The organism is Streptomyces bottropensis ATCC 25435, from assembly GCF_000383595.1.
Classification (GTDB): Bacteria; Actinomycetota; Actinomycetes; order Streptomycetales; family Streptomycetaceae; genus Streptomyces; species Streptomyces bottropensis.
In genome coordinates, this window is sequence record NZ_KB911581.1 from 4,124,496 (window position 1) to 4,584,044 (window position 459,549).

At 72.3% G+C, this 459,549-nt stretch carries 381 protein-coding genes, 12 pseudogenes and 1 riboswitch (1 of these 394 cut by a window edge); of the genes and pseudogenes, 199 read left to right on the forward strand and 194 right to left on the reverse strand.

Features of this window, described 5'->3' with window-relative positions; translation table 11 throughout:
* Window positions 1–114: 114 nt before the first annotated feature.
* The 4 genes from STRBO_RS0118215 to xylB form a co-directional block, all read right to left on the reverse strand.
* Complete coding sequence (locus STRBO_RS0118215) at window positions 115–1,413, reverse strand: helix-turn-helix domain-containing protein (protein WP_005475151.1); 1,299 nt, start codon at window positions 1,411–1,413, stop codon at window positions 115–117.
* Between the two features lie 332 nt (window positions 1,414–1,745).
* The gene (locus tag STRBO_RS0118220; RefSeq protein WP_005475149.1) at window positions 1,746–2,345 is read right to left on the reverse strand and encodes an N-acetylmuramoyl-L-alanine amidase; all 600 of its coding nucleotides are present in this window, start codon (window positions 2,343–2,345) and stop codon (window positions 1,746–1,748) included.
* A 221-nt stretch (window positions 2,346–2,566) separates the two neighbouring features.
* Window positions 2,567–3,775, reverse strand: a complete 1,209-nt coding sequence (locus STRBO_RS0118225) for an ROK family transcriptional regulator (RefSeq protein ID WP_020114568.1) — start codon at window positions 3,773–3,775, stop codon at window positions 2,567–2,569.
* A gap of 115 nt (window positions 3,776–3,890) precedes the next feature.
* On the reverse strand, window positions 3,891–5,336 hold the full coding sequence (xylB, locus tag STRBO_RS0118230; RefSeq protein WP_005475145.1) for a xylulokinase: 1,446 nt from the start codon (window positions 5,334–5,336) through the stop codon (window positions 3,891–3,893).
* Between the two features lie 147 nt (window positions 5,337–5,483).
* Here xylB and xylA point away from each other — a divergent pair, with 147 nt between their 5' ends.
* The gene (gene xylA, locus STRBO_RS0118235) at window positions 5,484–6,650 is read left to right on the forward strand and encodes a xylose isomerase (RefSeq protein WP_005475143.1); all 1,167 of its coding nucleotides are present in this window, start codon (window positions 5,484–5,486) and stop codon (window positions 6,648–6,650) included.
* Window positions 6,651–7,588: 938 nt separating this feature from the next.
* Here the strand turns inward: xylA and STRBO_RS0118245 are convergent.
* Window positions 7,589–8,878 (reverse strand): hypothetical protein, encoded by a 1,290-nt coding sequence (locus tag STRBO_RS0118245; RefSeq protein ID WP_005475140.1) that lies wholly within the window; start codon window positions 8,876–8,878, stop codon window positions 7,589–7,591.
* Window positions 8,875–11,739: a DEAD/DEAH box helicase gene (locus STRBO_RS0118250; protein ID WP_020114569.1), complete on the reverse strand. Its 2,865-nt coding sequence runs from the start codon at window positions 11,737–11,739 to the stop codon at window positions 8,875–8,877. The genes STRBO_RS0118245 and STRBO_RS0118250 overlap by 4 nt, the downstream gene beginning before the upstream one ends.
* Window positions 11,740–11,959: 220 nt before the next feature.
* On the opposite strand from STRBO_RS0118250, the gene STRBO_RS0118255 reads away from it, so the two are divergent.
* Window positions 11,960–12,172, forward strand: coding sequence for a hypothetical protein (locus STRBO_RS0118255; protein WP_005475138.1), 213 nt, complete (start codon window positions 11,960–11,962; stop codon window positions 12,170–12,172).
* Window positions 12,173–12,212: 40 nt separating this feature from the next.
* Here the strand turns inward: STRBO_RS0118255 and STRBO_RS0118260 are convergent, their stop codons facing one another.
* The 3 genes from STRBO_RS0118260 to STRBO_RS0118270 all read right to left on the reverse strand — a co-directional run bounded on the left by STRBO_RS0118260 (window position 12,213) and on the right by STRBO_RS0118270 (window position 14,280).
* Window positions 12,213–13,094, reverse strand: a complete 882-nt coding sequence (locus STRBO_RS0118260) for a hypothetical protein (RefSeq protein WP_005475137.1) — start codon at window positions 13,092–13,094, stop codon at window positions 12,213–12,215.
* Between the two features lie 135 nt (window positions 13,095–13,229).
* A complete protein-coding gene (locus tag STRBO_RS0118265; protein WP_005475136.1) occupies window positions 13,230–13,526 on the reverse strand; it encodes a hypothetical protein in 297 nt (98 codons plus the stop codon).
* 154 nt (window positions 13,527–13,680) lie between these two features.
* Window positions 13,681–14,280, reverse strand: a complete 600-nt coding sequence (locus STRBO_RS0118270; RefSeq protein ID WP_020114570.1) for a class I SAM-dependent methyltransferase — start codon at window positions 14,278–14,280, stop codon at window positions 13,681–13,683.
* A 152-nt stretch (window positions 14,281–14,432) separates the two neighbouring features.
* Here STRBO_RS0118270 and STRBO_RS0118275 point away from each other — a divergent pair, with 152 nt between their 5' ends.
* From STRBO_RS0118275 to STRBO_RS41705, 7 genes are all read left to right on the forward strand, one after another.
* On the forward strand, window positions 14,433–15,209 hold the full coding sequence (locus tag STRBO_RS0118275; protein ID WP_005475130.1) for an MHYT domain-containing protein: 777 nt from the start codon (window positions 14,433–14,435) through the stop codon (window positions 15,207–15,209).
* Between the two features lie 52 nt (window positions 15,210–15,261).
* A complete protein-coding gene (locus tag STRBO_RS0118280) occupies window positions 15,262–17,808 on the forward strand; it encodes a sensor histidine kinase (protein ID WP_005475128.1) in 2,547 nt (848 codons plus the stop codon).
* Window positions 17,805–18,242: a roadblock/LC7 domain-containing protein gene (locus STRBO_RS0118285; protein WP_005475126.1), complete on the forward strand. Its 438-nt coding sequence runs from the start codon at window positions 17,805–17,807 to the stop codon at window positions 18,240–18,242. The genes STRBO_RS0118280 and STRBO_RS0118285 overlap by 4 nt, the downstream gene beginning before the upstream one ends.
* Window positions 18,243–18,262: 20 nt before the next feature.
* The gene (locus STRBO_RS0118290) at window positions 18,263–18,676 is read left to right on the forward strand and encodes a DUF742 domain-containing protein (protein ID WP_028796728.1); all 414 of its coding nucleotides are present in this window, start codon (window positions 18,263–18,265) and stop codon (window positions 18,674–18,676) included.
* 189 nt (window positions 18,677–18,865) lie between these two features.
* Window positions 18,866–19,471, forward strand: coding sequence for a GTP-binding protein (locus STRBO_RS0118295; protein WP_005475122.1), 606 nt, complete (start codon window positions 18,866–18,868; stop codon window positions 19,469–19,471).
* Window positions 19,472–19,695: 224 nt separating this feature from the next.
* Entirely contained in the window at window positions 19,696–20,109 is a 414-nt protein-coding gene (locus tag STRBO_RS0118300; protein ID WP_005475121.1) for a roadblock/LC7 domain-containing protein, read from the forward strand.
* A gap of 129 nt (window positions 20,110–20,238) precedes the next feature.
* Complete coding sequence (locus STRBO_RS41705; protein WP_028796729.1) at window positions 20,239–21,405, forward strand: DUF6397 family protein; 1,167 nt, start codon at window positions 20,239–20,241, stop codon at window positions 21,403–21,405.
* On the opposite strand, the gene STRBO_RS0118310 is transcribed toward STRBO_RS41705, so the two are convergent.
* Window positions 21,292–22,167: an acyl-CoA thioesterase gene (locus tag STRBO_RS0118310; RefSeq protein ID WP_005475120.1), complete on the reverse strand. Its 876-nt coding sequence runs from the start codon at window positions 22,165–22,167 to the stop codon at window positions 21,292–21,294. The two genes, STRBO_RS41705 and STRBO_RS0118310, sit on opposite strands and share 114 nt — an antisense overlap.
* A 19-nt stretch (window positions 22,168–22,186) precedes the next feature.
* Complete coding sequence (locus STRBO_RS0118315) at window positions 22,187–24,700, reverse strand: DEAD/DEAH box helicase (protein WP_005475119.1); 2,514 nt, start codon at window positions 24,698–24,700, stop codon at window positions 22,187–22,189.
* 166 nt (window positions 24,701–24,866) lie between these two features.
* On the opposite strand from STRBO_RS0118315, the gene STRBO_RS0118320 reads away from it, so the two are divergent.
* Complete coding sequence (locus tag STRBO_RS0118320; protein ID WP_028796730.1) at window positions 24,867–25,661, forward strand: metal-dependent hydrolase; 795 nt, start codon at window positions 24,867–24,869, stop codon at window positions 25,659–25,661.
* A 38-nt stretch (window positions 25,662–25,699) separates the two neighbouring features.
* Here STRBO_RS0118320 and STRBO_RS0118325 read toward each other — a convergent pair whose 3' ends face one another.
* From STRBO_RS0118325 to STRBO_RS0118335, 3 genes are all read right to left on the reverse strand, one after another.
* On the reverse strand, window positions 25,700–26,170 hold the full coding sequence (locus STRBO_RS0118325; RefSeq protein ID WP_005475117.1) for a DUF5709 domain-containing protein: 471 nt from the start codon (window positions 26,168–26,170) through the stop codon (window positions 25,700–25,702).
* A 345-nt stretch (window positions 26,171–26,515) separates the two neighbouring features.
* The gene (locus STRBO_RS0118330; RefSeq protein WP_005475116.1) at window positions 26,516–28,297 is read right to left on the reverse strand and encodes an ABC transporter ATP-binding protein; all 1,782 of its coding nucleotides are present in this window, start codon (window positions 28,295–28,297) and stop codon (window positions 26,516–26,518) included.
* Window positions 28,294–30,162 carry an ABC transporter ATP-binding protein gene (locus STRBO_RS0118335; RefSeq protein WP_005475115.1) on the reverse strand — a complete coding sequence of 623 codons (1,869 nt, stop codon included), beginning with the start codon at window positions 30,160–30,162 and terminating at the stop codon, window positions 28,294–28,296. The genes STRBO_RS0118330 and STRBO_RS0118335 overlap by 4 nt, the downstream gene beginning before the upstream one ends.
* A gap of 358 nt (window positions 30,163–30,520) precedes the next feature.
* On the opposite strand from STRBO_RS0118335, the gene STRBO_RS0118340 reads away from it, so the two are divergent.
* The 3 genes from STRBO_RS0118340 to STRBO_RS0118350 all read left to right on the forward strand — a co-directional run bounded on the left by STRBO_RS0118340 (window position 30,521) and on the right by STRBO_RS0118350 (window position 34,567).
* Entirely contained in the window at window positions 30,521–31,216 is a 696-nt protein-coding gene (locus STRBO_RS0118340) for a hypothetical protein (protein ID WP_202499413.1), read from the forward strand.
* A gap of 155 nt (window positions 31,217–31,371) precedes the next feature.
* Window positions 31,372–32,982 (forward strand): peptide-N4-asparagine amidase, encoded by a 1,611-nt coding sequence (locus STRBO_RS0118345; protein WP_005475112.1) that lies wholly within the window; start codon window positions 31,372–31,374, stop codon window positions 32,980–32,982.
* 145 nt (window positions 32,983–33,127) lie between these two features.
* Window positions 33,128–34,567, forward strand: coding sequence for a C4-dicarboxylate transporter DctA (locus STRBO_RS0118350; protein ID WP_005475110.1), 1,440 nt, complete (start codon window positions 33,128–33,130; stop codon window positions 34,565–34,567).
* Window positions 34,568–34,642: 75 nt separating this feature from the next.
* On the opposite strand, the gene STRBO_RS0118355 is transcribed toward STRBO_RS0118350, so the two are convergent.
* Entirely contained in the window at window positions 34,643–35,098 is a 456-nt protein-coding gene (locus STRBO_RS0118355) for a MarR family winged helix-turn-helix transcriptional regulator (protein WP_005475108.1), read from the reverse strand.
* A 135-nt stretch (window positions 35,099–35,233) separates the two neighbouring features.
* On the opposite strand from STRBO_RS0118355, the gene STRBO_RS0118360 reads away from it, so the two are divergent.
* Window positions 35,234–37,162, forward strand: coding sequence for an ABC transporter ATP-binding protein (locus tag STRBO_RS0118360; protein WP_005475106.1), 1,929 nt, complete (start codon window positions 35,234–35,236; stop codon window positions 37,160–37,162).
* Window positions 37,163–37,205: 43 nt separating this feature from the next.
* The gene (gene mltG, locus STRBO_RS0118365) at window positions 37,206–38,090 is read left to right on the forward strand and encodes an endolytic transglycosylase MltG (protein WP_005475105.1); all 885 of its coding nucleotides are present in this window, start codon (window positions 37,206–37,208) and stop codon (window positions 38,088–38,090) included.
* Between the two features lie 26 nt (window positions 38,091–38,116).
* On the opposite strand, the gene STRBO_RS0118370 is transcribed toward mltG, so the two are convergent.
* Entirely contained in the window at window positions 38,117–39,196 is a 1,080-nt protein-coding gene (locus STRBO_RS0118370; protein ID WP_005475104.1) for an NAD(P)-binding domain-containing protein, read from the reverse strand.
* A 142-nt stretch (window positions 39,197–39,338) separates the two neighbouring features.
* On the opposite strand from STRBO_RS0118370, the gene STRBO_RS0118375 reads away from it, so the two are divergent.
* The 4 genes and pseudogenes from STRBO_RS0118375 to STRBO_RS41710 all read left to right on the forward strand — a co-directional run.
* Window positions 39,339–39,761 (forward strand): secondary thiamine-phosphate synthase enzyme YjbQ, encoded by a 423-nt coding sequence (locus STRBO_RS0118375; protein WP_005475103.1) that lies wholly within the window; start codon window positions 39,339–39,341, stop codon window positions 39,759–39,761.
* Between the two features lie 581 nt (window positions 39,762–40,342).
* Window positions 40,343–42,244 (forward strand): NB-ARC domain-containing protein, encoded by a 1,902-nt coding sequence (locus STRBO_RS0118380; RefSeq protein WP_005475102.1) that lies wholly within the window; start codon window positions 40,343–40,345, stop codon window positions 42,242–42,244.
* Window positions 42,245–43,549: a tetratricopeptide repeat protein gene (locus STRBO_RS0118385; RefSeq protein WP_020114577.1), complete on the forward strand. Its 1,305-nt coding sequence runs from the start codon at window positions 42,245–42,247 to the stop codon at window positions 43,547–43,549.
* 111 nt (window positions 43,550–43,660) lie between these two features.
* Window positions 43,661–43,783, forward strand: a pseudogene (locus tag STRBO_RS41710) (IS3 family transposase); the annotation flags it as partial.
* Between the two features lie 433 nt (window positions 43,784–44,216).
* Here STRBO_RS41710 and STRBO_RS0118395 read toward each other — a convergent pair.
* The 8 genes from STRBO_RS0118395 to STRBO_RS0118430 form a co-directional block, all read right to left on the reverse strand.
* Window positions 44,217–44,984 (reverse strand): enoyl-CoA hydratase-related protein, encoded by a 768-nt coding sequence (locus STRBO_RS0118395; protein ID WP_005475097.1) that lies wholly within the window; start codon window positions 44,982–44,984, stop codon window positions 44,217–44,219.
* A gap of 35 nt (window positions 44,985–45,019) precedes the next feature.
* Window positions 45,020–46,354 carry a ferredoxin reductase domain-containing protein gene (locus STRBO_RS0118400; protein WP_005475096.1) on the reverse strand — a complete coding sequence of 445 codons (1,335 nt, stop codon included), beginning with the start codon at window positions 46,352–46,354 and terminating at the stop codon, window positions 45,020–45,022.
* Entirely contained in the window at window positions 46,354–47,973 is a 1,620-nt protein-coding gene (locus STRBO_RS0118405; protein WP_005475095.1) for an amino acid adenylation domain-containing protein, read from the reverse strand. The genes STRBO_RS0118400 and STRBO_RS0118405 overlap by 1 nt, the downstream gene beginning before the upstream one ends.
* A gap of 864 nt (window positions 47,974–48,837) precedes the next feature.
* Complete coding sequence (locus STRBO_RS0118410; protein ID WP_005475089.1) at window positions 48,838–49,482, reverse strand: dihydrofolate reductase family protein; 645 nt, start codon at window positions 49,480–49,482, stop codon at window positions 48,838–48,840.
* A 648-nt stretch (window positions 49,483–50,130) separates the two neighbouring features.
* Window positions 50,131–51,900, reverse strand: coding sequence for a hydroxysqualene dehydroxylase (locus STRBO_RS0118415; RefSeq protein WP_005475088.1), 1,770 nt, complete (start codon window positions 51,898–51,900; stop codon window positions 50,131–50,133).
* Between the two features lie 185 nt (window positions 51,901–52,085).
* Window positions 52,086–54,005 carry an SMI1/KNR4 family protein gene (locus tag STRBO_RS0118420; protein ID WP_005475086.1) on the reverse strand — a complete coding sequence of 640 codons (1,920 nt, stop codon included), beginning with the start codon at window positions 54,003–54,005 and terminating at the stop codon, window positions 52,086–52,088.
* A 69-nt stretch (window positions 54,006–54,074) separates the two neighbouring features.
* The gene (locus STRBO_RS0118425) at window positions 54,075–55,682 is read right to left on the reverse strand and encodes an alpha/beta fold hydrolase (protein ID WP_020114579.1); all 1,608 of its coding nucleotides are present in this window, start codon (window positions 55,680–55,682) and stop codon (window positions 54,075–54,077) included.
* Complete coding sequence (locus STRBO_RS0118430) at window positions 55,679–56,890, reverse strand: serine hydrolase domain-containing protein (protein WP_005475082.1); 1,212 nt, start codon at window positions 56,888–56,890, stop codon at window positions 55,679–55,681. The genes STRBO_RS0118425 and STRBO_RS0118430 overlap by 4 nt, the downstream gene beginning before the upstream one ends.
* Before the next feature lie 379 nt (window positions 56,891–57,269).
* On the opposite strand from STRBO_RS0118430, the gene STRBO_RS0118435 reads away from it, so the two are divergent.
* The 3 genes and pseudogenes from STRBO_RS0118435 to STRBO_RS44650 form a co-directional block, all read left to right on the forward strand.
* On the forward strand, window positions 57,270–58,610 hold the full coding sequence (locus STRBO_RS0118435; protein WP_005475080.1) for a ferredoxin reductase family protein: 1,341 nt from the start codon (window positions 57,270–57,272) through the stop codon (window positions 58,608–58,610).
* 170 nt (window positions 58,611–58,780) lie between these two features.
* A complete protein-coding gene (locus STRBO_RS0118440) occupies window positions 58,781–59,983 on the forward strand; it encodes a cytochrome P450 family protein (RefSeq protein WP_005475079.1) in 1,203 nt (400 codons plus the stop codon).
* Between the two features lie 25 nt (window positions 59,984–60,008).
* A pseudogene (locus STRBO_RS44650) lies at window positions 60,009–60,170 on the forward strand (pyridoxamine 5'-phosphate oxidase family protein); the annotation flags it as partial.
* Here the strand turns inward: STRBO_RS44650 and STRBO_RS0118445 are convergent.
* Complete coding sequence (locus STRBO_RS0118445) at window positions 60,152–61,177, reverse strand: PP2C family protein-serine/threonine phosphatase (RefSeq protein ID WP_005475078.1); 1,026 nt, start codon at window positions 61,175–61,177, stop codon at window positions 60,152–60,154. The pseudogene STRBO_RS44650 and the gene STRBO_RS0118445 sit on opposite strands and share 19 nt — an antisense overlap.
* A gap of 239 nt (window positions 61,178–61,416) precedes the next feature.
* Entirely contained in the window at window positions 61,417–62,181 is a 765-nt protein-coding gene (locus STRBO_RS0118450) for an IclR family transcriptional regulator (protein ID WP_020114581.1), read from the reverse strand.
* 179 nt (window positions 62,182–62,360) lie between these two features.
* Here STRBO_RS0118450 and STRBO_RS0118455 point away from each other — a divergent pair, with 179 nt between their 5' ends.
* Window positions 62,361–63,350, forward strand: a complete 990-nt coding sequence (locus tag STRBO_RS0118455) for an SDR family oxidoreductase (RefSeq protein WP_005475074.1) — start codon at window positions 62,361–62,363, stop codon at window positions 63,348–63,350.
* A 229-nt stretch (window positions 63,351–63,579) separates the two neighbouring features.
* Here STRBO_RS0118455 and STRBO_RS0118460 read toward each other — a convergent pair whose 3' ends face one another.
* The gene (locus STRBO_RS0118460; RefSeq protein WP_020114582.1) at window positions 63,580–64,863 is read right to left on the reverse strand and encodes a cytochrome P450; all 1,284 of its coding nucleotides are present in this window, start codon (window positions 64,861–64,863) and stop codon (window positions 63,580–63,582) included.
* 175 nt (window positions 64,864–65,038) lie between these two features.
* On the opposite strand from STRBO_RS0118460, the gene STRBO_RS0118465 reads away from it, so the two are divergent.
* From STRBO_RS0118465 to STRBO_RS0118495, 7 genes are all read left to right on the forward strand, one after another.
* Window positions 65,039–65,506, forward strand: coding sequence for a DUF5709 domain-containing protein (locus STRBO_RS0118465; protein ID WP_005475070.1), 468 nt, complete (start codon window positions 65,039–65,041; stop codon window positions 65,504–65,506).
* Window positions 65,507–65,628: 122 nt separating this feature from the next.
* Window positions 65,629–66,243 carry a dihydrofolate reductase family protein gene (locus tag STRBO_RS0118470; protein ID WP_005475067.1) on the forward strand — a complete coding sequence of 205 codons (615 nt, stop codon included), beginning with the start codon at window positions 65,629–65,631 and terminating at the stop codon, window positions 66,241–66,243.
* A 97-nt stretch (window positions 66,244–66,340) separates the two neighbouring features.
* On the forward strand, window positions 66,341–66,901 hold the full coding sequence (locus tag STRBO_RS0118475) for an RNA polymerase sigma factor (protein WP_005475066.1): 561 nt from the start codon (window positions 66,341–66,343) through the stop codon (window positions 66,899–66,901).
* Window positions 66,898–67,722 (forward strand): hypothetical protein, encoded by an 825-nt coding sequence (locus STRBO_RS0118480; protein ID WP_005475065.1) that lies wholly within the window; start codon window positions 66,898–66,900, stop codon window positions 67,720–67,722. The genes STRBO_RS0118475 and STRBO_RS0118480 overlap by 4 nt, the downstream gene beginning before the upstream one ends.
* A complete protein-coding gene (locus STRBO_RS0118485; protein WP_005475063.1) occupies window positions 67,719–68,552 on the forward strand; it encodes an ABC transporter ATP-binding protein in 834 nt (277 codons plus the stop codon). Before STRBO_RS0118480 ends, STRBO_RS0118485 begins: the two co-directional genes overlap by 4 nt.
* On the forward strand, window positions 68,549–69,928 hold the full coding sequence (locus tag STRBO_RS0118490; protein ID WP_005475061.1) for a hypothetical protein: 1,380 nt from the start codon (window positions 68,549–68,551) through the stop codon (window positions 69,926–69,928). Before STRBO_RS0118485 ends, STRBO_RS0118490 begins: the two co-directional genes overlap by 4 nt.
* Window positions 69,925–70,503, forward strand: a complete 579-nt coding sequence (locus STRBO_RS0118495) for a hypothetical protein (protein WP_005475060.1) — start codon at window positions 69,925–69,927, stop codon at window positions 70,501–70,503. The genes STRBO_RS0118490 and STRBO_RS0118495 overlap by 4 nt, the downstream gene beginning before the upstream one ends.
* A gap of 18 nt (window positions 70,504–70,521) precedes the next feature.
* Here STRBO_RS0118495 and STRBO_RS0118500 read toward each other — a convergent pair whose 3' ends face one another.
* Window positions 70,522–72,216: a dolichyl-phosphate-mannose--protein mannosyltransferase gene (locus STRBO_RS0118500; protein WP_202499572.1), complete on the reverse strand. Its 1,695-nt coding sequence runs from the start codon at window positions 72,214–72,216 to the stop codon at window positions 70,522–70,524.
* 354 nt (window positions 72,217–72,570) lie between these two features.
* On the opposite strand from STRBO_RS0118500, the gene STRBO_RS0118505 reads away from it, so the two are divergent.
* Window positions 72,571–73,134: a hemerythrin domain-containing protein gene (locus tag STRBO_RS0118505; RefSeq protein WP_005475057.1), complete on the forward strand. Its 564-nt coding sequence runs from the start codon at window positions 72,571–72,573 to the stop codon at window positions 73,132–73,134.
* Window positions 73,135–73,242: 108 nt separating this feature from the next.
* Here the strand turns inward: STRBO_RS0118505 and STRBO_RS43790 are convergent, their stop codons facing one another.
* From STRBO_RS43790 to STRBO_RS0118520, 3 genes are all read right to left on the reverse strand, one after another.
* A complete protein-coding gene (locus tag STRBO_RS43790; protein ID WP_005475055.1) occupies window positions 73,243–73,413 on the reverse strand; it encodes a hypothetical protein in 171 nt (56 codons plus the stop codon).
* Between the two features lie 118 nt (window positions 73,414–73,531).
* Window positions 73,532–74,416, reverse strand: coding sequence for an SDR family oxidoreductase (locus STRBO_RS0118515; protein WP_005475051.1), 885 nt, complete (start codon window positions 74,414–74,416; stop codon window positions 73,532–73,534).
* A gap of 345 nt (window positions 74,417–74,761) precedes the next feature.
* Window positions 74,762–75,535 (reverse strand): ANTAR domain-containing protein, encoded by a 774-nt coding sequence (locus STRBO_RS0118520; RefSeq protein WP_020114583.1) that lies wholly within the window; start codon window positions 75,533–75,535, stop codon window positions 74,762–74,764.
* 135 nt (window positions 75,536–75,670) lie between these two features.
* Here STRBO_RS0118520 and STRBO_RS0118525 point away from each other — a divergent pair, with 135 nt between their 5' ends.
* Entirely contained in the window at window positions 75,671–76,021 is a 351-nt protein-coding gene (locus STRBO_RS0118525; RefSeq protein ID WP_020114584.1) for a helix-turn-helix transcriptional regulator, read from the forward strand.
* Between the two features lie 252 nt (window positions 76,022–76,273).
* On the opposite strand, the gene STRBO_RS43460 is transcribed toward STRBO_RS0118525, so the two are convergent.
* The 5 genes from STRBO_RS43460 to STRBO_RS45435 all read right to left on the reverse strand — a co-directional run bounded on the left by STRBO_RS43460 (window position 76,274) and on the right by STRBO_RS45435 (window position 79,112).
* Window positions 76,274–76,774 carry a GAF domain-containing protein gene (locus tag STRBO_RS43460; RefSeq protein ID WP_158690935.1) on the reverse strand — a complete coding sequence of 167 codons (501 nt, stop codon included), beginning with the start codon at window positions 76,772–76,774 and terminating at the stop codon, window positions 76,274–76,276.
* A complete protein-coding gene (locus STRBO_RS0118540) occupies window positions 76,767–77,531 on the reverse strand; it encodes a GAF and ANTAR domain-containing protein (protein WP_005475045.1) in 765 nt (254 codons plus the stop codon). The genes STRBO_RS43460 and STRBO_RS0118540 overlap by 8 nt, the downstream gene beginning before the upstream one ends.
* A 286-nt stretch (window positions 77,532–77,817) precedes the next feature.
* Window positions 77,818–78,039, reverse strand: coding sequence for an ANTAR domain-containing protein (locus STRBO_RS0118545; protein ID WP_005475044.1), 222 nt, complete (start codon window positions 78,037–78,039; stop codon window positions 77,818–77,820).
* Between the two features lie 132 nt (window positions 78,040–78,171).
* Window positions 78,172–78,480: an SDR family oxidoreductase gene (locus tag STRBO_RS45430; RefSeq protein WP_005475043.1), complete on the reverse strand. Its 309-nt coding sequence runs from the start codon at window positions 78,478–78,480 to the stop codon at window positions 78,172–78,174.
* Window positions 78,477–79,112 carry an SDR family NAD(P)-dependent oxidoreductase gene (locus STRBO_RS45435; RefSeq protein ID WP_005475041.1) on the reverse strand — a complete coding sequence of 212 codons (636 nt, stop codon included), beginning with the start codon at window positions 79,110–79,112 and terminating at the stop codon, window positions 78,477–78,479. Before STRBO_RS45435 ends, STRBO_RS45430 begins: the two co-directional genes overlap by 4 nt.
* Before the next feature lie 169 nt (window positions 79,113–79,281).
* On the opposite strand from STRBO_RS45435, the gene STRBO_RS0118555 reads away from it, so the two are divergent.
* The 7 genes from STRBO_RS0118555 to STRBO_RS0118585 all read left to right on the forward strand — a co-directional run bounded on the left by STRBO_RS0118555 (window position 79,282) and on the right by STRBO_RS0118585 (window position 86,078).
* Window positions 79,282–80,433: an aromatic acid exporter family protein gene (locus tag STRBO_RS0118555; protein ID WP_202499412.1), complete on the forward strand. Its 1,152-nt coding sequence runs from the start codon at window positions 79,282–79,284 to the stop codon at window positions 80,431–80,433.
* Window positions 80,434–80,634: 201 nt separating this feature from the next.
* Window positions 80,635–81,102, forward strand: coding sequence for a hypothetical protein (locus STRBO_RS0118560; protein ID WP_005475033.1), 468 nt, complete (start codon window positions 80,635–80,637; stop codon window positions 81,100–81,102).
* A gap of 78 nt (window positions 81,103–81,180) precedes the next feature.
* Window positions 81,181–82,965: a hypothetical protein gene (locus STRBO_RS0118565; protein WP_005475030.1), complete on the forward strand. Its 1,785-nt coding sequence runs from the start codon at window positions 81,181–81,183 to the stop codon at window positions 82,963–82,965.
* A 24-nt stretch (window positions 82,966–82,989) separates the two neighbouring features.
* Window positions 82,990–83,322 (forward strand): hypothetical protein, encoded by a 333-nt coding sequence (locus tag STRBO_RS0118570; protein ID WP_005475029.1) that lies wholly within the window; start codon window positions 82,990–82,992, stop codon window positions 83,320–83,322.
* The gene (locus STRBO_RS0118575; RefSeq protein ID WP_005475028.1) at window positions 83,319–83,873 is read left to right on the forward strand and encodes a hypothetical protein; all 555 of its coding nucleotides are present in this window, start codon (window positions 83,319–83,321) and stop codon (window positions 83,871–83,873) included. Before STRBO_RS0118570 ends, STRBO_RS0118575 begins: the two co-directional genes overlap by 4 nt.
* Window positions 83,874–83,893: 20 nt before the next feature.
* Entirely contained in the window at window positions 83,894–85,462 is a 1,569-nt protein-coding gene (locus STRBO_RS0118580) for an AAA family ATPase (protein WP_005475023.1), read from the forward strand.
* Window positions 85,463–85,490: 28 nt separating this feature from the next.
* On the forward strand, window positions 85,491–86,078 hold the full coding sequence (locus STRBO_RS0118585) for a hypothetical protein (RefSeq protein ID WP_020114588.1): 588 nt from the start codon (window positions 85,491–85,493) through the stop codon (window positions 86,076–86,078).
* Between the two features lie 45 nt (window positions 86,079–86,123).
* On the opposite strand, the gene STRBO_RS0118590 is transcribed toward STRBO_RS0118585, so the two are convergent.
* Window positions 86,124–91,205 (reverse strand): CHAT domain-containing protein, encoded by a 5,082-nt coding sequence (locus STRBO_RS0118590; RefSeq protein ID WP_051085232.1) that lies wholly within the window; start codon window positions 91,203–91,205, stop codon window positions 86,124–86,126.
* 163 nt (window positions 91,206–91,368) lie between these two features.
* Between STRBO_RS0118590 and STRBO_RS0118595 the strand changes: the two genes are divergently transcribed.
* Together STRBO_RS0118595 and STRBO_RS0118600 are read left to right on the forward strand one after the other, a co-directional pair.
* Window positions 91,369–92,106 (forward strand): DUF3168 domain-containing protein, encoded by a 738-nt coding sequence (locus STRBO_RS0118595; RefSeq protein ID WP_020114589.1) that lies wholly within the window; start codon window positions 91,369–91,371, stop codon window positions 92,104–92,106.
* A gap of 1 nt (window position 92,107) precedes the next feature.
* Window positions 92,108–92,791 carry an RES family NAD+ phosphorylase gene (locus STRBO_RS0118600; RefSeq protein WP_005475017.1) on the forward strand — a complete coding sequence of 228 codons (684 nt, stop codon included), beginning with the start codon at window positions 92,108–92,110 and terminating at the stop codon, window positions 92,789–92,791.
* Between the two features lie 254 nt (window positions 92,792–93,045).
* Here the strand turns inward: STRBO_RS0118600 and STRBO_RS0118605 are convergent, their stop codons facing one another.
* The 6 genes from STRBO_RS0118605 to STRBO_RS0118630 all read right to left on the reverse strand — a co-directional run bounded on the left by STRBO_RS0118605 (window position 93,046) and on the right by STRBO_RS0118630 (window position 102,401).
* Window positions 93,046–94,209 carry a macro domain-containing protein gene (locus tag STRBO_RS0118605; RefSeq protein WP_005475014.1) on the reverse strand — a complete coding sequence of 388 codons (1,164 nt, stop codon included), beginning with the start codon at window positions 94,207–94,209 and terminating at the stop codon, window positions 93,046–93,048.
* Between the two features lie 68 nt (window positions 94,210–94,277).
* Entirely contained in the window at window positions 94,278–95,774 is a 1,497-nt protein-coding gene (locus tag STRBO_RS0118610) for a family 43 glycosylhydrolase (RefSeq protein ID WP_005475010.1), read from the reverse strand.
* On the reverse strand, window positions 95,771–99,061 hold the full coding sequence (locus STRBO_RS0118615) for a discoidin domain-containing protein (protein WP_005475003.1): 3,291 nt from the start codon (window positions 99,059–99,061) through the stop codon (window positions 95,771–95,773). The genes STRBO_RS0118610 and STRBO_RS0118615 overlap by 4 nt, the downstream gene beginning before the upstream one ends.
* Window positions 99,062–99,265: 204 nt before the next feature.
* Window positions 99,266–100,399 carry a PP2C family protein-serine/threonine phosphatase gene (locus STRBO_RS0118620; protein WP_005475001.1) on the reverse strand — a complete coding sequence of 378 codons (1,134 nt, stop codon included), beginning with the start codon at window positions 100,397–100,399 and terminating at the stop codon, window positions 99,266–99,268.
* A 99-nt stretch (window positions 100,400–100,498) separates the two neighbouring features.
* Window positions 100,499–101,521: a zinc-dependent alcohol dehydrogenase gene (locus STRBO_RS0118625; RefSeq protein ID WP_202499565.1), complete on the reverse strand. Its 1,023-nt coding sequence runs from the start codon at window positions 101,519–101,521 to the stop codon at window positions 100,499–100,501.
* Window positions 101,522–101,576: 55 nt separating this feature from the next.
* Window positions 101,577–102,401 carry an IclR family transcriptional regulator gene (locus STRBO_RS0118630; RefSeq protein WP_005474997.1) on the reverse strand — a complete coding sequence of 275 codons (825 nt, stop codon included), beginning with the start codon at window positions 102,399–102,401 and terminating at the stop codon, window positions 101,577–101,579.
* A 49-nt stretch (window positions 102,402–102,450) separates the two neighbouring features.
* Here STRBO_RS0118630 and STRBO_RS0118635 point away from each other — a divergent pair, with 49 nt between their 5' ends.
* The 5 genes and pseudogenes from STRBO_RS0118635 to STRBO_RS0118660 all read left to right on the forward strand — a co-directional run bounded on the left by STRBO_RS0118635 (window position 102,451) and on the right by STRBO_RS0118660 (window position 109,417).
* Window positions 102,451–104,163, forward strand: coding sequence for an IlvD/Edd family dehydratase (locus tag STRBO_RS0118635; RefSeq protein WP_005474995.1), 1,713 nt, complete (start codon window positions 102,451–102,453; stop codon window positions 104,161–104,163).
* Window positions 104,164–104,338: 175 nt separating this feature from the next.
* Complete coding sequence (locus STRBO_RS0118640) at window positions 104,339–107,020, forward strand: winged helix-turn-helix domain-containing protein (RefSeq protein WP_028796732.1); 2,682 nt, start codon at window positions 104,339–104,341, stop codon at window positions 107,018–107,020.
* A gap of 447 nt (window positions 107,021–107,467) precedes the next feature.
* Window positions 107,468–108,445 (forward strand): annotated as a pseudogene (locus STRBO_RS40235) (MFS transporter).
* A 110-nt stretch (window positions 108,446–108,555) separates the two neighbouring features.
* The gene (locus STRBO_RS0118655) at window positions 108,556–109,083 is read left to right on the forward strand and encodes a hypothetical protein (RefSeq protein WP_005474989.1); all 528 of its coding nucleotides are present in this window, start codon (window positions 108,556–108,558) and stop codon (window positions 109,081–109,083) included.
* 136 nt (window positions 109,084–109,219) lie between these two features.
* Window positions 109,220–109,417 carry a hypothetical protein gene (locus STRBO_RS0118660; RefSeq protein WP_005474987.1) on the forward strand — a complete coding sequence of 66 codons (198 nt, stop codon included), beginning with the start codon at window positions 109,220–109,222 and terminating at the stop codon, window positions 109,415–109,417.
* Between the two features lie 57 nt (window positions 109,418–109,474).
* On the opposite strand, the gene STRBO_RS0118665 is transcribed toward STRBO_RS0118660, so the two are convergent.
* Window positions 109,475–110,890 (reverse strand): DUF2252 domain-containing protein, encoded by a 1,416-nt coding sequence (locus STRBO_RS0118665; protein ID WP_020114591.1) that lies wholly within the window; start codon window positions 110,888–110,890, stop codon window positions 109,475–109,477.
* Window positions 110,891–111,076: 186 nt separating this feature from the next.
* Between STRBO_RS0118665 and STRBO_RS0118670 the strand changes: the two genes are divergently transcribed.
* The 4 genes from STRBO_RS0118670 to STRBO_RS0118685 all read left to right on the forward strand — a co-directional run bounded on the left by STRBO_RS0118670 (window position 111,077) and on the right by STRBO_RS0118685 (window position 114,217).
* On the forward strand, window positions 111,077–111,787 hold the full coding sequence (locus STRBO_RS0118670; RefSeq protein ID WP_005474983.1) for an HdeD family acid-resistance protein: 711 nt from the start codon (window positions 111,077–111,079) through the stop codon (window positions 111,785–111,787).
* Window positions 111,788–111,812: 25 nt separating this feature from the next.
* Window positions 111,813–113,162 (forward strand): hypothetical protein, encoded by a 1,350-nt coding sequence (locus tag STRBO_RS0118675; protein ID WP_086016296.1) that lies wholly within the window; start codon window positions 111,813–111,815, stop codon window positions 113,160–113,162.
* Window positions 113,163–113,278: 116 nt separating this feature from the next.
* Window positions 113,279–113,749, forward strand: coding sequence for an SHOCT domain-containing protein (locus STRBO_RS0118680; RefSeq protein WP_005474981.1), 471 nt, complete (start codon window positions 113,279–113,281; stop codon window positions 113,747–113,749).
* 51 nt (window positions 113,750–113,800) lie between these two features.
* On the forward strand, window positions 113,801–114,217 hold the full coding sequence (locus tag STRBO_RS0118685) for a DUF7144 family membrane protein (protein WP_020114593.1): 417 nt from the start codon (window positions 113,801–113,803) through the stop codon (window positions 114,215–114,217).
* On the opposite strand, the gene STRBO_RS0118690 is transcribed toward STRBO_RS0118685, so the two are convergent.
* Window positions 114,201–114,845, reverse strand: a complete 645-nt coding sequence (locus STRBO_RS0118690) for a hypothetical protein (protein WP_005474977.1) — start codon at window positions 114,843–114,845, stop codon at window positions 114,201–114,203. The two genes, STRBO_RS0118685 and STRBO_RS0118690, sit on opposite strands and share 17 nt — an antisense overlap.
* Before the next feature lie 10 nt (window positions 114,846–114,855).
* Complete coding sequence (locus tag STRBO_RS0118695; RefSeq protein WP_020114594.1) at window positions 114,856–115,431, reverse strand: TerD family protein; 576 nt, start codon at window positions 115,429–115,431, stop codon at window positions 114,856–114,858.
* A 198-nt stretch (window positions 115,432–115,629) separates the two neighbouring features.
* On the opposite strand from STRBO_RS0118695, the gene STRBO_RS0118700 reads away from it, so the two are divergent.
* The 4 genes and pseudogenes from STRBO_RS0118700 to STRBO_RS45440 all read left to right on the forward strand — a co-directional run bounded on the left by STRBO_RS0118700 (window position 115,630) and on the right by STRBO_RS45440 (window position 118,721).
* Window positions 115,630–116,016: a BlaI/MecI/CopY family transcriptional regulator gene (locus STRBO_RS0118700; protein WP_005474973.1), complete on the forward strand. Its 387-nt coding sequence runs from the start codon at window positions 115,630–115,632 to the stop codon at window positions 116,014–116,016.
* 6 nt (window positions 116,017–116,022) lie between these two features.
* Window positions 116,023–116,963, forward strand: a pseudogene (locus STRBO_RS40240) (M48 family metalloprotease).
* Between the two features lie 149 nt (window positions 116,964–117,112).
* Window positions 117,113–118,498, forward strand: coding sequence for an LCP family protein (locus STRBO_RS0118720; RefSeq protein ID WP_434977159.1), 1,386 nt, complete (start codon window positions 117,113–117,115; stop codon window positions 118,496–118,498).
* Between the two features lie 70 nt (window positions 118,499–118,568).
* Window positions 118,569–118,721, forward strand: coding sequence for a hypothetical protein (locus STRBO_RS45440; RefSeq protein WP_020114596.1), 153 nt, complete (start codon window positions 118,569–118,571; stop codon window positions 118,719–118,721).
* A 74-nt stretch (window positions 118,722–118,795) separates the two neighbouring features.
* On the opposite strand, the gene STRBO_RS0118730 is transcribed toward STRBO_RS45440, so the two are convergent.
* Window positions 118,796–119,620 carry a DUF4394 domain-containing protein gene (locus STRBO_RS0118730; protein ID WP_381210139.1) on the reverse strand — a complete coding sequence of 275 codons (825 nt, stop codon included), beginning with the start codon at window positions 119,618–119,620 and terminating at the stop codon, window positions 118,796–118,798.
* 394 nt (window positions 119,621–120,014) lie between these two features.
* Here STRBO_RS0118730 and STRBO_RS0118735 point away from each other — a divergent pair, with 394 nt between their 5' ends.
* The 3 genes from STRBO_RS0118735 to STRBO_RS0118745 all read left to right on the forward strand — a co-directional run bounded on the left by STRBO_RS0118735 (window position 120,015) and on the right by STRBO_RS0118745 (window position 123,535).
* The gene (locus tag STRBO_RS0118735) at window positions 120,015–121,259 is read left to right on the forward strand and encodes a PucR family transcriptional regulator (protein WP_028796733.1); all 1,245 of its coding nucleotides are present in this window, start codon (window positions 120,015–120,017) and stop codon (window positions 121,257–121,259) included.
* A 50-nt stretch (window positions 121,260–121,309) separates the two neighbouring features.
* Window positions 121,310–121,948 carry a phosphoribosylanthranilate isomerase gene (locus STRBO_RS0118740; RefSeq protein ID WP_202499560.1) on the forward strand — a complete coding sequence of 213 codons (639 nt, stop codon included), beginning with the start codon at window positions 121,310–121,312 and terminating at the stop codon, window positions 121,946–121,948.
* Window positions 121,949–122,113: 165 nt separating this feature from the next.
* The gene (locus STRBO_RS0118745; protein ID WP_005474958.1) at window positions 122,114–123,535 is read left to right on the forward strand and encodes a cytochrome P450; all 1,422 of its coding nucleotides are present in this window, start codon (window positions 122,114–122,116) and stop codon (window positions 123,533–123,535) included.
* Between the two features lie 15 nt (window positions 123,536–123,550).
* Here STRBO_RS0118745 and STRBO_RS0118750 read toward each other — a convergent pair whose 3' ends face one another.
* Window positions 123,551–124,456 (reverse strand): amidohydrolase family protein, encoded by a 906-nt coding sequence (locus STRBO_RS0118750; RefSeq protein WP_005474956.1) that lies wholly within the window; start codon window positions 124,454–124,456, stop codon window positions 123,551–123,553.
* A gap of 422 nt (window positions 124,457–124,878) precedes the next feature.
* On the opposite strand from STRBO_RS0118750, the gene STRBO_RS0118755 reads away from it, so the two are divergent.
* The 5 genes from STRBO_RS0118755 to STRBO_RS0118775 all read left to right on the forward strand — a co-directional run bounded on the left by STRBO_RS0118755 (window position 124,879) and on the right by STRBO_RS0118775 (window position 129,451).
* Window positions 124,879–126,048 (forward strand): ABC transporter ATP-binding protein, encoded by a 1,170-nt coding sequence (locus tag STRBO_RS0118755; RefSeq protein WP_005474954.1) that lies wholly within the window; start codon window positions 124,879–124,881, stop codon window positions 126,046–126,048.
* Window positions 126,041–126,706 carry an ABC transporter permease gene (locus tag STRBO_RS0118760; protein WP_005474952.1) on the forward strand — a complete coding sequence of 222 codons (666 nt, stop codon included), beginning with the start codon at window positions 126,041–126,043 and terminating at the stop codon, window positions 126,704–126,706. The genes STRBO_RS0118755 and STRBO_RS0118760 overlap by 8 nt, the downstream gene beginning before the upstream one ends.
* Window positions 126,703–127,392, forward strand: a complete 690-nt coding sequence (locus tag STRBO_RS0118765; RefSeq protein ID WP_005474951.1) for an ABC transporter permease — start codon at window positions 126,703–126,705, stop codon at window positions 127,390–127,392. The genes STRBO_RS0118760 and STRBO_RS0118765 overlap by 4 nt, the downstream gene beginning before the upstream one ends.
* A 132-nt stretch (window positions 127,393–127,524) precedes the next feature.
* Window positions 127,525–128,448, forward strand: coding sequence for an ABC transporter substrate-binding protein (locus STRBO_RS0118770; protein ID WP_005474950.1), 924 nt, complete (start codon window positions 127,525–127,527; stop codon window positions 128,446–128,448).
* A gap of 112 nt (window positions 128,449–128,560) precedes the next feature.
* Window positions 128,561–129,451, forward strand: coding sequence for a MurR/RpiR family transcriptional regulator (locus STRBO_RS0118775; RefSeq protein ID WP_005474949.1), 891 nt, complete (start codon window positions 128,561–128,563; stop codon window positions 129,449–129,451).
* 40 nt (window positions 129,452–129,491) lie between these two features.
* Here STRBO_RS0118775 and STRBO_RS0118780 read toward each other — a convergent pair whose 3' ends face one another.
* Window positions 129,492–131,372 (reverse strand): protein kinase domain-containing protein, encoded by a 1,881-nt coding sequence (locus tag STRBO_RS0118780; RefSeq protein WP_005474948.1) that lies wholly within the window; start codon window positions 131,370–131,372, stop codon window positions 129,492–129,494.
* Window positions 131,373–131,468: 96 nt separating this feature from the next.
* Window positions 131,469–134,678, reverse strand: coding sequence for a family 78 glycoside hydrolase catalytic domain (locus STRBO_RS0118785; RefSeq protein WP_005474947.1), 3,210 nt, complete (start codon window positions 134,676–134,678; stop codon window positions 131,469–131,471).
* 200 nt (window positions 134,679–134,878) lie between these two features.
* On the opposite strand from STRBO_RS0118785, the gene STRBO_RS0118790 reads away from it, so the two are divergent.
* Window positions 134,879–136,540, forward strand: coding sequence for a serine/threonine-protein kinase (locus STRBO_RS0118790; protein ID WP_202499411.1), 1,662 nt, complete (start codon window positions 134,879–134,881; stop codon window positions 136,538–136,540).
* Between the two features lie 121 nt (window positions 136,541–136,661).
* Window positions 136,662–140,042 (forward strand): pyruvate carboxylase, encoded by a 3,381-nt coding sequence (locus STRBO_RS0118795; RefSeq protein ID WP_005474944.1) that lies wholly within the window; start codon window positions 136,662–136,664, stop codon window positions 140,040–140,042.
* A gap of 76 nt (window positions 140,043–140,118) precedes the next feature.
* Here STRBO_RS0118795 and STRBO_RS0118800 read toward each other — a convergent pair whose 3' ends face one another.
* From STRBO_RS0118800 to STRBO_RS0118860, 13 genes are all read right to left on the reverse strand, one after another.
* The gene (locus tag STRBO_RS0118800) at window positions 140,119–141,759 is read right to left on the reverse strand and encodes an ABC transporter ATP-binding protein (RefSeq protein WP_005474943.1); all 1,641 of its coding nucleotides are present in this window, start codon (window positions 141,757–141,759) and stop codon (window positions 140,119–140,121) included.
* Window positions 141,756–142,655, reverse strand: coding sequence for an ABC transporter permease (locus STRBO_RS0118805; RefSeq protein ID WP_005474942.1), 900 nt, complete (start codon window positions 142,653–142,655; stop codon window positions 141,756–141,758). The genes STRBO_RS0118800 and STRBO_RS0118805 overlap by 4 nt, the downstream gene beginning before the upstream one ends.
* A complete protein-coding gene (locus STRBO_RS0118810; protein ID WP_005474940.1) occupies window positions 142,652–143,584 on the reverse strand; it encodes an ABC transporter permease in 933 nt (310 codons plus the stop codon). Before STRBO_RS0118810 ends, STRBO_RS0118805 begins: the two co-directional genes overlap by 4 nt.
* 83 nt (window positions 143,585–143,667) lie before the next feature.
* Window positions 143,668–145,263 (reverse strand): ABC transporter substrate-binding protein, encoded by a 1,596-nt coding sequence (locus STRBO_RS0118815; RefSeq protein WP_005474937.1) that lies wholly within the window; start codon window positions 145,261–145,263, stop codon window positions 143,668–143,670.
* Between the two features lie 32 nt (window positions 145,264–145,295).
* On the reverse strand, window positions 145,296–146,087 hold the full coding sequence (locus STRBO_RS0118820) for a class I SAM-dependent DNA methyltransferase (RefSeq protein ID WP_005474936.1): 792 nt from the start codon (window positions 146,085–146,087) through the stop codon (window positions 145,296–145,298).
* On the reverse strand, window positions 146,084–147,346 hold the full coding sequence (locus STRBO_RS0118825; protein ID WP_005474934.1) for an MFS transporter: 1,263 nt from the start codon (window positions 147,344–147,346) through the stop codon (window positions 146,084–146,086). The genes STRBO_RS0118820 and STRBO_RS0118825 overlap by 4 nt, the downstream gene beginning before the upstream one ends.
* A complete protein-coding gene (locus STRBO_RS0118830; RefSeq protein ID WP_005474932.1) occupies window positions 147,330–148,457 on the reverse strand; it encodes a dipeptide epimerase in 1,128 nt (375 codons plus the stop codon). The genes STRBO_RS0118825 and STRBO_RS0118830 overlap by 17 nt, the downstream gene beginning before the upstream one ends.
* Window positions 148,454–149,542 carry a PLP-dependent cysteine synthase family protein gene (locus STRBO_RS0118835; RefSeq protein WP_005474930.1) on the reverse strand — a complete coding sequence of 363 codons (1,089 nt, stop codon included), beginning with the start codon at window positions 149,540–149,542 and terminating at the stop codon, window positions 148,454–148,456. The genes STRBO_RS0118830 and STRBO_RS0118835 overlap by 4 nt, the downstream gene beginning before the upstream one ends.
* Window positions 149,539–150,417 (reverse strand): hypothetical protein, encoded by an 879-nt coding sequence (locus tag STRBO_RS0118840; RefSeq protein ID WP_005474928.1) that lies wholly within the window; start codon window positions 150,415–150,417, stop codon window positions 149,539–149,541. Before STRBO_RS0118840 ends, STRBO_RS0118835 begins: the two co-directional genes overlap by 4 nt.
* On the reverse strand, window positions 150,414–151,670 hold the full coding sequence (locus STRBO_RS0118845) for an ATP-grasp domain-containing protein (protein WP_028796736.1): 1,257 nt from the start codon (window positions 151,668–151,670) through the stop codon (window positions 150,414–150,416). Before STRBO_RS0118845 ends, STRBO_RS0118840 begins: the two co-directional genes overlap by 4 nt.
* A gap of 159 nt (window positions 151,671–151,829) precedes the next feature.
* Entirely contained in the window at window positions 151,830–153,347 is a 1,518-nt protein-coding gene (locus tag STRBO_RS0118850) for a vWA domain-containing protein (protein WP_005474925.1), read from the reverse strand.
* Window positions 153,344–154,615, reverse strand: coding sequence for an AAA family ATPase (locus STRBO_RS0118855; RefSeq protein WP_005474924.1), 1,272 nt, complete (start codon window positions 154,613–154,615; stop codon window positions 153,344–153,346). The genes STRBO_RS0118850 and STRBO_RS0118855 overlap by 4 nt, the downstream gene beginning before the upstream one ends.
* Window positions 154,616–154,696: 81 nt before the next feature.
* Window positions 154,697–156,187, reverse strand: a complete 1,491-nt coding sequence (locus STRBO_RS0118860) for a hypothetical protein (RefSeq protein WP_202499410.1) — start codon at window positions 156,185–156,187, stop codon at window positions 154,697–154,699.
* Between the two features lie 298 nt (window positions 156,188–156,485).
* On the opposite strand from STRBO_RS0118860, the gene STRBO_RS0118865 reads away from it, so the two are divergent.
* A complete protein-coding gene (locus tag STRBO_RS0118865; RefSeq protein WP_005474922.1) occupies window positions 156,486–157,967 on the forward strand; it encodes an MFS transporter in 1,482 nt (493 codons plus the stop codon).
* Between the two features lie 35 nt (window positions 157,968–158,002).
* On the opposite strand, the gene STRBO_RS0118870 is transcribed toward STRBO_RS0118865, so the two are convergent.
* On the reverse strand, window positions 158,003–159,652 hold the full coding sequence (locus STRBO_RS0118870) for a cellulase family glycosylhydrolase (protein ID WP_005474921.1): 1,650 nt from the start codon (window positions 159,650–159,652) through the stop codon (window positions 158,003–158,005).
* Between the two features lie 196 nt (window positions 159,653–159,848).
* Entirely contained in the window at window positions 159,849–160,979 is a 1,131-nt protein-coding gene (locus STRBO_RS0118875) for a GDSL-type esterase/lipase family protein (RefSeq protein ID WP_005474920.1), read from the reverse strand.
* A gap of 255 nt (window positions 160,980–161,234) precedes the next feature.
* Here STRBO_RS0118875 and STRBO_RS0118880 point away from each other — a divergent pair, with 255 nt between their 5' ends.
* Window positions 161,235–162,428 (forward strand): right-handed parallel beta-helix repeat-containing protein, encoded by a 1,194-nt coding sequence (locus STRBO_RS0118880; protein ID WP_005474919.1) that lies wholly within the window; start codon window positions 161,235–161,237, stop codon window positions 162,426–162,428.
* A 707-nt stretch (window positions 162,429–163,135) separates the two neighbouring features.
* On the opposite strand, the gene STRBO_RS0118885 is transcribed toward STRBO_RS0118880, so the two are convergent.
* Window positions 163,136–163,759, reverse strand: coding sequence for a TetR/AcrR family transcriptional regulator (locus STRBO_RS0118885; protein ID WP_005474918.1), 624 nt, complete (start codon window positions 163,757–163,759; stop codon window positions 163,136–163,138).
* Window positions 163,760–163,967: 208 nt separating this feature from the next.
* Between STRBO_RS0118885 and STRBO_RS0118890 the strand changes: the two genes are divergently transcribed.
* The 5 genes from STRBO_RS0118890 (at window position 163,968) to STRBO_RS44125 (ending at window position 169,341) form a co-directional block, all read left to right on the forward strand.
* Entirely contained in the window at window positions 163,968–164,534 is a 567-nt protein-coding gene (locus tag STRBO_RS0118890) for a (2Fe-2S)-binding protein (protein WP_005474916.1), read from the forward strand.
* The gene (locus STRBO_RS0118895; protein WP_005474915.1) at window positions 164,531–165,523 is read left to right on the forward strand and encodes an FAD binding domain-containing protein; all 993 of its coding nucleotides are present in this window, start codon (window positions 164,531–164,533) and stop codon (window positions 165,521–165,523) included. Before STRBO_RS0118890 ends, STRBO_RS0118895 begins: the two co-directional genes overlap by 4 nt.
* The gene (locus STRBO_RS0118900; RefSeq protein ID WP_005474913.1) at window positions 165,520–167,640 is read left to right on the forward strand and encodes a xanthine dehydrogenase family protein molybdopterin-binding subunit; all 2,121 of its coding nucleotides are present in this window, start codon (window positions 165,520–165,522) and stop codon (window positions 167,638–167,640) included. The genes STRBO_RS0118895 and STRBO_RS0118900 overlap by 4 nt, the downstream gene beginning before the upstream one ends.
* On the forward strand, window positions 167,633–168,811 hold the full coding sequence (locus STRBO_RS0118905; protein ID WP_005474912.1) for an XdhC family protein: 1,179 nt from the start codon (window positions 167,633–167,635) through the stop codon (window positions 168,809–168,811). The genes STRBO_RS0118900 and STRBO_RS0118905 overlap by 8 nt, the downstream gene beginning before the upstream one ends.
* Before the next feature lie 158 nt (window positions 168,812–168,969).
* A complete protein-coding gene (locus STRBO_RS44125) occupies window positions 168,970–169,341 on the forward strand; it encodes a hypothetical protein (protein ID WP_202499409.1) in 372 nt (123 codons plus the stop codon).
* Here STRBO_RS44125 and STRBO_RS0118915 read toward each other — a convergent pair.
* A complete protein-coding gene (locus STRBO_RS0118915; RefSeq protein WP_005474910.1) occupies window positions 169,285–170,682 on the reverse strand; it encodes a phosphoinositide-specific phospholipase C-related protein in 1,398 nt (465 codons plus the stop codon). The two genes, STRBO_RS44125 and STRBO_RS0118915, sit on opposite strands and share 57 nt — an antisense overlap.
* Window positions 170,683–170,895: 213 nt before the next feature.
* Between STRBO_RS0118915 and STRBO_RS0118920 the strand changes: the two genes are divergently transcribed.
* Window positions 170,896–171,810 carry a peptidoglycan-binding domain-containing protein gene (locus tag STRBO_RS0118920; protein ID WP_020114603.1) on the forward strand — a complete coding sequence of 305 codons (915 nt, stop codon included), beginning with the start codon at window positions 170,896–170,898 and terminating at the stop codon, window positions 171,808–171,810.
* Window positions 171,811–171,837: 27 nt separating this feature from the next.
* Here STRBO_RS0118920 and STRBO_RS0118925 read toward each other — a convergent pair whose 3' ends face one another.
* The 3 genes from STRBO_RS0118925 to STRBO_RS0118935 form a co-directional block, all read right to left on the reverse strand.
* Complete coding sequence (locus STRBO_RS0118925; RefSeq protein ID WP_005474907.1) at window positions 171,838–175,419, reverse strand: tetratricopeptide repeat protein; 3,582 nt, start codon at window positions 175,417–175,419, stop codon at window positions 171,838–171,840.
* A gap of 309 nt (window positions 175,420–175,728) precedes the next feature.
* Window positions 175,729–177,900, reverse strand: coding sequence for a TerD family protein (locus STRBO_RS0118930; protein ID WP_005474905.1), 2,172 nt, complete (start codon window positions 177,898–177,900; stop codon window positions 175,729–175,731).
* A 76-nt stretch (window positions 177,901–177,976) separates the two neighbouring features.
* Window positions 177,977–178,594 (reverse strand): TetR/AcrR family transcriptional regulator C-terminal domain-containing protein, encoded by a 618-nt coding sequence (locus STRBO_RS0118935; protein ID WP_005474904.1) that lies wholly within the window; start codon window positions 178,592–178,594, stop codon window positions 177,977–177,979.
* 142 nt (window positions 178,595–178,736) lie between these two features.
* On the opposite strand from STRBO_RS0118935, the gene STRBO_RS0118940 reads away from it, so the two are divergent.
* A complete protein-coding gene (locus STRBO_RS0118940) occupies window positions 178,737–180,239 on the forward strand; it encodes an APC family permease (RefSeq protein ID WP_005474903.1) in 1,503 nt (500 codons plus the stop codon).
* 51 nt (window positions 180,240–180,290) lie between these two features.
* Window positions 180,291–181,862 (forward strand): amidohydrolase, encoded by a 1,572-nt coding sequence (locus tag STRBO_RS0118945; RefSeq protein ID WP_005474902.1) that lies wholly within the window; start codon window positions 180,291–180,293, stop codon window positions 181,860–181,862.
* Window positions 181,863–182,218: 356 nt separating this feature from the next.
* Here STRBO_RS0118945 and paaK read toward each other — a convergent pair whose 3' ends face one another.
* A complete protein-coding gene (gene paaK / locus STRBO_RS0118950; RefSeq protein WP_005474900.1) occupies window positions 182,219–183,550 on the reverse strand; it encodes a phenylacetate--CoA ligase PaaK in 1,332 nt (443 codons plus the stop codon).
* A 196-nt stretch (window positions 183,551–183,746) separates the two neighbouring features.
* Here paaK and paaA point away from each other — a divergent pair, with 196 nt between their 5' ends.
* From paaA to paaE, 5 genes are all read left to right on the forward strand, one after another.
* Complete coding sequence (gene paaA / locus STRBO_RS0118955) at window positions 183,747–184,751, forward strand: 1,2-phenylacetyl-CoA epoxidase subunit PaaA (protein ID WP_005474898.1); 1,005 nt, start codon at window positions 183,747–183,749, stop codon at window positions 184,749–184,751.
* A gap of 134 nt (window positions 184,752–184,885) precedes the next feature.
* Window positions 184,886–185,152, forward strand: a complete 267-nt coding sequence (gene paaB, locus STRBO_RS0118960) for a 1,2-phenylacetyl-CoA epoxidase subunit PaaB (protein ID WP_028796737.1) — start codon at window positions 184,886–184,888, stop codon at window positions 185,150–185,152.
* 10 nt (window positions 185,153–185,162) lie between these two features.
* Window positions 185,163–185,990: a 1,2-phenylacetyl-CoA epoxidase subunit PaaC gene (paaC, locus tag STRBO_RS0118965; protein ID WP_005474894.1), complete on the forward strand. Its 828-nt coding sequence runs from the start codon at window positions 185,163–185,165 to the stop codon at window positions 185,988–185,990.
* Complete coding sequence (gene paaD, locus STRBO_RS0118970; RefSeq protein ID WP_005474892.1) at window positions 185,984–186,490, forward strand: 1,2-phenylacetyl-CoA epoxidase subunit PaaD; 507 nt, start codon at window positions 185,984–185,986, stop codon at window positions 186,488–186,490. Before paaC ends, paaD begins: the two co-directional genes overlap by 7 nt.
* Window positions 186,490–187,656, forward strand: coding sequence for a 1,2-phenylacetyl-CoA epoxidase subunit PaaE (paaE, locus tag STRBO_RS0118975; RefSeq protein ID WP_005474890.1), 1,167 nt, complete (start codon window positions 186,490–186,492; stop codon window positions 187,654–187,656). Before paaD ends, paaE begins: the two co-directional genes overlap by 1 nt.
* Window positions 187,657–187,738: 82 nt before the next feature.
* On the opposite strand, the gene STRBO_RS0118980 is transcribed toward paaE, so the two are convergent.
* Window positions 187,739–188,227, reverse strand: a complete 489-nt coding sequence (locus STRBO_RS0118980) for an Lrp/AsnC family transcriptional regulator (protein WP_005474888.1) — start codon at window positions 188,225–188,227, stop codon at window positions 187,739–187,741.
* A gap of 256 nt (window positions 188,228–188,483) precedes the next feature.
* Between STRBO_RS0118980 and STRBO_RS0118985 the strand changes: the two genes are divergently transcribed.
* Both STRBO_RS0118985 and STRBO_RS0118990 read left to right on the forward strand, forming a co-directional pair.
* A complete protein-coding gene (locus tag STRBO_RS0118985) occupies window positions 188,484–190,091 on the forward strand; it encodes an FUSC family protein (RefSeq protein WP_005474887.1) in 1,608 nt (535 codons plus the stop codon).
* Window positions 190,092–190,141: 50 nt separating this feature from the next.
* Window positions 190,142–191,209 carry a lactonase family protein gene (locus STRBO_RS0118990; protein ID WP_005474885.1) on the forward strand — a complete coding sequence of 356 codons (1,068 nt, stop codon included), beginning with the start codon at window positions 190,142–190,144 and terminating at the stop codon, window positions 191,207–191,209.
* A gap of 96 nt (window positions 191,210–191,305) precedes the next feature.
* Here STRBO_RS0118990 and STRBO_RS0118995 read toward each other — a convergent pair whose 3' ends face one another.
* Complete coding sequence (locus tag STRBO_RS0118995; protein ID WP_086016289.1) at window positions 191,306–192,229, reverse strand: sirohydrochlorin chelatase; 924 nt, start codon at window positions 192,227–192,229, stop codon at window positions 191,306–191,308.
* Window positions 192,230–192,422: 193 nt separating this feature from the next.
* A complete protein-coding gene (locus STRBO_RS0119000; RefSeq protein ID WP_020114606.1) occupies window positions 192,423–193,400 on the reverse strand; it encodes an N-acetylglucosamine kinase in 978 nt (325 codons plus the stop codon).
* Between the two features lie 314 nt (window positions 193,401–193,714).
* Here STRBO_RS0119000 and STRBO_RS0119005 point away from each other — a divergent pair, with 314 nt between their 5' ends.
* Window positions 193,715–194,392, forward strand: coding sequence for a uracil-DNA glycosylase (locus STRBO_RS0119005; RefSeq protein ID WP_028796738.1), 678 nt, complete (start codon window positions 193,715–193,717; stop codon window positions 194,390–194,392).
* Window positions 194,393–194,752: 360 nt separating this feature from the next.
* Window positions 194,753–194,962, forward strand: a complete 210-nt coding sequence (locus tag STRBO_RS0119010) for a DUF6243 family protein (protein WP_005474879.1) — start codon at window positions 194,753–194,755, stop codon at window positions 194,960–194,962.
* 163 nt (window positions 194,963–195,125) lie between these two features.
* Here STRBO_RS0119010 and STRBO_RS0119015 read toward each other — a convergent pair whose 3' ends face one another.
* Window positions 195,126–196,211 carry a WD40/YVTN/BNR-like repeat-containing protein gene (locus STRBO_RS0119015; RefSeq protein WP_005474878.1) on the reverse strand — a complete coding sequence of 362 codons (1,086 nt, stop codon included), beginning with the start codon at window positions 196,209–196,211 and terminating at the stop codon, window positions 195,126–195,128.
* A gap of 237 nt (window positions 196,212–196,448) precedes the next feature.
* On the opposite strand from STRBO_RS0119015, the gene STRBO_RS0119020 reads away from it, so the two are divergent.
* On the forward strand, window positions 196,449–197,030 hold the full coding sequence (locus STRBO_RS0119020) for an Rv1733c family protein (RefSeq protein WP_005474877.1): 582 nt from the start codon (window positions 196,449–196,451) through the stop codon (window positions 197,028–197,030).
* A 161-nt stretch (window positions 197,031–197,191) separates the two neighbouring features.
* Here the strand turns inward: STRBO_RS0119020 and STRBO_RS0119025 are convergent, their stop codons facing one another.
* Together STRBO_RS0119025 and STRBO_RS0119030 are read right to left on the reverse strand one after the other, a co-directional pair.
* Entirely contained in the window at window positions 197,192–197,974 is a 783-nt protein-coding gene (locus STRBO_RS0119025) for a pectate lyase (RefSeq protein WP_005474876.1), read from the reverse strand.
* Window positions 197,975–198,019: 45 nt separating this feature from the next.
* The gene (locus STRBO_RS0119030) at window positions 198,020–198,997 is read right to left on the reverse strand and encodes a pectate lyase family protein (RefSeq protein WP_028796740.1); all 978 of its coding nucleotides are present in this window, start codon (window positions 198,995–198,997) and stop codon (window positions 198,020–198,022) included.
* 441 nt (window positions 198,998–199,438) lie between these two features.
* On the opposite strand from STRBO_RS0119030, the gene STRBO_RS0119035 reads away from it, so the two are divergent.
* Together STRBO_RS0119035 and STRBO_RS0119040 are read left to right on the forward strand one after the other, a co-directional pair.
* Window positions 199,439–200,764, forward strand: coding sequence for an extracellular catalytic domain type 1 short-chain-length polyhydroxyalkanoate depolymerase (locus STRBO_RS0119035; RefSeq protein ID WP_020114608.1), 1,326 nt, complete (start codon window positions 199,439–199,441; stop codon window positions 200,762–200,764).
* A 185-nt stretch (window positions 200,765–200,949) separates the two neighbouring features.
* The gene (locus tag STRBO_RS0119040; protein WP_005474862.1) at window positions 200,950–202,254 is read left to right on the forward strand and encodes an SGNH/GDSL hydrolase family protein; all 1,305 of its coding nucleotides are present in this window, start codon (window positions 200,950–200,952) and stop codon (window positions 202,252–202,254) included.
* A 98-nt stretch (window positions 202,255–202,352) separates the two neighbouring features.
* On the opposite strand, the gene STRBO_RS0119045 is transcribed toward STRBO_RS0119040, so the two are convergent.
* A complete protein-coding gene (locus STRBO_RS0119045; RefSeq protein ID WP_005474850.1) occupies window positions 202,353–203,705 on the reverse strand; it encodes an FAD-dependent oxidoreductase in 1,353 nt (450 codons plus the stop codon).
* A gap of 226 nt (window positions 203,706–203,931) precedes the next feature.
* On the opposite strand from STRBO_RS0119045, the gene STRBO_RS0119050 reads away from it, so the two are divergent.
* Window positions 203,932–204,408 (forward strand): DUF6214 family protein, encoded by a 477-nt coding sequence (locus tag STRBO_RS0119050; protein ID WP_020114609.1) that lies wholly within the window; start codon window positions 203,932–203,934, stop codon window positions 204,406–204,408.
* Window positions 204,409–204,420: 12 nt separating this feature from the next.
* Here STRBO_RS0119050 and STRBO_RS0119055 read toward each other — a convergent pair whose 3' ends face one another.
* Window positions 204,421–205,086 carry a DUF305 domain-containing protein gene (locus tag STRBO_RS0119055; protein ID WP_028796741.1) on the reverse strand — a complete coding sequence of 222 codons (666 nt, stop codon included), beginning with the start codon at window positions 205,084–205,086 and terminating at the stop codon, window positions 204,421–204,423.
* Between the two features lie 194 nt (window positions 205,087–205,280).
* Here STRBO_RS0119055 and STRBO_RS0119060 point away from each other — a divergent pair, with 194 nt between their 5' ends.
* Window positions 205,281–206,786 (forward strand): LVIVD repeat-containing protein, encoded by a 1,506-nt coding sequence (locus STRBO_RS0119060; RefSeq protein WP_005474846.1) that lies wholly within the window; start codon window positions 205,281–205,283, stop codon window positions 206,784–206,786.
* 339 nt (window positions 206,787–207,125) lie between these two features.
* Here the strand turns inward: STRBO_RS0119060 and STRBO_RS0119065 are convergent, their stop codons facing one another.
* The 4 genes from STRBO_RS0119065 to STRBO_RS0119080 all read right to left on the reverse strand — a co-directional run bounded on the left by STRBO_RS0119065 (window position 207,126) and on the right by STRBO_RS0119080 (window position 210,296).
* Window positions 207,126–207,824: an HAD family hydrolase gene (locus STRBO_RS0119065; protein WP_005474844.1), complete on the reverse strand. Its 699-nt coding sequence runs from the start codon at window positions 207,822–207,824 to the stop codon at window positions 207,126–207,128.
* Between the two features lie 32 nt (window positions 207,825–207,856).
* On the reverse strand, window positions 207,857–208,540 hold the full coding sequence (locus STRBO_RS0119070) for a phosphatase PAP2 family protein (protein ID WP_005474841.1): 684 nt from the start codon (window positions 208,538–208,540) through the stop codon (window positions 207,857–207,859).
* Window positions 208,541–208,674: 134 nt separating this feature from the next.
* Window positions 208,675–209,616, reverse strand: coding sequence for a M56 family metallopeptidase (locus STRBO_RS0119075; protein ID WP_005474840.1), 942 nt, complete (start codon window positions 209,614–209,616; stop codon window positions 208,675–208,677).
* A 125-nt stretch (window positions 209,617–209,741) separates the two neighbouring features.
* Window positions 209,742–210,296 (reverse strand): DUF5134 domain-containing protein, encoded by a 555-nt coding sequence (locus tag STRBO_RS0119080; RefSeq protein WP_028796742.1) that lies wholly within the window; start codon window positions 210,294–210,296, stop codon window positions 209,742–209,744.
* Window positions 210,297–210,591: 295 nt separating this feature from the next.
* On the opposite strand from STRBO_RS0119080, the gene STRBO_RS0119085 reads away from it, so the two are divergent.
* Window positions 210,592–211,140 carry a MarR family winged helix-turn-helix transcriptional regulator gene (locus tag STRBO_RS0119085; RefSeq protein ID WP_005474838.1) on the forward strand — a complete coding sequence of 183 codons (549 nt, stop codon included), beginning with the start codon at window positions 210,592–210,594 and terminating at the stop codon, window positions 211,138–211,140.
* Here the strand turns inward: STRBO_RS0119085 and STRBO_RS0119090 are convergent.
* Window positions 211,137–211,907 (reverse strand): VOC family protein, encoded by a 771-nt coding sequence (locus tag STRBO_RS0119090; protein ID WP_005474837.1) that lies wholly within the window; start codon window positions 211,905–211,907, stop codon window positions 211,137–211,139. The two genes, STRBO_RS0119085 and STRBO_RS0119090, sit on opposite strands and share 4 nt — an antisense overlap.
* A gap of 82 nt (window positions 211,908–211,989) precedes the next feature.
* Entirely contained in the window at window positions 211,990–212,382 is a 393-nt protein-coding gene (locus tag STRBO_RS0119095) for a VOC family protein (protein ID WP_005474836.1), read from the reverse strand.
* A 144-nt stretch (window positions 212,383–212,526) separates the two neighbouring features.
* Here STRBO_RS0119095 and STRBO_RS0119100 point away from each other — a divergent pair, with 144 nt between their 5' ends.
* Window positions 212,527–213,066 carry a GNAT family N-acetyltransferase gene (locus tag STRBO_RS0119100; protein ID WP_020114611.1) on the forward strand — a complete coding sequence of 180 codons (540 nt, stop codon included), beginning with the start codon at window positions 212,527–212,529 and terminating at the stop codon, window positions 213,064–213,066.
* Between the two features lie 3 nt (window positions 213,067–213,069).
* On the opposite strand, the gene STRBO_RS0119105 is transcribed toward STRBO_RS0119100, so the two are convergent.
* Window positions 213,070–213,753: a glycerophosphodiester phosphodiesterase gene (locus STRBO_RS0119105; RefSeq protein ID WP_005474831.1), complete on the reverse strand. Its 684-nt coding sequence runs from the start codon at window positions 213,751–213,753 to the stop codon at window positions 213,070–213,072.
* A 434-nt stretch (window positions 213,754–214,187) separates the two neighbouring features.
* Here STRBO_RS0119105 and STRBO_RS0119110 point away from each other — a divergent pair, with 434 nt between their 5' ends.
* The 4 genes from STRBO_RS0119110 to STRBO_RS0119125 all read left to right on the forward strand — a co-directional run bounded on the left by STRBO_RS0119110 (window position 214,188) and on the right by STRBO_RS0119125 (window position 218,118).
* Window positions 214,188–215,585 (forward strand): DUF6421 family protein, encoded by a 1,398-nt coding sequence (locus STRBO_RS0119110; RefSeq protein ID WP_028796743.1) that lies wholly within the window; start codon window positions 214,188–214,190, stop codon window positions 215,583–215,585.
* Between the two features lie 47 nt (window positions 215,586–215,632).
* Entirely contained in the window at window positions 215,633–216,385 is a 753-nt protein-coding gene (locus STRBO_RS0119115) for an SDR family NAD(P)-dependent oxidoreductase (RefSeq protein WP_005474828.1), read from the forward strand.
* The gene (locus STRBO_RS0119120) at window positions 216,382–217,452 is read left to right on the forward strand and encodes a threonine aldolase family protein (protein ID WP_005474827.1); all 1,071 of its coding nucleotides are present in this window, start codon (window positions 216,382–216,384) and stop codon (window positions 217,450–217,452) included. Before STRBO_RS0119115 ends, STRBO_RS0119120 begins: the two co-directional genes overlap by 4 nt.
* A gap of 72 nt (window positions 217,453–217,524) precedes the next feature.
* Window positions 217,525–218,118, forward strand: coding sequence for a transglutaminase domain-containing protein (locus STRBO_RS0119125; RefSeq protein WP_005474826.1), 594 nt, complete (start codon window positions 217,525–217,527; stop codon window positions 218,116–218,118).
* A gap of 7 nt (window positions 218,119–218,125) precedes the next feature.
* Here the strand turns inward: STRBO_RS0119125 and STRBO_RS0119130 are convergent, their stop codons facing one another.
* Both STRBO_RS0119130 and STRBO_RS0119135 read right to left on the reverse strand, forming a co-directional pair.
* Entirely contained in the window at window positions 218,126–218,854 is a 729-nt protein-coding gene (locus STRBO_RS0119130) for a lysophospholipid acyltransferase family protein (protein WP_005474825.1), read from the reverse strand.
* 186 nt (window positions 218,855–219,040) lie between these two features.
* On the reverse strand, window positions 219,041–219,457 hold the full coding sequence (locus STRBO_RS0119135; RefSeq protein WP_005474823.1) for a DUF4395 domain-containing protein: 417 nt from the start codon (window positions 219,455–219,457) through the stop codon (window positions 219,041–219,043).
* 75 nt (window positions 219,458–219,532) lie between these two features.
* Here STRBO_RS0119135 and STRBO_RS0119140 point away from each other — a divergent pair, with 75 nt between their 5' ends.
* The 4 genes from STRBO_RS0119140 (at window position 219,533) to STRBO_RS0119155 (ending at window position 222,679) form a co-directional block, all read left to right on the forward strand.
* A complete protein-coding gene (locus STRBO_RS0119140; protein ID WP_078531352.1) occupies window positions 219,533–219,946 on the forward strand; it encodes a TlpA family protein disulfide reductase in 414 nt (137 codons plus the stop codon).
* Window positions 219,947–220,127: 181 nt separating this feature from the next.
* A complete protein-coding gene (locus tag STRBO_RS0119145; protein ID WP_020114614.1) occupies window positions 220,128–220,637 on the forward strand; it encodes a flavin reductase family protein in 510 nt (169 codons plus the stop codon).
* A 204-nt stretch (window positions 220,638–220,841) separates the two neighbouring features.
* Window positions 220,842–221,627 (forward strand): electron transfer flavoprotein subunit beta/FixA family protein, encoded by a 786-nt coding sequence (locus tag STRBO_RS0119150; RefSeq protein ID WP_028796744.1) that lies wholly within the window; start codon window positions 220,842–220,844, stop codon window positions 221,625–221,627.
* 89 nt (window positions 221,628–221,716) lie between these two features.
* Complete coding sequence (locus tag STRBO_RS0119155) at window positions 221,717–222,679, forward strand: electron transfer flavoprotein subunit alpha/FixB family protein (RefSeq protein ID WP_020114615.1); 963 nt, start codon at window positions 221,717–221,719, stop codon at window positions 222,677–222,679.
* 56 nt (window positions 222,680–222,735) lie between these two features.
* Here the strand turns inward: STRBO_RS0119155 and STRBO_RS0119160 are convergent, their stop codons facing one another.
* Window positions 222,736–223,641, reverse strand: a complete 906-nt coding sequence (locus tag STRBO_RS0119160; RefSeq protein ID WP_028796745.1) for an endonuclease/exonuclease/phosphatase family protein — start codon at window positions 223,639–223,641, stop codon at window positions 222,736–222,738.
* Between the two features lie 191 nt (window positions 223,642–223,832).
* On the opposite strand from STRBO_RS0119160, the gene STRBO_RS0119165 reads away from it, so the two are divergent.
* Both STRBO_RS0119165 and STRBO_RS0119170 read left to right on the forward strand, forming a co-directional pair.
* The gene (locus STRBO_RS0119165; RefSeq protein WP_005474809.1) at window positions 223,833–225,128 is read left to right on the forward strand and encodes a DUF6986 family protein; all 1,296 of its coding nucleotides are present in this window, start codon (window positions 223,833–223,835) and stop codon (window positions 225,126–225,128) included.
* 132 nt (window positions 225,129–225,260) lie between these two features.
* Window positions 225,261–227,132, forward strand: a complete 1,872-nt coding sequence (locus STRBO_RS0119170) for a serine/threonine-protein kinase (RefSeq protein ID WP_005474807.1) — start codon at window positions 225,261–225,263, stop codon at window positions 227,130–227,132.
* Window positions 227,133–227,155: 23 nt separating this feature from the next.
* On the opposite strand, the gene STRBO_RS0119175 is transcribed toward STRBO_RS0119170, so the two are convergent.
* A complete protein-coding gene (locus STRBO_RS0119175) occupies window positions 227,156–227,923 on the reverse strand; it encodes a hypothetical protein (protein ID WP_005474805.1) in 768 nt (255 codons plus the stop codon).
* Between the two features lie 3 nt (window positions 227,924–227,926).
* Window positions 227,927–228,976, reverse strand: a complete 1,050-nt coding sequence (locus STRBO_RS0119180; RefSeq protein WP_005474803.1) for a LacI family DNA-binding transcriptional regulator — start codon at window positions 228,974–228,976, stop codon at window positions 227,927–227,929.
* Window positions 228,977–229,228: 252 nt separating this feature from the next.
* On the opposite strand from STRBO_RS0119180, the gene STRBO_RS0119185 reads away from it, so the two are divergent.
* The 3 genes from STRBO_RS0119185 to STRBO_RS45445 all read left to right on the forward strand — a co-directional run bounded on the left by STRBO_RS0119185 (window position 229,229) and on the right by STRBO_RS45445 (window position 231,726).
* Window positions 229,229–230,185, forward strand: coding sequence for an ROK family protein (locus STRBO_RS0119185; protein WP_005474801.1), 957 nt, complete (start codon window positions 229,229–229,231; stop codon window positions 230,183–230,185).
* Between the two features lie 80 nt (window positions 230,186–230,265).
* Window positions 230,266–230,511, forward strand: coding sequence for a hypothetical protein (locus STRBO_RS0119190; protein ID WP_005474799.1), 246 nt, complete (start codon window positions 230,266–230,268; stop codon window positions 230,509–230,511).
* A gap of 177 nt (window positions 230,512–230,688) precedes the next feature.
* Window positions 230,689–231,726, forward strand: a complete 1,038-nt coding sequence (locus STRBO_RS45445; protein ID WP_005474798.1) for an NUDIX hydrolase — start codon at window positions 230,689–230,691, stop codon at window positions 231,724–231,726.
* Window positions 231,727–231,810: 84 nt separating this feature from the next.
* Here the strand turns inward: STRBO_RS45445 and STRBO_RS0119200 are convergent, their stop codons facing one another.
* Entirely contained in the window at window positions 231,811–233,166 is a 1,356-nt protein-coding gene (locus STRBO_RS0119200; RefSeq protein ID WP_005474797.1) for a dipeptidase, read from the reverse strand.
* Window positions 233,167–233,348: 182 nt separating this feature from the next.
* On the opposite strand from STRBO_RS0119200, the gene STRBO_RS0119205 reads away from it, so the two are divergent.
* Complete coding sequence (locus STRBO_RS0119205; protein ID WP_005474796.1) at window positions 233,349–234,554, forward strand: geranylgeranyl reductase family protein; 1,206 nt, start codon at window positions 233,349–233,351, stop codon at window positions 234,552–234,554.
* 51 nt (window positions 234,555–234,605) lie between these two features.
* Here the strand turns inward: STRBO_RS0119205 and STRBO_RS0119210 are convergent, their stop codons facing one another.
* A complete protein-coding gene (locus STRBO_RS0119210; RefSeq protein WP_005474795.1) occupies window positions 234,606–235,058 on the reverse strand; it encodes a nitroreductase family deazaflavin-dependent oxidoreductase in 453 nt (150 codons plus the stop codon).
* Window positions 235,059–235,242: 184 nt separating this feature from the next.
* Here STRBO_RS0119210 and STRBO_RS0119215 point away from each other — a divergent pair, with 184 nt between their 5' ends.
* Window positions 235,243–235,956 (forward strand): TetR/AcrR family transcriptional regulator, encoded by a 714-nt coding sequence (locus tag STRBO_RS0119215; protein ID WP_005474794.1) that lies wholly within the window; start codon window positions 235,243–235,245, stop codon window positions 235,954–235,956.
* A 130-nt stretch (window positions 235,957–236,086) separates the two neighbouring features.
* Window positions 236,087–236,551 (forward strand): annotated as a pseudogene (locus STRBO_RS40250) (LuxR C-terminal-related transcriptional regulator); the annotation flags it as partial.
* On the opposite strand, the gene STRBO_RS0119225 reads toward STRBO_RS40250, so the two are convergent.
* The 5 genes from STRBO_RS0119225 to STRBO_RS0119245 form a co-directional block, all read right to left on the reverse strand.
* Window positions 236,512–236,835 (reverse strand): DUF6332 family protein, encoded by a 324-nt coding sequence (locus STRBO_RS0119225; RefSeq protein ID WP_005474792.1) that lies wholly within the window; start codon window positions 236,833–236,835, stop codon window positions 236,512–236,514. The pseudogene STRBO_RS40250 and the gene STRBO_RS0119225 sit on opposite strands and share 40 nt — an antisense overlap.
* A 63-nt stretch (window positions 236,836–236,898) precedes the next feature.
* On the reverse strand, window positions 236,899–237,639 hold the full coding sequence (locus STRBO_RS0119230) for a maleylpyruvate isomerase family mycothiol-dependent enzyme (protein ID WP_005474790.1): 741 nt from the start codon (window positions 237,637–237,639) through the stop codon (window positions 236,899–236,901).
* A 116-nt stretch (window positions 237,640–237,755) separates the two neighbouring features.
* Window positions 237,756–238,739, reverse strand: a complete 984-nt coding sequence (tgmB, locus tag STRBO_RS0119235; RefSeq protein WP_005474788.1) for an ATP-grasp ribosomal peptide maturase — start codon at window positions 238,737–238,739, stop codon at window positions 237,756–237,758.
* 16 nt (window positions 238,740–238,755) lie between these two features.
* Window positions 238,756–238,947, reverse strand: coding sequence for a putative ATP-grasp-modified RiPP (gene tgmA / locus STRBO_RS0119240; protein WP_005474786.1), 192 nt, complete (start codon window positions 238,945–238,947; stop codon window positions 238,756–238,758).
* 179 nt (window positions 238,948–239,126) lie between these two features.
* Window positions 239,127–240,341, reverse strand: a complete 1,215-nt coding sequence (locus STRBO_RS0119245; RefSeq protein ID WP_005474784.1) for an MFS transporter — start codon at window positions 240,339–240,341, stop codon at window positions 239,127–239,129.
* A gap of 678 nt (window positions 240,342–241,019) precedes the next feature.
* Here STRBO_RS0119245 and STRBO_RS0119250 point away from each other — a divergent pair.
* Window positions 241,020–242,123: an LLM class flavin-dependent oxidoreductase gene (locus tag STRBO_RS0119250; protein ID WP_020114620.1), complete on the forward strand. Its 1,104-nt coding sequence runs from the start codon at window positions 241,020–241,022 to the stop codon at window positions 242,121–242,123.
* 42 nt (window positions 242,124–242,165) lie between these two features.
* Entirely contained in the window at window positions 242,166–243,521 is a 1,356-nt protein-coding gene (locus STRBO_RS0119255) for an NtaA/DmoA family FMN-dependent monooxygenase (RefSeq protein WP_005474779.1), read from the forward strand.
* Window positions 243,522–243,872: 351 nt separating this feature from the next.
* Here STRBO_RS0119255 and STRBO_RS0119260 read toward each other — a convergent pair whose 3' ends face one another.
* The gene (locus STRBO_RS0119260; RefSeq protein ID WP_020114621.1) at window positions 243,873–246,134 is read right to left on the reverse strand and encodes a heavy metal translocating P-type ATPase; all 2,262 of its coding nucleotides are present in this window, start codon (window positions 246,132–246,134) and stop codon (window positions 243,873–243,875) included.
* Between the two features lie 176 nt (window positions 246,135–246,310).
* On the opposite strand from STRBO_RS0119260, the gene STRBO_RS0119265 reads away from it, so the two are divergent.
* Entirely contained in the window at window positions 246,311–247,306 is a 996-nt protein-coding gene (locus tag STRBO_RS0119265; RefSeq protein WP_005474772.1) for a hypothetical protein, read from the forward strand.
* A 33-nt stretch (window positions 247,307–247,339) separates the two neighbouring features.
* On the opposite strand, the gene STRBO_RS0119270 is transcribed toward STRBO_RS0119265, so the two are convergent.
* Complete coding sequence (locus STRBO_RS0119270) at window positions 247,340–248,842, reverse strand: amidase (RefSeq protein ID WP_005474770.1); 1,503 nt, start codon at window positions 248,840–248,842, stop codon at window positions 247,340–247,342.
* Window positions 248,839–250,176, reverse strand: coding sequence for an Nramp family divalent metal transporter (locus STRBO_RS0119275; RefSeq protein ID WP_020114622.1), 1,338 nt, complete (start codon window positions 250,174–250,176; stop codon window positions 248,839–248,841). Before STRBO_RS0119275 ends, STRBO_RS0119270 begins: the two co-directional genes overlap by 4 nt.
* Window positions 250,177–250,445: 269 nt before the next feature.
* On the opposite strand from STRBO_RS0119275, the gene STRBO_RS0119280 reads away from it, so the two are divergent.
* Window positions 250,446–251,447, forward strand: a complete 1,002-nt coding sequence (locus tag STRBO_RS0119280) for an Lrp/AsnC family transcriptional regulator (RefSeq protein WP_005474761.1) — start codon at window positions 250,446–250,448, stop codon at window positions 251,445–251,447.
* 115 nt (window positions 251,448–251,562) lie between these two features.
* On the opposite strand, the gene STRBO_RS0119285 is transcribed toward STRBO_RS0119280, so the two are convergent.
* Window positions 251,563–252,342 carry a DeoR/GlpR family DNA-binding transcription regulator gene (locus tag STRBO_RS0119285; protein WP_005474760.1) on the reverse strand — a complete coding sequence of 260 codons (780 nt, stop codon included), beginning with the start codon at window positions 252,340–252,342 and terminating at the stop codon, window positions 251,563–251,565.
* Between the two features lie 110 nt (window positions 252,343–252,452).
* Here STRBO_RS0119285 and STRBO_RS0119290 point away from each other — a divergent pair, with 110 nt between their 5' ends.
* The 3 genes from STRBO_RS0119290 (at window position 252,453) to STRBO_RS0119300 (ending at window position 255,173) form a co-directional block, all read left to right on the forward strand.
* Window positions 252,453–253,334: an SIS domain-containing protein gene (locus STRBO_RS0119290; protein ID WP_005474759.1), complete on the forward strand. Its 882-nt coding sequence runs from the start codon at window positions 252,453–252,455 to the stop codon at window positions 253,332–253,334.
* 13 nt (window positions 253,335–253,347) lie between these two features.
* Window positions 253,348–254,220 (forward strand): class II fructose-bisphosphate aldolase, encoded by an 873-nt coding sequence (locus tag STRBO_RS0119295; protein ID WP_005474758.1) that lies wholly within the window; start codon window positions 253,348–253,350, stop codon window positions 254,218–254,220.
* A 155-nt stretch (window positions 254,221–254,375) separates the two neighbouring features.
* The gene (locus STRBO_RS0119300; protein ID WP_005474757.1) at window positions 254,376–255,173 is read left to right on the forward strand and encodes an AraC family transcriptional regulator; all 798 of its coding nucleotides are present in this window, start codon (window positions 254,376–254,378) and stop codon (window positions 255,171–255,173) included.
* Here STRBO_RS0119300 and STRBO_RS0119305 read toward each other — a convergent pair.
* The gene (locus tag STRBO_RS0119305; protein ID WP_005474756.1) at window positions 255,160–256,320 is read right to left on the reverse strand and encodes a methyltransferase; all 1,161 of its coding nucleotides are present in this window, start codon (window positions 256,318–256,320) and stop codon (window positions 255,160–255,162) included. The two genes, STRBO_RS0119300 and STRBO_RS0119305, sit on opposite strands and share 14 nt — an antisense overlap.
* Before the next feature lie 269 nt (window positions 256,321–256,589).
* Between STRBO_RS0119305 and STRBO_RS0119310 the strand changes: the two genes are divergently transcribed.
* The 3 genes from STRBO_RS0119310 to STRBO_RS0119320 all read left to right on the forward strand — a co-directional run bounded on the left by STRBO_RS0119310 (window position 256,590) and on the right by STRBO_RS0119320 (window position 259,554).
* Window positions 256,590–257,186: a hypothetical protein gene (locus STRBO_RS0119310; RefSeq protein ID WP_005474755.1), complete on the forward strand. Its 597-nt coding sequence runs from the start codon at window positions 256,590–256,592 to the stop codon at window positions 257,184–257,186.
* Window positions 257,187–257,529: 343 nt separating this feature from the next.
* A complete protein-coding gene (locus STRBO_RS0119315; RefSeq protein ID WP_237547503.1) occupies window positions 257,530–257,985 on the forward strand; it encodes a hypothetical protein in 456 nt (151 codons plus the stop codon).
* A gap of 324 nt (window positions 257,986–258,309) precedes the next feature.
* Window positions 258,310–259,554 carry an ROK family protein gene (locus tag STRBO_RS0119320; protein WP_005474753.1) on the forward strand — a complete coding sequence of 415 codons (1,245 nt, stop codon included), beginning with the start codon at window positions 258,310–258,312 and terminating at the stop codon, window positions 259,552–259,554.
* A 6-nt stretch (window positions 259,555–259,560) separates the two neighbouring features.
* On the opposite strand, the gene STRBO_RS0119325 is transcribed toward STRBO_RS0119320, so the two are convergent.
* From STRBO_RS0119325 to STRBO_RS0119345, 4 genes are all read right to left on the reverse strand, one after another.
* A complete protein-coding gene (locus tag STRBO_RS0119325; RefSeq protein ID WP_005474752.1) occupies window positions 259,561–259,950 on the reverse strand; it encodes a GtrA family protein in 390 nt (129 codons plus the stop codon).
* Window positions 259,951–260,274: 324 nt separating this feature from the next.
* Window positions 260,275–260,460, reverse strand: a complete 186-nt coding sequence (locus STRBO_RS0119335; RefSeq protein ID WP_028796749.1) for a DUF1272 domain-containing protein — start codon at window positions 260,458–260,460, stop codon at window positions 260,275–260,277.
* 257 nt (window positions 260,461–260,717) lie between these two features.
* On the reverse strand, window positions 260,718–261,269 hold the full coding sequence (locus STRBO_RS0119340; RefSeq protein ID WP_209442948.1) for an ATP-binding protein: 552 nt from the start codon (window positions 261,267–261,269) through the stop codon (window positions 260,718–260,720).
* 363 nt (window positions 261,270–261,632) lie between these two features.
* The gene (locus STRBO_RS0119345) at window positions 261,633–261,953 is read right to left on the reverse strand and encodes a hypothetical protein (protein ID WP_005474746.1); all 321 of its coding nucleotides are present in this window, start codon (window positions 261,951–261,953) and stop codon (window positions 261,633–261,635) included.
* A gap of 358 nt (window positions 261,954–262,311) precedes the next feature.
* Here STRBO_RS0119345 and cds1 point away from each other — a divergent pair, with 358 nt between their 5' ends.
* Complete coding sequence (gene cds1, locus STRBO_RS0119355) at window positions 262,312–263,442, forward strand: L-cysteine desulfhydrase Cds1 (protein WP_020114626.1); 1,131 nt, start codon at window positions 262,312–262,314, stop codon at window positions 263,440–263,442.
* Between the two features lie 200 nt (window positions 263,443–263,642).
* On the opposite strand, the gene STRBO_RS0119360 is transcribed toward cds1, so the two are convergent.
* Window positions 263,643–264,476, reverse strand: a complete 834-nt coding sequence (locus tag STRBO_RS0119360; protein WP_005474744.1) for a DeoR/GlpR family DNA-binding transcription regulator — start codon at window positions 264,474–264,476, stop codon at window positions 263,643–263,645.
* Between the two features lie 290 nt (window positions 264,477–264,766).
* Here STRBO_RS0119360 and STRBO_RS0119365 point away from each other — a divergent pair, with 290 nt between their 5' ends.
* Window positions 264,767–267,199, forward strand: coding sequence for a hypothetical protein (locus tag STRBO_RS0119365; protein WP_005474741.1), 2,433 nt, complete (start codon window positions 264,767–264,769; stop codon window positions 267,197–267,199).
* Between the two features lie 28 nt (window positions 267,200–267,227).
* Here STRBO_RS0119365 and STRBO_RS0119370 read toward each other — a convergent pair whose 3' ends face one another.
* From STRBO_RS0119370 to STRBO_RS0119390, 5 genes are all read right to left on the reverse strand, one after another.
* A complete protein-coding gene (locus STRBO_RS0119370; RefSeq protein WP_237547502.1) occupies window positions 267,228–268,736 on the reverse strand; it encodes an alpha/beta hydrolase in 1,509 nt (502 codons plus the stop codon).
* Between the two features lie 96 nt (window positions 268,737–268,832).
* On the reverse strand, window positions 268,833–271,274 hold the full coding sequence (locus STRBO_RS0119375; protein ID WP_005474739.1) for a right-handed parallel beta-helix repeat-containing protein: 2,442 nt from the start codon (window positions 271,272–271,274) through the stop codon (window positions 268,833–268,835).
* 115 nt (window positions 271,275–271,389) lie between these two features.
* Complete coding sequence (locus STRBO_RS0119380; RefSeq protein WP_005474738.1) at window positions 271,390–272,013, reverse strand: Rv1733c family protein; 624 nt, start codon at window positions 272,011–272,013, stop codon at window positions 271,390–271,392.
* Window positions 272,014–272,265: 252 nt separating this feature from the next.
* Window positions 272,266–273,093: an MOSC domain-containing protein gene (locus tag STRBO_RS0119385; protein ID WP_005474732.1), complete on the reverse strand. Its 828-nt coding sequence runs from the start codon at window positions 273,091–273,093 to the stop codon at window positions 272,266–272,268.
* 54 nt (window positions 273,094–273,147) lie between these two features.
* Entirely contained in the window at window positions 273,148–273,585 is a 438-nt protein-coding gene (locus STRBO_RS0119390) for a DUF6643 family protein (RefSeq protein ID WP_005474730.1), read from the reverse strand.
* Window positions 273,586–273,902: 317 nt separating this feature from the next.
* On the opposite strand from STRBO_RS0119390, the gene STRBO_RS0119395 reads away from it, so the two are divergent.
* Window positions 273,903–275,186, forward strand: a complete 1,284-nt coding sequence (locus STRBO_RS0119395; protein ID WP_028796750.1) for a TerD family protein — start codon at window positions 273,903–273,905, stop codon at window positions 275,184–275,186.
* Window positions 275,187–275,231: 45 nt separating this feature from the next.
* Here STRBO_RS0119395 and STRBO_RS0119400 read toward each other — a convergent pair whose 3' ends face one another.
* Window positions 275,232–276,407 carry a glycosyltransferase gene (locus tag STRBO_RS0119400; RefSeq protein ID WP_005474727.1) on the reverse strand — a complete coding sequence of 392 codons (1,176 nt, stop codon included), beginning with the start codon at window positions 276,405–276,407 and terminating at the stop codon, window positions 275,232–275,234.
* Between the two features lie 57 nt (window positions 276,408–276,464).
* Here STRBO_RS0119400 and STRBO_RS0119405 point away from each other — a divergent pair, with 57 nt between their 5' ends.
* Both STRBO_RS0119405 and STRBO_RS0119410 read left to right on the forward strand, forming a co-directional pair.
* On the forward strand, window positions 276,465–277,271 hold the full coding sequence (locus STRBO_RS0119405; protein ID WP_005474726.1) for a glutamate racemase: 807 nt from the start codon (window positions 276,465–276,467) through the stop codon (window positions 277,269–277,271).
* A 50-nt stretch (window positions 277,272–277,321) separates the two neighbouring features.
* On the forward strand, window positions 277,322–277,876 hold the full coding sequence (locus STRBO_RS0119410) for a hypothetical protein (RefSeq protein ID WP_020114631.1): 555 nt from the start codon (window positions 277,322–277,324) through the stop codon (window positions 277,874–277,876).
* A gap of 36 nt (window positions 277,877–277,912) precedes the next feature.
* On the opposite strand, the gene STRBO_RS0119415 is transcribed toward STRBO_RS0119410, so the two are convergent.
* Window positions 277,913–278,980: an O-antigen ligase family protein gene (locus STRBO_RS0119415; protein WP_237547501.1), complete on the reverse strand. Its 1,068-nt coding sequence runs from the start codon at window positions 278,978–278,980 to the stop codon at window positions 277,913–277,915.
* 214 nt (window positions 278,981–279,194) lie between these two features.
* On the opposite strand from STRBO_RS0119415, the gene lnt reads away from it, so the two are divergent.
* From lnt to STRBO_RS45925, 5 genes and pseudogenes are all read left to right on the forward strand, one after another.
* The gene (lnt, locus tag STRBO_RS0119420; RefSeq protein WP_005474722.1) at window positions 279,195–280,808 is read left to right on the forward strand and encodes an apolipoprotein N-acyltransferase; all 1,614 of its coding nucleotides are present in this window, start codon (window positions 279,195–279,197) and stop codon (window positions 280,806–280,808) included.
* A 67-nt stretch (window positions 280,809–280,875) separates the two neighbouring features.
* Window positions 280,876–281,349 (forward strand): NUDIX hydrolase, encoded by a 474-nt coding sequence (locus STRBO_RS0119425; RefSeq protein ID WP_005474721.1) that lies wholly within the window; start codon window positions 280,876–280,878, stop codon window positions 281,347–281,349.
* Window positions 281,350–281,593: 244 nt separating this feature from the next.
* A pseudogene (locus STRBO_RS41735) lies at window positions 281,594–282,407 on the forward strand (acyl-CoA dehydrogenase family protein); the annotation flags it as partial.
* Between the two features lie 120 nt (window positions 282,408–282,527).
* A complete protein-coding gene (locus STRBO_RS0119445) occupies window positions 282,528–283,109 on the forward strand; it encodes a TetR/AcrR family transcriptional regulator (RefSeq protein ID WP_005474718.1) in 582 nt (193 codons plus the stop codon).
* Between the two features lie 37 nt (window positions 283,110–283,146).
* Window positions 283,147–283,305: pseudogene (locus STRBO_RS45925) on the forward strand (ion transporter); the annotation flags it as partial.
* A gap of 376 nt (window positions 283,306–283,681) precedes the next feature.
* On the opposite strand, the gene STRBO_RS0119450 reads toward STRBO_RS45925, so the two are convergent.
* From STRBO_RS0119450 to STRBO_RS0119470, 5 genes are all read right to left on the reverse strand, one after another.
* Window positions 283,682–285,616 carry an SWIM zinc finger family protein gene (locus tag STRBO_RS0119450; RefSeq protein ID WP_005474710.1) on the reverse strand — a complete coding sequence of 645 codons (1,935 nt, stop codon included), beginning with the start codon at window positions 285,614–285,616 and terminating at the stop codon, window positions 283,682–283,684.
* Complete coding sequence (locus tag STRBO_RS0119455; RefSeq protein WP_005474708.1) at window positions 285,613–289,434, reverse strand: vWA domain-containing protein; 3,822 nt, start codon at window positions 289,432–289,434, stop codon at window positions 285,613–285,615. Before STRBO_RS0119455 ends, STRBO_RS0119450 begins: the two co-directional genes overlap by 4 nt.
* Window positions 289,431–290,591 carry an ATP-binding protein gene (locus STRBO_RS0119460; RefSeq protein WP_005474706.1) on the reverse strand — a complete coding sequence of 387 codons (1,161 nt, stop codon included), beginning with the start codon at window positions 290,589–290,591 and terminating at the stop codon, window positions 289,431–289,433. The genes STRBO_RS0119455 and STRBO_RS0119460 overlap by 4 nt, the downstream gene beginning before the upstream one ends.
* 82 nt (window positions 290,592–290,673) lie before the next feature.
* The gene (locus STRBO_RS0119465; RefSeq protein WP_028796752.1) at window positions 290,674–295,584 is read right to left on the reverse strand and encodes a hypothetical protein; all 4,911 of its coding nucleotides are present in this window, start codon (window positions 295,582–295,584) and stop codon (window positions 290,674–290,676) included.
* On the reverse strand, window positions 295,581–296,447 hold the full coding sequence (locus STRBO_RS0119470) for a DUF4132 domain-containing protein (RefSeq protein WP_005474702.1): 867 nt from the start codon (window positions 296,445–296,447) through the stop codon (window positions 295,581–295,583). Before STRBO_RS0119470 ends, STRBO_RS0119465 begins: the two co-directional genes overlap by 4 nt.
* A 774-nt stretch (window positions 296,448–297,221) precedes the next feature.
* Here STRBO_RS0119470 and STRBO_RS0119480 point away from each other — a divergent pair.
* A complete protein-coding gene (locus STRBO_RS0119480) occupies window positions 297,222–298,448 on the forward strand; it encodes a PP2C family protein-serine/threonine phosphatase (protein ID WP_020114635.1) in 1,227 nt (408 codons plus the stop codon).
* Window positions 298,449–298,474: 26 nt separating this feature from the next.
* Here the strand turns inward: STRBO_RS0119480 and ligA are convergent, their stop codons facing one another.
* From ligA to STRBO_RS0119505, 5 genes are all read right to left on the reverse strand, one after another.
* On the reverse strand, window positions 298,475–300,568 hold the full coding sequence (gene ligA / locus STRBO_RS0119485; protein WP_005474700.1) for an NAD-dependent DNA ligase LigA: 2,094 nt from the start codon (window positions 300,566–300,568) through the stop codon (window positions 298,475–298,477).
* A 52-nt stretch (window positions 300,569–300,620) separates the two neighbouring features.
* Entirely contained in the window at window positions 300,621–301,031 is a 411-nt protein-coding gene (locus STRBO_RS0119490) for a VOC family protein (RefSeq protein WP_020114637.1), read from the reverse strand.
* Window positions 301,032–301,079: 48 nt separating this feature from the next.
* A complete protein-coding gene (locus tag STRBO_RS0119495; RefSeq protein WP_028796753.1) occupies window positions 301,080–301,472 on the reverse strand; it encodes a helix-turn-helix domain-containing protein in 393 nt (130 codons plus the stop codon).
* 105 nt (window positions 301,473–301,577) lie between these two features.
* Entirely contained in the window at window positions 301,578–303,023 is a 1,446-nt protein-coding gene (locus tag STRBO_RS0119500) for a glyceraldehyde-3-phosphate dehydrogenase (RefSeq protein WP_005474697.1), read from the reverse strand.
* Window positions 303,024–303,254: 231 nt separating this feature from the next.
* On the reverse strand, window positions 303,255–306,281 hold the full coding sequence (locus STRBO_RS0119505) for a helix-turn-helix transcriptional regulator (RefSeq protein WP_020114638.1): 3,027 nt from the start codon (window positions 306,279–306,281) through the stop codon (window positions 303,255–303,257).
* A gap of 234 nt (window positions 306,282–306,515) precedes the next feature.
* Here STRBO_RS0119505 and STRBO_RS0119510 point away from each other — a divergent pair, with 234 nt between their 5' ends.
* Together STRBO_RS0119510 and STRBO_RS44680 are read left to right on the forward strand one after the other, a co-directional pair.
* The gene (locus tag STRBO_RS0119510; RefSeq protein ID WP_005474695.1) at window positions 306,516–307,982 is read left to right on the forward strand and encodes a purine-cytosine permease family protein; all 1,467 of its coding nucleotides are present in this window, start codon (window positions 306,516–306,518) and stop codon (window positions 307,980–307,982) included.
* Between the two features lie 71 nt (window positions 307,983–308,053).
* Window positions 308,054–308,218 (forward strand): annotated as a pseudogene (locus tag STRBO_RS44680) (cysteine hydrolase); the annotation flags it as partial.
* Here the strand turns inward: STRBO_RS44680 and STRBO_RS0119515 are convergent.
* Entirely contained in the window at window positions 308,218–309,507 is a 1,290-nt protein-coding gene (locus tag STRBO_RS0119515; RefSeq protein ID WP_005474693.1) for an alpha-L-fucosidase, read from the reverse strand. The pseudogene STRBO_RS44680 and the gene STRBO_RS0119515 sit on opposite strands and share 1 nt — an antisense overlap.
* Window positions 309,508–309,775: 268 nt before the next feature.
* Here STRBO_RS0119515 and STRBO_RS0119520 point away from each other — a divergent pair, with 268 nt between their 5' ends.
* Window positions 309,776–310,198 carry an SseB family protein gene (locus STRBO_RS0119520; protein ID WP_005474691.1) on the forward strand — a complete coding sequence of 141 codons (423 nt, stop codon included), beginning with the start codon at window positions 309,776–309,778 and terminating at the stop codon, window positions 310,196–310,198.
* A gap of 72 nt (window positions 310,199–310,270) precedes the next feature.
* Here the strand turns inward: STRBO_RS0119520 and STRBO_RS0119525 are convergent, their stop codons facing one another.
* From STRBO_RS0119525 to STRBO_RS0119555, 7 genes are all read right to left on the reverse strand, one after another.
* The gene (locus tag STRBO_RS0119525) at window positions 310,271–310,672 is read right to left on the reverse strand and encodes a MarR family winged helix-turn-helix transcriptional regulator (protein WP_005474690.1); all 402 of its coding nucleotides are present in this window, start codon (window positions 310,670–310,672) and stop codon (window positions 310,271–310,273) included.
* 71 nt (window positions 310,673–310,743) lie between these two features.
* Entirely contained in the window at window positions 310,744–311,097 is a 354-nt protein-coding gene (locus STRBO_RS0119530; RefSeq protein WP_005474688.1) for a VOC family protein, read from the reverse strand.
* A gap of 218 nt (window positions 311,098–311,315) precedes the next feature.
* A complete protein-coding gene (gene glgB / locus STRBO_RS0119535; protein ID WP_020114639.1) occupies window positions 311,316–313,553 on the reverse strand; it encodes a 1,4-alpha-glucan branching enzyme in 2,238 nt (745 codons plus the stop codon).
* 4 nt (window positions 313,554–313,557) lie between these two features.
* A complete protein-coding gene (locus STRBO_RS0119540; protein WP_005474684.1) occupies window positions 313,558–314,946 on the reverse strand; it encodes a maltokinase N-terminal cap-like domain-containing protein in 1,389 nt (462 codons plus the stop codon).
* Between the two features lie 29 nt (window positions 314,947–314,975).
* Window positions 314,976–316,712 carry a maltose alpha-D-glucosyltransferase gene (gene treS, locus STRBO_RS0119545; protein ID WP_020114640.1) on the reverse strand — a complete coding sequence of 579 codons (1,737 nt, stop codon included), beginning with the start codon at window positions 316,710–316,712 and terminating at the stop codon, window positions 314,976–314,978.
* On the reverse strand, window positions 316,709–318,724 hold the full coding sequence (locus STRBO_RS0119550) for an alpha-1,4-glucan--maltose-1-phosphate maltosyltransferase (protein ID WP_020114641.1): 2,016 nt from the start codon (window positions 318,722–318,724) through the stop codon (window positions 316,709–316,711). Before STRBO_RS0119550 ends, treS begins: the two co-directional genes overlap by 4 nt.
* 61 nt (window positions 318,725–318,785) lie before the next feature.
* Entirely contained in the window at window positions 318,786–319,121 is a 336-nt protein-coding gene (locus STRBO_RS0119555; protein WP_005474681.1) for a DUF5133 domain-containing protein, read from the reverse strand.
* Between the two features lie 267 nt (window positions 319,122–319,388).
* Between STRBO_RS0119555 and STRBO_RS0119560 the strand changes: the two genes are divergently transcribed.
* Both STRBO_RS0119560 and glgX read left to right on the forward strand, forming a co-directional pair.
* The gene (locus STRBO_RS0119560) at window positions 319,389–319,904 is read left to right on the forward strand and encodes a hypothetical protein (RefSeq protein ID WP_005474680.1); all 516 of its coding nucleotides are present in this window, start codon (window positions 319,389–319,391) and stop codon (window positions 319,902–319,904) included.
* Window positions 319,901–322,027 (forward strand): glycogen debranching protein GlgX, encoded by a 2,127-nt coding sequence (gene glgX / locus STRBO_RS0119565; protein WP_086016295.1) that lies wholly within the window; start codon window positions 319,901–319,903, stop codon window positions 322,025–322,027. The genes STRBO_RS0119560 and glgX overlap by 4 nt, the downstream gene beginning before the upstream one ends.
* 23 nt (window positions 322,028–322,050) lie before the next feature.
* On the opposite strand, the gene STRBO_RS0119570 is transcribed toward glgX, so the two are convergent.
* Window positions 322,051–322,851: a VOC family protein gene (locus STRBO_RS0119570; RefSeq protein ID WP_005474675.1), complete on the reverse strand. Its 801-nt coding sequence runs from the start codon at window positions 322,849–322,851 to the stop codon at window positions 322,051–322,053.
* Window positions 322,852–323,072: 221 nt separating this feature from the next.
* On the opposite strand from STRBO_RS0119570, the gene STRBO_RS0119575 reads away from it, so the two are divergent.
* Window positions 323,073–324,686: an MFS transporter gene (locus STRBO_RS0119575; protein ID WP_020114643.1), complete on the forward strand. Its 1,614-nt coding sequence runs from the start codon at window positions 323,073–323,075 to the stop codon at window positions 324,684–324,686.
* Window positions 324,687–324,699: 13 nt separating this feature from the next.
* On the opposite strand, the gene STRBO_RS0119580 is transcribed toward STRBO_RS0119575, so the two are convergent.
* From STRBO_RS0119580 to STRBO_RS0119595, 4 genes are read right to left on the reverse strand one after another with little or no spacing between them, the layout of a single operon-like run.
* Complete coding sequence (locus STRBO_RS0119580) at window positions 324,700–325,731, reverse strand: LacI family DNA-binding transcriptional regulator (protein ID WP_020114644.1); 1,032 nt, start codon at window positions 325,729–325,731, stop codon at window positions 324,700–324,702.
* Window positions 325,728–326,633, reverse strand: a complete 906-nt coding sequence (locus STRBO_RS0119585) for a carbohydrate ABC transporter permease (protein WP_005474661.1) — start codon at window positions 326,631–326,633, stop codon at window positions 325,728–325,730. The genes STRBO_RS0119580 and STRBO_RS0119585 overlap by 4 nt, the downstream gene beginning before the upstream one ends.
* Entirely contained in the window at window positions 326,630–327,601 is a 972-nt protein-coding gene (locus STRBO_RS0119590; RefSeq protein ID WP_005474659.1) for a carbohydrate ABC transporter permease, read from the reverse strand. The genes STRBO_RS0119585 and STRBO_RS0119590 overlap by 4 nt, the downstream gene beginning before the upstream one ends.
* Entirely contained in the window at window positions 327,598–328,920 is a 1,323-nt protein-coding gene (locus STRBO_RS0119595; RefSeq protein WP_005474656.1) for an extracellular solute-binding protein, read from the reverse strand. The genes STRBO_RS0119590 and STRBO_RS0119595 overlap by 4 nt, the downstream gene beginning before the upstream one ends.
* 185 nt (window positions 328,921–329,105) lie before the next feature.
* Between STRBO_RS0119595 and STRBO_RS0119600 the strand changes: the two genes are divergently transcribed.
* Window positions 329,106–331,127, forward strand: coding sequence for a beta-galactosidase (locus STRBO_RS0119600; protein ID WP_005474655.1), 2,022 nt, complete (start codon window positions 329,106–329,108; stop codon window positions 331,125–331,127).
* 131 nt (window positions 331,128–331,258) lie between these two features.
* Window positions 331,259–332,827, forward strand: a complete 1,569-nt coding sequence (locus STRBO_RS0119605; RefSeq protein WP_005474654.1) for a glycoside hydrolase family 53 protein — start codon at window positions 331,259–331,261, stop codon at window positions 332,825–332,827.
* A 71-nt stretch (window positions 332,828–332,898) separates the two neighbouring features.
* Here the strand turns inward: STRBO_RS0119605 and STRBO_RS0119610 are convergent, their stop codons facing one another.
* Entirely contained in the window at window positions 332,899–333,732 is an 834-nt protein-coding gene (locus STRBO_RS0119610) for an ATP-grasp domain-containing protein (RefSeq protein ID WP_005474653.1), read from the reverse strand.
* A 110-nt stretch (window positions 333,733–333,842) separates the two neighbouring features.
* Here STRBO_RS0119610 and STRBO_RS0119615 point away from each other — a divergent pair, with 110 nt between their 5' ends.
* From STRBO_RS0119615 to STRBO_RS44685, 11 genes and pseudogenes are all read left to right on the forward strand, one after another.
* Window positions 333,843–334,829 carry an SMP-30/gluconolactonase/LRE family protein gene (locus STRBO_RS0119615; RefSeq protein ID WP_005474652.1) on the forward strand — a complete coding sequence of 329 codons (987 nt, stop codon included), beginning with the start codon at window positions 333,843–333,845 and terminating at the stop codon, window positions 334,827–334,829.
* A 239-nt stretch (window positions 334,830–335,068) separates the two neighbouring features.
* A complete protein-coding gene (gene crcB / locus STRBO_RS40260; protein ID WP_020114645.1) occupies window positions 335,069–335,665 on the forward strand; it encodes a fluoride efflux transporter CrcB in 597 nt (198 codons plus the stop codon).
* Entirely contained in the window at window positions 335,662–336,036 is a 375-nt protein-coding gene (gene crcB / locus STRBO_RS0119625) for a fluoride efflux transporter CrcB (RefSeq protein WP_005474650.1), read from the forward strand. Before crcB (STRBO_RS40260) ends, crcB (STRBO_RS0119625) begins: the two co-directional genes overlap by 4 nt.
* 127 nt (window positions 336,037–336,163) lie before the next feature.
* Window positions 336,164–336,997 carry an undecaprenyl-diphosphate phosphatase gene (locus tag STRBO_RS0119630; RefSeq protein ID WP_005474649.1) on the forward strand — a complete coding sequence of 278 codons (834 nt, stop codon included), beginning with the start codon at window positions 336,164–336,166 and terminating at the stop codon, window positions 336,995–336,997.
* Between the two features lie 65 nt (window positions 336,998–337,062).
* Entirely contained in the window at window positions 337,063–337,794 is a 732-nt protein-coding gene (locus STRBO_RS0119635; protein ID WP_078531350.1) for a FadR/GntR family transcriptional regulator, read from the forward strand.
* Window positions 337,791–339,239, forward strand: coding sequence for an amino acid permease (locus STRBO_RS0119640; RefSeq protein ID WP_005474646.1), 1,449 nt, complete (start codon window positions 337,791–337,793; stop codon window positions 339,237–339,239). The genes STRBO_RS0119635 and STRBO_RS0119640 overlap by 4 nt, the downstream gene beginning before the upstream one ends.
* Before the next feature lie 8 nt (window positions 339,240–339,247).
* Window positions 339,248–340,294, forward strand: coding sequence for an asparaginase (locus STRBO_RS0119645; RefSeq protein ID WP_005474645.1), 1,047 nt, complete (start codon window positions 339,248–339,250; stop codon window positions 340,292–340,294).
* 94 nt (window positions 340,295–340,388) lie between these two features.
* On the forward strand, window positions 340,389–341,801 hold the full coding sequence (aspA, locus tag STRBO_RS0119650; RefSeq protein WP_005474644.1) for an aspartate ammonia-lyase: 1,413 nt from the start codon (window positions 340,389–340,391) through the stop codon (window positions 341,799–341,801).
* Complete coding sequence (locus STRBO_RS0119655; RefSeq protein ID WP_005474643.1) at window positions 341,801–342,721, forward strand: glutaminase; 921 nt, start codon at window positions 341,801–341,803, stop codon at window positions 342,719–342,721. Before aspA ends, STRBO_RS0119655 begins: the two co-directional genes overlap by 1 nt.
* A gap of 127 nt (window positions 342,722–342,848) precedes the next feature.
* Window positions 342,849–344,246 (forward strand): polyprenol phosphomannose-dependent alpha 1,6 mannosyltransferase MptB, encoded by a 1,398-nt coding sequence (gene mptB / locus STRBO_RS0119660; RefSeq protein ID WP_005474642.1) that lies wholly within the window; start codon window positions 342,849–342,851, stop codon window positions 344,244–344,246.
* A gap of 251 nt (window positions 344,247–344,497) precedes the next feature.
* Window positions 344,498–345,100 (forward strand): annotated as a pseudogene (locus tag STRBO_RS44685) (glycosyltransferase family 87 protein); the annotation flags it as partial.
* 275 nt (window positions 345,101–345,375) lie between these two features.
* Here the strand turns inward: STRBO_RS44685 and STRBO_RS41755 are convergent.
* Together STRBO_RS41755 and rho are read right to left on the reverse strand one after the other, a co-directional pair.
* Window positions 345,376–346,563, reverse strand: a complete 1,188-nt coding sequence (locus STRBO_RS41755; RefSeq protein ID WP_020114647.1) for a D-alanyl-D-alanine carboxypeptidase family protein — start codon at window positions 346,561–346,563, stop codon at window positions 345,376–345,378.
* An 80-nt stretch (window positions 346,564–346,643) separates the two neighbouring features.
* Window positions 346,644–347,786 (reverse strand): transcription termination factor Rho, encoded by a 1,143-nt coding sequence (rho, locus tag STRBO_RS0119675; protein ID WP_005474633.1) that lies wholly within the window; start codon window positions 347,784–347,786, stop codon window positions 346,644–346,646.
* A gap of 364 nt (window positions 347,787–348,150) precedes the next feature.
* Between rho and STRBO_RS0119680 the strand changes: the two genes are divergently transcribed.
* Window positions 348,151–350,121 (forward strand): PT domain-containing protein, encoded by a 1,971-nt coding sequence (locus tag STRBO_RS0119680; protein ID WP_020114648.1) that lies wholly within the window; start codon window positions 348,151–348,153, stop codon window positions 350,119–350,121.
* Window positions 350,122–350,182: 61 nt separating this feature from the next.
* On the opposite strand, the gene STRBO_RS0119685 is transcribed toward STRBO_RS0119680, so the two are convergent.
* On the reverse strand, window positions 350,183–351,766 hold the full coding sequence (locus STRBO_RS0119685) for an alpha-amylase family glycosyl hydrolase (RefSeq protein ID WP_005474629.1): 1,584 nt from the start codon (window positions 351,764–351,766) through the stop codon (window positions 350,183–350,185).
* 63 nt (window positions 351,767–351,829) lie between these two features.
* Between STRBO_RS0119685 and STRBO_RS0119690 the strand changes: the two genes are divergently transcribed.
* On the forward strand, window positions 351,830–352,588 hold the full coding sequence (locus STRBO_RS0119690; RefSeq protein ID WP_020114649.1) for a class I SAM-dependent methyltransferase: 759 nt from the start codon (window positions 351,830–351,832) through the stop codon (window positions 352,586–352,588).
* 186 nt (window positions 352,589–352,774) lie between these two features.
* On the opposite strand, the gene STRBO_RS0119695 is transcribed toward STRBO_RS0119690, so the two are convergent.
* From STRBO_RS0119695 to STRBO_RS0119725, 7 genes are all read right to left on the reverse strand, one after another.
* The gene (locus tag STRBO_RS0119695) at window positions 352,775–353,935 is read right to left on the reverse strand and encodes an EstA family serine hydrolase (RefSeq protein WP_020114650.1); all 1,161 of its coding nucleotides are present in this window, start codon (window positions 353,933–353,935) and stop codon (window positions 352,775–352,777) included.
* A gap of 105 nt (window positions 353,936–354,040) precedes the next feature.
* Window positions 354,041–354,460 (reverse strand): nuclear transport factor 2 family protein, encoded by a 420-nt coding sequence (locus STRBO_RS0119700; protein ID WP_005474624.1) that lies wholly within the window; start codon window positions 354,458–354,460, stop codon window positions 354,041–354,043.
* A 14-nt stretch (window positions 354,461–354,474) separates the two neighbouring features.
* Window positions 354,475–355,443 carry an acetylxylan esterase gene (locus STRBO_RS0119705; protein WP_020114651.1) on the reverse strand — a complete coding sequence of 323 codons (969 nt, stop codon included), beginning with the start codon at window positions 355,441–355,443 and terminating at the stop codon, window positions 354,475–354,477.
* A 105-nt stretch (window positions 355,444–355,548) separates the two neighbouring features.
* Window positions 355,549–355,893: a hypothetical protein gene (locus tag STRBO_RS0119710; protein ID WP_005474622.1), complete on the reverse strand. Its 345-nt coding sequence runs from the start codon at window positions 355,891–355,893 to the stop codon at window positions 355,549–355,551.
* A 219-nt stretch (window positions 355,894–356,112) separates the two neighbouring features.
* A complete protein-coding gene (locus STRBO_RS0119715) occupies window positions 356,113–356,697 on the reverse strand; it encodes an Rv1733c family protein (RefSeq protein ID WP_005474621.1) in 585 nt (194 codons plus the stop codon).
* Between the two features lie 282 nt (window positions 356,698–356,979).
* Window positions 356,980–357,774 (reverse strand): ferredoxin reductase, encoded by a 795-nt coding sequence (locus STRBO_RS0119720; RefSeq protein ID WP_005474619.1) that lies wholly within the window; start codon window positions 357,772–357,774, stop codon window positions 356,980–356,982.
* Window positions 357,767–358,372 carry a sulfite oxidase-like oxidoreductase gene (locus STRBO_RS0119725; RefSeq protein WP_005474616.1) on the reverse strand — a complete coding sequence of 202 codons (606 nt, stop codon included), beginning with the start codon at window positions 358,370–358,372 and terminating at the stop codon, window positions 357,767–357,769. The genes STRBO_RS0119720 and STRBO_RS0119725 overlap by 8 nt, the downstream gene beginning before the upstream one ends.
* A gap of 233 nt (window positions 358,373–358,605) precedes the next feature.
* Between STRBO_RS0119725 and STRBO_RS0119730 the strand changes: the two genes are divergently transcribed.
* From STRBO_RS0119730 to STRBO_RS0119745, 4 genes are all read left to right on the forward strand, one after another.
* Window positions 358,606–359,352, forward strand: a complete 747-nt coding sequence (locus STRBO_RS0119730; protein ID WP_005474614.1) for a GNAT family N-acetyltransferase — start codon at window positions 358,606–358,608, stop codon at window positions 359,350–359,352.
* Between the two features lie 460 nt (window positions 359,353–359,812).
* A complete protein-coding gene (locus tag STRBO_RS0119735; protein WP_005474612.1) occupies window positions 359,813–360,589 on the forward strand; it encodes a putative protein N(5)-glutamine methyltransferase in 777 nt (258 codons plus the stop codon).
* Window positions 360,590–360,718: 129 nt separating this feature from the next.
* Window positions 360,719–362,740, forward strand: a complete 2,022-nt coding sequence (locus STRBO_RS0119740) for an NADPH-dependent 2,4-dienoyl-CoA reductase (RefSeq protein WP_020114652.1) — start codon at window positions 360,719–360,721, stop codon at window positions 362,738–362,740.
* A gap of 61 nt (window positions 362,741–362,801) precedes the next feature.
* Window positions 362,802–363,371 carry a PadR family transcriptional regulator gene (locus STRBO_RS0119745; RefSeq protein ID WP_005474608.1) on the forward strand — a complete coding sequence of 190 codons (570 nt, stop codon included), beginning with the start codon at window positions 362,802–362,804 and terminating at the stop codon, window positions 363,369–363,371.
* Between the two features lie 16 nt (window positions 363,372–363,387).
* On the opposite strand, the gene STRBO_RS0119750 is transcribed toward STRBO_RS0119745, so the two are convergent.
* Both STRBO_RS0119750 and STRBO_RS0119755 read right to left on the reverse strand, forming a co-directional pair.
* Window positions 363,388–363,924: a hypothetical protein gene (locus tag STRBO_RS0119750; protein ID WP_005474606.1), complete on the reverse strand. Its 537-nt coding sequence runs from the start codon at window positions 363,922–363,924 to the stop codon at window positions 363,388–363,390.
* Between the two features lie 184 nt (window positions 363,925–364,108).
* Window positions 364,109–365,089: a fibronectin type III domain-containing protein gene (locus tag STRBO_RS0119755; protein WP_051085229.1), complete on the reverse strand. Its 981-nt coding sequence runs from the start codon at window positions 365,087–365,089 to the stop codon at window positions 364,109–364,111.
* Between the two features lie 425 nt (window positions 365,090–365,514).
* Between STRBO_RS0119755 and STRBO_RS0119760 the strand changes: the two genes are divergently transcribed.
* Window positions 365,515–366,246: a glycoside hydrolase family 75 protein gene (locus STRBO_RS0119760; RefSeq protein WP_020114654.1), complete on the forward strand. Its 732-nt coding sequence runs from the start codon at window positions 365,515–365,517 to the stop codon at window positions 366,244–366,246.
* A 69-nt stretch (window positions 366,247–366,315) separates the two neighbouring features.
* On the opposite strand, the gene STRBO_RS0119765 is transcribed toward STRBO_RS0119760, so the two are convergent.
* The 4 genes from STRBO_RS0119765 to STRBO_RS40265 form a co-directional block, all read right to left on the reverse strand.
* The gene (locus STRBO_RS0119765; protein ID WP_005474594.1) at window positions 366,316–366,726 is read right to left on the reverse strand and encodes a PTS-dependent dihydroxyacetone kinase phosphotransferase subunit DhaM; all 411 of its coding nucleotides are present in this window, start codon (window positions 366,724–366,726) and stop codon (window positions 366,316–366,318) included.
* A complete protein-coding gene (gene dhaL / locus STRBO_RS0119770; RefSeq protein ID WP_005474593.1) occupies window positions 366,719–367,336 on the reverse strand; it encodes a dihydroxyacetone kinase subunit DhaL in 618 nt (205 codons plus the stop codon). The genes STRBO_RS0119765 and dhaL overlap by 8 nt, the downstream gene beginning before the upstream one ends.
* Before the next feature lie 86 nt (window positions 367,337–367,422).
* Window positions 367,423–368,415, reverse strand: coding sequence for a dihydroxyacetone kinase subunit DhaK (gene dhaK / locus STRBO_RS0119775; protein ID WP_005474591.1), 993 nt, complete (start codon window positions 368,413–368,415; stop codon window positions 367,423–367,425).
* 145 nt (window positions 368,416–368,560) lie between these two features.
* Window positions 368,561–368,782, reverse strand: a complete 222-nt coding sequence (locus STRBO_RS40265; protein ID WP_020114655.1) for a hypothetical protein — start codon at window positions 368,780–368,782, stop codon at window positions 368,561–368,563.
* 105 nt (window positions 368,783–368,887) lie between these two features.
* On the opposite strand from STRBO_RS40265, the gene STRBO_RS0119785 reads away from it, so the two are divergent.
* The gene (locus STRBO_RS0119785) at window positions 368,888–369,283 is read left to right on the forward strand and encodes a GNAT family N-acetyltransferase (protein ID WP_005474576.1); all 396 of its coding nucleotides are present in this window, start codon (window positions 368,888–368,890) and stop codon (window positions 369,281–369,283) included.
* A gap of 61 nt (window positions 369,284–369,344) precedes the next feature.
* Here the strand turns inward: STRBO_RS0119785 and STRBO_RS0119790 are convergent, their stop codons facing one another.
* The 10 genes from STRBO_RS0119790 to STRBO_RS0119835 form a co-directional block, all read right to left on the reverse strand.
* Entirely contained in the window at window positions 369,345–370,151 is an 807-nt protein-coding gene (locus STRBO_RS0119790) for a class I SAM-dependent methyltransferase (protein WP_005474574.1), read from the reverse strand.
* The gene (locus STRBO_RS0119795) at window positions 370,148–370,339 is read right to left on the reverse strand and encodes a hypothetical protein (RefSeq protein WP_005474572.1); all 192 of its coding nucleotides are present in this window, start codon (window positions 370,337–370,339) and stop codon (window positions 370,148–370,150) included. The genes STRBO_RS0119790 and STRBO_RS0119795 overlap by 4 nt, the downstream gene beginning before the upstream one ends.
* A gap of 85 nt (window positions 370,340–370,424) precedes the next feature.
* Window positions 370,425–372,368, reverse strand: a complete 1,944-nt coding sequence (locus STRBO_RS0119800) for an ABC transporter ATP-binding protein (protein ID WP_005474570.1) — start codon at window positions 372,366–372,368, stop codon at window positions 370,425–370,427.
* A gap of 103 nt (window positions 372,369–372,471) precedes the next feature.
* A complete protein-coding gene (locus tag STRBO_RS45450; protein WP_005474568.1) occupies window positions 372,472–372,603 on the reverse strand; it encodes a hypothetical protein in 132 nt (43 codons plus the stop codon).
* Window positions 372,600–373,223: a hypothetical protein gene (locus STRBO_RS0119810; RefSeq protein ID WP_005474565.1), complete on the reverse strand. Its 624-nt coding sequence runs from the start codon at window positions 373,221–373,223 to the stop codon at window positions 372,600–372,602. The genes STRBO_RS45450 and STRBO_RS0119810 overlap by 4 nt, the downstream gene beginning before the upstream one ends.
* Complete coding sequence (locus STRBO_RS0119815) at window positions 373,220–375,055, reverse strand: alpha/beta fold hydrolase (RefSeq protein ID WP_020114657.1); 1,836 nt, start codon at window positions 375,053–375,055, stop codon at window positions 373,220–373,222. Before STRBO_RS0119815 ends, STRBO_RS0119810 begins: the two co-directional genes overlap by 4 nt.
* 235 nt (window positions 375,056–375,290) lie before the next feature.
* Entirely contained in the window at window positions 375,291–375,569 is a 279-nt protein-coding gene (locus tag STRBO_RS0119820) for a hypothetical protein (protein ID WP_237547500.1), read from the reverse strand.
* Between the two features lie 222 nt (window positions 375,570–375,791).
* Window positions 375,792–377,204: a phytoene desaturase family protein gene (locus tag STRBO_RS0119825; RefSeq protein WP_020114658.1), complete on the reverse strand. Its 1,413-nt coding sequence runs from the start codon at window positions 377,202–377,204 to the stop codon at window positions 375,792–375,794.
* Window positions 377,205–377,434: 230 nt separating this feature from the next.
* Window positions 377,435–378,769: a sensor histidine kinase gene (locus STRBO_RS0119830; RefSeq protein ID WP_237547499.1), complete on the reverse strand. Its 1,335-nt coding sequence runs from the start codon at window positions 378,767–378,769 to the stop codon at window positions 377,435–377,437.
* Window positions 378,770–378,868: 99 nt separating this feature from the next.
* Window positions 378,869–379,552, reverse strand: coding sequence for a response regulator (locus tag STRBO_RS0119835; protein ID WP_005474556.1), 684 nt, complete (start codon window positions 379,550–379,552; stop codon window positions 378,869–378,871).
* A gap of 257 nt (window positions 379,553–379,809) precedes the next feature.
* Here STRBO_RS0119835 and STRBO_RS44690 point away from each other — a divergent pair, with 257 nt between their 5' ends.
* The gene (locus STRBO_RS44690; protein WP_005474555.1) at window positions 379,810–380,301 is read left to right on the forward strand and encodes a response regulator transcription factor; all 492 of its coding nucleotides are present in this window, start codon (window positions 379,810–379,812) and stop codon (window positions 380,299–380,301) included.
* Window positions 380,302–380,725: 424 nt separating this feature from the next.
* Here the strand turns inward: STRBO_RS44690 and STRBO_RS0119845 are convergent, their stop codons facing one another.
* Window positions 380,726–381,847: a sensor histidine kinase gene (locus STRBO_RS0119845; protein WP_005474553.1), complete on the reverse strand. Its 1,122-nt coding sequence runs from the start codon at window positions 381,845–381,847 to the stop codon at window positions 380,726–380,728.
* Window positions 381,844–382,521, reverse strand: coding sequence for a response regulator (locus tag STRBO_RS0119850; protein ID WP_005474551.1), 678 nt, complete (start codon window positions 382,519–382,521; stop codon window positions 381,844–381,846). The genes STRBO_RS0119845 and STRBO_RS0119850 overlap by 4 nt, the downstream gene beginning before the upstream one ends.
* A 190-nt stretch (window positions 382,522–382,711) precedes the next feature.
* Here STRBO_RS0119850 and STRBO_RS0119855 point away from each other — a divergent pair, with 190 nt between their 5' ends.
* Window positions 382,712–383,971, forward strand: coding sequence for a DUF418 domain-containing protein (locus STRBO_RS0119855; protein ID WP_005474549.1), 1,260 nt, complete (start codon window positions 382,712–382,714; stop codon window positions 383,969–383,971).
* 145 nt (window positions 383,972–384,116) lie between these two features.
* Window positions 384,117–385,433 carry a phytase gene (locus STRBO_RS0119860; protein WP_005474547.1) on the forward strand — a complete coding sequence of 439 codons (1,317 nt, stop codon included), beginning with the start codon at window positions 384,117–384,119 and terminating at the stop codon, window positions 385,431–385,433.
* A 39-nt stretch (window positions 385,434–385,472) separates the two neighbouring features.
* On the opposite strand, the gene STRBO_RS0119865 is transcribed toward STRBO_RS0119860, so the two are convergent.
* The 4 genes from STRBO_RS0119865 to STRBO_RS0119880 all read right to left on the reverse strand — a co-directional run bounded on the left by STRBO_RS0119865 (window position 385,473) and on the right by STRBO_RS0119880 (window position 390,044).
* Window positions 385,473–386,174 carry a FadR/GntR family transcriptional regulator gene (locus STRBO_RS0119865; RefSeq protein ID WP_005474545.1) on the reverse strand — a complete coding sequence of 234 codons (702 nt, stop codon included), beginning with the start codon at window positions 386,172–386,174 and terminating at the stop codon, window positions 385,473–385,475.
* A gap of 22 nt (window positions 386,175–386,196) precedes the next feature.
* Window positions 386,197–387,237, reverse strand: a complete 1,041-nt coding sequence (locus STRBO_RS0119870; protein ID WP_005474543.1) for an ABC transporter permease — start codon at window positions 387,235–387,237, stop codon at window positions 386,197–386,199.
* Between the two features lie 2 nt (window positions 387,238–387,239).
* A complete protein-coding gene (locus STRBO_RS0119875; protein ID WP_005474541.1) occupies window positions 387,240–388,904 on the reverse strand; it encodes a sugar ABC transporter ATP-binding protein in 1,665 nt (554 codons plus the stop codon).
* 90 nt (window positions 388,905–388,994) lie between these two features.
* Window positions 388,995–390,044: a sugar ABC transporter substrate-binding protein gene (locus STRBO_RS0119880; protein ID WP_005474539.1), complete on the reverse strand. Its 1,050-nt coding sequence runs from the start codon at window positions 390,042–390,044 to the stop codon at window positions 388,995–388,997.
* Window positions 390,045–390,452: 408 nt separating this feature from the next.
* Between STRBO_RS0119880 and STRBO_RS0119885 the strand changes: the two genes are divergently transcribed.
* The 6 genes from STRBO_RS0119885 (at window position 390,453) to STRBO_RS0119910 (ending at window position 395,655) form a co-directional block, all read left to right on the forward strand.
* A complete protein-coding gene (locus STRBO_RS0119885) occupies window positions 390,453–391,304 on the forward strand; it encodes a fumarylacetoacetate hydrolase family protein (protein ID WP_005474537.1) in 852 nt (283 codons plus the stop codon).
* 11 nt (window positions 391,305–391,315) lie between these two features.
* Window positions 391,316–392,653 (forward strand): L-fuconate dehydratase, encoded by a 1,338-nt coding sequence (locus STRBO_RS0119890; RefSeq protein ID WP_005474535.1) that lies wholly within the window; start codon window positions 391,316–391,318, stop codon window positions 392,651–392,653.
* Window positions 392,654–392,721: 68 nt separating this feature from the next.
* Complete coding sequence (locus tag STRBO_RS0119895) at window positions 392,722–393,459, forward strand: SDR family NAD(P)-dependent oxidoreductase (RefSeq protein WP_005474532.1); 738 nt, start codon at window positions 392,722–392,724, stop codon at window positions 393,457–393,459.
* Window positions 393,456–394,472 (forward strand): aldo/keto reductase, encoded by a 1,017-nt coding sequence (locus STRBO_RS0119900; protein ID WP_005474530.1) that lies wholly within the window; start codon window positions 393,456–393,458, stop codon window positions 394,470–394,472. The genes STRBO_RS0119895 and STRBO_RS0119900 overlap by 4 nt, the downstream gene beginning before the upstream one ends.
* Window positions 394,469–394,780 carry an L-rhamnose mutarotase gene (locus STRBO_RS0119905; protein ID WP_005474528.1) on the forward strand — a complete coding sequence of 104 codons (312 nt, stop codon included), beginning with the start codon at window positions 394,469–394,471 and terminating at the stop codon, window positions 394,778–394,780. Before STRBO_RS0119900 ends, STRBO_RS0119905 begins: the two co-directional genes overlap by 4 nt.
* Complete coding sequence (locus STRBO_RS0119910) at window positions 394,777–395,655, forward strand: amidohydrolase family protein (RefSeq protein WP_005474526.1); 879 nt, start codon at window positions 394,777–394,779, stop codon at window positions 395,653–395,655. Before STRBO_RS0119905 ends, STRBO_RS0119910 begins: the two co-directional genes overlap by 4 nt.
* Here STRBO_RS0119910 and STRBO_RS0119915 read toward each other — a convergent pair.
* Window positions 395,637–396,479, reverse strand: a complete 843-nt coding sequence (locus STRBO_RS0119915) for an energy-coupling factor ABC transporter ATP-binding protein (protein ID WP_020114662.1) — start codon at window positions 396,477–396,479, stop codon at window positions 395,637–395,639. The two genes, STRBO_RS0119910 and STRBO_RS0119915, sit on opposite strands and share 19 nt — an antisense overlap.
* A 161-nt stretch (window positions 396,480–396,640) precedes the next feature.
* On the opposite strand from STRBO_RS0119915, the gene STRBO_RS0119920 reads away from it, so the two are divergent.
* Window positions 396,641–397,894, forward strand: coding sequence for an RNA-guided endonuclease InsQ/TnpB family protein (locus STRBO_RS0119920; protein WP_005474521.1), 1,254 nt, complete (start codon window positions 396,641–396,643; stop codon window positions 397,892–397,894).
* Here the strand turns inward: STRBO_RS0119920 and cbiQ are convergent.
* Genes cbiQ through STRBO_RS0119935 form a run of 3 tightly spaced genes read right to left on the reverse strand, consistent with a single transcriptional unit; the run spans window position 397,863 to window position 399,936 of the window.
* Window positions 397,863–398,612 carry a cobalt ECF transporter T component CbiQ gene (cbiQ, locus tag STRBO_RS0119925; RefSeq protein WP_020114663.1) on the reverse strand — a complete coding sequence of 250 codons (750 nt, stop codon included), beginning with the start codon at window positions 398,610–398,612 and terminating at the stop codon, window positions 397,863–397,865. The two genes, STRBO_RS0119920 and cbiQ, sit on opposite strands and share 32 nt — an antisense overlap.
* 5 nt (window positions 398,613–398,617) lie before the next feature.
* A complete protein-coding gene (locus STRBO_RS45930; protein ID WP_005474519.1) occupies window positions 398,618–399,226 on the reverse strand; it encodes an energy-coupling factor ABC transporter substrate-binding protein in 609 nt (202 codons plus the stop codon).
* A complete protein-coding gene (locus tag STRBO_RS0119935; protein ID WP_005474518.1) occupies window positions 399,223–399,936 on the reverse strand; it encodes an energy-coupling factor ABC transporter permease in 714 nt (237 codons plus the stop codon). Before STRBO_RS0119935 ends, STRBO_RS45930 begins: the two co-directional genes overlap by 4 nt.
* Before the next feature lie 30 nt (window positions 399,937–399,966).
* Window positions 399,967–400,150: riboswitch (cobalamin riboswitch) on the reverse strand.
* 219 nt (window positions 400,151–400,369) lie between these two features.
* On the opposite strand from STRBO_RS0119935, the gene STRBO_RS0119940 reads away from it, so the two are divergent.
* Complete coding sequence (locus STRBO_RS0119940) at window positions 400,370–401,101, forward strand: DUF1775 domain-containing protein (protein WP_005474511.1); 732 nt, start codon at window positions 400,370–400,372, stop codon at window positions 401,099–401,101.
* A 168-nt stretch (window positions 401,102–401,269) separates the two neighbouring features.
* Window positions 401,270–402,388, forward strand: a complete 1,119-nt coding sequence (locus tag STRBO_RS0119945) for a substrate-binding domain-containing protein (RefSeq protein WP_005474510.1) — start codon at window positions 401,270–401,272, stop codon at window positions 402,386–402,388.
* Here STRBO_RS0119945 and STRBO_RS0119950 read toward each other — a convergent pair.
* Window positions 402,345–402,839 (reverse strand): MarR family winged helix-turn-helix transcriptional regulator, encoded by a 495-nt coding sequence (locus STRBO_RS0119950; RefSeq protein ID WP_020114664.1) that lies wholly within the window; start codon window positions 402,837–402,839, stop codon window positions 402,345–402,347. The two genes, STRBO_RS0119945 and STRBO_RS0119950, sit on opposite strands and share 44 nt — an antisense overlap.
* A 237-nt stretch (window positions 402,840–403,076) precedes the next feature.
* Between STRBO_RS0119950 and urtA the strand changes: the two genes are divergently transcribed.
* The 5 genes from urtA (at window position 403,077) to urtE (ending at window position 408,079) form a co-directional block, all read left to right on the forward strand.
* Window positions 403,077–404,330: an urea ABC transporter substrate-binding protein gene (gene urtA / locus STRBO_RS0119955; protein WP_005474508.1), complete on the forward strand. Its 1,254-nt coding sequence runs from the start codon at window positions 403,077–403,079 to the stop codon at window positions 404,328–404,330.
* 203 nt (window positions 404,331–404,533) lie between these two features.
* Complete coding sequence (urtB, locus tag STRBO_RS0119960) at window positions 404,534–405,418, forward strand: urea ABC transporter permease subunit UrtB (protein ID WP_005474507.1); 885 nt, start codon at window positions 404,534–404,536, stop codon at window positions 405,416–405,418.
* The gene (gene urtC, locus STRBO_RS0119965) at window positions 405,415–406,581 is read left to right on the forward strand and encodes an urea ABC transporter permease subunit UrtC (RefSeq protein WP_005474503.1); all 1,167 of its coding nucleotides are present in this window, start codon (window positions 405,415–405,417) and stop codon (window positions 406,579–406,581) included. The genes urtB and urtC overlap by 4 nt, the downstream gene beginning before the upstream one ends.
* Entirely contained in the window at window positions 406,578–407,381 is an 804-nt protein-coding gene (gene urtD / locus STRBO_RS0119970; protein ID WP_005474501.1) for an urea ABC transporter ATP-binding protein UrtD, read from the forward strand. The genes urtC and urtD overlap by 4 nt, the downstream gene beginning before the upstream one ends.
* A 5-nt stretch (window positions 407,382–407,386) precedes the next feature.
* Entirely contained in the window at window positions 407,387–408,079 is a 693-nt protein-coding gene (urtE, locus tag STRBO_RS0119975; protein WP_028796758.1) for an urea ABC transporter ATP-binding subunit UrtE, read from the forward strand.
* A gap of 37 nt (window positions 408,080–408,116) precedes the next feature.
* Here the strand turns inward: urtE and STRBO_RS0119980 are convergent, their stop codons facing one another.
* Entirely contained in the window at window positions 408,117–409,481 is a 1,365-nt protein-coding gene (locus STRBO_RS0119980) for an MFS transporter (RefSeq protein ID WP_005474499.1), read from the reverse strand.
* 133 nt (window positions 409,482–409,614) lie between these two features.
* Between STRBO_RS0119980 and STRBO_RS0119985 the strand changes: the two genes are divergently transcribed.
* Window positions 409,615–409,974, forward strand: coding sequence for an ArsR/SmtB family transcription factor (locus tag STRBO_RS0119985; protein WP_020114665.1), 360 nt, complete (start codon window positions 409,615–409,617; stop codon window positions 409,972–409,974).
* A 5-nt stretch (window positions 409,975–409,979) separates the two neighbouring features.
* On the opposite strand, the gene STRBO_RS0119990 is transcribed toward STRBO_RS0119985, so the two are convergent.
* Together STRBO_RS0119990 and STRBO_RS0119995 are read right to left on the reverse strand one after the other, a co-directional pair.
* Window positions 409,980–412,085, reverse strand: coding sequence for a glycoside hydrolase family 43 protein (locus tag STRBO_RS0119990; protein ID WP_005474497.1), 2,106 nt, complete (start codon window positions 412,083–412,085; stop codon window positions 409,980–409,982).
* A gap of 192 nt (window positions 412,086–412,277) precedes the next feature.
* Window positions 412,278–413,168 (reverse strand): (2Fe-2S)-binding protein, encoded by an 891-nt coding sequence (locus tag STRBO_RS0119995; RefSeq protein ID WP_005474495.1) that lies wholly within the window; start codon window positions 413,166–413,168, stop codon window positions 412,278–412,280.
* 404 nt (window positions 413,169–413,572) lie between these two features.
* On the opposite strand from STRBO_RS0119995, the gene STRBO_RS0120000 reads away from it, so the two are divergent.
* From STRBO_RS0120000 to STRBO_RS0120020, 5 genes are all read left to right on the forward strand, one after another.
* Window positions 413,573–414,763, forward strand: a complete 1,191-nt coding sequence (locus STRBO_RS0120000) for an ATP-grasp domain-containing protein (RefSeq protein ID WP_005474493.1) — start codon at window positions 413,573–413,575, stop codon at window positions 414,761–414,763.
* Window positions 414,760–416,619, forward strand: a complete 1,860-nt coding sequence (locus STRBO_RS0120005) for an IucA/IucC family protein (RefSeq protein WP_005474491.1) — start codon at window positions 414,760–414,762, stop codon at window positions 416,617–416,619. Before STRBO_RS0120000 ends, STRBO_RS0120005 begins: the two co-directional genes overlap by 4 nt.
* 41 nt (window positions 416,620–416,660) lie before the next feature.
* Window positions 416,661–418,373, forward strand: a complete 1,713-nt coding sequence (locus STRBO_RS0120010) for an IucA/IucC family protein (protein ID WP_005474490.1) — start codon at window positions 416,661–416,663, stop codon at window positions 418,371–418,373.
* A gap of 14 nt (window positions 418,374–418,387) precedes the next feature.
* Entirely contained in the window at window positions 418,388–419,578 is a 1,191-nt protein-coding gene (locus STRBO_RS0120015; protein WP_202499404.1) for a type III PLP-dependent enzyme, read from the forward strand.
* A 186-nt stretch (window positions 419,579–419,764) separates the two neighbouring features.
* A complete protein-coding gene (locus STRBO_RS0120020; protein WP_005474488.1) occupies window positions 419,765–420,955 on the forward strand; it encodes a 4-hydroxybenzoate 3-monooxygenase in 1,191 nt (396 codons plus the stop codon).
* Between the two features lie 118 nt (window positions 420,956–421,073).
* Here STRBO_RS0120020 and STRBO_RS0120025 read toward each other — a convergent pair whose 3' ends face one another.
* Window positions 421,074–421,436 carry a DUF6479 family protein gene (locus STRBO_RS0120025; protein WP_005474487.1) on the reverse strand — a complete coding sequence of 121 codons (363 nt, stop codon included), beginning with the start codon at window positions 421,434–421,436 and terminating at the stop codon, window positions 421,074–421,076.
* 162 nt (window positions 421,437–421,598) lie between these two features.
* On the opposite strand from STRBO_RS0120025, the gene STRBO_RS0120030 reads away from it, so the two are divergent.
* The 4 genes from STRBO_RS0120030 to STRBO_RS0120045 all read left to right on the forward strand — a co-directional run bounded on the left by STRBO_RS0120030 (window position 421,599) and on the right by STRBO_RS0120045 (window position 425,192).
* The gene (locus STRBO_RS0120030; RefSeq protein WP_005474486.1) at window positions 421,599–421,976 is read left to right on the forward strand and encodes a four-helix bundle copper-binding protein; all 378 of its coding nucleotides are present in this window, start codon (window positions 421,599–421,601) and stop codon (window positions 421,974–421,976) included.
* Window positions 421,977–422,080: 104 nt separating this feature from the next.
* A complete protein-coding gene (locus STRBO_RS0120035) occupies window positions 422,081–423,259 on the forward strand; it encodes an acyl-CoA dehydrogenase family protein (RefSeq protein WP_005474485.1) in 1,179 nt (392 codons plus the stop codon).
* 373 nt (window positions 423,260–423,632) lie between these two features.
* Window positions 423,633–424,646, forward strand: a complete 1,014-nt coding sequence (locus STRBO_RS0120040; RefSeq protein WP_020114668.1) for a 2-hydroxyacid dehydrogenase — start codon at window positions 423,633–423,635, stop codon at window positions 424,644–424,646.
* A 132-nt stretch (window positions 424,647–424,778) separates the two neighbouring features.
* The gene (locus STRBO_RS0120045; RefSeq protein ID WP_020114669.1) at window positions 424,779–425,192 is read left to right on the forward strand and encodes a PAS domain-containing protein; all 414 of its coding nucleotides are present in this window, start codon (window positions 424,779–424,781) and stop codon (window positions 425,190–425,192) included.
* An 82-nt stretch (window positions 425,193–425,274) separates the two neighbouring features.
* On the opposite strand, the gene STRBO_RS0120050 is transcribed toward STRBO_RS0120045, so the two are convergent.
* Window positions 425,275–426,153, reverse strand: coding sequence for a potassium channel family protein (locus tag STRBO_RS0120050; protein ID WP_005474480.1), 879 nt, complete (start codon window positions 426,151–426,153; stop codon window positions 425,275–425,277).
* 378 nt (window positions 426,154–426,531) lie between these two features.
* Window positions 426,532–426,984: pseudogene (locus STRBO_RS41770) on the reverse strand (PEP/pyruvate-binding domain-containing protein); the annotation flags it as partial.
* A gap of 80 nt (window positions 426,985–427,064) precedes the next feature.
* On the opposite strand from STRBO_RS41770, the gene STRBO_RS0120060 reads away from it, so the two are divergent.
* Window positions 427,065–427,823: an HAD family hydrolase gene (locus STRBO_RS0120060; RefSeq protein WP_037627896.1), complete on the forward strand. Its 759-nt coding sequence runs from the start codon at window positions 427,065–427,067 to the stop codon at window positions 427,821–427,823.
* A gap of 114 nt (window positions 427,824–427,937) precedes the next feature.
* Here STRBO_RS0120060 and STRBO_RS0120065 read toward each other — a convergent pair whose 3' ends face one another.
* Together STRBO_RS0120065 and STRBO_RS0120070 are read right to left on the reverse strand one after the other, a co-directional pair.
* Window positions 427,938–429,413 (reverse strand): bifunctional aminoglycoside phosphotransferase/ATP-binding protein, encoded by a 1,476-nt coding sequence (locus STRBO_RS0120065; RefSeq protein WP_005474469.1) that lies wholly within the window; start codon window positions 429,411–429,413, stop codon window positions 427,938–427,940.
* Between the two features lie 103 nt (window positions 429,414–429,516).
* Window positions 429,517–430,410 carry a universal stress protein gene (locus STRBO_RS0120070; protein WP_020114672.1) on the reverse strand — a complete coding sequence of 298 codons (894 nt, stop codon included), beginning with the start codon at window positions 430,408–430,410 and terminating at the stop codon, window positions 429,517–429,519.
* 203 nt (window positions 430,411–430,613) lie between these two features.
* Between STRBO_RS0120070 and STRBO_RS0120075 the strand changes: the two genes are divergently transcribed.
* From STRBO_RS0120075 to STRBO_RS0120090, 4 genes are all read left to right on the forward strand, one after another.
* The gene (locus STRBO_RS0120075) at window positions 430,614–431,432 is read left to right on the forward strand and encodes a universal stress protein (protein WP_020114673.1); all 819 of its coding nucleotides are present in this window, start codon (window positions 430,614–430,616) and stop codon (window positions 431,430–431,432) included.
* A 142-nt stretch (window positions 431,433–431,574) separates the two neighbouring features.
* Window positions 431,575–432,189, forward strand: coding sequence for an Rv1733c family protein (locus STRBO_RS0120080; RefSeq protein ID WP_020114674.1), 615 nt, complete (start codon window positions 431,575–431,577; stop codon window positions 432,187–432,189).
* Window positions 432,190–432,234: 45 nt separating this feature from the next.
* Complete coding sequence (locus STRBO_RS0120085) at window positions 432,235–433,587, forward strand: nicotinate phosphoribosyltransferase (protein ID WP_005474460.1); 1,353 nt, start codon at window positions 432,235–432,237, stop codon at window positions 433,585–433,587.
* Between the two features lie 49 nt (window positions 433,588–433,636).
* Window positions 433,637–433,948, forward strand: a complete 312-nt coding sequence (locus STRBO_RS0120090; RefSeq protein ID WP_005474458.1) for a DUF1876 domain-containing protein — start codon at window positions 433,637–433,639, stop codon at window positions 433,946–433,948.
* A gap of 21 nt (window positions 433,949–433,969) precedes the next feature.
* Here STRBO_RS0120090 and STRBO_RS0120095 read toward each other — a convergent pair whose 3' ends face one another.
* A complete protein-coding gene (locus STRBO_RS0120095) occupies window positions 433,970–434,623 on the reverse strand; it encodes a CBS domain-containing protein (protein WP_005474456.1) in 654 nt (217 codons plus the stop codon).
* Window positions 434,624–434,831: 208 nt separating this feature from the next.
* On the opposite strand from STRBO_RS0120095, the gene STRBO_RS0120100 reads away from it, so the two are divergent.
* On the forward strand, window positions 434,832–435,734 hold the full coding sequence (locus tag STRBO_RS0120100) for a pyridoxamine 5'-phosphate oxidase family protein (RefSeq protein WP_005474455.1): 903 nt from the start codon (window positions 434,832–434,834) through the stop codon (window positions 435,732–435,734).
* 41 nt (window positions 435,735–435,775) lie between these two features.
* Here the strand turns inward: STRBO_RS0120100 and STRBO_RS0120105 are convergent, their stop codons facing one another.
* Together STRBO_RS0120105 and STRBO_RS0120110 are read right to left on the reverse strand one after the other, a co-directional pair.
* The gene (locus STRBO_RS0120105) at window positions 435,776–436,453 is read right to left on the reverse strand and encodes a CBS domain-containing protein (protein WP_020114676.1); all 678 of its coding nucleotides are present in this window, start codon (window positions 436,451–436,453) and stop codon (window positions 435,776–435,778) included.
* A 23-nt stretch (window positions 436,454–436,476) separates the two neighbouring features.
* A complete protein-coding gene (locus STRBO_RS0120110) occupies window positions 436,477–436,905 on the reverse strand; it encodes a cyclic nucleotide-binding domain-containing protein (RefSeq protein ID WP_020114677.1) in 429 nt (142 codons plus the stop codon).
* Window positions 436,906–437,195: 290 nt separating this feature from the next.
* On the opposite strand from STRBO_RS0120110, the gene STRBO_RS0120115 reads away from it, so the two are divergent.
* The 4 genes from STRBO_RS0120115 (at window position 437,196) to STRBO_RS0120130 (ending at window position 444,002) form a co-directional block, all read left to right on the forward strand.
* Entirely contained in the window at window positions 437,196–438,071 is an 876-nt protein-coding gene (locus STRBO_RS0120115) for a universal stress protein (protein WP_020665575.1), read from the forward strand.
* Between the two features lie 71 nt (window positions 438,072–438,142).
* Complete coding sequence (locus STRBO_RS0120120; RefSeq protein WP_005474451.1) at window positions 438,143–440,542, forward strand: glycoside hydrolase family 65 protein; 2,400 nt, start codon at window positions 438,143–438,145, stop codon at window positions 440,540–440,542.
* A gap of 120 nt (window positions 440,543–440,662) precedes the next feature.
* Window positions 440,663–443,356, forward strand: coding sequence for a bifunctional acetate--CoA ligase family protein/GNAT family N-acetyltransferase (locus STRBO_RS0120125; protein ID WP_005474450.1), 2,694 nt, complete (start codon window positions 440,663–440,665; stop codon window positions 443,354–443,356).
* Window positions 443,357–443,495: 139 nt separating this feature from the next.
* Window positions 443,496–444,002 (forward strand): flavodoxin domain-containing protein, encoded by a 507-nt coding sequence (locus STRBO_RS0120130; protein WP_051085242.1) that lies wholly within the window; start codon window positions 443,496–443,498, stop codon window positions 444,000–444,002.
* Window positions 444,003–444,181: 179 nt separating this feature from the next.
* Here STRBO_RS0120130 and STRBO_RS45935 read toward each other — a convergent pair whose 3' ends face one another.
* Window positions 444,182–444,703, reverse strand: a complete 522-nt coding sequence (locus STRBO_RS45935; protein WP_078531348.1) for an STAS domain-containing protein — start codon at window positions 444,701–444,703, stop codon at window positions 444,182–444,184.
* Window positions 444,704–444,834: 131 nt separating this feature from the next.
* Here STRBO_RS45935 and STRBO_RS0120140 point away from each other — a divergent pair, with 131 nt between their 5' ends.
* Window positions 444,835–445,908 (forward strand): zinc-dependent alcohol dehydrogenase family protein, encoded by a 1,074-nt coding sequence (locus STRBO_RS0120140; RefSeq protein WP_005474444.1) that lies wholly within the window; start codon window positions 444,835–444,837, stop codon window positions 445,906–445,908.
* A gap of 356 nt (window positions 445,909–446,264) precedes the next feature.
* Window positions 446,265–447,290: a 6-phosphofructokinase gene (locus tag STRBO_RS0120145; protein WP_005474443.1), complete on the forward strand. Its 1,026-nt coding sequence runs from the start codon at window positions 446,265–446,267 to the stop codon at window positions 447,288–447,290.
* Between the two features lie 46 nt (window positions 447,291–447,336).
* On the opposite strand, the gene STRBO_RS0120150 is transcribed toward STRBO_RS0120145, so the two are convergent.
* A complete protein-coding gene (locus tag STRBO_RS0120150) occupies window positions 447,337–448,224 on the reverse strand; it encodes a universal stress protein (RefSeq protein WP_020114680.1) in 888 nt (295 codons plus the stop codon).
* Between the two features lie 1,028 nt (window positions 448,225–449,252).
* Here STRBO_RS0120150 and STRBO_RS0120155 point away from each other — a divergent pair.
* Window positions 449,253–450,479, forward strand: a complete 1,227-nt coding sequence (locus STRBO_RS0120155) for an IS110 family RNA-guided transposase (protein WP_005474440.1) — start codon at window positions 449,253–449,255, stop codon at window positions 450,477–450,479.
* Between the two features lie 135 nt (window positions 450,480–450,614).
* Here STRBO_RS0120155 and STRBO_RS0120160 read toward each other — a convergent pair whose 3' ends face one another.
* Window positions 450,615–451,052 (reverse strand): VOC family protein, encoded by a 438-nt coding sequence (locus STRBO_RS0120160; protein ID WP_005474438.1) that lies wholly within the window; start codon window positions 451,050–451,052, stop codon window positions 450,615–450,617.
* Window positions 451,053–451,330: 278 nt separating this feature from the next.
* Between STRBO_RS0120160 and STRBO_RS0120165 the strand changes: the two genes are divergently transcribed.
* The gene (locus STRBO_RS0120165) at window positions 451,331–452,056 is read left to right on the forward strand and encodes a hypothetical protein (protein ID WP_020114681.1); all 726 of its coding nucleotides are present in this window, start codon (window positions 451,331–451,333) and stop codon (window positions 452,054–452,056) included.
* Window positions 452,057–452,648: 592 nt separating this feature from the next.
* Here STRBO_RS0120165 and STRBO_RS44705 read toward each other — a convergent pair.
* The gene (locus STRBO_RS44705; protein WP_005474436.1) at window positions 452,649–452,774 is read right to left on the reverse strand and encodes a helix-turn-helix domain-containing protein; all 126 of its coding nucleotides are present in this window, start codon (window positions 452,772–452,774) and stop codon (window positions 452,649–452,651) included.
* A gap of 321 nt (window positions 452,775–453,095) precedes the next feature.
* A complete protein-coding gene (locus STRBO_RS0120175; protein WP_005474434.1) occupies window positions 453,096–453,464 on the reverse strand; it encodes a VOC family protein in 369 nt (122 codons plus the stop codon).
* 63 nt (window positions 453,465–453,527) lie between these two features.
* Here STRBO_RS0120175 and STRBO_RS0120180 point away from each other — a divergent pair, with 63 nt between their 5' ends.
* Complete coding sequence (locus tag STRBO_RS0120180; RefSeq protein WP_005474432.1) at window positions 453,528–453,998, forward strand: MarR family winged helix-turn-helix transcriptional regulator; 471 nt, start codon at window positions 453,528–453,530, stop codon at window positions 453,996–453,998.
* On the opposite strand, the pseudogene STRBO_RS45940 reads toward STRBO_RS0120180, so the two are convergent.
* Window positions 453,880–454,525: pseudogene (locus tag STRBO_RS45940) on the reverse strand (oxygenase MpaB family protein). The gene STRBO_RS0120180 and the pseudogene STRBO_RS45940 sit on opposite strands and share 119 nt — an antisense overlap.
* Window positions 454,526–454,559: 34 nt before the next feature.
* On the opposite strand from STRBO_RS45940, the pseudogene STRBO_RS44710 reads away from it, so the two are divergent.
* Together STRBO_RS44710 and STRBO_RS0120190 are read left to right on the forward strand one after the other, a co-directional pair.
* Window positions 454,560–454,772, forward strand: a pseudogene (locus STRBO_RS44710) (hypothetical protein); the annotation flags it as partial.
* Between the two features lie 184 nt (window positions 454,773–454,956).
* Window positions 454,957–456,582: a phytoene desaturase family protein gene (locus tag STRBO_RS0120190; protein WP_005474428.1), complete on the forward strand. Its 1,626-nt coding sequence runs from the start codon at window positions 454,957–454,959 to the stop codon at window positions 456,580–456,582.
* Between the two features lie 50 nt (window positions 456,583–456,632).
* On the opposite strand, the gene STRBO_RS0120195 is transcribed toward STRBO_RS0120190, so the two are convergent.
* Window positions 456,633–458,471, reverse strand: a complete 1,839-nt coding sequence (locus STRBO_RS0120195) for a serine hydrolase domain-containing protein (protein WP_028796761.1) — start codon at window positions 458,469–458,471, stop codon at window positions 456,633–456,635.
* Between the two features lie 197 nt (window positions 458,472–458,668).
* On the opposite strand from STRBO_RS0120195, the gene STRBO_RS0120200 reads away from it, so the two are divergent.
* Window positions 458,669–459,549, forward strand: partial view of an NAD(P)H-dependent flavin oxidoreductase gene (locus STRBO_RS0120200; RefSeq protein ID WP_020114684.1) — the 5' portion only. 232 nt of this gene lie beyond the right edge of the window; only the first 881 of its 1,113 coding nucleotides appear in the window; the start codon lies at window positions 458,669–458,671; its stop codon lies beyond the right edge, outside the window.

Genomic DNA, 459,549 nt, shown 5'->3' on the forward strand with positions numbered 1-459,549 from the left:
CCCCGCCCCCCCCCGCCCCGCCCCGCCCCGCCCCCCCGCCCGTCGACAGCTGTGGCCCCGCACGGGGTGCCCTGGCCGTCGTCTCAGTCCATCCCGCAGCCCTCCGCGCACCTCTCAGGGACGCCGAAGGTACCCCCACCCCGGTGGTGCCGACAGCTCCGACTCCAGCTCGCGCAGCCTGGACCGGACCGCCGGGTTCGGTCGTACGGTTGCCAGCGCCCGCCACACCTCCAGGTCGTCCTCGCCCCAGGGGGCGTGCGCCCAGTCCGCCAGCAGGTCGGGATCACGGCGGGCTATCAGGGCGGTGCGCAACCCGTCGGCGAGTCGGTGCCGCAGCCGTACGACGGCCGGGGCCTGTGAACCCGGCAGCACCGGCCCTGCGTACGCCGACGCCGCAGCCGTCACCGCGCCCGTCTCCAACCTCCGTTCCACGATCGCCACATCGGTCTCGACCGGCACCATGAGCCGGTACGGCCGCGACCCCAGCAACCCCGGCCCGAGCAGTCGCCGCAGCCGGGCCAGTTCGGCCCGCAGGGTCACCGGCGTCACCGACTCGTCCTCGTACAGCGCGCAGAGCAGCTCGTCTCCGGACAGACCCTCCGGGTGCCGTGCGAGCAGCACCAGGATCTCGCTGTGCCGACGGCTGAGCCTGATCTTCCGTCCGCCTGTGACAAGTTGCGCCTCGTCTCGCCCCAGTGCCGCCAGTTCGAGCGCGTCGGCCGGCGCCCCGGGAGGGGCGAGCAGCGCGAGCTGGGACTCGGCTGCCCTGGCCACCGCCTGGACGAAGCCGAGGCTGTGCGGGTGTGCCAGGCCGTCCCCGCCGGTGATGTCGACCGCGCCGAGCACCCGGCCGGTGCGCGGATCGTGCACCGGCGCCGCCGCACACGTCCACGGCTGCACCCGCCGTATGAAGTGCTCGGCCGCGAACACCTGCACCGGCCGGTCCAGGGCGACCGCGGTGCCCGGCGCGTTCGTCCCGACCACGGACTCCGCCCAGCGCGCGCCCGGCACGAAGTTCATCCGGTCCGCCCGCCGTCTGGTCGCGGCATCCCCCTCCACCCACAGCAGCCGGCCCTGCGCGTCGCACACGGCCAGCAGATGCTCGCCGTCCGACGCGAACGTGCCCAACAACTCCCGGATCAACGGCATGACCCGGGCCAGCGGATGCTCCGCGCGGTAGGAACCGAGGTCGCCGTCCGTCAGTTCCACCCGTGCGGTGCCCTCCGGGCCGACTCCCGCTCTCGCCGAACGCCGCCATGAGTCCGCCACCACCGAACGCACCGGCCGTGCCACCGTTCCCTGCAGCGTGAACACCTCGTGTGCGTGGCGCAGCACCCGCACCCGCTCGACGGGGTCGGCTCCCAGCTCCAGGGCCACCCATGGATCGCTCAACTCGGCCTCCCCGGAGAGCATGCACCGCCGGAACCATCGTCACCGCCGAACACCCGCCCGACAAGCCACGCGACCCCGCCGCTCGCCTCGGACACCGAACCCGCTCGCCTCGGACACCGAACCCGATCACCGCGGATGTGGAACCTGGTCGGCGCCGCGCCCGGACCGCGGCTTCCCGGACGTCCGACCGCGCCGGTCCCGGCGATGCCGGACAGGGTCGACCCGACGAGGCCGGACAGGGTCGACCCGACGAGGCCGGACAGGGTCGACCCGACGAGGCCGGACAGGGTCGACCCGACGAGGTCAGACGGATGTGATCAGACGGAGCTCAGACGGATGTGATCAGACGGGGGTCAGTGGGATGTGACCAGGCGTATATAGCGGTCCCAGTCCCAGTGCGGCCCCGGATCGGTGTGGTCGGTGCCCGGCACCTCGTGGTGACCGATGATGTGGGCGCGGTCCTTCGGTATGCCGTACGTGTCGCAGATCGCCGAAGTGAGCTTCGCCGACTGCTCGTACAGGGCGGCGGTGAAGTATTCGGGCCGGTCCACCCAGCCCTCGTGCTCGATGCCTATGCTGCGGGCGTTGTAGTCCCAGTCGCCCGCGTGCCAGGCGATGTCGCGCTCACGGACGCACTGGGTGACCCGCCCGTCGCCCGAGCGCAGCACATAGTGCGCGGAGACCTGTTTCGCCGGGTTCCAGAAGACGGGCATGGTGTTCTTGTACGTCGTCTGCGTCACATGAATGATCACGAGGTCGATGGGCCGGTCGGCCGGTCGGTCCGCCGAGGTGTAGTTGGCGGGGCTCGCCGGTTCCCACAGGGCCGGCGTGCGGTCGACGGGCGGGGGCTGGGTTCCGGCCCGCGGTCTCGGGAGCAGGACGTAGGGGATCGCGCCGAAGGCGGTGCCCCGCAGGAGCCGGCGCCTGCTCGGCGACGGCCTGGCTCGCTCCATCTGGGTCCGCCTTTCAGGGGATCGCGCTCGGACTTCGCAGTCGAAGACGCATCCGCAGGTCGAATGGCTGCGCCTCACGTGAATCACGGTACGGCGATCGCCGGTCGGCCCGTCCGGGCGGGCGGAAGACGGTGGACAGAGAGCCGATTGTGGATAACCACGTCACCCGGAAGGGGGATGCGCCAGCCCGAGTCCGTGAATCGCGGCGTTCCCGGGCCGCGTCACGGTCGCACTCCGGCCGTCGCCGGATCGTCCAGCACAGCGCGTACGACCGAGTGGGCCGCGCCCAGCAGAGGCCCTTCGGAGCCCAGCCGGGACACGGTGACGGCGCATGCCGGACCGGCCGTCCGGCGGGCCAACTCCCGCTCCAGCGACGGCAGCAACCAGGGAGCGAGTGCGGCCAGGGCGCCGCCGAGCACCACGGTCTCGGGGTCCAGCAGATTGACCGCGCCGGTCAGCGCGATACCGAGTGCCGTACCGGCGCCGCGCAGGGCCCGGCGCACATCCTTGTCACCGGCCGCGGCCCGCTCCGCGAGGAACTCGACACGACGCTCTCCCGGTTCCAGGCCCGCGGCCCGGAGCACGGCCTCCTCACCGGCGTACTGCTCCAGGCAGCCGCGTCCACCGCAGGCGCAGTCGGGGCCTTCCGGACGGACCGGGACATGCCCCAGCTCACCCGCGAAACCGCGCGTTCCACGCAGCAGCCGGCCGTCCACGACGACCGCACCGCCGATGCCGATCTCGGCGGAGACGTGCAGGAAGTCCTGCGGGGTGCCCTCGCCGAGCCAGAGTTCCGCGAGGCCGCCGAAGTTCGCCTCGTTGTCCACGGTCACCGGCAGGCCGCGGGGCAGCAGGGCGCCCAGGTCCGTGTCGTGCCAGTCGAGGTTGGGCGCGCGGACCACCGTCCGGGCGTCGCTCGCCACCAGCCCGGGCACGGCGACCGCGAGTCCCGCCGGCCACAGGCCCTCGCCCTCCGCTTCGGCGACGACCTGCCGGACCAGTCGGGTGAGGTCGTCGATGACCGGTTCGGGCGATCGGCCGCGGTTGGTGCCGTGCCGTACCGCCCGTGCGCGCACCTGCCCGCGCAGGTCCACGGCGCAGACCGCGAGGTGGTCGACCCCGATCTCCGCCCCGATGCCGGCGGGCCCGCGTCCGCTGAGGGCGAGCGCCGAGCCGGGCCGCCCGACCCGGCCGGGACGCTCTGGGCCCAGCTCTTCCAGGAGTCCCGAGCGGATCAGCTCGTCGACCAGGGTCGAGACGGCGGCCCGGGTCAGACCGATGCGGGAGGCGACGGCGGCCCGGGACAGCGGCCCCTCGGCGTTGACGGAATGCATGACCCGGGAGAGGTTGCGGCGGCGCATGCCCTGCTGATTGTCGGGCAGTCGACGCCCGGAGCCGCCCGCGCGGGATGCGTGCAGTGGTGCGGTCATGCCTCCCCCGGCTCCGGTCGGTATGTCCTGATGGCTGTCCTGTAGATCATGCAGGAGTCGTATTTTCCCACGTCGGACACCCCGGTTTGGTCAGCTGCCGTCCGTCCGGGTCCGGTCAGCTGCCGTCCCTCTCGCGCTCCAGCAGCGGTGCGGCGTCGGACAGGACCCCGGAGATCCTGGCCAGCGTCTCCTCGTCCCGCTCCACGGCCTCCAGCACCGGCCCCCGTGCCGTGTCCCAGCGGCGGGCGACCGCGGCCGGGTCCTCGCCGGTGAGCAGTCCGGCGGCCTGCGCGGCGGCGCCCAGGGCGACCAGTTCCCTGGCCTCGGGGACCTGCACGGCGCGCCCCGACAGGCGGCGCACGGTCTGCTGCCAGGCGGTGCCCCGCGCGCCCCCGCCGATCAGGAGCAGCGGCGCGGAGGTGTCCGCGTCGGCGTCGAGCACCAGGTCGAGGGCGCCGAGCAGCGAGTGGACGGCACCGTCGTACGCGGCCTGCAGCAGCTGGCCGCCCGTCGTGTCGTGGCGCAGTCCGTGCAGCAGGCCCGAGGCGTGCGGCAGGGCCGGGGTGCGCTCGCCGTCCAGATAGGGCAGGAGAGTGGCGCCGGTGTTCGGCTCCACGGCCTCGCGGTCCAGATGCAGCAGGGCGGCGATCCGGTCGACGGCCTGGGTGCAGTTCAGGGTGCAGGCCAGGGGAAGCCAGTCACCGTGCGCGTCGGCGAAGCCCGCCACCGTGCCGGTCGGGTCCGCGGGGCGGTGCCGGGAGACGGCGTACACCGTGCCGGAGGTGCCGAGGCTCAGCACCGGGGTGCCCGGGCGCAGCCCGAGTCCCAGCGCGGCGGCCGCGTTGTCGCCCGTACCGGCGGCGACCAGGGTGCCCCTGGCGAACGGCAGGTCGTGTGCGTCCCGTACGGTCCCGGCGACCTCGCCCGGCCGGACCACGCGGGGCAGCAGCGCCGGGTCCAGCCCCACCCGGTCGAGGACCTCCGCGTCGTACGCCTCCGTCGCCGACGCCCACCATCCCGTGCCGGAGGCGTCACCGCGGTCGGTCGTGCCCTGACCGGTGAGACGCTCGGTGAGGTAGTCGTGCGGCAGACGTACGGCGGTCGTCGCGCGGATCGCCTCGGGCTCGTTCTCGGCCAGCCAGGCCCACTTCGTGACGGTGAACGACGGTCCCGGCACGCTGCCGGCGCGCTCCGCCCAGGCCTTCGCACCGCCCAGTTCCTCCACCAGACGGGCGGCCTGGGGCGCCGAGCGCACGTCGTTCCACAGCAGCGCCGGACGGACCGGTTCGCCCCGGGCGTCGAGGGTGACGAGGCCGTGCTGCTGGCCGCCGATCGACACCGCGGAGGCCTCCCGCGCCGGCTCACCGCACTGGTGCAGTGCCTCGCGCAGCGCGTCCCACCACTGGCGCGGATCGCTCTCCCGGCCCGCACCGGAGGAGACGGTGTGCGGCGCCTGCCCGCTCGCCACCACCCGTCCGGTCGACGCGTCGACGACCAGGGCCTTGGTGGACTGTGTGGACGAGTCCACACCGACGACGAGCGGACCCTCGGCTGCTGACATCGGGCTTCTCCCTCTCACACGGCTCGTGACGTGCCGCTGACGCGGCCGGCGCCTCTGTCCGGCGACATCTTGCCTTCCCGGAGACGTGTCCGCATACTAATTTGTAAATCGCCATGACGAAATAGTCGGAGCGCAAGGAGCCGCGGCATGAACTACCAGCCCACCCCCGACGACAGGTTCACCTTCGGCCTGTGGACCGTCGGCTGGCAGGGACGGGACCCGTTCGGCGACGCCACCCGGCGCGCCCTCGACCCGGTCGAGACGGTGCGGCGCCTGGCCGAGCTCGGCGCCCACGGTGTGACCTTCCATGACGACGACCTGATCCCCTTCGGGTCCTCGGACACCGAGCGCGAGGAGCACATCAAGCGCTTCCGCGCGGCCCTGGACACCACCGGCATGACCGTGCCGATGGCGACCACCAACCTCTTCACGCACCCGGTCTTCAAGGACGGCGCGTTCACCGCCAACGACCGCGACGTCCGCCGGTACGCCCTGCGCAAGACCATCCGCAACATCGACCTGGCGGTCGAACTGGGTGCCGAGATCTACGTCGCCTGGGGCGGCCGAGAGGGTGCCGAGTCCGGCGCCGCCAAGGACGTCCGGGACGCGCTCGACCGCATGAAGGAGGCCTTCGACCTCCTCGGCGAGTACGTGGTCTCCCAGGGCTACGACCTGAAGTTCGCGATCGAGCCCAAGCCGAACGAGCCGCGCGGCGACATCCTGCTCCCCACGGTCGGCCACGCCCTCGCGTTCATCGAGCGCCTGGAGCGCCCGGAGCTGTACGGCGTGAACCCCGAGGTCGGTCACGAGCAGATGGCCGGGCTGAACTTCCCGCACGGCATCGCCCAGGCCCTCTGGGCGGGCAAGCTCTTCCACATCGACCTCAACGGCCAGTCCGGCATTAAGTACGACCAGGACCTCCGCTTCGGCGCGGGCGACCTGCGCTCCGCCTTCTGGCTGGTCGATCTGCTGGAGAGCGCCGGATACGCGGGCCCCAAGCACTTCGACTTCAAGCCGCCGCGTACCGAGGACTTCGACGGCGTGTGGGCGTCGGCGGCCGGCTGCATGCGCAACTACCTGATCCTCAAGGAGCGTGCGGCGGCCTTCCGCGCGGACCCGGCGGTCCAGGAGGCCCTGCGCACCGCACGCCTGGACCAGCTCGCCCAGCCCACGGCCGCCGACGGTCTGCAGGCCCTGCTCGGGGACCGTACGGCCTTCGAGGAGTTCGACGCCGAGGCCGTCGCCGCGCGCGGTATGGCTTTCGAGCAGCTCGACCAGCTGGCCATGGACCACCTGCTGGGCGCGCGCGGCTGATCACGCGCGCGTGGGAGGCCTTTTCCGCTGACGCGGCAGGGGTCTCCCGCCGCCCCGGTCGGGGTCTGTGGCGGTGTCTTTCCGCGCCTCTCTCGGTCGATCCCTGCGCGGAATTCTTCGAGATCATGCGCTTCTTGGCATGAGTCGTATCAACTGCCGTGCAGGGCTCGCGCCTTGGCCGTTCTGCGGCGACTGTGGTCGGTATGGGCATGCCGCCGACACCGTCCGAGCCGCCCCGGCCGCCGGAGGGCACACCGCCGCTCCACGGGGGAGGGTTCGGGCCGCCGACAGGTGGCTTCGGGCCGCCGCCGGGCGATCCGACCCGGGGACACATACCACCACCCGGGGCCTTCGGGCCGTATGCACAGGGTGGTGCCCTGCCTCCATCGGGGCAGGGCGGTGGCTGCCGGCCCCCGGGTCAGGGCGGGGGTCGGCAGCCACCCGATCCGCACGGCGGACCTCCTCCCGGTCGCCGGCGCAACGCCCCCCTCCTCGTGTCGGCCGGGATCATCGCCGTGGGTGCCGTCATCGCCCTGGTGCTGGTCCTCCTTGGGGACGAGACGTCGCCGGACGACCGGCCGTCGGGCGGAACCCACGGCAGTACGGACCCTTCGCCCACCCCCACCCCGTCGTTGAGCCTTCCCTCCGGACTGCCCAGTGACCTTCCGGCCATGCCCTCGGGCTTCCCGAGCAACCTGCCCAGCGCGTTCCCGAGCGAGATTCCGAGCGACCTCGATCCGTTCGTTCCCGACCCGGTCGGGGATGTTGAGTGAGGGAGAACCACCGGGCACGGCGCCGGAGCGGTGGCTGCCCGCAGCATGCACGACGGACGACCGACAGCGGCTCACGCGCGCGGCCGACGTTCCGCCCCGGCTCGGCCCGCCCGCCTCGCCCGCCCGCCCCAGCCGGCCCGCCCGGCCCGCTCACCCGGAACGGCCTCAGGCGTCGGCCTCCGCGCCGACGGATGCCAGTGCCGTCGCCGGATCCCGTGCCGCCGGGCCCGCGGGCACCCACCGCCCCCGCTCCTTGCGATAGGGCCACCACCGGCCGTCCCGGCCCAGCCGCAGCTGGGCCGAGCCATCGACCACGGTCCAACGGTTACCCGCGGCGCGCAGCTCGGGCCGTTCGCCCTCCTCCCAGGCCGTCGCCAGAGCGGCACGCGCGCGTGCGAGCGAGTCCGCCGGTGGGTGCCACTCCTCGTCCAGGACGGCGAGCCCGGCCGCCCCGCCGTGACGCCAGGCCCGCACGGCCGGCTCCAGCCCTTCCCGGCCGCGCCCGGAGCCCTGACGAAGCCGTGCCATGATGCTCGGCCCCGGATCGCCGGAGGCCAGCCGCACCGCGTCCTGAGGGACGGTCGGCTCCACGTCCGGGGGCTGTCGCTCGTGGCCGGGACGGAGGGCCTCGGCCAGCATCCGATGGGCTTCCCGGGCCGTCCGCGCCGCCAGGAACTCCAGCGCGGCAGGGTCCACCCCGGGCGCGGGCGGGGTTTCGGTGTGCAGGGAGGCCGGCAGACCGGGCTCTGCCGGCAGCGGGGGCGGCTCGGGCAGCGGCGGAAGGATCCCGCCCGCCGCGAACGCCTCGGCGGCGTCCAGCCCGTCCTGGTGGCTGCCCCGGAGACCTTCCGGAGCCGGCTGTTCGTCCGCGACCGCGGCGATGCTGCGCACCTGCAACTCGGCCAGGAGCGCACGCTCGGCGCGCCCCCGCATCAGCAGCAGGACGAACGGGTCCTGGTCCAGCAGCCGGGCCACCTGGTGGCAGAGGGCCGCGGTGTGGCCGCAGTGGTCCCAGGCACCGCAGTCGCACCGCGCCTCCAGATCACCGAGGCCGGGCAGCAGTTCGACCCCCGCGGCAGCGGCGTCCTCGACCAGATGTGGTGGCATCTCACGGTCGAGCAGAGCGGCGATGTGTCCGGCCCGCTCGACCGCCATGCCCACGAAACGGTGCCAGTGGTCCTCGGAGAGCTCCTGCAGCAGCACGTCGGCGCGGTGGGCGGTGCCGTCGCGGTCCTGGACGACCGCGGTGACGCGCCCGGGGCGCACCGAGACCGCGCCCACGGCTCCCGCGCGCGCGAGCCTGCGCCCCGCCTTGACCTGTTGCCCGTCCAGAGCCGACTCCTCCAGCGCGTTTAACCAGGCCCGGCCCCACCACGTCCGTGCCGGACCCCGCCCGGGAGCGGGAGCGGGCACCGTGAACGTGCGCTCGTCGTCGTGTCCCGTGCGTTCCGTCATCGTGCGTCCCCTCGCAGCTCGACCAGGTCGGCCAGTTCGACGTCGGACAACTCGGTCAGTGCCGTGTCGCCGCCCAGCACCGCGTCGGCCAACTCCCGCTTGCGCAGGAGCATCTCCGCGATGCGGTCCTCGATCGTCCCTTCCGTGACCAGTCGGTGCACCTGCACCGGACGGGTCTGGCCGATGCGGTACGCCCGGTCCGTGGCCTGCGCCTCGACGGCCGGGTTCCACCAGCGGTCGTAGTGCACGACATGTTCGGCACGGGTCAGGTTCAGCCCCGTGCCGGCGGCCTTCAACGACAGCAGGAAGACGGGCACTTCGCCCTTCTGGAAGCGCTCGACCATCGCCTCGCGCTCGGTGACCGGTGTCCCGCCGTGCAGGAACAGCGTGGGCACACCGCGTGCCGCCAGATGACGTTCCAGGAGCCGTGCCATCCGGACGTACTGTGTGAACACCAGGACGCCCGTCCCTTCGGCGAGGATCGTGTCCAGCAGTTCGTCCAGCAGCTCCGTCTTCCCGGATCTGCCCGCGATGCGTGGCCGTTCCTCCTTGAGGTACTGGGCCGGATGGTTGCAGATCTGCTTCAGCCCGGTCAGCAGCTTCACGATCAGTCCGCGGCGCGCCATGCCGTCGGCGTCGGCGATCTCCGCCATCGTCTCGCGGACCAACGCCTCGTACAGCCCGACCTGTTCCCTGGTGAGCGACACGGTCCGATCGGTCTCGGTCTTCGGCGGGAGCTCCGGCGCGATGCCCGGGTCCGACTTGCGTCGGCGCAACAGGAACGGCCGTACGAGGCGGGTGAGCCGCTCGGCCGCGACAGGATCCCGGCTTCCTTCCATGGCCTGCGCGTACCGGGTGCGGAAGGTGCCGAGCGAGCCGAGGAGGCCCGGAGTGGTCCAGTCGAGGATCGCCCACAGTTCGGAGAGGTTGTTCTCCACCGGCGTACCGGTGAGCGCCACGCGCGCGCGTGCCCCGATCGTGCGCAGTTCCTTCGCCGTGGCCGAGTAGGGGTTCTTCACGTGCTGGGCCTCGTCCGCCACGACCATGCACCAGGACACGTCGGCCAGGCGGGACGCGTCGAGTCGCATCGTGCCGTAGGTGGTGAGGACGAACTCACCGTCGCCGAGCCCGTCCAGGCCGCGCACGGATCCGTGGAAGCGGCGCACGGGGACGCCCGGCGCGAACTTCTGGATCTCTCGCTGCCAGTTGCCCATGAGCGAGGCCGGACAGACGACGAGAGTGGGCCCGGCCGACGCGGGGTCCGCCTGCCGGTGCAGATGCAGCGCGATCAGGGTGATCGTCTTGCCCAGGCCCATGTCGTCGGCGAGACAGCCGCCGAGGCCGAGGGACGTCATCCGGGCCAGCCAGTCGAGGCCACGCAGCTGATAGTCCCGCAGTGTCCCGGCCAGCCCGGACGGCTGCCTGACCGGCACCTGCCTCTCGGGGTCCGACAGCCGCTCCCGGAGTGTCGCCAGCCACCCCGTGGGCCGCACGTCGACCATCCGGCCGTCGACCTCCGTGGAGCCCGTCAGAGCGGCGCCGAGCGCGTCGAGAGGCGACACCTTGTGGTCCCGCCGCGCACGCGCGTGGCGGATCTTTTCCGGGTCCACCAGGACCCACTGGTCGCGCAGCCGCACCAGGGGCCGGTTCGCCTCCGCCAGCTGGTCCAACTCCTGCCGGGTGAGCCGCTGGTCGCCCAGGGCGAACCACCAGTCGAGGGTGAGCAGTGCGTCGGAGGACAGGTACGACGGGGTGGCCGACGGCGCGGTCGCGGGGCCGTCCCGCTCGTCGCCGTCCGGTGGGCCGATGACCGCGCGGGCTGTCAGCCCGCGCGTCAGTTCCTTCGGCCAGTGCACGTCGACGCCGGCCGTTGCCAGCAGCCCGGCGCCCTCACCGAGCAGCTCGGCGACCTCCTCGTCGGCGAGTTCCACCACGTCCGGCACGGCTGCCGACAGCAACGGGGTGAGTGGCGGCCAGGCGCGGACCGCGCGGCGCAGCGCCGACAGGGCGTCCATCCGCGCGCGGGGGCCGAAGGGCCCGGTGGCGGCCCACACGGCGGAGGCGTCCGCGACGAGCGCCGGGTCGCTCACGCTGTGCACCTGCGGGACGGCGCGGAACGTCGGCTCGGCCCCGCCCGCCCCGTCGGCGCGGACCGAGGTGAGCCCCAGGACCTCGATGCGCAGCGAGACGCGGACCCCCGAGTCGTGCCCGGAGGCCACGTCCGCGGCCCAGGCACGTTGCTCGGGGACGTACTGGGGCTCACGTGCGGCGAAGGCGGGGCCGGCCGCCGCGATGCCGGCGGCCGGGGAGCGGGGCAGTGTGTCCATGACGGCGTCGAGGAACTCGCGCAGCAGCCGCTCCGGATCGGGCAGCCGCAACGGCTCGCCGAGGTCGACGGGCACCGCGTGTGCCTCGGGCGGCATCGCGGCGGCCAGCTCCCTCACCCGGTCCACGTCCTGCGCGCGCAGCGGACCGGCCCGCCAGGCGTCATGGCCGCTCGCGGTCACACCGGGCAACAGCAGCCCGCGCGCGGCGAACTGCAGTGCCAGCACGGCAGCCGCGCCCCAGAACGCGGTCGCCCGGTCGGACTCCGTGGCAGCACGCCCGCGCGTGAGCACCGGCAGCGCGGCACGTACCGGGAGCGACACGGCGGGCACCGTCACCTGCCGGACGCCGTCACCGCCGGGCAGGACGACGGTCACCTCCCCGGTGGTGCCGTGGGCCACCGGGGGCGGCGCCGAGCCGTCCGTCCGCCAGAAGGACACGCGGCCGGTACGGGCGGGGTCCGCCGCGATGAAGACGGCGTGGCAGCGGGTCAGCTCGTCGATGTCGGAAGGAGATGCCACGGGGTTCGTCGGCACAGGGATATCGGACTCCTCAAATTTGACTACCTAGCCAGGATCGCCGAGGTTACCTCGCTTCAAACCTTGGACGGGTCCGCAATGAAGTGACGTGGGTCACTTTTGCCCGTCGGTGGTGAGGGCATCTCAGGGTTGTACGGGGGTTCGATTCAGGGGCGTGTCAGGGTCGTGGTCCGGAACCGCGGGGACTCCGCTCCCGTTTTCAGGACAGAGAGCGGCAATGGCCGCGAAGGAGGCGACCGAGATGTCGAAGAGTACGAAGATCGTCGCGGGGGGTGCGGCCATCGGGATCGTCCTGCTGATCCTGTTGCCCTTCCCCTTCTGGGCCAATCTCCTGATAGTCCTGGGGATCCCCACGGCCGCGTACCTCGCGCTGGACCCCTCGCAGCGGCGCAGGCTGCGTCGGGTGGGCCGCAAGGAGATCGGCCGCTGAGTTCCCGCCGGCCCGCACGCGGGCCGGCGGCACGTCCCGCTCAGTTGGGACGTACGGCGATCTTGTCGAGGGATTCCAGGAGGCCGGGCAGTTCCGGTCCCCGTCCCACCGGCAGGACTTCGCCGGGCTCCTCGTCGAGAAGGACGAACGCGATGTCGTCGGTCCTGGCCACCATCGACCAGCCGGGGCCGTCGGCTCGGAGTGTCCGGGCGTCGCCCGGCGCGAAGGAGGAGCGGACGCGCCCGAGGGGCGGCGGGGACTCCACATACGCGCGAGCCTCGGCGAGGACGCGACGGATGCCCGTGCGAGGGATGCCCTGGTCCTTGCCGGAGTCTGTCGCAGCCCCGGCCGTCGTCGCGTCACCTGACGCCGTCACGTCGCCCGTTGCCGCCCGGTCCGCGCCGTCCTGCCCGGCGAACGCGGCGTCGTCGATCTGCTCCCGCCACGTGGACCACTGCAGCGCGATCTCGTCGGCTCCCAGGCGCCGCTGGGCGGGACCCCAGGTGCCGGTGTCCGGCGGACTCAGCGGGGGCAGGTCCGAGACCTCCGGGTCGGGATCGTGCGGGGCGGGCACCCCCGGAGCCGCCACCGCCACGGCGAGGGGCCAGCCGGGCAACGCCGCCACGACCGAGTGCTCATCGGGTGAGAGGTCGTACTCCATGCCGCAGTCCCATGACGCGATGGCCACGGCGACCAGCGACACGTCGTCCACCGCCACCGTCCAGCGGGCACCTTCGCCATCCTGCCCGAGGACGATTCCGTACCCGTCGGCGAGCGGGGCGAGACCGAGGGCCGCGCAGGCCTCCGGATAGTCGTCGCCCAGCACGCTGGGAAAGTTCGCGGGCGTGAGCAGTACCGCCGTCAGCACATACAGTGCGTCGTCGTCCCCGGCGGTGACGGCGTCGTCGTCCGTCCCGGCCATGCCGGCCTCCCATTGCTCTCGCTCGTCCGTCGGCGCACCCTAATGCGCCCGACGTGCCCTTGTCACGAGCGGGTACCCGGTGCGGAGCCGCAGGTGTCCGGGTGGACGGGGCGAATCGACCGAGACCCCACTCGTTCAGGCGGCGGGCAGCCCCAGAAGTGAGCGCGCCACCGTCTGCGGGGACTCGTCCCGCTCCCGCGCGAGTGCGATGACCGCCCGGCACGCCAGTTCGCTGACCCCGAACGACAGGGCCTCGGGCGACACCCAGGTCACTGCCTCGTCGACCTGGTCCTGGTCGTCCTCGGCGGACGCGGAGATGTAGACGGCGGCCGCCTCGAACAGGTTGTGCGTGCGTTTCGCCTCCTGCGCGGTGTTCTCGGTGCGCAACGAGTCGAAGAATCTACCGAAGGACTTGCGAACACTCTCGAACATATGGGCTACATACCCCCTGTGTCGGTGTCACAGCCGTCCTCGACAACGTAGAGACGCGGTCGCGGTCGCAGAAGGGGGAGGGCGGACCGGAGCACGTGCGACCGGCACGTGCGGGACGCCGGGCGGATCGGGCCCACCCGGGCCGCCCCGGGGCTCAGTCCACGCGCGCGGCGAGTGCGAGGAATCGGGTGTCCTCGTCGGCGTACGACGTCATGCGCCAGCCCGCGGTGGCCAGCAGCGGCTGGAGGCTCTCCTCGGCCCGCAGGTCCTCCGGGGTGATCCGCCGCCCCTGCCGCGCCGCGAGCGCCGCCCGGCCGATGGGGTGGAAGAGCGCGAGCGTGCCGCCCGGCCGGACCACCCTCGCCAGCTCCCGCAGGTTCTCGGCCGGATGCGGAAGGTGTGCGACGAGGCCCGCGGCGAACACCGCGTCCAATGACTCCGTGCGCAGCGGCAGCGCGGCCACGTCGGCGAGCAGCAACTGCCCGTCGCGGCCCCGTCCGGCCCGTGCGGCGGCCTCCAGCATGGCGGGTGTCAGATCCGCCCCGAGCACCACTCCGGAGGGCCCCACGGCGTCGCGCAACGGCGTCAGGGCCCGGCCCGTGCCGCACCCCGCGTCCAGCACCCGGTCGCCCGCGCGCAGGCCGAGGTCGGCGACCGCGGCGGCGTAGGCGGGGCCGTCGTCGGGGAACCGGGTGTCCCAGTGCGCCGCCCGTGCCGTGAAGAACTCCTGGACATGTGTGTGGTCGTCACTCATGCCCCGCATGATCCCGCACCGGAACAGCCCAGAAGACGACGCACACGTTCAGGCGGCAGGCGATCGTTCCAGTGCATATATGCGCCACATTCCAGCACCTTTCGAAATGCGCCCCCTCCGTGCTCCCGTGCCCCCACTAGCGTCCCGGAGCCATGGGACACCTGGACCACGCCACCTTCGGCTGGCTTACCCCCGCGCTGTCGTACGTCATGGCCTCCATCGGCGCCGCGCTCGGCCTGCGCTGCACGGTCCGCGCACTCGGCACCACCGGCAGGTCCCGCCGCAACTGGCTCGTCACCGCGGCGTCGGCGATCGGCACCGGTATCTGGACCATGCACTTCGTGGCGATGCTCGGCTTCGGCGTCAGCGGGACCGAGATCCGTTACGACGTGCCGCTGACCATCCTGAGCCTCCTCGTCGCCATGATCGTGGTCTGCGGCGGAGTGTTCGCCGTCGGCCACAGCCGCGACCGGGGCCGGGCCCTCCTCCTGGGCGGGCTCGCCACCGGCCTCGGCGTCGCGAGCATGCACTACCTGGGCATGGCCGCCGTCCGACTGCACGGCGACGTGACCTACGACCCGGCACTGGTCGCGCTCTCCGTCGGGATCGCCGTGGTCGCCGCGACCGCCGCCCTATGGGCGGCGCTCAACATCGAGTCGCCCCTCGCTGTCACCGTCGCGTCCCTGGTCATGGGCGCGGCGGTGAGCAGCATGCACTACACCGCCATGTGGGCGGTGCGGGTGGAGGTCACTCCGTCCGGGGCGGTCCTGCCCGGGGCCACGGCGATGCAGTTCATCTTCCCCCTCGCCGTCGGCCTCGGGTCCTACCTCTTCCTCACCTCGGCGTTCGTCGCGCTGTCGCCCACGGCAGGGGAGCGGGAGGCGTCCGCGTCGGCCCAACGGCCGGTCGAGAACGCCGCCGCCCACTAGCCGTGCGCCGGCCTTCCGTTCCCGCCCCCGAACCACTCCGATCGAGGAGGCCATGCGTACACCCCGCACCACCCCGACAGCCGGCGCCGAGCCGCCGCCCCGGCCCACCGTACGCGGCCGCCGCGCCCACGCCGGACCACCCGCCGACGAGCGCTTCGACCCCGACGGGACCGGCACTCCGACGACCGGACCGCCGCCGCGCGCGGGACGCCGGCACATACGCCCCCGCACCGTCCGGGCCAAGATCGTCTGCCTGCTGATGGTGCCCGTCGTCTCCCTGCTCGCCCTGTGGGCGTACGCCACTGTCACCACCGCCCAGGACATCGCCCGCATCAGACAGTCGCAGCGCGTCGACGCCTCCGTACGCGGCCCCGTCGCCGACGCCGTCGCGGCACTCCAGGCCGAGCGCGTGGCCGCCGTGCGCCACGCCACCAGACCCACCGCGCAGAGCGAGAACGAGCTGCGGACCACGGCGAGACGCACCGGCCGGGCGCTCGACGCACTGCGCCTGGGGGACCGCCACACCGTCGCCGACGGCGCCGACCTGCCGCCAGGAGTCGCCGAACGGCTCGCCGGGTTCGTGACCGGCGCCGACCGGCTGAGCGCGCTGCGCACGTCGGTGCTCGACCGCCGGACCGGCTGGATCGAGACGTACGAGCGTTACACCACGACCATCGCCACCGCCTTCGGCGTGGGCGGCGCGCTCACCGGAGTCCAGGACGCCGAAGTCGGCTCCGACGCGCGCGTGCTGCTGGAGTTCTCCCGCGCCGCGGAGGCACTGGCCCAGGAGGACACGGTTCTGGCCGGCGCCCGCCTGGCCGGAACCCTCGACCGTGAGCGGCTGCGCCTGTTCACCGGCGCCGTCGACACCCGCCGCACCCTGACCGAGGCCGCCGGTGCCGACCTGCGCGGCCCCGAACGGGCCGCCTGGCAGGAACTCTCCGGTGAACGCGCCTACGCCGAACTGCGCGCCGTCGAGGACGAGGTGGCGGCGAGACGCCCCGGAGCCCAGGCGCTCGGCGCCGCTCCCGAAGGGGCCTGGAAGTCCGCCCACGCGCGCGTGCGCGACGGCATGCGCGGCATCGAGTCCGACGCCGGACGCGAAACCGCCGACTCCGCCGGCCCGTTCACCCGCGCCCTGCTCACCCCGGCGGGAGCCGCCGTACTCCTCGGCCTCGCCGCCGTCGCCGCGTCGCTCGTCATCTCCGTACGCATCGGACGCGGCCTGGTCGTCGAGCTGGTCAGGCTGCGCAACGACGCCCTGGAGATCGCCCGCCGCAAACTGCCCCACACCATGCGGAGACTGCGCGCCGGGGAGGAGATCGACGTCGACACCGAGGCCCCGCCCGGACCGCCCGCGCAGGACGAGACCGGTCAGGTCGCCGAAGCCCTCGGCACCGTCCACCGAGCGGCCCTCCACGCCGCCGTCGAGCGCGCCGAACTCGCCGACGGCATCTCCGGCGTCTTCGTCAATCTGGCCCGCCGCAGCCAGATCCTCGTCCACCGTCAACTGAGCCTGCTCGACAGCATGGAACGCCGCTCCGACGACCCCGACGAACTCAGCGACCTCTTCCGCCTCGACCACCTCACCACCCGCATGCGACGCCACGCGGAAAGTTTGATCATTCTCTCCGGAGCCGCTCCGGGGCGCGCCTGGCGTCTGCCCGTCTCGCTGACCAACGTGGTCCGCGCCGCCGTCTCCGAGATCGAGGACTACGCGCGCGTGGAGGTACGGCAGCTTCCCGAAGCGAAGATCGTCGGCGCCGCGGTGGCCGACCTCACCCACCTCCTGGCGGAACTCGTGGAGAACGCCGCCCAGTTCTCACCGCCCCACACGCGCGTGCGGATCACCGGCGAACCGGTCGGCAACGGATACGCCGTCGAGGTCGAGGACCGGGGCCTCGGCATGGGCAAGGAGACCCTGATCGAGGCCAACCGCCGCATCGAACAGTCCGAGGCCCTGGACCTGTTCGACAGTGACCGCCTCGGCCTCTTCGTGGTGAGCCGTCTCTCCGCCCGCCACGACATCAAGGTCCACCTGCGCACCTCGCCCTACGGCGGCACCACCGCGGTGGTCCTCCTCCCCACCACCCTGCTCCACGACGGCGTGCCGGAACGTTCCCCTCGCGCCGCCGCCGAGGCGCGGCCGCGGCCCGCGGAACGCGAGCACGCGCGCGTGGCCGCCGCCCCGCACCAGGAACCCGTCGAACAGGCCGCGGACCGGCGCGCCCTCATGGCCCCCGTCGCCTCCACCGGGCCGGCCGCGGCTCACCGCGGTGCGGACGGCCCGCCCGAGCCGCCGCCCGGCGTCACCGCCCTGCGGCCCCACCGCCCCGCACCGGAACCGGACAGTTCCGGCGAACTGCCGCGCCGTGTGCGTCAGGCGCACCTCGCGCCCCAACTCCGTCGACAGCGCGCCGGGCCACCCACTCCGACGACGACCTCCCTGCCGGACGACACACGCACGCCGGAGCTCGTACGGGACCGCATGGCGGCCTACCGCGAGGGCTGGGCGCGAGGCGGCGGCAGAGCACCCGGCGGGGGCGTCACCCACAACCCCGCGACGGGCAGCGACAGCAGCGAAGGAGACCTCGCATGATCCACGACCCGAGCACCAGGGCCACCGAGCGGTCCGGTGAACTCGACTGGCTGCTGGACGACCTGGTTCTGCGCGTGCACGAGGTACGGCACGCCGTGATCCTGTCCAACGACGGGCTCGCCGTCGGCGCCTCCGGCGACCTCACCCGCGAGGACGCTGAACACCTCGCCGCCGTCGCCTCCGGCTTCCACAGCCTCGCCAAGGGCACGGGCCGCCACTTCGGCGCCGGTGGCGTACGCCAGACCATGGTGGAGATGGACGACGGCTTCCTCTTCGTGGCGGCCGCCGGCGACGGTTCCTGTCTCGCCGTCCTCACCTCGGTCACCGCCGACATCGGGCTGGTGGGCTACGAGATGGCGCGGCTGGTGAAACGCGTCGGAGAGCACCTCCGCACACCGACCCGCGCCGGCGCCCGCCCGCCCGCGGCCGGATGAACAAGGAACGGGCCGTGCTCATGACCGAGGGCAGCACAGACGCTTCGCGGGAGCTGTCGGGCAGCCGGTGGTTCGACAACGAGGCAGGGCCGCTCGTCCGCCCCTACGCCATGACGGGCGGCCGCACCAAGTCCGGCCCGAGCGGGTCCCGTTTCGACCTCATCGCGCTGGTCACGCTCGACGTGGACGCACCCGGAGCCGACGACGACCTGCTCGGCCCCGAGCACCGCGCACTCGTCGAACTGTGCCGTACCGAGACCCAGTCGGTCGCCGAACTCGCCGCGGACACCGACCTGCCCGTCGGTGTGGTGCGGGTCCTCCTCGGCGACCTCCTGGAGCTGCGCAGGGTCACCGTCAGCCGTCCCGTACCCCCCGCGCAGCTTCCGGACGAGCGGATCCTGCGCGAGGTGATCGAAGGGCTCAAGGCGCTGTAGACGCACAGGCACATACGTCCAGCCCGGACCGACTTGTGCACCGAACCAGTCACCGAACACGCACGAAAGTGGTCGGTGACATGAAAAACCGGTCCAACGCCCCATGAAGGAGCGGCAGTTGTCATGATGCTGACTTCTCACAGCCGTACCGATGTCGACCACGGCCGACACTCCCGAGAGAAGTGATCGATGGTCTCCGAGCACGTGGACGAGACAGAGGGCGACACGGGCGCCCTGGCACTGAAGATCCTCGTCGCCGGTGGATTCGGCGTGGGCAAGACCACCCTGGTCGGCGCGGTCAGCGAGATCAGACCGCTGCGCACCGAGGAACTCCTGAGCGAGGCGGGCCAGTCGGTGGACGACACCGAAGGGGTGGATCAGAAGACCACCACCACCGTCGCCATGGACTTCGGGCGCATCACCATCAGATCGGGACTCTCGCTCTACCTGTTCGGCACACCGGGACAGGACCGGTTCTGGTTCCTGTGGGACGAGCTGGCACAGGGAGCGTTGGGCGCCGTGGTCCTCGCGGACACCCGGCGGCTCCAGGACTGCTTTCCGGCCGTCGACTACTTCGAGCACCGCCACATCCCGTTCGTCGTCGCCGTCAACTGTTTCTCCGGAGCCCGTTCGTACGCCGCCCCCGACGTCTCGCGCGCCCTCGATCTCGACCCGGGCACCCCCGTGGTCCTCTGTGACGCCCGGGACCGTGACTCCGGGAAGGAAGTGCTGATACGGCTCGTCGAGTACGCCGGACGGATGCACACCGCCCGACTGCTCGACTCCGTGGGCTGAATCGGCGGCAACGCGCCCCGTCCTGGCCGGTTCTTGTCCCTTGACACCGCTGTTTCGGCAGGGAGGCGTCCGTTGTCGCTGGTCGGGCGGAAGCCTCGCCATGCCTTGTCGGTCATCTTCCTTGCCATGTCCCCGTCCTCCTTGCTCCGACGGCGGCGGTGGGGAAGGCTGAATCGTCGGATCCTCCTTGCCAGGGGGGAGCGACGAAACGGGGAGTAGGGACGATGGTGCGGAACGCGGGACTCGGTTGGCTGCTGGACGACCTGACCGAGCGCGTCGAACCCATACGGCACGCCTTGGTGCTGTCCAACGACGGACTCGTCACCGCGGCCAGCACCGGCCTGCGCCGCGAGGACTCCGAACACCTCGCCGCGGTCACCTCGGGACTGCAGAGCCTCGCCAAGGGCTCGGGCCGCCACTTCGGCGCCGGTGACGTCCGGCAGACCATGATCGAGTTCGACGACGCGGTGCTCTTGGTCACCGCGGCCGGGCCGGGCAGTTGTCTGTGCGTACTCAGTGCCGCGGAGGCCGACATCGGTCAGATCGGCTACGAGATGACGCTGCTGGTCAACCGTGTCGGCGAACACCTTCGCGTGGACGCCCGCCAGCCCGAACGCTCGGCCGCGATAGACCGCTGACCTGCCCTTTTCGGTGATCCGGGCAAAGTTATCCACAGGCCCGCCACGATGTTCGGCGAAGGGGCTACGGTTTTTCCCGAGGCGAGCGCGAGACCGGCGCGAGCACCGCACCACACGGGGAGAACCACCATGTCCGGCGACACGATCACGCGATCCTCCATGCCCGTCACGACCGCCATGCCCGTCACGACCGCCGGGTCCGGCAGGCCCGTGGTACCGGGCGCCGCCACGGCACTGGCCCGGGCGGCCGGCCACACCCTCACAGCGAGTCGTGCCGCCCGTGAGCTGGGCCTGAAACGAAGCGAACTCGACCTCGCCGTCCGTCTGGGATGTCTGCGCACGATCGTCGACGACGTGGGCGGAGTCCGTCGGATCGCACGGACGGAGATCGACCGGCTTCGTGCCGAGAAGGGCTTCCCGCAGACGCTGCGGGAACGGATCGACGCCGTCGGTACCGGTCCGGCCGCCCAGATCGTGGGTGTGCCCGCCTCGCGCTTCACGCGACTCGCGCGGCTGGGGCTGGTCACGCCTGTCAAGTTCTATCTGAACCGCTACCGAGCCGTGGTCTGGCTCTACCTGGCAACCGAACTACGGCAGTTCGCAGCCGACAAGAACAACGCCCGATGGCTGACGGGCCGGATGCCGGAGGACATGAGGCGCCGGCTGGAAGCGGGGCTGGATCTGCGCCCCCGGAACTGGCGAGGGCGCCATCTCGGATTCCTGCTGCGCGAGTCCGACGACCCCTGGCGCCGCGCCGCCGCCCCGGCCGCCCTGCTCGGTCCGGTCCAGGTCGCGGAGATCGTCCAGGACCCCTGTGAACGCGCCCATCTGGACCGCCACCGGCCCGCACGGGCCGACCAGCCCCCGCCCGAGTCGCCCGCCGCGCAGCTCATCGCGCGGATCATGACGGCGGACGATCCCGATGAGATCGCGTGGCTGCGTGCCGACCTCCAGCACGCCCTCGCCGAGGCCCGCGCCCATCGCCTCGCGCCACGGCCCCGCCGGAACGTGCCCTCGCCCACCGTCGCCTCGCAGCGCGGAACGCCGACGGTGGCGGGACCGGCATCGAGCGCGCCGCGGGGAGGGCGGCGTCCCGACTCGCAGCCGACGGCCGGCACGGCTCCCCAGGGCCGACGTGGCCTGCTGGGCCGGCTCCGACGCAAACCCCCACTGATCCGCCGGTCAGGCTCCGAGCTTGCGGAACAGCCCCTCCTGCACGACCGACACGAGCAGACGTCCTTCCAGATCGTAGATGCGGCCGCGGGCCAGTCCGCGGCCGCCCACCGCGATCGGTGACTCCTGGTCGTACAGGAACCACTCGTCGGCGCGGAACGGCCGGTGGAACCACATGGCGTGGTCCAGCGACGCCATGTCGAAGCCACGAGGCCCCCACAGAGGCTCGACCGGGATACGGACCGCGTCCAACAGGGTCATGTCACTGGCGTACGTCAGCGCGCAGGTGTGCACGAGCGGGTCGTCCCCCAAAGGTCCCACGGCCCGCATCCACACGGCGCTGCGCGGCTCGGCGTTCTCGACCTCCTCGGGGGTCCAGCGCAGCCGGTCGACATAGCGGATGTCGAAGGGCTGACGCCGGGCCATGCGTTCCAACTGCTCGGGGAGCGCGCCCAGATGCTCGGTGATCTCCTGCGACACCGTCGGCAGCGACTCGGGGTCCGGCACCTTCCGGGCGGGCGGCAACTGGTGCTCGAAGCTCCCCTCTTCAGGCTTGTGAAAGGAGGCGGTCAGATTGAAGATCGTGCGGCCCTGCTGCACGGCGGTGACCCGGCGTGTGGTGAACGACCGCCCGTCGCGGACCCGCTCGACCTGGTACACGATCGGCACCCCGGGCCGACCGGGGCGGAGGAAGTACGCGTGCAGCGAGTGCACCGGCCGGTCGCCCTCCGTGGTGCGACCGGCGGCGACCAGCGCCTGGCCGGCGACCTGGCCGCCGAAGACCCGTTGCAGGGACTCCTGCGGGCTGCGCCCACGGAAGATGTTGACCTCGATCTGCTCCAGGTCGAGCAGGTCGACGAGCCGCTCGGCGGGGTTGGTCGTCATGTACTGGCCTCTCCTGTGCTCACAGCTGACCGACGTCGGTGACCTTGACGACGGCGCGTCCCTCGGCGTCGGAGGCCGCGAGGTCGATCTCCGCGCTGATGCCCCAGTCATGATCACCGTTCGGGTCGGCGAAGGTCTGCCGGACGCGCCACAGCCCGTTCTGCGGCTCCTCCTCGATCATCAACAGCCGGGGGCCACGGGCGTCGGGGCCCGTGCCGAGCTCCTCGTACTCGTCCCAGTACTTGTCCATCGCCTCGCCCCACCGCTCGGCGTCCCAGCCGGACTCGGCGTCCATCTCGCCCAGTTCGCCCACCTGATCGAGAGCGGCGAGCTCGACACGGCGGAAGAGGGCATTGCGGACGAGGACACGGAAGGCGCGCGCGTTGGCGGTGACCGGCTTGACCTGGTCGGCCTTCTCCTGGGCCTCTTCGGCCGTCATCTCCTCGGGGTTGGCGAGCTTCTCCCACTCGTCGAGGAGGCTGGAGTCGACCTGGCGCACCATCTCACCGAGCCAGGCGATCAGGTCCTCCAGGTCGTCCGACTTGAGGTCGTCCGGGACCGTGTGGTCGAGCGCCTTGAAGGCGCCGGCGAGGTAGCGCAGGACGATGCCCTCGGTGCGGGCCAGCTCGTAGTGCGACGTCAACTCCGTGAAGGACATGGCTCGTTCGTACATGTCCCGGATCACCGACTTCGGCGACAGCGGATGGTCGCCCACCCAGGGGTGGCTCTTGCGGTAGACGTTGTACGCGTGGAAGAGCAGCTCCTCCAGCGGCTTGGGGTAGCTGACGTCCTGGAGCCGCTCCATGCGCTCCTCGTACTCGACGCCGTCCGCCTTCATCGCGGCCACGGCCTCGCCGCGCGCCTTGTTCTGCTGGGCGGCGAGGATCTGCCGCGGATCGTCCAGCGTCGACTCCACGACGGAGACCATGTCGAGGGCGTAGGACGGGGACTCCGGGTCCAGCAGTTCGAAGGCGGCCAGCGCGAAGGTGGACAGCGGCTGGTTGAGCGCGAAGTCCTGCTGGAGATCGACCGTCAGCCGGACGATGCGGCCCTCGGCGTCCGGCTCGTCGAGCTTCTCGACGATGCCGCCGCCCAGGAGCGAGCGGTAGATCGCGATCGCGCGGCGGATGTGGCGCAGCTGCTGCTTGCGCGGTTCGTGGTTGTCCTCCAGCAGATGGCGCATGGCGTCGAAGGCGTTGCCCGGCCGGGCGATCACCGACAGCAACATCGTGTGGGTGACGCGGAAACGGGAGGTGAGCGGTTCCGGGTCGGAGGCGATGAGCTTCTCGAAGGTGCCGTCGCTCCAGCCGACGAAGCCCTCGGGCGCCTTCTTGCGGACGACCTTGCGGCGCTTCTTCGGGTCGTCGCCGGCCTTGGCGAGCGCCTTCTCGTTCTCGATGACGTGCTCGGGCGCCTGCCCCACCACGTAACCCGCCGTGTCGAAGCCGGCCCGCCCGGCGCGGCCCGCGATCTGGTGGAACTCACGGGCCCGCAGCGTCCGCACCCGGTTGCCGTCGTACTTGGTCAGAGCGGTGAACAGCACAGTGCGAATGGGGACGTTGACACCGACGCCGAGCGTGTCCGTGCCGCAGATGACCTTCAGCAGACCGGCCTGGGCCAGCTTCTCCACCAGCCGCCGGTACTTGGGCAGCATGCCGGCATGGTGCACACCGATGCCGTGCCGCACGTAACGGGAGAGGTTGCGGCCGAACTTGGTGGTGAAGCGGAAGTTGCCGATCAGCTCGGCGATCCGGTCCTTCTCCTCCCGCGTGCACATGTTGATGCTCATCAGCGCCTGTGCGCGTTCCACGGCCTGGGCCTGGGTGAAGTGCACGATGTAGACGGGAGCCTGCTTGGTCGTGAGCAGTTCGGTGATCGTCTCCGTCAGCGGAGTCAGCACGTACTCGTAGGAGAGCGGGACCGGGCGGGTCGCCGAGCGGACCACCGAGGTGGGACGGCCGGTGCGCCGGGTCAGGTCCTTCTCGAACATCGAGACGTCACCGAGCGTCGCCGACATCAGGATGAACTGGGCCTGCGGCAGCTCCAGGATCGGAATCTGCCAGGCCCAGCCGCGATCGGCCTCCGCGTAGAAGTGGAACTCGTCCATCACGACCTGGCCCACGTCGGCGTGCTTGCCGTCGCGCAGGGCGATGGATGCCAGCACCTCGGCGGTACAGCAGATGACGGGGGCGTCGGCGTTCACGGAGGCGTCGCCGGTGAGCATGCCGACGTTCTCGGTACCGAAGATCTTGCACAGCTCGAAGAACTTCTCCGAGACGAGTGCCTTGATCGGAGCCGTGTAGAAGGTGACCTCGTCGCGGGCGAGGGCCGCGAAGTGCGCACCCGCCGCGATCATGCTCTTGCCGGAGCCGGTGGGCGTCGACACGATCACGTTCGCGCCGGAGACCACCTCGATGAGCGCCTCCTCCTGATGCGGGTAGAGGGTGAGACCGCGTTCCTGGGCCCACGACTCGAAGGCTTCGTAGAGGGCGTCGGGGTCGGCGGTCCGCGGCAGCTGATCGATGAGGGTCACGCCCCCATCTTGCCTGCCCGCGTGGCCGATGGGGGAATCGGATGCCGGACCGAAGATCGCGAACGCTACGCTGTGGCGCCGACGGAACATCAGCGCACCTGGACAACTGGACAGCGGCACACCGCGCCTGGACAGCGGCACGAACGGAATGGGACGGGGCACGGCCATGATGGGACCAGCACACTCACTGTCGGGAGCCGCGGCCTGGCTCGGCGTAGGGGCGGCAGCGGCGGCCACCGGGCACACCATGCCCTGGCCGGTCCTCCTGACCGGTGCGCTGATCTGCGCGGGCGCCGCGCTCGCCCCGGACCTGGATCACAAGGCTGCCACGATCTCGCGATCCTTCGGTCCGCTGTCGCGCTGGGTGTGCGAGATCGTCGACAAGCTCTCGTACGCCGTGTACAAGGCGACGAAGAAGCAGGGCGACCCGCGGCGCTCGGGCGGGCACCGCACGCTCACGCACACCTGGCTGTGGGCGGTACTGCTCGGCGCCGGCGCCTCCGGCATCGCCATCACGGGCGGGCGCTGGGCCGTGCTGGCCATCCTGTTCGTGCACATGGTCCTGGCCATCGAGGGTCTGCTGTGGCGGGCGGCGCGGGGGTCGAGCAGCGATGTGCTGGTGTGGCTGCTGGCCGCGACCAGTGCCTGGATCATCGCGGGTGTCCTGGACAAGCCGGGCAACGGGGCGGACTGGCTGTTCACACAGCCGGGCCAGGAGTATCTGTGGCTCGGGCTGCCGATCGTGCTCGGCGCGCTGGTGCACGACATCGGGGACGCGTTGACCGTGTCGGGCTGCCCGGTCCTGTGGCCCATACCGATCGGGCGCAAGCGCTGGTACCCGCTGGGCCCGCCGAAGGCCATGCGGTTCCGGGCCGGCAGCTGGGTGGAGCTGCGGGTGTTGATGCCGGTGTTCATGGTGCTCGGGGGAGTGGGCGCGGCGGCGGCGCTGAACGTCATCTGAGGTGCGGCCCGGCCCCGGCCGGGCTCCCGGGAAGCGGGTCAGCCGGACAGGGAGTCCTCGTCCACGATGTGCATCGCCGCCTCCTCGGCGGAGGCGGCCGCCCCGTCGATGCCCACGTCGCTGGCGACCAGCCCGCTCTCCTCGTCCTCGTGCGCGCCCTCGTCGGGAGCGACGAGACGCCCGGAGCGCACATCACCCACCTCGTTGTCCAGGGGCTCACCGTCGGTGTCCTGCGAGTCGCCGATACCGTCCCCGCCGGGGTAGGCGATGTCCGGAAGCTCCTCGGCGAGGCGCTGCTCCAGAGTCTCGCCGCGCAGCCGCTCCGCCGCCGTCACACCGGTGTGCTCCACCGCCCAGGGCCGCTCCGGTGGGGACCAGCCCCGGTCGAGCGGGTCGGGCACACCGTCGGCGAGCAGGGTGTCCTCGGCGTCCAGCAGCCCCGCGTCGTCCTGGATCTCGGATCCGTCTGGCTGGTAGACGTCGTCTCCCCAGCCGCCGACTGTGTCCACGGATACCTCCAGTGGTGGGACGGGCCCGGTGCCACCGCTCGGCGGCGGTGGGCGCGCGGACCGCTGGGCGACGGCCCGGACCCCGTGAACCGGGCGGTTCACGGGCGTCCCCCGAATCAGTGCCCACCACCAGCCTTCCACTCGCGTTCGGCACCGCGCAACGGCAGGGGGCCGGAGGCCGCCGGACCACCGGGCCGCCGCCCCTCCCGGCCCCGTGCCTTCCCGGCCGAGCGGCAGGACGCGGGGACTCACGCAGCCCTGCGACCACCCGGGGAGACGGGCCGGGCCGAGGACTCCTCCCCGCCCCGGCCCACCGCACCCCTGACGCTCGCGCCCTGCCGACGGTCAGCCGTGCCACGACCTCCACAGGGCGGCGTACGCGCCGTCCGCCTCGACCAGTTGATCGTGGCTGCCCAGCTCGCTGATGCGGCCGTTCTCGACGACGGCGATGACGTCGGCGTCGTGGGCGGTGTGCAGGCGATGGGCGATGGCGACGACCGTGCGGCCGTCGAGGACACGGGCCAGGGAGCGTTCCAGGTGGCGGGCCGCACGCGGGTCGAGGAGCGAGGTCGCCTCGTCCAGGACCAGCGTGTGCGGGTCGGCGAGGACCAGCCGGGCCAGCGCGATCTGCTGGGCCTGCGCGGGAGTGAGGGCGAACCCGCCGGAACCGACCTCGGTGTCCAGCCCCTCCTCCAGGGCCTGCGCCCAGGTGTCGGCGTCGACCGCGCCCAGCGCCGCCCACAGCTCGGCGTCCCGCGCACCCGTGCGGGCGAGGAGCAGGTTGTCGCGCAGCGAGCCGACGAACACGTGGTGTTCCTGGTTGACCAGCGCCACATGGGAGCGGACGTCCTCGGCGGGCATACGGGACAGCTCGGCCCCACCCAGGGTGATACGGCCGTCGCGGGGGGCGTAGATCCCGGCGAGGAGCCTGCCCAGGGTCGACTTGCCCGCGCCGGACGGACCGACCAGGGCGAGCCGGGTGCCCGGCGCGACCTCCAGGGACACCTTGCGCAGGACGTCGACGCCTTCGCGGTACCCGAAGCGCACCTGGTCGGCGTGGACATGGCGTCCGTCCGGGGCCACGGCCGGGTCGCCCGCGTCGGGCTCGATGTCCCGCACGCCCACCAGGCGGGCCAGCGACACCTCGGCGACCTGCAGCTCGTCGTACCAGCGAAGGATCAGGTTGACCGGGTCGACGAGCATCTGGGCGATGAGCGCGCCCGTGGTCAGCTGGCCGAGCCCGATCCAGCCCTGCAGGACGAACACCCCGCCGACGATCAGCACCGAGCCGAGGACCGTGGTGTGCGTGAAATTGATGACGGGGAAGAGCACCGACCGCAGCCACAGCGTGTACCGCTCCCAGGCGGTCCACTCCTCGATGCGCTGGTTCGACAGGTCGATCCGGCGCGTGCCGAGGCGGTGGGCCTCCACCGTGCGGCCGGCGTCGACGGTCTCGGCGAGCACGGCGGCGACGGCGGCGTACCCGGCGGACTCCGAGCGGTAGGCGGAGGGAGCCCGCTTGAAGTACCAGCGGCAGCCGAGCACCAGCAGCGGCAGGGCGAGCAGTACGGTCAGAGCCAGTGGGGGCGCGGTGACGGCGAGCCCGCCGATGAGGAGGGCCACCCACACCACGCCGATCGCCAGCTGCGGCACGGCCTCGCGCATGGCGTTGCCGAGCCGGTCGATGTCCGTGGTGATGCGGGAGAGCAGGTCACCGGTGCCGGCGCGTTCCAGGACACCCGGCGGCAGCCCGACCGACCGGACGAGGAAGTCCTCGCGGAGGTCGGCCAGCATCCGCTCCCCGAGCATGGCGCCGCGTAGCCGCACCTCCCGGACGAAGACGGCCTGGACGAGGAGGGCGACGACGAAGACTGTCGCCGTGAGCTCCATGTGGAGTTCACGGGCCCCGTCCGAGACGCGTTCGACGAGGCCCCCGAGCAGGTAGGGGCCCGCCATCGAGGCGACCACGGCGACCGTGTTGACGGTGATGAGCAGGACGAAGGCCCGGCGGTGCCGACGGAACAGTTCCGCCACGTAGGCGCGTACGGTCGCGGGGGCGCCGACGGGCAGGGTGTTCGCCGTCGTCGGGGCGGCCGGGTCGTAGGCCGGGGGCGCCACGCCGATCATGCGGTCTCCTCGATTTCTTCCAGTTCGTCCAGCACGTCGCTGAGGGCGGTCCCGAGGTCCGCCGGCCGATCCGCGAAGCCGGGCCCGGCGGCCCGGAGGGTTTTCTCCCCGGAACCGCCGGCCGGGGCGGTCTCCTCGTCGGTTTCGCGGGTGACGACCGCCCGGTACAGGGGTTCGTCGTGCAGGAGGTCGCGGTGCGGGCCCACCGCCGTGACCTTGCCCTCGTGCACGAGGACGACGCGTTCGGCGAGGTCCAGGAGCAGGGGCGAGGAGGTGAAGACGACCGTGGTCCTGCCCGCCCGCAGCGACCGGATGCCGTCGGCGACCCGGGCCTCGGTGTGCGAGTCGACGGCGGAGGTCGGTTCGTCCAGGACCAGGACGCCGGGGTCCGTGACGAGGGACCGGGCCAGCGCGAGGCGCTGGCGCTGGCCGCCGGACAGGGACCGGCCACGCTCGGTGATCCGGGCGTCCAGCGGGTCCTCGGTGTCGAGCGACCCCTGGATCAGGGCCTCCAGCACGTCACCGCACTGGGCGGCGGCCAGCGCCTCCTCGGCGGTGACCTCGCCGGAGGCGGGGACGTCGAGGAGTTCGCGCAGCGTGCCGGAGAGCAGCACCGGGTCCTTGTCCTGGACGAGGACGGCGGTGCGGGCGGAGTCGAGGGGCAGCTCGTCGAGCGGGACGCCGCCGAGCAGCGCGGAGGCGCCCTCCTCGGTGGCATGGCCGCCGAGCCGTTCGGCCAGGCGTCCGGCCGCGTCGGGGTCGCCGCACACCACGGCGGTGAGAAACCCGGCGGGTGCGAGCAGTCCGGTCGCCGGGTCGTACAGGTCGCCGGTGGGCACGGCGGCCGCGCGGGCTCCTTCGGTGTCCGTGGCCCGTTCCAGCGACAGCACCCCGGCGGCCCGTTTGGCGGACGGGCGGGAGAAGGAGTACGCCATCGCGATCTCCTCGAAGTGCCGGAGCGGATACGTGAGCAGCATGACCGCGCTGTACACGGTGACCAGCTCGCCGACCGTGATCCGGCCCTCACGGGCGAGACCCACACCGTGCCACACGACCGCGATCATCAGCAGCCCCGGCAACAGCACCTGCAGACCGGAGATGAGAGCCCACATACGGGCGCTGCGGACGGCGGCGTGGCGGACCTCCTGGGAGGCCCGGCGGTAGCGGTCGAGGAAGAGTTCCTCCCCGCCGATACCGCGCAGGACGCGCAGGCCCGCGACGGTGTCGGAAGCCAGCTCGGTGGCGCGGCCCGCCTTCTCGCGCTGGAAGTCGGCCCTCCGGGTCGCGCGGGGCAGCAACGGCAGCACGGAGAGAGCGAGGACGGGGACGCCCACGGCGACGACGATGCCGAGCGCGGGCTGGTAGACGACCAGGGCGACACAGACGAGCACCACGGTGAGGGCCGCGGCCGTGAACCGGGAGACGCCCTCGACGAACCAGCCGATCCTCTCGACGTCGCCCGTGGAGACGGCGACGATCTCACCGGCCGCCACCCGCCGCGTCAGCGCCGAGCCGAGCTGGGCCGTCTTGCGGGCCAGCAGCTGCTGGACGCGCGCGGCGGCGGTGATCCAGTTGGTGACCGCGGAGCGGTGCAGGAAGGTGTCGCCCAGCGCGATGGTGAACCCGCACAGCACCAGCACCACGCCCGCGAGGGCGAGCCGGGCGCCGGAGCGGTCGACCACGGCCTGGATGGCGAAGCCGACACAGAACGGCAGCCCGGCCACGGAGGTGAAGTGCAGCAACCCCCATGCCAGCGCCTTGAACTGTCCGCCGAGCTGATTCCGGCCGAGCCACCACAGGAAACGTGGACCCGAGCGGGCGTCCGGCACGCCGGGGTCTGCGTACGGAAGGTCTTGAATCTGCATGACGTCCCAGAGGCTCGTGTCAGGGTGGGGGAGAGGTAGGGCGAAGTGGGGAGAAAGGGGCCGTGAATCCGACGACCGGCCGTGAAAGGTTCGCGTCGCGGCGCGGTCGGAAGCAAACGGTTTTCCGGGGCCGGGCAAAGTTTCGGCCTGGACCACCCGGCCGAGGCACGGCGCGCGGGACGGCGGACGCATCCGTCCGGTGAGCGGTGCGACGATGGACGGCATGCGAATAGGCGGTACGAGGCGGGGACGAACCGGCGTGACGAGCGATGCGGATGCGGGACGGGCTAAGAACAAGGGTGCGACGAGGGGCGCGAGTCGGCTCCCGCTCGCGGCGGTGGTCTGTGGTGCGCTGGTGATGTCCCTGGCGGCGTGCGGCGGTTCGGGCGGCACGAACGACGGGGGCGGGCCGGACACGGACGCCATGAAGTCCGGCGACAGGACCGGCCGCGCCGAGGCTCAGACCGTGGACCCGACCCGTGTCCCGGACGTGGGCGACCGTCTGCAGAAGCAGATCCCCGCCGAGTCCCGCCAGGTCGTGGCGGTGTACGGGGAAGGCGAGGACGACGCCGACGCTTCGGTCGTGCTCTACACGAAGAGCGGTTCCATCTGGAAGAAGACCCGAAGCTGGGAGGGCCACAATGGCAAGAAGGGGTGGACCACCGACCATCGGGAAGGCGACAAGCGCAGCCCCGTGGGTGTGTTCACGCTCAGCGACGCGGGAGGCGTCCTCGCCGATCCGGGAGCCAAGCTCCCGTACAGCCGGTCGGCGTCGTTCCAGGCACCGCACTACTGGGCCAAGTCGCACTGGCACGACTTCGACTACGTGATCGCCATCGACTACAACCGAGTCAAGGGCACCTCGCCGATCGACCCGACGCGTCCCGAGGGCCAGTCGAAGGGCGGCAGCATCTGGCTGCACATGGACCACGGCAGCGGCACCTCGGCCTGCGTCAGTCTGTCCAAGTCGGGGATGGAGTACCTGCTGCGCACCCTCGACCCGGCCCAGCACCCGGTGATCGTCATGGGGGACAAGGCGGCACTGAAGGCCTGAGGCGCCGGGCGTCGCCGCGATCCCCCCGCCCTGCCCACCCACTCGCCCCGCCCACCCACTCGCCTCGCCCCCGTTCGCCCCGCTCACTCGCGCACCCCGCTTGTGGCCGGAGATCGCGTTGCGGCGGGGCGCCGACTGCCCGTAGAACTCCGGCCATGAGAAGCCGGATCATCATGTCCATGCTCACCGGGGTGACCCTTGTGGTGGGCACCCTCCTAGGGGCCGGGACGGCCCGATCCGCCGACGTCCCCGCCGAGTTCGGTACCGACTGGCACGACCCGGTCACCGCCGCCCCGCCCGTCACCGGGCCCGCGCACAGCACGTCGTGCGAGGTGACGGTCGCCGAGGCCCGGTTCAGGGACTTCACGCCCTACCGGGGGACCTACACACCGCCCGGTGACTGCGGGACGAGGTGGAGCAAGGTCGTCCTGCGGCTGGACGGCAAGGTGAAGGGCCGTCAGTTCGACCGCCTCGGGTATCTGCACATCGGCGGAGTCGAGGTGCTGCGGACGTCCACCCCGCAGCCCTCGCCCGACGGCATCGAGTGGTCCCTGGAGAAGGACGTCACCCGCTATGCCCCCACCCTGCGCACCACGCGGCCCGTGGAGATGCTCATCGGCAATGTCGTCGACGACACCTACACCGGCGTCCTCGACGTCAGGGTCACGCTGACGTTCTACGCGGGCCGGCCCGACGCGAGGACGGCGGCGACGATCCCCGACCGCGTCCTCACCCTCCAGGACGGCAGCACTCTGACCACCCCGCGCAACAGCGAGCGCGTCGTCGCCGAGGTGTACGCGACCGGGTCCGGCGGCGGCTGCGAGGAGTACTGGTACCTGACGGTCCCCGCGCAGGCGCCGTACTCCTGCAAGGCGGACGAGGGGCCGTACCGCGAGGTGCAGATCACGGTGGACGGGCAACTGGCCGGAATCGCCGCACCCTTCCCGAACGTCTGGACGGGCGGCTGGTCCAACCCCTTCCTCTGGTACGTCGTCCCCGGACCCCGTGCCTTCGACGTCCAGCCCCTGCGCTACGACCTCACCCCCTTCGCGGGCCTCCTCAACGACGGCCGCCCGCACCGGATCGAGGTCTCCGTCGTCGGCGTGCCCGAGGGGCAGAGCGGCTGGAGCACTCCGGTCAACGTCCTCGTCTGGCAGGACGCGAGGAGCGAACGCGTCACCGGTGCCCTGACGAAGGCCCAGGCGGGCGATCGCGCCTCCGAGTCCACGTACACGCCCGGCGCGCAGCACCGCCTCGACACCGAGGGCCGCCACCGGCTGACCGTCGCCGGGTATGTCGACACCTCGCACGGCCGGGTGACGACGACCGTCCGTCGGAGTCTCGCCAACACCTCCACGCACACCTGGGCCGAGGGGGAGAACCCCGACGCGCTCGACGCGAGGTGGAGCGACGACGAGACGGTCACCGTCGAGGGGCGCGTACCGGCCCGGACGACGCGTGTCCAGCGGTCGTACACGATGGACGGAACGACGACGCTCGGCGCGGGCGACCGCCTGCGGACCGTGCTCACGCTCGGCGACCGGGCGACGGTCGCCGAGACGCGGGGCGGGCGGCGCACGGCGTGGTCCCGGCTCGACGACACCTACACGGGGGACGCCACGTACACGGCGAACGTGCCGCGTGACCAGCGGCACGCGGTCGGGACGACGCGCGAGCGCTACCGGACGTACGGCTCGTACGGGTGCTACGACCGTTCGCTGGTCTCCGTACAGGGAGTGCTGACGGAGGACCGGATGGGCTGTTGACGCCGAATGCGTGCGATGTGACGTCTGTTCGATGATTTACAGCGGCGAAACGCAGTGGTCTTCTCCACGAGCGACAGCTCCCCGATAGTGATCGGCGCGGAAGCTCTTTTCCGCATGACAGAAAGTTCCTTCGGAGGAGTGCCCCGTGCCGCAGTCCGTACCGTCCCTGACGCGACGCGTCGCACGCATGCTGCGTACCTCACTGTTCGCACAAGTCGGAGTAGCGCTTGTGCTCGGAATCGTCGTCGGAAGGTTGTGGCCGGACACGGCCACGACCTTCCAGCCGCTCGGCGACGGCTTCATCCGCCTCATCAAGACGGTCATCTCGCCCCTGGTGTTCTGCGTGGTCGTCGTCGGCATCGCCAAGGCCGGCAACCTCAAGGCCTTCGGACGGATCGGGCTCAAGGCCCTGATCTGGTTCGAGGTGGCCTCGACGGCCGCGCTGCTCATCGGTCTGATCGCCGCCAACCTCGTCGGCCCCGGCTCGGGCATGAACGTCGACCCCTCGAAGCTCGACACCTCGGCGGTCGACGCGAAGACCGCCGGCGGCGAACTGCCGACGACCGGCGAGTTCATCCTGAACGCGCTGCCGCAGAGCGCGATCGGCGCGTTCGCCGAGAACTCGCTGCTCCAGGTGCTCGTGCTCGCCTGCCTCGTCGGCGCGGCGCTGCTGCACCTCGGTCACACCAAGGTGCCCAAGATCCTGCCCGCCATCGAGCAGGCGCAGGAGGTCATCTTCGCGATCGTCGGCTTCGTCATGAAGCTGGCCCCGCTCGCGGTGTTCGGCGCGATGGTCCATCTGGTCGGCGAGTACGGCCTCGGCGTCATGAAGACCTACGCCAAGCTGATCATCCTCTGCTACGCCGTCGCGCTCGTCTTCCTCGTGCTGCTCGGCGTCGCGCTGAAGCTGGTGACCGGGCTGAGCCTGTGGAAGTTCGTCCGCTACACCCGGGCGGAGATGCTGCTGGCGCTGGGCACCGCCTCCAGCGAGAGCGTCATGCCGCGCATGATGCAGAAGCTGCGGCAGGCCGGCGCCCGCGACGACGCCGTGGGTCTGGTGCTGCCCACCGGGTACTCCTTCAACCTCGACGGCGCGTCCATCTACCTCTCCATCGGCACGCTGTTCATCGCGCAGGCCGTCGGTGTGGACCTCAGCCTCAGTCAGCAGATCACCGTCATCCTGGTCCTGATGCTCACCAGCAAGGGGATGGCCGGCATCCCCGGTTCGGCCTTCCTCGCCCTGTCGGCGACGGCGTCCTCGCTCGGTGCCATCCCCGCCGGGGCCGTCGCCCTGCTGCTCGGTGTCGACCGCATCATGGACTCGATGCGTGTCGTCACCAACCTCCTCGGCAACTGCGTCGCCGTCTTCGCGGTCTCGAAGTGGGAGGGCGCGCTGGACACCGAGCGGGCGAAGAAGATGCTCGACGGGGAGATCCAGTTCGTGGAGGAGGACGACGAGCCCGCCGACGACGGGGGCGCGAAGCCTGCCGCAACCCCCGCGAAGCCTGTCGAAGCCCTCGCGGTTGCGGCGGCTCCCGCGCTCTCCAAGGCCGAGACGAAGGAACCGGCCCCCGAGGTGAGCTGACCGCTCGTCCTGCGAACTCCCGTACAGAAGGGCCCGGCGCGGAATCCCGCGCCGGGCCCTTCCTGCGACCTCGGCTCAGCAGCGCCGCTCCGCCACCGGCGCCCCGTCGATCAGCGTGTCGAGCAGCCCGCCGAGCAGCCCGCGCTGATCGTCCGACAGCGGCGCCAGGATCTCCTCCGCCGCCGACCGTCGTGCGTGGTGCAGCTCCCGCAGGACGTCGCGGCCCTCGTCCGTGACCTCTATCCGGATCACCCGCCGGTTGGTCGGATCGGGGACCCGGCGCACCCGGCCGCTCTCCTCCAGCGCGTCGACCAGAGTCGTCACGGCGCGGGGAACGACCTCCAGACGCTCCGCCAGATCGGCCATGCGCGGGGGCGTGTCGTAGTGCGCGAGGGTGCGCAGCAGCCGGGACTGCGCCGGTGTGATCTCCAACCCGCTCTGCTGGAGGTGGCGCTTCTGGATGCGGTGCACACGGCGGGTGAGCCGCAGCAACTGCTCGGCGAGCGGCCCGTCGGCGTCGGGGGTGGTCATACGGGAACAATATCAGGACCATGTTCATTGTGAGTATAGGTAACAATGAGCTAAGCTCCGTAAATCCGTCCCGCAGCGCACTCTGCCCTCCGCTCCACGCGCGCCCATCCTCCGTCTCACCTCCCGTAGGAGCCCATGCATCCCGACCATGAACCCGCCTGGGGACCGTCCGGCCACTCGTCGGAACAGCCTCGCCAGGTACGCCGGATCCTGAAACTCTTCCGCCCCTATCGCGGTCGGCTCGCGATCGTCGGTCTGCTCGTCGGCGCCGCCTCGCTCGCGTCGGTCGCCACGCCCTTTCTCCTCAAGGAGATACTCGACACCGCGATCCCCGAGGGCCGTACCGGCCTGCTGAGCCTGCTCGCGCTGGGCATGATCCTGAGCGCGGTCCTCACCAGCATCTTCGGTGTCCTTCAGACGCTGATCTCCACGACCGTCGGCCAGCGCGTCATGCATGATCTGCGCACCGCCGTCTACGGCCGGCTGCAGCGCATGTCGCTCGCCTTCTTCACCCGCACCCGCACCGGAGAGGTCCAGTCCCGCATCGCCAACGACATCGGCGGCATGCAGGCGACCGTCACCTCCACGGCCACCTCCCTGGTCTCCAACACCACCAGCGTGGTCGCCACCGTCGTCGCGATGCTCGCCCTCGACTGGCGGCTCACCGTGGTCACCCTGCTCCTGCTGCCGCTGTTCGTGTGGATAAGCCGCCGGGTCGGCAACGAGCGCAAGAAGATCACCACCCAGCGCCAGAACCAGATGGCCGCGATGGCCGCGACGGTAACCGAGTCCCTGTCCGTCAGCGGCATCCTGCTCGGCCGCACGATGGGCCGCGCCGACTCGCTCACCAAGTCCTTCGCCGTGGAGTCCGAGGGGCTCGTCGACCTGGAGGTCAGGTCCAACATGGCCGGACGGTGGCGGATGGCCGTCATCACCGTCGTCATGTCCGCGATGCCCGCCGTCATCTACTGGAGCGCCGGGATCGCGCTGCAACTGGGCGGCCCGTCCGTCTCGGTCGGCACGCTCGTGGCCTTCGTCTCGCTCCAGCAGAACCTGTTCCGGCCGACCGTGAGTCTGCTGTCCACAGGCGTCCAGATCCAGGCCTCGCTCGCCCTCTTCCAGCGCATCTTCGAGTACCTCGACCTGCCCATCGACATCACCGAGCCCGAGAACCCCGTCCACCTCGACCAGGTCAAGGGCGAGGTCCGCTTCGAGAACGTCGAGTTCCGCTACGACGGCATGAGCGGCGAGGACGGCAAGAACGGCGACGGCGGCAAGAGCGGCGACGGCGGCAAGAACGGCGAGGACGGCAGGCGGGGCGACCAGGACCGTCGGCGCCCGATCCTCGACGGCATCGACCTCACCGTCCCGGCCGGAGGCAGTCTCGCCGTGGTGGGGCCGACCGGCGCCGGCAAGTCCACGCTCGGCTGCCTGGTGCCGAGGCTGTACGACGTCACGGGCGGCCGGGTCACCCTCGACGGGGTCGACGTGCGGGACCTCGACTTCGACACGCTGGCCCGTGGCATCGGGGTCGTCTCCCAGGAGACGTACCTCTTCCACGCCTCGGTCGCCGACAACCTGCGCTTCGCCAAGCCGGACGCCACCGACGAGGAACTGCACGCGGCGGCACGGGCGGCCCAGATCCACGACCACATCGCGGCGCTGCCCGACGGCTACGACACGGTCGTCGGCGAACGCGGGCACCGCTTCTCCGGCGGTGAGAAGCAGCGGCTCGCCATCGCCCGCACCATCCTGCGCGACCCGCCGGTCCTCATCCTCGACGAGGCGACCAGCGCCCTCGACACCCGCACCGAACAGGCGGTGCAGCAGGCCATCGACGCGCTCTCCGCCAACCGCACCACCGTCACCATCGCCCACCGCCTCTCCACCGTCCGGGACGCCGACCAGATCGTGGTGCTCGACTCCGGCCGGGCGGTGGAGCGCGGTACGCACGAGGAGTTGATGGAGAGGGGAGGGCGGTACGCGGCGCTCGTACGGCGCGACGCGCGGCTGACGCCGGCCCACGAGTCGGCGAAGGTGCCGAAATTGGAGCCGACAAGATGAAGATATGCCGGGTTTAGGGTGATATGCGGGTTACCGTGCCCGCATGCAGATGAACACTCCGCCACGGAGCACGATTCGACTGACGCGTCGGGGCCAGGTCGCCCTCATCGCGACCGGAGCCGTCGTGGCGGCCACCGCCGTGGCGGTGCCGCTGCTGAGCGTGGAGGGCGGTGGCGGCGCGGCCGAGCGCCCGGCGTCACTGGTGATCCCCGAGGGCTGGCGCTCCGGCCAGGTCTACGCGGCCGTCGACAAGGCCCTCGCCCTGCCCGCCGGATCGACCAGGAAGTCCCTGCGCAAGGCCAAGCTGATGCTGCCGGCCGACGCCGAGGGCAACCCGGAGGGCTACCTCTTCCCGGCGACGTATCCCTTGAAGGAGAAGTCGACCCCCGAGTCCCTGCTGACGTCCATGGTCGAGACCGCGAACAAGAAGTTCAACGGCGGTCAGGTCACGGCCGGGGCCCAGCGCAACGCGATGAACGTCTACCAGGCGGTCACGATCGCGAGCATCATCCAGGCCGAGGCGGCCACCGAGCAGGACATGGGCCGGGTGTCCCGGGTGGTCTTCAACCGCCTGGAGCGCGGGATGCCGCTGCAGATGGACTCCACCATCAACTACGCGCTCAACCGCTCGACGCTGGACACCAGGGTCGACGACACGAAGATCGACAGCCCGTACAACTCGTACCGGCGCATGGGGCTGCCGCCCACGCCGATCGCCAACCCGGGTGAGGCGGCGATGCGCGCGGCGGTCAATCCGGCGTCGGGCGCCTGGCTGTACTTCGTCACGGTCAAACCGGGCGACACCCGCTTCACGGCGGACTACCAGGAACACCTGCGCAACGTCGCCGAGTTCAACCAGAACCGGAAGAAGCCGTCGCCGTCCGTCGAGGCGGGTGTACCGTCGTCTCCCTCGCAGGCGGCCGGCTGAGATCCTGCTCGAGTCGGCTCGGGGCGTCAGACGGTGGCGACCGGTTCGCTCGCCAGCAGCCGCCTGATGTCCCGTACCGCCGCCCGGCCGGCGCGGTTGGCACCGATGGTGCTCGCCGAGGGGCCGTAGCCGACCAGGTGGACGCGGGGGTCGGCGATCGCGCGGGTGCCGTCGACGCGGATGCCGCCTCCGGGCTCGCGCAGCCGCAGCGGTGCCAGATGGTCCACGGCGGCGCGGAATCCGGTCGCCCAGAGGATGACATCGGCGTCCACGCGGCGGCCGTCGTCCCACTCCACGCCGTCGGGCGTGATCCGGTCGAACATCGGCAGCCGGTCCAGGACGCCGTCCGCGAGGCCCTGCCGGACGGCGTCGTTGAGCGGGAGGCCCGTCACCGAGACCACGCTCTTCGGCGGCAGCCCCTGCCGCACCCGCTCCTCCACCATGGCCACGGCCGCCCGTCCCGCGCCCTCGTCGAACGGCTCCTCGCGGAAGACGGGCGGGCGCCTCGTCACCCAGGTCGTCGCGGCGGCGTAGGGGGCGATCTCCAGCAGGTGCTGCGTGCCGGACGCGCCCCCGCCCACCACGACCACCCGCAGTCCCGCGAACTCCTCGGGCCCCGGGTACTGGGCGGTGTGCAACTGTCGCCCCCGGAAGGTCTCCTGACCGGGATAGCGCGGCCAGAACGGCCGGTCCCAGGTGCCCGTGGCGTTGATCAGCGCCCGCGTCGACCACGTACCGTCCGAGGTCTCCACCAGCAGCCGCCCGTCCTCGCCCGCCCGCACCGCGTGGACGTCCACCGGGCGCCGTACCCGCAGGTCGAAGGCGTGTTCGTACGAGTCGAAGTACTCGCTGACGACCTCGGCGGACGGCCGCGTCGGATCGGCTCCCGTCAGCTCCATGCCGGGCAGCGCGTGCATCCCGTGCACCTTGCCGTACGTCAACGACGGCCACCGGAACTGCCAGGCGCCGCCCGGGCCGGGCGAGTGGTCCAGCACCACGAAGTCGCGCTCCGGCTCGAAGCCGGTCCGGCGCAGGTGATAGGCGCCCGCCAGACCTGCCTGGCCGGCGCCTATGACGACTACCTCGATCTCGCGCGCGTTGTTCACGTTTCTACCAACAGGGGAGGGCGTGCGGATCTTCCCTGCGTGAGGGTGTGATCGGGCACAGGGTGTGATCGGCGCCGGGTGGGCCGGGCCGCGCGAGGGGTCACTCCCGCGCCGCGTCCAGGGGGTGCGCGAGGATGGAGGCATGTCCGATGCCTTCACCACCCGAGTCCTGAACGTCGCCTCCGGATCCCGTGAGCGGGTCGTCGACCTCACCCGCGACTGCGAGGCGTTCCTGCGCGAGACGGCGGCCGGACGGGACGGCCTGCTCAACGTCTTCGTCCCGCATGCCACGGCCGGCATCGCCGTCATCGAGACGGGCGCCGGCAGCGACGACGACCTCCTCGCCGCCCTCCGCACGCTCCTCCCCGCCGACGACCGCTGGCAGCACCGCCACGGCACCCCCGGGCACGGCCGCGACCACGTCCTCCCCGCCCTCGTCCCACCCCACGCCACCCTGCCGGTCATCGACGGGCGGCTGGAACTGGGGACATGGCAGTCGGTGTGCCTGGTGGACACGAACACCGAGAACCCGGACCGTCTGGTCCGATTGAGCTTCCTCGGTTAGGTGCCCCTGGTGGGGCTGTAGGGGCAGTCCCGGCCGCACCGAATGCGGCAGGGAGTGGGGCTGGGAACTGTTCCCCGTGGGCTTGGCGTCCGCTGAATCCTGTAGGAGCCTGTCAGCAGCATCTTGGCCCCATGCAGCGACCGGGAAGTCTGAGAGGAGCGCGTTTCGACGTCGAGCGGAGCAGCGGACTCGCAGCCGCCTACTGCGGCGGCGCGGATACAACGGTGATCGTCCAGATGGCCGGGCTCATGGGGCTTCCCGATATGTAGCAGCCAGTTGGGTCAGCCAGGGCTCGGATCGTCGGTGATGCCTGAAGGCACCACCATCCTCTGCGTGTTCGGCACACCTGAGCAGGATCTTGTGCATGCCTGCTGTCCGTTGTCTGGGCGGCCTGGGGGTGGGCATGCGGACGACGGTCATGAAAGAGCCACCTGTCTCCCAACTCAACTGAAGCGCAGCCCAGGCGACTTGACTTGGGCTGCGATGTGAATCGGCCTCGAGAGGAGGCCGAAGGTGGCGGACCCGCTCGGCCGAACGGACCTCAGGTCGGGCGGTACAGGGGCAATCGGCGGAGGGTGCGAATGACCACAGCAGACGGCCAGGTGGGAGTCGTCTTCGTGCACGGGTTCCTGTCGAGCCCCCGAGTTTGGTCAGATGTGGAGAAACTCATCCGACAGGACACACAACTGGACTTCGTCACACCGCTGCTGTTCCGTTACTCCTCTCCCCGGTTTCGCATACACCCGTTGCGTACCGTTCCGACCTTCGAGGTCATCGCCGACAAGTTGGCGGGTTTCATCGAGGTGGAGGCCGCCGCATTTCCGAGGCTGGTCCTCGTCACGCACAGCCAGGGCGGTCTGATCGTCCAGCGGTATCTGCATCGGACGCTCAGTGACGCCGAAGGGCCCAGGCTTCGCCGGATCCGCCAGATCGTGATGTTCGCCTGCCCCAGCGCCGGTTCGCAACTCGCGCTCAGCCTGCGGCGCAGCGGACTGTTCGGGTGGACTCCGCAGGAGCCGCAACTGCGGCCTCTGAACTCAGCTGTCACTGAGGCGCTTCGAACCGTTGTCAACCGTGTCGTGCATGCTGGCGAGGCCGGCCCGGCCTGCTGGCCCATACCGATCACCGCGTACGCGGGTGAGGAGGACGGGGTGGTGCCACCGGCGTCGGCTCACACCGTCTTCCCGGACAGACGGGTCGTCTCGGGTGATCACCGGACGCTCATACGCCCCAAGAGCGAGGAGGACGGTCGCTTCCAGCATCTGCGGGCAAACCTCCTCGCCGTACGCGACGGGAGCGGCGAGGCTCCCTCGGACACCGTTCCCGCCGACGCTCCGGCACCGGCCGGTCCCCCGCGCTGGGCCCCGGGGGCCCCACATGCGCCTGCGGCGCGGCATCGGTCCCTGACCTCCTGGGATCGCTATGTGCTCATCGAGCCCGAAGAGCTGATCCATGTGGACAAGGTGATCGACGACGTCACCGCCGCGATCGAGGACCCGCGCGGCACGGCCGCGTCCGCAGTGGCCGTGCACGGCGAGGGTGGCCTTGGCAAGACGGCCATCACCCATGCAGCCGTCCAGCGCGTTACCAAGGGAGACAGCTTCACCCACGTCGTCTGGGCTTCGGCACGCAACGCCCGGTTCTCGGCGGCCAACGCCAGTGAGGCATCCGTCAACTCGATGTACTGGCACGACCTGCTCCGTATCATTGCGCAGCAGGTGGACTGCGAGCTCTCAACCGCCCAAGCACTCTGGGAGGGTGAGCTTCGCGATCACATCGAGCGTCGGCTCACCGACGCCCGTGTACTGGTGGTGGTGGACAATCTGGAGTACGTGGACGCCGCCGACGAGGTCATCGAGCAGCTGCGGTCCCTCGGCTTCCGCCGCCCCCACCGCATCGTGGCCACCACCCGCCTGAAGTCGTCCGGCAATGACATGGGCGTGCGGAACATTGCCATCCACCCGCTTGGGGAGAGGGAGTCGTCCAATCTGGTCCGGCTGACGGCACGCGACAGCGGCTCTGATCTCGCGGACGCACGCGATGAGGAACTGGATTCCATCTACGGGATCACCGAAGGGAACCCGTTCCTGATCAAACTCATCACCCGTCGCTACGCCGTGAGTGGCCTCCCGCTGCCACGGATCATCGACGAGCTGCGCCAGGTGACGGGAGAACTCGGATCGGCGGTGAAGGCATGGCTCTTTGAGCAGTCACTGGAGGAACTGGCCCGTCGCTCGTCACGGAAGGAGGCTCGCCGACTGCTTTTCTCGTTCTGCGCCAATGGACGGGGCGGAGCCATGAGCTATGAGGAGCTGTTAGAAGAGAGCGTCCGTCCCGACGACGTGAACCGGTTCAACACCCTCATCACGTCCGCCTGTCGGCTGGGGCTGGTGCGAGCGTCCGGACGTGACCGCCGGTACTCGATCCACAGCCTGCTCTACGAGCACACCTGCCCGCAGATCGGGTGCGGGAAGTCGGTCTGAATGGAAGACCGCGCAGCGTCCGCCATGACGGTCTGGCAACGAGAGGTGCGGGAGGAGGCGGAGGAGGAGTATCCACAGCGGATAGCGGCCGCCGTGGCCCATCCTGAGCGCTACGCGGACCCGGAGCGGTTCCCGAGGCTGGCCCGTCTTCTCGGCGGCGCTGTCATGGTGCGCAAGACCCTCCCTCCGCAGCTGACCCAGGCGCTGCTCGGCCTGGCCTTCGAAACCGTGCTGACGGTGGGCGCAAGCAGTCGGTTCCGCGAGCACGAGGAATTCGGACGGAGCGTCCAGGCCCTTATCGACGTCCTCGAAGCGACCGGGACACCAGTTTCCGGGCTCCTGCTCTCCGCGGCCCGCTTTCAGGCGCTTTTCGCTAACGGTGACCAGTCCCGGCTGGACCTCATCGTACGTGCCGTCGACGCGAGCCGGACCGTCGACGAGCGCATCGCGGCATTGCTGACCATGTCCCGCTCACGCACCGACATCAGTGACTACCAGGGCGCGAGGGCGGCGCTGGACGAATGTGCTGGGCTGGTCCGCCAGGAGTCGGCGGCGCACTGGCGAGCGGAGTACGAGCACAGCCTCGGGCTCTCCCACTACTACGCAGATCCAAAACGTGCCGCGGAACACTTTGAGAAGTCAGTACGGTTTGGGCAGCCAGTACTCGGCCGGCCTGGTGTCAGCCAAGCGGTCGCGTCCTCGCTGCACTACCTGGGGCGGTTCGCCGCCGAGGGCGGGGAGTATGCCCGGGCCCTCGAACTCTTCGTCGAGGGCGAAAGTCTGTCCGACAGGCGACTGACGTCCCACGGTTTCTACCACCAACGCCTGGCGGAGATCCTGGTGGCGCACGGCACAGTGGAAGAGGCCGCCCACCACCTGGCACGCAGTCAGCAAACCTTTGACCAAGCCGCGCAGCGCAGCAACGCCCTGGCCCTGCTCGGCGGCACTTGGACCGACTTCTATCTCCGCACCGGTGACCTCCACCAGGCCGACGACGCGGTGTCCCAGGCGATCGAGCAGAGCCGCAAAGAGAAGGGGGCACGGATCGAACTCGTGCTGCTGGCGAAGCGGCTCCGCCTGCTGCTCCGACAGCGCCGCCTGGGTGCCCCGCTCGTACTGCTCTGCCGGGCGGCCTGGCTGTACATGCGGTACGAACTCGACTGCAACCCGGTCACCGCGCTCCGTCAGACGCTCGTCGTGGCCAGGCAGGGCGCCCGCATGGTCCGCTCCGGGGCGAGCCCCGGCGGACAGCCTCTCGTCTGTCCGTGCGGCGAGAACCACCGGGGAGGGGAGGACGCCGAGTAGGAATGGGTCTCGACAGCCACCTGCCTGGTGTCTACTACGCCTGGCGCGAGGGCGGGGCCGCCCGCCAGGCCGCCGACGGCCTGCTCGCGCACGAGATTGCTGCACATGGCCTCCCGAGAGACCTACGGCGTCCCGCGTGTCCATGCCGAACTGCGCCGCCTGGGAGGGCGGGTGGACCGCACGCGCGTCGCCCGCCTGATGCGCGAGCACGAGATCCGCGGTGCCGGCCGACGCAAGAGGTGTCGCTGACCCGGCCGGACAGGAAGGCGAAGCCGGCCCTGGACTTGATCGGCATGGACTTCCATGCCGAGCGTCCCGGGATCAAGCTGGTCGGCGACATCACCTACCTGGCACTGCCGAGTGCTGGCTCTACCTCGCCTGCTGGACTTGGCCACCCGCGAGGTCGTCGGTCATGCCATGGCTGATCACCCGACGACGGACGCCCGGTCCGCCACGGCTACTTCAGCCCCAGGGGAACCGTTCCTGCCGCTTCTGTCGTCCTCGTCCTGATTTCATCATGGTCCGAAGGCGCCCCGGACATCCGGGCACCGCCCTGATCCGACCCCGGTCCTTCCCCTTACGGGACCTGGCTCACAACCCGCACATGACGAGGGGCGGCGGACCGAAAACCCGTCCACCGCCCCGCGCACCGAGTCAACTCACCCCGTCAGTGCCCCTTGAAAACAGGCGCCCTCTTCTTCATGAACGCGCTCATCCCCTCGCTCTGGTCCTCCGTCGCGAACAGCGCATGGAACACGCGCCGTTCGAAGAGAAGCCCGTCGCGCAGACCGGTCTCCAAAGCCCGGTCGACCGACTCGCGGGCGGCCGTGACGGCCGGGCGGCCGTAGGAGGCAACTGTCGTGGCGGCTTCCGTGCTCTCGGTGAGGACGCGGTCGTCCGGGACCACACGCGACACCAGGCCCGAGGCCTCTGCCTCGCGGGCGTTCATCGTGCGGCCAGTAAGGATCAGGTCCATGGCCTTGGCCCGGCCGACCAGGCGGGTGAGCCGCTGGGTGCCGCCGATGCCGGGGATCACGCCGAGCTTGATCTCCGGCTGGCCGAAGACCGCCGACTCGCCCGCGATGATCAGGTCACACATCATCGCGAGTTCGCAACCGCCGCCCAGCGCGTAGCCGTTGACCGCCGCGATCTTCGGCGTCCGGAATCCGGCGAACTCCTCCCAGCCCGCGAAGTAGTCCTCCGCGGCCATGTCCACGGCAGACTTCCCGGCCATCTCCTTGATGTCGGCACCGGCCGCGAAGACCTTCTCCGAACCGGTGACGACGAAGCAGCCGACATCCGGGTCGCGGTCCAACGGACGTAGTACGTCGAGGAGTTCGGCCAGCAGCTCGCTGTTGAGGGCGTTCAGGACGTGCGGTCGGTGGAGTCGTACCGTGACGACGCGGTCATGACGTTCGATCTTGAGGGTATTCATCGACTCTCCCTCTCTCCTTCTCTCCTGACGGTGTGTCACGAGTCCCAGATCGCGCCGTACGCGGGAATGCCGCGCCGCTCGAGACCGTGAACGACCTGCCAGGTCAGCTTCTTGTTGGAGATACAGATGACAGCCTCGGCACCGAAGTCGCGGTACGCGGTGTACGCGAGCCGCACCATGTCCGGTTTGCCGTGCTGCGAGGTGTCCCAGACCAGCGCGTTCGGCTGGACGGCGAGGATCTCGTCGACCAGGCCGTCGCCATAGGTCCTGCGGGGATCGCGCGTCGCCCACACGAGCCGTGAGGGCACCTCGGCGGCCAGCAGATGCGGCAGGCAGGGGCCGATACCGCTGCCGGTGGCGACGTAGACCACCTTGCTGAACAGGGTCTCGATATTGGCGACCCCTGCCGTCGTGATGCCCTTGACCCAGACCTTCGGGGGTGCGTCGTCGATGAACGAGCCTGTCCAGTCGCCCGCGCGGGAGATGGTCAGCCGAAAGCCGGGTTCGCCGGGTGAGGGCACGTTGGCGAAGGAGTGCCACTCGGTGAGCGGGCTGCGGCTGATGGCGGTGGAGGACCCCGCGAAGGGTGTCACGCCGTGGTCGAAATGGGCCAACGCGACGTGCGTGGAGGGCCGTTCGATCTGTACGTCCACCTTGCGCAGCCGCAACCAGGGCAGGGCGACGCTGAAGGTGACCACGGCCAGCACCCCGAGGGCGACCGGCTCCTGCGCGCCCAGCAGCGTATGCGTCCAGAACAGTGCGAGGGCGCTCCAGCCGCCGAAGCGGTGGATCTTCTCGAAGTGGTCGTGGAAGCGGGAGCGGAAGGGCGGCAGGGCGGTCACGACGATGACGGCGAGCAGGGCGACGAGGGCCCAACTCACCGTGATGAGTGGCAGGTTGGCGCCTTCGACGGTCACCACGACCGCCCCCGCGAAGAACCACACGGCTCCGGCCAGCGCCCCGCCCACGTGCAGTCCGCCGAAGTGGTACACCTTTCCGAGAGTCCACCTCACCTTCAGCGGCCAGCTCCTCGGAGCCCACGTCGCGAGGCGGAAGAAGAGGTTGACGACGTACTGCTGCCGTACCACCACGGCGAGCGCGAGGTTCGCGAGGGACGCGTAGCTGATGGCTTCCGTGTTCGGCGCCCAACTCGCCGCCAGGAATCCGATGTTGGCCAGCATCACCAGGGCCGCCAGTCGGTTGTAGTGCATCAGGCGGGGGTGCTTGAGGAGGCGACGGGGCGCGGACGTGAGCGGAGGGAGTTCGGCGAGAGTCGCGGGAGGCGCCGGGTGCGTGGCGCCTGCCACCTCGACAGACGTGGCCTCGACGGACGAGCTCTCGACGGAGGAGGTCTCCACGGACGACGTCATCAGGCTGCCCCCTCTCGCACCGCCGACACCGGCAGCAGGGGTGCTCCCTCGCCATGAGCCGTCACCGGACGCGCGGCATGGTGCGTGGCCTTCTCCCGCTCCGCCGCCAGCCGCAGCAGTGCCGCCCGGTCGACCTTGCCCCGGTCCGTCTCCGGCAGCGCGGCCACCGGGAGGACCGTGGCCGGCACGCAGTAGTACGGCAGTACGTCGGCCACCGCGCGCCGGGCCTTGTCCGGGTCGACGTCGGCCGGGCAGACGAAGGAGATCAGGCTCCGGGCGTCGCGCTTGAGCGTGATGGCGCGGGAGCAGCCCGCCACCGACTCCAGCACCGAGGAGACGGAGTCGAGTTCCACGCGGAAGCCGCGGACCTTGACCTGGTCGTCGGTACGGCCCAGATGCTCGAGTTCGCCGTCGGGCGTCCAGCGGCCGAGGTCGCGGGTACGGAACATGCGGTGTCCGCCGCCGAGGAAGGGGTCGAGGGCGTACCGCTCGGCGTTCAGCGCCTCGTTGTTCAAGTAGCCCGCCGATACGCAGTCGCCCCCGGCCCACATCTCGCCGACCTCCCCGATGGGCAGCGCACGCCGGTGCTCATCGAGGACGTACACCGTGTTGTTGGGGGTGGGGCGGCCGATCGTGAGCAGTGCGTCGTCCACGCGGTGGTGGCGCATCGTGTTGACGATCGTCGTCTCCGTGGGCCCGCAGGAGTTGTGGAAAGCCGACCGCCGGGCCCAGGCGTCCGCGAGCGGGCGCGGGCACGGCTCGCCCGCGACCGCCACCGTTCGCACATGGGGGCAGTCCGCCGGGTCGATTCCGGACAGTACCGTCGGCGTCGCGATCAGCACGTGTGCCGTACGGGCCGTCGCCGCGACGTCCTTGCCTCGGACGAGGAGCGTGCCACCGTGGGCGAGGCAGCCGAGGATCTCCCAGGCGGCCATGTCGAAGGCGATGTTGAGGAGCTGGGCGACCCGGTCGCCGGGGCGGATGCCCAGGTCACCGGGCTCGGTGAGGAGGATGTTCGCGACGTTGCGGTGGGTGACCTTCACCCCGTTGGGTTTGCCGGTGGTGCCGGAGGTGAACAGGACGTAGCACCCGTCGTCGGGCCGTAAGGGCCGCTCGAGACGGACCCGCCCTTGCGTGGAGAGGTTGGCGAGATCGTCGTCGTCGAGCGTGATCAGCCGGTGTCCGGTGTCAGGCAGGGGCACCCGCAGCGTGTGCTCCGACTGAGTGAGGACGACCCGGGTCCCGGCGGTGCGGATGACGTGTCGCAGCTGGGCGACGGGGGCGAGGCCGATGTCCTGCGGGACGTACGCGGCGCCGGCCTTCAGCGTGCCGAGCAGTCCGACGAGCATCGGGATGGAGCGGCGTACGAAGAGGCCGACGTGATCGCCGGGCCGTACGCCCTCCCGTACGAGTCTGGCCGCGAGCCGGTCGGCACGACGGTTCAGCTCGCCGTACGTGATCGTCGTGCCCTGGTGCTCGGCGGCGACGGCGCCCGGCGCGGCAGCGGCCTGCCGTTCGACGGCGTGGTGGACGAGGGGGTCGGTGACGGGGATCTCTGTACCTTGGCCGAACTGCCAGAACAGGGCCCTGTCTTGGAGGGACAGATGACTCAGGGGCATGCTTCACAGACCTCCTGGCTGTGTGGGGAGAAGATGCCTCGGGCGACTGAACGCTGACGTGCGTCGATATGTCGAGCATCGTGCGGAGGTACGGGCCGCAACACCGGACCGCGGTGGCGGCTCCAATAGCTTCAACGTTCAACGTGCCACGCGTCACTGTGAAAACAAGTCACATGACTGGACTCGTGGCCCATCCACAGCTTCCGCACGGGCAAGCGACAGGAACCTCACGTACAGCGCATGCAACGGGACGCGTTGGTCGAGTGGGAGGCCGCCCACTCGATTGGCATGGCGCGGATGCCAGTGTGTCAATTCCGTCACTCGGTGAGCCCGAGATCCCTTTTGCAGTCGGCGACGGCGAGAAGCAGTCTTTCATCGGTGCCCTGGAAGGACTGAGCGGCGGATGGCTCACAGTTGGTCAAGATCTGCCGACCGGGTGACCGAGCGCCTGACCTCGGAGAGCGAGCGGCTCCTCGACGCTGCGGCGGCCTCCGAGAAGGAACGGAGGGGCGAGAAGCCCAAGGGGCCCTCCACGAGCCTGCACCGCAAGGCTGTCCGAACTCGATGCACGGCTTGGAAAGCGTCTCGCACTGCTGGACCAGCGGCAGCTGATGTCGACGAAGCCGCCGCAGATCCTCAGTGCGGCGCTTGTGCCGAGCGTTTCCGATCTCCCCTCCAGCGCGTACTGCTGTGTTGAGCCGCCCACCAGGACTGAGTCCGGAGACCCCTGGCTATGCTGCGGGTTGTCTTTGCGGGGTTTGGTGGACACCAATCGGGACAATCCGAACCGGCAGGTCCGTCTGAGCTTCCTGGGCCGAGTACCCGGAGCGCCGGCGCGACCCGGCCGCTGCCTGGGAGCCGGTCTCAGTCGGCGTGCCCGACGCCGCGATCGGGTGCGCTCATGTCCCCAGTGCCGGGGGTGCCGTCGGCGAGACCATAGCGCAGGTACACGGTGCCCTTGGGGCCGGCTGCCGGTGGTTCGAGGAGCGTGAGGTTCGTGGGCACCTCGCCACCGTCGAACACCTTCTTCCCCACGCCGAGCACGATCGGGTGCACCCAGAGGTCGAGACGGTCGAAGAGCTTCTCCCGCAGAAGGCTCTGCACCAGATCCAGGCTCCCGACGACCTTCACGTGCTCGTGCCGGTCACGGATCTCGCGCACCGCGGCGGCCAGATCCGGGCCGAGCTGCGTGGAGCCGGCCCACGAGAGGTCGGGCTTGCCGCGGGAGGCCACGTACTTCGGGACACGGTTGAAGAGGTCGGCGATCGCGCCGTCCTCGCCGCCCTTCTGGTGCGGCCAGTAGGCGGCGAAGATGTCGTACGTCCGCCGACCGAGCAGGAGGGCGTCCGTGTCCTCGTACGCGGCACCGACCTGGGCCCCCGACACCTCGTCCAGCAGGGGTGCCTGCCAGCCGCCGAACGGGAACCCGGCCGGGTCCTCGTCGGGGCCGCCGGGCGCCTGCCCGACGAGGTCGAGGGTGGCGAACAGTTCCATGTGGATGAGGCCCATGGCTTACTCCCGATGAGATGGTCGTCGCGGTCAAAAGGTAGACCGGTGTGAACCGGCAGACTCATCGCCGCGCGGACCGATTCCGGCCGGGAAGTCTCGCGCGAGGTCGAAAGAGGGCGGCGAAACCCACGTGGCGGTGGCGTTCGCGGGGTGGATGGCGGGGCCGGCGGTGGGGTGCCGGGGGGCGACGGGGGCGGTCCCCAGGTGGTTCTGCCGGGGACACGCGCCGGTGTCCTGGGCCGCGACCGGGGGCGTCCTGGTCTCGCTACGGCCGCGGCATCCTCCGGGGTGGTTGTTCCTCCTCGCCATCGGTGGCTCCGGGACCTGGCAGGTCGGCCTGGCGGCGTACGGCGGGCACGCACGGTGTGGCGGTCGCCGAGCCGGACTGGCCGAGGGCGTCGGTCGCCGCCGCCGTGGCGGGCGGGGCGCACGCCCCGTCCCTGTTCGCGCTGCCCACCCTTGTGCCGCCGCTCTCTCGGCAGGGCCGCCCGGCGTTCGACCCGCAGGCGTCGACGACACCGTGCCCGGTGGTGACACCCCGCCGGTGTCCCTGCCGTCCGCCTGGTCCGTTTCGAGCCGCCGACGCGTCGGCAACCGGCGCCGCCCCGACCACCGCCCCGCGGTGCCCGGCAGCCCCGTCAGTGGCTGTCAGCCGATGTCGAAGAGGTTCGGCAGGCGCAGGCGGTAGCGCGTGCGGTCGTGGCGTTTGAGTGCTTCGAACTCCGGCGCCCGGTACAGCGGGGTGACCGTGCATCTCTCGGCGGTCGAACCGATGCTGTCCAGCAGGGCGTTGACGGCCTGGCGGGCCGAGGTGTTGGCGCCTTCCATGGTGGCCAGGTCGATGGGCACGGACACGTAGTCGCCGGACAGGAAGAGGTTGGGGATCCTCGTGGCCGACCGCGGGCGGAGGTGGAAGGTCCCCACGGGGTGGATGAGCAGCTGCTCCTCGTTGACCGGGGTCGGAGTGCCGAGTCCGTCCACGGCCGGGTCGAGGAACCAGGAGTGCAGTACGGAGTCCTTCAGGACCGTACGCCCGCTGTCGTTGAGGGCCGCCTTCAGCTGGGCCCACACCTCGCGGGCGACTTCGGCGCGCGTGCACTGCTTGGCGGTTCTGCCGTACAGGATGCCCGGCCGGTCCCACTCGGAGACGTCCACGGACAGACAGTCCGCGACCGTGCCGTCGCCGAAGTCGGCGGGGAAGTCGTGGCCCGGCCAGTGCTGGGCCTGGGCGATCGCGGTCAGCGACCAGGGGGAGTCGATGAGGTCGAGATGGCCGTGCAGGATCGGCGTGCGTTCCGTCAGATAGAACTGGATGCCGGTCATCCAGTCCGTCTCCAGTCCGTCGCACGCGGCCAGTCGGGGGTCGGCCGCGCGCACGGCGGAGTTCCAGGTGCGGCGGGCGTGCTCGACGGGCATGGCCGAGATGTAGTGGTCGGCGGTGACGGTGCGGCGAGTGCCATCGGGGCCCTGTACGACGGCGCCGGCGACACGGCCCGCGTCCATGGGCAGGTCCTGCACGGTCCAGCCGATGCGGAACTCGACCCCGAGTGACCTCAGGTACGTCACCCAGGGGTCGATCCAGGCCTCGTTCGTGGGCGCGTTGAGGATCCGGTCCAGGGGGCCGTCCGCGCCCCGCCCGAGGACGTTGAACGCGAACGCCTCCAGCAGCGTGCCGACCGTGCGGGTGCTGGCCTCCTCCGCCTTGGTGGCCACGATGTTGCGGGTGATGCCGACGGCGAGGATCCGCTGGTAGTCGTACGACATGCGTTCGGCACGCACGAACTCCCACCAAGGCATCTGCTCCCAGGTGTTGTCGCGGCGTTCGTCGCAGCTGGTGAGGAAGACCAGGAAGCGGTCGGCGAAGTAGAGGGCCTCGTGGAGGGGGAGGCTGAGGGCGGTGTCCAGGAACGAGGTGAGGGCGCGGCGGATCTCGTCGGGGGTGAGGTCGGCCGGGGTGTTGCCGGGCCAGGGGAGCGGGATCCGGATGTCCTCACGGCCGCCGGACCGGGCGAACAGCATTTCCTTGGGGGCCACGAGGTTGTCGTGGACGCCGTGGGGGTTGCCGGGGAAGGGGATGCGCCGCATGGTGTCGGGGAGGTTGTGGTAAATCCCGGGGATGAAGCGGAAGCCGTGCTCCCCGGGCAGGTGGGCGCGGCCGCCCTTGCCGCTGTCGGGCACGTCCATGCTGCGGGCCTTGCCGCCCAGCGCCTTGCGTTCGTAGACCGTCACCCGGAAGCCGCGTTCGGCGAGCTCGTGCGCGGCCGTGAGCCCGGCGACGCCCCCGCCCAGCACGGCCACGGTCCCCGGGGTCGCGCCGTCCCGGGCGGCGGCCCGCCGGGGGGTGGCGAGGGTGACCCCGCCGCCGGCGGCCGCGGCGGTGGCCGTGCCCAGGAACCCTCTGCGCGTGGTGCCGCCCATCGCTACCCCTTACCGTCGGTAACCGTTGGCGCACGAGGATATGAGCGACCCACCGATCCCGGAAGGCGACAGACAGGGCTGGGGACACTTTGGCTTGATGCGGCACCATCTCGGCGGGAGCGGCATCATCTCCGCGCCACCGGCTCCTGGGTGCGGCCGTCCGCCGTCCGCCGTCCGCGCGGCCTCTAGCCCACGCGGATCACCGAGAACGTCTCACCGTCCCTGGGCGGCCGTGTCCAGGAACGGGTGACGAACGTGTGCAGCCGCCCGTGCACGATGGCGTGACGGGGCAGACAGACACCGAATTCGCGGGTCACGGCTTCCAGCAGGGCCCGTTCCACCTCGGTGTGGTCCTCCAGGTCACCGAAGAACAGGCTCGGATCCAGCGCCCGGGGTATCTCCCCGCTCGACCGGACCTCTCCGCCCGCGTACGTGAACGCGCACTGCTCGGCACCGTCCCGCGCCACCGAGAGGTGGAAGAAGGGCTCCCCGTGCGTCCTCCTCAAGCCGCTCCACACCACCACCGCGCGAGTGCCCTCACCGGCGGCCACGGCCGGGGAGACGAACCGCTGTGGGTCGAACTGGGAGGCGTCCGGGTCGAAGGCGAAGCTCCAGCCGGTGCCCGCCCGGCCGACCGCCACGAGAGCCCGGTCGGCGTAGGACGAGAACTCATTCCGGTTCCGCAGCGACCTGCGGCGCGCCTCCCACAGGGTCATGGGGGCGTTCAGCACGGTGTTGTCCCGGTCCCGGTCCCCGCCCCCTTCCCGGTCCGCGAGACGTCCGGGCAACTCTTCCGGCTCCACCCCCTCCACCAGAACGAACCGGTAGGACGTGCGGTTGTTGCCCGGGTCGGGCTCCGCCAGCCACGTCAGGTCACCCGGGTCGAGCGCGGTGGGCGCCGGCCCCGGAGCCTCACCCGCGTGCCCTCCCCGGGGAGTCGACAGCAACTCGCGACCCCGCTCCGGGGTCAGCAGCGGCCCGAGCACGGGATCGGCCACCCACCCCAGCGGAGCCAGGTGGTCCGGCCCCAGCGGCTCCCACACGGGCAGCGCGTTCATCAGTGTCCGCCAGGCGCCGTCCGTGTCACCCCACCGTGCCGACTCCCGTGCCCGTCCGACCGCCTCGCCGAACGGCCCGCTCGCGGTGTACCGGTACGTGCCGTTCCGCACCGCCTCCAGGGTCGCGTAGGCCAGTGACAGCAGGTCGTCGCTCGCGCCCCGCAGATGGTAGGTCAGCGTGGAGTCGTCCCGGTACGAGTGCGCCGCGTGCTCGGCGACCAGCGAGGGCAGCAGCTCGGGGGCGTACCGCGGGTCCGTCACCACGCCGTCGAAATACACCATGGAGGTCTGTCCGAGCAGGCGGCGTATCTGGTCGCCCAGTCCGGCGGCCCGCGGTCTGCCGTACGCCGCGGCCTCGTCGAGCGCTTCCCCGGCGCGTTCCCAGCCGCCGCGCAGCGCCTCCTGCCGGGCCTCGTCCATCGCGGCGTCCAGCCTGAGCGTCGTGTCGTTGGCGAACACCGGCTCCCCGTCGCCCGCGTGTGCCCGCAGACTGTGGAACTCGCGGTGCATCGCCCGCATGAACTCCAGGAAGTTGGCGTGCCGTTCGGGTGGCGCGGCCCGCCAGCTCGCCCAGGTGTACACCGCCCACTCACCGTTGTCGTCCACGTCCTCGGGATCCATGAGGACGTGGGTGACGTCGGACTCGACGTCGAGTTGCAGCCCGCGCCGCCAGATGTCCACCTCCAGCCGCTCCTCGGGCCCGGCGTCCTCGTCCAGATGCTCCTCGTACATGGCCGCGAGCCCCGACTCGTCGTCGTGCCAACGCGCGTCCGCGGTCCCCGCCAGCAGCCACACGAACTCTCCCGCGTGCCGCCACCCGTCGCTGACCGCGAGGAACTCCCGGTACGACGGGGGCATCCGCCGGCCGAGGCGGTCCTCCATGGCTGCGATCCGCTCCCGCGACGCGGGGGGAAGCCCCAGCCATCGCGCCCGGTGCGCGGCTTCGTCGTCCTCGCCCCGGGTCTCGTCCTCCGGCAGGGAATCCGCCCACTCCTCGCTCCACCTGAGCAGGAACGTCCGCCAGTCGAATGCCGTGGTGTCCGTCATGGGCCCGATGCTGCCACTCGACACTGACAGCGGTCGGTCCGCTCAGGCGCGCTGACGACGAGGCCCGGCTCAGCCGGCCGACCGGGCGCAGGTGACGTCCGTGTCGGGGAGGTGGCCGGTGGACAGGTAGGTGTTGACCGTCGTGTCGGCGCAGGAGTTGCCGAACACGCCGTACACGGCGTGCTGGTCCGCGCCCCGGAGGGTGAGCAGGCGGGAGGAGGGCCACATGCGCCGTACCGTCCGCGCGTTGCGGTAGATGGTGCGCGGGTCGCCGGTCGCGTTGACGAGGAGGGCCGGGAGGTCGCGGCGGATCGTGGTCGGGTGCTCGCGCGGCGGGGCCCAGAACGCGCACGGATTGATGTTGTGGGTGACGGGACCGAACAACGGGTCCTTCGCGCGGGCGCGTCGGACGTCGCGCCAGTACGTCTCGGGGGAACGCGGCGCGGACGCGTCCCCGCACAGGATCGCCGTCTGGACGCTGCCGTACGCGGAGCCGGATCCGGTCAGCAGGAAGTCGAGGGTCTCGGCCAGCCATGGTGACGGGGTGACCGTGCGGCCGGCGACGGCGCGGCGCATGTCCCGTACGGCCCGGGCGAGATCGGCGTAGGCGGCGTCGTTGTCCTGCGAGAGGCCGGTGAGGGCGACGACGGGGACGAGATGCTCGTCCACCCGGTGGTCGCCGATCGCCAGGGGAGCGCGTTCGGCCGCTGTCCGGATCCTGTTCACGACCGCCAGCACCTCGCTCCCGGTCCGGCCCAGACCGTAGGTGGTGTCGCGGGCGGCCGCCCAGGCGGCCCAGCCCGCCAGGGCGTGCCGGTTGGCCGGCTCCGTGCCGCGCAGCAGCCGGGGGTTGTAACTGTCGGGGGCGACGAGACCGTCCAGGACGACGCGGTCGGTGCGGCCGGGGAACATCGTGGCGTACACCTGGCCGAGGTAGGTGCCGTACGAATAGCCGAGGTAGGAGATCCTGCGCTCGCCGAGTGCGGCGCGGACGACGTCCATGTCGCGCGCGGTGTTGCGGGTCGTGGCGTACGGCAGGACGTCGCCCTGGGACGTCCGGCAGCGGTCGGCGAGTTCCCTGGCCAACCCCACCGAGCGGTCGAACGCCGCCCGGTCCTTCCCCGCGCCGCGTATGAAGGAGCCGGTGGGCCAACGGCAGTCCAGGGGCGTGCTGCGGCCGACGAAACGGGGGTCGACGCCCACCACGTCGAAGCGCTCACCGGCCTGCTTCATCGCCGTGCGCACCCACGGCGGGTCGCCGATGCTCTGCCCGCCGGGGCCGCCCCCGTTGAGCAGCAGAGGGCCTACGCGACGGGCCGTGTCGGTGGCCCGGATGCGCGAGATCGCGACGGTGATCGTACGGCCGCCCGGATCCGCGTAGTCCAACGGGACGGTGACGTCGGCACACTGGGCGCCGGCCCGCTGGAGTTCCTCGCCGGTCTCGTCGTCGGGTCCCAGCAGGCAGCTCTTCCAGTCCAGGTGTTGATCGTGGTAGCGGGTGAGGGGACCGGTGGGGGCGGGGTCTGCCGCGGCGGGCGTGGCGGGGACGGTGAGGGCCCCGACCAGGCACAGGACAGCCCCTGCCGCGGTGCGCGACACGAGCCGGCGCGGACCGCCGGTCGGTGCGTCGCGTGGGCCGGCCGTACGCGTGGCGGCGGGGGAGGGAGAGCCGGTCATGCGGTGGTCCTTTCGAAAAGCGCGCCCTCGCAGAGGGACTTGTCGACGAGGTCCAGGAAGGCGGACTCGGCCTGGAGCGAGGCGGGCACCTCGTTGAGGGCGACGGCGACGCTCCGGCCGCCTGGACCGACGGCGACCAGCGCCCGGTGGCCGCCGGGCACCGTCCCCGCGTGCCCCCACCACGTGCCGCCGCAGGAAAGCGGTGTCGAGATCAGGCCCAGCCCGTAGCGGGCGCCCGGCCAGAGCCGGTCGGCGTCGGCCTCCACCGTCCGCCGCATCTGCGCGAGCTGGGCGGCGGGCAGCAGGCGCCCGTCGAACAGGGCGGTGGCGAACCGTGTCAGGTCGCCCGGTGTGGAGACGAGGGCGCCGCCGACCCCGCCGAAGGTCATGTTCCAGGCGGTGCCGTCGGCGTGCCGGCCGTCGCCGTCGGTGAAGTAGCTGCGGGAGTGCGCTCCGCGCACGTGCGTGTCGTCGCCGGGCCAGTAGGTGTCGCGCAGTCCGAGGGGCTCGATGATGCGGCGGGTGATCTCCGCCTCGGGAGTGCGGCCGGTGACCTCGCGGACGATCATGCCGAGGATCAGGTAGTTGGTGGTGGCGTAGTGCCAGCCGCCCTGCGGGCGCGGCAGTTCGAGAGCGCGTGCGACGAGGTCGCGGGGTTCGAAGTGGCGATACCGCTGCCGCTGGGGAAGCTCCCATTCGGGGGCGTCGAGATAGTCGGGCAACCCGCTGGTGTGCCGCAGGAGGTGGCGTACGGTGATCGGACGGCGGTCCTGGCCGTCGTCCTGGATCAGGCCGGGCAGATAGCGGTCGACGGGGGCGTCCAGCGACAGGCGGTGCTCGGCGACGAGTTGCAGGACGAGCGCCGCGGTGAACGTCTTGGTCACGCTGCCGACGCGCAGCCGGTCGGTGGTGTTCATCGGGCGCCCGGTGCGCAGATCCGCCGTTCCGGCCGACGCGGCCCAACGCCCGCAGGACCTGCCCGCGGTGGGGCCGGTCACCAGGACCGCGGCACCGGCGACGCCGTGCCGGGTGGTGAGGTCGCGCAGCACCTGGCGGGTCCGGTCGTGCGTGCCGCAGTCCACGGCGGAGCGCGGGCCCGGCGTCCGTGCGGTCGCCGTCGGACCGGTGGCGGCCAGGACGACCGCCGTCATCAGCGCCGCGAGGCCGACGCGCCTGCCGGTCGTCGAGTTCGGTAAGAAGGTTGGCATGTCGTCAGACGGTAGGCACGGGCCGTCCTGTGATCACTCCGGCAGGCAGGTGCTTCCGGGATGACGCCAGCCCGAGCGGAAAGCGGGAGCAGACCTCCTGGACGGGCGGAACCCGCCGCTGGTAAGGGCGAGCCGGTACGACCGTCGCCGCCGACCTCCCCACGGAGCCGGAAGCGGAGGCGGGCGTGGCCGCGCGCACCCGGCGATGTCGGTGCCTCGCCTGCCCCGCTCCGTCCGAGCGTGAAGCGACGGTTCCCCGGGTAGCCCTTCCAGCGCGCGGATCCGGTCGGTGCCGTCGGGCGTCGGCCGGTGCGCTATTCGACGGTCGGCGCGTGCGCACTCAGCCGTGTGTCCCGGCCTCGATGGGGGAGGGGGAGTCATGGGGGCTGCGGTCTCACCGGACGTGCGGCGGGGCGGTGTGGCGCCGGTGGTGGCGGCGCGGTGGGCGCTGTGGACGTTCGTCCTGGTCAACCTGGTGATCGTCGAGGTTCTGTTCCTCACCGCCGGGACCGGGAAGAACGGGGTGCTCACGGTCGCCAAGTTCTTCGGCCTGCACGCCGCCGTGCTGATGTTGTTCCAGCTGCTGCTGGTGGCCCGGCTGCCGTGGCTGGACCGCCGTATCGGCATGGACCGGCTGACGGTGTGGCACCGGTGGGTCGGCTTCACCCTGCTGTGGACGATCCTCACCCATGCCGCGCTGGTGGTGCTCGGGTACGCGAGGCTCAGCGACACGTCGTTGCCGAAGACGTTCTCCGCGCTGGCCGGAGTGCCCGCTTCCCTGCTCGGCATGTGGGCCGCGGTGTTCGTGGTCGTGGTCGCGGCCGTCTCCGTCCGTCGGGTGCGGCGGCGGCTGCGCTACGAGACCTGGCACGGTCTGCACCTGCTGCTGTACCTGGCGTTGGGGCTGGCGTTCGTCCACCAGCTGCAGGAGACCACGACGTTCGCCTCGTCGTCGGCGGCCGAGGTCTACTGGTGGGCGCTGTGGCTGTTCGCGTTCGGATCCCTGGTGACCGCGCGCCTCGTCGTGCCCGTGTGGCGGAACCTCTATCACCGGTTCCGGGTCGTGGCGGTGGTGCCGGAGTCGGACGACGTCGTGTCGGTCCACATCTCCGGCCGTCACCTGGACAGGCTGCCGGCCAGAGCCGGCCAGTTCTGCTTCTGGCGCTTCCCCGGGCACAACCACTGGTGGCTGGCGAATCCGTTCTCACTGTCGACGGCACCCGACGGCCGTGCGCTGCGCCTGACCGCGAAGGCCGCGGGCGGCGCCAGTGCCGGACTTCGGCATCTCCCGGTCGGGAGCCGGGTCTTCGTCGAGGGGCCGTACGGGGCGTTCACCTCGCTGCATCGCACCCGCCCCGGGGCCCTGCTGATCGCCGGCGGGGTGGGGATCACACCCGTCCGGGCCCTGCTGGAGGAGGAACCGGCCGGCGATGTCGTCGTGCTCTACCGGGTGCGCAGCGAGAGGGACGCGGTGCTGCTCGGCGAGATACGCGCACTGGTCGCGGCGCGCGGCGGTCGGCTGTACCTGCTCACCGGCCGCCGCGGGGAGGGCAGGCCGCCGTTCGAGCCGGAGAGCCTGGGTGCCCTGGTCCCCGACATCGCCGAGCGCGACGTGTACGTGTGCGGTCCGCCCGCGATGACCTCGGCCGTGCTCAGCGGCCTGCGCGCGCTGAAGGTCCCCCGACGGCAGGTGCACGCCGAGAGGTTCGGCCTGGCCTGAGCCGAGGTGGGCTCCGCGGGGAGGCGGACTCGTGGGTACCGGAGCGGTCCCGTGGGCACCGGGCCCGTGGGCACCGGGGTTGATCGGGGAGCGAGGGTGCCGTGGAGGGCGGGGCGCGGCGGAGGGTGGGTGCCCGGGCCGAGAGGGCCCGCCCGACTAGGGTGGGGGCCATGTCCCCCACAACTCCGGCTCAGCCGCCCCTCGTTGATCCTGCCGAGCTGGTCGCGGATCCGTACGCGGTCTACGGGCGGCTTCGCGAGGCGGGGCCCGTGCATCGCATCGCCGGAACGGACGGGCTGCCCGCCTGGCTGGTCACGCGCTACGACGATGTGCGCGAGGCCCTTGCCGACCCCCGGCTCTCTCTCGACAAGAGCAACGCGGCACCCGGTGGCTACCACGGGCTCGCGCTGCCGCCGGCGCTGGACGCGAACCTTCTGAACATGGACCCGCCGGACCACACCCGCATCCGGCGCCTGGTGTCCCGGGCGTTCACCCCACGTCAGACGGCCCGGCTGCGCGACCCCATCAGAAGGACCGCGGACGCGCTGCTCGACGCCGTCGCACCGTACGGCCGGGCCGATCTGATCGCCTCGTACGCGGCGCCCCTGCCGATCACCGTGATCTGCGACCTGCTCGGCGTGGCCCCGCACGACCGGCACGACTTCCGCGCCTGGACCGACACCCTGATCGCGCCGGACCCCGCCCGGCCGGGCCGGGCGAAGGAAGCCGTGCGCAGCATCCTGGCGTTCTTCACCCGGCTCATCGACGACAAGCGCGCCGACCCCGCGGACGACCTGCTCTCCGCGTTGATCGCCGTACGCGACGACGAGGACCGGTTGAGCGAGGACGAGTTGATGTCGCTCGCCTTCCTGATCCTGATCGCCGGATACGAGAACACCGTGCACCTGATCGGCAACTCCACCCTCGCTCTGCTCAGCAACCCCGACCAGCTGAGCGTGCTGCGCGCCGACCCCGGCCAACTGGCAGGCGCGATCGAGGAGTTGGCCCGCTTCGACGGTCCGGTGCCGCTGGCCATCCGGCGTTTTCCCGTCGAGGACGTCATCATCGGCGGCGTCCGCGTCCCGGCCGGGCAGACCGTCCTGCTCTCCCTGGCCGCCGCACACCGGGACCCACGCCGCTTCGTCGGACCGGACCGGCTCGACCTGGACCGTGACGCCACCGGTCATCTCGCCCTGGGGCACGGCATCCACTACTGTCTCGGCGCGCCGCTGGCCCGCATGGAGACCGAGATCGCCCTCGCCGCGCTCCTCGACCGGTTCCCCGGCCTGGCCCTCGACATCGCGCCGGACGCGGTACGTCGACGGCCGTCCATGCGCGCCCGTGGGCTGCTCGACCTGCCGGTGCGTTTCTGAGCGCCGCTCGTCGACGGGGGCGCGGGCGGGCCTCCCTCACCTGCTCCAGGCGCAGGTCCTGCGGATCAACGGCAGGGCCCGCATCCTTACCGACGCCCCGTTCTTCGACGCGATGGCGCTGGACGGGCGGCGCACCACGCCGGCCCTGGTGCTGGAGATCGACGAGATCTATCTGCACTGCCCCGCAGTCGCTGCGGTCGGCTTGCGGAGCAGCAGCAGCGCCGCGTCGTCGTGGAGCCGGCCTCCCACGTGCGTGAGCAGTTCGTCGTGGAGTGCCGAGAGGGTGTGGGCCGGCTCGTCGGACACATGGTGGGCCAGGCGCTCGGCGAGGGGGTAGAAATCGCGGTCGCGGTCCCGGGCCTCCGTGACACCGTCGGTGTAGAGCAGCAGCTGATCCTCGTCGCCGAACGGCAGGATCCGCAGACCGGGCGTCTCGCCCGTCAGGGCGCGCAGCCCCAGCGGCGGGGCCGGGCAGGCGGGCTCCACCGGTACGACCCCGGAGCCGCGCACCAGCAGCGGCGGCGCGTGTCCGCAGTTGACCAGCTCCAGCCGGCCCGGGCCGGGGTGCCCGGCGACGACCGCGGTGACGAAGTCGTCGCTGCGGAGATTGCGCGCCAGACTCCGCTCGATCCGGTCGACGACGGCGAGGAGATCGGGCTCCTCGAACGCCGCCTCGCGAAAGACGCCGAGCACCAGGGCGGCTATCCCGACCGCCGGCAGCCCCTTGCCGCGCACATCGCCGACGATCAGCCGGACCCCGTACGGGGTGGGTATGAGGGCGTAGAGATCTCCGCCGATCCGGGCCTCGGCCGCGGCGGCGCTGTAGCGGACGGCCACCTGGAACGGGCCGACGGTCGCCGGTACCGGCTGGAGCAGGGCGTGCTGGGCGGCCTCGGCGACCGAGCGCACGGCCGCGAGCACCCGCTCGCGGCGCCCGCGCAGGGCGCTGGCCAGGCCGCTCGCCAGGGTGACGGCCACCAGTGCGGACAGGACGGCGGCCAGCTCACGGCCCGGCGCGCCGTCCCGGACGCCGAGCATCGTGCCCAGTACCCCGGCGAGGAGACCCACCCAGAGGACGCCGCGCGGCCCGCCGGTGGTGGCGGCCAGCGCGGGCCCCGCGGCGAGCAGCGGCAGCCAGGTCAGCCCGGAGCCACCGAGGAGGCCGACGAACACGATCACGGAGACGATCAGCACGGGCAGTGCGGGGGTACCGGAAGCCAGTTGCGCGGCGACCCGGCTGGGGACCGGCCTTTCCGGGGCCGACGTCCGCGCCCGGGACGGCCGGTTCGGCGTCGGCCTGTGGTCGCCACAAAGCTCTCGGGTATGGCTCATGTGTCGCCCGCGATCCTCACTCGTCTGGGGAGTCAGCGCTCCGGAATCGTCCGTTTCATCCAGGAAAGAGGATCGGCCCGAGTGCCACAAGGACATGGATTTCAGATAGTGAGCGACAGGCCCCTGGTCACGCGGCTCGCGATCGGCAGAAGCCGTTCCCGGACCTCCGGCAGCCGGGAGAGCCGGTCCGAGCGCAGCGAGACGCCGAGCGAGCCGAGCGTGTCCCCGCTGTACACGGGCACCGCGATGCAGACCGTGCCGAGGGAGTACTCCTCCAGGTCCGTGACGGCCGGCGCGACGGGCGAGGAGTCCAGCCGCCGGAGCAGCTCCGGGGCGTCGGTGATGGTCCTCGGGGTGAGATCGGCCAGGTGGTGCCGGGAGAGATAGTCCCTGCGGGACTCCGCGTCCAGCTCGCGCAGCACCGACTTGCCCAGCGCCGTGGCGTGCCCGGCGTCCTCGAAGCCCACCCACAGATCGACCCGGGGTGCCCGGGGGCTGTCCACGATCTCGGCGACCCGGATCTCCCCGTCCTCGTAGAAGGTGAGGTAGGCGGCGCCGGCCAGCTCGTCCCGCAGCGCGGCGAGCGTCGGACGGACCCGGCTGAGCAGCGCCTGGCCCCGCCCGGTGGTGTGCAGCGCTCCCACCTTGTCGCCCAGGACGAAGCCGCCGTCGGCCAGTTTGCGCAGGTACCCGTCGTGGACCAGGGTCCGCAGCAGGTGGTAGGCGGTGGCCAGGGGCAGCCCCGTCTCGCGGGCCAGTTGCTTCGCCGGAGCGCCGTTCTCGTGCGCGCTCACCGCCTCCAGCAACCGGAAGGCGCGCTGAACGGACGCGATGAGGGTGGGGCCGGGGCCGTCGTGCACAGCCATAGGACCAGGGTGCGCCGGTCGTGCGGAGCGGGCAAGCGACGCCCCCGGCGCGGGCGCTCGCTCATCTCCCGCGTGGAGGCCACGGCCCGGGTGATGCGAGCCCGACCGGGTTCGGGGTACTCGGGCGGCGCAGCATCGGACACGCCGTGTCCGGCGCGTCAGTCCTGAGGAGGTACGGAATGCGACTGCGGGAACACGTGGTGGTGGTGACGGGAGCGTCCAGCGGGATCGGCAGGGCCACGGCCGAGGCCTTCGCGCGCAAGGGGTGCGCCGTGGTGCTGGCGGCCCGCCGCGAGGAGGCGCTGGAGGCGACCGCGCGGGAGTGCGAGCGGCATCGCGGGGCCCGGACGCTGGTCGTGCCGACCGACACGACGGACGCCAAGGCGGTCGACGACCTGGCGAGGCGGGCCGTGGAGGAGTTCGGCCGGATCGATGTGTGGGTCAACAACGCGGCCGTCAACGCCTTCGGCCGCTTCGAGGACGTGCCCCTGGAGGACTTCCGCAGGGTCCTGGACGTCAACGTGATGGGCTACGTGCACGGGGCGCGCGCGGCACTGCGGGTGATGCGGGAGGAGGGGCGCGGCACGCTGATCAACATCTCGTCCATCGTGGGCGCCGTCGCCCAGCCGTACAGCCACCCGTACAGCATGTCCAAGCACGCCGTCCAGGGGCTCGGATCGAGCCTCCGGCAGCAGCTGCGGGTGGAGGGTGTCAAGGGCATCCGGGTGTGCACCGTGATGCCCGCGACCATCGACACCCCGCACTTCGAGCAGGCGGCCAACCACACCGGACGCAAGGTGGTCGCCATGCCGCCGGTCTACAGCCCCGAGCGGGTCGCCCGGACCGTCGTCGACCTCGTCCGCCACCCCCACCGGGAAGTGGTGGTCGGGCCCGCGGGCAAGGCCCTGGTGCGCCGGTCGCGGAAGAACCCGGCCCTCGCGGAGCGGGCGATGGCCCGGCAGACCGAGAAGACCCACCTGTCCCACGAGGAATCCGCCCCGGCCACGCACGGAGCGCTGCACGTACCGGCTCCCGGCGAGGGGGCGGTGCACGGCGGCTGGGGCGGCCGGCGGCGAACCGCACTGCGCAGGGTGGCCGTCTACGGGCTGGTGGGAGCGGGGGTGGCGGCCGCCGGGCGCCGGATCGGGCGCGAGCTGTCCGCCGCCTGACGTCCGCCGCCTGACCGGGCCGCCGACGCGCGGCGCACCGGAGCGCGTGTGCGAGGACGACGCGCGAACCGGCGTACGAGGACGGCGGGGTGTGCGGGCCCGAACCAGGCCCGTACACCCCGCCGAGTCGCCGAGTCGCCGAGTCGCCGAGTCGCCAGTCGCGGTCAGCCGTCGGCTGTCGGCGTCGGCCGTCGGCGTCGGCGTCAGCCGTCGGAGGTCCCCGGGGCCGTCACCCCGCCGCCCGCCCCGCGGCACGGGCCCGCGCCGGTACCCGGACGGACTCCATGACGAACCCGCTGCGCACCCGCGCCGGCATCCGCGTCAGCGGGATCCGCAGGTCCTGCGCGGGTACGTCGTACTCCAGCCGGGCCAGCCGCGGCCCCAGAGCCCGCAGCAGCGCGACGGTGACGTCCTCGCCGGGGCAGCGATGACCGGTCGCGCGGTCGCCGCCGCCCTGCGGTACGAGGTCGTCGCGGCGGGGCGGTCGCTCCAGGAACCGCTGGGGTTCGAAGGTGAAGGGGAGGTCCCAGAGATCGGGGTCGTGGTTCTGTCCGTACAGGTCGAGCAGGACCATGGCGCCCGCCGGGATCGGTTCGCCCCGCCACTCCAGGTCGGTGACGGCCCGCCCGCCGACGAAGGGGGCGAACGGGTAGAAGCGCCGCAGCTCGTGGGCGAACGCCACCGCGTACTCGGGGTCGTCCTCGGCCAGCCGTTCCCGCACGTCGGGCCGCAGGCGCAGCGCGTGCCCGGCGTAGGCGACGAACCAGCACACCGCGACGGTGGGGCGGATGACGTTGAGCAGTTCGACCGCGGCGGTGTGCGGGTCCAGGGGCAGGCCGTCGGCGTCCTCGTGCCGGACCACCACGTCCAGCGGCGACCCGGCCGGCGCGGTCGCGGCACCCTCGCGGACGTCCGACACCAGACCCGCCAGCCACTCCTCGGCGTTCTTCCGGGCGCGGCGGGCCCGCCAGTGCCGGGGCCCCGGGGAGGCGAAGCCGTCGACCATGGCGACCAGGTCCCGGGCCGTGGCCTCGCCGTCGGGGTCGTCGTCCAGGGGGATCCCGGCCCATCGGCAGACCCCCAGGGTGAGCACCCGGCTCGCCTCGTCGAAGAGGACGACCGACGGCCGGCCGGGCCACGACGCCTCGGCCGTGTCCCAGGCCGCGGCGACATGGTCCACCAGGCCGGTGACCGCCTGGGGACCGGTGAGCAGGGAGAGGAACATCTGCTTGCGCACGCGGTGGGGCGGTCCGTCCAGCGTGTGCACGGCTCCATGGCCGAACAGTGTGCTCAGCACCGGGTCGGGCAGCGCCGTGGCGCGTTCCACGTGCCCTTCGTCGTAGAAGAACCGCACCGCCTCCGGGCCCTGGAGGGCGACGGCGTGCTGTCCCATCAGCCGGGCACGGACCAGGGGGCCGGTCGTACGGCGCCAGCGGTCGGGCAGCCAGGTGTAGCCCCGGAGGAGGACCGCGAGCGAACTGTCGACGAGCGGGGTGCGACGACTCTGATTCATGCCCACCCGAGTGCCCGCCCGGCTCCCCCGGCTAACGCCGGGCCCACGCCCGCGTGGGGACCGGCGCGGAGACGCGGAGAGCGGGCCGGCCCCGGTGATCGCGGCGCGGAGGTGTCACAGCGGGGGAACTCGGTACTCCGCAGGGAGTACGGAGCAGTCGACCCCGGAGGCGATCATGACTGACGAGAACATGGCGGACGACGCCTACCAGCCCACGGGCGGCAACGAGGAGCAGGAGGACGCCTCCCCGCTGGACCTCCAGGACGCGCTCGACGAGCGCACCTACGACGACATCCTGGACGAGGGCTACTCGCCGCAGGAGAAGCCCCTGGGCGTCGACCGGAGCGGCACCACGGCGGCCGAGCAGCACGAGGGAGAGTCCCTGGACGACCGGCTGCGGCAGGAGGTCCCCGACGTGGAGGTGCCGCCCGGCGACGGGATCGGCGACCTGCCGGGCGGCGAGGGCGAACCCGTGGACCCGGAGGCCGGTGCGGACCGGGCCGGCCGCCTGGTCGCACCGGACGAGGGCGTGCGGACGGACACCACCAAGGAACTCGTCGCCGAGGACGAGGGCATCGACGGTGGCGCGGCCGGCGCGGAGGAGGCGGCGATGCACGTCGTCCCGGACGACCGGCTGCCCTGACCGGGTGAGGGGAAGGTCCGGCCGAGAAAACCCGGACCGCGTGCGGAGCCCTGTCGAATACGGCGGCTCCCGCTCGACGTGAGGGTGTAGTCGGTACGCCCCACGACCCAAGGAGCACCCTCATGACCGTGACCGTGGACATGGCCATCTCCCTCGACGGATACGTCGCCGGCACCGACGTCACCCTCGACAACCCCGGGGGCGACGGCGCCGAGCCGCTGTTCGAGTGGATCCACGAGCTGGCGAGCTGGCGGGAACGCCAGGGCATGCCCGGCGGCGTGGAGAACCGCGACTCCGAGCTGATGCGTGCATGGTTCGACGCCACCGGGGCCGTGGTCATGGGCCGCACGATGTACGACACGGGTGAGAAGTTCTGGGGCGACAACCCGCCGTTCCGCGCCCCGGTCTTCGTGCTCACCCACCGGCCCCGCCCCACCCTGGTGAAGGAGGGCGGCACCACCTTCACCTTCGTCACCGACGGCGTCCACAGCGCTCTCGACCGCGCCAGGGCCGCGGCCGGGGAGCGCAACGTCGACATCGCGGGCGGGGCGAGCACGGTCCGGCAGTACCTCCGGGAGGGACTCGTCGACGAACTGCACCTGCACGTGGTGCCCGTACTCCTCGGCGCGGGACTACGCCTGTTCGACGACCTCGGCGCGGTGCGGCGCGACCTCGAACCGGTCGGGGTGGTCGCCACGCCCCTCGCCACGCACCTGAAATACCGCTTCACGAGGTGAACACCCCGCCACCGGTGGGCGGACGAGCGGGCGCCGGGCCGTGACGGGGATCACGTCCGACGGAAAACCCGCCGCGCGGGTCCCGCGTCTAGCGGGTGTGAGATCAGTCAGGAAGACACCGGGTGAGCCGGACGAGGAGCGCCTCGTCCGGCTGGTGGCCAGAGGCGACCGCGCGGCGTTCGAGGAGCTGTACCGGCGCACCGCGCCATGGCTCGCGGTGCGTCTGCGGCGCCGCTGCGCGGACGAGCAGATCGTCGCCGAGGTCATGCAGGAGACGTACCTGGCGGTGTGGCGCGCGGCCGGCGCGTTCGCCGGGGCCGCGGTCGGCGGGAGCGCCGTCGGCTGGCTGTGGACCATCGCCGCACGCCGTCTCGTCGACGCGTTCCGCCGCCGGGCCCATCACGCCGAGCCGCCGCCCGCGGCCGCCGGGCAGCCGATGGCGCCCGCCGCCGAGGAGGAGGCGCTCGCGGCGACCGTCGGCGGCGACGTCGGGGACGCGCTGCGGCGCCTCGCGCCCGAACTCAGACAAGTACTGCAGGCCATGGTGCTCGACGGGCTGTCCGTCCGGGAGACCTCGGTCCTGCTCGGCGTGCCCGAGGGCACGGTCAAGACCCGCGCCCGCCGGGCCCGGACCGAGATGCGGAGGGCCCTGGCATGAGCGTGGAACACGCGTCGACGCGGATCATCGACGGTTACGCGCGCGGCGACACGGACATCGCCGCCGACGAGGTGTGGGCCCTGGAGGCCCATCTGGAGAAGTGCCGGAACTGCCGTGACCGGCTGTCGGCCGCCGTCTCGAGGACCGCGCCCGCCGTGACGGCGATGGTCGGCACCGTCTGGGCCGACCTCGAACCCCGGCTGGCCGCGACGGCACCCATGCCCGCCCGCCGTCGCTGGTCGGCGCGGCTGTCGAGGTGGCTGACGCCCACGATGGTGCCGTGGCTGGCCATGGTCATGACCGTGACCCTGCTCGCGCTGCTGCTCGACATCGCCGACACCGGCTCCGGCCCCGGCCAGGTGTCGCCGGTACTGCTGCTCGCCCCCGTCCTACCCGTGCTGGGCGTCGCGGCGTCGTGGTCGCGCGGCCTGGACCCGGCGTACGAGCTGACGGCCTCCGTGCCCAGGGCCGGGCTCCCGCTGGTGCTGCGGCGCACCACGTCCGTGCTCGCCGTCGTCATCCCCGCGCTGCTGGCGGGCGGCGGCCTGACGGGGGTGTCGGCGGCCCAATGGCTGCTGCCCTCACTGGCGTTCACCTCGACGACCCTGGCGCTCGGCGGAGTCGTCGGCGTGACCCGGGCCGCCGTGGCGCTGGTCGCGGTGTGGGCGGCCGTGGTCGTGGCACCGGCCCTGGCCACCAGCAGTACACCCGTGGCTCTGCGGAGCGCCGGGCTGCCCGTGTGGGGAGTGGTCCTCACCCTCGGTATCGGTGTCGTGATCGCCCGCAGGGGCGCGTACTCCGTACTGGGAGCCCATCGATGACCGACCGGAAGGAACAGCACATGATGTCCGCGGTGAGCGCGGCCGATCTCGCACCGACCGCCTACGCCTGGGAGATCCGGGCCACGGGGCTGAAGGTGCGGGCCGGCCGGAAGCGGATGGCCGTCGACGGGCTCGACCTGTCGCTCGGCACCGGCGTGCACGGCCTGCTCGGACCCAACGGGGCCGGCAAGACCACCCTCATCCGGGCGCTGGCGACCGTGCTGCGCCCCGCCGGGGGCACCCTGGAACTGTTCGGCGAGTCCGTCGGCGGCCTCGGCGAACACCGGGCCCTGCGCCGCCGGATCGGCTATCTGCCGCAGGAGTTCGGCTACTACAAACGCTTCACGGTACGCGAGTTCGTCGAGTACATGGCCTGGCTGAAGGAGGTCCCCAAGGCGGACATCCCCGCGGCGGTGCAGCGGGCGATCGAACGGGTCGGCCTCGCGGACCGCGCCGACGAGCGGATGAAGGCCCTGTCGGGCGGCATGGTGCGGCGTGTCGGAATCGCCCAGGCCATCGTCAACGAGCCGGCGGTCCTGCTCCTCGACGAGCCGACGGCCGGCCTGGACCCGGCCCAACGGCTGCGCTTCCGCCGGCTGTTGCAGGAACTGGGCACGGACACCTGTGTGGTCGTCTCGACCCATCTGGTGGAGGACGTCGCCGCCGCCTGCACCGACGTGGTGCTCTTCGCCGAGGGCCGGCTGGTCTTCCAGGGCACCCCCGACGAACTGGCGGCGGCCGGCGGACCCGAGCACGTCGGGGACAGCCCCCTGGAGCGCGGCTACGCGGCGCTGCTGCTCGACCCCCGGCAGGAAAGGGGCACCTGGTGAACACCCGTGTCCTGCGCATCGAGTTGAGACGTTCCGTCGCCCCCTGGGCCGGCGCCGTGACCCTGATCGTCGCCCTGGCGTTCCTGTACCTGCTGAGCGGCCCGTGGTGGAAGGGCACGGCGATGTGGACGGCCCAGTGGACCTCCATGGCCCTGTGGACCCGCTCCCTGCTGATCCTCCTGTGGCCGCTCGCCCTGGCGCTCGGCGCGCTCCAGGGGCTGCGCGACCACCGGTCGAAGATGGCCGAGCTGCTGACCAGCACACCGCGCCCCGCCCGGCACCGGGCGGCGACGACCGCGGGCGCGACGGCGATCACGCTGACCTCGGCCTTCACGCTCGTCGTCCTCCAGGGCGCGGTCCAGTTGGTCGGCGACACCTCGTACACGCACCTCGGCTGGCTGCCGATCTCGCTCGTCGCCGCACTCTCCCTCCTCGCCGGGGCCTTCCTCGGCATGGGGATCGGGCGCAGCCTTCCCTCCCCGCTGACCCCGCCCGCCCTGGCCGTGGCCGCGTTCGTGTTCCTCAACCTCCTGCGGATCTCGACCGACACGACGGAACCGGGCGCCGCGACGCCGAACCGGGCCACGCTGCTGTCACCGGCGGTGGAGGACGTGCGTGACGTCTTCCTCACGCTCTCCGCCCCCGTGCACGTGGGCCAGTCCATCTGGCTGCTCGGCATGGCCGCGACGGGTTTCGCGCTGCTGCTCGCCGCGACCCGGCGCACCCGCCTGTTCGCCCTGGCACCCGTCCTCGCGGGCGCGGTGATCGCCCTGCTGCTGTTTCCCGCGGACCCGCGCCGGGCGTACGTCGTCGACGAGGCCGCCGTGGCCTTGGTGTGCGACGGCCCGGTGTGTGTGGCGAAGGCGCACGAGGACCACCTCGCCGCTCTCGCGGGGCCCGGGAAGAAGTCGCTCACCCTGCTGCGACGCGCCCTCGGTGGCGAGGCACCGACCTCCGTGCGGGAGAGCACCGCCCAGCGGTCGCTCTTCGACCCGCCGGAGCGGTCCCGCACGGCCGTGCTCGTCGATTTCGACGACAGCGTGTTCGCCTACACCGAGGGCGAGGAGCTGACCCGGGCCCTGCTCGGTCAGGGCATGATCCCGATCTGCTACGCCCGCAGCGCCGCCGAGAGCGGCACGCTCGGCGAGATCGTCGCACAGGGCGTCGCGGCGGGCTGGGTCCTCGGGGACCTGAAGCCGTTCGACGGAGCCATGCACGCGGCCGGCGACCAACTCAAGGAGGCCCGCCCGGTGTTGCGGGAACTCAAGGCGCTGCCGTGGTCCGAACAGGTCGCACGCGTCAAGGCGGCGCACACCGCCGCCGTCTCGTGCGCGGGCGACCCGCTGGACCTCCTGGACGGCGGTACGTCCCGGTGAGGTGGCTGACGCTGTACGCCCGCTCCCGGCAGGTGCCGGTCTCCCTCGCCGCGGTGGTGATCGCCACCGTGCTGGTGTGGACCTTCGCCCGGGACGGCGGCGGGGGACCGGGCGACCCGAAGGTGGCCGTGTTCGTCCTCGTCGCCGGGGTGGTGGCCGCCTCGATCGGGCTCGGCGGCCAGGACCTCGCGCTGGACCGCACGGCCGCGATCCCCTGGCGGTTCCGCAGGGCGGCGCACGTCCTGCTCATCGGTGTGGTCGCGGGCGCCGCGCTCCTCACGGCGCGGACGACGGGGGAGGACTCCTGGGTCACCACCGCGTTCGTCGTCCGCGACAGCGCCGGTCTGACGGGCCTGGCCGCCCTCGGCGCGGCGCTGTGGGGGGCCCACTACGCGTGGACCCCACCCCTCGCCTGGCTGTCCTACGCGGTCCTCGCCCCGCCCCCGACCGGCCTGCCCACGCGGGTGGCGAGCTGGATGCTCCTCCCGCCCGGCACCCCGGCGGCCACCTGGACGGCCCTGACCCTCGCGCTCACCGGCACGGCGGCGTACGCCTTCGCGGGACCGAGGCGGTAGCGGGCCCCGCACGCCCGGTCAGATCCACGTGGGGAGCCACATACGGGTCTGCCAGTCGGGATAAGGGATCGTGCTTCCCGTGTAGATCGGGAAGAAGTAGATGAAGTTCCAGACGATCAGCAGGACCAGCGTGCCCGCCGCCACCGCGCCCCGGTGGCGGCGGTCGGCGCCGGCGCCCGGCGGGCCCAGCATTGCGCCCAGCGTCATCGCCACCGCCAGACACAGATAGGGCACGAACACCACCGCGTAGAACGAGAAGGTCGTGCGGTCCTGGTACAGGAACCACGGCAGATAGCCCGCGCCCACGGCACACAGGACGGCGCCCGCGCGCCAGTCGCGGCGCAGGGCCCACCGGAAGAGCAGGTACACCAGCGCGCAGACCGCCGACCACCACAGCATCGGCGTGCCCAGGGCGACGACGGCCTGGGAGCAGCCGGTGAGCGCGTGGCAGCCCGCCTCCCCGGGTTCGGGGGACTGGTAGGAGAACAGCACGGGCCGGCCGAGGACCAGCCAACTCCACGGATTGGACTCGTACTTGTGGAACGCGTCCAGATCCACGTTGAACCGGTACACAGCCGACTCGTAGTGCCACAGGCTGCGCAGCGGCGCCGGTATCCACGACCAGACGCCGCCGCGGCCGTCCGCCCAGTGCCGCCCGTACCCGCCGTCGGACAGGAACCAGCCGGTCCACGTCGCCACATAGGTGACCACGGCGACCGGGGCGAGGGACAGCACCGACCGGCCGAGATCCCTGCGCAGCACCGCCCGGTAGGGGTGGCGGGCCCCCGCGATCCGGCGGGCGCCGACGTCCCAGAGCAGGGTCAGGACCATGAAGAAGGCCAGGAAGTACAGGCCGTTCCACTTGGTGGAGGCGGCCAGCCCCAGGCACAGACCGGCCGCGAGCCGCCACGGACGCCGTCCCGTCCCGGCGCGGTCGCCGGTGTCCGCGTCCGGGCCGGCGTGCCCGCCCTCGTCGAGCGGCAGCGCCGCGGCGAGCCGGGCGCGGGCGCGGTCCCGGTCGATCAGCAGGCATCCGAAGGCCGCCAGGACGAAGAACATGACGACCAGGTCCAGCAGGGCGGTACGGCTCATCACGAAGTGCAGACCGTCCACTGCCATCAGCGCGCCGGCCAGACAGCCCAGGAACGTCGAGCGGAACAGGCGGCGTCCGATCCGGCACAGCATCAGGACCGACAGCGTGCCGAGGACGGCCGTCATGAAACGCCAGCCGAACGGGTCGAGACCGAACATCCACTCGCCGACCGCGATGACCCACTTGCCCGTCGGCGGATGCGCGACGAAGCTCCCCGTGTCCGAGAGCGTGATCACCTGGGGGTCGGCCAGGATCTGCGGGTCGGCGACCTTGCGGTCCGGCCACGTGCCCTCATGGCCCAGCCGCAGCAGGGACCAGGCGTCCTTGGCGTAGTAGGTCTCGTCGAAGGCGAGTTCGTGCGGCCGGTCGAGGCGCCAGAAGCGCGTCGCTCCGGCCAGCAGGGCGACGAACAGCGGCCCCAGCCACTCCATCGCCTTCGCGACGCGGTGCGCCTGGGCCGGGCCGAGCCCCACTCGCTCCCAGGGCCCGCCGGCCGGTTCCGGGAAGGGCGGGACCAGGCGGTCACGGGTGTCGCTCCGGGGGCGTCCGGCGTACCCGAACCGGCGCAGACGGTCGTTCCGGCCGAGGGGCGCCGTCGTCGAACGGGTGCCGTGCAGCATCGCGGTGAGGAAGCCCTTCCAGAGTGCGGGCGAAGCCGTGCCGGTGGTCGTCCGGCCGAGGCCCAGGGTGCGCCCGGAGGCTAGCAGGACCGGTCCGGGGATGATCCGGCGGCCGTTCACAGGACCGCTCGCGGGTGCCTGCTCCGGACCCGTCGCCGGCGCCCGGGGGGTGCCGAAGGCGGCCCGACGGCCCCGCGGCCCACGTCCGCCTTTCGTACCCCGCGATCATCCTCGGCTCGCCACCGCGTGGCTGGGCCGTTCGCGGGTACTCGGCGCCGGACCGAAAGACCGACCGGGCCGACGGGTACGCATGCGGATGCGGATGCGCCGTACTCAGGACAGGAGCGACAGGACATGGGACACGGTGGAGACGTCATCGCCGAACTGACCACGGACCACGGGGAAGTGGAGGAGATGTTCGGCGAGATCGAGGCACTGCCGTCCGGGGACCCCCGGCGCAAGGAGTACGCGGACAAGGTCACCATCGAACTGGTGCGTCACTCGGTCGCCGAGGAGGCCTACCTCTACCCAGCCGTCCGGGAACACGTCCCGGACGGCGACACGATCGCCGACCGGGAACTGGAGGAGCACGCCGAGGCCGAGCGCACCATGAAGGCCCTGGAGGGGTGCGAGGCCGACGACGCGGACTTCGACCTGCTGATCACCCAGCTGATGACCGAGATCAGGTCGCACATCCAGGACGAGGAGAACAACCTCTTCCCCCGGCTGCGCGCGTCCTGCTCCGAGGAGGCGCTGAACAGCCTCGGCGACAAGGTCCGCAAGGCCAAGAAGACGGCGCCGACCCGCCCCCACCCGTCGGCCCCCGACACCCCGCCGGCCAACAAGCTGCTCGCCCCCGGCACGGGCCTGGTGGACCGCCTGCGCGATGCGCTCACCGGCCGCGGCAAGGACGACTGAGGCCGACCGAGGGCCGTACCGCCCGGGGCGGGCGCGTACCGGAACCGCGAGGGGCCGGTGGGAACAGTTCCAGCCGTTTCCCACCGGCCCCTCGGTCGTGCCCGCCGGTCAGTCGTCACCCCGGACGATGTGTGTGTCCGCCCCGGCCTCCGGCACGCGGGTGCCGTCCTTGTCGGGGAGGGCGGGAAGACACATCCGCACGCCCTTCCCGCGCCGACGCCGGGCCTTGGCCCAGCCGCTCTCGCGGACGACAAGCTTCTCGACGCTGTGCGTGCTCACGACGCCTCATCTTCTTTCCGAACCCGTGTCGCTGCCTCTCGCTTCTTTGTTCGCGTCCCCGGGTTCCCGGTACCCGGGTGCCCAAACGGCGGGGCCGGGCGCGCCGCCCCACGACGCGTCAGGGCAGGGGAGTGCCGCCGGTGGCGTTGAGGATCTCCGCCGTGATGAAGCTCGCCCGCTCGGAGGCGAGGAAGACGTAGGCGGGCGCCATCTCGGCGGGCTGGGCGGGCCGTCCCAGCGGGGCCTGCTTGCCGAACTCCTGGGTGTCGGGGAGCGTCGCCGGGATCAGTGGCGTCCACACGGGCCCCGGCGCCACCGCGTTCACCCGGACCCCGTCCGCCGCGACCATCTGCGCGAGTCCCTGGGTGAACGTGACGATCGCGCCCTTGGTCATGGCGTAGTCGAGGAGGTGCGGGCTCGGCTTGTACGCCTGCACGGACGTGGTGTTGATGATCGAGCCGCCCGCCGGGATGTGCGGCAGGGCCGCCCGGCACAGCCAGAACATGCCGTAGAGGTTCGTCCGTACGACCCGGTCGAACTGCGCCGTCGAGATGGCCCCGATGCCGTCCGGCTGGGACATCTGGTAGGCGGCGTTGTTGATCAGCACGTCGATCCGGCCGAACTCGGCGACCGCCCGCTCGACCAGGGCGCGGCACTGCTCCTCGTCGCGAATGTCGCAGGGGACGGCGATCGCCTTCCGTCCGGCGTCCTCGACCAGCCGGGACGTCTCCCGGGCGTCCTCGGCCTCCTCCGGCAGATGGGTGAACAGGACGTCCGCGCCCTCCCGTGCGTACGCCAGAGCCACCGCGCGGCCGATGCCGGAGTCACCGCCGGTCAGGACCGCCTTGCGGTCCTTGAGCAGCCCGCTGCCTCGGTAGGAGTCCTCCCCGTGGTCCGGGGGCGGGTCCATGGCGCCGGTCCATCCGGGGTGCCCCTGGTCCTGCTGCGGAAAGTCGGGCCGGGGGTGCCGCTCGACCGGGTTCTGCCGCTCGTCGTCGCTCATCGGGACAGCCTTTCTTCGCGTCGTGGGTGTGTGGGCGCGCGTGTGCGTGGCTCGTGTCGGGGTGCGGGGCGGCGGCCGCGAAGGTGTCATGGACCCGGCGGGGGCAGCGGCCGGGCCGTGAGGGCCGGGGCGGACGCCCCCGACGTGAACGGGCCTTGGCCGGGGCGGTCTCGGGGCCCTGGCTCGTGCGACCGGCGCGGACCGATGCGGGCCGGCGCGGGCCGGCCCACGGAGATCTCGCTGATGACCAGTGCCTTCACGGTGTCTCCGGACGTCGGGTGCGCGCTGTCTGCGCCGTCCGGGTACCCGAAGTCGCCGGGTGCAAGAGAGGGAGACGCGCCCGGGTCAGTCCGGGGGGAGGGCCCGCTCGGCGCGTTCGGCGGTGATCTGTGCGACGGCGGCGGACAGCCGTTCCCGTGTGCACGGGGGCACGGGAGCGCCCGTGCAGGAGTCCACGAGTTGCCGGGCGGTCCGGTGCAGCTTGGTGTTGGTGTTCTGGGAGGTCCGGACCAGGGCGTTCCAGGCCTCCTCGGGGCTCAGGGCGAAGGCGGCCATGAGGATGCCGCGGGCCAGGTCGATGGTGTCGCGGGTCTCCAGCGCCCGCCGCAACTGCACGACCTCCACCCTGGGGTCCGGCCGTCTCGGCTCGGCCGGGGGTGCCGTGGCCTCCGTACGCAGGCCGTCGCTCAGGTGATCGAGGTGGTCCACGTGGTCCGGGGTGGCCGGAGGGAGGAACAGGGACAGGGTGTCGGTGAGCGAGAACACCCGCTGGGCCGCCCGGCTGATGGTGCGGATGGTGGCGGTCTTCGCGTGGTCCAGGGCCTCCTGGCGGATGCCGAGCAGGGCGTTGAGCCCGGAGAAGTCGCAGAACCCGACCTCGCCGAGGTCCAGGTCGATGCCTTGGGCGGAACGGGCGAGCGAGTCACGCAGGCCGCGCCGCAGCTGCTCGTCCGTGGCGAGTTCCAGATCACCGCGGATGGTGACGACCACCCGGTCGCCGTCCTGGTGGCTGTGCAGGCTGAGTGTCGGAGTCCGCCGCCCGTCGGCGGGTCCGGCCGCCGTCGCGCAGCCGGCGCCACCGGCCCTTGCGGACCGCACCGGGTGCGCGGGCTCCGACATGCGCTCTCTCCTTCGAGACGCTCCTGCGGGTTCTCCCGCTACCAGAGTCATCCACGCGCGAACACACGTCAAGCAATACAGGAACTTGGATTCAGGTATTCAGAAGCGTGAATGGAAAGGCGTACGATGAGAACCATGGCAGGAGCACCGGAAGCGCACGCGGGATGGACGTTCGTCACGAACCACGCGCGGGTGCTGGCCGCCATCGCCGAGGACCAGACCATGCGCGTCCGTGACATCGCCGCGCGGTGCAGGCTCACGGAGCGCACCGTCCAGAAGATCATCGCCGATCTCGAACGGAGCGGCTTCCTCTCCCACACCCGCGAGGGGCGCGGCAACACCTACCAGATCCAGATGGGCACGGAGCTGCGCCACCCCGCGGAGGCCGGCCTCACGGTGGCCTCCCTGCTGGCGCTGCTCGCCCGGGTCGACCCGCACCGCGCCGGACCGTTCGGCGGCGGCCGCCCCGTGGAGGAAGAGGCCTGAGGCCACGGGTCCGTCCGTGCGGCGGAGGCCTCAGTGCGGCGTCCTCGCCTCGACGACGGCGGCCGGGTCGAACCGCGCGTGACCAGGGCATGGACGGTCTCGGTGAGACGGACGCGGCGGAGGGCGGTGGAGGCGCTGAGCATCCGGGCGGCCTCGCCCGCCGGCCGAAACCGGCCGAGGCGATGACCTCGGCCGCGTACGCGTCCCTGCAGGCGGTCCCGATGCGTCTGCACGACCGTTCCCTGGGGGCCCTCACCCTGCTGCGCCGGCGGGCGGGACACCTGGCCGAGGAGGACGTGCCCCTCGCGCAGGCCCTCGGCGACGCTCGCTCTGATGCACTGGTCGACCGAACCGGCCCGCGGTGACGACGTCATCACGCGCGTGCAGAGCGTCATCGCCGCGAGGACCAGCGTGCTCGGCGGCCATGTCCGCCACGCTCACCGGCTCCTCGGCTCGGAAGCAGTCCATGCAGGGGCCGGGCCCGGTCCGCGTCTGCGCGAGTTCGGCGAAGGCGGCGTCCTCGTCGGTCGCGGCCATCGCGCGCAGACTGCCCCGGGCGTCCGCGATCATCACGGCCGCGGCGTCCGTGTCCAGCAGGTCCCGGCAGGTGAGGACCAGACGGTGGCAGAGCCGCAGCGGGTCGAACTCCGCGGCATAGGTGTCCGACAGCGCGACGAAGGCCTGCGCCAGTTGCAGCCCGCGGTTCATGCGCGCCTCCCCGGCGCCGTGGTGGTGGCCCGGCCGCTCAGTCATCGCGGAGGTCCATGGTGCGGTCGATGATCGCTCGGGCGATCTCGACGGACGTACGGCCTTCGGCGAAGGCCCGCGCCCGCACGCGCAGCAGCGCCTCCTCGGCGCTCACCCCGAGCCACACCATGATCATCCCGGTGGCCTGGTGCACCTCCTCCCGGTCCGACTCCGCTCCTGCCAGCCACGTCAGGACTCCTTCGGGGGCAGGAGAAGCATGATCGAGCGCGATCACGGTCAGGGTGACGGCCTCGGCGACCAGCAGGGCGGTGCGGACCTCGCCCCGGCTCAGCCGGCCCGGCGTGCCCCGGTACAGGTCGAGGGTGCCGAGGGCCCTGCCGGCGCCCGTCAGTGGCAGTGAGAAGGCCGCCTCCGCCCCCGACCTGGCCGCCTGGGCGGCGAACAGCGGCCAGCGGCGGGAGTCCGGCATCCGGGTCAGATCCGTCGCGAACACGGGTGCGCGCAACCGGACCGCCTCCATGCAGGTGCCCTCGCCGAGGGTGTACTGCACCTCCGCCAGCCGGGCGGCGACGTCGTCGCTCGCGCACAGCACCACGCCCATCTCCGTACCGTCCCCGAGGACCGACACGGACAGTCCCGAGGCCACCGGGAGCAGCGTGACACAGGCGCGGCAGAGCGCGGCGGGCACGTCGGACGGAGGCAGCCCGCGCACCGCGGCGATGAGTTCGTGAGCGATGCGGGCGCGTTCGACGTCCGTCTCCTGGCCGGCGTTTCCGGTGCCCAGCAGTTCGTCGTCGGCCATGACCCTCACCTCCCTGCGGTCGCCCAGGAACCGGCCCTGCCGACCTTGGCACAGGTCCGGGACGCCGCGGCGTACGCCCGCGGACCGCCGGTCCCGGCGTCCTGGCGGCGCAGGACGCCGTGGTCACCGGGTTTCCGTCGCGCGGCCCGGGAAACGCCTGACCGGGTCGTTCCACGGCGGGCCCGTGGCGCCGCGCAGGTGTGGGGAGGCGGGGCGGGGGGACTTGGGAGGAAGACCGGATACGGCGACGTTCCCCTGGGGGCCGGTTCGGTCAGGCTTCTCTGGTTCAGACAACGTGCCGGAGGAGCCGTCCCCCTGCCCGGGCCTCGGAGCGTGCCCCGCTCGCGGATGCCCGGGCCACCTCACGGAGCTTGATGGTGTTCTCCCGGGAGAGGCGGCGCAGGACGTCGAACGCCTCCTCCTCGCTGACCCGGAGGACGCCCATGGCCCCGACGATCGGACGGCGGACGGCGGCGGCCCGCTCCCTCTGCGGGCGCTCGATCGTCACCCAGCCGGGACCACCCTCAGGTCCCGCCTCGCACGCGAGCCGCGCGGAGGGCCGCGGCGGCGCACTCGACGGGACCCGGGGCGGATGCCTGCCGGCGCCCTCGCGGCGCGGGGCCCACGCCGAGGGCGCCGGTCATCGGGTGTCGACGATGCCGCCGGTCACGGCGATGACCTCACCGACCGTGTAGCTGGAGTCGGCGTCGGAGGCCAGATAGACGTAGGTCGGCGCGATCTCCTCCGGCTGGGCCGCGCGGCCCAGGGGTGCCTCGCTGCCGATGTGGGCCAGACCGTCGGGCGGCATGTGCTGGTCGGCCTCGTTGAGGGGAGTCCAGGTCGGGCCCGGCGCCACCACGTTGGCGCGGACGCCGCGGCGGGCCAGATGCGGGGCGATGGACTTGGACAGGGTGATCAGCGGCGCCTTGGACGCCGCGTAGTCGATCATCGTGGTACTGCCCTTGAGGGCCTCCTCCGTCGCGGTGGCGATGACGGCGTCCCGGCCCGGAAGTGGGGCTGCGCGGCCATGACCAGGTGGAAGTAGGCGTAGATGTTGGTCTTGAACGTCCGGTCGAAGTCGTCGGCCGTCAGCTGCTCCAGTTCGAGCTTGCTGTTGAGGTAGGCGGCGTTGCTGACCAGGATGTTCAGCCCGCCGAGCACGTCCACGGTCCGCTCGACCGCCTCGCGGCAGAACTCCGGGTCCTTCAGGTCGCCCGGCAGCAGCAGGCAGCGTCGGCCCTGCGCCTCCACGTCGCGCCGTACCTGGTCGGCGTCCACCTGCTCGTCCGGCAGATGGACCACGGCGACGTCGGCGCCCTCCCTGGCGTAGAGCAGCGCAACCGCGCGTCCGATGCCGGAGTCGCCGCCGGTGATCAGGGCGACCTTGTCCTGGAGCTTTCCGGCGGCGCGGTACCGCTGCGCCCTGTAGCGCGGCGCGGTGCGCATGCCGGTCTCCAGGCCCGGCCGGCGCTGCTTGTCCGTGTCGTAGGGCGGGGCGGGTTCGGCGACGACCTGCGGTGCGGGATGTTCGGGCTCCGGCTGCAGAATGTGCCTCTCGCCGGTGCCGTCACGGCGGGGCACCGGTTGCCTGCCGCGCCGTGCTTGCACGTCTCGCGTGCCCAACGGGGCGCCGGACATGCCACGTCGGGTGCCGGGCCGTCCGGCGCCGCGGGCGGCCGTGCGGTGTCCGGTCGGAGAGAAGTCCCGGTCGGGAGGTGCGTCCCGCCGCTGCCGTGGCACTTGGTGTGCCATGAAGTGCACTGACGGGGCGGTACGGGAGACCCGGCGGCGCGTTGTGGCCGCCGTACAGACGCTGCGGCGGGCGTGGGCGGAGCCGGGCCGTGAACGGGATCTGGTCATGCAGGCCGCAAAGGCGGCGCTGGCCGCCTGGGTGGCGTGGGCGGTGGCGGGCTGGTGGCTCGCGGCCCCGATGGCGTTCGTGGCGCCCTGGGTGGCGGTCGTCCTGGTGGAGTCGACGGTCTTCCGGTCGCTCGCGCACGGGCTGCAGCAGCTCGCGGCGATCGCGGCGGGCACGGTGGTGGCCACGGGGGTGGCCCTGGTGCTGGACACCACGTTGGTCACCATGGCCCTGGTCCTGCCGACCGTGCTGCTGCTGGGGCAGTGGCAACGGCTGGGCAGCCAGGGCGTCTACGCCGCCACCGGCGCGCTCTTCGTGCTGACCGGCGGTCAGGTCACGGTCGCCGCCTCGGCGGCCCGGATCGCGGAGGCGGTCTTCGGCGCGGTGGTCGGCGTCGCGGTCAACGCGCTGATCCGGCCGCCCGTGTATCTGCGCGACACCCGCGCCGCGCTGCGGGACGCCGCCCGCGAGGCCGAGAAGATCCTGGACGCCGTGGCGCAGGGGCTGTCCGCCGGGGAGTGGGACGGGCCTCAGGCGGGGGAGTGGCACGAACGCGCGCTGCGCCTGGGCCGATTGGTCGATCAGGCGAGGTCGGCGATCGACTGGAACCGGGAGAGCATGCGCGTCAACCCCCGGGGCCGGCGCAGGCACGGCGTCGCTCCCTCCGGCGAGGCGTACACCGACGCGCTGGTCGTGCTCGACCACGTCGCCGTGCACACCGCGGGCGTGACCCGGATCGTGTGGGAGACCGCGGACGGCGGGCGGGCGGCCCGGCCCGCCAAGGCGATCGCCCGCCCCTACGCGGACTTCCTGCGCCGCACCGCCCATGCCGTCCGGCTCTACGACCGGACCCGCTTCGCCCCGGGCGAGCACGACGACTCCGCGGCGGCGCTGCGCGAGGTCGTCGGGGAACTCCATCGCACGCTCGACCAGTTCCGCCGACGCCTGCCCGGCGCCGTCGCCGACGACCCCGACGCACTCGTGACCTACGGAACGCTGCTGGCCCAGGCCCATCGCCTGGCCGACCAGCTCGTCCAGGACTGACACCCCGGGCACCTGCCGGGGCGCGCCAGAGACGAAGGCCGGGGCGGCAACCGGTAGTTATCCGGTACTTATCCGGGTAGTAAACGGTCATTGTCGATAGATATCGCTCAACATGGGCGCTGCTGATGGGGCGTCAATACCCTTCGGATACAGCGTGTCACCGACGAGGCGTACGTCGGTCCATGTCAGCAGGGGGCATTCATGGGATCCGTTGAGCGGCCTCGCCGCATCGTCGTGCCTCCGGGCACCTCCGTACCGCCCGACGCCGTACGGATCGTCGCGCCGCAGGCGACCGGACCTGTCGCCGCACGACAGCTGTTCGCCTCCCGGACGCCCGAACTCCTGGGACGGCTGCGCCGGTTGGACGCCGCGGTGGACGACGCCGCACTCCAGGACATCGCCTCCTGGCTGCACGAGCAGTACGCCTCCCGCGGAGCGCCGATCCCGGTGGGCTTCGTCGCGCAGTGCCTGCTCGGCTCCCCCTACGTGGACCACCGACTCGGCCTCGACGGACGCATTCTGGGCCACTGCTCGGCACACGACGTGATGCCGCCGCCGTTCGACGCCGCCCGGATGCTGGCCCGCTCGGGCGCGTACGCGTTCGTCGAGGTGTACACGGACGGGCTGGTCCTGCCCGTGCTGCCCGACGGCAGTGTGGTCAGGCCCTGACACGACGACGACCCACGGGACCGGCACGGCGCGCACGGCACAGGGCCCCGCACGGCACGGCACGGAACGGAGACACGCGTGAGCGAGATCAACCTCGGCCCCATCGTCAGGAGCATCGACAATCTGGAGCGCCAGCTGCAACGCTCCGTCCGCACGCTCGGCGGCCAGATCGAGCAGGTGGACGGTGAGGTCCGCGACGTCAAGGCCGTCCAGGCGCAGACCAAGGACCGCCTGGAGGTCCTCTACGACAAGTTCCTGGAGTTCGTCGGGAGAACCGAGCGCATCGCCGCCGCCCAGCGCGCGGAGGTGCGGATCGTCCGGATCAACGACGAGCTGGAGCACGGTTACGGGCACCACAAGGTGGTCCGCCGTACCGCGACCGGCATCCTCCAGGCGTTCGACACCGGCCTCGTGCAGGAGGAGACGGTCCGGCAGGTCAGCGAGGAGCTGATGATCCAGACGCCTCGCTACTGGCTGGCCCCCGCCCTGGTCGGGCTGGCGGCCTGGGCCGGTGACGACGAGGCGCTGTGCGCGCGGGCGGTGGAGGAGGCCTTCCGGCGCTCGACGTCGAAGACCTCCCTCTTCTACGCGCTGATCCTCCGCCGGCAGGGGCGCCAGGAGGCCTCCGTACGCTGGCTGCGGCACTATCTGGAGGAGCAGGACCCCCGCGCGCTCGGCCGCGAGTTCCAGGTCATCCTGGAGTGCGTCTCCCAGGGCGCCTTCGGACCCCCGGGACGTCAGCTCCTCGCCCGGACCCTGGAGGAGTGGCGCCAGCGCCTGCTCGACGACGACACCGTACGCGCGGCCCAGGCGGGACGCTGGCGGCAGGAGATCGACTCCCTGCGCGCCCCGTCGGCCACCGACGACTTCCCGCGCCTGGCCGAGGTGTGCCCCCAGTGGCCCGCGCTCGACGACGTCCTCGCCCGCGCCCGCGCGCACGAGGCGCTCCTGAACCGGTTCCGCACCCTCATGGAGGGCGAGATCCTCCCGGCCCACAACCTGGAGGACACCGTCGACGACATCCTCGACAACCTGGTCCGCAACTCGGACGAGGAGGAACTCCCCCTCCAGCGCGCACTGATGCTCAACGAGGCCATCGTGCGTCACGAGGGGGACGAGGAGGCCGCGCGCAAGGAAGCGGACATGCGGTCCGAGGCGCTGGAGGAGACCCGCAACTACCTGAGTGTGCAGTCGGTCGCGGCCCTCGACCCCGCGGCCGTGGGCGCCTCGCCCGCGGCGCAGCGCCTCGCCGTCGCGTCGTGCCAGGAGTGGTTCGCGCAGGCGCACGCCGGGTTCAGCCGCGACTACCGGGCCGCCGTCCCACCCAAGATCGAGATCTCCCTCGCCAACACCTTCGGCATCAGCCACGGCACCCAGCGCTTCAAGCTCACCACCTGGACCAAGCCGCTCACCGACGACCTGCCGGACCTGGAGGCGTCCCTGACACGGCACTGGAGCGGCTATGTCGAGATGTACGTCAAGTCCCTCGCCCACGACTACAGATCCTCCCTCGCCCTCCTCGGCGCCGCGGTCACCGCGATCCTCGTGATCTTCCTCGGGGTGCACGTCGGGTTCGCCGTCATCGCGGCCGTCGCCGTCGGAGGGATCTGGGGGGTCGTCCTGTACAACCGGGCCGACGCCGCGCGCACCGCACAGGAACAGGCCCACGAACTGCTCGGGCGGCACATGAGGGAGACCCTCGACCGGCTCAGGGGCGCGCACGCCGAACTCACCGACTGGCAACAGCAGTACTGGGCGGCCGACTTCGTGGAGGCCGAGGCCCGCCAGTTCATCGCCTCCCTGAACACCGCCGCCCACGCGCCCTCCCCCTTCGAGGGCCGCGTCGTCGGCGCCGGCGACTGAGACGGCCGAGAGGAAACAACGACCATGAGCGACGACCTCCCCCTCGCCCCGGACTCGACGCCCCCCTGGCTCAGGCCCGAGATCCCGGAGCACCTGCGGCCGTTCGCGGCGCATCCCCGACCGCAGGAGCCCCCCGCCGTACCCGGTCAGCGAGACGCCGACAGTGCCTCGGGGCCCGTACCGTCGACACCGCCCGCCGCACCCGCCCCCTGGGCCACGGCCGCGCCGCATCCGCCGGGGCGGCCCGCGCCCGACCCCGTCACCCGACGGCTGCGGCAGACCGTGAGCGACCTCCCGGCCTGGGACCCTCTGCCGCCCGGGGAACAGCTCGTACGCCGACCGTCGAGGGACCTGTGAACCGCGCCCGGTGGGGAGGCGACAGCGACTACCAGATCTGGGCCCGCACCCTGGACCGGTGGGCCGACGGCGACCGGACCGACCCCCTGCACCTGCCGCCGCTGTCCGCCGACAGCCTGCCGGCCGACACCTGGCAGCGGCTGCTGACACGCATCGCCGCCGCGGTCGACCGGCGACTGCAGAGCGGACTGGACCTGATGGTCCGCGAGGTGAACGACGCCACCGACGAGTTCTCCGTCGGGCGTGCCCTCACCCGGGGCCGCGACGTCCTGCGCTCCGTCCGCGCCGTCATCACCCACACCAGCCTGCCCGCCGACTTCCGGCAACGCATGGCCGGCCTCATGGACGAGCACACCCGCCGCCTTCAGGAGGAACTCGAACGGGGCGTGTGGTCACTGCTCGCGGAGGGCGCGGACCCTCACGCCGTCGAGACCCGGCGCCGCACCCTGCGCGACAACCCCCTCACCGCGGTGCTGTCCGAGCCATCCGGCCCGCCCCCCGTCGGCTGGTACGAGCCGACCGGCGGACGTCGCATCGTCACCCCCGACTGACGGCACCACGGAGAGCCCACATGTCGAACTACTCGGACAGCAAGCGTGACCTGGACAACTACCTCACCGCGCGGGTGCCCGTCGTCGGGCTGCGCACCATCGAACAGGCCCGCGCCCTGCGCATGCTCAAGGAGGTCGCGAACCAGCCCAGACGCTCCGGTCAGCAGTTCTGGATCCACACCAGAGCCACCGGCCTGCGCGACCTGCGGTCGGGGGCGGCCGTCCTCGACGACCGTTCACTGACCGGCGCCATGGACTTCGCCGCCGCCCAGTTCGCCGCCCGCCCGCACGCCACGCTCGTCCTGGTCGACCCCGGGGAGCTGGAGTCCGACACCCCCTTCACCCGTAACGTCGCCGAACTCGCCAGGATCGCCGACACCCACTCCGGATGCGTCGTCCTCATCACCGACAACCCCATCTGGAGCGGCCTGCAACGCCTGGGCATGAGCCTGCAGCTGGACCTGCCGAACGCCGACGAGATGTACGCGACCATCAGCGGCTTCCTCGGCGACCACCGGGGCATGGTCGCCATCGCCTGGACCGAGCACGATGCCCGCCGGGCCGCCGAGTTCCTCCAGGGAGTGACCGAGGGCGAGGCGGTGAACCTTCTGGCCACCCTCATCGCCAAGGGGTCGGTGGAAGCCGCCGACGTGCTGGCCCTGGCCAGTTCCAAGGACCGCATCTTCAACAACCTCGCGGGTCTGGAACGGGTCGCCCGCAAGGACGTCGACTACTCCGTCGGCGGGCTCACCAACCTGCGCGGCTGGCTGGAGCGCAAACACCGGCTCATCCACACCGATCTGCGCGGCACCCAACTGCGCCCGCCCCGCGGTGTCCTGCTCGTCGGTGTGCCCGGCTGCGGCAAGTCCCTGTCGGCCAAGGCCATCGCCCAGCAGTGGCAACTGCCGCTCTACCGGCTGGACATGGCCAGCATCCACGGCCGCTACCTGGGCGAGTCCGAGGGGCGGATGCGGGAGGCGCTCGACGCCGCCGACCGGGTCGCGCCCTGCATCCTGTGGATCGACGAGATCGAGAAGGGGCTGGCCGGCGCCCACGACAGCTCCGGCGTCCAGCAGCGCATCATCGGACAGTTCCTGTTCTGGTTGCAGGAGTCGGACTCCCGGGTCTTCGTGGTCGCCACCGCCAACGACGTACGCGGCCTGCCGCCCGAACTGCTGCGCAAGGGGCGCTTCGACGAGCTGTTCTTCGTGGACCTGCCGGACGACCATGACCGCCGGGAGATCATCACCCTCTACTACCGGCGCTACGTCAAGGCCGAGCCCCACCCGGACCAGCTCGACCGCCTGGTGGAACTCTCCGAGGGCTTCGCCGGCTCCGACATCGAGTCGGCCCTCCACGACGTCGGCGCCGAGGTCCTGCTGGGGGGCGGGGCGGACCGTCTGGACCCCGCGTTCGTCGAGGACACCTTCGCCAACACCGCACCCCTCAGCCGCAGCAACCCCGAGCAGATCGAGGAGATCCGCGCCTGGGGCCGCGAACGCGCGGTACCCGCCGGACGGTCCGCCGCCCCGACCGCCACGGCCGGCGCGGGCACGCCCCGCAGGGTTGTCGTCCTCGGGGACACCTGACCGTCACGGACAGCAGAGGGGGCACGGGGTGGGGGACGCGTGGGTGGCTCTGGCGGTCGCCTCGGTCGGCGTCGTGGGCACACTGGGTGCCGCGCTCCTGACGCAGAGCCGCGCCGACCGCACCAAGCGCCTGGAACTCCAGGCCCTGGCCCGGCAGCAGTGCGAGGAACGCGCGCACGCCGAGCGCGTTCGCCGGGCCGAGCTGTCCGCCGCCCGCGGACGCGAGGTGCTCGACCTGCGCCGCGCCTGCTACATCGCGCTCAACACCGCCGCCCGTCAGTACCAGACCGCCCAGGTCAACCTCTGGCACGCCCTCCAGGAGGGCGCCGGCGTCGACGTCTGTCTGCAGGAGCTGGAGGAGCGCCGCTCCGCCCACCGGGAGAGCTACGCCGAGGCCCAGATGGTCGTGCCGGCGGCCGTGCTCGCCGCCGCCGGCACCGTCAGCCGCCGGCTCAACAGCGGCTACGGCGCACTCAAGAAGGCACTGGCCGGCCCGTCGGTCGACGGCACGGCGCTGGACGCGTTCCAACCGGAGTTGCGGTCGGCGTGGACGCTGCTCGCGGACATGCGCCACACCATGCGCCGCGACCTGGGGGTCGACGACCTCGGCCCATGATGGGCCCCGGGAGGCAGGACGCCCGGCCGGGGCCCGGCGGCGGGCTCACTGGCCGTGATGGGTGAAGGACGCCCAGACCTCCAGCTCGTCCAGCGGGCCGTACGCGGTGTCCCCGAGCAGCGGCGCGCACCGCGCCAGCTCGGCCGGCAGGACCCGGCCCGGGTCCAGCATCCACAACTGGGCCGCGCGCAGGGCGTCCCGTGGCGGCACACCCCGTTTCATGTGGTGGTGGACGAGCAGCACCAGCACCGTGGTCCGGGGGTCGTCGGCGACGGCCCAGCGGGAACCGACCACCGCCGTGGCGCCCGCGCCCAGGAAGGCCGTGGCCAGGGTGAGCGCCTCGTCGTGGTCGCTGAGGGTCAGGTCGCTGGTGCAGTTGGCGAGCAGGACCGTGCCGCCGGGCATCCGGGGATCGCGGCCGGCGGCGCCGGTCAGCAGATCCTGCACCGACACCGTGTGCGTGGCGTCCAGTTTGAGGACGGAGTCGGTGGAGGTCGGGCCGGTGTCCGCGTGACAGTTGACGTGCAGGAGCGCCGTCGGCGCGGGCCCCCGCCCCGGCAGAAAGGGTTCCAGCGACCGGGGTTCGGGCGGCAGCGGCGCCGGCCGCCTGCCCCCGGGGCCCGTCGGGGTGTCCTCGTCCCCTCCCATGCCGCCGATCACGGTGACCTCCGGATGGAGGGACGCCACGAGCGCCGCCTCCCGGTGCATCGTCGCCGAACCGTCCGGGTCCGCGACGACGGCCACGGCGCCCCGGCCCAGGACGGCCGTGGGGCGGGCGGCCACCTCGATGAGCTGACGGGCGCTGGCACAGTAGGAGATGACGGCCCGCTCGCACGCGTGCCCGCCGTTGTGCGTGTCCGCCCCGCCGGGTGCCGGGCAGTGTGCCGCGTGCCAGGGGACGATGCCGAGGGGACCCACGGGCGCGAGGACGATCCGGGGAGGCCGGCCCGGCCACCTGGACTCGGCGGCGGCCAGCAGCGGCCCCATCGCGGCCTCACCCGCCCACACGCACAGCCGCTGCAGCGCCTGCCGCCACTCCTTCTCCAGGCGCAACAGCCGCTTGCGGTGCAGTTCGTGCATGACCAGCGGGTGGTGCGGGGCCGGCGGCTCCAGCCGGCCCGCCCTCTGGAACGCCTCCAGGGAGGCCGCGTACGCGCCGACGGGGCCGGCGGACACGGAGGTCAGCCTCGGCAGCCGCAGGGAGTCGACCGTCCCCGTCGCCGTGACGAGGACCGCGTGGCCGGGCGCCCCGTCCTCACCGGGGACGAGGTAGGCCAGCACATCGGTCCCCAGGCGGCGCAGGATCCGTCCGAGTCCGGCCGGGGCGGGCGCGGAGAGGAGCCGCTTCTCGGCGGCGCTGCCCGCCAGCGCCTCCAGCACCCGCCCCCGCAGGTCGTCCGGTACGTCACTGAGCCGGCTGCCCTCGGCGGCGGCCCGGACCCACTCGTCGGCGAGCGCGTGCCGGCCGGCGTCCCGGAGCAGATCGGGAACGGTGACGTTCATCGTCGCGGCGTTCAGCACCAGTCCGCGGCCGAGTTCGAGCGCTTCGAAGGCCGACTCGGGCAGGCCGTCGGCGAGACTCCAGCGGACCAGTCGGAGCATGTCGGGCGCGATGGCCCGCGCGGCCTCCAGCCCGTGGTCCGCGCCCGACTGCAGCAGGACGGAGCGGCCGTAGGCGGTCAGCGCCGAGCGGGCCGTCTCCCGTGACCGCCGCCGGTGGCTTACGTCCCGCGGGCCGAAGGCGCGGTGGGCGAGGGCGATGGTCCGGATCAGCGCGATGGCGAAGGGGTCGCCGGGGCTCGCGTTGAGCACCACCCACGCCTCCCGCAGCACGGCGACCGACTCCGTCAGGTCCTCACCCCGCCCCGTTGCCAGGTGCCGGGCCAGCAGCAGAGTGCCCAGCCCGTACAGGCACCGCCCGCGCGACCCGTGGAACTCGTGCGGGCCCCGCTCCGCCGCGTCCCTCAGCAGGGCGATGCCCTGGCCGAGCGCGTCGGCGGCGGCCGGTTCTGCCTCGGCGCCGTCCGGCCGCGCGAGGGCCGCCGCCGCGCGCAGGCACAGCGCGGGGCGGTGCGGACTCCCGGCCGGGCAGGTGGTGGCGGCCTCGACGAGCGCGTCGACCGAGGCCCGGGCGGCGGCCGCGTCGCCCGCCTCGCGGGCCTCCCGCAGGGCGTGGGCGGCCAGTTCGGCACGGACGGCCGGCGCCCTCGGATGGTCCGGGGGCAAGGTGCGCCCGGCCTCCTCCCAGGCACGCACGGCGTCGCCGGCCAGCGTCGTGGAGTGGCGTCGCCGGGAGCGCGCGAGCGGCAGCCACGCCGACCCGGCGGCCGCCAGCAGCTCCGCCCGGAAAGGGGCGGACTCCGCCGGCTCCCCGGCGCGGAACAGGTGCGGCGGAACCCGCGGATCGCCCGCCTCCGCCAGCAGGATGTGCAGCGGCGGCCGGACGAGGTGGTCCGGCGTGCGGTCGAGCAGGAGGTCGTACTCGTGGACGGCGGCGTCGAGATCGGCGTGGTCGCCGAGCAGGACGTGCCGGTCGAGCAGGAGCCGGGCCAGGAACTCGGCGCACCGGTCGGCGAGGGCCGGGGAGGCGGTGCCCGCCGGCGGTGCGTCGTCCGGCGCCGGATCGCCGAGAACGTCGAGGGCGTGTCGTACGAGGGTGATGGCCCGCGTCAGGTCCTGTCCGTCCCGTTCCCGCAGCCAGCGGCGGTGGTGCGCCAGGGAGCGCGCGGCGGCCTCGGCCGGACTCGCCGTCCCGGGGTCGCCGGACAGGATCTCGGTGACCCTGCCGAGGGGCACGGCGAAGGGGTCCGGGGAGCCGTCCCCGAGCAGGATCGTCGCGGACGGGTCGATCGTGGGCGGGGCGAGCGGGCCCTCGTCGTCCGGCGGGTCGGCGGGGGCGGGTTCCCGCGGCCGGGGCACCGGAGGCTCGGCCGGCCGCTGTCGGTGTGCGGCGGCCGGGAAGAGGGTGCCCAGCAGGGCCCGGAAATCGGCCACCGCGCCCTGCCGCAACGCCTCGTCGATGTGCCGGCGCATCGCGGAGCCGGGCGGCAGCGCGGCCTGGGCCTGCCGCAGCGCCCCCAGGGCGGCGGTCCGCTCCGCGCCGGTCGCCTCGCCCCGCGTGACGAGGACCAGTCCCAGCGTGCCGGCGACGGCCAGCATCGTCGCCCGGAGCGCCCACGCCTCGGGTTCCAGCAGCGGGGCGGCCCGCAGCAACTGGCCCGTCCACGAACGGCAGTCGGCAGCCGAGGGCGTCCCGTCCGGTGACCGCAGGAAGTCCACCATGACGGACACGAAGACGAAGTACGGTTCCCGTTCCAGAGTGGCCGGGTCCAGCAGCCCGGCCAGCAGGTGCAGATCGTCCTCGACGGTGGGGAACCCGCTGACGTCCGGAAGGGGCGGCCCGCCCGGTCCCTGGGGAACGGCGAACGGGTCGGTGTACCAGACGCGGTACAGCATGGCGGTCAGGAACGACCCGTTGAGGTTCTCGTCGCGGAACTCGCTGTCGGAGGGCGCGCGTTCCAGCACCACGCGCAGAACGCGCAGGGCCTCGCGCAGGGACGCGTGCCGGACCTGGGGCAGCGCGCAGGCGAAGTCGAGGAGCAGCGCGACGCCCAGCAGGCACTGAGCGCCCAGGTGGAGTTCGTCCTGGTGGTGGTAGAGACCCGTGCCGGTGCGCAGGAGGCCGATGGCCTCGCGGAGGTCCGTCACGATGCGCGGCACCGTACGGTCCAGGGCCAGGGACGGATCGGCCGCGCCCGTGAGGAGGGCGTTGTTGCTGAGGTCGTACGCGTTGGGCGTGCCGCGGTCGATCACCCGCCGGGTCAGGACGATCCCGGTCTTCAGTACCAGCTCGGCCCGGTCGGTGTCGTCCGGGCCGATGAGGGCGGCGAGTTCACGGGCCCGGACGGTGAGGCGGCCGATGCCGTCCTCGTCCAGCAGTCCGTCCCCCAGATCGATCCAGAGCAGGTCGACGATCCCCGCCAGGCAGGCCACCAGGTCCGCCCGGGCCTCGGCGGGGGCCTCCGGGTCCGCCCCGGGACGGCCGGGGTCCGCGGCGGAGGAGAGCCGGGTCCGTGCCTCCTCCCACAGGGCCAGCGCCTCGGCGCGGTCGACGGCCGGTGCGGGGGCGTCGGGATGAGGGGTCGCGCGGTGGAGTTCGGAGCGCTCCGCGAGGGCGAGCCCCAGGTTCGTCGCGATCCGGTGGGCGGCCTCCTCGGGCAGTGAGGGATGGGCGAGGGCCGTCCGGTACCACTCCACGGCCGTTGACAGGCCCCGCCGACCGGTGCCGTACTGCGTGAGCGCGTCGCACACGTCCGCGCCCAGCTCGGCCGCGTCGGCGCCGGCCGGGCCGTGGTCGGCCAGGAGCGGCCGCAGGACGTTCAGCAGGGCACCGAACTCCGAGGCGGGGTCCGGGGACCCGGCCGGGTGGGCGGACTCCCGGTAGCGGTCGCTCAGTTCGAGGTAGGACAGTAACGCGAGGTCGAAGGCCACGGCGGGGCGCAGGTCCGGGTCGAGGTCGCCGCTGTCGTGCGCCGTCCGCAGATGTCCGACGGCCGCGTGGCGGTCCGCGAGCCGTTCGGGGGTGTCGTGTTCGGCGCACCTGCAACGGTCGGAGAGGATCAGGCCCAGCACCGCGCGGCACTGCGCGGGATCCGGCAGACACCGGGCGTCCGGTCCGTCGAGGATCGGGCCGAGCAGGTCGACGACCCGGTCGGCGTCGGCGGACCGCCGGGGGCCGTCCTCGCTCGCGCGCCAGCGTTCCGCGAGGTCCAGGGCGAGTTCGCGGCGGACCAGGACCAGGTCGTCGGGGTCGGGCGGCGTCTTCGGCCCCGGGGAAGTGAACGCCTCGACCGTCAGCGAGTGGACGGTCTCCACCCGTGCGATCGTGTCGTCGAGGTCCTGCGGTGCCTGCCCGTGGGCGTAGCGGAGCCGGGCCGCGTCGGCGGACATGCCCAGCAGCAGACGCCGTTCGGCCGGGCCGGTGGGGCTGCCGGACAGCTCCGCCAGCAACCGCTCCACCTCGTCGACGAGATCCACGAGGTGCTCCCCGTCCTCCTGGTCCAGGGCGTCCTCGGCGGCTTCGAGGAGTTGTACGACGGCGTCGATCCGTGCGAAACGGTCCGTCATCCCGGATTCATCGGAGCGATCATCGAAACCCTGATTCTCGGTGTACACGAAAACCCCCCGCCCGCGCCCGGGAATGTCCCCGTCCCGGCCCTTGAATTGCCAATCGGATCGTAGCTCACTAGCGTACGGCCGTAATCCGGATTCCGGATCGCAGGAGGGGAACATGGACGAGTACGAGCAGCAACTAATCGCGGCGCTCGTGTCGGAACCGCAGTCGATCCGGGAAAAGCTCACCCCGGCCGACCGAGAACAGCTCGACGTTCTGCTCGACCTCGTCGCCGAGGGCGGCGGCGAGCAGCGGGCGCGGGGGATCGCGCGCGCCGTCGCCGCCCATCTGCGCGCGGCCCTGCCGGACGACGAGGGGACCGCGGTGGGCCGGCGCTACACCTCCTCGTCGCTCACCCGTCGACCGCCGCACGACGTCCTGCTGGAACGCTTCGCGCCAGGCGGCCCAGGCGGCCCAGGCGTCGCCGGCATCCCGTCCGGCGAGGCCCGCACCCCGGGCTCCCCGACCGGACCCGCGCCGACCCCGGGCGGCCCGCCGCGGGCCGAGGCGCGGTGGGCCTCGGCCCGTGACCGGCTGCTGGCCGAACCCGCCCTGACGGACACGGAGCTGACGGAGATCTTCGGCGTCGCGCCCGAACAGCCTGAACTCATCCGGCTGCGCGCGGCCCGGGGGCCCGAGGTGCTGCCCGCGTTCCAGTTCGACGGGGAGGGCCGCCCCCGGTCCCTGGTGCTCGCCATCAACGCGATGCTGGGCGCGGCGGCCGATCCCTGGGGGGTGGCCGACTGGTGGCTGGGCCCCAATCCGTGGCTGGACGCCGTGCCGGCGACGCTGCTCGGCGCGGGGCTGGACGATCAACTGCTCGCCGCCGCGAGCGTGGTGGGGGAGGACGACTGACATGGCCCGTGGAGCGAAACTCCCCGAGAAGGGCACGGCCGACGCCCGCAAGGTGATCCGCAGGGCGGGCGAGGTGTTCTACCGGGTGCACGCGCGGCACCGCGCGGCGGACCGCTTCAACCCGAGGCCGCAGGACCACCACTTCGGCGGCGGGCGCTTCGACAGCACCCCGAACGACGCCTACGCGTATCTGTACGCCGCCCCCAAGCCCGAGACCGCGATCATCGAGAAGTTCGTCCGCACCCTGCGCTTCGACGGCCTCGGCAACTCCCGGGTGCTGCCGCGGAAGGAACTGGAGGGCAGGCTGCTGTCCCAGGTGCGGCTCACCCGCGACGTCGAACTGGTCTCCCTGTGCAGCATCCTCCACCTCAACGCCGTGCAGCAGAGCGACTGGTGGCTGGTGGAGTCCGATCCGACGGAGTACGCCTTCACCCGGCGCTGGGGGCACTGGCTGCGGGCCGAGGCCGACTGGGCGGACGGCTTCGTCTGGCGCTCCCGCCTGGACGGCCCCAACGAGTCCCTGGTCCTGTTCGGCGCCGCCGCCGAGAGCGACCTGCTCACGGTGACCGACGAGCCGCCGAGGGCACTCGACGACGAGGCCGGTCTGCGCTGGCTGGCCGAGACCCTGCGGGAGTACCACGTCGAGATCGGATCGGTGGAACACCTGCCGGGCATCGGGTCCTGACGCCGCTTTCGCCCACCCCGGCAGGAACCCGTCCGGGGAGTTTTCCGGGCGGGAACCGGTAGCTTTCCGGATTTCCTCCGGGGATCGGCGCGACGGGTTCCGATGCCGGCCGCCGCTCGTGCATACTTATGCTCGAAAGGCCGCGGGGAAAGACGGGGGAATGCGGCAGGAACACAGCACGGTATTCGAATTCCACGGGGCGAGCGAATTCGAATACCGTGCTCTTCCGTGTCGTCCGGCGCAGCGCCGGAATGTCAGGGCCGCCGGTCGCTCAGCACGTCGAGTACCGCACGGGCACTGAGAGGATTGCGCGTCACCAGGTGCACCGACCAGTCGGGGTCGTCCCTGAGCACCTGCTCCAGCGTTCCGACGACGGTCTCGGCACTGGTCCGCGCGTCGAGACCGCCCCGGCCCGCACCGAGCAGGGGGAGCGCGACGGACCGCAGGGGCACGCGGCCCGAACGACGTTCGGCCGCCGCCAGCTGGAAGACGCGCCGCACGGCCGTCGCGACGGCCGCGGGCGCGGTCTCGTACCCGTCGCCCGTCGCCGAGGGAGTGGCGACCGCCGCGTGCAGGATCCGCCGCACCCCCTGCGCCGCCAGGGCCCCGGGTGAGGTGACGGCGACCGTGCCCGCCGCCACGGGGAGTCCGGGAACCCCGAAATTCCGTACCCAGTCCGAGAGTTGGCGGGCTATCACATCGTCCGTGATCCGTCCGACGGCGTCCTTCGTGGCCCCCGCCCGCCGCAGGCTCCCGGAGACCGTGCGCCGGAACGTCTTCGACATCTCGAAGTAGATGTTCTCCGAGGAGACCAGGACGTCCACCCCCGTCACCAGCTCGATGGGTGCCACATGCAGGGTGAGCAGGACGTCCCCGTGGGAGAACGCGGTCCGTAACACATGGCGTCCCGCGCGGACGGGGGCGACGGCGCTCCCCCGGACACCGTCACCGGAACCCTCCCGGGAGTCCGGGGGGACGGGTGATGGCTCACGACCCCCGTGATTCAGTACGGCGCGGGCCACCTGCTGGAGCATCAGCTTCTCCTGGTGCTTGCGGAACCGCTCCGCCCCCACCCGGTAGACATGGGCCGCCCGCTCCCGGCGCTCCTTGCCCGACAGATCGCGGGTACCGGGGGCGAAACCGAACGAGTGCAGGGCCGCGTCGCGCAGCAACTCCCCGTCGAGGCCCAGCAGTACGGCGTGCAGCAGGCGCTCGACCGCCTCCGGCTGCGCGCGGTCACCCGGAGCGGCCGCGACATCCGTGCCGGGGGACCGGTCCGCGACGCACGCGGACAGCGTCTCCAGCTCCGCCTCGTGCAGCCGCAGCAGCCCGAGCGCCCGGACCCGGCCCAGTTCGTCGACCAGCTTGCCCAGTGTCGTCGGGAGGTCGGGTCCGGTGTGCGCCTGCTCATCAATCACCGCTCAAGGATGGGCAGGGGTCCCGCACCGGGCAAGCGGTTTGGGACGATCGGGGGGAAACGGTACGATTATTCGCCCGATGGTGCGGTCAGGGTGACGCCGAGGGAGACCGGGGTGCCGAAGTTCGGGGTGCCGTCGGCGTTCCAGGTGAACTTCTGTGCCCGGGTCGACCGGTTCATGTCGCAGCCCCCGGAGGCGGAGCTGTTGGCGTGGTAGACCATCCAGTCCTCCGTCCCGTCGGGCGACTTGAAGAACCCGTTGTGGCCGGGGCCGTAGACGCCACTGGCGTTGGACCGCTGGAACACCGGGTTCGGTGACTTGACCCACGAGGAGGAGCTGAGCGGGTCGCCCCCGTTGTAGGTGAGCATGCCGAGCTTGTAGTCGGGCGTCGAGCAGTGGCTGGCCGAGTAGACGATGAACGTCCTGCCGCCCCGCTGCAGGACCTCGGCGCCCTCGTTGACCGCGCCGCCCACCGTCTCCCAGCCGTAGGTCGGCGTGGACAGCACCCGCCGGGTGCCGCTCGCGGTCCACGGGTTCGACAGCGGGCGGATGAACATGGGCTGCGAGCCGTTGTAGAACGTGCCCAACAGGTACAGCCTGCCGTCGAGCTGCAGGATGCCGGGGTCCAGCTCCCAGGTGTTGTCCTGCGTCGGGTCGAGCAGGTCGGCCTTGAAGCTGTACGGGCCCATCGGGTCCTGGCCGGCGCTCTCCAGGACGTGGATGCGCTGGGTGCCCAGGTCGAACGGCTCCCGGCCGGCCGTGTAGTAGAAGTACCAGCGCTTGCCGTTCGGGCCGTCCAGGAGGTGGAACTCCGGGGCCCACATGGTGCCCGCCCCGTTGGGCCGGGTCAGGTTGAAGATCACCTGCTCGTCGGCGGTGGCGAGCCCTGCCAGAGTGCTCGACCTACGCATCGTCACCGTGGAGTTCCAGGTCGTGGTGGCGAGGTAGTAGAAGCCGTCGTGGTAGGTCATCCAGGGGTCGGGGCCGCGCTGGGCGATCGGGTTGGCGAACGTCCTCGGAGCCGTGCCGCCGCCGGTGAAGCCGGGCAGCCGCCACACCCTGCCGTTGGCGGAGGCGCACGGCAGCTGCACCAGGTCGGTGTTCGAGGCCGGCGAACCGCCGCTCGGCGTGACGCACTTGCCGGAGCCGACGGAGACCAGGTGGAAGGTCTTGTCCGTCCCGGCGACCGACACCGGAGCCAGCCGCCACCGCTGGTTCGCCGCGCCGTGACAGGGCCATTGGATGACGGCGGCGTCGTCCGCCGTGGAGGCGCCGGACACATCGACGCACTGCCCGGAGCCGGTGGTGATCGTGTAGACGTCGGCCGTCCCCGTCACCGGGGTGAAGGACAGGCTCTGGTTCGCCCCGCCGGCGCAGGCGGAGGCCCGCAGCTGCGTGCCGCCCGCCGACGAACCGCCCGGCAGCTCCAGGCAGTTGCCGCCGCTCTGGTTCACCCCCGTCGAGCTGAAGGCGACGGCGGCGGCAGCGGGCTGCGGGGCCACAAGGAAGGCGACCGCCATGGAGACCGAGGCGAGGAACGCGGACAGGAGTCTGGGTCGGATCACGGTCCGTACACCTTCGCTTCGAGGAGTCCGACGGAGTTCGTGCCGTTGCCGGTGAGCAGCACCCGTAGCCGGGTGGTGCTCGTGGCGTTGAAGGTGACGGTGTTGTACTGGTTCCTGGCCAGGGGGTAGGACCCGGCTCCCGGTACGTCGACGTACCCGCTGCCGTTCCAGTACTGGAGCTTCCACGAGGCGGGCATGTCGATGCCCTGGTCGTCGTCGAAGAAGTACACGTCGGCCTTGTTCAGGGTCTTCGCGGACGGCCAGGTCAGTTCCGCCCACTGCTGGCCCGTCTCCGGCCAGGTCCCCCAGCGCGGGTTCACGGTGTCGTTGGACGACGGCGGATCGACCCCGTCGTTCACGGCGGCGACGCTCTCCCAGGACGAGGTGTACGACGCCGACGCCGTGGCCGATGTCGCCAGGTTGCCCGGCGGCTGGACCCCGCCCCGGTGGAAGACCTTGACCTCGGTCAGGCCCGTCTTCGCCCCGGAGGCGTTGGTGGCCAGCACGCGTATGCGCTGGGCGCTGACGGCCGGGAACTGCACCCGGTTGTAGTTGGCCCGTGGTGCCGCCGGACTCTTCGTCTGGTCGGGGACGTTCACCCAGGAACTGCCGTTGTGGTACTGGACGGTGTACGCCGAAGGCGCCCGGTAGGTGGTGTTCGCCGGGCGGCTGTCCTTGAAGTGCAGCCGGACCTCGTTGAGGGTGCGCGCGGTGCCGAAGTTCAGCTCGTACCAGTCCTGGCTGTTGGCCGAGCCGCCCGCGCCCCAGAACGGTTCGTTCGTGGGGTAGCCGTCGACCGCGCCGGCCACCGTGCTGCCGGAGCCGGTGTGGGAGGCGGTCGCGGTCGCGCCGGCGGCGAGGTTGGTGAGGTCGGCCGTGAGGTCGACGCCGGCCTTGGCGAGCATGTCGACCATCTGCGGGCTGTCCTGCACGACCTGGTTCGGCGCCTTCAGGCCGGACTTGGCCACATGGTGGGTGACCGTGCCGCTCGTGGCGACGTCACCGGTCGCCGGGTCCCAGGTCAGGGGCACCAGCGAGCTGACGGTGGCGACACGGTCGCCGTTGACGTAGATCGAGTAGCCCTCGGGAATGCCGGGGTAGCGCACCACACCGTCGGCCGGGTCGTCCCAGACCACGGACAGGTCGGCGCCCCGGTAGCGGAGGTTGTTGACGGTGAAGTGGCTCCAGCCGATGTCGATGGGCGACAGCTCGACCTTCGCGTCGTTGCGCGGACGCAGCCCGGCGACGTCCTCGATGACGGTCCAGTTGCTGCTGCCGAGGATGTTGTGGTGGATCCAGGAGCGGTAGTTGACGCTGCTGCCGTTCCAGTCCGCCCAGAACTCGTTGGCGTCCGGCCACTGGGTGTTGCCGCCGACGTACTGCGCCCAGGTGTTCCAGTAGAGGAGCTTCTTGTAGTCGGTCGCGTTCATCCAGGAGTTGGGATAGTTGCGCAGCACCGACGAGTACAGCCGGAACTGCACGGTCGAGTTGATCGTGGAGAAGTTGTTGGAGCCCGGCTCCCCGGCGTCGGCCGCCGCCTTCTTGTCGACCTGGTTGGCGGTGTAGAAGGGGAAGATCGGGTACTGCGCCGGGTCGTCGTAGAGCCGCAGCGCCTGCCGGTACGTGGCGGTGTTCGGGACGGCTCCGACGGAGAAGGGGTAGTAGTTGTTGATCTCCTTCCAGGGCACCCACTCGTTCGTCGACTTGAGCCGGTGCTCGAACAACTGCCGGTTCGGGTTCCACAGCACGTTCACGATCGCGTCCTTGATCTGGTTCGCGAGCGTGCGCATCTCGCCGGCCTTGGCCGTGTTGCCGGTCGCCTCGTAGGCCTGGGCGGCGGCGAGGGCGCCGCTGTACTGGTAGGCGGACTCGGCGCGGTCCATGTTGCCGGGCTTCCAGTGGAAGGAGACCGCGTCGGCGTCGTTGCCGGTCAGGGCGCCCCAGTCGTACTCGATCAGCTTGTTGCCGTCGTGGTCGTAGTGCGCGAGCTGTCCCTTGATGTCGCCCTCGGCGTAACGGGCCAGGTTCCCCGCGATGCCCGGCTGGCCGCCGTGGATCTGGTAGCTCTTCCAGGCCGCCTCGGCGATGTACTGCGTGTAGCTGTTGGACCAGTTCTCCGGGTCGCCCGGGTTGTCGAGGAAGCGGCCGCCCTTGGAGGTCTGCCCCACGCTCAGCCAGTCCCCGTACGCGTAGGCCGGGTTGCGCAGGTACTTGAGGTCGTCGATGTGCATCGGCTGGGTGAGCGCGATCGCGTTGTTGTAGCCGAGGACGCCCTCGGTGGAGGTCGGGAACTGAAAGGTCTGCCCGGGGATGTCCGCGTCGAGGCTGTTGAAGCGCATCAGCCACCAGCGGTAGTAGATGTTCTTCTTGATGGCCGGCTCGGGCACGTCGATGTACGGCACGTTCTGCGCCCACCACAGGTTGTAGGCCTTGACGTGGGTGGCGAACGCGGTCGCGGGCGAGTAGCCCGCGTAGGCGTTGTACTCGCTCAGCGACTGCGGGATCTCGTCGGTGACGAAGCCCATGACGACCTTGGTCGTCACCGTGGCACCGGCCGCGATCGTCACGGACCGGTCGAGGCCACCGCCGGCGACGGTGAAACCGTCGCCGGTGAGGCGGGGGCGGAGGGTCGTGAGGTTGTTGTAGGCGTTGACCTGGCCGGTCAGTTCGCCGCCGGTGCCGGAGGTGGCGTACGGCGAGGTCGCCCGTAACTGGAGCGTCGTGGAGGCGGAGCCGTTGTTCCTGATGGCCAGGTTGGTCACGGCGACGTTGTCGTCGGTGACGAACTTCGTCTGGTCGATGGTGATCGACCCGCTGGTGTGCACGCTCTTCCAGTGACTCGGCGTCTGCCGGCGCTGGGCGACCTGCTCGGTGAAGGTGCCCGGGGTGACCGCCACGGTGTAGGCACTGCGGTCGTCGATACTCTCCCAGTAGGCCGCCCTGCCGCCGAAACCGAGCTGGGCGGGGTTGTGCTCCTTCATGAAGAACGCCCGGCCGCGGCTCATCAGCCAGGGCCCGGCGGGGTCGTTGCCGGAGCGGGCCAGCAGACGGTCCATCCAGAAGTCGGTGCCCGAACTCTCCGCGTCGTAGATGGCCTTCATCATGTCGCCGGGCGTGTGCGCGACGGGCGGTGCAGGGATCGCGGGCCCGCTGAAGGAGGGGAACCCGATGGTCTGGGCCGCGGCGGCCGGGGGAGCGGCGACGACGGAACATGCCGCCAGGGCCAGGGCGACGAGGAGGCACCTCGTGCGCCGGCGTCGTGGCAGGAGGACGTGCGGTCTTCTCATCGGATGCTCCCTGTCCCGTTGACAACATGTGTGCGTGAACCGGGGGATGCGGAAAACGACCTGAAACGTTTTCGCAACGTAGGAGCGCCCTGTTGAAGTGTCAAGGGAGCAGGAAGAGAGGAGAGTTTCGGGACCGAGCGGTTCAGGACACGCAGGCGCCACTCGCGCCCGTCCCCTGCCGCGGAAATCCTTTTCGGTGCGCGTTCAGCGACGCGGTGACCGGCGGACGGTCAGGACGGCGACGTCGTCGTGCGGGCCGCCGCTGCCCGCGTACGCGCGGGCGTCCTCGTACAGGGCCCGGGGCAGGTCGGTGGGGGAGCGGTCGAGGTGCTCCGCGAGGCGTTCGTCGACCGGATAGAACGTGCCGTCGGCGGCGCGGGTCTCGGTGAGGCCGTCGGTGCTCAGCACCAGCGTGGCGCCCTCCGGGAACGGGAACCAGCCCACGGTGGTGGGTTCGAGCGCCAGCTCGGCCAGACCGAGCGGGACGCCGGAGTCCAGCTCGGTCGCGGTGACCGTGCCCTCGTGCAGCACGTGCGGGGGGATGTGCCCGCAGTTGACGGCCTGCGCCTCCTCGGTGAGCGCGTCGACGCCGATCACGAGGGCGGTGACGAAGCGCTCGTCGTCGCCGGTGTTCTCGGCGTAGGAGTTGTGGCGGACCACGGCCGCGTCCAGGGCGTCGGCGAGCGCGGTGAGCGTGGGCTCGCGGTGGGCCGCCTCACGGAAAGCGCCGATGACGGCGAACGCGGCGCCCACGGCGGCCAGGCCCTTGCCCTGCACGTCGCCGATCAGCACCCGGGTCCCCCAGGACGAGGCCACGACGTCGTAGATGTCGCCGCCGACGAGGCGGTCCTCCTGGAGGGGCTCGTACACGCCGTTGACCAGGACGTCGTCGGTGAGCAGGGGGAGGGGGTGCAGGATGTGCCGCTGCATGGCCGCGGCCGTGGAGCGCAGCCGGAACATCTCCGCCTCGCGCCTGATCCGCCGGTGACAGGCGTACACCGAGGCGACGCCCAGGGTGAGGGTCAGCAGCACCAGCAGGAGCCGGTCGAGCCAGCGGTCCGCGTCGACATTGCGCACCACGGCCGTGGTGGTGACGACGAGCGTGGTCCACGCGGCGACGAACGCCGTCTGCCGGACCGTGCACAGCGCCGACGCCGTCCCCGGCAGGAACACCAGCAGCCCGAGGAGCCACACCTCGGACCGCGACAGCACACCGAGCGCCTCCACCAGGGCCGTCACCGCCAGCACGCCGAGGATCAGTTCGGCGTTGCGGGGCGGCTCGATGGCCTCGAAGGCATCGACGGCCTCGGCGGACCTCTTCCGGCGACTACCGGCCATGCGGACTCCCGGGCAGATCGTGATCTCCCCGTACGGTAAGCCGGGCCCGGTCCGGGGCGGCAGGCGCCCCGCCGATCCGCAGAGGCAGGGCCCGCCGGATCAGCGCGCTCGTGGCCCGGGGTCGACGTGGATCTTCGGGCCGGGGCCCGCCCCGGCCGGGCGTTCACCGGCGAGGACCGGGCCGGCCTCGTCGAGGCCCACCGTGGCGGCGACGAGCGGGCGGGGGTCGACCGTGCCGGTGGCGTAGGCGCGGATCGTCGCGTCCAGACCGGGGGAGGCGGAGAGGACGCCGACGGCCGTGACGTCCTTGAGGACGAGCGCCCGGGTGTCGATCCGGCTGGGTTCGGCGGCCAGCCCGATGTACACGACCCGTCCGCCGGGCTCCACCAACTCCACGGCGGCCTCCGGCAGTTGGGCCGCGTTGGTGGCATCGAGGACCGCGTCGAAGGGCAGGTCCGGTACGGAGCCCTCCGTCCAGGTGTGCGGGAAGCCCAGGTTCCGGGCGAAGGCGAGCGAGTCCTCGGTCCGGCCCATGAGGTGCACCTGCGTACCGGCGGCCCGCAGGAACAGCGCGACCAGCAGCCCGATCGTCCCCGGCCCGAGGACCAGCGCGCGGTCACCCGGCCGGGTCGCGGCGGCCTGAGCGGCGCGCAGGGCGTTGCCGCCCGGCTCCACGAGCGCGCCGAGCACGGCGTCCACCGAGTCGGGCAGGGCGTGCAGGGAGGAGGCCGGTACGGCCAGCCGCTCGGCCAGCGCCCCCGCAAGGCCCCCGCGGATGCCGACCTCCCGGCGCCGCTCGCACACATGCTGGTCGCCCCGCAGACAGCGGCGGCAGCCGCCGCAGCCCAGCATCGTGTCGCCCATGACGCGCCGGCCGACCCAGCCCGGGTCGACACCGTCGCCGGCCGCCGACACCCGCCCCGCCCACTCATGGCCGAGCCGCATCGGGTACGCGGCGTGCCCCTGGTGGAGGTAGGCCATCGTGCCGGTGAAGAACTCCATGTCGGTGCCGCACACCCCGACCCGCTCGACGTCGACCACGACCTCGCCGGGCCCTGCCACCGGTGCCGGGAGCTCCTGGACCTCGTACGCGCCGGGGGCGGTGAGGACGAACGCGCGCATGAGGTTCACAGCTCTGTCTCCAGGACCGGGGCGGGGCGCTGTCGCGGCTCGTGGGTCACCGGTGCGACGCGCCGAGGCGACCGAGGAGCGCGCGGATCTCGTCCAGCGCGTCGACCAGCGCCGTCAGGGGCGTCCGGTAGGCCAGCGCGCTGACGCTCACCGCTCCGGACGGGGCCGTCGGCGAGGTGAGGAACACGGGCAGGGCGAGGCAGTTGACCCCGGGATCGGTCTCCTGGTCGTCCACGCCGTAGCCGCGTGCACGGGTGGTGTCCAGTGCGCGGTGCAGCTCGGCCGCCGCGCACGGCGCCCAGGGCGTACGACGTTCCGGGGGCGCGCCGCCGATCCACGTCTCGACCTCCTCCAGGGTGCCCAACCTCCCGCTGAGCAGCACTTTTCCGACGGCCGTGCTGTGGGCGGGGTTGCGCCCGCCGATCGTCGACGTCAGCCGGACGGCGCCCGCGGGCGGATCGACCTTGGCCCGGTACACGACCTCGTGACCGTCGAGCACCGCGTAGTGCGCGGTCTCGCCGAACCGGTGCGCCAGCGCTTCGAGCACCGGTCGCACGCGGATGTGCTCGGGCCGCGCCTCGTGATGGGTGAAGGCCATGCGCAGGAACTCGTCGCCGAGCCCGTAGCGGCCGCGCGCGTCCTGGTCCGCGAGCCCGGCCCGACGCAGCGCGCCGAGCGCCCGGTGCACGGTCGGCTTGGGGCTGCCGATCACCCGTGTCAGCTCGTCGAGACCGACCCCGTCGGGGTACCGGGCCAGTTCCCTGAGGACCGCCAGCACCCGGTCCGACCCCACGAGTCGGCTGCTCACGGCGCCCTTCGGGTCGCCCTCGCCGAGGTCTGTCGATCCTTCGTACGGCTGCGTATGCTTCATCGCGTTCCGGACTGTAGACCGCCGTACCGATTACCGGAAGGGGCTCGGCGTGACGCTCCGCAGTGCGCAGTGGTACGGGGGGCAGGACCGCAACGCCTACATCCACCGGGCGTGGATGCGGCGGGGCGTGCCGGACGACGCCTTCACCGGCCGGCCGCAGATCGCCATCGCCAACACCGCCTCCGATCTGACGCCCTGCAACGCTCATCTGGACGAGGTCGCGGCCTCGGTGCGCAACGGTGTGTACGAGGCGGGAGGCATCCCGCTGGACCTGCCGGTGGTGTCGCTGGGCGAGACGAACGTGCGGCCCACCGCGATGCTCTGGCGGAACATGGCCGCGATGGCCACGGAGGAGATGCTGCGCGCGAACCCCATCGACGGCGTGGTGCTGCTCGGCGGCTGCGACAAGACGATCCCGTCGCTGCTGATGGCCGCCGCGTCGGTGGACCTCCCGGCGGTCGTGGTCCCCGGCGGGCCGATGCTCAACGGCACCTTCCGCGGTGGCCTGCTGGGCTGCGGCACCGGAGTGTGGCAGCTGTCGGAGGAGGTGCGGGCGGGCACGCTCTCCCAGGAGCAGTTCACCCGCTCCGAGTCGTCGATGATCCGCAGCCGGGGGCACTGCAACACGATGGGGACGGCGTCGACGATGGCGCTGGTCGCCGAGGCGCTGGGCACGGTGCTCCCCGGCGTGGCGGGGACGCCCGCACCCGACAGCAGGCTGTTGGCGGCCGCGCACCGAACCGGCCGGCTGGCCGTGGACATGGTGGGCGCCGACCGGCGGCCGGGCACCTTCCTGACCAGGGCGTCCTTCCACAACGCCATCGTGGCGCTGGCCGCGATCGGGGGTTCCACCAACGCCGTCGTCCATCTCCTCGCCATCGCCGGCCGACTGGGCGTCGAGCTGTCGCTCGACGACTTCGACCGGATCGGCTCCCGGGTGCCGGTCCTGGTGGACCTCCAGCCGGCCGGCCGCTTCCTGATGGAGGACCTCCACCGCGCCGGCGGGCTGCTCGCCGTTCTGCGGGAGGTCCGTGACCTGCTCGACCCCGGGGCGCTGACCGTCACCGGCGAACCGCTGGTCGACTTCCTCGACGAGGCCCCCGTCTGGGACGCCGAGGTCATCCGCCCGCGCGCCGAACCGCTGGTCGCCGAGGGCGGCATCGCCGTCCTGCGCGGCAACCTCGCCCCCGACGGCGCCCTCGTCAAACCGGCCGCCGCCTCCCCGCACCTGCTCCGGCACCAGGGCCGGGCCGTCGTCTTCGACTCCGTCGAGGACTTCCACGCCCGCGTCGACGACCCCGGCCTGGACGTCGACGCCGACTCCGTCCTCGTCCTGCGCGGCTGCGGCCCCAAGGGCTATCCGGGCATGCCCGAGGTCTCCAACATGCCGCTGCCGAAGAAGCTCCTCGAACAGGGCGTCCGGGACATGGTCCGGGTCTGCGACGGCCGGATGAGCGGCACCGCGTACGGCACGGTCGTCCTGCACGTCGCCCCGGAGGCCGCCGCCGGTGGCCCTCTCGCCCTCGTCCGCACCGGCGACCTCATCACCCTCGACGTCGAGGCACGCCGCATCGACGTCGACGTACCCGCCGCAGAACTCGCCCGCCGCGAGCCGAGCCGGGCCACGGTCGAAGGCTTCGCCGCACCCCGGCGCGGCTGGGAACGCCTCTACGTCGACCATGTCCTGCAGGCCGACACCGGCGCCGACCTCGACTTCCTCATCGGCTCCAGCGGCTCCGAGGTGAGCCGGGAGTCGCACTGACGGGAGACCGTCCGCGGCCGTACGCCTCCGGGCGGCCACCGTGGCGTCCTCGGTGGGAGGCGGGGGCCGCGAGGCGGCTCACGCGACGTGGCGCGCGGTCGCGAGGGAACACTGGGATGCTGTTGCTGGACAAAAAGCGCTGCCCAAGTTCCGACGGCCGGTGGTGGTGGAAACCATGGCAAGGTCCGGGGAGAGTGGTTCGGGGTTGGTGCCCCCGTGCGCCGACCCCCGGGGCGACCCGTTCCTGCGCACCCGGTTCGCCGTACCGGCCAGGCCCGCCACCTTCGTCCGGCGGGGCCGCCTGGTCGACCACCTCGACCGGGCCCTGACCACGCCGCTGACCGTGGTCAACGGCGCCGCCGGCGCCGGCAAGACCCTGCTCGTCGCCGACTGGGCCGCACGGCGGGAGCCGCCGGTCGCCTGGCTCACCACCGAGGCCGGGGACCAGGGCCCCGGCATGTTCTGGGCCTACGTCCTCCAGGCACTGCGCGCCGCAGGTGTGCCCCTGTCGCCCGAGATCGGCTGCCCGGCCGACGCCGGCCGCGTCGACCGTACGCTGCTGACGCGGCTCGCCGCTGAGCTGGGCGGCCGGGAGCGGCCCGTGATCATGGTGCTCGACGAGTTCGACCGGGTGACCGACCCGGAGATCGCGGACCAGCTGGAGTTCGTGCTCCACCACGCGGCGCGCGGCCTGCGTCTGATCCTCGTCACCCGCACCGAACCGTTGCTGCCCCTGCACCGCCACCGGTCCGCAGGCGACCTGACCGAGATCAGGAACGCCGAGCTGGCCTTCACGCCCGAGGAGGCGTCCGTCCTGCTGGACCGGCACGGCCTGCGGCTCACGGTGCCGCTCGCGCGGGCGCTCGTGGAACGCACCCGAGGCTGGGCGGCCGGTCTGCGACTGAGCGCGCTCGCCGCGCGGGAGAGCCCGGACCCGGAGACGTATCTGAAGCGGTTCGAGGTCGAACGCACCGCCGTCGCCGACTTCCTGCTCGCGGAGGTGCTCCAGCGGCAGACCCCCGAGACACAGGACCTCCTCCTGCGGGTCAGCGTCCTGGAGCGGATCCGCCCCGAGCTGGCGGACGCGCTGACGGAACGCGGCGACGCCGCCGCCATCCTGGCGGAGCTGCACCGCGGGAACGCGTTCGTCGAGGACCTCGGGCACGCCTGGTACCGGCTCCACCCGCTGTTCGGGGAGATCCTCCGCGCTCATCTGCGGATGCGCCGGCCCGGCCTGGAACCCGTGCTCCACCGCCGCGCCGCAGACTGGCTGCGCCGCTCGGGACTGCTCGCCGAGGCCCTCGGGCACGGGGCCGCCGCGGGCGACTGGGAGTTCACCGCCGGAGCCCTCGTCGACGACCTCGCCATCGGCCAGCTGTTCACCGGACTGCGCTCCGACGACCTGGCCGAACTGTTCTCCCACATGGGCCCCGAGGCGACGAGCCCCGCCGCGCACCTCGTACGGGCGGCCCGCGAACTCTCCCGGTGCGAACTCGACCGGGGCCTGAGCCACCTGCGGCACGCGGAGCGGGCTCTGGCGGGGGAGGAGGACGGGGCCGGGGACGAGCCCGGTCCGGCGGCGGCCCGGCTGAGCTGTCTGCTGCTGGAGGCGCTGGCCGCCCGGCTGACCGGCTCACCGGGCCGGGCGGAACTGGTGGCCGGGACGGCCGAGAGACTGCGCGAACAGGTCCCCGACCACCTTCTCGACGCGCACCCCGAACTCACCGCCCTGCTCCTGGCCCACCTGGGCTCGACGCGACTGTGGGCCGGGCGCTTCGAGGAGGCACGCGCCGCGCTGGCCCTGGTCGCCGACGGCTGCGGGGACGTGTCGACGGCACTGCCGCGCGAGGACTGTCTCGGGCGGCTGGCCCTCATCGACTATCTGAACGGCTGGCTCGGCAGAGCCGAACGCAAGGCCACGGCGGCGCTGACCCTCTCCGAGCGGTACAGCCTGCCGCAGCCCTCCGGCTTCGGCATCGCACGGCTGGTCCTGGCCGCCGTCGCCGTCGACCGCGACGAACTGCTGCTGGCCCGCGCCCACCTCGACGCCGTGGCGGACGCCCCGCCCACCATGCGGGATCCGGTGACCGAGGCCGGCCGGACCATCGCCACCGCCCGTCTGCTGCTGGCCCGCGGGGACACGCGCGGCGCCCTGGCCGCCGCCGAACCGGCCGTTGCCGCCGACGTGGCCTCGCCCTGGGCGCGGGGACACACCGCCCTGGTCGCCTCCGCCGCCCACCTCGCCCGGGGCCGGCCCGAGGAGGCCGCCGCACTGCTGCACGCCGTACCCGGCCGCCAGCCGGTCTGCGCCGTGGGGGAGGCACGGGCCCGGCTGGCCGCGGGCACGCCCCTCGCCGCGCTCGACCTGCTGGACGGGGTGCTGTCCGAGAGCCGTACCGGGCCCGCGGTGACCGTACGGGCCCTGCTGGTCCGCGCGGAGGCCGCGCACGCGGCGGGAGACCGGGCCGCCGTGCGCCGGCTCGTCGCCCAGGCCCTCCACGAGGCCCGGCGCGAACGGCTGCGCCGTCCCTTCGCCGAAGCCGGCGGATGGCTCCGGCCCGTCCTCGGCACCCCTGCGCTGAAGGGTCTCGCGGCAGGCTGGCTCACCCCGGGACCCGCCCCGCACACCGGGGCACCCGGTCCCGAGGACCGGCCACCGGTGGTGGAGGACCTGAGCGGACGCGAGCGCGACGTACTGCGGCGGCTGGAGCGGATGATGTCGACCGACGAGATCGCCGCCGATCTGTGCGTGTCGGTGAACACCGTCAAGACCCACCTCAAGAGCGTCTTCCGGAAACTGGCCGTCAACCGCCGCAACGACGCCGTACGCCGCGCCCGCGAACTCCATCTGCTCTGACGCCGCGATGTGGCGGGGCGCCACCACCGTGCCAGATCACGGTGGTGCGGGGGCGGCCCGCGAGAAGACGCTGACGACCAGGCAGGGCCGTTCCGATCGAACCGCCGACCTGCCGCATGGCGTTGACGGTGGCGCGGGCGACACCGCGACGGCGGCGGTGAGCCAGGCACGCGTCGTCGCCCTGGAGCGCCACGTCGCCGTGGAGGGTCGTGAACCGTAACTCCGTGCCCCCGGTCCTGCCCGTGATCGCGGCCGGTTCGCCGGACGTTACCGGTTCGCGATTCTGCGGATCGTGGTCACCGGCCCGCCGGGGCGGCTGCCTCCCCCGTGGCGGGTGAGGCGCTGACAGGGCTTCTGAGCTGGGATGGTGGGGGTGGCCGGCCGGTGGCCTGTCGCCCCCGGACCGCCCCCACCGGGGTTCTGGGACAACTCGGCGTGGAGGACACCGTGGCGCACTGGCGGGCTCTGATCGTCCTCGGGACGGCCCAGTTCCTGATGGTTCTGGACACGTCCGTCATGAACGTCTCCATCAGCCAACTCGTCGAGGACTTCGACACCGAGGTCACCGCCATCCAGGGCGTGATCACGCTGTACGCGCTGGTCATGGCCGCCTTCATGCTCATCGGGGGGAGGTTCGGCGACATCCTCGGCCGCAGACGGCTCTTCTTCCTCGGCCTCGTGGTCTACGGCATCGGCTCGGCCGTGACCGCCGTCGCGCCCACGCTGTGGGTTCTCGGGCTCGGATGGTCGGTCATCGAGGGCCTCGGCGCGGCCATGGTGCTGCCGGCCATGGCCGCGCTCGTCGCCGAGTCCTACCGGGGGCGGGACCGGGCCGTCGCCTACGGCGTCATCGGCGGACTGGCCCGTCGGCCCGCTGCTCGGCGGCTGGGTGACGACGTACCGGGCATGGGGCTGCTCGCCTCGCAGCTCGGCAACGTCGTGCAGTCCAGCGCGGGGGAGGAGGAGCGCAGCGAGGTCGGCGGGCTGCAGTTCACGGCCCAGAACCTGGGGTCCGCGCTGGGCACCGCACTCATCGGATCGCTGCTCATCGGGTCCCTCGCCCATGCCTTCACCGCGCAGGTGGAGGACGATCCGAGGCTGTCGCAGGAGGCCCGGCAGCAGACGAGTGTCGCGCTCCAGGCCGGGATCAGTTTCGTCCCCACCGAGCAGGTGCGTACGGCGGCCGAGCGTGCCGGGCTGCCGCCGTCCGAGGTCGACGCGCTGGCCGACTCCTACGCGTCGGCCCAGCTGAACGGCCTCAAGGCGGCCATCCTCGCCACCGGTGGCATCACCCTCGCCGCGTTCCTGGTCACCCCACGGCTGCCGACCGGACGCAAGGACCCTACGGCACCGCCCGGCACGGACGGCGGCTCCGGACCCACCCCGGCGGCGGCACCCGGCTCGACCCGCCGGGACGGCGACTGAGATCGCCACCAGGGCGGCTGAGAGACCGCCACCAGGACGACTGAGAGACCGCCACCGAGGACGGCGACTCGCACGCGCGAACCACCCGCCACCGAGAGGAGACCGGGACGATGTCCGCGACCGGGCCCGCATCCGCCACGACCCGTGACGAGCGCGGCGCCACGCGCCGGGCCCGCACCGACTACACCGGCGGGGTCTACGGATCCATGCTCGCGTCCTCCGTGCTCATCGGCGTCGGCACCCTGGGGTCCTATCCCCGCCTGGAGATCGTCCTGCTGTTGCTGCTCACCGGCCTCGTCTTCTGGATCGCCCACGTGCACGCCCAGCTGTTCGGGGCCCGGCTGTCGCGACGGGGGCTGGATCACCGGATCGTGCTGGAGGTGTGCCGTGACGAGTGGCCGATCGTCAACGCCGCCGTTCCGCCGGCCGCCGCCGTGGCCCTCAGTCCCGTCCTCGGCCTCGATGTGCCGGGCGCCCTGTGGCTGGCGATCGCGGTAGCGGTGACGGGACAGGTGTGCTGGTCCGCGGCGGCGGCCCGCCGGGCCGACGCCTCATGGGGGCTGGTCGCCGTGACGGCCTCGGTCAATCTGGTGCTCGGTCTTCTGATCATCGGGTTCAAGCTCTATCTGACGCACTGACTTTCACTGACCCACTGACTCTCGCCGTCCCACCGACTCTCACCTTCCCGGGGTGAGGCCGACCGACGCTCCGGGACGCACGATCGCAGGAGAAGGGGCGCAGCCCGCCCGCCACCGGCCATGAGGACGACCGCTCATGCGCTACGAGATACGCGTCGACGGAAGGTTGTCGAAGGCGCTGACCGGCGCCTTCCCCGAGCTGGACCATGTCGAGATGTCCGGCCACACCGTCCTGTTCGGGCACGTCGTCGACGAGGCGCATCTCTACGGCCTGCTGGCCCGCTGCCAGTCCCTCGGCCTACGGGTCCTCGAGATGCGCCAGCTGCCGGAGTGAGGCGGAGCGAACCGGAGCGAACCGGAGTGGGACGCGATCCGGAGCAAGGAGTGACCGTCAAAGGTTCTCCGCGTGGACCCTGCCCGTGTGCGCGGCGACGCGGAGCACGTCGAAGTCCCGCTCGTTGCGGTCGGCGTAGGACTGCGCGAACTCGGCGAGCGCGCGGTCGAAGCGGTCGCTGCCGCCCAGGTAGGCGGCGATGGCGACCGGGTCACCGGAGCGGGCGTGGGCCCGCGCCAGGCTGGCCCCGCACACCCGCGCGAAGAGCCGCAGCATGTCGGGATTCCAGGTCTCGGGCCGCGCGATGCCCTTCCAGTCGCGCAACTGCCGTACGTAGAAGTCCCGTTCGCGCCCGTCGAGACCGACGACGTGGGTCCAGCCCAGGAAGATGTCACTGGTCGTCTGGATCAGCCGCTGCCCCGACACCACCCGGCGGCCCTGGTTGTCCCAGCGGTCGCCGCCGAGCTGGGCGGAGAGGACGGACGGCTGCGCCTCCTTGGCCTGGAGGAGCAGCGGGTCGGTGTCGTCCCGGCCGAGCAGGAGAATGATCCAGCAGCGCGTCCCGACGCTGCCGACGCCCACCACCTTCCGGGCCATGTCGACGACGCGGTAGTGGCGCAGCAGATGCCGGCGTTCCGACGACAGGGTCCGTACGTACTGCTCCAGGACGTTCTGCAGCTCCTTCTCCTGCCCGCCCCCGGAAGGGTCCGTCAGCAGGTCCCGCAGGGGGGTGATCAGCGGCGGGTCGGGGGTGATCAGCCGTCCCTCGGACGTGATCCGGGTGAGCTTCTCGAAGGCCTGGAGGTGGGTGCGCGTCCGCGCCTTCGTGGCCGCCTCGGCGGTCCGGCGCCGGCTCCGTCTGTCCATCGAGGAGGCCACCAGCTCCCGCAGCCGGTCGGCGTCGTCCTGCGCGTACCAGATGTCCAGCGTGGGCATGCCGGCGAAGTCGCGCATCCGCCGCCGGTACGCCTTCACACAGGTCCGCACCGCCTTGTTCTGCTCGTGGGTGGAGAATCCGTTGGCCCGGCCCGCGATCACGAAGCTGGCCGCCAGCCGTTTCACGTCCCACTCGAACGGCCCGGCCAGCGTCTCGTCGAAGTCGTTGATGTCGAACACGAGATGGCGTTCGGGTGAGGCGAGCAGCCGGAAGTTGAGCAGATGGGCGTCGCCGCAGAGCTGCACCGTGAGGCCGCTGTTCGGCAGGGGCCCGAGGTCCGACGCCATGATGGCGGCCGCGCCCCGGTAGAAGCGGAACGGGGATTCGAGCATGCGGCCGTAGCGGATCGGAACCAGCTCCTGGACCCGCGTGGCCGACTGACGCTCGATCACCTCGACCGGGTCGGTCCGTCCGGCGTCCGCGTCCGCCTCGAACCAGCCGTGGCAGGACCGCGAGGCGCGCTTGCGCGCGTTCCGGCCGTACTCCGCCCGCTCGGTCACGGACAGTGATGCCGTGAATGCGCTCGATACGGTCATGACCCACACCTCCTGCGCCGCCGGACGGGCGTAGTTCCCCCCTCATCCTGCATCCGATTCGCGGGGATCACCCGCCGAGGGTGATCCGGCCAGGGTGCGGGCGCGGGGACGCTGGCCCTCTGAGGTCACCGCACACCGTCGCGCGCCGACGGTGCCGAAGCGGCCGCTCGGCCGCGAGGAGGAGCCATGACCGAGTCATCTGGCCCGGCACCGCGTACCGGGACGGGCTCCGGGCCCGGCGGAACCGCCGAACGGCGCGGCGGAACGGCCGCCCCACCCCGTGGGGCGGCGCCCGGCGCCCCGGGCGACCCGGCGGAGACACTGGGGCGGATCGGCCGGTCCTGGACCTGGATCCTCGGCGCGGCACTGGTCACGCTGGTCCCGGGCGTCATCGTCCTGGTCTGGCCGGACGAGACCCTGCACGTCCTCGCGGTCCTCATCGGCCTGTACCTGCTGGCGATCGGCGTGTTCCGGTTCGTCGGCGTCTTCGCCCGGGACGAAGCCGGTGAGCGGCTTTCCGGACTGCTGCTGGCGCTGCTGTGCGTCCTGGCCGGGGTGCTGTGCCTGCGGAACCCGCTGCAGACGATCGCCGCGCTCTCCCTGATCGTCGGGATCGTCTGGCTGGCGAGCGGCATCCTCACCCTGCACACCGCCCTCGCGGCCAAGGACCTTCCCCACCGCGGGTTCGTCCTCGTCGCCGCGGTGCTCGGCATCGTGGCGGGGATCGTGGTGCTGGCCCTGCCGACCGAGTCGGCCACGGCGCTGACCCGGCTGCTCGGCCTGTGGCTCGTGCTGCTCGGCCTGGCCGAGGCGGCGGTCGCCCTCGCATGGCGGGCCGCCCTGCACCGGGCGGGCCCGACGGGCGAGCACGGAGCGACCGCCGGACCCCCCGCGTGACCGAGGAGGAGGTGGAGTCATGACCATGGGCAAGGATTCCGTACCGGTGCCTTCGGGAGGCGGGAGCGGAGACGGGGCCGGTCATGTGCTGAGCGCCGAGGAGCGCGCCGAGTACGAGCGGCTGCGCCGGCACGCGGGCGTACGGCACCGGCGGCTGCGCAAGGCGGGCGCCGCCGTGCTGCTGGTGGTGACCCTGCTTCTCGCTCCCCTCGCCGTGGTCGCGGCCTGGGTGAACGAGACGGTCACCGACACCGACCGCTATGTCGAGACGGTCGCCCCGCTGGCGTCCGACCCGGCCGTCCAGCAGGTCGTGATCGACCGGCTGACCGACGAGGTGGTCAAGAAGGTGGACGTCAAGGCGGTGACGGACGCCCTCACCAAGGTGCTCTCCGACAACGGCGCGCCGGCCCAGGTCGTGGCGGGGGCCGCGTCCCTCGACGGCCCGCTGCGGTCCGTGGTGCGTACGGTCGTCGACCGCAACGTCACCCGGGTCGTGGAGAGCGAGATCTTCCGGCGGACCTGGGAGGCCTCGAACCGGCGGGCGCACGCCGCGGTGGTGCACATGCTCACCGGCGAGCGGGAGGGCGCCCTGCGGGCCACCGGCGACACGATCCAGCTCGACGTCGGCGCCGTCGTGGACGAGGTACGGCAGCGGCTGGTGGACGCGGGCTTCGACAAGGCCGCCGCCATCCCCGACAGCAACCGGATGGTCACGCTGTTCCACACGGACGAACTGGGCAAGGCGCAGGACGCCATGCGGCTGCTGAACATCCTCGGCACCTGGCTGCCCGTCATCACCGTGGCGCTCGCCGCCCTGGCGGTGTGGACCGCGCCCGGCCACCGGGTGATGGTGCTGGTCACGGCATTCGGCATCAGTGTGATGATGGCGGTCCTGCTCGTCGCGCTGGCCGTCGTCCGGCGCGTCTATCTGGACGCCGTACCGTCCGCGACGCTGCCACCGGACGCCGCCGGAGCCATCTTCGACACCTTCCTGCGCTTCCTGCGCGACAGCGCCCGCACGCTCCTCGTGGTCTTCCTGGCCACGGCCCTCGCGGCCTATCTCTACGGCCCCGGACGGGTCGCCCGCCGGGTGCGGGCCCTGGCCGGGCACGGCACCACGGCGGCCGGGCGGGCGCTGCGCAGTGCCGGGCTGAGCACCGGGCGGGCCGGACGCCTGCTGGCCGCCCATCCCCGGTGGACCAACGGCATCGTCCTCGGGGCCGGCGCCCTGGCCCTCATCCTGTGGAACCACCCGACGGTCGGCGCGGTCGTCCTCGTCGCCGTCCTGGTCGTGGTCGTGCTGGCGCTGGTGGCGATGGTCGCCGCCGCGGCGGACCCGGCCCCCGAGGAAGCCGGTCTCACCCTCCCGGGGTGAGGCCGCCCGCCCGCGCACCGGGCACCCTGAGATCGGTGCCGAGTGCGGTGCCGTGGGCGCGAGCCGAGGACGGCGGGGCAGACCTGCCGGGCGAACGTCCGGAACGGAGGAGAGACATGAGTGGTCAGACGTACCTCGCGTACGACTATCCGCTGCTGAGCGTCTTCTGGTCCATGCTGCTGCTGTTCCTGTGGATCATGTGGTTCGTCCTGCTCTTCCGGGTCGTGGTGGACATCTTCCGCGACGACGACATGAGCGGGTGGGCCAAGACGGGCTGGCTGGTTCTCACGATCCTCCTGCCGTTCCTGGGTGTGTTCGTCTACGTGATCGCCCGCGGGAAGAACATGGGCAGTCGTGAGGTGGCCCAGGCGCGTGCGCAGCAGGCCGCGTTCGACTCCTACATCCGGGAGACGGCCAAGGGCGGTGGCGGACAGCCCAGCAGTGTCGACGAACTCGCCAGGCTGTCCGAGATCCGCTCGCGCGGCGACATCTCGGACGACGAGTTCCGCCGCGCCAAGGAACTGGTTCTCAGCGGTCACGGCGCCTCGGCGGGACCGGGCGTCGGCCCGTCCGCCGCCGCGCGCTGAGGCCCCGACGACACCGCAGACAACCGCACGAAACCGAATGGAGGCAGCGGTATGACCGCCACACACTCCGGGCACATGCACGCGACCAAGCGGTCACATCCCTTCGCGGAGGGGCTGACGGTCTTCGCGGCCATCATGCTGATGATCGCGGGTGTCCTCGGTATCTGCCGGGGCATCATGGCCATCGCCGAGGACGAGGTCTTCGTCTCGACCCGCAACTACGTCTTCGAGTTCGACCTCACCGGCTGGGGCTGGGTCCACCTCGCCCTCGGTGCCGTGGCCGTCCTCGTCAGCCTGGGCCTGTTCCAGGCGTCGCTGTGGGCCCGCGTCGCCGGCGTCGCCATCGCCGGGCTCATCATCATCGCCAACTTCCTGTCCCTGCCGTACTACCCCGTCTGGTCCATCGTGATGATCGCCTTCTCGGCGTTCATCATCTGGGCCCTGTGCGTGGTCAAGCGGGACGACTAGGAGGACTCGTCTCGCTGAGGGAGGGGTCCTCCCGGAGGCAGCGACGCAGGTGTGGCAGCATGCCGCGGTGCAACAGGGCCTGCTGCCACACCAGTCGCGTCTGTTCCGGCCGGGCGGGTTCCGCCGGGCCGCCGGGGCCGCGCAGCGCCGTGCGGAGCAGCGCGGCGAGGGCGACGAGGGCACTCGTGACCGCGAAGAACGCGAGCGTCCACCCGGCGGCGAGGAGTGAGCCGGGCAGCGTGCCCCGCACTCCGATCAGTCGCAGGAGGCAGCCGAGGACGAGGACGACCGCTGCGGAGCAGGCGGCCAGGGACGGCGTGAGCACCGCCGGCAGCGGCAGCGACCGGGCGTCCGCGGACCGCTGTTCGCACCGCCCGGCCCCGCTCGCGTCCGCGCCGGCGGCGGACACGAGTGCGGTGAGGTACGCGCGGTACTCGCCCCCCGCCGCCGCCACGATCGCGTCCGCGTCCGCCGACGCCCGCACCCGCAGCCGCCGTTCGGCCAGGCCGCTCGGGTCGGCGCGCAGCGCGTCCCGGATCTCCGGAGTGTCCAGCGCCCGGCACAGCACGGCCTCGAAGTCCGCCCGGTCCTCGGGGCGGAGGCCGGTCGGGGGATACGGCCCCGTCACCCCGGCCTCCTCAGACGTTGACGCCGAAGTCGGCGGCGATCCCGGCCAGCCCGGAGGCGTACCCCTGGCCGACGGCACGGAACTTCCACTCGGCGCCGTTGCGGTACAGCTCGCCGAAGACCATCGCCGTCTCGGTGGAGGCGTCCTCGGACAGGTCGTAGCGGGCGATCTCGGTGCCACCCGCCTGGTTGACCACGCGGATGAAGGCGTTGCGGACCTGGCCGAAGCTCTGGCCCCGGTTCGCGGCGTCGTGGATCGAGACCGGGAAGACGATCCGGTCGACCTCGGCGGGCACGGCCGCGAGGTTCACCTTGACCGACTCGTCGTCGCCCTCGCCCTCGCCGGTGAGGTTGTCCCCGGTGTGCTCGACCGAACCGTCCGGGCTGGTGAGGTTGTTGTAGAAGACGAAGTGCCCGTCGGAGAGCACCTTGCCGGAGGCGTCGAGCAGCAGCGCCGACGCGTCGAGGTCGTAGTCGGTGCCGGTGGTCGTGCGCACGTCCCAGCCCAGGCCGACCAGGACGGCCGTCAGGCCCGGTGCGGCCTTGCTGAGCGAGACGTTGCCGCCCTTGGACAGGGAAACTCCCACGGTGGACTCCTTCTTGAGAACTCGGAGGTCGTGAAGACCTTGCGGATCCTGCGGCACCGCCCGATGCCCCGGCGCACTGCCGCGACCTGAAATCTACAGCACTGTAGAAGGAGAGTGGAGGTGTTTCCGTAATCCTCCTTCTACAATTCTGTAGAGAACGCGACGCGGATCGATCGGCCGGCGGCGAGGAGGCAGGGCGTGACGGACCAGCAGCGTCCCCGGCGGCGGGGGCAGGGTGAGCTGGAGGCGCTCGTCCTGTCCGTGCTGCGCGAGGCGCGCGCCCCCGAGAGCGCGGGGTGGGTACAGGAGCGCCTCGGCGGTGACCTCGCCTACACGACGGTGATCACGATTCTGACCCGGCTGCTCGCCAAGGGCGCGGTGACCCGGGAGCGTTCCGGCCGCTCCTTCGTGTGGACCCCGGCCTCCGACCAGGCGGGTCTGGCCGCGCACCGGATGCGCAGGGTCCTCGACGGCGAGAGCGACCGCGAGGCCGTACTGGCCAGCTTCGTCACCTCCCTGGAGCCGGACGACGAGCGCCTGCTGCGCGAGCTGCTCGGGCGGGCGGGGGTCGAAGGGGACGACTGAAGCCGCATGGGGGTCTTCGTCCTCCTGCCACTGGTCCTGCCGCTGACCGCGTGGCCGATCGCGCGACTGGCCGAACAGCGGCTGCGTCCGCGCACCGCCCCCGGCTGCTGACCGGCGCGGCCGTGGTCACGGCGGTGTGCAGCATCGTCTGCCTCGGCCTGCTGATGGTCGTCGGCACGGCCCGACTGCCCGGCAACCCGCTGCCCGAGGGCTGGTCCGATCCCGAGGTGCGCGCGGCGGTGCACTCTGACGGGATCGCCGGGTGACGGGCCGTCCCGGCGCTCCTCGTCGTGCTGCCCGGCCCGCGGTCGCACGTTGTGGCGGCACCGGCGGACACGCCGCCGCGCCCACCGGGCCCTGGCCGGGCCGCCGGACACCGAGGTGGCCGTACTGCCCGACACGGTGCCCTACACGTACGCGCTGCCGGGGGGACCGGCGCGACCGGGAGTGGTGACCACGGCCCTGCCGGCCTGCCGGCCTGCCGCGAACCCGCTGAGCGGCGGGCGCTGTTCGCCCACGACCGGGCCCATCTCGCCGCAGGACACCACCGGTTGCTGCCGGCCGTCCGGCCGCGCGCGCCACCAACCCGTTCCTGCGGCCTCTGCGGACGGCCGCGTCGTACACGGCGGAGCGCTGGGCGGACGAGGACGCGGCGCACACGGTCGGCAGCCGCCGGGTGGTGGCGCGCGCGATCGGCAAGGCCGCGCTCGGGGCGGCCGGTTCACCGGTGGCGACGCTCGCCGGCTTCGCGGCGTCGGGGCGCGGTGCCGCGCAGGGTGACGGCGCTGCCGGGCCCCGCGCCCGTGGCCCGCGGCCGGCCGCCGGTGTTCACCTCGGTGGGGCCGGCCGCGTGGGGCGCGGCCGTCGGGGCGGCGCTCTCGACGATGTCATCGGCCAACTCGGCCGTGCCGATGGCCCTCCTTCTGTACGCTGCGACGCCTCTGTGACGTTCGTGACCGCGGGGCGTGATGAGACATGTGTGGCACCGATCCGTATATCTACATGCATGTAGAGTCCTGCGGGTTCGGTGATCACACGTTCCGGACGTCCAGGGGGCAGTCGACCGGCCGGATGCGGCCGAGGCGGGGGAAGGCCGGTGAGCGGTACGGGAAGGCGGCGCGCGGGTGCCGGTGGCGGGGGGACGCGGCTGACGCGGCGGGGCCGGGCGGTGAGCTGGTTCGCGGGCACCACGGCCGTGCTCGTCCTCGGTGCCGGAGGCGTCGGTGCCTGGGTCTACAACGACCTCGACAACAACATCAAGGGCGCCGACATCGACGGCAAGCTCGGCGGGGACCGGCCGGCCAACCTCAGTCCGGGCTCGAAGAACATCATGGTCGTCGGCTCGGACAGCCGTGACGGGGCGAACGCGAAGTACGGCAAGGACCTGACCACCATGCAGTCGGACACGCTGATGGTGCTGCACCTGCCCGCGAACCGCGAATGGGCCACCGTGGTGTCGTTCCCGCGTGACTCATGGGTCGAGATATCGGCGTGCGAGAAGGGTGACGGCGGCACCTCCGGTCCGCATCTGGCGAAGATCAACGAGGCGTTCGCGATCGGTGGTTCGGGCGGTGAGGTGGCCGGCGCCGCCGCCTGCTCGATCAAGACGGTCGAGGACAACACCGGCCTGCGGATCGACAACTTCATGTCCATCGACTTCCAGGGCTTCAAGGGGATGGTCGACGCCCTGGACGGCATAGAGGTGTGTCCCGAGCGGGCCATCCACGACGAGGACGCCCTCCTCGACATGGACGCGGGCTGCCAGACCGTCGGGGGCGAGAAGGCGCTCGGCTATGTGCGGACCCGCTACGCGGTGGGCGACGGCTCAGACATCGGACGCATCGGCCGCCAGCAGGAGTTCATGGAGACCCTGGCCGCGAAGGCCAAGTCCAAGCTGACGAGCCCCACGGCGCTCTACGACTTCCTGCAGTCCGCCACCAAGTCCCTGACCACGGACGAGGATCTCGACGGGATCGACCCCATCTACGATCTCGCCTCCGAACTCAAGGGCATCCCGAGCGACCGGCTGAGCTTCCTGACCGTCCCCAACTACCCGCGCGAGGCCGACGTCCCCGCCGACAGGGCCAACGTCGTCTGGCAGTACCCGCAGGCCGCCGACCTGTTCACCTCCCTCGCCAACGACAAGGAGGTGGACAAGAAGCGGTTGCAGGCCCAGGCCAGGAACGACCTGATCTACGCGTCCACCGTGCGCGTGCGCGTCCTCAACGGCACCGGGGTCTCCGGCCGCGCGGCCGCCGTCGCCGAGAAGCTGCGCGTGGCCGGGTTCACCGTCGTCGGCACGGGCAACGCGCCCGAGAACACCGACGCCACCACGGTCGCCTACCCGGACGGTCTCACCAAGCAGGCGAAGGTGCTCGCCTCCCGGCTGCCCGACACCAGGGCCACCCGGTCCGCGGACGCCGCCGCGGGAGTGGTGACCCTGGTCGTCGGGTCGGACCTCGACCTGGAGAAGATGCGGTGACCGGTCGGTAGACCGGTCGGCCCTCCGCCAGCCGTCCGCCTCCTGGGACGGTGAAACGTGTGAGGGCGTCGTGTCCCTCGGAGTACGGTCCGTCGCGCCCGTCGGCCTCCGGGGCGACCTCCATGCCGCCCGCACCGGCGACGGCCAGTTCGGTACGCACGCCGAGCACGACGCCGAGGGCCTGGCCGTACGGCTCGGTGACCGGGGTCTCCCAGAAACGTAGGGGGAGACCGGGGCGCGGACTCGCCGCGGTCCGGTGCTCTCCGGGCCGCGGCGAGGGTGTGGAGGTGCGGCGGGTCAGCTGCCGGTGAGGGAGACGGCCACGTCCGTGATGTTCAGGGGGAACTTGGACTTGGCGGCGTCGTTCACAAGGGTGGCCTGCCCCGTGAAGAGGTTGAGGGTGTAGAGGGAGGGCGTGCTCGCGCCGGAGGCGGTGAGGCTGGCGAAGGCCGTGTTGTCCACCGTCTTGCCGCCGCTCAGCGTGCTGTAGATGTCCATGCCGGCGTTGATCTGGGCGTCGAGGCCGAGGTTGCCGGTCGGGGAGAGCGTGCCGTTGTTGGCCGGGGCCTGGATGACGACCTGGTCGCTGGTCGTGTTGATGTCGAACAGCGTGGTCGCCGTGGTCCCGTCGAGGTCGTTGTTGGTGTAGGCGGCGGCCGAGACGCCCTTGGTCGTGCCCTCGATCGGCGGGGTGGTGAGGTTCAGGTCCTGGATGGTCGTGTTGTCATTGAGGTTGTGCCGCAGGTTCTGGCCGTTGTCGCTGATCACGCGCAGCCGGTCGGCCGCCGGGTTGAAGTCGACGCCGAAGTTCGTGCCGTTCAGCGCGTATTGGAGCTGGGACACCTTGGTGACCACGACGTCCTGGGTGCCCGTCGGGATCTTGATCGTGTAGATGCCGCCCTTGTTGCCCACGCCGTACAGCGTGCCGTTCTGCACCCGGAAGTCGATGCCGACCAGCGCCGTGTCACCGCTGAGGCCGGTGACGGCCCTGACCCAGTTGAGCACGTCCGCCCGGTCGGTCCAGAACGCGGCCATCAGGGTGCCGTCACCGGTGATCCCGTAGGCACGCAGGCTGGGGGCGGCGGCGGGGGCGGCCGAAGCGCTGCCCGGCATGCCTAGCATGAGCGCCGTCGACGTGACCACGACCGCCAGCGCCGCCGTGATTCTCTTTCTCGTGCCTGCTTTCATCGGGTTGCCCTCCCGTTCGAGCGGGCGCCATTGCGGGGCGCCCGGCTGAGGAATTTCGTACACGGGCCCGTACTGATTGCCGAGCTTCCGGAGTCGCCCCGGAATAGTTGCCCCGCTCTTCCCCCACGGGCCCGTACGCGGTTCTCATTAAGGCCGCCTTACGACTCCTCCACAAGCGGAAGGCGGGAGGGGAACGCCCCGATCCGGGAAATTTGCGCACGGTGACAAAAACCCTGTGGGCATACTTGCCGCCGTTTTATGAGGAGTGACGAACGCCGTCCGGAAGTCGTCTGTCGGCCCGTTCGCCCGGCCTGACATGCTCGCCTGCATGGGGAGCCTCTTCGCCGAACTGGCCCGCCGGGCGTCGACCAACGCCCGCCGCGAGGTAGAGACGTACACGCGCGAGATACCGGAGCTGGGGTTCCTGGAAAGGGACCCCAGGGCCCGGGACGAGACGCTGGAGCACGCACTGTGGCTGCGGCAGCGCACGGTCGAACTCTCGCCGCACAAAAGCGAGTTGACCGAAGATGATCTTGATTGCATCGCGTCGATGGGAGAGTCGCGGGCGGACGCCGGGATGTCGCTGGACGCGCGGCAGCAGGTGCTGCGGGTGCACACCGCGCTCATGCTGCGCGAGATCAACGAGGCGACCGAGGCCCAGCGCGGCGGCGGCGTCGACGAACTCATGCGGATGATGACCTGGTTCGCCCCGCAGGGCGAGCGGGGCATCGGCGCCTACCGCGAGGGATTCGTGCGCGTACTGCGCCGCCGAATGCCGTACACCGAGCAGGTCGCCCTGCTGACCCGGTCATTACTGAAGGGCGATCCGATAGCGACGGAACTCGCTGTCGCCGTCGGCATGGAACTGCCCGAATACTGCGCGGTGACGGTGTTCCGGCTGGCCGAAGCCCCCCTTGCCGACCGATTCCTGGAAAACGAGATCGAGACCCTCGTGAAGGCTCACCGCACGCCCGTCATGTGGGGCCCGAGGGTCGACGACGGCGGCGGTGAGCTGATCGCGCTGGTGCCCCTGCCCACGGACGCGGCGCCGAAAAAGGGCGTGCCGCCGCCCACCGTGCCAGGCCTCCTGCCCGACCTCGTCCCCGACCATCTCCCCGATGTCGTGCGGGACTTCGCCCTCGCCCTCGGCCGCCCCTGCGCCGTCGGCACCGCCGTCGCCCCGTTCGCCGAGCCGGGCGACGCCCTGGACAGGGCACGGCGGATCAGCCGGACGGCCCCGCTGCGGCCCGCCTCCGCCCGGCCGCGGCCGTACACCCTGGCCGACGTCTTCGTCGAACTGGCCGTCGCGGACATGCCGTTCGTCGACGCGTGGCTGCGCGCACTGGCCCGCCGGCTGGACTCCGGCCCGGACCTGCTGATCACCCTCGACGCGTACTACCGCCACGACATGCACCGCGGTACCACGGCGACCGCCCTCAACGTCCACTCCCGCACCCTGGACTACCGGTTGCGCCGGGTGCGGGAGCTCACCGGCATCGATCCGGGCTCCACGCGAGGCGTACGCACGCTCAGCGCGGTCGTCACCCGGCGCCTGTCGGGCGCCTGGCGCTGACCGAGCCCGGGGTGCGGCACGGGGTGGCCGCCGTGCCCGCGCCGTCGCCGATGCGGCAGGCTGGGGACGTGAGCAACTCCAGTGACCCCCTCTTCGTCAAGATCTGCGGCCTGAGGACCGAGAGGGACGTCGACACCGCCGTGGCGGCGGGCGCCGACGCCATCGGCTTCGTCTTCTCGGCCAGCCCCCGCCGGATCGACGCCGCCACCGCCGCCCGGCTGGGACGACGCGTGCCGGAGCACGTCCTGACGGTCGGCGTCTTCCGCCAGGAACCCCTCGACGACGTGCGGGCCCTGGCCGAGGAGTCGGGCATCCGGGCGATCCAGCTGCACGGCCCCGACGACCGCGCCTATTACGAGGCCCTGGCGGCCGACGGCCGGACCCTGATCCGCGCCGCCGCTTTCGGGGACTCGGTGCCGCGCTGCGGGGAGTTCGGCGAGGACATGCTCCTCCTCGACGCGCCCGTCCCCGGCTCGGGCATCGCCTGGGACTGGGCGCGCGGACCGCAGGCGGCCGCGGGGGAGAGGTGGCTCCTCGCCGGCGGTCTCACCCCGGAGAACGTGCGCGACGCCGTCGCCGCGACCGCCCCCTTCGGCGTCGACGTCTCCAGTGGTGTGGAACAGCGCCGAGGCGTCAAGGACCCCGCTCTGATCAGGGAGTTCGTCGAGGCGGCCCGTGCCGGGAGGTGACGGGTGGCCGTGGCGCCGCCGGCTGCGGGGCGGTGCGTCACCAGTGCGAGGCTGTGAGTGGTGATGCCCGGCGTTCCCCCGGAAGTGACCCTGGGGTAGGGTCCCCACGTTCCGGCTACCGGCTGAAGGTGGGCCGGTACGGGGAGTGTCGGAGGGGCGGGCGGCATGATGAGGGAAATCCGGTCGGGCGAGGGTGTGTCCGTGGAACTGGACGGCGCGGGGCTGGAGGCGATGTCCGCCGAACCGCTGCTGACCCGGGACTACGAGACGCGCCCCTCCCTGGTGTACGAGCGGCTGCGGCAGCGGCACGGCGCGGTCGCGCCGGTCGACCTGCTGGGCGTACCCGCCTGGCTGGTGCTCGGCTACCGGGAGTCGCTCCAGGTGCTCCAGGACGACGCGGGCTGGCCCAAGGGGCTGGAGAACTGGCGGGCCAGGACCGAGGGCAGGGTTCCGGCCGACTGGCCGCTCGGACCCTCCCTGGAGGTCAACCACGTGCTGATCCAGGGCGGCCCCGGCTACCGGTCGCTGCGAACGGCGTGGGACCAGGCGCTCAAGCCCTTCCAGGACCCGCGCAACCCCCAGACGAAGCGGCTGAAGACGGCCGTGACCGCCTACGCCGACGAGCTGATCACCCTGATGGGTGAGGCAGGCGGCACGGGACTGGCGGACCTGTCCGCGCAGTTCGCACGGCCCCTGCCCCTGATGGTGGCCAGCCATCTGCTCGGCTTCCCCGGCTCCCAGGGCGACGACGCCCTGATGGACATGTGGCGGGTCCTGGACGCCGGACCCGACGCGGGGCCCGCCCTGGACCGGCTGCTGGGCGCGCTGGCGGAGCTGGCGGAGCTGAAGCTGAAGACGCCGGGCGAGGACTTCCCCTCCTACCTGCTGGCCGCCCACCCCGACCTCTCGCTCGACCAGTTGGCCCGTGAGCTGTTCATGCTGCTGGGCATGACGTCCGACCACGTCGGCATCCTCATCTCCAACACGGTCGTCGAGGTCCTCTCGGGCGAGGACAGCGTGCGGGCGAGCCTGTCCGCCGGCATGGTCCGGGAGGCCATGAACCGGGTGGTCATGCGCAAGCCGCCGCTGGTGAACTTCGTGCCGAGGTTCGCGGCCGCGGACACCCGGCTCGGCAACTACACGATCCGCGCGGGCGACCCGGTCTGGGTCTCCTCAGCCGCGGCGCACGCCGACCCGCTCTTCGCCGGCAACGTCGGACCCGGCGCCACCGTCAGCACCCGGGCTCATCTGTCCTGGGGCGCGGGCCCGCGCCAGTGCCCGGCGCGCGAACTCGCCTCCACGGTCGCCGCCGTCGGGGTGGGCCGGCTGTTCGAGCGGTTCGCCCACCTGGACCTCGCGCTGCCCGTCGACCAACTGCCCTGGCGTTCCTCGCCCTTCATGCGGGGCCTGCGCTCGCTGCCCGTGCGCTACGAACTGGTGCCGTCGCAGGAGCAGCCGCCGGGTACACCGGCGGCGGCCGGGGCCGGCGAGGAGGACACGGCGGTGACGGTGACGCCGGACGTGTCCGCCCGGCAGCGCTCCTCGCTGTGGCGCTATCTCAGGGGACTGATCCGCTCCGGCCGCTGACGGACGCCCCCCGGATCAGCCGCCCTCCCCGGTGAGCAGCCGCCGGGGATTGGCGATGCGGAACGCGTACGCCGCGGCCCCGCCCAGCCCGAAGCCGGGCTGCTGCGGGAGTTCGGCGTAGGGGCGGTCGGAGCCCTGGACGACGGCCCGCACGCCCAGGGCGCGGACCACGGCCTCGACGGCCGACGGACCGTAGGAGGACGTCTCGACGAAGACGTCCGGGTCCGCCCCGGCGTCGGCCCCGCCGCTCCGCGCGGCGAACCGCTCGCCGTGCAGCGGGGCGAGCCCGGCCAGCAGGGCGAAGCACACCCGCAGCCGGGGGTGGCGGGGACGGCCGTAGGCGCGGAAGGCGAACCAGGCGGAGTGCATCTGCTGCACGTAGGGGACCATGGCGGGCCACCAGCCGGGACCCTCGGCGCCGCCGGGCGCGGGCCCGGGGTGCACGAACAGCGGGAGGCCGCGTTCTTCGAGGAGGTCCAGGAGCGGGGCGCAGCGCGCGTAACCGGCCGCGTCCCCGAGGGCGTCCGCCGGGAGCTGGAGGCCGACGAAGCCCCGGTCGAGGTCCTGGGCCGTCGCCTTGGCGTCGATGTCCCGCACGCAGGCGGCGGCCCACGCGCCGAACGGTTCGGGGAGCGCGGCCGAGCCCTCGTGGTAGGCGTCGAGCAGGGGGCGCGCCTCGGTCGCGGGCAGCCACTCCACGCCGATCGGCGAGGAGAGCGAGACCAGGGCCCGGCCGAGGCCGTCGGTGCCGGCGAGTTCCGTACGGAGGGCGATGTCGTGGTCGGCGGGCGGGATGCCGTAGGGGGGCTCGCCGTCGAGGAACAGGGTCCAGCCGTCCAGGTACGGCGGTTCGCGGCGGGACCGCAGGGCCGTCACCAGCGAGGGTGTCCACAGGTGCTGGTGCACGTCGCAGTTGGTCATGCCGCTCCTTCCGCCATGGCCGACGCCTCTCCGTCAGGGCGCGCGGTCCGCTCCGGACGCCGTCGGAGTCCAGGATGGCGCGGCACACCGTCTCCACGTCCATCCCGCACGGCCGGTCGTCGTCCGGGCGGGAGAGGACTTCCCTGATCGCGCGCCGCAGGAACGCGGGACCTCGTTCCCGGACCCTACGCGCCGGAGGCCGCCCGCTCGCCGTCCCGTGTCCTCGTCCCGCCCCGCCTCGGGTGTCTCCCCTCACTCGCCCGCCTCATTATCAAGAGGGCCAAAGTTCGTATGTCGCGATAATTCGGGCGGCTTGGGGATGGCTTGGTGTGAACGTAACGTGCCGTTCACGGAATTCCATTGACTGTCATTCAGTCACCGACAACTCTGCATGACCATATGCAGTCGGGTAAGGGGCAGTCTTGATCAGATTCGACGCGGTGAGCAAGAAGTATCCGAACGGCACGACAGCGGTGGACGAGCTGTCCCTGGAGCTGGCCGAAGGTGGCATCACGGTCCTGGTCGGTCCTTCCGGCTGCGGCAAGACCACCACCCTGCGCATGATCAACCGCATGGTGGAGCCGACCGCCGGCACGGTGAGCCTGCGCGGCCGCGACATCCGGGCGGTCAACGCGCCCGAGCTTCGCCGGGGCATCGGCTATGTGATCCAGCACGCGGGACTGTTCCCGCACCGCACCATCCTGGACAACATAGCCACCGTTCCGCTGCTGCTGGGGTGGGGCCGCAAGAAGGCGCGGGCCAGGGCGGCGGAACTGCTCGAACTGGTCGGCCTGCCCGCCGAGATGGCCAAGCGCTACCCGAACCAGCTCTCCGGCGGGCAGCAGCAGCGGGTCGGGGTGGCCAGGGCGCTGGGCGCCGACCCGCCGGTGCTGCTGATGGACGAACCGTTCAGCGCGGTCGACCCGATCGTGCGGGCCGAGCTGCAGGCCGAGTTCATCCGACTGCAGAAGGAGCTGCACAAGACCATCGTGTTCGTCACCCATGACATCGACGAGGCGATCAGACTCGGCGACAACATCGCCGTGTTCCGCACCGGCGGCAAGCTCGCCCAGTTCGACAGCCCCGAGCGGCTGCTCGCCCGTCCCGCCGACGAGTTCGTGGCCGACTTCGTGGGACAGGACCGGGGCATCCGCAGGCTCTCCTTCGTCGACGCGGCCGAACTGCCGCTGCGCGACGGTCCGGTGGTGCCGGTCGCCTCGTCCGTGGCCGAGGCCCGGAGGGCGGACGCCCCCTGGGTGCTCGTCGTCGACGAGGCCCGACGGCCGCTCGGCTGGGCCGCGACCGACGCGCTGCCGGCCACCGGCACCCTCGCGGACGTGTCCCTGGCCCCCCTCGGCCACACCTTCGGCCTCGACGGGGACTCGGCCCGCGCCGCCCTCGACTCGGCCCTCCTGTCACCCGCCCGCCTCGCGGTGGCCGTCGACGCGCGGGGCGCGGTCGTCGGCGTCGCGGACGCCTACGAACTGTCCGCCGGCGCGGTGACCGCCGCGGAGGCGGCCGAGAACGCGTCCACGGCGTCCGTCGGCAAGACGGCCCCCGCCGAGGCCCGCGCGGCGGTGAGCGATGAGTGACGGCGAACCGCTGGTCCGGTGGGGGTGGATCGCCGATCACACCGCCGAACTCGCCGAATACACCGGCATCCACCTCAGACTCGGTCTGCTGCCGGTGCTGTTCGGGCTGCTCGTCTCCGTGCCGCTCGGCATCCTGTGCCACCGTTTCCGCTGGCTCTACCCGCCCGTGCTGACCGTGTCCAACATCCTTTACTCGATCCCGTCCCTGGCCCTGTTCATGGTCTTCGTCCGCTACACCGGGCTGACCGAACGGACGGTGATGATCCCGCTGACGCTCTACACCCTGTCCGTCCTGGTCCCCAACGTGGTCGACGGCCTCGCCTCGGTCCCCGAACCGGTACGGCTCGCGGCCACCGCGATGGGATTCGGCGCCGTACGCCGCGTCGTCCAGGTCGAGCTGCCGATCGCCGTACCCGTCGTCATCGCCGGCGTACGTGTCGCCGCCGTCTCCTCCATCAGCCTCGTCGCCGTCGGCCAGCTGATCGGGCAGGGCGGCCTCGGCTACTACATCACCCGCGGCCTCCAACTCGACTTCCCCACCCCGATCGTCACCGCGATCGTCCTGATCATGCTGCTCGCACTCGCCACCGACGCGTTGCTGGTCCTCGCGCAGCGGCTGCTCACCCCGTGGTCCCGGAACAAGGTGACGTCGGCATGAACGACTTCCTGAACCAGATGCGGCTCGTGGGGGACTGGCTGACGTCCTCGGCACAGTGGCACGGCGACGACGGCATCCCGCGGCGGCTGCTGGAGCATCTCACCTACAGCGGGCTGTCGTTGCTGTTCGCCGCCGTCATCGGGCTGACGTTCGGTCTGCTCGTCGGGCACACCGGCCGTGGCGCCTTCGCCGTGGCCACCGTGGCGAACCTCGCCCGCGCGATCCCGACCTTCGGCCTGGTCGTCCTCGTGGTCACCCTCGCCGGGCTGAGCACCGCACCCGTCCTGGTCGCCCTGATCGCCCTCGCGGTGCCACCGATCCTCATCAACACCTTCGAAGGGGTACGGGGCGTGGACCCCGCCACCCGGGACGCCGCGCGCGGGGTCGGCATGACCGAGTGGGAGATCCTGATGCGGGTCGAGGTGCCGATGGCGCTGCCGCTGATCCTCCTCGGACTGCGGGTCGCCGCGATCCAGGTCGTGGCCACCGCGACCGTCGCCGCCTACCCGGGCCTCGGCGGCCTGGGCCGCTACATCGTCGACGGACTCTCCCGCAACGACTACGAGTTGGTCATCGGCGGCTCCACGGTCGTCGTCGCCCTCGCGCTACTCGTGCAACTAGGGTTCACCGCGCTGCGACGCGTGGTCGTCTCACCGGGGCTGAGGACCACGGCGAGCAAGTCCTGAACCCCGACACCGCACACCGAATCCCGACCCTGATCCAGAACCTGATCCAGAACCTGATCCAGAACCTGAACACGACCTGATCTTGAGTTTTCGAGCTTCCGGGCTCCGAGAGAGGAACGACCCATGCGAGGCATGTACCGAGGCGCCGCCTTCGGCCTCATCACCGCGCTCACACTGACCGCCTGCGGCGGTGGCGGTGACAGCGACGACAACCCGCTGGCGGGCGACGGCGGTGGCGGCGGGGACAACGCCATCGTCGTCGGCTCGGCCAACTTCCCCGAGAACCAGCTGCTCGCCGAGATCTACGCGCAGGCCCTGGAGGACAAGGGCCTGAAGGTGACCCGGAAGTTCGACATCGGTGCCCGCGAGGTCTACTACGACCAGGTGGTCAAGGGCGGCATAAACGTCCTGCCCGAGTACAACGGCGCCCTCCTGACGGTCGCGGTCGACAAGAACAGCACCGCGACCAGCACCGAGGACATCAACGCCGAACTGGAGGAGAAGCTCCCCTCGTCGGTGGAGATCCTCGACTCCGCGGCGGCCGAGGACAAGGACTCGGTGACGGTCACCGCCGAGACCGCGGCCAAGTACAAGCTCAAGACCCTCGCCGACCTCAAGCCGGTCGCCGGGGACATGACGCTCGGGGCCGGCTCGGAGTTCAAGACCCGCGTCCAGGGCGGCGTGGGCCTGAAGAAGGTCTACGGCGTCGAGTTCGGGAAGTTCCAGCCGCTCGACGCGGGCGCCCAGACCACCCTGGTGAAGCTGCTCAAGGACGGCAAGGTGCAGGCCGCCAACCTCTACACCACCGACCCCGCCATCGTCGCGGACAAGCTGGTGGTGCTGGAGGACCCGAAGAACCTCTTCGCCTCGCAGAACGTCACGCCCCTCGTCTACAAGGACGCGGTGAACGACAAGGCCAAGGACGCGCTCAACGCGGTCTCCGCCAAGCTCACCACCGGCGACCTGCTGGAGATGATGAAGAAGCTCGTCAACGACAAGGAGGACGCCGACACCGTCGCCAAGGACTGGCTGACCTCCACCGGCCTCGCGGGCTGAGGACCCTCGGCCACGCCCACACCGTCCGCCCCCGCCCCTGCCCGGCACCACGCATCGACGTCCGCGCCGGGCAGGGGCGGGCTCCGCACACGACGACCGGCCGGGAGACCCGATGACGGACGCTGTCGACACCGAGGGACCCGGCGGAACCAGCACCGGCGAACACGGCGGAACCGGCGCGGCGGCGCGGCTGCAACAGCTGTTCGAGGGGCGCCGGCTCACCCCGACACAGCGCCGTATCGCGCACTGTCTGGTCCGGCAGGCGGCGGACGCGCCCTACCTGTCGAGCGTGGAACTGGCCCGGCTGGCCGGCGTCAGCCAGCCCTCGGTGACCCGCTTCGCGGTCGCCCTCGGCTTCGACGGCTATCCGGCCCTGCGCGACCGGCTGCGGGCGGTCGCACCCGCCGGGCACGACGTCGACGGCGGGCCCGCCAATCCCTACCAACGGGCCGTGCGGGCCGAGATCGACAATCTGCGGCAGCTGGCGTCCCTGCTCACGGACCCCGGACCCGTGCAGCGCGCGGGCCGTCTGCTGGCCGTCTCCCGGCCGCTGCCGGTGCTCGGGCTGCGCGCCTCCGCCGCGCAGGCACGGACCTTCGCCTACTTCGCGGCGAAGGTCCACACCGACGTACGGCTGCTCGACGAGGGAGGCTCCCTGCTCGCGGACCGCATCGACGCGGCCCGGCAGGCCGGGGCGAGCGCGCTGCTGTGCTTCGCGCTGCCCCGCCATCCGCGCGAACTCCTCGACGCCCTCGCCCACGCCCGGGTCGCCGGGCTCACGGTGGTGACCGTCGCCGACGGCACCTTCGCCCCCGTCGCCGCCCACAGCGACGTACTGCTCCCCGCCGCCGTGGGCACCGGCCTGGTGTTCGACACCGTCGGCGCGCCCATGCTGCTGGGCCAGGTGCTCCTGGAAGCGATGTGCGACGCCCTCCCGCAGGCCCAGGCCCGGCTGGAGGAGTTCGACGCGCGGGCCGCTGAACGTGGCCTGTTCGTCGACTGAGCGGCCCGGTTCCGCGGCCCCGCCCACTCCACTCGCCGGCTCACTCCGTCGAGCGCAGCGCCTTCCAGACCCGCGGTCGTACGACGCCGTCGATGGACAGGAAACCCTTGTCCCGCTGGAAGCTCTCCACGGCGGCCTTCGTCCCGTCGTCGAACGTGCCGCTGACGCCGCCGGGTCCGAGGCCGTAGCCCCGCTTGGACAGCATGCACTGTGCCTGTCGGACGCGCTTGTTGCTGTCTCCCAGCTCCGTGCGTCCGTTGCCGTAGTAGTACGTGCAGTCCGTGAGCCAGGCCGGGGACCCGGGTTCGGCGGCCACCTCGCTCGGGGACGGCGACGTCTCGGTGGGCGCGCTGCTGTTCGGGGCGGGCGCGGAGGCATCGGTTCCCGGGTCGTCGTCGGAGCCGGTCCCGGAGCCGTTCCCGGAACCGGAGGCGGACGAGTCGGCGCGCGGGTCGTCGTCGGCCGAGGCGCGCTCGTCCTCGCCGGACTTGCCGGACACCTCCGAGGCCCCCGATCCGCCGTCCGGGGCGGCGCCCGTACGGCCGGAGCCCTTGGACGGCGGCAGCGACACGGAATCGCCCGGCCGGGCGTCGGCGGACGTCGTCGTGCCCCTGCGCGGCGAGGCCTCGGTCGTGACGGGGCTCAGCAGGGTGAGGACGATCCCGGCGGCCGCCAGGCACGCGACCAGACCGGCGGCGCCGATCAGCACCCGCCTGCGGCGGGCCCGGCCGCGGGACGGCGCGGGCCGTAAGGGCTGGGCCGAGGAGTCCTCGGAGGGCGGACCCGGCGAGGCGCCGGCCGCGACCGCCGCCGACGGTTTCGCCACCGGTCCGGGACCGGGCTGTTCGAGGGGGACCCGGCGCAGCGTCTCGCACGCCCGCTGCCGGGCGAGCACGCGGGCGGCGAGCGGTTCGGGCCAGTCGAACGTCCCGGGCGGCTCGGCCTCACCGGCCGCCCCGGCGTCGGGGAAGTCGTACGCGACCGCTTCGGCGCCCCAGGACTCGGAGGCGGCCGCCTCGATCAGCTGCACCGGCGTCGGCCGCCGGCCGGGCTCCTTGGCCAGGCAGGCGGCGAGCAGGGAGGCGAGCGAGGGGTCGGCGGTCGCGATCTCGGCCAGCACGTCCGGATTGGGTTCCTCGAACGCCACCCGGTGCATGACGTCGACGCCGGTGCCGTCACCGAACGGGGCTCGGCCGGTCGTCGCGAAGACCAGGGTGCAGGCCAGGGAGAACACGTCCGAGGCCGTGTCGCACTCGCCGGTCCGCAGATACTCCGGCGACATGTAGGCCGGTGTGCCGACGCGGTTGCCCGTGCCGGTGATCGCGCTCGCGTCGGCGGCCTTCGCGATGCCGAAGTCGATGACGTGCGCGCCCTGGGCGGACAGCAGGACGTTGGACGGCTTGAGGTCCCGGTGCACGATCCCCGCGGCGGAGAGGTCGGCGAGAGCCTGCCCCAGCTCCGCCACCAGCCGCCGCACGGCGACGGCCGTCAGGGGGCCGTCCTCGTCCACGGCGGCCGACAGATCGAGTCCCGGCAGGTACTCCGTGGCCATCCACAGCAGTTCGTCCCGGAAGCCGGTGCCGGCCAGGCGCGGCATGCGCGGCGTGCGCACCCGGCTGTGCACCGCCGCCTCCTGTTCGAAGCGGCGGCGGAACCGGACGTCCTCCGCGTACTCGGGCCTGATCACCTTCACCGCGACGAGGTCGGGCCCGGCGTCGGCGGGGCGCGCCAGATAGACGCGCCCCATGCCGCCGCTGCCGAGCAGCCCGAGCGGCACATAGGGACCGATACGGTCCGGGTCGCCGGGGCGCAGCGGCAGGGCACCCGCCTGCCGCAGCGCCGGAGCCCTGTCCGCCGTCGATGACGGCGGAACCGACCGCTGGTCTGACACAACACCCCCGAAATGACTTTTGGCGTACATCAGTTCGCCCTCAAGAGTGCTGAGGCTAGCTCAGCGGGGGCTCGCGTTCCGGGTAATCGGTCACTTCCGCCCGGTGAAAACGCTCACGAGCCCTGCTCAGGAGGTCTTCCGCCGCACCTCGGTCGTCCCCGAACCGATCAGGCCGATCCGCAGCACCGTGCCCGTGAGGTCGGTGAACGACTCGACCTTCGCGCTGCCCTCGCCGCGCGGGGCGGCCGCCTTCACCCGGTACGCCTCGGGGGAGGCGTCCCCGATCTCCACCTCCAGCACGGCCCGGGAGTTGGGCGGCAGCGTCACCAGCGTGGTGTGCGTGTCCGCCGAACGCCGCACCCGGACCGACACCGGCCCGCGCAGAGAGGGCACCGTGCCGTCGACCTCGGTCAGCGACCCCGTCCTCGGGCGGATCCGGAACCCCGCCGCGCCGGGCTCGCTGACCTGCACGCCGAGGATGTGGCGGGCCACGGCATTGGCGGGCGCGGTCGCCCAGGCGTGGGAGAGCGTCATGTTGGACTTCAGCGCGGGGTCCCACGCCTCCGTGACGACGGTGGCCCCGAGCACGTCCAGCATGTGCAGCCACGAGTTGGTCGCCGTGGAGGTGAGCAGGGCGAGGGCGGCGTCGGAGCGGCCCAGCCGGAACAGCGCGTCGAGCAGGAACTGCGCCCCGTACACGCTCATTTTCATGCCGCCGGCCGCGAGGGTGTCGCCCAGCCTGGCCAGCACCGCCTCGTCCAGTGCGTCCGCGACACCGAGGGCCACCGGGAAGGCGGTCGCGTGCTGGGCGCCGTGGGTGGTGCCGACGCCGTCGAGGAAGCGCCCGCCCGCACGGTCGAGGAGGGTGGCGCGCATCGCGGTGGCGAGGGTGTCGGCCCGGCCGCGCAGGGTGGTCGCGTCGGCGTCCTCGCCGAGGGCCGCCGCGCACTGCGCGAGAGCCGTGAAGGCCGCGTACTGGAAGGCGTTGACGACCGTGTTGACGTGGGTGAACACATAGCCGTCCCGGCTGGCGACGGGCCAGTCGACCAGGTCCCCGAGGTCCTGGCTGGAGCTGCCGGGGGCCTTGCGGACCAGCCCCTGGGAGTCCAGGTAGGAGGTGAGGTTCTTCGCGGTCAGCAGGTCGTAGTCCTTCGCGAGCTGCCGGTCGTCGCCGGTGGCGAGATAGTCCTCCCAGGCGGAGATCGCGCACATCAGCCGGTACTCGGTGGGCCAGGTGCCCTTGCGGACCAGGTAGTCGTTCGACCAGCGGGCGAGGGCGTAGGAGCGCTGGACGCCGTACTCGGAGAGCTGGTTGATCAGCGCGTCGCCCTCGTAGGGGCCGCGTTCGCGGGTGGGTGTGTCGGTGTAGAGGTCGCCGCGGGTGGCCTCGATGGAGTAGCGGCACAGCTCCCAGACCCGGTCCAGAGCGGCGTCCGAGCTGCGGAACGAGGCGTGCGAGTCGTCCCAGTCGAGTTTCCAGGCGCGACCGGTGACGACCGCCTTCGACAGGTCGAGCGTGGTGCGCAGTTCGGCCCAGCGGAAGCCGCGGTAGCCCCAGTGCTCGAAGCGCTGCTCGCCGTCGCGCAGGGTCCACACCTCGCGGTAGGTGTTGGTGGCGCGCAGCTGGTGCCTGACCGTGCCGTCGGTGTTCAACTCCTCGCCGAGCCGCACCTCGACGGTGTCGCCCGCGCTGCCCGTGATCCGCAGGGCGAGTCCGCCGACGATCTCCCGGCCGAGGTCGACCAGCCAGCGGCCGTCGGCGACGCGGGTGACCGAGGCGGGGGTGACCTCGTGCGGGCGGATCGCCTCGATGAGCGCGGGCACGAGATCACCGATCGGGGTGCGGACCGCCGGCCTCAGCCAGTCGCCGTCGTCGAAGCCGGGCTTCGTCCAGCCCACCGGCTCGCGGCGCAGGTCCCAGTACTCCTGGGGGACGGTGTAGTAGCTGCTGCCCGCGCTGCCCCTGGACGGCAGCAGCCCGGCCTGGCGGCGGGCCTTCCAGTGGTCGCCGGAGGCGACGGTGGAACGGCTGCCGTCCGTGTACGTGATCTCCAGCTGGGCCAGGAACTTCTGCTGCGACGTGGTCCAGCACAGCGCGGCCAGCGCGTTGGCCTTCCCGTCCGCCCGCAGCGTGGAGGTCACGTCGAAGGCCTGGTAGGCGGTGCCGGTGCCGGAGCGGACGGAGGCGTAGCCCACCGTCGTGCCGTTGCTCCACACCTTCGCGACGTACTGCCGGGCCGGGCCGGGGGAGGTGGCCGCGACGTAGAGGATCGCGGCGGCTATCTCCTTGCCGGCCTTCGTGTCGTACTCGTGGCGCAGCAGTGCCCAGGTGTCGTCGGCGCCGTAGGAGGACAGCGAGGACGCGCCCGTGGGGAAGGTGAGGAGACCGCCGGAGACCGTGCCGGTGGCGAAGGTGCCCCTGTCGGAGGCGAAGTCGTCGTCGAGGAGGACCGTGCCGTCGGCTGCCGTGAAGGTGACCCGGTCGTAGGTCTGGGACTCGGTGCCGCCGTTGCGCAGGCCGACGTTGCCGGAGGCGTACCGGCTGTCGGTGGTGGTGTCCACGACGGTGCCGTTCACGGTGGTGGTGAAGGTGGCGCCCGTCATGGTGACGCTCAGGTCCACCCACTCCCCGGCGGTGACCGCGAACGGCAGCCGCACCTCGCCCAGCACGGTGTAGGTGGCGTTCACGCAGACGTGCTTGCGCAGCACCCCGGTGGTACCCGCGCGCAGCTGCCAGAGGTAGTTGTTGGACGTGTTCGCGGCCCGGAACCACAGCCCGGCCGCCGCGGCGGTGATCTTCACGCGGACCGTCAGGGTGCCGTCGGTCATCACCGGCCCGGCGGGCGCCCAGACGGGCTTCGCCTCCCACTCGTCCTCGACCGACGTGGCCAGCAGGACGGGCTCCGACCATGCCGAGCGCTTCTTGCACCAGCTTCTGACCCGCCACCAGTAGGCCGTACGGGGCTTCAGCGCCGGTCCGCCGTACGGTACGGCCGTGGAGTCGGCGGAGTCCCGCTTGCCGGAGTCCCACAGCAGCAGCTCGTCGTCCTCGAATCCGCCCGGGGTGCTCGCCACCTGGAGCTGGTAGGCGCGCTGCACGGTGCCCTCGCCGAAGTCCGGCACCTGCCAGCTGAAGCGGGGGTCGCGCCCGGCATCCGTGGCGAGCGCCCGCGGCAGCAGATCCGTGAGCATCCCGGTCGGCGCGAGTGTCTCCTCCGCCGTCACGGCCATGTCCACCGGGCCGGCGGCGAAGGTCCGGGGCCCGGCCAGGACGACGGAGGCCGCCGCGACGCCGCTGAACCGGAGGAGTCTTCGCCGGGAGAAGTCCTGCGCCATGGTGCATACCTTCGGTCGGGGGCCGGTTGCTGAGGGGTGGAGTCATGAAAGGTTTCAACGCGATTATCGCCACTGTCGTTCAACCGGCTCTCCGCGCCCGTGGACGAACCCCGCGTCCCGGTGTCACCGGGCTCGGCTAGAGTCTCGGCTCACCTCGGTCGGACGTCCTGACCGGGGCTGTGCGCTGGGGGTACTGCACCATGGGGCCCGAACGAACGGACCTGCCCGGTTACGAGATCCAGGACATCCTGGGCCGGGGCGGATTCGCCACCGTGTACCGGGCCAGGCAACTGGCGGTGGGCCGGGAGGTCGCGCTGAAGGTGGACAGCAGGGTGCTGTCCACACCACGCGACCGACAGCGCTTCCTGCGCGAGGTCACGGCCGCCGGGCAGCTGTCCGGGCACCCCCACGTGGTCCCGGTGTACGACGCCGGGGTCCTCCCCGACAACCGCCCCTACATGGTGCTGGAACTGTGCCCCGGCGGCTCCCTGGGCGACCGGCTGCACCGGCGGGGCGCGTTCCCGCTCAAGGAGGCCCGCGACATCGGCGTGGGCCTCGCCGACGCGGTGGCCGCCGCCCACGCCGCCGGAGTGCTGCACCGCGACATCAAGCCCGGCAACGTCATGGTCAACCGGTACGGAGGCGTCGCCCTCACCGACTTCGGCCTCGCCGCCATGCCGCGCCCGGGACGTGAACTGTCCGTCACCCGCGAGGCGTTGACCCCCGCGTACGCGCCGCCCGAGGCCTTCCACATGGCGGAACCCAGCCCGGCCGGCGACGTGTACTCCCTGGCCGCGACCGTCCACGCCCTGCTGTGCGGCCGCCCGCCGCACCACCCGGAGGACGGTACCCAGCTCAGCCTCGCCGAACTGATCGTGCGCCACACCTGGCCCTACACCGACCTCCCCGGACTGCCGCCCGCCCTCAACGCCGCGCTCCGGCACGCCCTCGCGCCCGACCCGGCCGGCCGTCTGTCCGACGCGGGCGCCTTCCGCGACGCGCTCGCCGCGGTCGACCTCGACACCGTGGACCTGCGCGGTGGCGGGAGACCGGGCGGTGGTGGTGGGTTCGGCCCGGCGCCCGGCATGACGACGGCGCCGTCGCACCCCGGCGCACCGCCCACGACCGCGCCCCCGTACCGGGGCGCCCCGCCCACGACGATGCCGCCGTACGGGGCCGTGCCGCGCGGCGGAGTCGGTACGACCGTGATACCCGGCCCCGACGCCGGTGACGGCAACGGCGGGCGGAAGGCTGCGCGGCGCCGGCCGGCGGTGATCGCCGTGCTCGCGGCCGTGGCCGTCTCCGTGAGCGTCTCGGTCACCGTGGTGACGTACCAGAACGACGACGAGCCCGACGCCGGGACGGGTGGCTCCTCCGCCACCGCCCAGCCGTCCGCCGACGCCACCGCCGAGGGCGAGGGGGCCTCGGGGTTCGGCGTGGCGACCACGGCGGAGAACTGCCCCGCGACGGACGTCGGCGGGGTGGGCGGCCGGTGCGTCGCCGGCCCGGAGTGCTTCAGCGGCATCGTCGACATCTCCGGCATCGTCACCGTCAGCCGCGCCGACTGCCGGACCAAGCACGTGTGGGAGACCTTCGCGATCGCCCCGCTGCCGAAGGACGGCATGACGAACAACGCGCGTGACCTGATCAAGCACCCGGACGTCAAGGCGCTGTGCTCGCAGAAGGTCATGGCCGCGACGATGACCGCCGGCGGCCGTGATGTCGCGAAGGACTGGAACGTCGACATCATCCCGCCGTCGGCCGCGCAGTGGGACGAGGGACTGCGCGTCCTGCGCTGTGTGGCCGCGGCGGTCACCGACGACGGCGAGAAGACGGGCAGCCAGTTCACGGTGGCCGGCTGACCATGGCCCTGTCACGTGGGTCAGACCTCCGATCACCTGTCAGTGACGGGACTCTCATGGCACGCCGGCCGCATAGCCGCGACCATGGTGTTCCTCACCAGGCAGGCCGAAGGGATCCGGAATGCTCCGCAAGGTACTGGTCGCCAACCGCGGCGAGATCGCGATCCGCGCGTTCCGCGCAGGCTATGAAGTGGGCGCGCGGACGGTCGCCGTCTTCCCCCACGAGGATCGCAACTCGCTGCACCGGCTCAAGGCCGACGAGGCCTACGAGATCGGCGAACCGGGCCACCCCGTGCGGGCCTATCTCTCCGTCGAGGAGATCATGCGCGCCGCCCGCCTGGCCGGCGCCGACGCCGTCTACCCGGGCTACGGGTTCCTGTCCGAGAACCCCGAACTGGCCCGGGCGTGCGAGGATGCCGGAATCACGTTCGTCGGCCCCAGCGCGCACATCCTGGAGCTGACGGGCAACAAGGCGCGCGCGGTGGCCGCCGCCCGCGCCGCCGGCGTACCGGTCCTCGGCTCCTGCGAGCCCTCCACCGACGTCGACGAACTGGTCCGCGCCGCCGACGGCATCGGCTTCCCCATCTTCGTCAAGGCCGTCGCCGGCGGCGGCGGACGCGGCATGCGCCGGGTCGAGGACCCCGCCACGCTGCGCGAGTCCATCGAGGCGGCGTCCCGTGAGGCCGCCTCCGCGTTCGGCGACCCCACCGTCTTCCTGGAGAAGGCCGTCGTCGAGCCCCGCCACATCGAGGTGCAGATCCTCGCCGACGGCCACGGCGACGTCATCCACCTCTTCGAACGCGACTGTTCGGTGCAGCGCCGCCACCAGAAGGTCATCGAGCTGGCCCCGGCCCCGAATCTCGCCCCGGAGCTGCGCGAGAGGATCTGCAACGACGCCGTACGCTTCGCCCGCGAGATCGGCTACCGCAACGCGGGCACCGTCGAGTTCCTCCTCGACCGCGAGGGCAACCACGTCTTCATCGAGATGAACCCCCGCATCCAGGTCGAGCACACGGTCACCGAGGAGGTCACCGACGTCGACCTCGTCCAGTCCCAGCTGCGGATCGCCGCCGGGGCCACCCTGGCCGACCTCGGGCTGTCCCAGGAGACCGTCACCCTGCGCGGCGCCGCCCTCCAGTGCCGTATCACCACCGAGGACCCCGCCAACGGCTTCCGGCCCGACACCGGCCGCATCAGCGCCTACCGCTCGCCCGGCGGCTCCGGCATCCGCCTCGACGGCGGCACCACCCACGCCGGTACGGAGATCAGCGCCCACTTCGACTCCATGCTGGTCAAACTGACCTGCCGGGGCCGGGACTTCACCGCCGCCGTCAACCGGGCCCGCCGCGCGGTCGCGGAGTTCCGCATCCGGGGCGTCTCCACCAACATCCCGTTCCTCCAGGCCGTCCTCGACGACCCCGACTTCCAGTCCGGCAACGTCACCACGTCGTTCATCGAGCAGCGCCCGCACCTGCTCACCTCCCGCCATTCGGCGGACCGGGGCACGAAGCTGCTCACCTATCTGGCCGATGTGACCGTGAACAAGCCGAACGGCCCGCGCCCCGACCTCGTCGACCCGGCGACCAAGCTGCCGAGGCCCACGCCCGCCGCGGCCGAGCCCCCGGCCGGCTCGAAGCAGAAGCTCGTCGAACTCGGCCCGGAGGGGTTCGCCCGCTGGCTGCGCGAGTCGCCGACCATCGGCGTCACCGACACCACCTTCCGGGACGCCCACCAGTCGCTGCTCGCCACCCGGGTCCGTACCAAGGACATGCTCGCCGTCGCCCCCGTCGTGGCCCGGACCCTCCCGCAGTTGCTCTCCCTGGAGTGCTGGGGCGGCGCCACCTACGACGTCGCCCTGCGCTTCCTCGCCGAGGACCCCTGGGAGCGCCTGGCCGCCTTCCGCGCCGCCGCCCCCAACATCTGCCTCCAGATGCTGCTGCGCGGCCGCAACACCGTCGGCTACACGCCGTACCCGACCGAGGTGACCGACGCCTTCGTCCAGGAGGCCACCGAGACCGGCATCGACATCTTCCGGATCTTCGACGCGCTCAACGACGTGGGCCAGATGCGGCCCGCCATCGACGCCGTACGGGCCACCGGAACAGCCGTCGCCGAGGTCGCCCTCTGCTACACCTCCGACCTATCGAACCCCGCCGAGCAGCTCTACACCCTCGACTACTACCTCCGGCTGGCCGAGCAGATCGCCGAGGCGGGCGCCCACGTCCTGGCCGTCAAGGACATGGCGGGCCTGCTGCGCGCCCCGGCCGCCACCAAGCTCGTGACCGCCCTGCGCCGCGAGTTCGACCTGCCGGTGCACATCCACACCCACGACACCGCGGGCGGCCAGCTCGCCACCTACCTCGCCGCGATCCAGGCCGGCGCCGACGCCGTCGACGGGGCCGTGGCGTCCATGGCGGGCACCACCTCGCAGCCGTCGCTGTCGGCGATCGTCGCGGCGACCGACTACTCCGACCGCCCCACCGGCCTCGACCTCCGGGCCGTCGGCGACCTGGAGCCCTACTGGGAGAGCGTCCGCCGTATCTACGCCCCCTTCGAGGCCGGCCTCGCCTCGCCGACCGGCCGGGTCTACGACCACGAGATCCCCGGCGGCCAGCTCTCCAACCTGCGCACCCAGGCCGTCGCGCTCGGCCTCGGTGACCGCTTCGAGGACATCGAGGCGATGTACACCGCCGCCGACCGCATCCTCGGCCACCTGGTGAAGGTCACCCCCTCCTCCAAGGTGGTCGGCGACCTCGCCCTGCACCTCGTCGGCGCCGGAGTGACCCCGGCCGACTTCGAGGCCACGCCGGACCGCTTCGACATCCCCGACTCCGTCATCGGCTTCCTCCGCGGCGAGCTGGGCACCCCGCCCGGAGGCTGGCCCGAGCCCTTCCGCAGCAAGGCCCTCCAGGGCCGTGCCGACGCCAAGCCCGTCCAGGACCTGAACGCCGAGGACCGTGACGGGCTGCGGAAGGACCGCCGCGCCACCCTCAACCGACTGCTGTTCCCCGGCCCGACCCGCGAGTTCGAGACCCACCGCCAGACCTACGGCGACACCAGCGTCCTCGACAGCAAGGACTTCTTCTACGGTCTCGGCCCCGGCAAGGAGTACGCGGTCGACCTGGAGCCCGGTGTGCGGCTCCTGATCGGCCTGGAGGCCGTCGGCGAGGCCGACGAACGCGGGATGCGCACGGTGATGTCCACCCTGAACGGCCAGCTCCGGCCGATCCAGATCCGTGACAGGGCCGCCTCCTCCGACATCCCCGTCACCGAGAAGGCCGATCGTTCGAACCCCGGCCATGTCGCCGCCCCGTTCGCCGGCGTGGTCACCCTCGCGGTCGCCGAGGGCGACGAGGTCGCGGCGGGCGCGACGGTCGCCACCATCGAGGCGATGAAGATGGAGGCCACCATCACCGTCCCGAAGGCGGGACGGGTGTCCCGTCTGGCCATCAACAAGATCCAGCAGGTGGAGGGCGGCGACCTGCTGGTCGAGATCGTCTGAATCCTGCGGGGGCGGGCGGCGGTGCGTCGCGGGTGAGCCCTCGGCACGGCGCGCGTCCGCGTGCCGGTGCCGGGTGTCAGCGCGCGGCCCCGGCCGACCATCGTGCCGCGGTTACCAGTCGGGCCGTGAAGGCGTGTCGCGGGGTGGTGAGGAGCTGTCGGGCGGGGCCCTGTTCGACCATGTGTCCGGCGTCCATGACCGCGATGCGGTGGGCGACGGCGGCGGTGTCCAGGTCGTGGGTGATCAGGACGAGAGCCGGGCCGGCATCCTCACCGTCGCCGAGCAGGCCCATGAGGACGTCGAGGATGTCGCGCCGGGTGACGGCGTCCAGACCCGAGGTGATCTCGTCGCAGATCAGGACGCGAGGACGGGCGAGGAGGGCGCGGGCCAGGGCCGCTCGCTGGAGTTCGCCGCCCGAGAGCTGGGCGGGGCGACGGCGCACCAGCTCCGGTGGCAGACCGAGACCTGCCGTGGTCGTCAGCGCCCGCGTCTCGGCGGCCCCGGCGTCCACCGCGCGCAGCCGGACCGCCGTGCGGGCGATCTGGGGCAGTACCGGCCGGTGCTCGTCGAAGGCGGCGCGGGCGTCCTGGAAGACGTACTGCACCGCCGCCAGCTGTGCCCGGTCGCGATCGCGCAGGCTGCGCGGCAGCGGGGTGCCGTCGAGGAGGATCTCGCCGTCGAGGTCCCGGTGGAGACCGGCGAGACAGCGGGCGAGCGTGGTCTTGCCGCTGCCCGACCGGCCCACGACGGCCAGCGACTCACCTGGGTACAAGGCGAGTTCGTCGACGTGCACGGTCGCCGTCGTGCCTCGCGAGCCGTCGCGGTGGCGGGCGGTGAGATCGCGGACCCGCAGCACGGGCGCGGCGGCCGTCCGGGCGTTCGGGGCGCGGGAGCCCGCCCCCGGGGCCGTGCTTCCCCCCGCCCGGGGCACCGGCCCCGTTTCCGGGAACCACGCTCCCACGGACAGCAGTTGCCGGGTCCACTCGTGCCGGGGCGCCGCCCACACCCGCTCGGTGGGACCCGACTCCACGACCCGTCCCGCACGCATGACGTGGACCTCGTCGGCCAGCGCGCGTACGACGTCGAGGTCATGGCTCAGCAGGACGACCGCGATACCGCGGGCCGCGACCGCCGCCAGCTGTTCGACGACCAGGCGCTTGGTCAACGTGTCCTGGCCGGTGGTCGGTTCGTCGGCGACGACGACCCGGGCCCCGAGCAGGAGGGCCTGGGCGAGGACGACGCGTTGCTGCTGGCCGCCGGAGAGCTGGTGCGGGAAGCGGCGCAACAGGACGTCCCCGTCGGGGAGTTGCGCATCCGCCAGGGCGCGCAGGACGCGCTCCCGGGCGGCTGCCCTACGGGCGCGCCGGGGAAGTCGGCGCACCTGGGCCCGGGCGATGTCGGTGAGCAGGGCGCTGATGCGGCGGGCGGGGTTGAGCACGGCCGCCGGATGCTGGGGCACGTATCCGACCGGGCCGGCGGTCGCCAGGCGGACCTCCCCGGTGACGCGCGCGCCGGCCGGGTACTCGCCGAGCAGCGCCAGTCCGGTGGTCGTCTTCCCGCTGCCCGAGGCGCCCACCAGCGCGGTGATCCGGCCGGGCAGCACCCGCAGATCCACCCCGTCGACGATGGCCCGGCCGCCCACCTCGATCCGTAGGCCGGTGATCTCGGCGAGGGAGCCCGGGGCGACCCGGCTGGTTCCGTCGGCGTACCGCGTCACGACCGTCGTTCCTTCCGTACGCGAACCGGTGCCGGAACCCGGGCGCGCTCACGGCGTCCGGCGCGCCCGTCCGGCTTCTCCAGCGCCGCGTCGACGAGGAGGTTCGTGCCCGTGGTCAGCGCGACGATCAGCAGGGCGGGGACGACCACGGCCCACGGCTGCACGAACAGACCCGTACGGTTGCGGTCGACCATGACCGCCCAGTCGGCGGCGTCCGGGGCCACCCCGACACCGAGGAACGCGGCCGTGGCGACCAGGTACAGGACACCGGTGAGCCGGGTGCCGGCGTCGGCTCCGAGGGTGCGCAGGATGCTGCGGCCCACATAGCCGACGGCGGTACGCCACCAGGTCTCGCCCTGGAGACGGAGCGCCTCGACGACCGGCCGGGCGGCGGCCTCGGTGGCGGCGGCGCGCACGAGGCGGGCGGCGTCCGGCACGTTGACCAGCGCGACGAGAAGCGCGAGGCCGACGGCTCCGGGGGTGAGCACGGACGCGACCAGCAGGATCAGCAGCAGCGACGGGACGGCGATCAGGACGTCCAGGGGCCGCATGAGCAGCTCCTCCAGCCGGCGGCGGTGCGTCAGCGCCGCGAGCAGACCGACCGGCAGGGCGACGAGATAGGCGAGCGCTCCGGCGCCGAGCGCGGTCAGCACGACCGGCCGGCCTCCGTGCAGCACCTGCCGCCACACGTCCCGGCCCACGAAGTCCGTGCCGAGCCAGTGTCCGCCCCCGAGCGTGAAGGACGTGGCCCGTGCCCCCGGCTCGCCCGCGAACACCGGACCCAGGAGGGCGAGCACGAGAGGGACGGCGATGACCGCGACGCCGAGCGCGAACCGGCCCGTACGCCGCCGGGCGCGGGGGACGACGCCCACGCCGGGGTTCGTGCCGGGCGTCATGCCGCCACCCCCGCCCGGGGGGCCAGCCGACGGGCGACCACGTCCGCGCCCAGGTTGAGCACGACGGTCAGGACGCCGAAGACCACCGCGAGGCCCTGGACGACGGGGACATCGCGTTCGGCGACGGCGTTCAGGAGGACGGTGCCGAGTCCGGGGATCACGAAGAGGGCCTCCACGACGATGACACCGCACAGCAGCCAGTCCACCGTGCGGGCGAGTTGCTGGGCCGCGGGGGCGAGGGCGTGGGGGAGGGCGTGGGCGTAGCGGACGCGGGCGCCCGGGACGCCGCAGCGGCGGGCGTGGGCGACGAACGGGGAGGCGAGGGCGTCGACCATGCCGGCGCGGACCAGGCGGGCGAGGGAGCAGACCGGCCGGGAGAGCAGCACGAGGACGGGCAGGACGAGCGCGGCCGGGTGGTCGAGCAGGTCGGTGCCGTAGCCGACGGCGGTCGGCGGCAGCCAGCCCAGCCGCAGGGCGAAGACCGTCACCAGCAGCACCCCGAGGGCGAACTCGGGGACCGCGTACACGGCGAGCGTCACGGAGCTGACCACCCGGTCGACGGGCCCGCCCTCGTGCCGGGCGGCCAGCACGCCCAGCCCGAAGCCGATCGGCACGAGCAGGGCCACGGTGAGCGCGGCGAGCAGCAGGGTCGGGCCGAAGCCGTCGGCGATGTACCGGCCGACCGGGCGGCCGGAGGTGAGGGAGGTACCGAAGTCACCGTGCGACAGGCCGAACGCCCAGTCGGCCAGCCGCTCGTGCACCGGCCGGTCCAGGTGCATCGCCTCGCGGATGGCCGCGATGCGCTCCGGGTCGGGCTGGTCGCCGGCCAGGGCGACCGCGGCGTCGCCCGGCAACGCCTCGGTGAGCGTGAAGACCAGCAGCACGACGGCCACGGTCTGAGCTGCGCCGAGCAGGAGGCGCCGGGCCACGAAGGGGAGAGGGGGCGCCGGACGAGTGCCGCGCCGTCGTGGCCGGTCGCGCGGTTCCCCGCGCCCCTTCGTGGCGCTCGTCGTCACGCCAGCCACACCCTGTCGAAGCGTGCCCAGTCGAGGGTGTTGGCGGGGGCCTTGGTCTCAACCCCCTTGACGGTCCTGCCCGTTCCGATGATCCAGTCGGCGAACCCCCAGATCAGGAAGCCGCCCTCCGCGTACAGCCGGCGCTGCATCCGCTCGAAGAGCGCCGTTCGCTCCGTCCTGTCCCGGGTGGACTGCGCCTGCCGGTACAGCGCGTCGAAGTCCTTGTGGCGCCAGTGGGTGGCGTTGGTGGTGGAGTCGGTGAGCAGCCGCTGCGAGATGTGCGCCTCGATGGGCATGGCGCCGGAGCGGTAGCAGGAGAGGGTGCCGGAGTCGAGGATGTCGCTCCAGTACGAGTCCTTGCTGCCCATCCTGACGTCGACGGTGACGCCCGCCTTCGCGGCCTGGTCGCGGAAGATGCCGGCCGCCTCGGTGAATCCGGCGGCCACGGCCGAGGTGTCCAGGGTGACCTTCAGGTTCTCGGCGCCGGCCCGCTGCAGCAGGGCGCGGGCCCGGTCGAGGTCCTGCTCGCGCTGCGGGAGGCCGGCGGCGTAGTACTCGTAGCCCTTGCCGAACAGGTCGTTGCCGACGACGCCCGCGCCCGACAGGGCGCCGTCGACGAGTTCCTGACGGTCGGCGATCAGGAAGAACGCCTCCCGCACCCGCTTGTCGTCGAACGGTGCCCGGTCGGTCTTCATGCAGAACGCCTGCATGGCGCTGTTGCGCAGCCGGACGATCTCGATCTGTCCCTTGCCCTCGTGGGCGCGGGCGGTGGCGGGGTTCAGTTCGTGGGCGTACTCGACCTGGCCGCCCAGGAGCGCGTTGACCCGGGCCGACTCCTCGTTGGCGACGACGAACTCGAGTTCGTCGAGGTGCGGGGCACCCTCCCAGTAGCCGTCGTGGCGGCGGAAGACGGCCGAGCGGCCGGGGGCGAAGGACACGAAGCGGAAGGGGCCGGAGCCGACCGGCTTCCGGTCGAAGTCGGCGTCGGCGGTGTTCTCGGGGACGATGTACGCGCCGAACGCCGCCAGCACGTTGGGGAATTCGGCGGTCGGCCGCTTCAGCACGAACTCGACGGCCCGTTCACCGGTCGCCCGGCTCGCGTCGAGGTCGATGGGCTCCAGGGACGCCTTCGCGCGGAACGCCTTCTCGGGATCGGCGATACGGCGGTAGCTGAACAGCACGTCCTTCGCGGTGACCGGCCGCCCGTCGTGGAAGGTGGCCTCGCGCAGGGTGACCCGCCAGCGGTCCAGGGCCTTGTTCGACTCCCACCTCACCGCGAGGCGCGGCCGCGCCGACAGGTCGGCGCCGTAGTCGGCGAGCTTGTCGAACAGGGCCTTGGCTCTGGCGACATCGGCGAAGAGGTTGGCCAAATGCGGGTCGAGGGTCTCACCGGCGCCGCCGCCCGCGAACGCGGCGCGCAGCCGCCCGCCGCGCTTCGGCCTGCCGTCACCGCCGCCCGCCCCGGCGTCCGTACCGCCGTCGGCGCCGCATCCCGTCAGGGCGAGCGCGCCGAGTGCGACGGCACCCGTCGCGGCTCCTGTGGCGGCGAGGAAGCCGCGTCGGCGCAGGCCGGGGAAAGGTTCGTCGTGCATGAGGGTTCCTTGGGTGTGAGGGGGAGGAGGGGTCAGCGGGTGGCGGAGAGCCGGGCGACGACGTGCAGCCGGTCGGCGTCCGCCGTGCTGCCGGGCAACCGGCCGTCCCGCCACGGTGGTTCGGTGCGCGGGCCCGGCCCGTCGTGCAGTTCGAGCACCTCGAAGCCGTGCGTGGTGAGGACGTGGCGCAGCTCCTGCGGGAACAACAGCCGCCAGGCGGACCGCTGTTCGGCCGGCGGAGCGCCGTCGTCGGAGGTCCAGAGGCGGGTACGGCGCAGCAGCTGGGCGGTGCGGTCCACGGTGAGGGTGGTGGTGGACCGGTAGGCGGTGCCCTGCCAGGTGAAGGCGTGGACGGCCGGGGTGTCGAGCAGGTCGGTGCGGCCCAGGAAGTAGGCGCCGTTGCGCATCTCCGCGACCAGCAGCCCACCGGCCGACAGCGCCCGGCGGCAGGAGGAGAGGAAGCCGTCGAGCTGGTCGGCGGTGTGGCAGTACAGGAGCGAGCTGTCCAGGCACACCACCGCGTCGAAGGCGGCCCGGCCCAGGTCGAAGCCGCGCAGATCGGCCCGCACGTACGCCGGCCCGGGGTGCCGGGCACGCGCGTGCGCGAGCATCGCCTCGGACAGGTCGGCCGCGGTCACCGTACGGCCGGCGTGGTGCAGGTGGGCCGCGTCGCGCCCGGTGCCGCAGCCCATGTCCAGGACGCGCGGCCCGGCCCCGTGGCGCCGCAGACAGTCCTCGGCCCAGCGCCCGGCCAGCCGCCCGGGATCGGGGAAGCGGGCCTCGTACAGCTCGGGATGGTCGGTGAGGAGGTTGCCGTCCGTCATGCGCTGCTCCTCTCACCGGCCGGAGCGGGGGCGGTCGCCGCCGGGCTCGGGGGCAGGGCCCCCAGCCGGCGCAGCCGGCCGACGCCGGCCGCCGAGACGAGACCGAACACGGCGCAGCACGCCCAGGGCAGCCAGGCGCGGCCGTCGTGTCCGCCGGCGTCCATGGCCCACCCGACGGCGGCGTTGCCGACGGCCGCGGCGATGCCGGAGACGACGTAGAAGATCCCGAAGTACGTTCCGGTCAGTTCCGGGCGTCCGAAGCGGGGGATCAGCTCCATCACGAACGGCGAGGCGACCATGAGGCCGAGATGGAGGAGCAGCGCTGCGAGCAGGACGGGCACGGCGGCGAGCCATCCCGAGGCGCCGAGACCGGTCGCCACGGCCGGCGGCAGGAACGCCAGGCCCGTCACGGCGAGCCCCACACCGATCCAACGCGCCCTGTCCCCGCGCGACGTGAGCGATCGGGTGATGCGCAGCTGGAGCGAGAGGTTGGCGAGCGTGCCGACGAGGAGGACGAGCCCGGCCGCGCCGTCCCAGCCGGTGGACTGCCGGGCCCCGGCGGGCAGCAGCAGGTACAGCTGGTTCTCCAGGGTGAACATGCCGACCATGGCGAGCGCGAACGCCAGGAAGGCACGGTTGCCGAGCACCTCCCGCCAGTCCCCGAGGACTCCGGCGCCGCTCGGCTCGGCCTTCCGCGCGGGCAGGACGAGGGCCTGCACGACGGTCAGGGCCGCGAAGATCCCGGCGGCGGTCAGCGCGGACGTGCGGAAGTCCACGAGCAGCAGCGCACCGCCCAGCAGGGGCCCGATCAGGGCGCCCGTCGTCGCGAAGACGTTGAACAGCGCGAACGCCTCCGCCTTGCGCTCCCCGGACTCCTGCGACAGATACGTTCGCACCGCCGGGTTGAACAGCGCCCCGGCGAGCCCGCTGAGCACCGAGGCGGCGAGCAGCACGGGCAGTCCGTCACCGAGGGCGAACAGCGCGAAGCCGACGGTCCGCAGCGCACAGCCGGCGATGATCACACCCCGTGCGCCGAGCCGGTCCGAGGCGGAGCCGCCGATGAGGAACAGGCCCTGCTGGCTGAGGTTGCGGACCCCCAGGACGATCCCGACGACGGCCGCCGACATGCCCAGGTTCTCGGTGAGGTGGGTGGCGAGGTAGGGAATCAGGAGGTAGAAGCCGATGTTGACGCCGAGCTGGTTGACCAGGAGGAGACGGACGGCGAAGGGGAAGCGGCGTATCTCATGCCACGTCTGCACGGCGTGTCTCCCCCGTTCCGTCGGGTCGTCCGTTCGCGTCTTCGCCGCCTTGGCCGACCCCGTCCGCCGCGCGGGGGCGAACTCCCAGCCCCGGCAGCCCGGTCGTGCGTACGTACCCGTCGGTGCCGCCGATCCCGGTCCAGGGGTCGGCGGCGAGCAGGAGGTGTCCGTCGAGGTCCACCCAGCGGGCCCGGTCGGCGAGGTGGACGGCCGGAGCGAGACCGAGGGTGCTGGCGGTGAGGCAGCCGAGCATCAGCTCGGTGCCACTGCCCTCGATCGCCTCGGCGATCCGCAGGGCCGCGTGGACGCCGCCGCACTTGGCGAGCTTGACGTTGACGCCGTGCACCCGTCCCGCCAGCCGCCGCACGTCCTGGAGCCCCACGGCGTCCTCGTCGGCGATGACAGGCAGCGGCGAGCGCTCCGCGAGGGTGGCCAGCGCCTCCGGGTCGCCGGGCACGAGGGGCTGTTCGACGGCTTCCACCCCGAGTTCCGCGAAGCGCGGCAGCAGGGCCTCGGCCTGCGCCGACGTCCAGGCGCCGTTGGGGTCCAGGAGCAGCCGGGCCCGGGGCGCGGCGGTCCTGACGGCCCGGACGCGTTCGATGTCCTCCTCCGGGTCCGGGGCACCGGCCTTCACCTTGACCATCTCGAAGCCGCTCGCGGCCAGTCGGCGTGCCTCGGCCCCGGCGCGTGACGGCGAGGTGATGCCGATGGTCCGGGCGGTCGCGGCCACCGGAGCGGACGGGGCGCCCAGCAGACGGTGGACGGGGCTGTCCGCCCGCTTGCCGACCAGATCGAGGAGTGCGGCGCCGACGGCGGCGGTCACGGCCGGCGCGGTCTCCGGGGGAGCGGCCCACTCGCCGGCGCGCAGGGCCTCCAGCGCGCTCTCCGGATCGCGGAAGCGGCCGAGGCCGGCGGCGGCGACCGCGAACAGCCGTCCCAGGGTGCCGGCGTCGAGGCCGTAGTAGACGCTGGTGACGGCCTCGCCGTGGCCGTGCCGCCCGTCGTCGTCCTCGACGGTCAGCCACACCGCGTCGCGCGCGGACATGGTGGAGCGGGAGATGCGCAACGGCTCGGCGAGTGCGAGGCGTACGGTGCGCCGGGTGACCTTCACAGTCTCTCTTCCGGACGGGGGACCCCAAGGGGGTCGCGGACCCTGCCGCACCGGACCCAGCCGACGGCCTCGGCCGCGCCGGGATGCGGGATCTCGACGGGGCGGACGGCGGCGGAGGCCGGGTCGATGCCGTGGGCGGTGGCGAAGTCGTCGTCGTAGACGCTGCCGAGGTAGCGGTGCGGGCCGTCCGGGAAGACGGTGACGACGACGCCGCCCGGGTGGACGCGGGCCGCCCAGGCGGCGACCAGCGCGACCGCGCCGGTGCTCCAGCCGCCACTGACGAAGCTGCCCCGCGCGAGGCGACGGCAGCTGTCGACGGCCTCGGCCGGGCCGACCCAGTGCACCTCGTCGAAGGCGTCGTAGGCGACGTTGCGCGGGTGGATGCTGCTGCCGAGCCCGCGCATCAGCCTCGGCCGGGCCGGCTGGCCGAAGATCGTCGAGCCGGTGGAGTCGACGCCGACGAGGCGCAGCGCGGGCCAGTGCCGCCGCAGCGGACCGATGATGCCCGCGCTGTGGCCGCCGGTGCCGACGCTGCACACCAGGACGTCCACGTGATCGAGCTGGACGGCGATCTCGGCGGCGAGCGAGGCGTATCCGGCGGTGTTGTCGGGGTTGTTGTACTGGTCGGGCCAGTACGCCTCGGGCAGTACGGCGAGCAGCTCCCGCAGCCGCGCGAGGCGGGCCGCCTGCCAGCCGCCGACGGCCGCGGGGCGGTCCACCAGCTCCAGCCGGACGCCGTGGGAGCGCAGCAACTGCCGCATGGACGGCTCCAGTTCGCTGTCGCCGACCAGGACGACCGGATGGCCGAGCGCCTGTCCGGCGAAGGCCAGCCCGATGCCCAGCGTGCCGGAGGTCGATTCGACCACGGGGGCGCCGGGCCGCAGTTCACCGCGCTCCCGGGCGCCCAGCAGCATGGACACGGCGGCCCGCGCCTTCATACCGCCGGCGGCGAGTCCTTCCAGCTTGGCCCAGAACCCGGGCTGCGGGCCGGGCAGGTCGGCGGTGATGCGCGCCAGGGGCGTCCGTCCGACGAGGGACAGCAACTCCGGGCGGGCGACGGTACGCAGGACGGTTCTCGACGTCATGGGCGGTCTCCAGCCTGCGGACAGGTGCCCCGGCCGGGGTCCGCCGCGTCCGGGCGGTAGCGGTGCAGGGTGCCCGGTCCCGCGTCCAGCCAGAAGAAGGGGTACGGCTCCGCGCACACCGCGCTCACGCCGTGACCGAGGAACCGGGGCAGCACCGCACTGCCGGTCTGCGCGAACATCACCAACTGCGTGCCCCGCGACAGGGCGTGCCGCCGCAGCGGCTCGAAGCTCCCGTTGCCCAGGGTCATCCCGGAGACCAGCAGCGCGTCACAGGAACCGGCGGCCGCGAGCGCGTCGGTGACGACCGGCTCCCCCCACTCCGTGACGCCGCCCTTGAGGTCGCACGGCACATAGCGAAGTCCGCGCGAACGCAAGGCCTCCAGCAGGGAGTTGACGACCCCGACCACGAGGACAACGGCACCCGCCGGCAGATCGAGCAGCTCGACGACGGCCCGCGCCCGCGCCCGTGACCTCTCCAGCGAGGTACCGGCCGGCAGGGGGTAGGGGTGTGCCCCGTGTTCCGGTGTGTGCGGGCGGACATGCATCAGATAGGCGTCCAGTGCGGCGACCCGCACCGGAAGGAGCGGATGGGCGAGGAGCCGGGCGACATCGGCGCCGGCGCAGTCGTCGACCGCCGCGTCCGGCAGGGCGCCGGGTTCGACCGCGCAGGACCCCACGGCGCCGGCGAGCCGCAGGCTGAGCACCTCGTTCCGGTAGCCGGTGCCCCGTCCGTCGTGCCGCACCGCCTGCCGCGTCACGAACGCCACCGCGACACTCAACGTCCTTGGATCCGGGCCGAGTTCACCCGCGAGAGCATGCTCCAGCAGGTTCTCGTACGTCGTGGCGGCACCGGCCGTCGGCGCGACGGCGGTCACCGGATCACCAGCCCGTCGCGCAGCTCGGCCAACAGCGCCTCGACCTGCTCGCGGGCGCCCGGCCCGGCCGGGTCGCCCACCATGACATGGCCGAGATACTCGTTGTTGCTGCCGGCCGATCTGACCTGTCGGCCGGGCTCGGCGAGCCGTACCTCCAGCACACCGGCCCGGTCGGCGAGCGGGCCGCCGTCCAGTGCTTCGAGGGTGCCCGACGTGTCCGGTACGAGGAAGCCGACGGCGGCGCTGCGCAGTCCGGTCTCCCGGCGCCGCAGATCGGGCGCACGGCCGAGGGCGACCTCCACGGCGGCCGCGGCGAGGTCGATGCCGGTGACATGGCGGATCAGTTCGGTGATGCGGTTCCCGGCGGGCCGGGGGTTGACCTCGACCACGCGCGGACCGGCCGGGGTCAGCTTGATCTCGGTGTGTGCCACGACGCCGTCGGTCAGCCCGAGTGCCTTGAGGGCGTTCAGTGCGGTCTGCTCGGCGGCCTCGGCGTCGGCGCCCGTCAGGGCGGCGGGGAACATGTGCCCGGTCTCGATGAACGCGGGCGCGCCGCCGACGCTCTTGTCGGTCACGCCCACGACGTGCACGGCCCCCGCGTGCGACACGGTCTCGACGCTCACCTCGGGACCGGTCAGCAGCTCTTCGAGGAGGACGGCGGGCACCCGGCGCTGCCCGCGCGCGTTCAGTGGAAAGTCCGCCAACGCGGCCACCGCGGCGGCCAGTTCGCTCTCGTCGTCCACGCGCCGCACGTACATGCCCGCGCACAGGTCGACCGGCTTCACGACCAGCGGATAGCCGATCTCCCGGGCCGCGCGGGCGAGATCGGCCCACTCCTCGTGGAGGGCGAACCGGGGGCCGGGCACGTCGGCGTCGGCGAGGACGCGGCGGGTGGCGTCCTTGCGGCAGGCGTCCGCGACGGCCCGCGGCCCCGGCCCCGGGAGTCCGAGGTGGCCGGCGATCCGGGCGACCGTCGGCAGGTAGTAGTCGCAGGAGGAGATCACCCCGTCGAAGCCGAACACCGCGTGCAGGCGCGCCGCCTCCGGGAGGAGGGTGTCGAGGTCGTTGGTGTCGGCCGTGACCACGTTCCGCGCGCCGAGCAGCGGATGGGCCGTGCCCTCGGGGGCCGCGCGCAGGTAGTGGTGCAGGTCGCGGGTGAGGAACGTGAACTCGTGTCCGCCTTCACGGATGGCCCGTGGCAGCAGCCTGCTCATCGATCCGACCCAGCTCTCGACCACCAACAGATGAGCCACGGCTCCCCTTTTCGTGCGGTGCGTTCAGGCGTGAGGGCAGCCCGACGACACCTCCGGCAGCGGAGGCGCCCGGCTTGACATGCTCACCTTATCGATAATCGTTTTCATTGTCATGTGTGAGGTCGGTGCGGTGCGACGGGCGGCGGTCGGGGCCCGGGATCATCCGATCTCGACCACGCGGGCCCAGGCCGGGGGCGAGCGCGGTACGTAGTCGGGGTCGTCCTCGCTCCACGTGGTGCGTCGGGAATGCCGGGGGAACAGGCCGACCACGGTCCGGCACGGTGGCCGGGAGGCCGGCCAGGGGGTCTGCCCGTCGGTGAGGGCCACGATGACGTCGGGCCTCGGGTGGCTGCGGAGCGCCCTGGTGAACCCCGCACGCAGGTTCGTACCTCCCCCGCCCAGCAGGGGAATGCCCTCCGCCTTGCACAGCGGATGGGCGATCCGGGCCGCCGCGTCGCACGGGACGACGGTGACGAGGTCCCGTCGGCCGCCCACCGCACGGGAGATCGCCGCGACCTCCAGGAGCGCGCTGCCCAGTTCCGCGTCGCTCACCGACCCCGAGGTGTCGATGATCACCGAGACATGGGGCGGCCGGCGACGCAGGCTCGGCAGCACGGTGCCGGGCACGCCGGCCGAGCGCCGCGACGGCCGGCCGTAGCTGTAGTCCTCGCCCGCACCGGGCGCGGACGCCGCAGACCGGACCGCCGCGCCCAGCAACTCCCGCCACGGCTGGGGCGGATGGAACGCCTCCTCCGCCCAGCGCTTCCAGCCCGCCGACGCCGAACCCGGCCGGCCGGTGATGCCCTGCGCCACCCGGAACCGGACCGCGTCCCGTTCCTGCTCGCTCAGGCCGTGCGCCCCGTCCGCCCCCAGTTCCCACTCCCGTTCCAGACCGTCGGCGCCACTGCCGCAGTCCAGCCACGCGAACTCGCCCGTGCGCGGGCCCAGCTGGAACCGGCGCAGGTAGTCCTCCATCAGCTGTCCCTCGGGCAGCCCGAGGAGCGCCGGATCGACGACGCCCTCGGGCTTGACCAGTCCGTCGCCGAACGCGTCGTCGTTGATCTCGCAGTCGGCGGCGATGTTCATCCGCAGCCGCTCCCCGGGGCCGGACAGCCCCCGCTCCTTGGCGACCCGGTCGCTGCGCCCGTGATGGTCCCGCAGAAGATGCGACACCTCGTGCACCCACACCCCGGCCAGCTCCTCGACCGGCCGGCGGTCCACGAAGCCCGGGGAGACGTAACACCGCCAGTACCGGTCGACCCCCATGGTGGGCACCCGCCGGCACTCGACGACGTGCAGCGCGAACAACGCCGACGCCAGATAGGGGCGGGCCCGGGCCGCCTGCAGCCGGGCGGCGTAGAGCTTGTCGAAGTCGAGCCCCCGCGGGCCGGCCGCGCGGGGGCTCGGCGCGGAACGCGGGGGCGTGGGGACGCCCGTGCTCGCCGGACCGGTGGGAGTCGTTGCCCGCACGCTCGTGTTCGTCGCACCGGTGGCGGTGGTTGCCCGCACGCTCGTGTTCGTCGCACCGGTCGCGGTCGTTGCCCGCACGCTCGTACCGGTGTTCGTCGTATCGGCGCCGGTGCTCGTCCCCGCCTCCGTGCCACCGCTGCCCGCACCCGTGTCGCCGGCCACCGCACCCTCGCCCGTGGTCGCCCCCTCACCCGTGTCGGCGCTCAACGGTGGGCCCCGTTCGCCTTCTTGGCGCGGGCGGCTGCCTCGTCCGCGCGCCGGGACAGGGTGACCACGCCGGCCAGGTTCTCGATCGCCGACGGCACGTCCCAGTCTTCACGGCGCAATGACGCGAGGGTGGTCGCGGGAACGACCACCAGATCCGGGGCCCCGGTCTCCAGCGCCCGCACCAGCAGGGCCCACGCCGCGTCCCAGCGGTCCTTCTCCGGCCGGGTCCGGACCGCCGCCACCACGCCGTCGAGCACCGCCTGCCGCAGATCCCCCCGCTCGGGCAGGTCCGCCCCCGCCGGGTCGGCGAGCAGCGTCTCCGGGTCCGGCAGGTCCAGCCGGTCCAAAGAGGCCAGCAGTTCCAGACCCGGACCGTCGCCCACGGTGCCCCGCACCAGCTGGGAGAGCACGTCGCGCGACACATCGGCGGCGGTCGCGAAGGCGATCAGATGCAGCGTCATCTCCCAGCTCCGGGGCGACGGCCACGCCCCGCCCCGGCGGCTCTCGCTGGAGGGCAGCTGATGAACGAGCTTGGGCCGTGCGGCCAGCAGCGCGCACACCGCGCGCCGGGCGAAGTCCACCGCCTCCGGCAGCCGCTCCGGTGCGAGCCGCGGCAGGGTGGCCCGCGGCCAGATCCCCCCGAGACCCCGGACGACGACCTCGTGGTCGTGCGTCCACTGCAGATGCACGAACCGGTTGGCCAGCGGCGGGCTCAGCTCCCACCCGTCGGCCGCCGAGGACCGGGGGTTGGCGGCGGCCACGATCCGTACGCCGGGCGGCAGTTGCAGCGCTCCGATCCTCCGCTCCAGCACCAGGCGCAGCAGCGCGGCCTGGACGGCGGGCGGCGCCGTCGACAGCTCGTCCAGGAACAGCAGCCCCCGGCCGGCGCGCACCAGCCGCACCGCCCAGTCCGGCGGGGCCATCGGCACTCCCTGCTCGGCCGGGTCGTCCCCCACGATCGGCAGGCCCGAGAAGTCGGACGGCTCGTGCACGCTGGCGATCACGGTCGTCAGCGGAAGGTCCCAGGCGGCCGCGAGCTGTGTCAGCGCCGCGGTCTTGCCGATCCCCGGCTCGCCCCACAGCAGTACGGGCAGGTCGGCGGCGACGGCCAGCGTCAGTGCCTCCAGCTGGGCGTCGGGGCGCGGTTCGGTGGTCGTGGTCCGCAACAGGGTCAACAGGTCGGCCGCGACGTCGAGTTGAGTGAGGTGACCGGGGATGGAGGGCTCGGAGACGGTGGTGGGCAGGGCGAACGGCGTGCATGTGGGCATATGGGGTCACCTTGGGGGTGTAGGGGGCACGAAGGCTTCGGTGGGTGCGGCCCGGGAGCGGGAGTGGGCCACGGGTCCCGGTCAGAAGAAGGACGCGGTGCGGTGGCGGCGGTGGTGGGGAGGGCGGCGGCCGGTCTCGGCGCGTGCGCCTCGGGGGAGGGGATCGGCTAGACCGGACCGGTACAGGCCGTGGACGATCCGCCGTCGCGCGGCCGACTCCAGCTCGTCCCGCAACGGGCCGTCGCGCAGTACCGCCTCGGGACCGAGGAGCCCCTCGACGACGGCCAGCGCCCCGGCGATGTCCCCGTGATCCAGGCGTTCGCGCACGCCGGACAGACAGTCCGGGCGACGGTGTGCCTCGTCGATGGCCCGTAGACAGGGCAGGGGACTACCGGTCAGCCGGACCAGCAGTTCCTCCCGCCGAAGCTCGGCCGGGTCATGGTCCAGGGCCACCAGCGACCCGTCGACCAGCCCGATCCGGTGCCGTTCTCCCCGGCACTCCACGATGCGCGGCCGGCCCGCACGGTCCGGAGCCTCGCCGGGCCCGGACCGTACGTGATCCGGTACGAGCGCCGACGCGACCAGCGGATGCAGCCGCCCGGCGTCGAGTGCGCCCGCACCGAGCAGCTCCAGGTCGGGCAGCGTCCAGGTCGCGGCGTCGGGCAGGACCGGCAACGAGGTGAAGGCTCCGTCGTCGCCGGACGCGGCCGTGATCCGCAGCGAGCGCGAGGGCGACCCGCCGCCGCCGAGACCGGCGCGGGCGTCCACGTCCGGCCCCTCGCCCGCTCCCGAGCCCCGGCCCAGGGCAAGGTCCGGGTCCAGGTCCAGGGCATGGTCCACGGCAAGGTCCAGGAGCAGCCGGCGCCGGGCGCCGTACCGTACGAGAACGGTCCCCGCGGACCGCCCCTCGGCGCGCAGCACGATCGCCGCCTCCTCCGCCCACCGTTCGACGGCGCAGCCGAGTTCCGCGGCCGGCGTTCCCCCCACATCCGGCCCCGGCGGGCGCGGCCCCGGCGGCCGATCCGCTCCGGAACGAGCGCGCAGCTCGGCCACCCGGCGCGCGTCCCACAGGTGGCGGTGCAGATCGAGCCGGTACCGGCGACTGGGGCGCGGACGCGGATGAACGCGGGCACCGGGGTCCGAGCGGGATCCGTCCCACACCGCGAGACTGATCCGCTGCCCGGCGTCCGCCCAGGCGGGCGGGGTCCGGGCCACGAGGTGCACGGAGGACGGGCCGTCACGCCCGGCCACGTGGTACCGGGCCAGCGTCAGGGTCAGACCCGGCCGCAGCAGCCCGTCGGGAGCGATCCTCGGCATGTGCCAGCGCAGCAGGTCCGGAGCCAGGTGGCGGAGGTCGGCCCGTACTCGGGAGGCCAACTCCCGGCCGTGGCCGCGCGCCAGGGCACGCAGGTCGAGGTCGACGTCGACGCGCGCGGCGGCGCACGCACCGGCCCAGTCGCCGACGGCACGGCGAGCGGTCGCGGTCTCGACCATGGAGGGTGGCACGGCGAACTCGCGCACGCGCAACCAGAGGGAAAGGCGGGAATCCCCGTGCGAAGCATCAGTGAGCATCAGCACTCACCTTGCTCGGACGGGACCCCCATTCTGTCGATGGAGTGAGTAGTCATCGCGGGGACCGTAACGCCACCCCGCCCGATCCCGCACCTGTTTTTTCCCGGTCCGCCGCGTCCGAGCAGCCCCCGACGTCCGAGTGGTGACCCCCGGGGCACCGGCGTACGGTCGAACAGTGAACGCGGCGGTGGACGGAACCGTTCACCGGACCCTGCCCTTGCGAAACGCCATGAGCAATCCTCAGCCGACTTCCCCAGCCCGCACCGCCACCCAGGAAACGGGTGGTGGCGGGAGTGCGATGGCGCTGTTCGTCATCGCCTCGTGTCAGCTGATGGTGGTGCTGGACATCACCATCGTGAACATCGCCCTTCCGGACATCCAGCGTTCGCTGGACTTCTCGACGACGAGCCTCGCCTGGGTGGTCAACGCGTACACGCTGACCTTCGGCGGACTGTTGCTGCTCGGCGGCCGGGCCGGTGACATCCTCGGCCGGCGCCGGGTCTTCATCTTCGGTGTGCTGCTGTTCGTGCTGGCCTCGCTCCTCGGCGGCCTCGCCCAGAACGAGGCCCAACTCCTCGCCGCCCGCGCCCTCCAGGGTGTCGGCGGCGCCATCGCGTCCCCGACGTCCCTCGCCCTGATCAGTACGACCTTCCGTGAAGGGCCGGAACGCAACCGGGCGTTCGGGGTGTTCGCGGCGGTCTCGGCGGGCGGCGGCGCGATCGGGCTGCTCGCCGGCGGCGTGCTCGTGGAGTGGCTGAACTGGCGGTGGGTGTTGTTCGTCAACGTGCCCATCGGACTGCTGATCGTGCTGGCGACACCGCGCTGGATCAAGGAGTCCGAGCGCACCCCCGGGCAGTTCGACATCACCGGAGCCCTGACCTCCACCCTGGGCATGGTGTGCCTGGTGTACGGCTTCATCCGGGCCGCGCAGGAGGGCTGGCGGGACCCGCTCACCCTGGCCTCGTTCGCCGGCGCCGTCGTGCTCCTCGTGGCGTTCGTGCTGGTGGAGAAGCGCTCCCGGCAGCCGATCACGCCCCTGCACATGTTCGCCGACCGTAACCGCGCGGGAACGTACGGCATCATGCTGTGCCTGGCGGCCGCGATCTTCGGCATGTTCTTCTTCCTCACGCTGTTCACCCAGAACGTGCTGGGCTTCAGCCCGTTGGCCACCGGCCTCGCGTTCCTGCCGGTCAGCGCCGTCATCGCGGTCGGCGCCGGGCTGGCCTCGCGGTTCCTGCCCGTGTACGGACCCAAACCGTTCATGGTGGGGGGCGCGATCCTCGCGGCGGCCGGTCTCGGCTGGCTGACCCTGACCGATGTCCACTCCACCTACGCGGGCAGCGTCCTCGGGCCGATGCTCGTCTTCAGTCTCGGCATGGGCATGGAGTTCGTCTCACTGACCCTGATGGCGCTCTCCGACGTCCCGAACGCCGAGACCGGCGCGGCCTCCGGACTCCTCAACGCCACCCAGCAGGTGGGGGGTTCGCTCGGCCTCTCCATCCTCGTCACCATGTACGGCACGGCCAGCACCAACGAGGCGGCCGAGCAGATCCCGGACTTCCTGTCGCAGGCGACGCCGGCCGAGCGCCTGCGGTTCGAACAGACCGGGCAGCTCCCGCAGCCCTGGTCCGACGAGGTGCTCACCGCGGGCATCTCGGCCGCCTTCGTCATGGCCGCGATCTTCACCGTCGTCGCCGCCCTGATCGCCGTCCTGGCCATCCAGGTCCGGCCCTCCGACCTGGAGCGGCTGAAGGGCGGGGTCGGGCCGGGCCCGGGCTGAGCGGCCGGGCCCGGCCGCGGCAGTGGGTACTGGGGTCAAGTCGTCGAGCAGGCGGCCCCGTCGAGCGTGAACCCGGTGGGCGCCGGGTTGGTGCTGCCACGGCTCGCCGTGAAGCCGAGGGTGACCGATCCCGCGGCCGGGATGGTCGCGGTCCAGGAGGCGGCGGTGACGGTCACGGACGCGCCGGACTGGGACGCCGTACCGCCCCACAGACTCGAGACGCGCTGGCTGTCGGGGAAGGTCCAGCGCAGGGTCCAGCCGTTGACGGCCGAGGCGCCGGTGTTGCGGATGACGATCTCGCCCTGGAAGCCGCCGGACCACTCGCCCGTCACCCGGTAGCCGACGGCACAGGCCGCCGTGGAACCGCCGGAGGTGGTCGTGACGTTCACCGTTCCCGAGCGCACCGAGCGGTTGCCGGCCGCGTCGCGCGCGTACACGGCGAAGGTGTAGGACGTGGCGGGGGTCAGCCCGGTGAGCGTGGCGGAGGTGCCGGTCGTGGTGGTCGCGGCGGTCTCGGCGGTGCCGTTGACCCGGACCACGTCGTAGCCGGTGACACCGCTCGCGTCGGTGGCCGCGGACCAGGTCAGGGCGGCGGACGAGGAGGTCACCGCGGAGGCGGTCGGGGTGCCCGGGGCCGTCGGGGGAGTGGTGTCGCCGCCGGAGGAGGCGTAGATCGCGGCCTCCTTGGACGTGGCGGCGATGCCGTTCGCGCCGTTGAAGAGGCGCTGACCCCAGCTGGTCAGCCGGTTCGGGTCGAAGCCGGTGACCATGTCCAGGTACTCGACACCGCCGCCGTTGCCGCTCCAGGACCAGCCGAGGTAACCGAGGCCGAGCCGCTGGGCGGTGGCGAGGATGGCGTCCTCGTCGGGGTTGCCGTCCGAGTGGTCGTGCCCGAACTCACCCACCACGATGGGCAGTCCGGCCGCCACGAACCGGTTGAGGTAGTCGTTCACCTCCGCCGCCGTGTCGAAGACGCCGTACATGTGGATGGAGAAGATCGTGTTGGCGTCCGGGTCGGCGGCGAAGACGGAGGCCGCGTTGTCGCGCATCGTGAACGCCCAGTCCTGGCCCCAGTTGGGGGCGTCGACCATGATCGTGTGGTCGAAACCGGCGGCGCGCAGTTTCTGTATCGCGGCCTTGGTGTCGGCGGTCCAGCCCGCGTAGTTGTTGTTGCCGTACGGCTCGTTGCCGATGTTGACGATGACGTGGTCCTCCTGGCCCGTCAGCGCGCTCTGCACCCCGATCCAGTAGTCGGCGGCCCGGGAGAGCGTGACCGCCCCGCTCTGTTCGCCGTAGCCCGTGGTGTCGTGCACCTCCAGGACGCAGATGAGCCGGTTCCGCTTGCACTGCGTCACGACGTTCGCCACGTCGGCCGTGTCGTTGCGGGTCCACCGGTCCCCGCTGGAGAGGACCACGCGCACGGTGTTGGCGCCCTTGGCCTTGATGTGGGCGAGCGAGCCGATCCGGTCGGCGTACCAGGTGTGGGCGTGGTTCACGCCACGCATCACGAAGTCGTTGCCGGAGCGCTCCAGCAGCCGGCCGTTCTCGATACGGAATCCGGGCGGCGCCGCGTGCGCCGGCGTGCCGAGGACGAACAGGGGGAGCAGCAGGCCGAGGAGGGCGGCGGCGAGGGTGGCCGCACGGGGGATACGGGCGGGGGAGGTCGTGCGCCTACGGGATCTCATGGCGGCTCCAGGGAGGGGAGGCGGGGGAGGCGGGGCAGGGGAGAGCGCCTGGGGGGTCGGCTGGTGCTGGTGCTGGTGCTGGTGCTGGTGCTGGTGCCGGTGCCGGTGCCGGTGCCGGTGCCGGTGCCGGTCGTGGGGCAGCGGTCGGCCGGTGGCCTGGGGCGGTCGGCCGGTGGTGTCGCCGGCCGGCCGATGGTTACGAGGTGGCCGTCCCCCGTGCCGTGCAGCCGACCGTCGCCGACGGCGTCCCGGCCGTCGTGGGCGTCGTGGCGACGAATCCGAACGTGGCGCTCGCGCCCGGCGCGAGCGAGCCGTTCCACGAGGCGTTGGTGACCGTGACCGTGCCGTCGGCCGCCGTGGCCGAGGTCCCGTTCCAGACCTGGGTGAGACGGGCCCCGCCGGCCGGTACGACCGTCACGGACCAGCCCGTCACGGCGGACGTGGAGGTGTTCGTCACCGTCACCTCACCCTGGTAGCCGCCCTGCCAGACGTTGGTGGCCCGGAAGACCGCGCCGCACGTGGGCCGGCCGCCGCCCGGATCGCCGGGGTCACCGGGATCGCCCGGATCACCCGGCACCCCGGCGTCGAGCACCGCGCTCAGCGCCGGATACCAGCGGGCGGCGATCTTGTCGTCGCCGGCGGAGTTCGGGTGCACGCCGTCGTAGGTGTCGGTGGCCGTGCTGAACCCGGTCCACTGGTCGACCACCGTCACGGGTGAGTCGACGGTGCTCGTCGCCCTGGCCCAGGCGGGGATCCGCGCGTCGAAGTCCACGACACGCTGTGCGCATCCCGGGCAGCTGCCGGGGTTCATGGGGATGAGCTGCGCGACGAGGATCCGCATGTGCGGGTTGGAGGCCCGCATCTGGCCGACGAGCTTGGTGTACGCGGCGAGGATGCGGTCCGGGGCGATGCTGCTCCACACGTCGTTCGTGCCGAAGTGCATGACAACGATGTCCGGGCGCGTCGCCGACAGGCGGGCGGGCAGTAGGTTCTGGTCGGCCACGTTGGTCACCAGCTCGCCGCCGTGGCCCTCGTTGTCGCCGTCGTGCTCCTGCCCGCAGCCCTGCGTGCCGAGCGTGCCGACGAAGTCGAGGTCCGTGTAGCCGGCGTTCCGCAGACGGTTCCACAGCACCGCCCGCCAGCAGCCGGGTGAACCCGTGATCGAGTCGCCGAGCGGCATGACGCGTACCGGGGCCGCGAGGGTCTCGGCGGTCGCCGGCCCGGCCGCGGCGGGTGGCGCGAGGGTCAGTGCGAGGGAGGCGAGCAGGGCGGCCAGCAGGCCGAGTAGCGGTACGTGCCGTAAGGGGGAATGAGGGGTGCTGCGCATGGATGGTCCCTTCCCTGACGTGAGATGGGAGCGCTCCCAGGTGAACTTGCCATCGTTGTCATTTACACGTCAAGACAGCTGCGTGCATATCTTCCGCCGTGGTTTCGCGTCGATCGCGATGCGGTGTCCCGGCCCTCGGCGTGTTCAAGAATGCGAACATCGATCATGTGCATGGTTATTGACGTGCTCGAAGCAACGGCCCTAGCGTCCAGGGTCGGAAAGCGCTTTCCCCTTCGGTTGCCCGGGAGACGACCCATGCGTCCACAGCGATTCACCGCGTGCGCAAGCCTGTTGAGCGTCCTGGCCGGCGGCCTGCTGGCCCTGTCCGCCCCGGCCGCGCACGCCGCCGGCAGCATCTACGTGGCGACCAACGGCAACGACAGCAACGCCGGCACCCTGGCGGCCCCGTTGCGGACCGTCCAGCGGGCGGTGGACCTGGCGCAGGCGGGCGACTCGATCCTGATCCGGGGCGGAACCTACGCGCCGACGGCGAGCATCCAGCTGCTCAAGAGCGGTACGGCGAGCCAGCCCATCCGGCTCGGCAACTACAACGGCGAGCGGGTCGTCATCGACGGTGAGGGGATGCCGTACACCCCCGGCGCGGTCGGCTCCACCATCCCCCGGGCCCAGCGGGGCGCGATCCACATCGAGGGGGAGTACTGGCGGCTGAGCGGACTGGAGATCGCCAACGGGCCGTACGGGATCTTCGGCGTGGACACCAGTGGCAACGTCTTCGAGCGGCTGGTCACGCGCAACAACTACGAGTCCGGCCTGCACCTCCAGGGTGCGTCGAGTGCCAACCGGATCATCAACCTGGACAGTTACGGCAACCGGGATCCGCGCAAGAACGGTGAGAGCGCCGACGGCCTGGCGATCAAGGAGGGTTCCGGGACGGGCAACGTCGTGCGCGGGGCCCGGCTGTGGAACAACGCCGACGACGGGCTGGACTTCTGGGAGTTCCTCTCGCCGGTGACGGTCGAGGCAAGCGTCGCCCACGGCAACGGCTACAACCGCTGGAGCCTGCCGAACTACACCGGTGACGGGAACGGCTTCAAGCTCGGCGGCGGCGGTGACGAGGACCTGCCCGCGGGGCACGTCGTGCGCAACAGCGCGGCGTGGGACAACTCCGCCGGGGGGTTCATCGACAACGCCAACCCCGGTGCGCTGCTGGCCGAGCGCTGCACGGCGTGGCGCAACAAGGGCACCGGGTTCGACTTCGCCGACGCCGACGGCACACTGACCAAGAACCTCGCGGTCGCCAACGGCACGAACGTCTCGCTGGGCTCGAACTCCGGCGGCAGCGGCAACTCCTGGAACCTCGGCGGCACCTGGTCCTTCACGAGCACGGACGCGACGACGATCACCGGCCCCAGGACGGCGGACGGCTCGATCCCGACGTCACCGTTCCTGCGACCGGCGGGTGGTGCGGATGTGGGGGCGCGGTTCTGAGGGGGCGTTGGCGTGGTGGCGGCGCCGGTCCGTTCGTGAGCGCCGAAGCGGTCTCGAACGCCGGGGCGGAGGTGGCGGGCGGGTTGCTGCGGGGGTTCGGTGTTCCCGCGGTCCGGGGGCGGTGGGGGCGCGGTTCTGAGAGATCCCGGTACGTCGGCGGACGCCGGCTTCGCTCGTGAGCGCGCACGCGGTCTCGCGCCCTGCGGGCTCGGCGGGTGAACGGCCGGATTCCGGCGCGCGGTGCCCCGCGGTCCGCGAGCACCGACGTACCTGTCCGTCGCCGTCGCCGTCGCCGTCGCAGGCGGGATGGCCGGCGGCCGGGCTGCGGCGTCCGTGTTGCTGCGGCCCGCTAGCGGCGGGGCCGCGACGGAGCACGGTGCTTCGGGGGGCCCGTCCTTCGCGAGTGCCGGCCTGGCTGTCCCCCCGCCGTCGCAGGCGAGGGGGCCGGCGCCGGTGCCCGGGTTGCGGCGCCCGTGTTCCTGCTCTCCGCGAGCGGTGCGGCGCCGCTCTGACGGGGCGCGCCGCTCGGCGGTGCCCGGTCCTTCGCGAGCACGTGCGCCGACGCCGGGAGCCGTGCCTGGTCCTTTCGCGTGCCCATGCGCTGTCACCGGGAGCCGTAGCCGGTACAGCGGACAGCTCGTCCCCGCGCTCTGACGTCCCCCACCCGTGAGCCACGGGCCCGTGACCCCGGCGGAGGCCCGTCGGGGTCACGGCCGCGTGCGTCGTCCGGGTGAACCGGGCCGCGCTCCCCGCTCCGGGCTCGCGGCCCCCGTGCGCAGCCCGTCCATGACGAGGTCGAGGAGGCGGGCGGCGCGTGGCTGCCAGTCGGTCTGGGGGTCGAGCTGCCAGAGGCCGGCGATCGCGAGGAAGAAGTCGTCCGCGGTGACTCCGGGGCGGACGGTCCCGGCCTTCTCGCCCGCGCGGAGCAGGAGTTCGGCGGCGTCGGTCACCGGCGTGGGGGCCGGACGGTCGGGGCCGTCGGGGCGGCTGGTGGCCTGGCGGATCGCGTCGGCGAGGCCGGCCTTGGTCATGGCGAACCGGGCCAACCGGTCCATCCACTCGCGCAGCGCCCGGTCCGGCGCGCGCGTGGCGAGGAGTTCGACGGCGGAGTCGGCGACCTGCCGCATCTCGTGGCGGTAGATCTCCAGGACCAGGGCCTCCCGGGTGGGGAAGTGCCGGTAGAACGTGCCCTGTCCGACGCACGCCTTTTTGGCGATCCCGCTCAACGGCGCGTCCGCGCTGCGCGTCAGTTCGGTCAGGGCGACCGCCAGGATGCGCTCACGGTTGCGCTGGGCGTCCGAGCGCAGAGGAGCATCCTTCTTCCGCTCCACAGCACCTCCTCCCCGGGTCCTGGCCGAAACCCGTTCTTGTTAAGCGGACAGCTGTCCATTAGGTTTTTCCGGAGAGGACAGTTGTCCGTTTGTGTCATCGTAGCGTCGGCGAGGCCGACGTGGGCACCCCGCTGTCCCTCTCCATGACTCGACCGCCTGCCGGAGCGAGTCCCTCCGACATGCTCCGATACGCGAAAGAAGGCTGACCATGTCCCCAGCCACCTCCTCGACGTACAGCGCCATCACCCTGAACATCAACGGCGAGAAGCACACGCTCTCCGTCGACCACCGCACCACCCTGCTCGACGCCCTGCGCGAGCGCCTCGACATGACCGGCACCAAGAAGGGCTGCGACCAGGGACAGTGCGGTGCCTGCACCCTCCTCGTCGACGGACGCCGGAGCGTGTCCTGTCTGCAGCTGGCGGTCGCGGCCGAGGGCCGCGAGATCACCACCATCGAGGGCGTCGCCGACGGGGACGAGCTGCACCCCGTGCAGCAGGCGTTCCTCGATCTCGACGGCTTCCAGTGCGGCTACTGCACCCCGGGCCAGATCTGCTCGGCCATCGCGGTCATCGAGGAACACGCGGCGGGCTGGCCCAGTGCCGTCACCGACGACGTCCGCCCCGAGGCGGGAGCGCCACCGCTCACCCCCGCGGAGATCCGCGAGCGGATGAGCGGCAACCTGTGCCGCTGCGGCGCCTACGTGTCGATCGTCGAGGCCGTCGCCCGCGCCGCCGCCGACAGCACCGCGAACACCAAGGAGACCGTGGCGTGAAGGAGTTCGACTACCAGCGGGCGTACGACGTCTCCGGCGCGGTCGCCCTGCTCGGCGCCGACCCCGAGGCCCGCTTCCTCGGCGGCGGCACCAACCTCGTCGACCTGATGAAGACCGGCGTCGAGCGGCCCGCCCGGCTCGTCGACGTCCGCGAACTCCCCCTCGACGGGGTCGAGTCCACCGAGGACGGCGGACTGCGCATCGGCGCGACCGTCACCAACAGCGACCTCGCCGCGCACCCCGAAGTCCGGCGCCGCTACCCGGCGTTGGCCCAGGCGGTGCTGGCCGGCGCGTCCGGGCAGCTGCGCAACATGGCCACCGTCGGCGGCAACCTCCTGCAGCGCACCCGCTGCGGCTACTTCGCCGACGTGACCCAGCCCTGCAACAAGCGCCTGCCCGGCAGCGGCTGCCCCGCGATCGAGGGCGAGCATCACAACCACGCGATCCTCGGCGCCTCCGGGCACTGCGTGGCCACCCATCCCTCCGACATGGGGGTGGCCCTGGCCGCCTTCGACGCCGTGGTGACGTACGAGACGGCCGACGGGCCCGGCGAGTCGCCGCTCGCCGACTTCTACCTCCCGGTGGGCGACACCCCGCACATCGAGACGGCCCTGCCGCCGGGAGCCCTGATCACCGGCGTCGTCCTGCCACCCGCCCCCGTCGCCGCGCACTCCCGCTACCGCAAGGTCCGCGAACGCGCCTCGTACGCCTTCGCCATCGGCTCGATCGCCGCCGCGCTCGACGTCCGCGACGGCCTCGTGCACGAGGTACGGCTGGCTTTCGGGGCGGTCGCGTCCCGGCCGTGGCGGGCCCGCACGGCCGAGCGTGCGCTGACCGGGGCCCCGGCGACCGCCGAGTCCTTCGCGGCCGCCGCCGACGCCGAACTGGCCGCGGCCGCACCGCTGCCGCACAACGGGTACAAGGTGACGCTCATGCGCAACCTCGTCGTGGCCGTCCTGTCCGAACTCACCGAGGAGGCCTCCCGATGACCACCGCCCCCACGGCGCACCAGGGCGCCGTCGGCACCGCGCACACCCGCGTCGAAGGCCGCGACAAGGTCACCGGCGCCGCCCGCTACGCCGGGGAGATCCCCTTCGCCGGACTCGTCCACGGCTGGCTCGCGCTGTCCACCGTGGCCCGCGGCCGGATCCGCTCGATCGAGACCGCCGACGCGCTCGGCATGCCCGGCGTGCTCGCCGTCCTGACGCACGAGAACGCCCCGCGCCTCGACACCGACTACACGGGTCTCATGGGGACGAAGCCCGACCCGACCACCGCCGTCTTCCAGCACGACCGGGTGCCGCACCGGGGCTGGCCGGTGGCGCTCGTCGTCGCCGAGACCTCCGAGCAGGCCAGGGAGGCCGCCGAGGCGCTGGTCGTGCACTACGACCGGCAGACGCACGACATCGCGTTCGCCGCCGACCACCCGGACGCCTACGCGCTGGACGCCTTCGGCCCCGCGGTGATCGAGAAGGGCGATCTGGAGGGCGAACTCGCCGCCTCCGCCGTCGTCGTGGACGCCGAGTACACCACCCCCGAGGAACACCACAACCCGATGGAGCCGCACGCGGTGACGGCCCGCTGGGACGGCGGCCGGCTCGACGTCCTCGACTCCAACCAGGGCACCATGTGGGTCGCGGGCGAACTCGCCAACCTGTTCTCCCTCGACCCGGCCTCGGTACGGGTGCGCTCCGAGCACGTCGGCGGCGGCTTCGGCAGCAAGGGCGTCCGCGCGCACCAGGTCGCCGCCGTCATGGCCGCGACCGTCCTGCAGCGCCCGGTCCGGGTGGTCATGACCCGGCGGCAGATGTTCTCCCTCGCCGGCTACCGCAGTCCCACCGCCCAGCGGGTCCGGCTCGGCGCCGACGCCGACGGACGGCTGCGCGCCCTGGAGCACCGCTCGCAGAGCCTCACCTCGACCGTGCACGAGTTCATCGAGCCGGCCGCCGGACCGGCCCGCGTCATGTACGCCGCCGACGCCCACCACACGGCCAGCAAGGTGGTACGGCTCGACGTGCCGACCCCGACCTGGATGCGCGCGCCCGGCGAGGCACCGGGCTCGTTCGCGCTGGAGTCGGCGATCGACGAACTCGCCGAGAAGCTGGGCATCGACCCGATCGAACTGCGGATCCGCAACGAACCCGAGCGCGGCCCCGTCTCCGGGCTGCCGTTCGCCGGCCGCAACCTGCGGGCCTGCTTCCGCGAGGGCGCCCGCCGGTTCGGCTGGGCCGACCGCGACCCGCGTCCCGGGATGCGCCGCGAGGGCCGCTGGCTGCTCGGCACCGGCATGGCGGCGGCCTCCTTCGGCGCGGGCGCCGCACCGTCCACGGCGGCCGTGACCGCCGAGGCCGACGGCACCTTCACCGTGCGGGTCAACGCGGCGGACATCGGGACCGGCGCCCGCACCGCGCTCACCCTGGTCGCCGCCGACGCGCTGGAGGTCGCGCCGGAGCAGGTCCGGGTACGGATCGGCGACAGCGACTTCGGACCCGCCATGATCGCCGGCGGCTCCATGGGAACCCGTTCCTGGGCCTGGGCCGTCACCCTCGCCGCGCGTGACGTCAGGGAACGCCTCGCCCTCGGCGCCGACATCCCGTCGGAGGGCATCACGGTCCGCTCCGACACCACCGCCGCCATCGGCGACCTCGCCCGGAAGGAACGCCACTCCTACGGTGCCCAGTTCGCCGAGGTGGCCGTGGACCCCGCCACCGGCGAGGTCCGCGTGCGCCGCATGCTCGGCATCTTCGCGGCCGGAAGGATCGTCAACCCGCTCACCGCCCGCGGCCAGCTCGTCGGCGGCATGATCTGGGGCATCTCCATGGCCCTGCACGAGGAGGCGGTACGCGACCGGGCGTCCGGCGGCCACTACGGCGCCGACCTCGCCGGATACCATGTGGCCGCGCACGCCGACGTACCCGCCGTCGAGGCCGACTGGGTGGAGGACCTCGACCCCGACGATCCCGTGGGCATCAAGGGCATCGGCGAGATCGGCATCGTGGGCGCGGCCGCCGCCGTCGCCAACGCCGTCCGGCACGCCACGGGCGTACGCCACCGCCATCTGCCCATCCGGCCTGATCGCGTCCTGACGGCGGGCCGGGATGCTTGACGCGGCCACCGAGCTGAGCGCGTGGGCCGAGGAGGGCCGCGACTTCGCCGTCGCCACCGTCGTGGCGGTGAGCGGCAGCGCCCCGCGCGGCCCCGGCGCGGCCCTCGCCGTCGACAGCCGGGGCACGGCCGTGGGCTCGGTCTCCGGCGGCTGCGTCGAGGGCGAGGTGTACGAGCTGTGCCGGCAGGCCCTGGCGGACGGCGAGACCGTCCTGCGGCGCTTCGGCTACAGCGACGAGGACGCGTTCGCCGTCGGCCTGACCTGCGGCGGCGTCATCGACATCCTGGTCACCCCCGTCACCGCCGGGTCGCCGGTCCGAGCCGTGCTGCGTGCCGCCCTCTCGGCCGCCGCCCGGGGTGAGCGGACGGCTCTCGCCCGCGTCGTCCAAGGCCCGGCCGAACTCCTCGGACAGGCCCTGCTCGTACGGGCCGACGGGGCCGGCGACCGGGCGTACGACGGTGCGGCCGGGGCCGGCCACGAGGGCGGTCTCGGCGGGCACCCCGACCTGGACCGGACGGCCGCCGCCGAGGCACGGGCCATGCTGGACGGCGGACGCTCGGGCACCGTCGAGCTGTCGGCGGACGGATCGCACTGCCCCGGCGGCCTCACCCTCCTCGTCGAGACCCGGGTGCCGCCGCCCCGCATGATCGTGTTCGGGGCGATCGACTTCGCGGCGGCGCTGGTGCGCGCGGGCAAGTTCCTCGGCCACCACGTCACCGTGTGCGACGCCCGCCCCGTCTTCGCCACGCGGTCGCGCTTTCCCGAGGCCGACGACATCGTGGTGGACTGGCCGCACCGCTACCTGCGGCGCACCGCGACCGACCGGCGCACGGTCCTGTGCGTGCTCACCCACGACGCCAAGTTCGACATCCCGCTGCTGACGGCGGCCCTGCGGATGCCGGTCGCGTTCGTGGGGGCGATGGGCTCCCGCCGCACACACGCCGACCGTGAACGGCGCCTGCGCGAAGCCGGCCTCACCGAACGGGAGCTGGCGCGGCTCAGGTCCCCGATCGGGCTCGATCTCGGCGCCCGTACGCCCGAGGAGACGGCCCTGTCCATCGCGGCGGAGATCGTCGCGGCCCGGCGTGGCGGGACGGGCGTCCCGCTGACCGGGTCGGGGACGCCGATCCACCGTGAGGCGGCGGAGGCAGGTGACGTGGCGGCGGCTTGAGAAGGCGTGGCGGCGGCCTGAGGAGGCACGGGTCGGAGTCGCCCGAGGACACGCGGGCCCGAGTACGTCCGAGGACACGCGGTCCTGAGTACGTCGGCCGGGGCGACTGAGTACGAGGCCCGATGCCCCGGACCACCGGCCGCTGGTGCACTGTCCTCATGGACACGTCCCCCTCGCGCCCTCGCCCCCTCCGCAACGTCACCGCCACGGCCGCCGCCACCGGTTCGGCCCTCGTGGTGGTGCTCGTTCCGCTCGTGGTCGGCGCGCTGGTGGCGCGGTCGGCCGGCGGTGACCCGATGGCGTCGGTCAACGCCCTGATCGCGGGCGGCGGGGAGCGGGCGAAGCTGTCCCCGAGCCATCTGCCCGTCCTGCGGGGCATCCGCACGATGCCCCGCAGGACGGTCCGGCACCTGTCCCGGCGACGGTCGGCGCAGGACCGTCCGCAGATGGACCGCCGTCTGCCGGGGCGACTGCTACCGGCCCGCCGCGAGGACGTACGTGTTGAGGTTCCCGACCGTCGTGAGCGGTGACGGCGAGCCCAGCTCGTAGCGGTCGACGGCGAGATAGTTGGGCTTCTTGCGCGCGGCCGGGGTGCAGAAGTTCTGCGCGCGGTTGCCCAGCTTGGCGTTGTCCGTCTCGGCCGTGCCGCTGATGGTGTAGTCGCGGAAGTGGTTCATGACGAACAGCGGGTGGAAGGCGGCCGAGTCCGTGGTGAGGGGCCTGCTCGTGCCCCAGCGGCTGTAGCAGGACCAGTCGGAGCCGCCGAGCCCGCCGCCCATGGACCAGTAGTTCTCCACGGTCCACTCCCGCTGGTACATCACCCCGAAGGTGTCGCGGGTGGCGTACCCGGCGGAGACGTCGCTCGCGCGGGTGCGGTCGCTGAAGACCAGCAGCTGCTTGCCCCGTGCGGCGAGATCCGCCATGGTCGGCCAGCCGCTGGTCGCCACGCCCTCCTGGTCGGGCCGGTACAGCACGTCGGACAGACCGCTGACGGAGGCCAGCGACGCCTTCAGCACGTCGGAGGAGGTGTAGTCCTCCAGGAAGACGGTGGCGAACTGGCCCGGGTTGGCCTTGAGGAAGTCGACCATGCGCCGGAGGTCGGTGGCGAGCGGAACCGGACTGCCGACGCCGTCACAGCTGTTGTGGCAGAGCACGGCCTGTCCCGACACGGTGTACGCGTCCAGCATGAACCCCCTTACCCCGTCGGTGAGTTGACGGCTCACTCCGCGCGACTGGTTGGGGAAGAGGCTGACCGGGAACGAGGCGAAGTTGCCGTCGGCCCCGTTGGCGAAGGCGTTGTGGGAGGTGAGGAACGTGACCTGGTCGAGGGTCCGGGTGCCGGGCGACGGCATGGCCGACGTGGCGGGGGCGACCGGCGTGAGGTACCAGCGGGCCTGGTCCCCGTTCGACCCGATCCGCACCAGGGAGGAGTCCGAGGACACGCCCGTCAGGTACTGCGAGGCGCCGGGCACGCCGATCGTGTACGTGCCGCTCGCGGCCTCGGTGACCGTCCAGGTGGTGCCGTCCGCGCCACAGGCCGCCGTCACCGCCGAGGTGCCGTCGCGGCCGAGGCAGATCCCCGACTCGTCGGCGTTGCGCAACTGGTGGCCGCCGCCGACGGCGACCGGTGTCCACTGCTGGTGGTCCTCGTTGCCCTTGGGGTTGTGCGCGACGACCGTACCGCCGCTGTCCGCCGCGTTGAGACCGGTGACGGAGTTCTGCAGATAGACCGAGTACGCGGGAACCGCGGCTGCGGCGGGACCCGGGAACGCCATGGGCGCGCCCATGGCGAGTGCGGCGGCCGCGCACAGGGTGCGGGCGTGCGCGCGGGGGCGCGAACGAGGACGGGGTTGGGGACGGGACAGACTCACGGGGTTCCTTCCGCTCCGGCAAGCCGGGTTGATGTCAGAGGCATGACACACCGAGCACCGGGTCCCGCACCAGCCCTGTCACAGGAAGACCTACGCGAACTCGCGGTCATGAAACGGCACTTGGCCGAGAAACGTTTGAGATTCAAGCAAGTCTTGGGGATTCTGTGCAGAAGATCTGCTTAAACTCTGGAAGCCGCTCGAAGAGGACCACGCGTGAGTGAACCGACAGCCCCTGCCTGCCCGCGGTGCGGTACGCCCCGCGCGACGGACGGCACCCCGGCCTGCTCCTGCGGCCGGCTCGCGTCGGAAGCCCACCGCGACATCCGGACGGCACAGGCGGAGGCCGCGGAGGATTTCGACCCGGTCCGCATACGACCGTTCGTGAAGGTCGGCGAGGACGAACCGCGGCAGGGGGCCACGGCGGCGGACGACACGCCGGCACGGACCACCGAGCCGCCCCACGCACCGACCACTCCCACCGAGCCCCACCACGCGTCGGCCGCCGAGGAGGAGCCTCCGGTCGACCCCGCCCGGGGCGAACGGCGGCGCCGCCGCGCGCTGCCGGCCGCCGTGGTGGGCGCCGCGGCGGCCGCCGTCCTTGTGACGGCGGGAACCATCGGCGGCCTCTTCTCCTACGAGGCCCCCTCACGGGACGGCTCGGGCCCCGGAGACATCAGGGCCGACCTCCCGGAGGCGGCGGCGGGCGCGGTGCCCTCGTCCTCGGCGCCCCCGTCCCCCACGGTGTCCTCGGCGTCCCCGTCCGCGAGTTCGTCCACCTCGCCGGAAGCGACTCCGACCGAGAGTCCGGCCACCCCCACCCGCTCCGGCACCCCCAGCAGAACCCCGTCCGACAGCGACGCCACCGCCACCGGCGTCCCCGCCCCCACCGCGTCCGCCGGAAAGCCGCCCGTCCTCGGCCTCGGCGACCAGGGAGCGGAGGTCACCGAACTCCAGCTCCGTCTGGGCCAGCTCGGCCTCTACGACGGCGAGGCGGACGGCGACTACGACCGCGACGTCCAGAGCGCGGTCCGCGGCTACCAGCTGACCCGCGTCCTCCTGGAGGACGAGTCGGGGGTGTACGGCGAGACGACCCGGGCCGCACTGGAGTCCGAGACCTCGGAACCCTGACACCTACCTTCTGCGCGGCGAGGTCGCTCAGCCCTGGGCGAGCAGGTCGAGGTGGCGGTGGGCCTGTTCGGCCGTCTCGCTGTGGGGGAACTGCTCGGCGATCTGCTGCCAGATGTCGCGGGCGTGCTCGGTGCCCTCGGGATCGTCGCGGGCCTCCAGGGCCTGGGCGAGGTGGGCCCACTGCCGGGCGTGGCCGCCGGAGTGTTCGACGGCGTCCTCCAGAAGGTCGACGGCCTCGTCGAGGCGTCCCTGCCGGAACGCGACCCAGCCGCAGGCGTCCTCGCACACGGCCATCCGGCTCGGCTCCAGCACCCGGCGCGCGCTCTTCAGCGCCCCCTCCGCCAGCAGACGCGCCTCGTCGAGCCGGATGCCCTGCTCCGCGTAGAACATGGCGAGCCGTGCCGTGAGAGTGACCAGCGCGGCCCGCAGCGGAACCTCCTCGTCCGTGCCGCGGTACGCGGTCAGCCGGGCCGCGCAGGCGTCCTGGGCCTCCAGAAGCTCCTGCTCCACCTCCCACGGCTGCTCACGACCGGCGATCAGATGGGCGATCCACTCATGGTGCCGGCCGGCGCCCGGCTGCCGGATCGAGCCGCCGATCGAGCGCAGGGCGACGATCGCGTCGTCCGAACGGCCCAGCAGATCCAGGACGTTGGCCAGCTCCTCGTGCATCCGCGCCTCCAGGTCCGCGCTCAGCGAGGCCTCCCGCGTCGCGTCCACCAGCTCCTCCCGGGCCCGCTCCAGCAGCTCCACGCGCTCGTCGTCCTGCGAGGTCTCCGCCTGCCCCCGATGGGTGACGGCCAGTTCCAGACGCGCCTGGTCCCGCTGCTCCCCGGCCGGGAGCAGCTCGATCAGCCGCAACAGAGTCTGCTCGGCGAGGTCGTACTGCGCCCGGTGGTCGCGGTACAGCCGTGCCAGGGTGAAGCGGGGATAGGCGTACAGGGGCGCCAGCTTCAACGCGTCCCGGCAGTCCCGCACCGCCTCGCTCGTCCGCCCCTGCCGTACGAACACCGCCGCGCGCCCGGCCAGGGCCCGGGCCCGGGTGGGCAGGTCCGGCGGCTCGGCGGACAGCACGGTCAGCCTCTCCTGGCCGCGGCGGCCCGAACGGTACCGGGGACAGACCGTCTTCGGCGGCCGGTCGAGAACCAGGTCGTACTGTCCGACCGCGTCCCGGTAGCTCGGGCCGGCGGCCGGAGCGCGGTGCTCCGCGTCGGCCAGGGAGTCGCCGAGGGCCGCGTGCGCGTCGCCCAGTTCGACGTTCCACTGCGGCGGGGTCTCCAGCCCGGCGGGCAGCCCTTCACGGACCGCCCGGGTCAGTTCCGCCACCGCCGCCGCCCAGTGACGGCGCTGCCTGTCAGAGGGCCGGATCAGACCGGCGAGCGCGCAGTGCAGCAGCCCGATCTCCCGTGCGGCCAGGGACACTTCGGGCTCGGAGGACCCCGGCGCGCCCCGCAGCGACTCGATCTCCGACAGCGCCTCCCGCAGGCCGGCCTCGTCGAAGTGCTGCTGGGCCTCCCGGGCGTGGGCCCAGGCCCGCGCCCAGCGCAGGACCAACGGCTTGCGGTCGGCGCCGCCGGATCCGTCGGTCGACGGCCAGTACGCGTTCACGATCCGGCGTACGTCCTCCCGGCAGGGCTCAAGGGCCAGCGCCATGCCCGCGAGAGCCCGGGCGGCCGCGCCGTCGCCCCGCCAGAACATCTGGTTGACGGCCAGCAGGAGCCAGGCCTCCGCGTCGTCGGGATGCTGGTGCGCGGCGACGGTGAACAGGGCGGTGGCCAGCTCGTGCGTGTCTCCGGCGTCCGGTGAGCCGGCCGCGAACAGACCGACGTCGCGGACGGCGACGTGATGGTTCTGCGGGTCCCGCTGGATGGCCTCCAGACAGGCGAAGAGCGCGCCCTCGCGGTTGTGCTTCTGCAGCATGCGGCCCCGCAGCGCGTGCAGTTCGGCCATGTCGGGGGCCCAGCGGATGGCCGTGCGCAGGCATCGGTCCGCCCTCCCGCGGGCGCGGCGGCCCGGCGGGTCGTCCGCGTCACGGGCCAGCCGGAACCAGCACTCGGACCGCATGGCGACCACATGGGCGATCCGCTCCGTCAACGGCCGCACCGCCGCCTCGTCGCCGTCCAGGACCAGTCGGCGGGCCCGTTCGTCGACGAGGTCCCGCTCGGTGCGGTGGAAGAGGCGCAGGGCCTCCCGAACCCTGGAGTCGGCCCGGGTCCGCGCGGCTGTCCGTCCCGCCTGCCCGCTCGGCGACGGCCCGTCCTCCCGCCCCGGCTCCGGCATGCCCATCGGCTCCGCCGTCCGCGCCGCGTCCGCCCGGCCCAGCTCCGTCTCCTGCTGCAGCAGCGCCACGCCGAGCCAGTACGCGGCGAGCGCGCCGTCCATGGGATGGCCGCCGCAGGACTGCCGCAGAGCACTGCGGGCCGACTGGGCGGCCTGGTCGAGGAGTTCGGCGCGCTTGGCCGCGTCGACGTCCGGATGCTCCGCCTGTTCGAGGGCCGCCCGGGCCAGTTGGACCCGGGCGGGAGCGAGGGCCGGGTCGAGGGCGACCGCCTTCTGCCACATCAGCGTGGCCGCGCTGCGCACCACCGTGGACGCCCGGAGCCCGATGTCGGTGCGGATCCGGCGCTGCTCACGGTAGACCAGGCCCAGGTTGTGATAGGCGGCCGCGTAGCCGGGGCTGTGCGAGAGGGCCGCGCGGAAGTGTTCCTCCGCCGCGTCGAGATGATGCAGCAGCCCCTCCCGCTGGAACCGCTGATAGCTCTCCAGCCCGTCCACCAGACGCTGGAAACTGTCGACGTCGGCCCCCGACTCCCCGGCCCCCGGCCGCTCCAGTTCGATGCGGTGGGCCAGTTCACGGGCGAGCGACGCACTGGCCCGGCGTACGTCGCCGGAGGCGATGTCCGTCTGCGCGGACCAGGTGCGGCCGCCGTGCCCGGACTGCGAGGCGACGACCCGCAGGACCCCGTCGGCCTCCACCAGCGAGCCCTGGAGGGTGCGGCCGAAGGTGCGCTCCACGAGCGTGAGCAGCGTGCCGACCTGGAGCTGGAGCGGGCCCAGGGCGACGGTGCCGATCTCCGTCTCCTTGATGTCCCCGTGCAGTCCGGTCGCCGCGACCCCGGACTTGAACGGCACCCGCGTCGAGGACCGCAGCACCATCTCGCCCCGCTCACCGGCCGGGTTGAGCACATCGGCGGGTGTGATGAACGGTTCCTGTCTGACCAGCTCGGAGATCCGCTCGATCTCGCTGTGCAGCAGCTCGGCGAAGCCCGCCGCCACCTTGTCCAGCTCGCCGACGTCGTCCCCGGCGACCAGGTTCTTGAACGACAGGATCCGCACGGGGCGCGACGGCCGCCTGCTGACCGCCAGCATGACGAGCAGGACGGCCAGGACGAGCGTGACCCACTCCGCCAGGGACCACTTCCCGGACAGGTCGTGGACCACGCCCGTCACGGCGAGCGCGACCAGTGCGGCGGCGATCGGCAGGAAGGCCGCGTTGGCACTGAGCGCGGCCCTGAGAAGCCGTGCGACGCGCCGTCCCCGGCGCGCTCCCGTCGGTGGCCACGACCACACGACGCGACCGGTCTCCCGGACGAGATGCTTGAGCGAGGGCATGACCACGCGCCCTTCTTCCGGCGCCCACTGTCCGCCACCCCCTCCTCGTTCCAGCGTGCGCCCGGACCACCGGAGCGGCAATTCCGGGCCTCGTGGCCAGGGTGGGGGCTCCTACCGCCGACCAGCGGGACCGGGACCGGGTCGTGCCGATTTTCGACGGGGCGAGCCGCTGACACACGAAAACCGGGAGGCGCCGCGCGGGCGCCCCCCGGTTCGAGGTCGGTGGCGAGGAGAGCGAAGGGACTTGAATCATTTGGAGTGAATGAGAAGGAAGCCCCTCCATGGCCTCGCCGCGGCCAACGCTAGCACTCAGCCCGGGATCAGGTCGCGCAGATTTCCGAGGGTGACGACCCGGGAGTCCGGGTGCAGTCCCTCGGGCCGTTCGAGGCCGAGGTAGGTCACGGGCTCCTGCGGGACCGACCGGCCGTCCCACAGGTCCATCACCGTGTCACCGTCGGACATCAGGTCGATCAGGTAGCCCACCGTCAGCTGCTCGCGCTCCACGACGGCACGCACCACCTTGGACACCGACACCTGGTTCTCCTCGACCCTGTTGGCCTCCGAGATGCCCTTCAGATACAGGTGCAGCCACTTCGCGCCCCAGCGGCCGTCGTCCCCGCGCCGGAACACCAGCGGCAGCGCCACCCGGCCGACTCCGCGCAGCTCCGACTTCATCCGCACCGTGCGCGGCTCGAAGGGCCGGCCCTTCTGCTCGCCGTCCCGCAGCATGAACCCGAAGAACGACTCCTCGACCTCCTCGAAGCCCTCGCCCGCGTAGATGTCGACCTGCGGCACGACGTAGGCGGCCCGGACCCGGTCCAGGGACAGGTTGATGAACTCCGAGGCCCCCTCGGGCGCCTCGGTGACATCACCCGAGTGCTCGCCCCCGACGGCCGTGAGGGAGGTGTAGGACAGCCACTCGTCCACGTCGTAGTCGGACCGGAGAAGCAGCGCCGACAGGTCGTAGTCGGTCCGCCGCTCGGTCTCCTTCCAGTACACGAAGAACCGCAGCAGCTCGCCCTCGACCGCCGAGACCGACCCCCGGGGCAGCACCCCGAGCCCGGCGGAGGTCGCCCGGCCGCTGAGCGGGAGCGCCACGTCGAGGATGTCGGGGTCGACCAGCAGCCGGCCGGGCGCCGGGAGGCGGCGGCGTATCTCGGCGTCGAGGGCGGCGATGAGCCGGTCGCGGTCGGCGGCCGGTACGGGGGGCCGCCGGTCCGGGGTCACCCAGGCGCGACCCCGGCGGTTGACGAAGATGCGCGGCTTCTCGCTCTCCCGCTCCCGGTTGTGGAAGTGCTCGCGCACCGACAGCACCACCCGGCCGGAGACCGCGGGCGCGCCCCGCACGGCGGCGGCCACCACCGCGTCCCGCTCCGTCTGGTCGGCGGCAGCGCGCAGCAGCAGGTCCAGGGCGCGGAACAGCCTGCCGGGCGCGGACTCCAGCAGCTTCACCGCGCCGGGCACGTCACCCGCGCCGAGCAGCTGCTCGGCGCGGCTGCCGAAGGACCGCGCCTCCTTCTCGCCCCGCGCGACGGCGAACACGTCGGCGGCGTGCGGCCAGCGCGGGTACTCGTGCGGGTGGAGGCGCTCACCGAGCCGCTTGAACGGCTCGCGGTGCGCGTGCACATCGGCGAGCTTGGCGGGGTGCGCCGTAACCACGGCGTCCAGGCCCGCGAGCAGGGCCCGGCGCGCCGGACGCGCCAGGGCCCGGAACCGGGTCGGCTCCTGCAGCGTCACATCGCCGCCCGACAACGCGCAGGCCAGCCGCAGCACGTCGGTGACGGTGTCCAGGAGGAGGTCCGCGCCGACGCCGAGTCGTGCCTCGTTGACGACCGCCCGGTTCTCCCGCACCGGGATCCGCTCCGGCTGGGGGCCGAGCGCGCACCGCCCGGCGAGCAGCGCGAGGTCACCCAGGTGCTCCTCGCCCAGCGGGGTGGTGCTGCCCGCGAGGGCCAGGTACAGGTCGGTGAGCTCGGCGTCCAGGTCGCGACCGGCGTGCAGGACGGTCACCCGGTCGCCGGCGGCGGCGATCAGCTCGTCCTGGGCCGCCAGCATCTCCTCGTAGGTGTGCTGGTAGCGGCCGTACGTGGGCAGGCTCAGCAGGTCCAGCACCCCGTTCGCCAGCTGCGTCAGCACACCCTCGCGGGACTTCTCGTCGCCGAGGGCCCGCACCACGCACCGCGTCCAGAACTCCTCGGTGTCCGGCACGTTCGCCGGGAAGTCGATGAAGTAGGAGTTGTGGCGGACGTGGTCGCCCACCATCTCGCGCACGGTGCGCAGCGTCCGCCGGGCGGTGTGCAGCACGGCGGCCCCGGACAGCCCCGACAGCCGCTCCAGCAGCTCGGCCGAGAGCTTGAAGCCCACGTTCATGAGGACGGCGTCGAACTGCCGCGCGGCCGCGGCGCCGTCGCCGGCTGACCCCTCGGGGGCGGGAACGCGGTGGGTGTGCCGGATGACCAGCGATGCGAGGCTCTGCGTCATTGCGGGATGATCGCAGAGGTGTGCGAGGCGGCGCACGGGGGTTTCGCCGTGCGGCGCCCGGCCCGAACGTGTCCCGTCACACCTCGGCGGCCGCCCGCAGCCTGTCCCGGGCGTGTGCGAGGAACCCGTCGAGGGCGAACTCGAAGGCGGCGTCCGCGCGACCGTCGCCCACCGCGTCCAGGGCCCGGGCCAGGCGCGGAGCGGTCGACTCGTCGGTGATCTCCCACATGGCCACGGGTGCGGCGAGGTCCATCGCCGAGCCCAGGACGACGTTCTCCAGCGCGACCAGCACCGGCATCACGTCCGGGAGGGGGAATCCCGCGTCGAGGAGCAGGGTGACGGCGCGCTCGTACTGTTCGAGGACGTGGGGGGCGCGTACCGGTGAGGTCATCAGCAGCGGGATGGCCCGGGGATGGGCCGCGAAGGCGGCGCGGTAGGAGCGGGCCCACGCCTCCAGGGCCTCGTCCCAGGGCCGGAGGTCGAGGGCGGAGGCGTCGATGCCCTCCGTGACCCGCTCGCGCAGCAGCTCCACGATGCCGTCCCGGCCGTCCACGTGGTGGTACACCGATCCGGTCTGCACCCCGAGCCGCCGTGCGATCTGCGGCACGCTGAACTCGCCCTGGGCGTCTAGGAGCTCCAGCGCGGTGGTGGTGATGCGCTCCCTGTCGAGCAGGGGTGTGCGCGGCCGTCCCATGATGTCCGTCCCCTCCGGGGTCTTCCCAGCAGTCCGGGTGAAGGCTACATTGCGGAAACCGAAAGCCTTTAGGTTTGCGGCACCAGGTCATCCCGCACTGCTCGCCACCCCGTCCCCGCCCGCAGCAGAAGGGCTATCCCTCATGACTGTCACTCCCGACGCGACCGCCGCCGACCCGGCCAAGAGCGCGGCCTCCCCGGCCAAGAGCGCGGCCTCCGCGGCACCGTCCCTGCGCTCCGGCTCGCTCGGCACCTCCGACATCGCCTTCTTCGTCGTCTCGGCCGCCGCCCCGCTCACGGTGATGGCCGGTGTCGCCCCGCTCGCCATCCTGATGGGCGGCATCGGCGCTCCCGTCGGCTATCTCCTCGCCGGTCTCACGCTCGCCGTGTTCGCCGTCGGGTTCACCACGATGAGCCGCCACGTCCGCAGCGCCGGCGCCTTCTACGCGTACATCACCCGCGGTCTCGGCCGCCGGGCCGGCATCGGTGCCGCGCTCCTCGCGCTCATCGGCTACAACAGCATGGAGATCGGCGTCTACGGTCTCCTCGGCACCGCCACCCGGGACACCGCCGACGCCCTGCTCGGCACGCGCATCCCGTGGCTCCCCGTCTCCCTGGCCGGCCTGCTGCTCATCTGCTGGGCCGGTTACCGCTCCATCGACTTCGGCGCCAAACTCCTCGGCGTCCTGCTCGTCGCCGAGACGGGCATCCTCGTGCTGCTCGCCGGGGGAGTGCTGATCAAGGGCGGCGCCGACGGCCTCTCCGTCGCCTCCTTCGCCCCGGACAACGTCATGGTCTCCGGCATGGTGGCGGTCCTGGCCTTCGCGTTCGCCGCCTTCACCGGCTTCGAGTCCACCGTCATCTACCGCCGCGAGGCCCGCGACCCGGCCCGCACGGTGCCCCGCGCCACCTACCTCGCCATCGGCTTCCTCGGCCTGTTCTACGCCTTCATCGTGTGGACCGTGGTCCAGGCCTTCGGCGACGCCCAGGTCGTCGCGGCGGCCGGCGCCAACCCGACGGCCCTGTTCTTCTCCGCCATCACGACCTATGTCGGCCCCTGGGCGGCCGACCTGATGCGCGTCCTCATCGTCACCAGCGTCCTCGCCTCCCTGCTCGCCTTCCACAACGCCATCAACCGCTACGGCCTCGCCCTCGCCGAGGAGGGGATCCTCCCCAAGGCCCTGGCCCGCGTCCAACCGCGCCACCGCTCCCCGTACGTCGCGGGCATCGCCCAGACCGTGCTCGGCGCGATCGTCGTCCTGGCCTTCGCCGTGGCCGACGCCGACCCGTACACGCAGCTGCTCCTGTGGGTGAACACCCCCGGCATGCTCGCCCTGATGCTGCTGCAACTGCTCGCCGCGCTCGCCGTGCCCTTCTACTTCCGGCGGATCACCCACACCGAGGGCGTGCTGCGCACGGTCGTCGCCCCCGTGGTCGCGGCGGTGCTTCTGGCCGGAGCCATCACCCTGGTCGTCAGCCATCTCGACCAGTTCACCGGCGCCTCCACCACGGTCAACACCTTCCTGGCGGCCCTCGTCCCGACGGTCCTCGTCATCGGCCTCGTCCTTGCCGCGTGGCTGCGTCGGGCCCGGCCCGAGGTCTACGCGAACTTCGCCGCCGAACCCCCGGCAGCAGCCGACGACTGACCCCGCACCAGCCGACCGCAGCCGCCCCTCACCACCGGAGGAGATCTCTCCATGCCCACCGCCGACCTCGTCATCACCGGCGCCCACGTCCGCACCCTCGACCCACGGCGGCCGTACGCCACGGCGGTGGCCGTGCGCGACGGCCTGATCGTCGCCGTCGGCGAGGAGGCGGACGTGCGGGACTGGCGCGGACCGGGAACCGAGGCCGTGGACCTGGGCGGCGGCCGGCTGCTGCCGGGCCTGGTGGACAGCCACAGCCACCCCGTGTGGGGCCTGGACCTGGCCACCGGCATCGACCTCGCCGCCGTGACCGACCTCGACGGACTGCGCGCCGCGCTCGCCGCGGGGGACCGCGTCGACGGCTGGGTCGTCGGCTACGGCCTGGACCACAACGTCTTCGGCGGCCGGACCGTCGACCGCGCCCTCGTCGAGGACGTCCTGGACGGCGCCCCCGCGTTCCTGCGCCTGTACGACGGCCACTCGGCCCTCGTCAGCGAGGCGGCCCTCAAGGCCGCCGGCATCACCGGACCGCGCGTCTTCACGCAGCGCTCGCACATCGCCGTCGACGCCGACGGACGGCTCACCGGCCACCTCGTCGAGCACGCCGCGATGGAACTCGTCCAGCTCGTCATGCCCCGGCCCTCGTACGCCGAACGACGCACCCGGCTGGCCGAGTTGCTCGGCGCGATGGCCGCCACCGGGCTCACCGGCGCCCATGTGATGGACCTCGGCGACCTCGACCTGGTGGGCGCGGTCGCCGAGGAGTCGGTACTGCCGCTCCGGCTGCGCTTCGCACCCTGGTGCATGCCCGGCGCCGACGCGGACGACCTCGCGGAACTCGTCGCGCTCCAGGGCAGGGGCGGCCGGCACTGGCGGGTCGGCGGCGCGAAGTTCTTCATGGACGGCACCGTGGAGGGCGGCACCGCCTGGCTGGACCACCCCGACTGCCACGGCCAGGGCACCGACGCGTTCTGGCCCGACCCCGCCGCCTACAGCGACGCGCTACGGCACCTGCACCGCGCGGGGGTGCGTACGGCGACCCACGCGATCGGCGACGCCGCCGTGCGGCACGTCCTCGACACCGTCGCCTCGCTGGGGCCCGGCGGGCGGCTCGCGCACCGGGTGGAGCACATCGAGTCGGTGCCGGACGAACTGGTGGCGCGGTTCGCGGAGGTGGGGGTCATCGCCTCCATGCAGCCCCCGCACACCGACTACACCCGGGCCGACCTGTCCGACGAGTGGTCGTTGCGGCTCGGCGCGGAGCGTGCCGTACGGGCCTGGCGGCTGCGCGATCTGCGGGACGCCGGCGCGGTCGTCGCCCTCGGGTCGGACTGGCCCATCGCCCACTTCGACGCGCGTGCCGTACTGGCCACGGCCCGCGAGCCGCGGGGCGCGGCGTCCTGTGGGGCGGGGCTCACCGGGATACAGGCGTTGGAGGGTTGCACGAGTCACGCGGCGCTGGCCGCGGGGGAGGCGGAGGTCTCGGGCCGTATCGCGGTGGGCTTCCGGGCCGACCTCACCGCGCTGGGAGTCGACCCCGTCGAAGCACCGGCCGACGAGGTCGCCGAGGCGCCGGTGCGGTTGACTGTGACGGGCGGTCATGTGGTGCACCGGGGGCTCTGAGCGAGGGGGGCGGGCGGGGCGGGGGTGGGTTCGGTCGTCGGTCGGGTGCGGGTCCGGTGGGGCTTCTCGCGCAGCTCCCCGCGCCCCTGCAAGCCAAAGGCCCTGCAAGCCAATGGCCCTGCGGGCCTGAAGGCCGGCCTGCGGGCATGAAAGCCCAGGCCCTTCGGGCCCGAGGACGATGGCCCTTCGGGCCCGAAAGGCACGGGGCGCAGCCCCTGCTTCTCAGGGGCGCGGGGACCTGCGCGACCAGCCCCACCGGACCGCACCCGAACGTACAACCCGGCCGCCCCTCACCCCGGCGGGGACGGGGCCGCCCCTCACCCCGGCGGGACGGGGCCGCCCCCGGCCCGGAGCCGTCAGCCCGGCGAGTCGCCGGCCTCGCGGAGGTCCTTCACCCGCTTGAGCTTGCCGACCGAGCGCTCCAGCGTCTCCGGGTCGACGATCGTCACCTCCACCGTGACGCCAACCCCGTCCTTGACCGCCCGGGCGATCGCCGCGGCCGCCCCCTCCCGGCGGTCGGCGCCCGTGCCCGGCCGGGCCTCGACCCGGACCGTCATGTGGTCCATGCGACCCCGCCGGCTCAGCAGGACCTGGAAGTGCGGGGCCACGTCGGGCGTGCGCAGCACGATCTCCTCGATCTGGCTCGGGAACACGTTCACCCCCCGCAGGATGATCATGTCGTCGCAGCGGCCGGTGACCTTGCGCATCCGGCGGAACGCGGGGCGGGCGGTGCCGGGCAGCAGCCGGGTCAGGTCACGGGTGCGGTACCGGATGATCGGCAGGGCCTCCTTCGTGAGCGAGGTGAAGACGATCTCGCCCTCCTCACCCTCGGGCAGGACGGCGTCGGTGAGCGGGTCGACCACCTCGGGGTAGAAGTGGTCCTCCCAGATGTGCAGGCCGTCCTTGGTCTCCACGCACTCCTGCGCGACACCCGGGCCCATCACCTCCGACAGCCCGTATATGTCGACCGCGTGGAGGCCCGCCCGCTCCTCGATCTCCCGGCGCATCTCCTCCGTCCACGGCTCGGCCCCGAAGATGCCCACCTCCAGGGAGGTGGAGCGCGGTTCGACGCCCTGCTTCTCGAACTCGTCCAGCAGCGTGAGCATGTAGGACGGGGTCACCATGATGATCTCGGGGCGGAAGTCCTGGATGAGCTGGACCTGGCGGGCGGTCATGCCGCCGGAGGCCGGGATCACCGTGCAGCCGGCGCGCTCGGCCCCGTAGTGCGCGCCGAGGCCCCCGGTGAACAAGCCGTAGCCGTAGGAGACGTGCACCTTGTGTCCCGGACGGCCGCCGGCGGCCCGGATCGAGCGGGCGACCACGTCCGCCCAGCGGGAGAGGTCGTTCTCCGTGTAGCCGACGACCGTGGGGCGCCCGGTGGTGCCGCTGGAGGCGTGCACGCGTCGCACCTCGGACATGGGCACCGCGAACATGCCGAAGGGGTAGGTGTCCCGCAGATCGGCCTTCGTGGTGAAGGGGAAGCGGGCGAGGTCGTCGAGCGAGCGGCAGTCGTCGGGGCCGACCCCGGCCGCGTCGAACTTCCTCCGGTACAGCTCGACGTGGTCGTACGCGTGCCGCAAAGTCGCCCGAAGCCGGTCGAGCTGCAGCTCCCGCAGCCGCTCGGGGACGAGCCGTTCGCCCTCGTCCAGCAGGTCGCGGGGGAGTGGTTCGCCCAGGCTGCTGCTCATCGCGACTCCTTCGTGCCCACCGCCCCGTGAGCCGACCGACCATTCGGTTGCCGTGTGTCACCGTCATGAAATCCAGCGTGGTCCCGGCCTGTCAAGAACGCGTTGATCGCGGGAAGGGGTCGAGCGGGTCTTGCCTGCCCGCTCGAATCGCGTCACACTGTTCCCGAACGAATGGTCGGTTGGGAAGCTGGTATCGATGACGACGACAGACTCCGCCGGGGCGACGCCCCAGGGCGCCGAAGTGGCCCCGGACACCCGGGACGCGTTGCTGGAGCACTTCGAGGCGACGATCGCGCGGGACCAGCGGATCGAGCCGCGCGACTGGATGCCCGAGGGCTACCGGAAGACGCTCGTCCGGCAGATCGCCCAGCACGCGCACTCGGAGATCATCGGCATGCAGCCGGAGGGCGAGTGGATCACCCGCGCGCCCTCGCTGCGCCGCAAGGCGATCCTCTTCGCCAAGGTCCAGGACGAGGCCGGGCACGGGCTGTACCTGTACTCGGCCGCCGAGACCCTGGGCGCGGACCGTGCCGACCTGACCCGGCGGCTGATCGAGGGCCGCCAGAAGTACTCGTCGATCTTCAACTACCCGACGGCGAGCTTCGCCGACGTGGGTGTGATCGGCTGGTTCGTGGACGGCGCGGCGATCTGCAACCAGGTGCCGCTGTGCCGCAGTTCCTACGGCCCGTACGCACGCGCGATGGTGCGGATCTGCAAGGAGGAGTCCTTCCACCAGCGGCAGGGCTACGAGCTGTTGCTGACGATGATGCGCGGCACCGACGCCCAGCGCGAGATGGTCCAGGACGCGGTGAACCGCTGGTGGTGGCCCTCGCTGATGATGTTCGGGCCGCCCGACGACGCCTCGCCCAACTCCGCGCAGTCCATGGCCTGGAAGATCAAGCGGCACAGCAACGACGAGCTGCGGCAGCGCTTCGTCGACATGACCGTCCCGCAGGCGGAGAAGCTCGGCGTGACACTGCCCGACCCTGAGCTGCGCTGGAACGAGGAGCGCGGCCGTCACGACTTCGGCACCCCCGACTGGGCCGAGCTGAAGCGCGTGATCACCGGCGACGGACCGTGCAACGAGGGGCGGATGGAGCGGCGACGGACCGCCCACGAGGAAGGTGCCTGGGTCCGTGAGGCGGCCACCGCCCACGCGGCCAGGCAGAGCGAACGAGCCCGGAAGGGGACGGCGGCATGAACGGCGGCACGACCGGTACGAGCGGCGAAGGCGCGGCCCGTACGGGCGACGGTGGCACGGTCCGCACGAACGGTGCGGGTACGACCCGCACCGACGACGCGGGTACGGCCCGAGCGGACAAGGGCGACTGGCCGCTGTACGAGGTCTTCGTGCGCGGCAAGCGCGGGCTGAACCACGTCCACGTCGGCTCGCTGCACGCCGCCGACGACCAGATGGCCCTCACCCACGCCCGCGACCTCTACACCCGCCGCAACGAGGGCGTCTCCCTGTGGGTGGTGCGCTCCGAGCACATCGCCGCCTCCACCCGCGACGAGAAGGACCCCTTCTTCGAGCCCAGCGCCGACAAGGTGTACCGCCATCCCACGTTCTACGACATCCCCGACGACGTCCCGCACATCTGAGGAGCAGGGCATGAGTGACGACCACGTCTACCTGACCCTCGCCGAGGGACACGAGGACGACGCGCGCTGGGCCTACGGCACCGGCTTCGAGGACCCGCTGCACGGCGTGGACACCACGGTGCCCGAGGGCGTGGACGCCGGTGAACTGGCCGCGGTCTGCGTCGCGTTGGGCGACGACGCCCTGGTCAGCGCGCAGCGGCTCGCCGAGTGGACCACCCGCGCGCCCGAACTGGAGGAGGAGGTCGCCCTCGCCAACATCGGCCTCGACCTCCTCGGCCAGGCCCGTCTGCTGTACTCCCGCGCCGGGCAGGCCGACGGCACCGGACGGGACGAGGACGCGTACGCCTACTTCCGGGACGCCGACGACTTCCGCAACGTCCGCCTCGCCGAACTCCCGTGCGGCGACTTCGCGTTCTCGATCGTCCGGCTGCTCGTGCTGTCCAGCTGGCGCCTCGCGCACTTCGGGCGACTGGTCGAGCACCCCGACCCGGTGCTCGCGGCGATCGCGGCGAAGGGCGTCAAGGAGCTGACCTACCACCGCCAGTACGCCGCCGAATGGGCCGTGCGGCTCGGGGACGGCACCGAGGAGTCGCACCGGCGGATGCGCCGGGCGATGGAGCGGGCCGCGCCGTACTTCGGCGAGCTGTTCACCGCGCACGACGTACGGGAGGAGGTCGCCGACGTGCTCCGCCAGGTCACCGGGGCGGCCGGACTGCCCATGCCGGTGTACCGGCCGCTGTCCGGCGCGGGCCGCGACGGCGACCACACCGAGCATCTGGCGCCGCTGCTGGCCGAGTTGCAGAGCGTGGCCCGTGCGCATCCGGAGGCGACATGGTGATCACGCCGACCGAGGCCCGGCGCGCCCGGCACATCGCCGAGCAGGTTCCGGATCCCGAGCTGCCCATGCTGACCCTCGCCGACCTCGGCGTCCTGAGGGATGTCGAGCTGACGGAGGACGGCACGGTGGTCGCGAGCCTGACCCCGACCTACTCCGGCTGCCCGGCCATGGCCGAGATGCGCGCCGACGTGGCGGCCCGGCTGAGCGCCGCCGGATACGCGCGGGTGGAGATCCGCACGGTCCTGAACCCCCCGTGGACGACGGACTGGATCACCGACACCGGCCGCCGCAAACTCACCGAACACGGCATCGCCCCACCAGGTGCGGCGCCCCGGGGCCCGGTCCCCCTCCTGCTGTCACCCACCCGGCGGACGGTCGCCTGCCCGCTCTGCGGCTCGGCGGACACCGAGGAGACCTCGCGCTTCGCCGCCACGTCCTGCAAGTCACTGTGGCGCTGCCGCGCCTGTCGCGAGCCGTTCGAGCACGTCAAGGAGATCTGATGGAAGGCCTCAAGGAAGAGCCGACGGGAGGCCCGCGGGCCGGGGCGGTGGCCTCGCCGGTGCCGGCGGGTTCCGCCACCCCGGCGGTCCACGCGCGCACTCGCCGCCGTCCGGCCTTCCACGCCCTGCGGGTCGCCTCCGTGGAGCCGCTCTGCGAGGACGCCGTCGCCGTCGGTTTCGCGATCCCGGCGGAGCTGGCGGAGGAGTTCGCCTTCGCGCCCGGTCAGTCGCTGACCCTGCGGCGCGAGATCGACGGACGCGACGAGCGCCGCTCGTACTCGATCTGTTCGCCGGCCGGTGCGACGCCACGCATCGGTGTACGGGTCGTGCCGGGCGGGCTGTTCTCCTCGTGGCTCGTGGACGACGTACGGCCCGGTGACACCGTCGACGTCATGGGCCCCACCGGGTTCTTCACCCCCGACCTCGGCACCCCCGGTCACCATGTGCTGATCGCGGCGGGCTCCGGCATCACGCCCATGGTCTCCATCGCCGAGTCCGTCCTGGCCGCCGATCCCTCCTCGACCGTCACCCTCTTCTACGGCAACCGCCGCAGCGCCACGGTGATGTTCGCCGACGAGCTGGCCGACCTGAAGGACCTGTACCCGGCCCGCTTCCAGCTCGCCCACGTCCTCTCCCGCGAACCCCGCGAGGCCGAGCTGCTGTCGGGTCGGCTCGACGCCGACCGGCTCTCGGCGCTGATCGGCTCCCTGGTCGACGTCGGCACCGCGGACCACTGGTGGCTGTGCGGCCCGCACGGCATGGTCCGCGACGCCCAGCGGGTGCTGGCCGGGCTCGGGGTGCCAAAGGACCGGGTCCATCAGGAGCTGTTCTACGCCGACGACGAGCCCGTGCGGGAGGCCCGGCACGAGGAGGCCGTCGCCGAGGGCCCCGTCAGCGAGGTCACCGTCACGCTCGACGGCCGCTCCACCACGGCCGCGCTCTCCCGCGAGCGCAGCATCCTGGACGGCGCCCAGCGCACCCGCCCCGATCTGCCCTTCGCGTGCAAGGGGGGCGTCTGCGGCACCTGCCGGGCCCTGGTCACCGACGGCAAGGCCGACATGCGGCGCAACTTCGCGCTCGAACCGGCGGAGGTGGCTGCGGGGTATGTCCTGACCTGCCAGTCGTACGCGGTGTCGGAGACGCTGACGGTCGACTTCGACACGTGAGGGATGAGGGCGGCGGGCGGCCTGGGGCGGGTTCGGTCGTGGGTCGGGTGCGGACGAACACCTCCACGACCTCCCGGGCCGGTCAGTTCCTCGCCGGCCGGCCCGCCGCCGCGCCGATCGACTCCACCAACGGCGACAGCCGGTAGGGCACGCGCTCCCTGAGCGCGACCTCCGTGCGGGTGCGCACGACGCCCGGCAGGCTGATCAGTGCCTGGATGACGTCCTCCAGGTGCGCGTTGTCCCGGGCCACCACCCGGGTCAGGAGGTCGCCGCCACCGGTGATCGAGAACGCCTCGATGATCTCCGGTACGGCCGCGAGCGCGTCCCCGACGTCGTCCAGGTGCCCCTGCGTCACCTCGATGTGTACGAACGCCAGCACGGGGTGACCGAGCGCGGCCGGGGAGAGGGACGGGCTCGTGCCCGTGATCACGCCGTCGCGTTCCAGCCGGTCGAGGCGGGCCTGCAGCGTGCCGCGGGCGACGCCGAGGATGCGGGCGCACTCCCGCACGCTGGTGCGCGGCTGGTCCAGGAGCAGCCGCAGGATGCGGGTGTCGAGCTCGTCCACCGCCATGGTCCGTTGGCCTCCCTCTGGCACCGGGTGAAGAGGCCGCACTGTACCAATGGCCCAGTGAATACGGCACCGGTTGAGCCACCGGGCCTCTGATGGTTTCCTGATGACCATCGATGGCGCCGCGCAGCGCAGGACGGCAATGAGGCCGGTCCGTGCCCGCGGCGCCATTTCCATGCCGCGACGGCGTGGTCGGACTTCGAAGGCCCCGCGGGGGCCTCAGCGAACGGGAGAGGACGGGCGGCCGGCGGTGAAGAGGATGTTCATGGCTCCGGACCCGGGGCGCCTGAGGCTGCGGGTCGCGCTGCGGGCGGTGCTCGGCATCGGTCTCGCGGTGACCGCGGCGGAGGCGGCCGGGCTGTCGCTGACCGCCTCGATCACGGCCGGGCTCACGGCGCTCCTCGCCCTCTTCACGGTCGCCGACCCCACCGTGCGCGGTCAGGTGGTCACCACCGCCCTGCTGCCCGCCGCGGGCTTTCCGGTCCTGGCCCTCGCGACGGTGCTGCACGACCTGCCGACGCTGCGCGACGCGGTCTGGCTCGTGGTGATCTTCTGCGGCGTCCATGCCCGCCGCTGGGGGCCACGCGGCCACGCGCTCGGCATCTTCGCCTTCATGACCTTCTTCGTCACCCAGTTCCTGCACGCCGTCCCCGGCCAGCTGCCGGAGCTGTACACGGCCATGACCCTCGCGCTGACGGCCTCCTCGGCCGTGCGCTTCGGCGCCTGGTGCATCGAGCGCCGCTTCCCGCCGCCGACCGCCCCCGCCCCGGGCGACGGCCGGGGACTCGCCCGGTCCACCACCCGGCAGGCCTTCCAGGCGAGCGCCGCCTGCGCCTTCGCGATGGCCGTCGGGCAGGTCCTCTCGCAGGAACGCTGGTACTGGGCCGTCGGCACCGCCTGGTGGATCTTCGTGAACACCACCTCGCGCGGCGAGACCCTGGTCCGCGGCTTCCGGCGCCTGGTCGGCACGGTCACCGGCATCCTCGTCGGCCTGCTGGTCGCCGTCCCCCTGCACGGCGCCCCGGCCCCCACCGCCGCACTGGTCGCCGTCTGCGTGTTCGGCATCTTCTACACCGCCGCCGTGTCGTACTCCTGGATGATGCTCTGCGTCACCGTGATGGCGGCCCTGCTCTACGGTCTCCTCGGCGTCCTGGACCCCGCGCTCCTCGGCCTGCGCCTGGCGCAGACCGGGGTCGGCGCGCTCGGCGCCGCCCTCGCCGTGGCGCTCGTCCTCCCGGTCACCACGCACGCCGTCACCGACCGGTGGGTGCGCCGGGCCCTGCACGCGGTGCACGCCTGCACCGCGACGGCGGCCCGGAGCCTCGCCGGAGACCCCGACGCGGACCCGGCCCCGCACGTGGCGGAGCTGGAGGCGCTCCTCGGGCGCGTACGGCTGTCCCTCGCGCCCCTGGTCCACCCCCTCAACCCGTTGCGCCGACGCAAGGAACGGGCCCGCCGGGTGCTCGCCCTGCTCGACGACTGCGCCCGCGAGGCCCGGGGCCTCGGGGAGGTCGTGCGAGCCCCCCACGGCACCCGGGGTGTCCGCCACGCTCCCCGCACGGCCCGCGCCGACCACGGCGGACCCCGTAGCGCATCCGGGGCGCACCCTCTCGCCGTCGAGGCCGACCCGGGCGCCTCCTCCCACGGAGCCCGCCTCACCGCCGCCTGCCTCCGCGTCGAATCGGCCGTCGAGACCCTGGTCGGCGCGCTGCCCGAGCGCCCCGCCCCGGCGCACGCCGGCGCCCCGCACCCGGACCGTCACCCCGGCGCGGAGCAGGCCCTCGCACATCTCCACGGTCTGGAACGCGCCCTCGCGGACCTGGCCCCGCCGCTGCGCGGTTCCTCCCTCGTACAGACTTTGGTCTAGACCTCCTGCTACTGTTCGCCCGCACACCGGGCGAGCGGGAGGGGACGACAGTGACGACAGCGCCTCGGGCGACGGGCGGACGGCGGCCACGACGGGCCTACATCGGCTCGTTCACCTCGGCGGGCGGCCCCGGCGTCCTCGCCGCCGTCGTGGACGACGAGAGCGGTGCGCTGACCGCCCTCGGCGGAGCGGACGACGTTCCCGACCCGTCCTACCTCGCCCTCGCACCGGACGGCGACACCCTCTACGCCGTCAGCGAGCGGACCGAGGGTGCCGTGGCCGCCTACCGGGTGACGGGCGACAAGCCCGAGTTGACCGGGCCGCCCGTGACGGTGGGCGTCGGTCCCACGCACCTGTGTCTGCACGCCGGCCACGTGCTGAGCGCCGACTACGGCTCCGGCAGCGTCACCGCCGTCCCCCTGCTGCCCGACGGCACCCTCGCCCCCTCCTCGTCAGGAACGCTCCGGCACACCGGAGCGGGGCCGGACCGGCTTGACCGGCGGGAAGCGCACGCCCACCAGGTGGTGCCCGCCCCGGACGGCCGCCACTTCCTCGGCGTCGACCTCGGCACGGACTCGGTGCGGGTGTGCGCGCTCGACGACGGCGTCCCCGTCGTGCTCCACGAGACGGCGCTGCGGCCGGGCTCGGGACCACGTCACCTCGCCCTCCACCCGGGCGGGCCCGACGGACCGGACGGGGCGTCCGTGTACGTCCTGAACGAACTCGCCGCCACGGTCACCGTGTGCCGTTGGAGGGCCCCTGACGGCCCGCTGGAGCCGCTGCGAGAGATATCGGTGCTCCCGCAAGCCTCCGCGGGCGACGCGTACCCCTCGGGCATCGTCGTGTCCTCCGACGGGCGTTTCCTGTGGACCGCCACCCGGGGCGCGGACGTCCTGTCGGTGCTCGCCGTCGAGGACGCCGGGCCGCGCCTGGTCGCGACCGTGCCCTGTGGCGGCCACTGGCCGCGCGCCCTCGCCCACGCGGCCGGGACGCTGTACGTGGCCAACGAGCGGTCGGGCGACGTCACCTGGTTCACGGTGGACCCGGAGACGGGCACACCGGTGCGCGGCGGCTCGATCGAGGTGCCGGCGGCGTCCTGTGTCGTCCTGGACGTCTGAACGGCAACCCGGTACCGGCACGGCCGAGGGCCCGCTCCTACGAGAGGAGCGGGCCCTCGGCAGTACGGGTCGCGGTCCGGGATCCGAGCACCCGGCTCAGCGAACCGGCATGCCCTGCGGCTGCTGCGGCGCGATGCCGAGCGCGGTGGTGTACTTGCCGAGCGCCAGCTTGCCGATCGCCGGGTAGGGGCCGAGCGCCTCGGCGGCGGAGCAGCCCGCCTCCTTCGCGGCGGCCTCGATCAGACCGGCGTCGATCTCCGGCCCTATCAGGTACGGCGCGAGAGCCAGCTGCTGGGAGCCCGAGGAACGCAGCTGCTCGGCCACGGAGGTGATGGAGCCCTCCTGGTCGAGGGCGGCCGCCATCACCGGCACGGCGAGGCGCGCGGCCAGCAGCATGCCCGTGATCCCGGCGGCCTGCACGGCCTCCTCGCCGCCCACGGTGGCGAGGACGATGCCGTCCGCGGCGGTGGCCACGGTGAACAGCCGGGCCCGGTCGGCACGCGCCAGACCGGCCTCGGACAGGCGCACGTGCAGCGCCTCGGCGAGCAGCGGGTGCGGGCCGAGGACATCGGTCAGCTCGGCCGCGATACGGCTCTCCATGACGGCCTGGCGGACCTGGCGCAGGGTGGCGCTGTCCGGGCCGGCCAGCAGGGGCACGACGACGGCGACGAGGCCATCCGGCTCCTTGACGTCCAGACCGGCGGCACGCGCCTGCTCGTAACGGGCGGTGCGCTCCTCGGCGGCGCGGGCGAGCACCGACTGCAGCGTGGGGAACTCGTCGCCGCCACCGTCGACATAGCCGATACGGGCGTCGAGGCCGGGCAGCTCGGAGCGCGCGATGCTCACGACCTCCTCGGCGAGGCCGCGCGTGGCGGCGCTGGGCGTGCCGGGCACCGCGAGGACGAGCGCGGGCGCGCCCTCGGGAGCCGCCAGGGGCTCCGGGCGGCGGTGCCGCCCGGGCTGGCGGGGTCGCGGCATTCGTACTGGCAGGCCGGACGCGGGCCCAGTGGGGGAGCTCATGGCGCCGCATGTTACTGGCTTCTTGGGCTCCCCTGTTCGGGGAGGGTGCAGGTGAGCGGTATCCGTCCTGATTTGTCTGATGAGTTACGGGCCGATCAGGGTCGATCACTACCGCATATATCTACCAAGAGCCGCACTTGGGTGTGAACGGTGGTGCTTGTCCGATAGGCTGGATTACTCACTTTTGTGGGGACTACTTTTCGGCCACCACGTACAACATCCGCTCGTCGTACGGCAACCCCAGCCCCTCACCCGCCAGCGCGGCCGCGATGCGCACGGCTCCGACCAGCGGATCTCCCTCCGCCGGCACCAGCGGCGCGTGCGGCAGCAGCTTCGCCAACTCCGCCGCCAGTGGGACGCGCAGCGGATCGCCCAGCTCGAACAGGCCGCCGGTCAGGGCCACTCGGGGCTCGCCCGACGCCGGGCAGACGGCGGCCGCCGCGTCGGCCATGTGCCGGGCCGCCTCGCGCAGGACGTCCGCCGCCACAGGATCGTCCGCGGCGCCCGCGCCCACCTCGGGCGCGAAGGAGGCGAGGACCGCCGGGCGGTCGGGCCTCGGGTAGAGCAGACCGGGAAGTCCGTCCAGCGGGCCGAACAGCCTTTCGGCGCGCGCCAGCAGCCGCGCCGAACCACCGCTGCGCCCGTCGTACGCCCGCAGCGCCGCCTCAAGCCCGGCCCGCCCGATCCACGCCCCGCCGCCGCAGTCCCCGAGCAGATGGCCCCAGCCGTCCGCCCGGCGCCAGCTCTCCAGGTCCGTGCCGATCGCGATCATCCCGGTGCCGGCCGCGATCACCGCGCCCGGCCGCACACCGAGGGCGCCGGTGTACGCGGCGACCGCGTCGGCCACCAGCGCGATCCGCCGCACCCCCAACTCGCGCGTCAGCGCCGACGGCAGCTCCGCGCGCAGCTGCTCGCCGAGCGTCGCGAACCCGGCGGCCCCCACGGCCACGGCGACCGGCCGACCGCACCCGGCCTCGTCGATCAACCGTCGCGCCATGGGCAGCAACCGCTCCAGCAGATGCCCGGCGTCGATCCCGCGTGCCGCGGTCCGCACGGGCTCCCGGGAGGCCACCGGCTCTCCGAGCACCTCGGTGCCCCGGGCCAGGACCGCCCGCAGTCCGGAGCCGCCGGAGTCCACGGCGAGCACGACGGGATGCGCTGCGCCGCTCATGGCGGTCGCCGGTCCACGGGAGCGCCGCTCTGGGGGGCCGGCATCCTGCCGAGCAGCAGCACCCCCTGCCGCGTCCATGACGTCAGGTCCGTGCAGAGAGGACGCCGGGCGGGCCGAGGGTGAGAGCCAAGGCGGTGGAGCGGCCCGAGCACCGGATGCGACAAGTCCCCTCCTTCCCGGTGACCGGCGGCGTGACCTGCTCGACCGGTTCGAAGATCTGGATGACGACGAAGGGTAGCGCCTGCGGGGCGGGCGGTGCGGGCGTCCTGCCGGGGTATGCGGGGTGTCTGTGTGTGCCAGTAGAGTGACGCGCCGTGGCACCACGACCTTTGCATGAACTTGTCGAAGCGGGCTGGGCGAAGGCCCTTGAGCCGGTGGCCGAACGTATCGCCGGGATGGGGGACTTCCTGCGGGCCGAGATAGCGGCGGGCCGGACGTACCTGCCGTCCGGGGCGAACGTCCTGCGGGCCTTCCAGCAGCCCTTCGACGACGTCCGCGTCCTGATCGTCGGTCAGGATCCCTATCCCACACCCGGCATGGCGATCGGGTTGAGCTTCGCCGTCTCGCCGGAGGTGCGTTCGCTGCCGGGCAGCCTGGAGAACATCTACCGCGAGATGCACTCCGACCTCGGGCTGCCCAGGCCGTCGAACGGCGATCTGACGCCGTGGGCACAGCAGGGCGTCCTGCTGCTCAACAGGGCCCTCACCACGGCCCCGCGCAAGCCGGCGGCGCACCGCGGAAAGGGCTGGGAGGAGGTCACCGAGCAGGCGATACGGGCGCTGGCCGGACGGGGGAAGCCGCTGGTGTCCATTCTCTGGGGCCGCGACGCGCGCAATCTGCGGCCGTTGCTGGGAGAGCTTCCGGCGATCGAGTCCGCGCATCCGTCCCCGATGTCGGCCGACCGGGGTTTCTTCGGTTCGCGTCCGTTCAGCCGGGCCAACGACCTGCTGCTGAGCCAGGGCGCCCAGCCCGTGGACTGGCGCCTGCCGTAGGGCACGGTTCACATGCGTGGCTCGGAGGATGTCGGTCTTCCGGCCGGGGCCTCCCTCAGGGACGAGCGGTGCGGTCCCGGCGCGGGCGGCCCGCAGACCCCCGCGCCGGACCGGTGACCGAGGCAGCCGGGCACCCGTACCGGTGGCCGGAGGACGCCCCCACGACCCGTCGCACAGGAGCGACGGCGAAAAACGTGGTGTGCGGCCCCGACGGAACCGGGTAACGTCATGGTCATGTTCTTCCAGACGCCGATTTACGAGTGAGAGCGTGATGGGCCCCTGCTGACGTCCTTCGACGTCGCCGCGCCCGTCCCCCACCGATGAATCCGTAGACCACTTCGCATCATTCCGGGAGAACCCATGAGCAAGAACATCAACAACCCCGTGGGCATGGGCGGCGGCAAGCGCAAGAAGCTGTCCCGCGCCGAACGGCAGAACAACGGTCCGCACCGCAACCAGGACCGCCAGGTCGCCGCCGACCAGAAGGCGGAGCTGCTGCGCAAGATGCGCGAGAAGGCCGGCACGGCCGAGGACGCCGGGCAGACGGGCGACGACACCGCACAGCGCTGACGCACCGCCGCCGCAGGGCGGCACCGTCGCCCGCTTCCCACCCCCGGGCCCGGCCCGGCCCGCCTGCCGCCGGACGACACGGAGTGGTCCCGTGCCCCACGGCGGTCCGAGGGTCTTCGCCCAGCCGGATCTGCGTCTTCCCGTCCTTCCGTCCCCCCGTCGCTCAGCCGACGACCGCCGCGCGCACGCACAGCACGTCCGGCAGGTGCGACATCAACTGGTGCCAGGTGTCGCCGTCGTCTGCCGACGCGTACACCTCGCCGTTGCGGTTGCCGAAGTACACGCCCGCCGGGTCCGCGTCGTCCGTGCACATCGCGTCGCGCAGGACCGTGCCGTAGTGGTCCTCGGTCGGCAGGCCCGCCGACAGCGGCTCCCAGCTCTTGCCCGCGTCCGCCGTGCGGTAGACCCGGCAGCGGCGGTCGGCCGGGACGCGGTCGGCGTCGGCGGTGATCGGGAACACATAGGCGGTGTCCCCGCGGTGCGGGTGGGCGACGGCCGCGAACCCGAACGTGGAGGGCAGGCCCTCGCCGATGTCCTCCCAGTGGGCGCCCCCGTCGTCGCTGCGGTACACCCCCCAGTGGTTCTGCAGATACAGCCGGTCGGGGGTCACCGCGTCCCGGGTGACCTTGTGCACGCACTGCCCGAACTCCGGGTTCGGGTCCGGAAGGAACACCGCCGAGACGCCGGAGTTAGAGGGCGACCAGCTCGCGCCGCCGTCCTCGGTGCGGAAGACCCCCGCGGTGGAGACGGCCACGGTCATCGCGCGCGGGTCGCGCCGGTCGGTGAGGATCGTGTGCAGCCCCTCGCCACCGCCGCCCGGCACCCACCTGTCGCGCGTCGGGTGCTCCCACAGCGGCCGCACCAGCTCGAAGCTCACCCCCCGGTCCTCGGAGCGGTAGAGCGCGGCCGGCTCCGTGCCCGCGTACACCACGTCCGGCTCCGCCGCCGCCGGGTGCAGCTGCCACACGCGCTCCAGCGAGGCACCGGTGTCCTGGGGGAACCTGACGGCCGGCCGGGCCGGCTCGGTCCAGGTGCGGCCGAGGTCGTCGGAGTGGAAGACGGAGGGGCCCCAGTGGGCGCTGTCGCCGCCGACGAGGAGCCGCGGGGTGTCCGTACGGGTGTCGATGGCGACCGCGTAGACGGCCTGCGCGTTGAAGTACGGGGTCTCGTCGAACTGCCAGGTGTCACCGCGTCGGCGCCCGATGAACAGCCCCTTGCGTGTGCCTACGGTGAGCAGTACCTCGGCCATCCCGGCCACCTCCTGGACATCGTCGTCTCAGCCATGGGCCAGTCTGCACCCCGCCACTGACAGTCACCCCCTGACACGCCTTCGCCCCAGGTCAGCGGGCGTGGAGGGGTGCGGTGTGCGGGCCGGGGACCGGCCGGGCCCGGCGGGGGTGACCCACGTCGCATGAGCAGAGGGCGGGCCGCCGCCGTATGGGAGAGCGGTCCGGCAGTCCTGCGTGCGCGAGGGAGGGTGCCTCCGATGGTGGCATTCCGTGGTCCGAAGGTGTGGCTGTGGCGATGGCGGCGCAACCCGCTCAGACGCCGCGGCGACCGGCTGGAGTCCTATGTCGTCCTGCTCACCTTCGCCCTGACGCTGTTCGGCGGGGTGACGACGGGCCTCATGGCCGCCGGCTCGGTGGAGTCCGGTCTCGCCCGCCAGCGCGCCGAGTGGCGCCCGGTCGGCGCGGTCCTCACCGAGGACGCGCCGGAGCCCTCCGGCCAGAGCGGCACGGGCACGGAGAAGGTCTGGGCGAAGGTCCGCTGGACGGCCCCGGACGGTTCCGCCCACGAGGGACAGGCACGGGTCGACCCCGCCACCCTGATGGGCGCCCCCGTCACCGTGTGGACGGACGCCGAGGGCCTGCTGGTCACCAAGCCCGCCAGTGAGGCCCAGGCCCGGCTGCGCGCCACGCTCGTCGGCACGCTCGCGGGTCTGTTCGTGGCCGCCGTGCCCTTCGTGGGCGGCCGGCTCGTCCGGGGCCGGATGGAGCGGCGGCGGATGGACCAGTGGGACGAGGAGTGGGAGCGGATCGGCCCGCTCTGGGAGCGCAAGATCTGGTGAGAGCGGTCGGGGCGGACATGTGACGGTGACCGCCGCGGCCCCCCCGGCGCCGTATCGGGTCCGTGGGGGAGGGTTCCGCACATGGCCGGCGGCCGGACGAGGCCCGTGGGGGGAGGCTCCGTCCGGCCGCCGGGGGACTCACCGGTGGGTGAGGAGCGGGCTCACCGGTAGGTGATGTCCGAGGAGGCGTACAGGCAGTTGGTGCTGTCGGGGCCCGTGCCGGCTGCGGTGTTGTTGTTGTACTTCTGGCACGGGACGACCTTGCGGCCGCTGTCGTTGAGGATCGTGATCCTCCGCAGGGTCGCCACGTCGCCCCGGTTGACGTTGATGCCGACGAGCCGCGCGGTGGAGCCCGTGCCGGTCACCTCGATGTTGTTGAGGTTCACCTTGCGGGTGTACTGCGTGGAGCAGTCGCCGCACGAGCGGTACAGCGTCTTGAACTCGCTGACCGCGAAGTTGGAGATGTTCAGGGTGCCGGGCCCGTTGTGCTGGAAGACCTTGTCCGCCGCCTTCCGGGCGCCGCCGCCGGTCACCGTGTAGGTGGAGCCGCCGCGGAAGGTCGCCGCGTCCTCGCCGACGTCCTCCCACCAGACGTTCTGCAGAGTGCAGTTGCCCTCGCAGTGGATGCCGTCGGCGCCGGGCGCGCCGATGATGACGTTCTTCAGGGTCGCGCCGGCCGCGAGCTTGAAGATCGGGTCCTGGCCCTCGTCCTGGCCGTCGCCGGCCAGTTCGCCGCTGCCGTAGTAGCGGACCATGCCGCCGTCCCTGGTGCCCGACACCGAGATGGTGGAGGACACCGGCTGACTGCCGTTGGCGGACGGCCAGGTGGCGGCGTTCGCCGGAGTGGCCCCGCTAGTCATGATCATGCCAAACGAGAGGCTGAACGCGGCGAGCGTGCCGGTCAGCGCGCGCGTGCGGGCACGCGGACGTGCTGCAGAAGTCATGTCCCGATTCCTTCTGTTGTCCTGGCGGATGGGGGGTGGCGGAGCTCAGAGTTTCCCGGCGCCCGCGCCCGACGTCACCGAGGCGACGACGGAGGAGACGGGCTCGGCGGTGTAGCCGTAGGGCGGGGCGGTGAAGCTGCCCGCCCGGGAGATCTCGGTGGCGGCCCCACCGAGGTCGTTGCCGCGCAGGTTCGCGTAGCCGTCCACGTCACTGCTGCGGTTCGTGGTGACCGCGACTCCCGTGTTGCGGAAGACGTTGTTCTCCACGAGCATCTGGGCGCCCATGCGCGAGTGGCAGGCGGTCTCGGCGCCGTCCACGTAGTTGTTGTAGAAGTGCCCGGTGCCGAAGCGCAGGCTGGGGATGCGCGAGTACACGTCGCTGAAGTGGTTGTGGTGGTACGTCACCTTCAGGTGCCCGGTGTCCTCGGAGGCGTTCTTGTCGCTGTGGCCGACGAGTGAGCCCTTGAAGTGCTCCTTGAAGGTGTTCCAGGACACCGTCACGTTGTCCGAGCCGTGGTTGATGTCCAGCAGGCCGTCGTAGTGGTCCTTGTCGTGCGTGCGGTCCGCGGAGAAGGAGTTGTGGTCGATCCACACCTTCGTGGACTCCTGGACCGTGATCCCGTCCGCGGGCGCGACCGGCCTGCTGATGTTCAGGTTGCGGACGACGACGTTGGTCCGCTCCTTGATCCGCAGGCCGCCACCGGTGAACCCGGACGACGAACCCACGCCGAGCACCGTGGTGTGGGAACCGAGGTCCACCTGGCCGCTCAGTGAGATCAGGCCGCTCACGCGGACGACCTTGGCCGTGTCGCCGGTGACGGCGGCCTTGAACGCGGCGAGCGTCGAGACCGTGACGGGGGCGGCGCCGCCACCACCGGTGGTCCCGGCGCCGAAGCCGACCGGGGAGGTCTCCGCCGCGGCGGCGGAGTGCGGCAGGGCGAGGGCGGCGGTCGTCACCAGGGCGGCCGCCGCGGCCACCAGAACCGATCTTTGCGCCTGTGTACGTGGGGGGACGGTACGCATGCGGGTGCGTCCCTTCAGGGGAGATGCTGTCGGGCTATGTATATGAACGAGATTCACTATTGTGATCCACGTGTGCGAGCGGAAGGAGTGCCGCGTGGATCTCGATGATGCAGGTGGAGCGATTTCCCGGGAACGGACTGGCTCCGGCGGGCCCGGACCCTGGGGTGGGGTACGGTCGCCGGTTCACACTGCTGAACGGAACGTAGAGGGCAAGCGCTTTCTAGTCAACGCTTTGCGCAAAAGAGGTTGGGTCGGGCCTGGTGGGGGCTGCGGGCCGCGTCGGGTGCGGGCGCGGGGCGAGGTCGCCGGGGTGGTGCGAGCGAATTCTTTCGACGTGTGGGAGCGCTTCCATGGCTGCCATGCCCATGTCACGATGCTGATCCGCTCATCCGAACCGCTCCCTCCTTTCTGCCGATCTCCGTCACAGGAAGGCACGACGACGTGACCCCCACCCCCCACGACCGGGCGCGGACATCGCCGCGCTCGGTGCTCCTCACGCTGCTGGCGGCCCTGGTGCCGCTGCTCGCGGCCGCACTGCTGACCGCGCCCACCGCCGCCGCGGCGGACGCGAGGGCCGAGGCCGCTCCCCGGGCCGCGCTCACCGAGATCACTGGCTTCGGCACGAACCCCAGCAACCTGCAGATGTACCTGTACGTGCCGGACAGCGTCACCACGAAGCCGGCGATCGTGGTGGCCGTGCACTACTGCACCGGCTCGGGACCGGCGATGTACAACGGCACCGAGTACGCCTCGCTGGCCGACCGGTACGGGTTCATCGTCGTGTACCCGTCCGTCACCCGCAGCAGCAAGTGCTTCGACGTCGCCTCCCCGCAGGCGCTGACCCGCGGCGGCGGCAGCGACCCCGTGGGCATCAAGTCCATGGTCGACTGGACCGTCCGCACCTACGGCGCCGACACCAGCAGGATCTTCGCCACCGGTATCTCCTCCGGCGCGATGATGACCAACGTCCTCCTCGGCGACTACCCCGACGTGTTCGCCGCCGGCGCCGCCTTCGCGGGTGTGCCCTTCGCCTGCTTCGCCACCACCAACGGCTCCGAGTGGAACAGCGACTGCGCGAACGGCAACGTCATCCGCACCCCGCAGGCCTGGGGCGATCTCGTCCGGGGGGCCCACCCCGGCTACACCGGACCCCGCCCGCGCATGCAGCTGTGGCACGGCACCACCGACGACGTGCTGCGCTATCCGAACTTCGGCGAGGAGATCAAGCAGTGGACCAATGTGCACGGCGTCGGCCAGACGCCGTCGGCCACCGACTCGCCCCAGGCCGGCTGGACCCGCACCCGCTACGGCGGCACCGGTGACCGCGCCCTCGTCGAGGCCATCAGCCTCCAGGGCACCGGCCACAATCTGTACGCCTGGGGCATGGCCGAGCGCGTCCTCACCTTCTTCGGCCTGAACGGCTCCGGCCCCGCGCCCCAGCCTCCGGCCGGCCCCTGCAAGGTGACCGTCACCACCCAGGCCTGGAGCACCGGCCTGACCGCGTCGGTGACCGTCACCAACACCGGTACGACGGCGGTCGACGGCTGGAAGCTGGGCTTCACCCTCCCCTCGGGACAGACCGTCACCGGCGGCTGGGGCGCCACGTACAGCCCGACGAGCGGCGCCGTGACCGCGACCAACGCCTCGTACAACGCCGCGATCGCCCCCGGCGCGAGCGTCAGCATCGGCTACCAGGCCAACCACACCGGCAACAGTGCCGCACCCTCGGCGTTCTCGCTCAACGGGGCCGTGTGCAAGGGCGGTTGACGTGATGTGACGTGACCCGATCCGACCCTGTGTCCTGCTCCGGCCGGCCCCTTCCGGGCGGGCGCCCACGCGGCGCGCGCCCGGAGACGGTTCGTCCTGCCCGACCTCCGAGAAAGGCACCGCACTTGCGACCGCTCAGCAGCCCACAGCCCGCCGAGCCGTCGAGCCGGGCGCCGCTCGCGACCGTGCTCGCCACCTGCGTCCTCGCCCTGGCCCTGGTGGTGGCGTCGTCCGCCGTGGTCGCCCTGGTCGGGAGCCCGCGGCGGGCGGAGGGGGCCGGCACGGGCGAGACGGCGTCGTCCGCCCGGCACTGGGTGAACACCTGGTCCGCCATGCCGCAGCTGACCGAGCCGGGCAACATGCCCCCGGCGCCGTTCACCGGGGAGCGGGCCGTACTGGTCGACACCACCCTGCGGCAGACCGTGCGGGTCACCACCGGCGGCGACCGTGTCCGGCTGCGCTTCTCCAACGCCTTCGGCGGCAGCGCGCTGCCGCTGACCGCCGTGACGGTTGCCCTGCCGCTGGAGGGGCGGGCCGGGGTCGCGGCGATCGAACCCGGCACCTCCCGGACCGTGACGTTCAGCGGCCGGGAGTCCACGACCGTACCGGTCGGCGCCCAAGTGGTCTCCGACCCGCTGGACTTCACGCTACGGCCGGGCACGGTCCTCACGGTGACCGCGTACCTGGCCGAGGGGCAGGCGTCGCTCGCCCTCACCTCGCACCCCGGCTCCCGCACCACCTCGTACCTCGACCACGGCGACCGCACCGAGGACGCGGACCTCCCCGGCGCGACCCCGACCAACCACTGGTACCTGCTCAGCGACATCGAGGTGCTGTCCCGGCCCGCCACGTCCTCGGTCGCCGTCCTCGGCGACTCGCTCACCGACGGCCGGGGCTCCACCACCAACGGCAACAACCGCTGGCCCGACCAGCTCTTCGACCGTCTCCAGCAGCGGCCCGGCACCCGGCACCTCGCCGTGGTGAACCTGGCGGCCGGCGGCAACCGTGTCCTCAACGACGGTCTCGGCCCCAACGCCCTCGCCCGCCTGGACCGCGACATCCTGGCACACAGCGGCGTCGAACAACTGATCGTCTTCGAGGGCGTCAACGACCTCGGCACCGCCGAGGCCACCCCCGCCGCCCAGCAGCGCGTCACCGCCGACCTGATCGCCGCCTACGAGCAGATCGTCGTCCGCGCACACGCCCAGGGCATCCGTGTCTACGGCGCGACCCTCCTGCCCTTCGGCGGCAACACCCCCTACGACGACACCGCCGGACACCGCGAGGCCGCGCGGCAGGCCGTCAACACCTGGATCCGCACCAGCGGACGCTTCGACGCCGTCATCGACTTCGACCGCGCGGTCCGCGACCCGCGGAACCCCGGCCGGCTCCTGCCCGGCCTCCACGACGGCGACTGGCTGCACCTCAACCCGGAGGGCTACCGGATCCTGGCCGAGACGGTCCCGGCCCGGCTCCTCCAGCGGGGGTGAGCGGCCGACCCGCCGCCGGACCGACGCGGTCCCGCTCGGTCCGCTCGGCCTCGGGCGGACCGGCGCGAGGCCGTACGGCAGCGTGCGCCGGGGCCGCTTCAGCGCCGGCCGGTGTGGGCCGCCGTCATGAGCGACTCCCAGTCGGGGAGCTTGACCACACCTCTGCCCAGCGAGGCCCCGAGCGCCGCCTCGGCACGCTCGATCGCCTGCCAGCCCCACCACTCGACCGGCTCGCACCCCTCCGCGCGCAGGGCCGCCACCGGGTCGTCCGGCACGCGCCTGGACGCCAGCTCCGGCGCGTCCAGCAGGAGCGATGTCACCGTCTCCTTGGCACAGGGGCGGTTGGTGCCGATCACTCCGGTGGGGCCGCGCTTGATCCAGCCGGCCACGTACTCGCCGGGAGAGGGCCGGCCGTCGCGCAGCACGCGCCCGGCGCTGTGCGGGACCGTGCCGCCGGCCGGGTCGAAGGGGAGGCCGTCGAGGGGGACGCCCCGGTAGCCGACCGAGCGCAGGACCAACTGTGCCTCGACCTCCTCGTAGCGGCCGGTGCCGGTCAGGCCGCCGTGAGCGTCGGGTTCGGTGCGCTCCAGGCGTACGCCGCAGACCCGGTCGCCGTCGGCGAGGATCTCCACGGGGCGCAGGAAGAAGCGCAGCCGGATGCGGCGACGGCCGTAGGGGGCCGGCGCGGTGGCCCAGCCACGCAGGACCTCCACGTTGCGGCGCCGGGCGGCGGGGAGGGACGAGGGGTCGACGTAGTCCGGGTCCAGCTCCAGCTCGGCCGGGTTGACGTCGACCCGGGTGTCCGGGAGGGTGCTCAGCTCGCGCAGCTCCTTGGTGGTGAAGCGGGCGTGCGAGGGGCCCCGGCGGCCCACCATGTGGACGCGGGTGACCTCGCTGGCGGCGAGGGAGGCCAGCGCGGCCTGCGGCATGTCGGTGGGGCTCAGCTCGGTCGCGCCGCGCGCCAGCATGCGGGTGACGTCCACCGCGACGTTCCCGACGCCGATGACCACGGCCGTCCGCGCGCCGAGGGCGGGTCCGTCGAACGCGCAGGCCGTCGCGTCCGGATGGGCGCTGTACCAGGAGACGAACTCGGTGGCCGACCAACTGCCGCGCAACTCCTCGCCCGGGATGCCGAGCCGACGGTCGGCGGCGGCGCCCACGCAGTACACGACCGCGTGGTACAGCTCCCGCAGCCGGGCGGCACCCACTCCGTCCGAGCCCACCCGGACACCGCCGAGGAAACGCACCCGCTCGTGCTCCAGCACGGCACGCAGGTTGTTCTGCAGCGACTTGATCTTCTCGTGGTCCGGCGCGACCCCGTAGCGCACCAGGCCGTACGGGCACGGCAGCCGGTCCAGTACGTCGACGAGCACGTCCGGGTCCTGCTGGACGAGGCTCTGGGCGGTGTAGCACCCGCTCGGCCCCGATCCGACGACGGCGACACGTAGCACGGCGGAACTCCTTTGCGCGAGGAGATCGCTGGTGTCTCCAGGATGGCACCGCGGCGCCCGCCGGGGGAGGGGCGCGGACGTGAGGCAGGGGTGCTGCGCCGTAGGGGTGCCGTGCGCCCCCGGTACGCGTGCCTATTCGCAGAGAATGTGATCATGCGCTTACGTTGCGTATGTGCTGGAAGCATCCTTTCTCAATCTTTCCGACCGCCACTGGCAGGACGGCGCCATGAGCGTGCGGCCCGCCTGGGAGGTGCAGGAGCATGACGGAGCCACGGCATGGTTCAACGCGCGGCTGGCCTTCCCGGACGGCGCCGCGGTGGAGGTGCTCGCCGTGGTCTGCGAGGGCCGGCTGTCCCTGGAGGACGTGCGCGCCCAGCCGCCGCTGTCCCTGGACGACCTGACGGAGCTGGCGGACTGGATCGAGGGCCCGCTGTTCGAGGCGTGCGGCACCACGCCCGAGTACCCCGAGGAGGAGCTGCCGGGGACGGCGCACGGATCCGGGCGGCGGGCCAGGCCCGCGTGGCCGCGCGGGGTGGAGGGGCGGCGGCTGGTGGCCGAGGAGTACCTCGCGGCACAGCGGTCCGGCCACGACCCGGTCCTCGCCGTGATGTGCGCGACCGGGCACAGCCGCCGCAAGTCGCTCCGGCTGATCGCCGGGGCGCGCGACGAGGGCCTGCTCGGCCCCCGCCACGCCCGGCGCTGAGCAGGCCGCCGGCTACGTCGTCAGGTCGCGCATGCGGCTGATCTCCGTGGCCTGCTGGGCGATGACGTCGTCGGCCATCTCCTCGACCAGGATGTTGTTGCCCTGTGCCTTCACGTCCGTGGCCATGGTGATCGCCCCCTCGTGATGAGTGATCATCAGCTTCAGGAAGAGCCGGTCGAACTTCGCCCCGTCGAGGGAACCGAGTTCCTTCATCTGGGCCTCGGTCGCCATACCGGGCATGGCCTCGTGGTCGTGCGAAGTCTCGTGCTCGTCACCGTCGTTGACCTTCAGCCACCCCTCCATGGCCTCGATCTCGGGCTTCTGGGCGGCCGAGATGCGTTCGGCGATCCGCTTCACCTGGGTCGACTTCGCGTGGTCGGGGGCGAGTTCGGTCATCTCCAGCGCCTGGGTGTGGTGCACGATCATCATGCGCGCGTAGTCGAAGTCCGCGGAATTCGGAGTGTCATCCTCCGCTCGCTGCTTCTCAACTTCTTCCGGCGAAAGGGTTTGAGCCGCCTCACCCGGTTTTCCGGGGGCGATCACCGCAGGTCCGCTCGACCGGGCGGAACCGCCGTCGGGGTCCGCCCCGGACCCCGAGTCGCAGCCCGCGAGCGCCAGGAGAACGGCCGTCAGTGAGGCCGTGACCAGCGGCGCGCGGGGTGGGCGGCGAACGAGCACAGTGACCTCCTGGGGCACGGCAACGGGTGTACGCCTCTTGAGTGTTGACGAACTTTCCTCACACGCTTTCACTGATCGGTGATCAAATTTGTTCGTTACAAGTACATTGCCGCCTGTTGATCTGTGCATGATGAAGACGATACTTCGGAGGAGCCTGAACCGTTCGACTGCGAACGGCTACACGGGAGGACACAGTGACCCTGTTGAACAACCTTCGGACGCGGCGCAGACGTCTGGGGGTCGCCGCGACGGCGGCCGGTCTCCTGGCCGCGTTACTCACCGCCGGACCGGCGGCCGCGACTCCTGACCCCGGGGACGCGCCCGCCGTGCGGGAGAAGGTCTCCAAGAGCGACGCCGCCGAGGCGCGGGCGGCGATAGCCGCCGGCGAGATACCCGGCCAGGACGAGATCGTCCACTCCGCCAACATGCAGCACCTGACCAACATCCCCAAGGAGGCGCTGCCGGGCACCAACTCGGACCTCGCCTTCCAGGGCAAGTACGCCTTCGCCGGCAACTACGACGGCTTCCGGGTCTTCGACATCAGCGACCCGAAGGCGCCGAAGACCGTCGCCCAGGTGCTGTGCCCGGGCTCGCAGAACGACATCTCCGTCTCCGGCGACCTGCTGTTCCTGTCCACCGACTCCTCGCGCAGCGACAACTCCTGCAACAGCACCACGCAGCCCGCGACCGAGAAGTCGTCGTGGGAGGGCATGAAGATCTTCGACATCAGCGACAAGGCGCACCCGAAGTACGTCGCCGCCGTCGAGACGTCCTGCGGCTCGCACACCCACACGCTGGTGCCCGACGGCAAGAACGTCTACGTCTACGTCTCCTCGTACTCGCCGAGCGCCGCGTTCCCCGACTGCCAGCCTCCGCACGACGGCATCTCGGTCATCAAGGTGTCCCGCAAGCACCCGGAGCGGGCGAAGGTGGTCGGCTTCCCGGTCCTGTTCCCCGGTGAGGGTGCGGACGGCGGCGGCAACCCCGGTTCGCCCACGAACCCCGGTGTCTCCAAGACCACCGGCTGTCACGACATCACGGTGCTGCCGTCGAAGGACCTGGCGGCCGGCGCGTGCATGGGTGACGGCATCCTGTTCTCCATCAAGAACCCGAAGAAGCCGAAGGTCATCGACCGCGTCCAGGACAACGTGAACTTCGCGTTCTGGCACTCGGCCACCTTCAACCAGGACGCCGACAAGGTCGTCTTCACCGACGAGCTGGGCGGCGGCGGCGCGGCCACCTGCAACGCGGCGATCGGACCGAACCGGGGCGCCGACGGCATCTACGAGATCACCGGCAAGGGCGACGAGCGCAAGCTCGTCTTCAAGAGCTACTACAAGATCCCCCGCCACCAGGCGGACACCGAGAACTGCGTCGCCCACAACGGCTCGCTGATCCCGGTCGAGGGCAAGGACATCATGGTCCAGGCGTGGTACCAGGGCGGCATCTCCGTCTGGGACTTCACCGACTCCGCCAAGCCCGAGGAGATCGCCTACTTCGAGCGTGGCCCCATCTCCACCAGCACCCTGGTGGGCGGCGGCTCGTGGTCGGCGTACTACTACAACGGTTACATCTACTCGAACGACCTGGTGAAGGGCTTCGACGTCCTGAAGCTCGACGACCCGCGGACGAACCCTGCCCAGAAGGTCGGCATGTCCGAGCTCAACGTGCAGACGCAGCCGGACTACTTCGCCCGGTAGAAGCACCGCGACGGATCTGCCGTCATCCGTCCCGCCGGGCCCTTCGGGGACCGGCGGGACACCGCGTTGCAGGTGTGGCCCCCGACCGACCGGGGTGCCGTGCGAGGACATCCCGCGACTCCCGCGACTCCCGCGTCGGCCCACGGCCGGCGAACTATACTCGGCGCTTCCGGGTGGCGACCCGGTGTGCCGCCGCCCGGACGTCGTTCGTCCCGGGCCGCACGGGGGACGGTCCGGGACGGACGTCCGGCGGTGGTGCCCCAGCCGGCCGGTGAACAGCCCGTGGGTGCAGGGGACCCGGCCGTCCGGCCCGCTCGGGCGACGGGGCCCGACGGCCCCTCAGCCCACCAGATCCAGCACCGGCCGCAGCCCGTCCGGCCGTGCGGAGGCGGGCAGATGGTCGACGAAGTGCACCGCGCATCCCAGAGCCGCCGCACCGCCGTCGGCCCGCCGGTCGTCGCCCACCATCAACGTCTTCCGCGCGTCCACGCCGAGCGCCTCGCAGGCGAGCGCGAACAGCCGGGGATCCGGCTTCTGGACGCCGTGTTCGTACGACAGCGCGTACGCGCCGACGTACGCGTGGAGGCCGTGCGCCCGGAAGACCGGCCGCGGATCCCAGCCGATGTTGCTCACCACCCCGACGGCGATCCCGCGTTCCCGCAGGGTGGCGAGGACCTCGGCGGCGTCCGGGTAGGGGCTCCACGCCGACGGCGTCATATGGCGGTCGTACAGCGCGTCGTGGAGCGCCGGGTCGGGAAGTGCCACCCGGCGGGAGAGAGCCGTGTAGGCGGCCCGGTGCTGCTCGGCGCTCCGGTCCCGCGCCGCCCACAGCTCACCCGGCCCGCCCGTCGGCGGCTCCGCCGGATACGCCCCGCCCGGCAGCGCGCCGGCCCGCTCCAGGGCCTCGGCCGCCCGGAGCGACTCCGACTCGGGCAGGACGATTCCGGCGTCCCTCAGGACCGCACGGAGCCAGGACTCGGTGGACTCCGCACGGAAGAGAGTTCCGGAGAAGTCGAACAGCACCCCTTCGAGCGTCATGCCGCCGATCCTTCGTGCCCGCTCGCAGCCGGTCAAGTGCGCCTCGGGGCCCTCCACCTCTCGTACGTCAGCACCGCCAGCGCGATCGTCAGGCCGCCCAGGAGCCAGCCGCCCAGCACGTCCGACGCCCAGTGCACGCCCAGCCAGATCCGGCTCAGTCCGACACCGACGACGCAGACCACGGCCACCGCCACGGCGGTCCGCATGACGACGCGGCCGGCGCCGTAGCGGTGCAGGAGCCACACCAGCAGTCCGAGGACGACCGTGGCCGTCATGGCGTGGCCCGACGGGTACGCCGCGTAGTGGGCGGAGTCGACGGGGTCGGGCCACGCGGGCCGCTCCCGGCCCACGGCCGCCTTCAGCCCCTGCTGCAGCGCCGTCCCCACCGCGCACGTGATGCCCAGCCAGAGGGCGAGCCACCATTCCCGGTGGCGCCACACCAGCCAGACCGCGACGGCCGCGACCAGCAGACGCATCGTCACCGGGTCCCAGACCCAGTCCGTGAGGATGCGGAACGCCTGGGTGAGGACGGGGTCCGCTACAGCCCAGCCGTGGGTGGTGTTCGCGATGCTCTCGTCCAGCGACATGAGCGGCGCCCAGGAGATCGCGACCAGGACGAGCAGCAGGACGGAGGAGGCCGCGAAGGCCGCGGCGGCGCGGACGGTGCGGGTGGCCGGCGGCCGGTGGGGCGGCGCGTCGACGGTGGGGGTGTGCATACAGCGATCCTGACCGACTCCCGGGGGCCGAGGCCAACGCCGGGGCGTGAGATCACTGTCACGCGGCGCGTCCGGAGCAAAGCCGTCGCGTCGCACGTTGTCCTTGGGCTGCTCTTTATCCCCTCTTTGCCATGTCACGACCTACCGAGTGCCCGCAAAGCGGGAACGAAAGCCACCAGCACGGGTACGACCGGCACCAGCGCGGCGTACGCGGTCAACCGCAGCCGACGCGCCGGGGTGAGACGCCGCGGGGGAGCCAGCAACCGGTCGACCCGCCGCGGCACATGGTCCTGCGGCGTCGGACAGGGCCCGAACACGCCCCGGTCCTCGTTGAGGCCGACGAGGGCGAGGGCGATGGTGAGGCGGCCGTGGCGCCGGGAGGCGGTGTCGTCGGCGGCGAGTTCGACCAGCCGGTGCATCTCGTCCCGGAACGCGGCGAACACCGGCACCCGCGGGAAGCCGCCCGCGAGCGCCGCCGCACAGTGCAGCAGCCAGTGGTGCCGCGCCCGCGCATGCCCCTGCTCATGGGCCACCACCGCGTCCACCTGCCGTTCCTCCAGTCGGCGCAACGCCGCCGTGGTGATGACCAGTCGGGGCGCGGCACCGGGCAGCCACCAGGCGTCCGGCCGCTCGCCCTCCACCACCACGAGCCGGTCGCCGTCCGGCTCCTCACCGGGCAACAAGGGTGCGCGCAGGCGGAGTTCGGCATGACGCCGGTGCCGCTGCCGCCGGGCCCGGACGATCTCGCGGACCAGCATCGCCCCGGTCCACAGCCCGCCGCAGGCGAGCGCCACGGCGGTGCCGACGGCCCAGCGGCCCCCGCCGCCCAGCGCGTAGGCCTCCACGACCCCGTCCGGCGCCGGCGCGAACACCCGCCCGCGCACCGCGGCCCAGGCGGCCGCCGCACTCAGGGCCATCGCCAGCACGCAGCACAGCAGCACGGCCGCCACCACGCACTGCCACACCCACAGGGCGACCACCGGTTCACGGTCCGGCCAGTCGGCGCGGGCCAGCAGCCGCGGGGCGACGACGGCGGTCAGGGCGCCGAGCAGCAACAACGCCGCGGGGACCATCATGAGGCGCAGCCTATGAGCGGTCCGGTGCACGGCGACACGGGCTGCGCCACCGAAGTGACGCAGCCCACGGCCGGATACGGCCCACGACCGGACGAACCGCTGTCCCCCCGGGCCGTCGACGCCGCTCAGAGCGCCAGCAGCATCGCGAACATCCCGATGCCCATGGACAGTCGGCAGGCCCGCGCCAGCTCCGGCCGGTCGCCCCAGCCCAGGGCCCCCGGTGCCCCGGCCCGCGCTCCCGCCGCCGCGGGCACCGGCATGAGCCGCAGGCCCGCCCACAGCACGTAGCCGGCGAAGTACACCAGCAGCACCCCGGTCACCAGGGGCAGGCCCGCACCGCCGTGGCCCGCGCCCGGCGCGGCGACCATCACCCCGGCCATGTAGACCATCGCCAGCGCGCCCACCAGATGATGCAGATGGTGCGCGCTCGCGCGGGCCGACCACAGCGCGCGCACCGCCGCCGCGCCGAACACGACCGCATGGGCGAGCCAGGCCCAGCGCGGCGGTGCCACGACCGCCGCGGGCACGGCCATCGCGGCCATGCCGAACCCCATCAGCGCCTCGCCCCCCGCGGCCAGGCGCTGCTCCTCGACGGCACTGCGCATCCGCAGCAGGCAGTACCCCCCGGTCACCGCGCACAGCGCGACCAGCAGCCAGCCGGACGACACCGGTCCGTGCACCACGCACCTCCCCCTTCGACGACGTCGGTCCGTGCTGGGAGCGAGGTCGGACAGTCGGTCAGGGCATGCCCGGGCCCGATGGCGCGCATACGAGCGCAAGGGTGTACGCGGGGGAGCGCGCGGGGGTGCGGCGCCGGGACGGGCCGTCGGCCGCCCGCACCGGTACCGCGATCGGCGAATGGGGGCGACGCGCCCGGCCCACGGGGCGGGTGACACCCGCCGAGCAGGCCGGACACCGTACGCTCGCGGCGACGGCAGGACGGCACCGGTTCCAGTCAGCGGAGGGCGCACGGGCATGACGGCAGGCGACGGACGGTCGGCGGCGGGCCGCGGCGCGGCACTCGGGGACACGGTCTCCAAGATGGTGCGCCAGTGGCAGACGGTCCATCCCGGGCTCGACACGGCACCGATGGAGATCATCGGCCGTGTCAACCGCTGCGCCGCGCTCCTGCAACAGGCCGAGGACGCGCCCCTGCGCGGCGCCGGCCTCACCCGCCCCGAGTTCGACGTCCTCGGCACCCTGCGCCGCACCGGCCACGAGCTGACCCCCAGCGAGATCGCCCGCGAGACCTACGCCTCCGGCGCCGCCGTCACCAAACGCCTCAAGCTGCTCACCGAACGCGAACTGGTCGAGCGCCGTGGTGACGCCCGGGACCGCCGCGTCGCCCACGTCCGTCTCACCGAGGCCGGCCGCGACCTCGTGGACAGCGTCATGCCCGAGCAGCTCGCCTACGAGGAGGCCGTGCTCTCCGGCGTCGACACCGAAGGCCGCCGCGAACTCTCCGTACTGCTGGGCGAGTTGCTGATCCAGCTAGAGGGCCGGCTGGGCCTGCCGCGCGCCTAGCCCAGCCCTCCTCGCCGGGCCGGGTACACGCCGAACGCGGCCCCCTGGGGGTCCCGCAGCACCGCGATGCGGGACCCCTCCGGCACGGTGGTGGGCTCCATGAGGAGAGTGCCGCCCGACTCGACGGCGACGCGAGCGGAGTCGTCGACGTCCTCCACGGCGAAGTACGGCAGCCAGTGCGAGGGCACCTCGGGCGGGAACGTGTCCTCCATCGCGATCATGCCCCCGAAGTCGGCGCCGTCGAGGCCCCACCGCGTGTAGTGCTCGCCGGCGGTCACGCTCCAGCCGAACACGGTCGTGTAGAAGGACTTGACCCGCTCCGGCGCACGGGTCAGCAGCTCGACCCAGCCGAGCGCGCCGGGCGCGTTGAACAGCCCGGCACCGGGGAAGGAGCGCGCCTGCCACAGCTGGAAGGCCGCGCCGCCCGGATCGAAAGCCACCGCGAACCGCCCGATGTCGAAGACGTCCATGGGCTCCAGCACCACGGTCCCGCCCGCCGCCCGCACGTCCCGGACCGCCGCGTCCGCGTCGCGCACGGCGAACGACACGTTCCAGGCCACCGGCTGCGACTCCTGGTACAGCGGTGCGAGGGCGGCGACCGCCGCGTCACCGAGGTGCGCGATGCTGTAGCCGCCGGCCTCCTGGCGCGGATCGGTCCGTGGACGCCAGTCGAACAGTTCGGCGTAGAACCGCTTGGCCGCCTCCAGGTCGCTGGTCCCCAGCTCGGTCCAGCAAGGTCCACCGATGACGGGCTCGTCGAGCTTCATGGTGTTCCTCCCGCGAGGGATCCGGGGCCCCTGCCAGCACGCTATGCCCGAGCCCAGGCCCCGGCCACCGGGGTACGGAGCCTCAGATGCCCGGGCGGTACCGCAGCGGATGGTCCGCCGGGATCTCCACCAGCACGATCTCCGTGCCGTCCGGGTCGGCGATCCACATCTCGATCAGTCCCCAGGGCTCCTTCACCGGTGGCCGCCGCACCTCCACCCCGGCCGCCAGCAGCTCCTCGTGCGCCACCGCCACGTCCGCCACCTGCAGCCACAGCTTCACCGCGGGCGAGGGCGGGGTCTCGGAGCGGCCCGCGACCTCCAGGAAGCCGCCGCCGAGGAAGTACACGACGCCCCGGTGGTCGCCCGTGCCGAACTCGCGGTACACGGGGAGTCCGAGCTGCTCGCCGTAGAAGGCGCGGGAACGCTCGGGGTCGGTGGGGCGCAGGAGGGTGCGGCTGCTGAGTACGTGGATCATGCCGTCGAGGGTAGGCGCTGGAACGAGGGGCGCGGGTACGGGCGGGTGGGGCTTCCCGCGAGGTTCCCCGCCCCCTTTGCCGGGGCGCGAGGGCCGTTACCCTCTTCCGTGTTCGAGCCGTCAGACATCCGCCAGGAGCAGCCCATGGACACCGCCGCCACCGGCCTGACCTTCCGTGACGCCACCGACGGCGACGTGGACGCCCTCGTCGCGCTGATCGAGTCGGCGTACCGCGGGGACTCCAGCCGGGCCGGGTGGACCACGGAGGCGGACATCCTCGAAGGGCAGCGGACCGACCCCGAGGGAGTGCTGCAGGTCATCAAGTCGCCCGACAGCCGGCTGCTCACCGTCGAGCGGGACGGCGCGGTCGTCGCCTGCTGCCAGCTCGAACTCCGCGGCGCCAACGCCTACTTCGGGATGTTCGCGGTGAGCCCGGTCCTCCAGGGCGGCGGTCTCGGCAAGGTGATCATCGCCGAGGCCGAGCGCATCGTGCGCGAGAGCTGGGGCGCCCGGGAGATGCACATGACCGTGATCTCCGTACGGAACGACCTCATCGCCTGGTACGAGCGGCGCGGCTACCGCCGTACGGGCCGGATGACCCCGTTCCCGTACGGCGACGAGCGGTTCGGTGTGCCGCGGCGCGCGGATCTGCAGTTCGAGCTGCTGGTCAAGCAGCTCGGCTGAGCCTCAGGCCGTGAAGCGGCCGGTTCGTTTGATGTCCGGGTAGTCGGTCGTCGCGCCGTCCAGCTGGAGGGCGCGGACCAGGCGCAGGTGGTCCTGGGTGTTCACCACCCAGCCGATGATGCGCAGGTTCGCCCTGCGGGCCTTCTCGGTGACCTCCAGGGTCAGCCGCCGGATGTTCAGCACGAGGGTGGCGGCGCCCACCGCCACCGCCCGGTCCACCACGTCGGGGCCGTAGCGGCTGGCGACCAGCGCGGTGCGTACGCCGGGCACGAGCCGGGCGATCTCGGCGACCGCCGCGTCGTGGAAGGACAGCACCTCGACCCGCCCCACCAGGTCGCGCCGGTGCATCACCTCGGCGAGGGAGCGGGCCGCCGCCGTGTCCTTGATCTCGGCCTGGAGCGGCGCCCGCACCGCGTCCAGGACCTCCTCGAAGGTGGGGACGCGCTCGCCGCGGCCGGCGTCGAGGGCGCGCAGCTCGGCGAGGGTCTTGTCGGCGATCGGGCCCGTGCCGTCGGTCGTCCGGTCCACGTCCGCGTCGTGCATGACGACGAGCGCGCCGTCCTTGCTCAGATGCAGATCGAGTTCGATGACGTCGAGGCCCGCGCGATCGGCGGCTACGAAGGAACGGAGGGTGTTCTCGGGTTCGACACCCATGACTCCGCGGTGACCGATGGTGAGGAAGTTCAAGGTTGACTCGCTTCCGTCGACGGCGGCTCGGCCCGCGTGACCGGGGGAGGGGCGGCACGCGGCTGGGGCGCAGCGTAGTCCTTGCGCCGTGCGATGCATCCGCATGTGCACGAGCCCTTTCGGGCCGTGTCACGCCGTGCCGGGCCGTGTCACGTCGCAGAACAGGACCGTTTCCGCACCGGTCGCGCACCGTCGCGCGGAGATCGGGTCATCCCTGAGTGGGCGAGTCCGGTGGGCGTTGACTCCGGGTGCCTCCGTACGGGGAGCGGGACGCACGAAGTGTGACCCATGACGCGTGTGGCAGGAGATTCAGCGGTTAGGTGCCAGGGGTGGCGGGAAGATTTCCGGCTGGATCGCTCAAGATCGGTCTTGCGGTGAGGAACCCTCGCTACGTACGGTGTCACTACGAAAGGTTCTCCCGTGGAGGATGGGTCATGACGGAAATTCTTGTGCAGATGGCTACGGAGGGCGTTGTTCCTTCGGTCGGTAGGGTGGTGGAGCACCCGGCCTGGCCCGTGCTCAAGGATGCCGTGGAGCGGATCCGGCCCTGGCAGTCCAAGGACGGCTCGATCGACTTCGACGCCGAGCACGCCCCCGCCGCGGGAGAGGCCGAGAAGGCCGTCGAGGAGGTCGTCGGGGCCGTCGAGGCGCTGTCCCCGCTGCTGCCGCACGACGCCGCCTACCACGAGGCCCTCGTCAGGGACCTGCGGCGCTGGGCCGAGGACGGCTTCGAGGTGCCCGACTTCCTGGACTCGCTGCTGGCCTTCCAGCCGGCCGCCGACCGCGCGGACGGCCTCCAGCACCTCGTGGTGTTCCCGATGTACACCCAGAACGGCAACCCCGACCGCAACCTCGAAGCGGTCGTGCTGCGCATGGTCTGGCCCGACTGGCTGGCCGAGCTGGAGCGCACCCGGTACGACAACCCGCTGTTCTGCGGCATCACCTTCGAGGACTTCACCGCCGGTTACGACACCAACTCGGCCGTTCTCTTCCCGGAGACCATCGCCGTGCGCGAGGCCCCGGCGCGCTTCTCGTGGGGCGGCATCTTCTGCGACCGCGAGGCCGCCCGCTTCCGCCGCGTCACCGACGCCGCCGTCGACATCCTGGGCCTGGAACTGCCCGAGGACGTCGCCGCGATGGTCCACGACCAGAAGCGTTGCGAGGAGGCCTTCGTCCTGTGGGACATGGTCCACGACCGCACCCACAGCCACGGCGACCTGCCCTTCGACCCCTTCATGATCAAGCAGCGCCAGCCGTTCTGGATGTACGGCCTGGAGGAGCTGCGCTGCGACCTCACCGCCTTCAAGGAGGCCGTGAAGCTGGAGGCCGACGGCGTTCCGCAGGCCCGTGACGTGCAGTACGCGGTGCTCTTCGACCGCATGTTCCGCTTCCCGGTCACCGGCGAGCGGGTCCGCAACTACGACGGCCTCGGCGGGCAGCTCCTCTTCGCCTACCTGCACAAGCACGACGTGGTCCGCTGGACCGACAACAAGCTGCACATCGACTGGCAGCGGGCCCCGCAGGTCACCAACCAGCTCTGCGCCGACATCGAGCAGCTCTACCGGGACGGCATCGACCGCCCGAAGCTCGTCCACTGGTTCGCCGGATACGAGCTGGTCGCCGAGTACCTCGCCCCGCACCCCGGCTCCCGCTGGGCCAAGGGCCCCGACGCCCTGGATCTGACGCAGCCGCCGCGGAAACTCGTCGACGACGTGCTTCCGGACGAGTTTCCGCTCAGCATGTTCTATGAGGCGCTCGCCAAGAAGCTGAAGACCGTGATCGCCTCCACCAAGGGCATCACCGCGGCGAACGCCGAGCGGGTCGCCGCGTGAGCGCCGCAGTCGCGGGCGTCTCGGACGCCGCTCAGGAGGCGAGGACCATGCAGAACGGCAACGGTGCACTGAGTGGCGCGGTGATCGCGGTGGCCGGCGCGGGCGGACCCGCCGGCCGGGCGGCCCTGCTGCGGCTGGCCGACGCGGGCGCGATCGTCGTCGGCTCCGACAACGACCCCGAGCGGCTCTCCGAGGCCGTGGACGCGGCCCGCTACGCACACGGCGGTGCCACCGTCGTCGGCGACACGGTCGATCTGCTGGACCTCCGGTCGACCCGTGACTGGGCCAACCGCATCGAGAAGGACTTCGGACGGGTCGACGGCCTGGTCCACCTCGTCGGCGGCTGGCGCGGCAGCGAGACCTTCACCAGGACCAGCCTCGACGACTGGGACTTCCTGGAGATGCTGCTGATCCGCACGGTGCAGCACACCTCCCTCGCCTTCCACGAAGCCCTGCAGCGCAGTGAGCGCGGTCGGTACGTCCTGATCAGCGCGGCCGGCGCCAGCAAGCCCACGGCGGGTAACGCCGCCTACGCCGCCGCCAAGGCCGCCGCCGAGGCGTGGACGCTCGCCACCGCCGACTTCTTCCGCAAGGCGGGCGGGCCGGACGGGCCGACCTCCGCGGCTGCGATCCTGGTGGTGAAGGCGCTGGTGCACGACGCGATGCGCGCCGACCGCCCCAACGCGAAGTTCGCGGGCTTCACGGACGTCAAGGACCTGGCCGACGCCATCGCCGACGTCTGGGAGAAGTCCGCCGCCGAAGTGAACGGAAACCGTCTGTGGCTGACCGATACGCCGTGAACCCTCCGAAGACCGACGCCCGACGCCATCACGACCCGGAGATCCGCGGCTTCGCCAGCGACAACTACGCGGGCGTCCATCCCGAGGTGTTCGCCGCCCTGGCCCTGGCCAACGGCGGACACCAGGTCGCGTACGGCGAGGACGAGTACACCGAGAACCTGCAGCGGATCGTCCGCAGCCACTTCGGTGCCACCGCCGAGGCGTTCCCGGTCTTCAACGGCACCGGCGCCAACGTCGTCGCGCTCCAGGCGGTCACCGACCGCTGGGGCGCGGTGATCTGCGCCGAGAGCGCGCACATCCACGTCGACGAGGGCGGCGCCCCGGAGCGCATGGGCGGCCTCAAGCTGCTCACCGTGCCCACACCCGACGGCAAGCTCACCCCCGAGCTGATCGACCGGCAGGCGTACGGCTGGGACGACGAGCACCGCGCGATGCCGCAGGTCGTCTCGATCACCCAGAGCACCGAACTCGGCACGCTCTACACGCCCGAGGAGATCCGCGCGGTCTGCGAGCACGCCCACGCGCACGGCATGAAGGTGCACCTGGACGGGTCCCGGATAGCCAACGCCGCCGCCTCCCTGGACGTGCCCATGCGGACGTTCACCAATGCGGTCGGCGTCGACCTGCTCTCGCTGGGCGGCACCAAGAACGGCGCCATGTTCGGTGAGGCCGTGGTCGTCATCAACCAGGACGCCGTCCGCCACATGAAGCACCTGCGCAAGCTGTCCATGCAGCTCGCCTCCAAGATGCGCTTCGTGTCGGCACAGTTGGAGGCCCTGCTGGCGAAGGACCTCTGGCTGCGCAACGCCCGGCACTCCAACGAGATGGCCCAGCGGCTCGCCGAGGGCGTCCGCGCGGTCCACGGGGTGGAGATCCTCTATCCGGTGCAGGCCAACGCCGTCTTCGCCCGCCTCCCGCACGACGTCGGCGAACGCCTTCAGAAGCGCTTCCGCTTCTACTTCTGGGACGAGGCCGCCGGTGACGTCCGCTGGATGTGCTCCTTCGACACCACCGAGGAGGACGTGGACGGGTTCGTGGCGGCGCTCAAGGAGGAGATGGCTCGCTGAGCGCTGCATAGATATGCGGTCACCCGAAAATTCATTGACTCTCGGGTGATCGTTTTTCTATGCTCTGCGGGCATGGAACTGATCCAGTGGAACCCGGACCTGTCCGCTTATTCGGTGGCCGACGACGCCATCGACCATCACAGTCCGGTCGTGCGGCGGACCGCCGCGCAGCTCGCCAAGGGCGTGGAAGATTCGTATAGCTATGCGAGAGCGGCGTTCGAGTTCGTCCGCGACACCATCACGCACTCCCAGGACGCCGGCGACCCGCGCGTCACCTGGTGCGCGTCCGACGTCCTCACACACCGCACCGGGATCTGCTACGCCAAAGCTCATGCCTTGGCCGCGCTGCTGCGTGCCGAGGACATTCCGACCGCGCTCTGCTACCAGCGGCTGGCGCACGACGACGGCGACGGACACGTGATCCACGGCCTGGTCGCCGTGCGCTTCAACGGCGCCTGGCACCGCCAGGACCCCCGGGGCAACAAGCCCGGCGTGGACGCCCGGTTCTCGCTGGAGGGGGAGTGCCTGGCCTTCGTCCCGGATCCCGGGGCGGGCGAGTCGGACCTCCCGGTGCTCCACGCCGCCCCGCATCCTGCCGTGCTCGGCGCCCTCCGGGCCGCCCGCGACCGGGCACAGCTCTGGAGGGCGCTCCCGGCGATGCTGTGACGGCGGGTCAGCGCGCCTCGGCCTCGCGGACCTGCTCCGGGGTCGGGGCCGTGCCGCCGAGGTGGGCCGGCATCCACCAGGTGTCGTCCGGGCCCTTGGGGCGGACCGGGTAGGCGCGCTGGGCGGCCTCCAGCAACTCCTGGACACGCTCGCGGAGCTGACGGGTGATGGCGCCCGCGTACTTGTCCTTGGAGGCCTCTATCGCCTCGCCCACCCGGATGGTGATCGGGATGTGGCTGCGCTTGAAGTTGCGCGGGTGGCCCTTGGTCCACAGCCGCTGGGTGCCCCACACGGCCATCGGGATCAGCGGGACGCCCGCCTCCTGGGCCAGCCGGGCGGCGCCCGACTTGAAGCTCTTGAGCGTGAACGACTGCGAGATGGTGGCCTCGGGGAAGACACCGATGATCTCACCGGAACGCAGCGAGTCCAGCGCGTGCGCGTAGGCCGCCTCACCCTGCTTGCGGTCCACCGGGATGTGCCGCATGTTGCGCATCAGCGGACCGGACACCTTGTGCCGGAACACCGACTCCTTGGCCATGAAGCGCACCAGCCGCTTCTGCGGCAGCGCCGCCAGGCCGTCGAAGATGAAGTCCAGGTAGCCGATGTGATTGCTCACCAGCACCGCGCCGCCCGAGCGCGGAATGTTCTCCGAACCCTTGAGGTCGATCTTCAGGTCCCAGACCTTGAACAGGGTTTGGGCGAGACCGATCGCGGGGCGGTAGACAAGCTCTGCCATGGGCGGAGTGGACCCTTCTCTCTCCCTGGGACGGGGTCTCCCGGCGGGAAGTTACGCAGCCGTAGGTTTACGGCATCCCGCAGATCGTGCCCCAAGAACGCACGAGTAGCCAGTCTTGGCGCTCGCCGGAGGCGAGATTCTCGTCACGTCGGGCACACGATCGACCACCGGACGTCCATGCGGTCTTTACCCGGCGCGTACGGTCACCCGTCGGACCATCAGATACAGCTCGCACCCCAGGCAGTACCCGAAGGCCGCGTTGAGGAAGGCCGCCGCGAGCGCCGCGCCGGTCGCCGCCAGTCCCAGCCACGCGGGGCCCGCCGTGAGACCGACCAGGCCCACCGCGGCGAAGACCAGCCCGACCGCCTGCGCGAACCGCGGTGGCTGCGGCGCCTCGAACTCCGTCGGCGCTCCGAGCCGCGGCCGCAGCAGCGTGCGGAAGACCCAGCCGTACGGCGAACGCCCCACCCCGCTCGCCGCGCCCAGCGCGAACGCGAACGTCTGCCAGGCCAGCAGCCAGGCGCTCCCGGTGATCAGTACGACCGCCAGCACCACGGTCGTCATGGCCGCCCCGAAGCGCGGGCCCCTCACATCGATGTCCATGCGTCAAGCATTCCGCAGGCCAATCTCTTCCGGGGGCCGGGAATCTTTGCAGTCTCGTGAACGCTGAAGCACGCTGTGACCGGACTTGTGGTGTGCGGACTGGTGCTCGGGTTGGCGAGCGTCTACGGAGTGCTGCATCGGCGGCGGAGCGGGAGGGTCAGGGTGCGCGGGCGGGACGGTGACAAGCGGCTCGACGCGGCGGAGTTGGGGGAGGGGCTCGGTGAACGGGCCACGCTCGTGCAGTTCTCCAGCGCCTTCTGCGCCCCCTGCCGGGCGACCCGCAGGGTGCTCGCCGAGGTGGCCGGAATGGTCCCCGGCGTCGCCCATGTGGAGATCGACGCGGAGGAACACCTCGGCCTCGTACGACGGCTGGACATCCTCAAGACGCCGACCGTGCTCGTCCTCGACGCGGAGGGCCGGATCGTGCGCAGGGCTACGGGCCAGCCGCGCCGGGCGGATGTGATCGCCGCGCTCGGTGAGGCCGTGTGAAGCCGCACACCGGTACGCACTTGACTGCGGGCCGCACCCGTCGTCAGCCTGGCCGGATGCCCCGAGAACTCCTTCTCTTCGCGCGCGTGCACGTGGACCTGGTCCGCACCGCGAGTTCGCGCTGTCCGGGTCCGTGAGCAGCCGCGCACGAGCCCGTCGACCCGAGCAGAAGGACACCTCCATGACGGCCACCCCCGGCCTCCGTTCGCCCCGCCTGGCCTCCCCCGACCTCCTGCGTTCGGTGTTCCGGCGGCACGCCGCGGGCGTCGCCGTGATCACCGCGCGGGACGGCGGGGGCCCGGTCGGTTTCACCGCCACCTCGCTCACCTCGGTCTCCGCCGAGCCCCCGCTGCTCTCGTTCGGCATCGGCACCGGAGCCTCCAGCTGGCCGGTGATCTCCGAGGCGGAGCACGTGGGCGTGCACATACTCGGGGAGCACCAGCGGGAGCTGGCCGCCACCTTCGCCCGCAGCGGCGCCGACCGGTTCGGGGCGCCCACCGGATGGCGTAGCGGCCCGGAGGGAGTTCCCGTCCTCGACGACGTGCTCGCGTGGCTGGTCTGCCGGGTGGTGGCGCGTGTCCCGGCGGGGGACCACCGGATCGTCCTCGCCGAGGTGGTCGTCGGCGATCCCTCGGGCGCGGGCCGGCCGCTGTTGTATCACCAGGGCCGCTTCGGCGGTCTGCGAGACTGAGGCCCGCGCGATTACGCAGGGTTGCCTAACTCACAGTTCAAAGCGCTTGCTTAGCGGGCACGACATGCGGGAGCGTAGGTGTCGTACTGGTGAGTAATATTCTGCTCGGAGCGCAGGTCGCCCCGATCGGGATCGGCCGCTTCAGGCGCCTATGCTGCCTGGAAGAAGGCAGCCCAGAAATGACGATGCAGTAGGAGAGCCGGCGTGAGCTTGAGGATCGTTGTCACTGTGAAGTACGTGCCCGACGCCACTGGCGACCGGCACTTCGCCGATGACCTGACCGTCGACCGTGACGACGTGGACGGCCTGCTCTCCGAGCTGGACGAGTACGCCGTCGAGCAGGCGCTGCAGATCGCCGACGAGGCCGACGACGCCGAGATCACCGTGCTGACCGTGGGCCCGGAGGACGCCAAGGACGCGCTGCGCAAGGCGCTGTCGATGGGTGCGGACAAGGCGATCCACGTCGAGGACGACGACCTGCACGGCACCGACGCCCTCGGTACCTCGCTGGTGCTGGCCAAGGCGATCGAGAAGGCCGGCTACGACCTGGTGATCTCCGGCATGGCCTCCACCGACGGCACGATGGGCGTCGTCCCGGCGCTGCTGGCCGAGCGCCTGGGCGTCCCGCAGGTCACGCTGCTCTCCGAGATCTCCGTCGAGGACGGCACGGTCAAGGGCCGCCGGGACGGCGACGCCGCCTCCGAGCAGCTTCAGGCCTCGCTGCCGGCCGTGGTCTCGGTCACCGACCAGTCGGGTGAGGCGCGTTACCCGTCCTTCAAGGGCATCATGGCGGCGAAGAAGAAGCCGGTGCAGTCCTGGGACCTGTCCGACCTCGACATCGAGGCCGAAGAGGTCGGCCTGGAGGGCGCCTGGACGGCTGTCGACTCCGCGGCCCAGCGCCCGGCGCGCACCGCCGGCACGATCGTCAAGGACGAGGGCGAGGGCGGCAAGCAGCTCGCCGAGTTCCTCGCGGGCCAGAAGTTCATCTAGCCCCTGCGGCCCGCCGCGGCTCCCGGCCCGGCTGAGGCCCGCCTCCTCCCCTCCCCTCAAGCCTTCGCAATCCGCAGGAGAGCAATCCCATGGCTGAAGTTCTCGTCTACGTCGACCACGTGGACGGCGCCGTCCGCAAGCCCACCCTGGAGCTGCTGACCCTGGCCCGCCGCATCGGCGAGCCCGTCGCCGTCGCCCTCGGTTCCGGTGCCGCCGACACGGCCGCCGCCCTCGCCGAGCACGGTGCGGTCAAGGTCCTCACGCACGACGCCGCCGAGTACGCCGACTACCTCGTCGTCCCCAAGGTCGACGCGCTGCAGGCCGCGTACGAGGCCGTCTCCCCGGCCGCCGTTCTCGTCCCCTCCTCCGCCGAGGGCAAGGAGATCGCCGCCCGCCTGGCGCTGCGCATCGGTTCCGGCATCATCACCGACGCCATCGACCTCGAAGCGTCCGACGAGGGCCCCGTGGCCACCCAGTCGGTGTTCGCGGCCTCCTTCACCACCAAGTCCCGGGTCGCCAAGGGCACCCCGGTCATCACCGTCAAGCCCAACTCCGCCGCCGTCGAGGCCGCCCCGGCCGCGGGCGCGGTCGAGGCCCTCGCGGTGACGTTCGGCGCGCTGGCCACCGGCACCAAGGTCACCGGCCGTACCCCGCGCGAGTCGACCGGGCGCCCGGAGCTGACCGAGGCCGCGATCGTCGTCTCCGGCGGCCGCGGCGTCAACGGCAGCGAGAACTTCGCGCTCATCGAGTCCCTCGCCGACTCCCTCGGCGCGGCCGTGGGCGCCTCCCGCGCCGCCGTGGACGCCGGCTGGTACCCGCACACCAACCAGGTCGGCCAGACCGGCAAGTCCGTCTCGCCGCAGCTGTACATCGCCAACGGCATCTCCGGCGCCATCCAGCACCGCGCAGGCATGCAGACCTCCAAGACCATCGTGGCCGTCAACAAGGACGCCGAGGCCCCGATCTTCGACCTCGTCGACTACGGCGTGGTCGGTGACCTCTTCGACGTCGTCCCCCAGCTCACCGAGGAGATCAACGCCCGCAAGGGCTGACCTCCGAAGTCGTCCGAGGCCCCCGTGACCGCAGATGCGGTCACGGGGGCCTCGGCTCATCCCAGGGTCAGCGAGGCCTGCACCGGCAGATGGTCGCTCGGGTACAGCCCGTCGACGGAGAAGGTGTTCATCGCGGCCCAGTGCGTGGTCACCCCGGGCGAGGTCAAAATCCAGTCGATGCGGCGTCCGTCGGGCTTGAGCGCCCGGTAGCCGTGGTACGTCCCGTACGCCGGACTGCGCGAGTCGGCCGCGTCCCAGGCGTCCACGAGTCCGCCCGCGAGCATCAGGTCGTACACCCGGTTGTCGTGGGCGGCCGCGTTGAAGTCGCCGGTGACGACGACCGGCGCCGAGCGGTCCCATCCGGCGAGCGTCTCGCCGACCAGCTTCGCGGAACGCTCCCGGGCGTACTGGCTGACACTGTCCAGGTGGGTGTTGAGGACGTAGAACTCCCGCCCCCCATCGGCGAGATCGGCGAACTTGACCCAGGTCACCATGCGCAGCCAGTCCGCACCCCAGGTGTTGGAGGCGATCGTGTAGGGGGTGTCGGACAGCCAGAAGTGGTCGAACTCGATCGGGTCGAGTCTGCGGGTGTCGTAGAAGATCGCCATGAACTCGTCCTTGCTGCCACCCCCTCGGCCCGTGCCGATCCAGTCGTAGTGCCCGCCGAGATCCTTCTCGATCATGCGCAGCTGCTGGTACAGCCCCTCCTGGGTGCCGATGACATGGGGTCGCTCGCGGCGCAGCAGCTCCCTCATCACCGGGCGGCGCACCGCCCAGCGCGGTGTGGAGTCGACGACGGTCGCGAAGCGCACGTTGAACGTCATGACGTTCAGGGCGCCCGCGTACTCGCCGGCGGACGCCGGCTGTGACGAGCCCCCCGTGGTCAGCAGCGGCACGGCGATGGCGGCGGCCGCCGCGGACCTGAGTCCTTGGCGGCGCGTCACTCCGACCTCTTTCGGCAACGCGATCTCCTCCCCTTGGGGTCAGGATGAACCTTGCCCATGAATAACGTAAGAAGCGGACGGGTCGGCAGTGACCAGGGGGACGACATGGGGAATCACACGTCGAGACGGTGTTGACCGGGGTGAAGATCGACGACTAGCTTCGGGATACGGATTTCCGATTCCGTAGTGCGGAAAGTGGAGGTTTTGGGATGGGGCAGGGCCGGCAGGAGCACGTGGCGAGGAGTCTCTCGGGCGCCGTCAGCGAGGAGATCAGCGCCTCCCTCGCCCCCGTCGACGCGGAGCTGGAGCGCCGCTACCCGGGCGACCCGGGCACCCGCCAGCCCGTGCACACCGTCTACGTGCCCGGTGACGCCTTCGCCGCCGACACCGTCCGCGCCTGGGGCGACCGGGCCCTCGCCGCCCTCGACGAGCACGCCCCCGACGCCGCCTCCTTCGCCGCCGTCCTCGGCCTCGCCGACGACCTCGCGCAGCCGGTGTACGACCGCGTCCGCGCCAAGCTGGAGCGCGAGCCGATCGAGGACCTGCGCGTCGACTTCGAGGACGGCTACGGGCCGCGCCCGGACGCCGAGGAGGACGAGGCCGCCGCCCGCGCCGCCCGGCTGATCGCCGAGGCCTACGCCACGGGCACGGCCGCCCCGTACATGGGCATCCGCATGAAGTGCATGGAGGCGCCGGTGCGCGAGCGGGGCATCCGCACCCTCGACATCTTCCTCAGCGGCCTGCTGGCGGCCGGGCCCCTGCCCGACGGACTGGTCCTGACCCTGCCCAAGGTGACCTACGCCGAGCAGGTCACCGCGATGGTCCGGCTCCTCGAAGCCTTCGAGAAGGCGCGCGGCCTGGAGCCCGGCCGGATCGGCTTCGAGATCCAGATCGAGACCAGCCAGTCCATCCTGGCCGCCGACGGCACCGCCACCGTCGCCCGCATGATCGGCGCCGCCGAGGGCCGCGCCACCGGCCTGCACTACGGCACCTTCGACTACAGCGCCTGCCTCGGCGTCTCCGCCGCCCACCAGGCCAGCGACCACCCCGCCGCCGACCACGCCAAGGCGATCATGCAGGTCGCGGCGGCCGGCACCGGCGTACGCGTCTGCGACGGCTCCACCAACATCCTGCCGGTCGGCGCCACGGAGCAGGTCCACGACGCCTGGCGCCTGCACTACGGCCTCACCCGCCGCGCCCTGGCCCGTGCCTACTACCAGGGCTGGGACATGCACCCCGGCCACATCCCCACCCGCTACGCGGCCGTCTTCGCCTTCTACCGCGAGGGCTACGAGCAGGCCGCCGCCCGCCTCTCCCGCTACGCCCACCGGGCCGGCGGCGACGTGATGGACGAGCCCGCGACCGCCAAGGCCCTCAGCGGCTATCTGCTGCGGGGCCTGGACTGCGGCGCCCTCGACATCGGCGAGGTGGCCGGGGCGACCGGTCTGACCCGCGCCGACCTGGAGGGCTTCGCGGCGCCGCGACGGGCCGATCCCACCCGCTAGTCCGGCCGATAGGGGCGGGTCACGGCGGACAAGTAGCGGTCCTGTGACAGCCGTTGGCGCCGGTCCGAAGCGCCCCCGTCCACCGCATAGGCTGTACGCCATTCATCGGTGTGTCACAGGAGCGAGGCGCGGGTGTCTTCGGGGGCGAACGAACAGACGGACGGCATCGGGCGGATTCTCGCCGGACGGTACCGGATCGTGGGGCAGCTCGGGCGCGGCGGCATGGGCGTGGTCTGGCGGGCCGTGGACGAGGTGCTCCACCGTGAGGTCGCCCTCAAGGAACTGCGCACCTACACGGACGCCGGCGCGCCCGAACTGGCCGACCTCGGGCTGCGGATGCAGCGCGAGGCCCGGGCCGCCGCCCGCGTCCGGCACCCCGGAGTCGTCGCCGTCCACGACGTGGCCGAGGTCGACGGGCGCCCGCTGATCGTCATGGAACTGGTCGACGGGCCGTCCCTGGACGACGTCCTGCGCGACCGGGGCCTGCTCGACGCGCGCGAGGCGGCCGCCATCGGCGCCAAGGTCATGGACGCCCTCGCCGCCGCCCACCGGGTCGGAGTTCTGCACCGCGACGTCAAACCCGGCAACATCCTCCTGGACCGCTCGGGCCGCGTCGTCCTCACCGACTTCGGCATCGCCACCATGGAGGACCCGGGCGACGGCTCCGCCACCCACCTCACCCGCAGCGGCGAACTCGTCGGCTCCCTCGACTATTTGGCCCCCGAACGCGCCCAGGGCAACGACCCCGGCCCCGCCTCCGACGTCTGGGCGCTCGGCGCCACCCTGTACGCGGCCGTCGAGGGCGCGTCCCCGTTCCGGCGTACGTCCACCTGGTCGACGCTCACCGCGATCGTGAGCGACGAGCTGCCCGAACCCCGGCGGGCGGGCCCCCTCGGGCCCGTGCTGCGGCAGCTGATGGACAAGCGCCCGGAGCAGCGCCCGGACGCCGACGGGGCCCGTGCCCTGCTGGAGGCCGTGGCCGCCGGGAGCGCGCCCGACTCCCCAGCGACGGGGCCGGGCGGCGGCCCGGCCCCCGGGCCGAGGGCGGAGACAGAACGAAGCATGCCGTCGGTGCCCCCGGGCTTCGGCCCGCCGCAGCCCGCCGCCCCGGGGCCCGGCACGGGCGCCGGGAGCGGGGGCGGGGCCGGTGCGACGGGCCCGACCCCCGGCTTCGGCCCGCCGCAGCCCGCCGCCCCGGGGCCCGGCACGGGCGCCTCGGCGGAGATCGGCGTGCCCGCCCCGGGCGCCCCGCGGCCGCCGGCACCCGCCTCGGGACCCGTCACCACCGTGTCCCCGACCGGTGGCCGTGGTCCCCGCAAGGGGCGCGCCCTGCTCGCCGCCGTGGCCGTCACCGTCGTCCTCGCCGCCTCCGGCGCCACCGTCGCGCTGCTCAACGGGGACGACGACGCGAAGAAGGGCGCCCGGACCTCCGCCGACGCGCCGGCCGACGGCACCCCCTCCCCGGGCCGCAGCCGGGGCACGGTCGACCTCTCCGACGACACCGGCGCCAAGGGCAACGGCGAGGGCGAGGACGACGAGGCGGCCGCGAGCCCGAGCGAGAAGGCCAAGGACACGGACGACAAGGAGACCGAGGCGTCCGCCTCCCCGTCGAAGAACGGCAGCGCCGGCACCACCGGCGGCTCAGGGGGTGCGGAGACCTCGGGCGGCTCCACCGGAGGGGGAACGACCGGCGGGACGTCCGGAGGGGCGACCGAGGAGGCACCGGTCTGCCACTCGATCGGCGGCGGCAAGTACAACTGCACCGTCTGGACGACCGCCAAGTCCTACACCGCCTCCGGCACCGAGGTCGGCGTGCTCAAGCAGGGCACCAACTATTTCTTCTGCCAGCAGAACCTGGGCCGCCGCGAGACCTCCGGCGAATGGACCAACGTGTGGTGGGCCAAGACCGACGACGACAGCGGCAACACGGACGTCTACGTCAGCGTGGTCTACGTCCAGGGCGGCGACAACGACGCCCCGGTGCCCGGCCTTCCGGTCTGCTGAGACCGGGGCCGGGCACGGCACTCCTACGCCCCCGGGTGCGGCCGTACGTACGATTCCAGGCCCGACACCGTCGTCCACCCGTGCTCGGCGAACAGCTCCCTGCCTCGGACGCACCGGCCCCGGTCGCCGCGCGCCAGGGCGCAGAACTCGTCCGGGGTGGTGCCGAACAGTGCGCGCAACTCGGCCGAGGCGGCCAGGAGTTCGCCGATGAGCGGACGCTGCCGGCCCGGGTGGGGACGCGGGCCGGGGCCGCCGTCGCGCAGGACGCCCCACCGGTTGACGTAGATCCAGGCGTGGTCGAGGGCCTCGCCCGACTCCAGCTCGACGCGGAAGTCGGAGGCGGGCAGGAGGGCCCGGCGGAAGTTGCCGGTCGGTGAGTCGGCGCCCTCGCTCGCGTCGACCACGGCGAGCTGCGCCTCGTCGAGCCAGGTGAGGAACAGGTCGGCGGTCGAGCCGGGGGAGTGGAACGGCGACGCGGAGACATAGCCGAGGAGGCTGACATGGGCGGAGACGCCGATCCCGATGTCCGTGACCCTGGCCCTGACCATCGGGATCCGGCACCGCACACCGTGTTCCGCCATCTTGTGGACCAGCTGCGCGGGGCAGGCGTTGGAGCCGACCGAGAGGACGGGCACCCGGTCCTCGAAGACGAGCGTGTCCAGCGGCAGCATCCGGCTGCCGTCCAGCAGTCCCGACGTGGCGGGCCACGCGCCCGGGTAGCTCAGCGGGTCCTCGCGGGGCGCCACGGCGAGGCCGAGCGCTTCGAGGTCACGGGCGTCGGAAGTGGTCAACGCTCAGTCCGAGGGCGGGAGTTCGCCTGAACCACGGGCGATCAGCCTGGTCGGCAGCTCGATGCGTTCCGGAGCGAGAAGAGAGCCGTCCAGCTGCCGGAAAAGGCGCTCGGCGGCGGTGCGGCCCAGTCGGGCGGGGTCCTGGGCGACGACCGTGATGCCCGGCCGGAGCAGATCGGCCAGCTCGAAGTCGTCGAAGCCGACGAGGGCGACCGGACGCGCGTGCTCGGCGAGAACCCGTACGACCGTCACCGTCACCCGGTTGTTGCCCGCGAAGACCGCCGTGACGGGCGACGGGCCGGACAGCATCTCCTCGGCCGCCCCGCGCACCCGCTCCGGATCGGTGACGCCCAGCGACGTCCACCCGTGCTCCATCCGTATGCCCGCGTCCTCCATGGCCGCCCGGTAGCCGCGCAGCCGCTCGGCGGCGGTGTGGATCCGGGGCATGTCGCCGATGAAGCCGATCCGGCGGTGGCCGTGGGCGATCAGGTGGGCGACGCCGTCACGGGCGCCGCCGAAGCTGTCCGACAGCACGACGTCGGCGTCGATCCGCCCGGCCGGACGGTCCACGAACACCGTGGCGACGCCCGCCCTGATCTCGGGCTCCAGATACCGGTGGTCGTCACCGGCCGGAATGATCACGAGCCCATCGACGCGACGGGCGCACAGCGCCAGCGCCAGCTCCTGCTCACGGTCCGGGTCCTCGGCGCTCGACCCGTTGATCAGCAGCGAGCCGTGGGCGCGGGAGACCTCCTCCACCGCCCGGCTGAGGGGACCGTAGAACGGGTCGGCGAGGTCCTCCAGCACCAGGCCGATGCTGGCCGTACGGCCCTTGCGCAGCACCCGGGCGCTGTCGTTGCGCCGGAAGCCGAGTGCCTCGATCGCCTCCTGGACGCGGCGCTCGGTGTCCGGGGTGACGCCCGGCTCGCCGTTCACCACCCGGGAGACCGTCTTCAGACCCACTCCGGCCCGGGCCGCGACGTCCTTCATCGTGGGACGGTTGCCGTAGCGGTTCTCGGGGCGGCGGGCGATGCCGTTGGCGGTCTCGGGCACGGTGCGCGGTCCTGTCCTGTCGTCCACGGGTGTGGTCGGTGGTGCCGTGTCGGAATTGTGCGGCTGTTGAGGATGTGGCGACGAGCATAGGGCCTGGACAACGTTGTCATGCCCAGGGGAGACTGTCTATCGCATTCTCTGGCCGGCGCCCCCCACCAGGCGAGCGTCGTGCTGCCGGATTTCCGGCCGGAGATCCGGGCGTCGCTCTGTCGGGCACCCGGTAGGAGACTCGCAGCGGGAGAACTGACACTGATGCAGACCGACCTCGTGGCCGCGCTCGACATCGGCGGCACCAAGATCGCCGGGGCGCTGGTGGACGGCCGCGGCAGGATCGTGGTCCGCGCCCAGCGCCCGACGCCCGCGCGAGAGGACGCGGACACCGTCATGCGGGCCGTCGAGGCCGTGCTCGGCGAATTGACGGCCGCGCCGCAGTGGAGCGGGGCGGCGGCCGTCGGGATCGGCAGCGCGGGGCCCGTGGACGCCTCGGCCGGCACGGTCAGCCCCGTGAACATCCACGGCTGGCGCGGCTTCCCCCTCGTCGAGCGGGTCCGGGCGGCGACCGGCGGGCTGCCCGTCGAGCTGATCGGCGACGGTGTGGCCATCACGGCGGCCGAGCACTGGCAGGGCGCGGCGCGCGGCCACGACAACGCGCTGTGCATGGTCGTGTCGACGGGCGTCGGCGGCGGTCTCGTCCTCGGCGGGAAACTGCACGCGGGCCCCACCGGCAACGCCGGCCACATCGGGCACATCAGCGTCGACCTCGACGGCGACGCCTGCCCGTGCGGCGCCCGCGGCTGCGTCGAGCGCATCGCGAGCGGGCCCAACATCGCCCGCCGCGCCGTGGAACACGGCTGGCGGCCCGGTCCCGACGGGGACACCTCGGCCGCGGCGGTCGCCGCCGCCGCGCAGGCCGGCGACCCGGTCGCGGTGGCCTCGTTCGAACGCGCCGCACAGGCCCTCGCGGCGGGAATCGCCGCCACCGCCACCCTGGTGGAGATCGACATCGCCGTCATCGGCGGCGGCGTCGCGAACGCCGGCGACGTCCTCCTCGCCCCCCTCCGCACCGCCCTGAAGGACTACGCCACCCTGTCCTTCGTCCAGCACCTCACCGTCGCCCCCGCCGTGATGGGCACGGACGCGGGCCTCGTCGGGGCCGCCGCGGCGGCGCTGGCCGGCCGGACGGGCACCCGGGTGGCCGGGGTGGCCTGACCCTCACGCCGACCGTGGACGGGGCCGGATCGCGGGAAATCGGCCGTGACCCCACGGGGCGTTCCGCAGTTGAGCAGGGCATGAAGAAGCGCAGCATGCTCGCCATCGCCTCCCTCGCCACCGGTTTCGTCGTCGCGGCCATCACGCCGTCGCACGGTCTCGAAGCCGCCGACGCCCTCGGGAAGACGGACGGTCTGAGCAAACTGGACGTCGAGGGCACCCTCGGCAAGGTCGGCAAGACGGTCTCCAGCGAGAGCCTGGCGGTCGACGAGGACGCCCTGGGCGGCCTGGCGGACCAGAAGGGCACGGGCGGCAAGGAAGGCTGACGGCCTTGTAGAGCACGAGGGAGGGCGGCCGTCCTCCCCGTCTCTCCTTCGCGTCTCAGGCGGCGGGTCCCCGTTCGGCGGGACCCGCCGTCGTCGTATTTCGGCTCCTCGTCAGCGGCTGGTTTCCGTGGCGGGGTGGAGGGCAAGCCTCAGGGGGTCAACAGAAGAGGGGGAACCGTGATCGTCTGGATCAACGGTGCGTTCGGTGCGGGGAAGACCACCACCGCACGGGAACTGATCGAACTGATCCCGAACAGCACGCTCTTCGACCCCGAGGTCATCGGCGGCGCACTGACGCACATGCTGCCGGCAAAACGCCTCGCCGAGGTCGGCGACTTCCAGGATCTGCTCAGCTGGCGACGGCTCGTGGTCGACACCGCCGCCGCCCTCCTCGCCGAGCTGGGCGGCACCCTCGTGGTCCCCATGACCCTGCTACGCCAGGAGTACCGCGACGAGATCTTCGGCGGTCTCGCCGCCCGCCGCATCGCCGTACGGCATCTGCTCCTGGCCCCGGCCGAAACGATACTGCGCGAGCGAATAGCCGGGCGGGAGATACCGCCCGACCTCCCCGACGGCGAGATGCGGCTGCGCCAATGGGCGTACGACCACATCGCGCCCTACCGCGCGGCACTGGGCGGCTGGCTCACCGCGGACGCCCACCTCGTCGACACCGGCGCCCTCACCCCGTACGAGACCGCGCGGCGCATCGCCGACGCCGTGGCCGCTGACGACGTACCCGCGTGCGACATCGTGCAGACCCCCGAGCCGACCGCCGAGACGGTCGCCGCGGGGGTCCTGCTGTTCGACGAGCACGACCGGGTCCTGCTGGTCGACCCGACCTACAAGGCCGGCTGGGAGTTCCCCGGCGGTGTCGTGGAGTCCGGGGAGGCGCCGGCGCGGGCGGGTGTGCGTGAGGTCCTGGAGGAGACCGGGATACGGCTGGAGGAGGTGCCCCGGCTGCTGGTGGTGGACTGGGAGACGCCCAGGCCGCCCGGATACGGCGGACTGCGGTTGCTGTTCGACGGGGGCCGCCTCGACGTCGGCGGCGCGCAGCGGCCGGTGCTGCCCGGCACCGAGCTGCGCGGCTGGCGGTTCGTGACCGAGGAGGAAGCCGCGGATCTGCTGCCGCCCGTCCGGTACGAGCGGCTGCGCTGGGCGCTGCGGGCGCGCGAGCGGGGCGCCGCGCTGTACCTGGAGGCCGGCGTACCCGTGTGAGGATGCGCCGCTGTCCGGGTCGTCGCGCGGGGGACTCCGCGCCCCCGAAGGGCGCGGAGCCGCACCGGCGCCGGATCCCGCCGCTCAGTTCGCCGCGTAGTTGCGCAGGAACAGCGCCTCCGTCACGGCCATGCGCTCCAGCTCCTCGGGGGACACGCTCTCGTCGACCGCGTGGATCCGGGCCTCGGGCTCGCTGAGGCCGATGAGGAGGATCTCGGCGTCGGGGTAGAGGCCGGCGAGGGTGTTGCACAGGGGGATGGAGCCGCCGTGGCCCGCGTACTGAATCTCCTGGCCCGGATAGGCCTCGGCCATGGCCGAGGCCATCGCCTCGTACGCCGGGCTGGTGGTGTCGGCGCGGAACGGCTGACCGTGACCGATCGGTTCGCAGGTCACACGGGCGCCCCACGGGGTGTGCGCCACCAGATGTGCTTCGAGCAGCTTGATCGCCTGCCCGACGTCCACGCCCGGCGGGACGCGCAGACCGATCAGGGCGCGGGCGCTCGCCTGGATGGACGGGGTCGCGCCGACCACCGGCGGTACGTCGATGCCGAGCACGGTGGCGGACGGGCGCGCCCAGATGCGGTCGGCGACCGAACCGGTGCCGACCAGTCGCACGCCGTCGAGCACCCGCGCGTCCTCGCGGAACCGCTCCTCGGGGTACCGCAGTCCGTCCCACGTCCCCTCGCCCGCGAGGCCGTCGACGGTCGTGGTGCCGTCCTCGGCGCGCAGCGAGTCGAGGACGCGGATCAGGGCGGCGAGTGCGTCGGGGGCCGCGCCGCCGAACTGGCCCGAGTGCAGGTTGCCTTCGAGGGCGTCGATCCGCACCCGCATCGCGATCATGCCGCGCAGGGAGGTGGTCACCGTCGGCAGCCCGACGCGGAAGTTGCCCGCGTCGCCGATGACGACGGTGTCGGCGGCGAGCAGTTCGGGGTGGGCCTCGGCGTACTGCTGGAGCCCGCCCGTGCCCATCTCCTCGGAGCCCTCGGCGATCACCTTGACGTGGACCGGCACTCCACCGTTGGCCTTCAGGGCCCGCAGCGCGAGCAGGTGCATGATCACACCGCCCTTGCAGTCGGCGGCGCCCCGCCCGTACCAGCGGCCGTCGCGCTCGGTCAGCTCGAACGGCGGGGACTGCCAGGCGGCCTCGTCCAGCGGCGGCTGGACGTCGTAGTGGGCGTAGAGCAGCACGGTCTTCGCACCCTCGGGCCCCGGCAAGTAGCCGTACACGGACTGGGTGCCGTCGGGGGTGTCGAGCAGGGCGACATCCTGGAAGCCCTCGGCGCGCAGCGCGTCGGCGACCCAGTTCGCGGCGCCCTCGCTCTCGCCGCGCGGGTACTGGTCGAAGTCCGCCACCGACTTGAAGGCCACCAGTTCGGTGAGCTCCTCCTTCGCCCGGGGTATCAGCGAGGCGACGGTCTCGGCGACCGGGTTCGACGGCATGGGCACGCTCCTCGTGGGTGCGACGTTGTCCTGGTGGGCATGTGGCTGCGTACGCGCTTGCCCGGAGTGTCGGTGTAGGGCGCACGCGCTGCCGATCCTCCCACAGCGGTCCACGGCGTCACCCGCCGTAGGATGCGTGGGACAGGTGCGGCAGGCGGCTGGATCGGGAGCAGTAGACCATCGTGAGCAGCGAGAACTCTTCGGCGGACGACGTGCAGCGGGTGTGGGACGTCGTCGTGGTGGGCGCGGGCCCCGCGGGGGCTTCGGCCGCCTACGCGGCGGCGGTCGCGGGGCGCAGCGTCCTGTTGCTGGAGAAGGCGGAGCTGCCGCGGTACAAGACGTGCGGCGGCGGCATCATCGGCCCCTCGCGCGACGCGCTGCCGCCCGGTTTCGAGCTTCCCCTGAAAGACCGGGTGCACGCGGTCACCTTCTCCCTCGACGGACGGTACGCCCGGACGCGCAAGTCCAAGCAGATGCTGTTCGGCCTGATCAACCGGCCCGAGTTCGACCAGCAACTGGTCGAGCACGCCCAGAAGGCGGGCGCCGAACTGCGTACGGGCGTCACGGTCACCCGGGTCGAGCAGCACGGCTCGACCGTCCCGGACCGGCGGACGGTCGCCGTCGTGCTGCAGGGCGGCGAGACGCTGTTCGCGCGGGCCGTCGTCGGGGCGGACGGCAGCGCCAGCCGCATAGGGGCGCATGTCGGGGTCAAGCTCGAACAGGTCGACCTCGGCCTGGAGGCGGAGATCCCCGTTCCGGAGACCGTCGCGGAGGACTGGAAGGGGCGCGTCCTCATCGACTGGGGCCCGATGCCCGGCAGTTACGGGTGGGTCTTCCCCAAGGGCGACACCCTGACCGTGGGCGTGATCTCCGCGCGCGGTGAGGGCGCGGCCACCAAGCGGTATCTGGAGGACTTCATCGGGCGGCTCGGCCTCGCCGGCTTCGAACCGAGCGTCTCCTCCGGGCACCTGACGCGCTGCCGTGCCGACGACTCGCCGCTGTCGCGGGGGCGGGTGCTGGTCTGCGGGGACGCGGCCGGGCTGCTGGAGCCGTGGACGCGGGAGGGCATCTCCTTCGCGCTGCGTTCGGGACGGCTCGCGGGGGAGTGGGCGGTACGGATCGCCGAGGCGCACGACGCGGTCGACACCCGCCGCCAGGCCCTCAACTACGCGTTCGCCGTGAAGGCGGGGCTCGGCGTCGAGATGAGCGTCGGCAAGCGGCTGCTGGTCGCCTTCGAGCGGCGGCCCGGTCTCTTCCACGCCGCGCTGACCGGGTTCCGGCCCGCCTGGCGGGCCTTCGTCGACATCACCCGCGGGTCGACCTCCCTGGGCGAGATCGTCCGTAACCGCCCGATCGCCCAGCGCGCGCTGACGGCGTTCGACAAGTAGGGCCGTGGGCCGGTGCGGCGGCCCACGCCGGGCCGCCGGCACCCCGCCCGGTCACCGCTGGACGGTGATCCGGAAGACGGGGTGCTTCGGCGCGGCGGCCAGCAGTTCCTCGTCGGTGGAGTCGGCGCTGACGCCGTCGAAGAACCGGCCCACCTCCCAGCCCCACTTCTTCAGGTAGGTGCGCAGGACGACGGGCTTCTCCTCGTCGGGCAGCTCGACCGCCGTGAACTCCTGTGTCCGGCGGCCCACCTGGAGCCGTCCGCCGCCGGCCGCCCGCATGTTGCGCACCCATTCGGAGTGGCCGCGCGCCGAGACCAGGTAGGGGCCGCCCTCGTACGGCAACGGGTTGACCGGGAGCCGGCGCCACTCGCCGCTCTTACGACCGCGCACGGAGAGTTCGGCGGTGCCGAGGAGGCTGACGCCGCGGCGGGCGAGCCAGCCGACGAAGCCGTTGAGCGCGCGGTCGAAAGGGTTGGTCCGGATGTAGTGGGTCGACGGCGGCATGGGGTCCTCCCGTGTTGTGGAGAGCACTGCTCTCGCTTGAGAGCAGTGTGCACGAGATCGGTGCTCCAAAGCAAGAGCGGTGCTCTCGTTTGTGTCGCTCGCTCTAGTCCGTGTGCGGTGATCCGTTGTGAGAGCGGTGCTCCAAAACGTGTGCAGTGCTCTGCCCTGTGGCACACTGCCTCACATGAGCACAGCACGAGGAGCCCGCGCCCGCGCCCGGATCGAGGTCACTGCCGCCATCAAGGACGAGGCGCGCAGACAGCTCGCCGCCGAGGGCGCCGCCAAGCTGTCGCTGCGCGCGGTGGCGCGGGAACTCGGCATGGTCTCCTCCGCGCTGTACCGCTACTTCCCGAGCCGCGACGAGCTGCTCACCTCGCTGATCATCGACGCGTTCGACTCCTTGGGCGAGGCCGCCGAGGCCGCGCACGCGCGGGCCGCCGCCGAGAGCCCGGCGGGGCAGTGGGTCGCGGTGTGCGAGGGGGTGCGGAAGTGGGCGCTGGCACGGCCGCACGAGTACGCGTTGATCTTCGGTTCGCCCGTGCCCGGCTACAAGGCGCCCGACGCGACGCTGCCGGCCGCCTCCCGGCTCGGGCAGTTGCTGATCCGGATCGTGCGGGACGCCTTTCGGTCCAAGGGCGTGGCCCAGTGGAAGCTGCCCGCCGAGCTGCGGCCCGAGGCGCGGCGGATCGCCGAGGAGTTCGCGCCCGACCTGCCGCCGGAGGTGATCACGGTGCTGGTCGGGGCGTGGGCGCAGCTGTTCGGGCTGATCAGCTTCGAGGTGTTCGGGCAGTTCAACCGGGTGGTCGAGGACCGGGAGGTGTTCTTCCGGCACGCGGCGGGCCAACTCGCCCACCACGTAGGCCTGGTGTTCCCGCAGTCCGAGGCGCCGGCGCGCTGACGCCCCGGCCCCGGCACTCGGGATCGCGGCGGGCGCGCCTGCGCGTCGAGCACGGCGGCGGAGACCTGCGGCCGCGGATCGACGACGACGGGCCCGCGACCGGCACCGACGTGGGTGGCGGCGGCAACTGACCCGGCGCATCACCGGCGACCCGGAACTCGCCCATGTCGGGGTCGTCATGCTGACCACCTTCGAGCTCGACGAGTACGTGTTCGTGGCGATCCGTTCCGGTGCGTCGGGTTTCCTCGTCAAGGACACCGAGCGGCGACGAACTCCTGCGCGCGGTACGGACGGTGGTGGAGGGGGACGCGCTGCTGTCGCCGGGGGTGACCCGGCGGCTGATCGCCGAGTTCGCGGCCCGTTCCAAGCGGCCGGCGGCCGCCGCCTCCCTCGCCGGACTCACCGAGCGGGAGGTGATGGCCCTGGTCGGCATGGCCTGACCGACGACGAGATCGCCCGGCCTCTGGTCGTCAGCCCGCTGACCGCCACGACGCGTGTGAGCCGGACGATGGTGAAGCTGGGCGCCCCCGACCGCGCCCAACTCGCGTTCCTGGCCTACGAGTCGGGGTTGGTGCGGCCGGGCTGGCTGGGCTGAGCGGGAAGTCGTGCGTCGAGGGGTCCGGCGGCCTGCCGGCGGCGTCGCGTGGCGTGCCGGAAGCGGGTCAGCACGATCGTGACGACCGCGACGAACACCACCACGCTCACCGTCAGCGCGAGGGGGCCGAGCAGGCTCCACCGGTCGCGCAGGGAGCCGAAGACATGTGGCAGGAACTCCGTCACGCCGAAGAAGGCCGCGCCCGCCAGCACCGCCCCCGCGCAGAACGCGAAGACCATCTCCGTGGTCATCGCGTCCCGTTCGGCCTGCGTCCGTCTCCCCATGAGCCGAGTGTGGGGGCGGCGGGCCCGGCGGACAAGGCGGCGGGCGCACCCGCCGGGCCGGGATCAGCCGATACCCGAGGTTTCCCGCCACAGCCGCGCGAGGGCGGGGTCTCCGGTGACGGCGGGGAGGTCGAGCCGGTTCCACAGGGACAGGTACAGGCGGGGCGCCGGGCCCGCGATCTCGCAGTCGGCGTCACCCGCCCCCGCCGCTTCCGCGCGCCGCGCCACGGGCGGCTCCGAGGACAGCCGTACGGTCCAGGCGGCGTCCGTGTCGGTGGCCCGCACCCGCAGGACGCGCGGCGCCGCGGTACGCGCCCGGCTTCTGCCGCCGGCGTGGAAGCCGAGCAGCAGTTCGTCGATGCCGTCCACGGCGAAGTCCACGGCGGGCAGGCCGAGTTCGCCGCCGAGCGCGGACTCGGCGTCGGCGCGGTGCACGGCGGTCTCGTGGGCCTGGCGGCGCGCCCAGAAGGCCCGCGGGGAGGGCGCGGGCAGAAAGCTCCAGCAGTCGGCGTCGGCGGGCGTGGTGCGCAGCGTCTCGACGAGGCGACGGTGCCCCTCCTCGAACCAGGTCAGCAGTAGGGCGCCGTCCAGCTCCGGGCCGTCGGTGAGGGGCCGGGGCGACGGGTGCCGGTCGACGAGGAACGCCGTGGCCCAGCGGTGCACGGCCCCCGTGTGGCGGACCAGGTCCCGCACCCGCCACTCGGGACAGGTCGGCACCTCGGCGTCCGTACCGGCCTTCCGGGCGGCCACGGCGAGCCGGCGGCCCTCTTCGTCCAGGGCTCTGATGTGTTCGGCGGTCTCCATGGGGCGAGTCTGCCGGACGGCGACGCGTGCGAGGCGCCCGCCCCGGCCGGGGCGGGCGCCTCGGTTCAGCTACGGGTCGGCCGGGATGGCAGGTCGTCCGGGACGCATCCGGAATGTCAGGGTGTCGCCCGGATCCGGTCGTCGCGGCGCGCTCCCGCCCCTGGTTCCTCCCGCGCCAGCCATTCGGCGACGCTGTGGGCGATCGGCTGGCCGGTGTCCATCTCCACGAACCCGAACTGGCCGGACTGGTTGCACTCCAGGAACCACCAGATCCCGTCCGCGTCCTCCGCGAAGTCGAAGGCCCCGTAGGCGAGTTCGGCGTCACGGAGGTAGGCGTGTACGGCCGTGGCGGTGCGCGCCGGGACCTCGACCGGCTGCCAGGGTGCGGCGGAGGGGGCGAAGCGGACGTCCACCTCGTCGGGGTGCGCGTCCGGGGCGACCGCCTTGCGGGCGGCCAGCATGCGGTCGCCGACGACGGTGAGCCGGATGTCGGCGGTCTTGGCGATCCGGCGCTGCAGCAGCGTCGGGCCGAACGCGACGGCGGTGAAGTCCGTGCCGGGCGCGACGCGGCTGGTGGGGACCGTACTGGCGGGCGCCTGCGGGTGGGTGCCGGAGACGGGCTTCACCACCAGGTCCGGGAAGCGTTCGGCGAAGTCGCGGGCGGCCTGCGGGAACGTGGTGATCAGCGTGGCCGGCACGGGGAGCCCGCAGCGCTGGGCGTGCCGGAGCTGCCACGGCTTGTGACGGGCCCTGCGGGCCGCGTCCGGGTCGTTCATCCAGCGGGCGCCCGTGCCGCGCAGCATGCCGTACAGGGCCTGCCTGGACTCCTCGGTGAGCCAGGGGGACGGCTCGGCGACCCCGGCGGCCGGAAGGCCGGGCCGGCGCAGCCAGATGGACCGCAGCCCGGTCATGCTCACCAGACGCCCTCCCGCGGACAGCTGCCCGTGGAACGAGCCGTGCACGTACTCGCCGGAGAGCGCCACCGCGCCGGGCAGGTCGGCGGGGTCGAGCCGGACCACCGGTACGCCGGTCCTGTTGAGGCGAGCCACGACCAGATCCGCCGTCACATCCTGTTCGCAGGTGAGGATCAATACCGTCATTGTCGCGAATCCGCGTTCAGTCGTCGAAATGGGTCTTCGATCCCGCCGTGGAGGTGGTCGCCCCCAATTCCCGCATCAAGCCCTGGTCATGTGCGGCTATCCGCCCGTCGGCGAGCACGTTCAACTGCAGCCCGGAGTCGTAGGTGTACGGAGCGCTGAACTCCAACTGCTCAGCGGTGCGAGCATAGTTGAGCACGAACAGTCGCATCGTTTCTCCTTGTTCGGGACCATCCGGAAAAGCGGATGGTGACGCTCCGGCCGCTCTCTGTTCGGCCGGGTCGCAGTGCCTCCAGGGAGTTATACGAATCGAACGACTGAATGGTTGCCTCATGTTCTCGAAGGGCTGACTTCATGCACCGCGCGGTGTCACGAGGCAACGGTGAGTGGTCATTTCGCGGCCGAGTGGCGGGTGTTGAACGCGATGGCGGAGGCGAACGCGGCGAGTACCGCGACGCTCGTGAGCGCGGCGGGCAGGGAGAACCATTCGGCCATGAAACCGATCGCGGGCGGGCCGAGGAGCATGCCGAGATACCCGAGGGTGGAGGCCGTGGCCACTCCGCCGGGCCCGGCCAGGGCGCCGGCGCGTTCGATGGCGACGGGGAAGATGTTGGCGAGGCCCAGACCGGTGACGGCGAAGCCGAGCAGGGTCGCCCACACGGAGGGTGCGAGGGAGCCGAGCAGCATGCCGGCCGTCGCGGTCGCGCCACCGGCCACGAGCACCGTGGTCCGGCCCAGGCGTTCCAGGAGGGTCGTCCCGGTGAGCCGGCCGATCGTCATGGCCAGCGCGAAACACGAGTAACCGATCGCCGCGACCCCGGGTGAGGCGTCCAGGTCCGCCTCCAGGTGCAGAGCGCCCCAGTCGGCCAGCGCCCCCTCGCCGTAGGCCGTGCACCCGGCGATCAGGCCGAGGACGACGACCGGGCCGCGCGTGCGGCGGTCGGGGCGGCCCGCGCCGGGTGAGTCGCGGGACTCGGCCGCGCGAACCTCCTGCCCGGGGGTGCGAGCCGGCGGCGCCGGGGGCGTGTGGCGCAGCAGGGTGGGCGCGGCGACGGCGGTGACCAGCAGACCGGCCACGGTGATGCCGAGCAGATGGCCGGTGGGCGACAGGGAGCCCGCGACCAGGCTGCCGAGCCCCGCCCCGAACATGCCGCCGAGACTGAACGCGGCGTGGAAACTGGGCATGACGGGTCGCCCCAGCGCGGCCACCAGATCCACGGCGGCGCTGTTGAAGGCGACGTTGATCCCGCCGAAGGCCGCGCCGAAGACCAGCAGTACCGCGCCCAGGGCGAGCGCCGAGTGGGTGAGCGGGGGCAGGGCCACGCTGAGGGACAGCAGGACGGCACAGGCGACCGTCACCGGGTGGCTGCCGAAGCGGCGGCAGAGCCGGCCGGTGAGCATCATCGTGATCACCGCTCCGGCGGACACACCGAGCAGTGCCAGCCCCAGCGCGCCGGGCGACGCGCCGGTCTGCTCCTTGATCGCGGGGATTCTGACCACCCAGCCGGCGAAGACGAAGCCGTCGAGGGCGAAGAAGGCGGTGATGGCGATGCGGAGGGTGCGAAGGTCGCGGAGGCGCGCGAGGTCGCTGTCGTGGCCCGGCACGGCACTGTGCGTTCGGGTTTTGTTTATTCGCGGCACAAAATGAGGCTAAGTGGGGGCCGGGGGCTGGGGCAAGGTGTGCCGGGTCGCGGCGCCCTGCCTGGGCTGGGGGAGGTCTCGGTCTCCCGACCGGGGCGCGGTGAGAGTGGGGGCGCGCCGGGAGGGAAGGCCGCACCGCCGTACGAACATGCGCACCAGTGCCAGTGCCAGTGCCAGTGCCAGTGCCAGTGCCAGTGCCAGTGCCGGCGCCCGCACTCCGGCGCGGTGAGCAGTGGAGGCGCGCCCCGGGCGGCGTGATCCGCCCGGCCGCGCGGGCCCGACGATCGTCGGCTCGGACGACCCCGGCCGCGGCGGGCCCACCGCGCTGCCTTGAGGGTCGACGCCCACGGCCGCCGTTCCGGCCTTCGTGTGCGCTCATTTCACATGCACGTACAACTAATGTCCTTGACACCTTCCCAGGCCGACGACATAGGTTGAAGCGGTAACCGCTGGACGGTTGGAGGCCCTGATGCACGTACGTGACGCGGCACCGCACGGTGCCGGCGCGGGTACGTGGCTGATCACCCGGCGGCATGTCGACTACTGCCGTACCGCCTCCGCCGTCTGTCCTTCCGCACGCGTCCGACCCCCGTCGGCCATCGGGCCGGCCGTCTCGTCGTGCCCTCGGAAGGAACACACCCCATGTCCGGCCCTGCCCTGCGCCTCGCCGTCGAACTCGACGGCGACGGCGCCCATCCCGCGGCCTGGCGCCGCGCCGCGCACTCTCCCGACCATCTGCTGACCCCGCGCCGGGTGGCCCGTGTCGCCGCCGCAGCGGAGAACGCCGGGTTCACCCTCCTCACGCTCGACGACGGGGCCCTCCCGCCCTCCGCCGCCCCCGACACGGTCGGCCGGATCGGCGCGGTGGAGCGGGCCGCGTTCATCGCCGCCTCGACGAGCGTCGTCGGTGTCGCGCCGGTCGTGGCCCTCACGTACGCCGAACCGTTCCACGTCTCCAGTCAGTTGGCGTCCCTCGACCACGTCTCCGTCGGGCGCGCCGGGTGGGTGGTCGGCGAGGAGACGCGACCCGAGGCGGCACGTGCCTGGGGCCGCCCCCTCGTCGACGGGGCCGCCGCCCGGGCCCGCGAGTCCCGTGACGGAGTCGAGGCGGTGCGCGCGCTGTGGGACTCGTGGGAGGACGACGCCGTCATCCGTTCCGTGGCCACCAGCCGGTATCTCGACCGTGACCGGCTCCACTACGTCGACTTCACCGGCGACACCTTCACGGTGAAGGGGCCGGCGATCGTGCCGCGTCCCCCGCAGGGGCAGGTCGTCGTGCTCGGCCACCCCGGCACGGTGCCCGCCGAGCAGCTCGACGTGGCCCTCGTGTCGGGCCGTGACCTCGCCGCCGTCGCGGCCGCCGCCCGAGCCGGGACGCCCCGGACCTTCGCCGAGATCGAGGTCGCCCTCGACACCGCGCACGCCACGGCCGAGGAACGCGTCGCCGACCTCGAACAGCACGCGCCCTGGGCCGATCGCGGACGGCTGCGCCACATCGGCTCCGCCGCCGGACTCGCCGCGCTGCTGGAGCGGCTGCGGGGCGTCGTGGACGGCGTACGGCTGCGTCCGCTGGTGCTGGACGAGGACCTGCCGGAGCTGTCCCGGCTGGTACTGCCGCATCTCTTCGAACGGCGGTACGCGGTCCGTCCGTTGTCCGGCGCATCCCTGCGCACCCACCTGGGCCTGGAGCGGCCCGCCAACCGCTACGCCACCACGGCGGCCCAGGTCGGGGAGGGGACCCGATGACCCGCACCGATCCGCTCGACGCCCCCCCGCCCCGACGCGCAGTTGCACCTCGGGGTCTTCTTCCAGGGCGTCAACCACTGGACCATCTGGTCCGACCCGGCCAGCGGCAGCCAGATGGACCCGGCCGGCATCCGGCAGGTGGCCCGGACCGCCGAACGGGGCCTGTTCGACGCCTTCTTCCTCGGGGAGGGGCTGCGGCTGCGCGAGGTCGACGGGAGGATCCACGATCTCGATGTCGCCGGGCGCCCGGACGCCATCACCCAGCTCGCCGCCCTGGCCGCCGTCACCGACCGGATCGGCCTGGTCTCCACCTCCAACACCACCTTCAACGAGGCCCCCGACCTCGCCCGTCGGCTGTCCGGCCTCGACCTGCTCTCCGAGGGCCGCGCCGGCTGGAACGTGGTGACCACCGACAACGCCTGGACCGGGGAGAACTTCCGCCGCGGCGGCTACCTCGACCACGCCGACCGGTACACGCGCGCCGAGGAGTTCCTCACCGTGGCCCGCGCCCTCTGGGACGGCTGGAAGGACGGTGCCGTCTCCGGGTCGCCCGGTGCCTCCGCCTGGGCGGCGCCCGGATCCGTCCGGCACGTACGCCACCGGGGGCCGCAGTTCGACGTGGACCTCGTGCCCACCCTGCCGCGCTCCCCGCAGGGCCACCCGGTGATCTTCCAGGCCGGCGACTCGGGTGAGGGCCGGGACTTCGCCGCCCGCAACGCCGATGTCATCTTCTCCGCGCACGGCGACGACCTCGACGACGCGCTGGCCTTCGCCGAGGACGTCCGACGCCGTCTGGCGGCCGTCGGCCGGCCCGGGGACGACCTGCGCATCCTCCCCGGTACGGAGATCATCATCGGGGCCACGCAGGAGGAGGCACAGGAGAGGAAGCGCTGGATCCGCCGTCAACAGGTCACCCCCGCCACCGCGTTGGGCATCGCGGGGCTCCTGTGGAACCGCGACCTGTCCGACCGCGACGCCGACGGGCCGCTGCCGAAGGAGGATCCGGTCATCGCCGAGAACGACGGTTCCTTCGGCGCCCGCCGCATCGCCGACCCGCGCAAGGCGGTCGCCGAGTGGCGCGAGAAGGCCGAGGCGGGCGGCTGGTCGCTGCGTGAGACCGTCATCGCCCTCGGCCCGCAGCGCGGTCACGTCGGCACTCCCTCGGGCCTCGCGGACCGGTTCGCCCACTGGGTACGGCACGGCGCGGTCGACGGTTTCAACGTCACGCCGTACCTGATCCCCGACGGCCTCGACGACATCGTCGACCTGCTCGTCCCCGAACTGCAGGAGCGCGGCGTCTACCGGACCGCGTACACGGGGACCACGCTGCGTGACCATCTGGGCCTGCGTGAACCTCTCACCCACCGCTCCACGACGGCCGGCCGGCGCGTGGGCTGATCCGCCCCGGGCGCCCGGCCGCGTCGAATCCTCATCGCCGCCATTCGCCGCCACGACGGAATGCGCGCGTCCGGAGAGGGAATGCGGGGGGCCGGGCCCCGGACGTGTGAAAGGAGCCGTGGGGAGAGGAGTCCGTGGGCAGAGGGTCCGCGGGCAAAGAAGTCCGTGGGCAAAGGACTCTCGTCCCCGCCCGGCCCTGTGCCGGGCGGCCGAACCATGAATTCGACACCATTTCCGCCACGTGCGGCGACATCCCGTCGAATCGCTATCCTTCTCGGCCGGTCATGGCCCTTTCGCTTGCGGTCGCCATGAGCCACGAGACAACTGACCTTATTCATAAGGCAGGTTGCCTCAGCCGGCCGCTCGGAACGTCCGCAGTCGCAGGGAGTTCCCCACGACGAAGACCGAGGAGAAGGCCATGGCGGCCCCGGCGATCATCGGGTTCAACAGGCCGGCCGCCGCGAGCGGCAGGGCGGCCACGTTGTAGGCGAAGGCCCAGAACAGGTTGGACCGGATGGTGCCGAGCGTGCGGCGGGCGAGGCGGATGGCGTCGGCCGCCGCGCGCAGATCGCCTCGTACGAGGGTCAGGTCGCCGGCCTCGATCGCGGCGTCGGTGCCCGTGCCCATCGCCAGCCCGAGGTCGGCCCGGGCGAGTGCGGCCGCGTCGTTGACGCCGTCGCCGACCATCGCCACCGAACGGCCCTGGGCCTGCAGGCGCTTGACGACGTCGACCTTGTCCTGCGGCAGCACCTCCGCGATCACGTCCTCGTCGGCGATACCGACCTCGCGGGCGACGGACTCGGCCACGGCCCGATTGTCGCCGGTCAGCAGGATCGGCGTGAGGCCGAGCGCGCGCAGCCGGGTGATCGCCTCCGCGCTGGTCTCCTTCACCGCGTCGGCGACTTCGAGGACCGCGCGGGCCTGGCCGTCCCAGGCGACCACGATGGCCGTACGCCCGGACGCCTCGGCCTGTGCCCGCGCCCGTGCCAGGCTGTCGGGCAGCTGCACGGCCCAGTCGGTGAGGAGCCGTTCGCGGCCGACGAGGACCGCGTGGCCGTCGACGATCCCTTGCACACCGAGGCCGGGGACGTTCGCGAAGTCCTCCGGCGTGGGCAGGGGGCCGATCCGGTCCAGCGCCGCCTCGGCGACGGCACGAGCCACCGGGTGCTCGGAGGCGTGTTCCAACGCGCCTGCCAGCCGCAGGACTTCGGCCTCCTCGGTGCCGTCGGCGGGGTGCACGGCCAGCAGGGTCATGCGGCCGGTGGTGACGGTGCCGGTCTTGTCGAGGACGACGGTGTCGACCGCGCGCGTGGACTCCAGCACCTCGGGCCCCTTGATCAGGATGCCCAGCTGGGCGCCGCGCCCGGTGCCGACCAGCAGCGCGGTCGGCGTGGCGAGCCCCAGGGCGCAGGGGCAGGCGATGATCAGTACGGCGACGGCGGCGGTGAACGCGGCCGTGAGCCCGGCTCCGTTGCCGAGCCAGAACCCGGCGGTGCCCAGGGCGAGGGCGATCACGACCGGTACGAAGACGGCGGAGATCCGGTCCGCGAGTCGCTGGGCCGAGGCCTTCCCGTTCTGCGCGTCCTCCACCAGCTTCGCCATCCGGGCCAGTTGGGTGTCGGCGCCGACCCGGCCGGCCTCGACGACGAGACGGCCGCCGGCGTTGACGGTGGCACCGGTGACCGGGTCGCCGGCCACGACCTCCACGGGCACGGACTCGCCGGTCAGCAGGGACGCGTCCACCGCGGACGAACCCTCGACGACCGTCCCGTCGGTGGCGATCTTCTCGCCGGGGCGCACGAGGAAGCGGTCGCCCACGGTCAACTCGGCGACCGGGACCGTCCGTTCGCCCCCGCCGGGCATGAGGACGGTGACGTCCTTCGCGCCCAGCTCCAGCAGGGCCCGCAGGGCCGCGCCGGCCTTCCGCTTGGAGCGGGCCTCGAAGTAGCGTCCGGCGAGGATGAAGGCGGTCACCCCGGCCGCGGCCTCCAGATAGATGCTCCCGGCGCCGTCACCCCGGACGATGGTCAGCTCGAAGGGGTGTGTCATGCCCGGCGTGCCCGCCGTCCCGAGGAACAGCGCCCACAGCGACCAGCTGAACGCGGCCAGGGTGCCGATGGAGATCAGGGTGTCCATGGTGGCGGCACCGTGCCGGGCGTTGGTCCACGCCGCGCGGTGGAAGGGCCACCCGGCGTACGTCACCACGGGGGCCGCGAGGGTCAGGGACAGCCACTGCCAGTACGCGAACTGCAGCGCGGGAACCATGGCCATCGCGATGACGGGGACGGCGAGGACCACCGCCGTGACCAGCCGCTGCCGGAGCGGCAGCAGCGCGTCGCCCTCCGCCTCCTCGGCGCTCCCGGGCTCGGCCCGCGCGGCCGGCGCGGGCTCCCGTGCCGTGTACCCCGTCGCCTCGACGGTGGCGATCAGGTCCCGTACCGAGACGTCGTCCGCGTAGCTGACCTTCGCCTTCTCGGTGGCGTAGTTGACCGTGGCCGTGACGCCGTCCATGCGGTTCAGCTTCTTCTCGACCCGGGCCGCGCAGGAGGCGCAGGTCATGCCGCCGATGGTGAGCTCCACCGCGGCGGCGGCCCCGGTCCTGGTGATGGTCATGGCTGCTCCTCGTACCGCGTGGGCGGCTTGTGGATCGTATACGGGGTGGGGGTATTCTGTGACCATCCCTGTATACCCCGGGAGGGTATCAACGGCAAGTTGCTCCCGTCGCTTGACTTGGTACCCCCCAGGGGTATCGTGAGCTGTGAGAAGACCCGCCCTCGAAGGAGACGTCCATGAACACCGGACTCAGGATCACCGCGTTCGCCGCCGCGCTGGCCGCCACGTTCGGCACCGCCTACGGCGTGGGCAGGGGTGTCGACCGTGTCGTCCCGGACGCCGCGGAGGAAGCCGGGAGCCATGAGAGCGCGCCCGGCCGCCACGGCGGTCACACCGAGCAGTCGCCCGGGCCCGGAAAGGGCGGGGGCGGCGACGCCCCGGCCGCGGCCGGCGGACTGCAGATCTCCGCGGGGGGCCACACCCTCGACCTGCGGACGCCCGGCGTCACCGCCGGGCAGCGCACCGACCTGCGGTTCGTCGTCCGGGACGAGGACGGCCGCGCCGTCACCGCCTACCAGCGCGAGCACGACAAGGAACTCCACCTCATCGTCGCCTCACGCGACCTGGTCACCTACCGCCATCTGCATCCCACCCGCGCGGCCGACGGCACCTGGAGCACCCCCGTCGACCTGCCGGAGGCGGGCGGCTACCGGGTGTTCGCCGACTTCACCCCGGCCGGCAAGGACGCCGAGAACCTCACGCTCGGCGCCGACCTCGCCGTCTCGGGCGTCTACAAGCCGCACAAGCTGCCCGCGCCGAGCGACACCGCCGAGGTCAACGGCTACGAGGTCGAGCTGGACGGCGGCCTGCGCCCGGGCGCCGCGAGCGAACTCAGGCTCAAGGTCTCCCGTGACGGCAGGCCCGTCACCGACCTTGAGCCCTACCTCGGCGCCTACGGCCACCTGGTCGCCCTGCGCTCCGGCGACCTCGCCTACCTGCATGTGCACCCGGGCGGCGAGCCCGGCGACGGCACCACCGCACCCGGCCCGGAGGTGTCCTTCACCGCCACCGCGCCGAGCGCCGGCGCCTACCGCCTGTTCCTCGACTTCAAGCACGAGGGAAAGGTCCACACGGCCGCGTTCACGGTCCGCACGGGCGCCGCTGACGCGCCCGAGGAGGCACCCGGGGAGACGCCCGAAAGCCCCGAAAGCCCGGCCGGCCACTCCCACTGAGCAGCGGTGACACCGGCCCCCGCCCGCTCGGACCTACACGCCGTCGCCCGTCACCACCGGCGGGCGCCGCTCCCCGACCCGTGTCACCCGCTCGAAGGCGTGCCCGGCCTTCAGGACGGACCAGTCCCGCCGGTGCGGGCCCACGATCTGCAACCCGACCGGCAGGCCCCGCGGGGTGAACCCGGCCGGGACGGACAGGGCGGGGCAGCCCGTGACCGAGATCAGGTACGCCGAGCGCATCCAGTCGAGATAGGTCTCCATGGGGGTGCCGTCGATCACCGTCGGGTAGGCCAGCTCGATGGCGAAGGGAGCGACCTGGCTGACCGGCAGCAACAGCAGGTCGTACCGCTCGAAGAACTCGCGGACCCGGTGGAAGAGGGCACCGTGCAGCGCCTGTGCCCGCCCGAGGTCGGGTCCGCCGAGCCTGCGGCCCTGCTCGATGTTCCAGATCACGTCCGGGGCCAGCCGGTCGCGGTGGGCGTCCAGCAGCGGCCCGTAGGAGAGTTCCACCTGCCAGGCCCGCTGGGCGAGGAACACCTCGTCGGCGCCGGTGAGGTCCGGGCAGGCCTCCTCGACGTCGCAGCCCAGGGCGGCGAACGTCTCCGCCGCCGGGCGCAGCGCCTCCCGTACCTCCGGGTCGACGGGCACCCGCCCGCCGAGATCGGGTGACCAGGCGACCCGCAACCCCTTGAGACCGCCGTCGAGTTGCCAGGCGAAGGTGGAACCGGGCGTCTGCAGGGAGCGCGGGTCGCGGGGATCGGGCCCGGCCAGCACCGACAGGGCCAGGGCGACGTCCGCCACGGTCCGGGCCATCGGCCCCTTCACCGACAACTGGCCCCACGGTGCCTTGTCCGGCCAGGACGGCACCCGGCCCGGCGACGGACGCAGCCCGACGACGTTGTTGAAGGAGGCGGGGTTGCGCAGCGAACCACCGGTGTCGCTGCCGTCGGCGAGGGGCTGCATCCCGCACGCCAGGGCGGCGCCCGCCCCGCCGCTGCTGCCGCCCGCGCTGCGGGAGAGGTCGTAGGGGTTGCGGGTGGCCCCGAACACGGGGTTGACGGTGTGCGAACCCAGGCCCAGTTCGGGGACGTTGGTCTTGCCGAGCGTGATCGCCCCCGCCTTCCGCAGCCGCTCGACGACCAAGTGGTCGCGGTCCGGCACCCGGTCGGCGAAGATCGGTGAACCCGACGTCGTCCGGATGCCGGCGGTGTCGTGCAGGTCCTTGTGTGCGACGGGCAGCCCGTGCAGCGGGCCGACCCGCTCCCCGGCGGCCATCCGGTCGTCCGCCTCGGCCGCCCGCTCCAGCGCCCGCTCCGCCACCAGCGTCACGATCGCGTTCACCGCCGGATTGACCGTCTCGATCCGTTCCAGATGTGCCGTCATCACCTCCCGCGCGGACAGCTCGCGGCGTGCCAGCGCGACGGAGATTTCGTACGCGGTCCGGAAGCACAGGTCGTCCGTCTCGTCCGCGTCGCCCGTGGGGTTCACGGGGTACTGCGTGGGGTGGTCGACGAGCTGGTTCACGAGGTGGTTCACGCCCCTCCCAGGGAGTCCTTGAGCTGGACGGCCGCGAGCACCCCGAAGAGCACGAAGGACCCGCCCAGCAGTACGTTCGAGGTGATCGGGTTGCGCAGCGCCGGCTCCACGCGGCGGCGGTTGAGCAGCACCAGCAGCGCGCCCGCGAGCAGCGGCAGGATCAGCGAGCCGACGGCGGCGTAGGTGAGCACCAGGGACACCGGTCGGCCCAGGAAGGTGACGGCGACCGCGGCGAGGGCGCAGTAGAGGAGGAAGGCACGGAACGGGCGGCCGTTCTGCGCGATGTGGGGTTCCGCCTCGGCGTCCGGGATGCCGCGCACCGCGCGCAGCGAGTCGGCGAGCAGGTAGCACAGGCCGTTGAAGCCGCCGACGAGCGCGCTCAGGGTCACCAGGAAGAACGTCCCCAGGAACAGCACCCGTGCCACCGACCCCAGATCGGCGCCGAGCGGGTCGGCGAGCGCGGCGAGACCGTCGCTGCCGGTGATGCTCTGGCCCGTCCCGTACAGCAGGCCCGTGCCCACCACCGTCGTGCACAGCACGAACAGCAGCGTCACGCCGTAGCTCAGGGCCGAGTCCGCCCGCACGAGCCGCAACCGGCTCCGGTCCGCCCAGCCCTTCTCGCGCACCCAGTAGCTGTACGAGGCGATCCCGGCCGTCCCGCCCACCCCGCCGACCAGCGCCAGCACCGTGACGACGTCACCCTCCGGCAGCCTCGGGCGCAGGGTGCCGAGCAGGCCGGGCAGGTCGTCGGCGGTGGCGAGCGTGGCCACCGCGAGGACGGCCATGCCGAGGAACTTGGCGAGCATGAAGACGCTCATCACCCGTTCGAACACCGTGTACCGCCCGGCGTACACGATCGCGGCCGCCGCCAGCGCGATCGTCACGCCGACGGGCCTGACCGGCAGTACGGGGAACAGCGTGGACAGCGCCAGGGACGCCACCGAGCTGAGCGCGGCCCCGTAGAGCAGGCCGATCACCAGGACGAACAGCAGGAACGCCGCCGGGAGCCAGCGGGCGGCCGACCTCAGGCTCCCGATCACCGTCTGCCCGGTCGCCAGATACAGCCGGCCCACCGCCTCGGTGAGCGCGTACTTCAGCACGACACCGATGACGATGGCCCACATCAGCGCCATCCCGTACCCGGCGGCGCCGGCGAGCGAGGTCACCATGTCGCCCGCGCCCACACTGGCGGCCGCCAGCACCAGGCCGGGTCCGAGGAGCGTCCACCGGCCGCGCCCGGTGCCGGCGGGCGGCGTCGGCACCGGCGCCGACGCGGTGGGGTCGGCGGCCGGGGAACGTGGGGGGCTGCCGGGAGTCGCGGTCACGTCGACCATCTCCGTACGTCGGGGAGTCACGGGAGTCGGGAGTCACGGGAGTGGAGAGTCACGGGAGTCGGGAGTCATGGGCTCGTGCGGGCCGAGGGGGGCGGAAGCCGAGGGGGAGGGGGAGGGGGACGGTGGGCCGAGGGCAGGGTGGGCGCGCCCGCACGGCGGGGAGACCGTGCGGGACCGCGCGATTCCACTTCACGGCAGGCTGGGCCACGGCGACGGAACAGAACAAGAACCCCTGCGGAGTTGACGGAATCCGCCATAGGCTGGGGCCGATGGACGCACCGCAGACCGGCCCGGTGACGGATTCGCTGGACCGGCGCATCATCAGCGCGCTGCAGATCGACGGCAGGGCCGCCTGGCACCGCATCGCGGCGGCCCTCGGCGAGCCCGAACGCACTGTCGTCCGCCGGGGCACCCGGCTGCTGGAGACCGGTCTGGTGCGGATCGGGGCGATGGCGATGCGTGGCCGCAGCGTGGTCGTCGACATCCGCTGCGCCCCCGGCCGGGCCCGGGTCATCGCCACCGCGCTGGCCCGTCGGCCCGACTGTGTCTTCGCCCATGTTCTCACCGGCACCCCGGACTGCCTCGCGGAGCTGCGCGGGCCCCGCGAACGGCTGGCCGGCCTGGTGCTGGACGAACTCGCCGGGCTGCCGGGCGTGGTGGAGACCCGCACCCTTCCGGTGCTGCGCCACGTCCGCACGATCCGGGAGTGGCACGCGGGCCTGCTCACCGAGGACGAGATGGCCGCGCTCAGGTGCGAGGACCCCTCGGACGCCGCGTCGCCGGCGGCCGATCCGCTGCCGGCCGACGGGGTCCCGCCCGAACTCTCGCGCGCAGACCGGCTGTTGCTGCACGCCCTCGCCGAGGACGGGCGTCGCACGTACGACGAGCTCGCGCGCGTGGCCGGTGTGTCGGAGGCCACCGCGCGACGCCGCGTCGGCGCGTTGCGGCGGGAGGGGAGGGTGCGCGTGCGTGCCGTGATCGAACCGGCCGTGCTCGGACTGCCGGTCGAGGCGGTCCTCCGGGTCCGTACGCCCCCGGCCGAGGTGGACTCCGTGACGACAGCCCTCGCCGCGTCCGCCCACGTCCGCTACGCCAGCTTCGTCACCGGCGAACGCCAGCTCCTCGTCCTCACCGCGTTCCCCGACGAAGCCGCCCTCCACGACTTCGTCACCCGCTCCTCATGGCTCCACGAGGTGGCGTCGATCGACATCGCCCTCGTCCTCACGACCCTGAAGCGGGGCGGAATGCTGGCGCCCTGGCTGCAGGACTGACGCAGCGTGTCGGCCGCCTGCCCAGCACGGCGCAGCGACTCCCTGCCACCCGACCGGCCCGACCCCCGGCGGGCCCCAGCCTCAGGGCCTCGTCCTTCGGCCTCAGCGCCCGCACTCACGCGATGACGACCCTCACCCCGGCCTCCTCGAACCGCCGGACCGTCTCCGGTGCCGCCGCCGTGTCCGTGACCAGCGTGTTCACCGACGCGGTCGCGCAGGTCCAGGCGAAGGCCCGGCGCCCCAGCTTGCTGGAGTCGGCCGCGACGACGACCCGTTCGGCACGCTCGCAGAGCAGCCGGTTGACGGCGGCCTCCGCCTCGTCGTGCGCGGCGGCACCGTGGACGGCGTCCAGGGCGACCACGCCGAGGACCGTCACGTCCAGGGTGATCCGGTCGAGCACACCGTCGGCGAGCGGGCCGACGAGTTCGTACGACTGGGCGCGGGCCACCCCGCCCGTCACCACGATCTTGAACTGCGGCCGCACGGCCAGCTCGCCCGCGATGTTGAGCGCGTTGGTGACGACGGTCAGCGCGGGCGCGCCGGACGACAGATCTCCCCGTGCGGCCAGGGCCCGAGCGACCTCGGTGGTGGTCGTGCCGCCGGTCAGGCCCACCGCCTCGCCGGAAGCGACAAGGCCCGCCACCGCCGCCGCGATCCGCTGTTTCTCCGTGGCCCGACGCGCCGTCTTGTAGCGCAGCGGCAGCTCGTCCGAGACGCCGTGCACGACCGCTCCGCCCCGGGTGCGGAGCAGCATCTGCTGCGCCGCGAGCCCGTCGAAGTCGCGCCGGATCGTCGCGGGGGACACGCCCAGCTCGCCGGCGGCCTCCTCGACGTCCAGCCGCCCCCGCTCGACGAGCAGTTCGAGCAGCGTCCGCCGGCGGACGTCGCGGGACATGGGTCTCCTCCTGCTGGCCCTGTTGCCATGTCTTGCTTGAAGATGCTCGGAAGTCGATTATATCGTGCAGGAACACGCATGAGCCGATGCCTTCTGGGGAGGGTGACCGCATGACCCACGTCGAGGACGAGCTGAACAGCCAGCCCGAGTGCTGGGCCCGCGTCGCCGCCGAGGCGGTGGAACACGCCGGGGTCCTGTCGGCGCCCGGCGAGCGGGTGGCGATCGTCGGCTGCGGGACGTCGTACTTCATGGCCCAGGCCGCCGCCCGCCTGCGTGAGCGGGCCGGCCAGGGGGAGACGGACGCCTTCCCGGCCTCGGAGTTCCCCCGGGGGCGGACCTACGACCGCGTCGTGGCCCTCACCCGCTCCGGTACCACCACCGAGGTGCTGGACCTGCTGGGCGTGCTGCGGGGCCGTACCCGTACGACGGCGATCACCGCCGACCCGGCCACCCCGGTGATGGCGGCCGCGGACGACGTCGTGGTCCTCGGCTTCGCCGACGAGAAGTCCGTCGTCCAGACCCGTTTCGCCACCACCGCCCTCACCCTCCTGCGCGCCCACCTCGGCCTGCACCCCGAGGCGGCCGTCGCCGACGCGCTGGCGGCACCGCTGCCCGAAGGGCTCGTCGACGGCACCCAGTTCACCTTCCTCGGCCGGGGGTGGACCGTGGGCCTCGCGAACGAGGCCGCGCTGAAGATGCGTGAGGCCGCGCTGGCGTGGAGCGAGGCGTATCCGGCGATGGAGTACCGGCACGGCCCGATCAGCGTCACCACGCGGTCCACGGCGACCTGGATGTTCGGCGAGGCGCCCGAGGGGCTCGCCGAACAGGTGCGGGCGACCGGTGGGACCTGGGTGCCGGGCGGGCTGGACCCGCTCGCCGAACTGGTCCGCGTCCAGCGGCTCGCCGTCGCCGTGGCAGCCGCCCGCGGCCTCGACCCCGACCGGCCGCGCCATCTCACGCGCTCGGTGATCCTCGCCCCGAACGACCGCTGAAACAGGAGGAGTCGTGCCCCTCACGACGACCGGTGCACTGATCACCGGGGCCGCCGCCACGCACGTCGCGGTGGCCTCGTTCAACGTCATCACCCTGGAGCACGTCGAGGCGGTCGTCGCGGGAGCCGAGACCGCCGCCGCGCCCGTCGTCCTCCAGGTCAGCGAGAACGCGGTCGGGTTCCACGACGGCGACCTCCTCCCGCTGGCCCGCGCCGCGTCCGCCGTCGCCGAGCGGGCGGCCGTGCCCGTCGCGCTCCACCTCGACCACGTCCGGAGCGAGGACCTGCTGCGCAGGGCGGCGGATGCCGGCTTCAGCTCCGTGATGTACGACGCGTCGCGCCTGCCCTACCTCGACAACCTGGCCGCGACCCACGCCGCCGTGCAGTGGGCGCACGGCCAAGGGCTGTGGATCGAGGCGGAGTTGGGGCAGGTGGGCGGCAAGAACGGTGCGGCGCCGCTCGACGCGCACGCACCCGGAGCCCGTACCGACCCCGACGAGGCGCGGGCCTTCGTGGCCGACTCGGGGGTGGACGCGCTCGCCGTCGCCATCGGCAGCTCGCACGCGATGACCACCCGCACCGCGGCCCTCGACCACGTCCTCCTGCGACGGCTGGCCGGCGCCCTGGACGTCCCCCTCGTCCTGCACGGCTCCTCCGGCGTCCCCGACGACGAACTGCGCCGGGCCGTCGCGGGAGGCATCGCCAAGGTCAACATCGGCACCGCGCTCAACATCGCCCTGACCGACGCGATCCGGGAGTACCTCGACGCCCGCCCCGAGGTGGTGGACCCGCGCCCGTACCTCACCGCGGGCCGGGCGGCGATGGCGGACACGGTGGCCCGCCTCATCCGCGTCCTGCGCACGGAAGAGGCCGTCCCCTCCGCGTAGCCGTGCCGCAAGCGCCCGGCGGCGAGCCCGCGGCGCCGGTACGGGTGCCTCCGGAGTGCCCGCACGTGTCCGTTCCGCAGGGGAATGCGACCGTCCCGCGAAGTGTGGTGGCCCGGGGCCCCGAATGTGACGCCCGTCACTGGTATTTTCCGGTCATGCGGGAGACGGAGATCCACCTCGGTGAGCCGCCGGTCGTCGCCCTCATCGGTGTCGGCGTGCACGGCGTCGCGAGCCGCACGGACGTGTTCCGGCTGCCGGAGCTGTGGCAGCTGCACCTCTACCAGTACGAGGGGGAACTGGCCGTCGACGGCACGGTCCACACCATCCGCCCCGGCCGGGTCAGCCTCGTACCGCCCGGCACCACGGTCCGCTACCGCTACGGGGGCCGCTCCGAGCACCTCTTCGCCCATCTGCGCATCACCCCCGCCGGACCGCCCCGCACGGTGTCGGTCGTGCAGGACGCCGGACCCGAACTCCCGGCGCTCACCGGCCTGTTGCTACGGGCGGTGGCCGCGGCCCCGAGCGAGCCGGACCGTGCCCGGGCCGAGATCTGGACCGCCCTGTGGCGCGTCGCCACACTGACCCCGCCCGCCGCGCCGGGCCCCGGCCCGCACCCGGCGGTCACCGCCGCCATCGCCCACATCGAGGCCCACCTGGCCGCGCCGCTCACCATCCCGGAGGTGGCCCGCGCGGCCGGGGTCTCCCACAACCACCTGACCCGCCTCTTCCGCGCCGAGACCGGCGGCACGGTCGTCGCCTACATCCGCCGCCGCAGACTCGAACGCGCCCACCATCTGCTGCGCGCCACGACCCTCTCCATCCCCGCCGTGGCCGCCTCCGTCGGCATCCCCGACCTCCAGGCTTTCAACAAGGCGTGCCGCCGGGAGCTGGGCGCCTCACCGCGCGCCCTGCGAGGAGCCCTTCCGCCGACAGAGGCCGCTAGCCCCGCCTGACCGCCTTCAGCACCACGAACTTGGCGTCAGCGGCGACGACTTCACTGTTGCCGAAGATCCGCCGCAGCGTCACGTGGTAGCCCAGGTGACGGTTGCCGACCACCCACAGCTCACCGCCCGGCCGCAGCGCCCGCCGCGCCCCGGCGAACATCCGCCGGGCCGTGGCGTCGGTCGTCGCCTGGTGGGAGTGGAACGGCGGGTTGTTGAGAACGAGATCGACGCTTCCCGGTGGGAACTCCTCCAGCCCGTCGCCGACCAGGAACTCGGCCGCGTCGTCCGCGCCGGGCCGGTTCGCACGGTACGTCGCCTCCGCCGAGGCCACCGCCTGGTACGACTCGTCCACGAACACCACCTCGGCGCCCGGCTCGGCCAGCGCGACCGCCGTGCCGACCACCCCGTTGCCGCACCCCAGGTCCACGACCCGGCCGCCGCCGGGGTCCTTCGGCAGGTGGCGCAGGAAGAACCGGGTGCCGATGTCGAGCCGGTCGGCGCAGAACACACCCGCGTGGTTGACGACCGGACGCCCGGCCAACACACCTACGTCGTCCGGCAGTCGATAGGTGTACGGCCACGGATCGCCGCCCCGAGCCGAGAGCACGCCCGTGTCCGGGGTGCAGAAGATCAGCCGCGCCTTCTGCCGGGCCAGCGAGGTGCGGGTGGGGCCGAGGACCCGCTCGAAGAGGCGGAGCGTGGAGGTGTGGATCTCCTTGACCATCCCGGCGCCGATCACGACCGTGCCCTCGTGCACGGCGGGCGCCAGCCGGTGCAGCTGGTCCTCCAGGAGCGCGAGGCTCTTGGGGACCCGGACGAGCAGGACGTCGACGCGGTCCGGAGGCGTGTCCCGGGTGGTGAGCAGCCGCACGGCGTCCGTCCCGACGCCGGCGCGCTCCAGATTCGCCCGCGTCGCCTCCCGGCTCAGGTACGAGTCGGTGATCTGCGTCGGCCCGTACCGGCCCAGCGCCGTGGTCAGCGCACCCCAACGGTCCCCGACGACCACGACCGCCCCGTCCAGCGGCGTCCCGCTCTCCGCGAGATGGCGCAGCAGATACGCGTCGGACGCGTCCCAGGCGCGCAGCGGCTCCCGGGGGTCCTCGGGAAAACGGGTCAGGGTGTACTCGCCCCAGGGCGCGGTCATACGGTCGCTCATCGTGCGCCCAGGCTAACCGAGCCGCAGCTCGCGCCTCTTCCCCGAGCGGCCGCGCGGGACGGCGACCCCCGCCCTGAGACGGTGACCTCGCCACTCGGACCCTCATCCGGCCGACGGTGGCTGTGGGCTTGTGAGCCCCACCCGAAATCACCCGCGAAATCCCTGGTGGACAGGATCGCCACGCCTGTTACTCTTCGGCGTCTTGTCGCGCACGCGTGCGCGACACACCACACCGCTCGTCGCAGCAGTTCCATTGGGGGAATCCTGTCATGACCCAGTCAGCGCCATCGCCGTCCGACGGCAACCCTTACGCTCAGCAGCCGTCCGACGGCAACCCCTTCGCCCAGCAGCCGTCCGACGGCAACCCCTACGCCCAACAGCCCAACGGCGGCAATCCGTTCGCCCAGCAGCCCGGTTCCGCCCTGCCTCCTCAAGCCCCGTTCGCACCCGCGCCGGCGCCGGCGCGCAACAACTTCGCCCTGGGTCTAATCGTGGCTGTCGTCACGGCGCTGGTCACCGCTGGTGTCTACGGCGCGATCGTCGGCGCGACCGAGTACGAGATCGGTTACGCGGCCGTCGGCGTCGGCTTCCTCATAGGCTTCGCGGCGGGCAAGATCGGTGGCACCAACCCGGTCCTCCCCGTGGTCAGCGCCCTGCTGTCGCTGGGCGCGGTCTACCTCGGCCAGCTCATCGGTATCGCGATCTTCTACGCCGACGAAATCGGCGTCTCCGCGACCACACTGTTCACCGAGCACTTCGACGTGCTGACCGAGGGCTGGAGCGAGGCGGCCGATGCGATGACCTTCCTCTTCCTCGCCATCGGCGCGTTCGCCGCGTTCTCCGGCGCGAAGAAGGCCGCCCGGTAGTGACGGCGGCGCCGCGTGCGCACGCGGCCTCCGCATGAGCATGCGCGGTGCGCGAAGGGGCCCTGCGTCTCCCCGTGACGCTGTCGGTATTCCGGGCACTGCCGCTTCGTCCCGCTGGTGATCCAGCGGGACGAACTGCTTCCAGGCCGGGGCGGGCGATCTGCGTAAGGTCGCAGCGTCACCAACGACGTGTTCGCGATGGCGCCCAGGGTTCTCGCGGAGCACCCCCGCGACCGACCTCGCACCGCCGGACCCACATCGTGCGGCGTCTCGCGGCACCTGGGTTCAAGGCGTTGCCGGATCAACCGGTGGGCTTCCCGCGTGGCCCGATATGGTCATGCGCATGCAGCCTCAGCAGCCCACTCAACCGCCCGCCTCGCCGTCCCCGCCCGCGCCGACCACCCCGCGGACCGGCGGCAGAGGGCCGCTCGTGGCCGTACTGCTGGTCGGTCTGCTGCTGGGCGGCGGCGGTGTCGGCACGGCCTGGGTGCTGACCGGCTCCGGCGAGAGCCCGGGCCCCGGCTCGGGTCCGGCGGCCGACGCGCAGGGCGCGTGCGCCCCCCTCGCCGGCTTCGCCCCCTCCAAGTACACGGCCAAGGGTGACGAGGGCAAGGTGGCGCTCTACCGGTGGAACGGGGCCGTGGTGCTGTCCGAGGCGGCAGCCGCCGCCGACCGGGCGTACAAGCCCCTCGCGGACGCGCTCCGCCGCGCTTCCCACCGTCAGCAAGTGGCCTTCGCGTTCGACGCCCAGGTCAAGAAGGACATCGCACAGTCGCGGAAGATCTGCGCGGACCTCTGAGCCCGCCGGCTCCTGCGCGGGAGCATCTGCGGAGATGTGACCGCGGAATCGGCCCTCCCGGCCTGGCCGGCCGGGCCCGGGCCGACGCGCGCGGTCGCGGACACGCGCGGATCGGTGGGGCGACGGTCCCGTACGACAGCGCCCTGGACGACGACCTGCGGTGGTCGCCCGGTGTTCGGCGGGACCGCGTCGGCCGGGCAGGGGCGGACCGCGTCGGCTGAGCGTCACCCCGCGGGTCAGCGGCTTCGGCGACGCCTGAGGCCCGCCGGGCGGGAGGCCCGGGCGGGGGGCCGATGCCGAGCGGATCATGGGAGACTCCCCCTCATGGACGGGAAGGCGGCCGCCAAGGCGGCGGGCGAAGGGACACCGACGACACGCGCGCGGCTGGACCGGGGGAGGGGGGCGCTCGGTCCGGCGCTGGAGCTGGTGCACACGGGGCGGGCGCCGACGCGTGCCGTGCTCACCGCCGAACTGGGTGTCACCCGGGCCACCGCGGGCGCCGTCGCCGCCGAACTGGAGGCGCTCGGCCTGATCCGCGTCGACGCGCACCCGGGCGCCGCCGCCGGTTCGCAGGGCCGTCCCTCGCACCGTCTGGAGGTCGCCGAGGAGGGGCCCGTCGCGCTCGCCGCCCAGATCCACGCCGACGGCTGGCGCGCCGCGCTGGTCGGTCTCGGCGGCCGGATCGTCACCACCACGCCCGCCTGCGAGATCGTCGACGCCGATCCTGCGAAGGTGCTCGGCTCGGTCGTCGACGCGGGCGCCGCACTCCTGCGCGAGACCGGCCGGCGGTGTGTGGGCGCGGGCCTCGCCGTGCCGTCCGCGGTCGCCGAACCGGCGGGGCTGGCGCTGAACCCGCTGCACCTGGCCTGGCCGGCCGGGGCGCCCGTCCGGGAGATCTTCGCCGAGCGGGTCCGTGCGGCCGGTATCGAGGGGCCGGCGTTCGCGGCCAACGACGTCAACCTGGCCGCCCTCGCCGAACACCGGCACGGCGCCGGGCGGGGCTCCCGCGAACTGCTGTGCGTGGCGACCGGGCACCGGGGCGTCGGCGGTGCGCTGGTCCTCGACGGCCGTCTGCACACGGGCAGTTCGGGCCTGGCCCTCGAAGTCGGTCACCTCACCGTCAACCCCGAGGGCCGCCCCTGCCACTGCGGCAGCCGGGGCTGCCTCGACGTCGAGGCCGACCCGCGGGCCTTCCTCAGCGCCGTGGGCCGCGACCCCGGCCCCGAGGGCTCGCTGCTCCAGCAGGCCAACGAACTCATCCGCACGCAGTACGCCGACCAGGGTGTCCGCACGGCCGCCGAGGCCCTCATCGACCGCCTCGGTCTCGGGCTCGCGGGCCTGGTCAACATCCTCAACCCCGACCGCATCATTCTCGGCGGCATGCACCGCTCCCTCCTCGACGCCGACCCCGACCGGCTGCGCGCGGTCGTCGCCGACCGCAGCCTGTGGGGACGGCAGAGCGGGGTTCCTCCGATCCTCGCCTGCACCCTGGACCACAACAGCCTGGTCGGCGCGGCCGAGTTGGCGTGGCAGCCGGTGCTCGACGATCCGCTGGGCGCGCTGGGCTGACGTCTCTCAGCCGGTGCCCGTGCCCCGCAGCATGATCGAGCGGGAGACCACGAACGTCACCGGGACCGCCGCCCCCGACGCGAGCAGGGGAGCGAACCGGTGGCCCGCGTGCAGAACGTCCACGATCAGATAGACCCCTGCCGTCGTGAGCAGGAAATTGGTGGCGTTCGTCAGCGGGAACAGCAGGAACTTACGCCAGGTCGGACGGGTGCGATAGGTGAATCTCGCGTTCAGGAAGAACGAGCCCGTCATACTCAGGGCGAACGCGAGAACATGCGCGGCCAGATAGGGAAGCCGCTGGAGGAGTAGCAGGTAAAGGCCGTAGTAGACCGCGGTGTTGACCACTCCGACCAGGGCGAAAGTGATGATCTGGCCCGATGTGCGGCGCTTCGTCAAGGGGTGAGACTCGGGGAGTGCCTCCGTACGCGTCGCCGTCCGCGTCAGCGTATGAGGTCCTTCGTCGTGCCGCACGCCGCGTGCCCCTCCGTCTGCTCCACATCGGTCGCCTTCACCAGGAAGTACGGGCGCCCCTGCACCCCCGATCATCCCGACGATGGTGACACAGCCCGGCGTCTCCACGGCGTCGACGGGTGCGGCGCACGCCGGTGGGCCCGGCCGAGGCGGAGGGCGGCACGCAGCGGCCGGTTGTGGAAGGGAGCAGCCTCGTCGTGCCGGGCTGGGGCACCGGTGCGGTGCCCCCGCGACACCCCAGGTCCCCGCCTACGCCTCCGTCCGGCGGCGAGGTCTGGCGACCAGTTCCCCGCCGCAGTTGGGGCAGATCTCGCCCATCGCGTCGCCGCAGGGCACGCAGAACGTGCACTCGTAGGAGCAGATGCGGGCCGCGGCGTCGGTGGGCAGGGCCGTTGTCTCGCAGCGCTCGCAGCGGTCGCGCATCTCCAGTGCCATGGGCGGTGCCTTTTCTCGGATCGGGGTGCCGGTGTCGGTTCCCATCCTGGCCCGCAGGCGGTCGCGTTGGGGAGTGCTTCAGGTGCAGCGATCGCCGAGGCCGCCGCGTCCCGAACACGGTCGACCCGCTGCGCTGTGCCCGGCGCACTCCTCGGGAGCGCGAGGAGTGCGCCGGGTGCGGGATCAGCCGACGCTCGAACACCGGTCGTCGGCGTGCGAGCACCTCGTCGACGTACGGCGGAATGGTCACCGCCCGGTCAGCCTGCGACGGCCGACCGGGCGGGAGCGTGTTCGGACCTGCGCCCGCGTGCGGCGGGCCTGCGTCCGGTGTCGTACGGCTGCCCGGTGTCGCGGGGCTGGGCGGCCTCCACCGTCAGTCCGGCGTCGTACGGCGAGATCTTCGGCACCGCCGCCGAGGACGCCGGCAGCGTGAACCACACGACCTTCCCCGACTCGCCGTGCGGCCGCACACCCCAGCTCTCGCTCACCGCGGCGACCATCGCGAGACCGCGGCCGCAGGTGGCGAAGGGTTCCGCGTCCTGGACGACGGGGAGGCGGGGGTCGTTGTCATGCACCGAGACCGTGAGCCGGCCGAGGAGCAACTCCATCTCCACGGTGCACATCTTGTCCGGCTCCGCGTGCCGGTGGACGTTGGACAGCAGCTCGGTCACCCCGAGCGCGGCCCGCTCTATCAACGGATCCAGATGCCAGTAGCGCAATTGCGCAGATACGATTCTGCGGACCTGTCCGATCCGCGACGGCAGGGCTTGGAGCTCCACCGTGCAGTGCCTGCTTTGCTGGCTGATCACGGCTGCGACTCCCCGAAGTTGAGTCCGGAAGAAGATCGGAGTACGGATCCAGCGAGGTGGCTGGGCGAAAAACGCCGCCTGCTGTGGTGCGGCCGCCTGAGACTGCCGCCTGGTGACGGCAGCCGGGGCTGCCGCCTGCTCGTGGGGTGGCTGCGCACGGCCGCCGCCCGCTGACATGGCCGACGGGCTGCTTCGCAGCGTGATCGCCGGTAAACCCAGAGTGACGTGAGACCAGAGTGGCCCAGGGGACCCGGTCCCGCAACCCGTGATGCGCCGACCGACTGCGAAGGCCCGCTGTGTAGGCCGATGTCCACAGCCTGTCGCGTAGGCCCTACGCGTAGGCCTCCGCGCCGGCCCGTTGCGTCAGCCCCGCCCCGCGGCCCTGCGTACCGCCTCTATGAACCGGCGCGCCGAGGGTGGACCTGGCTTCCCCGGAGCCGGGTCGTGCTCGTTCAGCGTGAGCGTGTAACGGGTGCCGTTGACGTCGGCCAACGCCCGGTCCTCGTTGGCGAACCAGGGCTTCGAGGCGCGCACCGCCTGCACCGGGGCGCTGTCGATCTCGCTGCCGTAGCTGGTCAGCAACTGCAGCCGGCCGTCCTCGATCCGGACCTGCCCCGCCCGGGTGAGCTGCCGCAGCCTCTTCCCGATCCGGACGCCCGTGGCCCTGAACTCCGGCTCGGCCATGTATCCCGCCCCCTCGTGCGCGTCGGCTGTCCTGTGTCGTCGTGTGATCCGTCGCGGACCGGATCCAGTGTGCCCGAGGTCGCCTCCCCCCGAACGGCCCTGGTGGCGTCGGCTCGGCCCGTGCGGTGAAGTCTGCCCGTCCTGCGGGTCGAGCACCAGTGCGCACGGTGGACCGGGGGCGGGGTTCCGGCGCATGCGCGGCATGCGCCCCCCATGCGCCCCGCGCATCCCTGCCACAGGAGTGCCTTTGAGGTACTCAAAGGGATGTTTATGCAGGTGAGGGGCGTGCGGAAGATGTTTATCATCGGGGTGTCCGACGCCGCGATCCGCCGTCGGCGCAATGCGTGAGGAGCACGCCGTGAGCACCCCCCACCCCACCCGTCCGGGCGCCACCCTCGATGTCGATCACAGCGACGACGGGTACCGCGGCTGGCTCAAAGAGGCCGTGCGCAAGGTCCAGGCCGACGCCAACCGCTCCGCCGACACCCATCTGCTGCGCTTCCCGCTGCCCGAGACCTGGGGCATCGACCTGTACCTCAAGGACGAGTCGACCCACCCCACCGGCAGCCTCAAGCACCGCCTCGCCCGTTCCCTGTTCCTCTACGGACTGTGCAACGGCTGGGTCCGGCCGGGCCGTCCCGTCATCGAGGCGTCCAGCGGCTCCACCGCCGTCTCCGAGGCGTACTTCGCCAAACTGATCGGCGTCCCCTTCATCGCCGTCATGCCCCGCACGACCAGCGCCGAGAAGATCCGCCTGATCGAATTCCACGGCGGCCGCTGCCACTTCGTGGACGACTCGCGGAAGATGTACGAGGAGTCGGCCCGCCTCGCGGGGGAGACCGGGGGCCACTACATGGACCAGTTCACCTACGCCGAGCGGGCCACGGACTGGCGCGGCAACAACAACATCGCCGAATCCGTCTTCCGCCAGCTCCAGTTGGAGCGATTCCCCGAGCCCGCCTGGATCGTGGCCACCGCCGGCACCGGAGGCACCTCCGCGACCATCGCCCGGTACGTCCACTACATGCAGTACGACACCCGGATCTGTGTCGCCGACCCCGAGAACTCCTGTTTCTTCGAGGGCTGGACGACCGGCGACCCGGACGTCACCTGCGACTGCGGCTCCCGCATCGAGGGCATCGGTCGCCCCCGCATGGAGCCCAGCTTCGTCCCCGGCGCCGTCGACCGCATGATGAAGGTCCCCGACGCCGCCAGCGTCGCCGCCGTGCGCGCCCTGGAGCAGGCCATCGGCCGCAAGGCCGGCGGCTCCACGGGGACGGGCCTGTGGAGCGCCCTCAAGATCATCGCCGAGATGGTGGCGGAGGGTCGCCGGGGCAGCGTGGTGACCCTGCTCTGCGACCCGGGCGACCGCTACCTCGACAAGTACTACTCGGACGGGTGGCTGCGGGAGCAGGGCCTGGACATCGCGCCCTACACAGCGGCCATCGAGTCACTCCTGCGCACCGGGGTGTGGTCGGCGCTCCGCTAGACCCTTCGAGCAGGAACCCAGACTCTTCCGTGCAGAGCCCAGACTCTTCCGTGCAGAGCCCAGACTCTTCCGTGCGGGGGCCAGACCCTTCCGTGCGGGGGCCAGACCCTCAAGGCGGGAGCCGTGTCGATCTATGGTCCCCCCGCGCGGACGCGACCGGCCGATACCCCGCAGTGGGCCCCCGCCTGCTGAAACGGCGCTCAGATGTCCACGCCGTCGTCGGAGTCCTCCCCGGCCACCACCAGCCGTCGCAGATGCTCCGCGATCTCGGCCCGCGCCTGCGCGGCCAGCCCCGCGTCGGTCACCAGCGTGTCGACCTGCTCCAGTGCCGCGAACGAACTCAGGCCCACCGTTCCCCACTTGGTGTGGTCGGCCACCACGACGACCCGCCGCGCCGACTGCACCAGCCGCCGGTTCGTCTCGGCCTCCGCCAGATTCGGCGTGGACAGACCCGCCTCGACCGATATCCCGTGCACCCCGAGGAACAGCACATCGAAGTGCAGCGCCGCGATCGCCTGATCCGCCACCGGCCCCACCAGGGAGTCGGACGGCGTCCGCACCCCGCCCGTCAGCACCACGGTCGCCGCCCCCTGCCGGGGGCCCGTCGTGCGCTGCGCGGCGTGGAAGACGTCGGCGACCCGCACCGAATTGGTGACCACGGTCAGATCCGGCACGTCCACGAGCCGGTGCGCCAGCGCGTACGTCGTCGTCCCGCCCGACAGGGCGATCGCCGACCCCGGAGCGACCAGCTCCGCGGCGGACCGCGCGATGTCCTCCTTGGCGTTCAGCTCCAGCCCGGACTTCGCCTCGAAACCGGGCTCGTGCGTGCTCGCCTCGGCCACCGGCACCGCGCCGCCGTGCACCTTCTCCACCGCGCCCTGGCGGGCGAGTGCGTCCAGATCGCGGCGCACCGTCATGTCCGACACGCCGAGTCTGCGGGTCAGCTCGTTGACCCGGACCCCGCCCCGCCGTCGTACCTCGTCGAGGATCAGGGCTCGGCGCTGCTCCGCGAGGAGGTTCTGGTTCTCACTCACGCCCGCTCCGGTCCTCTCGCCCCATCACGCCCGACACGCCTTCCCTACCCCCTCCGACGAGGACATTCCCCCGTCCCCGGTCCCGAGGACGTCCCATATTCGCACGCCCCACCAGGGGCGACGCCATTACCTGCACAGTCACGTGCACGTCACGCACCGCTTCTCGCGCCCGTCACTATCACACGGATCGAGGAGATTCGGTGACCACAGGTGTACGAGGCCCCCTCAGCGGCGATCATCAGTGCCTGCACATCACCTGACTTGCGACGCGTCACGGGGGAAGCGGAACAGTGGATCGTGCGAGGGAACATACGGCACATACGGAACCCAGGGAACATCCGGATCCCGCCGAGGCGGAGAAGCGCCCCGCATCGGGCCGGTCGACGCCGGACGGTCCGGCCCTCGAACTCCTCGTCCACGGCGTCGGGGGAACCAGCCCCGACCGCATGCTCGACGATCCGCGCACGGTCCGGATCACCGGCGACGACACGGCCGCCGTCTTCCGGCGCATCGACGACGCCGACGCGGAGGAACGGCCGGCCGACCGCCGGGGCGAGCCCGTCCCGGAGGCCTACGTCTGGTGCAACCTCACCTCCGGCGACGGCTCCCGCGCGCTGTGGCTGCTACTGCTGCCGTTCATGGTCGTCAACCTCGCCCACTGGATGCGGCCCGACGGCCGCGACCGCCGCCGGACCGTCCGCCTCTACGGCCTCCTGGTCCGGCTGACCGGCCTGACGCTGACCGTCCTGCTCGTCGCGGCCGCCTGCGAGGTAGCGCTCGACCTGACCGCCTGGCAGTGCGCGGGCGCACGCGGCTGTGCGCGGGCGCACACCTGGCTCGGTTTTCTCTCCCCGGCCGTCTCCGACGACGGCTGGTGGAGTCTGCCCGGCCGCCGGCTCGCGCTGGCGGCCCTGGTCCCCACCGCCCTGACCGGCCTGCTGTGGTACCTCTCCCACCGCACCTGGAGCGAGTACGAGTCCCAGCGCCCCATGGAGCACGGCGAGACCCGCCCGCAGGACGAGACGCCGCGCACCGCCTCCGAGGCGGAGGAGACGGCACGCGTCGCCCTCGGCCGGCCCGGCTTCTGGTACGGACGCCGTCTCGTGGCCAGGCTGCGCGCCGCCCACGTGGCGGCCGGCTTCCTGACCGTGGCGGCGGCCGTGGGCACGTCCGCCGCCCGCCAGGACCGCCGGGCGGGCGGCCCCGCCGTCCTGGAACTGCTCGGCTGGCTGCTGAACGCGGCACTCGTCGTGCTCGCCGTCGTCGTGGTGTGGGTGGTGTGCCGCCGGGGCCGCAGCGAGCGGCGCCTCGACAAGCGTCTGGACGAGCGGCTGGTACGCGGTCTGCCGGCCGCCTCGATCGCCGTGCTCGTCCTCGCCATGGTGTACGCCGGGTGGTCACGCCCCGGCTGGCGGTCGGCGGGGCGGCTTCCGGGTGACATGACCTTCGGCGGGATCACCCTGGTGCAGGGGCTGCTGGTCCTCGCGCTCGGCGTCGTCGCGCACCTCCTGTACCGTTCGCGCCCCGACCGGCGCACCGCCATGTACGGTCTGGCCGGCCCCGCCGTCGCGATGCTCGCCTGCGCGCTCGGTGGTGTGATGTCCGCCGGGGTCGCCCAGCGGGTCGCCGACTGGCTGGGCGGCACCGACGACGCCCTGCCCGGCCCGCCCGTCCTCCTCACCTGGCAGGCCTCCGTCATCCCGCCCTTCCTCCTGGTCGTCCTCGGCCTCCTCGGCTGGCTGGCCCGCCGCACCTGGGTCCTGCGGAGGACGGAGACGGCGGCGGTGGAACGGGAGTACGACCTGACGCGGGAGCGGCCGCACGAGGAGCGGCCCGGCGAGGAGCACGAGTCCCGGGACGCGGGCCGCACCCGCCGTATCGCCCGCACCCGGGCCATGGCCGCGCTCACCGACCGGGCGCCCCGCCTCGTCGGCATCATCTCCACCGTGACCCTGCTGCTCGGCGCGGGCGCCCTGACCGGTGCCCTGGCGACGGGCGAGACACCGGCGCGGGCGGCGCTCGGCTCCTCCGACTTCGTCGCGGGCGCCGCCCAGGCCGCCCAGGCGCTGGGGTCGTGGCTGATCGGTGTGGGCTTCCTGCTGTTCGTCACCTGGGGGCGGCGGGCCTACAAGGACGCCTCCGCGCGCCGCACGATCGGCATCCTCTGGGACGTGGGCACGTTCTGGCCGCGCGCCGCGCATCCGTTCGCACCGCCCTGCTACGCCGAGCGGGCCGTGCCCGACCTGACCTGGCGCATGGCCACCTGGACCCGCGCCACGGGCGGCCGGCTCGTCATCTCCGGCCACTCCCAGGGCAGCGTCCTCGCGGCGGCCGCCGCCTGGCAGCTGACCGCGGCGGTCCGCGGACGGGTCGCGCTCCTCACCTACGGCTCCCCGCTGGAGCGCCTGTACGGACGCTGGTTCCCCGCCCACTTCGGCCCCGAGCCGCTGGCCTCCCTGCACCGCGAGATCGACTGTTGGCGCAACCTGTACCGCCTCACCGACCCCATCGGCGGCCCCGTCCGCCTGACGAGCCGGAACGGACCGCAGGTCGACGCCGAACCCCTCACCGACCCGCTCGCCTACGGCCGCACCGGCGCCCATCCGCTGCCCGCCCCGATCCTCGGCCACTCCGACTACCAGGCGGACCCGGCCTTCGCCCACGAGCGGCAAGAACTGCTCGCGCGCATCGGCCCGGAGCTGCCGGGACCCCGGCAGTCCTGACCCACGGCCCACGGGGGCCGGGCCCGGATCACTCGTCCGGACAGGAGACATCCCGCCGGGGCCGCTGTCCCGTGCGGAGGAAGGCGGTCACCGCGCGGTCGCCGCACGCGTTGCCCGTTCCCAGATACGAGCCGTGCCCGCCGCTCTCCACCGTGACGAGCCGGGCCCGCTCGCCCAGCGCGGCCCGCAGCTTCAGGGCGCCGGAGTAGGGGGTGGCCGGGTCCCGCCGGTTCTGGACCATCAGGATGTTGGACGGTCCTCGGTCGGTGATCCGGGTCGGCCGCTCCGTCGGGCGGCCCTTCCAGAAGGAACACGCCGTGATGTTCACCGGCATCCCGGCCGTGAGCGGATACCGCGTGCGGCTGTCGGCCACCGCCCGCGCGTGCCCGGCCACCGACCTCGGCCAGCGCACGTCGTTGCAGATCACCGCCATGATCACCGCCGCTTCCTCGTCGCTCAGCGGTCCGGCCACGTCGGGCGGCAGGACCGGCGTCGCCTTCGGGTCCCGCACCTGCCGGAGGAGCCGGGCCAGGTCGTCGAACGAGTCGTCGGAGTACAGGGCGTTCTGCATCACCTGCCGCAGCCGGTTGCCGGTCAGGGGGACGCCCTCGGTGGTCGTCTCCCTGGGCGCACGGTCCAGGTCGGCCGCCAGGGAAAGGAACAACGGCCGTACGTCCCCCGGGCGTTCGGCGAGCCGCAGGCCCGTCGGCTCCTGGGCCGGGTCGGAGGCGAAGGCCGCGAAGTCCGGGAACCGGTCCTCCGCGCCCCGCGCCATGTTCGCCAGCCACCCCCGCGCGACCCGCCGGGGATCGGGGTCGTCATTGCTGTCCAGCACCAGGCGGTCGATCCGCTCCGGGTACTTCTGGGCGTAGACGGCACCCACATAGGTGCCGTACGACACTCCGTACGCCGACAGCCGCTCCTCGCCCAGCGCCTGCCGGAGGCGCTCGATGTCCCGTACCTCGTTGGCGGTACTGAGGCTGCGCAGCACCGCGCCGCCGTTCGTCGCGCAGGCCTCGGCGATACGCCGGGAGCGGGCCACGTTCTCGGCGATGCCGCCGTCGGCCGCCGGCCAGGACCGCATGGTCACCAGATGCCGGTCGTCGGCGGAGAGCCCACAGCTCGCCCGCGTGCTGCCGCCCGTGCCGCGCGGGTCCAGTCCGACGATGTCGTAGGTGTCGCCGAGTTCCCGCCGCAGCGCCTCTCCCTTCTGCGTGAGCCGCCTGACACCCGAGCCGCCCGGCCCGCCCGGGATCACCAGGAGGGTGCCGCGCCGTGCCTCGGGGTTCTCGGCCCGTAACCGGGAGACGGCGAGGGTGAGGTGCGGGCCGTCCGGGTCCCGGTGGTCGATCGGTACGGGCAGGTGCGCGCACTCCTGCCCGGCCGGGCCGTCGGGCCGTTCGCAGGGGCGCCAGGTGAGGGCGGGGGAGGAGGGGGCCGTGGTGGCGGACGCCGGGCCGGTGACGCCGGTCAGCGCGGTCGCGGTCGCCGCGACGGAGAGGGTCAGGACCAGGGTTCGTCGGGTGCGTGTTCTCATGGGGATCATGCTGTCCGCCCGATCAGTCCGGTTCCATCCGGCGGACAGCATCCCCGTGGTGGGGCTTTCCCCCGGGGGCACGCCCCCCGACACCCGCTACGGCAGCTCCGGCAGGTCCTCCGCGTAGAGCAAGGTCAGGTCGTCCTTGTCCGGATCGTCGACCTGGGCCACCCGGCTCGCGTGTCGCTCGACCATCGCCTCGAAGGTCTGCCGGGCGGTACGGCCGTTGCCGAAGGCCGGGCCCTTGGGGAGCACGGTGAAGTAGTCGAGCAGGGCCTCGCCCGCGCCCGGCGCCAGCCGGTACTCGTGCTCCTCGGCCTGCTGCTCCACGATGCGCAGCAGCTCGTCGGGGACGTAGTCGTCGAAGGTGATGGTGCGGGAGAAGCGGGAGGCGACACCGGGGTTGACGGTGAGGAAGCGCTCCATCTCGGCCGTGTAGCCCGCGACGATCACGACCACCGAGTCCCGGTGGTCCTCCATCAGCTTCACCAGCGTGTCGATGGCCTCCTTGCCGAAGTCCCTCCCCGAGTCCTCCGGCGACAGCGCGTACGCCTCGTCGATGAACAGCACACCGCCGTGCGCCCGTTGGAAGGCCTCCTGGGTGCGGATCGCGGTGGAGCCGATGTGCTCGCCGACCAGGTCCACGCGGGACACCTCGACGAGATGCCCCTTGTCCAGGACACCGAGCGAGGCCAGGATCTCGCCGTAGAGACGGGCGACCGTGGTCTTGCCGGTGCCGGGGGAGCCCGTGAACACCAGATGCCGTTTGACGGAGGCCGCCTTGAGACCGGCCTGCTGGCGGCGGCGGCCGACCTCGATCATGTCGGTGAGGGCGCGGACCTCGCGCTTGACGCTGTCCAGGCCGACCAGCGCGTCCAGTTCACCGAGCACGGCCTTGGAGGCCCGCACCGGTGTCTCGGGCTCCATGACGGCAGGAATGACGGCCGGCGGCTGCTCGGAGGTGCGCTGACCGGGGATCGAGCCCAGCAGCCCGGCCGACGGGGCCGTGGTCTGCGTGGCGGTCTCCTGTGCGGCCGGGGGGCGGACCCCCGCGCTCTCGTCGCTGGTGCAGTCCTCGACCACCGGACCGCCGCCCGCGGTCGCGGGACCGCCCTCCGCGAACTCGTAGCCGCCGCGCGCGCAGCGCTCCGTACGGCACTTGCGCAGTGTGGCCCGGCAGCCGTCGATGATGTGGAAGCCGTAGCCGCCGCTGCCGGTCACCCGGCAGTTGAGGAAGCTGCCGCGGCCCCCGGCCGAGACGTAGAAGCCCGCCTCGGCGGGTGAGGTGACGGTGCAGCGCTCGATGGTCGGGTCGGCGCCCTTGGTGACGATCACGCCGGTCTGGGTGCCGTCGACGGTGCAGTTGTTGAGGGTGCCGCCGCTGCCGTGGTCGCGGAACCAGGCGCCCGTGGCGGCGTCCCGGATCCGGCAGTCGTCGAGCTGCGCGGTCGCTCCGTCGCTCACCGACACCGCGGTGTTCCGCACCTGCGACAGATCGCTGTCGACGACGTCCGCGCGCGAGCCCCGGTCCAGCACGAACAGCGCGTCCGGCACGTCGTGCACGCGGCAGGACTCCAGTACCGCCGTCGCGCCGTCGCTGACCCAGACGGCCGGGTAGTCGCCGGTGCTGTCGAAGATCTCGCACTGGTTGGCGTCCACGCGGGTGCCCGGGTCCCACACCGACAGTCCGTTGCGCCCGAACTGCCGTACCGAGGTGCGCGTCAGGGTGAGGACGGAGCGCGAGCGGAGGTCCACCGCGTTCTCCGGGATGTCGTGGATCCGGCAGTCCGCGAGGGTGAGCACGGCGTCCGTGTCGAGGGTGATCCCGTCGGCCGTCGTACGGTGCACATCGCAGTCGGTGAGGTGGGCCGTGGCCCGGCCGGTGATCTGCACGCCGCTGCCGCGGACCTCGTAGACCTCGCAACCGACGGCCTCCAGCGCGGAGTTCTCTCCGGTCGCCGTCAGACCGGAGCCCGAGGTGTGGTGCACCCGGCAGCGCTCCAGACGCGGGTGGCCGCCACCGCGCACCGCGACGCCGGCCTGGCCGGCCGCGACGACCTCGCACTCCTCGAACACGCCACCGCCGCCGTCGACCACGGCGATGCCGATACCGGCCGGGTTGTCGACCGTGCAGCGCCGGACCGTGGGGCGGGCACCGCCGCGCACCTCTATGCCGGCCGCGGAGCGGGTGACGATCCGCAGGTCCAGAAGCTCGGGTGTGCCGTCCTCGACGAGGAGTGCGGGGGCCGCCGCGTCCTGGCCCTCCACATGCAGGTCCTGCACGACGGCCGAGGCGGACACCGTCAGCGGCACCCCGTCCACGGGCGCGATGCGGACCGAGCCCGGCGAGCCCTCCGGGCCGCGCAGCGTGATCCCGCGCCGCACGACGAGGTTCTCCCGGTACGTGCCGGGAGCGACGACGAGCACGTCGCCGTCGCTCGCGGCCTCCAGGGCTGCGGCGAGCGATGCGTACTCACCCGTGCGGCGCCGCCACCGCGATGTACCGGTGTGCGTCACCTGGACCGTGCCCTGTGCCATGGCGTTGCTGTGCCCCCACCTCGTGGAACGCGGGTCGATGCCGAACAGTTCGGCTGCTTGGTCGGTCCACCGTAGCGTGCGCGGGCAGGGGGAGTTGACCGGAGTGGGAAGGCCGTCAGCTGCCCGTGCCCGTCCTGCCCCAGTCCGGCCCCGCCTTGTCCCATGCCTGGTCCCAACGGGCGTAGCGGCGGCGGACCATGCGCCAGACGATCAGGCGTCTGGCGCCCTCGAAGAGCCCCGCGGCGAGCACGGTGGCGCCGAAGCCGGCCAGCACCGCGTGGGTCGTCGCGGTGGCCGTGTCCAGGGGGCGGCCGACGATGCGGCCCCGGCCGTCGGTCCACAGCGTGAAGTGGTCGCCGGGCCGGGGGGTCCTGAGATTGGCCATGACCGTGCCGTGCCGGTCGGTGCCGTCCGGGCCGGTCCAGTCGGCGACCACGCGGCTGAGCCGGTCGCGGGTCGTGGAGGTCTCCGGATCGGGGTCCAGCGGAGAGCCGTCGACCTTCTTGACGACGGTGGCCGTCACCCGGTGCCGGCTCTGCTGCTGGTCGCGCACGGACTGCTGCAGAGCCCCCTGCGCGGTGGTGCCGGCGGCGGCGCCGATGAGGGGAGCGGCGACGACGATCAGCAGAAGGGCCGCGAACGCCAGCCAGGCCTCGACCAGATCGGTCGTCCGCCGCAGCGGATTGTGCCGCCAGCGCCACAGCCCGACGAACGCCCGTAGTCCACCGATTGCCCGCACCGCGCCACACCCCCTTCCGCGTCCGTGATAACCCGGGGCCGAGCCGTCCACGCGCGGTCCCGGCCAAGAGAGAGCGACATCACCCTCCCACCGGGCCTTCTCATGAACTTCTCACAAACACCCAACGGACGGACCCGGGGCGGGTGTTCCCTACACGTGAACCGAATCGTAGGAGATTGAATTTTCAAGAGGAGAGGGGGTGTCGACCGCCGCCGAAGTTCGACAAGGCCCGTTCCGCAAGAAGGGAACTGCCTATTCGAGTACCCGTACCGGATCGCCGATCCGTACGGTGCCGCCGGATTCCGGAACGAGGTTCTGCCCGAAGACCAGCTGGTCGCCGAACCGGCGGTGGCGGGCGAGGGTCCGCAGTGGTTCGCGGCCGCGCTCGCCGGTGTCCTGGTCGGTGGTGGTCACCACGCACCGCCCGCACATCTTGGCGACCCGGAAGGTCACCTCGCCGATCGCGACGCGCCGCCAGTCGTCCTCGGCCCAGGCGTCCGAGCCGTCGACGACCACGTTCGGCCGGAAGCGGCTCATGGGGAGCGGGCCCTCGTCGGGGTGGTCGCCCCGTGCGACCAGCGCGTTGAGCGCGTCCAGCGAGGCGAGGGTGGTGAGCAGCAGCGGGTAGCCGTCGGCGAAGCTGACGGTCTCGCCGGGGCGGGCGTACTCGGGGTCGAGCGGGCGGCGGGTCGCCGGGTCGTCGAGGTGCACGAGCCGTACGGGCACGCCCAGGTGGTCGCTGAACCAGGCGTGCGCCGCCGCGTGGGCGGGCACCGCCTCCACCTTGTCCCGCCAGATCTCCACGGTCACCGTGCCGCCGGTGGGCTCGGGCACGGGGACGGTGAGCGCCGCGCGGCCGGACGCGGACAGCAGGAGACCGCCGCCGGGCAGCAGCCCGGCGGCGGCCAACGTCATGCGCGGATGCGGACGTTGAGTGATGACCTTGCCCGAGCCGTCGACCAGCACCCAGCGACGGTCGCCCGCCAGCCCCCAGGGCTCCACGACGGCCTCCTCGGGGGCGAAGCCCCGGGCCGCCTTCAGCGGGTGGACGTGGATCGAGTGCAGCGACGGATTCCCCATGGGGTCATCCTGCCAGCAGACCGTGACAACCCCACGCGAAGCGTTCCAAGTGCCTCAGTACCCCCGGTACTGCTGTCCGTTGTAGGGATCCTGCTGGTACGGGGCCGACGGGGCCGGGCGCGGAGCCGCCGGGCGCATGGCCTCGTATCCGGCCATGGGCCGTTGCTGTTGCTGCTGCGGCTGGGCGCCCGGATAGCCGCGCGGACCCGCGACCTGCTGCGGGATGTACGCGTTCGGTGCCTGCTGCAGCGGCGAGGGCTGCTGAGCCTGCGGATAGCCGTAGGCGGACTGGGAGGGACCCGCCGGCAGCGCGGGCAGCGCCGACGGCAGTGCGGGCAGGTTGCTGCCCGGGGTGTCGTACTGCGCGGGTACCCGGATCGGGGCGATCTGAGGAGTTCCCCGCTCGGCGACGAGAGAGTCGTAGATCGGGGTGTCCGCGAAGGACGAGGCGGAGTAGTAACCGCCGCCGTAGGTGGAGCGGGGGGAGGTCATGGCACATAAGTTAAGCCCACGATGTGCTGGTTGGGGAGACCGATAAGAGGGTTGTTTTCCGTGTCGGCAGTGACGCTGGCCCCCCAATGCGAGCGAACTCGGCGAAAAAGGGCAGCAAAGCGCGTACTGATCGTGTAAAGGGCGAGTTCCTCGCGGGTTACCGGCGATTGGTCACCGGTCTTTCGGTACGGGTTCTGGGGGTTCCGGGCCCCGGGGGAATAGGTTTGGGCCCCACAACGGATCCGGCCGGATCCGACGGTCCGCGTGGGACGCGGCCTGGTGACGACCTTCTGGATGACCTTCTGATGGGGGCGGACATGTCAATGCCGAAAGGATCGAACGTCGCGGTGCCGACGACCGCGCTGCGCGTGGAACTGGGCCGGCGCTCCGGGCCGGGTGTACCCGACACGGACGCCTCGGCGCTGTTGCTCGTCGGCGGAAAGGTGCGTTCGGACGCCGACTTCGTCTTCTACAACCAGCCCGCGCACTCCTCAGGCGCGGTCCGGCACGAGGGCAAGCGGGACGTCGGCGGCCAGGTGACCGAGTCGCTCGTCGTCGACCTCGCGCGCGTGGAGCCCGCCGTCGAGACCGTAGTGGTGGCCGCCTCCGCGGACGGTGGCACCTTCGGACAGGTGCCCGGGCTCCACATCCGGGTGCTCGACGAGCGGGCGGGCACCGAGATCGCGCGCTACGACAGCGCGGACGCCGGCGCCGAAACCGCTTTCGTCCTCGGGGAGTTCTACCGCAGACAGGGCGCCTGGAAGTTCCGCGCCGTGGGCCAGGGCTACAGCAGCGGACTGCAGGGGCTCGCCACCGACTTCGGCATCACCGTGGACGAACCGCAGCAGGCGGCGGCCCCCGCTCCCGTGGCCGCGCCCGTCGCTCCTCCCGTCACCGTGCCGCCGCCGGTGACGACCGCCCCGCCCCCGCCGCCCGCCCCTCCCGCTGCGCCGCCCGCCCCGGTCCGCCTCACCAAGGTGACGCTCACCAAGGAGGCCCCGGCGGTCTCCCTGGCCAAGCAGGGCGGCACCTCCGGCGCCCTGCGCGTGAACCTCAACTGGGAGGTGCGCAAGCAGTTCAAGGGGTGGGGCAGCAAACTGGGCCGGGCCGTCGCCATGCACGCGGACCTCGACCTCGACCTGTGCGCCCTGTTCGAACTGTCCGACGGCAGCAAGGGCGTCGTCCAGGCGCTCGGCAACGCCTTCGGGTCGCTGCATCAGCCGCCCTTCATCCACCTGGACGGCGACGACCGCACCGGCGCCGTCAGCAGCGGCGAGAACCTCACCGTCAGCCTCGACCACAAGCAGTACTTCCGGCGCATCCTCATCTTCGTCACCATCTACGAGGGCGCCCGCTCCTTCGCCGACCTGCACGCGACGGTGACCCTCCAGCCGCAGCACGGCGCACCCATCGACTTCTCCCTCGACGAGTGCACGGTCCCCTCCACCGTCTGCGCGCTCGCCCTCATCACCCACCAGGGCGGCGACCTCATCGTCCAGCGCGAGGCCCGCTACCTCGTCCCCGAACGCGGGGTGAGCCCGCAGCGTACGGTCGACTACGCCTATGGGTGGGGGATGAACTGGACCCCGGGCAGGAAATAGCTCCCATCGCGCCCCTCCCATAAGAGGAGGGGCACGGACCGGGGGCTAGCCCTCGTCCGGCACCGCGTCCGGTCGCGCGTAGGTGCGGCCCTTCCAGGCCGCGCCGCGTCCCTGGTAGTGCCGCACCGCCGAGTCCACCGTCATCAGCAGATACAGCGAGGCGGTGAACGGCAGTAGCGGTGCGAGCCGCAGGGGCTGACCGTAATAACGGAGCATCGGCAGGTACGTCGCCGTCATCAGCAGCCAGGCGAGCCCGCCGAGGAGCGCCGCGGCCGGGTCCCGGGCGAGCACGCCCGTCAGGAGCGCCACGGGCGGCACGAGGTACACGAGGGTGAGGCCGAGGACCGTGCCGGCCAGCAGCAGCGGGTTGTGCAGGAGCTGGGCGTAGGCGCTGCGCGCGATCATGTGCCACAGGTCGTGCAGCCGGGGGTAGGGCCGCACGCTGTCGACCCGCTCCGCCAGCCCCAGCCAGATGCGGCCGCCGCTCCGCTTGACCGCCCTGGCCAGGGCCACGTCGTCGATGACCGCCTGCCGGATCGCGTCCGGGATCCGCGCCCGCTCGGCGGCCTCGGCGCTCAGCAGCACACAGCCACCCGCCGCCGCCGCCGTGCGCGAACCCCGTACGCCGATCCACCGGAACGGATACAGCTGGGCGAAGAAGTAGACGAAGGCCGGCACGACGAGCCGTTCCCATGGGCTCTCGGCGCGCAGCCGGGCCATCTGGGAGACGAGGTCGAAGCCGCCGGTGCGCGCGGCCGCCACCAGGGCGCGCAGGCTGTCCGGCCGATGCGCGATGTCCGCGTCCGTCAGCAGCAGGAACTCCGGCCCTCGCGCGCGTGCCAGCTCCATCCCGTGGCGCACGGCCCAGAGCTTGCCCGTCCAGCCGGCGGGCGGCTCCCCGGGCGAGGACACCGTCAGGGCCGGTCCGCCGTGGCGTCGGGCCAGGTCGCGGGCCAGGTCACCGGTGCCGTCCGAGCTGCCGTCGTCCACCAGGAAGATCTCCGCCCGGCCGGGGTAGTCCTGGGCCAGCAGCGACGGCAGGCTCTCGGGCAGCACGGCAGCCTCGTCGCGGGCGGGGACGACGACGCAGACGTAAGGCCAGTCGTCGGGGTCCCGGCGGGGTGGCAGACGGACGTCCGTGCGCCAGAAGAAGCCCTGGCCGAGCAGCAGCCACAACCAGGCGGCGAGTGATCCGGCGGCGGTCCACGCGATGGCGCTCACGTCCGCAGTCTGCCCCACGGCGGCGGCCGTACCGAGGCCATCGTCTATCGTGGCCGGGTGAAGATCGCGCTCATGGACTCCGGTATCGGTCTGCTCCCCGCCGCCGCCGCGGTACGGCGGCTGCGGCCCGACGCGGATCTCGTGATCTCCTCCGACCCCGACGGCATGCCCTGGGGCCCGCGCACTCCGCAGGACCTCACCGAGCGCGCCCTCGCCGTCGCGGCGGCCGCCGCCGCGCACACGCCCGACGCCCTGATCGTCGGCTGCAACACCGCGTCCGTGCACGCCCTGCCCGCCCTGCGCGCTCTGCTCGAACCCGGCCTGCCGGTCATCGGCACCGTCCCGGCGATCAAGCCCGCCGCGTCCGGCGGCGGTCCCTTCACCATCTGGGCCACGCCCGCCACCACCGGCAGCCCTTACCAGCGCGGCCTCATCGAGGAGTTCGCCGGCGGCGTGGCGGTCACCGAAGTGCCCTGCTGGGGCCTGGCCGAAGCGGTGGAGCACGCGGACGACGCGGCGATCGACGCCGCGATCGCCGCGGCCGCCGCCCTCACGCCCGAGGACGTGACGACCGTCGTCCTGGGGTGCACCCATTACGAACTGGTCGCCGAACGCATTCGCGCCGCCGTCCAGCAGCCCGGCCGGCCGCCGCTGGTCCTGCACGGTTCCGCCGACGCCGTCGCCGCGCAGGCGCTGCGCCGCATCGGCGAGCTGCCGAAGCCCGAGGCCGACTGGACCGGGGCGACGCTGACCGTCATCCTCAGCGGCCGTGAGGGCTCGCTGCCCGCCCCGGCACTGGCCTACGCGGAGGGCAGCCTGCTCCGCACGACCGCTCCCGTGCCGGCCGTCCACCCGGAGCAGTGACGCTCCGCGACCAGGTGCCCGCGCTGCGGAATCTGAGTAGTCTCAAAGCCATGAGGGACCACCCCCACGGCGAGACGGGCCCCGCGGGCCCGCACCCCGAGGTCTGGACCGGCCGCGCGACCAACCGCGGTCAATGGCTGCTGGCACTCGGCGGCGCCGCCTGCATGGCACTGGGTATCGAACTCGCCGTCGACTCGGCGTGGACGTCCGGTACCGCCCCGCTCGTCATGGCGGTCGTCGGCTGCATCGCGGCCGGACTGCTCGTCCTCTTCGGCACGCTCGCCTTCGTGCACGTCTCCGTGAAGGTCGACGACGAGTGCCTGGAGGTCCGCTGCGGCCACATCGGCGTACCCCGTCGCCGCATTCCCCTGTCCCAGGTCGCCGACGCCGACTTCGCCGCCTGCGTCACCCCCCACCAGTGGGGCGGCTGGGGCTACCGCTGGCGGCCCGAGAAGGGCACCGCCGTGGTCGTACGACGGGGGGAGGCGGTGGTGCTGCGCCTCTGGGACGGCCACACCTTCACGATCACCGTGGACAACGCCGAGACGGCCGTGCGTGTCATTCGCGCCCGGCTGAGCCCGAAGGCGTCCGGCACCGCGCGCTGACGACCCTCGTCCCGGCCGCCGCTCCGCTTCGCTTCGCTAGCGGTCGTCGGGGCCGGACGAGCCGGTGCCGTCGTCCTCGTCGGTCAGGGGCCGGGCCGTCGCCATGCCCGCCAGCAGGCCCGCGCCCGCCGTCACGGTCGTGAAGCTCAGCGCGTTGCCGACCGAGGCGATCGCGGCCAGCGCGGTCAGGGCCGCGCCGGCGGTGAGGACGACCGGGGTGGAGCGCGGGGTGCGCCACAGCACGTACAGGATCCAGCCGAACACCGCGGCGAGCAGCGCGACCCCGACGAGCCCCTGTTCGGCCGCCAGCTGCAACGGCGCCGAATGAGGTTTGTCGTCGGACGGCAGCGAGAGGTCGACCGTCGGGCTCAGTTCCCCGAAACGGCCCGGTCCCGTGCCCAGCAGCGGTTCGTCGTGGGCCAGGCCGAGCGCGTCGTGCCACAGCAGGACCCGGTGCGGGGTGAGCTGCCCCTCCAGCGAATCGGTCAGTCCGGCCGGCAGCGCGTGCTCGGCGGTCGCCCAGACCGTCGCCGTCACCAGAGCCGTGGCGAGCGCCAGCCCCGCGAGCCCGAGACCCCGGTGGGGCATCCGGGCCGCCGCGAGCGAGCAGAGCAGCACCCCGACGCACGCGGCGAAGCCGGAGGTCGAGCCCAGCACGGCCGCCGTCACCGCCATGCCGCAGGCCAGCAGCCGCAGGGCCAGCCTCGGTCCGGGGGAGCGGGCCGCCCAGGCGGCACAACAGGCGGCGCCCGCGGACAGGGCCAGCAGCGCGGCCGTCGCCCCGGTGTGCCCGAGCGGCGAGATCAGCGGCGAGGCAGCCCCGGTGTGCGGGGCGGTGACCGCCAGACCGAAACCGGCCAGCGCGCCGGCGGACGGTGCCAGCACCGGCAGCAGCGCCCCGCAGATCCGGCCCGCCGCGTAGCCGGCCGCCACGGCGAGCACCGCCAGTAGCACGCCCTCCGGACGGCCGCCTCGTGCCGTCGCCGTGGTCAGCGACCAGGCGGCGCACGCCCCGAGCAGGAGCGCGCCCGTGACGTCGGAGACGTTCCGTCTCTCGTGCGCGGCCGCCGCTCCGGCAGCGGACCGCGTCCTCGTGGACCCCAACCCGTCGCCCCCCGACGCCTCGCACCTGTGCCGGGCCTCGACCGCCCGGATGTGGTCCGGCCGCACGTCAGAGGCTCGCGCACACCGTAACGGGTGATGCGCCGGTTGTGGACGAGTTGCGCAGGAACGTTGCGGCTGGGGTGCGACAAAAGCCTCACCCCGGGCGCCCGGGCCGCGCTGTCGGCGCCGGGGTGACGCGCCGTACACTCCGGGAGTGACCGTCACCGCCACTCCCGTAGAGCCGGAACAGCTCGAACCCCAGGCCGCGCCCGTCTCCCGGGTCTCCCGATGGGCCGGCCGGCTCCTCCCGGCCGCCGCCGCGGCGCTCTCCGGAGTGCTGCTCTACGTCAGCTTCCCGCCCCGGACCCTGTGGTGGCTGGCCCTGCCGGCCTTCGCGGTCTTCGGCTGGGTGCTGCGCGGACGCGGTTGGAAGGCGGGCCTCGGCCTCGGCTACCTCTTCGGTCTCGGCTTCCTGCTCCCCCTGCTGGTGTGGACCGGTGTGGAGGTGGGCCCCGGACCGTGGCTCGCGCTCGTCGTGATCGAGGCGGTGTTCGTGGCGCTCGTCGGCGCGGGTGTCGCCGCCGTGTCGAAGCTGCCGGGCTGGCCGGTGTGGGCCGCCGCGGTGTGGGTCGCCGGTGAGGCGGCACGCGCGCGTGCCCCGTTCAGCGGCTTCCCCTGGGGCAAGGTCGCCTTCGGGCAGGCGGACGGCGTCTTCCTGCCGCTGGCCGCGCTCGGCGGCACCCCCGTGCTCGGCTTCGCCGTCGTCCTGTGCGGGTTCGGCCTCTACGAAGTGGTGCGGCTGGTGGTCGACCACCGCCGGACCGGTGCGGCCCTGCGCCGGGGCACCGCGGCCGTGGCCGCGCTCTCCGTGGCCGTCCCCCTGGCCGGCGCCCTCGCGTCCCGCGCCCTGGTGAGCGACACGGCGGAGGACGGCACCGCGACCGTGGCGGTCGTCCAGGGCAACGTGCCGCGCCTGGGGCTCGACTTCAACGCCCAGCGGCGGGCCGTGCTCGACTACCACGCCAAGGAGACCGAGCGCCTGGCCGCCGACGTCCGGGCGGGCAAGGTCGCCCGGCCCGACTTCGTGCTCTGGCCGGAGAACTCCTCCGACATCGACCCCTTCGCCAACGCCGACGCCCGCGCGGTGATCGACAAGGCGGCCACCGCCATCGGCGCCCCCATCTCCGTCGGCGGTGTCGTCGAGCGGGACGGAAAGCTCTACAACGAGCAGATCCTCTGGGACCCGGCGAAGGGCCCCGTCGACACGTACGACAAGCGGCAGATCCAGCCGTTCGGCGAGTACCTTCCGCTGCGCCCGCTCATCGGCGCCATCAACGGCGAGTGGACGTCCATGGTCCGCAAGGACTTCAGCCGGGGCACCGAACCGGGCGTGTTCACCATGGACGGTGCCAAGGTCGGTCTCGTCACCTGCTACGAGGCGGCCTTCGACTGGGCCGTGCGCTCCGAGGTCACCGACGGCGCCCAGCTGATCTCGGTGCCGAGCAACAACGCGACCTTCGACCGCAGCGAGATGACCTACCAGCAGCTGGCCATGTCCCGGGTCCGCGCCGTCGAGCACAGCCGCACCGTCACCGTGCCGGTCACCAGCGGCGTCAGCGCGATCATCATGCCGGACGGCCGGATCACGCAGAAGACGGGCATGTTCGTCCCGGACTCGCTGGTCCAGAAGGTGCCGCTGCGCTCCTCGCAGACGCCCGCCACCCGCTTCGGCATCGCGCCCGAGATGCTTCTGGTGCTGGTCGCGGCCGGTGGGCTCGGCTGGGCGATCGCGGCGGGTGTGCGCGGGAGGCGCGCCGGTGGCGTGTAGCCGTACGCCTCGTGTGCGCGTGGCGGAACGGCGGGAATGAGGGAACCGGCCCGTTAGGGTCGGCTCCATGGCTACCCCTGACTTCATCCGCACACTCCGTGCATCCGCCGGCACCCAGCTGCTCTGGCTTCCCGGAGTCACCGCCCTCGTCCTCGACGACGAGGGCAGAGTGCTGCTTGGCCGTCGGTCCGACAACGGCAAGTGGTCGCTCATCGGCGGTATCCCGGACCCGGGGGAACAGCCGGCGGCCTGCGCCGTGCGGGAGGTCTACGAGGAGACTGCGGTGCGGTGCGTGGCCGAGCGGGTCGTCCTCGTCCAGGCCCTGGACCCCGTGCGGTACGACAACGGGGACGTCTGCCAGTACATGGACATCACCTTCCACTGCCGAGCCGTCGGCGGCGAGGCACGCGTCAACGACGACGAGTCCCTGGAGGTCGGCTGGTTCTCGCTGGACGCCCTGCCGGTCCTGAGCGAGTTCGCGCTGTTCCGCATCAAGCAGACGATGTCCGACACGGTCACCTGGTTCGATCCCACGGCCTGACGCCAGGTCACCGGCCTCGGCAGCAGCGCCCTGAGCAGCAGCCCGCCGGCCACGCCGGTACCGCCGCACGCCGATATGCCGTGTGCCGTCCCCCGATCGACCGTCGAGCCCGTCGATGCCCGGGCCGAGAGGGAGGCTACGGCGTGTCTCCCAGGTACGGGAACAGGGTGCGAAGGCGGTCCGGGGCGGGGGAGACGAAGACGCCGTCCGCCGTGACGGCGGGGGCCGCGGGGCCGGACCGGTCGACCTGCCCGGCGCCCATCTCGCGCGTATCGCGGGCGCGCTGGGCCGGCAGCCGGAGCTGGCCGCCGTGTACGAACCGCTGCTGACCGGCCGGGAGTACGACCCGGGCCTGGGTGTGCCCACCGGCAGGCGCGGGCTGCTCGCCGGGATGGGGATGGCCGAGAAGCAGGGCGGCAGCGACGTACGGGCCAACACCACGGCGGCGACGCCGAGTTCCGAGCCCGGGGTGTACACCCTGCGGGGGCACAAGTGGTTCACGTCGGCGCCGATGTGCGATCTGTTCCTGGTGCTGGCCCAGGCCCCGGCCGGGCTGACCTGTTTCCTGGTGCCGCGTGTCCTGCCGGACGGCAGCCGCGCTCGACGGCGCTGATGCGCAGGACGCTCGTCGAGGCGGGCCACCACGCGCGGCACCGCTCCGCCTTCGGCTCGCGGCTCCTCGACCAGCCCCTGATGCGCAACGTCCTGGCCGATCTCGCGCTGGAGTCCGAGGCGGCCACGGCGCTCACCCTGCGACTGGCGGGCGCCGCCGACCGGTCGGTGCGCGGGGACGAGGGCGAGCGGATGTTCCGCCGGCTCGCCACCGCCGTCGGCAAGTATTGGGTGACCAAGCGGGGCCCGGCGTCCGGTGCCCGCCGTCTGGTCGAGCGATGGCGCTCACCTTGCAGGCCGCCCTGCTGGTCCGGCACGCCCCGCCCGCGGTCGCCGACGCGTTCTGCGCGACCCGGCTCGGCGGCGAGTGGGGGCACACCTACGGCACGCTCCCCGGCTCCGCCGACCTGGACGCGATCCTGCGGCGAGCACCGCCGGGCGGGTGAGGGGCGCCTGGTCGCCCCGGGTGGCCGAGAAGGTCTTCGTTCCGGCCGGGAAGCGCGGTAAGGTCGCCCTAAGTCGACATCCGTCCGTCCGTGCCGGGCGGGCGTCAGGGAGGCGGGCGAGTGGCGCCGGCGAGCGAGGTGCCCCAGCGGTCCGACGCGCAGCGCAATCGCGCGCGCATCCTTGCGGTGGCACTGGCCGAGTTGTCCCGTTCCGCCGACGTGCCGCTGAGCGTGATCGCCAAGAAGGCGGGCGTGGGACAGGGCACCTTCTACCGGAACTTCCCCGACCGGGAGGCGCTCGTCCTGGAGGTTCACCGCCAGGAGGTGCAGCAACTGGTCGACGGAGCCGCCGAGTTGCTGCGAACCCTGGAGCCCGGCCGGGCTCTGCGCGCCTGGCTCGACCTCCTCGCCCGCTACGTCACGGCCAAGCCCGGCCTGGCCGACGCGCTGCGCCGGGCCACCGCCGCGGCCGGCGCCCCGGCGAAACCCGGCTACCCGCTCCTGGTCGCCGCGATCGACCTCCTGCTCAAGGCCAACCACGACGCAGGAACCATCCGCCCGGGTGTGACCGCCGACGACCTGGTCCTCGCCATCGCCGGCGTCTGGCAGCTCGACCCCCAAGGCGACTGGGAACCCCGCGCCGCCCGCCTCTTCGACCTCGTCATGCGCGGCCTGCGTACGGGGGCACCCGGCCGGAGGTGAGCGCCCGCGCACCGATACCGCGCGTGCCTCACGGTCACGCCTCGCCGAGCACGCCGTCCTGGTCGCCTTCACCGCGGAGATACTCCTGCGTGCCTGTGCGCACGCCGACCGCCCCCGCGACTTCCTCCGCGACCCGTGGAACCTGTTCGACCTGGCCGTCGTGGCCTCCGCGCTCCTCCCCTTCGCCCGCGAGAACGGCTCGTCCTCGTCAACGTCCTCATCGGTATCGTCATCAGCTCCCTCGACGAGGCCCGCGAGAGGGAACGGGAAGAGGAGGTGAGGGCTACTGCGCGGGCGGAACGGGCGCGCGGGCGGGAAGGCAGGCCCGGTACGCCGGGTCCGGTCGACGAGGGACACACCACCGCCGCCGAGGACGAACTCCGCCTGCGCACCCTGGCCGCCCGGCAGGCCCTCGACGCCCTCGAATCGAGCATCCACCGGCACCGGCCGCCCACCCCCCACCGGGAGGCGGAGGAACCGGTGCCACGGCCGTCGGCCCGGGGAGCGACGCGCGCGCCCCGGTCGGGGGTGACCGGGGCGCGCGCGTCGGGCGGGAGCGGAACAGGCAGTGATCAGGCGCCGGGGGCCGGTGGCTGCCAGGTGGCCTGGATCAGGGCGCGTTCGGTGGCGGCCAGGTAGACCGCGGTGGCCAGCCAGGCCCGGGCGTAGGGGGCCGGGTCGGGATCGGTGATGCGGCCGAAGACATCGCGGGAGCGGCGGTCGGCTTCCGCGGTGAGCGCGGCCGACAAGCCCGCGGCCGCGTGGAAGCCGCCCCGTCGCAGGGCCGCGCCCGCGCCGTTCCGGTCGCCGTCGCGGGCAGGCTCGGCCACCGCGCGGCGGCCCCCGGAGACGGCGACCTCCACCAGCCGGCGCAGCCGCCACAACGGAGCCTCGGCGAGCGGGTCGGCCGGGACGCCGACGAGGCCGTCCGGGGCCGGCAGGGCGTCCGGCGGCGGGAAGTGCGCGCCCTGGAGGCGGTCGTAGCCCAGATCGGCGTGGCCGTGCCAGTCGTCCGGCAGCCGCACGGTGGCTTCCGTGTCCGGGGCCGGGCCGATCGCGAGGGGGCGGAGCGTGGCGGCGCGGTCCGGTTCGAGGCGACCGAGCACGCGCAGCCGCAGGCCGGGCCGGGCGGCGAGCTGACGGAAGTTGGCGGTGTGCGCGAGGTCCGGATGGCTGTTGGCCGGAGTCAGCCGGACGAGCAGGCCGTCACCGGCCGATGTCCCGGCGGGGGACACCTCGCGGGCGAGCAGCTGGTCGCCGACCGCGCCGACGAGAACCAGATCGCAGCCGACCAGCCTGCGGGCCGTCTGTTCGGCCTGCTCCGGATCCGTGCCGGGGGTGACCGTGAGCCGTTCGGCGACCGCCTCCGCCAAGGGGCGGGCGAAGAGGGCGGCGAGCGGTCCCGACGTCCAGGCGAGGCCGCTGAGTGGAGTGGCCCGCACACCTTTGCCGGAGCCGAGGCGGCCGTCCGGGGAGAGCGTGGCCCCGGAGATCAGCAGCCCGCCACGGGAGAGCCCGGCGTGGTCGACGGTGCCCGAGCCGAGGGCGACCGTGGCGGTACCGGCGCCCCGGGCGCGCGCCGGGCCGCCCGGTTTGACGTCGGCGACCGAGAACCAGCGCCCGTCGTCGGAGACGAGATGGGTGACGACTCCGCCGTAACCGGTGGCCGAGATCACCGGCTCCCGGCACACCCCGTGCACCCGCAGACTGCCGCCCGGCCGGTAGGCACGGCGGGCCGTGCCGACGAGGGCCGGATCCGGGTCCGCCACCGCCAACAGGCTTGTGGTGAGCAGCAGTTCGCGCACACCTGCGACCAGGTCGGCCAGCCGGTGGCCCTCGTGCCGGGCGCGGGCGCCGCGCAGCCCGCGCACCACCCGCAGCGCGGCCGCCTCGGCGCGGTGCAGCCCCGCGAGCCGAGCGGTGTGCGCGGCCCGCAGCAACTCCGCCTGGGGCACCGCGCCCGCGGCCGGGACCCCGGCGGCGAGCACGGCCGCGGCGGCGGCCCAGAGGCCGGCCGCGGCGGCGGCCTGGGCGGGGGTGGGGGGCGTGGCTTCGGGGGTGGGGGACGGGACCGTGCCCTCTCCGCCCTCATTGCCGTCGGGGTCCGCGGTGCCCACGGCCGCGACGCCGACCGACCCGGTCGCTTCGGGGCCGGCCGAGCCGGTGGCTCCGCTGACTTCGCCGGCCGTCTCCCCGCTCGTGCCGTCGGCGGCGGCGTCGGCCACCGGGCAGGCGCTCAGCACGGCGGCGCGGTGCAGACAGCGGGGTGCGAGCAGGCAGCTGCACACCGCTGCCTCGGCGTCGGTCACCGCTCCGGAGGGTCCGGGCGTGAGCGTGACCTCGGCGTCCTCGCCGCAGCGGACGCGCAGGGCGCCGCCGTCGGCCGTGACGGGCACCGCCGCGTACGTCTCGATCGCGGCGTCCAGCTTCTTGCGCAGCCGTGAGGTCAGACTCTCGACGGCGGCGGCGACCACATCGGGCGTCGCCGGGGGCAGTTCGGCGTTCATCGACTCTCTCCGCGGAGGCGGTCGCCCACCCAGCGGGCGAGGGCGAGGGGGCTGAGGGCGGCGACCGGCATCCCGGCCGCGACGAGTTGCTGGGCGACGGGCACCGAGTAGCGCGGGGTGCCGGTGTCGTCCAGGGCGGCGCAGCCCATCAGATGCACCCCGGAACCCGCGAGGGCCCGTACCTCGCCGAGGAGCCCGCCCAGCGGGTAGCCCTCCTCGAAGTCGCTCACGACCACCACCAGGGTGCGGCTGGGCACGGTCACCAGGGAACGGGCGTGGGCCAGCCCCGCGGCGATATGGGTGCCGCCGCCGACCCGCACCTCCAGCAGCAGCGACAACGGGTCGTCCACCCGGTCGGTCAGGTCGATCACGTCGGTCGAGAACGCCAGGAAGTGCGTCGACAGCGTGGGCACCCCGCCCAGCACGGCCGCGGTCAGCGCCGACCAGATGACGGAGGCCTCCATGGACCCGGACACGTCGACGACGAGGATCAGCCGCCAGTCCGCCTCCTTGCGGGACCGGGTGCTGAACACCGGCCGCTCCGGCACCACCACGGTCCGGCCGTCCGCCGTCCGGCGCGTGTGGGCCAGGTTGGCCCGCAGGGTGCGCGGCAGGTCGAGGCGGCCACCGGGGCGGCGGGTCGGGCGCGGCGTGGCCAGACCCGTCAGCGCGGGGCGCATGCGGGTGGCGAGTTCCTTCGCCAGTTCCTCGACCAGACGCCGTACCAGCGGGCGCAGCCTGGCCAGTTGCTGCTCGGGCATCCCTCCGGCGAGGGACAGCACGGAGGTCAGCAGGTCGACCGAAGGACGCACGGCCTTGGGGTCCAGCTCGGCCAGGACGTCCGTACGGCCCTGGTCGGCGGCCCGCGCCAGCACCTCCTCGCGGACCTCCGCGCCGAAGAGGGCGTCCAGCTCCTCGGCCCACTCCCGGGCCGTGGGGAACGACGAGTCCTGACCGCCGGCCCGGCCCGGGCCGCCCTCCCGCCCGAGATCGGAGGAACCCTCGCCCCGGCCGGTGCCGTACAGCTCGTCCAGCGCGTGCGCGTAACGGCGGGCCCCCTGCGGCAGCTTCTCGCTCTCCCGGCCCAGGAGCAGCCGCCAGCGGTCGGTGGGGCTGAGGTGCGGGAGGCCGGACGTCGCGGGGGTGGGTACCGCGGCTTCGGCGGTCCCGGTGACCACGGGGCCGGCGGGGCCTGCGACGGTGCGGGGGACGGCGATGCCGTCGGCGTCCTCGACCGGGCCCACCAGGGTCGTACCGGCCGTCAGCCGCAGCGAGTCGACGGCCGCCCGGCCCGCCCTGTCCGCCGCCGTCCACAGGGCGAGGAGCGCCGGTGAGGCGCCGAGCGACAGGTCCAGGCGGTCGCCGAGGCGTTCGGTGACCGTGTCGAGAAGGCGGTCGCGGCCGGCCGGGGCGAGCGTGTCGAAGCCGCCGCGCAGGGCGGGCAGCCGGTCCAGGAACCCCTGGTCGGGGAGCGTGTCGATACGGTCGAGCAGCGGGTCCAGCGCGGTCGGCGCGGACTGCAGCAGCGGGGCCGCGCCGCTGAGCAGGCCGCTGAGGCGGCGGGCCAGCGCCAGCCGGCTGTCGGGCCCGGTGGCCGTGTCGATCCAGCCGGCGGCACGTGCCCCGAGGGTGTCGGCGGAGTCGAGGTCGAGCAGGACACGGGCGGCCAGCGCCGCGCCCTGGACCAGCGGGGAGCCGGTGCGCGCGAGGGTGCCCAGCGCGTCGTCCATGCGCAGGCCGAGGCGGTGTTCACCGGCCCGCGAGGCGAGTGCGACGAGCGCGGCCGCGTCCTCCGGCTGGTCGCTGCCCGCGAGGCCGGGCAGCGCGCGGACGGCTGCCTCCAACAGGTCGACGGCCAGTTCGGCGGCGGACAGTCTGCCCTCGGCGGTGGTGCCGGGCAGATGGCCCCGGCGCAGGGCCTCCAACAGGTCGAGCGCTTCGAGGAGTTCGGGGAGCGTGGCCGACGACGGGAGTACGACGGCGGCGTCGGCCAGACGGTCGGCGACCAGCGCGGGCAGGTCGCAGCGGGCCGCCGCGCGGAGCCCGGCGAGCACCAGCGCGCAGGTGGGTCCGCCGTCCGCCGACTCCCGGCGGAAGGTCTCCCGCAGGGTGCCCTCGGCGGCCAGGGCCGAGGTCACGCCCCGTATGCCGGCCAGGTCGAGCCGTACGGGGACGGCGGGCGTCCAGGACAGCCGCCACCGGGTCGTGAGCGCCGTCCCGTCGCCCGTGCCGGCCACCTCCACGGCCTCGCCGTAGCCCGCGCCGCACACCGCCAGGCGCTGGAGCAGGGTCTCGCGGCGGTTGTCGAGCGCGGAGCGGAGCGGGTCGAGCCGGAGTTCGCGCGCGGCGGGGTCGTCCGGGCCGGGCAGCCGCAGCGCGGCCAGTTCCGCCTCCACGGACGGACCGAGTCCGGAACGCGGGGTGCCCGGCGCGGTCCGGCCCCGGTCGGTGCCGACCAGGACCACTTCGAGGGCCCGGGCGAGGGCCCGGCCCCGGCCGAGCGGCTCGCCCTGGCCCATCACGGTCGTCAGCGCCTCCAGGACCTCGCCCCGGCCGGGGGCCGTGAGCCCCCGGATACTGGCCAGGTCGCACGCCATCCGGAGGGTTTCGGCCGCCTCGCCCGTGCCCGCCGTGTGCCCGGCGGCGCGCAGCTCCCGGCACACATCGGTGATCGCCCGGGCGGCGGCGTCCCGCAGCCGCCCGGGATCACCGGCGGCAGTGAAGACCGCCTGCTGCCAGCGCGGGTCCCGGATGCCCGCCGGGTACCCGGAACGGGAGTCCAGCAGGTCGAAGGCGTACGGAACGAGGGACGTGACGACGCAGGGGTGGTCCCCGACGAGGGCCGCTCCCCGGGACGCGGCCGTGACCCCGGCTCCGGTCGTGCCCTGGGTCCGCGTCTCTCTTTCCGCCTCGGCAGGGCCGGTCGCGGACGCGGCCGTGAGCGCCGGGGCGTGGAACGCGCCGATCACGGCCGCGACCCGGCGGCCGTCCGCCGCCGCGCGGGCGATCGTGTCCCGCATATGGGTCTCGCGGGCCAGGTCCACCGACGGCACGCCGCCCGCCGACTCGGCGTCGCGGCGCAGCGCCCACCCCACGCCGAGGGCGGCACGGCGGATCGCCTCGGGGGCGCAGCCGGGGGCGAGCACCTCCACGCACCTGTCCCACAGGTCGTCGCCGTCGCGGCCCGTCCCGGCGGCGGTGAGCGCGGCCGCGAAGGCGGTGGGCGAGGCGAGAGGCGCGGCCTCGGCGACCGCGCTCCGCATGTCCGCGTCCCGGGTGTCCGCGTCCCGCGTGTCCGTGCTCGGCGTGGCCGGGCTCGGGCCCGCTGCCGCCGGCCTGGCCCCACCCGTGTCCGACGCCGGGCCACCCGTGTCCGACGCCGGGCCGTCCGTGCCCGGTGCCGGGCCCTGCGGATCCGGAGCGGACTCTCCCGCGCGCACGCCGAACCCGTCCGCGCTCCACGCGGGATCCGACATCGGCAGGTCGCAGCACACCACCTCCACCCCTCGCTCCCGCGCCCAGCGGAGCGCGGCGAGTTCGGGGGAGAAGTCGGCGAACGGGTAGAAGCCGAGCCGTCCGCCCTCGCTCGCCCCGGCCAGGGCGACCGGGGCCAGAGTGCCGGGGGCGGCGAGGTGGGGGAGCCAGTGCTGGAAGTCGGCAGGCAGCTCCACACAGACGACCTGCGCGCCGGAGGCGTCCAGCAGGGCGGGTACGGCCGCGGCGAGGGCCGGGCTGTGGTGCCGTACCCCCAGCAGGTACGGCGCGGCGGAGTCGGCGAGGGCCGTGACGGCCTCCCGCGGGTCCTGAGTGCTCGTCACCGAAGGTTCTCCCGCAGGTCCCAGAGGCGGCGCCACATCGCCGAGCCGTCCTCGGCGCGGCGGCGCACCGGACCGTCCCAGTAGCCGAGCAGCCGTGCGTGGTCGGCCGGGTCGTCCTTGCGGACCACACCGAGCAGGTGCCCGGGGACGAGGTCGAGGGCGTCCCCGCCGGACAGGTACGCGGTGGCCACCCCGAGCGAGGCCGCGACCTGCACGGCCTCGGCGGTGGACATCACCGTGCCGGGCCGCTCCACGTCCCAGCCCTCGGCGGAGCGCCCCGCGCGCAGATCACGGAAGACGGTCACCAGCACGTCGAGCACGGCGTCGTCGACGCCGAAGGCCGCGCCCGCCCGGTGGACGGCCGCCTCCGCCTGCCGCCGGACGAGGGCGGTCTCGGCGTCGACGTCCGCGATCGGGTGCACCGTCTCGAAGTTGAAGCGCCGCTTGAGCGCGGCGGACATCTCCGAGACACCCCGGTCACGCAGGTTGGCGGTGGCGATGACGGTGAACCCGGGCGCGGCCGGGACCTGGGCGTCGTCCGTCCCGGACAGCTCGGGCACGCTCACCCGGCGGTCGGACAGGATCGACACCAGGGCGTCCTGCACCTCGGGCAGACAGCGGGTGATCTCCTCGACCCGCGCCACCCGGCCCGAGCGCATGGCGCCGAGCACCGGTGAGTCGACCAGCGCCTGCGGGGTCGGGCCCTGGGCGAGCAGCAGGGCGTAGTTCCAGCCGTAGCGGAAGGCGTCCTCGGTGGTGCCGGCGGTGCCCTGCACGGTGAGCGCGCTGGTGCCGCACACGGCGGCCGACAGCAGCTCGGAGAGCATCGACTTGGCCGTACCGGGCTCGCCGACCAGCAGCAGGCCCCGCTCACCGGCGAGGGTGACCACGCACCGCTCGACCAGGGCGCGTTCGCCGACGAACTTGGGCGCGATCACCAGCTTGTCGGGCAGCGTCTCGTGCGGCTCGGCCATCTTCAGGGCGTCGCCGCCGCTGCCGCAGACGAAGGTCACCACGGAACGCGGCGTCAGACGCCAGCCGGGCGGGCGGGGTCCCTGGTCGTGGGCGGCGAGGAAGTCGAGTTCGGTGGCGTGGCGTTCCTCGGCGGGCAGGGTCTGCCGGGCCGGGAGGGCCGTCGCCGTGTCGGTCGGGGTCATGAATGTCCTTGCTCGTCAGGTCTGTGGGTCGTGGTGACGGACGGGTGCCGGGGGCGCCCGGTGCGGGGCGCCCCCGGGTCGGTCAGCGGCGGCGGCCCCGCCGTACCTTCAGTTCCTCGAACCGGGGCGCGTCGCCGTCCTGGACGCGCTGCCAGGCCCTGCGGTACAGCTCGGCGGCCGGTTCGGTCGGCACGATCACGCCGAACGTCGCGTGCTCGTCGGTCATCAGCTCGCCGAACAGCGGCAGCTTCCACCGCTCCAGCGGCAGCCGCGGTGCCTTCGGGTCGACCCAGGCGCCGGGCAGGAAGAGCGAACGCCCGGCCCTGGTCCGGCTGGCCACCACCACCAGCTCGCCCCCGGCCAGCTCGGCACGGGCCGCCCGGAGCCGGGCCGGCTTCCATCCCGTCCAGCGGGCCGTCGTACGGTCGGTCGGGTCGGGCATGGCCAGCAGCATCAGATAGAGCGTGGCCGCGTCCTCGCCGATGCCGTACTCCTTCGCCACCTCGGTCACCAGCTCGGGCACCGAACGGCTCGGATCCTGCGGCCACCAGGTGCCGTCCTGGGCGCGCTCGCCCGCTTCCGGGTCCCCCGGGTCGGCCATCAGGGCCGCGTACGGGGCGGAACGGGCCAGGCGCAGCGCCACCTCGGCCGCGTAGGGCCGCTGGTTGTCGACCCGCAGCGCGGGCAGATACGGGTCCTGGCCCGCCTCGTCGAGCAGCGCGACCCGGATGCCCGGCGCCGGCTGGTCGTCGTGGGTGGCGAGGACGACGGCGCCGTACCGCTCGAAGCCCTGGCCGGTCTCGGTCGGGGTGCCCGCAGTCTTCCGGAACTGGGTGATGCTGATGTACTGCCCGAGGTCGAGCACCAGCCCGGGGTGGGCGAGCCGCTCCCGTACGGCGGTGAGCGCGGCGGGCAGCGCGGCCCGGAGCGGGTCGCCGGCGGGCAGGCGGTGGGCGAGCCAGGCGGCCGGCCCGACCGAGCCGACCAGCGTGTCCGCCGTGAACCCGACCGCGTCGTCCGTCACCGGCCTGACCCGGTCGCCCTTGACGGCCCATTCCAGGTCCTGGGTGAGCCGGGGCTCACCTGCCGGGTGCAGCAGGGCGGGCAGGGCCTCGCGTACGTTCCACCGTGCGTGCCTGAGCGCGCGCAGGGCGTCGGCGAGCACGTCCTCGGGCACGGCCGTCCGCCTGCCGACCTCGCTGTTCCACAGCTCGGCCGCGGCGGCCACGTTCGGCCCGTCGGTCCACAGTCCGGCGGGGTCGTCGGGCAGCAGCGCGCCGACCACGGCCGCGCGGACCGCGTTGTCGACGCCCTGGAGCTCGTCCTTGGCGACGGCCGCGGGGGCGGCCTTGACCCCGAGGGCGTTGCGGGCCTCCGTGGTCAGGAACGTGCGCTGGTGGACGTCGACCCCCGGAAGACCGGCCACGACCAGCCGGGCCACGGTCTCGGTGACGCCGGTCAGCCGGGCGAACTCCTCGGCCGCCTCCGGGAACCAGGGCGCCGGTCCCCGCGCGGCGAGCTCCGCCAGGAACCCGTCGATCCAGGGAGCGTCGCCCGCGACGCCCAGCGGGGCGGACTTCTGCAGTGTGTACGGTTCCGGGGTCTCGAACCGCTCCGCCGGGTCGTGGAAGTAGCCCCGGAAGTCGCAGCCGTCGCCGTTCGGCGAGCCGTGCTCCAGGATCGCCAGGAACGCGCCCCCGCCCAGGGGCAGAAGTCCGTCCCACGAACCCTCGCGCCATGCGCCCGACGGGGTGCGCAGCTGGTCGGCCCCCAGCCTGAGGGTCACCTCGCGCCACCGGGTGGACGCGCCGTCGTTGCCCAGCCCGAGGGTGTCGAGTCGTTCGAGGAGCGTCCGCAGCACCTCGCGGTGCTCCCGCGTGGTGGTGAGGGCCGCGGCCCGGAACGCCAGGGCGCCCACCCGGTCGATCAACGTCGACAGCTCCGGGCGTCCGGCCGGCAGCCCGGTCCCGTCGAGGTGGAGGCGTACGGTGCGCTCCCGCGGCACGGCGGTCCCGGCGAGCCCGGCGGCCCTGGTCAGGGCGCGCAGGGCACGGAAGACGGTGTCGGCCTGGTCGTCACGGTTCCACCAGTAGCCGGCCGACCCGCCGACACCGCTCAGGGCCTGCTGGAGCACGGTGTCCGCCGGCCCGGCGGGTCCCTCCGCCTCCTCCAGGCCTCCGTCGAGCGCCCGGGTGAGCCGCGTCGCCGCGCCGTCGAGGACGGCCTGCTGGCCGGCGGCGTGGCGCACGACTCCCGCGACACCCGCGACGAGCGCGTCGTGGGTCACCGGAAGGAGCGAGCGGATCGCGGCGGGCAGCGCCTCCTTGTCCTCCTCGGCGGCGGCCGCCAGCAGCGCCGCCGCGGTCGCCCGGTCGATGCGGCGCAGTGCGGCGGAGCCCTCCGGGTCGCGGGCGGTCATGCACTCCCAGAACTGCACCGGCGGCAGCAGCAGTGTGCCCTCGCCGAAGACCCCCGGCGTACGGTCCGTCTTCGCGATGGACGTGACGACGCCGTCCGTGTCGACGATCTCCAGCTGCCAGCCGTTGCGCACGACGGCACGGGCCCGGTCGTCGCCCGGGAACACCACGAGTGCCGACGGCCGGCCCCGCTCGGCGGCCAGGGTGACGGTGTGTCCGGCGAGGTCCTGGGTGCGCCGGGAACCGTCGGGCAGCCGGACCGTGCGGATGCCGACCACGCCGTCCACGGGAGCGGAGGCGGGCGTGCGGCCGACGGTCGGGGAAGGGCCGAGCCAGCCGCTGTCGTAGGTGCTGCCCTCGGGGGCGTCACCCAGCGCGTCGGAGAGGAACGCGGGCATGCTCATGCGTCCGCGCGTGTTCGTGGCCGGGTCGTACTCGTAGAACCCGTGGGCGTCCTGCTCGCCCTCCGCGTGCCACACCCAGTACGAGGCGCCGTCGAAGATCAGCCACCGCTCCTCGGGGACGGTGGTGTCCCCGGTGTGCAGGACGCCCGCGCCGGTGGTGCGGCCGCCGCCCGGCAGGGGCAGGGTGAGCCTCAGGTCGCCCTTGTACCAGTCCATCTCGGTGCCCCGGGTGCCGCCCGGGCCCTCCATGGTGCGGGGGCTGTCGGCGCGGGTGTGCCAGTAGCCGCGCAGGCCGTCGTTGCGGGAGCGCCAGTAGACGAGCAGTTCGCCGTCCACGTGGTGGAAGCCCGGGTCGCCCCAGCTGTCGTTCGCCGGGATGCGCAGGTCGTGGGTGAGGAGCGTGCCTTCCGCGCCGATCACGCGGGCCTGGGCGGTACCGGCCACGACGAGGTGCGGCCAGGCGTCGGCGACGATGATGTCCTCGACGTCGTTCTTCGGGACGAGGGTGGCGGTGGCGTCCTCCCAGGCGGGCCAGCCCAGTTCGTCGAAGAGGCCGGCGCGCAGGGTGCGCGTCAGCACCGGTGCCAGGTCGGTGGCGACGGCGGCGCGGACCTCTTCCTCGGCGAGCGCCAGCGCCTCGGCGGGCAGCCACTTCAGCCGGGCGAGCGCGTCGGGCAGCTGGGGCAGGCCCACGGCGGTGAACCGCCGGACGACCTCGCTCACCCACCGCGCCAGCAGCGGGCGGCCGCCGGGTGAGGCGGCCAGCACGCGGATCGCGCGCCGCCCGGAGTCGTCGTCGCTGAACCGGTCCGCGCCCTGCCGGAAGGCGTCGTGGAAACGGGAGTCCGCGGTCAGCGACAGCAGCTCGCGGTGGCCCTCACCCGGGGCCCACTGCTCCAGCGGGAGCGCGTTGCCCTTCCCCGGGGCCGCCACGGGCACGTCCAAGGACAGCAACAGGTCCATCAGGTCGATGTCGTGCGTGACCGTCAACTCCCGTGCGGAGGCAGTCAGTTCCCTCCGCAGCTGGTCCGCCGCCCGCTCCACCAGCGGGTACAGCTCGGGCATCCGCGTGGAACCGCGCCAGGACCGCGCGCGCTCCCGGAACACCAGGAACCGCTCCAGCCAGCCCGCCGTACCGTCGTGCGGCCGCTGCTCCGCGGGCAGGGAACCGTCCCACAGCGCGGCCGTGGCGCCGGAGACCTCCAGGATGTCCAGCCACATCGCGGGCAGGTCGTCGTCGGAGGACGAGGGGAGCGTGTCGAGCAGGGTGCCGCGCACCTTCGGCTCGCGCGCCGCCAGCGCCACGAGCGCCGTGCGGTGGCCCTTCCACCAGCCCGCCGCCGCGCGCAGCGTGGACGGCAGGACCAGCAGCTCGGCCAGGTAGTCCTGCTCGGTCACGTCCGCGTCGCGGCCGGCGGCGCGGGCCAGCCTGCGCAGGTCGTTCGCCATCTGCGCCGACGGCGGCAGACCGCCCGCCGTGCGGCGCAGGCACAACTTGGTGAAGCGCCGCAGTGCCTCCTCGGCCGGGACCCGTGCGGCCAGCTCCTTCGCGTACGCCGACAGGACCTTCACCGGGAGTGCGCCGGCCAGGGCGAACTCCAGGAACACGGCGTCGAGCCGCTCCTCCTCGACGACCAGCCCGTGCTCCGCCTCGGCCTTGCGGGCGCGGGTGAACAACTGCGCCGCGTACGTGGCGTTCTCCTCCGCGAGGAACACCCGCCCCGCCTGCTCGTAGAACGTGGGCAGGAAGTGCGGCACCGACGCCGCGAGCCGCTCGCCCAGCTCCACATAGGCGTCCATGGCCGCCTTGGGCTTCGTCCTCGCCTGCCGGGCCGCCCGCTCCAGGTCCGGCACGACACCCAACGCGTGGTGTCCGTCCGCCGGGTGGTGCACCAGCACCCACTCGGGGAAGCCCAGTGACTGCCGCAGCCCCAGCCCCACGACCGCCGGCTCCGCGTCCTGCTCCAGACCGAGGAACCCGGCGGCCAGGTCCTCCGCCGCGCCCAGCTCCCCGGCGACCAGCCGCACCACCACCCGGTCGTCCAGACCCGGATGACGGTACGTCCGCGCCGTCAGCGGCACCGCCCGCTCCCCGGCCCCCTTTGTGTCCGCCGGCAGTACCCCGCCCGCCGCCAGCACGTCCTCGTACGACACCGCTGTCCCCCCGCTCATGCGTCCTTGCCCTCCTCGATCACGCGCCCGGCGTACAGCGCCGCGGCCATCCGCATCCCCTCCGACCAGGCCACCGGGCCCACTTCGGCCAGCGGCAGTGCGCGGCCGTCCTGGTCCTGCCAGGTCAGGTTGCCGGTGTCCACCTCGTCGTCCCAGTAGGGCTCCCCGATCCACACGGAGGCCTCGACGGTGCGCTCGCCGTCCCGGACGCGTGCGGTGGCGTAACCACCGGAGACGCGGTACCCGAGGGAGGTGGCGCGGGCGGCGAGGGCGAAGCGGGAGCGGAACCGGCCCCCGGTGAAGTCCCGTACTTGGGTGGCCTTGGCGGCGAGACCGTCGGGCCGCCGCCAGATGGCCCGGTGTATCTGCTCGACGCGCTGGACGATGCCCAGTTCCGCCGCGAACTCCCGGATGTCGTCGAGGTCCGGCAGCAGCACCGGGTGCGGCAGGGTGACCGTGCGCGGGGAGAGGCGGACCGTCTCACCGTCCAGGTTCACCACCCGCAGTTCGCCGGAGTCGGTGGCGCCCCGCAGGAAGCCGACCTCGTCCGGGTCGTCGCCGACGATCGCGAGGTCGCGCAGTGCGGCCTGCCACGCCTCGTCCGGCCACACCCGGGCCAGCAGACCGGTGGGCACGGGCAGTGACGACACCATCCAGGCGTCCACCTGCGTGACGCACGCCGCAGCGTGCCGATCCAGCCATTCGGCGAACCGCCGCAGCCGGTCCACCTCCGGGTGGTCCTTCAGCGCCTTCGGCAGCGACTTCAACTGCCGTCCCGCCGCCCGGCCCGAGGTGGCTCGCGCCGCCACCCGCCCCTCCACAAGAGCGACTTCATATCCGTCGCCCGCTGCCAGCCAACCCACGAACCCCAGCCCCTAGCGTCAATTGCACAGGAAGAAAGCACAGTTCAGCCGGGGAATCCCGGCCCGAGTGCGACCATGTGCGGAACGCTAGCGGCAGCCACTGACAATCGGCGCGGGGCCCCTCCCGACGAGCCTCCCACGACGTGCCGGGAGCCCCCGACGGCGAGCGGGCACGCGGGACGATCCCTCCGGCGTCCGGCAAGCCAACCGAAGCGAGTGTGCCGCCGCGTCCGTAGACCTACGTAACCGGGGTACGTATTACCGGCCAGTCACCGGTGTCGGTGCCCTGCCGCCGGGCGCGCTCACCCTCCGCAGCGATGCGACGGAGGACGGGGGGCACCATGGAGTGGCCGGCCGGGTTCGAGGAGCGGGTCGCCCGGGTGGACGCGGGGCTGCGGCCGCTCGCCGAGGCGCCGGTGGACCTCGCCGATCCCGGCGGGGAGCGCGGGAGGGGACAGCGGCCGGCCGCGATGGACGAGGCGGGCGTCCCGGCGGAGGCCGCGGTCTGCGCGCACACGCGGCGGGCGGGCCTCGACATCGGTCCGCTCCCGCGCGAAGCGGCGCAGCCGTCCAGCCGTGAAAAACGGACACGGCATGGGCTCCACGCGGGACATCCTGCTCCGTGCCGCACCGTGACCGGCCTCGGACGCTGTGTCCCTATATCGCACACACGTACGTGACCTGCCCGTTTTCCTGGAACAGGACCGCGCTCCGGCAGCCATGGGCTCCTATGGTGGAGATCACGGGAAGGCGACGGACGCTGAGGCGGCGACCATGACGGAGACGGCGAACGACTACGCGGCGGTGTTCCAGGCACTGCCGGGCATGGTGGCGCTGCTGACACCCGGGCTGGTGTACGCGGACGCGAACGAGGAGTTCCTGCGGCTGTCGGGCCGCACCCGCGAGCAGGTGGTCGGCCGCTACCTCTTCGACGTGTTCCCCGACAACCCCACCGACCCGTCCGCGAACGGGATGCGTAATCTGGCCGCCTCCCTCCGCCGGGTGGCGGAGACCGGTGAGCGGGACGCGATGGCGCTGCAGCGCTACGACGTGGAGTCCGTGGAGCGGCCGGGGGAGTGGGAGGAGCGCTACTGGAGTCCGGTGAACGCGCCGATCCTCGGCCCCGACGGGAAGGTGGTGCTCCTGATCCACAAGGTCGAGGAGGTCACCGAGCTGATCCGGGCCCGCGAGCGCTCGCCGAGCGACCGGGCCAACGTGCTGGAGGCCGAGCTGTACACCCGCGCCCGGGAGCTGCAGGAGGTCAACGAGCGGCTGCGCGAGGCGCACGCCCACGAACGGGAGGTCGCGCTCGCCCTGCAGACGGCGATGCTGCCCGCGCCGAAACCGCTCGGCCACCACCGTGCGGCGGTGCGCTACCAGCCGGCGACCGACGCGCTGAACGTGTGCGGCGACTGGTACGACCTGGTCGACCTGACCGGCGTCGACCGCGTCGGTGTCGCCGTCGGTGACGTGGTCGGACACGGCCTGGCCGCCGCCTGCGTCATGGGCAAACTGCGCAGCGCGCTGAGCGCCGCCTCCCTGGTGGCGGACGGCCCCGCCCAGGCACTGGACGCGCTCGGTCTGTACGCCCGCTCCGTCGACGGCGCCGAGAACACCACCGCCGTGCAGACCTGCGTCGACTGGGACACCCGCACCATCACCTACAGCAGCGCCGGGCATCTGCCGCCCGCGCTGGTGTGCGGTAACGGCGAGGTCGTCTTTCTCGACGGGGCCACCGATCCACCGCTCGGTGCCCGCCTGGAACACACGCTCCGCCCCGAGGCCACCGTCTCCTTCACCGACGGCGACCTGCTCGTCCTCTACACGGACGGTCTCGTCGAACGCCGTGACGAGGACATCGACCGCAGCCTCGCCCGCCTCGCCGACGCGCTCACGCGCCACCGCGATGCCGGCCCCGAACCCCTCGCCGACGCCCTCCTGCTCGACCTCCTCCCCTACGGCGCCACCGACGACGCGGCCCTCGTCATCATCCAGCTCTGATCCGGGCGGCGGTCGGCCCGCGGTGGTCAGTCGAGGAAGTCGGCGACGAGCGCGGCGAACTCGTCCGGGCCGGCCAGCCGGATGCCGAGGCTCTCGGCCTTGGCACGCTTGGAGCCGGCGTTCTCCCCCGCGACGACCAGGGAGGTCTTCTTGGAGACACCGGAGGAGGCGCGCCCTCCGGCACGCTCGATGAGTTCGTTCATCTGGTTGCGGCTGAGCTTCTCCAGTGCGCCGGTCATCGCGCCCGTGACCACCACGGCCATGCCCGCGAGCGGGCCGTCCGCGGACTCGGCGCCCTCCTGCGGGGCGGCCGTGTCGTCGGCCGGGGCGGGCGGGGTCGCGCCCGGCTCCGTCATGTTCACCCCGGCCGCCACCAGTTTGTCGATGAGCGGGGCGAGTTCGACCAGCTCGGCCACGATGGCCGGGGCCTTCTCGGTGCCGATGCCCTCGACCCGCTGGATCGCCTCGGCGTCCGCGGCGCGGATGTTGTCCATGGTGGCGAAGTACCGGGCGATACGGCGGGACATGGAGCGTCCGGTGCCCCGCACCCCCAGCGCGCACAGCACCCGGGACAGCGGGCGCCCCCGGGCCGTGTCGAGCGCGGCGAGGAGGTTGTCGGTGCTGGTCTCGCCCATGCGGTCCAGGCCCAGCAGCTGCTCCCGGGTGAGGGCGAACAGGTCGGCGAGATCGGCGACCAGGCCCGCCTCGACGAGCTGGACGACCCGGGTGTGCCCGAGCCCCTCCACGTCGAGCTGATCGCGGCCCACGGCGTACGAGAGGGAGGCGACCAGATGGCAGTTGCGGCCGTTCTCGCAGCGCCAGCGCTGTTCGCCCCTGTCGATGCCGGAGCCGCATCTCGGGCAGACCTCGGGGAAGCCGATGGGCTGTTCGTCGCCGGTGCGCAGATGGGCGACGGGAGCCTCCACGCGGGGAATGACGTCACCGGCGCGGTGCACCATGACATGGTCGCCCAGGCGCAGGTCGCGGCGGGTGATGTCGGCCGGGTTGTGGAGGGTGGCGTACGTGATGGTGGAGCCGTCGATCTCGACGGGCTCCAGCACTCCGCGCGGCGCGATAATACCGGTGCGGCCCACGTTCCACTGCACCTCCAGCAGCCGTGTGATCTTCTCGACGGCGGGCAGCTTGTAGGCGATCGCCCAGCGCGGGGCGCGTGAACCGGACCCGGCGGCGCGCTGGTCGGCGGCGAGGTCGGCCTTGATCACGATCCCGTCGATCCCGAACGGCAGTTCCGCCCGCAGCCCCGCGATCTCCTTGACGCGGTCCAGGACCTCCTCGACCGTGGCGACGGTGACACCCGGCACGGCAGTGCTCGCGGTGGTGTTCACCCCCAGTTCGGCCGCCCGCGCCATCAGCTCGCTGTGGGCCGGCTCGGCCGGCCGCGCCGCGGAGTCGGCGTCGGTGCCGGGCAGCGCCAGCAGCCCGTATCCGAAGAACGTCATCGGCACGGTGTAGGCCCGCTCCCTGGCGCGCAGCGTGCCCGCCGCCGCGTTGCGCGGATTGGCGAAGGGCTGTCCGCCGTGTCCGGTGCGCACCTCGTTGGCGTGCTCGAACTGGGCGGTCGTCATGAGGACTTCGCCCCGCACCTCCACCGTCACCGGCTCGGCCAGCTCCTCGGGCAGTCCCTCGATGGTGCCGATGGCGTGCGAGACGTCCTCCCCGGCCGTCCCGTCGCCCCGCGTGATCAACCGCGTGAGCCGGCCCCGGGTGTACCGGGCGGCGACCGCCAGTCCGTCGAGCTTCGGCTCGACGCAGAAACGCTCCACCTCGTGCCCGATCCGCCGGGCCAGCGACGCCGTCCGCGCCGTGAACTCCTCGGCGGAGAACACGTTGTCCAGGCTCAGCATCGCGATCGTGTGGGGCACGTCCCCCTCGACGGCCCCGCCGGCCACCTTCCCGGTGGGCGACTCCGGCAGGACCTGCTCGGGGTGCTCCGCCTCCCACGCCGCGATGCCGCGCACGAGCCGGTCGTAGGTGTCGTCGTCCAGCGCCGACGTGCCACCGGTGTAGTAGGCGCCCGAGGCCCGGACCGCGTCCTCGACGGCCTGGGCGTAGGCCGCGGCATCCACGATCACTGCAACTGATGTCGTCATGGGAGCCATCCTGCCTCCCACCACTGACAACGCCCCGGCGTCGGGCGTGGCCGGGCCGTGCTCAGCCCTTCGGCTGCGTGAAGCGGATGCTGTTGCCGAAGGGGTCGCGCAGGCCGCAGTCGATGCCGTACGGGCGTTCGGTGGGTTCCTCGGTGAACTCGACACCGAGGGCCCGCAGCGTCTCGTACGTCTTGCGGCAGTCGTCCGTGCTGAAGATGAGATGGCCGCCCGTGGCGCCCTTGGTGAGGAGGACGCGGACCTGTGCCGCGGTCTCCTCGGACAGCGCCGGGGGGCCGGGCTTCTCCAGGAGGATGTGGCGTTCCGGGTGTCCGGGCACCTGGACGGTCAGCCAGCGCATGAAGCCGAGGTCGACATCGGTGTGGAACTCCAGGCCGAGCTTGCCGACGTAGAAGTCGAGGGCGTCGTCCTGGTCGAGGACGTAGATCTGCGAGTGCGTGATGGCGTTGAACATGGGGATCACGTCAGCGAGCCGGGCGGGCGGAAACTTATCCGAAACTGCTCAGTGGCTCGGGCGCATCCACGCCTTCGCGAAGCACGTCGGTACGGCCACCGTGACCGCTTGCTCGCGGTACTCCCGCGGCGACCTGCCCACGATGTCGCGGAACGTCCGGCTGAAGGTGCCCGGGCTGCCGAATCCCACCTCGAAGCAGATGTCGGTCACGGCGCGGTCGGTCTCCCGCAGGAGGAACATCGCCCGCTCCACCCGGCGGCGTTGCAGATAGCGGTGCGGGGTCTCGCCGAACGTGGTCCGGAACATGCGGGTGAAGTGCGCCTCGGAGACATGGGCGATCCGGGCCAGCGCGGGCACGTCCAGCGGCTGCGCGTAGGCCCGGTCCATCGCGTCCCGGGCCCGCAGCAGACGGCGGTTGGACTCTTCGGAAGCTCGGCTCACGGCGCCATCACACCATGGACGCACCACGGGCCGGACGAGCGGATGGCTCGCCCGGCGCGTGCTGCGAGGGAGGGCCCGTGGTGCGAACGGGGCCCGCCCGGTGGATCAGACCGCCGCGGACGGGTACGTCGGGTACTCCACCCCGGAGACGTGCTGGACGACCCGGATGACCTGACAGGAGTAGCCGAACTCGTTGTCGTACCAGAGGTAGAGGATCGCGTTGTCGCCGTCGACCTTGGTGGCGCCCGCGTCGACGATGGAGGCGTGGCGGGAGCCGATGAAGTCGCTGGAGACCGAGTCGGGGGCGTTGGTGAAGTCGATCTGGCGCTTGAGCGGCGAGGTCAGCGAGACGCCGCGGAGGTAGTCGAGGACCTCCTCGCGGTCGGTCTCCCGGCCGAGCCGCAGGCTGAGGATCGCGATCGAGACGTCCGGGACGGGCACGCGGATCGAGCTGCCGGTGATCGGCGCCTTCAGGTCGGGCAACGCCTTGGCGACGGCCGAGGCGGCGCCCGTCTCGGTGATGACCATGTTGAGCGGCGCGGAACGACCCCGACGGTCCGCCTTGTGGTAATTGTCCAGCAGGTTCTGGTCGTTGGTGAACGAGTGGACGGTCTCCACGTGGCCGCGCAGCACACCGAACTCGTCCGCCATCGCCTTCAGTGGCGGCACGATCGCGTTGGTGGTGCAGGACGCGCAGGACAGGATCTGCTCGTCCGGCTTGATCGTGTCGTGGTTGACACCGTGCACGATGTTCGGGACGTCGCCCTTGCCGGGCGCGGTCAGCACGACCTTGTCGATGCCGGGGCGCAGGTGGTTCGACAGCCCCGCGCGGTCGCGCCACTTGCCGGTGTTGTCGATGAGGATGGCGTTCTTGATGCCGTACTCGGTGTAGTCGACCTCGGACGGGTCGCCGGCGTAGATCACCTTGATCTCGTTGCCGTTGGCGTTGATCGTGCTGGTCGACTCGTCGACGGTGATCGTGCCCTGGAACTGGCCGTGGATGGAGTCCCGGCGCAGCAGGGACGCCCGCTTGACGATGTCCTGCTCACCGCCGCCGCGCACCACGATGGCGCGCAGCCGCAGACCGTTGCCGGAGCCGGCCTTCTCGATCAGCAGACGGGCCACGAGGCGGCCGATGCGGCCGAAGCCGTACAGGACGACGTCGCGTCCCTCGCCGCCCTCGATCTTGTTGGCGCCCGTCGCGCCGGCGACGGCATCAGCCGTGAACTCCGCGACCGACAGCCCCCGGTCGTCGACCCGGTGGGCCTCGGCGAGCAGGCCGATGTCGATCTGTGAGGGGCCGAGGTCGAGGGTGGTGAGCGCCTCCAGGAACGGCAGGGTGTCGGTGACCGAGAGCTCCACACCGGCGATCTGGCGGGCGAACCGGTGGGTCTTCAGAATGCTGACCACCGACTTGTTCACCAAGGAGCGGCTGTGCAGCAGGACCGTCACGTCCCGCTCACGGTGCAGCTTCCCGATGATCGGGATCATCGACTCCGCGATCTCCTCGCGGTTCTTCCATTGGGTGAACGAGTCCTCGTTGACAGTCACAGAATTATCTTTCGAGCTAGGCGGCGCTCATATGCTAACCACCCCGCTCGGAGGAGACGAACGAGGGGTGCGCACAGCGCGCGTTCCGTCACAACGTGGTCGTCCCCCGCTTCGTGGTCCCAGAACAGATCGTTCCGGACAGCGGGCGGGCCCGGCATCGGGAAGATCACGTATCCGGCACGGCTTCGACCGCGCCGTGTCGCTCACGGCAGGGTGCTCACGGCGGAGCGCTCACGTGTCCCCGTCGCGGTGTCCGTCGCGCAGTCCGTCACGCAGTTCGTCGCGCGTGTGGAGAGCCGCCAGCGCGGCCCGCGAGGTCACGCCCGTCTTGCGGTAGATGCGGGAGAGATGGGTCTCGACCGTGCGCGGGCTGAGGAACAGACGTTCGGCTATGGCGGGGCTGGTCAGCCCCTTCGCCACGAGAGCGGCTATCTCCCGCTCTCGCGGGGACAGGACGGTCAGCTCCACGGACAGCGCGTCCTGCGACGGTCCGTCGGCCCCCGTGCCCGCCCCTGCCCCCGCACCCGCCCCCGGACGCGCACCCGCCCCCGGACGCGCACCCGCTGCCGGACCGCCGGCGTCACCCGCACCCGGCTCCCCGTCACCCGCTCCCGTCGTTCCTCCTGCGCCCGCAGCGCCGAAGACCGCCGGCCGGATCATCTCCGCGAGCCCGGTCAGCAGATGGGCCTCGCCCTCGGTACTCAGTCGCAGGGCACGCTCCCACATGGCGCGGGCGCGCGCCGGGCGCCCGGCGGACGCGGTCACGGGCGCCCCCAGCAGCAGGGTCTGTGCCTCCCACAGCCGGCTCCCGCCCCGGGCCGTCTCCGCCGCGGCGCGCTCGAACAGGTCGGCCGCGGCCGCCACATCGCCGTCGGCCAGCGGCACATGTGCCGAACTGCGCAGTGCGGACGCCCGCTGCGCCACGAGACGCAGTCCTTCCGCCTCCTTGCGAGCGCGCTCCGCCCACTGCCGGGCCTGGTCGCGGTCCCCGGCGACGAAGGCGGCACTGACGAGGATCTCCATGAACAGCGGCCGCATGCTCGGCTGCAGGCCGCCGAGATCCTCGCCGCCCGCCCGGAGCACGGCGGCGCGGGCGCGCGCCGGGTCACCGGCGTGGAGCGCCGCGTACGCGAGCATGCACCAGGCGATGGACGCCCACCAGCGGGTGCCGGCACCGGCCCGTGCCACGGCCTCCTCGGCGACGGCCACTGCACCGCCGTCGCCCGGCGGGAGGGCGGGGACCAGGGCCTGGGCCTTGGACGCCAGCACGAAGGCGAGCAGCTCGTCGCTGCCGATGCCCCGGGCGATGGTCTCCGCCTCCTCGGCGAGTTCCAGGGCCGGCCCCAGCCGCAGCGTCATGACCTGGATGTGGGACAGGCACAGCAGCAGATGCGGCACCACGTAGAGCAGGCCGCCCCGGCGGGCGATGGCCAGACCGCGCTCGGCATGGCGTTCGGCGTCGGCGTACCGTTCGAGGAATGCCTCCGCCCAGCCGAGCCGGGCCAGCGGTTCACACAGGCCCGCCAGATCCTGGTCGGTGAGGGAGTCGATGAGCGCGCCGGCCCGGTCGGCGGCCTCGGCGGCGGCCGCGGTGTTCCCCTCGTACGCCTCCCCGAGCGCGGTGACGGCGAGCGCCCCCGCCTCGGCGACCTCGTCGCCCAGTGACCGGGCGAGCTCCAGGGTGCGGGTCACGTCCTCGCGCACGTCAGGGTAGGAGCTGGCGTGCGGGGCGGACGAGCCCAGTTCCAGGCCGAGTTGGACGGTCTCGGCGGGAGAGAGGTCGGCGCTGCGGGCCAGTTCGCGGCGCAGCAGGGCCACCGCCTCCGCGTACCGGCCGAGATGGCGCTCCATGACCGCGCACAGGGTGACCGCGCAGGCCCGTACACCGTCGTCGGTGCCCGGCGGTGACAGGCTGATCACCTCGTGCAGCAGGTCCCGGCTCTCCCGCAGCCCGCCGCAGGCGCCGAGCGCCTCGGCCCGCCGCAGCATGAGGTCGCGGCGCAGCGCGCCGTGCTCCGACCGCTCCGGCAGATGCGTGAGGGCGACGCCCAGCCAGTGGGCGCTGCTCGCGGGCGCGGTGGCGGCGGCCTGCCGGGCGGCCTCGGTCAGGACGGTCACGGCGTCGGGGTCCCAGCCGGTCAGTGACCGTTCGACGTGATGCGCGCGCTCGGTGACCGGTGCCCCGATCCGGGCGAGTTCGGCGGCGGCGAGATGGTGCATCCGCGTGCGCAGCAGGGGGTCGGTGGTGTCGTGGACGAGGGAGCGCAGCACCGGGTGCCGCAGGGCCCAGCGGCCGTCGGGCCCCGGCCGCGCGAGGTCACGGGCGGTCAACTCCCTGAGGTCCGCGTCGAGTTCGTCCTGCCGCCGACCGGTGACGGCGGCCACCAGCGCGGGTGCGGCGTGGTCGCCGAGCGCGGCCACGGCCTGGACCGTGCTCCGTTGGCCGTCGGTGAGGGGGGTCAGCTCGTCCAGGAGCAGCGAGCTGAGGCCCGCGGGCCTGCCCGCCTGCAGCAGGGCGAGGAAGTACAGCGGGTTGCCCTCGCTGGCCGCGTACAGCTCGGCCGCGAGGGCGGGCGGACGGTCGGGGGCGAGCGCCGCGAGGCAGGCACCGCGGTCCAGGGGGCCGAGTTCCAGGCGCAGCACCGTTCCGGACTCCACTCCCCGGGTGAGCGAGGCGACGAGCCGGGGCGAGGTCTGCCGTTCGCGGCGCGCCACCACGATCACCACGGGCGCGCGGCGCGGCGGATGCCGTACGAGATGGTCGAGCAGTTCCAGGGACGCCGGGTCCGCCCAGTGCACGTCGTCGAGGGCCACCACCAGGCCCTTGCCGGTCCGGGCGATCCGGGCGAGGAAGGCCGCCGCCGCGCGCTGCAGCGCGAAGCGGTCCATGGAGTGGACCTCGGCGAACGGGGAGGGGATGCCGGTCTCGGTGTCGAGGTCGGTGAGGGCGTCGGCGAGGGGCTGGTAGGGCAGATGCTGCTCGTACTCGGTCGCCCGGCCGCGCAGCACCGTCATGCCCCGCGCCCGCGCCGATGCGCAGAACTCCGACACCAGTCGGCTCTTGCCGATCCCCGCCGCGCCGGTGACATCGACGACCGCCGGGCCGTGGCCGGTCCCCCCAGGTCCGTGGCCCGTCGCCCCAGGTCCGTCACCGGTCCCCGAGGGTCCGTCACCGGTCCCCGTCAGTCCGTCGAGTATCCCGGCGAGCCGTGCCAGCTCGGTCTCCCGGCCCACCAGCGGAGCCACGTCCCACGGCAATGCGATTCCCCCCGAAGCCGGCCCCGGGCCGTCCCGGAGCCCCGCCGGAGGGCCCTGATCGCGCACCTCCGGCCGATTCCCGAAGATTGTACGTAGCCCCCGGTGGGCCGACGGCCCGGTCCCCGCACCTGTACGAGGGCCACCTTGACGGCCCTGACCGGCGCACCTAGGTTCCCCTCGACGCGATCAGCATGATCGGACGGACAGGTCCGCGATCAGACAGGCAGGTCGACGATGACGGACTCCCACACCCCCGACGGCGCGGCCGCCGTCCGACCGCTCCAGGTGGAGACCCACGGCCTGGACGTGATCGGCGACGCGGACCGCAAGGGCACCCCACGCACCCTCTTCTGGCCCTGGTTCGGCGCGAACGTCTCCATTCTCGGCATGAGTTACGGCGCCTTCGCGCTCGGCTTCGGCATCTCCTTCGCGCAGGCCCTGGCCGCCGGAGTCATCGGCATCGTCTTCTCCTTCCTGCTCTGCGGCTGCGTCGCGGTCGCCGGCAAACGCGGCTCGGCGCCCACGATGGTGCTCAGCCGTGCCGCGTACGGAGTCCGCGGCAACCGGCTGCCCGCGGCTGTCTCCTGGCTGCTCACGGTCGGCTGGGAGACCGTGCTCTGCGCGCTCGCCACCATGGCCACCGCCACCGTCTTCGGCCGGCTTGGCACGGGCGGTGGCACCGGGACCAAGGTGATGGCCCTCGTCCTGGTCGCCGCGCTGGTCGTGGTGGTCGGTGTGATGGGCTTCGACCTGATCATGCGTTTCCAGACGGTGATCACGGTCGTCACCGGTGTGCTGACGGTCGTGTACGTCGTCCTGGTCGCCGACCACGTCCACTGGTCCGCCGTCAGCGCCGTACCGGCCGGATCCGCGCAGGAGTTCATCGGCGCCCTCGTCTTCCTGATGACGGGCTTCGGGCTCGGCTGGGTCAACGCGGCCGCCGACTACTCCCGTTATCTCCCGCGTGCCTCCTCCGGCCGGGGTGTCGTCGGCTGGACCACCTTCGGCGCCTCGCTCGCCCCGCTGCTCCTGCTGGTCTTCGGACTGCTCCTCGCCGGCTCCTCCGCCGACCTCGACGAGGCCGTGGCCGCCGACCCGATCGGCGCGCTGACCACGCTCCTGCCCACCTGGTTCCTCATCCCGTTCGCCGTCGTCGCCGTGCTCGGCCTGGTCGGCGGCGCCGTCCTCGACATCTACTCCTCCGGCCTCGCCCTGCTCGCGGCCGGTCTGCGCGTACCGCGCCCGCTGGCCGCCCTCGTGGACGGCGTGCTGATGATCGCGGGCGCCGTCCACATCGTCTTCTTCGCCGACGACTTCCTCGGCCCGTTCATCGGCTTCCTCACCACCCTCGGCGTCCCCGTCGCCGCATGGTGCGGTGTCATGCTCGCCGACCTTCTGCTGCGCCGCCGCGACTACGCCGAGGCCGACCTGTTCCGCCCGGACGGCCGCTACGGCGACATCCCGCCCGGCCCCCTCCTTCTCACCGTCGCCGCCACCGCCCTCGGCTGGGGCCTGGTCACCAACTCCGCCGCGGGCTGGCTCGACTGGCAGGGTTACCTCCTCGGCCCCTTCGGCCTCGGCGGCAGGACCGGTGACTGGGCCTACGCCAACCTGGGCGTCCTGCTCGCCCTGGCGGCGGGCTTCCTCGGCACGCTGACGCTGTCGCGGGGTCGGGTCCGGGCGCAGGAGACGGCGGCATGAGCGCGCCCGCCCCGGCGGGCCTGCTCGCCGTCATCGACATGCAACGCGTGTTCGCCGAGCCCGACAGCCCCTGTGCGCTGTCCACGGCTCTCGCGGCGGCCGACGCGGGCGCGGAGGTGCTGGAGGCCGCCGACGCCTGCGCGGGCGCGGACGACGCGTCGCACGCCAAGGCCCTGCACGTGCTGGACCAGTACCGGCCACTCGTCCGGGTCGTGACCGTCGACGAGATCCCCGGTCAGTCGCGGCCCGTACCCCGGTACAGGTCCAGCTCCCCGTCCAGTTCCAGGGCGAGCACGGTCGCGTACGGGTCGAGGTCGGCCTTGGCGGGGGCGTCGATCCAGGTCACTCCGGGCACGGCGTCGAGGCCGCCGATCACCCGGTGGCCCAGTTCGGCGCCCGTGCCGAGGACGGTGACCTTGCGGACGGGATTGCGCAGCCCCCGCACCGCGACGGACTCGCGCGGCACGTCGAAGCACGTCAGATACAGGGTGCGCCGGTCGGCGGACAGGGTGCTCGGACCGTAGTGGTGCCCGGCGGGCAGCCCCGCGACCGTCCCGTGGACGGCGGCGGAGTGCCGCCCGATCCACGCGCCGAGCCCCTCCAGCCGCTCGACCTGCTCGGCGGGAATCGTCCCGTCCGCCCTGGGGCCGACGTCGAGCAGCAGATTGCCGCCCATGCCGATCGTCTCGGCGAAGTAACGCACCAGCTGCCGCACCGACTTGTGGTTGTGGTCCGCGTGCTGGAACCCCCAGGAGTCGTTGATGGTCAGGCACAACTCCCAGGGTCCGTCGGGCGCTTCGAGCGGCACCCCCTGCTCGGGGGTGGCGTAGTCGCCGCGGCTCAGCATGCGGGCGTTCAGGACGGTGTCCGGGTTCTCTGCGAGAATCAGCTCGGCCAACTCCGGTATCCGCCACTGCTGTTCGGTGCGCTCCCACTCGCCGTCGAACCACAACAGGTCGGGGCGGTACCGCTCGACCAGCTCCCTCACCTGTCCGTCGCGGTAGGCGAGGTAGCGGTCCCAGGCCGCCGGGTCCTCCTCGCCGGGTGCGGCGTGCGAGTAGGGGTTGGCGTCGTTGCCGCCGGGGTGGGTGTTGGTCCACTGGTCGATGTCGGGGTGGCGGAGGCTCGCGTAGTCCGGGTGGTTCCAGTCGGAGTGCGAGTAGTAGAGGCCCACCTTCAGGCCCCGCTCGCGCAGCGCGTCCACGTATCCGCCGATCAGGTCCCGGCCCGCCGGGGTGCGCCGGACGACGTCCAGGTCGCCCTGCGCGGTGTCCCAAAGGGCGACGCCGTCGTGGTGGCGCGCGGTGAGCACCGCGTATCCCGCTCCCGCCCGCGCGAACAGCTCGGCCCATGCGGTGGGGTCGTAGGCGGACGCGGTGAAGCCGTCGAGCTGTTTCATGTACTGCTCGTGTGTCACCTCGCCCCAGTAGAAGGACCAGGACTCCGGCACTCCGTCCACGGCGTAGATGCCGTAGTGGATGAAGATGCCCAGCTTGGCGGCGGGAAACCAGGGTTGCATGGTCATACGGCCACGCTAGGCGGACGGTCCCGGCGCGCGCGTGGGCGCCGGTCACCACTGCTGGTCCGTTTTCACCACCGGGCGCTTCGGCGCTCGGCTCCGAGCGGCTGCCGTTCCTTCCGGCGGACGCGGTGGACGGGCCCTGGCCGGAGTGGCCGGCGATACACGGAGCGACGTAGAGGAATGCGTGCGTCCGTGTCGGGTACGCGCAGGGCGACGCGCCCGGTACGGACGCCGTACCGGGCGGCCTTTCCATCACTACCTGGGATCTTCCATGGACATCTCCCCCAACGGCCACCACGCGCCCCAGGCCGCCTCGCCGGCCCAGCGCGCGCTGACCGCGCTCGCCATCGACACCCACGACACGGCCGCGCTGAACACGCTCGCCGACAGTGATGTGCTGATTCCCGTGCCGGACGACGCCGACGAGGCGGCCGTGAGCGATCCGACGGCCGTGGCGCTGCCCGTGCTGGAGCAGCCGGGCGGTGAACAGATCGTGCCGGTCTTCACCTCGGAGCCGGCGATGGCCGAACTCCTGCCCTACGTCTCGCGCTACCGCCTGGTACCCCTGGGCGCCCTGGCCTCCCAGTGGCCGGCCGACGTCGACCTGTCCCTCACCATCGACGCCGGTTCCCCGCACGGCCTCACCCTCGACGCCCACGACGTGGGCACCCTCCTGGGAGGGCAGGGGATCTGAGTCCGGGAGCCACACGAAGAATCGGGGAGAGCAGCCCCTCGTGCCCGGTCCGGCCGGGTCGCGGGCGGGCTGTCAGCCCTGCCGCAGCATGCGGGCCAGCGCGTCACGCTGCAGCGGCAGCGTCTCGGCGTGCAGCTCGCGGCCCCGGTCGGTGAGAGCGACCCACACGCCGCGCCGGTCCTCCGCGCAGACGGACCGCTCGACCAGGCCGTCCTTCTCCAGTCGGCCGATCAGCCGGGACAGCGCGCTCTGGCTGAGATGGACCTTCTCCGCGATGTTCTGCACCCGGCACAGGTCTCCGGCCGCCGTGGCGGTCGCCAGGCCCGAGGCGAGGATGTCGAGCACCTCGAAGTCGCTGGCACCGAGGCCGTGCGGATGCAGTACGCGGTCGATCTCGCACATCGTGCGGGCGTGTACGGACAGGATGTCCCGCCACTGGTCCTCCAGCCGGACACCGGCCGTGTTCGCTGCCATATGTGCACGGTAACAGAGGGCGAGGTGATTGTTTCCTGTGCAACTAGTGCAGGTGCAACGACTGCCCGCTACTACTCCGCCGCGGTGTCCTGAAGGAGCCCGATCAGGTTCCCGTCCGGATCCTTCACCGAGGCGATGAGCCTGCCGCCGCCCACGTCGTGGACGTCCTCCAGCACCTGCGCGCCGGTGACGAGCAGTGCCGCGAGGCTCGACCGGATGTCGGTGACGTGCCAGTACGGCACGGGTCCGGTCATCCCCTTCGCGTGCCCGTTCGGGTCCAGGCCCACGTCCTGCCCCGCGTCCTTGAAGCCGACGTAGTATGCCGAGTCCGCGTACGGCTCGACCTCCAGCAGGGCGCTGAACAGGGCCTTCGCCGCGGCGAGGTCCTTGACGGGGTAGATGACGGTCTGGAGTCCGGCGGTCATGGGGTGCTCCTCGGCGGTCGTATCGCTGGTCGCTGTGAACTGCGCTCCACGCTAGGGCGCGGGCGGCTCGGCGGGCTTCTCCGATCCTGATCGATCGATCCAGGGATGGTGTCCCTTCGACGTTCGGGCGCAGGTCCTGAAAGGCGGCGGGCGCAGCCCCTGCCTCTCAGGGGCGCGGGGAGCTGCGCGACCAGCCCCCGCCGGGCCCGCGGACGGACTCAGGCAGGGCGGAGCCAGACCGTGGCCAGGGGTGGCAGCGTCAGCCGGACACTGCCCGACCGCCCGTGCCACGCCACCGGCTCGCGTTCGACGGGACGTGGATCGCAGACCCCGCTCCCCCCGTACGCCACGGCGTCCGTGTTCAGCACCTCGTGCCAGGCCGGGACATCCTCGGGGACACCCAGCCGGTACTCCTGGCGCACGACCGGGCTGAAGTTGGACACGGACAACAGCGGCACCCCCTCCGCGTCGAGCCGCAGGAACGCGAAGACGTTGTCCTCGGCGGCATCCCCGCTCACCCACTGGAACCCGGCGGGATCGGTGTCCCGCTGCCAGAGCGCCGGTGTCCGGAGGTACACCGCGTTGAGATCGCGGACGAGGTCACGCACGCCACGGTGGTCCGCCTCGGCCCCGTACCCCGGATCGAGCAGCCACCACTCTGGCCCGTGCGCCTCCGACCACTCCGCGCCCTGGGCGAACTCCTGCCCCATGAAGAGGAGTTGCTTGCCGGGGTGGGCCCACATGAAGCCCAGGTAGGCCCGGTGGTTCGCCCGCCGCTGCCACCAGTCGCCCGGCATCTTCGACACCAGCGCCCGCTTGCCGTGCACGACCTCGTCGTGGGAGATCGGCAGGACGTAGTTCTCGCTGTACGCGTACACCATCGAGAAGGTCATCTCGTCGTGGTGGTACTTGCGGTGCACCGGCTCGTGCTCCATGTAGCCGAGCGAGTCGTGCATCCAGCCCATGTTCCACTTCAGCCCGAAGCCGAGGCCGCCGCTGTCGGTCGGGCGGGTCACGCCGTCCCAGGCGGTGGACTCCTCCGCGATGGTCACCACGCCCGGCGCGCGCCGGTACACCGTCGCGTTCATCTCCTGGAGGAAGGCGACCGCGTCCAGGTCCTCGCGCCCGCCGAACACATTGGGGGTCCACTGACCGGAGTCGCGCGAGTAGTCGAGATAGAGCATCGACGCGACCGCGTCCACCCGCAGCCCGTCGACATGGAACTCCTCGCACCAGTACACGGCGTTCGCCACCAGGAAGTTGCGCACCTCGGTGCGCCCGAGGTCGAACTCGAACGTCCCCCAGTCCGGGTGCTCGGCCCGGCGGCTGTCCCCGGGCTCGTACAGCGGCTCCCCGTCGAACCGGCCGAGCGCCCAGTCGTCCTTGGGGAAGTGCGCGGGCACCCAGTCCAGGATCACCCCGACGCCGGCCCGGTGCAGCGCGTCGACGAGGTACCGGAAGTCGTCCGGCGTACCGAGCCGCGCGGTGGGCGCGTAGAAGCCGGTGACCTGATAGCCCCAGGACCCGCTGAACGGGTGCTGGGCGACCGGCATCAGCTCGACATGGGTGAAGCCGAGGTCGGCGACGTACGCGGGCAGGACGTCCGCGAGCTGACGATACGTCAGCCCAGGTCGCCAGGAGGGAAGATGGATCTCGTAGACGGAGAACGGGGCCTCGTGCACCGGGGTGTCCCCGCGCCTCGCCATCCATTCCGCGTCGCCCCACTCGTACTGCGAGGCCGTGACGACGGACGCCGTCGCGGGCGGCACCTCCGCCCGGCGTGCCATCGGGTCCGCCTTGAGCAGACGGTGGCCGTGGCGGGAGGTGATCTCGTACTTGTAGTGGGCGCCCACGCCCACCCCCGGCAGGAACAGCTCCCAGACCCCGGACGATCCGAGGGACCTCATCGGGAACCCCGTCCCGTCCCAGCAGCCGAAGTCACCGGCGACGCGTACGCCCCGGGCGTTCGGCGCCCACACGGCGAAGCGGGTGCCGGGCACGCCCTGGTGGGTCATCGGTTCGGCGCCGAGCGCCTTCCACAGCTGCTCGTGCCGCCCTTCACGGATCAGATGCAGATCCAGCTCGCCCAGTGCGGGCAGGAAGCGGTACGGGTCGTGCACCTCGTGGTCGGTGTCCTCGTACGAGACGCGCAGCGTGTACTCCGGGACGGCGTCACCCGGCAGCAGGACGGAGAAGAGACCGTCGCCCTCCGAGGCGAGGTAGGTGCGCTCACCGTCGATCACGACGCTCACGGCGTGGGCGTACGGCCGCAGTGCCCGCACGGCGATCCCGCCCGGCACCGGGTGGGCGCCGAGCAGGGCGTGCGGGTCGTGGTGGGCGCCGGAAAGGAGCCGCGCACGGTCGTCGGGGGCGAGGGGAGGGGCGGCCACGGTCAGTCGGGGCCCGCGCGGAGGCGGGCCCCCCGCCTCCGGGGGAGTGGTGTCGCGCAGGGCCACGGTCTCAGTCTCCTCTCACGGCGAGACGCTCGATCGCCGCCATCGGTACGGGAAGCCAGTCGGGGCGGTGCCGGGCCTCGTAGAGCACTTCGTACACGGCCCGGTCCGTTTCGTAGGCGCGCAGCAGCCCGTGCTTCTCGCGCGGGTCCCAGCCGGCGTGCGCGGCGTAACCCGCGCAGTACGCCTCCCGGCAGTCGCGAGCCCATTCCGGGCGCCAGGGGCGGCGCTGCCGGGCGGCGTAGTCGAAGGAGCGGAGCATCCCGGCGATGTCCCGCACCGGCGACTGGGTGCCGCACCGCTCGGCCAGCGGACGGGACGGCTCACCCTCGAAGTCGATGACGAACCACTCCCGGCCCGCCCGCAGCACCTGCCCCAGGTGCAGATCGCCGTGGACACGCTGCGCGGGCGGCCCGACATCGCAGGAGAGCAGGGCCCGGAAGGCGGTGCGCAGACCGGGGACGAACGGCCGCAGCGCCGGAACGGAGCGTGCGGCGGCGTCCAGCCGTTCGGTCATCGCGGCGGCCGTCCGCCCGTTCTCGTCATGGGCTCCGGAGGGGAAGGCCGAGGCCAGCGCCAGGTGGACCTCCGCCGTGGCCCGGCCCAGCTCGCGGGCCTGCGCCGTGAAGTCCCGCCCGGCGGCGAGTGCGCCGAGTGCCAGCGTCCAGCCGTCCGACGCGTCGGGCAGGAACGGCTGCAGCACACCGAGCGTCGCCGGGAACGGATCGGTCGTCCGGAACCAGGCCACCGGCGCCGGCACCCGGCCACAGCCCTGCCCGGCCAGCGCGCCCGGCACCTCCAGGTCGGGGTTGACCCCCGGCTGGATGCGCCGGAAGACCTTCAGGATGAACGCGTCCCCGTAGACCAGCGAGGAGTTGGACTGCTCGGCGTCCAGCAGCCGGGGCGCGAGCCCGGCCGGCACCCGTACGCCGGGGTCCGCCTCGAACCGCAGCGGGCCCGCCGTACCGGGGTGCCGCAGCCGTTCGAGCAGCAGCTGGGCCGACCGGGGGTCGTACAGCGCGTCGTACACGGTGAGCCCCGCGAGCGGGCCCTCCTGCGCCTGCCCGATGAGCGCCGGGCCGAGGCGCGGCGTCCGGTGTTCGCGCACGCCGAGCACCAACTGGTAGCAGTCACCGGCGCAGGGGGTGCCACCGGGCGCGGGCACCCCGCCGTGGCCGGTGTGGCTCGGCTGGCCGGTGTGCACGAGCAGATGCAGACAGCCCGGATACAGCTCGGTCATCGACAGCAGGGCGAGGTCCGTGACCGGCCGGTCCTTGCCGGCGAACCAGCGCTGCCGCGGCAGCCACTCGCGCAGCAGTCCGGCCAGCGAGGTCATGAGGTCGGCGGCGACCCCGTCGCTGCTCGGCCGGAGCAGTGCGGTTGCGGTCTTCGACATGGTGACGCGTCCTTTCGCCGGGCCGCGCCTCAACGCCCGGGGGCGGCGCGGGTGAGGACTCGGGAGAGCCGGAACCAGTAGAAGCCGTGGCCCGCGAGGGTGAGGAGATAGGGCAGTTCACCGATGGCGGGGAAGCGGACTCCGCCGATGAGTTCGACGGGGTGGCGTCCTTCGTAGGCGCGCAGATCGAGTTCGGTGGGCTGCGGGAAGCGGGAGAAGTTGTGCACGCACAGCACCAGGTCGTCCCCGTCCTCCTCGATCGAGGGGGCCTCGCGGAGATACGCCAGCACGGCCGGGTTGGACGAGGACAGCTCGGTGTAGCTGCCGAGGCCGAACGCCGGGTTCTGCTTGCGGATCTCGATCATCCGGCGGGTCCAGTGCAGCAGCGACGAGGGTGAGGACATCGACGCCTCGACGTTGGTGACCTGGTAGCCGTGGACCGGGTCCATGATCGTAGGCAGGTAGAGACGGCCGGGGTCGCAGGTCGAGAAGCCGGCGTTGCGGTCCGGCGTCCACTGCATGGGGGTGCGCACCGCGTCGCGGTCGCCGAGCCAGATGTTGTCGCCCATGCCGATCTCGTCGCCGTAGTAGAGGATCGGCGAGCCGGGCAGGGAGAGCAGCAGGGCGGTGAAGAGTTCGATCTGGTTGCGGTCGTTGTCCAGGAGGGGGGCGAGGCGGCGGCGGATGCCGATGTTGGCGCGCATGCGCGGGTCCTTGGCGTACTCCGCGTACATGTAGTCGCGTTCTTCGTCGGTGACCATCTCCAGGGTCAGCTCGTCGTGGTTGCGCAGGAAGATGCCCCACTGGCAGCTTGTGGGAATGGCCGGGGTCTTGGCGAGGATTTCCGAGACCGGGTAGCGCGATTCCCTGCGCACCGCCATGAAGATCCTCGGCATCACCGGGAAGTGGAACGCCATGTGGCATTCGTCGCCGCCGCTGGGGAAATCGCCGAAGTAGTCGACGACGTCCTCCGGCCACTGGTTCGCCTCGGCCAGGATGACCGTGTCCGGATACAGTGCGTCGATCTCCCGGCGGACGTGCTTGAGGAACGCGTGAGTGGCCGGCAGGTTCTCGCAGTTGGTGCCCTCCTCCTGATAGAGGTAGGGCACGGCGTCCAGCCGGAAGCCGTCGATGCCCAGGTCGAGCCAGAACCGCAGGGCGGCCAGCATCTCCTCCCGGACGGCAGGGTTCTCGTAGTTGAGGTCCGGTTGGTGGGAGAAGAAGCGGTGCCAGTAGTACTGCTTGCGGACGGGGTCGAAGGTCCAGTTGGAGGCTTCGGTGTCGACGAAGATGATGCGGGCTTCGGGGAACTGTTTGTCGTCGTCGGCCCAGACGTAGTAGTCGCCGTAGGGGCCGTCGGGGTCCTTGCGGGACTCCTGGAACCACGGGTGCTGGTCGCTGGTGTGGTTCATGACGAAGTCGATGATGACGCGCATGCCGCGTTGGTGGGCGGCGTCGACGAATTCCACGAAGTCGGCGAGGTCGCCGAATTCGGGGAGGACGGCGGTGTAGTCGGAGACGTCGTAGCCGCCGTCTCGCAGGGGGGATTTGAAGAAGGGCGGCAGCCAGATGCAGTCGATGCCGAGCCACTGCAGGTAGTCGAGTTTGGCGGTGAGGCCCTTGAGGTCGCCGACGCCGTCGCCGTTGCTGTCCTGGAAGGAGCGGACGAGTACCTCGTAGAAGACGGCGCGTTTGAACCAGTCCGGGTCCCGGTCCCGCTGTGGCGTGTCCTCGAAGGTGTCAGGGATGGGTTTGTTCAAGGTCATGGTGTACCCGGCACTCCGATCTGCGGCGAGGAGGACGCGCTCCCGGCGGGGAGCTGGACGTGGAGGATGTGCGCGGGTGCCCGGCCGGGTTCCAGACGCACGTAGTTCGTCCTTCCCCAGCGGTAGATCTCACCGGTCAACTCGTCGTGCACGGGCGCGTCCTCGCCCGGGCCCAGGCCGAGTGCTGTCATGTCGAGGGTGATCGTGGCCTCCTGGGTGTGGTGGGGGTCGAGGTTGACGACCACCACGACCGCGTCCGGGCCGGTGCGCTTGCTGTACGCGATCACCGCGTCGTTGTCGGTGTGGTGGAAGCGCAGGTTCCTGAGCCCGTGCAGTGCGGGGTGGCGCCGTCTGATCTCGTTGAGCTTGCCGAGCAGGGGGGCGATGGTGTGTCCGTCCCGTGCGGCTGTGTCCCAGTCGCGGGGGCGGAGCTGGTACTTCTCGGAGTCGAGGTATTCCTCGCTGCCGGGTTTGAGCGGGGTGTTCTCGCAGAGTTCGTAGCCGGAGTAGATGCCCCAGGTGGGGGAGAGGGTGGCGGCGAGGACGGCGCGGAGTTCGAAGGCGGGGCGGCCGCCTTCCTGGAGGAAGGCGTGGAGGATGTCGGGGGTGTTGACGAAGAAGTTGGGCCGCATGTAGGCGGCGGCCTCACCGGCGAGTTCGGTGGCGTAGTCGGTGAGTTCGGCTTTGGTGGTGCGCCAGGTGAAGTAGGTGTAGGACTGCTGGAAGCCGGTGGCGGCCAGGGTGTGCATCATCGCGGGGCGGGTGAAGGCCTCGGCGAGGAAGATGACGTCGGGGTCGGTGGCGTTGATGTCGGCGATGACCTGTTCCCAGAACACGACCGGTTTGGTGTGGGGGTTGTCGACGCGGAAGATGCGTACCCCGTGGTCCATCCAGTGCCGCAGGACGCGGGTGGTCTCGGCGATGAGGCCGGGCAGGTCGGCGTCGAAGGCGATGGGGTAGATGTCCTGGTACTTCTTGGGCGGGTTCTCCGCGTAGGCGATGGTTCCGTCGGGGCGGTGGTGGAACCATTCGGGGTGCTTGTCGACCCAGGGGTGGTCGGGGGAGCACTGCAGGGCGAAGTCCAGGGCGATCTCCAGGCCCTGGGCGCGGGCCTGGGCGACGAAGAAGTCGAAGTCGTCCAGGGTGCCGAGGTCGGGGTGGACGGCGTCGTGGCCGCCCTCGGGGGAGCCGATCGCCCAGGGCACGCCGACGTCGTCGGGGGTGGGGGAGAGGGTGTTGTTGCGGCCCTTGCGGTAGGTCGTGCCGATGGGGTGGATCGGGGGGAGGTAGACGACGTCGAAGCCCATCGCGGCGATCGCGGGCAGGCGGCGGGCGGCGGTGCGGAACGTTCCGTGGGGCTGGGCCGGGGTGCCCTCGGAGCGGGGGAAGAACTCGTACCAGGAGCCGAACAGGGCCCGTTCCCGTTCCACCAGCAGCGGCAGCGGCTCGGAGGAGGTGACCAGTTCCCGCAAGGGGTGACGGGTCAGGACCTCGTCCACCTCCGGCGCCAACGCCGCCGCCAGCCGGTCGGCGACCGGGAGGGTGTCGTCGCGGAGTCTCCGCACGGCGTTGAGCAGGGTCGCGTGCAGGTCCGCCTCGGGCACCCCGGCGGCGGCGCGCGCGTACAGCTCGGCGCCCTCCTCCAGGACGAGTCCGGTGTCGATGCCGGCCGGGACCTTGATGCGGGCGGTGTGACGCCAGGTGGCGATCGGGTCGCTCCAGGCCTCGACGCGGTACGTCCACCGGCCTTCGGCGGTCGGGGTGACGCAGGCGCCCCAGCGGTCCGTGCCGGGGGTGAGTTCACGCATCGGGGTCCACGGGGCCGGCCGGCCCTCCGGATCCTTGAGCACCACGTTGGCGGCGACCACGCCGTGCCCCTCCCGGAAGAGCGTCGCGGTGACCTCGAAGGTCTCGCCGACGACTGCCTTCGCGGGACGCCTGCCGCACTCGACGAGCGGGCGGACGTCCCTGACGGGGACGCGGCCGACGGCCGGGGCCGGGATCGGGCTCATGGGTCTCACCTCCGCCGTGCTCGGGGGGTCGGCGCTGGGCCGAACGGGTACTGAACGGGTCCTACCGCCCTGCCGTGAAACGCTGCCCGGACGGCGGACCGCGTCGGGCGGAACGGGTCTTGCCGGACTGGTCCTTACGGGTCTTGCCGTTCTGTTCCTGCTGGGGACGGCCCGTCTGCTCCTGGAGATAGGCGGGCAGGCTCGTCTGGAGGTAGCGCTCGGCGGCCGTCACGGCCTCCCGGGCGCAGCGCTTGCCCATCAGCACGCACAGCGTGTAGCCCGAGTCCTCGAAATTGTCCCGGGCCGCGCGGTCGGTCGGGGACGCGAGCATCGCGCGTTCCCAGGTGCGGTAGCGCCGCAGATGTCTGGCCACCTCGTTCTTGGCGGGCAGCAGCATGTGCTGGTCCCTCCCGGCACTCTCGGCGGAGCACGCTTCCCGGGGGAGGTCGTGCATGGAGGTGCACCGGCGCCTGACGGAGCCGATGCCTTCACTCATGGTGCACAGGTAACCACCGGCCGTCTTGTTGGTTCTTCAACTACCCCACGGGTCGCTCGTGTTGCACGAATGGCGTAGCACTCCCACTCTGGAGCTGACTCAGAAGTAACCGGTGCTCACGCTTCGTGCTCATGGGGCGGGAGCTTCGTCGGTGAGGAGCCAACGACGATGAAGACCGCAGTGCCTCGCTACTACCACCTCGACGTGGAGGTCGGTCCGGAACGGGTCGGCCAGGTCGGGCGCATCCTGGCCGCCCACCTCCGGTTCTGGGACCTGGAGCCCCTCGCGGAAACCGTCTGCCACAGTGCCGAACTGCTGCTGCGCGCCATCGAGGAGCACGCGGCGGACAAGAAGGCCTCGGTCGAGATGTGGTGGAACGGCCAGCACCTGATCGCGGCGATGGGCGCGAACGACCGGGAGATGCGCCCGGACCGGGAGCTGCGCCCCTGCCTGACCCGTATCGCCGCGCTCAGCGACGGCTGGGGCTGCTGCTCGACGGCCACGGGCAGCACGGTCATCTGGTTCACCCAGCGGGCGCCGGTCGACCAGAACGTGCCCCTGGTGCCGACCGTGCCCGAACCGGCCCTGCGCGAGGTGCTCCAGGTGCCCCGTGCGACGCACGTGGCCCTGCTCGCCGGCGTGCCCGTCGGCGAGGCGCCGGACGCGTGCGAGGCCGCGCGGTGACCGTGCGACCGGACCGGAAAGGGGTGCCCGTGTGGAGCGGGCACCCCTACCCGTTGGGTGCCTCCTACGACGGCACCGGCACCAACTTCGCGCTGTTCAGCGAGGTGGCCGAACGCGTCGACCTGGTCCTCGTGGACGACGGCGGCGCCCACCGCCGGGTGGCGCTCACCGAGGTCGACGGGTTCGTCTGGCACGGCCACCTCCCCGGCGTCGGACCCGGGCAGCGCTACGGCTACCGGGTGCACGGCCCCTGGGACCCCGCCGCCGGCCACCGCTGCGACCCGGCGAAGCTCCTGCTGGACCCGTACGCCAGGGCCGTGGACGGGCAGACGGACAACCACCCCTCCCTGTACGAGCCCGGTGCCGACAGCGCCGGGCACACCATGCTCGGCGTGGTCACCGACCCGTACTTCGACTGGGGGGACGACCGGCCGCCCCGTCGGTCCTACGCCGACACCGTCGTCTACGAGGCCCACGTCCGCGGCCTCACCCGCACCCACCCGGACGTCCCCACCGAACTGCGCGGCACCTACGCCGCATTGGCCCACCCCGCCGTCGTCGAGCACCTCACCTCGCTGGGGGTGACCGCGATCGAGCTGATGCCGGTGCACCAGTTCGCCCAGGACGGCGTCCTCCAGGACCGGGGCCTCAGCAACTACTGGGGCTACAACACCATCGGCTTCTTCGCGCCCCACAACGCCTACGCCGCCCACGGCACCCGGGGCCAGCAGGTCACCGAGTTCAAGTCGATGGTCAAGGCCCTGCACGCGGCCGGCCTCGAAGTCATTCTCGACGTCGTCTACAACCACACCGCCGAGGGCAACGAGAAGGGCCCCACCCTCTCCTTCCGGGGCCTGGACAACTCCTCGTACTACCGGCTGGTGGACGGCGACTGGGGCCACTACTACGACACCACCGGCACCGGCAACAGCCTGCTGATGCGGCACCCGTACGTCCTCCAGCTGATCATGGACTCGCTGCGGTACTGGGTCACCGAGATGCATGTCGACGGCTTCCGCTTCGACCTCGCGGCCACGCTGGCCCGGCAGTTCCACGAGGTCGACCGCCTCTCCGCGTTCTTCGACCTGATCCAGCAGGACCCCGTGATCAGCCGCGTCAAGCTCATCGCCGAGCCGTGGGACGTGGGCGAGGGCGGCTACCAGGTCGGCAACTTCCCGCCCCTGTGGTCGGAGTGGAACGGCAAGTACCGCGACGCCGTCCGGGACTTCTGGCGCGGACGCCCGCACACGCTCGGCGAGTTCGCCTCCCGCCTGACCGGCTCCGCCGACCTGTACGAGCACAGCCGGCGCCGTCCGCGCGCCAGCGTCAACTTCGTCACCGCGCACGACGGTTTCACCCTGCGCGACCTGGTCTCGTACAACGACAAGCACAACGAGGCCAACGGCGAGGGCGGCCGGGACGGCGAGAGCGTCAACCGGTCCTGGAACTGCGGTGTCGAGGGCCCCACCAAGGATCCGCGCGTCCGCGCGCTCCGCGCCCGCCAGCAGCGCAACCTCCTGGCCACGCTGCTGCTCTCGCAGGGCATCCCGATGATCTGCCACGGCGACGAGTCCGGCCGCACCCAGCGCGGCAACAACAACGCCTACTGCCAGGACAACGAGGTCTCGTGGGTCGACTGGCGGCCCGACCCCGAACGCCGCGCGCTGCTCGCGTTCACCCGCGACCTCATCGCCCTGCGGGCCGCCCACCCCGTGCTGCGCCGCCGCCGCTTCTTCCGCGGCGACACACCCACCCGCGCGGGCCGGCCGCTGCCCGACCTGGTGTGGCTGCTGCCGGACGCCACCGAGATGACCGACGCCGACTGGGACCGCTCCGACGCGCACGCCGTGGCCGTCTTCCTCAACGGCGACGCCATCGCCGAACCCGACCCCCACGGCGGCCCGGTCGTCGACGACTCCTTCCTGCTGCTGTTCAACAGCCACTGGGAGCCGAAGGACTTCCGCCTGCCGGGCGCCGCGTACGGCGAGGTGTGGGTGAGCCTCGTGGACACGGCGGCGGAGCCGGACGGAGTCCCCGACGAGTCCGAGCACAAGGCGGGTACGGAGATCACCGTCGAGGCCCGGAGCCTGGTGCTGCTGTCACGGCCACCGCGGGGCGGCTGACCCGTGCCGGGACGCGGCGGCGGTCAGCGCCTGGTGCGTGACGTGATCGTGAACTGGGCGCCGTCCGGGTCGCGGAGCACCGCCTCGTCCGCGTCGTGGGTCAGGATCGTGCCACCGTGGTGCTGGGCGGCCTCGACCCGGGCCGCCACGTCGGAGACGGAGAAGTGCACCTGCCAGTGCGGGCGGATCGTGGGGTCCGGCGCGGCCTCCAGCGCGCCGGAGGTGATCCGGGCCACGGCCTCGCCCTCGCTGCGCAGGACGACCTCGTTCCCCTCGTAGTGGACCTCGCAGCAGCCGGGCTTCTCGGTGGCCCACTCCAGGACCTCGCCGTAGAAGATCGCGGCGTCGAAGGCGTCGCGGGTGTGCAGCCGGATGAAGGCCGGAGCCGCCTTGCGCCAGGTCTCCCAGTCGGTGAACAGCGCGCCCTCCCAGATCCCGAAGGAGGCACCGTGCCGGTCCGCCAGCAGGGCCGCCCGGCCGGGCGGGAAGGACAGGGGGCCGACCGCGACCGTGCCGCCGCGCTCCCGGGCCCGGGACGCCGCCGCGTCCGCGTCGGACACGGCGAAGTACGGGGTCCAGGCCACCGCCATCTGCCACAGGGACGCCACCCCGGCGATCCCGGCGACCGGCACACCGTCCGCCAGCGCGATCCGGAAGTGGTCGCCGAGCTTGGCAGTACGCCATCGCCAGCCCAGCACGGCCGCGTAGAAGTTCTCCGTGGCCGGCAGGTCCCGGCTGGTGAGGGTGACCCAGCAGGGGGCCCCGAAGACGGAATGGCTGGAGACGACGTTCTCCGCGCCTCCGAAATCGCTGTCGTTGTTCATGGCAGTCGTGTCCTGGTCTCGTCCGCCGGCACACCCCGGCCGCACTCCAGTGTCCAACCGGATCCGGGGCCGGTGCGCGTCGAGTACCCCCGTGTCGGCGTTCCGATCCCGGTGGGGACGCGATCTTCGGACGACCGTTCGGGTGGTGACCGGGGGTTCCGTGGGGTCACCGCGGGCCCTCGCGCGTGCGCCGCGCGCCGGATGCGAGGAAGATTCCACTCATGGCCGACACAAGGGAAGATTCCGCGCCCGGGCCGGTCGCCTCCGGCTCCTCGGCGCCCCACCAGAGCATGGCTCTGGCGGCGATGCTGTTCGCCGTCTCGATGACCTTCATCGACCAGACCATCGTGGCGATCGCCGCCCCGAGCATCGTGGACGAACTCGGTCTCTCCTCCTCGGGCATGCAGTGGGTGGTCAACGCCTATCTGCTCGCCCTGGCCGCGTTCTTCGCGCTCGGCGGGCGGCTCGCCGACATCGTCGGACACCGCCGGATGATGGTGATCGGCACCCTGGTCTTCGTGATCTCCTCGGTGCTCTGCGGCTGTGTCCCCGACGACAGCTTCGCGCTGGCCTGGCTGATCGCGTTCCGTGCCACACAGGGGCTGGGCGCCGCGCTGATGTTCCCCGCCGCGCTCGCCGTCGTCGTGGCCGTCTTCCCGGTGGACAAGCGCGGCAGGGCCCTCGCCCTGTTCTTCGGTCTGTCCGGCGCCCTCACCGCGCTCGGACCGCTCCTCGGCGGCTGGCTCACCGACTGGACCTGGCGGGCGATCTTCTGGGTCAACGTGCCCGTCGCGCTCGTCGCCCTCGTCCTGACCGCACTGGCCCACATCCCCCACCGGGCCCGCCGCGAACGCCTCGACCTGCCCGGCGCCGTGCTGGTCGCCGTCGGCATGGGCCTGAGCGTGTTCGGTCTGCAACAGGCCTCCTCCTGGGGCTGGAGCAGCGCCGCCACCTGGGCCTGCATCGTCGGCGGGCTCGCCGTCCTCGTGCTGTTCTGCGCCTACGAACTCCGCGTCGACGAACCGCTCATCAAGCTCCACGTCTTTCGTGACCAGGCGTTCAGCGTCGACGCGGCCGTCCTGTTCTTCGCGATGATCGCCTTCGTCCCGGTGTTCTTCTTCGCGTCGGTGTACGCGCAGGTCTCGCTCAGCGCCTCGCCCAACCAGGCCGCGCTGTTCCTGCTGTACTTCTTCGTCGGCTTCGGGCTCGCCTCCCAGTGGGGCGGCCACATCCTCGACCGGCGGGGCGCGCGGCCCGCGATGAAACTGGGCACGGCTCTCGGCGCGGTCGGCTTCGCCCTGTGGGCGAGCAAGCTGACGGACCTGTCGATGCACAACCAGTGGCCCTACGCCGCCCTCGCCGGCGCCGGGATCGGCCTCCTGCTCGCGCCCGCCTCCACCGACGCCGTCAACCGCTCCCTCGACGCCTCCTACGGCGAGGTCACCGGCATCACCCAGACCGTGCGCAACTACGCGGCGGCCGTGGGCCTCGCCGTGTTCGGCACGATCCTCACGCACGTCACCACCGACAACGTCGTCGGGACGCTGACCTCCAGAGGCGTGCCGGACGACACGGCACAGGAAGCCGCCCGCGACATCGCCGAGTCGGTCACCGGCAACCCGGACAGCCAGGCGCCCAGCGGCGACGGCCGCGTCGCCACGGCGATGCGCGACTCGATGGACGCCATCCGCATGGACTTCGCCGAGGCCAACCAGTGGGTGTTCTACGGGATGGCCATCGCGCTCGGCATCGGGTTCCTTTGCGCCCTGCGGCACCCCGGGACCCGGGTCACCGAAGAGGCGTCCGAGCCACGACGGGTGCCCGCCGACCACTGACGTCCACCGTGCCTCAGGTCGACTCCCGCCGCACCAGCTCCGTCGGGAGGATCACCGCCGCCGGATCCTCGCCGCCGATCTGGGCCAGCAGCACCCGCACCATCTCGTTGCTGATGCGGTCGTAGGGCTGGCGGATGGTGGTGAGGGCGGGGACGGCCTCCGTCGCCGCCGCCGAGTCGTCGAAACCGCCCACGGCCACGTCCTCGGGGACCCGGCGGCCCGCGCGGCGCAGCGCGGCCAGGGCGCCCTGTGCCATCAGGTCGGAGGCCACGAACACGGCGTCCATGTCGGGTGCACGGGCCAGCAGCCGTTCGGTGCCCGCCTCGCCGCTGGACCTGCTGTAGTCGCCGGAGACGATGAGCCGCTCGTCGATCTCGACGCCCGCCTCCCCGAGGACCTCCCTGTACCCGGCGAGCCGGTCGACGCCACCGGGGGTGTCCAGCGGCCCGGTCACGACGCCGACGCGGCGGCGGCCCAGCGACAGCAGATGGCGCACCATGTCACGGGCGCCGTCCCGGTCGTCGGCGGCCACGTAACTCACCTTGGAGCCGGGCGCCATGGGCTTGCCGCACTGGACCAGGGGGATCCCCGCCTCGCGCAGTTCCTGGGCGACCGGGTTCCCGGAGTGGCTGGACACCAGCAGCACCCCGTCGACGTGGCCGGCCGTGATGTACCGCGTGATCCGGCGCCGCTCGTCCTCCGTGCCGGCGACCATCAGCAGCAGGGGGATGTCGTGCGCGGCCAGCGCCTGGGTGCAACCGCGCAGCAGCACATTGAAGTTGGGGTCCTCGAACAGCTTCTCCTGCGGTTCCGTGAGCAGGAAGCCGATCGAGTCGGAGCGGCCCGTGATCAGCGAGCGGGCGTGCCGGTTGACGACGTAACCCGTCTTCCGGATCGCGGCGTTGACCGCTTCGGCGGCCGCCGGGCTGACGTAGTGACCACCGTTGAGCACACGCGAGACCGTCCCCCGGGAGACTCCCGCCTCGCGCGCCACATCGTGAATGGTCGGCGCCCTGCGCCTGCCCCCGGTGTTGCTCATGGTCATGACTTTACGGCTCCGGAGAGCAGATCGAGGCTCCAGAAGCGCTGGATGACCAGGAAGAGCGCGATCAGCGGGATCACCGCGAGCAGCGCACCGGTGATCACCAGGGTGTAGAGCGCCGGAGTGTTCGCGCCCTGTTCGAGGAGCGTGAACAGACCGAGTGTGATGGGGAACTTCTCGTCGTCGCTGAGCATGATGTAGGGCAGCAGGAAGTTGTTCCACACGGCCACGAACTGGAACAGGAAGACCGTCACCAGACCCGGCACCATCATCGGCAGCGCGATCCGGGTGAAGATCCGCCACTCGCCCGCCCCGTCCATCCGGCCCGCCTCGACCACGTCGGAGGGGACGGCCGCGGCGGCGTAGATCCGGGACAGGTACACGCCGTACGGGGAGAGGACCAGCGGCAGCAGCACCGACCAGTAGCTGTCGGCGAGGTCCGCCTTCGCCATCAGCAGGTACTGCGGGATCGCGAGGATCACCGGCGGCATCAGCACGCCCGCCATCAGCACGTTGAAGACGGTCTCGCGGCCCTTGAAGCGGTAGATCGCCAGCGCGTACCCGCTGATCGCGGAGACGGCCGTCGACAGCAGGGCGCCGAGGCCGGCGTAGAGGGCGGAGTTGCCCATCCACTGCCAGTAGATGCCGTCGCGGTAGGCGTTCAGGTCGGACAGGTTGTCGGCGAAGCCGCTGCCCGGCAGGAACGTGAAGGTGGAGAACAGCTCGCTGCCCGACTTGGTGGCCGCGATCAGCACCCAGGCCACGGGCAGCAGGCAGTAGATCGCACCCAGCAGCAGGGTGAGCGTCGGGACGAGGGCGATCCGGCGGCGCAGCGGCGGGCCCTGGGCGGTGCCGGGCGTGGTGCCCGCCGTCGAAGCTGCCTTGTGGACGGCAAGAGAACTCATCGTGCTGCCTCCTGCTTGTTCCGGGAGTTCGCGGCCCTCAGGAACCCGAAGGAGAGGACCAGGGTGGCCGCCGCGATGATCACCGCGCCGGCCGCGGCCGAGTGGATGTCGCCCTCGCCGAACGCGTCCCGGTACACCTTCATCAGCGGACTCCACGTCGTGGACACGGAGTTGGTGAGCGGCTTGAGGGTGGTCGGTTCGCTGAACACCTGGAGCGTGGCGATGATGGAGAAGAAGAAGGTCAGCACCAGCGAGGGCGCCACCATCGGGATCTTGATCCGCAGGGCGATCTGCAGCGGTGTCGCGCCGTCGAGCTTCGCCGCCTCGTACACCTCGGTGGGGATCGCCCGCAGCGAGGTGTAGATGACGATCATGTTGAAGCCGGTGCCGCCCCAGATCGCGATGTTCGACAGCGCCGCGTACAGCCCGCCGCCGTCCAGCAGGTCCGGCTGCGGCAGCCCCAGCCTCTCCAGCACGAAGTAGAAGGGGCTGACGTCCGGGAGGTAGAGGAAGCCCCAGAGCAGGGCCGCCACCACGCCCGGCACGGCGTAGGGGAGGAAGATCGCCAGCCGGGTGAAGGGGGCGAGCCGGACCTTGTCGCTGTCCAGCATCAGCGCGAGGACCAGCGCCAGACCGAGCATGACGGGGACCACGATCGCGCCGTAGCCGAGGACGCGCAGGGTGCCGTCGAGCAGCTCGGAGTCGGTCAGCGCGTCGGTGTAGTTCTCCAGGCCCGCCCACACCTCGCTGCGCGCGCCCGCACCGAGACCCAGGCCCTTGACCTGCACCTTGTGCAGACTGAGCCAGACCGCGTAGCCGATCGGGAGCGCGAAGAAGAGGGCGAAGAGGAGCGTGGCGGGAAGGAGGAAGACATAGGGGGCGCCGCGCGCCGGTCTGCGGGTGGTGGGGGACGGGTGGGCGTACGGGGCCCCCTCGACCCCGTACGACCTCCGGCGTGCCGTCGTCACTGAGCGACCTCGAAGCCCTGCTTCTTCATGTCGGCGACCGTGTCGTCCTGCATCTTCTTCAGGGCGGTGCCGAAGTCCGACTTGTTCTTGGCGGCGGCGCCGAACGCGTCCTTGAACGTGGTGTAGGCGACGTTCACGTTCGGCCCCCATGCTGAGGGCGCGGTGGTCTTCGCGATCTCGGAGGCCGTCGTGTAGAAGTCGGCCTGGCCGGAGAAGAAGGCCGGCGGCTCGGCGAACGCGTCGCTGGTCTGCGCTGTGGTGGCGGCCGGGTAGATGCCGCCCTCCTTCGCCAGCGCGGTGAGCGCCTCGGGGTCGGTGTTCAGCCAGGTGGCGAACCTGGCGGCGGCGCCCTGGTTCTTCGAGTCCGTGGTGACGGCGGTCGAGGAACCGCCCCAGCTGCCGGTCACGTTCTCGGACGAGGACCACTGCGGCAGCGGCGCCACCTTCCACTTGCCCTTGGTGTCGGGCGCGGCGGTGGTCAGGGTGCCCGGCGCCCACACGGCGCTGACCCAGGCGATCTGCTTGCCGGTGTTGAGCGCCTTGTTCCAGGCCGGGGTGTACATCGGCTGGTTGTCGACGGCGCCCTCCTCGACGAGACCGCCCCAGAAGTCGGCGACCCGCTGCGTCGCCGCGTCGTCGATGCCGACCTTCCACTTCTGGCCCTCGGTGGTCCACCACTTGGCGCCCGCCTGCTGGGCGAGACCGGCGAAGAGGCCGGAGTCGTTCGCGGAGAAGGTGGTCAGGTCGACGTCCGGGTCCGCCTTCTTCAGCTTCCGCGCGGTCCCGGCGAACTCGTCCCAGGTCTTGGGGACTTCGAGGCCGTACTTCTTGAACAGGTCCTCGCGGTAGTAGAACATCATCGGCCCGATGTCCTGCGGGATCGCGTAGACGGCGTCCGAGCCCAGCGTCGTCTGCTGCCACACACCGTCGGCGAACTTGCCCTCGGCGTCCTTCGCCTCGTCCGCTATGTCGGCCACCGCGTCATTGCTGACCAGTGTCGGCAGTGCCTGGTACTCGGCCTGCACCAGGTCGGGGCCCTTGCCCGCCTTGTGCGCGGTGAGGATCTTGGTGACCAGGGTGTCGCCGGAGGCCTGCTTCTTCACCGTGACGGTGATCTGCTGCTCCTTGCCGGGCCCCTTGTTCCACAGGTCGACGACCTTGTCCATGCCCGGCGTCCAGGTCCAGTACGTCAGCTTCGCCGGCCCCGACTGGGCCTCGCTGTCGTCGTCGGACCCGCCACAGGCGGCCAGGGTCGTGGCGCCGAGTGTGACGGCGACGGCAGTGGCCACAAAACGCCGGTGGTTCGTGATGTTGGGCATGGATCGTTCTCCCCTGACCTGGGTCCTCGCCCGCTGCGATGACCGTGTCATGCTTCTGTGAGCGTTCACAGTAGAGAAACATCCCGGACACTTGTCAATGGTTGTTGCTGTGCGGTTATGTTGGGCTCACAGCGCTGCAACTGTGTGTGCACGTTCCCAGATGATCAACCCAACGGGAGAGATCCATGCCGGAGACCACCCCCACTGGCCTCACCAGGCTCGCCTTCGGTGGGGACTACAACCCCGAGCAGTGGCCGGAAGACGTCTGGCACGAGGACGTCCGGCTGATGCGCGAGGCCGGCGTCACGATGGTGAGTGTCGGGATCTTCTCCTGGGCCCTGCTGGAGACCGCACCAGGGGTGTACGACTTCGCCTGGCTGGACCGTCTGCTCGACCTCCTCCACGACAACGGCATCCGCGCCGACCTCGGCACCCCCACCGTCGTCCCGCCCGTCTGGTTCTACCGCGAGCACCCCGAGGCGCTGCCCGTGGCCGCGGACGGCACGCGGTACGAGTTCGGCTCCCGGGGCGCCATCTGCCACAGCAACGCCGACTACCGCGCCGCCGCCGCGACCATCACCACGAAGCTCGCCGAGCGCTACGCCGACCACCCGGCGCTCGCCCTGTGGCACGTGCACAACGAGTACGGCGTCCCCGTCTCCGCCTGCTACTGCGACTCCTGCGCCGCGCACTTCCGCCGCTGGCTGGAGCGTGTGTACGGCGACGTCGAGGCTGTCAACAAGGCCTGGGGGACGGCCTTCTGGGGCCAGCACTACACCGACTTCGCGCAGATCAACCCGCCACGCGTGACTCCCACGGTGGGCAACCCGGGCCAGGCCCTCGACTACAAGCGGTTCGCCGACGAGACCATCCGCGAGAACTTCGTGACCGAGCGGGACATCCTGCACCGCCTGGCTCCGGGCATCCCGGTCACCACCAACTTCATGACCGCCCTCAGTCAGTGCGACTCCCTCGACTACTGGGCCTGGGGCCGCGAGGTCGACCTCGTCACCAACGACCACTACCTGATCACCGACGGCCGCCGCACCCACGTCAACCTGGCCATGGCCGCCGACCTGACCCGCTCGGTCGGCGACGGCGCCCCCTGGCTGCTCCTGGAGCACTCCACCTCGGGCGTCAACTGGCAGGCCCGCAACCCCGCCAAGGCCCCCGGCCAGATGGCCCGCAACTCCCTCGCCCATGTGGCGCGCGGCTCCGACGGCGCCATGTTCTTCCAGTGGCGGCAGTCCCGGCGCGGCGCCGAGAAGTTCCACTCGGCGATGCTGCCGCAGGCCGGCACCGAGACCAGGGTCTGGCGCGAGGTCGTCGAACTGGGCGCCTCCCTGGACTCCCTCAGCCAGATCCGGGGCAGCCGGACCGTCGCCGACGTGGCCGTCGTGTGGGACTGGAACTCCTGGTGGGCACAGAACCTCGCCTGGCGCCCCAGCGAGGACCACGAGGCCCGCGAACGCGCCGACGCCTTCTACGAGACCCTCTACGACCGCCATCTCACGGTCGACTTCGCCCGCCCGGAAGCCGACTTGTCGGCCTATCCCCTTGTCGTCGTTCCCGCGCTGTATCTGATGACCGAAGCGGCCGGGAACAACCTGAAGGCGTACGTCGAGAACGGCGGCACCCTCGTCGTCTCCTACTTCTCGGGCATCGTCGACGAGCACGACGCCGTCCACGAGGGCCCGTACCCCGGCGCCCTGCGGGACGTGCTCGGCCTGACCGTCGAGGAGTTCTCGCCGCTGCTGGGCGGGGAGAGCGTCCGTATCACCGGCCCCGACGGCTCCGAACTCACCGGCGACGTGTGGACGGAGTTCGTGGTGCCGCGGGGCGCCGAACCCGTGTGGACGTACGCCGACGGCCTCACCGCCGGGCGGCCCGCCGTCACCCGGCACCGGCTCGGCGAGGGCTCCGCCTGGTACGTGTCGACCCGCCTCGACGCGCACGGCCTGGACGCGCTGCTCGGCTGGGCCGCCGACGACGCCGGCCTCGCGCCCCGCGGCGACCTGCCGCGCGACGTCGAAGTGGTGCGCCGGGCGGGTGAGTCCGGCGACTTCCTCTTCGCGATCAACCACACCACGGCCGACACGAAGGTGCCGCTCGACACCGACGGCACCGAACTCCTCACCGGCGAACGCGCGGCGGGCCGTCTCGCCGTCCCCGCCGGTGGCGTCAGGGTCGTACGCCTCGACGCCTGACCACCCCCGAACACCGGCCGGATCTCTGGGGACTTCCGGCCGGTACCGGCGGCGCCGCGCCCACGGCCTTCGGGTGCGGCGCCGCCTCAGCACCATGCAACCAGGTCCCCACCTTCGTCGAAGGGACGACGATGTTCCACGCGAGACGCGCCCTCAGGGCCCTGCTCATACCGCTGTTCGCAGGTCTGGCGCTGACCGGCCTGCCCGCCGGCCCGGCAGCCGCGGCCTCCACCCTCACCAACGGGGGCTTCGAGTCCGGCGGCACCGGGACCGCGACGCCGGCCGGCTGGTCGACGTACTCGGCGGCCGGGCAGAACTCCGCCTCCTTCACCGAGTCCGGTGGCCACGGCGGCAGTTACCGCCTCAGCCACTGGTCGGCCTCGGCCTACAGGGTGGAGACCTTCCAGTACCTGTCCGGCCTGACCAACGGCACCTACAAGCTCACCGCGTGGGTGCGTTCCGGCGGCGGCCAGAACTCCGCGTACCTCGCGCTGAAGAACTGCGGCAGCGCCGAACAGCGCACCGACATCCCGGTCTCCTCCAGCGGCTGGATCCGGATCGTCACCTCCGTCGCCGTGACGAACAGCCAGTGCACCATCAGCGTCAACTCCGACGCCAACGCGGGCAATTGGCTCAACGTCGACGACCTGACCTTCACGTCCGGATCGACGGGCCTGGCCATCAAGGGCTCGGACGTGTCCTCCCTCGTCAAGAGCGAGGCCAAGGGCGGCGTCTACAGGAACGGCTCCGGGGCCACCGGCGACGCGCTCGCCGTCCTGAAGAACGCCGGTCAGAACTACGCCCGCGTCAAGGTCTGGGTGAACCCCGCCGACGGCTACAACAACAAGGCCCGCGTGCTGGCCGCCGCCAAGCGCGTCAAGGCGCAGGGCATGAAGCTGCTGGTCGACTTCCACTACTCGGACACCTGGGCCGACCCCGGCGCCCAGACCGTGCCGTCCGCGTGGACCGGGCACAGCTACAGCCAGTTGAGGACGGACGTCTACAACCACACCTACGACGTGCTCAACGCCCTCAAGTCCCAGGGCACCACCGCCGACATGGTCCAGGTCGGCAACGAGATCAACGGCGGCATGCTCTGGTCCGCCGGCTCCACCTCCAACTGGTCGCAGCTCGCCGGACTGCTCAACTCCGGTTACGACGCGGTCAAGGCCGTCAACTCCACCACCCAGGTGGCATTGCACCTCGCCAAGGGCGGCGATCTGTCGGGCACCCGCTGGTGGTTCGACAACGCCGTCTCAGGCGGCGTGAAGTTCGACGTCATCGGCCTGTCGTACTACGGGTACTGGCACGGCACGCTGGCGGACTTCCAGACCACACTGGACGACGCGGCCTCCCGGTACGGCAAGCCGGTGTTCCTCGCCGAGACGGCCTACCCGTTCCGGCTGGACAGCGAGGACGCGCACGAGAACATCATCGACCAGTCCGGCGAGCTGGTCTCCGGCTACCCGGCCACGACCGCCGGCCAGACCCGGTGGATGAAGGACGTCGCGAGCATCGTGGAGGCCGTCCCCAACGGCCGTGGCCTCGGGGTCTTCTACTGGGAGTCGACGTGGACCGCCGTCGCGGGCAACGGATGGGACCCGACGGACGCCGCCTCCGGGAACGGATGGGAGAACCAGGCGCTGTTCGGGTACGACGACAGGGCCCTTCCGGCGATGGCCTGGTTCGGTCACCGGTAGTGGACCGCCGCTGAGTCAGGGCCGCACGCCGAGGCGTGCGGCCCTTCGGTCGTTCACGGCCCTCCGGTCGTTCAGCCGCCGGCCGTGCCCAGGAAGCCATGCAGCGAGGCGGTCATGGCGGCGACGAAGGTGTCCCGGACCGGCTCGGGGACGCGGTCCAGCGAGAGGTAGGGGTTGAGGTCCTCCAGTTCGACCAGGAGGAGGCCGCCCTCCTGGGTGCGGCAGGCATCCACCCGCTGGATGCCGTGGTCGAGGGTGTTCCAGTCGATGAAGCGCCGGGCGAAGGCCAGGTCGGCCGCCGAGGCCTCGTAGGGCTCCAGGACCCAGCGTCGGTCGGGGTCGGGCGCGTACAGGGCGTACTGGAAGGTGTCGTCGACGTAGTAGAACGACACCTCGTAGCGGAAGTCGACGCGTGGCTGCACCAGGTCGTCGCCCCAGGCCAGGCCCGCCAGTTCGGCACCGGTCACGAAGCGCAGCCCGATCGAGTCCGCGCCGGCCCTCGGCTTGACGGCGTACGTGTCGGACTCGGGCAGCCGCCCCCGGTCCTCGGCCCTGTCGACGGTCGGGATGACCGGGTACCCGGCCTCGGTCAGCTCCAGCAGGTACTGCTTGCCGACCATGTCGGCGCGGCCGGTCAGCGGGTTGTAGACGGGGGTGCCCAGTGCCGTCGCCCGCGCGCGGAAGGCGTCGTACGCCTCCTGGTGGTGCAGGACGGGACCGCTGTTGCGGACCACGACCGCGTCGAAGCCGTCCAGCAGGGCCGCCGCGTCCAGCGGATGGCACAGGGCGAGGTCGAAGTCCGCGCGCAGCCGGGAGGTGAGGAAGACGTCCTCGTCGCAGTAGCGCCGCCCGCGGGCCGCATAGGCGAGGTCGGTGACGTACAGCAGGCGGGGGCGGGCGGGCACGGCACTCTCCCTGGTCGGTGACGGCCAACTTAACCCGAGGTCGCCTGGGACGGCCCGGCCGCCTGCCAGGATGGACCGGCGGGGCAGCGGGCGGATACCAGGAGGCGGACATGACGGGCGTGGCGGGCGGCACGGACTCACGGGGTGCCGGACTCCGGGCGACGGCGTTCGTCGGGATCGGCGGGCGCGGACCCGAGGACGTGATCGTCGACGAGCGCGGACGGGTGCTGACCGGGGTGGAGGACGGTCGCGTGCTGCGGGTGGACGGGCTCGCGGAACCGGGGCGGGCGCGGGTCGAGACGGTCGCCGAGACCGGGGGCAGGCCGCTCGGCCTCGAACTCCTCCCGGACGGCGACCTGTTGGTGTGCGACGCCGAGCGGGGGCTGCTGCGGGTCACGGCCGGCGACGGCACCGTCCGGGTGCTCGCCGACGAGGCGGGCGGCGAGCGGCTGCGGTTCTGCAGCAATGTCGTGGCGCTCTCCGACGGGACCGTGTACTTCACGGTCTCCAGCCGCCGCTACCCGCTCCACCAGTGGATCGGCGACATCGTCGAACACACCGGAACCGGGCGGCTGCTGCGCCTCGCGCCGGGCGAGAGCACTCCCGAAGTCGTCCTGGAGGGGCTCCAGTTCGCCAACGGCCTCGCGCCCTCCGCCGACGAGTCCTTCCTGGTGGTCGCGCAGACGGGCGCCCGCCGGCTGACGCGCGTCCACCTCACCGGGGCGCGGGCGGGCACGAGCGAGCCGTTCGTCGACGATCTGCCGGGTACCCCCGACAACATGTGGCGCGGGCCCGACGGGCTGATGTGGGTGGCGTTGGCGGGGCCGCGCATCGGCGCCCTCGACCGTCTGCACCGCGCGGGCCCGGCCGTGCGGCGGGCCGCGAGCCGGGTCGCGGTGCGGGCGCCGTACCGGCCCCTCGGGTTCGCCGGGGTCGTCGCGGTCGACGACCAGGGACACGTCGTCCACACCCTCGTCGACCGCCGGTCCCGCTACCGCATGGTCACCGCCGCCTGCGTCGCCGACGGCCGGCTGATCCTCGGGAGCCTGTGGGAGCGGGGCGTCGCGGTGTGCGAGCTGCCGGCGAAGGCGGCCTGAGCGCGACGGCGGGGCCACGGCCAGGGGGAGCGCCGACGCGGACCGGGGCCCGCGGCACCGGCCGGGTGCGGGGCGAAGTACGGCCGCGTTAGGCTGGTGACCGGCCGCGATCACCCTCGCGGCGCGGCGGTGGGGCCCGCCGTACCCGAACCGCGGCACCGTGCCGCCAACGGTCCCTGCTTGCGACGGAGCGCGCCCGGCGGACGCCGGGCCCCGGCGAGTAGGAGAGACGCGCACCCATGTCGGTACCGCACCCCGACGGACCCGAAGCCCCACGATCCCTTGCGCCGGACGGGGCCGAGCCCGCGCTGTCCCCCGACGCGCCCGTGGCCGATCCGCCCCGCCCGGCCCCCTGGCACGGGCAGGCTCCCGTGGTCGCGGTCGTGGCGGCCGGCGGCGGCATCGGCGCGACGGCACGCTACGGCGCGTCCCTCCTGTGGCCCACGGGCCCGGCCGGCTTTCCCTGGACCACGTTCTGGGTGAACGTCGTCGGCTGCTTCGTGATCGGCCTTTTCATGATCGTGATCACGGAGGGACGGCCCGTCCATCGCCTGGTCCGGCCGTTCTTCGGCACGGGAGTCCTCGGCGGCTTCACCACCTTCTCGACGTACGCCGTCGACATCCAGCGCCTGATGGAGGAGGGCCGTCCCGGCACCGCCCTCGCCTATCTCGGCGCCACCCTCCTCGCCGCCCTCGGGGCGGTCTGGCTCGCGGCGGCGACGGCCCGCCGCCTGCCGCGGACCGGACCCGCCGCGACCCCCCGCCGGACCGCGCCTGCCGCATCCCGCCGGACCGGGCCCGCCGCAACCCGTGAGAAAGGTAAGAGGTCGTCGTGAACTGGGTGCTCGTCATCGTCGGCGGAATGATCGGCGCGCCCCTGCGCTATCTCACCGACCGCGCCGTGCAGGCGCGGCACGCCACGGCCTTCCCGTGGGGGACGTTCGCCGTCAACGTCATCGGGTCGCTGGTCCTCGGCACCCTCACCGGCGCCGCCGCGGCCGGCGCCGCCGACTCCCACCTGCGGCTTCTGCTCGGCACCGGACTGTGCGGGGCGCTCACCACGTACTCGACCTTCTCGTACGAGACCCTGCGGCTGGCCCAGGACGGCGCCCGTCCGCTCGCCGTCGCCAACGTGGTCGCGAGCGTGACGGCGGGCCTGGGCGCGGTCTTCGTGGGGCTGGCGGTGGCGCGGGCCCTGTGGGCCTGAGCGCGGCCCTTACCCGGTTGTAGTACGACTGCCTCCCCGGCGCGATCACGGTCGCCGTGACCCGTGCCCGGTCCCACCTGGGCCATGCCCCCGTCAGCCATGCCCTCGCCGAGCAGAACTGGACCCCATGAGCACCATCAGCGTCGGTCAGGCCGTCGTCCTCGGAGCGGTCGAGGGGGTGACGGAGTTCCTGCCGGTGTCCTCCACCGGGCATCTGAAGATCACCGAAGGGCTCATGGGGATCCAGGTCGACGACAAGGCCGTCGTCGGGTTCTCGGCGGTGATCCAGGTCGGCGCGATCGCGGCGGTGCTCGTCTACTTCCGGCGGGACATCGCGCGGATCGGCTCCGCCTGGTTCCGGGGGATCCGCCACACGGGGAAGCGGCAGGACCGTGACTACCGGTTCGCGTGGTGGGTGATCGCGGCGACGATCCCGATCGTGCTCGTGGGGCTCGCCGCCCGGTCCCTCATCGAGGGGCCGCTCGCCTCGCTGTGGGTGGTGGCCGGTTCGCTGATCGTCGGCAGCGGTGTGATGTGGGTCGCGGAGCAGGTGGGCCGGCGCCGACGCGCGGAGGCGGACACCCGGTTCCGGGACGCGATGCTCGTCGGCGGTTCGCAGATCCTCGCTTTGCTCTTTCCCGGCTTCTCCCGCTCCGGCGCCACGATGTCCACCGCGCTGCTGCTCGACCTCGACCGGGTGGCGGCGACCCGGCTCTCGTTCTTCCTCGGCATACCGGCCCTGACCGGCGCGGGCCTCTACGAGCTGAAGGACGCCCTCGGCGCGGGGGTGGGCGCGGCTCCGCTGATCGCCGGAACCGTCGTCTCGTTCGCGGTCGCGTACGCCTCCGTCGCGTGGCTGCTGACATTCGTGACCCGGCACTCCTTCAACGTGTTCGTCGCCTACCGGATCGTCGTCGGGGTTCTCCTCTTCGGGCTGCTCGGCGCGGGCGGGCTGAGCTGACCAGCTCGAAGATCAAATCCCTGACCTCTTGACAGCCCCCTTCCGTCACCCGCAGGATCACCCCCGTGAACCTGTCAGACAGCCAGACAGGTGGCTCGGCACCCCGGCGCGTCAGCGCCATGGAAGCGGTGCTCACCCACCTCCGCGACGCCATCGAGCGCGGCACGTACGCCATCGGGGACAAGCTCCCCTCGGAGGCGGAGCTGTGCCGGCAGCTCGAAGTGAGCCGTCCGGTGCTCCGCGAGGCGCTCCGCGCGCTCCAGGTGATGGGCCTGACCCAGTCCCGCACCGGCAAGGGCACCTTCGTGATCGCGAACGCCGTCGAGGACCCCACCTTCGGCGACTTCACGGCCAGCGACCTGCTGGAGGTGCGTCGGCACGTGGAGATCCCGGTCGCCGGGTACGCGGCGGTGCGCCGCACCCCGGAGAACCTGGACCACCTGGCCCATCTGCTGGACCGGATGGAGCGGGAGACCGACACGACCGCCTGGGTCGCGATGGACTCCCTCTTCCACCTGGCCGTGGCAGAGGCCGCCCAGAACCCGGTGTTCCGCCGGGTGATCGAGGAGATCCGGGACGCGCTGGCCCGCCAGTCGGCCTTCCTCAACGAGCTGGGCGGCCGGCGCGAGCAGTCCAACCGCGAGCACAGGGCCATCGTCGAGGCGCTGATCGACGGTTCCGAACACGACGCGGTGGAGGCCATGTCCCACCACCTCGACCGCGTCGAGACCACCCTCACCGACATCGTGCGTTCCCCGCGCACGGAGAGTTCCACGGAAGGCGGACCCGAGGCGTGAGCGAGCAGTCCCTCGACAAAGACGTCGTACAGACCAGGACGTCCCCGGCCCACGTCGACGCCGGAGACGCCGGCTACAGCAAGTCCCTGAAGTCCCGCCACGTCAACATGATCGCCATCGGCGGAGCGATCGGCACCGGCCTGTTCCTCGGCGCCGGCGGCCGTCTCGTCGACGCCGGCCCGTCCCTCTTCATCGCCTACGCGGTCTGCGGAGTCTTCGCCTTCCTCGTCGTCCGCGCCCTCGGCGAACTGGTCCTGTACCGGCCCTCCTCCGGCGCCTTCGTGTCCTACGCCCGGGAGTTCCTCGGTGAGAAGGGCGCGTACACGGCCGGCTGGATGTACTTCCTCAACTGGGCCACCACCGGTATCGCCGACATCACCGCGGTCGCCCTCTACACCCACTACTGGGGCATGTTCTCCGACATCCCCCAGTGGGTGATCGCGCTCGTCGCCCTCGGGGTCGTCCTCGCCGTGAACCTGATCTCGGTGAAGATGTTCGGCGAACTGGAGTTCTGGTTCGCGATCATCAAGGTCGGCGCACTCGTCACCTTCATGCTGATCGGCATCTTCCTGCTGGTGACCCAGCAGCCCGTCGACGGCCACACCCCCGGCCCGTCCCTGATCACCGACAACGGCGGCATCTTCCCCAACGGTCTGCTGCCCATGCTGCTGATCATCCAGGGTGTCGTCTTCGCCTACGCCTCCGTCGAACTGGTAGGCGTGGCGGCGGGCGAGACCGAGAACCCCGAGAAGATCATGCCGAAGGCGATCAACTCGATCATGTGGCGCGTCGGTCTGTTCTACGTCGGCTCCGTCCTGCTGCTGGCGATGCTGCTGCCCTGGTCCTCGTACAAGGCCGGCGAGAGCCCCTTCGTCACGGTGCTCTCCAACATCGGCATCCCGGCGGCCGGCGGCATCATGAACCTGGTCGTGATGACCGCGGCCATGTCCTCGCTCAACTCGGGCCTGTACTCCACCGGCCGTATCCTGCGCTCCATGGCGATGGCGGGCTCCGCCCCGAAGTTCACCGGCGTGATGAGCCGCAGCCAGGTCCCCTACGGCGGCATCCTGCTCACCAGCGGTATCTGCGTGCTCGGCGTCGGGCTGAACTTCGTGGTCCCGGCCGACGCGTTCGAGATCGTGCTCAACTTCGCCGCGATCGGCATCATCTGCACCTGGGGCATGATCATGATCTGTCACCTGGTGTTCTGGCAGAAGACCGAGAAGGGCGAGCTGACCCGGCCGAGCTACCGGCTGCCGGGCTCCCCGTGGACCGAACTGGTGACCCTGTTCTTCCTGGCCTCGGTCCTCGTCCTGATGTACGCGGACGGCGGCGCGGGCCGCACGACCGTGCTGTGCCTCCCCCTCATCGTGTTGGCGCTGATCGCGGGGTGGTTCGGCGTACGTCGCCGGGTCGCCCAGCAGTCGGCCGGAGTGAAGAAGTGATTCAGGCAGTGACGTACGACCCCACGACCACCGGCGCCGCGGCGATCCCTGCGGCTCCGGTGGCCGCGGCCCCCGCGATCCGGGAACCGCTCCACGCCCCCGTGGCCCACCTCGTACGCGGAGGTGTCATCGAGGGCATCCACTACGGCTCCGTCGTGGTGCTGGGCACCGACGGGGAGGTGGAACTCCAACTCGGCGACATCGAGGCGGCGTTCTACCCCCGGTCGGCGCTCAAGCCGGTCCAGGCCGTGGCGATGCTGCGTGCCGGACTGCCGCTGGACGGCGCGCTGCTGTCCCTTGCCGCGGCCAGCCACTCCGGCGAGGAACGCCACCTCGCCGGAGCCCGGCAGATCCTGGAGCTGGCCGGGGCGACCGAGGACGACCTGCGCAACGTCACCGACATGCCGTACGACCCGGCCGTGCGGGACACGTGGATACGCGAGGGGAGGCAGCCCTCCCGTCTCGCGCAGAACTGCTCCGGCAAGCACGCGGCCATGCTCTACACGTGCCGCCTCAACGGCTGGTCCCTGGAGGACTACCTCGACCCGGCCCACCCGTTGCAGCAGGCCATCGCGGAGATCGTCGAGGACCTCACCGGGCAGGCCGTCGCCCGGGTCACCGTCGACGGCTGTGGCGCCCCTCTCTTCTCCGTCTCCCTGCACGGCCTGGCCCGCGCCCTCTCCCGGATCACCACCGCCGCCGAGGGCACCCCCGAGCGCACGGTCGCCGACGCCATGCGCGCGCACCCCGAGATGGCGTCCGGCGCCGGACGCGACGTGGCCGAGCTGATGCGGGCCGTGCCCGGACTGCTCACCAAGGACGGCTTCGAGGGAGTCCAGGCCGCCGCCCTCCCGGACGGCCGGGCCGTCGCCGTGAAGATCGCCGACGGCGCGAACCGGGCGCGGGTGCCGGTGACCGCCGCCGCGCTCGCACGGGCGGGTGTCCCCCGCGATGCCCTCGCCGAGTTCGCGGGTGAGGTGCTGCTCGGGGGTGGTCGGGCGGTCGGTCGGGTCAGCGCGGTGCGGGCGCTGGATCCGTTGCCGCGACTGCCCTGACGGTTGAGGGGGGCGTCGTCGGGACCGCACCCGGCGACACACGCCCACCCACACCCCTGCCACCCGCACCTCACAAAGAAGGGCCCACCCCGCCATGAACGCCGCAGCGACCCGCAGCGAACACGATCTCCTCGGCGACCGTGACGTCCCCGCCGACGCGTACTGGGGCGTGCACACCCTGCGCGCCACGGAGAACTTCCCCATCACCGGCACCCCGATCTCCGCCTACCCGCACCTGATCGACGCCCTGGCCGCCGTGAAGGAGGCCGCCGCCCGCGCCAACGAGGAACTGGGTCTGCTCGCCCCCGAGAAGGCCGCCGCCATCGTCGAGGCCTGCCGGGAGATCCGTGACGGCAAGCTGCACGACCAGTTCGTCGTGGACGTGATCCAGGGCGGCGCCGGCACCTCCACCAACATGAACGCCAACGAGGTCATCGCCAACCGGGCGCTGGAACTGCTGGGCCACGCCAGGGGTGAGTACGGCCGTCTGCACCCCAACGAGGACGTGAACCTCGGCCAGTCCACCAACGACGTCTACCCGACCGCCGTGAAGATCGCGACCGTCTACGCCGTGCGCGAGCTGCTCCGGGCGATGGCGGTGCTCCAGGACTCCTTCGCCCGCAAGGCGGTCGAGTTCCGTGACGTGCTGAAGATGGGACGCACCCAGCTCCAGGACGCGGTGCCCATGACGCTGGGCCAGGAGTTCTCGTCGTACGCGGTGATGCTGGACGAGGACCGCAGCCGTCTCGCGGAGGCCGTGGAGCTGGTCCATGAGATCAACCTGGGTGCGACGGCCATCGGTACGGGGCTGAACGCCCCGGCCGGGTACGCCGAGTCGGCGCGGCGCCACCTCGCCGCCATCACCGGGCTGCCGCTGGTGACGGCCGCGAACCTGGTCGAGGCCACCCAGGACTGCGGCGCGTTCGTGCAGATGTCGGGTGTGCTCAAGCGGGTCGCGGTGAAGCTCTCCAAGACCTGCAACGACCTGCGGCTGCTGTCCTCCGGCCCGCGCGCGGGCCTGAACGAGATCAACCTGCCGCCGGTGCAGGCCGGTTCGTCGATCATGCCCGGCAAGGTCAACCCGGTGATCCCCGAGGTCGTCAACCAGGTCGCCTTCGAGGTCATCGGCAACGACGTCGCCATCACGATGGCCGCCGAGGCCGGGCAGCTCCAGCTCAACGCCTTCGAACCGATCATCCTGCACTCCCTGTCGGAGTCGCTCACCCATCTGCGGGCCGCCTGCCTGACGCTGGCCGAGCGGTGCGTGGACGGCATCACCGCCAACACCGAGGCGCTGCGCGCGAGCGTGGAGAACTCCATCGGCCTGGTGACCGCCCTCAACCCGTACATCGGCTACTCGGCGGCCACCGACATCGCCAAGGAGGCTCTCGCCACCGGCCGGGGCGTGGCCGAACTCGTCCAGGAGAAGGGCCTGCTGCCCGCCGAACGGCTCCGGGAACTGCTGCGGCCCGAGGTGCTCGCGGGCAGCGGCACCCCCCTCGCCTGATGGGGGCGCCCACCTACCAGGCGGTGCTGGAACGCATCGCCGAGGAGATCGAACGGACCCCGGGCCGCGGCCGGCCGGCCGACTACATCCCGGCTCTCGCGGCCCGCGATCCGCGCCGCTTCGGCATGGCCGTCGCGGAACTCGACGGCACGGTGTACGGCGTGGGGGACTGGCGCGAGCCGTTCTCCACGCAGTCCATCACCAAGGTCTTCACCCTCGCCCTCGACCTGGCCCGCGAGGGTGACGCCCTCTGGGAGCACGTGGGCCGCGAGCCCTCCGGCAACCCCTTCAACTCCCTGGTCCAGTTGGAGTACGAGAGCGGCATCCCGCGCAACCCGTTCATCAACGCGGGCGCGCTCGTCGTCACCGACCGCCTCCACACCCGTACCGGCGACGCGGCCGGTGAGCTGCTCTCCTTCCTGCGGTCCGAGAGCGGCGACGGGGACCTTGACTTCGACACGGAGATCGCCGCCTCGGAAACGGCCCACGGCGACCGCAACGCGGCCCTCGCCCACTTCATGGCGTCGTACGGCAACATCGACAACCCCGTACCCGCCCTCCTCGACCAGTACTTCCGCCAGTGTTCCCTCACGGCCTCCTGCGCCGACCTCGCCCTCGCGACCACCTTCCTGGCCCGCCACGGCGTCCGCGCCGACGGCACCCGGCTCCTGACGCGCAGCCAGGCCAAGCAGGTCAACGCCGTGATGCTCACGTGCGGGACCTATGACGCGGCCGGGGAGTTCGCCTACCGCGTCGGTCTGCCCGGCAAGAGCGGTGTGGGCGGCGGGATCATCGCCGTCGTCCCGGGCCGCTGCGGGCTGTGCGTGTGGAGTCCGGGACTGGACGAGCGGGGCAACTCGGTGGCGGGAGTGGCGGCGCTGGACCGGTTCACGACCCTGACGGGACTGTCCGTGTTCTGAACCCCGACCGGCATCCCCTGACCTGACCTGACCTGACGGGCCGGGGCGCCCTCATGGTCACGTGCCGGTATCCGTCAGGAAGGCGCCGCGTCGTCTGCGCGCCACCCGGTGTCGGCACCCTGAACGCGTGTTGGCCCTCGCATTCCCCGTCGACCTCCGCCGCTGCCGGGCGCTCGGCCTGGCCGGAACCGCCTTCCTCGCCCTGGGGGGCGAGACCGCCGGCGCCCTGCCGGTCCGGGACCTGCTCGCGCCGACCTCCGGGCGCGGCGCGCTGGGCCTGGTCGGCGTCTACTTCGGCGTCGTCCTGCTGACCGCCGCCTGGACACTGCTGGGGAAGGTGATCCGCGGCCCCGAACCGCCGACCCCGCGCGCCCTGCTCCTGGTGCTGGCCGTCTGGGCGGCACCCCTGCTGCTCGCACCGCCGCTGTTCAGCCGGGACGTCTACAGCTACCTCGCCCAGGGCGCCATGGTCGACGCGCACATGGACGTCCACCTGCACGGACCCGCCCGGCTCGGCGGCCCGCTCGCCGACGAGGTGGCCCCGATGTGGCAGCACACCGCGACTCCGTACGGCCCCGTCTTCCTCGCCGTGGCCTCCGCACTGTCCGGCCTCACCGAGGGGCGGATACCGGCCGGACTCATCGGAATGCGTCTGATCGCGCTGCTCGGGGTGGCCCTGATGGCCGTGGCGCTGCCCCGTCTGGCCCGGCACTGCGGAGCCGACCCGGCCGTCGCCCTCTGGCTGGGCGCGCTCAACCCGCTCGTCCTCCTGCACCTGGTGGCCGGGGCCCACAACGACGCGCTGATGCTGGGCCTGCTCGGCGTCGGACTGGCGCTCGCGCGGGGCCGCTGGTTCCTCCTCGGCGTCGTCCTCGTCACGCTCGCCGCGCTGGTCAAGGCACCCGCCGCGCTCGGCCTGCCGGCGGTCGTCATGATGCGCGGCCGCACCGGCCGGCTGCGCACGACCGCAGCGGTACTGGCCGTCGCGACGGCCACCACGGCCGCCGCCACCGCCCTGACCGGCACCGGATACGGCTGGATCGCCGCTCTGCGCACCCCGGTCTCCCCGCAGAACTGGTCGCCCACCAGCGTCCTCGGCCGCGCCACCGGCACCCTGTTGCGCGACCTCGGCAGCGACCTGGCCCCCCTCGCCCTCCCGGCCTGGCGCACGGCCGGACTCCTGCTGACCCTCGCCGTCGTGCTGTTCATCTGGCTCCGGCTGAGACCCGGCCCGGTGTACGCGCTCGGCCTCAGCCTGGCGGCGGTGGCCGCGCTGGGCCCGGCCGTCCGCCCCTGGTACGCCCTGTGGGGGCTGTTCCTCATCGCCGCGGCCGCCCGGGACGTGTCCGTGCAGCGCCGGGCCGTGGCCGTCAGCGGGGTGCTCGCGGTCGTCGTCCTGCCGAGCGGCTACCCGGCGGACGCCGAGCAGGTCGTGCTGGCGGTGTGCGGGGGGGTGCTCGCGCTGGTCGTGCTGTGGCAGGCGGAACTGGGCTCCCGCGCACCGGTCCTGGGGCGTACGGCATGAGCGAACCGCGACACCGGGGCCGCGGGCCGCGCTCCGACCGCGCCCGCCTCCTCCTCGTCCTCGCGTCGGCCGCCGCGGTCACCGTGTTCACCGCGACCGTGCCGCTGCTGCGTGACTGGTTCGACCTGCGCGTCTACCACGGTGCCATCGACAACTGGGTCCATCACGACGGCCGTCTCTACGACTACGTGGTGCCGGGGACGACCTACGGGTTCACCTATCCGCCGTTCGCGGCCGTCGCGATGCTCCCGATGGCACTGACCGGCCTGCGCACCGCGATCGCGCTGTGTCTGGCGTCGAATCTGGCGGCGCTCGCGGCCGTCCTGTACATACTGGCCGGGCCGCTGCCGCGCCGCCACGGCTGGTTCGGCATCTCGTCGGCCCTCTGCGCGCTCGCCCTGTTCGAGCCGCTGCGCGACACCTTCAGTTTCGGCCAGGTGAACCTCGTGATGCTCGCCCTGGTGCTCACGGACGCCTGGCTGCTGACCACCGGCCGGGGCCGATGGGCGGGTGTCGGCATCGGCCTGGCGGCGGCGGTCAAACTGACCCCCGCGATCTTCATCGTTCTGCTGCTGCTCGCCCGGCGGTGGCGGGCCGCCGGGCTCGCGACCGCCGTCGCCGCTGCCGCCACCGCGGCGGCGGCCTGGATCGCCCCGGCCGCCTCGCGCTTCTACTGGACCGAGGCCCTGTGGGACACCGGCCGCATCGGCCGCCTGGACTACGTCTCCAACCAGTCGCTGCAGGGCGTCCTGGCCCGGCTCGCGGCCCCGCACGAACCGAGCCGCGCCCTCTGGGCGGTGCTCGTGCTGATGGTGCTGTGCGTGTGGGTGTGGCGGGTCCGCACGGCGGCGCGCACCGAGGACTGGACGGCCGCGTTCGCCCTCACCGGGCTGACCGCGTGTCTGGTCAGCCCGATCACCTGGGTGCACCATCTGGTCTGGCTGCTGCCGTCCTTCGCCGTCCTGCTGGGGCATCGCCGGCTGCTGCCGCTCACGGCGGCGCTGTACGCGGTGCTGTGCAGCAGCGTCGTGTGGCTGTGGTTCGACGACGCGTCCGGACTCGGCGGTTTCGTCGGCAGCAACACCTATGTGTGGATCACCCTGGGACTGCTGCTGTGGCTGCCGGTCGGTCAGCCGCGGGGGAACCGGCCGTTCCTGAACCGCAGTGCCAGTGCCACGGACGCCGCGCCGAGTCCGGCCGCGCCGGTGATCGCGCCCGCCAGCGGCCAGCCGGGGTCGGTGACCGCGTCCTTCTCCTCGCGGACGGGCAGCGGCCCTGGGCCGGCCTGAGGAGCCGCCGCCGGGCGCGGCGGAAGCAGCGACCCCACGGCGTCGACGTGCCCGGCCGCCCGGAAACCCCAGTCGAGCAGGGAGCGTGCCTCCTCGTAGACGGCGTGGCCGCCGCCCGACTCGGGGCGCATCACCGTCACCACGAGGGTGCGGCCGCCCCGCTTCGCGGCGGCGATCAGGGTGTTGCCCGCGTTGGTGGTGTAGCCGTTCTTGACGCCGATCAGCCCGGGATAGCGCTCGACCCCGGCACCCGTGAGCAGCCGGTTGGTGTTCTGGATGCCGTACGACCAGGTGCCCGCCGGGAACGTCGCGGTGGCCGTGGCGCAGTATCCGGCGAACTCCGTGTTGCGCAGCCCGGCCCGCCCGAACACCGCCAGGTCGTAGGCGGAGGACACCTGGCCAGGGGCGTCGTACCCGTCGGGCGAGACGACGCGGGTGTCCCGGGCGCCCAGGGAGCGGGCCTTGTCCTGCATCTGCCGGGCGGTGGCCTTCCAGCCGCCGTTGAGGGACGCCAGGACGTGTACGGCGTCGTTGCCGGAGCTGAGGAAGACCCCGCGCCACAGATCGGCGACGGTGTACGTGCGGTTCTCCTTGACACCGACCAGGCTGCTCCCGGCGCCGATGCCCGCCAGTTCCTCGCTCTTGACGGTGTGTCTCAGGCCCGCCGGCAGCCCCGGCAGCACGGTCAGGGCGAACAGGGCCTTCAGTGTGCTCGCCGGCGGCAGTCTGCGGTGCGCGTCGTGCGCGGCGAGCACGTCGCCGCTGCCGGCGTCGGCCACCAGCCACGACACCGCGGAGATGTCTTGCGGTGCCCGGGGCGCGCCGGCCCGTGGCCGCACCTGTGTCCCCCGCCGGAACAACGACGGCGTGTCCTGCGCGGCCTTGGCGTCCGGCCGGCCCGTCCCCGCCGGACGTCCGGCCTCTTCCGGGTTCGTCACGGAGGCCAGGGCCCCGAGCGCACAGACGGCCGAGAGGCAGACGGCGACACGGGCAAGACGGGGGACACGGGATGAGGATCCGATGGTCATACCGCAAACGTAGGAAGAGGCGTGTCCGACTCCGGGATGCCAGGGCCGAGCGCACGGACGGAGCACCCGGATGCCTCATGTCATGCCGCCGGCAGCGTGGGCTGTACCTGCCGCAGGAAGGTCGCGTTGTCCGGGGTGGCGCGCATCCGCTCCAGGAGGGTTTCGAGGTTCGCCTGCCCCTCGCGCGAGCCCAGGGCCCGCCGCAGCCCGCGTACGGCCGTCAACTCGCCCGGCGCCAGCAGGAGTTCCTCGCGACGGGTGCCGGAGGGGGTGATGTCGACGGCGGGGAAGACACGCCGGTCGGCCAGGGCGCGGTCGAGGCGCAGTTCCATGTTGCCGGTGCCCTTGAGCTCCTCGAAGAAGAAGCCGTCCGCGCGGGACCCGGTCTCCACCAGGGCGGTGGCCAGGATCGTGAGGGAACCGGCCTCCTCGGTCAGCCGAGCGGCGCCGAACAGCCGCTTGGGGCCGTGCAGAGCGGCGGCGTCGACCCCACCGCTGAGCGTGCGGCCACCGGCGGCGGCCGCGTTGTTGTGCGCCCGGCACAGCCGGGTCAGCGAGTCCAGCAGGATCACGACGTCCTCACCCTGCTCGACGAGCCGCTTGGCGCGCTCCACGACCAGTTCGGCGAGCGCGATGTGCTGCTTGGGGGACCGGTCGAACGTCGACGCGAACACCTCGCCCCGCACGGAGCGCCGCATGTCGGTCACCTCCTCGGGCCGTTCGTCGAGGAGCACCACCATCAACCGGGCCTCCGGATGATTGGCGGCGATCGCGGCGGCCACCTGCTGGAGCAGCACCGTCTTGCCGGTCTTGGGCGGGGCTACGATCAGCCCCCGCTGCCCCTTGCCGACGGGGGCCACGAGGTCGATCAGACGGCCCGTCAGTCCGCTCGCCGGATGTTCGAGCCGCAGCCGCTCGCGCGGATGCAGCGGGGTGAGGTCGTGGAAGTGCGGGCGGCGGCGCAGCTCCTCGGGTGTACGGCCGTTGATCCGTTCGACGTCGATGAGGCCGCGCCGGCCGTCGCGTACGCCCTCGACGGTGTCGCCCTTGCGCAGCCCGTGACGGCGGATCAGCGCGGCGGGGACCTGCGGGTCGGCCGGGTTCGGCATGCCGCTGTCGACGCGCAGGTGGCCCTGCCCGCCCTGAGCGATCTCCAGGACGCCGGTGACCCGGGCGGGAGGCCGCGGGTCGGTGGAAGTGCGTTCGAGTGTGGTGCTGGTCATGAGTGGGGGTCCTTTCGAGGACATGGGAGACGCGTGAGAGAGAGGGAGGGCACACCCCCGGGGTACGGCTGAGCCGTTCACGGCCGCGCGCAAGAGGCGGACCGTGTGTCAGGGCGGTGCGGGAAGGCTGACGGCCGGTCGGAATCGACGGGCGGTTCAGCGGAAGTGATCTCAGGATCTGAGAGAGAGCGGCACCGGCGCCCAGAGAGGGCGATGCACGCGTGCCGAAGACAGAGTACCACCATCGGTGGCGGTGTGGGGGAGTTCCTTACCGATGGCTTACCCGTGGTTGGTGAACTGATCTCGCGGAGCCCTCGTACACATGGGGGCACCGCCAGCGGTCTTCGCACGGAAGGAACGTCGCGTGTCCCTCTTCACGCGCTCCAGCCCCTCACCCGACACGGACGGCACCGACGACACGGACGGGACGGACGGGACGAGCGGGCCGTCGACGGCCGACCCCACGGCCGACCCCACGGCCGACCCCACGGCCGACCCCACGGCCGACCCCACGGCCGACCCCACGGCCGACCCCACGGCCGACCCCACGGCCGACCCCACGGCCGACCCCACGGCCGACCCCACGGTCGGTCCGACGCCCTCGGACGCTCCCGCAGCCGACGCTCCGGTGACCGGCGGACCGGTGCGCCGGTGGCGCAGGCACCGCGCGGCGCTCCGGGAGAAGTACCCGCTCGCCGCACGCGGCCTGTCCGCGGCGGTCACCGCGCTGGCCGCCGCCCTGGTGTTCTTCGCGCTGCTCATGCCGGGCAGGGCCGAGTACTTCCAGGCGCGCCAGTTCCTGCGCATACCGGTGGAGCCCATCCTCGCCGCCGCCCTGCTGATGGTGCTGCCGCGCCGGCCGAGGCGGGTGGGGGCGATCGTCATCGGGGTGGGTCTGGCCGCGCTGGTCATCGTGAAGGCGCTGGACATCGGCTTCAACCAATTCCTCGGACGCGGCTTCAACGTGGTCCTCGACTGGGGTCTGCTCGACGACGCCGAGTCGTACGTACAGGACACCCTCGGCCCCACGGGCGCGCGGGCCGCCGTGCTCGGTCTGACGGCCCTCGTGCTGTTGCTGTTCGTCGCCATGGCACTGGCGGTGGTGCGGCTCGCGAACCTGCTGGTGCGCGACCGGGACCGGGCGACGAAAGGCACCATCGTCGCCGGCACCGTGTGGATCACCTGCGCCGCGCTCGGCCTGACACCCATCGAGAACACCGCGGTCGCCTCCCGAAGCACCATCGGGTTCGTGCAGGACCGCTGGGGCCGGGTCCAGGAGACCCTGCGGGACGAGGCCGCGTTCGCCAAGGAGGTCAAGAAGGACAAGTTCGCCGACGTGCCCGCCGACCGGCTGCTGACCGGGCTGCGCGGCAAGGACGTCACCATCGCCTTCATCGAGAGCTACGGCCGCGCCGCCCTCCAGGACCCGGCCATCGCACCCGGCGTCAACAGTGCCCTCGACGAGGAGGGCGAGGCGCTGGCCAAGGCCGGGTTCGCGGCGAGAAGCGGCTGGCTGACCTCCGCGACGTACGGCGGCAGCAGTTGGCTCGGCCACTCCACGTTCCTCACCGGCCTGTGGATCGACAACCAGAGCCGCTACCGCACGGTCACCGCCGGCGACCGCCTCACCCTGCCCGGCGCCTTCGGCAGGACAGGCGCCTGGCGGACGGTCGGGGTGGTGCCCGGCGTCCGGTACAACTGGCCGGAAGGCGACTTCTACGGCTTCGACAAGGTCTACGACTCCCGTGATGTCGGCTACCAGGGGCCGAAGTTCAGCTGGTCGACCATGCCCGACCAGTACGCGCTCACCGCGTTCGAGCGCCTGGAGGCCGCCAGGAAGGACGACAAGCCGCTGATGTCGGAGATCATCCTGACCTCCAGCCACCAGCCGTGGGCACCGCTGCCGAAGATGGTCGGCTGGGACGAGGTCGGCGACGGCTCCGTCTACAAGGACATCGAGAAGGCCGGCAAGGACCCGGCCGACGTGTTCGCCGACCCCGTGAAGGTGAAGGAGGAGTACGGCAAGTCCGTGCAGTACTCGCTGCACAGCCTCCTGCAGTACATCGAGAAGTACGGCGACAAGAACTCCGTGCTGGTCTTCCTCGGTGACCACCAGCCCATGGCGAGGGTCAGCGGCGACGGCGCGAGTCATGACGTCCCGGTGACCATCGTCGCCCACGATCCGAAGGTCCTCGACAGGATCGACGACTGGGGCTGGTCCGACGGACTGCGGCCCGGCGACGATGCCCCGGTCTGGCGCATGGACTCCTTCCGCGACCGCTTCCTCACCGCGTACGGCGAGGAGCCGAAGCCGGCCGGGACACCCGCGCCGTAGAGGTCCGCGCCACGAGAGCGGCTGCCCGGCACGGGGGACCGGGCGGCCGCTCCGGCGGCTGTCAGCGAAGGTCGAAGACGCCGTAGCCGAAGCCCTGGGCGGTGATCGTGCCGTCCGCGACCTTCACGCCCCGCGCCTCCAGGGCGGTGTGGACGGCGGGCTCGTACGGGCAACTCGCCATGTACCGCTGCGGGTTGACGACCACCAGGTATCGGCCGCCCCGGACGTACACGAACGGGTACCCCGGGTGCAGCACCTCCACCGACCCGCCGGAGCCCAGCTCGGGGGTGCGCCCGCGCAGGGCGATCAGACGGCGTACGAGATGGAGGAGCGAGGTGTCGTCGGCGCGCTGGGCGGCGACGTCAGGGCGGTCGGGGGAGGGGTCGAGGGGGAGGTAGAGGCGGTCGGCTGGGGCGGTGGAGAACCCCGCGTTCGGGGTGCCGTCCCACTGCATGGGGGTCCGGGAGCCCGCCCGGTTGTAGCGGGGGCCGAGGACGCTGCCCTCCTTGTCCGGCAGGCCCGGGACGTAGCGCATGCCGATCTCGTCGCCGTAGTAGATCGCCGGGAGCGTCGGCCAGGTGAGCTGGAAGGTGAAGGCGGCGGGGAGCTGTTCGGCTTTGCGGGGGCCGCAGTTGAGGCGGGAGAAGTCGTGGTTGGCGGTCGGCAGGGAGATCGAGCCCGCGCCGCCGACCGCCGCGGACGCCTGCTGCCAGGCCTCGACGAAGGGGCGCGGCGAGCCGTGACCGCTCGCGTCGAAGAAGCAGTCCAGCGGGTCCCAGTTCTCGTGGACCGTGCCTTCGCCGTTGTTCCACAGCGAGCGCAGGGCGAGGCCGTCGGTGGGGCCGCCGAAGTGGAGGAAGAAATCGGCGTGGAAGCCGGCCGGGACCGACACCTCCGGCTCGCCCCACTCCGCGAGCAGCACGGCGTCCGGGTGGGCGGCGTCCAGCCAGTGGCGCAGCTCCGTCCAGAGGCGACAGGTCTCGGCCCTGTCCGGGTCGTCCTTGACGAGTGAGGCGGCCATGTCGACCCGGAAGCCGGCCAGGCCGAGGCTCAGCCAGTGGTCCATGATCGTGCGGAGGGCGTCGCGGTTGGCGCGCGGGCCGTCGGCGTCGACCGGCAGCCGCCACGGCTCGGCCGGGTTCGGGCGCGCGTAACCGAAGTTGAGGGCGGGCTGGGAGTCGAAGAAGTTCGGGAGGTAGGCACCCGGGCGACTGCCGGGGGAGGGCACGAAGCCTTCGGGACGCCCCTCGGACGTCCAGATGTAGCGGTGGTCGTCCGGATCGTCAGCGGAGGCCCGGAACCACGGGTGGTCGACGGAGGTGTGTCCGGCGACGAGGTCCAGCAGGATCCGGATGCCCCGGCGGCCCGCCTCGCCGACGAGCTGCGCCAGGTCGTCGTTCGAGCCGTAGCGCGGGGCGACGTTCAGATAGTCGGCGACGTCGTATCCGGCGTCGTGGAACGGCGAGACGAAGCAGGGGTTCAGCCAGAGGGTGTCGACACCCAGCCAGGACAGATGGTCGAGGTGCGCGGTGATCCCCGCGAAGTCCCCGATGCCGTCCCCATTGGAATCGGCGAAGGACTGCGGATAGATCTGGTAGAAGACGGCGTCGGCCAGCCAGGTCGGGGCGGGACGGAACGAAGTCATGTCAGGACCTTAGGCGAGAGCACACACCCGCCGCTGCCCCGAGCCAGGGCCTAAGCTGACGTGATGTTCACCCCGCAAGGCCCCAGCCTCCGCGAACTCGCCGTTCAGGCGCTCTCCTCGGTCGAACACGGTTACGACCTGCTCGCACCCAAGTTCGACGAGACTCCGTTCCGTACACCGGACTCGGTCCTGGAAGCGGTCGAGCAGGCCCTGTCGCCGCTGGGCCCCTTCGCACACGGCCTGGACCTCTGCTGCGGCACCGGGGCCGGTATGGAGGTGCTGCGCGAGCTGTGCCGGGAGAGTGTCACCGGCGTCGACATCAGTGCGGGAATGCTGGCGGTGGGGCGGGCGCGGACGGGCTCCGCATCCGCCCGCCCCGCGGCCGGCCCCGCTTCCGGTGGGCCCCGTGTCTCCTGGGTGCGCGGTGATGCCCTGGCGCTGCCCTTCGGCCCGGTCTTCGACCTGGCCGTCAGTTTCGGCGCGTTCGGGCACTTCCTGCCGGAGGAACTGCCGGGGCTGTTCGCCGAGGTGCACTCGGTGCTGCGCCCCGGTGGACGTTTCGCGTTCCCGCTGCCGGCGCCCGCTCCACCCCGCTCCCCCTGGTACTGGGCCGCACTGGGCTTCGACACCGCGATGCGGGTGCGCAACGCGCTCTGGCGACCGCCGTTCGTCATGTACTACCGGCCGTTCCGGCTCGGCGTCGTACGGGACGAGCTGCAACGCACCGGCTTCGAGGTGGAGTTGTTCGCGCTGCCCGAGTTCGGGCGCCGGGCCGACGGCAGCCCGCGCTGCCGGATGGTGGTGGCCACCCGTAAGGGGTGACTGTCCGCAGGGGCGACCGCCGGCGCAGCAGCCGACCGGCCCGAGGGGGTGGCCCGGTGGCACGGGTCGACGGGCTTCTCCCGCCGACGACTTGATCGCCGAGGTGTACGGCCCCGGGCGCCACGAGCGTCGGTGCCGGGGCGGCTGAGCCGAAGGCGCCCGCTCAGCCCTGCCGCCTCCGACGGGTCACAGCGCGGTGTACAGCGCCTCGACGAGCGCCATCTTGCGCGGGTCGTCGGCGATGTGCGGGCCCATGCGGTTCATGACATAGCCGAGGGAGACGCCGGCCTCCGGGTCGGCGAGGCCGCAGGAGCCGCCGTAGCCGTCGTGGCCGAAAGCCCTCGGGTTCGGCCCGTACGAGCCGTGCGGGCCGCTCAGCCACAGCCCGAGCCCGATCTCCGTGTCCCGGCCGAACCCGGCCCCGAGCACCAGGTCACGGCAGGCGCCCTGCCCTTCCCGGACCCGCTCGGCCGCTTCCGGCGACAGCACCTGTCGGCCGCCCCAGGTGCCGCGCAGCGCGAGGACCCCGTAGAGCGCGGCGACCGCCCGGGCGGAGCCGTGGCCATTGGCGGCCGGGATCTCGGCGGCCCGCCACGCATGGGTGTTGGCCTCGGTGGCGCCGACCAGCGGGTTGGCGAGGGCGGCCAGCGCCGTGGGGGTCAACTGGGCGAAGACGGCGGCCTGTTCACTGCTCGACGCGGCCGGCGGATGCACCAGCTCGGCCGCCCGCGCCGCCTGCGTCTGCGGCAGCCCGATCGTGAAGTCGATGCCGAGCGGCCCGGTGACCTCCCGCGCCAGGAACGCGCCGGGCCGCAGCCCCGACACCCGCCGGATCACCTCGCCGACGAGGAAGCCGAACGTCATCGCGTGGTACCCGGACCGCGTGCCGGGCTCCCACCAGGGCTCCTGGGCCGCGAGCCGCTTGACCGTCAGCTCCCAGTCGCAGAGCTGCTCGAACGTGAGCGGCTCACGCGGCCCGGCGAGCCCCGAGCGGTGGGACAGCAGATGCCGGACGAGCACGCCCTCCTTGCCGGCCGCAGCGAACTCCGGCCAGTACACGGCCACCGGGGCGTCCAGGTCGAGCAGGCCCCGGTCGGCGAGGATGTGCGCGCACAACGCGGTCGCGCCCTTGGTCGTCGACCACACGTTGACGACGGTGTCCCGCTCCCAGGGGCGGCCGCGCGCCGCGTCGGCCCAGCCTCCCCAGAGGTCCACGACGGTCTCCCCGTCCAGCGTCACCGTGACCGCCGCCCCCAGCTCGTCACGCTCGCCGAAGTTCTCCTCGAACGCGTCGCGCACCGCCGCGAACCGTGCCTCGCAGTGACCCCGAACCTGAGACTCGGACATGAACCCCTCCATCGCCGGCCGTCGTGCGCCGGGACGAGGGCCGCCCGGCCTCCCCGAACATACCGACTGGTCGGACAACAGGGAAGCCGTGCGGCCGAGTCGCTCCTACCGGTGGGGATCCCCGGACAGGAACAGGGGCCGGGCGGGCTCCGTGCGGTCCGGGACCAGGTGCCAGTAGTCCCGGGTCTCCACGGCGAGGCCGGCCGCGTCGAACCGTACGAAGACGCAGCCCGCGAGGGTCTGCGGCTCCTGGTCGACCTCGGACAGCACCCGGAACTCGGCGACGGCCACACCGTCCTGGCCGATCACCGGGTCCGAGAAGCGCACGTCGTCCACCCGCTCACCGGTGAAGGACCAGCGCAGGTACATGGCGAGTTCGTCGCGGCCCCGGTGCGGCTCCCGGAAGGGCATCGACCGGTGCACGCAGTCGGGCGCGTACAACTCCAGGATCGCCTCGACGTCGTGCGCCGCCCAGGCCCGCTGCCACACGCCCACGAACCGCCCGGCGGCCTCCGCCGTGTCCATGATGTCCCGCCTCCTCAGAGCTGCGCGGCCAGCCAGCGAAGCTTGACCGCCTCCTGGTAGGGGCCGCCGCCCTCGTGGTCGTTGAAGTCGTAGACCTCGATGCGCTTGTTCGCCTCTGCCCAGGCGTTGAAGGCGGCGAAGACCGTCGACGGCGGGCAGGTCTGGTCCTCCAGGGCCGCCGAGAACAGGGCGGCGGCCCGGCCGCGCGCGGCGAAGTGCACGCCGTCGAAGTAGGCGAGGGTGTGTCCGACCTGTTCGGTGCGGCCGCGGTGGGTCTTGAGGTACTTGCCGATCTCGCGGTACGGATCGCGGTCGGTGATCGTCGTGGAGCGCGGGAAGTCGCACAGGAACGGCACATCGGGCGCGACCGCGACCAGGTCGGGGACGAGTCCGCCGACGGCGATGGAGATGCCGCCGCCCTGGCTGGAACCGGCGACGGCCGTACGCGCCGCGTCGGTCAGCGGATGCGAGCGGGCGGCCTCCACCGCGCGTACGGCGTCGGTGTAGACCCGGCGGTAGTAGTAGTTCTCGGGAGCGTCGATGCCCCGGGTCATGAAGCCGGGGAAGGCGGGGGCACCGGCCACCGGGTCGGGGGTGTCGCCGCCACCGCCCCAGGCGCTGCCCTGGCCCCGGGTGTCCATGACGAAGTGGGCGTAGCCCGCCGAGGCCCACAGGAGGTGGGTGTGGGGCAGGCCGCGGCCACCGCCGTAGCCGATGAACTCCACGACGGTGGGCAGGGGGCCGTCGGCGCCGGTCGGGAGGGCCAGCCAGCCCTTGACCGGGTGGCCGCCGAACCCGGAGAAGGTGACGTCGTACACGTCGACCGTCTTCAGGTGGGTCTCGACCGGCTCGAAACGGGCGTCGAGGTCGTGCTCGCGGGCCTCCTGGAGGGTCTTCGCCCAGAAGGCGTCGAAGTCCTCGGGCTCCGTCGAAGCGCTTCGATAACCACGGAGCTCGTCCAACGGCAGGTCGAACAGGGCCATGAAGGACCACCTTTTGAGTTCTGAGGTGCGGATGATCACACCGTACGTGGGGCGTCGCGGGCCGCCAAGGGGCTTTTTCCGGGCCCGCGACGGCCCCACGTCCCCTCACCTCGGATCCGCTCCGACCAAGGCCCGGACCTCGAAGTCCTCGTACGCGCTCTCCTTCTGCCGGAGGCCGCGGGCAGTGAATCCGCGCCAGAACAGGCCGTGGAGGAGGCTCGGCAGCATGGCGGACGCGGCGATCGCGAAGGGGAGGAGCGCCAGGGTGGCGGTGGTGGTGCCCCAGACGTGGAGCGCAGACCGGGAGGGAGGGAGGGAGGGAGGTGCTGCCCAGCCCGCTGCCCGCTGCCCGCTGCCCTCGGGCGCGGATGCGAGGAGTCCGTCGGCGTTCCAGTCGAAGCGGTTCAACACCAGGACGGCGGCCACACTGACACCGGCGACGAGCAGCACGGCCTTGACGGCCTGGATGAGGTGGCTCCCGGCGTGCCGCCGATCGCCGCGTAGATCGTCAGGATCGTGCCGATGGTGATCACGACCGAGTCGTACGGGCCGCTGGCGGGGCGCCCGCCGGTCCTGGGCGTCGCCGAGGGTGACCTGCCCGCGTTGCGCAGGGGTTCCGCGACGAGCTGGTTCGCGTTCTGCTGCCGGGAGGTGGGATCGCGTCCGGTGTCAGGCCCAGCGGTGTCCCCAGTCGGGGCCCGTCCTCGCCCACTCCCGCTCCCATTCGGCCAGTCGGTGCCGGGTGGCGACCCTGCGGACGAGCACGTGCCCGAGCAGGACGACTCCGACGACACCACCGGTGGCGCAGGTCCCCATGGCCAGCGCGTGCTGCCAGACGGCCGTGTCCGTCGGGGGCGGCTCGACGCTGCGGCCCGCGTCGTCCAGCCAGACGTCGGCGCGGTCGCCGCGCTCGGCGCCGGCCGGTACCCGGGCCTCACCGGTACGGGAGCCGCCGTCGGGCTCGGTCCAGCGGGCCCGCACCCAGAACGTGGGCTGCTTGTCGTCATGCGCCGAGGGCACGGAGTCCGGGGCCTTCTCGACGATCACGGCACTCACGCGGTCGAGGGCGACCCGCTCGGCCGTCGCGTGGGCTCTCGCGTCCGCGTGGGCCCACCGGCCCACCGTCAGCCCGGCGGCCGGGGCGCCGAGGGCGAGCAGCAGCACGACGCACAGCACCGTCCACGCCTCGACGACGTCCGAGCGGCGGCGCAGTGGATTGGCCCGCCAACGCCACCCGAACACCTGGCCTCGCATCTCGCCCTCCTCGCCGGTCCGGTCCTCGTGTACGAGAACCCCGGTCTGGACTGGTCCGCACTTCCGGTTTACCCGAAAGGGGGCGTGATGGCATGGTTTGCGCCAGAAATCATGGAGGCGCGGTCCGGCCGGGAGCGGCCGCAGGCAATGCGCGGCCCGAGGGGGAGGCGTACTCGTGGCGCCGCCCCGGCGGTCTGCCGTACCGCGCCGCCCAGCCCTAACCCTCGACGGAAGCTTTCCCAGCCCCCAGCCCCCAGCCCCCAGCCCCCAGCCAAGCAGCCCTCAGCCGAACCGTTCGATGCGGATGCGGTCCACGGGCTGTCCGGCCTCGACCAGGAGCCGTGCGGCGTGCTCGGCGAACGCGTTGGAGCCGCACACGTAGGCCTCCCAGCCGCCCGCCGGTCGTTCGGCCAGCAGCGGGGCCACGTGGGCCGCCGACAGCCGTCCCACCGGCATCCCCTCGGGCGCCCGGCGCGTGAACACGGCTGTGGTCTCCGCGCCGTACTCCGCCGCGTAGATCAGGTCCCCCGGCCCGCGCGCGGAGACCAGCAGCCGCAGCGGGACGTCGAGCCCGCGCGCCCGGTGGTGGCGGATCATCGACATCAGCGGCACCACACCGGAGCCCGCGCCGACCAGCAGCGCGGGCCGGTCCCCGGGCCAGGCGAAGAAGCCGCTCAGCGGGCCGCGCACCTCCACCTCGTCACCCGGCCGGGCCTCGGTGTGGAACCACCCGGAGACCTCGCCGCCCTCGACATGGTCCAGGGTCAGCTCGATGTGCCCGCTGTCGTCCGGTGGTGACGCCAGCGAGTAGTGGCGCTGCGCCGTGTAGCCGTCCCCTGCCCTCAGCCGCAGCATCAGGTGCTGTCCCGGCAGATGCCCCGCCCAGGCGGGCACCGCGAACCGGAACGTGGCCACGGACGGTGTCTCCCGTCGGATCTCCGTGAGCGTCGCCCGCTGCCAGAGCGACGCGGTCCGGGTGCTCACGGCGATCCGGCCCGGCACGGCGAAACGCGTGGGCGGTGTGAAGGCCGGGCCCGGCGGTGGGGTGACGGCCGTGTTCGTCGCTGTCTCAGTCACCGGAGTACCGCTGCTCCTCCCACGGGTTGCCCCGCGCGTGATAGCCGTTCTGCTCCCAGAAGCCGGGCTCGTCGTGGTCGAGGAGCCGCAGACCCGCGATCCACTTGGCGCTCTTCCAGAAGTACAGGTGCGGCACCAGCAGCCGCGCCGGGCCGCCGTGCTCGGCGGGCAGCGGCTTGCCGTCGTACTCCCAGGCGATCCAGGCGCGCCCGCCGGTGAGGTCGGCGAGCGGGAGGTTCGTCGTGTAGCCGCTGTGCGCGTACGCGACCGCGTGGGTGGCGGACACGTCGGGTCCGACCATGTCCAGGAACGCGTCCAGCGAGACACCTCCGAACCGCACCCCGAACTTCGACCAGCTCGTCACACAGTGGATGTCGCCCTCGTACAGCGAGGCGGGCAGCGCGTGGGCCTCGTCCCAGTCCCAGGTGCGCGGCCGCGCCACCAGGCCGTCGATCCGGAACGTCCAGTCGGCGGGCGTGAGATCGGGAGTGACCTCGGCGGACAGGACGGGCCAGTCGTCGCCGGCGTCGTACTGGCCGGGCGGCAGTCCGGGATGGTGGACGCGGGGGCGTCCGGTGAAGCCTCGGGTGACGTTCATGGGGTCCCACGTGACGACGGTGAATGCTGAGTCGTACCACCGTACGTGTCCGCGGCGCGTGCTCCGGTCCGAGGGCCGGACGGCGATCGTTGCGGCCGTATGAACTCTCCGGCGGCCCGGGAATAGGGGCTCGACGATCTTCCTTGCCGCCAAGAGGCGGGTGCCGGCGGATTCGGCCGTCGGCGGCCCCGGTCGCACCAGATCAGAGCAGTCCGAAGCAGAGCGGAGAGCGCATGTCCGAGTACGCGAGTGGCAGCAAGGGTGCGGGCATCGTGCCCCACGTCCTCGACAATCCCGCTCTCGCCTCCCTCACCGGGCCGCACGCCCACTTCGCCGAGCGGCGCGGGCGGGTGCTGCGCTATCCGCTCGACGTGTCGCCGTGGCTGGCCCTCCCCGACGACCCGGGCGCGGACGACTGGGCCGACCTCGCGGCGCTGGCCGGCCCCGGTGCGGAGGTCCCGGTCCCGGCCTACACCGGGGGCTTCCCGGCCGACTGGGAGGTGACCTTCGATCTCGAGGGCGTGCAGCTCGTCGACGACGGGATCGCCGCCGCCCCCGACGACGAGGCCGTACGCCTCGGCCCCGCCGACGTGCCCGAGATGCTCGACCTCGTCGAGCGCACCCAGCCGGGCCCCTTCCTGCCCCGTACCGTCGAGATGGGCACCTACCTGGGCATCCGGCGCGGGGGCGCGCTGGTCGCGATGGCCGGCGAGCGGCTGCACCCGCCGGGCTGGACCGAGATCAGCGCGGTCTGCACCGACCCGGCCTTCCGCGGCGCGGGTCTCGCCACCCGTCTGGTCCTCGCCGTCGCCCACGGCATCCGAGAACGCGGCGAAACGCCCTTCCTCCACACCGCCGCGACCAATACGACCGCCATCCGCCTCTACGAATCCCTCGGCTTCCGCCTGCGCCGCACCACCCGCTTCATGGCGGCCAGGGTGCCGGCGCTCGACGCGGGTGAGGAACGGGTGGGGGTGTAGCCCGCATTGGGGCTGGGGCTGGGGCTGGGGCTGGGGCTGGGGCTGGGGCTGGGGCTCAGGCCGGGGCCGACGCCGGGAGCCTCGGCGGCGGCCGGAACGCGGCGCCCCGGCCGCGACATCGGGCACGCACGTCAAGCGCCCTCGTGGGGCTCGGCGTCGCCGGGAGGACGTCCGTCGAACCCCGCGAGCACCCCGTGCACCTCGGCCACGGACGTCTCGGCGGCGTCGGAACCCGTCGTTACCGGCGGGCTCGACCGGCGCTCGGGTGGGCCGCCCGAGCCCTTGATGGCCGGGAGTGACCATGAGGTAGGGTTGCCGCGCCAGTCAGCACGTGGAACGAGGAGGTGGGACCCATTACCGCTGTGTCAGGTCGGGTGCTCTCACCTCAACGCGGCGCGGTGTCTCGCCGATAGGCCACCGCGGGAGCGCCCTTCGGCCCACCGAAAGGCTCTCGGCTGTCATGCCACTTCTCGCCACCTCCTCTGTCGTCACGGCACTTCGCGCCGCCGGTTGCGTCTTCGCCGAGGACGAGGCGGAGTTGATCCTCACCACCGCCCGCACCCCGGACGAGGCCACCACCATGGTGGACCGGCGTGTCGCGGGCCTGCCCCTGGAACTCGTTCTCGGCTGGGCCGAGTTCGCGGGCCTGCGCATCACCGTGGAACCCGGCGTGTTCGTCCCCCGCCGTCGTACCGAGTTCCTCGTCGAGCAGGCTCTGGCCGCCGTCCCCGGCGCCTCGGTCGTCGTCGACCTGTGCTGCGGCTCCGGCGCGGTGGGCGCCGCCCTGGCGGCCGCGCTCGACGGCACCGAACTCCACGCCGCCGACATCGACCCGGCGGCCGTCCGCTGCGCCCGCCGCAACATCGCCCCGCACGGCGGCCACGCCCACGAGGGTGATCTCTTCGCGGCACTGCCCGACCGTCTGCGGGGTCGCGTCGACATCCTCGCGGCGAACGTCCCGTACGTCCCGACCGGCGAGGTCCCGTTCCTGCCGAGCGAGGCCCGCGACCATGAACCCCTCGTCGCCCTGGACGGCGGGAGGGACGGCCTCGACGTCCTGCGCAGGGTCGCCGGCGAGGCTCCCGAGTGGCTCGCCCCGGGCGGCTGTCTGCTCGTAGAGACGAGCGAACGCCAGGTGCCGCCCGCCCTGGACGCCTTCCGCCGCTCCGGCCTCACGGCGCGGACGGCCGTCTCGGAGGAGATGTACGCCCACGTGGTGCTCGGCACCGGGCCCTGAGTCGTCCCAGGGCCGACCCAGGGCTCCTGCGCCGGATGTGGCCTTCCCCTCAACGGTTGTGCAACTAGTTGCATAAACGGGGTGGCGTCGTCTAGAACCTTGATGACGACGCCCCGCACGGAGGTCCCCATGAGCCGTTACCCGCACCTGCTGAGCCCGCTCGACCTGGGCTTCACCACACTCCCCAACCGCGTCCTCATGGGCTCCATGCACGTGGGTCTGGAGGAGGCCGAGCGCGGCTTCGAGCGCATGGCGGAGTTCTACGCGGCCCGGGCCCGCGGGGGAGTGGGCCTCATCGTCACCGGCGGCATCGCACCCAACGAGGCCGGCCGACCGGCCGAGGGAGGCGCCAAGCTCACCACCGAGGCCGAGGCGGACGAGCACCGCCGGATCACCGACGCCGTCCACCGCGAGGGCGGCCGGATCGCGATGCAGATCCTGCACTTCGGGCGGTACGCCTACCACCCCGACCTGGTCGCCCCGAGCGCTCTGCAGGCCCCGATCAGCCCGTTCGTCCCGCACGCGCTCACGGACGCCGAGGTCGAGCAGACGATCGACGACTACGCCGAGGCGGCCCGCCTCGCCCGCCGGGCTGGGTACGACGGCGTCGAGATCATGGGCTCCGAGGGCTATCTGATCAACGAGTTCATCGCCGCCGGGACCAACCACCGCGACGACCGCTGGGGCGGCTCCTACGAGAACCGGATGCGCTTCCCCGTCGAGATCGTGCGCCGGGTGCGCGAGGCGGTCGGCGAGGACTTCATCGTCGTCTACCGGTTGTCGATGCTCGACCTCGTCCCCGGCGGATCCAGCTTCGAGGAGGTGGTCACGCTGGCCAAGGCCGTCGAGGCGGCCGGGGCGACCATCATCAACACCGGCATCGGCTGGCACGAGGCCCGTATCCCCACCATCGCGACCTCGGTGCCGCGCGGCGCGTACACCTGGGTGACGAAGAAGCTGATGGGGGAGGTCTCCGTCCCGCTCGTCACCACCAACCGCATCAACACCCCGGAACTGGCCGAGGAGTTGCTCGCCGACGGCCACGCCGACATGGTGTCCATGGCCCGCCCGATGCTCGCCGACCCCGACTTCGTCAACAAGGCCCGCGAGGGCCGCTCCGACGCCATCAACACCTGCATCGGCTGCAACCAGGCCTGCCTCGACCACACCTTCAGCGGGAAGATCACCTCCTGCCTGGTCAACCCGCGCGCCTGCCACGAGACGGAACTCGTCCTCTCCCCGACCCGGCTGCGCAAGCGGGTCGCCGTCGTCGGGGCGGGCCCGGCCGGCCTCGCCTGCGCCGTGAGCGCGGCCGAACGCGGCCACACGGTCACGCTGTTCGACGCCGCGAGCGAGATCGGCGGCCAGCTCAACGTGGCCCGCAAGGTCCCCGGCAAGCAGGAGTTCGACGAGACCCTGCGCTACTTCCGCAACCGGCTCGACGCGTACGGCGTCGACGTACGCCTGGACAACCGGGTCTCGGCCGACGACCTCACGGCCGCCGCGTACGACGAGGTCGTCGTCGCCACCGGTGTCACCCCGCGCACGCCCGAACTCCCCGGCGTCGACCACCCCAAGGTCGTCGGCTACCTCGACGTCCTGCGCGACGGCGCCGCCGTGGGCGACCGGGTCGCGATCCTCGGCGCCGGCGGCATCGGCTTCGACGTCGCCGAGTACCTGACCGACGGCGGGGAGAAGACCAGTGAGGACCCGGCCGCCTACTTCCGGCAATGGGGCGTCGACATGGACTACAGCGCCCCCGGCGGCCTCGCCGCGCCCGAGCGGCCCGCCCCGCCGCGCTCGGTGCACCTCCTGCAGCGCAAGACCTCCAAGGTCGGCGCCGGTCTCGGCAAGACCACCGGCTGGATCCACCGCACCGAGCTGAAGCACCGCGGCGTCACCATGGTCCCCGGCGTCCAGTACGACCTGATCGACGACGCCGGTCTGCACGTCACCGTCGGCGGCGTCCGCCAGGTACTGGAGGTCGACACGGTCGTCCTGTGCACCGGCCAGGACCCGCGCCGCGACCTCTACGACGACCTGGTGGCGGCCGGGCGCTCCGCACACCTCATCGGCGGCGCGGACGTGGCGGCCGAACTGGACGCCAAGCGGGCGATCCAGCAGGGGACGGAGGTGGCGGCGGCGCTGTAGCCGGCCCGGCCGCGGGACGCGTGCGGCGGTCGTGCTCTTCGGCCCTTCCTAGGATGAGCCCATGTCACTCCCGCACGCGATCCTCACCGCCCTGCTCGAAAAGCCGTCGTCGGGCCTTGAGCTGACCCGGCGGTTCGACCGGTCGATCGGCTACTTCTGGTCGGCGACGCACCAGCAGATCTATCGCGAGCTGGGACGGCTGGAGGGCGTGGGCCACATCCGGGCCCTGCCCTCCGAGCGGCCCGCCCGAGGGCAGAAGAAGAGCTACGAGGTCCTGCCGGCCGGCCGTGAGGAGCTGGCCCGCTGGACCGCCGCACCCCAGGACCCCAAGCCGTGGCGTGACGCGCTGTTCGTCCGGCTGCGCGCGGCGGCCGTGGTCGGAACGGCTGGTCTCGCGGACGATCTGCGGCGTCATCTCGCCCTGCATCAGCAGCAGTTGGCGGAGTACGAGGAGATCGAGAAGCGGGACTTCGGGGCCGGCCGGGACACGACCCAGGACCGGCTCCAGCATCTGATCCTGCGGGCGGGCATCGACCTGCAGACCTTCTGGACCCAGTGGCTGACCGACGCCCTGGAGGAGTTCGAGACCCTGCCGGAAGCCATCGGCGACGGCGACGGCCGGGAAGGGTGAGAGCCCGCCCCCGCGGTCAGAGGCGGTGCGGCTTGGCCCGGCGGCGCAGGTACCAGACGGCAGCGCCCGTGCCCAGGGCCACCAGCGCCCCGCCGCCGACGAGGGTGACGGTGCCGTACTCCCGGGTGGCCCCGCCGACGCCGCCCATGACGCCCCGCGCGGGCGAGGCGGTCGCGGCGATGGTGGGGGTGGCGGCGGTGACGATGACGGACTGGGTCCCCGCCGTGGTCCCGTCCTTGCACACCCCGATCACGGTGTAGGTGCCCGGGCCCACGTTCGCCCAGGAGGCGGACTGGTTGGCGCTCGTGCCGGTGAGGGTCGCCTGCCGCCCCTGGGAGAAGTTCGCCTGCCCGCTGGAGAGCAGCGAGGCGGTGCCGAACGTGCCGTTGGTGCTGTTGGGACAGTCGTCGGTGGTGACGGTGACCGAGGAACCCGTGGTGCTCACCGAGATGCCCGTGGGGGCGGCGGCGGCCGACGGCGTGGTCAGGGCGACCGGCAGCACGGCGGCGGCCGCGGTCGGGCCGAAGCGGAGGAGTAGCTGGGACGTACGCATGGTCTGCCCTCCAGCGGCACGGTGGCGGCACGTCCCGTGCGCCGCCGAGGATCGGGAGACCCGTGCTGCCTCAGGGTGAGCCAACGTGCCGTCCGCCCGGTCCGCACGCCGGCGGCCCCCGGGCAGGTGACGCGTTGCGCCGTGCGGGGGACCCGGCGCACGCGCCCCGCCGCGACCGCCCGGCTCACCCGCCGGTGGTCACCGTCCGTTCCGGTGAGAATCCGCCCCAGGTCCCGTCCGGAAGCCTCGCGCGGATCCGCACCCGGTACGACACCCCGGCCTCCCGGCCCGCGTAGAAGCTGTGGGTGGCCCGGTGGCGGGGCGGGGTCCCGCCCCAGACGAGTGTGGTCGCCGGCCGTCCGTCGAGCTGGATCTCGTACTCCGTGATCACCCCATCAGCGCGCGGCGGCCGCCAGGACAGCTCGATGGAGTACGCCCCGTCGGCCCGGCGGATGCCGGCGCGGAACCCGGTGGGCGCGGTGCCCCGCCCGTCGTCCGCCCCCGGCGAGGTGGTGAGGCGTACGGCCGGGCTCACGGGAGAGACGTTGTCCGCCGCGTCCCGGGCGCGCACGGTGAAGGAGTAGCGGGTGCCGGGCCGCAACCCCGTGACCACGGCCGCCGTCTGTTGCCCGCCCACGCTGTGGATCTTCGAACCGCCCTGGAGGATGTCGTACGACGCCACGTCACGGTCGTCCGTCGAGGGCCCCCAGGACAGCTGTACCGCTCTGCTCCCGACCGTCCTGCCGTCCAGGCGCCCGGGACGGGTGGGGGCCCGGCGGTCCCCCGTCCCGGCGGCGGGAGTCGTGGCCCGGACCTGTGCGCTGGGCGGCCCGAGGTCCCCGGCGGCATCGCGGGCCCGGACCGTGAACACGTAGGTGGTGGCGGGGCGGAGCCGGGTGATGTCGGCCATGTGCTCGCCGCCCGGCACGTCCTTCACCTTCGTGCGGCCCCGGTACACCTCGTACCCGGCGATCCGCGGGCCGCCGGACGCCCGGTTCCACATGATGTGCACGCTGGTGGCGCTGCCCGCCTCGGCGGTGACGCCGGGCGGGGGCGGCGGCGGGCGACGGCCGGGGGTCTCCTTGACCGCGCAGCCGGACATGAGGAGCAGCGAGCCGCAGAGCAGCGGAACCAGGGCGAGTGCCGGCACGGGAACGCGTCGCACGATCCTGCCCCCTCGGTCGTCGAGCCGGAACGGATTGGTCTGTACCTGACTCCATGTATGGCATGACTGACGCGGCCACATCAAGGGTCGGGAGCGGAGCGGTCCGCGTCGCGCAGGTGCTCGGCCCCTACGGCGACGCGGTGCGCGGCACGGCGGACGGATACGTATGCTGGTGTCCTGACACGGCGTGAACTCGCCTGATTTCCGGGCCTGTTCGCGGCGTACGGCGCGGGCCGCTGTCGTCGCCGATCCCGCGCCGACGAAAGCGGCCGAGCGGCCGGGGCCGAGTCGGGCCCGGCCCTCGGCCGCGCACCCGTCGCGCGGCATGCCGTGATCCGTCCGGCCCCCTCCCGGTGGCCGTCCTCTCCGACCCCCACCACCTTGGGGTGGGTGTTCGTCATGTCCCCCAGGAGAGGGTCCCCATCGTGCGTGTCCGCTCGTTGACGCTGGCCGCCGTCGGCGCCGCCCTGCTGGCCCCGGTCGCCCTGCCCGCCCTGGCCCACCCGCAGCGCCCGGTGCACCACCGAGAGGGCGGGGTGACCGCCGCCGCCCTGCTGGCCAAGGCGCGTGGCTGTGTCCGGGTGTCCGAGGGGCTGTACAGGAGCGACGCGGGCACCCCCGCCGACATCCCCGTCTGCGGCGTCGACGGCGCGGTGCTCTGGAAGGCCGACATGGACATCGACTGCGACGGCCGGCCCAGCACGCACTGCAACAGCGACACCGACCCGTGGTTCCAGCCCACCACGTCGTTCCTGCAGTCCGACGGCCGCTACCTGCGCTCCGAGAGCCTGCCGTTCATCGTCGTCCCCGTCGCCAGCCGCCTCTGGGACCACCGGGTCCACGGCATCAGGGGCGGTTCGGTCGCCGCCGTCGTGTACAAGAACCGCGTCCAATACGCCGTCGTCGGCGACACCGGCCCCCAGAACATCATCGGCGAGGCCTCGTACGCCACGGCCGAGGCCCTCGGCATCCGCCCCGACCCGCGCACCGGCGGCACCGCGTCCGGTGTCACCTACATCGTCTTCGAGGACACCCGGGTGACCCCGATCGAGGACCACGCCGCCGCGGTGCGGCTGGGGGAGGCGCTGGCGCGGAAATGGGTGGGAGGACCGGCGATGCGCGGGGGCGCGGCGATGCGCGGCGGCGCGCCGGGCTGACCCGGGAGGTTCGGGGCCTGGTGCCGCTCGGCGACAGGCCCCGAACCGTCCGCAGGGATGCTCGGAAGGTCATTCCTTCCGGTACGCGTACGCCTCCGAGGCGGCGGCCGCCACCGCCGCGAGGTCCGCGCCCGTCGAGGCCGTCACGACGGCGGCGACGGCGCCCTCGACGAACGGCGCGTCGACCAGGCGGGTGTCCGCGGGGAGTTCGTCGCCCTCCGCGAGGAGTGCCTTCACGGTGAGGACCGCGCTCCCGAGATCGACGAGGATCGCGACACCGCAGCCCCGGTCGACGGAGGCGGCCGCCGCGGAGATCAGCTCCGCGCTGGTGCCCAGGCCGCCGTCCTCGGTGCCGCCGGCCGGCGCGACGGGCACGGCGGCGCCCGCACCGGACAGCCCTTGCGCCAGCTCGGCGACCGAGGCGGCGACGGCGGCGCTGTGCGACACCAGCACGATGCCGACCGGCTCAGCGTCAGACATCGGTCGCCTCCGGTTCCCCGCAGACGGTGGCGAGGGCGGCGATCAGCAGCGCGGCGGACGTGGCACCGGGGTCCTGATGTCCGATGCTCCGCTCGCCCAGGTAGCTGGCCCGGCCCTTGCGTGCCTGCAAGGGCGTGGTCGCCAGGGCGCCTTCCTCGGCGGCGGCCCGCGCCGCGGCGAACGACTCGCCGAGCGCGTCGACCGCCGGGACCAGCGCGTCGATCATGGTCTTGTCTCCCGGCGCGGCCCCGCCCAGCGCCCTCACCGCGTCGACCCCGGCGCGCAACGCGTCCGCCAGCTGGGCCTCGCTCACCTCGCCCGCCTCACCGAGCGCCTTGCCGGTGCGGCGCAGCAGGGTGCCGTACAGCGGGCCGGAGGCGCCGCCGACGGTCGAGATCAGCTGCCGTCCGGCGAGCACGAGCACGGCGCCGGGCGTGTCCGGCGCGTCCTTGTCCAGGACGGTCACCACGGCGGTGAACCCGCGGCGCAGGTTGCTGCCGTGGTCGGCGTCCCCGATCGGCGAGTCGAGCGCCGTGAGCCGTTCCGCCTCGTGTTCCACCGAGGCCGCGGTGGCCGTCATCCAACGACGGAAGAAGTCCGCGTCGAGCACAGCAATCTCCTTGCGTGGTACGTGAGTTGACTGACAGTGAGGCACTGGGCCGCGCCACCCGGCCGGGGCGACCACCCGCTTCCTCCTCACACACCCCAGCGCAGTCCCGGCGTCCGTACCGGCGCGTCGTACAGCCGCAACAACTCCTCGTCGACCTGGCACACCGTCACCGACGCGCCGGCCATGTCGAGCGAGGTGACGTAGTTGCCGACGAGGGTGCGGGCCACCGGCACCCCGCGTTCGGTGAGCACGCGCTGCACCTCCGCGTTGAAGCCGTACAGCTCCAGCAGGGGAGTGGCGCCCATGCCGTTGACGAGGAGCAGGACCGGGTTGCGCGGGCTCATGTCGTCGAGGATGGCGTTCACCGCGAAGTCGGCGATCTCCCGCGAGGTCATCATCGCGCGCCGCTCGCGTCCCGGCTCACCGTGGATGCCCACGCCCAACTCCAGCTCTCCGGCGGGGAGATCGAAGGTGGGACTGCCCTTGGCCGGAGTGGAGCAGGCGCTGAGGGCCACGCCGAAACTGCGGGAGTTCTCGTTGACCTGCCGGGCCAGCGCCTCGACCCGCTCCAGCGGCTGTCCCTCCTCGGCAGCGGCTCCCGCGATCTTCTCCACGAACAGGGTCGCGCCCGTGCCGCGCCGGCCGGCGGTGTAGAGGCTGTCGGTGACGGCCACGTCGTCGTCGACGAGCACCTTGGCGATCCGGATGCCCTCCTCCTCGGCGAGTTCGGCCGCCATGTCGAAGTTGAGCACGTCACCGGTGTAGTTCTTCACGATGAACAGCACCCCGGCCCCGCTGTCCACGGCCGCCGCGGCCCGCACCATCTGGTCGGGCACGGGCGAGGTGAACACCTCACCGGGACAGGCCGCCGACAGCATGCCGGGCCCCACGAATCCACCGTGCAACGGTTCGTGTCCCGAGCCGCCCCCGGAGACCAGTCCCACCTTGCCGGCCACCGGCGCGTCCCGCCGCACCACCACCCGGTTCTCCACGTCCACGGTCAACTCCGGATGCGCGGCCGCCATACCCCGCAACGCGTCCGCGACGACGCTCTCCGCGACGTTGATCAGCATCTTCATGGGTACCTCCTGGTGAGATGTCGAGACACGCCTCCGGCTGCGCCGTCGTGCCGACTGCGATGACGGGCATCGGATCCTCGGGGTCGTCGGGCACGGGTCGGTCGAAGCGCGTCTGGTGAAAGTATCGACCTTGAGGAGGCGAAGGTCACGTGCGTCGACACGCCGGTGCGCGCGCCCGGATCTGGCGCGACGGCGGCGCGACGCGGGCGAGGACGATGTCCTCGGCCTCCACCTTCGCCGGGTCCACCGGAGCGACGGCCACCTGCCGGCGACTGCGTATCAGCGGGACCATCGAGGAGCCGCTGGGCCGGAACGTCACGGTCGCCCCGCCGGCGCCACTGTCCGCCACCGCGTCCAAGGCACCCATACGGCGATCGTGGCAGACCCCCGGCCACCGCCCCACCGATCAAGTCCTCGTCCGGTTCCTCGTACCGGACGGAGCCTTGAGCCCTCGGCGCCCTACGATCGACGCGTGACGATCACGTACGAGTGGCGGGGCCACTTCGACAACACGGCACTCGACGCGCTGCACGCGGAAGGCTTCGACCACCCGGTCGCCGCGACCGACTGGCGGGGACGACTCGAACGGCACAGCCTCGGCTGGGTCTGCGCGTGGGAGGACGGGACGTTGATCGGCTTCGTCAACGTCGTCTGGGACGGTGGCGTCCACGCCTTCGTCCTGGACACGGTGGTCGCGGAACACCACCGCGGCGCGGGCGTCGGTGCCGCGCTGATCGCGACGGCCGCCCACGAAGCCCGTGCCGCGCGGTGCCAGTGGCTGCACGTCGACTTCGAGGAGCACCTGCGGCCGTTCTACATCGACGCCTGCGGCTTCAAGGAGACGGCGGCAGGTCTGCTCGCACTGTGACAGGGGGCCGGGACATGTCCCGGCCCCCTGGTGACGCCCACCCGTGCTGCGGTGCGGGCCGTCAGGGCTTGACGTAGGTGCAGATCGCCAGCGGGGATTCCGGGGAGTACGGGGCCGCGTCGGCGGGCCAGTCGCCGAAGCGGCCCTCGGGGACGAGCCCCGCGGCGCGGGCGTAGGTGTCCATCTCCTCCGGGGCGGTCAGCCGGGAGATCTCCGTGCCGACGCGGGTGGTGCCGTCGGCCTCGTACCAGACGTGCGAGAGATGCCACAGCGACCCCTCCGGCAGGAGGACGGAGTGGCTCTGCAGACCGGTGCCCGGCTCCGGGTAGGGCGAGAAGTACGTGGCGCGGGCGCTGCCCTCGTGCAGGGCGAGGATGGCCGGCTTGTTGTGGGTCTCGATCACCAGCCTGCCGCCGGGGACCAGCAGTTCGGCCGCGCGGCGCACCGCCAGCTGCTGCTTCTCGGGGCTGAGCAACATCGACAGGGTCGCGCAGATGCAGTACACGAGCCCCACGGTGTGGTCCGCGGTGTAGACGCAGATGTCGCCGTGCACGGGCTCGACGGGGGTGTCGTCGGCCAGGTCGCGACGCAGCACGTCGAGCATCTCGGGGGAGGAGTCCACGCCGGTGACCGGCCCGACTCGGCGCGACAGCGGGAGCGCTATCCGCCCCGTTCCGACACCGAACTCGACGGTGCCCAGGGCCGGATCGGGATGCAGCGAGACCAGGCGCTCCACCTCGTCGACGACGGACTCGTCGTCGGGGAACAGCCGGTGGTACCAGTCGCCGAACTGCCGGCCATAGCCGATGTCTTCGATGACGGCGCTCGACGTGGCGCCAGGCGCAGGGGATGTCGTGCTGGTGCTCATGGATGCTGCCTCCGCTTCTTGGACGGGGTGTGCCTGGCATGCGTATGGGCTCTGGCCTGGGAGCAGGCGCCCCACAGCACCACGAGGGCGACGCCGATGACGGCGGGGGTGCTGACGGCCCGGGTGGCGATGAGGAAGCCGACGATGCCGAGGGCTACCACGGACGGGATGAGCAGAAAGTCGTTCATGAACCTCTCCTGTCGGGATGATCGGGATGTCTTCTCCTGTCGGGGTGAAGGCGGGTGTGCCGCTCCGTTGTTCGGTGGAGGTGGATCAGGACGCCACGTCGCTGAGTTCCTGGAGCCGGGCGAGTCGGCGGTAGAGGTCGCTGTGCCGGTGGAGTTCGTCGTGGGTGCCGACGGCGTGCACCCGCCCCTGGTCGAGCACGACGATCTGCTGGGCCTCGGTGACGGTGGACAGGCGGTGGGCGATGGCGATGACCGCACAGAAGCCGGAGATCATGGTGATGCTGTCGCGCAGCGCGTTCTCCGATTCGGTGTCGAGGTTGGCGGTGGCCTCGTCCAGCAGCAGGAACCGGGGCGCCTGCAGCAACGTACGGGCGATGGCGAGGCGTTGCCGCTGACCGCCGGACAGGCCGGCGCCGCGGTCGCCGAGCTCGGTGTCGAGGCCCTTCGGCAGCGCGGCGATCACCTCGGTCAGGTTGGCCATGCGCAGTGCCTCGGCGATGTCCTTGTCCCCGGTGTCCGGTGCGCTGTAGGTGAGGTTCTCCCGGACGGTGCCGCGCAGCAGGGTGTGGTCCTGGTCGACGTAGCCGACGACGGACCGCAGTTGGTTCAGAGGCATGTCCACGATGTCCGTGCCGTCGATGCGGATCGCCCCGGACACCGGGTCAAAAAGACGCTCGATCAGTTGGAAGACGGTGGACTTGCCGGCCCCGGACGGACCGACGACAGCGGTGAGGCCGACGGCGGGCACGGTGAACGAGATCCCGTCCAGGATGAGCTTGTCGCTGCCCGGGTAGGAGAAGCCGACGTCGTCGAAGACGAGCCCGGTCTCGAGACCGTGTGCATGGAGGTGGGTGCCGCCGCTCCGGTGCGCCGGACGGTCGGCCTGTGGCCCGCTCTCGACCTCGATTTTCCCCAGCTCGGCCAGGCGCTCGACCGACGCCCTGCCGACCTGGAACTGGGCGACCGCAGTGAACAGCGTCAGGAGGGGCGACACCAGGTAGAACAGGTACAGGATGAACGCCGTCAGGGCGCTCGCTTCCATCGCCCCGGTCGCGGTCCGGGCGGCGCCCAGACCGATGACGACCGTGACCGCCAGTTGGGTGCCGATGCTCATGGTCGGGTCCAGCATCGACGTCATGACCGTCACCTTGATCCCGGACTTCCGGGCCCGCCGGGCGATGACCGCGATGCCCTCCGCCTCCCGTGCCTCGGCACGGGAGGCCTTCACGGTCGGCATCGCCCCCAGCACCCGCAGCAACGCGGAGCCGAAGTTGCCGGTGTCGGCCTGGTTGAGCACCGAGACCCGTCGGACGCCGCGCGCCAGCCAGAGCGAGACGGCGCTGGTGACGCCGAGACAGGCGAGCGTGGCGGCGAGCAGCACCTCGTCGATCCACGCCATCAGCGCGATTCCGCCGATGACCAGGAAGCCGTTGTTGATGATGTCGTCGATCGCGTGTGTCATGGTGGAGCGGGCGAGCAAGGTGTCGCTCACCATCCGGGCGAACACATCGCCCTGATGCCAGTTGCTGTACTCCCGCAAACGGGAGCGCAGAAGCCGGGACGCCAGGGTGCTGCGGATGTCGTAGATGATGTTCTCGCCGGCCAGCCCGATGACGTATGCATGGAGCGCGTTGAGGGCTGCGTCGGCGAGGAACAGGGTCGCGCCGATCAGGATGGGGACGGTCACCGATCGTCGCTGCTCGACGGCGGCGACCAGCTGGCCGATGATCGCGGGCTGGGCCAGGGACGTCGCGGAGCCGATGAGGCCGAGTACGACCCCCAGGACGATCAGTCGGCGGTGCTTTCCCAGCGCCCGCCACGGCTTTGCGCCCTTGCCCCAGAGCAAGTGCAGATGGAGTTGGGGTACCGCCCGGTGCAGGGCGCGCGGCCGGTTCGGCTTGCCGTCCTTGCCTGGCTCCGGCCCGCGGTCCTCGCCGTTGCCCTGTTCGCTCGACCCCTTCTGCAGACTGGTCGGCGGTTGTCGAGGGCGGTGGTGCCTGCCCCTTCCGGCCGCAGTCCATTCGCTCATCGCGTGCCCTTGACGTGGACGGAGACGCGGTGAGGGGGCCAGGCACGGTCCGGGCGGATTCCGGCCGGACGGACAGCTGCCCCGGCCCCTGTACAGACCGGGGTCATGTGGTCTTCCCCTCCTCCTCTTTCATTTGCCGCCGAGCCTGGGCGTACATGAGGGCCGCCGTGATGAGGCCGGGCAGGAGCAGCGCGAAGCCGCAGACGAGGAGGAACACCGGATTGCTGAAACTCATGATCCGACCCTTGCCTTTTCCTCGGTCCTGGCTGGGGTGAGCGGCGTGCTCGGGGCGTGCGGGTCGAGAGGAACGTAGGGCGAGACGAACATGAGCTGGGGGGCGCGACGCTCGTCGTACCCGGTGGCGGAGGCCAACGCGAACTGGAAACCCCTGACGGCACCGGCTGATTCGCCCTGGGACGCGATACGGACGCGTACGTGCTCGGTGATCAGCCGGTACCCCGGTGTGCGGGCGGTGGCCTTGAAGCCCTGCTCGATGACCGAGAGGATCTCCTGGCACGCGTCGAAGACGCACTTGTCACTCCGGCGGGTGGGGAACCAGACGAGGTGCATGGGCTTGCGGTCCACGATGCCGCTGACGTCCTGCCAGTTCGAAGCAGTGCCGTCGGCGTCCACGGTGCGGTACAGGAAGTGGTAGTCGAACATGGCCGGGTGCGGCGCGAAGAACCGCCAGTTCGGAAGCATGGAGAAGTAGTCCCTGACCCGTACCCGGCTGAAGTCGCGGTGTGGGTGCTGCCCGGCGAGGGTCAGGAGCAGCAGGGCGGCTCCGGCGATTCGCCATGGGCCGGCTTCGCCGGCGAACGGATTCCTCGTCCTCAGGCGTGTCAGGGCGGTCACCGGCGGGCCTCCTTCGCAGAAACGGGCCTTCTGGTGGCGTAACGGGATGGTTCGGCGGCTGAGGAGCGACTGCCGGCATCGCGGAAGAACGCGATGACGTGGTCCGTCACCTGATGGGCGTAGCGGCTCGTGACCAGCATGCTCTCGTGCGAGGCTCCCTCGATGACCACGGTCTCGGTGCGTGCGCCGACATGGGCCTCGGCGAGTTCCTTGTGGAGCAGCAGCTGTTCGGGGTTGCGGTCCACGGTCCGCTGCGCCGAGATCACCAGAGCGGGCACACCCTCGATCCTGTCCAGCGGTCCGGAGAAGGACCGGAAGTCGGTCTGCACCGCCTTCCATTCGCGGCGTGCGGCCTCCCACATACGTGCATCGCTGTAGTGGGCGAATACCTTCTTCCGGTAGGCGGCGGGCAGTTCGCTGATCCATCCTTGCTGGGGGACGAGGATCCCGCTGCCCATCCGCAGTGCCCGGCTCATGGCGGTGAAGTGGGCGGCCAAGCCCCTGGCGTCCGTGTTCTGACCCCGGCTGAACTGGCCGGGGTGGGAGGCGTCGAGGTAGACGACGCCCTGGAGGCGGTCGCCCAGATGCCGGGCCGCACGGCGGGCGATCTCCCCGCCGATCGAGTGGCCCACCAGGATCACCTTGCGGTGCGGAGCCACGGCGCCGTTGACGAGATCCACCAGGTCGTGGACGGACTCCGACAGGTGGAAGGAAGCGGTTGCCCTGCGGCGACTTCCGGCGTATCCGGCACGGGCGTAGGCGATGACCCCGTACCCGGTCTCGAGGCTCAGGCGCTCGGCGATCCAGGCGTAGTGCTCACTGGTGGACAACAGCCCACTGGCGAGCACGACGACCGGCTGCTCGCCGGCACCGGGTGAGTATTCCTCGTACTGGAGCCGGTTTCCGTGACGCGAGGTCAGTACACGGGAGGTGTGCCATCCTTCCGTCGCCCGCAGACGGCGCTGCACGGCGGTGACGGCCGCTGCGACCCCACCTGCGGCGAGCGCCGCGAGGGCGGCGGAGACGGCACGGTCGTCGCGCCCGGCGACAGCGGGGTGGGAACGGGGAGCGGCGGTGTACGCGACCAGGGGATGGAACGCGGGGAAGGCACTCACGAACCTGCCCAGGCCCATGAAGTAGCCGTTGGCCACATGGAACGCCGCGGCACTGGTGATCATGGAGCGGGTCAGCTTGCCGCCCCGCAGATAGGTGAGGGGGAAGAGGCATTCCAGCGCCAGCACGCTGTGGGTGAGCAGCTTGGTCGCCCGGGGGTGTTCCTGGGTCCACCGGAACATACCGGGGTGCCCGTAGGTGCGGGTGCGCATCACACCACTGAGTGCGGAGGCGTCCCGCCAGGACTTGCCGAAGAGCTTGACCCAGCCGGAGATCGCGTAGGCCATGTTGGCCTGGAGCGCGGCGTACCACAGCAAGGTGTCCTTGGCCGCCGGCGAAGGCACGAGGCGGGCGCCGCCGGTGGCGAGCTGCACGAGCGTCGCCACCTGGTCGGAGCCGTCAGCGCCGTAGTGATGACGGGGAGAGAGCAGCGTGGAGGTGGCGCCGAGGAAGAGGCTTCCCGCGCCACGCCAGCGGGAGTTGCCGGGCAGCAGCATGCCGACCGACACGGCGGAACGCGCGACGTGCAGAGCGGTCGTGGTCCGCACCCCTCCGACACTGTCCACCAGGCGGCGCGTCAGAGGACTGGCTCCCGCCATGTACTGCCTTGCGACCTCCCAGTCGTTCATGCCTCCCTTGGCTATGTCCTTGCGCTGCGTCAGGTACTCGAGGGACGAGGTCAGGCTGGACACGGCGGCCAACCGCTCGGACAGACCCATGGCACGATTCCGGCTGACCGGAACCGGGCCGAACACCGCAGCGGTGATCCTTTTGGGAATCACGGCAGGAATTTTTCCGGAGATTTTCACGTGACCTCCATTCGTGGTAAATTTCTTTGAAGCTTTTCGGCGCAACACTCTGCCGGGCCAGAACTCACCTCTGGCCCGGCAGAGTGTTGTGTGCTTCCTTCGTCAGTTCCTACGATCTGACGGCCCCGGCATGTGCCGGAGAGGGTCAGACGCCGCCCGCGGCCTGCGCGTTCGCCGCGTTCGCCTGGGCCTCGACAGCCTGGTTGGCCTCCACGGCGGCCTGGTTGGCCTCCACGGCGCTGGCCGCCGCGGCCACGTTGGCGGCACCGCCGGCGGCCTCGCCGAGGCCTCCGGCCACCTGGGCCGCCTGAACCGCCCGTGCACCGCGGCCGATGCGCGGGGTGCCGAGGGTGGGACGGGCGGAGGTGAGGATGATTTCCTCCAGCGGGAGGTCCATTCCGTCCACTGCCTTTGCGATGCTCATGTGCGTTTTCCTTTCGACTTCGAGGGCTTCGGAAACCTCTGTTTCGTGCCCTTCGTTGGAACGACAGTACGGCTTCATCCAGAAGCTCCGCATCGACAGAAATACCTATTTCCGAGCGTGATCCTCTTCCGTGAACAGGTGGAGCGAAGGAAGGCCCGGACCGTGCGGTCCGGGCCTTCCTGGTAAATCCGTTCCGAATATTCCCTTCAGGCGGGAAGGCATTCAGCGCAGCCCGCGCAGCGCCGACGCGGCCGCGTTGGCGCCGCACATGCCGTGGGCACCGGCTCCCGGAGGTGTGGCCGCCGAGCAGATGTACATGCCCGGTACGCCGGTGCTGTAGGGGTCGAGCGCGGCGCGGGGGCGCATGACAAGCTGGAAGGCGGTGTTCGCTCCGGCGACGATGTCACCGCCGACGTAGTTCGGGTTGTACTCCTCGAAGCCGGCCGGTGGGCGGACGGCCAGGTCCAGGACCCGCTCGCGGAATCCGGGGGCGAACCGTTCGATCTGCGCGACGACCGCCTCGGTGGCGTCGCCGTCGTAGCCGTGCGGGACATGCGCGTACGTCCACACCGGGTGGACGTCGCCCTTCGAGCGTTGCGGGTCGGCCAGGTATTGCTGCCCGACGAGGACGAACGGCCGTTCCGGCATGCGTCCGGTGTGGATCGCCCGCTCGCCGGCGGCGACCTCAGCGTAGTTGCCACCGAGGTGGACGGTGCCGGCCCGGCGGGCCGCCTCGTTGGTCCAGGGCACACCGTCCTGGACGGCGAAGTCGACCTTGAAGGCGCCGGGGCCGTGCCGGTAGCGGCGGTAGGCGCGGGCCACCCGCCTCGGCAGCCGGTCGCCCAGGATGTCGGCGACCGCGCGTGGGGCGAGGTCGAAGAGGACCACGTCGGCCGGGGGCAGATCGGCCTCGGAGCGGACTCGTACACCGGTCTCGATCCGGCCGCCGAACTCCGTGAGTCGAGCCGCGAGCGCGTCGCCGATCGCCCGGGAGCCTCCCGCGGCCACCGGCCAGCCGTGCCGGTGACCGGCGGCGATGATCGTCAGGCCGATCGCGGCGCTCGCAGGCCGGTCGAACGGGCGGAACGCGTGGGCGGCCACCCCGGCGAAGAGAGCGCGGGCGCTCTCCGACCGCCACAGCCGGGCCGTCACGGCGGTGGGCAGCAGGGCCCGCGGGCCGAAGGCGGCCAGGCGCAGCGGATGGCGCGGCAGATGCGCGAGCGGCCGCATGAGGTCCTCGGCGAGCGCGTCGTAGCCGTCCGCGAGCGGCTGGACCACCCGCCGCCACCGGCGGCCGTCCACCTCACCGAGGCCGTCGGCCGTCTTCTCCACCGACCGGTGCAGGACCCCGGCGTCGCCGGAGTCCAGCGGATGCACGCAGTCGATGTCCGGCAGGCACCAGGTGAGGCCGTGGCGGCCGAGGTCGAGGCTCCGCAGGAACGGTGAGCCGACGGCCATGGGGTGGGTGGCGGAGCAGTGGTCGTGCAGGAGCCCCGGGGTCAGTTCGCTGGTGCGGGTGCCGCCGCCGATGGTGTCGGCGGCCTCCAGGACGGTGACCTCGACACCCTCCCGGGCGAGGAACACGGCGGCCGCGAGACCGTTCGGGCCGCTGCCCACCACGACGGCCGTAGTCATATGTCTCCCGCGTCTTCTGCGTGTTCGCACAGATGGGTATCGGTCTGCCAATGCGCGAAACGGCGGGCGGGAAAAAGGATGGAACGGGCCCTCGAAAGGGCCCGGTCCGGGCCGGTTCACCGCTCTGCGGGACGAAAGAAGGCCGTCCCGGCGCCTTTGACTCTCCGACATTAATGCGTCTGCCGTCCCGGCACGATGCGCAGAATTGCCTAATTCACGTCCCGGACCGTCTATCCCGACTCCCAGCATGTCGGGCCCGGGTTCCGTGTGCGCGGTCGCTTGGCATGGCGTCCTGCCTGTCGCCGGGACGCCGCCGCGGCGGACTTCTCCGTGTCCGGGGGCAGGGCGTCCGCGAGGACCGGGAAATGGGCGATGAGCCACCAGCCACCGTCGTCGGCCGGTCCCGCCGTCAGGGAGCCGCCGACGGCCTCGGCCCGCTCCCGCAGCCCGATCAGGCCGTAGCCGCCACGGCCTCCCATGGGACGGGAGACCCGCCGCTCGGGCCCGCCGTTGTACACGTCGACCCGGAGCAGGTCGCCACGGGTGCGCTGGACGCGCACGGTCGCCTTGGTGCCCGGCGCGTGCCGCCGTACGTTGGTCAGCGCCTCCTGCACCACGCGATAGACCGCGCCGCCCACCTCGGGCGGCAGCGTGGTGCTGCGGGCGACTCCGGTGACCTCCAGCTGGGCGGACGATCCGTCCCCCTGGGCGCCGAAGGCCGAGACCAGTTTGGCCAGTGCGGCGTACGGCGCCTCGGGGCACTCGACGGCGCCCTGCTCGCCGTCCTCGCGCAGCACACTGATCAGACGGCGCATGGAGTCCATGGTCCGCTGCCCGGCCTCGGCGATGTTGGTCAGAATGGGGCCGACCTGATGGGGCGCGCTCTCGTGGATCACATCGGCGGCGTGGGCCTGCGCGATGATGCCCGTCACGTGGTGGGCGACGAAGTCATGCAGTTCGCGGGCGAGTTGGATGCGCTCGGCGAGCCGTACGGCGGAGATCGTACGGCGCCTGCGGGCGTCCAGCGTGCGCAGGTAGCAGCCGGTTCCGACGGCCCCGCCGACCGTGAACGTCAGCAGGAAGGGATAGGTCAGGGTGATGCCCGTCCCCCCGGTGCGCAGGGGTTCGTCGATGATGCTGGCCCCCAACGCGGTGGCCAGGACGAGGACGATGCCGGGTCGGCGGACATTGCGGCAGATGCGAACCAGCAGGACCAGCATGCACGCCGTCTCCAGCAGTCCCCAATGGGGCAGGTCCGACCCCGTCAGGTAGGTGCCCAGCGTCACCGCCGTGGAGGAGGCCGCGGAGATCCCCGCCCGCCACTCGGTGCTCAGTCGCGGTGCCGGCACGATCACCAGGGCCAGGGCGACGGGGCCGGTCACCAGCGGCAGCCAGTCGACGGGGCCGTGCTGATGCGACCCGATGACGACGATGTCCAGGACCCACAGCACGCCCAGAGTCGGGTACAGGGCTCGGTGCTTCAGCTGCCGTACTGGTAATCGGGGCGGGCCCAGGTGCGGCTGAGTCGCCTGTGCCGAAAGAGCCGCGAGTGACGAGGTTGTCATGTAACCGGAGGCTAGGCATGCACATGCCTGCCCGGCAGGCGGAGCGCCGATCTGTGGGGAGGGACACAGGTTCTCCACAGGAGGAACGCGACATCTCACTCAACGCTCCGTCCGTACCGTCCCGTTGGCCCAGGCCCACGCGGCCACCTCGACCCGGTTGCGCACGCCGAGCTTGTGATGGATGTGCCCCAGATGTGTCTTCACCGTGGACAGGGACAGACACAGCTCGTCGCTGATCTCCTGGTTGGTGCGGCCCACAGCGACAAGCCGGGCGACATCCAACTCCCGTGCGCTGAGCACGGATTGAGGCACACCGCCGGTGTCGGCCGACGTACGCTCCTCCAGCAGTCGCAGCAGCCGGACCGTGACGCCGGGGGAGACCAGCGCGTCGCCCCGCGCCGCCGCCCGTACCGCCTCGATCAGTAGCGCGGGCGTGGCGTCCTTCAGCAGGAAACCGCACGCGCCGTTGCGCAGCGCCACATTGAGGTAGTCGTCCTGGTCGAAGCTGGTGACCACCACGACCTGCGTCGGGTACGTCGCGCCCGGCCCGGCGAGCAGCCGGGTCACCTCCAGTCCGTCCAGCTTCGGCATCCGGACGTCCACCAGGCAAACGTCCGGCCGCAGCACGCGCGCCAGCTCCACGCACGCGAGCCCGTCGGCGGCCTCCCCGACCACCTCGATGCCCTGTTGGGCGTCCAGGATGAGACGGAAGCCGGCCCGGACCAGGTCCTGATCGTCGGCGATCATCACGCGTGTGGGGGTGTCGCTCACGTGGCCGAGCATGCCACGGACCAGGTGTCCGGTCCGGCCTTCCGCAGAAGCCGCCGGACCCAATTGCCATGCAGAACAGTGCAGTTGGACTATTCCCGGCGAAAGACGTGCTCCGGCGGCAGGACGGGCCGATCGGCCGATGTCTACTGCCGGGTATCGGTCGAACGGTCGATGCCCGGGGATCGGATGTCACGGGAGAGTCACAGCGCACCAGGCGGACGACCCACGGGTCCTCGACCCCCTCCGAGTAAGGCAGGCACCCCATGGCAATGCACAGCGACAGCCGACTCAGCGCCCGGGAACTGGAGATCCTCCTGCTGGCCGCCCACGGAATGTCGGACGCGGACATGTCCCGGCGCCTGTCGATCTCACCCCGCACGGTGGCCTCTCATATGCGCAGCATCCGGGAGAAGCTGCGCGCGAAGAACCGCACGCATCTCATCGTCACGGCCTTGCGTGCGGGAATCCTGGCGCTAGGGACGGACCGGTCGGAGAAGCCCGACCGCGGTGAGAGGGACGACGTGGGCGAGAAGGGCGACTGGTCGGATCGGACGGGTCGGACGGGTCGGTCGGATCCGTGGGCCAGGACGGACGGGTTGGAAGGGTCCGACAGGTTGGACAGGGTGAACCGGATGGACCGCGGGGACCGGGCGGACCGTCCGGATCGCGCAGGGCGCCCGGGACGCCCCGATCGGCTCGATGAAACGTTCCGCTTGACGGGGCGGAACGGAGTCCGGGCTCGGCCCGTGGGCATCGCGTAGCCGTCGAAGGGCCGGGGGGCTCAGCTCCGGCCCGGTGGCCGTGCGGGTCGGCCGCAGGGCTGTGGCGGCTGTAGGAGTGTTCCTGCGGCCACGGCCACGGCCACGGGCGACCGGCGCACCCTCGCGCCGGCACGGACAGCCGGGGGCATGTGGGTGCTGACGGTGATCGCCGTTGCCGACGGTGATCGACGGCCGATGCAGGCTGATGCCGGTCGATCGCCTACGGCCGGCGCCGGAGATCCCGGCCCCCTGCGACCACGAGCGGACCCTGCCGCCCTTGGACAACGGCGATCACCCGCACCCGGACGACACCGGCGCGCAGGCCATGGCCGACGCGGTGGAGAACGACAGCCTGTCCTGCGACCGCGACAACGGCCGGACGCGACGAGGGGCCGGACCTGGCGGGGACCGGCCCCGGGGCGGTTCAGCGTGTTCCGTCCATGGGCAGCTCCAGCCGCAGTTCGTAGCCCCCGTCCCGCAGATGCCTGGACGTGACCGTGCCGCCGAGGAGTTCGGCTCGCTGGCGCAGGCCGATCAGGCCGTGGTGGGCGCCCGGCAGGGAGAGGGCCGGGCGGCTGGGGGCGGTGTTCGTGACGGTGGCGTGCAGGGTGCCGTCCCGTCGGACGAGGCTGACGGTGGCCGTGGCACCGGGGGCGTGCTTGCGGATGTTGGTGAGGGCCTCCTGGACGGTGCGGTAGACGGCACGCTGCACGGGCGGCGGGAGGCCGTCGGGCAGGTCCGTCCGCAGGTGGGTGTCGATGCCGCTGCCGGTGACGAGCCGGTCGAGGTCGGCGAGGGAGGGCTGCGGGGTCAGATCGGTGGGACGGCTGCCGGAGGCGCGCAGCACGCCGACCATGTGCCGCAGTTCGTCCAGGGTCTGCACGCCGAGCCGCCGGATCGTGGCCGCGGCCTCCTTCACCTCCGGATCCCGGCTGCCGACCTGGAGGGCCCCGGCGCGCACGGCGATCAGGCTGACCTGGTGGGAGACCGCGTCGTGCATCTCGCGGGCGAGCTGGGCGCGTTCCTTCGCCAGGACGCTCTGCGCGATCAGCAGCCGCTCGTGCTCACGCGCCTCGGAGACCTCGACGAGCCGCAGGGACAGCTCCCGGCGGGCCTGGACGAGCTGCCCGAGGAAGAGGGGCGCGGTCGCCTGCGCCACGCTGTAGGACAGGGGGATGAGTGCCTGGCGGTCGTCGAGGTCGGTGAACTCCGGTGACGGCCACGACCACCAGGTGAGGTCGCAGACGGTGAACGCCAGCGCGCACACGGCCAGCAGCACCCGGTGATGGGTGCGCGAGGCGAGGGTGTACAGCGCCACCAGCGTGGCGAACACCGCGTCGGTGAACAGGGCCGTCGGCAGGGTGAGCAGGAAGGTCGGCAGTGGCAGCCTGCGGCGCAGGGCCGGCGCCAGGGTCGCGAGCAGGGCGGCGGCCAGTTCCCGGGGGTGATGGGGGCCCACGTCGTGGATCCACACGTCCAGCAGCGAGGCGGCGACGAGCACCGCGTCCATGGCGGGCCCGTGCGGGATGCGGGCGAGGCGCCTCATCCGCCGTCCCCCTCGCCGGCGACGGGACGCGACGGCCTGAGCAGACCGGAGCGCTCGGCCAGCAGTGCCGCCTGTACCCGGCTGCTCACCTCCAGCTTGGTGAGGAGTGCGCTCACATGGTCCTTGACCGTCCCGGTGCTCAGATGCAGCCGGTCACCGATGTCGGTGTTGGACAGCCCCTCGGTGATGAGCACGAGGACGGCCCGCTCGCGTGCGGTGAGCCGCTCGACGAGCCGGACGGCGGCCTGCCGGGGGCCGTTGTCCAGATAGCCGTCGACGACGGTGCGGGTCACCCGCGACGACAGCACGACCCCGCCCGCCGCCAAGGTGCGTACGAGACAGGGCAGTTGTTCCGGGTCGGTGTCCTTGAGGAGGAATCCCGCGGCCCCCGAGCGCAGGGCGGCGGCCACGTACTCGTCCATGTCGAAGGTGGTGAGCATGGCCACCACGGGAGGGCGGGGGAGTCCGCGGAGTTCGGCGAGGACGGTGAGCCCGTCCACGTCCGGCATCCGGATGTCCAGCAGGACGACCTCGGGGCGCAGTTGCCGTACGGCGTGGACCGCGCGGCCGCCGGGGACCGCCGCCACCACGTCGATGTCGTCCGCGGAGTTGAGGATGTGTTCGAAGCCCGTGCGGATGAGGGCTTCGTCGTCGACCACCAGTACCCGGATCACCCGTGCTCCGCTCGCCGTCGGACCACCTCTGGAGCTGTCCCGAACACCTACGACGTCCGGGACCGCCGCCGGGTTCCCTTTTCTCCCGGTTTCCGGTCACCTGGCGGGGGTGACCCCGGCCGGTCGGCGGGAATCGTCCAGCCACCCGCCGGATGGGTTCGCGCCCCTCGCGCCCCCGACGCTGAAGGCCATGACATCACCGACGTCATCGCAACCGTCGTCCCGGCCGGTGACCTTGCCGGCCGCCGTCACCCCGTGCGCCGCCGACCGTCCCGCCGGGCTCTCCCCGGACCCCTCGACCGGACGGCTGCTCGGCGTCGATCTGGCCCGCGGGCTCGCCGTCCTTGGCATGTTCGCCGCGCATGTCGGCCCCGACCCCGGGGCCGGCGGGCCGCTGGGCCTCGTCATGGAGCTGGCGCGGGGCCGATCCTCCGCGCTGTTCGCACTGCTCGCCGGCTTCACCCTCGTACTGATCACCGGTCGGCCCCAGCCGCGCACCGGGCGCGCCGGGCGGCAGGCGGTGACGCGGATGGTCATCCGGTCCGTGGTCCTGATCGTCCTGGGGTTCGCCCTGACCGCCCTTGACACCGACGTGGACGTGATCCTCGCCTTCTACGGGCTGACCTTCCTCGTCATCCTCCCGCTGTACCGGCTGCGCGCCCGGACCCTCGCACTCCTCGCCGCCGCCGGCGCGCTCGTCCTGCCCCAGGTCCTGTACGTGGTACGGCAGTCGATCGAGCAGGGGAGCCGGGCGGACGCGATCATCGCCGCCGACCCGCTGGCCCGGGTCAGCGACACGGACGGGTTCGTGGAGCTGCTGTTCACGGGCGCGTACCCCGTGCTCACCTGGGCGTCGTACATGCTCGCCGGTATGGCCGTAGCCCGCCTCGACCTCACCCGTCGTACGGTACGCACCCCACTGGCCGTCACCGCAGGCGCGCTGGCTCTCCTCGGCCACGGCGGCTCCTGGCTGGCCCTGCGCCTCGTCCCGCACGCGCGGGCCACCGTCGCCGCCGCCACCGACGGGGGTCCGGCCGCCTCGGCCTGGTGGTCCGACACCGTCGGCGACCTCGTCGACGGCACCCCGGCGGCCTGGCTCCTGGTGGGCGCGCCGCACAGCCAGACGACCTTCTCCCTTCTCGGCAACACCGGTGTCGCGCTGCTCGTGGTGGTGGCGTGCGTGACGGCCGCGGACCGGCTGCCACGCCTCACCCGCCTCGCCGGTCCCGTACGCGCGGTCGGCATGACGGCGCTGACCGCGTACGTGCTGCACATCCTCGCCATCAGGGAGTTCGGCATGAAGGAAGAAACCGGACCGGCCCTGGTCGACCTCCTCCTCTACGCCTCGGTCGCGATGGTGCTCGCCACCGTCTGGACCAGCTGCTTCCGCCGCGGCCCCCTGGAGCACCTCCTCCACCTCGCCACGCGCCCGGCGCGTCACCTCAGGTGACGACCGGGCGAAGTTCGGCCGAACCGCGGCCGATCGACGGCTTCGGCATGGACAGGTCACGTCTGCCTGCGCGCAAGCTTCTCCTCGCACCCTTTGCGTGGCCCGGCCATCGACGGCATACACGACGGTAAGGAAGCGAACCCCTGTGAGAACGCCCCGTACTGCTGCAAGAGCCGCCCTCCTCGCCACGGTCACCGCGCTGACCGTCACGCTCGCGGTGTCCCCCGCGGGCGCGGGTGGGTCCGCACTCCCGACGGTGACCGCGACGAGCGAGTCGGCCGCGCTGTACGACGACGAGGTGGGCGGCAGCTCCGACGCCGACGACCCGGCGATCTGGCGGAACCCGGCCGACCCCGGCCGCAGTCTCGTCGTCGCCACCGCGAAGGAGGGCGGGCTGCGCGTCTACGATCTGGACGCCCGCCCGGTGCAGTCGCTGCCCGCGCCGAAGCCGCCGACGCGGGACGACGCCCCCGGCCGTTACAACAACGTCGACCTCGTCACCGGCCTGCGCACCCCGGCGGGCCGGACCGACGTGGCCGTGGTCAGCGACCGGGGCAACGACCGGCTGCGGATCTACCGCATCGACCCCGCCCGGCCGAAGCGGCCGCTGACCGACGTCACCGACCCGGCCGCCGCCCCCGTGTTCTCCGCCGACCAGGCCGAGATCAACGACCAGCGCACCGCGTACGGCCTCGCCACCTGGACGGACAAGGCCACCGGCCGCTCCTACGCCCTGGTCAGCCGCCGTGAGCGCACCCGCCTCGCCCTGCTCGAACTCCTTCCGACGGCCGACGGCAGGGTCGGCTACCGCAGGATCCGCACCCTCGACCTGCCCTCCTCCTTCCGGCTGCCCGACGGCACGACGTGGAGCCCCTGCGGTGAGCCCGGGGAGCTTCCGCAGGTGGAGGGCATGGCCGTCGATCCCGCCACCGGCACCCTGTACGCCGGCCAGGAGGACATCGGCATCTGGCGGCTGCGCGCCGACCTCACCGGCAGGCCGGTCCTGGTCGACAGGACCAGGGAATACGGCGTCCCCGGCACCTACGACGAGGAGAGCGAGGAGTGCGTGCCGGGCGCCGACCCCGGTTTCGGCGGTAAGCGGCTGTCGGCCGACGTCGAGGGCCTGACGCTCTATCAGGAGCCGGACGGGGACGGCTACTTGCTCGCCTCCAGCCAGGGCGACGACACCTTCGCCCTGTACGACCGCGAGGTGGGCGAAGGGAACGAGTACGAGGGCGGCTTCCGGATCGGGGCCGCGTCGGACACCCTCGACGGGGTGCAGGAGTGCGACGGCGCCGCCGTCCTCAACGCCCCGCTCGGCCACCGCTATCCGCGCGGCCTCCTCGTCGTCCAGGACGGCCAGGAGACCCCGGGGGTCCCGGACGGGGAGGGCGGCACCCGCACGTCCACCGGGTTCAAGTTCGTCGACCTCGGTGACCTGGTGGACGCCACCGGCATGTGAGCGCCGGACTCCTGACGCCCCCTCGGCCCCTTCGCGCGGTCAGTCCCCGATCGCGCCGAGGGGGTCCTCGTCGAGCCCGGCCGCCATCCACTGCTCCACGGCCGCGACATGGACCGTCGCGGCGGAGACCGCCAGGGCGGCGTCACGGGCCCGCAGGGCGCGCAGGATCTCCTCGTGCTCCCGGTGCGCGTGCTCCACGGCCCGCTCGGTGCGGGTGCCCCGGACGATCCGGGCCCGCTGGGTCCGGGTGGAGAGCACCCGCAGCAGCATGGACAGCACCGGGTTGCCGACCGCCTCCACGATCCGCAGATGGAAGGCGATGTCGTGGCCGACGAACTCCTCGACCGTGGCGGCGGCCCGCGACTTCGCCAGGATGGTGCCGAGGTCCCGGAGGTCGTCGGCGCAGAGCAGGGCGGCGGCCGTCCCGGTGGCCTGGGGTTCCAGCAGCCGCCGCACCTGGAGCAGTTGCAGGGCCGTCCGCCCCTGGGAGACGTCCGAGGCGAAGGAGAGCGTCTCCAGCAGCAGGTGCGGCTCCAGGCTGGACACGTAGGTGCCGTCGCCCTGCCGGGTGACCAGGATGCGCATCGCGGTCAGGGCCCGTACCGCCTCCCGCAGCGAGCTGCGGGACAGGCCGAGCTGGGCGGCGAGGATCTCCTCCTTGGGCAGGCGCGATCCCGGCGCCAGCTCACCGGCCACGATCATCGCCTTGATCTTGTCCATCGCCTCGTCGGTCAGTGCCATGAGAGGCCTCCCTGTTGCGGGCCTACTCCTGCTTCTCGCCCGAGGCGAAGCGGGAGATGATCAGTGCGACGATGATGATCGCGCCGTTGAGGAACTGGTTCCACAGCGGCGGGACACCGGCCAGCGTCATGACGTTGACGACGAGCTGGAGCGTCAGCACACCGGTGAGCGCGCCGAACACCGAGCCCTTGCCGCCGTTGAGGCTGACCCCGCCGATGACGGTCGCGGCGAAGACCTGGAAGATCCAGCCGCTGCCCTGGGTGGCGGAGATCGAGCCGTAGTGACCGCTGTAGAGGATGCCGGCGAACGCGGCCAGCACACTGCCGAGGATCAGCACCGCCCACACGATCCGGTCCACCCGGATACCGGCGGTGCGGGCCGCCTCCGCGTTGCCGCCGATCGCGTACAGCGCCCGCCCGTGCCGCAGCCAGGCCAGCGCACTGCCGCCGAGGGCGAACAGCATCACACAGATCCAGATCGCGGCCGGCACACCGAGCCAGGACGCCTTGCCCAGGTAGGTGAAGGAGGAGGGCAGCTCGACGATGGACTGGCCCTCGGACAGGGCGACCTGGAGACCGCGCAGCATGGTGAGCATGCCGAGGGTGACGATGAACCCGTTGAGGCGCAGCTTCAGGATCAGGAATCCGTTGACGGCCCCGATCACCACACCCACCACAAGACACAGCGGTACGGCCGTCCACTCGGGCAGCAGCCCGAGCCCGGTGAACCGGGCGCCGCTGGTCGGCAGGACCAGCCAGACGGCGATGACGGGCGCCACGCCGATGGTGGACTCCAGGGACAGGTCCATCCGCCCGCAGACCAGGATCAGGGCGGTGGCCAGCACCAGCAGGCTCAGCTCGGTGGACTGCTGGGCCACGCCGATGAGGTTGTCGGCGGTCAGGAAGGCCGGCGAGACGATGAACCCGATCAGTCCGAGGACGAGGATCGCCGGGACCAGGGACAGCTCACGGAAGCGACCGAGGCCGAGCCCGCGGCGGGTGTCCCCGGTGGTCTCCCGCGCCGTGCTCGTGGCGGGGTCGGTGACATCAGTGGTGGCGGACATGACTACCTTCCGTGCTCTTCGGTGGTGTCCGAGGCGGTGTCCGCCCGGTCGTCGGAAGCGGCGCCGGACGTCTGCGCCCGGTCCGCAGCGCCCTCGGCGGAGGGCTCCACGCGTCCGGCCACGCCTTCCATGGCGGCGACCACGTGCTCGTCCTTCCAGCCGCGGTCGAACTCGGCGACCGCCCGCCCGTGGAACATCACCACGAGTCGGTCGCAGACCTTCAGGTCGTCCAGTTCGTCGGAGACGATCAGCGCGGCCTTCCCGCCGTCGGCGACCTGCCGGATCCGGCGCAGCAGGAACTCCTTGGACTTGACGTCCACCCCGTTGGTGGGGCGGATGGCGACCAGTACCTGGGGGTCGGTGGCCAGGGCGCGGGCGACGACGACCTTCTGCTGGTTGCCGCCCGACAGGGCCGACACGGGGGTGGACCCGCCCGGCGTCTTGATGTCGAGGTCGCGGATCATGCGTTGGGCGAAGGTCCTGGTCCGGGCGGGCAGCACCGTGCCGTACGGACCGAGCTGGTCGGTGACGGTGAGGGTGGCGTTCTCCGCCACGCTGCGGTTGTTGACCAGGCCCTGCAGATGCCGGTCCTCCGGGACCAGCCCGACGCCGACGGCGAGCGCCGACGGCACGCTGCCGCCGCGCACCCGCCGCCCGCCGACGGAGATCGTGCCCTGCTCGGGGCGGTGCAGCCCGGCGACGCTCTCGCCGACCCGTACGTTGCCGCTGGCCGCGGCGCCGGCCAGACCGACCACCTCGCCCGCGCGCACCGTCAGCGACAGGTTCTCGCAGGCGCCGGGCAGGGTGAGGCCCTCGACGGTGAGGAGTGCGGGGGCGTCGGACCGGACCGGGGCGCGGTTCTCGACGGCTGCCGCCGCCGTCACGGTGCTCTCCCCGGTCATGGCCTCCACCAGTGACTGGTGGCCGAGTCCGGCGACGGGCGCGGTCAGGATGTGGGCCGCGTCGCGGTAGACCGTGACGGTGGTGCAGAGGTCGTACACCTCTTGCAGATGGTGCGAGATGAAGAGGAAGGCGACGCCCTGGCGCTGGAGGTCGCGGAGCTTGCCGAAGAGGCGGTGGATGCCGCGGGCGTCGAGCTTCGCGGTCGGTTCGTCGAGGATGATGAAGCGCGCGCCGAACGACAGCGCCCGCGCGATCTCCACGAACTGCCGCTGTTCGACGGTGAGATCCCTCGCCCGCGCGTCGGCCTTCACGTCCACGCCGTATCCGGCGAGCAACTCCTCGGCCCGCGAACGCAAGTGCTTCCAGCGGATGGGCCGCATCGCGCCGTCGCTCTGGCGGTTCAGGAAGAGGTTCTCGGCGACGGTCAGTTCGGGGATGATCGTCGACTTCTGGTACACGCAGGCGACCCTGGAGCGCCAGGCGTCGATGTCGCCGACCGCGGGGGCGGCCTCGCCGGAGAAGCGCAGGGTCCCGGTGTCGGCGGGCTGCAGTCCGGTCAGGATGGACACCAACGTCGACTTGCCGGCGCCGTTGCGGCCGACCAGCGCGTGTGACTCGCCGGGGGCGATGGTGATCCGGGCGTCGCGCAGCGCGACGGTGGCTCCGAACCTCTTGCTGATGCCGGTGGCCTCGGCCACCGGGGCGGGACTCCCGGCGCCGGGAGTCCCGCCGCCGTTCGCCGCGGCGGTCGCGGTGTCCGCCATGGTGGATACCGTCCTTCGTGGGAGGGATGCGGGGGGTGCGGGCGGAGGGACGGGCCGCGTCCCTCCGCCTGGTCGTCGGCCCTGCGGGGGCTAGCCGACGTTGTTGCCCCACAGGGACTTGTCGTCCACGTTGTCCTTGGTCACCAGCGGCGCCGGCAGCTGGTCCTCCAGGCCGTTCGGGATCTCGATGATCGTGGAGTCGTGATCGGTGGCACCCGGCTTGAACTTCTTGCCCTCGGCCGCGGCCTCGGCGTAGTACAGCGCGTACTTGGCGTAGAGGTCGGCGGGCTGGGAGACGGTGGCGTCGATCTGGCCCTTGCGGATGGCGTCGAACTCCTGCGGGATGCCGTCGTTGGAGATGATCGAGATGTGGCCCTTCTGCCCGGCCGGCTTCAGCAGGCCCTTCTGCTCCAGCAGCGCCAGGGTCGGCTGCAGGAAGACACCGCCGGCCTGCATGTAGATGCCGTTGAGGTCGGGGTGCTGGGCGAGCAGGCTCTGCAGCTTGGCGGAGGCCACGTCGCCCTTCCAGTCGGTGGGCAGCTCGAAGACCTTGATCTTGGGGAACTTCGTCTTCATGCACTCCGCGAACGCCTCGGAGCGGTCGCGGCCGTTGATGGAGTCCAGGGCGCCCTGCAGTTCGGCGACCTTGCCCTTGCCGCCGAGCTGCTCGCCGAGGAACTCGCAGGCCTTGGTGCCGTACGCCCGGTTGTCGGCGCGCACGACCATGTAGACGTCGCCCTTGTCGGGCCGGGTGTCGACGCTGACCACGGGGATCTTCTTCGACGCGAGGGTGTCGAGGGTGGAGGCGATGGCGCCGGTGTCCTGCGGGGCCATGACGACGGCCTTGGCGCCGGTGTTCTGGAACACCTGCACGTTGGCGACCAGCTTGGTGATGTCGTTCTGCGAGTTGCTGAGCGGCAGCGCGTTGATGTCCTCGGACTTGACGTCCTTCTTCAGGTACTCGGCGTAGGAGTTCCAGAAGTCCGAGTCGGAGCGCGGCAGGTCGATCCCGATGGCGGGCTTGTCGCCGCCCGAGCCGGCCGAGCCGGAGGAGCTGTCGCGGTTGCACGCGGTCAGGAGGGTGAGGGCCGCGAGGGCGCAGGCCGCTGCGGCGGTGGAGCGGGTGCGAGCGATCTTCATGGCCGGGTTCTCCTTAGCCAGGACGGGGAGGCCGCCCTCCGGTGCAGGCATGCGTGGACCGTCGGAGGGGAGGGTCGGGTGTCAACCGGTGAACGAGCAGCGGAGTTTGACCGGCCACGATGTGGTGGGGCGATTCCTCCGATGTATCTCGGACGACGAGGACGTTACGACGGCATTGCCGGAGTTGACAAGAGGTCTCTCCCTCTGACTTCTGAGCGTGACCGGGGGGTGATGTGGCGGGTGTCACGGGGCCTATGTCGTACATAACGGATCTGTTACCTGCGCGGCAGGTCCCCGTCGATCAAATTCATCCGAGGAATACGTTGTCAGCGCGACGAAGTGCCCCTAAAGTCACGGTGCGCCATTCCTCCGATGAATGGTGGAACCCATGGCAAGGGAGCTGCCCCAGTGAAACTGCTACGCGTCGGCGCCCCGACAGAGGAGCGGCCCGCCGTCCGTACCGACGACGGCCGGCTGCTGGATCTGTCCTCCGTGGCCTGCGACATCGACGGCGCCTTCCTCGCCTCCGGTGGGGTCGACCGCGCCCGCGCCGCCGTCGAGGCGGGCGGACTCCCTGTGCTCGACACCGAGGGCCTGCGGATCGGCGCCCCTCTCGCCCGGCCCGGCAAGATCGTCTGCGTCGGACTGAACTACCGCGACCACGCCGCCGAGACCGGCGCCGCGATCCCGCCCCGCCCCGTCGTGTTCATGAAGGACCCGGGCACGGTCGTCGGCCCCTACGACGAGGTGCTCGTCCCGCGTGGCTCGGTGAAGACCGACTGGGAGGTCGAGCTGGGTGTCGTCATCGGACGCCGGGCCCGCTACCTGGAGGACCCCGAGGAGGCGGCCGACGTGATCGCCGGATACGTGGTCAGCCACGACGTCTCCGAACGCGAGTTCCAGCTGGAACACTCCTCGCAATGGGACCTCGGCAAGTCCTGCGAGACCTTCAACCCGATGGGCCCCTGGCTGGTCACCGCCGACGAGGCCGGCGACCCGCAGGACCTCGGGCTGCGCCTGAGCGTCAACGGCGTCAAGCGCCAGGACGGCCATACCGGCGACATGATCTTCCCCGTCCACGAGATCGTGGCGTACCTCAGCCGGTACATGGTCCTGGAACCCGGCGACGTGATCAACACCGGTACGCCCGCGGGCGTCGCCCTCGGCCTGCCCGGCACCCCCTTCCTCCGCCCCGGTGACACCGTCGAGCTAGAGATCGACGGGCTCGGGAGCCAGCGCCAGACCTTCGGCCAAGCGTGAAAGGCACCCCCGTGACTGCAACCCCCGCCCGGATCACCGCGGTCGACACCTACGACATCCGGTTCCCCACCTCGCGGGAGCTGGACGGCTCCGACGCCATGAACCCGGACCCCGACTACTCCGCCGCCTACGTCGTGCTGCGCACCGACGCCGCGGACGGCCTCGAAGGCCACGGCTTCACCTTCACCATCGGCCGCGGCAACGACGTCCAGGTCGCCGCCATCGGCGCCCTGCGGCCCCACCTGGTGGGCCGCTCCGTCGAGGAGCTGTGCGCCGACCCCGGCTCGGTCAACCGCGACCTGATCGGCGACAGCCAGCTGCGCTGGCTCGGCCCCGAGAAGGGCGTGATGCACATGGCCATCGGCGCCGTCGTCAACGCCGTGTGGGACCTGGCCGCCAAGCGCGCCGGACAACCCCTGTGGCGGCTGCTCGCCCACGCCGAGCCCGAATGGCTGGTCTCCCAGGTCGACTTCCGCTACATCGCCGACGCCCTCACCCCCGAGGAGGCGCTGGACCTGCTGCGGCGGGGCCGTACGGGGCTCGCCGACCGCGAGAGCCTGCTGCTGGAGCGCGGCTACCCCGGCTACACCACCTCACCGGGCTGGCTCGGCTACTCCGACGAGAAGCTGACCCGGCTGGCCAAGCAGGCCGTCGCCGACGGCTTCACCCAGATCAAGCTGAAGGTCGGCGCCGACCTCGACGACGACGTCCGCCGGATGCGCACCGCCCGCGCCGCCGTCGGCGACGGCATCCGCATCGCCATCGACGCCAACCAGCGCTGGAACATCGGCGAGGCCGTCGACTGGACCCGGGCCCTCGCCGCGTACGACCCGTACTGGATCGAGGAACCCACCAGCCCCGACGACATCCTCGGCCACGCCGCCGTCCGCCGCGGTGTCGCCCCCGTGAAGGTCGCCACCGGCGAACACGTCCAGAACCGCATCGTCTTCAAGCAGCTCCTCCAGGCCGACGCCCTCGACGTCCTGCAGATCGACGCGGCCCGCGTCGGCGGCGTCAACGAGAACCTGGCGATCCTGCTGCTCGCCGCTAAGTTCGGGGTCCCGGTCTGCCCGCACGCCGGCGGCGTGGGCCTGTGCGAACTGGTCCAGCACCTGTCGATGTTCGACTACCTGGCCCTGTCCGGCACCACCGACGACCGGGTCATCGAGTACGTCGACCATCTCCACGAGCACTTCACGGCGCCCGTGGTGATGCGCGACGGCCACTACGTCGCCCCCCGGACCCCAGGATTCTCCGCCACCATGCACCCCGCCTCGCTCGCCGAATACCGTTACCCCGACGGCACGTTCTGGGCCGCCGACCTCGCTGGACGGGAGGACGTCGCATGACCGGGCAGACAGGTGCACCGACCGGGCCGACAGAGGGACCCACCGGGCCGGGGGGCGAATTCGCGGGAATGAGGGCGATCGTCACCGGAGGCGCGTCCGGCATCGGGCTCGCCACGGCCCGGCTGCTGGCCGCCCGGGGCGCCGCGGTGGCCGTCCTCGACCTCGACCCCGCGGGGGCCTCGGACCCCCTGCTCGGACTGAAGGCCGACGTCACCGACGACACCTCCGTACGGGCCGCCGTCGCCGACGCCGTCGAGCGGCTCGGCGGCCTGGACGTCCTCGTCAACAACGCGGGCATCGGCGCCATCGGCACCGTCGAGGACAACCCCGACGAACAGTGGCACCGCGTCCTGGACGTCAACGTCCTCGGCATCGTGCGCACCAGCCGTGCCGCCCTGCCCCACCTGCGGAAATCGTCCCACCCGGCCATCGTCAACACCTGCTCCATCGGCGCCACCGCCGGACTGCCGCAGCGCGCCCTGTACTGCGCCAGCAAGGGCGCCGTGCTGTCGCTGACCCTCGCCATGGCCGCCGACCACGTCCGTGAGGGCGTCCGCGTCAACTGCGTCAACCCCGGCACGGCCGACACCCCCTGGGTCGGCAGGCTCCTCGACGCCGCCGACGACCCCGAGGCCGAGCGCGCCGCCCTCAACGCGCGCCAGCCCCTGGGCCGGCTGGTCACCGCCGACGAGGTCGCCGCCGCCATCGTGTACCTGGCGAGCCCCGCCGCGGCCTCCGTCACCGGCACCGCACTCGCCGTCGACGGCGGCATGCAGGGCCTGCGGCTGCGCCCGGTGGGCTCGTGAGGACCAGGACCCTCGGCCGCACCGGAGTCCGGGTCACCGAGCTGGCGTACGGCGCCGCCGGCATCGGCAATCTCTTCCGCCCGGTGTCCGACGAGGAGGCCGCCGCCGCGGTCGACGCAGCCTGGGACGCCGGGATCCGCACCTTCGACACGGCCCCCCACTACGGCCTCGGCCTCTCCGAACGCCGACTGGGCGCCGCCCTGCGCGAGCGCCCCCGGGACACCTACACCGTCTCCACCAAGGTCGGACGTCTGCTGGTGCCCGCAGAAGGCGACGGCGAGGCCGACGACCTGGCCGACGGCTTCGCCGTCCCCGCGACCCTGCGCCGTGTCTGGGACTTCAGCGCCGACGGCGTCCGCCGCTCGCTCGAAGCCAGCCTGGACCGCCTGGGCCTGGACCGGGTCGACATCGTCCTCCTCCACGACCCCGACGACCACGCCGACCAGGCCCTCGACGAGGCCTACCCGGCCCTCGAACAGCTGCGCGCCGAAGGGGTCGTCGGAGCGATCGGCGTCGGCATGAACCAGACCGCCGTCCCGGCCCGCTTCCTGCGCGAGACCGACATCGACGTCGTCCTCCTCGCCGGCCGCTACACCCTCCTGGAACAGCAGGGCCTCGCCGAACTGCTCCCCGAGGCCGCCGCCCGCGGCCGGAGCGTCCTCATCGGCGGAGTCTTCAACTCCGGCCTGCTCACCCACCCCGCGCCGGGCGCCACCTACGACTACGCGCCCGCCCCGGAACCCGTCCTCGCACGAGCCCTGCGCCTGAAGGAGGTCACCGAACGCCACGGGGTGCCGCTGCGCGCCGCCGCCCTCCGCTTTCCCCTCGGCCACCCGGCCGTCGCCGCCGTCCTCACCGGCGCCCGCTCACCGGACGAGGTCCGCGACACCGTGGAGCAGTCCCGCCTGCCCGTACCGGCCGCCCTCTGGGACGAGCTGCGCGCGGCGGGCCTCATCGCCCCGGAAGCCCCCGTGCCCGCCGTGGCGCCTGTCGACGAGAAGGAGCCCTCGTGAGGGTCGCCCTGCACACCAAGGTCCGCGCCGACCGCGTCCAGGAGTACGAGGCGGCCCACCGCGAAGTCCCCGAGGAGCTGACCGCCGCCATCCGCGCCGCCGGGGTGAGCGCCTGGACGATCTGGCGCAGCGGCACCGACCTCTTCCACCTGCTGGAGGTCGAGGACTACCCGGCCATGATCGCCGAGCTGGAGAAACTCCCGGTCAACATCGCCTGGCAGGCCCGCATGGCCGACCTCCTCGCCGTCACCCACGACTACTCGGCGGAGGGCTCCGACGCGGGACTGCCCGTGGTGTGGGAGCTGTGACGCCGACCCGTACGGACGCCCCGCAGACCGGGATCGTCGACGCCCACCACCATGTCTGGGACCTCTCCGTCCGCGACCAGGACTGGATCACCGGCCCCGAACTCGCCCCGCTGCGCCGCGACTTCACCCTCCGCGACCTGGAACCGGAGGCCCGCGCCGCCGGGGTCACCGCCACGGTGCTGGTGCAGACGGTCACCGTGCCCGAGGAGACCCCCGAGTTCCTGGCGCTGGCCGCCGGCAGCGACCTGGTCGCGGGGGTCGTCGGCTGGACCGACCTCACCGCTCCCGGGGTCGCCGCCGTCCTCGACGGGCTGCGCGAAGGTCCCGGCGGCGAGCACCTGGTGGGCATCCGCCATCAGGTGCAGGGCGAACCCGACCCCCGCTGGCTGCTCCGCCCGGACGTGCTGCGGGGCCTGGCCGCCGTCGCCGACGCGGGACTCGTCTACGACCTTCTGGTCAAGCCCCATCAGCTGCCGGCCGCGGTGGAGGCGGCGGCCCGCCTCCCGCACCTCACCTTCGTCCTCGATCACGCGGCGAAGCCGCCCGTGGCCACCGGCGAACTGGAGCCGTGGGCGGGCGAGATCAGGCGGCTGGCCGCCCTCCCCAACACCGTCTGCAAGCTCTCCGGGCTGGTCACGGAGGCGGACTGGACGACCTGGTCCGTGGCCGGACTCCGCCCGTACGCCGACACCGTGCTCGACGCCTTCGGCCCCCGCCGGCTGATGTTCGGCTCCGACTGGCCCGTCTGCGGGCTCGCCTGCGACTACCGCGAAGTCCTCGACACGGCCGAGGCGTTGCTGTCCGGCCTCGGCCCGGCAGAACACCGGGAGGTCTTCGCGGGCACCGCCGTCCGCGTCTACGGCCTGCGGACCTGAGCCAGGGCCGCCAGCTCCTCGGGGGTGCGCGGCCGGGCCGCCTCATCGGCCAACAGGCCCTGCTCGCGCAGCAGTTGAGCGACCGCGACACCCCAGGGGAGGCGTAGTCCGGCCTGCTGGAGGAGGTCGGTGCGGGCGAGCATCGTGGCCACCGGGCCCGTGCGCGCGCCGGACGGGGTGAGCAGGGCCGCGTCGTCGGCCCAGCGCAGGGCGAGGTCGACGTCGTGGGTGGCCATCACGACGGTGGTGCCGGACCGGCGCAGGTCGTCCAGGGTGGCGAGGAGCCGTTCCTGTCCGTCCGGGTCGAGCCCGGCCGTCGGCTCGTCGAGGATCAGGACCCGGGGCCGCATCGCGACCGCGCCGGCGATGGCGGTCCGCTTGCGCTGGCCGTAGGAGAGCAGATGGGTGGGCCGGTCGGCGAGCGCGGCGATGCCGAGCGCGCCGAGCGCCTCGTCGACCCGAACCCGCACCTGCGCGTCGGGCAGCCCGAGATTGAGCGGGCCGAACGACACGTCCTGGGCGACGGAGGCCGCGAACAGCTGGTCGTCCGGGTCCTGGACGACCAGCTGGACCGTGGTCCGCAGCCGGGTCAGACCCTTCCGGTCGTACGTCACCGGCCGTCCCCCGACCGCCAGTTCGCCCGTACGGGGCCGCAGTCCGCCGCTGAGCAGCCGCATCAGCGTCGTCTTGCCGCTGCCGTTGCGGCCCAGCAGGGCGAGCGCGCGCCCCTCGCGCACGTCGAAGTCGAGTTCGCTGAGCACGGTCGGACCGTCCTCGTACGCGAACGACGCGCCCCGCAGGGCGACGAGCACGGGCCTGCTCATCGGTGGTCTCCTTCGTGGATGCCCCGGCCTTCAGGACGGGGAGGAAACGAAGCCCCTGCGGAGCGGGGCAGGGAGAGCCGGTTCGCCGCCAGGGCGGACCGGCGTGCACCGGTCACCGGCCGACACCCGCCGCTCACACGGAACCTGATACGGTGTGAGGTGTGACGCGGCAGGTCAAGCGGGCTTTCAAGTACCGCTTCCACCCCACGGACGAGCAGGTAGCCGAGCTGTCGCGCACGTTCGGCTGTGTTCGTCTCGTCTACAACAAGGCGCTGGAGGACCGCACCCGGGCCTGGTACGGCGAGCAGCGCCGGATCTCCTACGTGCAGTCGTCGGCCGCGCTGACGCAGTGGAAGAAGACCGAGGAACTCGCCTTCCTGACGGAGGTGTCCTCCGTCCCGCTCCAGCAGGCGCTGCGCCATCTCCAGACGGCGTTCGGGCACTTCTTCGCCAAGCGTGCCAAGTACCCCCGGTACAAGAGCCGGAAGAAGTCCCGGTCGTCGGCCGAGTACACCCGCAGCGCCTTCACGTGGCGCGACGGGCAGCTGACTCTGGCCAAGATGGCCGAGCCGCTGGACATCCGCTGGTCCCGTCCCCTCCCGCAGGGCGCAGAGCCGACCACGGCGACCGTGTCCCGTGATGCTGCGGGCCGCTGGTTCGTGTCCCTGCTCGTCGAGGACACCATCACTCGCGCGCCCGCCACGACCGCTGCCGTCGGCCTGGACGCCGGGATCACCTCTCTGGTGACTCTGTCCACCGGAGAGAAGATCGCCAATCCCCGGCACGAGCGCCGTGACCGCGCACGCCTCGCCCGCGCCCAGCGGGAGCTGTCGCGGAAGGCGAAGGGCTCCAACAACCGGGCCAAGGCCCGCGTGAAGGTCGCCCGGGTGCACGCGCGGATCGCCGACCGGCGCCGGGACTTCCTGCACAAGCTGTCGACTCGACTCGTCCGTGAGAACCAAACGGTCGTGATCGAGGACCTCACCGTCCGCAACCTGCTGAAGAACGGCAGGCTCGCGCGCGCCATCTCGGATGCGGCCTGGACGGACCTGCGCATGATGCTGGAGTACAAGTGCGCCTGGTACGGGCGCGAACTCGTCGTGATCGACCGCTGGTTCCCCAGCTCCAAGCTGTGCGGAACCTGCGGCACGGTCGCGACGAAGATGCCGCTGAACGTCCGCGAGTGGACGTGTGACTGCGGCGCGGTGCACGACCGCGACGTGAATGCGGCACGCAACATCCTGGCCGCCGGGCTGGCGGCGTCTGCCTGTGGAGACGGTGTAAGACCTCAACGGGAGTCCTCCCGGACGGGGCGGTCGTCGGTGAAGCAGGAAGCCCAGCGGGCGACCGCTGGAATCCCCCGCCTTCAGGCGGGGGAGGAAGTCAAGTCAGCGGCCTTTCCAGAACGAAGGTGAGGGCGACCATGGCCGCGAGGAGCGCGACGCTGGCCGCGGTGAAGCGCACGGAGACCCGGGCCTCGGGCACCAGCACGCGAAGGGTGCCGTCGTACCCCCGCCCGGCGAGCCCGGTCTGTAGCCGCGCCGCCCGGTCGAAGGCCCGGACGAACGCGGTGGCGCCGAGACCGGCGAGCGAACGCCAGGTCGCGGCCCGCGTGGTGTGCCCCAGCCGGGCGGCCTGCGCCTCCCGGATCCGGCGCACGGAGTCCAGCAGGAGGAAGCTCATGCGGTACGTGACCAGGGCGACGTCCACCACCGGCGCGGGCACCCCGGCCTTCACCAGACGCGGCAACAGGTCCGACATGGGTGTGGTGAAGGCGAACAGCAGCACACCGAGGGAGGCGGCCGAGGTGCGCAGCAGCAGTTCACCGGCGCGGACCGGGCCGCCGTCGGCCAGGGTGACGAACCCGCCGGGTCCGCCCACCTGGACGAGCAGGGGCAGCGCGCCGGTCACGCAGAAGCCCAGCGGCACCCGGTAGGCGCGCCACAGCCGGCGGCCGGGCACGCCCGCGGGGCCCAGCAGCACGACGAGCGCGGTCAGCAGGACCAGGGCGGCGCCGGGCCAGGGGGGCAGGGAGATCGCGAGCAGGGTGAGGCCGAGCCCGAGCACGGCCTTGTCCACGGGATGGCGGCGGCGCCAGCGACTGCTGTGCGCCGCCGCGTCGATCGGCAGCACGACGGTCAGACCCGCCCGCCGGGAGAGCCCTCGGCGGGACCGCCGGACGGGCGTTCCCCGCCGGACGCGGACTTCGTGGCCCGGGAAGCCGATGCGGTCGGGGCCGAGGCGGTCGGGGCAGCCGACGTGGCCGTCGAGGACGATGCGGCTGTGGAGGCCGACGCGCCCGTGGAACCGAATGCGGTCGGCGACGCCGCCGCGCCCGCCGCCGCCGGCGTGGCCGCGGAAGCCGTGGAGGCCGCCGTGGCCGTCGCGCTCACCGGTGTCGTCGGGACCGTTCCGGTGCCGTCGGCGCCGTCCAGCCGCGCCCGGGCCCGCGCCTCGCCCTGGCGCCGGCCCCGGTGGATGCCGAAGTAGTAGGCGAGGACGCCGGCGCCGAGCGCGGCCTGAAGGGCGAAGAGGGCCGATTCGATCTCACCGGACGGTGGTTCGTAGAGAGGGGAGAACCAGGGCTCGTAGCTCGGCTTCATCTCCGTGATCGCGGTCTCCGCCTCGGCGTCCGAGCCCGTGAAGGGCTCTTTCTTGTGGTCGCCGAGGCCGAGGGCCAGTGGCAGGACGGCGAGCGCGGCCACGAGGAGCAGCAGCACGGTGTTGATCTTCGCGTTGCGGTTCACCGGGCCACCGCCTCTGTCCCGGCCTCGGTCGCGGTGGTGTCACGCCGGCCGGTCAGGAGCACGCCGAGCCGGGTCAGTTCACCCTTGCTGGACTGCACCAGCAGACGCATCACCAGCACGGTGAGGAGACCCTCGCTGACCGCGAGCGGGATCTGGGTGACGGCGAAGATGGAGCCGAACTTGCCGAGCGCGCCCAGGAAGCCGCTGCTGGGGTCGGGGAACGCGAGCGCCAGCTGCACGCTGGTGACGCAGTAGGTGACCAGGTCGGCGACGAAGGCGCCGAAGAACACGGTGACCATCAGCGGCACGTCGAACCGCCGCAGCAGCCGGTAGATGCAGTAGCCCGCCCAGGGGCCGGCGATCGCCATCGAGAAGACGTTGGCGCCGAGCGTGGTCAGGCCGCCGTGCGCGAGCAGCAGCGCCTGGAAGAGCAGGGTGATGGTGCCCAGGACCGCCATGATCGGGGGCCGGAACAGGATGGCGCCCAGTCCGGTACCGGTGGGGTGGGAGCAACTGCCGGTGACCGACGGCAGCTTCAGCGCCGACAGGACGAAGGTGAAGGCTCCCGAGGCACCGAGCAGCAGCGTGCTCTCGGGGTGCTCCTTCACCTCACGGGTGAGTGCCCGGACTCCGTGGACGACGAATGGCGCGGACGCGACGCCCCAGGCGATCGCGTGCGCCGGAGGAAGGAAACCCTCGGCTATGTGCATGGCTCAGCAGACCCTCTCCAGCACCTCGTGGATGGTTGACGCGCCTTGGTCGGTCTCCTGGCTCACGGGTCCCACCGCCCGTGCTCCGCCTTCCCGGGTCATATCAACCCAGTGGCTGTCCGTGAGGACTGGAGCCGGACTTCCCGATCACAGTGGCGAGGGCCGCACCGGCATCACACCGGATTTCCCGTTCACCAAGGCGTGGTGACAGTAGTGCCCACATAAGGGCGCTGACAAGCGGCGACGAGGGGCGCGCGGGCGCCGTGGAACAGCTCACACCCCGGCGCGCGCCCCACCCTCCCCATGACGCACACGAGTGACCCCACGACGACCGTGGACGGCGGGAACCGTTCGTACAGGTGACCGCCCTTGGCCACGGGTCCCGGCCTGCGCTTGAATGCACCCTTCATGCCGCCGGCCCAGGGAGTCCGCAGTGCACCGCCCCGCCTTCGTACGCAGTTCGCGCCGTCTCGGCGTCCTCACCGCGGCCGCGTTCGCGGTCGCCGTCGCCACCGCGGGGCCGGCCGCGGCCCACGCGGAGGTCGAGGCGGAGGGCGCCCGGGCCCTCGACCAGAACGTCGACCTGACCTTCTCCGCCGAGTCGGAGTCCGCCTCCGCCGGCATCACCGAGCTGGAGGTGATCCTCCCGAAGGGCATCGCCCCCGCCGACCTCACCTACAAGAAGGGCCCGGACGGCTGGAAGTTCACCCCGACCGCCCGGGGCTACACCGTCTCCGGCGCCAAGCTACCCGTGGGGGAGGACGTCGAGTACGTCGTCACCGTACGGCAGTTGCCCGACGCGAAGTCACTGGCCTTCAAGACCCTGCAGTCCTACAGCGACGGCAACGTCGACCGCTGGATCGAGCTGGAGGAGGAGGCCGAAGGAGACGGCCACGGCCACGGTCACCCGGCCCCCCGTCTGGACCTGAAGGCCGCCGCCCCGGGCGCCGAGGTCGTCAGCCCCACCCCGTCGGAGGAGCCCACCACGGCCGCCCCCTCGCCCGAACCCAGCGCGAAGACCTCCGCCCCGTCGGCACAGGCGGCGGCGGACAGCACCGACGACGACGGCTTCCCGGTCGTGCCCCTCGCCCTCGGCGCGGCCGTCGTCCTCGCCCTCGGCGGCGGCGTGTGGTGGCTCAGGTCCCGCAAGGGCGGGACCGCCTGACGTCCGCGCTCGGGACGACAGCCGCCGCTGTCGGAGCAAGGGGACGCGACGGCTCGGTGACGCACCCGCCCCGGCGGCCGGCTCACCGGCCCTCGGCCCGGCCTACGAATCGGTCTCGATCCGTGGCACGTCCTGGGGCGTCGCTGACGATCACGCCATCATGAGCCCATGAATCGGCGACCGCTGCGCCTCCACACCCCCGGGTGGTACACGGCCGACGGCTCGGCCTTCGACGTCGCGCTCGTCTACCCCATGCGCGGCCCCGCCGGGATCTTCGGCCCCACCTGCGGGGCGTGTGCGCGGCTGGCCGCCGAGGAGGTCAACAGGGCCGGGGGAGTGCTGGGCAGGGAGCTGCGGCTGGTCGAGGTCGACGGCGGGGCCGAGCCGTGGCGGGTCGCCGAGGACGTCGAGGCCCTGGTCGCCTCGGGCGCGGTGCAGGGCGTCACCGGCTGGCACATCTCCTCCGTGCGGCAGGCCGTGGCCCCACGGATCGCGCACCGGGTGCCCTACGTCTACACGGCCCTGTACGAGGGCGGGGAGCGCACCGAGGGCGTCTTCATGACGAGCGAGACGCCGTCCTGGCAGCTGCTGCCCGCGATGCGGCTGCTCGCGGAGTCCCGCGGGGTGCGCCGCTGGTTCGTCGTCGGCAACGACTACGTGTGGCCCCGCAGCACCGCGCGGGCGGCCCGGGGGTATGCCCGCGCGTGCCGGGGCCGGGTCAGCGGTGAGGCGTACCTGCCACTGGGCACCGAGGACTTCGGGCCCGTCCTGCGCCGCATCGAGCTGGCCGACGCCGACGGCGTCCTGATGCTCCTGGTCGGCAGCGACGCGGTCCGCTTCAACCGGGCCTTCGCCGCCGCCGGGCTGGACCGGCGGTGCTTGCGGCTGAGCACGCTGATGGACGAGAACATGCTGCTGGGCAGCGGCCCCGACGCCACCCTCGACCTGTACAGCGCCGCCGGCTACTTCGCCTCGCTCGCCGATCAGAACACCCTGGACTTCCACGGCCAGTACACCGGCCGCTACGGTCTGGAGGCGCCGACCCCGGGCAGCCTCGGCGAGTCCTGCTACGAGGGTGTCCTGCTGCTCGCCGCGCTCGTGGAACGGGCGGGCGCCCCGGACGTGTCGGCGATCGGGGCGGTCGCCGACACCGTCTCGTACGAGGGCCCGCGCGGGCTGCTCGGCCTGGACGGGCGGCATGTCCGCCAGCGCATCTACCTCGCGCGGGCGGACGGCTACGACTTCAACGTCCTCGCCCAGCTGCGCGCTCCGCACGACCTGAGCTGACCCGGCCCCGGCCGTCGGCGCTCCCGCCGCCCGCCAGATTCCGGGCCAGCCGGTCCAGCAGGATTTCGAGCCGGTGGCCGTCCTCTTCGGTGAGCGGTGGCTCCGACTCCGCCCAGTCGGCCCGCACTTCGCGGGCGAGCAGCTGCCAGCGCTCCCTGCCGCGCGGGGTGAGGTGGGCCAGGATACGGCGCCGGTCGACGGGGTCGACGCGGCGGAACAGCAGGTTCTGGTCGACGAGTTGGTCGATCAGCTTGGTCAGGCTCGGAGCCGGCAGGAAGGCGTGCTCGGCGAGGGCCGTCATGTTGTGACCGTGCCCGTCGGAGAGCAGGTCGAGCACCCGCCACGCCTCGACGGAACAGCCGAACTCGTCGAGGACGGACTGGACTCGGCGTACGGACAGGCGTTCCGCCCGGGTCAGCAGATGGAGCAGTTCCTCGGGCCGCCTCGCCATCGCACTCCTCGACTCGCTCTCCACCGACCCCGCGACGGTGGTGCCGGGAGCTTACCTTCGATCACCCCGCTCCTCACAGACAAACCAGGAGTGCATCCTTTCCGTGCGAAGTAACAATCATTTCGTGGCCCTCGGAAAATACTTCCTCAGGAAACTGTTCTTCAATTGCCGTGAAACGCCGGGGAAACAGTCCTCTCGCAGGCTGTGGTCGCACTTCAGCGACCTAGGAGGTATTGCATGTCCCGGATCGGCATCAGCAGACGTGGTCTGCTCGCGGGTGCGTCGGCCCTCGGTACGACCGCCGCCCTCAGCGCGTGCGGGGCCAAGACGGGCAGCGGTACGTCGTCGGCCGCGGGAGCGCAGGCGGACACCTCCGGAGACACCGTCAAGGTGGGTCTGCTGAACTCGCTCTCGGGCACCATGGCCATCAGCGAGGTCACCGTCCACAACGCGCTGCTGCTCGCGGTGAAGGAGATCAACGCCGCCGGTGGCGTACTGGGCAAGAAACTGAAGGCCGTCAGCCAGGACGGCGCCTCCGACTGGCCGACCTTCGCGGAGAAGGCGGAGGCCCTGATCACCGACGACAAGGTGGTCGCCACCTTCGGCTGCTGGACCTCCGCCAGCCGCAAGGCCGTCAAGCCGGTCTTCGAGCGCTACAGGTCGCTGCTGTTCTACCCCGTGCAGTACGAGGGTCTGGAGCAGTCCCCGTACATCTTCTACATCGGCGCCACCACCAACCAGCAGATCGTCCCCGCCCTCGACTACCTCAAGAAGCAGGGCCTGACGCGGCTGTACCTGGTGGGCAGCGACTACGTCTTCCCGCGCACCGCCAACAAGATCATCAGGGCGTACGCCGAGGCCCAGGGCATGACGGTGGTCGGCGAGGACTACGCCCCGCTCGGCTCCACCGAGTTCAGCACCATCGTCAACAAGGTCAAGGACGCGGGCGCGGACGCCGTCTTCAACACTCTCAACGGCGACAGCAACGTGGCCTTCTTCAAGGAGTACAAGTCCGCCGGACTGACCGCGAAGAGTCTGCCGGTGCTCTCGGTGTCGATCGCCGAGGAGGAGGTCAAGAGCATCGGCACCCAGTACCTGGACGGCCAGTTGACCGCCTGGAACTACTACGAGACCACGCCGGGCGCCGCCAACACCACGTTCGTGGCGGCCTACCAGGCGGCGTACGGCAAGGACAAGCCGACCAGCGACCCGATGGAGGCCGCGTACATCTCCGTGTACCTCTGGAAGGAGATGGTCGAGAAGGCCGGGTCCTTCGACGTGGCCAAGGTCAAGAAGGCCTCCGGCGGCATCGAACTCGACGCTCCCGAGGGCAAGGTCACGGTCGACGGCGCGACGCAGCACGTCTACAAGACGGCGCGGATCGGGAAGATCGGCTCGGACGGGCTGATCGAGGAGGTCTGGAACTCCGGCAAACCGATCAAGCCGGACCCGTATCTGAAGGGGTACGCCTGGGCGGCCGGCCTGTCGTGAGTCCGCGGGCCCGGTGGGGGTTCTCGCGCGGTTCCCCGCGCCCCTGAGAAGCAGGGGCCGCGCCCCATGGTTTTCGGCCCGCGGTCCCGTCGGCTTCCAGGCCCGCAGGGCCTGGTCCGTCAGGGGCGCGGCGAACCGCGCGAGAAGCGCCCACCGGACCCGCACCCGCCAACGCACCCCACCCCCCGACCGGGAGCCGCGTCATGACGGTCATCCTCAACCAGTCCTTCACCGGCATCAGCATCGGTGCCGTCCTCCTCCTCATCGCCCTCGGCCTCACCCTGACCTTCGGTCAGATGGGCGTGATCAACATGGCGCACGGCGAGTTCATCATGGCCGGCGCCTACACCACGTACGTGCTCCAGAAGTCCATCAGCGGCGCGGGTCTCTCCCTGCTCCTCGCCCTTCCGCTGGCCTTCCTGGTCGCCGGAGCGATGGGCGCGCTGCTCGAAGGGCTGCTCATCCGGCGGCTCTACACCAGACCCCTGGACACCCTGCTGGTCACCTGGGGCGTCTCCCTGATGCTCCAGCAGCTAGCCCGCGACATCTTCGGCGCCCCGAACGTCCAGACCCGCGCCCCGGACCTGCTCACCGGCAACATCGCGGTCGGCGGCATCACCTTCGCCACCAACCGACTGTTCATCCTCGGTCTCGCGCTGTTCTGCGTCCTCGGTCTCACCCTGATCCTGCGCACGACCCCGCTGGGCCGCCGCATCCGGGCCGTCGTGCAGAACAGGGACCTCGCCGAGGTGTCCGGCATCGCCACCGAGCGCGTGGACCGGACGACGTTCTTCATCGGCTCGGGCCTCGCGGGCGTGGCCGGGGTGGCGCTCACCCTGGTCGGCCCGATCGGCCCGACGATGGGCACCAACTACATCGTCGACGCCTTCCTGGTCGTGGTCGTCGGCGGCGTCGCCCAGCTCAAGGGCAGCGTCATCACCGCCTTCGCGCTCGGCGTCCTGCAGTCCGTGCTGGAGTACTCGACGACGGTCAGCGTCGCCAAGGTCATCGTGCTCGTGGCGATCGTCGCCTTCCTGCAGTGGCGACCCCAGGGCCTGTACACACTGCGCACCCGGAGCCTGGCATGACCACGACCACGCCCTCCCCCGAGAAGACGGCGCCCGTGCCGGAGCCGTCGCCGTCCCTCCTGGACCGCTTCCGCGTCCCCGGCGCCTTTCTCCTCGGCGCCGTCCTGCTGCTCGGCGTCGCCCCGCTCGCCCTGTCCGACTTCCGGCTCAACCTCCTCGCCAAATACCTGTGTTACGCGATCGTGGCGGTCGGCGTGAGCCTCGCCTGGGGCCGCGGTGGGCTGCTCGTCCTCGGCCAGGGCGTCTTCTTCGGCCTCGGCGGCTATGCCATGGCCATGCACCTGAAGCTCGCCGACGCCGCCGACGCCGGCCAGACCCTGCCCGACTTCATGCAGCTGTACGGCACGGGCGACACCCTGCCCTGGTGGTGGCAGCCGTTCGCGAACCCGCTCCTCGCCCTCGCCATGACCGTCCTGCTGCCGATGGCGGTCGCCGCGCTGCTCGGCTTCTTCGTCTTCCGCCGCCGGGTGAAGGGCGCGTACTTCGCGATCCTCAGCCAGGCGCTGGCCGCCGCCCTGGCCATCTGGCTCGTCGGCCAGCAGGCCACCACCGGCGGCACCAACGGCCTCACCGACATGCGGGGCTTCTTCGGGTACGACCTCGACGACCCGGTGAACCAGCGGATGGTGTACTTCGTCATCGCCGCCGTTCTGCTGCTGCTGATGGCCGCCGCCCGCCAGCTGTTCGTCAGCCGTTACGGCGAACTCCTCGTCGCCGTACGGGACTCCGAGGAGCGCGTCCGCTTCCTCGGCTACGACCCCGCCAACGTCAAGCTCGTCGCGTACGTCGTGGCGGCGGGCATGGCCGGCCTCGCGGGCGCCCTGTTCGTCCCGGCGGTCGGCATCATCTCCCCGGCGCTCATCGGCGTCGTCCCGTCCATCGGCTTCGTCATCGGCGCGGCGGTGGGCGGCCGGGCCTCCCTGGTGGGCGCCGTACTCGGCGCGATCGCGGTGGCCTGGGCGCAGAGCACCCTCTCCGACGCCTTCCCCGCCGCGTGGACCTACCTCCAGGGCCTGCTGTTCGTGCTGGCCGTCGGCTTCCTGCCCGGCGGCCTGGCCTCCCTGGCGAGCGTGGTGCGCCGCCGCCGTACCCCCACGGCCGGCCCCGCCGCCACGACCACGATCACGGCTCCGGCCTCGGCCCCGACAGGAGGAACCGCATGAGCGGCGAGGGACTGACGGTCCGCGATCTGCGGGTGACGTTCGACGGCTTCAAGGCCGTCGACGGCGTGGACCTCGACATCCACCCGGGCGACCTGCGCTTCCTCATCGGCCCGAACGGCGCCGGCAAGACCACGCTGGTCGACGCCGTCACGGGTCTGGTGAAGTCCACCGGATCGGTCCGCTTCGGCGGCGAGGAACTCATCGGCAGACCGGTGCACCGGATCGCCCGCAAGGGCATCGGCCGTACGTTCCAGACGGCCACCGTCTTCGAGGAGCTGACCGTCCTGCAGAACCTCGACATCGCGGCGGGCGCCGGACGAGGCCCGCTGACCATGCTCCGGCGCCGCAGGGGCGTACCGGAGGAGGTGACCCGGGCCCTGGAGACCACCGGTCTGACGGAGCTGGCCGACCGCCCCGCGGGTGTGCTCGCCCACGGCCAGAAGCAGTGGCTGGAGATCGGCATGCTGCTCGTCCAGGACGTGAAGCTGCTCCTGCTCGACGAACCGGTCGCCGGTATGAGCCACGACGAACGCGAGGCCACGGGCGAGCTGTTGCGGCGGATCGGCGAGGACCGCACGGTGGTGGTCATCGAGCACGACATGGACTTCGTGCGCTCCTTCGCCCGCAGCGTCACCGTCCTGCACGCCGGCCGGGTCCTCAGCGAGGGCTCCGTCACCGAGGTCCAGGCCGACGCCCGGGTCCAGGAGGTCTACCTCGGCCGCGCGTCGGAGCCCGAGCCCGTGTCGGTGACCGCCACGGAGCCGGTTTCCGCTCCCGTCCCCGTCGCCGAGGAGGCGTGACGACCATGCTGGAGATCAACTCCGTCCGGGCCGGCTATGACCGCACGACCGTGCTGCACGGCGTGAGCGTCTCCGTCCCGGGGGACGGCGTCGCGGCCGTCCTCGGCCACAACGGCGCCGGCAAGAGCACCCTCCTGCGCGCCGCCATGGGTCTGATCAAGCCGAAGGGCGGGACCGTCCTGCTGGACGGCGAGGACATCACCCGTCTCGCCCCGCACCAGCGGGTGGCCCGGGGCATGGCGTACGTCCCGCAGGGCCAGCAGTCCTTCCCGCACCTCACCACCGCCGAGAACCTGCAACTGGTCGCCGACGGCCGCCCGGACGGCAGGGAGGCGGTCGCGGAGGCCCTGGACCTGTTCCCGGTCCTGCGGGAGCTGTCCGGCCGCCGGGCCGGCCTCCTCTCCGGCGGTCAGCGCCAGCAACTCGCCCTCGCCCGCGCGCTGATCACCCGCCCTAGGCTCCTCCTGCTCGACGAGCCGACCGAGGGCATCCAGCCCTCGGTCGTCGCCGAGATCGAGGAGACGATCCTCGCCCTGACCCGCCGGGGCGGCCTCTGCGTCCTCCTCGTCGAACAGCACGTGGGCTTCGCCATGCGGGCGGCCCAGCGGTACTACGTCCTGGAGGCGGGCCGGGTCACCTCCTCGGGAGAAGGGGGGACGGGGGCCGAGCTCACCGTCCGGGCGGCGCTCAGCGTGTGACGGCGCCGGCCGGAGGCGGCCGGACCACGCGCCGCCGCTACCGGGCGTGCAGCCCGTCGGGGAGGTGTCCGTGGCTGTGCCGCCAGCCCGTGGGCACGCGCACGGCGCCCACCAGGTGGGGATGGCCGAGCGGGAGGTCCGCGTGCACGTGGGCCGTCGGCGCGGGGGCCGCGGGGGTCGCGCGAGAGGCGGCCGCCGACGCCGGCGGCCACAGCCGTACGGCCAGCAGCGCCCCGCCCAGGGCGATCGCCCCCAGCGCGAGCACGGCCCGGCCGAGCCCCGCCGCGCCCAGCCACCCGGCCAGTGGGTACGTCAGCAGCCAGCAGCCGTGCGAGAGGGAGAACTGTGCGGCGAACGCGGCCGTACGGTCCCCGGGCGCCACCGAGCGGCGCACCAGCCGCCCGGCCGGAGTGAGCACCGCCGAGGAGGCGGCGCCGAACGCGGCCCAGAGAACGAGCAGGGCGGGCAGCCGCCAACTCCCCTCCCGCGCGGCCGTGACGGCCCCGAGCCCGGCGAAGACGACGGTCAGGGACAGGGCGCCCGGCAGCATCACGGCCCGGTCCGGCACCCTGTCCAGCAGGCGGGGCAGCAGCAGGGCGACGGCCATCGACCCGGCGCCGTACGCCCCGAGCGCCAGCGGGACGGCACTCGCCGACAGGCCGAGCACATCGCGGACGTAGACCACGGAGTTGACCGTCACCGTCGCACCGGCCGCCGCGACCGCGAGGTTCAGGGCGAGCAGGGCCCGCAGCGCGGGGACACCGAGGAAGAGGCGGGTGCCGGCGGTGGCCCTGGCGAACACGCCACCGGTGCGGGGGAGGGGGGCGGCGGCCCGTTCGGGCAGGGCGGTGGAGACCACCAGCGCGGCCGAGGCGAGGAAACCGAGGACGGTGCCGGTGAACAGCCGGTCGTAGGTGACGACGGACAGCAGGGCGGCGGCGAGGGCGGGGGAGAAGAGGCTCTCCAGGTCGTACGCAAGCCGTGACATCGACAGCGCCCGTGTGTAGTCGCGCTCCTCGGGCAGTACGTCGGGGACGACGGCCTGGAACGTGGGGGTGAACGCGGCCGAGGCGGACTGCAGGAGGAACACCAGGACGTACACCTGCCAGACCTCACCGACGAACGGCAGCGACAGCGCGATCCCGGCGCGCACCAGATCCGCCGACACCATGAGCGCCCGGCGCGGCAGCCGGTCGGCGACCGCGCCGACGGCCGGGGCGATCACCACGTACGCCACCATCTTGATCGCCAGGGCCGTCCCGAGGACGGAACCGGCGTCGGCGCCCGCAAGGTCGTAGGCCAGCAGTCCGAGGGCGACGGTCGCGAGACCCGTGCCCACGAGAGCGACGACCTGGGCGGCGAACAGCCGCCGGTAGGCGCGATGACGCAGAACGGCGAGCATGCGAACGGCTCCCCTCGGCGTGGCGTCGGGTGTCGGTACGGCCCAGTGTAACCGTCATGTGCGCACCTGCGCACATGACGGCCTCCGAGCGTGCGACACCCCGTGTCGCCGACGAACCGCCTACGCTGGGGCCATGTCAGAACGCCACGCCGTGTCACCTGCGTCCGGCGCGCATCTGCGCGCCCCCGACAGCGCGCGGCTCGCCGAGGCGACCGGCGTGTTCGCGATGCTCTCCGACGCCACCCGGCTCCATCTGCTGTGGCTGCTCGCCCAGGGCGAGTCGGACGTCGGCTCCCTGGCGGAGCGCTGCGAGGCGTCCCGCACGGCGGTCAGCCAGCATCTGGCGAAACTACGGCTCGCCGGACTGGTGGACACCCGCCGGGAGGGCCGTCACATCCACTACAGCCTCGGCGACGGACATCTGCGCCGCCTGGTCATGGAAGCCCTCAGCCACGCGGACCACAGGGTCAGCGGGCAGGCGCCGCACGACTGAGGACGTCACCTCGCGCCGGTCACCGGCCCGATGGACTCCAGCGTCGGTACGGCCTCCGCGATCGAGCCGTCCGCCGCGAACACCATCCGGTCCAGGGTGGATTCACGGCGGACGCCGTCGCCGCGCGGGGTGCCGGGGCCGGGAACCGCGAACCGGTGGTAGCAGATGAACCAGTCGTCGGTGCCGGGGACGTTCACGACCGTGTGGTGGCCGGTGGCGAGGATGCCGTACCCCGGACGCTTGCGCAGAATGACACCCTGCTTCGTCCACGGGCCGAGCGGTGTGGGCCCGGTGGCGTAGGCGACGCGGTAGTCCTCGCTGCGGGTGTCGTCCTCGGACCACATGAAGTAGTAGACGCCCCGCCGCTTGACGACGAAGGCCCCCTCGCGGAAGCCGTCCGGGGTGAACCGCCGTACCCGCGCCGGGTCGAAGGACACCATGTCCTCGGCGAGAGGTACCCCGTAGGCCTCGCAGTTGCCCCAGTAGAGGTAGGCCGTGCCGTCGTCGTCCACGAAGACGGCCGGGTCGATCATCTGGCCCTCGTAGTCGTCGCGTCCGATGAGCGGCCGGTCGAGCGCGTCCCGGAACGGGCCGGTCGGGCTGTCCGCGACGGCCACGCCGATCTGCTGTTCGGCGCAGAAGTAGAAGTAGTACGACCCGTCGCGCTCCCCGGCGGCCGGCGCCCAGGCACAGCGGTCCGCCCAGCCGACGTCGGACTCCAGGTCGAGGACGACCCCGTGGCCCTGCCAGGTGACCAGGTCGTCGGAGGAGAACACCTCGAACCGTGTCCCGCCCCAGCCCTCGAAACCGTCGGTCGTCGGATAGATGTAGTAACGGCCCCCGAACTCCTGGATGTTGGGGTCGGCGTACAGTCCCGGCAGCAGCGGGCTGCGCATGTGCACGGCCTCGACGGTCCAGGTGCGCGCGGTTCCGTCCGCCGTCGTGACGGTGTACGGCCGCGGGGTGCGGAAGTCGCGCGGGGTGCCGGAGGGCGGATCGATGCGGGCGTCCGCCGACGCGACGAACTCCGGTGCCAGACCGTCGAGTTCGGCGCCCGGATGCAGGGGCAGGACGACCTTCGAGGCGGCGTCGTCCACGATCGCGTAGGCCTTCAGGCCGCCGGGGACGGTGGCGTCGACGACGGACGCCTTCGGCGCGTACGCGGCGAGCAGCCGCTCGTACTCGGCCCGCGTGACCGGCAGCACCGAACCGTGCCGGGCACCGGGCGGCAGCGCGAAGTCCTCGCAGGGGGTCCACCTGCCGGAATCGAGGTCGGAGGTCTCGAAGGGGACGTAGCCGCGCCCGCTGAACTCGTCGACGAACAGGTACCACGTGTTCTCGTCGGTGTTCGACCGGAAGACGATCGGTCCTTCACCCTGCTCGACCGCCCCCTGACCGATCCGGTCGGCCACGAACGCGTACGAGGTGTCGCACAGCCCGGCCGACTTCTCGACGGTGATGAACTTGCCGCCCGGGGTGGCGGGGGAGTTGCCGCGCTCGTCCTTGGTGAAGCGGTAGTACGTGCCGTCGTGGCGGACGACGGTCGAGTCGATGACCGAGTGTCCGGGGTCGTTCCAGACGCGGGGCTCGCCGAAGACGCGGAAGTCGCGGGTGGTCGCGTACAGCATCCTGTTGTGGGTCTCGGCGGTATGGCCGGGATCGTCCTCGGAGTAGAGCTTCGACGCCCAGAAGACGACGTACGCGTCGAGGCCGGGGTCGTGGCAGGCCTCGGGAGCCCAGACGTTGCCGGCGGTGTCGGGGGCGACACGCACGAGACGGTGATCGGTCCAGTGCACCAGGTCGGTGCTGTCCCAGACCATGAGCGAGGTGCTGCCGGTGCGCTGCACCCGGTCCCAGTCGCCGTCGGGCTCGCCGTGCATCCGGAGGTCGGTGGCGATCAGGTGGAACCGGTCGCCCTGCGGTGCGCGGACCACGAACGGATCGCGCAGCCCGCGCGTGCCGAGGTCCGAAGTGAGCACCGGCGCACCGCCGTTCAGCTCGCGCCAGCGCAGGGGATCGTTCCCCCGGCTGAGCGCGAACCTGATCCGCTCGCCGTCCGGGCTGCCCTCGCCGGTGAAGTAGACGAAGACGTATCCGGCGTACTCGTGCAAGCCGACCTCCAGTGCTGCGACCTTTTGACGCTTCCTGTTGGAAACTCGTCGAAGAGTGTTGCCATCTGTGGTGGCGGCGTCAATCGGAACGGGCCTCCGGAGCGGTCCGAAAGTTTCGGCGGCGGTGCGCGGCCCACGCGGTCGTCACCGCTTCCCGGCTTCGCGCCGTAGGGGGCGTCGGCCGGGTGGTGGTCACCCCTCCAGCCGGCGCAGCCGTTCCGCGTCGCAGGTGCGGGGGCAGGTGGAGCAGGCCTCGGCGGGGCGGATCGTGTAGTAGAGACAGCAGCCCACGCGGGTGCGGGTCGGGTGGTCGCGGCCGTCACTCGTACGGAGGGAACGGAAGTCGGCGCCGCCGGGGAAGGGCGCGTGGGCGGTGGGAAGCACCGCGGAGGCGGCGCGGACGCCGGCGGCTTCGTCGCCGCGCGCACGGCCGAGGTACCAGAGGCCGGAGACCAGGTCGTCGGAGACCAGGCCCCACAGCGCACGCGAGCCCCGGCGGACGTACGGGCCCATCGCGTCCAGCACCGGGCCCATGTGGTCCGCGACGGCGGCCCGCAACCCGGCGCGCAAGGCCTCCTCGTGGGGCACCGCACGGGCACCGGGCAGGACCGCCACCGGGTCGTCCGGCAGGCAGACGAGTCCGGCGCCGGGCCGCACCTCGAACATGCCCGTCGCGAGGTCGACCCGTATGTCGTCGGGGGCGATACGGGGTACGCGCCGCTCCAGGTACCAGACTCCGCTCATCAGCAGGCCGACCGACCATGCGTAGTCGTGCAGGGCGCGGGAGGCGGCGACATGCCGGGGCGCGGAGTGGTCGTAGCGGTCCTGGATGCGGGCGGTCTCCGCGTCGACGAACGCCTCGACGGCATGCTGACCGTCCATCAGCCCGACGGTGGGCGTGCCGATCCGGGGTGAGAGCGGGCCGGAGGGCGGCCGTTGCCGGTCGGCCGGGCGGCCGGATTCCGCCACGCGCACGGCCAGGGCTTCGCACTCCGCGTCCAGACGGCGGTAGGCGGCGGCGAGGAGTTCCGGGACGGGCGTGGCGGTGTCGGCCTGGGTGTTCTCCAGGTGGACCACGGTCATCGGTCACTCCAGAGCGTGAAGGGGGTTTGGCGGTCGGGGTAGGTGAGGCTTACCTTATCCACAAGATCGCGTAGCGATGACCAGACTCACCCCGAGGAGATCGACCGGGCCGACGCCGACCTGATCTTCGACACATCCGCCGGCACACCGCACAGGAGTCGGCGGAAGCGGATCACCTCCCACCCCGTCCTTCCCGGCACGAGACCCGGATGCCCGGATGCCCGGCAGTCGGCTTCCGGACGTCCGGGCGGCCCGGGTGGCCGGGAGAGGCCCGCCGCCGTTCCGAGGACCACCGGCGCAGGGCTGCCCGAGCAGTGACTGCCATGTGCCCGGGGCGGCCCCCACCGCGAGCCGGGCCCGTCCCGCCGACACCCCACCCGCCAGCGGAAGTTGTGCACCACCCGATGCGTCTGTACCTGCTCGCCCTGAACCCCACCGACTCCGTCACCGAGGGCTTCCTGCCCGCCGCGGCCCGGCTCGGCCTGCACGTCACCGTCCTCACCGACCAGCCCGACGCCCATCGCGCCGCGTACCCCGAGACCGAGATCCTGGAGTGCGACGTACGGGACCACCGTGCCGTCGTCACCCGGATCTCCACCCATCACCGGCCCGACGCGGTCTTCACCAACAGCGACCACCTGCAGACTCAGGCCGCCCTCGCCGCCCACTACTTCGGACTCCCCGGCAAGGACTGGCGGGCCACCCTGCGCGCGAAGGACAAGGGCGAGATGCGCCGCCGTCTGGCCGCCGCCGGCGCGGACACCGTCTGGTCCGCCGAGGTCGGTGACCCGGCCGGCCTCACCGGCCCGCTCGTCGCCGACGCCCCCTATCCCTGTGTCGTCAAACCCCGCGAAGGAGTCGCCAGCGAGGACGTCGTGCTCGTGACCGGCGCGGGGGACCTCGTGGCCCGCGGCAAGGAGATCCTGGCCCGGCGTCCGGGCGCCACCCTCGTCGTCGAGGAGTACCTGCCCGGCGAGCTGTACACCCTGGAGACCCTCGGCGACGGCCGGATCCGTCATGTCATCGGCGGCTTCCACACCACACTGTCCCCGTTGCCGTACTTCGTCGAGGAGCGGCTGACCTTCGTCCCGGCCCACCCCGAACCGGTCGTCGCGCAGATCCTCGCCCAACTCGACGCGCTCGGCGTCGGGTTCGGTGCCTGCCACACCGAGTTCGTGGTCCACGACGGCCGGGCCCGCATCATCGAGGTCAACTACCGTGCCATCGGCGACCAGTGCGACCTGCTGCTCGCGCGGCTCCTGGACCTGCCGCTCTTCGACCACATCCTCCGCACCCACCTCGGCGAGCCACTGCCCGCCGACCTGGGCATCGGACGCGAGGGCGCGGCCCGCCTGGACTACCCCTGCGCCGACCGGGCCGGCACCCTCGTCGCCGCACCCGGCCCGACCGAACTCGACGTCGACGGCGTACATCTGACCTACCGTCCGCTGCGCCGGACCGGCGAACACCACGACCTGTACCGGACCAACCGCGACTACCTCGGCGTCCTCCACGCCACCGGCACCTCCCAGGAGACCGTCGACCGGGTCGCGGCGGACTTCCTCGCCGCCCAGCGCTGGGAGATCCAGCCATGAACACCGCCACCCACCTCACGCCCGCCGCCACCGAGCACGCGCCCGCCGCTACCGAGCACGGGCCCCCCGAGAGCGCTCACGCGCCCGCCGCCCGCCCCACCTCCGACGCCCCCGCGCACACCGCCGAAGCGGCACTCCTCACCCGCGTGCTCGGCGCCCTGCTCCGCGAGGACGTCGTCGGCCTGCGCTCCCGCAGCACCCTCGTGCACCACCCCGACGGCCCCTGGCTCCGCCTGCCCGCCGCTGCCGACGCCCTCCTGATGCCTGTCGCCGAGGACGGCTTCCAGCACACCCACGCCGCCCGACTGCCGCTGCTCGTCCGGGAGTCGGACGGCACGCGCCTCGTCACCTGCGGCTCCGTCCTCGCCGCGCTGCGCGACCTCGCCGAGCCCGTCGACCGCGCCGGCTTCGACGCCTTCGCCGAGGAGTGCCGCCAGACCCTCGCCACGATGTTGCTGCACGAGGCGACGGCGCAGGAGACCGCGGACGGCCTCACCGACCTGTACGGCGCCGACCCCGCCGACTGGACGGGCCTGCGCGCCGGCCTCGCCTACGACACCCTCGCCGCCCGCCTCGACCACCCGGTCTACCCGACGGCACGCGGCCGCTCCGGCCTCGACGAGGAACAACTGCGGCTCTACGCGCCGGAGTTCCACCCGAGCTTCCCGCTTCGGTGGCTCGCCCTGCCCCGGGAGTCCGTCTCCGTGACCGGGGACCTCCCCGACGGCTGGCCCACCCCCTCCGGGCTCGGTCTCGCCGGCCTCGACCCCACCCATGTCACCCTGCCCGTGCACCCGTCGACCGTCGGCGCGCCTCTCGACGCGGCCCTGCGCGAGGCGGGACTCGCCGGCCGTGCCGTACTCGCCGACCGGCCGTACCTCTCGGTCGTCCCCACCCTGTCGATGCGTACGGTCGCCCCGGCCGCCGCTCCCGCGCTGCACCTCAAACTGCCGCTGGCGACCGCCACCCTGGGCCTGCGCAACAAGCGGTCCATCAAGCCCGGCACGCTCGCCGACGGCGCCGCCGGACAGCGGCTGCTGGCGGCGGTGACCGACCGCGAGCCCCGCTTCCGGGGCCGGGTGCTGCACGCCGACGAGTCGGTGTACGCGCACGCCGGTCACGAGATGCTCGCCGTGCTGTGCCGCCGCCTCCCGGCGGACCTCGACGACGCGGCCGTCGTCCCCATGGCCGCCCTCCTCGCCCCGGCACCCGGCGGGCGACTGGTCCTCGACCACCTCGCCGACCGCTTCCACGGCGGTGACCCGATCGCGCTGCTGGACGCCGTGCTCACCCTGCTGTTCGACTGGCAGACCACGCTCTTCGGCTACGGCATCGCGCTGGAGTCGCACCAGCAGAACGTCTCCCTGGTCCTCGGCCCCGCCCCCGCCGAGCTGCGGTTGCTGCTGAAGGACAACGACGGTCCGCGCGTCGACCGCGTCCGCCTGGCCGCCGCGTTCGGCGCACGCGAAGGGGAGGGCGGCGGCACCTGGGGCTTCGACGACGCCCGCACCTTCACCCCCGACGACCGCGCGGTGACCGATGTCTTCACCACCATCACGGTCCACCTGTGCGCCGGGGCCTACGCGTTCGGCCTCGCCCGGCACGGCCGCGCCCCGCTGCCGGAACTGCTGAGCCTCGTACGGGAGCGGCTCGCCGAGGCCGTCAACCGCCTCGGCGGTGACGCGGCGGCCGTACTGCGCGCGCGGGTGCTGCACGCCCCCGAGCTGCCGGTGAAGGCGATGGTGACCGCCGGGACCCTGCTGAGCAAGGAGCGGTCGGGCGCCGCCGACATCAACAAGCACTACACCACCGGCCCCAACTACCTGCTCAGGCCGTCGCCGTCGCCGCCGGAGTGACCGCCCCGCCCCCACGTCCGCGTACCCGCTGGAGCCACCGCATGCCCCCGCTCACCGACTCGCTCGGTACCACCCGTCTCCCCACCGCCGACGACGCCGTCGCCCACACCCTCCTGAACTGTCTGCTGCGCGAGGTGTCGGGCCCCGAACACCAGACCGCCGTCAGTGACGGCCACCTCCTGCTGCGCCTGCCCCGCCGCGGCCTCCTCCTCCGGGTGGCCCTGCGCCGCACCTCCCTTCTGGGCGCCCACCGCTTCACCGGCCCCGTCCACGAGCGGTCCGACACCGGCTGGACGCGGCTGGACTGGCGCCGCCTCGCCGAGTACACGCACGACGAACTGTCCCTGCGCACCGGCGTCCGCAACCCCGAGTTCCTGCACCAGGTCGACTCCGGTCACCGCACCCTCGCCACCACACTCAGTGCCCGCGAGACCGGCACACACCTCCCGCACGGGCGCCCGGACTATCTCGCCTCCGAGCAGTCCCTGCTGTTCGGCCACCGCTTCCACCCCACTCCCAAGGCCCGCACCGGCGACACCGAGGCATGGCAGTCGTACGCCCCCGAGGCCGGCGCCTCCTTCCCGCTGCGCCGCCTCGCCGTCCGCGACCACCTCATCGCCGAGGAGAGCGCCGAGGCGGGGGCCACCGACGTGCTCGACCGGGACCCCGGCGACGTCCCCGGGGGCTACCGCCCGCTGCCCGCCCACCCCTGGCAGTACGAGATGCTGCGCGGACACCGGCTGCTGCGTGCGGCGCTGGGCCGCGGCGACATCCTCGACCTGGGCCCCGGCGGCCGGGAGTACGCGGCCACCGCCTCCGTCCGCACCCTCTTCGACGGTGACGCCTTCCTGAAGTTCAGCCTCAACGTCCGTATCACCAACTGCGTTCGCAAGAACGCCAGTTACGAACTCTCCGGCGCCGTCGCCCTCACCCGCCTCCTCGCCCCGGTCCTCACCGACCTGGAGAGCCGCTTCCCCGGCAGCGCGATGCTCCGCGAACCCGCCTACCGCAGCCTCGCCGTCCCCGGCCCCGACGGCGCCCCCGACCGGGCCCTCCTCGAAGGCTTCGGTGTGATCGTCCGCGAAGGCCTGTCCCGGCGCCTGCTGCCCGGCACCACCCCGCTGCTCGCGGCCGCCGTCGCCGACGAGTACCCGACCAGCGCCGCCCACATCTCCCGCCTTCTCGACGGTACCGGCCCCGAGACCGCCCTGACCTGGTGGAGGTCCTACCTCCGCCTCCTCCTGCCGCCGGTCCTCGCCGCCTATTTCGACCACGGGCTCGTCCTCGAACCCCACCTCCAGAACGTCCTCGTCTGCGTCGACACCGACGGCATGCCCGCCCAGGTCCTCTTCCGCGACCTGGAGGGCGCCAAGCTCGTCCCCGACCACCACACCGACGCCCTCGCGGCCCTCCCGCCCGAGGTCGCCGGCCCGATGTCGTACGACGCCCGGCGCGGCTGGGACCGCGTCGTGTACTGCCTCCTCGTCAACCACGTCGCCGAGCTCCTCGCCGCCCTCGCCGACCTGCACCCCGGGACCGAGCGCGACCTGTGGGCGGCCGTTCGCGCGACCCTGCGGACCCACGCCGACGAGGAGGGCTGCCCGCCCCTTCTCTCCGCCCTCCTCGCCGGGGACCCGCTCCCCGCCAAGGCCAATCTGCTCACCCGCTGGGAGCGCAGGGCCGACCGCGAGGCCGGCTACGTCCGCCTGCCCTCCCCCCTCGCCGAGGACGTCCTGCGCCGGGGCGCCCGATGATCCAGGAGCCGTCGATGACCCTGCCCACCCCCGCCGTACGCGACCGTGTCCTGTCCCTGCCGTCCACCCGACTCCCCGCCTACGTGTACGACCTGACGGCGCTGCGCGACCACGCCGCGCAGGTGCGGGCCGCCCTCCCCGACCGGGTCGAGCTGTACTACGCGGCCAAGGCCAACCCCGAGCCGGAGATCCTGGCCGCGCTCGGTCCGTACGTCGACGGCTACGAGGTGTCCTCCGGCGGTGAACTCGCCCACGTGGCGCGGGCCGTACCGGACAGAGCGCTGGCTTTCGGCGGCCCCGGCAAGACCCCGGACGAGATCCGGACCGCCCTGGAGCGGGGCGTCGCGCGCTTCCACGTCGAGAGCGAGCACGAGCTGCGGATGCTCGGCGAGCTGGCACGCCGGGTGGCACCGGCCGGGCCCGTCGGGGTACTGCTCCGCTTCAACCTCGCGGTGGCGGACGGCTCGCTCGCGGGCAGCTCACTCGCGATGGGCGGCCGGCCCACCCCCTTCGGCCTGGACCCGACCCGGGCGGCGGACGTACTGCGCCCGCTCACCGACGGCACCTACCCGCACCTCGAACCGCTGGGCGTCCACGCCCACCTGGCGAGCGGGCTCGACGCCCCCGAACTGCTCCTCCTCGCCCGCTCGATCGTCGAATGGGCGACGGCACTGGACGTACCGCCGCGCGAGGTGAACGTCGGCGGCGGCATGGCCGTCGACTACACGAGCCCCGAGAGCCGATTCGACTGGAAGCAGTACGGCGAAGGCCTCGCCCGGCTCGCCGACAAGCACCCGGAACTGACACTGCGCATCGAACCCGGGCGGGCCCTCACCGCCTACTGCGGCTGGTACGCCACCGAGGTGCTCGACGTGAAGCACAGCCACGGGGAGGAGTTCGCCGTGGTCAGGGGCGGCACCCACCATCTGCGCACCCCGGCGACCAAGGGCCACGACCAGCCGTGCTCGGTGCTGCCGGTGGCGCGGTGGCCGCACTCGTGGCCGCGCCCGGCGGCACAGGGGGAGCGCGTCAGCCTCGCCGGGCAGCTGTGCACCCCGAAGGACCTCCTCGCGCGCCGGGTGCACGCGCCGGGGCTGCGGGCGGGGGACCGGGTCGCCTTCGCCCTCGCGGGCGCCTACGCCTGGAACATCTCGCACCACGACTTCCTGATGCACCCCCACCCTGGCTTCCACTTCGTCGCCTGACTCCCGTTCGCCCCGCCAGGCAACCCGATCGCCCGCCCGGCCCCTCTGGTGGAGTGTGACCGTTGACAGGCGGGCAGGCCGGGCGCAGACTCATGCGCACAACATAGTGAAGCAAATTTCACCTGACGAACAAGCTCGGGACCCGGGGACGGGACGCGGCTCGTCCTCAACGACGAGGAGTACTCAATGCACACCACTGTCGGCATCATCGGCGGCGGCCCGGCAGGGCTGCTGCTGGCCCGTCTGCTGCACAACGCGGGAATCGACAGTGTGGTTCTGGAACGCAAGGACCGCGCCTACGTCGAGCAGCGCCAGCGCGCCGGAATCCTGGAGCAGGCCACCGTCGACGTGCTGCGCTCGGCCGGCGCGGGGGCCCGGCTGGACGCCGAGGGCATCCCTCACGACGGCATCGAACTGCGCTTCGACGGCCGCGCCCACCGCGTCGACTTCCCCGAACTGACCGGCGGGCGCCGGGTGTGGGTCTACGCCCAGACCGAGGTCGTCAAGGACCTCATCGCCCTCCAGCTCACCGGCGGCGGCCCCCTGCTGTTCGAGGCCGAGGTGCACGCGGTGGAGGGCGCCGACAGCGACCGCCCGTCGATCCGTTACACCCACGAGGGCCGCGAGCAGGTCCTGACCTGCGACTACGTGGTCGGCTGCGACGGCTTCCACGGTGTGGCCCGCGACGCCGTCCCGGCCGGCGTGCGCACGACGTACGAGCGGACCTACCCCTACTCCTGGCTGGGCATCCTCGCCGACGCCCCGCCCGTCTACGACGAGCTGATCTACGCCCACTCCGAGCGCGGCTTCGCGCTGGCGAGCATGCGGTCGCCGTCCGTGAGCCGCCTCTACCTCCAGGTCCCGAACGGCACGGACCCGGCCGACTGGTCCGACGAGCGCATCTGGGACGAGCTGGACGCCCGCCTCGCGCTCACCGCCCACCCCGGCTGGCGGCTCAAGCGCGGGCCCGTCACCTCCAAGGCCGTCCTCCCGATGCGCAGCCACGTCACGGAGCCGATGCGCTACGGCCGGGTGTTCCTGGCCGGCGACGCCGCGCACATCGTGCCGCCCACCGGCGCCAAGGGGCTGAACCTGGCCGCCACCGACGTCATCGTGCTGGCCCGCGCCTTCGCCCGGCTCAGGGAGACCGGGGCGACCGAGCTGCTCGACGCCTACTCGGACACCTGTCTGCGCCGGGTCTGGCGGGCCGAGCACTTCTCCTACTTCATGACCACGACCCTGCACGCGGACCCGGACCAGTCCCCGTTCGAGACCAGGCTCCAGCTCTCGCAGCTCGACCGGGTCGCCACCTCGCGCCACGCGGCGACCGAACTGGCGGAGAACTACACGGGGCTGTCGCTGGAGGCCGATTCCTGACCGGGCGGTGGCGAGCGCTCGGCGGTGGGCATCGCCGGCGCGACCGCGCGAACGCCGAGGGGCGTGGCGTCGAACGAATCTGTTCGACGCCACGCCCCTCGGCGTTCGCTGGGGGTCGTCAGTGCGCGCCCAGGCCGCCACTGCCGAAGCCGCCGCTGCTGTTCTTGCTCCAGCGGGGCCGCTCCTTGTCCGGGCTCGGCCGGGTCCCCTGGTTGCCGTGCACCTCGTAGGGCGTCAGCCGGCGGTCGCTCTGGGGGATCTCGTCTGGCTCGCGGTTCAGCTGCTCCTCACGGACGGGGCCGCCCTCGGGGATTTGGGGCTGCTCGTCGGGGCGCGGTCGGCGCGGCTCACGAGCGCGTACGCGGGCGCCCAGCCACAGGGCGCCGATGAGCATGGCGACCACCACGAGGCCTGCCACGAACGGGGCGGCACCGGCCAGTACGCTTCGTTCTGCGGCTATATCAGTCCATTCCATGTTCATAAGGGATGAATACCCCCAATATGTCGAGTGAACCGGTCCGCTTCGAACGGCTCGTGCCCGGGTGCCCTGTCCGGACTCCCGGAAACGGACCCCCCGAACCGCGTCCCGGGCGGATCCCGGTGGCCCGTGTTTGGTGCGAGGGGCACCGGCTACCCGCCCGGGGTGACCACGACGACGACATCCCAGCAGGAACTCATCCAATTCCTCGAGGACCGCTTCGCCTGTGCGCAGGCGTGCACCGAATGCGCACGGGCGTGCGCGCTACGGGCGAGCCTCGCCGATCCCGACGGGCCCGAGGCTCAGGAGAAGATGCGCCGCAAGGCCATCATGTGCGCGGAGGTGTGCGACGCCACGTGCCGGGCGCTCTCGGAGGAGGCCAACCTCGACGAGGCGGGCATCCGCCTCCAGGTGGAGTGGTGCCGCACCGTCGCCCTGGAGTGCGCACGCGTCTTCGACGATTCTCCCGGAGCCCACGACGGCGCCAAGGCCTGCCGGGAGTGCGCCCAGGCCTGCACGGACTTCCTCACCACCCTCCGCTGAGCACCCGGGTGGCGGAAATGGCCCCCGCCTCCGCTCTTCCCCATTACTGGAACACGTTCTAGCGTGTGCGCCGTCAGGTCGGCCTTGGGGAGCCTGGAGGCGCCGTGCACCTCGAATACACGCCCGAGCAGCAGCGGTTGCGCACCGAACTGCGCGCCTACTTCGCCGAGTTGGTCCCGGAGGGCGCCTACACCCGGCACGCCGACCCGGCGGCGCAGAAGCGCTTCTACCGTGCGACCATCCGCCGCCTCGGCGCCGACGGCCGGCTCGGCGCGGGCTGGCCGGAGGAGTACGGCGGACGCGGCCTGACCGCGATCGAGCAGTTCATCTTCTTCGACGAGGCCGCCCAGGCGGGTGTCCCGCTGCCACTGATGGCGCTCAACACGGTCGGCCCGACGATCATGCAGTTCGGCACCGAGGAACAGAAGTCGTACTTCCTGCCGCGGATCCTGTCCGGCGAACTCGACTTCGCCATCGGCTACAGCGAGCCCGACGCGGGCACCGACCTGGCCGCGCTGAAGACCCGCGCGGTCCGGGACGGCGACCACTACGTCGTCAACGGACAGAAGATCTGGACGACCAACGGCGACACGGCCGACTGGGTGTGGCTCGCGGTGCGCACCGACCCCGACGCCCCGCCCCACAAGGGCATCACGATGCTCCTCGTCCCCACCTCGGAACCCGGCTACTCCTGCACCCTCATCAACACCCTCGCCTCGCACGACACCACCGCCAGCTACTACGAGAACATCCGCGTCCCCGTCTCCCGCCGCGTGGGAGAGGAGAACAAGGGCTGGCGGCTGATCACCAACCAGCTCAACCACGAGCGCGTCACCCTCGCCGCCCACGGCACGATGGCCATCCGCTCGCTGCACAACGTCCAGCGCTGGGCCATGGAGACCAAGCTCGCCGACGGCCGCCGTGTCATCGACCTGCCCTGGGTCCGCCGCCGCCTCGCCCAGACGCATACCCGGCTCGACGCCCTCAAGCTCCTCAACTGGCGCATGGTCAGCGCCCTCCAGGAGGGCACCCTCACCCCGCAGGACGCCTCCGCCGTCAAGGTCTACGGCTCCGAGGCCCGCCGAGACGCCTACGCCTGGCTCATGGAGATCGTCGCCGCCGCCGGCGCGCTCAAGGAGGGCTCCGCGGGCACCGTCCTGCACGGCGAACTCGAACGCGGCTACCGCTCGGCCGTCATCTTCACCTTCGGCGGCGGCAACAACGAGATCCAGCGCGAGATCATCTCGTGGATCGGCCTCGGGATGCCCAGGGTGCGACGCTAGCCGCTTGTGACGAGGATTTTCAGTTGGCACAAAAGAGGGATAGTTGGCATCAAGATCACCGAGATTTCTCAGAGGTGAAGGCGCATCACTTCGATGCACCTGGCTCGGGCCGCGTTCGATCGGTCCCGGGGGTACGGGACTCCGAGATTCATTCCGCTGTCTGTGTCGATCGGTGGCTGCTGCCAGGCGAGGCTCATCTGAGCGCCGGCTTCCGCTCGCGCCGTGGCCACGAGGGTTGCGTAGGGGCCCGCGACGGTTGTGGCCTCGATCTGGAGCAGCCGAACGTCCCGCACGGCAGGCCGACCGACCCAGGCACCGGCCCGGGCGGGCGCCTAAGGTCGTGTATGTGACCGCCCCGTGGGAGGAGGCCCTTGTGGAAATCATCGCGTACGGAGTTCTGGCCGATGAACAGCCACTTCTGCGGGACGCCTTCGCCAGGGCGTTCGCCGACCGCCACGAACTGCGCTGCCTGGACCTGTTCCTGAACCGGGACACCGTCCCGATCGCGGCAGGCCATGAGGTCGTGCTCAGCAGCGTGAACGACACCCTCGACGCCGAGGTGCTGCGCCACCTGGCCAAGCACGGCACCAAACTGATCGCCCAGCGGTCCACCGGCTACAACAACATCGACCTGGCCACAGCCCGGGAACGGGGACTGACGGTGGCCCGGGTGTCGTACTACTCGCCCTACTCGGTCGCCGAGTTCGCCTGGGCACTCGCCCTGGCCGTGGGCCGCCGGATCGTACGGGCCGCGCACCGAACCCGCGAGTTCGACTTCCGGCTCGACGGGCTCATGGGCCGCGACCTGCACGGCCGCACCGCCGGGGTGATGGGCACCGGCAAGATCGGTACGGCGTTCGCCCGCATTGCCCACGGCTTCGGCATGCGACTGCTCGGCTGGGACATCGCGGAGAACGCCGACTGCCTGGCCCTCGGCATGGAATACGTCCCCCGCGAACGCCTGTTCGCCGACTCCGACCTGATCAGCCTGCACGTACCGCTGCTGCCGGACACCCACCACCTCGTGGACGCCAAGGCCCTCGCCCTGATGAAGGACGACGCGGTCCTGGTCAACTCCAGCCGCGGCGGGCTGGTCGACACCGACGCCTTGTTGGCCACCCTGCGCGTCGGCCGCCTCAGCGGGGTGGGCCTGGACGTGTACGAGGAGGAGGCCGGGGTCTTCTTCCTCGACAAGTCCCTGGAAGTGATGACCGACGAACGCCTGGCCCGGCTGATGACTCTCCCCAACGTGCTGGTCACCTCACACCAGGCGTACTTCACCCGGGACGCCGTCGGCCAGATCGCCGAGACCACAGTGAGCAACATCCAGGACTACTTCGCCGACCGCACGAGCGGCAACACGCTCATCCATCCGGGATCCGGATGAGACGGACGGACGGCATCGGCGGCCGGTGTGCCGGCGATCAGGATTCCCAACCTGTCTGGCGAGCCTCAGGCGCTGGATCGCTCGTAGATTGGAAACGCAGGCGCCGCCCTCACAGGCCAGGGTGAGCAGGTGATGACGACGGACATTGATTTCACGGCGTTCTTCGACGCCACCCCAAGCCCGTACCTCATGCTGGACACGGACATGGTGATCCGCTACGTCAACACTGCATATCTGCTGACCACCGGCCGTGCCAGGGATCAGCTGATCGGGAAGTACTTCTTCGACGCCCTGCCGAAGAATCCCGGCACCCTCGACGACGCACAAGAGAACGTGAAGGCGTTGCTGCTCCGGGTCCTGGACACCGGAGAACCGGACACCTTGGTGCTGCAGCGCTACGACCTTCCCGACCTCCACGAGCCAGGCAGGTTTGAGGAGCGATGGTGGTCTGAGATCCACACCCCGGTTCCCGGGCTTGACGGCGAAGTGAGGTTGATCGTCCAACGGTCTGAGGACGTCACCGCCTTCATCCACTCACGCCGATAAACATCGTCAGAAGGTCATGGACTGCCAGGGGCATCCGGTCTCCCGTGCCCGTATCGGCCGAAGGGTGCCAGCCTTGCTTCTTTCACGGCTGAGCGCCGTCGCGGCCGTGGTCGGCTGCGTAGGCGGCGAACACGTCCGTCGGCGGTCCGCCCGTATGGAGGAAACGCTGGTCGAGGATGGTGGCGAGGTCCTTCAACGCACCGGCGAGCAGCGCGCCGGCCAGTCGCACCTCGGGCCGTGCCGCCGCCTGCCCGCGCTGGGCGAGCACGGTGGCGTAGCAGACCATGGCGGCCAGCGACGAGTGGTCCTCCCCGTCATGGAAGTAGTACGCCTCGGCGTACTGGGTGAAGTCGATGCGGACGCGTGCGACTTCTGTGGCCAGGCTGTCCAGCAGCAGCGCCCCCGCAGTGCAGTCGATCTGCTGAGTCGTCGGATCCGCATCGCGCAGCAGAGCCAGTCGGACAGCCAGGACCCTCCTGCGGGTCAGCGCCGGATAGATCTCCAGCACCCAGGAGACGGTGGCCGTCAGAAGGGCGAAACCGATGAGGGCTTCGAGCGGTGAGACGAGTCGGAGCCAGCCCTCGTCGGGTGCGATGTCACCCAGCCCCAGGGTGGCCACCGTGACGAGTGACAGATACACGGAGTCGAGCAGCGCCGGCTCCTGTGCTGCCTGGGAGCCGGGGGAGAAGGTGAACGCCCCCGGCATGTGGGGCCAGTAGACGATCGCCCAGCCGAGGACGACGGTGACGGCCCACATGCTCACGACCGTGACCATGGCCAGCGGCCCGACGAGCCCGACCACGCGGCCGGGCGCACGGAATCGCCGGGCGAGGCGCCACAGCGCTGTCATCACGAGGCGGCTCAGGCCACCGTGGCGCGTAGGGTGCCAGAGCGTGTGGAACAGGTCCCGCAGGGTGACCATGACGAGCCCGGCCCCGACCAGCGAGACCAACCACTTCATCCGCGTCTCCCCGGCCCCTTGGCATGAAACGGAATCCCGCCTTGGAGCGTAGGCCGTGTGCGGCGCGTGACGGCGCGGATGCGGCTACGCCACGCTCATTCGCAAAAGGATCATCCGCCTCCAGAATGAGCGTGCAGGTGTCCCCAGGCGCCACCGTCACGGCCTGGTCGGCGCGCCACGCGGATCGCCGACTCCTCCGAGTCGGGCACGCCCCCGCACTCTCCGGGTACGATTCCCGCCGCGCTATCGCGGCCACTGGGGGTGCGCATACGGCGGTCTGAGTGGGCGGCAGGAGGAAGAGGCACGGGGTCCAGCCACAGGGCGTCTCGCGCTTCTGCAGTTCGGTCAGGCCGCTTTGACCAGGTCCAGACAGCGCGGCGCACCAACAACCGACCAGGGACGGCGTAGCGGATGCTTGCCGGTGGCGGCGGTGTCGAAACGGGGGAACATCAGCCGAGCGAGCCCCTCCCCGCTGACCCGGCCCAGCGCCTCCTCCGGCGAGATCAGGCCCTCTTTCACGAGTTCGACGGCGATGGCGAACTCGATGTCGCACGGATCGCGGTAGTGGCGTTCTCAGGGTTCCCATGTGATCCCGCAGCTGACGGTAGGACTCCGGGGCCACTCCGGGGCCAGCTGTTCCAGTTCCGTCAGGGGAACAGTGTTGCGGATGCCGGCGACGACGTCCTCACCCTGGGCATTGGACAGGTAGTCGCCGTAGAGGCCGGGCCGCCCGGTGGCCGGGTCGCGGGTGAAGGCGACTCCGCTGCCGGAGTCGGGGCCCAGGTTGCCGTACACCATGCGCTGCACCGTGACGGCCGTGCCCAGGTCGTCGTAATGTGCGCGGACTGCCGAGTGGCGGTCATGACGAAGGTGGCGTGACCGTGGTACTGCCCGCCGACAAGGGAGTGATCATGGCCGCTCGGATCCGTGACGTGCTCATACCCGCGCTGCATGGCATCAGAGCGGTCGTGTTCGACACCGACGGGGTGATCACCGACTCGGCGCGCGTTCACGCGGCAGCCTGGAAGACCGCCTTCGACGCTCTTTTCGCCGAGCATCCACCCGAGGATCCCGCACAGCGGCGGCCCTTCGACACCGGTGACGACTACCTGCGCTACGTCGACGGGAAGTCCCGGCTCGACGGCGCCGCCGCCTTCCTGACGTCGCGAGGCATTGCTCCGACAGCGGCGACCGTGCGCGCCGTGGCCGCACACAAGGAGCGACTGTTCACCGAGCGGCTCCGCGCACACGGCGTCGACGCGTATCCGGGGACGGTACGGCTGGCGCGGGTCCTGCGTGACGTCGGGGTGTCCCTCGCCGCGGCCTCCGCGTCGCGCCATGCTGGCGAGCTGCTGGCCGGCGCGGGTGTGCAGGACCTTTTCGACGTCCTTGTCGACGGCGGCGAGGCCGCCCGCCTTGGGCTCGCGGGCAAGCCGCAGCCTGACCTGTTCCTGGAGGCGGCTCGCAGGCTCGGCGTCCCCCCGACCCGCTCCGCGGTCGTGGAGGACGCTCTGGCGGGCGTCGAGGCCGGCCGACGTGGCGGGTTCGCGCTCGTCGTGGGCGTGGACCGTACAGCCGGTCCCGACACCCGTCAAAGACTCCTTCGGCACGGCGCCGACCTCGTCATAGTCGACCTCGGAGAGCTGCTCGAAGCGGGAGTACGCCGGTGACGGGCTGGACGCGCGATGCTCGGCCCACCGCCAGGCGGACCGGTCGGTGCGGTGCGTCTCTGAGAGCAGGTGATCAGCCACCGATCGTGCGGTCGGACCCCAGCGCACCCGCGTCTAGTCCGGCTCCATATAGGGACGACGGAAGACCGGGGCCTGCTCAGCGGCGTGCGGGCGGATGGCCGCCAGCGCCTGGACGACCGCTGCCTCCAGAGAGCCGCTCGTGTCGACCGCGACGGCTTCCGGCCATGGCGGTTCCGTGGCCGCCATGGTGGTGGCCACCTCGAGGTCGGCGTCGGATGCGCCGGGGGCGCGGGTGGCGAGGCGGGCGGCCGTGGTCTCGCCCGGAACCTGGCAGTGCAGAGCCACCAGGTCGGCGTGGGCGCGTTCGGCCATACGCAGCGCGGCTTCGCGCTGCTCCGGGCTGGACCAGGTGGCGTCCAGGACGACGGACTCGCCGCGGGACAGCAGGACCGATGCGCGGTCGAGCAGGGCGGCGTATGTCTTGTTGGTCCATTCGGGCGAGTACAGGCCCTCGCCGTAAGCGGCGGATGCCGGCTGCTCGGCAGGGATGCCGGCCAGTTCCTTGCGGAGGCGGTCGCTGCTGAGCAGCGTGACGCCCAGGCGATCGGCGAGTGCTCCGGAGAGTGTCGACTTCCCGCTGCCGGGGAGGCCGCCGACGAGGGTGAGGCCGACGGCGGAGGCGCGCAGGTGCCGCAGGGCGGTCGTGATGAGTCGGTGTGATGCCGCCTGCGCACCCGGGGCACCCTGGTGGGCCTGGATCAGCGAGACCTTGGCCCGGACGAACGCGCGGTAGGCGACGTAGTGGTGACGCAGGGAGGGCGGTGCCGGGTCGCCGGAGTACTCGCTGTACTCGGCGAGGAAGTACGCTGCGGCCTCCGGTACGCCGAGCTGTTCCAGGTCCATGGCCAGGAAGGCGGCGTCGTCGAGGCCGTCGACGTGACGGAGGCTGTCGTCGAACTCCAGGCAGTCCAGGACGCGCGGGCCGTCGTCGAGGCAGAAGATGTCCTCGGCGAGCAGGTCCCCGTGGCCGTCGACCACTCGCCCGTCCTCGATCCGTGAGCTGAACAGGCGTTCGCGGCCGGCGAGATAACGGCGCACCAGCCGCTCGGTCTCCGCCACGCCGTCGGGCGCGGTGCCGTCGTCGGAGAGCGTGCGGACCTGGGCGAAGCTCGCCTCCCAGCGTGACGCCAGCGCATCGCGCGTCCCCTGCTCGTCCACCTCCCGGCTGCGGGCCGCGCCGGCGTGGTGGGAGGCGAGCAGCCGGGCGACGGCCCGCAGCGCGTCGTCGACGGCCGCACCTCCCCGTACGAGTCGTGAGAGGCGGCGCTCGTCGGGCATGCGGCGCATCACCACGACGGGTTCGGGTGTGTCTGCGTCCGGGCTGCGGAACTCGCCGACGCCAAGGTAGACGTCGGGGGCGAAACGGCGGTTGAGGACGACTTCCCGCTCGCACGCGGCCCGCCGGGCGGTCACCGTGGTGTAGTTCAAAAACGTGAGGTCGACCGGCTTCTTCAGCTTGTAGGCGCGGTCCCCGATGAAAAGGACCACCGCGGTGTGGGTCTCACGCACCTCCGCACGCGGCAGCGACGGCGTGCCGCGAGTGGCGCCGAGCCGGAGTCCGGAGGCGTCGGCCCGCCGCACCGACCCCACCGTCTCGGCGGGTCGGTTCGGCTCAGTCATGAGGGACCACGGCGACCGGGCAACGTGCGTGATGGACGGCCGCCTGGGCCACAGGGCCCAGACGCTGCCCCAGGTTGGGATGGTGCTTGCGCCGGCCGACGACCAGCAGGTCAGCGCCCTCTGCGGCTCCTACGACGGCCCTGGCGGGGCTTTCGAGCCGGGTGGTGTCGGCCACGTCGACGCCCGGGAACTTCTCGCGCCAGGGGCGGAGAGCTTGGCTCAGCTGATTCCGCGCGTCGTGGACGATCTCCTGGGTCACGGTGTGGTCCACGCCCCACGGCGTGTACGCGTGGAGCGGCGTGCTGTGGCCATGGACCGCGCGGAGGGGCAGGCCTCGAGCCGCGGCGGTGGTGAAGGCGAATTCGAGCAGTTCGTCGCACGCGGCGCGCAGCTTCAATCCCACGACGACACCCCCTGCCGCAACACCTCCTGCCGCACCTGGTTGGGGTGTCGAGGATCCCTCTGCCGACATGTCCGCACGAACCAGGACGACGGGTCGCTCGGCGCGCGCCACCACGATCATGCTGATGTCGCCCATGAAGTAGCTCTCCACGGGAGTCAGGCCCCGCGAGCCGAGTACGAGCATCTCGGAGTCGGACACGGCCTTGAGTAGGGCGTCCTCGGCGTCGTCGGCGACCAGGTTGCCGACGACGGTCAGGCCCGGATGGTGCGCCTGGAGTTCTGTCTGAGCGTTGTGCACGAGCCGTTTCGCCCAGTAGTTCTGGTCCATTTCCGAGGGAACGTGGGTCGGTTCCGGCACGAGCAGGGGCCACGCGTGCAGCAGGCGCAGGGTGAGATTGCGCCGCTCGGCCTCGTCGGCGGCCCAGTGCGCGGCGGCGAGGCTCTCGGGCGAGCCGTCCAGGCCCACGGTGAGCGCTCGTTCCATGGCGACTGCCTCCATCTCGTAAGAAGCTGGAAAGGCGGTGAGTGTTGCCGACGTCCGGACTGCAGCCGTCCCTGTGCGTTGGCGCGCCGAGCACGGCGCTTCTCCATCGAGGAGTACCGCAGATCTCCCCGAGGCGCATGTGGTCCGCGAAACGCCGGTGAACGCACGGGCGTGAGGTCCGGTGCGAGAAGGAGGTGGGAGCGGTGGCGGTTCCCTTGGTGGTCGGCATCGACGGATCGGAGGCGAGCCTTGAGGCGGTGGACTGGGCCGTCGACGAGGCACGTAGGCAAGAGCTGCCGCTCCATCTCCTGCACGCGGCCGACACGGGCCACGAGGCGCCCGACATAGTCACCGCCGCCTCAGAGCGAGCGAGGAAGGATGATCCTGCCGTACGGCTGTCGAGCGAGGTCCTGCACCAGGACGCGGCGCACGCCCTGGTAAGCACAGGACGCAACGCGTTCGCGCTGGTACTCGGGTCCAGAGGGCTCGGAGACCTCGCCGGGCTGCTCCTGGGCTCCGTCAGCCTGGCTGTGGCCGCCCATGCCGACTGCCCGGTCATCGTGATACGCGGCGGGGCGGAGCACCGGCACGGCCGGTTCGGGAGGGTTGTCGTCGGCGTCGAGGACGGTGAGGGCAGTGGCACCGCCGTGCAGTTCGCGTTCCGTGAGGCCCATCTGCGGCGCTGTCGGCTTGTGGCGGTGCACGCCTGGAGCGTCCCGGTCGGGAACCCCGGACCGCCAGGCCTGTCCGGATATGCCCTCCGAGCCCTCGACCGCGCGCCTGCGCAGGTGCTCGCCGACGCGCTGCGCGACTCCGCGCAGCGGTACAGGGACGTTGTGGCGAGCAGCGAGGTGGTCGAGGGCCCGGCCCGGCAGGCTCTTCTGGACGCCGCGTCCGACGCTGATCTGCTCGTCGTCGGCGCCCGCAGGCGCCACGGGCACGTCGGGTTGCAGCTGGGGCTGGTCAACCACGCCGTGCTGCATCACGCCCCGTGCCCTGTCGCGGTCGTTCCGCAGATCTGACCGGTGACGGGCCGGGGTGGGCCGAGGTGGTCGGCCACCGAGGACCTCCGGCCCCGTGACCGCGAGCCGCCGCCGTTGGAACGTGGTGAGCGAGGCAACCCTGGTGGGGGACGCACCAGCGGCACCAGCTGGAGGCCAGACCATGAGCGCACAGGACTCGCCGCACGCATCCGGCCCCCGCCGGCCGGACGGGAAGCATCCGCCCGAGGGCGTGAACCCGCTGCGGCGTACGACCGACCGGATCGAAGCCTGGTGGTCCGGCTTTCTGCTGCTCGCGCTCGCCCTCGGACTGCCGACTGCCTCGGTGAGCGCGGGGCTGGCGGCATACGAGTCCACGATGCGTACCGCCCAGGCCCAGTCCGCGGAGCGGCACCAGGTCACCGCCCGGCTCACCCCGGCCCCCGATGCGGCACGGGGCAGTGCCGCGGACGAGAAGCAGAAGGTGCGGCTCAGCTGGGTGGGAGAAGACGGCGAGCGGCGGACGGGAACCGCCTATGTGTCGCAGGACGATGCAGAGGGTTCCACCCTGCGGATCTGGGTCGACCGGGAAGGAACCGTCAAGGACCCGCCGATGTCCGCCGGCGACGCGCAGGCCACCGGCTGGGTGATGGGCGGCATGACGGGGGTCGGCGTGTACGTCGTCTTCGTCGCCGCGCGACAGAGCATGCGTCTGGGGCTGGACCGCAGACGGTACGCACGGTGGGACACCGAATGGGACCTCGTGGAGCCCTTGTGGTCTGCCCGGTTCCGAAGGTGAACGAGCTCGTGGCGCCCTACCGGTGTCCAGGAGGAGGTGACGCGGATGTCCTCGGCGACGACCACTGATCTGTACGAGGTCACGATGGCGATGTCGTACCTGCGTGAGGGGATGACCCGCCCGGCGGCGTTCAGCCTGTTCGTCCGGGACCTGCCTCCCGACCGCGGTTTCCTCGTGGCCGCCGGCCTGGAGTCGTCACTGGACTTCCTGTCCGACTTCCGAATCGACGCCGAGGACGTCGACGCCTTCGCCTCGGTACTGCACCGATCTCCGCGCGATCTCGCCCCACTGCTGGGCCTGGAGTTCACCGGACAGGTGAGGGCGGCACCGGAGGGGCGGATCGTCCTCGCCGGAGAGCCGCTGCTGGAGGTGACTGCTCCGCTTCCGCAGGCGCAACTGGTCGAGACCTACGTGCTCAACCAGGTCAGCCACCAGACGACGATCGCCTCGAAGGCCGCACGGTGCGTTCTGGCAGCGGCGGGACACCCCCTCGTCGACTTCTCCCTGCGGCGTACCCACGGCCCCCAGGCGGGTTACCAAGCCGCCCGGCTGAGCGCGATGGTCGGCTTCGCCGGAACAAGCAACGTCGCCGCAGCCGCCGCCGAAGGGTTGCCCGCCGTCGGGACGATGGCCCATTCGTACATCGAGGCCTTCGGGACGGAGGAGGCGGCCTTCCACGCCTTCGCCCGCTCCCACCCCGGCCCGGTGACGCTCCTGGTCGACACCTACGACACCGAGGAAGGCGTCCGCGTCGCGGCGCGGGTGCTGCGAGACCTGCACCGCGGACCCGGCTCGGCCGTCCGGCTGGACAGCGGCGACCTGGGAGCTCTGGCGCTGCGGGCACGCGCCGTGCTCGACGCTGCCGGACTACCGGACGTACGGATCGTCGCCAGCGGCGGTCTCGACGAGTACTCCGTGGACGAACTGGTCCGCTCCGGAGCCCCCATCGACGTCTACGCCGTCGGCACCCGCGTCGGAGTCTCAGCCGACGCCGCATACCTAGACTCCGCGTACAAAATGGTCGAGTACGACCACCGGCCGGTGATGAAGCTCTCCTCGGCCAAGGTGACTGCCCCCGGGGCGAAGCAGGTGTTCCGCCGCCCCGGATACGCCGACGTGATCGGGCTCCGCGACGAGCCGTCACCGCAAGACGGCGCACCGATGTTGGAGACGGTGATGCGGGACGGGAGGCGCACCGCCGAGCGCCCCACTCTGCAGGAGACCAAGGAGAGGTTCACCGCCGACCTCGCCGGACTCCCGCCTACGGCACGCCGCATTCGGGCGCCCCGCGCGCCACGGGCGGAGACCTCCGCACAACTGGCCGCTCTCGCCGCCGAGGTCCGGCGCCGCATCGAGGACGAGTTCCTGACCGCAGCCGCAGGACCCGCGAAGCCATGAGCGCAGCACGTCCGGATTACACAGGTCCGCGCCGACGAGGAGGAAAGTGATGCCGCACACCGTGGAATGGAAGGTTCGTCTCTATCTCTTCGAGGACGAGGGGACGACCAAGGCGCGTGTCGTGCTGAACACCGGCACCACGGAGCTCACCGGGCACGGGGCCGCCCACCGTAACCCCGCGGACACTGATGTCCCGGAGATCGGTGACGAGCTGGCGGCGGGCAGGGCCATGCACGACCTCGGCCGGCAGCTGGTGAGTGCCGCGCAGCATGACATCGAGGGCGTGGGCGCCGGTGCGAGCGAGCAGCGGGCCCGTCCGGAGACCGGCTGGCCGATGCCGGAGCAACAACAAGAAGGGTGATGAGGTGGATCACCGATTGAGTCAGGGGGCGTCCGCCCGGTACGCGATGTGTGGGGAGACCGAGACCACGCCGTCGACGCTCCGGCACAGCCGCTCGATCACCGGGATCAGATCCTTGACCTCGACGGAGCCACCGAGGGTGACCCGCCCCTCGCGTACCTCGACGGTCACCTCCGAGCCGGTGAGGCCCAGCGTCCTCCGCAGCACGTCTTGGGTGATCTCGTCGCGGATGGCGTCGTCACGGCGCAGGAAGATTCTCAGCAGGTCACCGCGGCTCACGATGCCCCGCAGCCGGCCCGCCTCGTCCACCACAGGCAGCCGTTTGACGTTCCGCACCGACATAAACCGGGCCGCCTCGACCACAGTCCACTCCGGACGCGCGCATACGGCGGGAGCCGACATCAGTTCCTCGGCACTGGCACCTTCGGCCTTCGCCCGTTCCCACGCCTCCAGATGCGGAACCGGTGTCAGACCGGACGGGTCGTCCTGCGCGGAGGACTTGCGCAGCAGATCGGCCTCGGACACCACACCGATGGGGTGGTCCAGATCGTCGACCACGGGCACTGCGGTGACGTCGTTCTCCGCGAGCAGCTTGACGATCTCCTTGAACGGCATGTCGCGCCGTGCCCGCACGACGTCTCGGGTCATGAGTTCTTCGACCATACGGTGGTGCATGTCGCCTCTCCGTTCCGGGTGGAGACAGCCGATGGGCAGCGATGGTCGGGTATCGACCAGGTCAGGAGCTATGCACGCGGAGAGCGTTGCAGGTGCGGTGCCGAACCGGCCGCTGGTCACGGGAATCGGCGGAGCCCTCATCCCATGCGGCGGCACGCCGCGCGTGGCACGTTGAGTACAGAATCATTCTGAGGAAACGGCGGCGATCATGCGAGCTCAACTCGGAGATCAACTCGTTGTCGAAAGTCCTGCCACTGGTGTCACCAGGCGCGACGGCGAGATTGTCGGACTCCACCACGCGGATGGAACCCCGCCCTACGACGTGCGCTGGTCGGACACGGACGCGGTGACGCTCGTCTACCCAGGGCCCGACGCACACATTCGTCACATCGAGCACAAGTGGAGTGCTCACGAGCCTTCCCCGCCACGTGCGGAACGGACAGGCGGGACCCCGCGGGAAAGGCCGCCCAATCCCGGGGACATCGGCCGCCGCGTCGCCGTCGAACGCACGCGCCAAGGACTGACCCGGGAAGAGACGGCCCGCCGCGCCCGAATGGCACCGGAGTACCTGGCCTACCTCGAAGAACAGCCGGCCGACCCGACCACGGCCACTCTCATCAGCCTGGCCGACGCGCTGGGCACCAGCCTCTCCGCCCTGCGCGGGGGCGGAGTCGATCTGCCGTCCGGCCAGGGGCAGGCGCTCATGCACCCCCAACTGCGGGACCTCGACGCCGACGAATGCCGTTCCAGGCTGTCCACACACGGCGTGGGACGCGTCGCGGTGACAACCCCTGACGGCCCGGCGGTGGTCCCGGTGAACTACGAGGTCGTCGACGACGTGCTCGCGTTTCGCACCGCGCGAGACTCGGTCCCGGCGGCTGCCGTGGGATCCGAAGTCGCTTTCGAGGTCGACCATGTGGACGAGGCCATGAGCCAGGGCTGGAGCGTCCTCGTCGTCGGCCCCGCACGGGTGGTCACCGAGCCCGACGAGGTACGAAAGCTGGTCGACCACGCCCACACCACGCCGTGGGCAGGGGGCGAACGCGACATGTGGGTGTCGATCCGGCCCACGCGCATCACCGGGCGGGGTATCACGCCGGCTGAGCAGTGAGGGAGGAGTACCGACCGGGCCGGGCCCGCGGCACTGAAAACTCATGCGGTGTCCTCCGGCCCGGCTGAAGCGGCGGACCCGCCGGTGAGCTGGGGGTCGACGTCCACGACGCCCTCTATGGCCCGCACGAGGCGCACGGCGACCGAGATGAGCGAGGTGTCCTGGATGTGTCCCCGGAGGGTGACGACTCCCTCGTGGACGTTTACGTGGATGGCGTGGCTGACGGCCGGGAAGAGGTAGGACACCACAGTGCGGCGGACCTCCTCCTCGATGTCGTCGTCCGACCGCAGGAAGACCTTCAGCAGATCGGCACGGCTGACGATGCCCTGCAGCATGCCCACGTCGTCGACCACGGGAAGCCGCTTGACGCGTCGGACGGCCATGATCCTGGCCGCTTGGGACAAGGTGGTGTCAGGGTGGACGGTGACCGCAGGGGTGCTCATGAGTTCCCCGGCCACCACTGCCCCCGCTTTCGCGATGGCGGACAGGCGCCCGCGCTGCTCGTAGAGGCTCGGGTCGCTGTCGCGGAACTCCTCCTTGGGCAGCAGGTCGGCCTCCGATACGACGCCGATGACGCGCCCTTCACCTTCCAGGACCGGCATGGCGCTGACTCTCCACTGCTCCATGGTCTCGACGATCTGCTTGAAGGGCGCGTCGCGTCCGACAGCCACGACCGTCTGGGTCATCACATCGCTCACGATGTGCGGGGTCTCAGACACTGCGGCCACCTCCTCTTGCCTCGTCAGGGCACCTCGCCCGCGCCGTGGGGCGCGTACAGGTTGAGCAGTTGCACCCTGGCGGACCTGAGTCGGCGAGCGAGTACGCCGACGACATAGGAGTACAACTCGTGATCCAGCACCGGGTCCTTCGCGCACATCTCACGAACTGTCGCCGCCTCGAATTCATAGGCGCGCACCGGGCTGGCGGCCTCGGCTCCCAGGTGCCAGTGATGGGGAGGGACCAGCCAGGACCAGCCCAGCAGTTTTCCGGCCCCGAGAGTCTCGATGACCGCCGCGCGTCGGCCGGGCACATGAAGGTCCAGGGCGACCGTGCCCGAGCGGATGATCCAGAAGCGGTCGGCCTTGCCGCCTTCGTTGAAGATGCGCTCGCCTGTCTCGAACGACACCTCCCGAGCGGCCGACATGAGCAGCTCGCGATGTTCCTCGGTCATGGCGCCGAAAACGCCGGTCCTCACAACCACAGCAACCGTCCCTTCTCCGTGATCTGGAAGCGGATCGGGCTCCTGTCCAGTCACCGGCGTTTCAGCACGCGGCTGATGCGCAGGCCGTGGCGGCGCGGTGGTGGCCGTATGACTCCACGATCGCCGCAAACCGGCGGGGCGCAACCCGTGCACAGGCCCGCAGAGCGCCGATCTGCGTGTCGCGGTGGGCCCGGCGCGGTGCGACGGTATTCACAGGAGGCTCTCGCAGTGGCCGGCCGGGCAGAGAGGCGGTAGCGATCATGGAGCTCCCGTTGGTCGTGGGTGTCGACGGATCGGATTCCAGCCTGCGGGCCGTGGACTGGGCGGTGGACGAGGCGACGCGCCACGGGCTGCCGCTGCGGGTCGTCCACGCCTCATTGTGGGAGCGCTACGAAGGAAGCCTCCCCTCGTTCAGCACCCGCCGGCCGGCCGGGGAGCTCATGGCGGAGCACATCGCCGCGTCCTGCGCGGAACGCGCGCAACTCCGTAGCCCGGAGCTGAAGGTGTCGAGCGAGGTGCTGCCCGACGACCCCGTATCCGCGCTGCTGCACGCGGGTCAGGAGTCCTCTGCCCTGATCACCGGCTCCCGTGGCCGCGGCGAAATCGGTGGGCTGCTGCTGGGGTCGGTGAGTCTGGCGGTGGCCGCCAAGGCGGTCTGCCCGGTCATCGTGGTCCGTGGCGGGGAGCAGAACCGGCAGGGCGCCCTCGGCCGGGTTGCGGTCGGCGTCGGCGACCCCTCCGAGGGCTCGGACGCCGTCAGGTTCGCCGTCCGCGAAGCCGAGGCACGCGGCTGCGCCCTGCATGCCGTACGGGCCTGGCGCCGTCCCGCCCACCAGCACCTGGACAGCCCTCTGGTCGCGGACGACGCCGCCCGTGTGAACGAGGAAGGGGCCTCCGCTCTCCTCACCGACGCCTTGCGCGACACCGTACGGGAACACCCCCAAGTCGATGTCCATCGTCAGTCGGTCGAGGGCCCCGCCCACAAGGTTCTGCTGGAGGCATCGGCCGACGCCGACCTGATCGTTGTCGGTGCGCTCAGGCGGCACGGCCGCTTCGGTCTGCAGCTCGGCAGGGTCGCTCACACGCTGCTGCATCACGCGGACTGCCCGGTGGCGGTCGTCCCGCAGCGCGCCTGAACCCCGGCCGAGGGCCGCGCTCCCGCGCATCGCGTGGAGAGAGCAGGCGAACAAGAGGGTGAGGACGGCGGATGTCGGAGTGGACCTGGGAGTACGAGGGATACGACCCTGCTGCCGAGCGGCTGCGTGAATCGCTGTGCACGCTCGGCAACGGCTACTTCGCCACCCGCGGAGCGGTGCCCGAGAGCAGAGCCGGACTGGCGCACTACCCGGCCACTTACGCGGCCGGGATCTACAACCGCCTGGAGTCGGTCGTGGCGGGACGCCGGGTGGTGAACGAGGACCTGGTGAACCTTCCGAACTGGCTGCTCCTGCGGTTCCGTCTGCGTCGTGCCGACGGATTGGCGGGCCCGTGGTTCTCTCCCGATACACAGCAGGCGTTCGACCACCGGCACACCTTGGACCTGCGCCACGCCACGCTGACGCGTGCCTTCCGGTTCAGGGACGACGAGGCCGGCGTGCTGAGCGTGGAGCAGACCCGGCTGGTACACATGGCGGACCCTCACCTGGCCGCGCTGCGGACCGAGTTCAGCGCTGAGGAGTGGTCGGGCGAGATCGAGGTCGAGTCCGCCCTCGACGGCGATGTGACCAACACCAACGTGCACCGCTACCGGTCCCTCAACCACAGCCATCTCGCTCAGGTGCGGACCGGTACCGCGGGAACCGACACGACGTGGCTGCGATGCCGCACCAGCACCTCCGACGTCGGCATCGGCATGGCGGCCCGCACGGTGGTCACCGGGCAGTTGCCGAGGGCATCGGAGCTTCGTGGGTCCCGCCGTCGAGCCGTGCACCGGCTGGTGATACCGATCGCTCCGGGCCGACCCGCCGTCGTGGAGAAGACCGTGGCCCTGCACACCACACGCGACCTGGCGATCAGCGACCCGTACGGGGCGGCGGCCGACCGGGTTGCTGCGGCTCCCGGGTTCCTGGCGCTGCTGGACTCCCACGTCGCGGCGTGGGCGCGGTTGTGGGGGCGCGCGGACGTCCAGGTGCCCGGGGAAGCGGGCCGTGTCCTGCGCCTGCATCTTTTCCACCTGCTCCAGACGCTCTCCCCGCACACGACGGAGCTCGACGTGGGCGTGCCGGCGCGCGGGCTGCACGGCGAGGCTTACCGAGGGCATGTCTTCTGGGACGAGCTGTTCGTACTGCCGTATCTGAACCTGCACTTCCCCGAAGTCTCGCGGGCACTGCTCAACTATCGTCACCGGCGCCTGCCGCGCGCGTGCCGTGCAGCCGCCGCGGCGGGCCGGTCCGGGGCCATGTACCCGTGGCAGTCCGGCAGCGACGGGCGTGAGGAGACCCAGCAACTGCACCTCAACCCGCGTTCGGGCCGCTGGCTGCCCGACCATTCCCGTCTCCAGCACCACGTCGGCTCGGCGATCGCCTACAACGTGTGGCAGTACTGCGAGGCGACCGGCGACACCGAGTATCTGCACACCAAGGGCGCGGAGATGCTGCTGCAGATCGCCCGCTTCTGGGCGGACACCGCGGACTTCGACCCCGGCCATGGCCGCTACCGCATCCGCGACGTTGTCGGCCCCGACGAATACCACGACAGCTATCCGGAGGCCGTCCGGCCCGGACTGGACGACAACGCGTACACCAACGTCACCGCTGCCTGGGTCCTCAGCCGCGCCCTGGATCTCACACGGCGCCTGCCAGCCTGGCGCCGGGAAGAACTTTTCGAGCGCATCCAGCTCGACGGCGGCGAACTCCCCAAGTGGGAGGAGATCTCCCGGCAGTTGCGGGTGCCGTTCCACCAGGGCGTCATCAGTCAGTTCGACGGCTACGGTGACCTCACCGAACTGGACTGGGACGGCTACCGGGCCCGCTATGACAGCGTCCGGCGGCTGGACCGGATCCTCGAGGCGGAGGGCGACACCGTCAACCGCTACCAAGCCTCCAAGCAGGCCGACGTCCTGATGCTCGGCTACCTCTTCTCTCCCCCCGAGCTGCGGGATCTGTTCCGGCGCCTCGGCTACGACATGGACGACGTCATCTGGCGCAGGACCGTTGACTACTACCTCAAGCGCACCAGCCACGGCTCCACCCTCAGCGGCCTCGTCCACGCCTGGGTCCTCGCACGGGCCAGACGGGCCGAGGCATGGACATACTGCCGGGAAGCCCTGGAGCAGGATGTCGCCGACCTCCAGGGCGGCACGACCGGCGAGGGAATCCACCTCGGCGCCATGGCCGGAACCCTCGACCTGGTGCAGCGCGGCCTGACCGGCCTGGAGACCCGCGAGGACGCCCTCCGGCTGGACCCGGTGCCGCTTCCGGCCCTGTCCGAGTACGGATTCTCACTGCGCTACCGCGGCCACTGGGGCGTGAGCGTACGGCTTGGCAGCGGACAGTTGCGGATCGGCGTGCCCGACTCGGAGGAGTCACCGATCCGCCTGGTCCTGCCCAACCGTGCCGTCACCGTCGCACCGGGAGAGACCTGCACGCTGCTGCTGCGGGAGGACTGACCCACAGGAAACGAGGGTGTGGGGCCCTTTGGCTCATGCAGGACACCCCGACCGGCCCCTGGGACGGGGCCATGGGCCGCTGGATGCTCGAAGTTGTCGGGAAGTTCGAGGAGGCCCGCGATGACGGACGACGAGCGCAACCTCCCCATGGTTCACGCCCTGCTCGCGGACGGCACAACTGTGTGCATCCGAGCCGTGACGCCGCGAGACCGTCAACAGATCCAGGGGTTGTACGAGGAGATGTCCCCGGAGAATCTCCGGATGCGGTTCTTCGCCGCGAGCCGACTCTCCGCCACGGCGGCAGCCGACCGGGCCTGTGCGCCACCGCGCCCCGGATACCGGGCGCTCCTGGCTGAGACGCATGGCCAGGTGATCGGCCTGGCCGAGTACGAGACCGGCGAGGACAAGGAATCGGCCGAGATCTCCATCGCCGTGGCCGAGGGACTGCACCACCGGGGCGTCGGCACCCTCCTCGTCGAACATCTGGTCTCGGCTGCCCGCGTGGAAGGCATCAGCACGTTCACCGCCGACGCGCTCAGCGAGAATCACGAAGTGCTCCGGCTCTTCGCCGATCTGGGACTGCGTACAGCCCGCCACTTCGAGGGCCCAGAGGTGCGCTGCACCATCGAACTCGCCGAGTCTGAGGCGTATCTGTCCACGGTGGAGACACGCGGCCGGGCCGCAGATGTCGCCAGCCTGGTGCCCCTGCTGCGGCCGGACGCCATCGCGGTGGTCGGTGCCGGGCGCAGGCCCGGGTCGGTGGGACGGGCTCTCCTGCACCATCTGCACGCGGGCGGTTACACCCGGCATCTGTATGCCGTGAATCCCGCCGCCGGTTCGATCCTCGGAGTCCCCTCCCACCCGTCGGCGGGTGCCCTGCCCAGGGTTCCCGACCTCGCGGTGCTCGCCGTGCCGGCCGCCGTGGTCTCCGCGATCGCCGAGGAGTGCGGCAAGGCGGGCGTACGCGCCCTGCTCGTCGTCACCGCCGGGCTGGACGCGGATCAGGCCCGGGCCCTGTTGGCCGCCTGCCGCTCGTACGGCATGCGGCTGGTGGGCCCCAACTGCCTCGGCATCTGCAACACCGACCCGGAGCTGAGGCTCGACGCGACCTTCGCCGCCGGCCATCCGCGTCCGGGCACGGCCGGTGTCGCCGTGCAGTCCGGCGGCGTCGGCATCGCCCTGCTCGACGGGCTGTCCCGGCTGGGCATCGGCGTCTCCTCCTTCGCCTCTCTCGGCGACAAGTACGACGTCAGCGGCAACGACATGCTCCAGTGGTGGGAGAGCGACCACCGTACCGATCTCGCGCTGCTGCACCTGGAGTCGTTCGGCAACCCGCGCGCCTTCTCCCGCACCGCCCGGCGCGTCACCCGTCGTATGCCCGTGCTCACCGTGGACGCGGGCCGCACCGAGGCGGGGCGACGTGCCGCCGCCTCCCACACCGCGGCCGCCGCCACCCGCACCATGACCCGCGGGGCCCTGTTCACGCAGGCCGGCATCACCGCGACCCGGTCGACCGGTGAGCTCCTGGAGACCGCCGCTCTGATGCACTCCCAGCCGCTGCCCGCGGGATCGCGCGTGGCGATCGTCACCAATGCGGGCGGAGCCGGTGTCCTCGCCGCCGACGCCTGCGCCGAGGCCGGGCTGTCCCTGCCCGCGCCGACCCCGGAACTGATTGAGGACCTGCTCGCCGTCCTCCCGGACGGCGCGGCCGTCGGCAACCCCGTCGACGCCACCGCCGCAGTTACGGAGGAGCAGCTCACGGACTGCGTGGACCGAACAATGCGGCATCCGGGCATCGATGCCGTACTGCTGGCCCTCGTTCCCACCGCGGTGGCCGAGGCGACCGGTGACGACCTGATCCGGTCCCTCACCGACGCTCTCGGACACCGCGGACGTCCGGTGGCCGCCGTACGTCTCGAACAGGACCTGCCCGTCAGGCTGCTGCCCGCCGCCGACGGCGGCACCATCCCCTCGTACGCCGAGCCCGGGGCGGCGGCAAGGGCGTTGGCGCACGCGGCCCGCCGTTCGGCTTGGCTGAACCGCCCGGAGGGGACGATCCCGACACTGGACCAGGTCGATTCGGCCCGCGCGCACGCTGTCGCCGAGGCGTACCTGACCGCGCACGCGGACGGCGGCTGGCTCGACCCGCGTACGTGCGCCGAACTGCTCGCCTGCTACGGCATCCCGCAACTGCCCTGGGCGTGGGCCGAGACCGAGGACGACGCGGTCCTGGCCGCCGAGCGGCTGCGCGGTGCTGATGGCCGGGTGGTCCTGAAGGCGCACTGGCCGGGCCTGCTCCACAAGAGTGAACAGCGCGCCGTTCATCTCGATCTCCAGGGTGATGCGCAGGTGCGTGCCGCCTTCCGCGACTTCGAGACCCGGTTCGCCGGACTCATGACCGGAGCGGTGGTCCAGCCGCTCGCCGCGCGCGGCACCGAACTGTTCGCGGGCGTGGTGCAGGACCAAGTCTTCGGCCCCCTCGTCCTCTTCGGGCTCGGCGGCACCGCGACCGAGGTCCTCGCCGACCATGCCGCACGGCTCGCACCGCTGACTGATCACGACGTACACGACCTGATCACCGCACCTCGCTGTGCCCCGCTGCTGTTCGGCACGCACGGCGGCAGACCGGTCGACCTCGAAGGCCTCGAACAACTGCTCCTGCGCCTGTCCCGGATGGCGAGCGACCTGCCGCAACTCGCCGAAGCCGACTTCAATCCCGTGCTCGCGACACCCGGCGAGGTCACCGTGCTGGACGCACGCGTGCGCCTGCTGCCAAGCCTGCCCCGGGATCCCTACCTGCGCCGACTGCGCTGAGAAGGAAGGCACATGAGACACCACACGTGTGGTCACGCTCGACAGCCCTGTGGAGCCCGGGAACGGGCGGCCGGACGACCCGGCCCCGCACGGTGTCACCGAGGAACGATACGAAGGCTGTGAGAGGAGGCGGACCGTCATGCTGAACAAGGTGCTGGTCGCCTACGGAACGACGAACGGGTCGACCGCGCAGATCGCGGAGGCCATTGCCGACGTCCTGCGCGGGGAGGGACTGACGGTCGAGGCGATGCCTGCCCGATCCGTCACAAATCTGGAGTCCTTCGACGTCGTGGTGGTCGGCGGTGGCCTGTACGCGGGGCGCTGGCACAAGGACGCACGGCGCTTCGTCCGGCGATACGCCCGCGAGTTGGCCGAGCGTCCGCTGTGGCTCTTCAGCAGCGGGCCCCTCGACGCCTCGGCCTCGGAACGCGAGATCCCACCCGTTCCAGGTGTCCGCCGGACCATGATCCGGCTCGACGTCGAGGAACATGTCACGTTCGGCGGCTGCCTGGGGGAGGGGGCCAAGGGATTCATCGCCCGGAAGATTGTCTCCTTCGGGAAGGGCGGGGACTTTCGCGACTTCGATCAGATGAGGGCGGGGACTTCCGCGACTTCGACCGGATCGAGACGTGGGCGGCACGGATAGGCCAGGAGCTCACGAGTTGACGCGGGGAGCGGAGGCTGCTGGTGAAGGACGAGGGCTGCCACAGCCGCCCTCGCGGGAGGGCGAGACGGACCTCGGCTGCTGCCTCCGTGGGGCTCGCCGGTTTGTTGGTGCATGCGCCCCACTCGCCTGGCCGCACTCCCTCGCCGTGGTCCAGCCGGTCAAGCATCAACCTGATAGTCGGCGGAGCACTGTGACATGGACGGACCGTGAGGCAAAGCAGCAGCGCCGGTCGCTGTTCGCCCTGGCCCTCGGAGGGGACCAACGGATCCTCCACCGAGCGAGTGCGGTCGGCCCGCCGTGGCTTCGTCGGCGTCCGTGGTCGGCGTTTCGGCCACGCCCTCGGGCAGGCACGGGAGCACTTCGAAGACTCCTGCCAGATCGACATGTCGGAGGATCCGCCGGAAACCGGTGCTGTCGGTGACCAGGCGGAGTCGGCCGTGCCGTGCTGAGACCCGGTTCCGAGCCCGGCACAGGACCCCCAGCCCGGCACAGTCCATGAAGGACACCGGACGCAGGTCCACGACCAGGTCGGGGCAGGGACCGGCGGTCAGCCTGTCGAGGCGTGCCGCCAGTCCTGGTGTAGTGAGCAGGTCGATCTCGCCTCGCACTGTCACGACGGCGGTCCCGCCGGCGGTGCGCTCCGTGGGAAGCGGGGTGGACCTGATGAGGATGTCGGACATGGCGCCAGCAAAGCCGGGCTAATGGGGTGTGCGGTAGGGCCGACCGGCTCAAGCGCCTTCCCTCTGTGCACGGCAATCTGGATATACGAGGCATTTTCGTCACTGTGTCGTAGTAGGAAGGTGGGAACGCCATGAAGGGCTATGTCTTCCACGGCCCCGGACAGTCGGCTTGGGAGGATGTCCCGGATCCCGGCATCAAGGAAGCGACCGACGCGATCGTGCGTGTCGACGCCGTCACCATCTGCGGTACGGACCTACACATCCTCAAGGGCGACGTCCCCGAGGTGCGCCCGGGCACCGTGCTGGGCCACGAGGCGGTCGGCGAGATCGTCGAGGTCGGCGGTGACGTGCGGACCGTGCGGCCTGGGGACCGGGTGCTGGTCTCCTGCATAACCGCTTGTGGTCGCTGCCAGTACTGCCGGGAGGGTGCGTACGGGCAGTGCCGGGGCGGCGGAGGCTGGATCCTCGGCCACCTGATCGACGGCACCCAGGCCGAGTACGTCCGCGTGCCGTACGCCGACCTGTCCGTGCACCCACTGCCCGGCGCCCTGGACAGCAAGGACGCCGTGCTGTTGGCCGACATCTTCCCGACCGCGTACGAGGTGGGCGTGCTGAACGGGCACGTACGGCCCGGGGACACCGTCGCCGTCGTGGGCGCCGGTCCCATCGGCCTCGCGGCCATCGCCACGGCTCGGCTGTTCGCGCCGGAGCGGATCATCGCCGTGGACCTCGCGGCCGCACGGCTGGACGCCGCCAGGGAACTCGGCGCGGACGCGGTGGTGGACGCTCGGGAGGACCCCGAGCAGCTGATCGCGGATCTCACCGACGGACTGGGCGCGGACGTGGCCGTCGAGGCCGTCGGCGTTCCGGAGACCTTCGAGCTGTGCACGCGCATCGTGCGACCTGGTGGTCACGTGGCCAACGTCGGCGTGCACGGGAGGCCCGCGACCCTTCACCTGGAAGACCTGTGGATCAAGAACGTGACGATCACCACTGGCCTGGTGGACACGTACTCCACCCCCAATCTGCTGCGGATGGCGGCCGCCGGCCGGCTGCCCACCGAACGGCTGGTCACGCACACCTTCCCGCTGCCCCACATGGAGGAGGCATACGACGTCTTCGCCAAGGCGGCCGACACGGGTGCGATCAAGGTCGTGCTCGGCGAGGAACAACACGAGGAGCTCGTTCCGGCAGGGACGGCCTGACGAAGAGAGAGCTGAGGGGGCGTGACCGAGGTGGCATCGTCGTATGCCGTGAAGGCCATCCGGTGAGTGGCCTCCGGCGTCTTCCTCGGGCTGGCCGGAGCAGGGAAGGCACCGAGCTGACCGATGTGGGCGTGCCGCGCCCGGTTTTACGTGTCCACCGGGTTCGAGGCCGATCCGAAGGCCTGACAGAAGCCCCACGAGCGAGCCGCCTGAACCCGGTGCTCGTCGAGTGGCCACTGTGGATCGAACGGAGGGAGGCTGGAAGAAGGTGGTCCATGTTGCCCCGACGGCTGTTTTCGATCGCTGAGAAGGCCACGACCAGGCGAGCGGGGTGACCAGCGGATGGGAGAAAGCCCATGAAGGTCGGAGTACTGACCGGTGGCGGTGACTGCCCGGGCCTCAACGCCGTGATCCGCAGTGTCGTCCGCAAAGGCGTCCAGGAATACGCCGCCGACTTCGTCGGCGTGCGGGACGGCTGGCTCGGTTTGCTCCAGGATGCTGTCATGCCGCTGGACATCTCCAACGTGCGGGGAATTCTTCCTCGCGGCGGGACCATCCTCGGCTCCTCCCGCACCAACCCGTTCAAGCACGAGGACGGGCTGCGACGCGTGCAGGACACCCTTGCCGCGCACGACGTGGACGCGCTCGTAGTGATCGGCGGCGAGGACACGCTCGGCGTGGCCACAGAGCTGAGCCGGCAGGGGATCCGGCTGGTGGGCGTACCGAAGACCATCGACAACGACGTCTCCGGCACGGACTACACCTTCGGCTTCAACACAGCCGTCGGTATCGCGACCGAGGCCATCGACCGGCTCCACACCACTGCCGAGTCACACATGCGCGCCCTTGTGGTGGAGGTGATGGGGCGGCACTCTGGGTGGATCGCCCTGCACGCAGGCATCGCGGGCGGAGCCAACGTGATCCTCATACCGGAGCGCCCGTTTGACATCGATCAGGTCTGTGAGCAGGTGAAGAGCCGGTTCAAGATCAACTATGCGCCGATCATCGTCGTGGCCGAAGGAGCTGTTCCCAGAGAGGGACAGATGGTCCTCAAGGATCGGTCGCTGGACGAGTTCGGCCACGTGCGGCTGTCCGGCATCGGCGAATGGCTGGCCCAGGAGATCTCGGAACGCACCGGCAAGGATGCCCGCACCACGGTGCTGGGTCACATCCAGCGAGGCGGCACCCCGAGCTCTTTCGACCGGTGGCTGGCCACGCGCTTCGGGCTGCACGCCATCGACGCGGTTAAGGACGGTGACTTCGGCGTCATGGTCGCCCTGCAGGGCACCCGCATCGTCCGTCTGCCCCTCGCCGATGCCACAGAGAAGACCAAGCTGGTTGATCCGTCCCTGTACGACGAGTTCGAGGTGTTCTTCGGCTGACCGGCCCCGGTACTCACCGGATCGTCACCGGACCTCGGGTCGGCCGCTATCCGGCGTGCGGGACGACTGCCACCGGGCAGCGAGCGTGGTGTAGTACGGCGTGCGTGACCGGGCCCAGGCGGCCTTCGGCCCCCTGGGGATCGGTGCGGCGCCCCACGACGAGCAGGTCCGCACTCCGCGACGCGTTCAAGAGCGCTTCCGCGGGATGGAGCAGTACGACATCGGTACGGGCCGTCACACGGGGGTGCTTCTCCTGCCATGCGCACACCGCGTCGGAGAGCCGCAAGACCTCCTGGTCCTCCCATGTGGCCCGGTCCTCCTCGGTCACCACCAGCGTCTGCGGAGAGACGGCCTCGGCAGGAAACGCCCATGCCTGCACCACCCGGAGGAGTGCTCCGCGTGCCTCCGCGGCCGAGAACGCGAAGTCCGCCGCCTCACCCACCGGGTGATGCGCGTCGAACCCCACCACGACCGGGGAAACACCGCGTGCCGCGTGCATCACTTCTCTGAAGGGGCCGGGCCGGTGGGGAATCAACACGACGGGGCACGGGGCTGCAGCCGCCATCCGCAGGGCCACCGAGCCGACCGCGAGACCGTCGAAACCGCCCGTCCCCCGTGTGCCGACGACGAGGAGCTCGGCATCGCGGGCCGCGGCGAGGAGAGCCTCAGGCGGGGCGTCATCAGTTTGCTCGGCCCGCACCTCGACATCCGGGTGGAGGTCGCCGAGGGCGTCGGCCACCTGCCGGAGCACCCGCGTACCCATGTGCTTTAGCCTGTCCAGGGCCGGGCCCGGTACGGTCGCTCCCGGAAGCGGTGGAGAGGCGTGGAACAGGCGCAGCGGAACGTCGCGCAGCGCGGCCTCCCGCCCGGCCCAGTCGGCCGCCGCCGAGCTATGCGCGGACCCGTCGATACCCACCAGCACAGGGTGATTCATCACGTCCTCCTTCGCCCGGCCTGCATCTCCGTGGCTGCCACACGGCCCGCGTCTCCTGTCTTCCACTGTTCCACGCCAGAACCTCTCAGGCGTCCGGACCGGATGCGGGTGAAACGGCGCGCACGGCCTCACATGAGCCCGGCAGTTGCGGGAACCCGATGATCCGCCGGGGGAGTACAGCCGTGCGATGATCACCGAGGCGAGACCGACGGGACCCGCACCGACCACGACCACGATGTCTCCCGGGCTCACGTGGCCGTTGCGTATCCCGACCTCGCAAGCCGTGGGGAGGAGCTCGGCCAGCAGGAGCGCTTCATCGCGCGGGACGTTCAACGGCCGCCGGTGGCTGGAGTGGTCGGCGAAGGGAACCCGCACCAGCTCGGCCTGGGGCCCGTTGACCGGATTGCCCAGAGTCCAGCCCGGCTGGGGGGCTGATTCGGAACAACCTGCTCACGAATTAGGAGCTCACCGGCTCTCGCCAGTCGGTGAGTTGGTTCGAACAGGTTGTGACGCCTGCACTCCACCGGGCCGTAGGTCTGCGACGAGTACGGCTGCGCAACCCAGCTGGCGGGTGATGGCCTCGTGAGTTCCGGTGGATACCTCTCAACGTCACGGCCAAGATGCCTTCCCAGAGAGCGGCGCCATTCGGTGCTCTCGTGGCCGCCACCCACCCAGCGCTGACGCTGCTGGTGGTTGTGTGGGCTCCGGACGCACGCCTTCTTTCAGCCCGGCCATGATGTCTCCGCCAAGATCGGCGGCGTTCGGCGCCTTCACGGCCACCAGCGGCGTCAACACCGTTCGCTTGATCACTCGTTGGAGTTGGTGGTGCGAGCCCGTCGCACGGTGATCTCTTGCATTCCCCGAGTCGTCTGAGCTCTGGGAACAGACCGGGGCCCGTGCGGTGAGCTGGTGCCACGAACGGCTTGTGAGGTGTCGGCCCGTTCCTTGACCGAGGCCTGGAATTAGGTCGCTGCGTGGCCCGCATGCGCTCGTGACCAGCGCAAACACCCGCACATAGAGGAGGGAAGTTGATCTACTGCGGCATTGACTGGGCCGAGAGGACGCACGACGTCGCCCTGGTCGACGACGACGGCACGCTCCTGGCCAAACGCCACATCACAGACGACGCGACCGGCTACAAGATCCTTCTGGATTTGCTCGCCGAGCACGGCGACACCGAGGACAACCCGATCCCGGTCGCCATCGAGACCTCCCGCGGTCTGCTCGTCGCGGTCCTGCGCACTGGCAAGCGCCAGGTCTACGCCATCAACCCGATGGCCGCCGCACGCTACCGCGACCGCCACGCGGTCACACGGAAGAAGTCCGACCCTGGCGACGCCCTCGTCCTGGCGAACATCCTCCGCACCGATATGCACGCCCACCGGCCGTTGCCCCAGGACAGCGATCTCGCCCGCGCCATCGCTGTCCTCGCCCGCGCCCAGCAGGACGCCGTCTGGAACCGGCAGCAGCTCGCCAACCAGCTCCGCTCGCTCCTGCGCGAGTACTTCCCCGCCGCCCTCGACGCCTACCCGCACTGGCAGAACGGTCTCTGCCGCCCCGAGACCCGCGTCCTGCTGGAGCTCGCCCCCACCCCCTCGCGGGCTGCCCGGCTGTCGCTTGCGCAACTGCGCTCGGCGCTCAAGCGTGCCGGCCGCCAGCGCGGGATCGATGCCGACGCCGAGCGCATCCGCGAGGTCCTGCGGGCCGAATACGCGCACCAGCCACCGTTGGTCGAGGACGCGCTCGGCAAGCAGATGCTCGCCCTGCTGCGGCAGCTCAGCGCCGCCTGCATCGCCGCCGACCAGCTCGCCGAGGCGGTGGAAGAGGCTTTCCCTCAGCACCCGGACGCCGAGATCATCCTGAGCTTCCCCGGACTCGGAACCCAGCTCGGCGCCCGGATCCTCGCTGAGATCGGGGACGATCACACCCGCTTCACCACCGCCCGCGGCATGAAGGCCTACGCCGGCGCATCCCCGATCACCAGGGCCTCCGGGAAGAAGTCCAGCATCACCAGACGCTGGGTGAAGAACGACCGGCTCAACCACACCGGATACCTCTGGGCCTTCGCAGCCCTGACCGCTTCTACCGGGGCCAAGGCGCACTACGACCGACGCCGCGAGGCCGGGGACTGGCACGCCGCCGCTCAGAGAAACCTTTTCAACAAGATGATCGGCCAGCTCTACCACTGCCTCCAGAAACACATCCTGTTCGACCAGAACCTCGCCTTCCCCACACAACTTCTCGAAGCTGCTTGACGACTTAGCGCCGTGAGGTGTCTCTGGGCCCTTTTGCGCGACGGACGGCGCTACGAGCCAGCTCCGCCGGCAAGGGCTGCCGCATAGGAAGGGACGCGACACGCTGCGCGCGGCCAGTTGGTCTGACCGACCCCGTCAGACCAGGCAAAACTCGTTACCTTCCGGGTCTGCCATCACCACGTGATCCGGCCTGCCCTGCAACTCGTCCTCGCGGACCACGGTCGCGCCCGCAGCGGTCAACCGCTCCACCGCCTCGACCACGCGCGGCCAGCGCACCTCCCACGGGGTTTCACGGCCGCCACCAACTTGCACGTCGATATGCAGCCGGTTCTTCGCCACCTTCGGCTCCGGCACCTTCAGGAAGGACAAGGTAGGGCCCACGCCGTCAGGATCTGAGAGGTACGCCCCGTCATCCCACTCGTCCTCCGGAACCTCATGATGCGAGAACCACTCCTCCCAGCTCCCGAACCCTGCGGGCGCGGGCTTCTCCTCGTAGCCCAACGCCAGCGCCCAGAACGCGGCCAGCTTCCCCGGGTACGCGCAGTCGATCGTCAAGCTCCACTTGGTCCCCATGAGCCCTCCCCAGCCGGATGAACGGACTGTACCGCGCACCTCCGACACCTCCTGCCCGCTACCTCAAGCGTGCGCCGCGGCTTGACGAACGGCATTAGGAATCGGTGTCGGCGGCGGCTGAACCGTGAAAGTTGACCCCCTCGAGAGTGGTGTCGGTTCCAACTTCGCATGGGTGTGGGCGAGGCGCGTGATGTCGTTTCCACCGAACGAGTGATGGTGTCTGCCTTGGAGGGCGTGCCCCGCGGCCCTTGGCGCGAGACGAGGTGCAGGCTACTGGCATGCCCGATGACGAGGCGCAGCTCACCCCACCGGAGCCGCTGCTACAGGTGATCGACAACCTCTCGCGGTTCCATCGGGAGCATGAGGAGTACTACTCGCAAGCGCCTTTGCAACAGGCGGGCGAGCTCCAGGCGCGGTCTCGGGCGCTTAAGTCACTGGCCGACCGATGGAGCGTGGTCGAGGCCGGTGAACAGACGTCGCCGATCGCGTTCGCCGGCACGGAGGACCTGAACGCGCCAGGGCTCGTAGCGGAGTCGGGAATCCTCTTCATGGAAGGCGAGGGCGAGCCTACCGAACTCCAAAGGCTGAAGCGCCAAGTCACCCTGCTCGCCGATGAGACCCAGCAGGGCGGTGACTGGCTGGCCCAGGCGATGGAAAAGGCTTGGGACATGGCTGGAAACTTGGCTGCCTATCCGGCCCTTGCCGACCTGCTGGGAGAGCGGCACCGGATCATCGCCAATGACTGGCAGTCGGCGGGCATGCAGGCTCTGGTCGCGCGACTGCTGCGCCGGGCCTTGGACCTGCTGGCCCAAGTCGACTTCTCGCCGACAGCACTTCGGGCCGACCTACGAGGCGAACGAAAGGCCCCTGCCTACCTTTATTCGGCTTCTGAGCTGCTCGACAGGGCTGCCGACCTGATGGCGGAATCAGCAATTCTTGTGCATGAGAACGAGAGGCGCTGGCGCGTGTTCCGTGGCCGAGTTCGTGAGGTGCAATCCGAGTAGGCCGGCGACCGCGGGTACTCCCATTCGCCAGTCTTGGACCCGGCAGCGCCAGTGAGTGGGATGGAGGGCGGCTTGGCCATCCCCGCATGCCTCGGCCTGAGAGTCTGAGGCATGGCAAGTAGTGCACCAGTCAGTACCGCCACGAACACCGACCCCTCGGCGCAGAGAAGCCGAACACACCCGCCCGTCTGCCCACTCCTTGTACGGGGTGTTCTCTCGCGAACAGGCCCGTACTCGGCGGGATGAGACAATCCTCGGGAAGGATCGGCTGAGCTGCAGGCTCGCCTGGTCGCAGCCTGCGGCCTTTCGGCCGACCGGGAACTGGATCCGGAGCAGGCACTGCAGCATCGTGAAGGCTGCGGCTGGGCTGGTCGATGCAGAGTACGCGCGCTCGGCGTGATCGGTCCTTAGGGCAAGCTCCTTCCACTTTCCACACGGCCGGCGTGTCGTACAGCTTCGCGATCAGACCCCCGAGCCCGGCCCGCGTCCACAACTGCCCCGCCAGCCCCAGGTCACAGGGACGGTGATCCAGAACCGCCTGCTGCTCGACCGCACCGAGAACCCGATGCTCGCCGGCCCGGCGCCCACGCGGCTAGGCCACCAGCGCTTCAAGCCCGCCGGTCAGCCACTTCGCCCACCAGTTGTCCATCGCCTTGAGCGAGACCTGGAAGACCGCCGCGACATCCTCGCGAGTCCGGCCCGCCACCAGTGCGGCCACCGCCCGCAGCCCGAAGGGCCTCCTGCGCAGACGGCGACAACTGCCGCGCAATCCCCACGAGTTCGCTCACGCAGGGACCAACGACCCAGAACACCTACCGTTTCGGATCAATATCGGCATCCCTCGTGACCTGCGCTGTACCAAAGTGCCAACTATCTCTCTGATTCCGTGCCTCCAGCCGCTGAAGCTACTTGGCATTAGTGCAGGTCACGAACACTGCCTTGTGCCACCTATCGCTCCCGGTCACAGCCGGCCCGTACCGGCCGTGCGCCAGCGAGATGTCTTCGAGGGACGGGTGATCGTCCGGCGGCGTCCGGCCGGTCAGGTGCGGTCGTGCAGAGTGATCTGGTAGCCGTCGGGGTCGGCGAAGGTGAAGGTCCGGCCGAAGGGGCCGTCGATCGGCCCGGAGACGATGGTGTGACCGTCGGCGACGAGGGCGTCGTGAATGGCCTGGACATCGGTGGCGTGGAGCCAGATCGCGGCGCCGATGCCGGGCTGGGCGACGGATGCGAGATCGGTGCCGGGAACGATTTCGCGCAGTGCGAACGCGATCGGCTTCGTCTCGAAGACCACGGCGTGCGGGGGGCCGGCCGGCGAGCGGACGAGGCCCAGGTACTGCTCGTAGAACGCCCGTGAGGCGTCGAGGTCGCGCGCCTGGAGGGAAATGAAGTCGGGACCGGTGACGGGCATGCGGATGCTCCTCTTCTTCGTGTCAGCTTTCTGACACAGGTCAACCTATGTCAAAGTACTGACATGAATCAAGACGGTGTGGACCTGGAGACGTCGCTGGGCTACCTGTTGAAGGAGGCGTCGAGCGTCCTGCGCGCGGCCATGGAGGAGGTGCTGCGGCCGCTCGGGATGAACGTGACGCACTACTCCTGTCTCGAACTGCTGGCCCAGCGACCGGGCCTGTCGAACTCCGAACTCGCGCGGGGCGCGTTCGTGACGCGGCAGTCGATGAACGTGCTGCTCCAGGCCCTGGAACGGGACGGCTACGTGACCAGGCCCGCGGAGGCGCCCGTCGGGAAGGCTCTCCCCGCACGGCTCACGCCGCGCGGCCGACGGAGCCTGGAGAAGGCGACCGTGGCGGTCCGGTCGGTCGAGGTCAGGATGCTGGCCGGGATGACCGAGACCGAGCAGTCGGAGGCGTTCCGCATCCTGCGGAGCATGATCCATTCCCTGCGCGACGGCGACAGCGACGGCGACAGCGACGGTGGTGCGTAGCGGGCGCAGAGTTCGTTCCCCGGAGATCGCGGCTGCCCCGTGGAGGCGGCGCACGCGTCCGCTCGCACGAGGGTGAATCGGCGGCGCTTCGTGTACCGATGTGGCAAGAAGGCTCCGCGGAGAACCCCGCACGCGGCTGAAGCCGGTCGGCACCGGCGCGGGTCGACGTGATGCTCCACAGGCACCGGGCCGCCGCGGTCCCACCTGACCGCGTGAACGCCCGCAGCCGTCCGCCTGCGGCCGACCCCGGCCTGTTCGGGCCCGGGTGGGTGGGCGGCCGGCGCAGGAAGTCGTCGAGGTCGCGCGCCTCGGGTCCGGCGGCCAGCTCGGGGCGGACCTTCTCGAAGTAGGCCGCCAGCTCGGCCCGGTCGCCCGGTACGTCGTCGGGGTCGCGGACCACCAGGCGGGCGCTGACGCGGTGTTCGACCGCCGAGCAGGCGGTGGATCTTCCGGACGCGGGCACCCGCCCGCTCGGCCGCCTCCGTGGTGCCGTACGTCGACGTGCCGACGAAGTCCGCCGTGCACATCAGCCTGCCCCAGGCGTCCTTGCGGAAGTCGGAGGCGTGCGCCTCCCTGCCTCCGTACGCCCAAGAGCTGTACGGCAGGGAGGCCCCCGCGCCCGCCGTGGTCACCCGCCGACTGCGGCGCACCGGCACCCTTCTGCGCCGCGTCCCCGCCCGTCTGCGCTGGCAACTCCCGCCCCAGCACATCCTCCGCGCCATGGCACGGCTCGGCCCCGGTTCCCGTCCCGCACCGTACGAAGTCAGGTTATAGGCCGTCATACTGGACGGGCCGGGGGAGAGGCGAGCACCGGGAGGCCGTTCGACGGAGTCGCCCGGCGGAGGCCGTCCGACGGACGGCCCCCGCCCCGTACGCCCGAGGCCCACCGCCCCGGCGGCGTTGATCCAGCCGGCCCGCCCCCCTGGCCGACCTCGATCATCGCGTGTTACCAAGAGCCATGCCTGCCACCCCCGCACACTCCGACCGCCCCGGACGTCCGGCCGGACCCCGGCCCCACGACACGTACGACGCGGTGATCGTCGGCGGCGGCCACAACGGCCTGGTCGCCGCCGCCTACCTGGCCCGCGCCGGGCGTTCCGTGCTGGTGCTGGAACGGCTGGACCACACCGGCGGAGCCGCCGTGTCCACCCGGCCCTTCGCCGGGGTCGACGCCCGGCTGTCGCGGTACTCCTACCTGGTCAGCCTGCTGCCCCGGAAGATCGTGCGGGACCTGGACCTCGACTTCCGCGTCCGCGGCCGCACGATCTCGTCGTACACCCCCGTCGAGCGCGACGGTCACCCCACCGGCCTGCTCGTCGGCGGCGGAGAGCGCCGTACCCGCGAGGCGTTCGCGCGGCTGACGGGTTCGGGCCGCGAGTACGAGGCGTGGCAGCGGTTCTACGCGATGACGGGCCGCGTCGCCGAACGGGTGTTCCCGACGCTCACCGAGCCCCTGCCCACCCGCGACGACCTGCGCGGGCGTATCGACGACGAGGAGGCGTGGCGGGTCTTGTTCGAGGAGCCGATCGGCAGGGCCGTCGAAGCGAGGTTCACCGACGACCTCGTGCGCGGTGTCGTCCTCACGGACGCGCTCATCGGCACCTTCGCGGACGCCCACGACCCCTCCCTCCGCCAGAACCGGTGCTTCCTCTACCACGTGATCGGCGGCGGTACGGGAGCCTGGGACGTGCCGGTAGGCGGCATGGGCGCGCTCACGGACGCGCTGGCCACGGCCGCGCGCGCGGCGGGTGCCGTGATCGCCACCGGTCACGAGGCGCGGCGGATCGCGACGGACGGACGGTCCGCCGAGATCACCTACCGGACGGCCGACACGGAGGGCACCGTCGCCGCGCGGCACGTCCTGGTGAACGCCTCGCCCCAGGAGCTGGCCGCGCTGACCGGCGACGCACCACCCACCCCCGCCGAGGGCGCCCAGCTCAAGGTGAACATGCTGCTCACGCGACTTCCGCAGCTCCGTGACCAGTCCGTCGACCCGCGTGAGGCGTTCTCCGGGACCTTCCACATCGCCGAGGGATACGACCAACTGGCCGTCGCCCACGCCCAGGCCGCCTCCGGTGTGCTCCCTGAGGCCCCGCCCTCCGAGATCTACTGCCACTCCCTCACCGATCCGACCATCCTCGGCCCGGACCTGGTCGACCAGGGCTACCAGACGCTCACCCTGTTCGGCCTGCACACGCCCGCGCGGCTGTTCGAAGCCGACAACGACGCCGTACGCGAGGACCTCCTCAAGGCCACCCTCGCCCAGCTCGACGCCCACCTCGCCGAGCCCCTTGCCGACTGCCTGGCCACCGACGCCGACGGCCGCCCGTGCATCGAGGCGAGGACCCCCCTCGACCTGGAACGCGACCTCGGCCTCCCGGGCGGCAACATCTTCCACCGCGACCTCGCCTGGCCCCACACGCAGGAAGGCACCGGCCGCTGGGGTGTGGAGACCCGCCACGCCAACGTCCTGCTGTGCGGCGCGGGCGCCGTACGCGGTGGCGGGGTGAGCGGGGTCCCGGGCCACAACGCGGCCATGGCGGTCCTGGAGGGGTCCGGGGCGGACGGCCCGCGCCTGGCGTAGGCGGCACGTCCGCGCAGGTCCGGTTGCAGGGCGCCGCCCCGTTCGCCCCGCTAGTCGGCGGCGGCCGTCCAGCCCACCGCCGTGATCCGCCCCGCGTCCGCCGGCCGCGACTCGTCGAACAGGGTGCTGCCTCCCGCCGAGACCCGCAGCCCGTCGACGTACACCCCACGACCGACGTACTGCCGGTCGGTCGTGCAGCGCCAGCGCACCGTGAGCCCGGCGGCCCCCGACAACTCCGCGGTGACCCGGTGCCACGCCCGGCCCGACCAGCCGGTGACCGACCCGGATGGATGCTCCAGCGGCGCCTCCCCGTCCCGGACGGTCGTGAAGGCCACCGGCAGCCAGGTGTCGCCGCCGTCGGCGGAGGTCTCCAGGAAGACGGCATCGGCCTGGGGTTCGGTGTCCCACCACAGGGCGCACCGCAGGCGGGGCCGCCCGGAGGCGGTGGGAGAGGCGGAGTCCGTGACGGTGGCTTTCCCGGCTCCGGTGGTGTCGAGCGGCGGGAGCGCGAGGGTCGCCGTGGTGGCGGACGCCATGCCGGAGAACCAGGAGGCGCGGCCCCGGGCGGGGCGTACGGGAACGGCGCGGGCGAGGCTGTTCGCGGCGGCGACCCGGGGCGCGGAGCCGGACCGCCAGCCGCGCACCGGGTGGACGGAGTTGCCGAGGACCACGAGGAAGGAGTCGGTGGTCGGGTCCAGGACGAGGGAGGTGCCGGTGAAGCCGGTGTGTCCCGCCGTGCGCGGGGTGGCCATCGCGCCCATGTACCAGTGCTGGTAGAGCTCGAAGCCCAGCCCGTGTTCGTCGCCGGGGAACTCCGTGTTGAAGTCGGTGAACATCAGCTCCACCGAACGGGGTTCGAGAATGCGGGCCCTGCCGTACACACCGCCGTTCAGCAGGGTGCGGCCCAGGACGGCCAGGTCCCAGGCGCTGGAGAAGACACCTGCATGGCCCGCGACCCCGCCGAGACCGAAGGCGTTCTCGTCGTGCACCTCGCCCCACACCAGCCCCCGGTCCAGACCCGACCAGGGCAGGCGGGCGTCCTCGGTCGCCGCGATGCCGGGCTTCCAGGAGGCCGGCGGATTGAAGCGAGTGCGGTGCATCCCGAGTGGAGCGGTGATCTCGTTTCGGAGCAGCTGATCCAGACCGAGACCGGTGATCTCCTCCAGGACGAGCTGCAACGAGATCAGATTCAGGTCCGAATACAGGTACGTCGTGCCTGGCGGGTTCAGCGGCGCCTCGTTCCAGACGAGCCGGAGCTTCCCCTCGTGCGTCGGCTCTTTGTAGAGCGGGAGCCAGGGCCGGAAACCGGAGGTGTGGGTGAGCAGTTGGCGCACGGTGATGTCCTGTTTGCCCGCCGCGCCGAACTCCGGCAGGTACGTGGCGACCCTGCCCTCCAGCTCCAGCGCGCCCCGTTCGATCTGCTGCACCGCGAGGATCGACGTGAACAGCTTCGACACGGAGGCCAGATCGAAGACGGTGTCCCGCGTCATCGGAATCCGCCGGTCCGCCGGGAACTCCACCCCCGTGTCCGTCTTCTCGTCGTACGCCGAGTACCGCACCGCCATCCCGATCGCCCGGTGCAGGGCGACGGTCCCGCCCCGCCCGGCGAGCAGGACGGCGCCCGCGTACCACGGGTGCCTGGGCGAGGGTTCGAGGAACGTCTCGGCATCGGTGACGAGCCGATCCAGGGGTTCGGGGAGGAGTCCGGCCCGCTCGGGAGAACCGTGGCGCAGCGTCGGACGACCACCCCCGGAGGCGGAGGCGGAGGCGGAGGCGACCGCCCCGGCGGGGAAGGGCAGCGCGGCGAGCCCTCCACCGACCGCCAACACCCGCCGGCCGAGCTGCCGCCGACTCATCCCGGACCCCGAGCCCCCCACAGCTGCACTCATGAAACCCAGTCAAGCATCCACCCCCCAAGGGCGCGAGGAACCGCGCGCCCGGCTCCCACGGAACAGGCACCCGTCGGCCACCCGCGGATCAGCGACGCGCCCCCGCACCCACGACGATGCCCGAGACACCGACAGAATCTGACGGTGCATCAGAAAAACTCTTCCCTCGTCCGGAGGACTACGGCATCCTGCGCACCATGCAGACGGAGCTGAGCAACACACTCGGAGTCCAGTACGCCGTCTTCGGCTTCACGCCGTTCCCCGCGGTCGCGGCGGCCATCAGCCGGGCAGGCGGCTTCGGGGTGCTGGGCGCGGTCCGCTACACGGCCCCCGACGATCTCAAGCGCGACCTCGACTGGATCGAGGCCCATGTCGACGGCATGCCGTACGGACTGGACGTCGTCATGCCGGCCAAAAAGGTCGAAGGGGTGACGGAGGCCGACGTCGAGGCCATGATCCCCGACTCGCACCGGCAGTTCGTCCAGGAGACCCTCGCCAAGTACGGCGTGCCCGAGCTGGCCGAGGGCGAGGCCTCCGGCTGGCGCATCACCGGCTGGATGGAGCAGGTCGCCCGCAGCCAGCTCGACGTCGCCTTCGACTACCCGATCAAGCTGCTGGCCAACGCCCTCGGCTCCCCGCCCGCCGACGTCGTCGACCGCGCCCACGAACAGGACGTCCTGGTCGCCGCGCTCGCCGGCAGCGCCCGCCACGCCCGCAAGCACGCCGAGGCGGGCATCGACATCGTCGTGGCCCAGGGCTACGAGGCCGGCGGCCACACCGGCGAGATCGCCTCCATGGTCCTCACCCCCGAAGTGGTCGACGCCGTGGCCCCGTTGCCCGTCCTCGCCGCCGGCGGAATCGGCAGCGGACAGCAGGTGGCCGCCGCCCTCGCGCTCGGCGCCCAGGGGGTCTGGCTCGGTTCGCTGTGGCTGACCACCACCGAGGCCGAACTGTCCTCGCCCCGGCTGATCGAGAAGCTGCTCGCCGCCGGCTCCGGCGACACCGTCCGTTCCCGCGCCCTCACCGGCAAACCCGCGCGCCAGCTCCGTACCGAGTGGACCGACGCCTGGGACGACCC

Coding starts and splice junctions, on each gene's coding strand:
- STRBO_RS0118215 (WP_005475151.1), bottom strand. CDS start 1,413: ATGCTCTCCGGGGAGGCCGAGTTGAGCGATCCATGGGTGGCCCTGGAG.
- STRBO_RS0118220 (WP_005475149.1), bottom strand. CDS start 2,345: ATGGAGCGAGCCAGGCCGTCGCCGAGCAGGCGCCGGCTCCTGCGGGGC.
- STRBO_RS0118225 (WP_020114568.1), bottom strand. CDS start 3,775: ATGACCGCACCACTGCACGCATCCCGCGCGGGCGGCTCCGGGCGTCGA.
- xylB (WP_005475145.1), bottom strand. CDS start 5,336: ATGTCAGCAGCCGAGGGTCCGCTCGTCGTCGGTGTGGACTCGTCCACA.
- xylA (WP_005475143.1), top strand. CDS start 5,484: ATGAACTACCAGCCCACCCCCGACGACAGGTTCACCTTCGGCCTGTGG.
- STRBO_RS0118245 (WP_005475140.1), bottom strand. CDS start 8,878: ATGACGGAACGCACGGGACACGACGACGAGCGCACGTTCACGGTGCCC.
- STRBO_RS0118255 (WP_005475138.1), top strand. CDS start 11,960: ATGGCCGCGAAGGAGGCGACCGAGATGTCGAAGAGTACGAAGATCGTC.
- STRBO_RS0118260 (WP_005475137.1), bottom strand. CDS start 13,094: ATGGCCGGGACGGACGACGACGCCGTCACCGCCGGGGACGACGACGCA.
- STRBO_RS0118265 (WP_005475136.1), bottom strand. CDS start 13,526: ATGTTCGAGAGTGTTCGCAAGTCCTTCGGTAGATTCTTCGACTCGTTG.
- STRBO_RS0118270 (WP_020114570.1), bottom strand. CDS start 14,280: ATGAGTGACGACCACACACATGTCCAGGAGTTCTTCACGGCACGGGCG.
- STRBO_RS0118275 (WP_005475130.1), top strand. CDS start 14,433: ATGGGACACCTGGACCACGCCACCTTCGGCTGGCTTACCCCCGCGCTG.
- STRBO_RS0118280 (WP_005475128.1), top strand. CDS start 15,262: ATGCGTACACCCCGCACCACCCCGACAGCCGGCGCCGAGCCGCCGCCC.
- STRBO_RS0118285 (WP_005475126.1), top strand. CDS start 17,805: ATGATCCACGACCCGAGCACCAGGGCCACCGAGCGGTCCGGTGAACTC.
- STRBO_RS0118290 (WP_028796728.1), top strand. CDS start 18,263: ATGACCGAGGGCAGCACAGACGCTTCGCGGGAGCTGTCGGGCAGCCGG.
- STRBO_RS0118295 (WP_005475122.1), top strand. CDS start 18,866: ATGGTCTCCGAGCACGTGGACGAGACAGAGGGCGACACGGGCGCCCTG.
- STRBO_RS0118300 (WP_005475121.1), top strand. CDS start 19,696: ATGGTGCGGAACGCGGGACTCGGTTGGCTGCTGGACGACCTGACCGAG.
- STRBO_RS41705 (WP_028796729.1), top strand. CDS start 20,239: ATGTCCGGCGACACGATCACGCGATCCTCCATGCCCGTCACGACCGCC.
- STRBO_RS0118310 (WP_005475120.1), bottom strand. CDS start 22,167: ATGACGACCAACCCCGCCGAGCGGCTCGTCGACCTGCTCGACCTGGAG.
- STRBO_RS0118320 (WP_028796730.1), top strand. CDS start 24,867: ATGATGGGACCAGCACACTCACTGTCGGGAGCCGCGGCCTGGCTCGGC.
- STRBO_RS0118330 (WP_005475116.1), bottom strand. CDS start 28,297: ATGATCGGCGTGGCGCCCCCGGCCTACGACCCGGCCGCCCCGACGACG.
- STRBO_RS0118335 (WP_005475115.1), bottom strand. CDS start 30,162: ATGCAGATTCAAGACCTTCCGTACGCAGACCCCGGCGTGCCGGACGCC.
- STRBO_RS0118340 (WP_202499413.1), top strand. CDS start 30,521: ATGTCCCTGGCGGCGTGCGGCGGTTCGGGCGGCACGAACGACGGGGGC.
- STRBO_RS0118345 (WP_005475112.1), top strand. CDS start 31,372: ATGAGAAGCCGGATCATCATGTCCATGCTCACCGGGGTGACCCTTGTG.
- STRBO_RS0118355 (WP_005475108.1), bottom strand. CDS start 35,098: ATGACCACCCCCGACGCCGACGGGCCGCTCGCCGAGCAGTTGCTGCGG.
- STRBO_RS0118360 (WP_005475106.1), top strand. CDS start 35,234: ATGCATCCCGACCATGAACCCGCCTGGGGACCGTCCGGCCACTCGTCG.
- mltG (WP_005475105.1), top strand. CDS start 37,206: ATGCAGATGAACACTCCGCCACGGAGCACGATTCGACTGACGCGTCGG.
- STRBO_RS0118375 (WP_005475103.1), top strand. CDS start 39,339: ATGTCCGATGCCTTCACCACCCGAGTCCTGAACGTCGCCTCCGGATCC.
- STRBO_RS0118380 (WP_005475102.1), top strand. CDS start 40,343: ATGACCACAGCAGACGGCCAGGTGGGAGTCGTCTTCGTGCACGGGTTC.
- STRBO_RS0118385 (WP_020114577.1), top strand. CDS start 42,245: ATGGAAGACCGCGCAGCGTCCGCCATGACGGTCTGGCAACGAGAGGTG.
- STRBO_RS0118395 (WP_005475097.1), bottom strand. CDS start 44,984: ATGAATACCCTCAAGATCGAACGTCATGACCGCGTCGTCACGGTACGA.
- STRBO_RS0118400 (WP_005475096.1), bottom strand. CDS start 46,354: ATGACGTCGTCCGTGGAGACCTCCTCCGTCGAGAGCTCGTCCGTCGAG.
- STRBO_RS0118405 (WP_005475095.1), bottom strand. CDS start 47,973: ATGCCCCTGAGTCATCTGTCCCTCCAAGACAGGGCCCTGTTCTGGCAG.
- STRBO_RS0118410 (WP_005475089.1), bottom strand. CDS start 49,482: ATGGGCCTCATCCACATGGAACTGTTCGCCACCCTCGACCTCGTCGGG.
- STRBO_RS0118415 (WP_005475088.1), bottom strand. CDS start 51,900: ATGGGCGGCACCACGCGCAGAGGGTTCCTGGGCACGGCCACCGCCGCG.
- STRBO_RS0118420 (WP_005475086.1), bottom strand. CDS start 54,005: ATGACGGACACCACGGCATTCGACTGGCGGACGTTCCTGCTCAGGTGG.
- STRBO_RS0118425 (WP_020114579.1), bottom strand. CDS start 55,682: ATGACCGGCTCTCCCTCCCCCGCCGCCACGCGTACGGCCGGCCCACGC.
- STRBO_RS0118430 (WP_005475082.1), bottom strand. CDS start 56,890: ATGCCAACCTTCTTACCGAACTCGACGACCGGCAGGCGCGTCGGCCTC.
- STRBO_RS0118435 (WP_005475080.1), top strand. CDS start 57,270: ATGGGGGCTGCGGTCTCACCGGACGTGCGGCGGGGCGGTGTGGCGCCG.
- STRBO_RS0118440 (WP_005475079.1), top strand. CDS start 58,781: ATGTCCCCCACAACTCCGGCTCAGCCGCCCCTCGTTGATCCTGCCGAG.
- STRBO_RS0118450 (WP_020114581.1), bottom strand. CDS start 62,181: ATGGCTGTGCACGACGGCCCCGGCCCCACCCTCATCGCGTCCGTTCAG.
- STRBO_RS0118455 (WP_005475074.1), top strand. CDS start 62,361: ATGCGACTGCGGGAACACGTGGTGGTGGTGACGGGAGCGTCCAGCGGG.
- STRBO_RS0118460 (WP_020114582.1), bottom strand. CDS start 64,863: ATGAATCAGAGTCGTCGCACCCCGCTCGTCGACAGTTCGCTCGCGGTC.
- STRBO_RS0118465 (WP_005475070.1), top strand. CDS start 65,039: ATGACTGACGAGAACATGGCGGACGACGCCTACCAGCCCACGGGCGGC.
- STRBO_RS0118470 (WP_005475067.1), top strand. CDS start 65,629: ATGACCGTGACCGTGGACATGGCCATCTCCCTCGACGGATACGTCGCC.
- STRBO_RS0118480 (WP_005475065.1), top strand. CDS start 66,898: ATGAGCGTGGAACACGCGTCGACGCGGATCATCGACGGTTACGCGCGC.
- STRBO_RS0118485 (WP_005475063.1), top strand. CDS start 67,719: ATGACCGACCGGAAGGAACAGCACATGATGTCCGCGGTGAGCGCGGCC.
- STRBO_RS0118500 (WP_202499572.1), bottom strand. CDS start 72,216: ATGCTGCACGGCACCCGTTCGACGACGGCGCCCCTCGGCCGGAACGAC.
- STRBO_RS0118505 (WP_005475057.1), top strand. CDS start 72,571: ATGGGACACGGTGGAGACGTCATCGCCGAACTGACCACGGACCACGGG.
- STRBO_RS0118515 (WP_005475051.1), bottom strand. CDS start 74,416: ATGAGCGACGACGAGCGGCAGAACCCGGTCGAGCGGCACCCCCGGCCC.
- STRBO_RS0118520 (WP_020114583.1), bottom strand. CDS start 75,535: ATGTCGGAGCCCGCGCACCCGGTGCGGTCCGCAAGGGCCGGTGGCGCC.
- STRBO_RS0118525 (WP_020114584.1), top strand. CDS start 75,671: ATGGCAGGAGCACCGGAAGCGCACGCGGGATGGACGTTCGTCACGAAC.
- STRBO_RS43460 (WP_158690935.1), bottom strand. CDS start 76,774: ATGACTGAGCGGCCGGGCCACCACCACGGCGCCGGGGAGGCGCGCATG.
- STRBO_RS0118540 (WP_005475045.1), bottom strand. CDS start 77,531: ATGGCCGACGACGAACTGCTGGGCACCGGAAACGCCGGCCAGGAGACG.
- STRBO_RS45430 (WP_005475043.1), bottom strand. CDS start 78,480: ATGATCGACTACGCGGCGTCCAAGGCGCCGCTGATCACCCTGTCCAAG.
- STRBO_RS0118555 (WP_202499412.1), top strand. CDS start 79,282: ATGAAGTGCACTGACGGGGCGGTACGGGAGACCCGGCGGCGCGTTGTG.
- STRBO_RS0118560 (WP_005475033.1), top strand. CDS start 80,635: ATGGGATCCGTTGAGCGGCCTCGCCGCATCGTCGTGCCTCCGGGCACC.
- STRBO_RS0118570 (WP_005475029.1), top strand. CDS start 82,990: ATGAGCGACGACCTCCCCCTCGCCCCGGACTCGACGCCCCCCTGGCTC.
- STRBO_RS0118580 (WP_005475023.1), top strand. CDS start 83,894: ATGTCGAACTACTCGGACAGCAAGCGTGACCTGGACAACTACCTCACC.
- STRBO_RS0118590 (WP_051085232.1), bottom strand. CDS start 91,205: ATGACGGACCGTTTCGCACGGATCGACGCCGTCGTACAACTCCTCGAA.
- STRBO_RS0118595 (WP_020114589.1), top strand. CDS start 91,369: ATGGACGAGTACGAGCAGCAACTAATCGCGGCGCTCGTGTCGGAACCG.
- STRBO_RS0118600 (WP_005475017.1), top strand. CDS start 92,108: ATGGCCCGTGGAGCGAAACTCCCCGAGAAGGGCACGGCCGACGCCCGC.
- STRBO_RS0118615 (WP_005475003.1), bottom strand. CDS start 99,061: ATGAGAAGACCGCACGTCCTCCTGCCACGACGCCGGCGCACGAGGTGC.
- STRBO_RS0118620 (WP_005475001.1), bottom strand. CDS start 100,399: ATGGCCGGTAGTCGCCGGAAGAGGTCCGCCGAGGCCGTCGATGCCTTC.
- STRBO_RS0118625 (WP_202499565.1), bottom strand. CDS start 101,521: ATGCGCGCGTTCGTCCTCACCGCCCCCGGCGCGTACGAGGTCCAGGAG.
- STRBO_RS0118630 (WP_005474997.1), bottom strand. CDS start 102,401: ATGAAGCATACGCAGCCGTACGAAGGATCGACAGACCTCGGCGAGGGC.
- STRBO_RS0118640 (WP_028796732.1), top strand. CDS start 104,339: ATGGCAAGGTCCGGGGAGAGTGGTTCGGGGTTGGTGCCCCCGTGCGCC.
- STRBO_RS0118655 (WP_005474989.1), top strand. CDS start 108,556: ATGTCCGCGACCGGGCCCGCATCCGCCACGACCCGTGACGAGCGCGGC.
- STRBO_RS0118660 (WP_005474987.1), top strand. CDS start 109,220: ATGCGCTACGAGATACGCGTCGACGGAAGGTTGTCGAAGGCGCTGACC.
- STRBO_RS0118665 (WP_020114591.1), bottom strand. CDS start 110,890: ATGACCGTATCGAGCGCATTCACGGCATCACTGTCCGTGACCGAGCGG.
- STRBO_RS0118670 (WP_005474983.1), top strand. CDS start 111,077: ATGACCGAGTCATCTGGCCCGGCACCGCGTACCGGGACGGGCTCCGGG.
- STRBO_RS0118675 (WP_086016296.1), top strand. CDS start 111,813: ATGGGCAAGGATTCCGTACCGGTGCCTTCGGGAGGCGGGAGCGGAGAC.
- STRBO_RS0118680 (WP_005474981.1), top strand. CDS start 113,279: ATGAGTGGTCAGACGTACCTCGCGTACGACTATCCGCTGCTGAGCGTC.
- STRBO_RS0118685 (WP_020114593.1), top strand. CDS start 113,801: ATGACCGCCACACACTCCGGGCACATGCACGCGACCAAGCGGTCACAT.
- STRBO_RS0118730 (WP_381210139.1), bottom strand. CDS start 119,620: ATGCTAGGCATGCCGGGCAGCGCTTCGGCCGCCCCCGCCGCCGCCCCC.
- STRBO_RS0118735 (WP_028796733.1), top strand. CDS start 120,015: ATGGGGAGCCTCTTCGCCGAACTGGCCCGCCGGGCGTCGACCAACGCC.
- STRBO_RS0118740 (WP_202499560.1), top strand. CDS start 121,310: ATGCGGCAGGCTGGGGACGTGAGCAACTCCAGTGACCCCCTCTTCGTC.
- STRBO_RS0118745 (WP_005474958.1), top strand. CDS start 122,114: ATGATGAGGGAAATCCGGTCGGGCGAGGGTGTGTCCGTGGAACTGGAC.
- STRBO_RS0118750 (WP_005474956.1), bottom strand. CDS start 124,456: ATGACCAACTGCGACGTGCACCAGCACCTGTGGACACCCTCGCTGGTG.
- STRBO_RS0118760 (WP_005474952.1), top strand. CDS start 126,041: ATGAGTGACGGCGAACCGCTGGTCCGGTGGGGGTGGATCGCCGATCAC.
- STRBO_RS0118765 (WP_005474951.1), top strand. CDS start 126,703: ATGAACGACTTCCTGAACCAGATGCGGCTCGTGGGGGACTGGCTGACG.
- STRBO_RS0118770 (WP_005474950.1), top strand. CDS start 127,525: ATGTACCGAGGCGCCGCCTTCGGCCTCATCACCGCGCTCACACTGACC.
- STRBO_RS0118775 (WP_005474949.1), top strand. CDS start 128,561: ATGACGGACGCTGTCGACACCGAGGGACCCGGCGGAACCAGCACCGGC.
- STRBO_RS0118780 (WP_005474948.1), bottom strand. CDS start 131,372: ATGTACGCCAAAAGTCATTTCGGGGGTGTTGTGTCAGACCAGCGGTCG.
- STRBO_RS0118785 (WP_005474947.1), bottom strand. CDS start 134,678: ATGGCGCAGGACTTCTCCCGGCGAAGACTCCTCCGGTTCAGCGGCGTC.
- STRBO_RS0118790 (WP_202499411.1), top strand. CDS start 134,879: ATGGGGCCCGAACGAACGGACCTGCCCGGTTACGAGATCCAGGACATC.
- STRBO_RS0118795 (WP_005474944.1), top strand. CDS start 136,662: ATGCTCCGCAAGGTACTGGTCGCCAACCGCGGCGAGATCGCGATCCGC.
- STRBO_RS0118805 (WP_005474942.1), bottom strand. CDS start 142,655: ATGACGCCCGGCACGAACCCCGGCGTGGGCGTCGTCCCCCGCGCCCGG.
- STRBO_RS0118815 (WP_005474937.1), bottom strand. CDS start 145,263: ATGCACGACGAACCTTTCCCCGGCCTGCGCCGACGCGGCTTCCTCGCC.
- STRBO_RS0118820 (WP_005474936.1), bottom strand. CDS start 146,087: ATGACGGACGGCAACCTCCTCACCGACCATCCCGAGCTGTACGAGGCC.
- STRBO_RS0118835 (WP_005474930.1), bottom strand. CDS start 149,542: ATGACGTCGAGAACCGTCCTGCGTACCGTCGCCCGCCCGGAGTTGCTG.
- STRBO_RS0118855 (WP_005474924.1), bottom strand. CDS start 154,615: ATGCCCACATGCACGCCGTTCGCCCTGCCCACCACCGTCTCCGAGCCC.
- STRBO_RS0118860 (WP_202499410.1), bottom strand. CDS start 156,187: ATGCTCACTGATGCTTCGCACGGGGATTCCCGCCTTTCCCTCTGGTTG.
- STRBO_RS0118865 (WP_005474922.1), top strand. CDS start 156,486: ATGGCGCTGTTCGTCATCGCCTCGTGTCAGCTGATGGTGGTGCTGGAC.
- STRBO_RS0118870 (WP_005474921.1), bottom strand. CDS start 159,652: ATGAGATCCCGTAGGCGCACGACCTCCCCCGCCCGTATCCCCCGTGCG.
- STRBO_RS0118875 (WP_005474920.1), bottom strand. CDS start 160,979: ATGCGCAGCACCCCTCATTCCCCCTTACGGCACGTACCGCTACTCGGC.
- STRBO_RS0118880 (WP_005474919.1), top strand. CDS start 161,235: ATGCGTCCACAGCGATTCACCGCGTGCGCAAGCCTGTTGAGCGTCCTG.
- STRBO_RS0118890 (WP_005474916.1), top strand. CDS start 163,968: ATGTCCCCAGCCACCTCCTCGACGTACAGCGCCATCACCCTGAACATC.
- STRBO_RS0118900 (WP_005474913.1), top strand. CDS start 165,520: ATGACCACCGCCCCCACGGCGCACCAGGGCGCCGTCGGCACCGCGCAC.
- STRBO_RS0118905 (WP_005474912.1), top strand. CDS start 167,633: ATGCTTGACGCGGCCACCGAGCTGAGCGCGTGGGCCGAGGAGGGCCGC.
- STRBO_RS44125 (WP_202499409.1), top strand. CDS start 168,970: ATGGACACGTCCCCCTCGCGCCCTCGCCCCCTCCGCAACGTCACCGCC.
- STRBO_RS0118925 (WP_005474907.1), bottom strand. CDS start 175,419: ATGCCCTCGCTCAAGCATCTCGTCCGGGAGACCGGTCGCGTCGTGTGG.
- STRBO_RS0118930 (WP_005474905.1), bottom strand. CDS start 177,900: ATGACGCAGAGCCTCGCATCGCTGGTCATCCGGCACACCCACCGCGTT.
- STRBO_RS0118935 (WP_005474904.1), bottom strand. CDS start 178,594: ATGGGACGGCCGCGCACACCCCTGCTCGACAGGGAGCGCATCACCACC.
- STRBO_RS0118940 (WP_005474903.1), top strand. CDS start 178,737: ATGACTGTCACTCCCGACGCGACCGCCGCCGACCCGGCCAAGAGCGCG.
- STRBO_RS0118945 (WP_005474902.1), top strand. CDS start 180,291: ATGCCCACCGCCGACCTCGTCATCACCGGCGCCCACGTCCGCACCCTC.
- paaK (WP_005474900.1), bottom strand. CDS start 183,550: ATGAGCAGCAGCCTGGGCGAACCACTCCCCCGCGACCTGCTGGACGAG.
- paaA (WP_005474898.1), top strand. CDS start 183,747: ATGACGACGACAGACTCCGCCGGGGCGACGCCCCAGGGCGCCGAAGTG.
- paaC (WP_005474894.1), top strand. CDS start 185,163: ATGAGTGACGACCACGTCTACCTGACCCTCGCCGAGGGACACGAGGAC.
- paaD (WP_005474892.1), top strand. CDS start 185,984: ATGGTGATCACGCCGACCGAGGCCCGGCGCGCCCGGCACATCGCCGAG.
- paaE (WP_005474890.1), top strand. CDS start 186,490: ATGGAAGGCCTCAAGGAAGAGCCGACGGGAGGCCCGCGGGCCGGGGCG.
- STRBO_RS0118980 (WP_005474888.1), bottom strand. CDS start 188,227: ATGGCGGTGGACGAGCTCGACACCCGCATCCTGCGGCTGCTCCTGGAC.
- STRBO_RS0118985 (WP_005474887.1), top strand. CDS start 188,484: ATGTTCATGGCTCCGGACCCGGGGCGCCTGAGGCTGCGGGTCGCGCTG.
- STRBO_RS0118995 (WP_086016289.1), bottom strand. CDS start 192,229: ATGAGCTCCCCCACTGGGCCCGCGTCCGGCCTGCCAGTACGAATGCCG.
- STRBO_RS0119000 (WP_020114606.1), bottom strand. CDS start 193,400: ATGAGCGGCGCAGCGCATCCCGTCGTGCTCGCCGTGGACTCCGGCGGC.
- STRBO_RS0119010 (WP_005474879.1), top strand. CDS start 194,753: ATGAGCAAGAACATCAACAACCCCGTGGGCATGGGCGGCGGCAAGCGC.
- STRBO_RS0119015 (WP_005474878.1), bottom strand. CDS start 196,211: ATGGCCGAGGTACTGCTCACCGTAGGCACACGCAAGGGGCTGTTCATC.
- STRBO_RS0119020 (WP_005474877.1), top strand. CDS start 196,449: ATGGTGGCATTCCGTGGTCCGAAGGTGTGGCTGTGGCGATGGCGGCGC.
- STRBO_RS0119025 (WP_005474876.1), bottom strand. CDS start 197,974: ATGACTTCTGCAGCACGTCCGCGTGCCCGCACGCGCGCGCTGACCGGC.
- STRBO_RS0119030 (WP_028796740.1), bottom strand. CDS start 198,997: ATGCGTACCGTCCCCCCACGTACACAGGCGCAAAGATCGGTTCTGGTG.
- STRBO_RS0119050 (WP_020114609.1), top strand. CDS start 203,932: ATGAGCGTGCGGCCCGCCTGGGAGGTGCAGGAGCATGACGGAGCCACG.
- STRBO_RS0119065 (WP_005474844.1), bottom strand. CDS start 207,824: ATGACGCTCGAAGGGGTGCTGTTCGACTTCTCCGGAACTCTCTTCCGT.
- STRBO_RS0119070 (WP_005474841.1), bottom strand. CDS start 208,540: ATGCACACCCCCACCGTCGACGCGCCGCCCCACCGGCCGCCGGCCACC.
- STRBO_RS0119075 (WP_005474840.1), bottom strand. CDS start 209,616: ATGATGGTCCCCGCGGCGTTGTTGCTGCTCGGCGCCCTGACCGCCGTC.
- STRBO_RS0119085 (WP_005474838.1), top strand. CDS start 210,592: ATGACGGCAGGCGACGGACGGTCGGCGGCGGGCCGCGGCGCGGCACTC.
- STRBO_RS0119090 (WP_005474837.1), bottom strand. CDS start 211,907: ATGAAGCTCGACGAGCCCGTCATCGGTGGACCTTGCTGGACCGAGCTG.
- STRBO_RS0119095 (WP_005474836.1), bottom strand. CDS start 212,382: ATGATCCACGTACTCAGCAGCCGCACCCTCCTGCGCCCCACCGACCCC.
- STRBO_RS0119100 (WP_020114611.1), top strand. CDS start 212,527: ATGGACACCGCCGCCACCGGCCTGACCTTCCGTGACGCCACCGACGGC.
- STRBO_RS0119110 (WP_028796743.1), top strand. CDS start 214,188: ATGACGGAAATTCTTGTGCAGATGGCTACGGAGGGCGTTGTTCCTTCG.
- STRBO_RS0119115 (WP_005474828.1), top strand. CDS start 215,633: ATGCAGAACGGCAACGGTGCACTGAGTGGCGCGGTGATCGCGGTGGCC.
- STRBO_RS0119125 (WP_005474826.1), top strand. CDS start 217,525: ATGGAACTGATCCAGTGGAACCCGGACCTGTCCGCTTATTCGGTGGCC.
- STRBO_RS0119130 (WP_005474825.1), bottom strand. CDS start 218,854: ATGGCAGAGCTTGTCTACCGCCCCGCGATCGGTCTCGCCCAAACCCTG.
- STRBO_RS0119135 (WP_005474823.1), bottom strand. CDS start 219,457: ATGGACATCGATGTGAGGGGCCCGCGCTTCGGGGCGGCCATGACGACC.
- STRBO_RS0119145 (WP_020114614.1), top strand. CDS start 220,128: ATGACGGCCACCCCCGGCCTCCGTTCGCCCCGCCTGGCCTCCCCCGAC.
- STRBO_RS0119155 (WP_020114615.1), top strand. CDS start 221,717: ATGGCTGAAGTTCTCGTCTACGTCGACCACGTGGACGGCGCCGTCCGC.
- STRBO_RS0119165 (WP_005474809.1), top strand. CDS start 223,833: ATGGGGCAGGGCCGGCAGGAGCACGTGGCGAGGAGTCTCTCGGGCGCC.
- STRBO_RS0119185 (WP_005474801.1), top strand. CDS start 229,229: ATGCAGACCGACCTCGTGGCCGCGCTCGACATCGGCGGCACCAAGATC.
- STRBO_RS0119190 (WP_005474799.1), top strand. CDS start 230,266: ATGAAGAAGCGCAGCATGCTCGCCATCGCCTCCCTCGCCACCGGTTTC.
- STRBO_RS0119200 (WP_005474797.1), bottom strand. CDS start 233,166: ATGCCGTCGAACCCGGTCGCCGAGACCGTCGCCTCGCTGATACCCCGG.
- STRBO_RS0119210 (WP_005474795.1), bottom strand. CDS start 235,058: ATGCCGCCGTCGACCCACTACATCCGGACCAACCCTTTCGACCGCGCG.
- STRBO_RS0119215 (WP_005474794.1), top strand. CDS start 235,243: ATGAGCACAGCACGAGGAGCCCGCGCCCGCGCCCGGATCGAGGTCACT.
- STRBO_RS0119225 (WP_005474792.1), bottom strand. CDS start 236,835: ATGGGGAGACGGACGCAGGCCGAACGGGACGCGATGACCACGGAGATG.
- STRBO_RS0119230 (WP_005474790.1), bottom strand. CDS start 237,639: ATGGAGACCGCCGAACACATCAGAGCCCTGGACGAAGAGGGCCGCCGG.
- tgmB (WP_005474788.1), bottom strand. CDS start 238,739: ATGACGGTATTGATCCTCACCTGCGAACAGGATGTGACGGCGGATCTG.
- tgmA (WP_005474786.1), bottom strand. CDS start 238,947: ATGCGACTGTTCGTGCTCAACTATGCTCGCACCGCTGAGCAGTTGGAG.
- STRBO_RS0119250 (WP_020114620.1), top strand. CDS start 241,020: ATGTCCGGCCCTGCCCTGCGCCTCGCCGTCGAACTCGACGGCGACGGC.
- STRBO_RS0119260 (WP_020114621.1), bottom strand. CDS start 246,134: ATGACCATCACCAGGACCGGGGCCGCCGCCGCGGTGGAGCTCACCATC.
- STRBO_RS0119265 (WP_005474772.1), top strand. CDS start 246,311: ATGAACACCGGACTCAGGATCACCGCGTTCGCCGCCGCGCTGGCCGCC.
- STRBO_RS0119275 (WP_020114622.1), bottom strand. CDS start 250,176: ATGGTCGACGTGACCGCGACTCCCGGCAGCCCCCCACGTTCCCCGGCC.
- STRBO_RS0119280 (WP_005474761.1), top strand. CDS start 250,446: ATGGACGCACCGCAGACCGGCCCGGTGACGGATTCGCTGGACCGGCGC.
- STRBO_RS0119285 (WP_005474760.1), bottom strand. CDS start 252,342: ATGTCCCGCGACGTCCGCCGGCGGACGCTGCTCGAACTGCTCGTCGAG.
- STRBO_RS0119290 (WP_005474759.1), top strand. CDS start 252,453: ATGACCCACGTCGAGGACGAGCTGAACAGCCAGCCCGAGTGCTGGGCC.
- STRBO_RS0119300 (WP_005474757.1), top strand. CDS start 254,376: ATGCGGGAGACGGAGATCCACCTCGGTGAGCCGCCGGTCGTCGCCCTC.
- STRBO_RS0119305 (WP_005474756.1), bottom strand. CDS start 256,320: ATGAGCGACCGTATGACCGCGCCCTGGGGCGAGTACACCCTGACCCGT.
- STRBO_RS0119310 (WP_005474755.1), top strand. CDS start 256,590: ATGACCCAGTCAGCGCCATCGCCGTCCGACGGCAACCCTTACGCTCAG.
- STRBO_RS0119315 (WP_237547503.1), top strand. CDS start 257,530: ATGCAGCCTCAGCAGCCCACTCAACCGCCCGCCTCGCCGTCCCCGCCC.
- STRBO_RS0119320 (WP_005474753.1), top strand. CDS start 258,310: ATGGACGGGAAGGCGGCCGCCAAGGCGGCGGGCGAAGGGACACCGACG.
- STRBO_RS0119335 (WP_028796749.1), bottom strand. CDS start 260,460: ATGGCACTGGAGATGCGCGACCGCTGCGAGCGCTGCGAGACAACGGCC.
- STRBO_RS0119345 (WP_005474746.1), bottom strand. CDS start 261,953: ATGGCCGAGCCGGAGTTCAGGGCCACGGGCGTCCGGATCGGGAAGAGG.
- STRBO_RS0119370 (WP_237547502.1), bottom strand. CDS start 268,736: ATGAGAACACGCACCCGACGAACCCTGGTCCTGACCCTCTCCGTCGCG.
- STRBO_RS0119375 (WP_005474739.1), bottom strand. CDS start 271,274: ATGGCACAGGGCACGGTCCAGGTGACGCACACCGGTACATCGCGGTGG.
- STRBO_RS0119385 (WP_005474732.1), bottom strand. CDS start 273,093: ATGGGGAATCCGTCGCTGCACTCGATCCACGTCCACCCGCTGAAGGCG.
- STRBO_RS0119390 (WP_005474730.1), bottom strand. CDS start 273,585: ATGACCTCCCCCCGCTCCACCTACGGCGGCGGTTACTACTCCGCCTCG.
- STRBO_RS0119395 (WP_028796750.1), top strand. CDS start 273,903: ATGTCAATGCCGAAAGGATCGAACGTCGCGGTGCCGACGACCGCGCTG.
- STRBO_RS0119410 (WP_020114631.1), top strand. CDS start 277,322: ATGAGGGACCACCCCCACGGCGAGACGGGCCCCGCGGGCCCGCACCCC.
- STRBO_RS0119425 (WP_005474721.1), top strand. CDS start 280,876: ATGGCTACCCCTGACTTCATCCGCACACTCCGTGCATCCGCCGGCACC.
- STRBO_RS0119450 (WP_005474710.1), bottom strand. CDS start 285,616: ATGAACGCCGAACTGCCCCCGGCGACGCCCGATGTGGTCGCCGCCGCC.
- STRBO_RS0119460 (WP_005474706.1), bottom strand. CDS start 290,591: ATGACCCCGACCGACACGGCGACGGCCCTCCCGGCCCGGCAGACCCTG.
- STRBO_RS0119465 (WP_028796752.1), bottom strand. CDS start 295,584: ATGAGCGGGGGGACAGCGGTGTCGTACGAGGACGTGCTGGCGGCGGGC.
- STRBO_RS0119480 (WP_020114635.1), top strand. CDS start 297,222: ATGACGGAGACGGCGAACGACTACGCGGCGGTGTTCCAGGCACTGCCG.
- ligA (WP_005474700.1), bottom strand. CDS start 300,568: ATGGCTCCCATGACGACATCAGTTGCAGTGATCGTGGATGCCGCGGCC.
- STRBO_RS0119490 (WP_020114637.1), bottom strand. CDS start 301,031: ATGTTCAACGCCATCACGCACTCGCAGATCTACGTCCTCGACCAGGAC.
- STRBO_RS0119510 (WP_005474695.1), top strand. CDS start 306,516: ATGACGGACTCCCACACCCCCGACGGCGCGGCCGCCGTCCGACCGCTC.
- STRBO_RS0119515 (WP_005474693.1), bottom strand. CDS start 309,507: ATGACCATGCAACCCTGGTTTCCCGCCGCCAAGCTGGGCATCTTCATC.
- STRBO_RS0119520 (WP_005474691.1), top strand. CDS start 309,776: ATGGACATCTCCCCCAACGGCCACCACGCGCCCCAGGCCGCCTCGCCG.
- STRBO_RS0119525 (WP_005474690.1), bottom strand. CDS start 310,672: ATGGCAGCGAACACGGCCGGTGTCCGGCTGGAGGACCAGTGGCGGGAC.
- STRBO_RS0119530 (WP_005474688.1), bottom strand. CDS start 311,097: ATGACCGCCGGACTCCAGACCGTCATCTACCCCGTCAAGGACCTCGCC.
- STRBO_RS0119540 (WP_005474684.1), bottom strand. CDS start 314,946: ATGTCGAAGACCGCAACCGCACTGCTCCGGCCGAGCAGCGACGGGGTC.
- treS (WP_020114640.1), bottom strand. CDS start 316,712: ATGACCTTGAACAAACCCATCCCTGACACCTTCGAGGACACGCCACAG.
- STRBO_RS0119550 (WP_020114641.1), bottom strand. CDS start 318,724: ATGAGCCCGATCCCGGCCCCGGCCGTCGGCCGCGTCCCCGTCAGGGAC.
- STRBO_RS0119555 (WP_005474681.1), bottom strand. CDS start 319,121: ATGCTGCTGCCCGCCAAGAACGAGGTGGCCAGACATCTGCGGCGCTAC.
- STRBO_RS0119560 (WP_005474680.1), top strand. CDS start 319,389: ATGAAGACCGCAGTGCCTCGCTACTACCACCTCGACGTGGAGGTCGGT.
- STRBO_RS0119570 (WP_005474675.1), bottom strand. CDS start 322,851: ATGAACAACGACAGCGATTTCGGAGGCGCGGAGAACGTCGTCTCCAGC.
- STRBO_RS0119575 (WP_020114643.1), top strand. CDS start 323,073: ATGGCCGACACAAGGGAAGATTCCGCGCCCGGGCCGGTCGCCTCCGGC.
- STRBO_RS0119580 (WP_020114644.1), bottom strand. CDS start 325,731: ATGACCATGAGCAACACCGGGGGCAGGCGCAGGGCGCCGACCATTCAC.
- STRBO_RS0119585 (WP_005474661.1), bottom strand. CDS start 326,633: ATGAGTTCTCTTGCCGTCCACAAGGCAGCTTCGACGGCGGGCACCACG.
- STRBO_RS0119595 (WP_005474656.1), bottom strand. CDS start 328,920: ATGCCCAACATCACGAACCACCGGCGTTTTGTGGCCACTGCCGTCGCC.
- STRBO_RS0119600 (WP_005474655.1), top strand. CDS start 329,106: ATGCCGGAGACCACCCCCACTGGCCTCACCAGGCTCGCCTTCGGTGGG.
- STRBO_RS0119605 (WP_005474654.1), top strand. CDS start 331,259: ATGTTCCACGCGAGACGCGCCCTCAGGGCCCTGCTCATACCGCTGTTC.
- STRBO_RS0119615 (WP_005474652.1), top strand. CDS start 333,843: ATGACGGGCGTGGCGGGCGGCACGGACTCACGGGGTGCCGGACTCCGG.
- crcB (WP_020114645.1), top strand. CDS start 335,069: ATGTCGGTACCGCACCCCGACGGACCCGAAGCCCCACGATCCCTTGCG.
- STRBO_RS0119630 (WP_005474649.1), top strand. CDS start 336,164: ATGAGCACCATCAGCGTCGGTCAGGCCGTCGTCCTCGGAGCGGTCGAG.
- aspA (WP_005474644.1), top strand. CDS start 340,389: ATGAACGCCGCAGCGACCCGCAGCGAACACGATCTCCTCGGCGACCGT.
- STRBO_RS0119655 (WP_005474643.1), top strand. CDS start 341,801: ATGGGGGCGCCCACCTACCAGGCGGTGCTGGAACGCATCGCCGAGGAG.
- STRBO_RS41755 (WP_020114647.1), bottom strand. CDS start 346,563: ATGACCATCGGATCCTCATCCCGTGTCCCCCGTCTTGCCCGTGTCGCC.
- rho (WP_005474633.1), bottom strand. CDS start 347,786: ATGACCAGCACCACACTCGAACGCACTTCCACCGACCCGCGGCCTCCC.
- STRBO_RS0119685 (WP_005474629.1), bottom strand. CDS start 351,766: ATGACTTCGTTCCGTCCCGCCCCGACCTGGCTGGCCGACGCCGTCTTC.
- STRBO_RS0119690 (WP_020114649.1), top strand. CDS start 351,830: ATGTTCACCCCGCAAGGCCCCAGCCTCCGCGAACTCGCCGTTCAGGCG.
- STRBO_RS0119695 (WP_020114650.1), bottom strand. CDS start 353,935: ATGTCCGAGTCTCAGGTTCGGGGTCACTGCGAGGCACGGTTCGCGGCG.
- STRBO_RS0119700 (WP_005474624.1), bottom strand. CDS start 354,460: ATGGACACGGCGGAGGCCGCCGGGCGGTTCGTGGGCGTGTGGCAGCGG.
- STRBO_RS0119705 (WP_020114651.1), bottom strand. CDS start 355,443: ATGGCCCTGTTCGACCTGCCGTTGGACGAGCTCCGTGGTTATCGAAGC.
- STRBO_RS0119715 (WP_005474621.1), bottom strand. CDS start 356,697: ATGCGAGGCCAGGTGTTCGGGTGGCGTTGGCGGGCCAATCCACTGCGC.
- STRBO_RS0119725 (WP_005474616.1), bottom strand. CDS start 358,372: ATGAACGTCACCCGAGGCTTCACCGGACGCCCCCGCGTCCACCATCCC.
- STRBO_RS0119730 (WP_005474614.1), top strand. CDS start 358,606: ATGTCCGAGTACGCGAGTGGCAGCAAGGGTGCGGGCATCGTGCCCCAC.
- STRBO_RS0119735 (WP_005474612.1), top strand. CDS start 359,813: ATGCCACTTCTCGCCACCTCCTCTGTCGTCACGGCACTTCGCGCCGCC.
- STRBO_RS0119740 (WP_020114652.1), top strand. CDS start 360,719: ATGAGCCGTTACCCGCACCTGCTGAGCCCGCTCGACCTGGGCTTCACC.
- STRBO_RS0119745 (WP_005474608.1), top strand. CDS start 362,802: ATGTCACTCCCGCACGCGATCCTCACCGCCCTGCTCGAAAAGCCGTCG.
- STRBO_RS0119750 (WP_005474606.1), bottom strand. CDS start 363,924: ATGCGTACGTCCCAGCTACTCCTCCGCTTCGGCCCGACCGCGGCCGCC.
- STRBO_RS0119765 (WP_005474594.1), bottom strand. CDS start 366,726: ATGTCTGACGCTGAGCCGGTCGGCATCGTGCTGGTGTCGCACAGCGCC.
- dhaK (WP_005474591.1), bottom strand. CDS start 368,415: ATGAAGATGCTGATCAACGTCGCGGAGAGCGTCGTCGCGGACGCGTTG.
- STRBO_RS40265 (WP_020114655.1), bottom strand. CDS start 368,782: ATGGGTGCCTTGGACGCGGTGGCGGACAGTGGCGCCGGCGGGGCGACC.
- STRBO_RS0119790 (WP_005474574.1), bottom strand. CDS start 370,151: ATGAGCACCAGCACGACATCCCCTGCGCCTGGCGCCACGTCGAGCGCC.
- STRBO_RS0119795 (WP_005474572.1), bottom strand. CDS start 370,339: ATGAACGACTTTCTGCTCATCCCGTCCGTGGTAGCCCTCGGCATCGTC.
- STRBO_RS0119800 (WP_005474570.1), bottom strand. CDS start 372,368: ATGAGCGAATGGACTGCGGCCGGAAGGGGCAGGCACCACCGCCCTCGA.
- STRBO_RS45450 (WP_005474568.1), bottom strand. CDS start 372,603: ATGAGTTTCAGCAATCCGGTGTTCCTCCTCGTCTGCGGCTTCGCGCTG.
- STRBO_RS0119815 (WP_020114657.1), bottom strand. CDS start 375,055: ATGGGTCTGTCCGAGCGGTTGGCCGCCGTGTCCAGCCTGACCTCGTCC.
- STRBO_RS0119820 (WP_237547500.1), bottom strand. CDS start 375,569: ATGAGCATCGCAAAGGCAGTGGACGGAATGGACCTCCCGCTGGAGGAA.
- STRBO_RS0119825 (WP_020114658.1), bottom strand. CDS start 377,204: ATGACTACGGCCGTCGTGGTGGGCAGCGGCCCGAACGGTCTCGCGGCC.
- STRBO_RS0119830 (WP_237547499.1), bottom strand. CDS start 378,769: ATGACAACCTCGTCACTCGCGGCTCTTTCGGCACAGGCGACTCAGCCG.
- STRBO_RS0119835 (WP_005474556.1), bottom strand. CDS start 379,552: ATGCTCGGCCACGTGAGCGACACCCCCACACGCGTGATGATCGCCGAC.
- STRBO_RS44690 (WP_005474555.1), top strand. CDS start 379,810: ATGCACAGCGACAGCCGACTCAGCGCCCGGGAACTGGAGATCCTCCTG.
- STRBO_RS0119845 (WP_005474553.1), bottom strand. CDS start 381,847: ATGAGGCGCCTCGCCCGCATCCCGCACGGGCCCGCCATGGACGCGGTG.
- STRBO_RS0119855 (WP_005474549.1), top strand. CDS start 382,712: ATGACATCACCGACGTCATCGCAACCGTCGTCCCGGCCGGTGACCTTG.
- STRBO_RS0119865 (WP_005474545.1), bottom strand. CDS start 386,174: ATGGCACTGACCGACGAGGCGATGGACAAGATCAAGGCGATGATCGTG.
- STRBO_RS0119870 (WP_005474543.1), bottom strand. CDS start 387,237: ATGTCCGCCACCACTGATGTCACCGACCCCGCCACGAGCACGGCGCGG.
- STRBO_RS0119875 (WP_005474541.1), bottom strand. CDS start 388,904: ATGGCGGACACCGCGACCGCCGCGGCGAACGGCGGCGGGACTCCCGGC.
- STRBO_RS0119880 (WP_005474539.1), bottom strand. CDS start 390,044: ATGAAGATCGCTCGCACCCGCTCCACCGCCGCAGCGGCCTGCGCCCTC.
- STRBO_RS0119895 (WP_005474532.1), top strand. CDS start 392,722: ATGAGGGCGATCGTCACCGGAGGCGCGTCCGGCATCGGGCTCGCCACG.
- STRBO_RS0119915 (WP_020114662.1), bottom strand. CDS start 396,479: ATGAGCAGGCCCGTGCTCGTCGCCCTGCGGGGCGCGTCGTTCGCGTAC.
- STRBO_RS0119935 (WP_005474518.1), bottom strand. CDS start 399,936: ATGCACATAGCCGAGGGTTTCCTTCCTCCGGCGCACGCGATCGCCTGG.
- STRBO_RS0119945 (WP_005474510.1), top strand. CDS start 401,270: ATGAATCGGCGACCGCTGCGCCTCCACACCCCCGGGTGGTACACGGCC.
- STRBO_RS0119950 (WP_020114664.1), bottom strand. CDS start 402,839: ATGGCGAGGCGGCCCGAGGAACTGCTCCATCTGCTGACCCGGGCGGAA.
- urtA (WP_005474508.1), top strand. CDS start 403,077: ATGTCCCGGATCGGCATCAGCAGACGTGGTCTGCTCGCGGGTGCGTCG.
- urtB (WP_005474507.1), top strand. CDS start 404,534: ATGACGGTCATCCTCAACCAGTCCTTCACCGGCATCAGCATCGGTGCC.
- urtC (WP_005474503.1), top strand. CDS start 405,415: ATGACCACGACCACGCCCTCCCCCGAGAAGACGGCGCCCGTGCCGGAG.
- urtD (WP_005474501.1), top strand. CDS start 406,578: ATGAGCGGCGAGGGACTGACGGTCCGCGATCTGCGGGTGACGTTCGAC.
- urtE (WP_028796758.1), top strand. CDS start 407,387: ATGCTGGAGATCAACTCCGTCCGGGCCGGCTATGACCGCACGACCGTG.
- STRBO_RS0119980 (WP_005474499.1), bottom strand. CDS start 409,481: ATGCTCGCCGTTCTGCGTCATCGCGCCTACCGGCGGCTGTTCGCCGCC.
- STRBO_RS0119985 (WP_020114665.1), top strand. CDS start 409,615: ATGTCAGAACGCCACGCCGTGTCACCTGCGTCCGGCGCGCATCTGCGC.
- STRBO_RS0119995 (WP_005474495.1), bottom strand. CDS start 413,168: ATGACCGTGGTCCACCTGGAGAACACCCAGGCCGACACCGCCACGCCC.
- STRBO_RS0120000 (WP_005474493.1), top strand. CDS start 413,573: ATGCGTCTGTACCTGCTCGCCCTGAACCCCACCGACTCCGTCACCGAG.
- STRBO_RS0120005 (WP_005474491.1), top strand. CDS start 414,760: ATGAACACCGCCACCCACCTCACGCCCGCCGCCACCGAGCACGCGCCC.
- STRBO_RS0120010 (WP_005474490.1), top strand. CDS start 416,661: ATGCCCCCGCTCACCGACTCGCTCGGTACCACCCGTCTCCCCACCGCC.
- STRBO_RS0120015 (WP_202499404.1), top strand. CDS start 418,388: ATGACCCTGCCCACCCCCGCCGTACGCGACCGTGTCCTGTCCCTGCCG.
- STRBO_RS0120020 (WP_005474488.1), top strand. CDS start 419,765: ATGCACACCACTGTCGGCATCATCGGCGGCGGCCCGGCAGGGCTGCTG.
- STRBO_RS0120025 (WP_005474487.1), bottom strand. CDS start 421,436: ATGAACATGGAATGGACTGATATAGCCGCAGAACGAAGCGTACTGGCC.
- STRBO_RS0120045 (WP_020114669.1), top strand. CDS start 424,779: ATGACGACGGACATTGATTTCACGGCGTTCTTCGACGCCACCCCAAGC.
- STRBO_RS0120050 (WP_005474480.1), bottom strand. CDS start 426,153: ATGAAGTGGTTGGTCTCGCTGGTCGGGGCCGGGCTCGTCATGGTCACC.
- STRBO_RS0120060 (WP_037627896.1), top strand. CDS start 427,065: ATGGCCGCTCGGATCCGTGACGTGCTCATACCCGCGCTGCATGGCATC.
- STRBO_RS0120070 (WP_020114672.1), bottom strand. CDS start 430,410: ATGGAACGAGCGCTCACCGTGGGCCTGGACGGCTCGCCCGAGAGCCTC.
- STRBO_RS0120080 (WP_020114674.1), top strand. CDS start 431,575: ATGAGCGCACAGGACTCGCCGCACGCATCCGGCCCCCGCCGGCCGGAC.
- STRBO_RS0120085 (WP_005474460.1), top strand. CDS start 432,235: ATGTCCTCGGCGACGACCACTGATCTGTACGAGGTCACGATGGCGATG.
- STRBO_RS0120090 (WP_005474458.1), top strand. CDS start 433,637: ATGCCGCACACCGTGGAATGGAAGGTTCGTCTCTATCTCTTCGAGGAC.
- STRBO_RS0120095 (WP_005474456.1), bottom strand. CDS start 434,623: ATGCACCACCGTATGGTCGAAGAACTCATGACCCGAGACGTCGTGCGG.
- STRBO_RS0120100 (WP_005474455.1), top strand. CDS start 434,832: ATGCGAGCTCAACTCGGAGATCAACTCGTTGTCGAAAGTCCTGCCACT.
- STRBO_RS0120110 (WP_020114677.1), bottom strand. CDS start 436,905: ATGACCGAGGAACATCGCGAGCTGCTCATGTCGGCCGCTCGGGAGGTG.
- STRBO_RS0120115 (WP_020665575.1), top strand. CDS start 437,196: ATGGAGCTCCCGTTGGTCGTGGGTGTCGACGGATCGGATTCCAGCCTG.
- STRBO_RS0120120 (WP_005474451.1), top strand. CDS start 438,143: ATGTCGGAGTGGACCTGGGAGTACGAGGGATACGACCCTGCTGCCGAG.
- STRBO_RS0120125 (WP_005474450.1), top strand. CDS start 440,663: ATGACGGACGACGAGCGCAACCTCCCCATGGTTCACGCCCTGCTCGCG.
- STRBO_RS0120130 (WP_051085242.1), top strand. CDS start 443,496: ATGCTGAACAAGGTGCTGGTCGCCTACGGAACGACGAACGGGTCGACC.
- STRBO_RS45935 (WP_078531348.1), bottom strand. CDS start 444,703: ATGTCCGACATCCTCATCAGGTCCACCCCGCTTCCCACGGAGCGCACC.
- STRBO_RS0120140 (WP_005474444.1), top strand. CDS start 444,835: ATGAAGGGCTATGTCTTCCACGGCCCCGGACAGTCGGCTTGGGAGGAT.
- STRBO_RS0120145 (WP_005474443.1), top strand. CDS start 446,265: ATGAAGGTCGGAGTACTGACCGGTGGCGGTGACTGCCCGGGCCTCAAC.
- STRBO_RS0120150 (WP_020114680.1), bottom strand. CDS start 448,224: ATGAATCACCCTGTGCTGGTGGGTATCGACGGGTCCGCGCATAGCTCG.
- STRBO_RS0120160 (WP_005474438.1), bottom strand. CDS start 451,052: ATGGGGACCAAGTGGAGCTTGACGATCGACTGCGCGTACCCGGGGAAG.
- STRBO_RS0120165 (WP_020114681.1), top strand. CDS start 451,331: ATGCCCGATGACGAGGCGCAGCTCACCCCACCGGAGCCGCTGCTACAG.
- STRBO_RS0120175 (WP_005474434.1), bottom strand. CDS start 453,464: ATGCCCGTCACCGGTCCCGACTTCATTTCCCTCCAGGCGCGCGACCTC.
- STRBO_RS0120180 (WP_005474432.1), top strand. CDS start 453,528: ATGAATCAAGACGGTGTGGACCTGGAGACGTCGCTGGGCTACCTGTTG.
- STRBO_RS0120190 (WP_005474428.1), top strand. CDS start 454,957: ATGCCTGCCACCCCCGCACACTCCGACCGCCCCGGACGTCCGGCCGGA.
- STRBO_RS0120195 (WP_028796761.1), bottom strand. CDS start 458,471: ATGAGTGCAGCTGTGGGGGGCTCGGGGTCCGGGATGAGTCGGCGGCAG.